Source organism: Paenibacillus apiarius (genome assembly GCF_017052585.1).
In the GTDB taxonomy this organism is placed as follows: domain Bacteria; phylum Bacillota; class Bacilli; order Paenibacillales; family Paenibacillaceae; genus Paenibacillus_B; species Paenibacillus_B apiarius.
Genome location: NZ_JAFFHZ010000002.1, coordinates 1 through 461,373, shown reverse-complemented (window position 1 = coordinate 461,373; position 461,373 = coordinate 1). Strand labels below are relative to the sequence as shown.

Here is a 461,373-nt window from a genome sequence, read left to right as displayed (position 1 = left end):
CTGCGCGCGACTAACATTACATACTGGTCCTGTCATCACGTTAATGTATTCTTACTTCAATGTTATGAATAGAATACCATGTGGTTCCAAGTGATGTAAAGAAGCTCTGTTCCCGGATTGAGATAAATTAGAGAGCAGCATTCAGACAGAACATTGTTCTTAAGTTTCGATTAAGCTGCAGAATCCGGTTCAAAATAAAGCAAGCTGTCCGATGCGCTCGGCCGCTTCGCGCATGCGGGCCTCGGAAGCAAGCAGCCCGACGCGGACATAACCTTCTCCGTGTTCACCGAAGCCAATGCCGGGGGCGACGACTACATTGCCCTTTTCCAGCAGCAAATCCGCAAATGCCGCGGAGCTGTATGGCTTCGGTACAGGAAGCCAAGCGAAAAAAGAACCTGGCGGCGGCGTCAACTGCCAGCCGATCCGGCGGAGCGCCTCGAAAAATGCATCGCGTCTTCGTTCATATATAGCGCACAGTTCGCGTACGGAATCCTGCGGCCCGGTTAGAGCGGCCGCGGCTGCGGCTTGCACCGCGCCGAACAAGCTGACATACATATGATCCTGCATGAGATTGATAAGACGTATGATTTCGCGGTTGCCGACGGCAAAAGCCACTCGCCAGCCCGCCATATTGTAGGTCTTGGACATCGTATAGAACTCGATTCCTACCTCTTTGGCACCCGGCGTTTCCAGGAAGCTGACCGGCCGGTGGCCGTCGAAGCCGATCGCGCCATAAGCGAAATCACTTGCAACCACAATGCCGTGACGTTCGGCAAAGCGCACCGTTTCTTCGTAAAAAGAAGAGTTCGCAACGGCGGATGTCGGATTGTTCGGATAATTCAGAAACATCAGCTTCGCGCGGCGTAAATGTTCCTCCCCAATCGCGTCGTAAGCGGGCATAAAGCCATGCTGCTCGAGAAGCGGCATCATGACCATCTCGGCCCCTGCTAGTGCGACACCAGACCAATAATCGGGATAGCCGGGGTCCGGTACGAGACACACGTCACCGGGGTTCAACAAGATCTGGCTTATCTCCACCAGGCCGGTCTTGCCGCCAAATAAAACGGCTACTTCCGAAGCAGGGTCCAAATCGACATCATAATCGGCTTTATATCGTAAGGCAACCGCTTCTTTGAGAAAGCTGAATCCACTGAAAGGAGGGTAGCGATGATACTTCGGGTCGGCGGCCGCCTGCTGGAGAGCTTCGACGATATGCGGGGCAGTCGGCAAATCCGGATTGCCTTGTCCGAGGTTAATCACATCGTGGCCTTCGGCAATCCGGGCATTCGTACGCTGCACTAAATCGGCGAAAAATTGCTTGGGCAATTGCTTCATCCGTTCGGCAGGGATGATGGGGCGCGAACGGCGTGTTGCTTCATTCATAAGACATCCACTCCAGAACTCATTATCGTATTAGTGGTAATTCAAAAAAGACCGCTTTCGATCACGAAGCATCTCAAGATGAGACTCGACACCGAATCTTGCATTCACTCGTGAAGAGCTTATGCTTCCGAAGCATGTTTCCTTTAGATGCTGAAAAGTGGTCTTTTGAATACACATTGTTATTTAAAATATTAACGATAACGTAGCATGTTTTTCCTGAAGTGTACACTTTTTTTTGAAGCTTGAACTTCATTGTGCAAGTCTAAATGCGCATTTCAGCCGTTTGATTCTTTCACGTTGCCCGAAGACTGCGGAGTAAGCAATTGCTGCATGAACGGCTTCACATCTGCGGTGAATTGAAGCAAAAACGGCTTCCGCTCCGCGGAGAAAATCAATAGCAGCGGTTCTTTATCCGGACAGTAGATTAAAAATACGTCTTTGACCTCCAAAACTACTTTTGGCAGCTTTACTTGGGTCTGGTCTTTCAAAGGAATGCGGATAATGTAACCGCATTTGTGCCCGATCGTGATTTGCGGTGCAAGCCCCGTTACGGAAGCCAGCCACTTTTTAGCTTCTGTCTGGTACGCTTCGCTGTTCGGCAATGTTTTAATAATCCGCTCTTGCTGCATATCAAACAATTGCAGTGGAGGAACGATATCACCCTTGTCACTGGCCGGATCCCAAGCCGAAGCAACGGATGCGATACCGGGAACCGTCAGACAGAATATAAAGAGGCTGAGGAGAAATAACCGTAATGCATCTCGTGTAATGCGCATAAAAAATACTCCTTTCTAAGCTGGAACCATCATTTCGGTTGCCTTCTTACTTTGCCCAGCTTGACTGCATTCCATGAAAAGGTATGATGGAAGAAAGTGTTAAGCAAAATGTGATAACATGGCATCCTATATGAAGTTGGTACCCATTCATGTAAAATGCATCACAGAGGAGAGTGAAAAGATGAAATGTGAACACTGGAAAATATGTGCCATTCAAATGGACGTTGCAATAGGCGAGCCTGAACGCAATCGAATGCAGGTCATGAACAAAATAAAGTCCGCCATGGAACAGGAGGATAAGCCGGACGTCATTGTTTTGCCAGAAATGTGGAATACAGGATACGCATTGAAGCGGATTCATGAATTGGCAGACGAGCAGGGGGAACAAACGATAAGACTGCTGTCTGCCTTGGCCGCACAATATCAAGTCAATATCGTCGGGGGTTCGGTAGCTGTGCGCGAGCAGGATCGGATATACAATCGCGCATACGTTCTGGATCGGCAAGGACTTATTGCGAAGACGTATGACAAAACTCATCTGTTTCGCTTGATGGATGAGCATCATTACTTGTCTGCGGGAGCAGCGCTCGGCCACTTTACGCTGGACGGGGTAAGCTGCGGAGTCATCATTTGTTACGATCTCCGTTTTCCGGAGCTGTCGCGAACGCTTGCGCTGCAAGGCGTCGAGGTGCTGTTCGTCCCGGCGCAATGGCCCCATCCGCGATTGCATCATTGGCAGACGCTGCTGACAGCGCGCTCGATCGAGAACCAGATGTATGTCGTGGCGTGCAACCGGACGGGCAGCAGCAGGGGGGCGGACGGGAAGGAAACTTCCTTTTTCGGCAGCTCGGTCATACTGGACCCATGGGGAGAGACATTGGCCGGGGCCGACGAGGAAGAAGCGTTCGTGCAGGCGCACATCCAATTGTCCTTGGTAGAAGAGGTGCGGGGACGCATACCGGTATTTGAGGATCGGAGAGAGGCGCTATATGGCACTGTCGGCTCTCATAAATCCATCATGCCAAGCTAATGAAGAAGTCGAGAGTGGAGCGTCATAGAAGACATGGGAAGCGGCGGATGAAATGGGGCGTTCTTGCTGCCTTGATTCTGCTTTTGCTGGGAGCTGCGTGGCTTAGTGGCTGGCCGGGGGCGGGAGCGCCGAAGAATGGCGGCGCTAATGAGGCGGCGACCTCTGCATCTGACGGAGCTGGATCTCCGGACTCGGAGAACATGCCGTCTGAGATGGAGCGACAAGTAAATGAGATGCTAGCCCGGATGTCTCTGAACGAACGCATCAGCCAACTGCTTATCGTTGATTTGAATGCGCTGGGAAGGGAACAAGCCGGAGAATCCGCTATTGCTCGGCTGCAGGCTCTGCAGCCCGGGGGAGTTGTCTTATTTCGGAAAAACCTCCCGGATGCAAGACAGACAATAACACAGAACCGTGAACTGCAGCAAGCGGCGCGCATTCCGCTGTGGATTGGCATCGATGAAGAAGGAGGCCCGGTCACCCGTTTGTCTTTTGCCAATGATGGCAATGGAAATATGGCGATTGCCGCTTCCGGAGACACCGCCTTGGCGGCTGAAACCGCCCATCAGATTAGCGGGACGTTGGATAAGCTGGAGTTCAATCTCAACTTTGCTCCAGTCGCGGACGTGAACAGCAACGCGAACAATCCAGTTATCGGGCTCCGCTCCTTCGGCTCTGATCCGGAAGCGGTGGGAGCATATGTGCAGTCGTTTATTTCCGGCATGCATCAGAGCGGAATGCCTGCGGTCGTCAAGCATTTTCCAGGCCATGGGGATACGGCTACCGACTCCCATGCCGGCCTGCCCAAGCTTTCATTTGCCGAAGAGCGGTTCGAGGAAGTCGAATGGGTTCCGTTCCGTGCCGCCATTGAAGCTGGAGCCGATATGATTATGAGCGCTCACATTCAAGCGCCGAAGCTGGAGCCGTCCGCCGTCCGTTCTAAGAAAGACGGAAGCCTGATTGCGCTGCCCGCCACTTTATCTCCGCATATTTTGACTGGCATTTTGCGCGAGAAGCTGAATTTTCGAGGGGCCATCGTTACGGATGCGCTTAATATGAAGGCGATCTCCGATCATTTCGGGAGTGACGAAGCGGCCGTGCTGGCGCTGCAAGCGGGAGCGGACGTGCTGCTTATGCCGCCGCAGCCCGATGCGGCTGTCGTAGGGATCCGCAAAGCGATAGATGAAGGGAAACTATCAGCGGAGCGGATTGAGGAGAGTGTGCGCCGGATTTTGCGCATCAAGCTGAAGTATGGCGTCATCAATCCGCAAGGGCGCCAGCAACCGCTTGAGACGGAAAAAGCGATTCACTCAGCGGAACAATTTCTTTCATCTGCCGAATCTCATCAGCTTGCCGATCGCATTGCTTCACAAGCGCTTACTCCGTGGGGGATGAAGCTGGATGCATACCGCAATCAAGCTTTCATTCAGCCCGAGATGAAAGTGATTACTGTGATCGGACATGAGGAACGCAGCCTAGAGCAGGTCCGGCGAGCGATTGAAGCTGCTGCATCATCATTCCGCATTGGTGCGGGGAGGCTTGAATTCAAAAGCTTGCTTTTGCCGGATGACAAGCTGGCGGCGGCAGTGCAGTCGAGTGATGCTATCGTATTGGTTGCAAGGGATATTTATGTGCAGCCGCAGGCAGCGGGGAAGATGAAGGAGGCGCTCAAGCTGGCTCTCGACAGCAAGAAGCCTGCTGCTGTCATTGCGGCGGGCACACCCTATGATATGGCGGCTCTATCCGGAGCGCCTGTCGGATTTGCGATTTATGGCGTTACAGCCAGCAACGTAAGAGCCGGAGCAAGGGCATTGTTTCACGACACACTGCCACCTGGCAAGCTTCCGGTGGTGCTGCCGAAGCATGGGGAGTGAATAGGGCCGTCCCCTCCCCTATTCACTCACTCGTGCGCGGCTGCCGAAGCGTGCCGCCACGGTGTCTGTCAATGTCTGCATGAACGCTTCCGCGGCATTGGACATATACCTTCCATCGCGATAGGCGATGACGAGCGTCCTTGCCGGGCGTCCTGCCAGCGAAATGTAAACGGGCACGAATTCGCTTCGCGGCGCCGTGGCGATGAACGAAGGCACCAAGGCCATTCCCATGCCTGCCGCGACCAGCGATTGCACCGTTTCGATATTGCTGCTTTCGAAGACGACGTTAGGAGTAAAGCCCGCTTTTTTGCACAGCTCGAGTGTAATTTGCCGGAAGCCTTGTCCGCGCTTTAGCAGAATGAATGGCTCTTCCCGCAGCTCCTCCAGCGCAACTTCCCGCAGGCTTCGCTTCGCATTCGCGGCCTGGAGGGCTAAGGGATGCTGATTCGGAACAGCCAGCACGATCTCTTCCTCAACGATAGGCTCATATGTCAAGGAAGCATCCGTAAGCGGAAGAGACAAGAGGCACAGGTCGTTTTTGCCTTGGGCCGTCATCCTTTCCAGATTGGAAGTAGAAGTATCTTCAACGAGCATCAGCTCGATTTCCGGATAGCGCAGATGAAATTGCGGCAGCACATGCGGGAGAATATGCGAACCGGTAATCGGCATCGTCCCGATGACGACCTTTCCTTTTTTAGTCTGGCTGATGTCGGACATTTCATTTTTCAACTGTTCCATGGCATCCATTATTTTTTGGGCACGATCCACAAACACTTCTCCGGCATGCGTCAGCTCCACAGAGTTGGTCGTGCGCTGGAATAACAGCACGCCGATTTCTTTCTCCAGCTTGGACAACTGCTGGCTCAAAGAAGGTTGGGCGATGTGCAGCTTCTCTGCTGCGCGGGAGAAATTGCGCTCTTGGGCGATTTGAACGGCATATAGCAGCTGGCGGAATTCCATAGGAATGTGCGAGCCTCCTCAATTAGGTTATAGGTTGAACCTATTATCATTATAGTTATTATATCTTGGAACAATGAAGATGGAAATGCTATATTGTTTGCAAAGAGATAGAGGAATCAACCGATGAGGTGAGGCAAATGTCTACGAAGAAAACGATGTACGAAAAGATTTGGAACCAGCATGTCATCGTGCAAGAAGAGGGCAAACCGAGCATTTTGTATATTGATTTGCATTTGGTGCATGAGGTGACATCGCCGCAAGCGTTTGAAGGCTTGCGTATGAGCGGCCGCAAGGTGCGCCGTCCGGATTTGACCTATGCAACGATGGACCATAACGTTCCGACGAAAGACCGGTTCAACATCTCGGATCCGATCTCGAAACAGCAGATCGATACGTTGTCGCGGAACTGTGCGGAATTCGGAGTTACATTGTTCGACCTGAGCAGCATTGATCAAGGGGTCGTTCACGTTATGGGACCAGAGCTCGGATTGACTCATCCGGGGAAAACGATTGTATGCGGCGACAGCCATACGTCTACGCACGGCGCATTCGGAGCGCTCGCATTCGGGATCGGCACTAGCGAAGTGGAGCATGTGCTTGCAACCCAATGCCTGCAGCAGGCGAAGTCCAAGACAATGGAAGTGCGGTTCGTGGGCAAGCGCAAACCAGGCGTAACGGCGAAGGATATGATTTTGGCTTTTATCGCCAAGCACGGCACTGACTTTGCAACCGGATATGTAATTGAATATACGGGTGAAGCGATTCGCGAGCTGTCGATGGAAGAGCGCATGACGGTATGCAACATGTCCATTGAAGCCGGTGCCCGGGCAGGGCTGATCGCTCCTGACGAGACGACGTTCGACTACTTGCGCGGCCGGCAATATGTGCCGCAAGACGCGGCGTATGATGCTGCGGTCGAGCAATGGAAGCGGTTGGCTACGGATGAAGGCGCGTCTTACGACTGCGTCGTCGACATCGATATGGATAGCTTGATTCCTCAAGTCACTTGGGGAACGAGTCCGGGAATGGGAGCGGATATTACGGCGACAGTGCCGAACCCGGCCGATTTTACGACGGAAAATGAACGAAAAGCTGCTGAAAAGGCATTAGAATATATGGATTTGACGCCAGGCACACGCATGACGGATATTGGCATCGATTATGTCTTTATCGGTTCCTGCACGAATGGGCGAATTGAGGATTTGCGCGCTGCGGCTGAAGTGGCCAAAGGCTATAAGGTAAATGACGGAGTAACGGCGATTGTCGTTCCCGGCTCTGGCCGCGTCAAGCTGCAAGCCGAGGCGGAAGGTCTGGACAAAATATTTACGGATGCGGGCTTTGAATGGCGCGATGCGGGCTGCAGCATGTGTCTGGCCATGAACCCGGATGTGCTTCAGCCAGGCCAACGCTGCGCTTCGACATCGAACCGCAACTTCGAAGGCCGTCAAGGCCGCGGCGGCAGGACGCATCTCTTATCGCCGGCAATGGCTGCCGCCGCTGCGGTTAAGGGGCATTTCGTCGACGTGCGCAATTGGGAATTCAAAGCGGAAGTGCTGAACTAAGAGGAGGACGGACTCATGCAATCATTTACGAAATTAACGGGTCTCGTCGCACCTGTCGATCGGGTGAACGTGGACACGGATGCGATTATTCCAAAACAATTTTTGAAGCGTATCGAACGGAGCGGATTCGGCCAGTTTCTGTTCTATGAATGGCGATTTGACCAGGAAGGCAATGCCATTACGACATTCGAAATGAACAAGCCGCGTTATCAAGGGGCAAGCGTGCTTATCTCACGCGCTAACTTCGGCTGCGGCTCCTCGCGCGAGCATGCGCCGTGGGCGATTTTGGATTACGGCTTCCGCTGTGTCATCGCACCGTCCTTTGCCGATATTTTCTATAACAACTGCTTCAAAAACAGCGTGCTGCCCGTGAAGCTCTCGGAAGAGCAAGTGGAGGAGTTGTTCCGGCGCACGGCTCAGCATGAAGGGTATCAGCTTCATGTCGATCTGGAGAATAAGGTGATAACGGATGATTATGGGTTGTCATACTCCTTCGATCTGGATGAGCACCGCCGTCAATTCCTTCTGCAAGGGTTGGACGATATCGGTCTGACGCTGAAGCATGAAGACGCGATTGCTTCGTATGAGGCGAAGCACGCTGAGCGTCTTGCTTATTCGGTCTAATTCATGTCCTATACGCGAGCAGCCCCTGGATCGCCGCTCCGGCGACCCAGGGGCTGCTTGCGTATGCGCTTGGAACAGAGGGCTATCGTTCTGCCTGCGATAAATGCTGTTGCTGCGCGTGCAAGGACCGTCATTGTGTCATCCCACGAGCCAGAAATGTGGGACCCGAATCAGACCGTGGCGTTGAACAACGGCTCTCCCGTCATCGCCTGAATACTCATTCACTGATGGGATCATATCCAGCGGTGGCAGTCATGCTCATAAAAGCCCGCGCCGTCTCGTAGTTCCTCATGCGGGGAATGTCGTTGCCGAAGCGCGGGTTTTTGTCATTTGCGCGCAAAGAAAGTCAAAGTTTATTTGAAGTCCCCTCTTGCCTGCCAGTGGGATGTTGAATTACATTTAAATAGAGGACGATATTTTTAACCAAAATATGTTGAATTTACGCAACTTTTGTCCTTTTTGTACGTCTAATAATACGTCCGTTCTCAATAAATAGACATATAGGGCGGAACAACAAGAAAGGATGTAGAGGTGAAGATGCAGAGAGGACACAAAATAGGTCTAGGGTTGCTAATGATGATGTTGTTGTGCGTGCTGTTTCCCAACATAGGACAAGCTGCTCCTGATCCGAGCTTGTACCTGAACGGCAATTCCATCAAATTGCCGGAGAAAATTACGATGAGCAATAATTCGGTCATGATACCGATTCGCGTCGTTTCTGAAGAATTAGGGTATAAGGTGAATTGGAACGGGAAGGCGCAGACGGTAACCATAAATAACGATAGCAAACGCTTAAACCTGACTGTCAATCAGAAGACGGCCAAAGTCAATGACAAAGAAGTCCAATTGGACGTAGCTCCAATCGTCAAACAAAATGCAACGCTCGTTCCGCTCCGCTTCGTCGGGCAGAATATGGGGTTGACGGTGGAATGGGATAAAGACACGAAGTCAGTGTACTTGTTCACAGCCGATGAGTCATCTCCAGACGTTGTACCTCCCACGGCAGGCACGCCTAACGGCGAAGACGCCTCGACCGAAGGGAGTAATGGCAACGAGCAGGGGGAAGATGCTCGTGTTACAGATTTTTCGTTTATGAACAACCAGTTACATATCGCTACAGATTCCAACGTAAAACCGAAAATTATGACGATGACAGACCCTGATCGCGTTGTCATAGATTTCCCGAGAACCGCATTCGCGGGCACTTTTTATGAAAGATTCAGTTTCAACGATGACGGTCAAGGGGAAATGATAATTACAGACTACCCGGATGTGCAGCGAATTCGCTATGCGATGTTCAGCGATGATCCGAATACCGTTCGTTTCGTTATCGATGCGAACTATCCTCTTCAAGCAGACGTTGCGACAAATGGCGAGGGTCTGGCGACGGTGTCGCTGGTTCCCGGCACAGGCGCCGGCAGCGGCGGAGAGCCTGTGCCGCCGACAAAGCCCGACGGCAAATACGCAATCGTCATCGATGCAGGGCACGGCGATCACGATTCAGGTGCGGTAAGCATCGCGAAACGGTATGAGAAAGATTTCAATCTGGCGCTTTCTTTGAAAGTAGGCGAACTTCTGCGCCAAGACGATCGGTTTCATGTCGTGTTGACGCGCGAAGACGACACGTTTGTAAAACTGAGCGATCGAGCCAAAATAGCCAATGATTTGGCGGCGGACTTATTTGTATCCATCCATGCCAACAGCATTGACAATAAACCTTCAATAACCGGCACCGAGACCTATTACTGGCGCTCGGAAAGCAAAGCGTTCGCCGATACGATGCACGGGCATCTTGTCGAAGGAACTCAGTTCAAAGACCGAGGGGTGCGCAAGGCCGATCACCATGTCACTCGCGAGACCAAAATGCCGGCCATTCTGCTTGAAGTTGGATACTTGACGAATGAATATGACGAATCCCAACTTTTTGATGAGCAGTTCCAAGCGCGCGTTGCAGAGAACATCGTCAAAGGAATTCAAGACTATTTGGGCTTGCTCTAATTCCGCGGAGACGCAACTTTTTTCACTGCGCTGCGTTATGAACGGTGTAAAGGAGGTCAATTGTGATGACAACACGTAAATGGTGGGGAATTGCCGCTGTCGTATTGTCCATTGCGCTCGTTGCCGGATGCGGCTCTAAGCCGACTACGAATGCGGGGCAGCCGGAACAGCCAACGACAGAACAACCGGCAGCGGAACAGCCGGCAGCGGAACAGCCGGCCCCAAACGATCAAAAGGATAATAAACAAGAACAATCCATTCAAGTATACGTTTCTGACGATGATTTGATGGAATTGAAAACGTATGAGAAGAAGATTCAGTTTGCAAACGACGAGGAGAAGTACAAAGCCGTCCTCGAAGCGCTGCAATCTTCCGAGAACGACAACGACACTCCATTATGGAAGAAAATCGAATTCAAGTCAGTCAAGATGGATAACGGAACGCTTGTCATCGATGTTCATATTCCGGAAGACGGGCATTTGGGAGCGGGCGGAGAGCAGTTTGCGCTTGAGGCGTTAACGAAGACGCTGTTCCAATTCGATGAAGTGAAAGCGATCGACGTCTTGGTTGACGGTAAAGCGGAAGAGAGCCTTATGGGGCACGTTACGCTGGAGCATCCGATCAAGCGCTAAGTTGGAGAAGATAACAACGATTACGGCGCATTGCTAAAAAAAATACCTGTAATTATTGCGGAACAGGGGCAGGAATTGCCCCTGTTCTTGTCGAAAAAGAACATCTTAACGTATTATGCGTGGAAGGGGATGCAATATGAAATCAAATCATGAAAAGCGCGCGCACAAGACAAGAACGATCGGAAGCGCGCTGCTAGCCTTGTCTTTAACGATGACTTCATTGCCTATCGCAATGGCTGCAGAATCAGGAAATACGACAAATAATCAAGTTGTGACCGCGTCCGGTGTCAGCCCTATGTTTAGCGACGTCAAGCTTGGACACTGGGCTGAGAAGCATATACATAAGCTTGCGGCATTAGGAATCCTGAAAGGAAACAACGGGAAGTTCCGTCCCGGCGACGATGTGACACAGCAAGAAGCGATTACGATGGCCATTCGCTTCATGGGACTTGAAGGCGAGTTGAATACGACCGAAACGGTCGCGCTGCCGGCTGACTTCAAAGTAGGCGCTTATTTCAAGCCTTACGTCGTGCTTGCATTCCAGAAAGGTTTGCTGGACAAGAAAGAAGAAATGACAAATCCGGATCCGAAGAAGCCTTGGGGCGACGAGAAAGCGACACGCGAATGGGTCGCGAAGATTTTGGTCCGCGCAATTGGAAAAGAAGCGGAAGCGAAGTCACAAAATAATCCAACCTCATTCGCTGATAACAACAAAATCAGTTCGGATGCGCTCGGCTATGTCAATACGGCGGTTGATTTGAAGCTGACAACAGGCATGGCAGGCAATCGCTTTGAACCGCAAGGCAAAGTAACCCGCGATCAGCTCGCGACGTTTTTTAGCCGCGGGGACAAGATTGCGTCGATTCAGCATGCCGCTGAAAATTACGGATATGCCATGAGTCTAAGCGATCAGGAGATTCGTCTATATACCGAAGACGGGAAGTCACAGACGTACCGCCGCGACAGCAAAACGATGTATTACAAGGGCGACGGTGAAGAATCCATCAAGGCAAGCGACATCGCTCTGTATACGAAGATTCGCGTCGCAGGAGAAGGGGGCGTTGCTTCCTACGTTGAATTAATCGATGCGGACCCTAAAGTCGAGACGACGCGCGCTACCTTGAAATATGTGGTCGCTTCGGACAATAAATTTTATGTGAAAAGCGACGGAACGGAAGATTTGACCGAAGTGTTCTATGACAACACGACCGTAATTAAAGATGCAAGCGGCAATTCGATCGACGCTTCCAAAATGACGACAGACAGCGTGCTCGAAATGAAACGCGAAACGTTCACGTCCGAACGCAAAATCATTGAAATTCAAGTAAAGTCGGGTCCGGTGAACAAATCGGGCAAAGGCACGATTGTGTCGGTTGATGCTACCAACAAATCGATAACGATTCAACCGGATAGCGGCGACAACGAGACGTTTACGGTAGCGGATGACGTCATCGTCAGATACAAGGATCAAATTCTTTCAAACGGCATCAAGGATTTGAAAGAAAACAACACGATCACCTATGTGGTAAAAAACAGCATTGTTCAGTCCATTGAGCTGACCGAATTGGCGGAAATGACGATTACCGGCACATTGTACGAGAAAGGCAATGCGAAGACCAGCCTGACGGTGAAGAAAGACAACGGCAAGCTTGAAGCTAAAATGTTGGCGCGCGATGTCGAAATCGTCATGGAAGGCATGAATAATCCGTCCTTCGACGATTTGATTGCGGGAGAATATGGAGACCGCGTTGAGCTGACGATGAACAGCGAAGATCTCGTGTCGCGTATCACGGCGGTCAATCGTAAAGTCGAGATGCTCATTGGCGTCACGATCCTTAACTATGACAAGACGAACAGCCTGTTGACGGTCGTCGATGAGAAGAAGGACCCTTATGTATTGAGCCTGAATCCAGGCACTCGATTCGAAAATAACGGGAACCGTGTATCGCTGGATGATATTGCGAGCGAATTAAGAGACGGCAAACGGAAAGCGAACATTCAGTATACGGCCAAAAATGCCTTGCTCGTTCAATTCGTGAATAAATTCGAGGGCACATTCGTATTTGCCAGCACGACTGCCAAAACGGTGACGATGAAGCTTGCCAATGATCAATCAGTGACATTGCCATATAAGTACACGACGCTTAGCGTTGAGAAGTACGGCAAGAGCAATATGTCGCTGTCGGATCTGAACAATGGCGACAAGATTGTCGCTTACTTGACGGACGACCAGACTACGATCTCTTCACTGGCCGTGCGCCAGACGGAGCAGTTCGAAGTCGTGTCCAGCGATACATCCGCCAACCGCATCCGGTTGCGTTCCGCGGGCACAACGATTGAAGAGTTCTATGTCGGCGGGGTTCCGGTATATGACTTGAAGAACAATCGCGTTAAGCTGGAAGACATCAAGCCGAATGACTTCGTAAATGCCGTATTGGACGGACGCTCCATCACTGAGGTGCGTCAAGTGCAAGTTACTTACGGACGCGTGGATTCGATTGATACGAATACAGGCGTCGTGACGGTACGCGACAATGCAGGCAACTTGTCCGTGCACCAGGTCGGCAAAAATGCGCAAATCCAAGTCGATCAGTCGACTGCGAGCCTGAGCACGCTCAAAACGGGGGACCGGGTCGAGGTGCGCAAAGACGTGAAGGATTTGCCGGTCGTGAAGCTGGTTAGCGGCACGAAGCGCAGCTTTTGGCGTTATGATTCCAAGAGCGGCGAGTTATATGTGAAACGTTCGCTTGCGGAAAACAATTACATCTTCAAAGTTCATCCAAATGCGCACATTCACTCCAGCGGTAACAAAATTGACCTCTCTTCCCTGAAAGAGGATACAGAGATTATGCTTTATTTCGTTAACAATCAGGTTGTTGAAATCGAGAAATTATCTTAAAATACAATAAGGTTGAACGAGCCGTCTCATCCTTAGGGTGAGACGGTTTTTAAATGAAAGGAGTGGGGAAGGGTGGCAACCAGCGCGCGCGTACGTCGAATATTGGATGCGATAGCGGAAATGTTTCCTGACGCGCATTGCGAGTTACATCATGCAAATCCGTTCGAATTAACGATTGCGGTTCTCTTATCCGCTCAATGCACGGATGAGACTGTGAACAAAGTGACGGCAACGTTATTTGAGAAATATAAAAAGCCGGAAGATTATATAGCGGTTCCGCTGGAAGAATTGGAATCAGATATTCGGCGCATCGGATTGTTCCGGAATAAGGCTAAAAATATTCAAAAGCTTTGTCACATGCTGATTGACAAGTACAATGGCGAAGTGCCGCAAGAGCATGCGTTGTTGACGGAACTTCCGGGAGTCGGACGGAAGACGGCCAATGTCGTCGTATCCAATGCGTTCGGCGTTCCTGCGATGGCGGTGGATACGCATGTCGAGCGGGTCTCGAAACGGCTGAAGCTGGCCGATGAGGCAGACAGCGTGTTGGAGGTAGAGAAGAAGCTGATGCGGAAAGTGCCCCGGGATGAATGGACGATTACGCATCATCGGTTAATCTTTTTTGGACGTTATCATTGCAAAGCGCAATCTCCGCGGTGCGAAATGTGCCCGCTGATCGATTGCTGTCGAGTGGGGAAAGCACGTATGAAAGCGACCAAACCGAGAAAGACTGGAAAATAAATGAATACGGATGGGAGTCGGTCGTGATGAAATGCATTTCAGTTTATACTAATGATTTTGAACAGTTCTCTGATATTTATGAAAAGGTGATTCAAACTCCTCTTCAAGATGACGAAGAGCGGGAAATTGACGGCATTACGATATATGGAGCAGGTGAGGTGCCTGAGCAATATGTGGAACGCATGCGGCAAAAACGGGATGTCGTGGTCATGCGGGTGAAAGATCAAGACATAACGATTCTGCAGCACGGAGAACAGTTCGAAATCATTCTCCCCAAACAGCAAAATATGGTACACTAGAAACCGAGTCAAAGGCAAAAAGAGGAAGCCGAGGACTCGGTTTTTTCTATAGATATGGTCATCGGGGGATGCAGATGGTAAAAAAGATGAATCACGAGCATTGGAGTGCAGCAGACGCACCAGCAAAGGATGGCGCAGATTCGCTTGCAGTATGGTTACAGGAAACAGCAAATGCGATGGAACGGGCCGGCGATTCGCTGCAGAGCGCGAAGATGCGGGAGCTGCTTGCGAAATGGCAGGAACAAACGTTAATGATGACTTTTTGCGGGCATTTCTCTGCAGGGAAATCGACCGTTATCAATCGGTTGTGCGGCAGAGACCTGCTGCCGTCGAGTCCCATACCGACCAGCGCCAATGTCGTGACCGTACGCTACGGCGACAGCCGTGCCGAGGTCATTCGCAGGAGCGCAGCCAGTGAGGCTCAATCAGCCGATACGGTTCCGTTAGAACGGTTGGCGGAAGTATGCCGCGATGGCGAGACGGTAGAGCGGGTCATTTTATATGATACGGTGGAATGGCTTATGGATGGGGTCGCCCTGCTGGATACGCCTGGAGTGGATTCCACGGACGAATCACATCGGGCGGCTACGGAAGCCGCGATGCATTTGGCTGATGTCGTATTTTATGTGACGGATTATAATCACGTCCAATCTGAATATAACTTCGCCTTCGCCAAGGAAGTGGCGGATGCGGGCAAGCCGCTCGTGTGGATCGTCAATCAAATCGATAAGCACCGGGAGCAGGAGCTTGCTTTTGCCGCGTATCAAGACGATGTGAACCGCGCTCTGGAAGCTTGGCAGCTGCATCCGGCCGCCGTCTTCTTCGTTACGTTGAAGGAGCCCGGCCATCCGCTTAATGAGTGGATGGCGCTCGAGCGCTATTTGCGGCAGAGCGTTCAAGATCGGGAGCGGCTTGTCAGATATGGCGTAGAGCAGGCCGCGCGTGAATTAATCGAAGCGCATGCGAGGCAGTTGTCAGAGCCGCTTGAACATGAGCGCCGATCGTGGGTGGAGCAGGCGGGCGGCGCAGAAGCGGTTGCGGGCTTGCGCGAGGAGCATGCTCGATTGACAGCGCAGCTGGATGAAGCCGAGCGGCAGGCAGATGCGATTAAGGCGTCGTTTCAGACGGCCGTGCAGAAGCTGCTGCGCGACGCGAATCTTACGCCGGCAGTAACGCGCGATATGGCGCAGACGTACTTAGAGACGCTGAAGCCAGGATTTAAGGTCGGGCTGTTCTTTACAGCCGCCAAGACCATCGCCGAGCGAGAGCGCCGGCTGCAAGCCTTCGGGGCCTTATGGAAGGAAGGCCTGCGCGCGAATGCGGAAGTGCACGTCATCCAGCTGGTGCGGGAGCTGGCTCGTCAAGCGGGAGCGGATGAGCTGTCTGCGCAAGCGGAGATGGAAGCGGCGCTGCCGCAGCTGAAGGAAGCATGGCTGCAGCAGGAGGTTCAGCCTGGCGCATGGGGGACGGCAGAGTATACGCTGACCTACAGCCGAGCCATCAGCGAGGAAGCGAAGGCGCTGCTGCGGCGGGCGGTGATGAAGCAGGCGGAGCCTTACTTGGACGCGCTCGGTGTGCAGTATGGCGCGCAAGCTGGCGAGCTGCGGAACAGAAAGGCGAAGCTTGACGCAGAATTAGAGGCGGATAGCCGCATCGCGGAACGCGAGCGTGAGCTACGGGATACAGCAGAGCGCTTGCTGCGCTCATGGGATAACATGCGCGCAAGCAGGGTGTCCTCAGACGGATTGGCGGCGTTGCTGCCGCAGCGCGAGTACGATAAGGCAGAAGAGAACGCTCTGCTTCTCAGACAGCCTGACACGGCGTTTGTCGAGCGCGAGCCCAATTCTGATGCATCTTCTCCTGAACCGGTGAACCCGGCGCTAGCAAGCGGTCTCGGCGCGCTGTCGCATCCGCCGGAGTCAGACCGCGCGCCGCGGCCTGCAGCGGATGCAAGCCAGGCCCGCCGCAGGCTGCTGGAAGCCGCAATGCGGCTCAAGCACGCGGCTGACGCGCTCGAACGGCTTCCTGCCGTCCAGCCGCTCGCGCAGGACTTGCGCGACAAGGCGGAGCGGCTCGATACGAACCGCTTCACCGTCGCGTTGTTCGGGGCGTTCAGCGCCGGCAAGTCCTCCTTCGCGAACGCCCTTATGGGCCGAGACGCCTTGCCGGTCTCGCCTAATCCGACGACCGCCGCCATCAATACGATTGCGGCGCCGACGGACGCGCACCCGCATGGCACGGCGCGCGTCACGATGAAGAGCGAAGCGAAGATGCTGGCTGATCTTCGCTTCGCATTGGAAAGCATGGGCGAGGCTAACGCATCCGCAATGAGCATGGATAAGGCGCTCACCGCCATCGAGCGCTACCGCCCGGAAACGCTGCATCCTTCAGGCCGCCCGCATTACAGCTTCATCCAAGCGGTGAAGAGAGGCTACGAGGGCGCACGGGAGCATCTCGGCGAATCCCTGCACGTTAGCGCGGAGGAATATCGGGAGTACGTCAGAGAGGAATGGAAATCCGCCTTCGTGGAACGGATTGATTTGTTTATTGACAGCCCATTGACGGAACAGGGCTTCGTATTCGTCGATACACCGGGAGCGGATTCCATTAACGCCCGCCATACCGGAGTCGCCTTTGAGTATATGAAGAATGCGGACGTCATTTTGTTCGTCACCTATTACAACCATGCTTTCTCGCAGGCGGACCGTCAATTTTTGACCCAGCTCGGGCGGGTAAAGGATGCGTTTGAACTGGATAAAATGTTCTTTGTCGTGAATGCGGCTGACCTCGCTGCTTCTGACGAAGAATTGAACAGCGTCATGGAATATGTGGGCGGGCGCTTGCTAGAGTTCGGAATACGTGAGCCGCGCTTGTTCCCGGTGTCGAGCCTGCAGGCGTTGAAGGCGAAGCTGAGCGGACAAACAGGACCGTTGGAACAGTCAGGAATTGCCGCCTTCGAGGAGGCGTTCATGCGATTTGCTTCCGAGGAGCTGGCCACGCTTAGCGTCGATGCGGCACGGAATGATATGCGGAGAGTGGATTCTCAGCTCAAAGCGATGTGGGACGCTGCGCATGCCGATGCATCAGAGCGGGCGAAGCAGACGGAGCGTATCCGGGCGGCAGAAGCGGAAGCGATCAAACGGTGCGATGAATGGCTGCAGCGCGATGAACGCAAGCGCATCGAACAGGAAGCGGATGAGCTGCTGTATCATGTCCGACAGCGCCTGCAATATCGATTCAACGACGGATTTGCTTACTCATTCAATCCAGCCTCCTTGCGCAAGGATGAACAGAACATCGATATGGCCCTGGAGCGTTGCTACTTGGAATGGTCCCGATCATTTATGAAGGAACTGACGAATGAGCTCTACGCGACAACATTGAGATTGGAACAATCTGCGAAGCGGCTTGCGGCGAGCCACCGTATGCGGCTGGCCGGCATAGTGGAGGAATGTTTGCCGGGCTTTGCTGTGGCCGACGAATCGTTGCCGTCTTGGCCAACGCCAGATGTGACGGAGGGAGACTGGCTGAAGGACATGACGACACGCTGGCTCCGCAGCTTCTTCCGCAGCAGCAAAGCATTCTTTGAAGGCGGGGGACGCGATATGCTGCGGCAGTCATTGGAGGAACGCGCCCTGCAAGCTGTAACATTAGCTGTCCAGGAGCACCGGGAACGGTTTGTTGAGCATATTGCGCGCCATCTTACGGATACGGTCCGGTCGCTTCATTCCGATCTTACTGCCGCTGTGCGCGTATATGCCGACCGGCTGGCGGATGCATCCCGAACCGATTATGATCCAGAGCCGCTGCGAGCCGTCATGAAGGCGATAGAACGTTCATTGGCATGAGATGAATTGTCGAAGTTTCTATATCAAAACAGCATCAATGTTCCTTAAAAGCTTGCCCTGCATGAGCGGGGTAAGCTTTCTTTTATGGATAGCGGTTAGGATCAAAGAAAAACCGACGATTTAAAAGAAACGGTTGGATTCGTTCCAAGTAATCTCGATTTAAGGAAGGATAGTCGATATTATGACGAAATTGCCGTTTTGCCGTTGAATATGCCTGATGATAAACTGCATTACATCTCACGAAGAACGAATAATGGGGAGGAGAAGTCCAATGAACGTCTTCAAGCAGCTCGGCTCGTTTTATTGGCCGAAGAGAGGCCTGCTGTTCGCATCGGTGCTCTGCTTAATGGTCGCGACTGCGCTTGGATTGGTTTATCCCAATCTGCTGCGGATCTTAATCGACGACGTTATAGCAGAAAAGCGGTTCGAATGGGTGCCTTGGCTGGCGTTAACGGTTATTATCGTTGTCAGCATTAAAGGCACCCTGCAATTTTTGCATGGTTTCTTCGGCGGGCGCCTTGGAAACCACGTTGCGTACGAAATGCGCAACGCGTGTTATCGTAAGCTGCAATTTTTGTCGTTCCGCTATTACGACAAAGCGAGGACGGGCGATTTAATGTCTCGTTTGACCGCGGATTTGGAAGCGATTCGCAATTTTGTCGGATTTGGATTTGCGCAAATTTTAAATATGGTGCTGATGGTAGTCTTCGGTGCTGCCATGATGTTTTCCATAGACTGGCAGTTAACGCTAACTACGCTAGTATCGATTCCGCTTCTCGTATTTGTTGCGATGCGTTTCGAATCGAAAATTCATCCGGCGTTTCGCGAAATGCGAATTACATTCAGCCAGTTGACGACAGCCGTACAAGAGAATATTACCGGGGTGCGCACGGTCAAATCGTTTGCCCGCGAGAATTACGAGGTAGAGAAGTTTTCCTCGCGCAACGAAGCGTACAAAGAAAATCAGATTTTCGCCGCCACGTTGTGGGGCCGCTATTTTCCGATTATGGAAATGCTCGCATGCTTCTGTATCGTCTTGCTGCTTGCCATAGGCGGAACGAAAGTCATCAACGGCTCGTTGTCGTTGGGCGGGTTGGTTGCTTTCTTCAGTATGATTTGGTACATCATCGGACCGATGTGGGGAATTGGGTTCCACATTAATAACTATACGCAGTCGAAGGCTTCCGGTGAACGCGTGCTGGAATTGCTGCAGACGCCGATCGACATCGAAAGCCGGTCGAACCTTATTATGCTGGAAGACGATAAGGTTCAAGGCCATGTGAAATTTGATGACGTCACATTCCGTTACGAAGGAGATGCCGACGCGGTCAGTCATATTTCGTTGGATGCCACACCGGGCAAAGTCATCGGATTGCTTGGCGGTACAGGCTCCGGCAAGTCGACCATCATTCAGCTTCTGATGCGTGCTTATGATGTGAAGCAAGGGAAAATTACGCTAGACGGCCACGATATCCGCGACATTGATTTAAAAAGCTTGCGCAGCCAAATGGCGACCGTATTTCAGGAAACGTTCCTGTTCTCATCATCGATTTATAACAATATCGCATATGGCCGTGATGATGTGACGATGGATGATGTCATTCGCGTGGCGAAGCTGGCGAAGGCGCACGAGTTCATCATGGAATTGCCGTTAGGCTACGATACGATTGTCGGAGAGCGCGGAATGGGCTTGTCGGGAGGCCAGAAGCAGCGGATTGCAATCGCGAGGGCACTCTTGAAGGATCCGAAGATTCTTATTTTGGATGACGCGACCAGCGCTGTCGATATGGAGACCGAGCATGAAATCCAAGCCGGCTTTAAAGAAGTCATGAGAGGCCGCACCGTGTTTATTATTGCACACCGTATTTCGTCTTTGCGCCATGCGGACGAGATTATAGTGCTGGAGCAAGGCCGCATTATACAACGCGGGAAGCACGACGATCTCATTCAAGAGCAGGGAACGTACCAAGACGTATTCTACATTCAATACGCAGACAAACTCGAAGGGGAGTCTGAGTCCACGAGAGAGCAGGTGAGAGCATGAGTGGAGGAAACCCATCCGCGGCTGCCGGGCGAAGTTCTGCAGGCCATGGAAGCGTTCACTCTGACGCTGCGGCCGATTCAACGAAGCGTTCGCGCTTCGTCTATCAAGACGATGACGTAATCGAGAAGCCGTTTAACTGGGCGCAGATGCGGCGGCTGCTCGTCTACATGAAGCCGTACAAGCGGCAGCTGCTCCCGGTTCTGATCATCATGATGGTGCTTGGGACAATAACGAAGCTGGCGATACCTTTTCTCATCAGCTATGCGATTGACCACGCCATTCAACCGGCGGACGGCAATCCATCCCTGCGACTGTTGTATATAATCGCGGGGACTGCGCTTGGGCTGTATATCGTGCAGTGGGGGGCTAACACGTTCCGCATCAAATTCATGAACGTGATGGGACAGCGCATCATTTACGATTTGCGTGCCGACTTGTTCAAGCATATTCAGAAGCTGTCCTTTCACTTCTATGACAAAAGACCGGCTGGTTCCGTGCTTGTCCGGGTAACGAATGATGTTAACTCGTTGCAGGAGCTCTTTACGAACGGGGCCGTCAATACATTGATCGATTGCATGCAATTGCTTGGTATTATCATTATTTTGTTGTTCTTGAACCTGCAACTTGCGGTGGCGGTCATGATTACCGTGCCGATTATGTTTCTAGTATCTACGAAGCTGCGCAGACGCATCCGTTTCGCTTGGCAGGATGTGCGGATTAAGCAGTCGCGCATCAATTCGCACTTGAATGAGGCGATCCAAGGTATCCGTGTTACGCAAGCATACACACAAGAGCGAGCAAACATGGATTACTTCGATCATATGAACACCGTCAACAAAAAGTCTTGGGACCGCGCATCCGCGCTGAACCAAACATTCGGCCCGGTTATTGAGCTTACGAGCGCGATTGGCGCATTCGTCCTGTTCATGTACGGTTCCCATCTCATTCAGAGTGATGTAATTACAGTCGGGGTACTGTTTGCGTTTGCACAATACGTGGGTAACTTCTGGGAGCCTATTAACAGATTAGGACAAATGTATTCGCAAATGCTCATCGCGATGGCGTCTTCCGAACGGATCTTCGAGTTCATGGACGAACAGCCGTCTGTGGGCGAAGCGGATCATGCGATGCAGATGCCGCCTGTTCATGGGGATGTGGCATTCGAGAATATTCTGTTCGAATATGAAAAAGGACGTCCGGCGCTGCGCGGCATCTCCTTGTCAGCTGTGGCTGGACAGTCGATAGCGCTGGTAGGACACACTGGTTCCGGGAAGAGCACGATTATTAACTTGCTGTGCCGCTTCTATGATCCAACGGAAGGCCGGGTTATGATTGACGGTTTTGACATCCGGAATGTAACACTGGAAAGCTTGCGTTCCCAGATTGGGATCGTATTGCAGGATACGTTCATTTTTTCCGGCACGATTCGCGATAATATCCGTTTTGGACGACTGGATGCGACGGACGCAGAGGTTGAAGAGGCAGCGAAAGCCGTGTTTGCGCATGATTTTATTGTCAACTTGAAGGATGGCTATGATACGGAAGTGCAGGAGCGGGGAAATGTCCTCTCAATGGGACAGCGCCAGTTGATTTCATTTGCGCGCGCGCTGCTCGCCAATCCTCGTATTCTCATCTTGGATGAGGCGACGGCAAGCATCGATACCGAGACAGAGCTTAAAATTCAAGAAGCGCTGAAGACGCTCCTTGAAGGGCGCACGTCATTCATTATTGCTCACCGCCTATCGACGATTCGGGGCTGCGATAATATCGTCGTTCTGGATCATGGTGTCATTCAGGAGCAAGGCACGCACGAGCAGTTGATGCGCATGCGCGGCACGTACTATGGACTTGTAGCTGCACAATATAAATATATGTAGGCTACCTTCATTGGGTTCATTAAGGCAGACTGACGAAGCGTAATTCGGCGGTCTGCCATTTTTGATTTAAAGTGAGCGGCGCTTCTCTTAGCGATTCGGCCGCTGTGTTCTGCGGAACATGGGACTGTCTTGTTCGTAAAGTTTGCAAATGGATTCCCGAACAGGTAATGTATTGATATATCTTGGTGAATGGGAACTTTGTACGATTTGGGAGGGTGGACATGAACCGCAAATCGACATCACGATTATGGTCATGGATAGCATTGTTCGGCTTATTGTCGACGCTTGTGTTGGCGGGAGGCTTCGGGTTCGGGGTGGCAGACATTTTGTCGCCGGCTTCGGTTCCGTTCACGGAAATGCCGTCGGTCCAAACGCCGCCGGTGAAGAAAACCGCACAAGCGGACGAATGGCTTATCGCGACGATAGGCGATTCTTTGACAAGGGGAACCGGGGACAGTACAGGCGAAGGCTACGTGCGGCGCGCGGTCAAAATGCTGGACAAGGTCCAGGATAAACCGGTTACGCTTTTGAACAATATGGCGGTGAACGGAATGAGGGCCGATCAGTTGTCCGAGCGCTTGAATCAAGAAAGCATCGGCTATGTGCTGAAAAAGGCCAACATCGTTCTGCTTACGATAGGCGGCAACGATCTGTTTCAGAGCGCCCGTTCGGAACAATTCGGGGATAAAGCGATGAATCCGGACACGCTTCTAGCGAAGGCCGAGCAAGGCACTGGGCATTTGAAGACGGTATTGGCAAATATTCGCAAATGGAATCCGGACGCGCTTATTGTGTACATAGGATTGTACAATCCGTTCACGGATTTGGAAGAAATGCGCGAAATCGGCAACAATGTCGTGCAAAAGTGGAATGATGCCGCTTTTCAAATGATTAACAAGGATAAAAATATGATTATGATTCCAACCTTTGATTTGTTTCAGCAAAATATCGGCATGTACCTTTCCTCCGATCACTTTCATCCGAATGGTGATGGCTATCAGGCTATCGCGGAGCGAATCGTGCAAAGCATTCGGTAAAGGAGAAGGAAGGAGGTTCGGCATTTTACATGAACAACGCCGCATCTATCGTATTGTCGGTACAGCAGGTAAAGAAAAAGATCGGCCGGAAGCTGATTATTAAGAACGTCACGTTCGACGTCCGCGCTGGCGAAATATTCGGCTTTCTAGGTCCGAACGGATCTGGTAAGACGACGACGATCCGCATGCTCGTCGATCTGATTAAACCGACAGAAGGGCGAATCCAAGTGTGCGGTTTCGATGTAAACCGCGACCCGGAAAAAGCGCTACGCTATGTCGGCTCCATTGTCGAGAACCCGGAAATGTATAACTTTTTGACAGGCTGGGAAAATTTAGAACATTTCGCGCGGATGGTGCCTGAAATCGGCAAGGACCGCATTCACGAAGTTGTTGAGATTGTCGGGTTATCCAATCGGATTCACGATAAGGTGAAAACTTATTCCTTAGGGATGCGCCAGCGTCTTGGCATAGCCCAAGCGCTGCTGGGCCGTCCGAATTTGCTTATCCTTGACGAGCCTACGAACGGTCTCGATCCGCTCGGAATCAAAGAGCTGCGGGCTTTTATTCGCACATTGGCCGACAGCGGGATGGCCATCTTTGTGTCCAGCCATTTGCTGAGCGAAATTCAGCTCATGTGCGATCGGGTCGCCATCATCAGCCACGGGGAAGTGCTGGCGGTTGACGATGTAAAGCGGCTATTGACCGGACGCAGCCAATTTGTTATTTGGCAGGCGAAGCCGGAAAAGAAGGCGCGAGACATCTTGTCTGCGAGCGGTGCCGTCACGTTCTTCGATCGTGAAGACGGAGCAATCGACGAAGCGGTATTGGTGGGTGTGCCTGATTATGCTATTTTGACGGAGACACAGCCTGAGAGCATTGCCGAGTTGAACCGCAAATTGCTGGAGGCTGGCGTGGAAGTAGAGGGCATTCAGCGCATTATGCCGACTCTGGAGCAGTTATTCCTGGAGATAACGGAGGGAGAACGCATTGAGTAGCTTGCTGCCGCTTATTCAGAATGAAACGATAAAAGTGCTAAAGAAGAAACGGTTCTATGTTGTGCTGCTGATTCTCATTGTTCTCATCCCGGTGTTTACATACGCGCAGATGAAAATTGCCCAGAACAATCGGGAAAAATTCAATCAAGATTGGCGTCTGGAGCTGCAGCAGCGCATCACGGACATTCAGAATACACTCGGCAGCGACCGCGTGCCGGAAGAATGGAAGAAATATCGGCGCATTATTTTGCAGCAATTGCAATATTATTTGGACCATGACGTTAACCCCGATGAGCCGAACGGCGTTACGTTTACGCGCACGTTCATGGATAATGCGGTAACGCTGTTCATACCGCTGCTCGTCATGGCCATTGCGAGCGATATCGTGTCATCCGAGCGCTCCACGGGCACGATCAAGATGCTGTTGACCCGTCCGGTCCGAAGGTGGAAGGTGCTGCTCAGCAAATGGATCGTGCTCATGATGTTCACGGGAATCATCGTCATTCTTACCGCTCTGCTTGCCTATTTAATTTCTGGCATGGTATTTGGCTATGGAGGTTGGACGTTCCCTATCTTTACTGGATTCGCTCTTTCGGGAACGGAGGTAAATTTTGATACGGTCCATATTGTGCCGTCGTGGATGTATATGCTCATGCAATGCGGGCTCATCTGGTTCTCAAGCGTCGTCGTTGCAGCGCTTGGCTTCATGATCTCCGTCCTTGTCCGCAGCACGGCCGCCAGTATTGTAACGTTGATGGCGACGCTTATAGCCGGCAGCATATTGTATAACATGGCTTCATCGTGGCCGGCGGCGAAATATTTATTTATGATCAACTTGAAATTAACGGATTATTTGGCAGGCACACCGGCGCCTGTCGAAGGAATGACCCTCCCTTTTTCACTCGGCGTATTGACCGTTTGGGGGATTGCCGGATTGTTTGTCGCATTCCGTGTCTTTACGAAACAGGACATTTTGAATTAGAATATACAAGAATGCGAAACATCTGTTTGCATCCGGACGATATAATGGTATGGAGGCATACCTTCCTTCGTTCGGACGCGACAGATTTTCTTTTGCCGACGAAAGTTGGAACGCTAAATGTATTGTTGAAGGAGGAGCATGAATGGTCGAGCAAATCGATTCGTTCGGACAGCTACCGGGAAATAAGGGGGCATCGGGCAACCACAATTCAGACTACGGGGCTGACGACATTCAAGTGCTCGAAGGGCTTGTCGCGGTTCGTAAACGGCCGGGGATGTATATTGGAAGTACAAGCTCCTCGGGGCTTCATCATCTGTTATGGGAAATCGTGGACAACGCCGTCGACGAGCATCTCGCCAAATTTTGCTCCCAGATTGATGTGACGGTTCATAAGGACCAGTCGGTCACGGTGCGCGACAATGGCCGTGGAATACCGACCGGAATGCATAAGACAGGAGTGCCGACTCCACAGGTCGTATATACGATTTTGCATGCCGGCGGTAAATTCGGCGGTGCAGGGTATAAGAAATCGGGCGGGCTGCATGGCGTAGGCGCTTCCGTAACGAATGCGTTATCGGAATGGCTTGAGGTTGAGATTTGTCGTGATGGAAAGATCCATCGTTTGCGGTTCGAGACCTGGGTAGATGACGACGGTAAGGAACACGTCGGGGAACCGGTCACCGGACTGGAGATAATCGGGAATACGAACCGCACGGGCACGAAAGTAACATTTAAGCCTGATGCGAAGGTATTTCACGGCAATATACATTTGAATTATGACACTCTTGCCGAGCGTTTGCAGGAGATTGCCTTTTTGAATTCGGGCCTGCAAGTCACATTGAAGGATGAGCGGACGGGGAAGATGGAAACTTTCCTATATGAAGGCGGAGCTAGTGAATTTGTACGGTATTTGAATGAGGACAAAACGGTCCTGCATGATGTCATCCATTTTGTGGCGGAAAAAGACGATATCGAAGTGGAAATTGCGCTTCAATACAATGACGGGTATACGGAGACGTTGGTATCCTTCGTCAACTCTATCCCGACGCGTGGCGGCGGAACGCACGAAACGGGCTTTAAGACCGCTTATACGCGCGTCATGAACGAATATGCCCGGAAAAATGCTCTCCTCAAAGAGAAGGACAAAAACTTGGATGGGAATGACCTGCGCGAAGGCATGATGGCGGTCATTAACGTCAAGATGTCGGACGTGGAATTCGTCGGACAGACGAAGGATCAGCTAGGCAGCGCCACGGCTCGCGGCTCGGTCGATACGCTCGTCTCCGAGAACATGAGCATTTTCTTGGAGGAGAATCCTCAAGTGGCGCAAATGCTCATGAAGAAGGCGATTCAGGCATCGAGGGCACGCGAAGCAGCGCGCAAAGCCCGCGAGGAAATACGGACGGGCAAGAAGCGCAGCGAAAGCTCCAATCTGAATGGCAAGCTGACTCCGGCCCAATCCAAGGATTATACACGCAACGAGCTCTTCATCGTGGAAGGGGATTCCGCGGGCGGATCGGCGAAGCAGGGCAGAGATTCGAAGACGCAGGCTATTTTGCCGTTGAAGGGCAAGCCGATGAATCCGGAGAAGGCGAAGCTCGCCGATATTTTGAAAAATGATGAGTACCGCACCATCATCCACGCGATCGGAGCGGGAGTGGGTCCGGAATTCGAAGTAGAGGAGAGCAATTATGCCAAGGTCATCATTATGACCGATGCCGATACGGATGGGGCGCACATCCAGGTGCTGCTGCTTACTTTCTTCTACCGCTATATGAAGCAGTTGATCGATAACGGGCGGGTATACATTGCGCAGCCGCCGCTGTACAAGATTACGCATAAAAAAGGCAAGCATACGACGATCCGTTATGCTTGGACGGATGAAGAGCTGAACAGCTACTTGAAGCAGTTCGGTCAAAACGCCGAAGTGCAGCGTTACAAAGGTCTCGGCGAGATGAATCCGGATCAGCTGTGGGAGACGACGATGGATCCGGAGACGAGAACGCTGCTGCAGGTGCAAATCGAAGATCCGGCCAAGGCGGAACGGCGCGTTTTGACGCTCATGGGCGACAAGGTAGAGCCACGTAAGCGTTGGATTGTCGAGAACGTCGATTTTACGGAGTTTGAGGAATAGAAAGGTGAGAGACACATGAGCGTATCGGAACAATTTAAACCAGCGTTCTTGGAAGATGTGGTGGGAGACCGGTTCGGCCGCTATTCCAAATATATTATCCAAGACCGCGCTATTCCCGACGTCAGGGATGGTCTCAAGCCGGTTCAACGCCGCATACTGTACGCGATGTATGAATCTGGAAACACGCCGGATAAGTCGTACCGCAAATCGGCCAAGACGGTCGGGGACGTCATGGGTAATTATCACCCGCACGGTGACGCCTCGATTTATGATGGTATGGTACGGATGGCCCAGCCATGGAAGATGGGACATGTGCTTATTGACGGACATGGCAACTGGGGCTCGATTGATGATGATCCGGCTGCAGCGATGCGTTATACGGAAGCACGCTTGTCCCATATCGCAATGGAGCTGCTGCGGGATATAGAGAAGGAGACGGTTCTATTCCGGCCCAACTTCGACAATACGGAAGATGAGCCTACCGTATTGCCGGCACGGTTCCCGAACCTGCTTGTTAACGGGGTAAGCGGAATTTCCTCCGGCTTCGCGACGGAGATTCCGACTCATAATTTACGCGAAGTCATCCAAGCGTGCATCGCAGCTATCGACAATCCGAACATCTCGCTTGATGAGCTGATGCAGATTATTCAAGGCCCGGACTTTCCTACAGGCGGCATCATTATGGGGGAAGAAGGAATACGCGAAGCGTATCAGACCGGCAAGGGGCGCATCTACATACGCGCGAAGACGGAAATTGAAGATATGCGCGGCGGACGGCAGCAAATCGTCATTACGGAAATCCCTTATCAAATCGTCAAATCCCGGCTCGTTACGGCGATGGAAAACATCCGCCTGGAGAAAAAGGTTGACGGCATTGCGGAAGTACGGGATGAGAGCGGCCGTGAAGGCATGCGCATTGTGGTCGAGTTGAAGAAAGATGCGGATGCGACAGGAATATTGAATTACTTGTTCAAAAAGACCGATTTGCAAGTTACGTATAATTTCAATATGGTCGCGATAGTGAACAAGGCACCGCAGCAGCTTGGTCTCAAACCGATGCTGGAATCATATATCGCTCACCAGAAAGAAGTCGTGACGAATCGAACCCGCTATGATCTCAACAAAGCGGAGGATCGCGCGCATGTCCTGGAGGGCTTGGTAAAAGCTCTCGACATATTGGACGAGGTTATCGCCACGATCAAGGCTTCCAAGAACCGTCAGGATGCCCAGCATAACTTGATGGAGAAGTTTCAATTCACCGAGCGTCAAGCGGACGCGATATTGACATTGCAGCTGTATCGGTTAACCAATCTGGAGCTGACGTCTCTTAACAAGGAACTGAGCGAGATTAAGAAGAAGGTAGCCGACTTGCGCGCTATTCTGGATAGCGAGAAGAAGCTGTTGAGCGTAATCAAAAAGGAATTGAATGAAATTCGCGACCGCTATGGCATTGATCGGCGCTCTGTCGTCCAAGGCGAAGTGGAAGAGATTAAGGTCAACTTGGAAGTTATCGTCAACGCGGAAGATGTTATTGTGACGCTGTCGAACGAAGGATATATCAAGCGCACGAGTCAATTGTCATTTACGCGCTCCGGCGGAGAATGGGAGAAATCTGGCGTGAAGGACGGCGACTTTATCCGCCATATCTTCGAAGTAAACACGCTGGATCGGCTGCTCATCTTTACGAAGCGGGGGCAATATTTCTCATTGCCGATTCATCTCGTCCCGGAATTCAAATGGAAAGACAACGGAACCGCGATTGTCAATGTCATTCCGATCGCCAAGGAAGATCGGATTGTCAGCGTCATTCCTATCAAATCGTTTGATAGCGAACAGGCCTCGCTGCTGTTCGTCACTCGCCGCGGCCAAGTGAAACGGACGCTGCTGAAAGAATATGAGACGAAGCGGACCGGAGCGGTTGCCGCATGTAAAGTTGCGGACAACGATGAACTATTGAGTGTCATGACGAGTGACGGCGAGATGGATCTGCTTCTGGTCAGCAATCAAGGGATGGCCATCCGCTTCTTGGAGGGCGAGGTCAATCCGATGGGACGTGCCGCAGGCGGAGTCCGCGGCATGCAGTTAAAGGATGACGATGAGGTCGCCGCCGCCATTCGAGTGAGCGGGGAAGAAGGCGAAATTACGGTGTTGACCGATCTTGGTTGGAGCAAGCGTTCCCTGCTGCTGGATTACCCGACCCAAGGGCGGGGCGGTAAAGGGATGGCTACGTTTGAATTCAAGGAAGGCAAACGAGTGAAGCCGAACGGAACGAAGCTAGTCGGGGCTTACTTTAGCAAGGCTGCGTATCCGATTACGCTCGTCACCGATTCGGGCAAGCTTCATCAGCTAATTACAGAGCATGCCCCTCTTATGGATCGCAAGTCGCAAGGCCGGGCCGCAATTACCTTGGACAAAAACGAACACGTCATTGATACGCTCGTCATTGCGCCGCTTTCCGTTTAATCGAAGGGCTTGTGCGGCGGATTTAACACATCGTGCAATTGCATAACCATTTCAAGCAGGACCCACAAGGGAACGGGCTCATTGAGTCGTTCCATCCATTGTGGGTCTTTTACAATTCCGATTTCCAGTGCTCGGCGAACTATTTCCTCTTTGAACTGTTCCATTTAGAGCTCCTCCTTCTCGGGGTGATACAGGGCAGATGCCCATATTAATTATATGATGCTGCAAACCATCATGTTCCGATTCGTCGAATGTTCTATTGGATGGTTCTGCCGATGAGTATTTGACATGATAGATGACCGAACTTTGAAGCTGTGGTATAATTTAGTTGTTTTGATCGTGTAAATAAATCAAATTTATGAACGCGGTCGCCCATTTTCGCAAGACATCGATAGAAGTGTATCTGAAGAAATGAGCATGGTTGAGATTCAGGTAGTACAAGATCGGTATGAAGAAAAGGGGGAGTCGGCAATGATGCACGCAACGGAATTTGCCAAGCTGTGGTCGAAGCTGTCGAAGGAATATAAAAATGTGATGGATGAAGCGCTTGCGCCAAGTCTGACGGAAAGCCAGCTTACGGTGTTGGAGTGGGTAACGGAATATGGCAAGGTCAAGCCTTCGGATTTGCTACCGCACTTAGCAACGACTCCAGCAGCGATAACGACCCTCCTGGATCGGATGGAGAAGAATGCGCTTATCGTGCGCGAACGTGATCAAGGCGATCGGCGTATCGTATGGATACAGGCAACTCCATTTGGAGCACAAGAAATGCGCCGGGGGATTGCGACTCGGGAATCGTACTGGAACGATATTCTTCATCGCATCTCGACGCATAATCAGCAATTGCTTATTTTGTTGTTAGGCAAGCTTGCCAACGCGCCACAGCCGCAAGCAAGCGCAGCCCGCGGCACGGTCGCAGCCGGCAGCAAGTTGGACTAGTCGACTAGTTGCTTATTAGACACAGCTACTCCGAAGTCAATAGCACCGGAACTGCGGACATCGATTGAAGATGACGGTTCGTATTGTTCAACATGTTCTGCAGCCGTTTGAACTGATTCGTAGTCAAACGTTTGTCTGAGTGGGACATAACGGTGTCAGACATAGGCAAGACACGGTATTTGCGCTTTTCTCTCGGGCCGTCGATATGAACCCAAGTCGGCTCTGCCGTAATCTCTTTCAACTCTATACGTCCCTCAGGCATGTGTTTGACGATTTCCACACCGAAGATTACACCGATATCTTTCCCGTCGCCCGTTTGGTTCGAAATAAAATTTCCTAATGAATAAATGATGATTCCATCTCTTGTATGTCCGTCTGCATCTTGAACAGTGACCCGTTCATAAGGCTGCAGGACATGCGGGTGCGAACCCAGAATGATATCTGCTCCGGCTTGAACCAGCGTGCGAGCCAGTTGTATTTGCTGTTGATTGGGTTTTGTTTCATATTCATTGCCAAAGTGAAGCGCAATGGCGACAATGTCTGCACCGGCTTCCTTCGCCTTCTTGATGTCCTGTATCATCCGTTCCTCATCGATGAGCGATACCAAGTAAGGTTTCTTCTTCGGCAGCGGTATACCATTCGTACCGTAAGTATAAGCCAATATCCCTAATTGTATGCCGTTCTTCTCCAGCATCGTAACTTGTTCGGACTCCCAAAGCGAAGCAGATGTTCCTTTCGTCACGAAGCCGCGGTCTTTGAGTACCTCCAAGGTGCGAAGCGCCCCTTTCTCGCGCCGGTCGAGCACATGATTGTTGGCGGTCGTTACTATGTTAAAGCCGGCATATTTCAGAGCATCCGCCAGTTCGGGAGGCGCGTTGAACATCGGGTATCCGGTATATACTTTCTCGCCGCCCAGCAGCGGCGTCTCCAAGTTGGCCCAGCACCAATCCGCGCTTTCCAATATCGGTTTCACTTGACTGAAATAACTGTTGAAATCGTACTTTCCTGTCTTCTTGTTAACGTATGCCGGAAATTGCGGAGAATGCATCATAATATCGCCTACGGCCAGAAGCTTGCCGGACAACGAATACGGCTTGACGCTGTGCTCGGTGGTGGCAAGGGAGCTGTCAGCATCCTCCTTCAGCCCGTTAGCGAGCTGCTGCGTGTCCGAGCTCTGGGCGTAATCTCCCTCTTGCTCGCGTGAACCCGTGTCTTTACCGGTGCTTGCCTCTTCCCGTGAAGGGGAGGAGGGCTGCGCGTTATCTTGAGTGTGCGCGCTGGCTGCACCGTTCACGGTAACGGGTGGCGTTGCTTCATACTGCGAGGTGAAGCTGCAAGCCGCAGTCGTCAACATCACGATCAATGCCGTAACCACCAGCAGCCATCGGTCGTATCGGAAATCTGTCTTCATCGTTATTTACCCCTCCGGATGATGCATGGGATGTTACACCATCGCAGCAACATCCCATTGATTCCAAGGAAATTCCCTTGGCGGAATCGAGCGGAATTCCATATGTTCCTTTGTCGTCGGATGAGGAAAAGACAGCAGAACGGACCATAAAGCAATCTGCTGTCCCGGTCGATTCCATTTGGCCCCGTATTTCTGATCTCCATATAACGGACAGCCAATGGTTTGCATTTGCACCCTGATCTGATGAGGGCGCCCCGTATGCAGACGAACGCGGATGAGTGATAAATCTTGACTGCTGCCTATCACCTCATAGCTCAATCGAGCTTCTTTGGCTCCGGCGGTGCCGGCAGGTACCGTCCGAACGATGTTGGCGCGCGCGTCTTTATACAAATGGTGCGTCAAGTCTCCTTGCAGCTCGCGTGGACAGCCATGCACGACCGCCATATACATCTTGCCCAAATCATGGCGGCGCACGACGTCCGACAGCCTGGAAGCGGCTTTAGACGTCTTGGCAAAGACCATCGCCCCTCCGACAGGTCGGTCGAGGCGATGCACAAGTCCGAGAAAGACGTTTCCCGGTTTTTCGTATCGGATCTTCAAGTCGTGCTTCAATAAAGTCAACATATCCACGTCATTGCTGTCATCAGCTTGAGACAATATATTCACGGGCTTCTCCACGACGAGGACATGATTGTCCTCGAACAAAATAGGGATGTGCCCTTGAGTCATTGGTGTGGACATATGAAGTTATGCCTCCCAGCGTCCTAATATTCCGCATGGCAGCACTAGACCGGACTGTGTGATGGGTAGTCCGATTTCTCCACAAGTCAATCGACCGCCATAGCGCTTTTTCATCGTCATGCTGAGCAGGTTGTTCAGGACAGATGGCGACAGACCGGTCGTATAGGAGTTAATGAGCATGAACAACGGATTATCTGACATGATCGTCGTACAGAACTCAATGAACGGGTAAAGGCTCTGTTCCAATTTCCACGTTTCGCCGCTCGGTCCGCGTCCGTAGGACGGCGGATCCATAATGATGGCATCATATTTGTTGCCGCGGCGTTGTTCGCGCTGAACGAATTTGAACACATCATCTGTAATGAAGCGGACGGGCTTTGAGGCGAGGCCGGACAATTGCACATTTTCTTTGGCCCACTGCACCATGCCCTTGGATGCATCCACATGGCATACTTCCGCGCCCGCATAGGCGCATGCAACGGAAGCGCCCCCCGTATATGCAAAAAGATTCAATACTTTAATTGGACGGTTGGCTTGCTCAATCTTGTCCATCATCCAAGCCCAATTGACCGCTTGCTCCGGAAACAACCCCGTATGCTTGAAATTCGTCGGACGAATATAAAATTTCAAATCACGGTACTGGATCGTCCAGCGCTCCGGGATAGGCTTCTTCATATCCCAGCTGCCGCCGCCGGAGGAGCTGCGATGATAATGTCCGTGCACGTTGCGCCACAGATTGGTTTCCTGTTCCAGAGGCCAAATAATTTGCGGGTCGGGACGGCGCAGCACGACGTCACCCCATCGCTCCAGCTTTTCACCGCCTCCGGTGTCGATTACTTCATAGTCTTTCCAGTCGTTAGCCATGTACATTGTGTGTGCGACTTCCTTTCTTAATGACAAACTCACTAAGCGCTATTGTACTATAAATGCGCCCATGCTTTCCAGAAAGGAATGCGATTTCTCATTCTGGCGATGCTGCGATGTCACACGCAGCTTCCCGGGACAAAGGGAATTTCTGTACGACGATGAAAAGAAGACCGTCAACCTATGCAGGATGGCGGTCTCTGATGATCGGATGGATATGCAAATCGTGCGTGTTCGAAAATGGAACAACCTAATAGGAATCCGCCTGAAATTTGTAGCCTACGCCTCGCACCGTAACGATATACCGCGGCTGGGTGGGCTCTGGTTCAATTTTTTTGCGCAGGTTGCTGATATGCACCATAAGTGTTCGCGTATCCCCAAAGCTTTCTGTGTTCCAAATGTGCTGGTACAATTGCTCCAGCTTGAACACTTTATTCGGAGACTGGGCCAAGTAGGCAAGCAAATCGAACTCTTTGGCGGAAAGCGCCACTGACTTTCCTTCTACGATAACATTGTGGCTGTGCAGATCGATCTCCAATGCTCCGAAAGTGATCTTATGCTGCAGCGGTATCGGATGATTCCGGGACGAGAGCGAGGTTCTGCGCAAGTGTGCTTTGACCCGTGCGACGAGTTGACTTGGACTGAACGGCTTCGTTATATAGTCATCCCCTCCGACTGTAAGACCCATGATGATGTCAACGTCATCGCTCTTGCAGCTGACAAACAAAATCGGCACGTTGGAAGTCTTCCGTATCTCCTTGCACACTTCAATTCCATCAAGCGACTTCAGCAAGATGTCAAGGATAATTAAGTCCGGAGCCACTTCCTTCACCATTTGCAGTGCGGTATAACCGTTATCTGCAACGAATACGTGATAACCTTCGCGCCGCAAATATAACGATATGAGCTCTGTTATTTCCAATTCATCATCTACGATTAATATCTTAAAATCGTTCATTGCAGGTCGTCACCTCCGTCACTCTCTCCTATTATAGCGAACGTTGTCAGAAGATGACAATCTATTCCTTTTTTTCATCGGCAATAATTGCTGAATATATCGTCAAAAAGTCCCTGGTGTTATAAAATGGTAAGGTTAGAGGGGGAAACGAAATGCGCCGAATCACCTTTCATATTATGATGGCGATCATATTAATAACAATCTTAATCCTACAGGTGTCCGGCTCGCTACTCGATGGCCATGCCGCTCCGCAGGCGAGAAGTGGAGTGATGGATGCAAGGGGATGGGATTTCAGGAACCAAGGGCTTATTCCGTTGAACGGACAGTGGGAGTTCAACTGGCATCAATTGCTGTCTCCAACTGACATTGCCGCCCCCCGCAAAGCAACGCATTATGCCCCCGTTCCAGCATCATGGAATCAGTTCCAGCTACAGAAAGGGATTCGCTCGGGAGCAGGCTATGCTACGTATCGCCTCCGCATTTTGAAAGACGATATCGATTCTCTATATGGCGTCTGGCTGCCCAGCATATACAGCTCCTACTCATTGTGGGTGAACGGCAGGCTCGTATTAAAAGAAGGCGGCGTATCTGAGGACGAGAACACATATGAGCCATCGACGAGGCGGAGGACGGCTATGTTTCACGTGCCGGGGGAGCAGGCGGAGATCGTCATTCAGGTTGCTAATTACTCGCACCATCGCGGCGGGATATGGCAATCTCCGTATTTTGGCCTCGCTGAACAGGCTATCCGCAAGAGCAAAATGGAAACGGTTCGTGACAGCATCCTCTTCGGGTGCTTGCTAATGGTCGGTTTATATCATATCGGGCTGTTCATCGAACGGCGCAAAGACAGGTATACAATCCTGTTCGGCGTGTTGTGCGTAGCGATGGCATTCCGCATCGCGACTTCGGGGGATATGCTGCTGCTTACTTGGCTGCCGATGCTGTCTTGGAACTTGAATACTCGAATCGAATACATGTTGATGTTGATTGCCGCCATGACGGGAGTCGGTTATGTTCGCCACTTGTTCACGGAGGACGCCTGCTTGCGCACCTATCGGTTCTTAATCGGGGCGGGCAGTATCCTGATCGGGATGACTGTGCTGCTGCCTACGAGCGTCTTCACGTCCTTTTTAAGCGGCTACCAGATTTATATCATGGCTGTTGTCGTTCATATTTTTGCGATGAATTTCAGAGCCGTCCATCATCATAGACTAGGAGCATATATTGCGCTTATTGGATTCGCGGTGCTGAGCGTGCTGGTCATTAACGATATCCTCTATAGCCATGAGCTTGCCGCGGTTCGCGACTTGGCGCCGATCGGTCTTGTCGCATGCATCTTCTTGCAATCTCTCGTCATATCGTTACGGTATTCGCAAGTATTGACGGATTTGGAATCCGTCTCGGCGGAATTGATAGAACTGAACGCCAGCCTGGAACAGAGAATTCAAGATCGCACGGCGGAATTAATGCGCATGAACGCTCATTTAGAAAAGAATAATACAGAGCTGGAGCGCATGGAAATATCCCGGCGGCATTTATTTACGAACATATCGCACGATTTGCGTACTCCGATTACGCTGATTCGCGGGTATTTGGAAGTGCTGCAGGATGAAATCGTATATGATAAGGAGGAGCAAAAAAAATATATCCGCTTGATGCTCAACAAGATTAACGGCCTGAACCATCTCATCGGTGACATGTTTGAGCTCTCCAAACTGGAAGCGGGGCAAGCCCACTTTTCGAAGCAAGAGGTTCTGCTGGAGCATTTCATCGCTCATCTGGAAGATAACTATAAGCTGGAACTTCATGGCAAGGGATTTGTGTTCGCCTGTTACAACGAGACGTGTCTTGATGTTCCTCCAGCCAGTCTTGTCATCAAAGTAGATCTGGACAGAATGACGCAAGTATTTGATAATCTCATCTACAATGCGGTTAAGTTTACGCCGGTAGGCGGAACGATTACGATTAGCATACAATACGAGGCAGAGAATGAAACATTGCATATCAAGGTTACAGACACGGGCATCGGCGTGAGGGAAGAGGACTTGCCATATATTTTTGATCGATTCTACAAGAAAGATAAATCGCGAAATTCGTCAACTGGAGGAAGCGGGATCGGACTGGCAATTGCCAAAGAAGTCATCGAGCTTCATTCGGGCCGGATTGGAGTGGAAAGCGGTCAAGGGGCAGGGACGACGTTTCATATCATTCTTCCCGCGTATCTTCTAACTTCGCAGCGTTAAGGCTTATCGGGATGATCGGGTTGTAAAATGCATTGGCGCAAGATATGAAGCGTATGCTGTCTCGAAGACCGGTCCAACGCATGCCAGAGCTGCAGCAATTGTTTCGTTTCACGCGCATAATCGGTGCGGTCCTCATTGAGGATATAGTCGATCGGAACGTCAAAAAACAAAGCAAGCTTATTCAACGTGCTATATACAGGTTGTCGATTGTTGATCTCGTAATGACTATAGGCCGAACGGGTCACTCCGATATGACGAGCGACTTCTTGCTGCGACATATTGCGGGCAAGACGCAAGCAGCGTAAGCGCTCTCCAATGGTCATGGCAAAGCTCGCTCCTTTATCCATTCTAATATCATAAAGCGCAAACAGTATTATAGCACTATTTGTACTTTATGATACAAATTGTATCATGTCAAGTATGTATTTTTCAATTTGCCGCATACGCCGAATGAAAAAAAACGGCGCATATCCTTGTGGGAAATGCGCCGAACTCCAATGCCTATTCATCATTCGGCAGGCGGGAACGATCAGTTTATCAGTATAGGGATAACGCGAGCGTGTCCATTTCCCGTCTCGTATGTAGGATGGCTTCCGATCCTACGATTTCAATGCTGATTAGTGTTTCCAAGCAAGTTTTGATGGCTCGCTTGCCTGTGCGGACTTTGCGATTCAAGGCATCCATAAGCAAAGAAAATGTATTTTTGTGCGATATATTTGTGCAAAACACGGGTACTTGTCGTTCTTGAAATTCGATGTAAACTGTTTTCATATAGCAACTTACCTCCTACTATTAGTGCGTGCTCAAAAGTGCATCTCTTTGAACACCTCTATTAATCTATCTCCGTTATACCCATCATACTTAAGCAACATTAAATAAACATTAAAAACAAAAGACAATGTTGTTACAAAATACAAAAAAATGCTCACTGAATCATGAATAAGCAGGAATGAAAGAAAAATAAAAGGCGATAGTTGATTGGACCGTCACTGCACATCAACGTGCGGATCCAAGCACTATCGCCTTCATGTACTTATGTGATTTATTGGCTTGTATCGATATCTGCCCAAATTTCGTCGTCAACATCCAATGTAATCTGGTGACGAAACACCCGCTGGCCATATTCTTTGTATACGTATTGCTCTACGGCCTCAAGCAAATTCGCTTCTATCAAATACTGCTGTCTTCCTTGAACCCACACTTCGGCAGTGAAGCCATGCTCTTCGTCCCAGCACAGTTCGACCTGAACGTCTGTCGGCTGAACTTGTCTGCGCATGGCCAGATGGAGACACACCGCGTTGATGAGTTCGTCCATGCTGATGCGCATGTTCATTAATTCCACCGCCCGTGTTCTGGCTTCGGAGGATTGCGCCGTTCCCTGAACTTGCGCACGACCATGAGGACGAGCGATACGAGAAGGAACAATGCCAGCAGGTTCACCATCAATCCAAGCAGTTCGCCAAAGAACCCAAGGTTGCCGAACATGCTGCCGAACAACAGACCTGCAAGGCCGCCAATCATCAGGCCTTTCATCAAGCTTCCGCCGCTGAAGAACCCGCGTTTCTGTGTGTTGGCGGCTCCCGTCGATTTGGAGCTGTTCGAGCTGTCGGAACGATTGACTTGGCTCTTATTCTCTGTTTTTTTCGGAGTAGGACTGTAGCTCTTAACTCCGGAACGGAAAGACCCTCCGCGCTTGGCATCTACCATTGACGGAGCCGTTACCGCAAAAATAAGGAAGAATGCCATCACAACCATTATCCACTTACGCATGAATTGCCTCCTCTAGAAGAATAGATATCATCCGATACCTAATACGATTGGAGCATGGTGAGGTTTCAAAAAAAACCGGTTCCGTTAAAATATTTTAAAGTTGCGACTTTCGTCGCGCACTTTAGTGTGCTCCACTTTTCGGGACTCGTTAACTATTCGAATTATGTTATTATAAAAAAACAACCTCCATCTGTATCGAATAAATAAATACAGATCGTTGTTGAAAAGAATGATTATTATGCTGTCGGAGGATGAGAAGGCATGCATTATCCGAAACCTTATATCGAATATTTACTGCATTTTCACGGGTCGCGGGATTGGTTCGAATGCCATGAAATAATGGAAGAACTATGGAAGGCCGAGCCGTCGGCCGAACGCAAGCAATGGTGGCTCGCGCTCGTCCAGATTGCCGTCGGTTTGTATCATGAGCGCAGAGGAAATATGGCAGGCGCGATCAAAATGCTGAGCAGCGCGCTGTCGCACGCACGCCCAGTTCCTTGGTGCGATCTGGGGCTTGATGGGGAGCGATTGTTAAGCCAATTGCAGATCAAGTTGACGGAAGTGAACTCAGCGTTGGCGGCAGGCAAGAGAATGCAGGCAAGCCCTGACTACGAGGAATGGAATCTGCCGATTGCGGATCCTGAATTGCGCGAGCGGTGCAAGGAGCTGTGCGAACAGAGAGGATGGATGTGGTGCTTGACGAACAGCCATGTCATGGATGAGGTCGTGCATCGCCACAAGCTTCGTGACCGGCAAGACGTAATTGCCGCACGGGAGGAAGCTCATCGTCTTAAGCAACGGGAAAGAGGAGCCGAATCAAGCTGAAAATCCCGCTCTATTGCGCTTGCTGCGCGACAGAGCGGGACCTGTATTTCTCAAGTGAGAACATCCTCTTGTTCCAGCATATTGACAACCCAACGGCACCATTCGATTTGCGCCGCGGCCAATGAAATGGCGCGGTGGAGCAGCACGTAATCGCCAAAATGCTTCGAGCGGACGTGGCGTTCTTCTTCAGGAATGCGCTGCAGTAACTTTTCGTAGTATGCGGTTCTCGTCTCAAGCTGCTTCAGACGGGTTAAAAATAAAGGGATCGCGATGTCACGCTGCGTCATCCAAATGCACTTCGTCTTTAAGCTCAACTCATCGCGCGAACTTTGCTCTGCAGGCGGTTCGCCCAGCCATTCCAGAACGGCTTCTGTGCCCTTCTCGGTTAAGGAGTAAACTTTCTTGTCCGGCTTGTCACGCTGCTCGATCCGGACATATTGAACGAATCCTTCCCGTTCCAGCTTGGCCAACAGCGGATAAATCTGACTGTGCTTAGCCTGCCAGAACGGTTGAATGCGCAGCATTAAATCATATCCGGAGCAAGATTCGCTCGCGAGCAGTCCGAGTAATCCGTACGATAACGTATTGAGCATAATAACACCTCCACAGAATGACTTGCTGCTAGACGGCATTCCTTCCTCATCGCATCTTTCTCGAACAAGTCTACAACGATATTATATGTAATGGTTTACATAATTGCAATACTCTATTTCACAACTTCTTTTTTTAGTATATCTATTCTATCACAATAGCCGTTTCCCTTCTTGCGAACCTTCTTTCTATACCGCCTTGAGCCGCATTGAGGCCGTGGTTGCGCCCTCGTTATGAAGGATGTATCATGTGATGGAATAGAGATCATCACATTCAATTTCTGCATAAAATGAAATGAGGTAATGCAATCATGCCCATTCCCGAACAAAATCATAATATGACGATTCCCGTTGTCATTTTATCCGGCTTTCTGGGTACCGGTAAAACGACCTTATTGAAGCAATGGATCCAGTGGAGCATGGAGCAAGGGCTGAAGCCTGCGGTCGTCATGAATGAAGCGGGCGAAGTGAACTTGGATGGACAGCTTCTGCCGGCGGATGTTGCGATGAAGGAAATGCTGAACGGCTGCATCTGCTGCTCGATGCGCGGTGATTTCGGCCTGAAGCTGTACGAATTGGTTCAAGAAGAACAACCTGACATCATCTATGTGGAATGCACGGGGATTGCCGAGCCGATGGAGCTTGTCGATTCGATAACGGAAATCTCGCTTTATACGAATGTCGTGCTGACGACTATCGTTACGTTGGCGGATGCGAAGCATTTAGCGGATCTATTTCTCCCCAATTCGGTAGTGGCGTCCGGGAAGAGCAGCCGCAAAATGCTGCATCTGCTGCAAGAACAGGTTCGCGCCGCTCAGCTGATTCTGCTCAACAAAGCGGATCTCGCCACAGCGGACCAGCTTGAGGCGGTTAAGCTGCGCTTGCGGGAATGGAATGCCGGTGCCCGGATCGAGGTCACAAGGCATGCCAAGGTGGAGCCGGAGCTGTGGAGAAGCTGCATTGAAGCGGGCGGATCCCTTTCCGGTGCGGAGAAACCGAATCCGATTGCAGCCAAGGACCATATGCATCATCATGCTCACGATACTGTAACCGTGTGGACCTATACGATGCCGCGCGCGGTCGATAGCGAACGATTTGAACAGTGGCTGATGTCGCTGCCTTCAAATGTGTACCGGGCGAAGGGCATTGTTACCTTCACGGATACGACAAAGCGATATATGTTTCAGTTTGCTTACCGTGCTACCGAATTTGTGCCGATTACGCCACAGGGCGATGTGAAGGACGTCATTGTCGTCATCGGGGAACAGATGGATACCGCTGCGTTCGAACAATCGCTGCTTGCATGTGAATGAATAACCAAATTGAAGCTCCTTGTTTGGCCCTATTCAGCACCGAGAAGGTTGCAAGAACTCGAAGAAGGAGGAACGGAGTGTAGGCGGGACTACATGAGTACCGGACTTCAAGAGTGAATGCAAGATTCGATGTCGATTCACATCTGGAGATGCTTCGTGATCAATAGGGGCCCAACCAATAAAAGCTCCTGTCACAGAACATCGGTTCTGAAGCAGGAGCTTTTCCCGTTACGATAACGGCTTAACGAGTGGCGGAAGGAGAATGCTCTTCGCTCTCAGACTCGGAGCTCTGCTCTTCCAAATAGTGATAACCGTCCGCAATCCATTCCAAAGCGCCGGTGTCTGGGTGGATGACCATGCCGTGAACCGGCACATCCGGCGGCAGGAGCGGGTGTTTGCGCAAGATGCGCACGCTGTTCAGCACGCCTTCGTGCACGTTATCGAAGCCGCGCAGCCAATGATGAAGCTTGATGCCGGAGTTCGTCAACGTATCGAGGACGAGATCCTCGATTCCACGCTCTTTCGCTTTTTCGATAATGCCTTGGGAGTTGAGCGCGGTCATCCCGCATTCATAGTGGCCGACGACGACGACTTCGGTCGCTTCCAATTCATAAATCGCGACCAGCACGCTTCGCACGACGCTCCCAAACGGCTGGGATATGATAGCGCCAGCGTTTTTAATGATTTTGACATCGCCGTTGCGCAGGTTCATCGCCCGCGGCAGCAGCTCGACCAGACGCGTATCCATGCAGGTGATGATAACCATCTTCTTGTCCGGAAACTTGTCAGTCAAATACTGCTCATACTGTTTGCTATCCACAAATTGACGATTGTACTCTAAAATATTGCACATATTGGACATGTTGCGGTTCCTCCAAACCTGTTAGTTTGCACGGGCTTTGCGATGATCTTCACATGCGACGTGCGTGGAATAAATTTGCTGCGTGCTGCTCAGCTTGAACATTCCTGTCGTCCCGCTCACGTCCAGAACGAGCGCCTCATCGAAAAACACCATCTGATGCTTATCCATAACCCATGTCCAGCCGGTATTCGTGTCCACGGCCAGATCGAATGGGGCAGGCTCGTCGAGCAGCCGTAAGGCCGGCACTCCATTGACGGCGCAGCCGCAACCGTCCGTATCATAAATAAGCTTGATGATACCTTTCCCAGAGCAGGATTCGACTAGCCGGTTCGCCAGTGCGGAAGCGGCCGCTTCCGTAATTTGAATCATGACGGACATCTGTTCCAGCTCCTTTACGTGCGATTCAACCGCTATTGAAAGTTGATTATATCGTGTCCACCACGTATCATCAAGAGGAAGGGATTACGTAAAATGGGGTGAATGGCAGATGAGTACACAAAATCAATCGGTTTTGCAGCAATTTCATAATATCACTGGAAAATTGAAAAGTTATGAAGAAGCGATCGGATTGATGCAGTGGGACTTGCGCACAGGCGCGCCGCGCAAAGGCGCCGAGCAGCGGGCGCAGACGATAGGCGTCCTGTCGGGCGATATGTTTAAGCTGTCCGTATCGGACGAGATGGGAAGCTGCTTGGATGCGCTTGAACAGCCGGATCAGTTCCAAGCGTTAAGCGCCGCCGATCGCAAGATGGTGACAGATGCCCGCAAGGAATTCAACCGCAGCCGCCTGATTCCGCCTGAGCTGTATCAGGAATATGTCGTGCTGACGTCCCATGCGGAGACGGTGTGGGAAGAAGCGAAGGAGAAAGCCGACTTCGAGATGTTCAAGCCGTATTTGCGGGATATTGTGGCGAAGACTCAGCAATTCATTGATTACTGGGGCGTTAAAGATACGCGCTATGACACTTTGCTCGATATGTATGAACCCGGTATGACCGTAGCCAAGCTTGATGAGACGTTCGGTCAGCTGCGGGATTCTTTGGTTCCGCTTGTACAATCCGTTCAGGCTTCATCGCAGCCTGAATTCGAGTTCCTGTATCGCGAGTGCCCTATTGAAGGCCAGAAAGCGATCAGTCTTCAATTGCTGAAAGAAATGGGCTACGATTTCGATGCGGGCAGATTGGATGAAAGCGTGCATCCGTTCATGATTGGCTTGAATCCGGGCGATGCGCGGATTACGACCAACTATAAGACGGACGATGTGGCCAGCGCCATCTTCAGTTCGCTGCATGAAGGAGGCCATGCGCTCTACGAGCAAAATATTAGCAAAGAGTTCGCAGGGACGCCGCTCTCGTCCGGCACGTCGATGGGAATTCATGAATCCCAGTCACGGTTCTGGGAAAATGTAGTCGGCCGCAGCCGCCCGTTCTGGCAGCACTATTATGACTTGCTGCAGAACACGTTCCCGACCCAGCTGCAGAATGTTACAGAGGACATGTTCTACCGCGCGATCAATCGGGTAGAGCCTTCCCTTATTCGAATCGAAGCGGATGAGGTCACTTATAACCTACATATTATTATCCGGTATGAGATCGAAAAAATGCTCTTCAATGATGAGCTGTCGGTTGATGACTTACCGCGGGTATGGCAAGAAAAATATGAATCCTATCTCGGTGTCCGTCCGCAGAACGATGGTGAAGGGGTGCTTCAAGACGTGCACTGGGCAGGTGGCGGCTTCGGTTACTTCCCTTCCTACTCGCTCGGCAACATGTATGCCGCCCAAATTATGAATACATTGCGCAAGGCAATGCCTTCTTTCGACGATACGATTGCGCAAGGCCAATTGCTTCCAATTAAAGAGTGGCTGTCCGAGCAAATTTATCAGTACGGCAAATTGCTGACCCCGTCGGAAATTATTATGAAGGTGACGGGCGAGGCGCTGAATCCGCAGTATCTGGTCGATTATTTGACAGAGAAGTCGAAGGACGTCTACGGTATGTAATATCTTCATATTGTCGCACAATGCAGCTCTTCGGGGCTGCGTTTTCATTTGTTGGAAGATTTTCCCGGAACGGAGATATTCCCCGCAGATCTTGTGCCTGATGAACGCGGCGCTGAACGATCCAAAGCAGATGATGCCGCGCAGCAACAAGCCGTAAAGCGCGCCCTATTGAACCGAAGCCGCAGCCAAGGTATGCTTGATATATCATATTGAATTGAGATTTGCGGCTCGATGGAAAGGAGGTTCGAGATGGAGTATCATGATTCGGTCAAAAATCGGCTCAAACGCGTAGAAGGGCAAGTTCGCGGCGTGCTCAGCATGATGGAGCAGCAAAAGGATTGCAAGGACGTCGTTACCCAGCTTACGGCGATTCGCACTGCCGTTGACCGCACAATTGGAGTAGTCATCGGCGCGAATTTGGCGTCCTGTGTCCGTGAGCAGCTGGAGCAGGGCAACGATCCGGACGATGTGATTCAGGAAGCCGTTAATATATTGGTCAAAAGCAGATAAATTGCGCCAACGTGCAGCAAAAGCGCATTCCCTTCGAAAAGAAGCGGAATGCGCTTCTTTTTTATAAACAGGCAAATAACCAAACGTAAGCATGATGCATAGACTGCAATATCCGTTCGACATGGCAAACTGCTCGTGTGTCAGACATGGGACTTGAATAAGAAGCAGAGGAGGGGATGGAGATGATGACTAAACGATTGGGAGCATTCACAATGACGGCAGTCCTCATGTTTTCTATCGTGTTGAGCGCGTGCAGCGGCGGAGGAGACCGTATCAAGGTAAGAGTAGGTGAAGTGACCCGTTCCATTTTTTATGCGCCGGAATATGTTGCGCTGGGCAAAGGTTTCTTTGAAGAAGAAGGTTTGGATGTAGAGCTGCAAACGACCTTCGGCGGGGACAAAACGATGACTGCGCTGTTGTCCGGCGGAATCGACGTCGCGTTGGCCGGTTCGGAGACGTCGATTTATGTATATCAACAAGGGACCGAGGATCCGGTCATTAACTTCGCACAGCTGACACAGACGGATGGAACGTTCTTAATGAAGCGGACGAAGACGGATTCATTCGGCTGGAATCAATTAAAGGGCAGCGTGTTCCTCGGTCAGCGCAAGGGCGGGATGCCGCAAATGGCCGGAGAATTCACGCTCAAAAAGAACGGAATCGACCCGCATCGGGATCTGGAGTTAATCCAGAACATTGATTTTGCGAATGTGGCTTCCGCATATGCGTCCGGCACCGGCGAATACGTGCAATTGTTCGAACCGCAAGCTTCCATTTTCGAAAGAGAAGGCAAGGGGTACGTCGTCGCATCCTTTGGCGTGGAGAGCGGCCAATTGCCGTATACCGTATTTATGACGAAGCAGAGCTTTATTACGAAAAATAAAGAAACGGTGCAGAAATTTACAAATGCGATCGTTAAGGCGCAGCGCTGGGTGAATTCCGAATCGCCTGAAGCCATAACGGATGTCATTATGCCTTACTTTAAAGATACGGATCGGGATATCGTCGTGAGTGCCGTAAAGCGATATAAGGATCAAGGCTCGTTCGCTGCCGATCCGATATTGGAGGAGAAGGAATGGAACAACCTGCTTGACGTGCTGGAGGCTGCCGGTGAATTAAAACAGCGGATTGGCCTGAAGCAGATTGTGAACAACGATTTCGCTCAGGATGCCAAGCAGAAGGTTAAATAAAATGAGGCGCGTCAGAGGCACAGAGTTGGGAAAGGGGGCGGATGTATGGTTCCCGCGGTAGAGTTGTCGCAAGTGACGCATGTGTATGTGACGGAACGTGAAGCGAAGCTCGCGATCGACGGACTGTCCGTCACCATTATGCCGGGGCAATTTGTAAGCCTCGTCGGTCCGAGCGGTTGCGGCAAGACGACGCTGCTCTCGATTATAGCAGGACTGTTGCAGCCAACTTACGGCAGCGTGTCCGTATATGGCCAGCGTGTAAACGGCCCTTCGCCGCGTGTCGGTTACATGCTGCAGCAGGACTACTTATTTCCGTGGCGCACCATTCTGGAAAATGCCTGTATCGGGCTGGAATTGACGAGGCAGTTGAATCCCGTCTCGAAGGAACGTGTGATCAGACTGCTCGATGGAATGGGATTAGGAGGAACGGAATCGCTCTACCCGCACCAGTTGTCCGGAGGCATGAGACAAAGAGTGGCCTTGGTGCGCACGCTGGCGACCGAACCGGAGCTGCTGCTGCTGGATGAACCGTTCTCGGCACTCGACTATCAGACGAAGCTTCAATTGGAAGACCTGATTGTAGAAACATTAAAAGCGCATCGCAAGACGGCGGTGCTCGTGACGCATGATCTGTCCGAAGCGATTGCGGTAAGCGATCGGGTCATCGTTCTGAACCGGGATCCCGGCAACATCCGCCGCGCATTCGATGTGCCGGAATCGATTCGCGAGACCCAGCCCTTTTACGCGCGGGAGCAGGCGGGCTTCAATGATTTGTTTCATGATTTATGGAAAGAGCTAGAAGCGTCGGATCGGAGGGGAAGCGATGGCAAAGCAAACGGAGGCTGACAGCGCCGCGGGCGAATTTCCAGATTCCCTCAGTTTGGCCGCGCATTCGCACGCCCGCTATCGCAAGCGGCGCCGCAGATTCGCCGCGGCTGTCTCCCTGACGCAAATCATCATATTGCTTGCATTTGTGGCCTTATGGGAAGTAGCGGGCCGCTTCAAATGGATTGATGTGCTGTTATTCAGTTATCCGAGCAAAATATGGACGCAAATCGTGCAGGATTTTGCCAATGGGTCGATTTGGCCGCATCTCGGCATGACAGTCGGAGAAACGGTGGTCGGTTTTTTTCTCGGCACGGTACTCGGCACGCTGCTTGCGGTTATGATTTGGTGGTCGGAATTTCTCGCGCGTGTGCTGGACCCTTATATGGTCGTATTCAACAGCATGCCGAAGGTGGCTTTGGGACCGCTGTTCATCGTCGGCTTCGGGCCCGGCTTTACGGCCATCGTCGCCACGACCTTGTCCATTACGGTTATCATTACGACGCTTGTCGTCTATAACAGCTTCCGCGAGGTGGATCCGAATTATGTAAAGGTCGTGCGCGTGTTCGGCGGCAGCAAGAGCGTCATCTTCCGCACGGTCATTCTTCCGGCTTCTTTCCCGGCGATTGTATCTACGTTGAAGGTCAATGTAGGGATGGCTTGGGTCGGGGTCATAGTCGGGGAATTTCTTGTTTCCAAGGTCGGCTTGGGCTACTTAATCATTTATGGCTTTCAAGTGTTTAACTTTACGCTCGTCATGTCGTCACTCCTTATCATTGCTGTCGTGGCCACATTGATGTACAAAGCGGTCGTTTTTTTGGAACGGAAGCTGCTTCGCCGCTTATAACGCTGCTTAAGCAATTGGCTTGCCAACTGGATAACCTGCTTTCAAGCCTGAGGGGAGGTGTCAAAAAAAGACATTTCTCCTTTTTTGCAACCGTGGAGCGGAGCCGATATAATATAATATCGGAATGCGTTAAAGTTCGTATTCAAAAGCGACTTTTTGATAAACCTCTTAGAGACTGGAATGAAGGAGTACATATTCATGGTGTTCGGCTTTGTCGGAGTTCGTGTCATTAAGACGGCGATCGCTTCTATTTTCGCCATCATCACCGCCGATCTGGTCGGCGCGATGAATCCGCTTGGAGCGGGGCTGCTTGCCATATTAGGCGTGGACGTCACGCGCAAACGAAGCGTTAAGACGGTGTCCGCACGCTTTTTGGCGTCATTGGTCGGGCTTCTCCTGGCCGCTGTATTGTTCGGAGTGATTGGGTTTCAATTATGGGTGTTGGCTTTATATATTTTGCTCGCTTTTCCCATCATTGCCCGTCTTAACTTTAAGGAAGGCATCGTCACCAGCTCGGTTGTCGTATTTCATATATATGGCGCGGGCGAACTGACGCTGCACGGGATATTTAACGAAGTGCTGCTGCTCATGATCGGATTGGGCGCTGCGACCCTCGTCAATCTCGTCTACATGCCGAATGAAGAGGACAAGCTTGTTCAGATACGCAAAGAGGTGGACGAGCAGTTCTCACGCATTTTTATTCAAATCAGCAGAACGCTGCGCGATTCCGCCTATATGTGGGGCGGTCAAGAAATTATCGAAGCGGATGAGAAGGTGAATGAAGGGATAGCGATCGCCTCGAAAGCGTTGGAGAATCGCCTCTTGCGGACGGAGGAGATTCAAGCGGATGAGCAATGGCTTGTCTACTTTTATATGCGCAAAGCGCAGCTGGAAAATGTGCAGAACATGCTCCAGCTGCTGTCGCAGGTGTACCAATCGCTGCCGCAATGCCATTTGGTGGCGGATCTGTTCGACCAGTTGAGCGATGATGTGAAAGAACCTTACTATACCGGCAAGACCGAGCAGCTTCTTATTAAGCTGGAGGGCGTCTTCCGCGAAATGGATTTGCCCGCGACGCGGCAGGAATTTGAGGTTCGCGCAGCGGTCTTGCAAGTGAACCGGGAGCTGCAGCAATATTTAAAGATAGCGAAAAAAGACAAGAAAAGGTTACGAGCTGCTCTGTAAACCGCGTCACTGCAAGGATTATTGTTCTTTTAAAAAATGAAAGGCCTCTCAAAAAATTGTTGTCACTCTAGACGGATGTCTCGCATACACTTTAATTGAATGATTGTATGGAGGAGGTCCATTAGATGGCAATTACAGATAAACACCACTGCCGGCAGATCATCACAAAAGCAATCTGCGGTAAAGGTCGCAAGTTCTCCGTCGTCACACATACGGTCACTCCGCCTCATCATCCGACTAGCATATTGGGGGCATGGATTATAAACCATCAATATGAATCGGTGCGGGCAGGAGATGGCATTGAGGTCATCGGTACTTACGACATCAACATCTGGTATTCGTACAATAACAACTCCCAAACGGATGTTGCGAAAGAAACGGTGTCGTATGTCGATCTCGTTCCATTGTCGTATGTCGACCCGAAGCATCGCGCCGCGACGGAGGAAGTGTCGGCGGAAGCGATTCAAGAGCCGAACTGCGTAGAGGCCAGTGTATCGTCAAGCGGAACCGGCGTCATGATTCGCGTAGAGCGTGAGTTCTCCGTGGAAATGGTGGCAGAGACTAAAGTATGTGTACGCGTATGCCCGAACGGTTGCCTTGACTTTGAAGACAAGGACTTCGACTTTGGCAGCCAGGACGACGGATTCGACGATTTAGACCCGGACTTGTCGGATGAGGAGTTGTAGTCATCGCCGCAAGCCCTTCACGTTTGCGGCGCTTTTCTTATTTCTTTCTCCCCTTTAATTCTCAACCAACATGCGCATGGTGGGTGAGTCACGAGCTCTGCGGCAATCTTCAGTCCTCATCTGTTGTACTTCATATGTTAGAATATGCAGCAACATCATTATCGAAGAGGGCGGGAGCCCTCCTTTTTTTTAATTAAATAGTGGTGCTTGACTACCGAATGACTAGAAAGAGGGGGAACCAATTGAAAGCTGAGGCGATTCCTCATTCTATCCAGCTGCTGACCGATGACAACAGGGTCTGTCAAATGTGGAACGGGACCGGAATTCCGGCCGCATTGCATGGGCAATTCAAGGAACTGACGGAATCCGGTCACGGCGGAATCGGCGAAGATTGTCTCGTTGTGCTGTGGATGCGCCATGCTCACAAGCAGGTCGTATTGCAGGAGTTGGCCAAGCGTGCCGTGCGGTTAGGCAGGCAGCACGGGATAATCGTTCTGAACCGCTTCGCTCAGGCATGGAATCATCGCACGATGCGCCTGCGCCTGCGCTCATGGGGGCTTCCGGTAGCGGAAAAAGCGGCATGGTCCGCGCCGTATCCGATTCAGAACAGCCGGCGTTTTGTCCGCACGTTGTGCTTCTGGGTGAATCAATGTGAAGTCGTCGCCGCGGCGCACTGTATGCGGACGCCGCAAGGCGGATACGGCTACCTTCCGGCAGACGATTGGTCACAGCCTCCGTACCGGCGGCTCGGACGTCTGGCGGTTAGAGCGGCTTATGCGCTCGGATGGGATACCGCCGCGATTACCCTCCGCTATCATTCTGCGGATTCGGGGGCTCATGCTGAATGGCCGGCAGGCATGGCGGATGAGCCGCAGGCGGGAGACGTCATCGAGCGGGTAGAGCCGGCTCCGCGGCTTCTCCCGGAATGGGTGATGTCACGGTATATTTCCGCGTGGTCCAAGACGCTTGCCGAAACGGAGAGAAGCCGAAAGGAGCCGAAGAGGACGTTGAAGCTCGGCCTCGATATGGAGCTGATTCTGTATCACCCGGAGCGGCGTAAAATCGTTCCGGCGATCCGGTATTTGCCGCGGGGAGGGGTTGCCGGGTGCGATGCGGTGCGCATCCAAGGCAAAATCCGCTATCCCCTCGTGGAGCTGCGTCCGGCTCCTGCTGCGGCCCCCGCACAGCTGCTGCGGCATCTGCGCGCCGCCATGGCACGGGCTGCCCGCTTAATCCGGGAGAAGGATGCAGATGGCGCGGCGTTGAAGTGGCTCGCTGGAAGCCAACCGCTCGGGAGCTTCGCTCTTGGCGGACATATCCATGTCAGCGGCATCGCTCTTACGAGCGATCTCGTCCGCATGCTTGATACATATGTCGCACTTCCGTTAGCATTGATAGAGGACCCGCATGGGGCTGTGCGCCGGCGGCCGAAGTACGGCACGTTCGGAGACGTGCGGCTGCAGGAGCATGGCGGAGATGGCGGATTCGAATACCGCACGCTGCCAAGTTTCCTGGAGAGTCCGCAATTGGCGCTGGAAGTGCTCTCCTTATTCCACTCCGTCATCGTGCATGGGGCCATGCTGGCGCGAAGAGACAGCGTGCGTACGGAGGTTGTGCGGCGCTACTATCGGGGCGGCGAAGGAGAGACGGTCACAGAGCTGCGGCCGTTGGCGCTTGCGCTGCTTCAAGAAGTGCTGGATGCGTTGGATAGCGGTATGGGCGGCGGTATGGAGGGTGATTCCCGGCTTGTACGCGCGGATATTCTAGCGATCCGTTCCTTGTACACGCGAATCGACACTGGCTGGCGCTGGAATGAGAATGAAGACATCCGTGCGGCATGGCTGCATGACGGCATGGCGAATCGCATGGAAGCGGAGCATTTGAACATGTACGAATATTGAAACGATATGCGGCGTGAGTATATGCTCTTTTTTTGATATAATATAACTCTATTCATGGTAGCGGAGGTTGCTTATGGCGAAATATACGCCGATGATTGAACAATATTTGTCGATTAAACAACAGGTTGAAGACGCATTTTTGTTTTTCCGTCTCGGGGATTTCTATGAGATGTTCTTTGATGACGCCATTCGGGCGGCCAAAGAATTGGAGATTACGTTAACAGGCAGAGAAGGCGGCGGGGAAGAGCGCATTCCGATGTGCGGAGTGCCTTATCATTCCGCCGAAAACTATATTCAACGCTTGATTGAAAAAGGATATAAAGTCGCGATATGCGAGCAGGTGGAGGATCCGTCAGCCGCGAAAGGCGTCGTGCGGCGCGAAATTGTGCGCATCGTCACGCCGGGCACCGTCATGGAAGGCAAATTGATTGACGAGAAATCGAACCATTACTTGGTGTGCCTGACCGGGCATGGGGATGCCAACGCATTGGCTGCCTGCGACTTGTCTACGGGGGAAATGGTCGTGACTTCGGCCCCTGCATCCCATTCATGGCTGCTGGATGAGCTGAATGTGTACATGCCAACTGAAATTATCGGCTCAAGCGGGCTGCTGGAGCAAGCGGAGCCGATCGCGAAGGCTTGGAATCAAGCGGTGCTCTTTACTTCATGGACGCGCATGGATGACTCGCTCGCGCGCAAGCAATTCGGAGAGGCGGAGCTGACCCGCTTGGAGCCCGAGCGCCAGCAGGCGGTAGCGATGCTCATGGCTTATTTGGCGGAAACGCAGAAGCGCTCGTTAAGCCAATTGACGCAGATCCGCACATACGAGCCGGACCAATACTTAGTGCTTGATTCCTTTACGCGGCGCAATCTGGAGCTGACGGAGACGGTGCGCGAACGGGCGAAGAAAGGTTCCTTGCTCTGGCTGCTGGACCGCACGGAGACATCCATGGGGGCGCGTCTTCTGCGCCGCTGGATCGACAAGCCTTTGATGAACCGCCGCGCTATCGAGGAACGCCTCGAAGCCGTGGAGACACTTTACAATCAGATGATTTGGCGCGAAGATATCCGCGAGCAATTGGCTTCCATATATGACTTGGAGCGTTTGGTCGGCCGCATCGCCTTCGGTACGGCGAACGGGCGCGATTTGGTGGCGTTAAAAGCATCGCTGCACAAAATTCCCGCCTTGAAGCAGCTCTGCGCGGAGACGTCCTCAGCGACGCTCCAAGCACGGGTGGCGGAGCTTGATTCGTGTGAAGATATCGCGGAATGGATTGATCACACCATCGTGGACGAGCCTCCGATCTCGGTTCGTGACGGCGGCTTGATCAAGCCAGGCTGTGACGATTATCTTGACCAGCTGCGCGAGGCGAGCGTGAACGGCAAGCGGTGGATTGCGGAGCTGGAACGGAGAGAACGGGAAGCGACGGGCATTAAGTCGCTCAAGATCGGATACAACAAGGTGTTCGGTTATTACATCGAAGTAACGCGGTCCAATCTGGCTTCGTTGCCGGAAGGGCGGTACGAACGGAAGCAGACGCTTGCCAATGCGGAGCGCTTCGTCACCGCAGAGCTGAAGGAGAAAGAAGCGCTCATTCTGGAAGCGGAAGACAAGATGGTCGGCCTTGAATATGAGCTGTTCAGCGAATTGCGGCAGCGCATTGCCGAGCACATTCGCCGATTGCAGACACTGGCGGAGACGGTGGCCGAGATCGATGTGTATCAATCGCTCGCCAATGTCAGCGCTGCGCGGCGTTTTGTCCGTCCGCAGCTTATTGAGGGCTATGAGATGCATATTGATGCGGGACGGCATCCTGTCGTGGAGGCGGTTATGCAGAGCGGCAATTTCATGGCCAATGACACGCTGCTGAACGAGACGGAAGCCGGCATGCTGCTCATTACGGGGCCGAATATGGCCGGGAAGAGCACTTATATGCGCCAAGTTGCGCTTATTTCCATTATGGCGCAGATCGGCTGCTTCGTTCCGGCGGAACGGGCGGAGATGCCGATTATCGATCGCATTTTTACCCGTATCGGAGCGGCGGACGATCTGATTGGCGGACAGAGCACGTTCATGGTCGAAATGATGGACATCCAAGTGATGACGGCAAAAGCCACTCGCCGGAGCCTCGTCATCATCGATGAGCTGGGACGGGGAACCTCGACCAGCGAGGGGATGTCCATCGCGCAAGCCGTTATCGAATTCGTGCACGATGAGATTGGCTGCAAAGCGCTCGTCTCGACTCACTTCCATGAGCTGGCGCATTTGGAGGAGCGATTGCCCCATTTAAGAAATGTGTGCATGGCCGTGAAGGAAAGCGGCAACCAAGTCGCTTTCCTGCGCAAGCTGATTCCGGGCGCGGCGAGCACCAGCTACGGCATCTATTGCGCCCGTCTTGCGGGTATTCCGGATTCGATTATCACGCGCGCATACGATCTGCTGAAGCAGTATGAGCCTCGCTCGGCTGCGGAGCCCTTGACAGATGCTGCGCCAGCTGAGGAGGCACAGGCGAGCGTTAACGGAGTGGAGCAGCTGTCGCTGTTCGGTTGGAGCGAATCGGCAGCTGCGGCAGATCAAGCGGCAGCTGCCGCAACCGCGCATGACGCCGCTCAGGCCGGTGGCTTTGCGCAAGATCAGCCTGCAGTTCAGACGCCGCATCCTGCCTCCGATGCCGTTGCGGCAGGCGAAGGGGCACAGCTCATCCGCGAGCTGCAAGAGGTGGACGTCTTGTCGATGACGCCGCTCGAAGCGATGAACCGGCTCCATGATTTGATGAGACAAGCCCGCGCGTTGAAGCAATGACAGCCGGGCGGCGAGAAATACGGTAGTCAAGCTTGTTGAATAGGGAGGTATTCGAGCGTGGCGGTCATAAAAATATTGGACGAGCATATAGCTAACCAGATTGCGGCGGGAGAGGTGGTCGAACGGCCATCATCCGTCGTTAAGGAGCTAGTGGAAAATGCCATTGACGCCGGCAGCACGCGCATCGACGTGACGGTCGAAGAGGGCGGGCTGCAGCTTATCCGAGTCAAGGACAACGGCTCTGGCATTGGGGACGATGATGTGGAGAACGCGTTCCAGCGGCATGCGACCAGCAAGATTGTAACCGGCAAGGATCTGTTCGCCATTCGGAGCCTTGGCTTTCGCGGCGAAGCGCTGCCGAGTATTGCCGCCGTGGCCAAGGTGGACGTCGTGACAGCCACCGATGACAGCGGACTGGGACGGCGGCTTGTCATCGAAGGCGGAACCGTCAAGACGCTGGAGCCGGCGCAATCGATGCAAGGCACGGAATTTACGGTGCGCGAGCTCTTTTACAATACGCCCGCGCGCTTGAAATATATGAAGACGATTCAGACCGAATTGGGGCATATTTCCGATCTTATCTACCGTCTGGCATTATCGTATCCGAACATTGCCTTCACTTTGAAACATAACGATAACACGCTCTTGCAGACGATCGGCAACGGTGACTTGCTGCAGGTTATCGCCGCTGTATACGGCGTTCATACGGCTAAGGGCATGATGAAGGTGACGGCGGAGCATTTGGACTTCGAGCTGGAAGGATATATCGGCAAGCCCGAAATGACGCGTTCGAACCGGAATGCGATGTCGTGGTTCGTTAACGGCAGATATGTGCGCAGCTTCCCATTGAATCAGGCCGTGTTGCGCGCTTATCATACGCTGCTGCCGATCAATCGCTTTCCTATGGTTGTGCTGCAGACGCGGATGCATCCGACGCTCGTCGATGTGAACGTCCATCCGGCCAAGCTGGAGGTGCGCTTCAGCAAAGAAGCCGAGCTGTGCGAATTCGTCGAGAGCACGCTGAGGGAGCTGCTGCTGAAGCAGCAGCTGATACCGAAGGCGGCGCCGCCGAAAGCGAAGGTGCGCACTTTCGTGGAGCAGACGGAGCTGCAATGGGCCTCTGCCCCGACGGTGGACGCCAACAATGAACCGCAGCTGAAGCCGATGGGGGCGTTGATTCCTTCGCCCGGCAGCAATGGCGAAAGCTCGCCGCCTGCGACTAATGTCCCTGAGGCGAAAGCAGGGGCTGTTGCGGCTCAGGAAGCATCCGGTTATGCGGTGGACATGAACATACAGGCTGAGACGAAGGCGGCGGCAGTCGCTCCCCGTGTTGAGCGGGAATCGGCTGTTCCAAAGAACAGCGCCATTCCTGTTCAACCGCATGAAGCGGTTGAGAGCCGCGGAGTTGTTCCACACGATGCAGGGAAGCAGCAGATCGCCGCGACTAGACAGAGCGAACCGCCTCGGCTTCCTGTTGACACGGGTGCGCGCGCTTCTTACGTGCATGAACCGAAGCCGCGGTACGGGGAGCGGGAAGAACGCGGCTTCCGCGATCGAGTTCCGCCTCCTGCCGCAGGCAGCATGCCGAAGAAGAGCGGAGACGCATGGAAGGAATGGATGGATAGCGGCGATGGGTCGGCGGAAGCGGCTTTGCCGCCCTTTCCGGCACTGTCGTTGATCGGACAGCTGCATGGGACTTATCTCATAGCCTCCAATGAAGAAGGGCTGTACCTTATCGATCAGCATGCGGCGCATGAGCGCATTAATTACGAATATTACTATGAGCAATTCGGCCAGCCGGCTCAAGCGTCCCAAGAGCTGCTGCTGCCGATTACGTTGGAATTCACGCCGTCGGAAGCAGCGCGCATTCGTGAGCGTATGCATCTGCTCGAGCAGATCGGCATGCAGATGGAACCATTCGGCGGACAGACGTTTCTGGTCAGATCCCATCCATACTGGTTCCCGAAGGGGCAGGAAACGGCGATCATTCAGGAAATGACGGATTGGGTGCTGGGCGAAAAAGCGCCGGATATTGCAAAATTGCGCGAAGCGTCGGCTATTATGTGCTCCTGCAAAGCGTCGATTAAAGCGAATCAGAGACTGTCCGATGCCGAAGCGGAGACGTTGTTCGCCCGGCTCGCCACGTGCCGTCAACCGTACACGTGCCCGCATGGCAGGCCGATAGTCGTGCGTTTTACAACCTATGATTTGGAAAAAATGTTCAAGCGGGTTATGTAAAAGGGCTGAATAACCCCTAAAAGGGCGGTATTTGTGTTTCCCTTTCCATAGCGTATATAATGAGGAGGAGCTAATGATTGTCACAACGGGCGATTCCACGTCCCCGCATACGAAAGAACGCGCTCGCCATATGGCGGATGCTTTCGGGCATGTATATGCCGAGCGGCGCAAGCAATCGCTTACCGGATTGGCACGGAAATACGGCGATGATGAATTTTTAATCTACACGAATGACAACGTGCGCTACAAGCAGCTGGGGGTTACGGAATTGACCTACCATCCCAGCATGGCGTTTGTGCGCGCAAAGCGGATTCTCAGCGGTGAAGCCGACACGATGATCAGGGCAAGCGGCGCGGCGCAAGGAGACGAGGTGCTTGACTGCACGGCGGGATTTGCGGCGGATGCACTCGTCTTTGCCGTAGCGGTGGGAGCTGCCGGGCGAGTTGTCGCCGTGGAGAGCGAGCCATCCTTGTTCGCGCTGGTGCATGAAGGATTGCAGCTGTATGCGAGCGATGTGGCAGAAGTCAATGAGGCGATGCGCCGTATTGAATTGCAGCGCGCAGATCACCTCCAGAAGTTGAAATCGATGCCCGAACGCTCGATGGATATCGTATATTTCGATCCGATGTTTCGGGAGCCGGTTACGCATTCATCAGCGTTTAATCCGATGCGGACGATGACGAACCAGGAAGCGCTGACTCGTCAAGCGATTGAGGAAGCGATGCGCGTGGCGAGGAAGAGAGTAGTCATGAAAGAGCTGCGCCGCAGCCCGGAGTTTGCCCGGCTTGGCTTTAACCGCGTCGTCCAGACGGGATCGAAATTAGCTTATGGAGTGATTGATATTGCCGACAACAGCATCGTTTAATAAACCAAGGCTGCTCGTACTCGTCGGCCCGACGGCTGTCGGCAAGACCCAGCTGAGTTTGAGCGTTGCCAAGCATTATGAATGCGAGATTATTTCCGGCGACAGCATGCAGGTGTACCGCAAGATGGATATTGGTACGGCCAAGCTGCCGATACAAGAACGTGGAGGCATCCCTCACCATATGATGGATATTCACGACCCGGACGAAGCTTTTTCCGTGGCGGAATTTCAAGAGCGCGGCCGGACGCTTATCCAACAGATTACCGCGAGGAATCATCTTCCGTTCATCGTAGGAGGAACTGGTCTTTATGTCGAATCTCTCTGTTACGGATTTGTATTCGGCGACAGCAGCTCCGACGAGGAATTCAGGCAGCAAATGGCGGATTACGCTGCTTCGCACGGCTCGGAAGCGCTGCATGAGAGGTTGAAGGCAGTGGATCCAATAACGGCGGAGCGTCTGCATCATAATGATCAGCGGCGTGTCATCCGGGCGCTTGAAGTATTCCATCTCAGCGGAGAGCCGTTATCCTCTCAATTAGCCCGTCAAAAGAGAGAGTCGCCGTATGATTTATGCATGATCGGTTTGACAATGGACAGGCAGATGCTTTATAAACGAATTGAGGCCCGAATCGACATCATGCTGCAGGAAGGCTTGATTGACGAAGTTCGCCAATTGCTGGAACAAGGCTATTCGCGTAATCTTGTATCCATGCAAGGATTGGGATACAAGGAAATTGCCGCTTACTTGGAAGGCGAAATGTCGTTGGATGCCGCAGTCGGACTGTTAAAGCGAGATACGAGGCGGTACGCCAAGCGCCAGCTGTCTTGGTTCCGCCGAATGACAGAGCTTGAATGGGTTGATGTTACCGACTCGGAGCGGACTGACGAACATTTCACACAAATTTGTAAGATCATAGCAGGAAAGTTTCGGTAAGAGGTTGAATATATTTCAACACAATCTCATGATTATTGGGGGTACGGACGATGAATAAATCTATTAATATCCAAGACACTTTTTTGAACCAATTGCGTAAAGAAAGCGTTCCAGTGACGGTGTACTTAACGAATGGATTTCAAATCCGCGGCGTTATCCGCGCATTTGACAATTTCACGATCGTCATTGACAGCGATGGACGTCAGCAGATGGTGTATAAGCACGCCATCTCGACGTTTACGCCGCAGCGTAACGTATCCCTGATGCAAGATCATCAGAACGAGGCGTAAATGCTTCACGGAGGGGCAGACAGAAATGAAACTTTTTGCCCCTTCTTCACGTCTAAATAATTGAGCCCGCTGCCGAACAACCCTGAAGGGTTGTTCTTTTCATTACGGGTCATATTGGGTATAGGGAATAGAGATTTACCATTCTACAGAGAAAGAGAGAGAAATTCGAGGAGAATAAGGGAGTCGAATGTAGATGACGAAAGATAAGGATACAACACAGCTTTCTCGCACACGGACGCCGGCGAAAGGAAAGCCGAAGCAGCCGCAGCCGAAGAAGCGCAAGAAATGGTCATGGAGAAAAACGTTCTGGTTAATGTTCTTTACGGCCGCGTTCGCGATTTTCTGCGCAGTAGGCGGATACTTGTTCATTCTGTTGAACGGCGAACGCCTCATGCAAGATTATAAAGACGCGGACATGTTCCAGTTGGCCGAAGTCTCCACCGTCTATGATATAAACGGCAATGAATTAGCCAAGCTTGGAAAGGGAATCGAGCATAGGGAAATTGCGGAGGCGAGGGAAATACCCGAGGAGCTGCGCAACGCGTTCATCGCCACGGAAGACCGGCGGTTCAAAGATCATCAAGGCGTCGATTTATGGTCGATCGGCCGCGCAATGGTCAAGGACGTTGTAGCAAGGCGGCTCGTGGAAGGCGGCAGCACGATAACCCAGCAGCTTGCGAAAAATATGTTCCTGACGAGCGACAAGACCTTCTTCCGGAAGGCGACCGAAGTGTCCATCGCGTTGGCGCTGGAGAATCACTTCACGAAGGAAGAAATATTAACGATGTACTTGAACCGGATATACTTCGGTAAAGGGGCTTATGGAGTCAAAGCGGCGGCAATCAAATATTTTGATAAAGAGGACTTGACTCAGCTTGAAGTGTGGGAGATGGCCACGCTGGCGGGAATACCAAAAGCTCCGTCCCACTATAATCCAATCGACAATCCGGAACGCTCGAAGGAGCGCCGCCAGGTCGTATTGAAGCTTATGTATGAACAGGGCTACATTACCGAGCAGGAAATGAAGGACGCTTCGGAAGTGGATTATACGCCGAAAGAGTCGAAGGACGGCACGCAAACGGACCAAAACGGAACGGATGCTTACCAATCGTTCCTCGATTACGTGGTGAAGGAAGCGGTCGAAAAGACCGGATTGACCGAGGATGAGTTGAACCGCGGCGGTTACCATATTTACACGACGATGGACGCGTCTGCGCAGCGCATTATGTTTAACGCTTTTAACAATGATGAATTGTTCGAAAAGAGCAAGGACGATATTAAAGTGCAAGGAGCCATGGTCATCACGGACCACAAGAACGGGGCGATTATGGCGATGATGGGCGGACGCGACTACATTACCAAAGGGTTGAACCGCGCAACGGTTCAACGCCAGCCAGGATCGTCGTTCAAACCGATCGTCAGCTATGCGCCCGCAATGGAGACCGGAGAATGGTTCCCGTGGTCCAAGCTGAACAACGAGAAGCAATGCTTCGGCAGCTACTGTCCAAGCAACTTGGGCGGCTATAGCTCCACGATGGAGATGAAGGAGGCCGTCAGGCGATCCGTAAATATTCCGACCGTGTGGCTGTTGAATGAGATTGGATTGAAGACGGGCTTTGATTTTGCTAAAAATATGGGCTTCCCGTTGACGAAAGACGATTATAACTTGTCTATCGCTCTGGGCGGGATGACGCACGGCGTATCGCCGCTCAACATGGCTGAGGCATACAACGCGTTCGCGAATGGCGGCAATTATTATCCGGCCTACTCCATATCCAAAATTACGGATCGGAAGGCGCATGATTTCTACGTGTATCATGTGCCGAAGGCGAAGCGCGTAATGAGCGAGAAGACGGCTTACTACATGACCGATATGCTGCAGGAAGTGGTGAAGAACGGCACAGGCAAGCAAGCGCGCATCGATGGACGCCAGGTGGCGGGCAAGACGGGGACGACGCAGCACTCGGTGCCGGGATATAACGGGAATGGCGACCGCGATGCATGGTTCGTCGGCTATACGCCGGAATGGACGGCCGCGGTCTGGATGGGGTATGACAAGACCGACCGCGACCACGTGCTGCACGAGAGCAGCCGCGTTCCTTCACGCATGTTCAGTGAAGTGATGGGCAAGGCGCTGAAGAGCAAGCAGTCCGGTTCCTTCAACAAGCCGGATAAGGTCGAAGAGAAGCCGGAAGCGGTCAAGGCCGTAAGCGGGTTGAACGCTTCGTATTCTGAAAATACGAAGACGATATCGCTGAGCTGGAATGCGGCAGATGGCGATAATATCGTGTACCACGTGTACCGCAAGTCTTCCAAGGATAAAGAATACGCCCGTGTCCTAAGCGGCTTGAAGGTGACCAATGCGGAAGATATCGGCGTATTTCCAGGCGAATCGTACACGTATTATGTAACGGCCGAGAGCAATAACGAAGAATCGAAGAAATCGAATGAAGTTACGGTGCAGATCGAGGAAGAAGAGGTGGAGCCGCCGATCGATCCGATAGAACCGCCAATTGTCGATCCGAATATTCCGGTTGATCCGAACATCCCGGGCCAACCTGACAATCCTGACAATAACGGAACGCCTGATCCAGGCACCGATTCGGGAGATCAAGGCGGGAATCCGGGTGGCGGCGACATCACGATTCCAGGAACGGGGGAGCCTGATCCAGGCGAGCCGATTGATCCGCCGCCTGCGGGGGGCCAAGGCGCCGATAGTGGAAGCGGCGTCCAAATGGATAGCCAAGATAAGGATAACGGACGTCACAACGGGTGGATGAAACGCGACGCCGGCGAAGAACAAGGCGCAACTCCATAGAAGAGGCAATGCGCTAATCCAAAATGAATGTTACAACAAATGCAGCGCGCAATGAAATCATTGCGCGTTCTTTTTTTACAGGAGGGGAAACGCTTGCATCACAACGGCAAACCTAAAGGTTCATTGTGGAAACGCGTGTTCTGGACAGCAGGAGCGTGCATTTTAATCGGATTGATCTGGTTCGGATATACGCAATGGAAAATCGGGGGAGGGGGAGCCTCGAGCCTCGCAACTTCTTCGCAGCCGACCGAAGTAGGAATTGTATTGGGAGCCTCGCTATGGAAAGACAAGGTCAGTCCGGCGCTGCAGGAACGGTTGGAGCTGTCCTTGGAGCTATATAAGCAGGGGAAGTTCGAATATTTCATCGTTACCGGCGGCAAAGATCGTCCTGATGCGCAATTGAGCGAAGCAGAGGGAATGGCGAACTATTTGATTGAGCATGGCGTGGAACCGAGCCGGATTGAGCTGGAGAAGCGGGCGACAAGCACGCTGGAAAATTTGAAGTTCAGCCAGAACATTATGAAGGAAAAGGGCTGGAAGAGCGCAACGATTATGACGCACGACTTCCACGGGGCCAGATCCTATGAAATTGCAGACGCGCTTGGTTATGAACATCCCGATCTTAAAACGACGGAAAGCAAGGTATTGTACCTCCCTTGGCACCGTACCCGCGAGTCGCTTGCTTACACGAAATGGAAATGGGACGAGCTATGGCTGCGCTAAACTGCTAATAACCTGTACGACGCTAGAATATATTGAACATCAGGAAGATTTCTTTTGCAAGTCACGGATCTAACCGAGGAATCCTGATGGGAGGTGTAACTGGTGTCTGACGATAACCGTCTAATCACGACTCAAGCCAGAAAAATAAATGTAGTTTTTAAAAATTTTCCTCCCGAACCCATTCGAACTGTTGAAGACATGCCGTCTAAAGAAACAAATCAGCATACGGAGGCTTTTGCGGAGATCTTCAAAGAGCTTGATGAGATGATTGGACTGGAAGAAGTGAAGGAACTGGTGTTCCAAATATATGCGATGCTGCAAATCAAGCAGCTGCGTAAAAACGAAGGGCTCCAGGTTAATTCCCAAGTGTACCATATGTTATTTAAAGGAAATCCGGGCACGGGCAAAACGACAGTAGCGCGGATTATGGCTAAAATGTTTCAAAAGCTCGGCATGCTGAGCAAAGGCCACCTGATGGAGGTGGAACGGGCCGATCTGGTCGGCGAATATATTGGGCACACGGCGCAGAAGACACGAGAAGTTGTGAAAAAAGCGCTCGGGGGCATTTTGTTTGTGGATGAGGCCTACAGTTTGGCGCGCGGCGGCGAAAAAGATTTCGGTAAGGAATGTATTGATTGCCTGGTAAAGGCAATGGAGGATCATAAGAATGATTTCATCCTTATTCTTGCCGGCTATCCCAAAGAAATCAACAATTTATTAAAAACCAATTCTGGCCTGCCGTCGCGGTTTCCGATTCATGTCGAGTTTCCCGACTATACGACGGATCAATTAGTGAAAATCGCTTATAAAATGGCATTTGAAAGAGAATACATCATTCTTACCGAGGCCACAAATAAGATTAAAGAGCAGCTGGCTCAAGAAAAACATATAAATCATAATTTCAGCAACGCTAGATTTGTCCGCAACCTCATCGAAAAAGCGATCAGAAATCAAGCGGTCAGATTAATCAGGAAATCGAAAAAACTAACGAAAGAGGACTTGACCAATCTTACATATGAAGACTTCCTAATAAGCGAAAAAAACGAAACTGCTGGAATGGAAAAAATATATAATATCTAGGGGATAAATGAATGGTTGTCTGAGAACGGTTTGATAAAATTATGTGATTTTAGGAAAAAGAAGGTATTAAACGGTGCGTGTGGAACTAATCTATGTAGTGGCAACCATTTATTAGGAGGTAGTTCCATATGTCCATTGCCGTGTCAAAACAATTGAATGATTCCGAACGATTGCTGCGCATGTTTGCAGGAAGTATCATATCACAAACGGTATATGCCGTAACCGAATTGCGCATCCCCGATTTGCTGGCAGAAGGACCGCGCACTTGTCAAGAGCTGGCCGCGCTGACACAGACAGAAGCATCTATGCTGTACCGTACGATGCGTTTCCTTTGCGATGAGGATATTTTCAGGGAGACGGAAGAACAAACGTTTGAATTGGGACCGCTGGGACCGCTGCTTCGCTCCGATATGCCCGATTCTTTGTACGCGCACGCCCTGATGTATGGGCAGCCATGGCACTCGCAGCCTGCCGGTCATTTTCTGGAATCGCTGACCAAGGGGATTTCCGCATTTGAAGCAAAGTATGGCACGAATATATTCAGTTATTTAGCCAAACATCCAGAGGCCGAGCTTATTTTCCAAAACTCCATGACCGCTTACTCGCGGAGCATCATTCCATCCATCTTGTCAGCTTATGATTTCTCTCCATTCGATAAGGTCGTCGACATTGGCGGCGGACACGGGATATTAATGGAGCAGTTGCTTACATCCTGTACGCAAGCCAAGGGGATTGTTTTCGATCAGCCGGCTGTCATCGAGGGCACAACACAATTCATGAAGCAGTCGGGTCTGGAAGAAAGATGCGTGTGCGTCGGCGGCAACTTCTTCGAAGCTGTGCCGGAGGGGGGAGACGCCTACATGATGAAGCACATTATTCATGACTGGAGCGATGAAGAGTCAGTCTCGATTCTGAGCAATTGCCGCAGTGTCACGAAGAAAGACGGCAAACTGCTGCTTTTTGAAATCGTGCTTGGATCAGGCAATGAGGCTCATTTTGGCAAGCTGCTCGATATGGAGATGCTCGCGATGTCAACGGGGAAAGAGCGGACGCAAGCGGAATATGAACGTTTGTTCCAGCAATCGGGTTTCCGGCTAAATCGGATAGTGCCGACCTCTACTCATGTATCAATTATCGAAGGCGTGCCCAATTAAGGAGAAGTGAGCAATCATCATGGTATAGTTCAGCCTGTCGAGACCTCTCGGCAGGCTGTTTTAGCATGGATTTATATTTTTGATTCCATCCCTATCCCTCCAGATTTAAAAAGAAGGCCGAAATAAGGTATACTGAGTATCGGACCTTGACGTGCTTCTAACATGAAATTGAAGGAGATTTCGATTGCATGCGAAAAATGAACTATGAGACCAATCAAAATATAAGGGATCGTGCGGTGCTGGTCACCTTAATAACCGATGAAGTAAAGCGAAGCGGAATTGATCCGCAATACTCATTGGATGAATTGTTCCAGCTGGCCGAAACGGCAGGTGTCGAAGTTCTGGCGACGATGACGCAGCAGCGGGATACGAAAGATTCGAAATGGTTCATTGGAAAAGGGAAGGTTCAAGAACTGAAAGCGGTCATCGAAGAGCTGGGGGCAACCACGGCCATCTTCGATCAGGAGTTGTCCGGAGCCCAGGTTCGCAATCTAGAGGAAGCGCTTGATGTAAAGATCGTCGATCGGACCCAGCTCATCCTCGATATTTTCGCGCAACGCGCGAAGACGAGGGAAGGGATTATTCAGGTGGAGCTGGCGCAGTTGTCTTACCTGCTGCCGCGCTTGTCCGGGCATGGCAAAAATTTATCACGGCTCGGCGGGGGAATCGGGACTCGAGGTCCAGGCGAGACGAAGCTGGAGACCGACCGCAGACATATACGCGGCCGCATAACGGATTTGAAGCGCCAGTTGGACGAAGTGGTTCGACACCGCAACCTCCACCGTGAACGCCGCAAAAAAAGCGGAGTCATTCAGGTAGCGCTGGTCGGCTATACGAATGCCGGCAAGTCCACTCTGCTGCGTCAGCTTGCGCTGGCTGATGTATTGGTGGAAAATCAATTGTTCGCCACGTTGGATCCGACCTCACGACAATGGGAGCTGCCGAATGGTCAGGAAGTCGTGCTTACGGATACGGTCGGCTTCATTCAGAACCTTCCGCATGATCTCGTTGCGGCGTTTCGGGCGACATTGGAGGAAGTGAACGAAGCGGATTTGATATTGCATGTCGTGGACGCCTCTTCGCCGATGCGCGAGGATCAAATGAACGTTGTCGAGGACATTTTGCAGCAGCTGGGGGCGGGCGCCAAGAACGAAATCGTCCTTTATAACAAGAAAGATATGTGCACGCAAGAGCAGCGTCAGCTTCTTCCGCAGAACGATAATCACTTCACGATTAGCGCTTATGACGAGGCAGATCTGGATCGGATTCGGCAAGCGGTACAGCGGCAGCTCGTCGGTCAGACGGTAACATACCGGATTCCGGCAGACCGCGGTGACATAATTGCCTTGGCCTATCGAATGGGAGAGGTGCTGGAGCAGGCTGTAGTCGATGACGATGTGGTCATGCAGGTTCGTCTGGATAAATCGCAAGCGGAACTGCATGGATACAAGCTGGACGATTATCAAGAAAAGTAATGAATCACGATAATGCTTTCACAATATAAGAGGTCTCTCAACACGCAATAAAAGGGGAATGAACATCATGCAATTTACATCGAAGTTAATGCTGCTTGACAATAAAGTTGAAGAAAAGATTGCGGCGCAAGTGCGCAGCATTGAACATATTGCGGAGCGCAATCAATGGAAAGTGATTCAAGCATTCCAAGACCATCGTGTGAGTGATTATCACTTTGCGGCATCGACTGGCTATGGATATAACGATCGCGGCCGCGAGGTGCTGGATGAAGTATACGCTGCGGTGTTTGGCGCGGAAGCAGCCCTTGTGCGGCCTCACTTCGTATCCGGAACGCATACGATAGCGACCGCTCTGTTCGCGGTGCTCCGGCCAGGCGATGAATTGCTGTATATTACAGGAACGCCGTACGATACGCTACATAAAGTGATCGGGCAGACCGGCGATGGCAAAGGATCGCTTCGTGATTGGGGCGTTCAATACAATGAAGTGGATCTGACGGATAACGATGAGATCGATTGGGATGCCGTTCGCTCCTCTATTTCGGAACAGACAAAAGTAATTGGCATTCAACGTTCACGCGGATACGGATGGCGGGCTTCCTTCACTGTGGATCAAATTGCTGACATGGTGCGACGGGTAAAAGAGATTAAGCCGGATGCCATCGTCTTCGTCGATAACTGCTATGGCGAATTTACGGAGCTGCGCGAGCCGACAGAAGCCGGCGTGGATATTATGGCAGGCTCTTTAATTAAAAATCCGGGAGGCGGCATTGCAGAAACAGGCGGCTATATTGCAGGCAAGCTCCAATATGTGGAGGCGGCTGCTTCCCGCCTTACCGCTCCCGGCATCGGAGGCGAAGTCGGAGCGATGTTGGGGATGACACGCTCCATGTATCAAGGACTATTCCTAGCGCCGAGTATCGTCGGACAAGCCGTTCGCGGCAGCGTCTTCGCCGCCGCTCTGTTTGAAGAGCTGGGCTTCGAGACGTCGCCGCATTGGAGCAGCGCGCGCACGGATCTGATTCAAGCGATTCGCTTCCATTCTGCGGAGCATCTGATCGCGTTTGTGCAAGGGGTTCAAAAAGCTTCGGCGGTTGATGCCCACGTCATTCCCGAACCATGGGACATGCCTGGATATGAGCATCCGGTCATTATGGCAGCAGGGACGTTCATTCAAGGGGGCAGTCTGGAGTTGTCTGCGGACGCGCCTATACGTGAACCTTACACGGCTTATATGCAAGGCGGGTTAACCTATGCTCATGCGAAGTTAGGCGCATTAACGGCATTACAAACGATGATAGATAGAGGTCTGCTTCAGCTATAAATTATTTTTTGTGAGTTTTCCTAACATCTGTTGACATGTTTTTGTGCGAAGGATAGAATGAAGAAAAGGAACGGCATAAAAGAGGAAGGTTGATGAACGGTGGGAGATGAAATCCGCAGAAATATGGCGTTGTTTCCAATCGGCATCGTGATGAAGTTAACGGATTTGACGGCACGTCAAATTCGCTATTATGAACAGCATGAACTAATTATGCCTGCTCGTACATCTGGAAATCAGCGTCTTTTCTCGTTTAATGATGTGGAACGTCTGCTCGAAATTAAAGCGCTCATTGAAAAGGGCGTAAATATTGCTGGCATCAAACAAGTGTTGAATCCGGTCTCCAAGGAATCGGAGGAGGCGACCGTGTTAAGCGAGGATTCGGAAAGCAAGCGCAAAGAGCTATCGGATATTCAACTGCACCGCATGCTGAAGCAGCAATTGATGACTGGGAAAAGACCGGGTCAAGTATCGCTAATTCAAGGTGAACTGTCTCGTTTCTTTACGAAATAATCCAATCTATTCTAGGTTAACGAGAAGGAGATGTTACCCTGTGGGCTACACCAAAGATGATATTACACGAATTGCGAAAGAACAGAATGTCCGGTTTATCCGTTTGCAATTTACGGATTTGCTCGGAACGATCAAGAACGTCGAAATTCCGGTAAGCCAATTGCCTAAGGCGCTGGATAATAAGATGATGTTCGACGGCTCTTCCATTGAAGGCTATGTCCGCATTGAAGAATCGGATATGTATCTCGTGCCGGATTTGGATACTTGGGTCGTATTCCCATGGGTAACGGAAGATCGTGTCGCGCGCCTCATCTGCGATGTGTACACTACGGATGGAACGCCTTTTGCCGGCTGCCCGCGCGGTATTTTGAAGCGTGCGCTGAAAGAAGCGGAGGAAATGGGCTTCACGGCAATGAATGTCGGACCAGAGCCAGAGTTCTTCTTGTTTAAAACGGATGAAAAAGGAAATCCGACGATGGAGCTAAACGACCAAGGCGGTTACTTCGACTTGGCGCCAACTGACTTGGGCGAGAACTGCCGTCGCGAGATCGTATTGAAGCTGGAAGAGATGGGCTTCGAAATTGAAGCGTCCCACCATGAAGTGGCGCCGGGACAGCATGAAATCGACTTCAAATATGCGGATGCGATTAAAGCGGCCGATCAAATCCAAACGTTCAAGCTCGTCGTCAAGACCATTGCCCGCCAGCACGGCCTGCATGCGACCTTTATGGCGAAGCCGCTGTTTGGCGTAAACGGTTCGGGCATGCACTGCAACATCTCGCTATTCCATGGCAAAACGAATGCCTTCTATGACGAGTCGGATAAGCTCGGCTTAAGCAAAGAAGCGCGCCAGTTCATGGCTGGAGTATTGAAGCATGCGCGCGGTTTTGCCGCGATTACGAATCCAACGGTTAACTCTTATAAGCGTCTTGTGCCTGGTTATGAAGCTCCGTGTTATGTCGCATGGTCTGCCAGCAACCGCAGTCCGATGGTGCGCATTCCGGCTTCCCGCGGTTTGAGCACGCGGGTTGAAGTCCGCAATCCGGACCCGTCTGCCAACCCGTACTTGGCACTGGCGGCAATTCTTAAAGCCGGACTCGAAGGCATTAAGAAGAAGAGCGATCTGCCGGCTCCGACGGACCGCAACATTTATGTCATGACCGAGGATGAGCGAATCGCCGAAGGCATTCCAAGCTTGCCATCCAGCTTGAAAGAAGCGCTGGAAGCGCTGCTGCGCGACGAGACGATTTGCGATGCGCTGGGCGAACATGCTTTGCAGCACTTCCTGGAGCTCAAAGAAATCGAGTGGGATATGTATCGCACACAAGTTCATCAATGGGAACGCGATCAGTACATGACCTTATATTAATTTTCCAAACCCTTGGCGCTCTAAGCGTCGGGGGTTTTTTATTACGGGGGCACGGAGAGGATTTTTGCGGCGTGGGGAGAGATGCCCCCCAAACGCCCCCCCAAAAAAAAATTATAAGCGAAAAATGTTTTGTATGCTTTCTTCATATTTCTGATATTATCCGCTTCAAGTTTTTTTGAGATGTTGGGCGTATACGTCCGATGTAATTTGGATACTTCCATGACCGAGTCGCTTCCTGGACATACTTCATATCGGCGCCACTCTCTAGCAATATGACGGCGTGTGTGTGGCGAAGCGAGTGGATCGGCAACGGCGGTAGTCCTGCACGTTTTAAAATCCTTGAGAAGGCATTAAAAAGAGAGGATTTCGGCATGAAATTGCCGTCTTCACGGCACAGCACCAGATTAAGATCGTGATGGTATGCGTTAATAAGAGCAAGCTTGTTTTGGTTTTGCCAGTTCATATGATAGCGCAGGTCATTAGAAAGCGATTGACTCATGGTAATTGTACGTGTGGATCGAAATGTTTTGGTATCCCCGAACAGTTCGCTTTTGTCCTTTGCAGTAAAGACCGGTCTCGATTAGTAGCTTTAAGAATATCCAGTAAATATATCCGTATTGGTGCGCTGCTTGCAAGAATCCGGGAATGTCGCTCGATTCTATAAACTTTATACCTTTCTTCTTTCTGGTCCCTTTAAACTCAACGCCTATGCATGGGTTCTTCTCCAACTGGCGGGAATTCCGGCACGATTCGTTGGAACAGGAACGGCGTGGGTAGTAGTTTACTGAGTACTAGTAGTTTTACGGCTGTCATGGGCATGTATCTCGCCGCACTAGCAGCACGATGACAAGCAGGAAACACAGATGCAAGGATTAAAAATATGAATCTGCTGCCTGAAGGTGTGGGGCAGTCGATTGCAAAGGATTAGACATTTCACAATTCATTCCGGGTAGTCAAATCTATCCGGGAAATGAACGAGTCTGTTACGTAATTACGAATCAGGAGGATATCCCGAAACACGAAGATATTGTGTCAATCACAACGGAGGAATATGAGGCTGCGCGTGAAAAATACGTCGTCAATCCGGTTCGACCGTCTTCACCAGAGCAACAGCAGATTGATGCACTGCAAGCTACAGTTCTGGGCCTAATGGAGCAAATTGCACTGCATACGGGAGGTAAGGAGTAATGAAAAGTCCTTTTCTTGATTTCCTTGTAGATTGTTGGAAGAAAGAGCTTGCAGATGAGGAAAGGCTGAAAAAGTATGTACCTCTTTTTATCACTGAAGAAGAACGTCAACAAATCGTAGCTATGCCGAAACAATAAGCGCCTAGCCATAGAGCAGGCGCTATTTTTATGCCCCCGGGATACCCGGGGGCTATTTAAATTTGAGGGGAAAAAGTATGAATCACTTGAAAGAATTAGGACTTACGGTGTGGACGGCTGCTGCTGGAGCAAATGCCAAAGAGGCTACATTGGGGGCCGGCACTGCGTTTATCGGGACGCTTGGATCGTTGCTCGGCGGTTGGAATAAGCCTTTGATATTTTTGCTTGTCCTTATGCTCGCTGATTACATTAGGGGCCTTCTCGGGGCCATAAAAACAAAAACCGTGAACAGCGAGGTTATGTTCTGGGGAGGAATCCGAAAAGTTACGATTCTGTTCGTGATCGGCCTAGCCGCTCTGATTGATTCTTGGATACAACCTGGTTCACTTCTCTTCCGGACCATCGCGATATTCTTTTACGCTGGGCGTGAGGGGTTATCCGTCGTTGAAAACTTGGGAGTTTACGGCGTTGACTTACCTTCGAAGTTAGTTGCATTCCTTGAACAACTGAATGATAAAGGAAAGGAAGTAGATGATCATGACACTCGAAATTAAGCAACGGTTGCTTCCCGACGGCCGGGAGGCAAGCTGGCACTATACCGTGGACGACCGCGAGATTTATCAACATCTACGTGACGACGAGCAGGGCTGGCATGCGGGGACCAACGCCGGCAATACGACATCCATCGGCATTGAGGTTTGCATGTTCAAGGGGATGGACGAGGCGAAGGCATGGCAGCGAGCGGCGGGATTGATTGCCACGCTATGTAAGCGACATGGCTTGGCCATCGATAAGGTTGTCCCGCATAAGCGCTGGAGTGGTAAGGCATGTCCGAGCCGTATCATTCCGCGCTGGGCGGAGTTTATGAAAATGATAGAGAAGGAGCTGGACAAGCAGCAGCCTAAGCCACCAGCCAATGGGGCGACAAACATCTTGGGCAAGGCATCTGCTACGCTGGCGCAGGCGAAGGCGTGGGCCCGATCGAAGAACGCCCCGGCTGAATTTGTCGAGCTCGCCGATCTATATTGGGAGTTGGCGCCGCAGCGCGGCGGCGTAGACCCTGCGGTTGCTTACGTCCAATTCGGGCACGAAACCGGGTATTTGTACCGCGACGGGAAAAGCGCAGCAGGCATCGACGCGACTTATTGTAATCCATGCGGGCTAAAAATCACCGCTGGCGGCGGGGATACGCAGGCATCGGCGCACAAACGGTTCCGAGACTGGAAAGAGGGCATTACGGCCCACTTGGATCATCTGGCGCTTTATGCGGGTGCCGCTGGCTATCCGCGCTCGGGCACGCCCGATCCTCGTCATTTTGCGTATCTATTCGAAACGGCCAAGACGGTGGAGGCGTTGGGTGGTAAATTGGCGCCAGCTGCATCATATGGACACAAATTAGTGCAGTATTTAAAGGAGGTACAAGCAATGGAGAAACCGAAGCAGCAGGATTATGAAGGGCACTGGGCGTAGGTGTCTATTCGACGTGTGATGGACGCGGGAATCATGAATGGCCGTAACACTGGATTTGCGCCGAACCCGATTACGCGAGCAGAGGTGGCCGTGGTGTTGGATAGATTGTTGAAGTCTTCGGGGAAATAAGGGCCGGTGCTGAATCGCTACCACACGAAAAAGAGCCGCGGGAATGATCCTGCGGCTCTTATCTTATTTGTCAGATTCATGCCGACGAATCATCAAAATAGTCCGTATTCCGAATCAACGTATAGGTGACTCCGGTTCAGGGTAATTCACACGTAACGTACGGGCGAAATCTGTTGAAACGATCCCATTCGAAAAATGCATCGGAATGATGCCCTGAAGCGCTTCATCCGCTGACCGCCAGGAATGATTAACTCGGAAGGAGTCTATTGTCCGGGTAGCCAGGACACAGAGACCATTCGACCGTTCACCCCAAATCGCCCAGTTCTTAGAAGGTGAGAGCCACACGACCACATCTGAGTTAAATAGCAATGCATCAGCGGGACTGCCTGCCGGTGCCAACTCCAATACACTCCAATAGTCACCGCCAGACATAGTCACAGGTAACTGAAACCAGTTATAACATCCGAACTCTTTACAAAAATAGTCTGTCGGGCTTGGCTCAATAACTCCCATAACAATGTAAGGATCATGCGATTTGGCTGCAATCTCTTGAAGGAAAGGCCAAAAATCGGCGCTCATTGCCCAATCAAATTCTTCAAATCTAAACTTATCGAAGCAATCCCGAAACACTTGGTCAGGCAACCGCGACTCGCAAAGTACCATATCCTCAGCTAGTGCAGCAACCTCTTCAAATTGGCTCCTATTTTTAATTATCACCATTTCGTTTCCCATTGTTTATTGCTCCCCAATCTGATTTTGGTATCAATTTTTTGACTGCCTCCTTTATAAAAGTCAGCTGTTGTCCCGTTAGCATTCCTGTAGATGGATTAATTTCGTCTTTGAAAAAAGAAAAGCGCCTCGGTACGATGGGAGTACGCAACGGGTCATAGCCCTTAAAATCCCATCATCTAGGAGGACGCTCTACTATGAAGTTTAAATCGCAGGACAAACAAAATCAACTCATTGAAAAAATTACTGCTCAGCATCTCGTCGTCGGGATCGACATCGCTCAGCAAATGCATGTCGCACGTGCTGTTAACTTTCGTGGAATTGTTGTCGGTAATCCTTTATCCTTGTCAAATGATGAAGAAGGCTTTCACAGCCTTCTCCAGTGGATCCTTTCGCTGCAAGCCGCTCATGGACTAACGGCAGCCATTGTTGGCATGGAACCTACCGGGCATTACTGGCTCAATCTCTCCAGGTGGCTCTCCGAGCGCCAGTTTGAAGTCGTTCTTGTTAATCCACACCTGGTTAAGAAAACCGCGACAATACACCATCCAAAAGCGACAAGAAAGATGCGCTAGTCATAGCCGACATGGTTAAGAATGGCTACTACTCATTCACTCGTAACACGCCCGAAGCCTTTGAAGAGCTTCGAGTCTTTCTCTCAAATCGGGACTCTGTCGTAACGAGACTCGTTAGTGCCAAAAACCAAATCCATCGTTGGGTAGACATTGTTTTCCCGGAGCTGCGTCAGGTCTTTAAGAGCCTGATGTGCACCGGTTCGTTGGGCCACCCTTCGTCTTTTCCCTACGCCTGAAGAAATTCGTAAACTACAGCCTAAAGATATCATTGAAGGGTGGAAATCGCTGATGAAGCGTCATTCTGGTGAGCGAAAAGCTCGTGCTCTCATCGCGCTTGCTAGCTGTTCCGTTGGTTCTAAACAAGCCACGAATGCCTACAAGCTTCACTTAAAGCAATTATTCGATGAGTACGACCTTGCTTGCCTGCAGCTCAAAACGGTTGAAATGGAGATCATCGCCGTGTTGGATCGTATTCCCTTTGCCAAGTCTATGCTTGCTGTCAAAGGGATTAGCGCCATTTCACTGGCCGGTATTCTTGGTGAGGCAGGAGATTTAAGCGGCTTTGTTCACGGCAATGCACTTTTGCGACATGCTGGCCTCAACCTTGCGGAAGCAAGCTCAGGAAAATGGACTGGACAGATGAAAATTAGTAAACGAGGACGATCTCGCCTCCGCCGTTTCATCTTCATGATGACCATGAGTTTAGTGGCGAACAATCCGGAATTCAAAGCCATGCACGCGTACAATGTACAGATAAAAAAGATGAAGAAAATGAGGTCTCTTATGAAGCTATGTGGTAAATTAGCTCGAATACTCGTTGGAATGGCTCGGAGCCGTGAAGCCTACAAACCTCATAAAACAATACCAATTCAACTAGCAGCTTAAGCAATATCCTACCATTTCGTCGTACGAATTTTGGCTTATTCGCGGGATTTCAAAAAGAAAGCACAGAGTACCGGATGTATTCAACCAAAGGGCACCGACCCGTACCGTTAGCTAGACCGGCCTCCACCCCTTGGACAGGTGTAACGAAGGAATGAGAGGGCATAGACCCGTTGAGACATGGGAGTGATAACCTCCAGGGGCGGCGTGGAGAATGCGTGCAGTATATGGAAGGATATGGGGTTTCGACCTCCCCCTCTATTTCCTCGCGCCTTCATGTTATCCTGGTCTTCTATGGTCTTCCATTTACTATCTTTCTGGATTTCTGGCAAGGGTGAAATCCTGCGAATAAGCGAGCATTCGTGAGAAAATTAAATCGTACCGAGGGAGTTCCTGTAACACCACCAGTTTCGCTTGCGCATTCCATTTTTTCCGCATGCTAAAAGCTCCCCTTATAGCAGAAGGTTTTTGTTATTTCACCTGTCTACTTTAAGGGCAATGTCATTAAGTTAATAGAGTAATGACCTGCGGATGTAAAATAGGTGAATGACTATAAGCTTAGTCGTCCGCTAATTTTATATTTCTGGCATGACAAATACAGATGCACTACCTGCATCTGTGACGTAGTCACTCTCAACTTGGAGTTGTCTATGAAACCCTACAGGTAAACCCAACAGCAGATATTGGGTTTTGGAATCGTGGGAATTTTCTGCCTTTCCGTATTAGAGATAGATGTTTTGCAATCAGATCAAGAAGACTATCTTCTGAGAGTTTATCCCTAAAATATTGCCTACAAATAAGCATCGCAGCCGAGAAGTTGATTCGCTTGGTTGCTTCATTGGGAATCTGAGCTTGATGTGCAATTAAGGCAGAGAAGTTGTAAAGGATGAAACGAGAAAATACTTCTTGTAGCATGGAACTCGGCTTTTTACTATGTAGATTCACTAACCCTACAGCATATTTGAGTTCTCGGAAGGAGGTCTCTATGCCCCAACGCCTATTGTAGAGTTCTTTAATTGTATCAGGCGGGAAATTCCCGGAATCTAAATTTGTAAAAACTGTTTCATATGATACATCAGAAATGGCAAAGCGGACAACTCTGAAGCACAAATCGTATAGGCGATCATCTTTTGGATAAAGATAATCAAATGTTGTATGTGGCTGTATCCAACGATATCGGACAGGGTCTTTTTTCAACAAGGACAAGGTTTGCTTAGTTTGTCGTATTGTTAGCGACAGTGTGACTTGGATATCAAACTCGGCCTGGTCTGGTACAGCTAACTTAGAAATGATTCCGTAAGACTCCTTTGAACGTATAATGTAATTCCATGATTTTTCCTGAAAATGGGCTATATTATTAAAAGATTCATAGCCTCGGTCTGCTATAACTATGACTTTTCCTGAATAATTAGATCGATCTACCATAGTGACAAGGGCTTTGTGTTCATTCATCCCTTTTTTCCGTTGGACAGACGCATCTACATAAACATGCCGCATCAAATCATACATGGCGTCAATATGGACTAAATTATACCCCTTAGTATTGCTCTCATTTTTCATGTACGATTCTGAATCGTTCGGATTTGTAGGCAGTCGTAAGTCAGTACCATCTACTGCAAATAAGCGATACCCATTAAACAACACGCTTTCATCGCATGATGCAACAAATCTGTGGAATAAGGTTTCTATAGCGCTTGGCAATATTTTTTCGCGTTGTTGGACAAAGGCTGAAACCGATGCTGTATCTTTAGAAAAAGAAAACCATTCGTAGAGTTCCTTACAAAGGCTATTCCCTCCCATACCGATTAGCATTTGAAGCATAGTCTCGAAAGTTAGTTTTCGGTTTCTTGAAAAGTCGTGACCAGGTCTCCTAACATAGTCATCCAGTGTAGCTGCCATTGATTTGATATTGTTTGATAAAATTTCCTTGATTTTTGAAGGTCTAAGCGTCGTTTTCATTCAGCGTTCCTCCTTGAAAAGTGTCTTTAAGGATTGGACGCCGATTTCCCAGCTTTGTCAAGTGTTTTTTTCTTTTTGTGAAGTATTTTTTATGTCTACCTAATCAATAGAGAAATCCCAATTACCATAAATCTTGTGGCAATCGGGATTCTAAAGTAGTTAACTTAATGACATTGACTTTAAGGGGAGCATATCAAAGCATCCCCCGGCTCTTAAATATAGAAAAAGACAATGTGGCTGTATTAATTTGTAATTGTTACATAATAATAGATTCTGTCTCCATTTGGGTGATCTGCGACTACAGTAGCCATTCCAGGCTCGAGGGCGAGTAGGTTACCGTATATATCTAAATAGATTAGATTGCTACCGACACCTACCCAAAAATTACTTCCAGTTAACTGTCTTCCCTCACCTACTCTTAAATTAAGATTAACTTCGATATCATTTGATGCCGTAACAGAATGTTGTAGTTGTGCTTTATCAATATTGTTATTCGTTGGTGTTGGTGCCGCCATAGCGACTTGGGAAGACAGCAACATCACAGAAGCAAGGGTTAAAGCAAAAATCTTTTTCGTCATGATACACGCCTCCTAAAATATTGTAGGTGACTGTAACGATGATGATGCTATAAACCCAATCTACCACACATACTATAAAAAATCAAATATTTAACATAAATTCCAATGTAAATATTTTTGTTGCACCAACCGAATTGAAATTAAATCTGTGAGTAATTAGAAAAACCGCATGATATTTCCGAACGGCTCTTTATTTCTTTGCTACCCCATTTGACAAACTTAACCCCATATAAGCCCGCATTCGAACGCCCACCTCTGCAGTTATCAACGCCCACAACATGCGGAAATCACCATGATAACCACGGCATACAAACTCAGCTCGTATCCCTTCATTATCACGGTTCACCTCATAAACCTTGATCCCGCGTTGACGAAACTCCCGTTGAACCTCAGAGAGCACCTTTGTGGTGCAGTCCATCGCCCGCGTAATCATATCAGTGTACGGCCCCGGAGTCTTCACGGACTCATCGATTATTTTCGAATCTCGCTCAAATACCGTTAGTATCATTGGAAGGAGCAGGTAAGACTTGATTAGCTCAAGCGGGCTTTACTAATTTACTTTCTCCCGGATATAACAAGAACAAATGTTCTTGTTTACGAGGTGGTTAACATGTCTCCTGTAGGAGCGACTGCGGAGGCTTTTGTTGTTAAAGCAAAAGAATATTCCATAGAACAATACAATTTCCTTTTTTCAGTGTCCAATGCAACAGATTACTATGAAGCTCAACGATCTAGGTAGCCTCAACTAACACGAATAAGGAAAAGATGAATACAATGCAATGAAACACAAAAAGTTTATCTGTAAATATTGTCGTTTTATAAAGGATCTTCATTGTACAAACCAACAGAATTGAAATTTATAGCTATGAGCAATTAGAAAAGCCGCGGGATAGATCCCGCGGCTCTTTTTTGATTTAAAAAGCTCTAGCAGCAAACTCGAATTTATGTCCACTTCCGCCATCTTTCGGAACAATGATATATCTATAGAAACCTTTGTATGATTTCGATGGTCTAAAAGATTTTGTTAAGCGAAACTTGTTACCTTTTGTGGTTTTTCCGGTTGAGACTTGTTTATTATCTTCATTATAAATTTTAATAGTCATACCTACATTGTCTGTGTCGTTCAAATGGAAACGTATCTCATTGCCATAACTAGGTTCATAGTAAAATGAGCCTTTGAATTCGCCTTCATCAGGCATCACATCATCTACTTTATCCAATTCCTCCATTGTACTATATTCCGTGACAGAAAAATCATCAGTAATAGCACTTGGCTGAGCAGAGGCAGAAACAGGAATTGCTGCAAGTATTGTAGCCACCGCGGTTAAAGTAAGAAGCAACTTTTTCATTTACACAACCTCCTAAAATAATTTAGGTGACTGTACAATGATGATGTTCTAAATCTAATCTACCATATAGCTTGCTTAAAATCAAATAATTTACAAATATCCCAAATAAAACATTTTGTTTCGCTAGAGTTTCATTGATGCAAACCAAAAGATTAGAAACTATATTTATTTTTCTAGGCCCTATGAATCCTTCATCTATTAAAGCAGAAGGATTTAAGAAACTTGATGGAGTGGAAGTTCTCGTAAACAATGAGAAAGAAATTAGATTAAAGACAGAAGTTGATGGTTTAGTTGGAATTTCGGTACAAGAGCAAGCAACAAAAGAGCTTACAATGACTACATATAAAGCGACTGAAGTCAATCCTCATCTTTTTTTTTATAAATTCTTTAAACAGGGGCAAAATTGATCGAAGCTTTACTTTTGACTGCGGCTGTTGTAGCAATAAATGAAATCGACTTCGCTAAAACAGATTCTATCGCGGCGCCAAACCTTAGAAATAATAACAAATACGATCACTATTATGCTAAAATAATGCAAGGAGACCTATGGATTGGTCCAGCTTTTTGAGAGAGTGTCGCGGTTAAGAGACGCTGCTCTGGTAGCTAAAAAAGCAGGGGGAGGAAAAGAACCTGTAGGACCAGAGATTGAGGGCGCTGGCTTAGGGTTTGGGTTACTATTATCATTTTCACACTTGGAATCGTGTGGGTGGACATTCGTTCTTTTAAACAAGCGGAGGTGTAGTTAGGTGAAGGAACTTCACAAAAAATTCATTGAACAACAATTTCCGCTTACATATACTAATCTTGCAGTTGAAAGAATGTTAAAAGAAAGATACTCTGCCAAAGAGATCCCTAAGTCATCATTAAGTGACTTGCAATATGATCGGCAAGGGAATTATGAAAAGATATGTAAGTGTTTCGAAATTGATGAAAAAGAGATTTTGAAACGAGTTTTTAGTGAGACGGATAAAATGTTTCATGAAGAATACAAGAATGGTCGATCACCAAACTCACATGAGACCGATTGGAGTAAAATAAAAGCAGGAGAATTACTCCGTGTAATTCTGATAAGTGATGATGGTGAAACAATGAGTAATTACACAGTGCAAGGAATTTGTACGGCTTTAGTCAACGATCTCACTATTATGCTGGGTATTTCCCAAGAAAAATGTTCGCTGGAGAACAACTATTATGTGAAATATCTTCAATTGCTACAGTTACGAGGTTATTTGTAGTATCGTAATTTTAGGTTAAGAGGATGGTGCTTAGACACTGTCCTTTTTTTGATATCTATTCGACTCTAGGTCAACAACGACGACTAAATGAGATATTTAGGGATTTTTTAATCGTATAATTTCCTCTATATCCCCGCGGTCTTGTAATTTTGCCGCATGAGCGGTTAAGAGCATTTGTAAATTTCCACAAGTTGCACACTAAGTTGAAATTGCGCACTTTGACTTAAAGCTGAATCATCAATTTTCTTTTTTATTGTGGGGGGCGCTGATGGTTTATCGAGTGCGATTTAGGGGGATGCCCCCTCAACAGAGACGGCGTGGTTATAGATAACGCAGAAGGCGCCAGAGGTTGCGCTCGGATTTGAGCGGAACATAGAGGCTTGGAATATCCGCTGCTGTAGGCGATATCTTCACCTCTTTTAACTGACTATATAAGTATCTACGACAAAAGATAACCCGGCAGGATTATTTGAAAATGGTGGGTTAACATTATAAGCAAGAACAGGTACAGGATCGCTAATATTTTATACTTCAGTTACTGCTTCGTGGGCGTTATCGGTGAAAACAGAGAGACTGATTATCACCTCAACGGGGGTGGCGAGTCCCATCGTCGCACATACCATGGCAAATCCTCGACTTTGACCATCCGAAATTGATGCTTTCCAAATATATTCAGGTGTAAAAGCAGCTGAATAATCAGAGGCTTTTAACTATTTTGCAAGTGCTTCAGGAGCGGCGTTGCTCTTGAAACGTATACTTTGGCGCTTTTAGAAGCTTAGTGAAGATAGAAAAGAAAGATAGGGGCTAAATATAGCCAGTTATCTAATGAACAAGTCATAATTTCAGAAGAAACCTCTGAAAAGGTAATGCAAATAACCATAGCCGCCCTGAAATAGGGCGGCATTTTTTCAAAATTAAACAGGATAAATACGATAGACTGGATAAACAGGGCCTTCATAAGTAACACCCCACCACTCTCCAACTCCATCTCCATACGAAATGACGGTTGTTATATTAAGTTGTCCAGAATATTTTCCGTCGTTGTAATGATAAACTTGCGGGATGGATGATGTTGTCGGGTAGAGCTTTTTATTATATGTCCTTACTTCTCGTTCAGTACAGTTGATTGCATAGTTTTCTGATACTGATGAGTTCTGGCCCTTTGCAAGGATCGAGGCTGCACCGGCCGCAGGTACAATCGCACTTGCTAACAACATGCCTGACAATACAACTGACAAGATTTTGAAACGCATGAGTATCCCCTTCCATATTCAAATTTATTAACACAATATTATCCATATGTTCTAATTTGAATAATATGCTTAAAATGGTTGCTGGCCACTTTATCATAAAGGGCAGCTCCATAGCAATAGAAAACTAAGCCGTCCAATAACCGGTGGCATTTTTCATCATTGGATAAGATAAACAGGGTTCTATACAAGGAAAAGTATGATTTTGTAAATTATTTTTATAAAAGGAATAACAATCAAATTAATTTAATATCTTGATACAGGTAAAGGAAATCATTTTCATTTCAGAGGAGTGAGTGGAGTTGAAAAAGATTTTAGCTTTGTTATTGGTAGCTTCAAGTGTTGCTGCAATTTCTCAGACCGCTTTTGCGCAGACTAACCCTGCTGAGACTCACAATCAGATCTCAACTGTTTCCCAAAAAGAAAGTACTGCAGAGAGTGTGATCTATACTTTTTGGCATCGAAATCTTTACAAAGAGGGAAATATGACAAAAGTAGGCGGGACATTCACGCTCAACTTTCAACACACGGTGACATTTCGAGTTTTCCAACATCCTGCTAATGATTCAGATAAAGGGAAGCCTATTTCCGCACACTACATTTTACAAAACAATAGCACCGGCTCATTCGTGCCCGTCATTGTAAATGGTGAGTTTTACAATGGCCCTGCTACATTATCTCCTGGGACATATAGTATGTACTATATTAATAAATCTGAGTTTCCGATCAATTTCGATGCATTTGTAATTAGTCCTTGACTTTTGATGGAGTCGCTGATTATTCAGCGACTATTTTGTTCCATGTCATTAACGAACAGCACGGATGTCGATTGGTATAAGTGGACAAATACGGCAGGACAAAATAAGGTGATAAATTTATTGCTTTATAAGACTGGTGAAGGAAATTATGATTTAGGTATTATAATTCGTTACAAAGATGGGACGGAAACCACCAAACTATACGCAGTTGAAGACGGTAAAGTACGTTATATTCCAAACTTATATATTCCTGCAGTTGCTACACTCTTTTTTGTAATCGAAGCGAAAGTTTTCCATGATCCATCAGATGTATATAGTATTTATCTTGTAGATCCTACGTTGGAAAAATGAGTTTTGGTCGTATAGATAATGTTTTACTTTAGCACCCACAGTGGTGCTTTTTCTCATTCATGTTACATGCAGGTTTATGAAGAGCCGCAGGACAAATCTGAGGCTCTTCTTTTTGGATTTCAGATATATTAAATTTTTAAAAAGTATATCAATAATAGAGAAAATTTGGTATATTTGAATTAGGTAAAAAATAACAATATTTTAGGAGGTATTATATGAAGCTATTTAAAGTTGCTGTAATGCTGATTCTTACTTTGTCCCTTGTCGTGCCTGCAACAGCTTTTGGAGCGTCTTCTTCTTACAGTGGTGTAAGCGGGAAGAGATGGGTTCAGGAATTTCCTAATTCCGCAAATGTTAGTGATTTGAGCAGTGGATTCAGACCGAAAGTTGAGAAGTTTATTAAAGCGATGAAGGATGCCAATATTACGGTTACAGTAACTTCTACGTTAAGACCAAAAGAACGGGCATATCTTATGCATTATTCATACAAAATTAGCAAAGGGCAAATCAGTCCTAAAGACGTTCCTTCAATGAGCGGTGTCAATATTCAATGGGTGCACCCAAATGATGACAGTAAATATACCAAATCCAAAAAAGCCGCTGCTGAAATGGTTGCCGCATACAGCATTGTGGCAGCCCCCGCACTTGATTCAGATCATATCCGTGGAAACGCAATTGATATGAACTCGCCGGTTACCAAGAAGACGACTATAAAAAAAGCGGATGGAACATCTATTACTATTTCCAATTACGATGATCTTGTAAAAGTGGGTGCAACGTATGGGGTGTATCATCTCATGCCGGTCTCTAAAGACCCTGTACACTGGTCCAATGTGAAATCATAGCGGAACTAATATGTAATATATTCAATAAAAGAAGAACGGGGAATGGTCTGCGTCTTAAAACAGGGACCTTTGCTACAAGGGGAGACGCTGAGCGCGGCCAACAGTTAGTGCAAAATAAATTTGGCTGGACAGCATATATAATAGAAGAAAAATGAGTTTCAGTGTGAAGGCATCCCTCGGGATGCCTTTTCTTATGCCCAAAACAAAAGCAGGGAATCTGGTTGCTTTTACTATTGGAGGCAGAACGGAGAATCGCATATAATAAGAACAAACGTTCTGAATCGGGGGGTGAAATGACATGCGTCTTGAACATTTCATTGGTCAAGCAGTTGAGATCATATATGAAGACAGACATGGCGATATCACGAAGCGCCGCATTATCATTCACAAGATCAAGGATGGCACCGTTCACGCAACTTGCTTGCGTTCAAGTGGATGGCGTCCGTTCAAGATGGATCGCATATTGTCATGGCAGCCGGCAAGAAAGGGAAGATCAGCGTAAAAACAATGAAAATTAAAAACACAGCCGATAATTCGCCTGAAAGGAGAACCAAGGGCTGTGTTTTGCTAATGAAAATCCCGGAACAAACCGATTACCTTACCCAAAATCGTAACGTGCTGCAGACGAATGGGTTCGTATGTCGGATTCTCAGGCTGCAGGCGGATGTGGTCTTTCTCGCGATAGAATGTCTTGACCGTTGCCTCATCGTCTTCTGTCATCGCCACGACGATGTCTCCGTTGTTAGCAGTCTGCTGCTGGCGAACAATGACATAATCGCCGTTATGTATTCCGGCTTCGATCATGCTGTCGCCTATAACGGATAACATAAAGACATTTTCGTCGTCCCCGACCATGTGCATAGGTAACGGGAAGTAATCTTCGATATTCTCGGTAGCCGTAATCGGTGCACCTGCCGTTACTTTGCCGACGACCGGAATTCTTGCGACAGTGTGGGTGAACTCATTACGCTCGGATTGTTCATGGCTGAGCAGTTCAATTGCGCGCGGCTTCGTCGGGTCGCGGCGAATGAAGCCTTTCTTCTCAAGGCGATCAAGATGGCCGTGCACTGTAGAACTGGAGGCTAAGCCGACCGCTTCGCCAATCTCGCGAACCGATGGGGGATAACCTTTAGCACGAACTTCATTGCGTATAAAATCAAGAATCGCTTGTTGACGACTGGATATTTTAGACAAGGGTATCAACTCCAATGAATACTCTTTTGTCAAAATTATACCATAGAACCTCCGTTCGTACAAACATAAGTTCTAAGAAAAATGCATAAACTCGCGTATTTTAAGCTTTCTTTTGAATAGGGCGCCAATTATGAAGGGGCACGGACGAATCAGATGGGAACGAATGTTCCAAAAATATATTGACTCAAACAAGTGTTCGTGTTAAATTATGTGCAAACGCAATAGAACAAGTGTTTGGGGAGATGAGATAGATGATGTATACAACTTATCGTTCAATTTATAATGTATCGACTACTGCCAGCGAGGGTAAAGGAAAGCAGCGTCGTTCACACCATATACGTCGCCTTCGTCTTATCGTTTTTACGATCGCTCTCTTTTTCGTCACTTGCGGCAGTATTGTACAAGCATGGGGGGATGATGCACAAGAACCGGCGGCGACGGAGAGTGCCGTGGAACGAGTGCTTGTTCAACCAGGTGATTCCTTATGGGCTATTGCTGCTGCTTACAAACCAGAACATATGGATATTCGTCAATATATATATGAAATCATCGTATTGAATGATATGGAGGGTCACACGTTGTTGGCGGGTGATGTTCTATTTGTGCCGCTTGATATGGAGTAATGGAATCCGTTTTCTGCTTTTGATACAACCAAGGTGCTTGATGTGAGACGGTTGCATATATAACCGTGATGCAGGAGATTCTTCATGATTGACATGTGATAATAGTATGATTTCACTCATCAATTGATATAGATTAGGGGGAGACCCAATTAGGGTCTCTTTTCTGTGCCATTTTATTTGCACTCTTGATGCGGATTGCAGTCGAAGCGCTTGCTTGACAAGCTTGACCTGCCATGTCAAAGTAGAAGATATGCTTAGATTACATGGAGGTACGACAATGAATATCGATCTGTTGATCGCACGGATAAACGAGCTTGCCCGCAAGCAGAAGACCGAAGGCTTGAATGAGGAGGAGTTGGCGGAACGCGCGCGCCTGCGAGAACAATATTTGGCTTTATTCCGGAAGCAAGTGCGTAACCATTTGGACACGATTCGCTTTGTTGAAGATGAAGAGCAATTGGATGAAAAGGGCGGTTCCGGCGGGCTTGTCCATTAACGCAATAGAACAAAGCGGTATAAATACCGGATCATGTCCGGCAAGATATAGATTATTAATTCAAGTTCCATCAGTTTACAGATTCATCAACGTCTCGTGTATAGGGGGCTAACATTCATGTCTCGCAGTTGGGAACGCAAGGTGCGCCGTAACAGCGCGCAACTGAACAAGCAGCGCAAGAAGCAAGGGAAAGCAATGATGTCGACCAGCACCGTCGCCTATAAAGAATTTAAGGGCCGCAGTTATATCCTGCCGATGGTGCTCATCGGATTTACAGTCATCTACGCCTTTCTTGGCGGAGCAGTGACGGATATGCAGTCGCCAACGTTGTATTGGGTAACTGTCTTTTGTTATTTGGGGTTGGGTATTATCCTCTTCCTGAGACGGCCGTTCCTCCGGGTTGGCCAAGATGAACTGTCCACCATTAAGTGGAACCGCATTCGGACGTTGCCGGCTCAGGAGATAACGAAGATTGTGACACAGCCTGGTTATGTCGTTATTGAACATAGCAGAAAGGGATCCAGCTGGGTCTTTTCGCGCACGATGAATCGTTATGATACGAACGCGATGGCTGAGCGGTTGCGTCTCTTTGCACAGCAGCATCGTATTGAGTTCGCAGAAGATGCGAAAGCAATCGGCTCGGTTAAATAAATGATGCGATAAAAAGAGGATTTTCAAAACGCCATAGTAAAAGAGGGAGTCCGATATGTCCATTCAAGCAGTTCTGTTTGATTTAGATGATACGTTATTATGGGACGAACGGTGCGTGGAGGAGGCGTTCGCGGCCACATGCCAATATGCCCAGTCCAAGACGGGAGCGAACCCGGAGCGGTTGGAAGCAGAAGTACGGCAAGCGGCGCGCGATTTATATGCTTCTTATGGTACATATTCCTTCACACAAAATATCGGCATTAATCCGTTTGAAGCTTTATGGGGACATTTTACCGGTGGCGAGCATCAGGAATTTCGCATGCTGCAGCAACTGGCCCCGATGTACCGCCAGTCGGCTTGGACCCGCGGCTTGCAAGCAATGAGAGTGGAAGACGAGGTCCTGGGTGCTGAATTGGCTGAGCGGTTCATGAATGAACGCCGTTCCAGATCTTATGTATATGAGGAAACATACGAGGTGCTAAGCAAGTTGAAAACGCGCTATCCGCTGCTGCTGCTCACGAACGGGTCGCCCGACTTGCAGCAGGAGAAGCTGGATGGTGTGCCTGACTTGATTCCTTTTTTCGATCACATTGTCATATCCGGCAACTATCCGGAAGGAAAACCGGCAATTAGCTTATTTCAACATGCCATGTCGCTGTTGAATATTGAGCCAAGTGAAGGGCTCATGGTTGGCGATAAACTGACGACTGATATACAAGGCGCACATAATGTCGGTATGCATCATGCTTGGCTTAACCGAAAAGGGTTGGAACTCTCCGGCGACATCCATCCCGAATATGAAATCTCTGATCTATCTCAGTTATTTGCCATAATCGATCAGATTGACTCGATGAAACCGTAATAGTATCTCATTGTCCGTAAATGAAGTCTGCGAGCGTCGCAGGCTTTTTTTAACATTATTAAAGGCGTAATAATGTAAAATGTGACAAATGTCATTGTTTCGTCACACAATGTGGCCCGAAATAGCTCTATTGAGTCATCCCGATATGGGTAAAGTTGTCTATAATGATACAAGACAATTTGGAATGGACTGAAGGAGTGAATGAATTGATGTGGAAAAAAGCAGCTCTCGCATTGGGCCTCGCTGCCATGTTTGCAGCAGGGTGCGGCAATGGCGGCGATCATGATCAACATGCTGAGAAACCAGCCGGTGCGATGCACGAAGGACATGGTGAGCATGGCGCTGCCAATGCCGACGGCTCGATACCTGATATGATCAATGTGGAATTGAAAGTTCCTGATGAGATTAAGGCCAACGAACCGGTCGTCATTTCCGCGCGCGTGACGCAAAGCGACAAAGCGGTGGATGATGCGGATAAAGTTGAATTTGAGTACTGGATGGAAGGCGAAGAGCAGCATCAAAAGTCGGAAGGGAAGTTAAAGGAGGATGGCACCTATCAAATGGAGCATATATTTGATAAGCCAGGAACCTACAATGTGATTTCCCACGTGACGGCGCGAGATATGCACTCGATGCCTAAGAAGGCATTCGAGGTAAAATAGCGCTGAAAACAAAAGATGCAGCTCATCAAACGTACATAATTTCAAATGCAGTCTAACCCTGTGTGGGAGGCTGTACTCTTGCTTGTAATATAAAAAGCGGTCTGCCTTAAACAAGGCGGACCGCTTTTCTATTCTTGACTTCACTGTGCTTTCTGAAATGTATCATCTTCAAACGGATGGGCAATCCAGCCTTCGGTTTCTATAAATAAACGTACCGCAACGATTTTCCGGTTCTCCATGAGTGTAAAGTAATGCGGTTTGCTTTCCGGGACAGAAATAACATCTCCTGCCTCTAGGATGACGTCCATATAACCTATATCGTCGCTGCCTTTAATGATAAAGATGCCATTACCAGCCGTAATGGCCCGCACTTCGTCTTCAGTATGCGTATGAAGCTGTTCGAACTTCTTCAACAAATCCTCAATATTGGGCGTAGCATCAGACAGAGAAATCAAATCCCAAGTCCGATAACCTCTCCGCTCGGCCAAATCGCGGATTTCTGCTTCATATGTGCGTAAAATGGCTAGCTTCTCCTCATCGGTCAGCACAAATTTATCGCGAAGTGGCTCGTCCAGTTTGTTAGGATCCCAATGCTCATATAAAACGCCTTGAACGGTTAAGAAAGAGCGAACGTTCTCTTCTCCGGTGACCAATTCGTTCGTGTTTCGGATGCGAATCTGTGCCATGCCAATCCCTCGTTTCCCTGCCAAGATTTATTATTTCGTATTATAGTACAGAGGAAATGAATGGGCAAGAAACATTTTACAATGGAGGACATGCGAGCCTTTCCTAATTGGTTCACATCTGTTAAACTAGGTTCTAACGTTTAGATAGAGGGTGGGCAGAGGGATGAGGAAACCAACTTTACAAGAACGGCTCCAAGACAGAATTCTCATTTTAGATGGTGCCATGGGGACGATGATCCAACAGGCAGACTTAACTCCGGATGATTTCGGGGGCGAGCATTTAGATGGTTGCAACGAAATGCTCGTGCTGACTCGTCCTGATGTTATTTCACGAATACACGAACAATACCTCGAAGCAGGCGCCGATATTTTGGAGACGAACACATTCGGAGCGACTAGCGTCGTGTTAGCCGAATACGATCTTCAAGACCGGGCCCGCGAGTTGAACCTGACGGCAGCGAAGCTCGCAGTGGAAGCTGCGGCTAAATATAGCACACCGGAATGGCCGCGCTATGTTGCTGGTGCTATGGGGCCTACAACCAAGACGTTGTCGGTGACCGGCGGCATCACGTTCGATTTGTTGATTGACAGTTATTTTGAAGAGGCCGTAGCGCTTATTGAAGCTGGAGTAGATGCGCTGCTGCTGGAAACTTCCCAAGACACACTTAATGTAAAAGCGGGCTCCATAGCGATTCAACGGGCCTTTGAAACGACGGGCATCACATTGCCGTTGATGATTTCCGGCACGATTGAACCGATGGGGACGACGCTCGCTGGTCAGAACATTGAATCATTCTATATATCATTGGAGCATTTGAAGCCGATTTCGATTGGTCTGAATTGTGCGACAGGTCCAGAATTTATGCGCGACCATTTACGCACATTGGCATCGATATCGAAGTCCGCCGTAAGCTGTTATCCTAACGCAGGTCTGCCTGACGAGAATGGACAATATCACGAGTCGCCGGATACGTTGGCGCGGAAGATTGCCTCGTTTGCTGAGCAGGGCTGGCTGAACATTGCTGGCGGATGCTGCGGCACGACGCCCGATCATATTCGAGCGTTGTCTGAAGTGCTTAGCCAGCATCAGCCTCGCAAGAACTATGGCGAGCATCCACCGGCAGTCTCGGGTATCGATACCGTCTATATCGAAAATGAAGGACGTCCATATATGGTGGGAGAGCGCACGAATGTACTTGGTTCACGCAAGTTCAAGCGCTTGATCGCCGAAGGCAAAATCGAAGAGGCGGCGGAAATTGCCCGGGCTCAGGTGAAGAGCGGCGCACACGTCATTGATGTCTGTGTGCAGGACCCTGACCGCGATGAAGCCCTCGATATGGAGAGCTTCCTGCAAGAAGTTGTAAAGAAGGTGAAAGTGCCGCTCGTCATCGATACGACTGACTCGAAGGTGCTAGAGCTCGCCTTGAAGCACACGCAGGGCAAAGCTATTATTAACTCCGTCAACTTAGAGGACGGGCTGGATAAATTCGAGCAGGTCGTGCCGCTCGTGCATCTCTATGGCGCTGCTCTTGTTGTCGGGACGATCGACGAACGAGGTCAAGCCATTACGCGCGAGGACAAATTGGAAGTGGCAAAGCGGTCTTATGACATATTGGTGAATGACTTCGGGATGCAGCCGGAAGATATTATTTTCGACCCGTTGGTATTCCCGGTAGGTACCGGTGACGAGCAATATATCGGTTCGGCCAAAGAAACGATTGATGGCATTCGGCTTATAAAGCAAGCGCTGCCGCGTTGCCAGACAATTCTTGGTGTCAGCAACGTGTCATTCGGGTTGCCGGAAGCCGGCCGTGAAGTGCTGAACTCCGTTTTCTTATATGAATGCACGCGTGCGGGGCTAGACTACGCCATCGTGAACACGGAAAAAGTGGAACGGTACGCCTCGATCCCGGAGCATGAACGCAAGCTGGCAGAAGCGCTCTTATATGAGACGAATGACGACACGCTGGCTGCCTTCGTAGCGGCATTCCGCAACCGCAAGGTGGAGAAAAAAGAGAAGACGAACAATTTGCCGCTCGAAGAGCGTCTTGCTGCCTACGTGGTGGAGGGGACGAAGGAAGGCCTTATTCCCGACTTAACCGAGGCGTTAAGTAAATATAGCTCGCTTGAAATCATTAACGGCCCGCTAATGAAGGGGATGGAGGAAGTCGGCCGGTTGTTCAACAACAATGAACTTATCGTTGCCGAGGTTCTGCAGAGCGCGGAAGTGATGAAAGCATCGGTCTCCTTCCTCGAGCCGTATATGGAGAAGAACGAGTCAGCCGTCAAAGGAAAGATTTTGCTGGCGACAGTCAAGGGCGATGTGCATGATATCGGGAAAAACCTGGTGGAGATTATTCTTGCGAACAATGGATATAACATCGTCAACTTAGGCATCAAAGTACCGCCGGAACAATTGATTGAAGCGTATCGCAAGGAGAAGCCGGATGCGATTGGGTTGTCCGGTCTGCTTGTGAAGTCGGCTCAGCAGATGGTCATTACGGCTCAAGATTTGCGCAACGCGGGCATCGATGTCCCGATTATGGTCGGGGGAGCCGCGTTAACTCGTAAATTTACCAAAAACCGCATCAGTCCTGAATACGATGGCCTTGTGCTGTATGCGAAGGATGCGATGGAAGGTCTGGACTTGGCCAACAAGCTGATGGACGACACTGAACGGCAGCGGCTCGTGAGCGAATTGCGTGCGCATAAGGAACGGCTGGCGCGTGAAGAGGAAGAGCAAGCGAAGCTGCCAAAGTTGACGCGTGCGGTTCGTTCGGCCGTCAAGGAAGCACCCGTGTATCTCCCGCCCGATTTGGAGCGGCACGTGCTGCGGAATATACCGATTCCACAAGTCGTTCCATACGTGAACATGCAGATGCTGCTCGGACACCACCTTGGTCTGAAAGGATCTGTGGAGCAGTGTCTGCGGGAACAAGATCCGAAGACCGTGGGGCTGAAGGGTACGGTCGATCAAATATTGGTTGAAGGGGCTCAGGAAGGCGTGCTGCAGGCGAATGCGATGTACCGCTTCTTCCCGGCGCAATCTGAAGGAGACTCCATCCATATTTATAATCCGGAAAATCATAATGAAGTTTTGCACACCTTTACATTCCCGCGGCAACAGGTGGAGCCGTACTTATGCTTAGCCGACTTTCTGCGAACCAAAGACAGCGGTACAATGGACTATGTCGGATTCCTCGTCGTCACCGCTGGCAAAAATGTGCGAGAGCGCGCGGAGGAATGGAAAAAGCAAGGACAGTATTTGCGTCTGCATGCGCTGCAGGCTGTCGCCTTGGAGCTGGCCGAAGGGCTGGCGGAACGCATTCACCACATGATGCGCGAAGTATGGGGCATTCCGGACCCGGAAGAGATGACGATGAAGGAAAGATTCGGAGCGAGATATCAGGGAGTGCGTGTATCCTTCGGTTATCCGGCCTGTCCGAATCTGGAGGACCAAGAGCCGCTTTTCCGCTTGATGCAGCCGGAGGACATCGGAGTGCAGCTGACGGAAGGTTTTATGATGGAACCGGAAGCTTCGGTAACCGCAATGGTGTTCGCCCATCCTCAGGGGCAATATTTTAACGTGGATAAAGCATAATAGTAGAAGATAGCAAAAGACAGTTTAGCAGAAAGCTCCGTATTGCCATTACATGGTGGTGCGGAGGCTTTTTTCATCAATGATGCTGAGATTAAAGAAATAATGACAAAACAACATTATTAATGTAGTTTAATATTCATGAAGCTACATAAGGAGGTGCAAGGAGACATGGATATTTATTTCTTGGGAACAGGCGCAGGTATGCCGACGACGCGCCGGAATGTCAGCAGTATGGCGCTGCGGCTCTACGAAGAGCGAGGCTCGTTCTGGATGTTTGATTGTGGAGAAGGGACGCAGCATCAAGTTCTCCGCAGTCCGCTCAAGCTGGGCAAATGCGAATTCATTTTCATTACCCATTTGCATGGCGATCATCTATTCGGCCTCCCTGGATTGTTGTCAAGCCGGGCTTATCAGGGTGGAGTCACGCCACTGACCGTATTTGGCCCGAAAGGGTTGAAGAAATTCATACATACTGTATTTGCCGTAAGCGAAACACAGCTGCCTTATGAACTGCGCATTAAAGAAATTGAACCGGGCATAATTTGGTCGGATGATCAATTTACGGTGACCGCTCTGCCGCTTGAGCATCGTATTCTTTCCTACGGCTATCGCGTACAGGAGAAGGATCGCCCGGGCAAGCTTAAGTTCGAACTGCTGCAACAGAAAGGCATTCCGCCTGGACCGATGTACGGCAAGCTGAAGCGGGGAGAAGATATCGAGCTGCCGAACGGGGAGCTTGTGTTCGCCGCTTCAGTAGTAGGCGCGCCGATTCCTGGACGTTCTGTCGCGATATTGGGTGATACCCGGCCATGCGACAACATCGTACGGCTGGCGCGCAATGTGGATTTACTTGTTCATGAGGCTACCTTCTTGGAGGGTAAGAAGGAGAATGCCCATGATTTTGGCCACAGTACAGCAAAGCAAGCCGCAACCGCCGCCAAGACTGCCCAGGCGAAGAAGCTTGCGCTGACACATTTCAGTTCACGCTACAAAGAAGACGAAGTGATGGAGGAGCTGCTTGGCGAGGCGCGGGAAGTGTTCCCGAATACGGTGTTGGCCGATGAACATGCGATCATTACAACAACTTAATATAGTTCCAACTTTCTGATAACGATTGTGCGGTACCCTCTTCTTATCCAAGGAGTCACCGATTCTGGATACCAGAAGAGACGAGGAGGAAAATAGAATGGATACCGCAAGTCACTTATTGTTCGGAGCTACATTGGCTGGCGCCGCATGCTTGCATCCTCAAATCGCGGAACAACCGCAGCTATTCGGTGCAGTTTTGGCTGCGACGCTCATCGGCTCGCATGCGCCAGACTTTGACACCATTACGAGGCTGCGGGGCTATGCGGCGTATTTAAGGTATCATCGGGGCTTGACCCATGCCGTTCCTGCCTGGTTCGTATGGCCGTTTGTCATTTCGCTTCCGTTGTCATCTCTATTTCATGTATGGGAATACTGGCCGATTGTCGCTATGTGGTCGTTCATCGCGGTGATGCTCCACATAGGTTTGGACTGGTTAAATGCGTATGGCGTTCAGGCCGGACTTCCCTTCACTTCAAGGTGGCTGCATAGAGATGTGCTCTGTCTGTTCGATCCCGTTCTGTTTGGCATCCACGCGGCTGTGTTGAGCAGTTGGTGGTGGCTTGACAGACAAGAAGCTTCATCGTTATTTGTAGCAGCTTACGCATTGTCCTTGCTTTATATATTCTGGCGTTGGCGGACGTGCTCCAAGGTGCTGCGGCTTCTCCGGCAGCAATTCCCTGATGCGGCGCATCATCAGCTGGTTCCCGAACTTAGCCTATGCCGATGGCAATATGTTGTGGAGACGGAAGATTGCTATTTGACCGGATGGGTAACTCAAGCTGCTCCATTTCCCATGCGCACGCCGCTTCGTTTTGATTGTCATGCCCGCTACGAGAAATCGTTCTCTTTGAATCCAATCATTGAGCGCACTCTGGAAACGGATGGAGTCAGAGCTTTTCACGGATTCGCCGAACGTATCGTGGTGCAGGCTCAGCAGTGGAAAGACGGATATAGAGTCGTGTGGAATGACGTTCGCTTCTGGCATCGGCGCGGGCTGCCGTTCGGCGTGGAAGTCGAGCTCGACAAACAGTTGAATGTCGTGAAGACGAAGCTGGGATGGAGCAAGAAAGGATGGGAGCCGCCCTATGTGTAGGGGATTCAAGCGGAAACGGAGCGATCCGTTTTTTTTATTTCTCTTAAATAGTTTCCCGGGAAAGCGCAGGACTTGACAAAACCTTCGTCGACCGACGCGGAATGGCGCGCAGAACCTTCATTTCGACGACAGCTGTCGTCGCACGGCGTCGAAACGAGAAAATGACTTATTGTGCGCAACCGCGTAATGATAACAAGTGTTGCAAGCGCGGAAACGGTTCTTTACAATGGATCAAAGTTAAGCATTTCCCAAAATGCGTCCACATAAATGTTCAGGGAAAAAGAAAGGTGGCTCCTTGTATGAACACACTTGGATTTTCCGTAGTCGGATTCGGCACAATTGCGAAGACGCATATGGTTGCCTTGCGTACGATGCCGATTATCAAATCACTGCCTGTCACACCTGTGCTGTCATCACTCGTCACGCGAAGACCCGAACAAGTCGAAGCGCGAGCCGCCCAGATCGGATTTACACATGTGACAACTTCCTTGGAAGAGGCGTTGCAGCAAGCGGGCACGGATGTGGTGAGCATCTGCACGCCGAACGCGCTGCATGCCGAACAGGTCCGGATGGCGATGGAGCATAACAAGGCGATCTATTGCGAGAAGCCGGTAACGGAGAGCGCGCAGGCTACGGAAGCGTTATTGCAAGAAGTGCCGCCGCAATATCCGCAGCAGCTTGCGTTTGTATACCGCTATCATCCGGCAGTGATGCGCATTCGCGCTTGGCTGCTGGAAGGCATTATCGGTGATGTGCTGCAGTGTAAGATGGCGTATATGCGTTCGGGATATTTAAATGAAAATAGACCATACAGCTGGCGGTTGAGCGATACATTGTCCGGAGGAGGAGCCATTACCGATATCGGCGTGCACGCGCTCGATTTAGTTCGTCATTGGTTCGGCGAATTCGCCCATATCGAAGGACACACGGAAACGTTCATCCCAAGCCGTATGAAAGCGGCTGGTTCGGAAGAACGGGTGGACGTGCATGTCGATGATTGGGCGGTTATGAACTTCCGGACGGAAGAGGGCGTGCGCGGTCTCGTGGAAGTGTCGCGCATCGCTTACGGTGCCGATGCGTTCCGAATCGATATCGTCGGCTCGAAAGGCAGCATCACCTGTGACTTGGAACGCGACAAGAAGCCGACACTCCATCTTTTGAACGGCAGCATGCAGGCGACGCCGGAACCGGACAGCCTGTACTTGCTGCCAGACGAGAAGGCGACGATGGGAATTTTTCAAGATTGTCATTTCGGTGCGCTGCATCACTTTGTTTTGCGTCTGTCCGGCGACGGACGTTGGCTGGATTTGGCGCCGTCGCTTGCGGATGGCTACGCCGTTGAGCGTTGGGTTGATCATGTCATTCAGTCTTCTACGGCCAAGCAGGTCAACATGGGCAAGAAAGGATAGTGCTGTCATTTATGAACAATCGTAACCATCACAGTATTTGTGCATTTATCGATTTGGACGGGACGATGTACCACGGTTCCGCGAAGGTGGAGGGCGCGGATCGATTGATTGCCACGCTGCAGGAGCTCCAAGTTCCTTATCTGTTCGTGACGAATAACTCTTCTCGCACGCCAGAAGATGTGGCCAAGCTGCTGCAAGGGTTTGGCATACCTGCAAATCCTCAAGATGTTCTCACGTCTGCTCAAGCTGCTGCATCGTATATTCAGATGAAACATTCGGATAAACTTGTATTTATGGTAGGAGAGCAAGGATTGCAGCAAGCATTAACCGAAGCCGGTATTCGATGGACAGATGACGTGAATGAAGTGTTGGACGAAAGTATCGGTGTCGTCGTGCAAGGAATAGACCGTCAGTTCTCATACGCCAAGCTCGAAGCCGTATCCGGCGCTATCCGCAACGGTGCAGTTTCGATATTGACCAATCCTGACCTTATGCTGCCATCCGATAAGGGGTTCTCCCCGGGAGCCGGCACGATCGGCGCTGCCGTGCAAGCCGCTACAGGCGTGGAACCGGTTATTATCGGGAAGCCGAGCGAGTTAATTATGAGAGTGGCGCTGGAGCGAATGCGATGCAAACCGGCCGATGCCATTGTCGTTGGTGATAACATGATGACGGATATGCTTGCGGGAGTCAATGCCGGCTGCCGCACAGCCCTCGTCTTTACCGGATTAACGACACCATCCAATCTCGATGAATACAAAGCGCGCTCCGGTGTAACCCCGGATGTCGTCTGTCACGACATGGAGGAAATGCGCCGATGGTTCATCGATGCGGTGAACGAACAATAATTCACGATATATATCATCATGTGAACAGGAAGGAAGATGCTCGATGCCGGAAATTCCGGAAATCGAAGGGTACCGCAAGAAGCTGGAACAGCATGTGGTTGGTCAGCGCATACGCGATCTGGACGTACAGCGGGAATCTTGGTTAAATACAACGCTTGACGCTTTGAAGGACGGTGTGATTGGCCGTCAAATCCTGTACGTTGAACGTCGAGGAACGGATTTGATATTTCATTTGGACGATGGCCGGCGTTTGCTGCTTCGCGCATCTCAAGGAAGCCATATGCACATGGAGCAGCGTTACGATGAAGCGCAGCCAGACCCAGGCACGGCCGCAGAAGGCAATCGGAAAGCGCAATTGTCGCTTACTGCCGATAATGCGATCGTAACGATTCATGGCGCGCGCACAGGTCAATTCCTGTGGCTTACCGCTAAAGAGCTGGATGAACAGCAAAAAGATCATGGTCCCGACCCTTTGTCACGTCAATTAACGCCAGAGCGATACAAAAAGCTCTTTGCGAAGCGCCGCTCCACATTAAAAACGGCAATAATGAACCCGAATATCATCGTCGGCATCGACAGCCGTTTTGCCGATGACATTGCTTTTGCGGCAGGGTTGCGTCCGTCCATCCGTACGGATCAGCTTCAGGATGAGGATTGGAACCGCCTGTACCACGCCATGGTGAATGTGCTGCAAGCAGCGATCGAACAGGGGGGAAATGGGACGGTGAGCATACATGGTCTGGCTGATGACATGCAAAACGATGGGGAAGCGCCGGACAAATCGATACATGGCAAGGCGGGGGAACCTTGTCCGTGCTGCGGCACATTGATACAGGAAATGCTGATTCAGCGCCGTCCTGCCTATTATTGTCCGCAGTGCCAACCGGAAATTCCTGCGCATGAACAATAGCGGAATCAACAACGGTTCCGCCGCTCTGTGCTACGGTTGTCACTTATCATTGCGGGGAGGATACGCACAGGCGTCTCAGCAGGCGATTCAATTACAAGAACAAGCAGGGCTGGGCTGTTATCAATATTTCAGCAAAAATCCGCGAAGCTTATCCGTTAAGACAGGATTTGAAGCTGACGCTCTGGCCGCCCGAAGTTATGGAGAAAAATACAACATCAGATCTGTGGCACACACGCCGTATCCAACCAATCTGGCCGTTGATGCCGATGAGGCTCCCGAGCTGTTTCGGGCCACGGTACAGTCGCTGTTGAATGATCTCATGATTGCGGAAGCTTGCGGATCTGTAGGGGCCGTGGTTCATTTCGGCGCATACAAAGGCAGCCGGACTGGCATGGATAAGGCCGTGCTGCGGGGGTACGAAAATATTATCCGTACGGTGAATACCGTATTGAACGTCTGGTCCGGTCAAGCGCTGCTGCTGATTGAGAACCAGGCGGGCAACCATGGCGGCATGGGAGTTGCGTTGGAAGAGCTTGTGCAGATTCGCAAGCTAAGCAGCCGGCCGGCATCTGTCGGCTTTTGCTTTGACACTTGCCATGCGTTTGCGAGCGGCTTGTGGAATCCGGCAGAGACAAAAACGCTGCTCTCTAACGGAAGCGCCCTTGATTACTGGTCACACGTTCACGCCGTTCATTTGAATGATTCACGAGACGGCTACGCTTCGCGCAGAGATCGGCATGCCAATGTGGGGCAAGGCTGCATCGGTATGGAGGCGTTCGAGCGGCTGCTGTCAGCAGACGAATTGCAAGGGAAAATGTTTATATTAGAGACGCCCGGCGATGGGAACGGCCGGCACGACTCGGAATGGGAAATGCTGCGGCAAGGATTGGGGCGGAGGGAGTGAACGTAAACGATGATACATGTTTATTTGGATGATTGGCGTCGCTGTCCGGACGGATTTGTGCTCGCCCGCAATATGGTGGAATGTCTGCTTTTATTAGAGCATGAGGAAGTCGGCATTTTATCATTGGATCATGATTTGGGCATGGGCGAACCGACTGGTACGGAGCTTGTCAGCGAGATAGTGCGGCGGAGATTATATCCGAAGCAGGAAATCTATTTGCACACGTCGAGCGCGATCGGAAGACAGCAAATGTACCAAATGCTGTATGAAAATAAACCGGAACAAGTTGCGCTGATCAATGGGCCGATGTCTCCTGATGTTATGGCACGTGTGAAACGAGACAAGCAATGATTGCGCTGACTGCGGCGGAGTGCCGACACATTCTATCGGATAATGCAGGGAAGCATTCCAATATGCTGTGGAATGCTTTATATGTGCACAGTCCATTGTGCGGAACGTGCCGGCTTGCAGAGCGTATGCTGCATATCGTCGAACAGACTTGCCCGCAAGTGACAATTGCCTCCGTGCCTATTCAATATGTCCCAGAACTGGTTCGCGCATATCAAATTGAAAGCGTGCCATGCTTATTGGTGTGGAGTCGAGAGCACGTTGATGCCGGTAAAGAGCCAAGCAAAATTTATGCTTTTCATTCGGTATCCTATCTTTATGAGGTTGTTCAAACGCACTATATGAACGATTGAGAGGTTGGGAAACAAATGGTTAATCTCCGCAATATTTGGTTTCAACGCGAGGAACGTGTTATTCTGAATGATGTGAATTGGACCATGGAGCAAGGCGATCATTGGGTGCTGCTCGGCCGCAACGGTTCGGGCAAGACGACGCTGCTTGAATTGATTACGGCATACCAGTTTCCTTCCAAAGGAACGGTCGAGGTGCTTGGACATACATATGGTCGCTGTGACGTACGGGAAGTTCGCAAGCAAATCGGGTATATCAGTCAGTCCCTTGTCGAGAAATTAACGCTGAGCGACCCGGTGTGGGAAGTCGTCGCGACAGGCGCATATGCATGGCTCCGGTTCTATCAGGAAATACCTGATGACGTGAAGGCAAAAGCGCATGTTCTCCTGGAAGAGCTCCATATCGGCCACTTGGCCGATCAGCCGCTTGGCGTATGCTCGCAAGGGGAACGAAAGAAGATTTTGCTTGCGCGGGCGCTAATGGGAGAGCCGGAATTGCTCATTATGGATGAACCTTGCTCGGGGCTGGATTTACATGAAAGAGAAAAGCTGCTGCAGGACTTGCGGGTACTGTCCGGACGCAAGCTGAGCGTCATTTACGTCACGCATCATTTGGAGGAAATCGTGCCGCTGTTTACGCATGTCGCCCTGCTGCATGAGGGACGGATGGTCGCATCGGGACGCAAGCACGAAGTGCTGACGCCGGATTTGCTCGCGGCAACTTTCGATTTGCCGGTTCAAGTCGATTGGGTGGACGATCGCCCGTGGATTCGAGTTCATCATAATCACGCGCAGCGGCATTAATTTATATAAGAATTCGAACGAACGTTGGAGGTTTAACCTACTTGGAGCCATTACATCAAATACAGTTGGAACAACATTTTAATCCATACTCGCATTGGGTGATTACTTCAAATCACGGATTTATTTCTTATGCGCAGGAAGAATTGAGAAGAAGCTTCGGACAGCTAAAAAGCCGTATGCTCGTGTCAGGTGAAACAGCATTGATGGAGCTGCCTGCGGATGAGCATGAGGTGCTGAATCTTCTGGAGAGACAGCCGGCCATCTTCATCAGGCATATTCAACCCGTGCATGCCGTTGTAGAGGAATCCGCCATGAATGATGAGCTTTCCGCTTCAGCAAGCTCGTTAGCAGACAAGCTATTCGAACAAGCGGAAGCAGCGCTTGAACAGACACGTGTCGCCGTACACGTCCGCTCCAGCGCGTCGAATGCCGCGGAGGACAAAGCGCTGCGCGATGCATTGAAGGCAGCTGCTGAGGCGGGCGGCGCGGTTGGTGCCGTTCAGAATCCAGATCTCATCATCTCTGTATTCATTCATGAGGGCATGGTGTATGCCGGCCTAGTGACGCCTGCGCAAGCGGGGTCTGACTGGCCTGGCGGCGCCATCCGCTTCCAGCGCGAAGAAGGTCAAGTATCGCGCGCCAAATTCAAGCTGTTGGAAGCAGAGCGTATATTCGGGCTTGATTTCGCAGCGTATCGGAATGCGCTCGATGTCGGCGCGGCGCCGGGAGGATGGACGAGTCTCCTGCTAGAGCGTGGGGTCCATGTGACGGCTGTCGATCCGGCCAAGATGCATCCAAGCTTAATGGACCATCCCCGTCTGAGCTATTACGGCAAGAATGCAGGGGAGGTCGCATTTGAGCCGCATGAATTCGATCTGCTCATCTGTGATATGAGCTGGAGTCCGAAAGTGACGGCTAAGCTCGTGATCCAACTGCTGGATTCCGTTATTCCAGGAGGAACGGTAATTGTAACGGTGAAGCTGATGCATAAGAAGCCGCTGCAGACCATTCGGGATGTAACGGAAATGTTCGGCGAGCATATGCAAATCTTGCGCGCAAAGCAGTTGTTCCACAATCGTGACGAGATTACGCTTTATATGATGAAATATTAATAGAATAAATTATCCGTGTAAGATTGCGGAATCAGCAGCAAATTCCATAAATTTCTGAAAAACACTGGACAAGCGCGAACGATTCTACTACAATAGCATCAAAACATATGCTTACACAGGGAAGCACCCTGATTACGACCGTTGAGGTTCGTTTTCAGGGTGCTTTTTGTGTTGTCTGGAGGGGATTGCTTGCAACCATTTCATGCGCATCTGCGGCCCGGGGAGCTCCTGCATGAGCGTTATCGGATCGGGCGAATGCTCGGCGCAGGCGGAATGAGTGTCGTCTATTTGGCCAGTGATGAACGATTGGGCGGGAAGCAATGGGCGGTGAAGGAATCGAAGCCGGTATCTCAAGATGTGCGTCAACTCATACATGAAGCGAAGCTGCTGACTGCGCTTCGACATCCGCATCTCCCGCTCATTGTCGATTTCTTCCCGCCGGATGAGGGGGGAAGAGCCTATCTCGTTATGGAGTACATTGAAGGCGAGACTTTAGCGGAGCGATTAAGAAGGAAGTCCTTGTCTTTTCAGGAAATAGTGGCGATCGCCATCCCGGTATGCGAAGCGCTATCGTATTTGCACGAACAGGAGCCGCCGATTATATTTCGGGACGTGAAGCCGTCCAACATTATGATTACGAAGCAGGGCCAGGTGAAGCTAATCGATTTCGGCATAGCGAGAAATGTGAATACCGCCAATGCGCACGATACGGTGAAGCTCGGAACGATAGGCTTCGCGGCTCCGGAGCAATATGAAGGCAGGCAGAGCGACGCCCGAACGGATCTGTACGGAGTCGGAGCGCTGCTGGGACATATTCTTACGGCAGGCACATCGCGCGGCGAGCAAAGCTTGAAGAAGCATATGCTCCAAGACGATGTCCCGGCATCGTTCTATTCCGTCATGATGAAGCTGCTGGCGAAGCAGCCGCAGGATCGTTATCAGAAGGCGGCTGAGCTGCTGGAAGAGCTGCGGCAGTACATCCCGGTCAAGAAGCAGGAATATCCGAATCAGGCATCAGCCAGCCACACGCTCCGCCGGGGGAAATCAACCGTCGTCATTGCTTTTCTCGGAGCGGCTCCAGGCCTCGGAACGACCCACGCCTCGTTAATGTGCGCATATCAGATTGGGAAGCGCAATCTGGGCAAAATCGCTTATGTGGATGCCGATCCGGCAAGTGGAACGACGATTAACGCGCTAGCGGCAGATTGCGAAGGCGAATATGAACTGACTCCTATCAAGGAAAAGACGAAGTTGTTTGGATTTCATTGCTACTGCTGGAAAAATGGCGAGGATCGGCTGCCCGCATTAATGGGACAATTCGATTACATCGTGCTTGATTTAGGTTGTTACCGTTCGGGTGAACGAATTGACGAATTTATGCGAGCCCAAGTCCCTGTGCTCGTTGGAAGCCAAGCGCCGTGGCGAAGAATGGAATTAGATCCGATTGTCAGCTTCTTCGAATCGAAGCAGTTCCGTCATTGGTATATAGCTAATCTCTTTCCATGTGAAGGAATGTCCGCGAAGCGCAGCCTGAAGCAATATTGCCGCGGAGAAGTGTCTGTTCCGGTTCGTGCAAGTCCCTTCGCATGGGATGAACAATCTAGCCGGTGGCTGGATTGCATTTTAGAGCTTGAGGGTGAAGGTGCGAACTTGCTTTACCGGCTTAGCCGATGGATGGGTGGCAGAAAATTTGGCAAAGGAGGGGGGCGGAGTTGAAGCGGTGGACGCGAAGAACGAAGCAAATGTTGGTTTCCGCCATAAGCGGCGCGGTGGCAGCCGGTCTTCTCGCTGCTGCTTATCACTACTGGGCTCTGAAGAACAACGATATCCGAAACGAGACGACAAGGTCGGGGTACGAACAAGAAATCAACCGTTTGAAGAAGCTTGCAGATGAGCAGCAGAAGGAAAGGGAGTCTGTCTGGGTGTTTAAGAAGCCGCTGTTGGCAGGCAAGCGAATCGGCTCGCAAGACATCGCGAGGATCGAGGTATCTGCAGACGCCGTTCCGCGAGATCGATTGAACCACCCGGATAATATTGTCGGAAAAGTATTAAAAATCGATGTTAGCGCGCAGATGCCAATTTTGTTCTCGATGCTGTATGAGGAAGCGGTGCTGGCAGATGACATGCGGTGGATTGAGACGGGGGTCATTCAATTGCCGCTGTCGTTAACAGAACGAGATGCCGTGGATGTCCGAATTCGCTTCCCGAATGGGTCAGATTACGTCGTCCTTGCGCAAAAAGCGATTATGCGGATTCAACTGCCCACGATCTGGATGCAGTTAGATGAGCAGGAACGATTGATGTTCTCCAGCGCTTGCGTTGACGCTTATCGCAACGGTGGCCAAATTTATGCGCTCCGTTATGTGGAACCTCACCTGCAGAAGAAAGCGGTGCCGAACTATCCCGCTAATGCCGATGTGCTGGAGCTGGTTGCATCCAATCCCAATATCGTGAAGAAGGCGGATACCGCCTTGGCGCGAGCCGTTCGGCAGCAAATGGAGAAAGGCTGGGAGAAGCAGAAGAATGCCAACAGTTCAGAGCGGGATGGAGTCAGGAACGGAAGGACGTCGCATGCTCCCGGTTCAGCGATAGCGGCGGAAGGGACGGAAGGTGGCAATCCCGCCAGCGTTTCGGGTTACGCCCCATTTACCGGCAATGCGGCGGAAGCCAAGCGGAATTCTCCATTCGTTGGAGTTGCCCCGGCCTCTAATGAGCATGAAGGAGGAACCGAGTTCAATTCGCCTGATTCTCGGCAGGGGAGGAATGAACCAAGGCAGGAGGGGGATAGGGTAAGCGCGTCCCACAAGAACGGCGCGGGTGCGATGCCGCATGAAGCGGCTGACGAAGCCGATGAGGAGATGACATCAGCTCCGAATCCGAGTTTGTTGAATAACAATAATCCTTAATTTCTGTACGAGCATCCACTATTTATAAATAACCTTTCCTAATAGAAGGTAAAAACGGAGGGAGAAGATTGGCAAAAGGAATATTTATCGGCGCATGCGACAAAAGCATTCATCTTATAGCGTTAGCAACCTTTTTGACCCGGTTGGAGCGCAAAGTGCTGTTAGTTGACGCGACGATGACGCAGCGGTTGGGGTATTATACCGGATTACAGCAGAAACGGCACATTTCCATATTGAGCTGGAACGGCATTGACGTTATGTGCAATACAACGAATTGGGCTGATATGGAACAAGGGTTGGAGCGTCACGGTGGAGATTTGAGCTTGTACGACGATGTCATCATCGATACGGACCGTTCCGCGTTTGGAAATGCGAAGCAATGGCGGGCAGCGGATATACGGTTCATGACGCATACGTTGGAACGCTACGCCCTATACAGAAATATCGAATGGCTGCAGGCGGTTCAGCTTCATGATAACGGGGAGCCGCTTGAATTTATCTCCCTTCAGCTTCGTTCCGTCGAACCTGATGCGGAAGCCGCATTTATTGCCGAGCTGTATCATTCCGGCTTTTCACATCGTTGGATAAGAGAGCCCATCGCCATTGTGGAAGGGGAACAGGATTGGGCCGCACAAATGGGGCATGAGCATGAGGGCCGGTTTGAAGCGGCCTCGTATATGCGCTCGACGAAGAAGGCGTGGCGTGCTTTAACGGAATGCTTCACCGGTCAATTGCCCGACAAAGTATGGAGGCGTTGCTTAAAGACGGGAAAGAAAGGGCGTATCCGCTATGCAGCTATGTAAACATTGGTTAATCCGTTCCAGCGGAAGGGGATTGTGCGGGGCTACAGCGGTGACCGCATGTGCAGGGATGACCCTTGCATGGCACCATAACGTGAACGTCTTGCTGGTCCACATGAAGGAGAAAGGGCAGAGTGTGGAAGCATTGTTCCCGTCCAGTATAATGCCGATGGCTGTTGCAGACGAACCGTTAAAGATTCCGAATGGATGGCGCTCTCTGCTTCGCTTGTACGAGCACCGGCAGCTCGATGCCAAGTTGTTCGTCAGCTGCGCCGTGCAAGTCATGAACCGTTTGGATATCATTCCCGGCTTCGAAGGGGGAGATAACAGGCTCAGAATTGACCTGATGTCCAAAGTGATGGAGACGGCCGGCAAGTGTTATGACATCGTGCTGTGGGATGTCGATGAGCAGGATGCAGCTGCTGCAGAAATACACAATGCAAACGGTGGCAGTGGGTTCGCAGGAACGATTATCGTTCTGCCGCAGGTCCGGCGATTGCTGGAGGAAGTATTCCGAATGCGGCAAATGAATGCTTCAGCTTATGTGTTGGGGATGTACGATGCGGCTGCGCGCTTGAATTCAGCTAATGTGAAGCGGCAATACAAGCTAAGCGAGCCCTTGTTCACAATGCCTTATTCCGCTGCATACCGCAATGCAGCCGATGAGAAAAGGCTGCTCGCTTGGTTCATGCATCTATCGATGCAGCATAAGCGAGGGAAGCGATCTTTATTTATGGCGGAACAACAACGTCTGGCACGATTCATCATGGATGAATCGGGATTCCACCGCCAATCAGGCGCGAAGGGGCGTGAAATGCCGGGATGAACGCCGCTGAATGGAATATGCTGCTGATAGCGCTGCTGTTTAGCGGGGGTGCTGTATGGTTATGCTGGCGCTTGCGCCGCACATCGCAAGCCGCGCCTTTCGCGAAGCAGCATCATGAATGGTCGTGGGAGAAGCTCGACAAAGTCATGAAGCAGACCTTTCTTGCTTGGACGAATGAACTCGTCATGGATTTTTATGTTGACGAGGAGGAATTCAAGCGAGAAATGCAGCGGCGCCTTGCCTTGAAGAAAGCGCTTCGCAGCTGCTGCAGCGGGGATCCTGCGGACAAAGAATATATTAAAGAATGGATTGCCGATATTGTAACCAATCACATCAAGCTCACCCAAGAGGATGTTGAGCGGCTCATTCCTTTTGACGACCCGAGCCGCTTGACGTCTCAAGATAAGTTCGATCTGCTGCTGTATTCCTATAAGAAGCGTTATGAATACAATGCTTTGCATGAACTTATACAACGGTACGAATGGGACGCGCTGAAAACGGAGATGGCTGGGCCCGATTCGGAATCAAGTTATGTGGTAACGGCAGAAGAACTGAACGCCGCGTTTAGGCAGGAACGGATTCAGCTTCTGACGGAAGATCGATTGCGTATCGTTGCGCAGCGGTTGTATCAGCGTTACAAAGGCTTTTCCGTCATTGATGAAATACGCGATATGCGCATAGACGGTGTCTCGGGAGGAGTAAACGGAGTGCCTGGGGATGCCATGAGCCAGAGCGGACGCTCATTTCCATTAGACGTTATGACGAAGACAACTCGACATCGTTCCGAAGGGACAGCAGCAGCTCCGATTCGGTCATGCGATAGCGTCTGGATATTTTACAAGGGGAAGTCCATCCGGCTCGCGTTCCTTTCATTCGGCAGCGAGGACGAGCTGAAACGAGTGTGCCAAAATATTTACAAATATCAAGCGCCCGGACCGTTGACTGAAGCGGACGGATTCCGCGTCAATCATATGAAGGACGGCTCAAGGGTTGTCGTTTTGCGGCCGCCGTTTGCCGAATCATGGGCTTTTTTCGTACGCAAGTTCGATATGGAAGCCATCTCGCTGGACCAATTGATTACGGACAGCAACGCGGATATTCCAATCACGCTGCTCCAATATTTGATGAAGGGGGGCCGCGTTACTGCGATTACCGGCGCGCAAGGCTCCGGAAAGACGACGTTGTTGATGGCGTTGGTTCGCGCGATTTATCCGTTTTACCCGCTTCGGGTGCAGGAACAGGCGTTTGAGCTTCATTTAAGGCGACTGTACCCAGAGCGCAATGTGCTTACTTTGCGGGAAACAGAACAAATCGCGGGTCAAGCCGGTCTGGACGTGCAGAAAAAAACGGATGGGGCTGTTCATATTTTAGGTGAAGTCGCCACGGATCCGGTGGCGGCTTGGATGATACAGATGGCGCAAGTAGCCAGCTTGTTTACTGTTTTCACGCATCATGCCAAGACGTTCCCGGACTTAGTCTTTTCTTTGCGGAACTCACTTTTGAAAACGGGCATGTTTCATAATGAATCAATCGCGGAGCAGCAGGTAACCAGCGCAATCCATTTCGATGTTCATTTAAGCCGCGATGTGGATGGAAAACGTTACATTGAACGAATTACGGAATGTATTCCTGTACGGTTCACTGATGATGCAAGTGGTGAAGCAGATGCACCCGAAGAAATGATGCCCGCAACATGGGAACGTTTTATTATGTCTGCCGATCGGCTGCATCGCCATTTGGCCAGCACGCAGCAGTTCAAGTATCGAAACATTGTGGAGTACCATCACGGCCGCTACTTCTTTGTCCATCCGATCTCCATGCGCCAGCAAGAAGCGATGGAGAAAGAAATGACTGTGGAAGATAAGCGACGTTTCCGTGAATGGGCTGCTCGGGAAGGTGGGTTTTCGCTTGCAGGCTAGTAACTGGTTGATATGGATAGCGGCGGCTTCCATCCTCATGTGGGGGGTGCTGTGGGGGATTGGGCGGCGCATGGCCCGATCACAAGTATTGACTTCTCGGGCATCCGTGCAGCATGGGGGGACAGATACGGCGAACTATTACAAACAGAAGCTGCTGCGGCGATGTTATTATGCTGCCGTTCATACCCCGTTTTTAAAGCGAAAAGCAGCATCGCTTCGCCTGCAACTAGCCCCATTTTACTCGTACGATGAATGGCTCTTGCGTGAGAAGACGGCTGCGGTATTGCTAGGAAGCGGAATGACGTCAATTCTGGCCGGCGCTGTCTTTCTATCTTTTGATCAGGATGTGCTGTCGTGGTTCATGTTGATCCTTGTGCTAAGCGTGGCAGAGGGGTTATATCGAGATTATGTCATTCAACGAGCCGAATTCAAGTTGTTGAAGAAGACTGCTGCCGCCTTCACGGATGTAAGGCATGCATACCATCGCCATCGCATGGTAGATGCTGCTTTGGAAGAAGCGCTGGAATCCGCAGACCCGATGATAGAACTGCATTTGCAGCGTCTTATTGTTATGGTTAGTGATTCTGAACCTGAAGCAGCCCTTGCTTCTTATGAGGAAGCGGCGCCTAACCGGTATTTTAAGCTTTTTGCCGGTTTGTCGCGCTTGGTTGCGGAATATGGAGATTCCACGCAGAAGGAAGGCTCCTCCTACTTGCAGGGGATATCGATGATTGTCCGTGAGATGCAGCTGGAATTGGTAATGCGCTCTAAACTGGAGTATTTGCTTGGAGGTTTGAAGGCGATAGCGGTAATTCCGATTTTATTTACAGATCCGTTGGAGCAATGGGCCAAATCCTATTTCCCTGCCATGGAATGGTTTTATAAGAGCAAGCTTGGTTGGCTGTTGCAGCTTACGGTGTTCTTGACTGTAATCGTCTGTCACCGCTTGTTGCAACAATTGCAATGGCGGCATAAATCGTTCAACTCAAGACTGCAGCGGAGGTGGACGTTGCATTTATGGGAATTTAAGGGGATGAGATGTTTGCTGGGGCGATGGCTGTCCCGATGCAATCCAGTGCAAATGCGCAAGATGCAGCGGCTGCTGGATGAAGCCAACGAGGGCATGCCGCTCGAGTATTTTTATGGTCGCCGTTTGTTAAGCGCTTGTGTAACCGTCGTAACCGGATTTGTTCTTCTATTCATGCTTCAATGGCAATCGACACAATGGTCTTGGCATCAGCTGCAGGAGCGGATTGTGCCGTTCGGACTGTCTGCTGAAAATGCCAAGAGGTCGATGAACAACAGTTCAATTGATAGTAGGAAGTTATTAGTGACAGACAAATGGAATTCGTTCTCCCATTCCCGGCGGTCCGATGGGAACGAGCATAGGCGGAATGAAGCAAGCAGTGCTATTACTCAATATACGGCACAACTGCATAATGCCCATGTGAAATGGTGGGAATTCGCTATCGCTATGCTTGCAGGCATAGCGGCCTATCATTTTCCCGTGCTGATGCTGCACATTCGGATTCGCCTTCAGCATATTGACATGCGGACGGAGCTAAGCCAATTCCAATCCTTGACGCTGCTTCTGCGCGCATTCGATCGGATGACTGCTGAGCAGGTCGTGGAATGGATGTGCCGAAGTTCCATGTTTTTCCGCCAAGCGCTGAGAACCTGCGCAATGAATTGGGAGAGCGGTCCAGAAACGGCATTGCGGCAATTAAAATCTGACGTGCCTTATCCCGATTTTGTCCGATTTGCAGAGAAGCTGGAATTGGCGCATGACCTTATTCCGCTTCAGCAAGCGTTCGATGATGTCGAGCAGGATTGGATATATGAACAAGAAATGATGAAGCAGTACTACGAGAAAAGCATTGAAATGAAAGCAGGCTGGGGACAGTGGTTCGGTTTTGCGCCGATGTATGCGCTCATATTTTTATATTTAGTAGTCCCGCTTGTATGGATGAGCGCGGAGCAGATGCGCTCGTCATTTGAACAAATTCGTCAATTATGAACGAGAAGGGGAGACATCAGTCATGAACAATGCTCAATCCGCTTTGAAGGTGGCGGCAGGAATATTTTTAACGATCGCACTGATTACGATTGTGGTGCTGCTGTTCGTGTCTGCCCAGGAAGCGACGAAGACCGCTCAAAATGAATTTTCATCCATTCAAACAGAGTTAAGCAAAGCATCGTTTACGGTATACGACAATACGATGGTGAGCGGTTCGCAGGTGATTAATGCAATTCGGAAGTTTTATATGCAGGATCAATTCGGCATCCGTGTCATAACGGGGAAAAATAAAGCGAGCAAATCGGATGGGGTGTACTATGGATACAAAGTTCTTGCGAACGGGACGATTCCGGGATCGGAACGCAACGAAAATATCGAGTTGGCACAAATGGAGTCGCAGGACAGCTATGTGAACCCGAGCGGAAAGTTCAAAGCAAAGATCATTGTTGATTCGAGCAATGTAACGCGGGGAATTGTGTTCGAACAGCAATAAGCAATAAACGGAAAAGGGCGCCTTTTGGACGGATCCGCCCTGATTGCTAGGAGGCAGATGTGGACAACGCACGAATTTTAATCGGCTTTTCTGCGGCTATCATTTTTTTCATAACAGCCCTATCGCTTTCCATTCAGCTTGCCCGCGATTCTTCAGCTGCCATTTTTCAAGCCGATATTGGGAATCAGCATAAAGATCGCAACGTGCATCAAACGCTTCGAACTGCGGATTCGGTGCGACGAACGGGTGCTGAAGCCATCCATGCTATACGATTGCTGCCGCAAACGCGGGTCGAACTGCTCATCGAGGGCGTCATTTACAGACCGGAAATAGATGTGGAAGCATTGCCTCTCCAAAATATTCCACTGCAAAAGACCTATCACGTACAAGTTCTCCGAAATGAGCTCGGAGAAATCATGCGCATGATATATCAATAGGGGGAGAGTGTGTGGTTAATGCGCTGCTGAAGCTGCTGGCTGCCCTGTTAAGCATATTGCTGCTGTTTGTTTTTCCGCTATTGGAGTCATTTCAGAGACAAGACGATATCGTAACGATGCATGTCATGAAGAGCGTTAACCAATTTGCAGACACGGTAAGGGATAAGGGGATCATTACGCCAGAAATGTGGAACCGATTCGTGATGGAGATTGAACGGACGGGAAATATGTTCGCCGTCGATATGATTCATTATGAAAAGAAATATGATCCTATTTATGAGGATCCTCTAGAACGGAATACGTTCAAGTCCGACTTCTTAACGCATTACCAGCTCAACAATAAAGCTTCTATTCTAAAAACTCTTTTTCCTCAGCATGCTCAACCGTTCGATGCGTCCGATCGCCGGTATAAGCTGAAAATTGGAGACTATTTTAGTGTCACGGTAAAAAATACGAATCGCACGCAGGCGACCGTTCTGTTGGGCTGGCTGAGTCAATCCTTTGCACCGACGGAAAAGATTGTCGTTCCGGCAGGAGGAATGGTTCGCAATGAAGACTATTAAATTTTCCATTTTGTTCGTGTTGATTATGCTGCCTTACTTTTGGATCAATCGTTTGCATGCGAAGGAACAAATGTTCAAGCTTCATACCGAAGCCCAGTACAATCAAGTGCTGGACAATGCGGTGAACGATGCGGCGCTCACGCTGACCACTTCCGCGATCTGGAGAGAGACGGAAGAAGGGTACGAGTCGGACAAGCGCTTGGTGCTGAGCCAAGCGGATGCGGTTCAAGCCTTTTTTCATACGCTTTATGTTAGCTTCGATCTGTTCGCCGATCCGATAGGACAAAATCAGTTAAAGCATTATATCCCGGCTATTGCGGTCATTGGATACGATAGATTCGATATCTATGCGAAGGAAGAGTTTGAGGACCCGAATGGAGAGGCGAGACTCCAACATGTATGGAAACCGACAGTTCCTTATGTATATACCGATGAAGAAGGCAATGTATTCTCATTTACATTGGATGATTTTACTGTAATCTACCAGCCAGGCGCAAATCGATGGATAAAAGGCTTTCAACGTGAATTAAAAGCGGCTTCATCCATTTCGCTGCTGCAGGATGATGCGCGATTCGATGCGGTTCGACGGACCACGATTGTGAATGCCATCCAACGTGAACTGGAAGATGCGATCAATACATATAACGAATGGGCTGCCCGCAACGGTGTGGCCTATACCTTTACGTTGCCCGTCATTTCCGGTGAAGAATGGAATAATACGGTTGATGATGTGGGCATCCTCGCATTTGTGCAGGGGCTACCGATAGGTCATGGAACGTATAACAATTACGCGCTTGGGGGTTCGCGTCTCTTAAAGTGGGGTTTTTATTACGGAACGACGATGAATGGCATTAAATACGCTTTTCCGAGTAAATGTTCGCCGGATTCCGTTGAAGAGATATTCTCTAGCGAGAAGGAGGTGGCTAAAAATGGATATTTTTTGAAAGGCTGCAATTAGATTCATTGTTTTAAATTAATATTTAAGGTAAATTTTGGGGAGTGATATATCGATAGTTGAGTCTGCGATAGTTATGTAAAGGGGGAGATGCGTGCAAATACTTCATTACATATAAAAGGAATCGAAAAATTTGAGAGAACAGAGAGGGAATCGCACATGAAAAAGATAGTTGCAGTCGCAATTGCAGGGACGATGTCTATTGCTGCTTTTACGGGCCTGACTTCGAATGCATATGCTCTTCAATACGATCCCGCCCAGCGCGCTCTTGAAATTGTACTAGATGGCAGCAAAATTCCATTTCAAGACGCCAGGCCAATAATGGACACTAACTCCCGCACGTTGGTTCCATTGCGTGCCGTCTCCGAAAATCTTGGGGCAAAAGTAAAATGGGATGGGAAAAGGAAGAAAGCATTGATTCAGAAAGAAAATACACGGATCGAGATGAAAGTGAATGATTCGACCGCGTATATAAACGGTGAAGCCATTGCGTTCGATAGTCAGATGGTGATGATTGGGACTAACACCTTCGTTCCACTGCGATTCGTAAGCGAAGCGTTTGGAACCGAGGTCAAGTTCGATAAGGAGGCTCACTATGTGTATGTTAAAACTCCGGGTGTTGAAAAGGCGGATGTGAAGCTGGATGAGTATGGCCGTGAAATTCGGACGACGAACTTGCCGAAGAACTATAAGGATTATCCGTATATTTTGAAAGATATTCCAAACGAGATGTATGAAGTTCCTTTTTATGTGGAAACAAGAAGCTCAGGGAAGCCTATAAAAGTATCAGAATTATCTAAACAACCTCATATAAACAGAAGGAATGTGGATGCATGGAAGAAAAAGATTGAAGAATACTTTGGATTGGTTCTAAACGTGGATTACTCCACCATTGATTATAAATGGGCGAAACAGGTTCGTAAAGATGTGAATATGCTCGGCAGCGACGACGAGATGAGAACTTATGTGGACTGGGCCAAGAAAAATAAAATTAAAGTTGAAGGAGTTCTAGTTGCGGAGCCCAGTATCGTATATAGCGATGGTGATACTTATAGGATGAGAGTTAAATACCAATTTAGAATTATAAGCTTCATTGAATACAAAAATCTTATATATGATATGAGCTTTCATTTATCCAAAAACGATAATGGCAAACTTCCTGCGAAGTATAAAAAAAATATGTGGTATGAAGGATACGCCGATATTGCACTTTCCACAAATGTGGGTGGTTCTCATTACACACCAGATTTAATGGTCAGTGCCAATCCAAGTCTATTTTTAGATAATGCTGTAGTTAGGGAATGGAAATGGTGAGGTCTTGCTGTATGAAGAAACTTTTTACCCTCTTATTTTTAATTTCGTCTGTTTTAGGTTACTTCGCTTCTAAGAGTTACGCAGCAGAAGATATTAATGTGACTTTGGATGGCAAGATTACTTTTAAGACAAAAAGTCAAGAATCTGTAACGGATATTCGGTTTAGAACTACAGGATTTATGATACACCGTAAACCTCGATGTGAACCATACAAGACTCAATGTGCTCCTCGTTCCAAGGGTCCGGTTGGAATTATTGAGGAACTCCAACAAATTGGTGCTGACAAAGATATCGGAAATGGTATGGTTGAAACCTACTTTGAAGTTCCAGAAGCCACTGCGTCAATGGCACTGGAGCAAGCTGGTCTTGAAGGAATTCGAGAGGGAGACACCATTTATATTTCATCCATTTTCAATGTTTATCATGGGACAACCAAGCTTCCAACAGAATATTATGATCTACGGAGCATTAAAAATGCACAGGGGTGGAGGGACAAAACCAGATTTGGGCAATTTTATGATATTCAAGTCAAATACTCTGCCTTTTTCCCGTCATATTCCATTATCAAATTATCTGATGGTTCGGAAATCAATCGTACAAAGATTGAAAATCAGAGTCTGCCCGTGCATTTAAATTGGCCTGTCGGCTCTGCCATCTCTCATATTTTTGAAAAAGAGATAGACTATAAAGGGAAAAGGCACAAAATCTATAAATCCTACATTCAAGGAGCCCGCAAGCCGAACGAACAAAGGTTCCAGCAGGAAGGGGATCCGGATGCGAATCCGGCACTGACACAAAGGAATTATACGGTTGGCCTTGGTGGGACGAATGTGGTCGGGGTATATCAAGAAAGCGGGCATCCTCCGCCTCCCCCGCGTCCAGGACCAGATCCCGCCGGAAGATGCTCATCCCCATCAGCAGGACAACCAGTCGCAGGCAGGGCACTGGATCCAAAAGTGTCGGCAAAGATTTTGGCGGACGGCCGGGGAAAGGAACGCTTCGATGTATCCAGAGGCATTCCAACATCAGAGATGCTGTATGTAAATGCAGTTGCTCTCCATTATTTATTCCAGTATAAATTTGTTCCAATGAGCGGGACATGCACCTATGAAGTCCCTGTGACGAAGACATACACGAAAATATGGTTCGAATCCACTACAGGTCCCGATGGAAAAACAATTTCGGAAAAAATAGAAGCGGAAGAAACGGCAAGTGAAATGATTACGGTGAAGCGGCCATATTCATTCTGGGTCATTGACAACTTGGAAGTTTATAAAATCCGTCAAGCCAAGCTGCAAAATGAAGCATTGCCCAACGCCAGCGTTACATTGGAGCCAATCGGCTATAGACCGCCTGACTTTGAAGCAACTCAACATGGGGGGATTGCCGGCGAACCGCAACCACGGTCCATTACTTTGCCGCCGCAAACGGTCGGCAAAAATTTGCCGAATTACTCTGGCGAGTTCAAGTCGGCAGCTGAGAATGCGATCGGGGAGGTAAAGGTACGCAATGATTCGCTTATCTTCAACGGAAAGACGGTAATGAATGGAGATGTGACGGATGAACGCGGTCCCGTGCCAGGAGAGATACCGCAGCCCTATCCGATCAATAAGAATGTGTTGTACAAGGATCGCCTGCTTATAGAAAAACATAAAGTTAATGCCAATGATATTCCGAGCAGCGGCACCATTTATTACGATCCACTGCCCACCAATGTCAATGGCGGTTCCGAACAACAGTTCCCGATATACGGTATAAACCCGATTACGATACATACGCCAGTCATCATATATGCGAAGGCATCCGACGACAGAGAACATAATCAAAAAACGGAGCCGAATCTAAGCCGTTCGTCCTTCATATTGGAGCGTCCGTTCTCGGTATACATGCCGACGACGGGTAAACATCGAGACATACCGGGATATGGAGAGCGGGATTTCCAAAAGTATTTTCGCTCCAAAGAAGTGAAATTCCCATTTGACACTTTCAGTGCGGACCGATCCCTGTTCTTTCCGAAACATACATGGATAAGTATTTCGGTTTCGCAAGAAAGAGCCGATTTTTATCTCCCGGTATGGGTGGACGAGGGAGAGTATACGATCGAATTCCGGTCGACAGCAGAAAATGCGCCGTCCAATGTGTCGGATCAACGGCATGCCAATGCAGAGCTGGTTCATCATCGGGCTATGGATACGATTCCGGTTGAAGTGATAGGCAGGTTATACGATTTCAAAATTACCGATATTAGTGATTTCAATTGGGGTGCGACAAGTTCTGCTATAAGCGGATAATCTATGCGAAAGGCAGGGGGTATCAAATAACCCTAACTTTGCAACTGAGGATGGAAATGAGGGAACCATGTACACCGACGCCATCCCGCGAATACTCCTGCGTGCGCTGCAAGTGACAGGCTACAGGGTGCGAAGCACAGGTAGAGTCGGCAGAACGAAGGCTGGAGCCGCTTGCTTAGAGAAGGTATGCCAACGGATATGCCGGGCGGCTGAAAAGCTGGCTATGGTGAGGATGTTCGGATCGAACTGACGAACTGCTGAATGTACGGGTCTAGATGAAAACGATATGGAAACATATTCGGCTAACCGCAAGTTAGCGTGGGCGGCGAAAAGTACGAATCCCAGTTAGGAAATTCGCTATGCCGGACAAAGGCGGTATCCACCCCACAGGCTCATAGGCAGCACCTAAGGCCGGTATGGATAGCTAAGTTGCAAAGGACTTGGAAAGCAAGGAACGCCGCAATATGGGCTGTCACCCTAGACGGTTGCTATAAGGCGCAAGCCGAAATGCATTTGTCCTTGCGAGGGCAGGGGAGCGACTGATGAAATATCCGTAATGGGTATGGAGGAACAGCCCCAAGTCTGCTCATGAAAGAACATTATGTTCCGCTGCGAGCAGATGGAGCGCCGTATGAGTTAAAAGACTCACGTACGGTGCGGAGTGAGGGAAAAGCCGGAGATAGCATCAAACGCTTACCTATCGCTACAGACGGTATTTCGCAAGCAAAAGGGAAGCAAGGAGCATACGGGTGCGCATTACTGGGTAGGGGAGCGAGGTATCGATGGGGCTCCAAGGGGCAATAAATTACCCTACGTGCTGCCGGTGCGTCATGGAAGTCATCCGAGTTCAGGCTATAAAAATATCGCAACAAAAACGGGATACCAGTTCAAGTTCGATCTGAAGACGAAAGGAAATATGTTCGGGCCGCAGGACAACATACGTCTCCAACCAACCTTTTATTTTGTGGACAAGGAAGGCAAGCGACGTCAAAAAGTAGACATCTACTATCACTCGGCTCAACGCAAATTTGTGAAGATTGGCTCGAAGCACGATACCGTCAGGCGCAATATGATATTGGACGCCCGGCTGCGCAACCAGGACGGACAATCCATTGTCGACACAGCCGCAGCCTATTACAACCTGCACGGAAATGAGATGACGAAGCGCCAACAGGCTTTCATTAGGAATTGGGCGCAGCGGGCCAAGAAGGAGACTTATATTGGCGGATATCATTCGATTAGACTGCCGAAAGAGGTGCGCACGTTCCTGGGACCGCTCGCCATTCCGGACGGAGTGGATCCTTCGCGGGCCTTCGCGTCTATTCAGCAATGGCACGGCGAGTATCACTTGCCCTCCAAATTATATATCGTCCCGGAAGGTTTTGATCTGAGCCGTCAGTTTCATTTTGATGACACAGCTCCGTTTTTTTTGCAGAACGGTTATCTGATTGTAAACTTTAACATCGAGACCCTCCGCAACGGGAAGACGAATCATCCGCATCTGCAATATATTGACGCGCCATTATCGAACCAATGGAAGCTTGAAGGCTTCGCCTATGAATTTGCGGATCCCTATGGAATCAAGTTCCGTCTTATTGACGGCGACGTATTGTTCTATCATGCCGACCGAGCCTCTACGGATGATTTCAAAGTTACGGGAACTCACTAAAGAAACAAAGGAAGAAGTTCTTTCCAAATTATGCGGTTTTATGTTACACTAACGGTGCATTGCACATCATGAATATGCATCCATCACTAGGGGTGCCGTGTTTCGGCTGAGATGAAGCGCAGGCTTCGGACCCTAAGCACCTGATCTGGGTTATGCCAGCGTAGGGAAGTGTGGATTGATTGGGTCATTCCTTGCTCATGACTGGTCACATACGGTTTAAGAATCGTGTAAAGTCATTGCTTGCCTAGCAGTCGATATCCATGTATTTGCTAGAAGTGCCATTGCAGCTCATGCGTACTTTTTCGTGCGCGGCATGTACTAGAGGATATATGGTTATGAAGGCTTGGCAGGGCACATGAACACGCACGCCTTTCTCCTTTCACCAGTACATCCGGCTTGGTCCTATTTTCAATCATAACCACTCTCTGCGGGAGAGTGGTTTTTTGTCGTGTCCTCGTGGCGGATGGGACGTAGGCTTGCAGCACGGAAGCAATGCGCAGTTCAGTATCTAATCGAGAAAGGATAATTTCCTATGATTATGCCGTGGTTGCATGCAGTCACGCCCGAATGCGAATCCCTCTTGGAATGCGTTCAGATCGCATCAGACATACATCCTTATGTCGATGCCATCCATGTCAGGCAGAAGCAGTGGACCGCTCGCAGGATATGGAACGCAGTAGAGCAATATCGGGAAGCGGGAATTCCCCAGCATAAGCTCATCGTCAACGACCGTGTGGATGTGGCTGCCGCTGCCAACTTGCGCGGCGTGCAGCTGGCATACCATAGCCTGCCTCCGTATGCGGTGCGCGCAGCGTTCCCTCAGCTCCAGATGGGTGTCTCCGTGCATGACGAACGTGAAGCGAGGCAGGCAGAACGGCAAGGTGCCGATTATGTCATTTACGGCCATGTGTTCTCAACAGCCTCCAAGCCGGGACGGGAGCCAAAAGGGGAGGAGGGATTGAAACGCTGCAGACAAGCGCTTGCGATTCCCATTGTAGCCATCGGTGGAATTAGCTGCGATAACATCGGACAGGTAATAGCAGCGGGGGCTTCTGGTGTGGCGGTCATGTCCGGCATCTGGCATGACGAGCGCCCTGCGTTATCCGCCCGGCGGTATAGAGAATCATTAATGGAAGCCGTTCACGGCCCCTCAATGCTTCGGTCCTGAAGACACACCCATTAACCACTATTACATAGTGCGGGAGGAGAAAATATGTCAAATACCACTCATTCGCCGCAAACGGCGGATATGCTTATTGTCGGCGGAGGCGTCATCGGTTGTGCCATCGCATACGAACTCGCCAAGCGCGGTCTGCAAGTCACTCTATTGGAGCGCGGCCGTCTCGGGCTTGGCACGACCTGTGCCGCAGCGGGCATGCTGGCGCCCGTCGCAGAACGGTTCAAGCATGAGGGACTCGGATCCTTTGCCCGTCTAAGCCTGGACTATTTCTCTATATGGGCAGAAGAGCTGTGGGAGCAATCCCGCGTTGATATCGAGCTCCGCAAGCGGGGATTGTTCATCCCTGTCACTCCTGCTGAGAACATGCATTATATTCTGAATGAGCTGCGGCAGACGCATTCATATACGAATGAAGCCGCTAACTATGCAAGCGGCATCCAATGGTACGCTTCGCCGCAATTGATGAAGCATGAACCGAATATGAGTTCCGAACTGCAAGGCGCTTTCTTCCTTAAGGATGAGGGGCATGTCTCTCCGACGAAACTGACATATGCACTCGCAAGAAGTGCGGAGGATTACGGGGCGAGAATATTGGAAAGCCAGACCGTCACCCATATTCTGCATAAGAACGGCCGAGTCATTGGGGTGGAAACGCTGGGTCAGAGTTGGCACGCGGACTCCGTTATTATATGCTCGGGTTTGGAAAGCGGCATGTTGACCCGAGACTTGGGCGTCGAATTGAATTTTTATCCGGTGCAGGGGGAACTGGCTGTCGTGCGCACTCATGCTTTGCAGATGGAGTCCATTATTTATGGAGATGGAACTTATATCGTGCCTAAGAGCGAAGGAAACATTTACATAGGCGCCACCTCTCAAGCGAGGCGATATGACCGGACGGTGAAGGTGGGAGCGATACAGAGACTCATTAGTCAGGCTACTTGCCTCGTTCCCGCATTGGCAGAAGCGGAATGGATACAGGCATGGGCAGGTCTGCGCCCGGCAACGATAGACGGCTTGCCGTTCATCGGACCTGTGGAGGGATACGATGGCTTATGGCTTGCCGCAGGACATTACCGCAACGGAATATTGCTCAGCGCGGCGACCGGTGTCGGACTGGCGCACTGGATAACGGACGGGGCTCAGCAGATGCCTTGGCCGGTAATGGCGCATTTTGCTCCGCAACGGGCTCGGACGCGCGCCTTGGAATTATTCAGTTAAGGAGGTGCTTCTCATATGCAGCTAACTGTGAATGGAGCAGTAATGAATTTGCCTCAGACAACAGAGACGGTGCAGCATTTGCTTGCTCATCTACAGATGGAAAACCGGATTGTCGTGGTAGAGTTGAATCAGAGCATCGTGCAGAAGTCTGATCATGCCAAAGCGAGGTTGTCGAACGGAGACCGCGTGGAAATCGTACATTTTGTAGGAGGGGGATAATATGAATTCCAGTGAATCGCCATTATGTATCGGTCCCTACCGTTTTCAGTCCCGTTTGCTGCTTGGCACGGGGAAATATCCTGACTTTGACATCCAGCGCAAGGCGGTTGAGGTGTCGGGGACCGATATTTTAACATTTGCCGTGCGAAGAATGAACGTGTACGATCCGGAACAGCCGAACTTTCTCGAGCAGTTGGATTTAAATCGATACACGCTGCTGCCCAACACGGCCGGGGCCGAGAACGCGGAAGAAGCGGTTCGGATTGCCCGCTTGGCGAAAGCTTCCGGCTTATGCGACATGATTAAGGTCGAGGTAATCGGAGATTGGAAGACGCTGCTTCCCGACCCGATCGAAACGTATAAAGCTTGCGAATTACTGCTGCAAGAAGATTTTATTGTGCTGCCGTATATTTCGGACGATGTCATTCTGGCGAAGAGGCTGGAGAAATTAGGCGTCCATGCGGTGATGCCGGGGGCTTCTCCTATAGGGTCGGGGCTTGGCTTGTTAAATTCGCTTCATCTGTCATACATTATCGAGCAAGCTGATATTCCGGTTATCGTGGATGCCGGCATAGGCACGCCCGGCGATGCGGCGAAAGCGATGGAATTGGGGGCGGACGGAGTGCTGCTTAATACAGCGGTAGCAGGTGCGGGCGATCCGGTTAAGATGGCCGCGGCGATGAAGCTGGCGATTGAAGCGGGACGAATGGGGTATGAGGCGGGCCGAATACCGATGAAGCGCTGCGCGGCAGCGAGCAGCCCGTTGGAAGGAATAGTTCGTTGAAACCCAAGGTTTCGCATATGACGACATATCTTCAAGCGAGCTGGTGGATGAAGAAAGGGCACGGCGCCATGTGGTAGATGAACATATCAGCGGATTGGCGACGGCGCTAACGATAAGATTTTGTAAAGGTATTGCTTTCATCCGGTATGACATGCTATCAATTTAGAGAGAAAGCATCGGCAGTGAAGCTTTATCTCGAGCTGAATTGGTGCAATTAATTCGAAACATCATGGGAGGCCTGTCATGCCGACTGTATCCAGGCGCGTATGGGACACGTTTGTGGCGGCACTGCATTTAGGATTGACGTCCTTCGGAGGTCCAATCGCGCATATCGGTTATTTTCGCAAAAAATATGTAGAACAATTACGCTGGGTCAATGACAACCAATTCGCCGAATTGAATGCATTGTGTCAGATGCTACCGGGTCCGTCCAGCAGTCAGCTCGGCATTGGCATCGGCATGATGCGCGCCGGATGGTTAGGCGGCATTGCGGCTTGGCTCGGATTTACTTTGCCTTCCGCATGCTTGCTGGTTGCGTTCGCTCTCGGCCTAGGGCGGCTGCCTGACGTTGCGCCAGGTTGGCTTCAAGGCTTGAAGCTGGTAGCGGTGCCGATTATTTGCCAAGCGCTGTGGGGGATGTCGAAGCAGCTGACGCCGGATCCGGCGCGAGTGACGATTGCCGTTGCCGCAGCGGCGGGGGCGTTGTTCGCTCCAGGGATGTACGGACAACTGGCAATCATCCTGATATCCCTTATCGTTGGAGTGCTGTTGTTCAGGGAGCGTGATGACGGTGTCCAGCATGCGCACGCAGCATATCCATCGCAAGTTTCCCAGCAGGCCGCTCGTTCACACCGAATGGCTGCGCTGTTTTTGCTAGCTGTATTTTTTGCGTTATTTCTCATGCTGCCTTGGTTAAAAACAGTTTCTTTCCAAGTCATTACTCAATTGTCCGACATCATGTACCGGACAGGAGCTTTAGTATTCGGCGGCGGCCATGTTGTGCTGCCGCTGCTCAAAGAAGAATTGGCGCATGCGGGGTGGCTGAATGATTCCGTTCTGCTGGCGGGGTATGGAGCGGCTCAAGCCGTTCCCGGGCCCTTATTTACCTTCGCGGCTTTTATCGGCGCTTCATTGGCGCCAGGCTGGACAGGAATTGGATATGCGTGCATCGCAACCTTATTTATATTTCTCCCGTCTTACTTGCTAATTGGCGCAGCGCTTCCGTACTTGGAGCGTTTGCGGCAGTGGCGCGGTGTCCGTGCCGCGCTCAAAGGCGTGAATGCCGCCGTCGTCGGCTTGCTGCTCGCCGCGCTGTACAATCCGGTATGGGTGACATCCGTTCACGGACCTGTTCACTTTACGATCATTTTGATTGGGGCGTTATTATTGATAACTTGGAAGCTCCCTCCTTGGGCAGTTGTGGCCGCGTGCGCTATTTTAGGGGGCTGGCTGCTTTAAGTTTGGAAGGTTCAGGGCAAAATGAGGATGCAGAGAAAATATTTCATTCCTTCCTTGAGGTCAGCAAATGTCTAAATCCTACATTCTCATTCATGTTCACCCTGGCAACTTGTATACGAATCATATCCAGACGTGGCTTCAGCAATGGATTGGCGGGCCGCTGGAACAATTGCTCTGCAGCGAATGGCAATGGGCAGTCATCCATGATCCGCTGCGGGAAAGGCTGCAGGAGACGCTGCGAACCCATTCTCACCTGAAATATGTCGTGATCGCGTTCAGCCTGGATAAGTATACGGATAATGACGAGGAGCTCCTTGAGATTCCCCCGCAGCTGCAAACGATCTTCACGAAGGAAGTTCATAATGTAAAATGGGCTGCCATACTGATGGTGCCCAACGCGGTGCCAGACGGGATTTACTTTGCTTTGCAGCATGGATTCAACGATATTATCCGCTTTCCATGTTCGCTCGAGGAGTGGGAGGCACGCATAGGACGGGCTTTCAGCACCGAGTTGAAACAAAAGATGAACCAAGTTATTGCAATTGGCGAATTGTCGATTGATATGGAGCGAAAACGAGTAATAAGAGGGGAGCAACCCGTATCTTTAACTCCGAAAGAATACGAATTGCTCCTGTATATGGCATTGCGGACGAACCGCATTTGTTCTCGAGAGGAATTGCTGCGTGAAATATGGCACATGGCCTTTGACGCGCAGACCAATATCGTTGAAGTCTATATCCGGTATTTGCGCCGCAAGATTGATCGCGGGCATGGCTGGAAATTCATCCGCACGGTGCGGGGGCATGGATACCGCTTGGAAAGTCCCATTGCGGAAACCTAACCTAATTTAACAGGTTTATCGGAACGCTTCATTGAAGCCTTCGCACGCGCAATAATATCGTCGTTCAGAATTCTTCGTGCCGTAACGTACGTGTCATCCCAATCCTTCAAATTAGAGTAAGTGACGCCGGGTTTGCCGAATGTATGCAAAATTTTTCCGTTTCCGGCATACATGGCGACGTGCGCGATTTTTCCTTTACCACGTCTTCCAGTTGCAAAAAAGAGCAAATCTCCTTTTTTCAGTTCGCTGCGCTGCACTTTTTTCCCTACGGTAGCTTGTTCATAGGATGTGCGTGGAAGATCAATTCCTTGTCTCATATACAGAAAATGCATAAAGGACGAACAATCGAATACTTTTGTCGTGTCAGTAGAAGCGCCAAATTTATATTTTACGCCCAAATAATTATCGCCCAGATTAATCATCTTCGTAGCAACCGCGTTAGAGGTAGAGGTTGTTGAATTGTCCGAACCATTGCTTGAACTATTGTCCGAACCATTATCGTGTGAGTCCTCTGGATAAAGATTGAATCCATCCCAATAGTAGGAGGATGCGTTCGTATTCGTTGCGGCAGGTGCGGCTTCAATACGGGGAGCATTGTAAGCGCTCACCCCACTGAGCATAATGGCGACAGACGTGATCGCAATAATGCGCGTCCAACGTTTATTCGTGGATTTTGTCATGAGTGTCAATCCCTCCGTATGTGTTTTTGAGTACATCCAGAGTATAGCAGAGGATATATAACCAAACCCACCCCCTAAAATTTAACATCATGAAATAAAATCAAGGCCGCCAATAATGTAAGCGGATACATTAAAGTTAGATGAGAAATGACAATTTGTAACCATTATAAAAACCGCGACATTTAATCGCGGCTGCACATAACGAGCAAATACCCGTCCGTTACTGATATGGTGACTTCATCCTTGACAAATTCATTGCTGATTCCGAGAGATTGACCGATGCGCAAGGTAGCATTCGTAAGCGGGTAAGCGAATCCGTCCAACGTGATGCCGGTGACAACGCTGCTGAGCGGCAACAAGGAGATATACGGAAAAGGCTGCCTGGTCAGTGTAAGAGAGGAGTTGGTTAACATGATTAGATTGTGCTCGTCGATAATCCGGGTTTCTACTCCGGCATCAAGGGCTTTGCGAAGCAAATGGATATTGGCCAATGTATGGTCGAGCCGAGTCCCGGTAACGCCACACAGCGTAATTTGTTCGGGAACCCATTCAAGCGCGATGTTGAAGGCGAGCTCCGTATCCGTATAATCCTTGTCAACGGCATCAAAATCGATATATTGTCCGCTATGCTCCCGTATCCATATGCGCTCATGTTCCTGAACGGAATCAAAATCGCCTACCGCCAAATCCGGCTCAATGCGATGTTGAACTAGAAAGAGCGCGCCGCGATCCGCGCCGATCACGTAATCCGCCGTTTCAAGCAGAGTTAAAGAGGACTCGCTTAATTGTCCACCGGCGTAAATAATGACATGCGAAGGCCGCGGCTCAGGTGTATGTATCAACATGTTTCGTAACCGTCCTTTTCTCAAAACATAAAATAAGTTTTCCTATATTATTTATCGCACTTCCATTACCAACATTAAGTATAGCGGATTTTTGCGATACAACCAATGCAAGATGCCGAATCCGAGAGAAATTTGCCAAAGGAAGCAGACGTGCCTTAAAGTATAAGGGCGTGTTCAGAAGGGGACTTTTTGTACCACGTCCATAATTATGCTGTTACTTGGGAGGAATTAAAGATGGCACAAGTTAAAGTTCTGTTCGTCTGTCTGGGAAATATATGCCGTTCACCAATGGCGGAAGCGGTATTGCGCCAAAAGATAAATGAAAAGGGATTGTCTGAGCACATCGCGGTCGATTCCGCCGGAACGGGAGATTGGCATATCGGGAAGCCGCCGCATGAAGGGACCCGCGCTATATTGGATAGCCAGGGTATTCCCTATGATGGGATGAAGGGAAGACAACTCCATCCGGATGATTTTCAGCAGTTTACTTATATCGTATGCATGGACCGCAGCAATGAAAGGAATGTAATGGATTGGGAAGGCGCGTCAAGCAAGTCGGCTGCCGTGATCAGATTCATGTCGCTTCTTCCGGAAGAAGGGCAAGAGGACGTTCCGGATCCATATTACACGGGGAATTTCGATGAAGTGTACCGGCTAGTGTCATCAGGCTGCTCCAACCTGCTGGAGCGGATAGTGGAAGAGCAACATTTGCCGGCCGGAATGTAGGAGAGCTCATTAGAAGAGCAGTGACATACGTCCTAGTATGCCACTGCTATTTTTGTTTCAATTGGTATGGGACACTGCTATATGTTTCCATTGCTAGCGTCTGACAGATACATATTAATCCAGGAAGAACCGGAGGGCGTCAGGAATATGCTTCTGCCAGAATCCCCATAAGTGCTGGCCTTCATGTTCCGCATACTGAATATGGGCGCCGCGCGCTTCCAGCGTCTGTTTCGCCTTGCGGTTCAAATCAACGAAGTCGTAGGTGCCGGTATCGGTAGTGTAAGCCGTCTCCTGCAATCCGACGATCATGAACAGGTGCAGCCAAGACAATTCTTGCTCAAGCGCCATCAGTTCGAGTGAATATGGATAGTAGGCACCGGATAACGAAATGACCTGACGGAATTTTTCGGGGTATTTGAGCGCCAGATGCAAAGAAACGGTCCCGCCAAGCGAATCTCCGGCCAAGATGACCTCGGTCCAATCCGTGCGAACGGGGTAGAGCTGCTCGATGGCCGGAACGATTTCTTCAGCAAAAGCACGCGTATACGATTCAAATCGTTCCCCGTCAGGGGAATATTCGAAAGTGCGCACTTTTTTGTCCACTTCGACGCCGACGATAATGAACGGCTCCATATCATCTTCGATAATGAGCTTGTTGGCATGGGTTGCAATGCGGCCAAAGTTGAAAAAGTCTTCGCCGTCTTGGCAGTACACGACAGGATAGCTGAGAATCTCCTGATATCCGGGCGGCAAGTAGACGCGAACGCGGCGATTGCCGCCTAAATGGTTGCTTGGAATGTCGTGTTTGACAATGGTACGCTTTAGAATAGAAGAATCCGACATAAGTTACACCGCCTCATGCAAAATTTAGTCCATGTTGGACAATAATATCTCTGTTAGGTTCATTGCCGTGAACACGTACCTATTATTGTGCGTCAAAATGTTCACTGCATGTGCACAAGTTCACAATTTTGTAACAGCCTGTTATAGTTGATTTCAGATGCTGTTATAACAACAATCAAACAAAATGTTCACTTTTTCCGCGTTTTCTTTTGACCAAACGAATAAAACAGGTGTATAATGATTCTATAACAGCGAAACAAAATCTTCAAACTTTTATTGAGGTGAGAAAACATGAGCAAGTTCCCATTCGAAGTTCAGACGGAAGATATTCAACCGTTGTCCGTCTTGTCTCCAGAAGGAGAGATTGTTAACCCGGATATGATGCCGGAGTTGACGGACGAGCAGCTTAAAGAAATTATGTACCGCATGGTATTTACACGCACATGGGATGATCGTGCGATCAACTTGGGCCGCCAGGGCCGTCTTGGTTTCTACGCGCCGGTATCCGGCCAAGAAGCTTCTATGGTCGGCAGCGTGTATCCACTGCAGAAAGAAGACTTTGTCGTTCCCGCATATCGTGATATGCCGCAGATCGTATGGCACGGGCTTCCGCTTTATCAAGCATTCTTGTATTCCCGCGGCCATCAACACGGCGGTCAAATTCCAGAAGGCGTCAACGTATTGATGCCGCAAATCATCATCGGTGCGCAAATCTTGCACGCGATGGGTATTGCTATGGGCTTTAAATTGAAAAAACAAGCTCAAGTCGCTATCACTTACACGGGTGACGGCGGTTCTTCCGAAGGCGATTTCTACGAAGGCTTGAACTTCGCGGGCGCATTCAACCTGCCTGTCATCTTCTTCGTTCAAAACAACGGATACGCGATTACGACTCCGTTCACGAAGCAAACGGCAGCGAAATCGATCGCTCACAAATCCGTTGCAGCTGGTATCCATGGCATGCAAGTAGACGGCATGGACGTGCTTGCGGTCATCAAAGCCGTTCAAATTGCAGCGGAACGCGGACGCAAAGGCGAAGGCGCGACCTTGATCGAATCTTTGACTTACCGTTTCCGTCCACACTCCATGGCGGATGACACTACGAAATACCGTACGAAAGATGAAGAAGCGGAATGGGCGATTAAAGACCCGATTGTTCGCTTCGGCAAATACTTAGAGAAAAAAGGTCTCTGGACCGAAGAAGATACAGCGCGCGTGAAAGAAGAAGCAAAAGCAAAAGTAAATGCTGAAATCAAACGTGCGGAACAAACGGAAAAAATGACGGTTGCAGGTCTAATCGACAGCATGTACGAAACGACACCGCAACATTTGGAAGAGCAAAAAGCCGACTTCCAATAAGAACGATTGATATAGCCGGTCCAAAGATGACGTGATCCGGCAGTTTATATATAGAACGGACCATCGTTAACTAATGAGGACGTTCAAATTCCATTCTGGCTCTGCGATAACGGTAAGGAGGAAACAAAGCAATGGCACAAATGAATATGAAAGAAGCGATTCGCGACGCAATGCGCGTGGAGTTGAAACGAGACCCTAACGTAGTTGTATTTGGGGAAGACGTCGGCCATGTCGGCGGTGTATTCCGTGCAACGGAAGGCCTGCAAAAAGAATTCGGGGACGAGCGCGTATTCGATACGCCGCTGGCAGAATCCGCAATTGGCGGTATGGCAGTAGGTCTGGGTGTTACAGGATTCCGTCCTGTAGCGGAAATTCAATTCGTCGGCTTTATCTACGAAGCGCTTGACCAAATGTGCGTACAAGCAGCGCGCATGCGTTACCGTTCCGGCGGACGCTACAACGCGCCAATCGTATTCCGCACACCATTCGGAGGCGGCGTTAAAGCAGCGGAACTGCATACTGATTCCCTGGAAGGCTTGCTGGTGCAAACACCGGGCATTAAAGTGGTAATTCCTTCGAATCCTTATGATGCTAAAGGTCTGCTCATTTCTGCAATCCGCGACAATGATCCTGTATTCTTCATGGAGCACTTGAACTTGTATCATGCATTCCGTGATGAAGTTCCTGAAGATGCATATACGGTAGAACTTGGCAAGGCGAATGTCGTACGTGAAGGTAAAGACGTTACGATCTTGGCATATGGCTTGATGGTTCATACAGCAATGAAAGCAGCTGCTGAACTTGAAAAAGAAGGCGTGCAAGCAGAAGTCATCGACCTTCGCACCTTGATGCCGCTTGATATCGACACGATCGTTGCGTCCATCAAAAAGACAAACCGCGCCATCGTCGTTCAAGAAGCTCAAAAAACTTCCGGCGTTGCTGCAGAAGTGATTGCCCAAATCAACGAGAAAGCAATTCTGCACCTCGAAGCTCCTGTACTGCGTATCGCTGGTCCGGACACTGTGTATCCATTTGCGCAGATCGAAGACCAATGGTTGCCGAATCCAGCACGCATCATTGCGGGCGTCAACAAAGTATTGAACTTCTAAGAAGGAACCGAACAGAGAGAAGGAGGTTATTTTTGTGGCTAAATTTGAATATCGCTTCCCGGAACTTGGGGAAGGGCTGCATGAAGGCGAAATTATTAAAATGCATATTAAACCGGGGGACAAAGTGACTGATGATGATATCATCATGGAAGTACAGAACGACAAAGCTGTCGTTGAAGTTCCTTGCCCGGTAAATGGTACGGTATTGGAAGTGTTTGCAAAAGACGGCCAAGTGTGCCACATGGGTGAAGTCGTAGCGGTTATCGACGCGGAAGGCGATATCCCTGAGCAAGCAATGCCTGAAGAAGAAGCGAAGGAAGAAGCGGCTCCGGCACAAGGCGGCGCAGCGGAAGCTCCTAAAGCGGAAGGCGCGGCAGCTGCTCCTAATCATGATGTATTGGCTACACCTAGCGTGCGCAAGCTTGCTCGCGACCTGGGCGTAAATATCGGCGAAGTTCCTGCGACTGGCAAGAACGGCAAGATTACGCGCGAAGACGTCGAAGCATTTGCGAACGGCGGCGCTCCGGCTGCGAAGCCAGAAGCGGCAGCTCCAAAAGCGGCTGAAGCGAAATCCGCTCCTGCAGCTGCAGCAGCAAGTGGCCGTGACGCTGAAGAAGAGCGCACGCCATTCAAGGGCATCCGCAAAGCCATCTCCAACGCTATGGTTAAATCGGCGTATACGGCTCCACACGTTACAATTATGGACGAAGTTGAAGTGGGAGACCTCGTTGCATTCCGTACGCGTCTGAAACCGATGATGGAGAAAAAAGGAACTAAAGTTACTTACTTGCCGTTCATCGTAAAAGCGCTCGTGGCAGCATGCCGTCAGTTCCCAGCGATGAATGCCATGATCGACGAAGAAAACCAAGAAATTGTATACAAAAAATACTACAACATCGGTATCGCGACAGATACGGACAACGGCCTGATCGTACCGGTCATCAAAGACGCCGATCGCCGCAGCATCTGGATGATTGCGGACGACATTAAAGATTTGGCGACTCGCGGCCGCGATGGCAAGCTTGGCCCGAACGAGTTGAAAGGCAGCACCATCACGATTACGAACATCGGTTCCGCTGGCGGTATGTTCTTTACACCAATCATCAACTATCCTGAAGTTGCAATCTTGGGTACAGGACGTATCTCCGAGAAGGCAGTTGTGAAGAACGGCGAAATCGTAGTGGCGCCAGTTATGGCATTGTCCCTCAGCTTCGACCACCGTCTCATCGACGGCGCAACAGCACAAAACTTTATGAACTACATCAAGCAATTGCTCGCTAACCCTGAGCTGCTTGTGATGGAGGTGTAACCAGAATGGTAGTAGGAGACGCATCTTTGAATATTGACACTTTGGTTATTGGAGCGGGCCCTGGCGGTTACGTGGCAGCGATTCGCGCTGCCCAGCTTGGCCAAAGCGTGCTTATCGTGGATAAATCCGAACTCGGCGGCGTATGCTTGAACCGTGGTTGTATTCCGTCCAAAGCGCTCATCAGCGCTGCACATCAGTATGAAGTGACGCAGCATGCTTCCGAAATCGGGATTACAGCCGAGAACGTGAAAGTTGATTTCAAAAAAGTCCAACAGTTCAAAGGCGGCGTGGTGAAAAAGCTGACCGGCGGCGTTGGCGCGCTTTTGAAAGCTAACAAAGTGCAAGTGTTCAACGGCGAATGCATGTTCATCAACGAGAACGAAGCACGTGTGTTCAACGATCAAGAAGCACCGCGCTACAAGTTCAAAAACTGCATTATCGCAACAGGCTCCCGTCCAATCGAGCTGAAAGCATTCCCGTTCGGCGACCGCATTCTGTCCTCGACAGAAGCATTGGAACTGCAAGAAGTGCCTAAATCGATGATCGTTATCGGCGGCGGTTATATCGGCGCAGAGCTTGGTCAAATGTATTCCAAGTTCGGCACAAAAGTTACGGTTATCGAGGGCGCAGACATGGTACTGCCAGGCTTCGATAAAGATATGACACAGCTTGTCTCGAAGAGCATGAAAAAATCGAACGTTGAAATCTTCACGGGCGCGAAAGCGGAAAGTGCTGCGCAAACGGATAAAGACGTTACGGTGAAATTCACTGTCAAGGGCGAAACGAAAGAAGTTACAGCTGAATACTTGCTCGTAACGGTCGGCCGTCGTCCGAACACGGACGGAGAGCTGGGTCTTGACTTGATCGGTCTGAAGATGACGGATCGCGGACTTATCGAAGTTGACCATCAAGGACGCACCAGCATTCCGCACATCTTCGCAATTGGCGATATCGTCGCAGGTCCTGCGCTTGCGCACAAAGCTTCTTACGAAGGCAAAGTGGCTGCTGAAGCGATTGCGGGCATGCCAAGCGTCGTTGACTACAAATGCATTCCTGCGGTCTGCTTCACGGATCCAGAATGCGCAAGCGTCGGTCTGTCCGAATCCGAAGCGAAGGAAAAAGGCCACAATGTCAAAGCGGGCAAATTCCCTTACGCTGGCAACGGACGCGCGTTGTCCCTCGGCGGCAGCGTTGACGGCTTCGTGAAAATCGTATCCGATGCGGATACAGGCGTCGTGCTTGGCTCGCAAATCGTAGGTCCTGAAGCATCCAACTTGATTGCGGAAATGGGCTTGGCAGTTGAAATGGCTGCAACGGTTGAAGACTTGGCGTTGACGATTCACGCTCACCCGACATTGGGTGAAATCGTGATGGAGGCCGCTGAGGTTGTTCTCGGCCATCCAATTCACACAGTAGGCAAGTAAATCCTCCTCTCTCTGAGGGTTCTGTTACATTCTGTTACGGTTCGATATAATGATATGATTTCCCCCTGCGGCAACGATGCTGCAGGGGATTTTTTTATGAGCTGGAGGACGCTCCCCGACAAAATCGTGATTTTTTACGGAAGCAATGGTAAACTTAGATGAGCCAGAAAGATAGAGAACGGAGTGGATAAAATGAAGGCATATTTGAATTTATTGCAAGACGTACTGGAACACGGAGTGAAAAAGGAAGACCGCACTGGCACCGGAACGATATCGGTATTCGGCCGCCAACTCCGTTTTGACTTGAATGAAGGCTTCCCGCTGGTGACGACGAAGCGGCTGCATCTGAAATCAATTGTGCATGAGCTGCTGTGGTTTATAAGCGGCGATACGAACATCAGCTATCTGAAAGAGAACGGCGTCCGCATCTGGGATGAATGGGCGGATGAGAATGGCGATCTGGGGCCCGTGTACGGATCGCAATGGCGGAAATGGGAGACGGCGGATGGACGCGTTATCGACCAGATCGCAAATGTGATTGCGCAGATCAAGACTAATCCAGATTCCCGGCGCCTGCTTGTCTCCGCCTGGAATGTCGGGGAGATCGACAATATGAAGCTGCCGCCTTGCCATTACGCATTCCAATTCTATGTCGCCGACGGCAAATTAAGCTGCATGCTCAATATGCGTTCGGTCGATTGCTTCTTGGGCCTTCCGTTCAACATTGCAAGCTATGCGTTGTTGACGCATATGGTAGCCCAGCAATGCGGCCTGGAGGCAGGGGAATTCATATGGTCCGGCGGGGATGTCCACATATACTCCAATCATCTGGAGCAGGTGCATACGCAGCTGGAGCGCGAACCATTTCCGCTGCCGAAGCTTATCATCAAGCGCAAGCCGGAATCGATTTTTGATTACAAATACGAAGACTTTGAATTTGCAGACTATGAGCATCATCCGACCATCAAAGCGCCGGTAGCGGTGTAAGCGGGCCTGCAGGTTGAACGATGAAGCGAGAGGAAGAGCAAATACGATGTCAATTACGATGATCTGGGCAATGGACGAACAACGGCTCATTGGGAAGGATAACGGAATGCCGTGGCATATACCGAACGATATGGCTTACTTTCGCAAGATGACGCGGGGCAAGACTGTCGTGATGGGAAGAAAAACATTTGATTCGCTAAACGGAGCGCTTCCGCATCGCCGGAATATTGTCGTTACGCGCAATCGGGAATGGAAGCCGCAGGATGCGGAAACCGTTCACGATATTCATGCTGTGCTGCGGCTTGCGGAGCAGGATGAAGTCATCATTATCGGAGGCGCGGAAATATACAAGCAGTTCATGCCCTATGCGGATAAGCTGCTCATTACACGCATTGACGAGACATTTGACGGAGACGCCTACTTCCCTGAATATGATGAAACGGAATGGAAGCGCGTAAGCGAGGTGCCGGGAACGGTCGATGAGAAAAATAAATACCGCCATCGTTTTTTGACGTATGTCCGTAATGATTGAAGAAATGTGTTGTGTGCTCAAGTGCAAATGATTTGCTCATCACTCCATTTGATTATCCTAACGATTTAGGTACGATAATGTGAAAAAACATGTCGAAGAGTGCAATAAGCAGCTGAAAAGCGCGTGTTCAAACCGATCACTGATTTTTTGAGCATCTCTACTATATTGTTGGATGAACGAGCAACGATTCACGGACAGACGGATGGAGGAGAAAGCATGTCAACACCTACTGGTTTTATGGAATATCGTCGCCAAATTCCGGCTGACCGCGATCCAATGGAACGGTTACAGGACTGGGAAGAATTTCACAAGCATATGAATGAAGAGGATCTGCGCACGCAAGGCGCCCGTTGCATGGATTGCGGCACGCCGTATTGCCATACCGGCATCGAGATGACTGGCGGCACATCGGGGTGTCCGGTCAACAACCTGATTCCGGAATGGAACAGCCTCGTCTTTCGCGGGTTGTGGCAAGAAGCGCTGGAACGTCTTCATAAGACGAACAATTTTCCGGAGTTTACTGGACGTGTTTGTCCAGCTCCATGCGAAGGCTCCTGCACGGTCGGCCTTATCGGACAGCCTGTCACGATTAAGACGATCGAAGAAGCGATAATCGAACGCGGCTTCGCTGAAGGCTGGGTGAAGCCTGAGCCGCCTGCCATGCGAACCGGCAAGCGCGTCGCCGTGGTCGGTTCCGGACCAGCCGGCTTGGCCTGCGCGGCACAGCTGAATAAAGCCGGTCATTCGGTCATCGTGTATGAGCGTGCCGATCGGATTGGCGGGCTGCTTACCTACGGCATCCCGACGATGAAGCTGGATAAAGGCATCGTGGAGCGCCGAGTACAGCTGCTGGAAGCGGAGGGCATCACTTTCGTGACGAATACGGAAATCGGCACGGATATTCCTGCCGCGAAGCTGATGGCTGATTATGATGCCGTTGTATTGTGTGGAGGAGCTACGAAGCCGCGCGAGTTCGCGATAGAGGGCAGCGGGCTGCAAGGCATTCATTACGCGATGGATTATTTGAACGGAACGATTAAGAGCTACTTGGATACCGGACTGGAAGATAACCAATATATTACGGCCGCAGACAAGGATGTCATTGTCATTGGCGGCGGAGATACGGGAACCGACTGCGTGGCAACGGCGCTGCGCCATGGCTGCCGCAGCATTACGCAATTCGGCACCCATGCGCAAGCGCCTCTGGAACGCGACCCCGTTGCCAATCCATGGCCGCAGTTCCCGAATGTGTATACGCTCGATTATGCGCATGAGGAAGCCAAGGCGCTATATGGTCAGGATCCGCGCGAGTTCTCTATTATGACGACGAAGTTCGTCGGGGATGGGGAAGGGCGTGTGAAAGAGCTTCACACGGTTCAAATCGAACGTATTGTGGACGATGCCGGCCGCAAAATATATAAGCCGATACCCGGAACGGAACGCGTATTTCCGGCGCAGCTTGTGCTTATCGCAATCGGCTTTGACGGGCCGGAGCAGACGCTTGTTGACCGGCTCGGTCTCGAGACGGATCGCCGTTCGAATGTGAAGGCTGCTTATGGCAAATATGCGACCAACGTGGAACGCGTGTTTGCCGCAGGCGATATGCGCCGTGGACAGAGCTTGGTCGTCTGGGCCATTAACGAAGGACGTGAAGCGGCGCGCGAGGTTGATCTCTATTTAATGGGCTCTACCTTGCTGCCTTAATAGCATGAATCAAGAAGCTGCGCTCCCGTGAAGCGCGGCTTCTTATATTTTTGCTCCTAAGTCCTGCAGCATGGAGATAAAATGACTGCAATATTGTTCAATGGAGAAATGAGCTTTCACATGTTTTTGGGCATTATCAACAATGGTCTGGCGCAGCGAATGATTGCGCATTAACTGCAGTGCGAAATAAACGGCTTCTCCGACGTTGCCGAGCGTGTAATATACTCCGGTGACATGGGAAAGGACAGAACTGCGCACGCCGCTTGAATTCGTCGTTAACACCGGACAGCGGCAGCTCATCGCTTCGAGTACCGCATAGGGGCCGCCCTCCGACTTCGAAGTGCAGCAATACAAACCTCCCGAGTTGCCAATCATCGAGAAATAATCCGGCATATGATTGTTGGGCACATTGGAATGAAGGAACAGATGCTGCTCCAGCTGCAAAACATGAACCAAGTGCTCAAACGCCGCTCTTTCCTCGGGAGAGGCCAAGTTGGCATCTTCGAACATCCATAATTGAATCTTCGGATCGTGTTGAAGCAGACGATGCCCGATATATAAAAATTCCCGCCAGTTTTTGTTGTCGCGAGGCTCGAGCCTTCCGATCCATGCGACGATGGGGAATGGTTTTTTGGGTAATGACCGATATGCGAATGCCTTTGTATCCAGGCAATTGTTGAACTCATATTTGCGCATTTGAGGAAAAAGAGTTGAAAAAATGTCGGAAATATAAGGCGTTTTCGGATTTAAGAGGGCATTGGCATGGGGAAGCAGATAAGGAGCGGCCTTGGTTAATTCCTTGTGGGCAGCTTCCATTTCACCATATCCCTGCACTTCAAAAATAATAAGTCCTGCATATCCGAACTCGCGCAATTTTTGGACAAACTCATAGGCAGAGACGACGATGATGGCCGTATATCTTCCCTGGGTCACAAGATTCTGTATTTCTTGATCCTCATTCGTAATGAAAGTAGGAGTGTCATTATTATTTTGCATACCCGCACCATGCATGAAATAAAGGCAATGGCATACGATGCCGCGTTTCTTCAACGCTTGACAGCGCAAACGGTTCAACGTTTCCACACCACCGCTAGGAACAAAAAAAACGAATAATATTTTCATTGCCTACCTCATGCTCCCCCCTGATTTCATCATCATCGGCGTATTATATGTAGGTCGATATCAATGAGCCTGTGTTCCCGCACATTTCATCAATGATAGATAAAAATAGATTTCTATCCGTTACTGCCGACTAACGTCTGTCATACATATATCCTACATAACAGCTATACAGGGTTGCACGCCGAACACAAAGTCTGCACATCTGCATCTGATAATTATCATCAGGCATAAATCGGCATCTGTTTGTTGTTATTTAGCTTTTGTACTGCCGAAGCCCCATTCTATTGACAACCTATGGAATACAATGGCGGCGAAGCAGGGGACGTACGAATGTGACCGTACTGCTCCAACGATCAGCGTACCATAGACAAGAAACCAGGGATAAGAATACAAAGAGTATTTTTAAATAAACGAATAGCGGTTTGTGACACTTCTGCGCCGCAAACCGCTTTATATGGAATAGATGCAAAGGTTAGGCGATCACTTTGCCTGTAATGTTTACCGGACCGGTGACTGTAATCGATCCGTGTCTCGGATTTTCATTCAATGCGAATAATTGATAAACATGTTGTTGATTTACAGGTACATTTGTCAGTACCGCTTGAAAGGTGGAAAGATTATTAGAAGGAGAGTTTGACCCTTCTTCGCTGTCGACAGCGTCTTGTCTGATGCTTGCTACCAAGACACCATCTTGTAAAATTCTCAACTGAAGGGTGGGCTGCTTATTTTTCCGGCTTTCGGCCGTCCATCCTACCGTAGAGAGAAGCTCCACAAAGTTCGGTGTTTGGGTAACGGAGAGACCAAACTCCAACAATAATGTAGGTGTATCCGTAAGAATAATATCGGAGGAATCAGCCAAGTTGCTTAAAATGGCTCTATTGTAGTTAATTAATGTCGGCATTAGCTTATCGCCTTCTTTCTTTGAAATTTATTATACAATATGCATTCCGGACAATTTTCGCTCATACAAAAATCTATTTTTGTTCCGCCTTCATAAAATTAAGCGAAAGTACAAACGAAAACCCGATCATTAGCCGTCAACGGGGAAAAGCGACCTAATCGCATCGCCGCGGGATAATTAAGAACTATTTTATTGCATTCCTTTGTCTCCTATTTCATAATGAAAGGATAGGAATCGCCGCAAGAAGCTGCGTTGGTCATACGCGGCTTCTTCTGTTGTCAGAAAGAAGAGGTGAGGGGATGAAGACGCTAGTCGTGGCGGAAAAGCCCGATATGGGGCGCACCATCGCTTCCGTCATTGAACCGGGAGGACGCAAGCACCGTACGCACATCGAAGGGGACAATTATATTATTACGTGGGCCATCGGCCATTTGCTCGGTCTCGCGGAGCCGCAAATGTATGACCCGAAATATAAGCGGTGGTCCTTTCACGATCTGCCGATATTGCCGTCTGCGTTCAAAATCGTTGCAGAACGGCGGACGAAGGATCAATTGAAGCAGATCGGGGATCTTGCCAAGCAGTGCCACACCATTATTAACGCTTGCGATGCCGGGCGGGAAGGACAGTATATCTTTGCGCTCATCGAGCAGCACTTCAGATGGAAGCATCCGGTCAAGCGCCTATGGATTTCCGACTTGACCGCAGAGACGATACGCCGCGGCTTTCAAGAGTTGAAGGACGGTGTAGAATATGAGCGGCTGACGGCGGCGGCCAGGGCGCGCAGCGAAGCGGATTGGATTATCGGGATGAATGCATCCCGCGCTTTTACGACGAAGCATAAGGCTCTCTTGTCTGTCGGACGGGTGCAGACGCCCGTGTTGGCGCTCATATACGATCGTGAACAAGAAATTGCGGCGTTCAAGCCGGAATCGTATTACGATATTACAGCCCAATTTCAGCAAGGAGAGGTTACTTATAAAGGGACGAGGCAAGGTGAGCGCATTCAAGAGGAGCAGACTGCATCTGCAATCGTTGAACGGGTGAATGGAAAAGAGGGGCGCATTGCCGATTTTACGGTGAAGGAAGGCAAGGAATACCCCTATAAGCTCTATGATCTGACGCTGCTGCAGCGAGATGCGAATGCGCGTTTCGGCTTTTCGGCCAAGAAGACGCTCGACCTCGCGCAAGCGCTTTATGAGAAGCATAAGGTAATTACGTATCCGCGAACCAATTCCAATTACGTGACGGAGCAAAATATCGGAAGCATGCATCAAGCAGTGAATATGCTCAAACAGATGCCTGATTACGCCGCTTGGGCGAACATGGCGGATCCCAAGCGCGTTCATCGCGGCAATCGCGGCGTGTGCAACCCGAGCAAGGTAGAGGATCACCACGCGATCCTGGCGACGACGAAACGTCCGGGTTCACTCGCGCCTGACGAAGCCAAAGTATACGATTTGATTGTCCGCCGGCTCCTGGCTCAGTTCTTTCCCGTCGCGGAGTATACGCTCTACACCGTCTTGACTGAAGTGGAGCGGGAGACGTTCAAGACATCCTTGAAGCAATGGCGCATTCGCGGGTGGAAGGTGCTGTACGACTCTGACGGCGATGCTGCGGGTAAGCGCGGCGGGAAACGAGCGAAGAAGAAGGAAGAAGCGGAAGATGCCGGGACATCAGGCACAGCCGAAGAGGTCATTGAGCTGGATGAGAATGCCGTGTTCCAGGTGCAGAAGGATCAGACGGCGTTGTGCATTCACGCGGAATGGAAGGCGAAGTCGACGCAGCCGCCGAAGTCGTATACGGAAGGAACCTTGCTGAAGGCAATGGAGAGCGCCGGGAAGCAGCTGGATAACGAAGAACTGCGGGAGGCAATGAAGGACGGAGGTCTAGGCACCCCTGCGACGCGTGCGGCCACGATTGAACGCTTGAAGCAGGTCGGATATATTACGATGACCGGCAAGCGGTTGACGCTGACGGCCAAGGGGAAGACGGCAGTGGAACTTATCCGCGGAGCCGGCGTTCACCTGTTGACGTCACCCGAAATGACGGGACAATGGGAGCGGCGGCTAACGCAGATCGCCCGCGGAGAAGCGTCGGAGACGGTGTTTATGGACGCGGTCCGCAAATTTACGGTGCACGTCATTCAATGCGTAGGGAAGCAAGCACCCGTTGCCGCACACATTTTGGCTGAAATTCAGCCCGATCGGACGAGCAAGGGGCGGGGCAAGGGCGGCGGCCAAGGGGCGGGGAATGGACAAGCCTCAGGCAGCCTGACCGATGCGAAGGCCGTTCGCGCGTCAAGCGGGGGAGCGAATTCGAGCTCAAGCGCTGGCAACTCCACGGCCGCATACGGAGCTTGTCCGCGTGAAGGCTGCGGCGGGACGATTATCGCCGGACGCAAAGGCTTCGGCTGTTCCAACTATAAGCAAGGGTGCAAATTCGTCGTCTGGAAGAAAAACATTGCCGTCGGCAAGACCATCTCGGACACGATGATGCGCGAGCTGTTGGAAAAAGGGACGACCAAACGTCTAAGCTTCAAGCAAGGCAGCGAGTCCGTAAAAGGAAGGCTGGTGTGGGCCGATCGTTCTACCGGCGAGCTGCGGCTTGAGATCGGGGAATAGCATCCGCAATGCAAAAGCAGGACAATCCAAGTTATGATGGATTGTCCTGCTTCTCTGACAGCCACTGCTGAATGACATGAGGGACGTCTGTCAAACGCTCGATCGTATAAAAGGCTCCTTGCGGCGCAGCGTCAATGTCAACGACATTGTATGACCACTCCTTCGCCTGCCTCAAGTAGACGGCGTTCAAGCCGGTCAGCAGCGCGGGGATGACATCAGTCCGCACCGAGTTCCCAATCATCCACGTGCTTGCGGGATGAAATCCGCGTTCGTTAACGATGTCTGCAAGCGCCTCTGACGTTTTATGCCGGCGGATAAATACGCGGTCGCCGAAGTATGCCGCGAGCTTCATCTGATCGATCTTGCGTTGCTGGATAACCGGTTCGCCGCCGGTATATAAGAACAGCTTATGCCCTTCATCCCGCAGCCGATCGAGGGTCTCTACCATGCCGGGATAGGGTTCGATCTCCATCTCGTATACGCTCATGCCTAATTTCCAGAGCAAGTCGGTTTCCTTCTGCGATGGCTTGCGTCCGGTCACATGGCAAAAATGGCGATAGGCTTGTACGAGGGAGCTCGGGAAATGTTCGCTTTGGAAGCCGTTTTGCTGCACGCAGGCGATATCGAACTGAGCCTGAACCGATTTGATGTCCCGCATGTCGATGCGCCAGGAATGAAACCAAGTCGACATCGTATCTAAAAATTGCTCAATGACCACATCAAAATATTTGTTGCAATGAACGAGGGTGTCGTCCAAATCGAATAATAACGTCTGTTTGGCTTGCGGCGTCATTATACAGCCACCTCCTTATGCCTGATGGACAAGACAGGCTTGAGAGGACCTAGCGGTTACGCGTATGCTGTCTGTCTTTCATGTCATGATTGAACATAGTCTTCCAAAAATGCGGACAAGTCCGCAAGCCCTTCTTGACGAAGGGAGATTCGTTCTACTTTGCCATTCCAATAGGTGCGTATATATCCGGCTGAACGCAGAACGGCCAAATGGTGCTTGACGGTCCCTGTCGCAAGCGCCAGGTGCTCTTGAATTTCCGCGAACGTCCTCGGCTTCTGGCTGACAAAACGCAATAGCCGCAGTCGATGGTCGTCCGCCAACGCGCGCGTCATGCGGCGCAAGCTGTAAGGCGGGAGCAGATCGGACGGGTCTGGCTCGTCGACCGCATACAGTATCAATATTTTGCCTTGGAACGTACAGGTTTGATTCATCGGGCGATAATGCCACAGCGGCGCGAGAATAACTTCGGATATTTCGCTATTGTCAGGAATGACGACACCGTTCGTCGCGACCTCAATGAGCTCGGACGGCGTTATTTTGCTCATCAGCCTGGCCTTTTCTTCCACGTCATGCTGAAGAATTGGTTTCCATTCAGCAATGGAACGGCTTATGTATTGCTCATGCCAGAACTTAAGCGCCGGTACATAGACGAGCTGTGCGCGTTCCTGGTTGAAAGAATGTGACTTTAAACCGTAATGCTGTTTGAGCTGTGTCCAATCTTCGGCAGTCGCATGTTCCAACTGCGAAATGTAGCTAAGTATATCATCTTGGCTCTTGCGTTCAAGCGCCATAGCATACAACAAGTCGAAATCGCTCAACGTATACTTGCGAATTTTCTCGGCATGGGTGTTCCATTCGGCAGGAAGCTGCTGCTCGATCCGGCGAATCCATTCCGTTCCGTTCTCCACATTACGAATCCATTTGCGATGTGCAAACAGCATGAAGCTTCCAATGAGTTCATATACCGAGGAACAGTCGATGCGAACATGATAGGTCATGCTTTACGGAGCCCCCTTGAATAACGATACGTTATAACATCATTATGAATTGTTTTGCATAGGATTGTCTACTATAATGTTGAAATGTTGGGGAGATGCGGACTAGGGCGGGCAGACACGCTCTATATTAAATAGAAGCACTCAGAGGACTAATAGAATTGGGGAGGTAGAAATATGACTGCTTGGCGGAAAACAACAAGTTCTCCCACTTGGCAATTTGTCATTCTTATTATTGTTGTCACATTTACAGGATTGAGTCAAGGGCTGCTGTTGCCCTTGCTCACCATCTTTCTTGAACGGATGGGCGTGCCATCCGACTTGAATGCTTTGAACGCAACGGCATTATATATCGGCGTATTCGGCATGATGTTTTTAGTGGAACGGATATTGATGAAGGTCGGATTCAAACGCATGATTCTGGGGGGGCTGCTGGTCGTATCGGCAGCACTGGCGCTTTTTCCAATCTTGCAAAACATATGGGTGTGGTTCGTGCTCCGGCTCGTGGTCGGAATAGGCGACAGCGCGCTCCACTATGCAACCCAGCTATGGGCGGTATCCGTCAGTCCGGCGCACCGGAGGGGGCGGAATATCTCTTTGTACGGGATGGCCTACGGGGTCGGCTTCAGCTTCGGTCCGTTAGGAATCAATTTGCTCAAAATAAGCGATGCCGCGCCTTTTATCGTCATCGTGATCATGTTCGTCGTCGTCATGGGGATCGTCTTCCTCAAGCTGCCGAATCAACATGCGGCAATGATGGAGGATGGCTCAAGACCGGAGAAGCGCTATGCCCGTTCGTATCAATGGGCTTGGTTTGCGCTATTGCCTGCCTTCCTGTACGGATATATGGAAGCGTCCATGAACAGCAACTTCCCGGTATACGCACTTCGTCTTGGGCTGGAGCAGGAATGGATCTCTTACCTGCTGCCGTTCTTCGGCATTGGCGGACTCATTCTCCAGCTTCCGCTCGGCATCTTGAGTGACCGGATCGATCGTAAAAAGGTGCTGATGACTTGCGGGATTATAGGCGGAATTGGTTTTTTGATCATACCATTCTTCGGCACGAACATCTGGGGAATATTGATTATGTTCATGCTTGTGGGAGGGCTGGTCGGTTCATTCTTCTCGCTAGGTCTCGCCTATGCGGCAGACATATTGCCTAAAGCTTACTTGCCCTCGGCAAACGTGATCGCATCGATCCATTTCAGTATCGGGAGCATCGTTGGCCCGAATCTGGCAGGACTCGGGATCCAGCATATTTCTATCGGAAGCATGTTCTACTTATTGGGAATATGGTACATTGGATTTTCACTGTTGGGGTTGGTCTTCAAGCGAGAGACAAAAACGCTTGCAAGTTAGGCGCCTACTTACTTACACTAGATTATAAGCATGAATTCTAATGAAGCATAACAAACATCAGAGATGGCCGTTATTGGGATGGAGAGGAGCTAGTAGCGATGATTAAAGTGGAACGACTTGTAAAGCGGTATCCTCCGGCGGAGCCGGTCCTGAATAAATTGAGCTTTGAGATCCAACCTGGCGAGTTCATCGGGATCGTGGGTCCGAGCGGGAGCGGAAAATCGACACTGCTCAAATGTCTGGCGCTGCGCGAAAGCTGGACAAGCGGGAAATTGATCGTGGACGGCGCGGATATGATCGCCCAGCAATGGAACGGAAAGCGCAAGGTGTGGCGCGAGTTTGCTTATTTGGAGCAAAATCCGGTGCTGACGGCCAATCGCAAGGCGCTCAAAAACGTGCTTATCGGCCGCTTCCACCAGACGCCGCTGTGGCGCATGGCGACCGGCATGATTCGTTCCGATGACTATATGGGGGCAATGGATACGCTGGAGATGCTCGGTCTGCTCGATAAAGCCCATAAGAAGACGGGGGATTTGAGCGGAGGAGAGAAACAGCGGGTCGCTATCGCCCGCGCGCTCGTGCACGGCGCCAATGTGCTGCTCGCCGATGAGCCTGTATTGGGCCTCGATCCGAAATCGGCCGAATCGGTGCTGGAGACGTTCCAGGAGCTGTGCTCCAGGCAGCGCAAGACCGTCATCGCCGTATTCCATCAGGTGGAGCTCGCGGAAAAATACGCAACCCGCATATGGGGATTAAAACAAGGCCAAATCGCAGTGGATGTGAAGGGCCGGCGCTTGCTTCAGTCGGAGAAAGCTCTTATCTCATAGCACGAGAACAGTCTCTTATCAAGAAGAATATAGGCATTTGTCATGCCGCCTCTTGCTTGCGCATATGCTGGTGCAGACAACGGAGCTTCGACCGTTCGATGCCGGGGGCATTATGATTCATGAAGGAGGTGGCTGGTTCATGTTGCATCCATTACCGGCGCACATCGAGCCGTATGTAATCCGCAAGCCGCGATTGGAGGTATACCTGCCTCAGGTAAACAGCAGCTCGCACTCCGAAGCCGCAGCGGAAATAAATCGGGTCATTCGCGATCACACCGTGGAATTAATACAAATGACCGGTTATGAGGACTCGCAAGATACCGAGGTGACCGGCGCCTACGAAATCAAGCTGAACGAACGAGGGCTTATCAGTCTTCTATTGATCGTATATGGCTATACGAAGGGCGCTGCGCATGGGATGACCTATCAACGCGGCTTGACGTTCGAGGCAGACTCAGGCCAACTCATTACGCTCGCACAATTGTTCAAGCCAGGGGCTTCCTATGTCGCGGAGCTATCCAAGCTTGTGGCCGCGCAGATCGAAGAGCGCCAAATTCCGACGCTCGAGCCGTTCAAGGAGATTGATAAAGATCAGGATTTTTATATGACGGATAAGGCGGTCGTTCTGTTTTTCGGCTTGTATGAACTGGCCCCTTACGTATACGGATTTCAGTATTTCCCGATTTCGATATACGATCTGAATGATATCAAAGCGGAGAATGGGGTAATTGATGCGTTGTGGTATTAAATAACGTTGGTTTGTCACGGGATTGTCACCTTTTGGTGGCTCTTTTTTTTTATAATAGATAGGTATTTGGTTCACTCGATAGAGATAGGGGTGTCGAATATTCACCCTGTTCAAGGATACAATGAAATCAAGCTAAACTATGAAAGAGGGATGAGGTTGAGAATTAAGCGGCTCATACGCAGCGCGTCACTTCTTCTCGTTCTGCTGAGCGTGATGCTCAGCGGCTGCCAATGGATTCAAGACCCCAAAACGCTGATGAGCGTTCCAAGGCTCCCTACAGAGAAGGCTAATCTTAAGAGCATGATTGCTTCGCAATTGCCCGAAGGAGCGATACTTATACGCCCGTCCAGTTCGGACGACGCGAGCGCAATCCGGGTCACGGATATGAATAACGACGGTCTTGCGGATACGGCGGTCGTTTTTTATGAAACTCCGGAAAAGAAGGTCCGCATCCACGGAATGATTTTTCGCAGGGACGGGGACACGTGGATGAAAATTGTTGACTTTGAGGGAGCAGGGACTACACTAGATCGTGTCCAGTTGATCGACATCACCAACGATTCGAAGCTGGATCTGGTGGTTGGTTACGGAAGCGACGATCCGGACTTGAACAAAGGTCTTGTCATATATACATTTACGAAGGATGGAGTCGCCAAGCTGTTCGAACAGCCATATTCCCAATTCGTCATTGACGACTTGGATCAGAGCGGGAAAAATCGGTTGTTTCTCGTCAACAACCAACTCGCTCAGCCGCCTATGGTCTCGGCCTTTGAATATCAGAACGGGAAGATGACCAAGCTTCATGAACTGATGATGGGCAAGGAAGTCAATACGTACACGCACGTTACATCCGGCTTCATCAGCAGGGATCGCAAAGGAATCGTGCTCGACGCCTCGGCAGGGGCCAACTATTGGCTGACGGACGTGCTCGTATTGAATCGCGACAATATGCTGGAGCAGGTGCTGGGCGCAGACATGACCAGCAAGCCCAATTACTCGCCAAGCAGCGATATCAACGGGGATGGCATTATCGAGGTCGCCGTAACGGAGACGCCTCCGGGATGGGATTTATACAAGCCATATGAGGTTCCTTATTTCACGAATTTCTATCAATATGATGGACCGAACCGTTTGAAGCTGGTGGACAAGCAGTACCGGGATTACTTGGATCGCTTTTATTTGACGATACCGAAATCTTGGTACGGACGTGTCACGGTCGATACGAAATCGAAGAAGGAAGAGCTTCTCATTTTCATCGACAAGCATACGAACGAGAAACTGGCCGAAATCCGTTTTTTCACTCCTGAAATGTGGGATCTGAACAAAGAGAAATGGACGTACTTAAGTTCATCCGGCGATAAAATTATCGGAATCATCAGTAAAGAACCGCTTAAATTGAATAGGGGCTCACCTAAGATTCCAGAATTAAACAATAATGAAAGCAGCAGCAAATAGATAAGGAGACGGAAACGATGACGAAAATACTAATCCTCGAAGACGAAGAGTCCATTCGCAGCTTTATTGTCATCAATTTGAAGCGCAATGGCTTTGATGTAGTGGAAGCCGACAATGGCAACGACGCCTTTCAGATGATCATGAATGATCCGACCATCGACATTGCGTTGCTCGATGTCATGGTTCCGGGTATTGACGGGTTTGAAGTGTGCCGCCGCGTCAGGGAGCATAACGAGCGCTTGGGCATTATTTTCTTGACGGCGAAGGTGCAGGAGCAGGATAAGGTCTATGCCCTGTCTGTCGGCGCGGACGATCATGTAAGCAAGCCGTTCAGCCCGACGGAGCTTGTCGCCCGGATTCAGTCCTTATTGCGCAGGGTCAACTCGTACCAGCAATCGGCACAGAAGGTCGTCTATCATTCGGGACCGTTTACGTTAGATCTAATCGCCAAACGGTTCTCGAAATGGAATGAAGTTATCGATTTAACGCCGACAGAGTTCTCCTTGGTGCAATTTTTCATGGAAAAAGAGGATATGACATTAAGCCGCGACGTGCTGCTGGATCATGTGTGGGGCAAAGATTACATGGGCGATCCCAAAATCGTTGACGTTAATATCCGCCGCTTGCGGCAGAAAATAGAAGATGAGCCTTCCGCGCCGAAGTACATGGAAACCGTATGGGGGCACGGGTATAAATGGAAAGGAACTTCTTCATGATAAAACCCGGCATACGCCGTTCGGTCGTACTGCATTATTTCATCGTCGTATTTTTGACGATGCTTATTTTAGAAGCCATTTTTTTAATATCCGTACGGACGTATTATTATGAGTCGGTGTCCAACCATTTGACATATCATTCAGCCGTAACTTCCTCCTATTATCAACGTTATTTGAGCCTGGGTTCGAGTGAAGACGACAAAGGGTGGCTTACCGAATTGTTAAAGCTTTTTAAACTGGATAACGCCGAGGTTCAAATTTTGGATCGAAGCGGCAAGGTTCTTGTCACCTCGAACGAATTCAAGGTGGATACCCCGGTCACCACCTCCGATGTCATAAGCGCGCTGAACGGGAACATCAATCAATGGACCGGGAAGCAGCCGGGAACGGGCGAGGCTGTTATGGCGGTGTCGGCCCCGCTTCTAGTCCGAGGCGACATCGTCTACGTGCTTAGGGTGGTGACCTCGTTAGAACTGGTGAATGACCGGATTAACGGCATCGTGCTCTTGTCCATTATCGTCTCCATTGCGGTTCTCGTCGTCGTGCTCGTCATCAGCTTGGGATTGGCCAACTCCATCGTGAAGCCAGTGAACGAGATAACGGCTGCATCCGCCCAGATGGCCCGGGGACAATTTGATATCAGGATTAAAGAAGGCTATAAATATGAGCTTGGCGAGCTTGCGAAGACGCTTAATTTTATGGCGCATGAAATTGTGAGGAGCAACCAGCTCAAGAATGATTTTATATCTTCCATCTCTCACGAGCTGAGGACGCCTTTGACGGGGATCAAGGGCTGGAGTGAGACGCTGCTGTCCGGTCACTTCGATGAAGCGGAAACGAAGCTCGGCATGAACGTCATCTCGAAGGAGACGGACCGGTTGATCGGTCTCGTGGAAGAACTGCTCGATTTCTCCAAGCTGCAGCAGAATAAGCTGCAGTTCCACTGGCGTCCGGTATCGCTGGCCAATGTCATTGAAGATACGATCCTGCAGGTGAAAAAGAAGGCGGAACAGAAGCAGATTTCGCTCGAAGACAGAGTCCGCGGGACCGAGATTCCGCTGAATGCGGATGCCAATCGGTTAAAACAAGTCTTTCTCAATCTTATTGACAATGCCATCAAGTTCTCTCCGAATGAATCGGTTATAACGGTGCACACGACGTGGGATGAAGAGAAGGCGGTCGTCCGCATCGTTGACAAGGGCATCGGGATTAGCCACGAGCACTTGGCCAAAGTGATGGATAAGTTTTACCAAGTAAATCCGAGTCACGGCGGAACAGGGCTAGGCTTGGCCATTACGTTTGAATTGGTGAAAGCCCATGGCGGCGAGATGACAATCGAGAGCGAACTCGGTATCGGCACGACGGTCATTGTCACGCTCCCGGTGCGGGTGATGCCGGAAGCGCAGCCATTGGATCAGGAAATCAGTTAAAAAAGACGTTTGCATGGTAACTTCCATGTAAACGTCTTTTTTTTGTGAAATTTAAGGAAATTTGCGTATCTTCGCTCGACAAAACATACTATAATGAGATCAATATTGCGACAAGATGTCGCATTTACTCGATTCTCGTCGTCCTCATTGGAAGGAGGATAGATTATGGGATTGTTTTTGTTTGTCATCTGTGCTGCTTCTGTCCCTTTTATAATCTATGTGTATTGCAAATATGTAAAGCGGAGAGGAGCCGTTGCCAATGAACAACCGCCAGTAAGTCGGAAAGAATTCGTTCCAGCCGCAGAGGAAGCTTCTCAGGAAGACGTACATAGGAGCCATTTTTCTTTACTTATCGTGGAAGATCAATATCCGATTCGAGTGCTGCTCAAAGAGGCGCTTCATGACTTCCCCTGTGAAGTGTTGGAAGCGGAAACAGGCGCCCAAGCGCTGGAGCTGTTGCGCCAGTGTCCAAGCCGTCTCGTATTGCTGGATGTGAGCTTGCCCGACCAGAGCGGACTTGACGTGCTGCGCACGATACGGACGATGCGTCCGAGTACCGAAGTGATTATGATGTCCGCATATAGCGATGCCGACAAGGTGAATGAAGCGAAAGCTGCGGGCGCGATTGGATTTTTTTCTAAGCCGTTTGATCTTGAAGAGCTGCGCTTATATTTATCATCCAGATTGTAACCGACATCGATCCAGGCGTATTCGAATTCGGAGGATGCCATGAATAGAACGATTCCTCGGCAAATGATTATTCGTATTGTTGTAACCGTCGCTGCAGCCATCGCCATAATTTTCGCTTTCTCCTACGAAGCCGTACGCTCCACGATTCGGAACAACACAGAAGAGAACTACATGAATCAAGTAAAAATGGCCGCTCAAGAAGCAGAAGCGGCCATTCGCCACCATCGGCAAATGGTGGAAACCTACGCCAGCGCCATTCACGGGATTTATGCTTCTTCCCGCGACATCAGGGCAGATCTGGATGATGTGACTGAAATGTACGCGAGTCAGCGGAACGAACTCGTATTCGGATATTGGTTCTCCATGCAATCCGATTATAAGAAGCAGGGCAGATTCGCTTCCTGGTATGGATATGACAAAGCGGGCCGAATATCTAATTTATATCAGGCGAATTACACGGATGAATCGTTATCCCGGTTCCGAGACGATACTCGTTACGACTTTTACCATGGGGCGGTGAAGAAGAACGGAACTTATATCACTTCTCCGTACATTGACCCTTATGCGAATCTCCCAATCATTTCGATCAGCACGCCGGTTACCGATGCGAAAGGCCGGGTTATTGGCGTGGCCGGCGTCGATATTCGATATGGCGACTTGCAGCAGATTGCCTCCACACTGACAATACATCCAACCAGCAAAATGTTGTTGATTACGAACGAAGGAGACATTTTATACGATTCGGATGGCAAGCAAACGGGATTTTCCAACATTTATGATGGTTCTGCCAGCGCTCTGCTGCCTATCTTCAATAAGATTAAGGGGCAAACAGAAACGGTCGTAACTGCCAAATATCAGGATCAATCCATGTATGTGTTTTCGGTGCGCCTTACGGAACCGGCATGGAGCGTCATGATAATGTTGCCGGTCGCTGTCGTCGATGAGGCGCTCGTCAACCTGTCTATAATTTCAGTGGGCACCTTTGTGCTGCTAATCCTCGTCATCTATCTGCTCGTATTCGTCTGGGTGCGCCAGCTCATAACGAAGCCGCTGCAGCAGCTTGTGTCTGCCTCTTCCCGGATTGCCGCCGGTAATTACGCCGGTATGCTGCATATCGGGGTGAACAATGAATTTCGGCAGCTGGGCGAACATATGAATAGGATGATGGAAGCGTTGCGGAAGCAGGCGCAAATGGAACAAGAAATGAAGCGTATGAGCTCATTGAAGATCGTCGGGGAGATGGCTGCGGCCCTAAGCCACGAAATTCGCAATCCGTTAACGACGGTGCGGGGGTTTCTGCAGTTGCTGCGAAACAAGCCGGAACACGCCAAGGAGCATGTTTATTTCGATACGATGATGGAAGAGATGGAGCGGGCGAATACGATTATTACCGAGTATTTAACGCTTGCGCAGCACAAATTCGCACCGTTCCAACTCAGTTCTTTGAATGATGTCATCTCTCACATTTATCCGCTCGTACAAGCGACAGCGACGGCAAATTGCCAGCATATCCATTTGGAGCTGCAGCAGATACCGGCGATTGAAATGGATGAGAAAGAGATTCGCCAACTGCTCCATAATCTGATTCGCAACGGGTTGGAGGCCATGGCTGCCAATCAATCGATGTCCATACGAACCCGTTATGAAGCGGATTCAGTGTGGTTGGAGGTGGAAGACGAAGGAGCCGGATTTGAAGCGCAGGTGCTCGAGTCGGCGGGGACTCCCTTTGTTACGACAAAGGCGGACGGGACCGGGCTGGGGCTATCGATCTGCTACAGCATTGTGCATCGGCATCAGGGCCAGCTGATGATTCAATCGGAACCGGGGAAGACTTTAATCAAGGTGAAATTTCCAGTAAATCAAGCTGCGGCTGCGGGAGAGACGAAGCCAGCCAAAGATTCGGAATAAGCAAGGGCTGGCCGAGAGACGCCAAACGATATGCACAGCGCAATACAGGATATTTTCATAATCATGCAATGACTGGAGCTTTCAGGATGTTATTATTTGGAGTGAAAATAGCCGCTTATGCAATTATATGAGGCAATTTGCTGTGAATATATAACATTGCCGATGTCGGGATGATGTGTAATATGGTTTTGAAGGAACTGCATACAAAAGCAGCGTTCTGCAAAACGTGAAGCGCGACCTGAAAAATATTAAAAAGAAGCATTGTATAACTATACAACATCATGTATAATGGGTTCAGCCCGATGAATTGATAGGGTAAATAGATAGAAGAAGCGGGGATGGCATCAATGAAAGCACTGAAAATCGTTACCGTATGCACACTGTTAATGAGTCTTCTCATCGGTTGCGGAGCCAAAAGCGACCGTTATGATACAGTAATGGAGAACAAAAAGCTGGTGCTCGGGGTGAGCGCGGACTACCCGCCGTTCGAGTTCCACGCGACGGTCAACGGAAAAGACGAAATTGTCGGATTTGATATTGAGATCGCGAAGGAAATCGCGAAGGACTTAGGGGTGCCGCTTGAAATTAAGGACATGAAGTTCGACTCTGTCGTGGCATCTGTACCGACCGGTAAGATCGATATCGCCATCAGCGGCATGGACCCGACTCCTGACCGCCAGAAAGCGATGGATTTCTCTAAACCATACTATGTTGCCGAAGCTGGTGTCATCGTACGGGCGGAAGACAAAGATAAATACAAGTCACCCGAAGATATGAAAGGTTTGAAGATAGGCGTTCAAAAAGGTTCTACGTTCGAGGATGTAATCGGACAAATTCCGGAAGCAAAAGCCGAGTTGCTGAATAAGGTGAACGACCTTGTGCTGGCGTTGGAAACGAAACGTATTGACGCGGTGCTGGTAGAGAAGCCAGTAGCTAAATCTTATGAAGCCAATCGCAAGGAGCTGGCAGTCGCTGACGTAGTATTGAAGCCGGCGAGCGACGGTTATGCTGTCGGCATGCGCAAGGATAGCCCGAAATTGGTGGAAGCCGTGAACAAGACGATCGACCGTCTGAAGTCTGAAGGCAAGCTGGACGAGTTCATTACGCAGGCGACGCAGCTGGCGGAATCGGGAGAGTAAGGCAGGAGAAGGCGGCGGATAGCCGCTTTTTTCGTGAGTTGGACACAATAGTGATAGGTGAGCAAGGATGGGAAAGGGGTTAGACCGGTGCTCGATTGGTTTGGAATGCTGTGGGACTTTAAATGGGATTATTTCTCCGGGGCGAAAATAACGGTGCTGCTATCGTTGTTTTCCGTATTGGCCGGATTCATCTTGGGGGTCATCATCGTTTTGCTGCGAATGTCAGGCATCAAGCCATTGCAATGGCTGACGACCGCATATATCGAATTGGTGCGGGGCACGCCGCTGCTCGTGCAGATTTTTATCATTTATTTCGGCTTGACTGAATTCGGCATTGAATTCAGCCCATTCATGGCTGGGGTTGTCGCGGTATCGATTAACAGCTCGGCTTACTTGTCAGAAATCTTCCGCGCCGGCATTCAAGCTATCGATAGAGGGCAGGCCGAGGCTGCCCGCTCTTTGGGGATGTCAAAAGCGATGACGCTGCGCCATATCGTGCTGCCGCAAGCATTTCGCAACGTCCTGCCGGCGATTGGCAACGAGTTCGTGACCATTATAAAGGAAACGTCCATTGTCAGCTTCATCGGCATTACGGACATCATGTTCCAAACCGAGGTCATACGGAGTAAAACGTATACGGCTCTGGGGCCGCTTATGGGCGCGGCCATAATTTATTTCATTCTTACCTTTACGCTTTCCAAAGCGGTTGCAACTCTGGAAAGGAAGTTGAGCAGTCATGATTGAGGTTCGCAATTTGCATAAATCATTCGGTTCGTTGCATATTTTGAAAGGCATGAACATGACGATCAAACAAGGCGAAGTTGTGGTCGTCATTGGGCCGAGCGGCTCAGGGAAGAGCACCTTTCTGCGGTGTTTGAATCTGTTGGAGACGCCGACGCAGGGTGATATTTTGTTCGAGGGCACGAAGATTAATGAGAAGAAGCATAATATTAACAAGACGCGTGAGAAGATGGGCATGGTGTTTCAGTCGTTCAATCTGTTCCCGCATATGACGGTGTTGGATAACATAACGCTTGCGCCGATTAAGGTGAAGCAAATGAAAAAGCAGCAAGCAGAGAAGGTCGCCATCGATCTGTTGAACAAAGTCGGTCTAGCCGACAAGGCTTCAGCTTATCCCGGGCAGTTGTCGGGCGGTCAGAAGCAGCGGATCGCTATTGCCCGCGCTCTCGCCATGCAGCCGCATGTCATGCTTTTTGACGAGCCGACGTCAGCTCTTGATCCGGAGATGGTCGGTGAAGTGCTGGAAGTGATGAAGTCGCTCGCCGGGGAAGGAATGACGATGGTCATCGTTACCCATGAAATGGGCTTCGCCCGCGAGGTAGGTGATCGGATTTTATTTATGGATGGCGGCGATGTCGTCGAACAGGGGACGCCGGATCAAGTCTTCCAGAACCCGCAGCATCCTAGAACGCGGGACTTTTTAAGCAAAGTATTATAAAGCAAAATAATGGGTTTGCCCGCGTGAAATCTCTTATGGTTAGAGGGTTGGACAGGATATCTGCTGCCCCTGATTATAAGAGATTTCTTTTTGCAACCTGTTAGTTAAGTGATTAACTAACTGGCTTACGATTAAGGATGCTGCTGTTTAAGGGGATATTTGGAATATGTAATTTGTTTACAAATTATTAATCTATGTTATTATAAAGGTGCGTTTATTACAAAGTTGTCATCAGAGATTACAATAGTGTTAGGATTAAGCGCCGAAATAGGCTGTTTTAATCCATTGGGAGTAAGTTTTTCAAGAGAATTCCAGCAACTCCCTGCACACAGGTTACAATTTTGTGATATGATGCAATTCGAGCCGAAACGAGCACCCGTACGGGGGATGATTGACCGGTGTTTAATAGATGACACCTTGGGGTGAATCGCCAATCCGAACGGTCGGACTGGCGTAGGGGACTCCTTAACCCGAATCCGACAACTAACCCCGCAGGCTACTGACAGGAGGAACATATGCGTAAAAGAACAATTGTGAAGCTCGCAGCAGCTTTACTGGGAACGGCCACTATATTGCAGATTATCCCGGTATATGCCGAGCCCTATCAGGCAAAAGAGGGTGACACATTCTACTCTCTCGCCAAAAAACATAATCTGAGCGTAGAAGCTCTAGTAAAAGAGAATCCATCGATTGATCCGAAGAATATATACGGCGGGTTAAAAATGGAGCTTCCGACGTCGGCCATTCAAGGAAACGCGTTATCGACATATTCATTGCCGGCGAAGGCGGCGACTGAAGCAGCCGTACAGAAAGAAGCAAAGAAAGCAACGGGTGAGAAGAAAAGCTCCAAACCACAACAAGAAGTGAAAGCGGCACAAGCTGCTCCTAAAAATGTGGTGAATGTATCGGGACGTCCGATGACCTATTCGAAGAAGCTGAACATGCGCGCGACTGCGTATACGGCGCATCCGAGCGAAAACGGCAAGTGGGGAGCTGTTGATTTCTACGGCGACGCATTGAAGCTGGGCACGGTTGCCGTTGATCCTAATGTAGTACCGCTCGGGACCAAGCTGTTCATTACCGGATATCAGTTCAAGCATCTGCCGCAAGGTGGTCTGGTGGCCGAGGCGCGGGATATCGGCGGTGCGATTAAAGGGAATAAGCTGGACATTTTCGTTCCGGTAAGCAAAAGCGCCGGCAGCACTTTCGGCGTGCAGGATGTGCAGGTTTATATTATCAAATAAGCAGCGCAATTATACTTAGGTGTATTAAAATTAGAAGAGATTGTCCCGCAATAGAACTACTTGCGGGACAGTCTCTTTTACATCATTACATACTGACTTTTTCAATCCCAAATGACCTTCCAATTATGATTCACGGCTGCGGTAATTGTGCCCTGCTTCATCATGTACGAGGCGATAAGCTCGGCAATGTCAATCGGAATGTCACGGATGACCGGCTTGCCGGCGAACATCCGGAACCCGCCGGCTCCTGAAGCGCGGTAATGGTTCATGGCGACATCGTATTCCTTGTCCGGTTCAAGCGGCTGTCCGTTCCGCGTCAATTGGACGATGCGTTCGCCCGCCGGGCGGGACACATTCATGACATATTCGATGCCTTCCCACATGTCATAATTGTAGTGCTGCGCTTTCGGATAGAGGAAGGTCGGATGAACCGCTACCGCTTGGCCGTCATAAAGCGCAAAGTAGCGGGCATTCCATTCCAAAGCGTCCCGGATATCGCGTCCCTTCAATCGCAGTACCTTCAATGTATTGGAAAATGGACAAAATGCGGTTATTTCGCGCATGGATACCTGATTCCCGAATCCGGCCGCGCTGTCGTCAAACAAGGCGGTGCAGGAAATATCCGCGCCCGATACGTCCATCTGCACACGGTTGATGAACTCGATTAAAGGGTGCTCGGCAAGCCGGGCCTCGTGGGGATCGCATATTCGCATATCCCCGTCAATGCGGCAAATGGGACGGTCAAGCCAACGCTGGGTATTCGCTTCGTAAGGCGCGATCCATTCACTGAGCTCACGGTCGGGTTCAACGCCCGCCGCGGCAATCAACTGAGCGCGTTTCTCGCTGATGCGCCAGCGGCCATCTTGGCGGGCAAGAACCAATTCCACTTCGGCTGCGTACCGTCCTTGACTGCCCGGTTGAACAACGATGGTGTCACCGATGCGCTCTCCGGCGATGGTCCGGTGTTGATGTCCGGTAATGAGCACGTCGATGCCTTCCACTTCTGCGCATATCCGTGAGCCCTCATTTTCCCCCGTATCCTCCTCCAGGGGAGATCCCGTGCGGATATCTCTTTCCAGACCGCCGTGATACGCGATGATAACGACGTCGGCTCCTTTGCGGATCCGCAATTCAGGCACCCACTGCTTAGCGGCTTCGACGGCCGGCAGGAAACGCAGGCCTGCAATATGCTCCGGCAGTTCCCAATGAGGGATGAAGCGGGTGGTCAGTCCGAGCACGGCTGCGCGCAGCCCGCCGGCAAATTCGGTTATGAAATAAGGGGCTCCAAAGTACGGCATGCCCGTCTCTTCCCGTACAATGTTGGCCGCCAACCAGGGAAACGCAGATTCGCGCTGCGCTTTGCGCACAAACTCAAGACCGAAATTAAATTCGTGGTTGCCCGGGATGAAAGTGTCATATTTAAGGCGGTTCAAGGCGGCAATCATCGGATTAGGGGATTGCGGATCGAGCCGGGCATGATAAGAAGCCAATGGCGTTCCTTGCAGCAGGTCGCCGTTATCGATGAGCAGAAAATGCTGCTTGTCTGCGCGGGCCTGCCGAATCCGTGAAGCGAGCTTTAGCAAACCTAATTCAGCGGGGGCGTTGTCAGCGTATCGGATCGGCAGCATGTGCCCGTGCACATCGCTTGTAGCCCATATCGTCAAGGTGAATGTTTCGCACATTGCGGATAACCTCCTGTATGAGATTTACATGCTGTGGGATGATGACTCGTACGATATGCAACCCTATTCGTTATGAACGCAATGATTCCTTCGCTTCGCCGCAGATTAACAAAAACATTACATACAAAGGAGCGGGTGGATAAAATTAACATAGACTTATCATGAAACTGCTGTTCTTCATGATACGATAGTAGTGCAGCAAGAAGGAGTGCGGCTTTGTAAGTCTTCCGGAATGCTCATATGCTGCAATAAAATTGAAGTGGGAAGCTTCCGTCTGCGGAGAAGACCGCCGGGACTTTCTTAACTGAAGAGGAGGGGAAATTCATGTTTACGAGTAAACGTATCGGGCGCTTGCTGCTGACAGTCGGTTTGATATTCAGCTTTATTATGCCTGTCAGCGCCGTCCTGGCCGAAGGGCCGTCAGATCCTGCGCCGGTGCTTCAACCCGTTGGCGCTCCTAACGGAAAAACCGTACTGTTTGACAACACGCATGGACAGACGGCCGGTGCTGCGGATTGGGTCATTGATGGGGCATTTTCTGATTTTGCCACTGCTCTGGCAAAGGAAGGCTATCAAGTCAGGGAGCTGCGTAAAAAAGAACCGATTGCGCTGAGTGATTTGCAAACAGCAGATGTTTATGTCATTCCGGAAGCGAATATTCCCTTTAAAACCTCCGAACAACAAGCAATGGCGCAGTATGTGCACGATGGAGGCAGCATTTTCTTCATCGCCGATCACTATAATGCGGATCGCAACAAAAACCGTTGGGATGCTTCGGAAGTGTTCAACGGGTACCGTCGCGGAGCATGGCAGGACCCGGCGGCAGGCATGAGCACCGAGGAGCGCCAATCTGCGGCAATGCAGAATGTATCGAGCTCCGATTGGCTCGCGGATAACTTTGGCATCCGGATTCGCTATAACGCCCTTGGCGATATCAACTCCGACTATATTGTGCCGTCGTCCCAAGCCTTTGGCATTACTGAAAATGTAAAGACCGTGACCATGCACGCAGGCTCCACTTTGGCGATTATTGATCCTGTCAAGGCGAAAGGGATTGTGTATATGGCAGCAACCAATAAAGCTTGGCCCAATGCAGTCGACCAAGGCGTGTATAACGGGGGCGGCTTGGCGGAAGGTCCATACGCGGCGATTGCTAAGGCTGGACTGGGGAAAGCGGCCGTTATCGGCGATTCTTCTCCGGTGGAGGACAGCACACCGAAGTATTTACGGGAGGAAAACGGTGCTGCGAAGAAAACGTACGACGGCTTTTACGAACGCGACAACCATACGCTGCTGGTCAATATAGTGAAATGGTTGTCTATAAAAGAGAATTATACTTCATTAACCGAAGTGCCTGGTCTTTCCTTGGATCAACCGACCGCGCTGCTGGCGCAGGAGGCGCCGCAAAGTTCGGTGGAACCGAAACCTGAGCCTTGGGCCAGCCCGGCTCCAGGATATAAATGGTGGGATCCGTCCACGTTCAAGGATGGCTCTTACGGGTATGATTCTTCGTCGCCCGGCGAGCCTCCAGCCGGAGACGGGGAAGAATTTGAGTCGGGCAGCAAAGGAGCCTATGCGGCGGGCAACGTGACGCTCGACAGCGGATCATGGCTGTTTGATAATGCGCTCATCGGCGACCTGCCGAATGACAAGAAGAACGGAGCCAAGTCGGCCCGTATTCGAGCTGCCGGGTTCATTGCCATGAATGGTGATGTGGAAGGGGCCAAGAGCGTTACGTTGCAGCATGCCAACTTCGGCAATGATTCCGGAGCGCTCTGGAAGCTGCAAAAATCAACGGACGGCGGGTCTACATGGATCGATCTTGGAGAAGCGCACAGCAGCGGCGCTAGCTTGACCCATGTGACGATCGAGGTTAACGAGACAGGCGCCGTCCGCTTCAAAATTGTCGTTGCCGGGACTTCAGGCAAACGAATCAATATCGACAACTTCCAAATCAACCGCTGACGGATATTGTGCAAGTTAGACGCAAGGTTCCATGGTTGCAGCATGCTCAATCATCCCGCTTCTCTTTGCGATCCTGAAGCAGATCGGAGACCGTAACGAACTCGTATTGTTGAGCCTTTAGACGATTGATAATGGCGGGCAGCGCTTTAACCGTGCCTTGCAAGTACCCATTGTGCGCGCTGCCGCCTGCATGCTGCAGCACGATCGAACCTGGCGACACTCCATTAACCACGTTGCGGATAATTTGAGCGGCGCTTAATCCGCGCCAATCATTCGAATCGACGTCCCAATTGACGACCATATAACCGTGTTCTCCTGCCCAGCGCAGCTGTTCCTCGCTAATTTCACCAAAAGGCGGTCTGAAATAACGCGGCTTGTATCCAATGATTTGCTCGATGACACGTTCCGTATCTTTCAGTTGATGTTCAAACCCGGGTAACGTCAGCTTCGTCAACAATGGGTGATTATACGAATGATTTCCGATGATATGGCCTTCGCGCACAATTCTTTGCACGAGTTCAGGGTGTGCTTTCGCACGGGAACCGACGAGAAAGAAAGTTGCATGTACGTTATGCTCCTTCAGAATATCCAATACCAACGGTGTGGTGCGGGTATCTGGAACATCGTCGAATGTAAGCGCGACTTGCTTCGAGCCTTGTGTCTTCCCGCGCAGCTTGAATATGTGGGGGTATTTCATTCTGAGCTGAGCAATGGACAGGTTCTGACGTTTATTTATACTGGATTGCGAACTTTGGGAAGTCGATCTGGCTTCGGATGATTTGTTCCAGGCCCGCTCTTTGGAGCGGGTTTTGTTATTTGCTTCTTTATTGTTCGCTGTCTTCTGTTCAAGCTGTTTTTTCTGTTTTTTGTTGGAAGACGCATTTAACGTGAAGCGGAGGATGCGCCGTTCTCGCTTGCGCTCTTCCTTCTTCGGTAAAGAAGATGGCAACGGATTTACTGTGATTCCATCCGTAATTGAACGGGGTGCTCGCGGCCATATCGAATCAGGATCTTGATTCCACGGGGAATGGCTTCCGGATGGGCGAGCGGATTCAACAGTTGACGGAGCGGGCTGGGCAGGCAACGTTGGCGGTGCGGCGTCGCGTGAACGCGGGAAGCAACCGGTCGAACAGAACAGACATAGCATGACAAAGCTAACCAACCATTTACGCATGGAATCTTCCTCCTTTCCCGTTAGCGGTCGTTGCTCTTGTTATGTCCTTCACGAAACGGAAATATGCTCATAAACGGCTTGTCCTAGCAGGCAAATGTTCTCATGCGGTTATACTGCCGATAATGAATTGGTAAGAAATTCGCTTACCTAGAACTTGTTGCTAATATTCTGAAAATTTGTGTAACCCTTGTCACATTTACTTTCATTTGTGATAATTCTCACAGATGCTTTGATCCGTGAACAGGCATAGTAGTAGTTGTTAAAGCTGAAAAAGGAGCATACCCGTGTACACGATTCTTTCCAACGAACGCATCTCTGAAGGCATTTACCTCATGACGGTGGAGGGACAATTTCAAGCTCGAATGGGGCAGTTCTACATGCTGCGAGCTTGGAAGCAGACACCCGTACTTTCCCGTCCAATCAGCATTTGCAATATGGAGAAAGACTGTATTCAATTCCTGTATAAGATTGCAGGGGAAGGCACCCGATTGTTCGCGCTGTTGCGCGCCGGTGATTCCATTCAATTGGAGGGCCCGTTCGGCAACGGTTTTCCCGACGTTCAAGGCCGTACGGCGTTAGTCGGCGGGGGAATTGGAATCGCGCCGCTGCTCTATACGGCGAAGCAATTGGACAATCCGGACATTTATCTCGGATTTCGCGGCCAGTCTTATATGACCGAAGCATATGAACCATATGCAAATGAACTTATCGTGCGCGTAAATGGAAATTTGCTCAACGATCTGGACATGAAAAAGTATGACAATGTGCTCGTGTGCGGTCCGCTCGGCATGATGAAAGCGACCGCCCTCATGGCAGAAGGACTGGATACGAAGGTGTACGTATCTTTCGAGAAGCGTATGGCTTGCGGCATCGGCGCTTGCTATGTATGTTCGGTCATGAACAAGCACGGCAACCGCAAAGTTTGCGCAGACGGGCCGGTATTTTTGGCGGAGGAGGTGGAGTGGCATGCGGAACTTAGCTTGTAATGTGGCGGGCATACCGTTCAAGAATCCAATTGTTATGGCATCTGGCACCTTTGGGTTCGGACAAGAGTATGCAAAGCTGTATGACATTAATAAATTGGGCGGCATTTCTTGCAAAGGGCTTACGCTGCATCCCCGCAAGGGCAATCCGGGAACGCGGGTCTGGGAGACGGCTGGCGGCATGTTGAACAGTGTCGGTCTTGAAAATCCGGGCATTGACGCATTTCTGGAAGAGGAAATGAAGTTCTGGGAGACGATTGAGCCTGTTAAAATCGCCAACCTGGGCGGCAGCAACATTGAAGAATACGTGCTTGGCGCGCTGAAAATAACGAAGGATGCGGAAGAACGCCGCAGACAGAATCAACGTGCCGTCGATATGATAGAACTGAATATCTCGTGCCCGAACGTGAAAGAAGGCGGAATGGCCTTCGGCGTCAAGACGGCCGTGGCGCGCGAGGTCATTCGCGAGGTGCGGCAAGTAACGTCGCTTCCGCTTGCTGTAAAGCTGTCGCCGAATGCGGAGAATATCGTAGACATGGCAGTCATGTGCGAAGATGAAGGCGCTGAATGCGTATCATTAGTCAATACGTTCTCTGGCATGAAGATTGATATATATCAGCGCCGCAGCGTATTTCATAATATGTATGCAGGCTTGTCCGGCCCATCCATTAAGCCTGTCGCGCTTCGAATGGTGCACCAAGTGGCGCAGCAAGTGACGATTCCAGTCATGGGAATGGGCGGCATCGCTTCCGCATCGGATGTTATTGAATTCATTATGGCCGGCGCCGAGGTGGTGCAGGTCGGAACCTATAACTTCATGAACTTGCGCGCAGGCGAGGAACTGCTTGCTGGCATCCGCAGCTTCATGGAGCTGGAAAATATTCAAAGCTTGGATGAAATCCGCGGCATTATTCAATAAGCTCGAAGTGTGTTGGAAATAAAGAGGTGCTGCAAATGGTGATGAACAACGATGGTGCAGGGGCCGTAATAGCCGGCAAAACGGCAGAGCGGGTTAATGGTCCGGATCGGACGGTGCCAGCTTCCGCTTATGGAGACGACCTGAGCATTCAGGTTCTGCGGATCGGACGAGACTGGATGTTTTCGATTGTCGGCGGAGAGCCGCATATCGGCGCGGTATCGACCGCTTCGAAGAATGAGGGAGAATGGAAGGTAGAGACGGCATCTGTCCCCGGTCACAAGGAACATGTCTTAACCGGGCCGATGGCCCTGCAGGCTGCACAATGCTTGAAGACGACGGTTACGGTCGTGGCGGGCATCCATTATGATAATTTGACGGCAGCTGACATTGATATCGTCGTCGACAAGGTTTGGAAACAGTTTTTGCTGGAACTGAATACGTTATTGTGAAATTGAGCACGTGAAGGGTTCATGAGAAAATAACGATATGAAGCTCGAGGAGAGCGCCTGAGAGAGGCGCTCTTTTTTAATTCAAAAATGGGAAAGGTTCTGTGAGCGGGCTTGTCCAACTCCAATTCAAAAGGTATAATTTTTTGAAACAACTAACGAAATGATTCGTATGTATGGGTATTGAGACATAATATCATAGATAATGAATATTCGTTTCAAGGTCTATGATTCTAAAGGAGGAAACGATACAATGTCATTATTTAAACGTTTACGCGATGTAACCATGTCTAACATTTACGCCTTGATTGAGAAGGCAGAGGATCCTATCAAAATGACCGATCAATATTTGCGCGACATGCAGGAGGATCTGGAAGAAGCAGAGCGTGCCGTGGCACAGCAAATTGCAATCGAGAAGCGGTTCAAGCAATCGTACGAAGAGCAATCGGCACTTGTGAAGAAACGCGAAGAGCAAGCTCACATTGCCGTTCAAGCTGAGAATCTGGACTTGGCGCGCCGCGCCCTGGAAGAGAAAAAATCGGCTGAACAGAAGATGGAAGAGTACAAGGCGAGCTACGACCAGAACAAAGCATCCGCAGATCAATTGCGCGCCAAGCTGGAAGAGATGCGCAAGCAGTACTCAGATATGAAAAATAAACGCGAAACGCTCGTTGCCCGGTTCAACGCTGCGAAGGCGCAAACAGAAATCAATAAAGCGATGGCGGGCTTCAGCTCCGACACCGCAATGTCCGGGCTGAAGCGCATGGAAGACAAAATGCTTCAAATGGAAGCGCAAGCGGAAGCAAGCAACGAAATGCGTGGTTCCGGCTCCAAATCGCTCGACGACGAATTTGCCAGCTTGAACAAAAACAAAGACGTGGAAGACGAGTTGGCGGCCATAATGAAAAAATATGAAAAACCTGCCGAGTAACGATTTCGAGAAGACGCTTGTGTCAGGCAAGCGTCTTTCTTCCATCAAATAGACAATAGGGAACATGCGATTATGCTGCAGAGTCGGATGTCGGCCATGTTAGCATGAAGGAGGATTATGCTTGGAAAGCCTTAATATCACGATGGGTAATATTAGGGGCATTGCCGTCTGGACAGGGACAGGAGCGTTGCTGCTGTTCTTGCTTATGTTCGTGGATTCGCTTTTTACCGGTTATAAGGATATTCACGAAATGAGACAGGGGAATGTGGCAGTGACGACGCGGTTCATTATGAAGCTCTTCTCGCAAGGGTACATATTGTCCAGTTCGATCAAAGTCGCGTATAGCTTGGGCGAAGCGCTGCTTATGTCTGTCGTATCCTTTGTCATTCTGCTTATTCTGGAGCTGGTTATCCGAATCTTGTTCCGCGGCCTGTTCAGCATGAATTTGGAAGAGGGAACGAAGCAAGGAAATATGGCTTATGCTCTGGTGGCAGGATCATTACATGTCGTAGGCGCGCTAATCATTGCAGCTTGCCTGTAATTTTGAGATAGAAGGAGGCGAATGTCGTGAGCTTGTGGCAACGGTTAAAGAACATCATGGCGAAGCCTGAACCGCCCAAACCGGAGAAGACATCGTCTGAGCTCGGCCCGGGCGATATTTGCGAAGTATCGCTCGTCAGCTACGAGGTAACCGGCAGAACGGATTGGCGCACGCGCAATGCGGCATGGCTTACGATGCGCGATGGCGCTCAAATCAAATATTTGTTGGTGGAACAGCGTGAACAGCCAATTTACAGCTTATACGAGGCCATCGACGGGCGCTTGGACGGCGTCGAAGAGGTCCCGTCCGAAGTGGAGCTGGATGGAAGATGGTTCTATTTAGAAGACCAGTATAATGGACGAGTAATGTGTTCCGGTCAGACTCCATTCGGGGTAGCAGGGGAGCAATATGTATGGCAATATCAGTCCGACGACCGCAAGCTGCTCCGCATCGAATGGCAGGACGGCCGGTTTCAGTTATATGAGGGCGATTCCATAATATCGGCCGATGTGCGCATTCTGCGCCGGACGTAAGGGGCCGCCTATGCGTAAGTTTGGATTAGACGCCATAAAATGGACGATTATGATTTGCCTTATCGTTCCGCTGCTAGCGGCATGCGGGCAGTTCGATTTATCGGAGTCGTACCCGCTTGAATCCGTTACGCGGGAAGGACAAAGCACTTCTTATATTTATCGGGCTGCCGGCACGTCCGTTCCCGATGCCGCTCAGGCGATTGCCGATAAGCGCAAGCCGGAACAAATATCGGAGAACAGCGACGAGAGAATGTTTCTCGTCTACCGCGATGAATTGATCCAAATTCAACAGGATCCGAACAACCCGGAAGACAGTCTGATTGAAGTGGATTCCAAAGAATACGTCAGACAAAACTATGACCGCAGCTTCTTGGAAACCTATATTACGTACAAGATACTGGACAGCTTGTTCGATTCCGTGCGCGGATATGGCCAATACCGCGGTTATACGGACCGGGGCAATTACGCCCCTGCGAAGCCGTATCGCAAGCCGACTGTTGAGGATAAGAAAAAGGCGCCGCCGATTACGGTGGATCGCAAAGGCTCCATCTTCCGCAGAGGCTCTGATAAGGACACGACCGTGGGCAGCGGGGGCAGCATCTTCACACGCGAGCCTTCTGACAGAAGTTCCAAAGGATCGATTACACGGAACAGGGACGGCGGGGGAAGTTCGCAGAAGTACAATCCGCCTAAGGTGAAAAAGTATAAGCCGCCGAAAACGCGGGTCGGATCAGGCAGCATTTTCCGCCGGGGCCGACGATAAAGGAGAAAGAGCAGTCACCGCCAGTCCTCTCGAGGATGCTGGCGGTGACTTTTTCATGCTATTCAGGTTCATCCTGGCGTCGTTCGATGGCTTCAGACATTGTCTTATCAGTCAGATGGGCGTAAATTTCGGTCGTTTCGGTAGAAGCGTGCCCCAACTGTTCCTTCGTTTTATAAATGTCATTTTGCAAATAGTAGTCCGTCGCGAAGGAATGGCGCAATTTATGTACGGTCAACGCGGGTTTTCCGAATCGTTTCGCGTATTTGATAATCATTTGTTGAATGGCGCGCTTCGTCATGCGCTTGCCTTCCGTCTCGCCGTTTTTGATGGCAAGGAAGAAAGCCTTTTCCCGTTTGGGAGCTTCATAGCGCGCTGCGCGCAGTTCTAAATAATCAACGAGGACTTGTTTGGCGCTGTCACGAAAATAAACGGGGGTCTTGAACGTCTCGTCGTTGTGGCCCTTGCGGTACACGTAGACAAGCTTATTGTTCAAATCAACGTCATCCATATTCAAATTCACAACTTCGCTTACGCGCAGTCCCGAATTCAGGATTAGACTGACGATGGCCGCGTCCCGCACGGCGTTCAAGGAGTGGGCATAGGCAGCTTGCTTGTTATCGGCCACATCGTGCGCATAGCCTTTACGGACATACTCGATGAACACGTCGATTTCATCTTCCTCCAGCAGCTTTCCCTTCAGCTTGGATGCGCTGTCTTTCGGCTTATGAACCCGCTTAATCTCAATCTTCGCCATTACATTTCGTTTTAACAACGGATAGAATTGTTCATCCTCGGCAATCTGGCTCAAATAGTGAAACAACGACCGCAAGGACGACAGCTTGCGCGACACCGTCACTCTAGCGTTGGTCGTCTCTTTATATGTCGTTAAATAAATCCGAAACGAAGTAATATGCTCCATGCGCAGCGATTCCAAATCGAGCAGCGCCACGTCTTTCAACGCTGTCGCTTCGGTCAACCGCTCCACGATGAGCCATCCGAAAAAAATCTCGTAGTCCCGAACGTACTCCAATAGAGAAGAGGGGGACAGGTCGGGCAGCTTGTACTCGATAAATTGCTGAACATACCACGGCAAGGTGGGAAGCTTATCGTTCAAGACAGCCCGGTCTCGTATTTTTTGAATTGTCATCTTATGCAACCCTCCATCAGTATTACTATTGTAACGAAAAGCGTGTTACTGCGCAAAGGATAGGGGCCATCGGAGCAGCTATTGAGGTTGCGACAAGATATGTGGTCTCTGCATATAAACAAGGCGCAGAACGTGGGGGGGGGAGTGGGCGGAGTTATAAATGCTTTATCTTTGCATTAAGGGAAATATATTTACACGCAAAAAAGCTCTCTGCTGAGAGTTTTTTTTACTTATAGGAGGGATGGTTGTGAAAAAGTATGTGATAATGTTTCAAAACTATTTTAGCAATGTCAGAAGTGCAGATATCATCATTTTTAACAACGAAAAACAAGTTTTTTTTGCGTGGTGACGTAAAACCTGCTTTTTCTTTTCTAAGCACGTTCAAATATCATAGCAGCATAAAATAAATAGATGTTGATAGTTTATGTATACTTATATATAATTGTTTAATTATGTGTTTTTAAAGAGATAAGGAGTTTTACATAATGAAGCAGACGTATTCGTTAAAGCAAAAATTGATTCAACTGCTCTATATTTTGCTGCCGATTTTTGTGACGCAGGTGGCCATGCAGCTGATGACGTTTTTCGATACGGTCATGTCGGGGAACTTCAGCACGACCGATCTGGCGGGGGTTGCAATTGCCACGAGCATCTGGGCGCCCGTCTATACCGGATTAAGCGGGATATTCCTGGCGGTAACGCCGATTGTCGCCCAGCATCTGGGGGCTGGCCGCAAGGAGGCGATCGCGCCTAACGTCACGCAAGCCGGTTATTTGTCGATACTGGTTGGATCAGGAATCATTGCAGTCGGTTATTTTGCGCTTGAACCGCTCTTGGCGGCGATGAAGCTGGAGCCTGAGGTGCATCGCGTCGCGAAGCAGTATTTGGCGGCGTTGGCCATTGGAATCGTGCCCTCCTTCGTCTATACCGTTCTGCGGGCCAGCATAGACGGGCTCGGACTCACCCGTGTGACGATGTTCATCACACTATTGTCCTTCCCGATTAACGTGCTGTTGAATTATTTGTTCATCTTCGGACGGTTCGGCTTCCCGCAGATGGGCGGCGTCGGAGCAGGACTCGCTACAGCGATCACATACATTGTCATTATGATCATCGCCATCGTATTTTTGCGCCGCAGCGACATGATGCGGACGATGGGAATCCTTCGTCAATGGGGAGGCGTGTCGCTCTCCCGCTGGAAAGAAGTGCTTCGCATCGGGATGCCCATTGGTCTGTCCATATTTTTTGAAGTGAGCATCTTCGCCGCGGTGACCTTATTCATGAGTAAATATGATACGGCAACGATTGCCGCGCACCAATCCGCTCTGAACTTCTCATCGCTTCTGTATATGCTGCCGCTCAGCATTGCGATGTCGTTGACCATTATGGTCGGCTTCGAAGTCGGGGCCAAGCGATTTGCGGATGCCAAAATTTATGCGCGAATCGGCATGTTCTCGGCGATGGGACTAGCATCGTTGTGCGCCTTCTTCCTGTTCTTGTTCCACAGTGAGGTGGCAGGCCTGTACACGCTGGATCCGCATGTGCGGGAGATTACGGAGTCGTTCCTTATTTTCGCGATATTTTTCCAATTGTCCGATGCGATTGCCGCTCCGGTACAGGGAACATTAAGAGGATATAAAGATGTGACTGCCGTATCCATTATCGCGTTCGGGTCTTATTGGGTTATCGGCCTTCCGCTAGGTTATGTGTTGGCGAACTGGACATCGTTAGAAGCTTACGGGTATTGGATTGGCCTTATTAGCGGTCTGGCCGTTGGCGCGGTTGCATTGTTCTCCCGTCTGGCGATTATCGAGCGCCGCGTGCGGAGCGAGCAAGCCAAGGCTTAGCATATTCCAATCCTGTCATTATAATGATTTTTACCATCCGAATCGGCCGTGCCGTGTTCAGCATATGACACGCATGCCGATCTTCGGATGGTTTTTTAGTATGCGAAGCCTCGAGTCAACATTAAATCTTGATGTCGATATTGCCTCCCAAGTTAGGCTGCACACTTTGTTCCATCATTTTAATGATGTCTTGCCCCATCTGGCTAGCTTGATCATTTGACATCTTGAGCACACGGATGCTGACTTCCTGAGACAGCCTGGTTTGATTCATTGCAGTGGATGTTGCGGCTATGTCCATGATGTACACCTCCTTGAGTATATATCGGCAAAAGATTGTTCAATCATTAAATGAACAATGAGGGTCCGTACAGAATCCTCCGAGATTGAGATTAAGCTTCAAACGGTGAACGTTTAGAAGTGTATTTGTTGTACAATGATAAGGCTATTATTCATGAAAAAGAGGTTCCTGCCGATGGTGAGAAAGCTATTGATTGAACTATTTGAATGGTCGCCTACGGAGCATATCGATCCGTTTCATACGCACGATCATCTGGAAATCGGGTATTGCCTGTCTGGCACCGGCACGTTTTATTTTGGGAACAAGACGTATTCGGTCCAGCAGAATGATGTGTTTGTGGTCAACAATTTAGAATGGCACGCCGCATCATCCCATCCTGACAATCCGAGCAATTATTTGTTCATTTACTTCGATGCGATGATCATCGAGCAGGTCGATCCGGAACTGCTGCTGCCCTTCGTGTATTGGCCTAAACGCTTTGACAACCGTGTATCTGGCCGTCTGCCCGTCGCCCGCCAAATCGGCGAGCTATTCCAAGAGATGTGGGACGAGTATCGGAATAAGGAGCGCGGTTATCAGGGAATCATGCATAGCAAAATACTGGAAATATGCGCGCTGCTGTTGCGCCATTATGACAGTCAGACCTCTTTGCGGGAAGGCAATCAAGCTTTGATGTCCTATTATCGCCTTAAGCCGGTGCTCGATTACATGAAGGAGCATTTTCGAGAACCGATTACATTGGAGGGCGTCGCTTCGCTGCTGTCGTTGAGTCCGTCGCGGGCGAGGCATTTATTTGCCGAGAAGCTAGGAGGCGGCTTTAAGCAGTACTTGCTGCAGCTGCGGGTCAACGAGGCCAAAAGGCTGTTGGTAAGTACCGAAATGCCGATTATTGACATCATGCATCATTGCGGATTTCAAAGCCATGCCCCCTTTTATCGCGCATTTAAATTGATCGTCGGGATGGCTCCGCAGCAATATCGGGAGCTTGGCGCAAAGATAGCCCTTTTTAAGAATCATTAAACGGAAAACGGGAAGAAACAAAAATTGAAACCCCTTACAATAGAAAAAAAGAATTGTTAATCTATTGGATCTTAGTGAGTGGAGAGAGAAATGGGGGACTCAGCATGGCAGGTTGGGATTCGTTGTACGCGTTAGTTCGTGACGAGATCAAGCAGCGCGAAGAAGAAGGGGCCGATGTTGCCGGATTTGCAGACAAATTGCATGCCGCTGCGGAGAACGAGATGGAGTTAATGTCTATCTATCAGGAGCTGGGCAATCTGGAGATACCCACGGAGTTCCCGTATTCGGAGCCGAACGGCTTGAACGCAATCCGCGCCGAGCGGCCGGACGGTCCGCGCAAGCTGCAGATGAATGGGAACGAAGAGCAGCTGCGCGACAAATTCTACGGCGCATGGCTTGGACGATCGGTGGGCTGCGCGCTCGGCAAACCGCTCGAAAGCATGCATTTTCTGGAAGGCTTGAACGGAAATCCAGGCTGGAAAAATGTAAAGCTGTGGTTCGAGGGCGCGGATGCTTGGCCGATTCGCAGCTATACGCCGGGATATTCGCGGGCGCAAGCAGAGCTTGGACTGGAATTGGCGCCGTACGGCGAACGAAGCCAGCTTGAAAACATCCGTTACATGGAAAGCGATGACGATATCCGTTATACGGTACTCGGTCTACTCATGCTGGAGGAAAAGGGAGCGGATTGGGATACCTGGGATATCGGGAAGCTGTGGCATCAAAAATTGACGTACGGGCAAATGTGCACGGCGGAAACGCAGGCTTATCTCAATTTCGCCAATGTAACCCATCATTTGGAGCAGCAAAGGCCGGATGATTGGCAGACGAAGCTCGATTGGGTACGCAACTATTTGAACCCTTATCGCGAGTGGATCGGGGCGCAAATCCGGGTGGACGGATTCGCTTACGGAGCAGCCGGAAATCCAGAGCTCGCCGCCGAGTTCGCTTGGCGGGACGCTTCGTTCTCCCACGTCAAAAACGGCATCTACGGAGAGATGTTCGTCGGAGCAATGATCGCGGCTTCGTTCGTTGAAACGGATGCCGAGCGCATTATCGACATCGGACTCAGCGAAATTCCGGCCAACTGCCGGTTGGCGCATGCGGTCCGTCATGCGGTCGGGATCGCAAAAACGGCGAAAAGCGAGCTGGAGATGGCCGAGCGAATCTGGGAAGCGTATAACGATTATAATCCGGTTCACACGATTAATAATGCGGCTTTGTGCGCCGCCTCGCTCGTCTACGCGCAAGGCGACTTCGAACGCGCGATCACGGCCGCGGTATTGGGATGGGATACCGATTGCAACGGCGCGACAGTCGGATCCATCATGGGCGCGATCCTTGGAGCCGGCCAATTGCCGGAAAGCTGGACTGCGAAGCTTAACGATACGTTGTATGCAGAAATCAACGGATTCAATCCGATATCCATTTCCGAATGCGCCAGACGCAGTTACGAAGTGTTTCAACACATTAGAAATGTATAGAAACGTAAGGGGAGATCATGATGAAAAAAGCTGCGAAATTTTTTGCCGTGTTGGCAGTCAGCTGCAGTATGATCGCCGCGACTGCCTGCGGCAGCGCTGATAAGGGGACGGGAAGCGCCAACCAAGGTCAAACCGGCGACAAACAGGGTGTCAAGGAAATTACATGGTACCTTCATACGCAGTATGGGAAAGAATATTTTGAGAATGACGTGATTAAACCGTTCGAAGAACAACATCCCGACATTAAAATCAATGTAACGTACAACGCAGACCCGGAACAAATTACGAAATCGCAGCTTGCTGCAGGGGCGGGACCCGATATTATTACGACAGACGGGACGACGACGCTGCGGCAGTTCGCCAAGGCTGGATATTTGGTGGAATTGGACGAATACAGCAAGAAATACGGATGGGACCAACGCTTTATTCCTTGGGCGTACCCGCCGGTTACAGTGGGGGACAAGCTAATCGGTTTGCCTGGAAAATACGAGACGGAGCTCGTCTATTACAACAAAAAAATGTTTGCGGACAACGGATGGGACATTCCAAAAAGCTATGACGAATTGGTTGCGCTCAGCAAAAAAATGACCGGAAAAGGAATTATTCCGTTTGCATTCGGCGCATCCGACTATAGAGGGGCCAACGAGTGGTGGCTGTCGATGGCATACAACGCCACATTGGGGCCGGACAAATTGAAAAAGGTGCTTGCGGGCGAACTTCCTTGGAACGGAGCGGACTCGACGGAAGCCGTGCAAAAACTGGTGGATTTGTGGAAGAGCGGATATATTAATGATAAAAAATCGCATGCGATTACCGGCGAAGATGCAACAACTCTCTTCCTATCGGGCAAAGCGGCTATGAAAATGGAAGGCAGCTGGCTGCTCAACACACTGAGCAGCAAGGCGGGCGACATGGATTGGGGCATCTTCCCAATGCCTTCCTGGAAGGAAGGCGTCGAGACCAATCTGCCGTTAGCTCTGGGAATTGCGTATGGGATCAACGCGAATTCCAAAAATCCGGATGCTGTCGCAGAGTTTTTGAATTATGTGACGCAGCCAGACGTTGCGGCGAAGGGAATCGTCTCCATGGGACTGCAGCCGATTAAAGACTTGGATGTGGGCGCTATTCCGGATTTGGACAAGCACTACAAGGAAGTTTCCGACCTGCTTGCCGATTATGGCAAACGCAATGCAACCGGATATTTGTCATGGACGTTCTGGCCTGCACAGACGAGAGTGTTTTCCTACGATAATCTGGAAGCGGTATTCTTGGACGGCATGGACGTAAAATCGTATATGGACAAAATGGAAGCGACGTACCAAGAGGATAAGCAAAGCGGCAAAGTATTTGATTTTGAAAAATAAACACATGTTGAGGACACCTGCTCCTGACCAATCTGAACGGGGAGTCTCACTCCTCTTTACTTTCTTTTTACGGGGTGCGTGCATATGGCTGATATGGTGACATTGTCTTCGAAGCCGGGATCCGGCTACAGGCCGAAACGAAAGGCGTTATTGCCTTGGTTGTTCGTATTGCCGGCACTGCTGTTGACCGGCTTTGTGATTGCAATTCCGACCATAGGGACGCTCATTATTTCCTTGACCGATTGGGATGGAATTCGTTCGCCGGAGTTTGTAGGGTTCAAAAATTTCGCGACTCTTATTCAGGACGTTCAGTTTTATAAAGCGCTGAAAAACAACTTGATCTGGCTGCTGTTGTTTTGCACGATACCGGTCTCGTTCAGCTTGATAGTTGCCGTCCTGCTTTCGCGCGTGAGGCGCGGGCAGATGTTCTACCGGGTTGCGTTCTTTTTGCCCTATATTTGTTCTACCGTTGTAACGGCCAAAATATGGAGTTGGATTTACAATCCTTTCTTCGGAATAAACAAAGTGCTTGAAGGATGGGGATTTACGAATCTCCCGTTGTGGCTCGGCGATCCGGACAAGGCGCTATTTTCGGTTGCTTTTGTTGACGGATGGCGGTACTGGGGATTTCTGCTCATTTTGTTTTTGACAGGCTTTCATCAGACTGACCGCAGCTTGGAGGAAGCGGCAATGATTGACGGCGCGGGCAAGCTGAGAATCTTCTGGAGCGTCATCATTCCGCAGCTGCGCCCGACCTTGCTGCTCATTATGATGATGACGATGATATGGTCGTTTGCCGCCTTTGATTACGTCTATGTGATGACCGGCGGAGGACCGGGCAATGCGACGGAATTGATTGCAACATACATGTATAAAGAAGCGCTGCAAAATCAGGCTCCGGGATATGCCAGCTCCATCGCTTTGGCATTGGCCTTGTTTAGCGGCATCGTTATTGCGGCATTCGGATATTTAAGAAAGAGGGGATGGGATATCTAATGGCAGCGCGATTGATTTCTACATGTTCGCGTCATTTCTTTCTGATTCTTGTCCTTTTGTTTGCGATTGGACCGATTCTCTTGCTGTTCATGAATGCGGTTAAGCCGCCGGAGGAATTTCAGGTAAGCCCGTTCTCCTTTCCATCGCATTTCACCTTCGATAATATTACCGAGGCATGGAATATGGGGGAATACGGGAGAGCCTATTTAAACAGCATAGCGGTAGGATTCTCGGCCGTCGCCATCATTTGCGTTGCTGGTGGATTATGCGCTTATGCGCTTGCTAAAATGGATTTCAAAGGAAAAGGAGCCGTTTTGGCGTTTCTGTTCCTCTGCGTTTCCGTTCCGCTAGGCATGTTTTTAGTGCCGCTGTTCTATATGTGGCAGAAGCTGCACTTGATGAATACGCTGACGGGTTTGATTATGATATACAGCGCCATTTTCGTACCCCTCAATATCTTCATCCTGCGCACGTTTTTTCTTGGAATACCGAAGGAATTAAGCGAAAGCGCAAGAATCGATGGCTGCAACGAAGGGATGATTTTAATGAAAATCATCGTTCCAATCGCCAAGCCGGCGTTTCTGACCGTTGCGCTGCTCGCGGGCTTATATACGTGGAACGAGTTTTTCTTCGCCAACGCTTTTGTGCAGACGGAAGCGCTCAAGCCCGTCTCCACGAAATACTTGACGTTCGTCGGCAATTTCAGCTCGGATTGGAGTAAGATATCAGCCGCGGGCCTCATCTCCATTCTGCCGTTTACGGTCATTTATATGTTTTTGCAGAGAAGATTTATCGAAGGCGTAGCGGAAGGCAGCTTAAAGGGATAATGGAACCGGAGTAAGAAAAAGGAAGAAATTTGCGAATTTTTATGTTACACTGTAAATACAATAGAATAATAGACTCGGAACAGAAGGCCATCGGAATCGCGATTTCGGTGGCCTTTCGAGCATCATGGCGCTGAATGAGATTCCGAGCGAGCAAAAATAGTGAAAGCGGGGCGGATGAAATGAAGGGGAAGTCGGTTATCATTACGGGCGGTTCCAGCGGTATGGGCAAGGCGATGGCTGCGCGTATGGCACAGAAGGGCGCGTGGGTCGTCATTACAGGACGATCGGCAGAGAAGCTCGAGGCGGCAAAAAGCGAAATTGAAACATTCGCAGGCCAGGTGCTTACCGTCCAAATGGATGTGCGCCAGCCTAAAGATGTGCAGCGCATGGTGGAGGAAGCCGTGGCTGCCTTTGGGCGAATCGACGCGCTGGTGAACAATGCGGCAGGCAATTTTCTATGTCCAGCAGAGGATTTGTCAATCAACGGCTGGAATGCGGTCGTCAACATTGTGTTGAACGGTACGTTCTATTGCAGCCAAGCGGTCGGAAAGTATTGGATTGCCGAGGGCATTCCGGGCAGCATCATTAACATGGTGGCCACGTATGCGTGGGATGCCGGACCGGGAGTTATTCACTCGGCGAGCGCCAAAGCGGGGGTGCTTGCCATGACGCGCACGCTTGCGGTGGAATGGGGACGCCGCTATGGCATCCGGGTCAACGCTATCGCACCGGGTCTAATCGAGCGCACGGGCGGCGCAGATAAGCTCGTTCCTTCCGAAGAAGCCGGACAACGCATGCTTGACAGCGTTCCGCTCGGACGATTGGGCACGCCGGAAGAGATTGCCGGGCTTGCCGCTTTTCTGCTATCCACGGATGCGGCATATATGAACGGCGCTTGCTTGACGTTGGATGGCGGGCAATCGCTGCACCAATCTTTTGTATAGCAAGTGAGGGCAGGGGCAAAGGTTGACATCTTTGCCGGAATCGAAGAAAGGTTATGGGGACCATGAAATTGCACATCCTATGACCTTTCTTCACTAATTTACTAAAATGGGGATATTCTTTAGGGGGCGATAAGCAAGGCTTAGCTTGCTGAACGCGCTTTAGCAACATACTCGAACTGCAACTGCAATTGTACATTTGCTCGGCCCTATAACTCGCGATTCATGGTGCTGTACTGCAAAAAGTACAGTTCATTTCCGGATAATCTCATTAATAAGGGGAAACCCTCTGATTTTAACTGCACAATTGCTTTTCAACGGCCGAAAAAGCCGGATTTATGCGATATTAACTGCACAATTGCAGTTTCCCCCTCTTTTCTCGCCAGTCTCTAGGGAAAATACCTCTTCCTTTCTCTTGATATTTTCATGCCGATTACATGTTGATATGGAATCCGCCCTTGCCATGTTCCTGAACTTGAATAGAGAAGAGGGCTGCGATAATTGGTTTCCTGAAACAATTGACAAAGCGGCGAGGCAGACGTATGATTTATGCATACTCAAGTTGAACAGTTGTTCAAAACGTTTGTTCAAAACATTTGTTCAAACCATATGCTTGTGCTGCTTAGAACTAAGAGAAGGTACGGAGGGAGCTCCATGAAACTGGATGAAAAAGATGTAAAAATAAAGATAATGGATGCGGCTAAGGTGCTGTTTGCGCGTAAAGGCTTCGAAGGAACGACCGTCAGGCAAATTTGCGACGAGGCAGGAGTGGCGTTGGCGTTGGTGTCCTATCATTTCGGGGGCAAGGAGAATGTATTTTACGCATTGTTTGATGCGTTTGCGCCAGGTTTTTTGAATGCTGAATACGAATTGGAGAATCCTGAAGAGGATTTACGCGCCTTTATCCGCGAGTTCGTGCGCTTGCGTATGGCGGAGCCGGAGCTTATTAATCTGCTGCAGCAGGAAATCATTTTGCAGAGCCCAAGACTGGACAAGCTGCAGCGATACTTGCACGCGCTGTGGATGCAGCTTCGCGGTATTTTGGAAGCAGGAAGGGAAAAGGGCAGCTTTGACTTTGAATCATTGAAACATACGTTGCACTTTATCATCGGCACGCTGATTTTTACAAGAATCGCTCCGGCTATGGATGACATATTCGAGTCGGAGGATATGCAAGGAAAAGAGGAAAGTGCAGAGGCTATTGCCGCTTATACGACCCGGTTTATATTGAACGGCTTAAAGTGAGGGAGGACGGCTTTAATCTAACGAGAACAGATAGAATGGGGGCACAAAATAATGAGCAGTTCAATCCTAATTTTATTTTTATTTGGCATCACATTACATAATTTAGAAGAAGCCGTGTGGTTAACAAGACGAACATCAAAAGCAACTAAAATGAAAATGCATGCTCCAGTTCAACAGGATCAGTTTCTATTTGGCCTATTCACCGTTACTGCACTAGCTTACTTGGTTACCGTTTTATATATTTTTTATCCTTCCAATTTGATGTTTAAGTATGCTTATTTTGGTTTTTTGGGCGCAATGATATGTAATATTATTTTCCCGCATTTGATTTCGACGATGATTGAACGGTGTTATTCACCTGGCTTATTCACCGGAATCAGTGTCATTATCCCCACGAATCTATTCATTATAAAAGCTGGTTTTGATACAAATACGCTTACAGCATCACATTTTATAGTGGGTACTCTATGTGTTGGAGTGATTCTGCTATTGACCATTCCTCTATCTTTTAAATTAGGAAAAAAACTGATTACGTATTAAAAATTGCGAGTTAATATCCGGTGTAGAAGAGCCGAGCTTGCTGCAGGCATTCCCCTGTGCTAACTCGGCTCGTTGTATTCTAATCAAAACGCATCTTATTGTACGGTCTTCAAATACAGATAAAGCGTGTAATCCGTCTGCGCCCCGGTACGGCCTAATTGGCGCAGCATCGCTGTAATATTGCCGCGGTGATACGTGCCGTGGTTGACGACATGTTGAACGACATCAGCGCAGCGAGCTTGAAAAGCTCCATAAGAACACAGCTCTTCGAGATCCTCTTGTTCCAAGAATGCTCTGAATGTGACGGACAATTCAGCGAACAGCATCCGCATTTCCTCTACACTTTTACCTTCGGTTTGTTTCGTGAACCGTTCCGTCGCAACTTTTAGCTCTTCGATATTTTCGGGTGTCATCTCGGTAAAACCCTTGCCAGACAAGAGATTCAACCAACCGCAATCGATCACGTAGAGATGCGCGAGCACATCATGAATCGTGGGAAATACGCTTTGAATTTCCGTGCGGCAGACTTCTTCCGGTAGCTCTTGCAGATGGGCGCATACCTTCTCAGTGGCCCAAGCGTGATAATTGTACTGTTCCAATACGTAGCTCTTCAATGAATATTCTCCTCTTCGTATGAGAGGAAACACGCAGTTTAAGGGTTATGATGCGCTTAACCTCTTTGAATATACCCCCATGCCTTTGTTCCTGTTTTCATCGAAAACGCCTCCTCTTATCAACTAACCCTAGTATACAAAAATGGAGCCCGAAACAAAAGCAACCTCGCCAATCCGTTGACAAAGGTTCGGTCCCATGGGCGCTTCTGGTTATGCAGGCCTATCCCTTCTTGCAGCGCATCGTCGTGAAGGGATTTGCGGAGGCAGTGTTAAGGAGTAAAGCTCATAATATATATTATGTAAACTAGAAGTTGCAAGATCGGCGAAGCGAAAAAGATTGCTCTCTATTTTAGAGCATATGCGAAAGAGAGGGCCGCTCTTCTTTAAAGAAGCTACAATTGGCCGCAATAAGCGTAATCATTGTACATTCAAGAGAAAATTATAGTTTGAATCGAAAGTCACAAAAAAGAGTTCAAAATACCTATTTTAGACATAATTTCATATAAGACTATAGTAGTATAAAAGAAGATTATGTTATATACTGGAATTGTAATTACATATTATAACTTTCGTTTTATATTCTAGGAGGAGATAAGATGAAGTTGAACAAATTTGGTTGGTTCTGCTTAGTGCTGGCCTTAATCGCAGGCTTGCTGAACGCCGCGCCCGCGCACGCCGCGGCAAGCAAATATACGGGCGGCCTGCTGGACGGAGTCGCGTTGCCAACGGGGAGCGCTATGGGACAGCCGGCGGGCAACGCGGTGACGCAGCTGACTGACAACAATGCGGGGACGAGATTTCAGGTGAACGCTGGCAAGCTCGTCTGGCACTCGTTCTCTGCTCCGACGGAAATTTCCGCCGTTATTGTCAATAAGTATACCGGCAATGACGCGGTTATCGAGTTCTATGACGCGAACGATAATTTGCTGCTCTCTTATAAGCCTATCACCAATGATGGCATTGAATCGCTTTCCGTTCCCGTCAACAGCGTGAAGACGGTCGTGTTGAAGACGACAGGCTCCTATTCCACGATTGCGGAGTGGAACGTATTCACTACGCCTTCGGCCGCGCCTTCCGTTCCGGCCATCAATTGGATTCAGGCGGGCGATAAGACGGTAACGCTCGAATGGGGATCGACGGGGGCAAAAGCGTACCATGTCAAGCGGGCAACGTCTCCCGGCGGACCGTACGCCCTGCTCGCATCGAATGTGAAGGGGACTGCGTATACGGACAAGACGGTAAGCAATGGTGTCACGTATTACTATGTCGTAAGTGCGCTCAACGAGGCAGGCGAGAGCGCCCATTCCGGCGAGAAGAGCATCAAGCCGGACGCCACCAAGTATACGGGCGGTCTGTTGGATGGGCTATCGTTGAAAGCGGGCGCATCTCTGGCGAATGCGACGGAAACCGTACGGGTAATGACGGATAACAACGCGTCTTCGCGCTATCAGGTGAACGCTGGTAAATTCGTGTGGCACTCGTTCTCTGCTCCGACGGAAATTTCTGCCGTTATTGTCAATAAGTATACCGGTAATGATGCAGTGGTCGAGTTCTATGATGCGCACGACAATTTGCTGCTCTCCTATAAACCTATCGTCAACAATGGCATTGAATCGTTTCCAGTTCCCATCAATAATGTGAAGACAGTGGTGCTGAAAACGACGGGTTCCTATTCCACAATTGCGGAGTGGAACGTGTTCGCCGCTCCTTCATTCCCGCCTTCCGTGCCGGTCATCAACTGGGTCTACGGCGGCGATAAGACGGTAACGCTCGAATGGGGATCGACGGGGGCAAAAGCGTACCATGTCAAGCGGGCAACGTCTCCCGGCGGACCGTACAGCCTGCTCGCATCGAATGTGAAGGGCACGGCTTATACGGACAAGGCCGTAAGCAATGGCGTCACGTATTACTATGTCGTAAGTGCGCTCAACGAGGCAGGCGAGAGCGCCCATTCCGGCGAGAAGAGCATCAAGCCGGACGCCACCAAGTATACGGGCGGTCTGCTGGACGGGCTATCGTTGAAAGCGGGCGCATCTCTGGCGAATGCGACGGAAACCGTACGGGTAATGACGGATAACAACGCGTCTTCACGCTATCAAGTGAACGCTGGTAAGTTCGTCTGGTACAACTTCTCTGCTCCGAAAGAAATAACGGCTGTTATTGTCAACAAATATTCCGGCAATGATGCGGTGGTCGAATTATACGATCCGAACCACAATCTTTTGCTCTCTTATAAGCCGGTCGCCAACAACAGTGTGGAATCACTTCCAGCTCCCGTTCCGAACGTGGCAACGGTGGTGCTGAAGACGACAGGATCTTACTCCACGGTTGCGGAGTGGAACGTATTTGGGAAGGAAACTGCCGAGCCGCCTGCAGAGAATGTGATTTTGACCGGAACTGCAGGGGACGCGAGAGCGATGTTGAGCTGGAATACGATAAATGACGCAACGGGCTACAATGTGAAACGTTCCGCTACCACGGGCGGTCCGTATGCGACGATTGCGACCGTTACATCGAGCACTTATGCTTATACCGATACCAACGTCGTGAACGGAACGGTCTATTACTATGTCGTAACGGCTTTGCACGAATCAGGGGAGAGCGCGAATTCGAACGAAGTTGCCGTCACGCCGAAGGCAGGAGACAATCCAGGCCCGGGACCTGGTGAACCGGGAACACCGGGAGAACGTGCCTTGCTTCGCATTACGCTGGTAAACGGGGCGGACAAAGAATACGACTTATCTATGACGGAAGTGAGTGCTTTCATTAGTTGGTATGAAGGGCGTGCCGCTGGAACGGGGCCAATCACGTTCTCTATCGACAAGCACCGCAACAATAAAGGTCCATTCAAGCAGCGCAAAGACGTTATTATCTATGACAAGATCATTACCTTTGAAGTTAACTCATATGATATTAGCGCAAATGGCGGCCTAAACCCCGCTGAATAGCATTAACGCACGAAGCCGCGGCTGCAATGCCGCGGCTTTTCTTGTTCACCACCTTGAAAAAAATGTTAAATCAAAGTTCGCATTTCCGGAATGTTGTTTTCAGCCACTTCTCAGACAATGCTCAGCCAACATTCAGTTTGTCCTAATGTGCAGTTCAGGTAGGGGGCCTATACTTGCTCTTGTAAGCAGGAATCAAAATTAAACAGAAAAGGTGGAAGACAACTATGAAAACAATCAGTAAAAAAATTGCTGCCGGCACAATGATCGCGGCTTTTGTTCTCGGGGTGGGAGCCGTTAACAATTATGCGCTCGCAGAATCGGCATCCGATGCTACTGGCAGCACCTCCATTCAACAATCGAGTCCAGAACGGAATGAGCTGGGCGGCAAAGGACGCGGAGGCTTCGGCGACAAAGTCTGGCGTCATGGCAATATGATTAAAACAACGGCAACGATACTCAATGTCGATGAAGCTTCCATCACGGCCAGTCTCAAAGAAGGCAAAACATTAGCGGAGATTGCCGAAGCGAACGGGTTAAGCAAAGAGGACTACTTGCAAAAAATTATTGCTGCCGAGACTGAATCCATTAACGCCGAGGTGACCGGAGGCAAGGTGACACAGGAACAAGCGGATAAAATTCTGTCCAGTCTTTCGGAGCGGCTGACGAAGCAAATTGAAGGCACGGGCCTTGCTGGCGTACATGAAGGCAAACGTGTTGGTCATGGCGGCATGGGATTCGGCAACCCTGAGGTGTTGACGCAAATTCTGGGAATAACTCAAGACGACCTGCGAACTGAAATGGAGGCTGGCAAATCGATTCTCGATATTGCAACAGCCAAAGGGATCAGCGAAGATGATCTGATTGGAAAAATAAAAGACGGAATGACCGATTCCATCAAGAAATTCGTGGAAAGCAAAGGTGGTTTTCAGCATAAGCACCCAGAGGGAGAAGCCTCTGCGGATGAGACTGATTCGGCTGCGAACTAAGTAAGGGACGCTGCTCGTTAACGAGCAGCGTTTTTTTATTTTGTTGACATCCGATCGAGTGCTGGTCGCCAAACACACATTTGACCATCTGGAGATAGATGCCTAATCGTTGATTATGCACAACCTTTAGACAGTTATAAGAATAAGATTATATAATACATACATGTACCGCTGGACCATATAAGGGAGGTCTATTTTAATGAAGCAAACAGTGATATGGAAACGGTTAAACGGCTGTGGAATGGAATACTGCAATATTTCCTTTGAACATGTAACAACGATTGAAGGCAAAGTAATAAGCGGCGAAAACGATGAAAGGTCTTTTATCGAATATAAAGTGACATGCGATCAAGAGGGCAGCACCAGTGAAGTTAATTTGTGCTTTCAGAATGAAAACATGAGTAAAACGCTGCAACTGCTGCGGGACAATCATAACCGCTGGACACTCAACGGCAACCAGATACAAGAGCTGTCGGGACTCAAGGATATTGATATCGGCGTAACGCCTTCCACTAATGTACTGCCGATTAAGCGCTTAAACTTAGCGGTAGGGGAGTCGGCTGCGGTTACGGCTGCTTGGATCCGTTTTCCGCATTTAGACATTCAGCCTCTCGAGCAATCGTACGAGCGAATTAGCAGCAACACGTATATTTACAAGTCAATGGAAAGCGGGTATACAGCCCGCCTAGACGTGGATTCGAATGGAGTGGTCGTGGAATATGAAAAAGAGTGGTCGAGAATGTAAAGACCAGAAATAACAAAACCGGTTCCAAGAAGCCGCTTAATTTCTTTTATTGGGGATGAGCGGTTTTTTGGCATAGGTACCGTCCGCCTGAAGGAGGCGCTCGATTCCCTTTGAGGGTGACAAGTCTATTCTTTATTTACAAAGAAAGTAAGTTGGAGTATGATATCCATGTTTAATCGATTTCATTTTTGGTCGTGTTCGTTCACTTGGAAAGGGAGTGAGGCGATAAGTCCAAATGAAGCTATCCCATCATGTGCGCAGATTGCATATCTCCGGTTTTTCTTTGGCTCTGAACCCCAATCATCAATGTGTTGCTCCACAAAATTCACTAATTTAACAGACTCACTTATACGCGGAATTATAGTTTATGCAAACAGGCTAGGCATAGCATTAAAATGGGCTGCCATCTCCTTGGATGATATTTTTATTTTATGATATGAGGAAAGAGGGAATGGAATGCAGGTTAATCGCGCTTTGCAAAAGAAGAGTTATCGAACGCTCCCCATGTTATTAGCGTTGATGTTGTTATTCTCCAATATGGCCTTTGCAAGCGGAACGAAAGAACAGGCAGCGGCGGCTAGCACAGAGATTGCGGCAAAATGGGAATTCAAGAACATGAAGAACGACCCCGGCGTGTTCTACGCTGCATCTGGACTGTATAAAGATTCCTCTACGCTTGTTCAAGAGGTTGGGGGAAACTCCAGAAAGGGCTTTACGTTTGAAGAAAGCGAGAAAAGCATCCGTTACCAAGGCTGGGACAATGGAAAAGACAAAAAAGCTTGGGTTGCCACTCTCTCGACAAAGGGTTTGGAGCATATTACTTTATCTTCGCAACAGAAGTCGTCAAGCACAGGGCCTCGTGATTTTAAGGTTCAAATCAGCACAGACTTGGCCAATTGGAAGGATGTTACCAACGGCGCGCTGGTGCTTGGCACGGACTACAAAGCTGCCGGCTCATTGTCGGATGCTGCGCTCCCTAGCGATGCCAATGACCAGGAACGGCTATATATCCGCTGGGTCGTGAGTTCGAATGCAAGAGTATCAGGCAGTGGCTCGATAGGCGACACCGGTTCAAGCAGAATAAAGGATGTCATTGTCAAAGGCTTGCAAAAAACGAACACTTCCCAGAAAGCGCCCCAATTATTAAATATGACGTTCAATGGAAATCCCAAAACAAGCACGGCATTTGCATGGTACACGCCGAAAGACATCACAGGCACGAAGCTGCAGGTTGTTGCAGCCTCCGAGGTGGTGAACGGTATATTTCCTGAAGCCAAAGCGGTTACATATACCGGGAGTTCCACGATTATCGAGACTTTCATGGTAAAAAGCGATCGGGCTTCAAAGAAAAAGACAAAGTTTGCGAGCCATAAGGTCATAGCCAATAATCTCAAGCCGGGTACGGCATACAAATACCGTGCAGGCAACGGGGATGCGGATGGATGGAGCCCGATCGGTTCGTTCGCCACCGATCAAGCGGGCAATGAGGGTTTCCATTTTATTGTAGGCTCGGATTCGCAAGCCTCCAGCAAATCCACATTCGAGCTGTGGCAAGACACGTTCCGCAGAGCGATCGATCATATTGGCGATCCGAAGTTCTTTATTTTAACCGGGGACTTGGTGGATAACGGCGATTTGGAGTCTCAATGGCAATGGTTTCTAGGCATTCCGCAAAATGAATTTGCCCATGTTCCTTTCGTGCCCGTACTTGGCGGTCATGAAGTCAAAGATTACGACGGTGATGAGACGACAGAAAATAATAATTTTTACAACCACTTTAACTTGCCCAAAGACGTAGTTCAAGGCACTCATGACGGATCCGTATATGCTTTTGAATATGGCGACGCGCTCTTTATGCAATTTAACTCTCAGTTCGAGGGCGGACTCAATAAAAAAGGCGAATTGGAGTGGGCGGATCCTGAATTCAATGCCCAATTGGACTGGATGAGGAATCAAGTCGCGAAGACCGATAAGAAGTGGAAATTCGTATCCTTGCATAAAGGCCCGTATTCGGCAGGCGACAATGCAGGGCAGTGGGAAGACGGCCGCATCCAATTTTACAAAAAATATTTGGTGCCTGTATTCGATGAAATGGGCATAGATATGGTGTTCGAAGCGCATGACCACATGTACATGAGATCCTATCAAATGCTGAACGATAAGCCCATCAAAAATGTTGTAAAAGATAAAGATGGCCATGTTGTCGATCCGAAAGGCACCGTGTATCTGATGACTAACTCCGTGGGCGGAAAGTTCTACGAGAAATATCCAGGGTATGATGATTATTTTGCGACCATTAACGCTCAGCCTTTCAAAAAAATGTTCACGGACGTTTCGATCTCGAAAGACATTCTGAAATTTACCTCTTATACCGCGGCCAAGGGCGAGGGCTTAAAGAAATACGACGAGTACAGCATCAAGAGAACGGACGATAAGCCTGCCAAGGTCGAGCAGGTTAAAATCAAAGTCGAGAGCGGAAAAGCGGTTATTTCATGGAACGCCCCTTCCGGCGCCTCGGAGCCTGTCAGAGGATTCAGAATTTATGAGCAAGATGATAAGGTGGGCAAAAATTGGAGCCTGTATATCCCGGCCGTCGCAGGTCAAACCGAGTATAAATATACATTGAAGAACGTTGATTCAAGCAAAAGCTATCATTTTGTCCTCAAAGCGGCCGGAGTGAGAAACAATTCGGAGCCTGTTCATGTCAGCAACGCCGCCATGGGGCCGGCGCATATAGGCATATAGATACACCTGCAGAAATCCCTTGCGCAATAAGGAGCGCATCCAGCCATACAGCAAACAACCTTAGCCGCCTGCAAGGCGCTAAGGTTGTTTGCCATTGAATGCTATTTTTTTTCTAACTGCATATTCTCCAAGCCGTAATCCTCGATATCAACTGAGACGTCTACCGTAATGGGGGCTTCGGCGAAAGTGCGTTTCCAGTTCGGCTTGACCTTGGCCCATACTTGCGGATAACGAATGCGCAGCTCGTTGCCGCAGCCGATGATGTCAGTCTCGAACTGGTGCTGGATCAGGTCCAGCGTTTTTTGCGTCATCAGGCGGATCTCGCGTTCGACGTCGCGGCGGGAATCCTGCAGCAACTGCTCGGTATCCGTTTTGCTTGTCGTGACCTGCAAGGGCCGCCAGTCTTCCGATATGCGTCCGCGGGAGTTAATCTGTACCCGGAAGGAAATCTGATCCCCGTTCACGACCGGGATGATGCGGGAAGTCATCTTTTTGACTTCGTATACGAAAGATGGTTTGCCTTCGAACTCTGGAATCCGCACGAGTCCGCCGGTTTTCTTGCCATGCAGCCAGGCCAGCCCCTGCAATTCCAACGCTCCCATATTACCAGTATACCGTTTGGTTGTGCCGTCAATAACCGCTCCGCTATGAAACATAAGCTTCCCGTTGTACACATTAAGGCTCTGAAGCACGAAGCTCGTATCGTTCGTCAATTTCTCCATCGTCTTCTGCAGCGTTAATAACGGGAGTACCCGCGTGGAGCGGAATTGATTGTCTGCGATACTCATTATGGTATCCGTAGGAATGTCGTTTCCTTTCACCGAGAATACGGATTTTGCGTCGCCATCCGTAAGGAATATGACGCAGCTCTCCCGGTACCCTTCGTCTCGGTAGAATACATTGAGCAGCTTAATGAAATCGACTTGTTCCGCCAGCTTGCGGCTAATCAAGATGACTTTCGCGTGTTCCGCGAAGATGGGGTTTGTCTCCAGGGCGATACGCCGCGTCAATTCGTGCAAGGTGTCACCCGTCACCGTAATGTTCGTAAACGGCTTCGCCGTGGAGGAGCCGGACGGCATGCCTGACGCAATCTTCGGGATAATGATTTCGAACGTCATCTGCAGGCGGTTTGGGTTCTCGGGCAGATTGCCGTTGTTTTTTCCGGTGGCTCCTTCTTCGCTCCTCAGCTGCGAAGGGGCCAGATCTAACGCAACCCCGCTCGTGAAGGACAATTGGTTGATCATGCGCGCATCCCAGCAGCCGGGCAGCACGAGCGAGGCGAGCAGCAGACATGACCAGCATGCGAGGTGCCGACGCAGCTTAAGCTTGCAATTAGGCTTCATGTTGCGATCGCCTCCGAATCCAATTCATTACCATGCAGAGCGCAGGCACGACCCCGACAGTGAAGAGAAATAAATATTCCACATACCGGAACAAATACAAAATGGCGAACGTGCTGCGAGGCAGCATGGCCAGCATATAGATGACGGGCAGCACCGCAAACGCGCCTCCATTTGGCCGCCGCACTCCGAACACCTTCAGTGAGGAGACGAGCAAATAGTGAAACAACATGAACGCTGAATAAATCTTCATTAACCATATCGCCATCAGGAACGAATCGAACCGTTCGAACAAGATGCCGGTGTACTCAAACGAACGGATAAGCGAAATCAACGGCCAAGTGACCGTCTTCGTCGTTTCGGTCGACAGCCCTCCGATGACGGCCAAATAACTGAATGAATAGACCGCGACCGTGATGATGATACCATACCACACCGCCCGGTAAGCTTTTTTGGGATGTTTCATGCGGCCGGGAAGAACATACATAATCTCAAAGCCGAGAAACATCATGAGGGACGGCCAGATGCCCTGCAAAACGGGGACTGGGCCTTCTCCGAGCACCGGGCGTAAATTGTTGGCATCGAAGATCTTCATACTTAGCGCAAAACAGAAGAACAGCACCAGCACCGTCGGCGGCAGCAGCAGGCCGCACATGCGGGAAATGGCGCCGAGCCCTCCGAAGATAAGGTAGGCCGATACGCACATCATCGTAATGATGATGACGGCTTTGGGCGTTTGCTCCAGCAAGAACATATCGACCACTTCCGCAAGCACGCGCACTTCGTAAGCAGAGATGCAGATGAAGTACACGATCATGACGGTGACAACCAGCCGGCTCATCCAGACGCCGAGCAGCGCCGGGCTGTAGTCGAAAAACGTTTGTCCCGGATATTGGGCCCCAATCTTTACGAGCCACGAGGTGAAGGCAATCACGATGAGGCCGGCGATCAAGATCGGAATCCAACCGTCTGGCGTATCCATGGCGACGGCGAGAACTCGCGGCAGCGTAAGAATGCCCGTACCGAGTATGCAATTCGCGAGAATGACGGCGACTTGGGTAGCCGACAGGTCATCAGGATTGAGGTTGTCCGCCGGACCCATGCCCATCTCCTCCTTTCTTCGCGATGTCAGTTTCCCGCTGTTGGTCTTGCGGCTTCAGCATGCGCGGCCGAAGCACCAGCTTGAACAATGGCAGCCTTAACAGAAAGTCCTGCCAGTCGTTAGATCGGAACGGCACGGCCGGCGAGACGTAAGGCAAGCCGAAGCTCTTCAACTTGACGACATGCGTCAGCAGCATGAGGATGAAGAGGATGATGCCGTACAGCCCCAGAATGGCTGCGCAGAACATGACGATGAAACGCAGCATCCGGACGGCAACGCCTGCCTCATACTGTGGAATGGCGAAGGACGTTATCGCCGTCAAGGCAACGACGATGACCATAAGCGGGCTGACAAGGTGGGCTTCTACCGCCGCTTGCCCAATGACGAGTCCTCCGACCAGCCCGACGGCTTGCCCGACTGGTTTTGGCAGGCGCAGGCCCGCTTCGCGCAAAATTTCGATCGCGACTTCCATCATCAGCGCTTCCACCAAGGGCGGGAACGGGACGCCTTCGCGCGTGCCTGACATCGAGATGGCGAGCTTCGTCGGGATAAGCCCTTGATGGAACGAGATGAAGGCGATGTACAGCGCAGGGCCGAACATGGCTACGAAGACTGATACATAACGCAGCATGCGGAGCAGCGATCCCGGGAGCCAGCGCGAGTAGTAATCCTCCGGCGTCTGCAGCAGCATGTTGAAGGTCACGGGAGCGACGAGCGCGAACGGCGATCCGTCCAGCATGATGGCGACCCGCCCTTCCAACAGTCCGGCAATGACCCGGTCGGGGCGTTCCGTTGTTTGTATTTGCGGAAAAGGGGACATGTAGTTGTCCTCAATCATTTGCTCGATATAACCCGACTCGGGCAGGTCGTCAACGTCAATCTGGCTGATTCTCCGCTTCACTTCTTCGACGAGCTCGGGTTGAGCGATGTCCTGAATGTAGAAGAGCGACACTTTCTTCCGGTTGCGCCGGCCGAGCTCGAAGCCCACCACTTTGAAGTTCGGATCGTTCGTCCGGTCACGGAGGATAACGGTGTTGGCGCGCAGCGACTCGATGAAGCCAAGGCGAGGGCCGCGGACGAGCGTCTCGGTCGAGGGCTCGTCGATGGTGCGCAGCAGCTTCGTCTTGGCGCCGATAAGAATGGCCCGGTCCGCCCCGTCGATGAGCAAGACGGCGGATCCGACCAGCATCGCCGCGATGGAGCGGGTCAGGCTGTGCGTGTCCTCAAGCTCGCTCATCGGAATCCATTCGAGACGCAGCCGACGGACGAACCGATTCGGATCCATCCGCTCTATATTGCCGTCGGAAGAAAGCTTCATGAGCGGCTTCAAGACAAATTCGTCCAGCAGCTGCTTGTCGGTCGCGCAGTCCATGTACATGAGCATGGCTTGTTGATGCTGTCCGAATTGAAATGGACGCAGGTACAAGTCTGTATTGTCACCAAGCTGCTTGCAGATGGCATCCACATTTCGGTTCAGCGTCCGATCGAGCATCGCTTCGCCCTCTGACTTCTCTGGCGGCTTTCGCAGCTGAGAGCACATTGTCGTCTGGGCCGAGGCTTTCGGTTTGGATTTGTACGATTGCCACCGTTGCATGAATTGCTCGTTCGTGCCAAGCCAGTGGAACAGCCTATAGGCGATATAGGGAGCAAGGAAGCTGAAGACAGCCGCCAGCCATATGTCCCACGTTGGAAATTGCAATAACGATAGATCTCTCATTGTCATCACCATATGGTGTAGAATGCGCATTTCAGTATGGAATATACAGCGAATCGCACTGTGTTTATCCTTAATTGGCAGACTGTGTATCGGGGACTGAATCTGGGAGGAAAGGCAGAGGCGCTCTCGCGTTAATGGTTCAAGAGTTCGATGATCGGAACACGTCTATTTATGCTCGGGAGATATGAGAAGACAGTCATCGACATCATTCTGGAAAATTGTACAGGTTTTTTGGACTATAATTATAATTTGGAGAATTTCTCCGATCTATAATGAAGGAACAACATGAGCCTCATCGCAGTTGATGGCTCATGTTGCCACTTTAATGAGGGGAAAGGAGACCAGTTTATGAAGAAGATGAACAAATGGGCCTCTTTGTTGCTTGCCGCGGTCTTGATGTTGTCAACTGTGCAAGTATCATATGCCGAGGAAGGTGAGGCTCAGGAGATGAGTAACTTAGCGCCGAGCAGCACATATTCGTATTCCGAAGCGCCGCACCAAGAGCATCAAGATAACGGAAACAGATTGACGGATGGAAAATTTGGAGATTTGAACGCGTTCTGGGATCCGGCTTGGGTCGCATTCTTAGGAGGCAAAACGCGAGAGATTACGTTTGATCTGGGTGAGAACAAATCGATTGGACGCATTAAAACGCATTTTCTGTATGAAGGCCCTGCCGCAATTTACAGTCCGAATATACTCACTTACTATGTGTCGGAAGACGGGCAGAACTGGGCGCCTGTGAAGCATATGGCTTCTCCGGAACCGATCTGGGCAGATAAGAGCGCTACCGGCGTTGATTATGTATGGGATGGTGAAGTGGATGGCGTGCCTGATCCGTCTCTTGACGCGAAGAAAGCGTATGCGCGTTACGTGAAAGTAGCGATAACGACGACAGTGTGGGTATTTTTGGACGAAGTTGAGATCTATGGCGTTGACGGGAAGACGCAAGATGCTTTTGATTTGAAACCGGTTACGCCTGAGTATTTGAAGCCTGGCCGCGATACGGCGGACATTCGTGATTTGCTGCTACTTTATAACGGCAAGTATGAAAATGACCGCGGTGACTGGAAGAAAGACAATATTATCCCATACGTCAGCTATGTCGACGAGCAGGGCAATCCGACGGACTGGATGTATGACGGGGTGCTGTATTTGGGTCTGAAAACAGATGACAATCAGCGTGATTTCGGCAGCACCGCCGTATTAAACGATTGGAAATGGTACTTGGACAAGACGTTCAAGGCGGATGGCGACATGGCAAATCTGAATGAAGCAGTGAAAGAAACCGGAGTCAAGCTCAATGATTCCAATCATATAGTGAAAGTCGTATTGATGATTCCGTATGCAGGCGAAAAGATTTCTGACTTTGGCGATGTGGATGGCGACGGCGTGTCCGAAAATTTCAATGCTGCCGAAGTTGGCGAAGAAGCGGCTTTTGCAAACCGAACAAAAGCGATTAAGTGGTATATGGATCAAGTGAAACAGCGGTGGTTGCAAGGCGACTATGATCGGCTGGATTTAGTTGGCATGTATTGGCTGGCTGAAGGCGTCGAGCACGGAAGAGAAACCGTCGATATGAATCTGCTTCGTTATTCACGTGACTTGGTGCACCAAGCTGACAAGAAATTTTTCTGGATTCCGTTTTTCTCCGCGAACATGAACTTTGCAGGCAAGGCCCTCGGCTTCGATGCCACCATGCTGCAGCCGAACCATTACTTCGATGGAACGGAAGCGGTCCGGGTCGATGATGCCGCTTATTTGGCGCAGCATCACGGCCTTGGAATTGAAATGGAAACAGATGAACGGATGAATCATGATCCGGGATTCCGCAAGCGGTATATCGAATATTTGAATAGCGGCGTAGATAACGGATTCATGACAGGCGCCTTCAAGGCATACTATCAGGGTGTGGGCGGTCTCTTGGAAAGTGCCCGCAGCACCGATCCGCGGGCACGCGAGCTGTACGATTGGATGTATCAATTCGTTAAGGGAACCTATCAGAAGCAGCCTGCCTCTTAGCACTCTGCTAGGGTCCAGCTGGACATTGCGAGCGATTTGGTGGATTTCTCCTCCATTTCGCTCGTTTTCTTTTGCTCCGCGGCTGAAGTCAGAGTATTTAAGGAACTTAGAACACAGTCAACTGCAATTGTGCAGTTATTTTGCGGAAAATCAGCATTTTTCGGCCTCTGAAAAGCAAAAGTACATTTGAAAATGATGGGATTACCATTATTTGTGTGATTAGACGGGAATGAACTGAGCTTTTGGAGCGACCAAGCATAGGTCGAGTGAGGTAGCAGGTGTAAACCCTGCTTGGAAAGGCACTAACCACGCCACCAATAACGAGTCTTGGAGCGAACATGGTAACAGGTTCGTTTAAGCGTAGACAGATAGGATGTAGGCCTGAAAGTGATTGAGCCACGAAATGCAGAAATCGGGAAGGCCGACAGTGTCAAAAGGCTGGAAGGCAATACTCCGCTAAGCGAAAAAAAAAAAAACAGGTGAGTTTAGACGGAGCTTCCCCGGGGTCGAAGAGCCAGGCATGCATACCAATAATCACTCGGCAACTTGGGAGACCCTGACGCTCTTCCGAAGACAAGTACTCGTTAGGAACGACTTTGGGAGTATGGCGGCCAAGCGACGAAACGCAAGAAAGCCAAAAGGCAGTCAGGGAGTCGGATCGCCGCATAGTACCGAAGAAGCCGATGTAATGTTGGCAGAGGGAAGGCAGGCGACACAACAATCGATCTTGTTAAGGAAACATGTACTGCACAACGGAGGCAGAATCAATATGGAAACCAAATTAGCAAGAATAGCAAGTATGGCCAAGTCAGACCCGAATCTAAGATTCACTTCCATAGGGCACCTCATTAATGAAGAAGCACTCATAGCATGTCACAGGAAGATGAAACCGGGGAAGGCAACAGGAGTAGATGGCATAACAAAAGAGATGTACGAGCGTGAATTGGGAGCCAACGTAAAGAATTTGGTGGACCGGCTGAAGAAGAAAAGCTACCGGCCACTGCCAGCGCGAAGGACGTATATCCCCAAGGATGAGAAAAGCAGAAGGCCGCTTGGCATACCCGCTTACGAGGATAAACTAGTGCAGATGGCACTCAAACGACTGCTCGAAGCGATATATGAACAGGACTTTCTGGAAAACTCCTACGGATTTCGGCCGGGACGAAGCATGCACGATGCGCTAAAACGGGTCACATACAATATGGAACGAGGGAAAATGGAGTATGTAGTCGATGCGGATATCTCGGGTTTCTTCAATCATGTCAATCATGAATGGCTGATGAAGTTCCTGGATAAAAGAATCGGGGACCCAAACATCCATCGTCTTGTGAAAAGAATGCTCATTGCAGGGATACAGGAAAATGGGGTATTCGAACCAACCGAGGAAGGAACCCCACAAGGTTCCGCGGTATCCCCGCTGTTAGCGAATATCTACCTGCATTACGTACTAGACCTATGGTTCGATGCAGCCGTGAAGAAGCGATTGAGGGGCCGAGCGGAAATGGTGCGGTTCGCAGATGACTTCGTGTGCATGTTTCAGTTCAAAGACGATGCCGAGCGATTTTATTATGCGCTGCTCAAGCGCTTGGCTAAATTCAATTTAACAGTGGCCGAAGAGAAAACAAAGATTATACGATTCGGCCGCTTCGCTGAGGCTGCAAGGAGGAAAGCCGGCCTCGGAAAGCCGGACACGTTCGACTTTCTGGGATTTACCCATTACTGTGGGAAAAGTCGAACGGGGAGCTTTCGAGTCAAACGCAAAACGAGCAAGAAGAAATTCAGGCAGAAAATAAAAGCGTTTGACGCCTGGATGAAACAAGCAAGACACAAGAAACTAACCTTAACTATACCAAAGATTCGTGCAAAATTAATAGGTCATTTCCGGTACTACGGAATAACGGATAACTACAAGAGCGTAAGAACGTACTCATACTTGGTACAGAAATCCATGTTCAAATGGTTAAACCGTAGAAGCCAACGGCAGAGCTATAGCAAAGGGAAATTCTATGACCTCGTGGAGCGCTGGAATCTACCCAAGCCGCGTATCTATATCAATATCTACGATTAAGAAAAAAAAAAAAAAACCATACGTTGCAAATGATTGGTATTATCCCCTTTAAGTAGACACTCAAAAAAAACCTTGTGCTATCATGAGGAACAAGAGTGAACTTGGAGGGGATTTTTCTATGGCTAGAAAGGGACAAGTGTTTCAACAGTATACCGAAGAATTCAAACTAGCAGCAGTCAAAGCGTATTTAGAAGGGAAGGCCAGCTATAAAACGGTAGCGGAAAAGTTAGAAATCAGAAACTGTACCCAATTAAAAGTATGGGTAAGGAAGTGGCAGCATGGAGAAGCGTTCGATATCCGTAAAGGGGTATCGAATCTTCTTAAGGGACGTCCGCGTACAGCCTTTGACACTGTAGAACAAGAACGGGATTATTTGAAAGCACAGGTCGATTACTTAAAAAAGCGGTATCCAAATCTGGTAAAGGAGGCACGCTCCGTTCGCAGGATAACTACCAAGTGATTGAAGAGCTGCGTGATCTCTATGATGTTACGCGTTTGTTAGCCATTGCGGGGGTACCTAGGGCTAGTTATTACAAGTGGCGAGCGACACGGTCATTAAGGGCCGAAAGACAAACAAGGGATCACGAGATCAAGGAGCACATGATGGCTATTCACTTTGCGCACCCCTATTTTGGATATCCTCGTATGATGACAGCTTTATGGGAGGCTGGTTATCGTATTAACCATAAAAAAGTATGGCGGCTTATGAAGGAATTATCTATCCAGTCCGTCATTCGCAAGAAACGAAAGCGTTCTAGTTCTACGCCTTCCGTCGTGTATCCTAACCGATTGAAGCGTCAATTCCATGCTGTAGGTCCGCAGCAGAAGCTAGTCACCGATATTACGTATATCTCCGACGGCACACGCTTTTATTACCTGTCGGCGATACAAGATCTGTTCAACAATGAAATTGTGGCTTGGCAATTATCCGAGCGAAACGACGTAAAGCTGGTGCTGGATACGATTGAGCAGTGGACACGAAAAAGAGACGTTTCGGAAGCCGTGCTCCATTCGGATCAGGGCTTCCAGTACACGTCTCAGGCCTACAACTCACGATTGGAAGCATTCAGCGTCAAAGGCAGCCACTCTCGCAAAGCAACCTGCCTGGATAACGCCTGCATCGAATCCTTCTTTTCGCATCTCAAAACAGAGAAGTTGTATCTTCAGCAGTGTACGTCAGAAGTTGAGATTCATCAAGCTGTAGAAGAGTATATCTACTTTTATAATTATCAACGCTTTCAAGCCAAACTCAAACAGCGCGCGCCAATTGAGTATCGGCACGCGCTGGCTGCATAGCTTTTTTCATCTGTCTACTTGACAGGGGTATGACCAGATTGATGTGAAGAGCCGTATGCGTTAATTGCGCACGTACGGATCTGTGAGGGGTAGGGGCTCAATCCTCGGAAGGAAAGGCCCCGCCTACTCGACCAGTTCCGGGGCGCGAATGGGGGACAATCGGAGTAATTAAATGTGCAATTGCAGTTGGAGTGTTCCGCGTCTCCACAATATTCGCAACTTGTCCGCTCGGGTTAACTTTTAACCGCTAGTTTCCGATATTTATGGAAGTCACATTATTTAGAGTAGTTGCCATGCGCAAAAAGGGAGTGTGAATATGCGTATTCAATCTGGTGGAAGCCATACTTTTGCAGCTCAACGAACGAAATCCAATGCGAGCAAAGAGTTGTTTAGTTCGGTGCTTTTGGAAAAAGAGGCGGAGAAGACAGAGGATAAGCAAGGTGACGAGAAAAAAGGGAAGCTGGTTACTTGTAAGGAAGGGGCTTATGTGCGGCAATATATCGTAAGGCCGGACGGCACCAAAATTTTGTTGAGTGAAGCAATGCAAGCCGAGGAGGAATCCATAAGTCCCGTCACCGCTCAACACCGCCTTACTGCTGAACAACGTGCAAATGAAGATGGCATGACCCAAAATGCAAAGGATGTTATCAACTTGCTGAATATGCAGGCAGGGGCGGGAATGCACATGCAATTCAAGTTTTTATCGAGTATTGAAGAAGAAAAAGGATGAAACTATATTTGAAAAATAGCCTTCGAGATTTATTAATCTTGAGGGCTTTGTTATTTGTATATAATAGTATGGAATAGGCAGATATCATAATCACCACTATTAAATGCACGCGTTAAGGGAGAGAGTACGTATGAGTTTCATTCTGGAAACGGAAAGACTCTATTTAAGACATTTCGAAGCAGATGATGCTGCTGCTCTACATGAAATATTTTCGGATGCGGAAACGATGAGATTTTATCCAGCTCCATTTACAATAGAACAAACGCATACCTGGATTTCCAGAAATCAAAAGAGGTATAAAGCGGATGGCTTTGGATTATGGGCGGTGTGTTTGAAAGATACCGACGAAGTGATAGGAGATTGCGGACTTATCACGCAAATCATCAACGGAGAGGCTGAAGTGGAAATTGGGTACCATATCCATAAAAGATATTGGTCGAAAGGATTTGCTGCCGAAGCAGCTTTAAAATGTAAAGAATATGGATTCCAACAATTAAAGAAGAACAAACTGGTAAGCATTATCGCTCCAAACAACATTCAATCCATTAAAGTAGCAGAAAAAATAGGATTTACGTTTGAAAGAGAGGAACATATTTTCAACAAAAAGCATTACATCTATTCAGGAACAAGGGCCAGTTTTGAGTTGGCCCCTGCCTAAAAGGAAAATAGATGATAAAATACGAAATTATAAAACGGCTGCCCTCCTCTGCCGATGACTCTGGCTGTAAGCCATTGACATGAAAGCATAAGAGGGCTGTATAGCGGATCGATGTCACTGGACATTTGCATGCAGTCCAATGCTCCGGAGCGGCGAATTAATTACTCTGTGATTGCAGCACAGGCGATGCGATCACCGGAGTTGCCCGTTGCATCCGTGATATAATCATCGGCTTTCTCATGAATGATCAAGGACGTGCCGCCGGGTCTCAGCAACGAATTGGGCTTGCCTTTTTCGAGAGTTACCGTCTTGGTCGTAATATTGGCGCGCACTTTGCCGTCGGCACTGACCTCAATATTCGGCAAATCTCCGGCGTGAAACCCTTTTGGATTTTCGAAGCCATGCTGCCTGCGCTGAGGATTCAAATGCGCTTCTGCCGTTGTGAAATCCGGCGGATCGCATCGGCCTGCGGCATGAAAGTGGGTGCCATGTGGCCCCGGCGGCAGATTTTGCGCCTCGATAACGATTTGTACGTGGTCGCCTATCTGGCTGAGTTGCGCGGTGCCGATGTTTGCTCCTTTGCTGTTTATGATTTTGACCGTTACAGCAGGCGATTTTTCTTCGGCAAGGGCTTCATTGGCGCCGCAGGCACTTAATATCAGGCCGCCCGCCAGCAGGCATGCAATAGCAAATTTATTCATCTTGTCCTCCTTGATGTACGTTGTTTCTGTATCAGTGTTCACACTTTTTGTACAAAGAAAACGGTGCGAAGCAGCATTTCTCGAGAGCGCCCATTGTGATATTCTTAAAATAGAAGGGTCCGATGACAACCAATCTATAGGAACAAGTCAGTGAGTGCAGAACAAAATAAAAATGCGAGGTTAGCGTATGATTCATGTTGCGGGAGCGATAGATGAGCAGAGCAGATGCAGACATTACCATGAGGAAGTGGATATCGTAGCTATAAAATTCAAGTGTTGCGACACGTATTACGGATGTTATTTCTGTCATGAGGAAGCGGCTGGTCACACACCAGAGGTATGGTTAAAAGAGGAGTGGGACACAAAGGCAATCCTTTGCGGAAATTGTAATGCCGAGCTGACCATTAATGAATATCTAACCAGTCATTATAGATGTCCATTATGTCATGTTCCGTTTAATCCGGGATGCGTGAACCACAATCATCTATATTTTGAGTAGACGCCCGGCGTCAGTCGTATTGACATCATTACAGGTCGCAATTATAATGGTCGTAGCAACTATCGACATACGCAATAAAATGGAGGCTAATCTTGGAATTAGAAAAGTATATCGGCGTCATTGTGCACCGGGCAGATTTAAAACTGAACAATTATTATCAAAAAGTCGTAAACCCCTTCGATATTACCGTCGATCAATGGGAAATTCTCGTCGTTCTGTGGGAGCAGGAGGGCATCACGCAGAAAGAGCTTGCAGAAAGGCTGTATAAGGATCAGACGAACATTGCGCGGATGTTGTTCAAGCTGGAGAAAAAGGGCTTTATCCACCGTGTCACCCATGAGACGGATAGAAGATCGCTGCGTGTCTATTTAACCTCCAAAGGAAGAGACATCAAGGAAGAAATTCTTGAACCATCGATTGAAGCTTATAAGAAAACGATAGAAGGTTTAACCGAAGAGGAAGTTGAAAACTTTAGAAGGACACTTTCCATTATGTATAACAATGTAAAGGATCTGTAGCTCGATATTCTTGCCGGGATCCTTCATTTTATGGACAAATAGTTGCTATGACCATTATCGTCAAGACAAATAAATAAAATGGAGGCGATGCCGATTTTTAGCAGAAACGAAGCAGGATTAGATGCTAAGGAATAAATTTTTTTGGAAATATAGTTGCTATAGCAATTACGGTTGTGACAAGTATGGGGGTGCGAGGATGACAACGAATTCGAAAAAGGTTGGGATTTTTGATGCTTCATACCGGGCGTTGACAATCGGAATTATTTTGGTCGTTACAACTGTGGCTTTTGAGGGGCTGGCCATTACGACGATTGCTCCCAAATTGGCTCAAAGTTTAGACGGTATCCATTTATATGGCTGGATATTTACTGCTTTTCTGTTATCTCAAATGATTGGCACGATGATCATGGGGCAACAAATTGGGAGACGGGGTGTCGCTCCATCCTTTATTGCCGCTTTTTCCAGCGCTTATATTTTGCCTGCATTAATTGGACCCTATTTGGCTGGACTTATCGCTGAATTTGCATCGTGGAGATTTGTATTTTGGTGTGTTGTCCCTTTCATTATTGCAGCCGTATTCTTAACCCTTCCTTCATTTCACAAATTGCAAAAAGCCGAGCGCGTATCAACTGCACATGGCAGTCATAAGGAACATAAAGAAATATACGCCATCATCCTAACACTCGGCACGGGGTTGCTGCTAACCGGCTTAGGCGCTATATCCGATTGGCAGGGGATGGCGCTAGCGGCAGCAGGAGTTGTCATCTTGATTCAGCCTTTGCGCAAGCTGCTGCCTGCAGGGAGCTTTAGCGTTCGAAAAGGCTTGCCGGCAACCATAGTGTCCAGAGGGTTCTATGTTGCTTGCTACGTCGCCACGGAAAGCTACGTCGTCTTGGCTCTAACCGAGGTGAAAGGTCTATCTGCTGACCTTGCGGGTCTGATCGTTGCAGCAGGAGCATTAAGCTGGTCCACAGCGGCTTGGCTGCAATCCAAGCTTGACGAACGAGATTGTGGAAAGGGCAGGAAAAAGAGAGTCAATATCGGTGTCAGCGTGATGATCGTCGGGGTGGCGTTAGTTATCACCATAATTGGGTTACCTGGCGGAGGAATCGTGTGGGCGGTCATTTCGCAAATATGCACTGGTTTTGGCATAGGACTGGCAAACCCGACGACGGGAGCCGTTGCGCTGCAGCATGCCGAGCCAGGCAAAGAAGGAGAGGTGTCAGCCAATCTACAATTCGTTGATGCGTTCGGCCCCGGATTAAGCATTGGAATAGGAGGCGCTCTCATAGCAATTAGCGAAACGCTTGCATGGGGAATATTCACAGGCATTATGCTGGCGTTATCCGCTCAATTGTTATTTATACTTTTAAGCTTTGTTGCTTCCTTCCGTATAACGGTTAAGGATGGCTAGTTATAATGGATGGCTGCGGCGTAACTAGCTTGGCAAGCTCTTAAACATGCAGATGCAACGGGGATGGAACGCTGAATGTTCTGTCCTTTTTTGCTGAAGTTGCGCTCGATCTGTGAGATGCCAATTTGTATAATGAAAGGAAGGCAGCATACGGTGTGAGACATGGCAATATGAGTTCGAGGAGGAATCTGGATGAGCATTTGTATTAGGGCGGTAACGCCAGCCAATTGGAAGGAATGCATAGAATTAAAACCCAAGAAAGAGCAAGAGGGATTCATCGCTACTAATTTATACTCGATAGCTGAAGCTCAGTTTTTAGACAATTTCACCTGTAAGGCGATTTACCTGGACGAAACGATGATCGGGTTTGCCATGTTCGGGATTGATGCGGATGATCATAACTACTGGATTTATCGCTTTATGATAGACCGGAACTATCAGGGCCGAGGATATGGCAAGCAGGCAATGCTTCTTATTCTTGATGACATTAATCAAAAAGAGAATTGCGCGGAAGCGGTCTTCCTCGGATATGATCCAATGAATGAACAAGCGGCCAACTTATATAGAGCGGTTGGATTTGTGGAAACAGGGATTGCCCCATGGGGGGAAATCGTTGCGAAATACACGTTCATGAATAGAGACATTCCATAACATGCATGAATGTTACTTTTGATGAAAAGTTACACGAAGTGCCCGTAAACATGGACGAAATGAAAAAAGGAATTAGCCAATTCAAACAACAGTTTGCCCAAAAAGAAGATTCTAAAGTAGCAGGATGGATAGGAGTTTATTCAAGAATCGTTGAAGACTTCGATACATCAAAGCGGTTTTTGGAAATGGCCTATCATATGGAGAAGCAAGCGAATAATGCGAGGTGCTGTGACGAGTGACCGTAGGAGGTTAAGCTGAACATCGTCATCTATATGGTTCGCCATGCAGAGTCCCTGTATGCAATAGGAAATGAACGCATAAGAGTAGATTTCACCAGTAAACCTCAATGGTTAACTTTGAACTGTCGTAGTTCCTTGTGAAACGTTTTTTTCTGGTACTCCAAAATATAAACATCTAGCTCTTGGCTTAGCAATACAACTTCTTTGTCTGTAAAATTATTCTTTTCACTAACTGTAAGGACAAGCCGCTGCCTAAGATTTTGTATCATCTTTGATAGCTCATTATCGTCTAATTTGTCGTACAGGTACAACTTTTGCCACCTCGCATTTTCAGCACATTGAAGACGGACATCCATGATTGTTGTTATAGTTGTACCCATTGTAATATATGTTGTATAGAATCCAGTATTTTGAGAATCGTGTAACTTTCGACGTTATTTTACAAAGATCACCACACAAAAAGAGTACCTGATTAGGTACTCTCTGCTACCATCCATGATCTCCCAAATTATCATTTAACGCTACCAGCATGTCTACAATAAGAACAGTCGATAAGACCAAAGCACTGAAGTATAAATTCCTGATACGATGTTTCACGTGCATCCCTCCTGTTAAGTTTCATTGCTAACAGTACGATTGTAATAATTGGATAATTTATTTAAAATATTGAGATCCATAACCTTGTTATCACGTATATGAAGGTTTATGATGCAATTCATACATTCTCTTTCTTTTACAGAATCGTTAACTTTTGTATACTGATGAGCGCTTTCTAAATAGCTTGCTACACCTTTTTCTAAGTCGCCGTTAGCTACATAAAAATCTCCCTTTAATTTAAAAAACTGTGCCAATCTCGATTGCTTGTACGGTGTAGAATATGGGACAGATACTACACTCTCTTCCATTTCCAAAAGTTTTGGGATGGCAGACAGGTTCCCTTGATCCAGATACAACGTTAAAAGCTGATTAATCACATGGAGCCGTGAACTTTCACCGCAACTTTTCAATGCTGACTGAAGTTGTGATAGTGCGAGGCAAACGTCTCCTTTTTTCGCATGTAAGGCAGCTTCCATTAACAGGACGTTTTCTTTGACGTGAGGTTGATTGAAATTGCTATACTGAATGGAATATTTATCTGATAGATCATAGTTTTCGAGATAGTAGTGAGAATCTCTAAGTATTCCGGTAGAGTTAACCTTAAATAAGCTGTCTGTTGGATCTTCTTCTAGGACCTTGTTACACAATTCAATGCTGTCCTGGAACAATCTGAGGTTAAAAGCATGAACGCCAAGTTTATAGTAGAGAGATACCTTCTCTTCATGAGACAAAAAATTGCTGTAATTCAAAATATGCTTTCCAGACTGGTAGGTGGCCTCTAATTTGCTGAAATCGTCTCTTTCAATTAGATACGCTTGGAATAACCCCTTTGCAAGAAATGACATGATGCCGTGATTGCGGGAGTAATGAATGAGCAGCCTGTACAACGATAATCTGATTGGTTTATCTTCGATAGCATCGGCCAGCGCATAAAGACGCTCAACAAGACTATAGCTGTCTTCGCTTGAGGATTCCAAGAACTTCAAGGCAACCTTATTAATAAGTTCAGTATTGCCAGACTGAATGACAGCCTGCAAAATGGTTTGCAGGGAATCTGCCCGTTTATCAATCTCTATGTAACGTTCGACGATGTCTTCGAAGGGTATTCCTAATGCAGATGCTAGGGGATGGACGGTCTGAAATTCGGGTCTCTTGACATCCCCGTTTTCAATTCTTGATATCGTGCCTTTATGAGCGCCTGTCATGTCTGACAACTGAGATAAGGTCAAGCCAGCTTCACGCCTGTACTGGTGAATCAATTCCCCAATGGTCTGAATCTGAATCACATCACTCACTCATACCCGCACCTTCATTTTGGTTCTCAAATAATTGACCACCTATATTTTACCACCTTGTTTTAGTAAACGTAAGGTATAGGCCTCTCTCGATTCGGCCTATCCAACCGTTCTTCCATTGGAGCAGCATTAACGCTACACTTCCCTCATCGCCCAAGTTGGTGAAATAGGCGGAGGAAGCGTCTTTAACTGCAAATATACATCTTAAAGCTCCCTTTTTACCTTTTTCGTCACGCTAGAATGCAAAAGTGCAGTTATTTTTCTCGGGATCGCATAAATAATGGTAATTTCGTTCTTTTGAAATGCACATTTGCAGTTCAAAAGCCAAAAAGAGTGGTATTTCGGAAAATAAACTGCCAAAATGCACTTCAAACGCTCCAGTTCTCCCTTATCCAAGTTGAAAAAATGGGGAGGGGACAAAAGGTTCCGCTAAACCGCGGACTCATTCAAGCAGCTGTCGTAACTCTTCTGTCATTTGTTCGGCTAATTCAGGTCTCCCATGAAACTGACCCGGGGTGTTTTGAAAAAGTTGAATGCGCCAATTTCCCTCGTCTTTAACGGCAACCAATGTTTGATGTGCGTTGACATCAGGATTGAGGTCTGATTGTCCACGAGGCACCATCCCTGCTATAGCTCGCACAAGCGCGATCTCAGATCCCAATACCCGCACATTTTTCACTTTGCTTACAAATATAGCAGTAGGGTGGTGTTCAAAGAGGGGCTCGAGGTGCGCGAAGATCTCATTCCTTCCAAGCACCTGGCTCCCATCAAAACCGATAAGCTCGCCCTCCTCTGCGAACAGCTCAGCCATTGCGCGGGCACTGCGATTGTTCCAAGCCTCTATTAGTTGTTGATATAATGCGCGGACTTCATTCGGTACAGAAGATTGCATGATTATTGCCTCCACAGCCTATCTTATATACTTCTGTGTTTCACGTTTTCCAATTCAACGCAATATTATTCATCTGGAACTTTTTTATATTACAATACGAGCTCAATGCTCGCCATGAATCTGTGCAAAGCACATTAGACTCGGTTAGGTTACAGGTGATGATAGGGGGTTATACTGACAAACTGTGTTGGTCGGGTGTTGAAGAACTGACTTCACTTGCTTGCCGGAACTTCTCCGCATCGTTATTGATAAGAATTCTAATTCCTTCCTCACCATTAATCGTTCCTTTGTTCATTACGATCCCATCAGGAGAGAGTATATATGCGAACGGAAACGTGCTCGTTCCATATAAATGCATTTCGTGTAAATCAAGCTGGTGTATAGGCGTTTCTAGTTTGTACTTGTTTTGTTTTTTCACCACTTCCTCAATCGGAGCTATTATAATCGTAATAACCTGATAAGCGGAAAAAGATTTTGCAATCTGATTTATGTTTGGATACAGCTCTTCGCAGCCATCACAGCCATATACGCTTACTAACAATATCGTTCCCTCATGAGCGGGTTGTTTTAAATGAATGATTTCATTTAAGATAGAAGGAAGTTCCAGACGAGGGAATACATCACCGATTTCTAAGCTGCTATGTTGAGGAGCATTAGCCATCGCTTGATTTATGGATACAGCCTCATAGCTTTTTCGAAAAATATAAGTCACAAAATAAACAAGAGCGATAATAAGAACCCATTGAACGGCGATTGATAATTGAACAAATATGGACATCTATTTTCCCATCCCATCTATACGATTTTTTTGTAATCGATAAATGACTTGCTTAAGGCAGTAAATGCAAGAACGGCAATACTTATCAACATCGCAATCAGAATCTCGAATCCGTCTGTGTTTTTGATGGAGGTATCTCCCCAATAAAGCGCTATCGTGACCAAAAAGAGCAGCGCAATCCGGTAAACGGTTTTCTTTCCTAGTTGATCGGGCATCAGATCTCCAAAACAGTTGCAGGTGATGGCCATCTTAGTGCGGGCGGTTCGCCATACCGCCCAGCAGTATCCTGCTATCAGGATCACATTCAATAACAATCCCCATCGATGCACGGCATCCCAAAACATTAGAATACCTGTTGCGAATTCAAGGCCAACAATAACTAAAACCCCAATTAAAGGATTTCTAACAAAAATGCCAAGCTGAAGCAACGTTCTTTTAAAAGATGGAATCGATAATAGCTTTAAACATGCGGCTGCAATCATGATCGTTGCCAAGAACACTCTCATAAAAATGAATAAAGTCATATAATACCTCCTTGATCTGGTGTACATATATGAACCTCTCTCATCCATATAACACATGAAAAGACGAAATACTCACATGATGGCTTCGCTCCACTCCTGTTCTAGCCGCTCCCTCATTTCCTTTCTGGCGCGATATAAGGTTTGCCTGACGACTCCTTCGGTGACATGAAGCTTTGCCGCTATCTCTTTGTATGTAAGCTGTTCGATGACTTGAAGATATAGAGCCTGTTTATATGTTGGCTTCAACGTGTTCAGCTTGCTCATAATGGTGTGGAATGTGCACCTTCTCATTACTACCATATCCGTAATATTATGTTTATCAACGATTTGAGTTGTTAGATCATCGATATTTATACATTGATTTTGGCGGCGGTTTTTTCGTATGTAATTTAAGGTTACGTTTCGAGTTAATGTGAAAATCCATGAAATAAGCTGCTTGTCGTTTACATATTTTGGCGGTTTACGAATGACGCGAATAAAAGCCTCTTGTATAATATCTTCCGTTGAATAATGGTTGCGAACAAAAGAAAATACCGTTTTGTAGTTTATATAGAAAAAATGGTCATATATATTTTTTTGCAGCTCATCATCCAGGCTATTAAAATCTTTGCTGAAACAAACATATAACTCTTTAACAAGCATATTTGTCCTCAAAAACTTCACCCCACTTTACATTAAAAAGCTAGAAGAGTAAGGGTAGGCCTTCAATGTTTGCTGAAAGAATTGTAAAAGTTGATTTCAGTTTTATCGAAAATGCGGTAATAGTAGTAACCCCCTCCCTTTTTTTTGATGTGAATTATTGGGATTTTATATAAGTATAATCCATTTTGAATTAAAGTAAATACTTACATGACTAAATATAGAAAATTATCTTTTATTTTCTTTTCGTATAAAATATTGTGATTATTTTGATTGTTGTTGTGTTTAACATTATAGAGTGGTCATCAAGTGGGTCCCGCAAAACAACAAAAAAAGGAGGATAAAAATCTTATGATACCAGTTATTTCTGCAACTCGAACGTCTTGCACGTATTATTTTAATTGTGTGGTTGATTCATCTGATACCGCTTACGTATATTGCGACTGGGAATCGTATACGTGCTGTGGTTGCGGTAATGATCCTAGGTCTTCCGGCGGTGTTTTAACTCAGGCGGGTAGTAACCGCTTCCGTAGAGGTCTCTCTAAAGAATGTTTTCATGGAAGCTGTTAGGGCTTACACACTAGCGTCTTACTATCTTTACTAATTAATTAAAGGTTGTTTTGCGGGAAGACAACTGTGATCGCTGATAGACACCTGCTGTTTGTCAGCGATCTCTATTAAAACAGGCGACAGGTGCGCATATGAAAAAACTGAAACATTTTTCAGAGACGATAAAAAATATATTTGTATTTCTAAGTTATTTTTGGAAATTAGTTTGGTTCAGAATCGTCCTGATGCTGGGAAGCAAATTAGTGCACGCCCTTATACCTAGCGTACAGCTGCTTATTACGAAAGAGCTGGTAGATTCCATCAATCATATTTTTCAAGCGAACGGGCAGTCGGATGCGCATATCGTTTATTATTATCTGGCAGCCCAGACCGGACTGCTTTTACTTGACAAAATGATTACTACGATTGAGCTAATCAACAATGCGAAAATGCAGCAGCAAATCAACTATGAAGTGGAAAAAAGAATAGTCGGCAAAACTTCCGTCATTTCACTTTCGTATTTTGAGAACAGCAAGTTTTACGACCATTTGATGCGGGCATCATCGGGTCAAAGCCAACGGGTAGTCGAGATGCTGAATGGCCCGTTAAGCATGCTCCAATATATAATTACATTTACGACGGTAGTGGGAATATTGACAACATTTCACTGGCTGGCGGGAATAACGGTTCTTCTGCTGGCCGCATTGCCGCTTGTTATAAATGCGTATATTGGCAAAATGAGATATAGCCTGCTTAAAGAAGCAACGCCATTGTCCAGACGCGTGCAATATTATTTGAATTTGTTAAAGGGCCGCGACACTGCCAAAGAAATCCGGTTGTTTCAGCTGCAAGATCATCTGATTCAACGTTGGAAACAGCTTTTTGAGTCTTATGCGAAGAAGATGTTGTCTTTTGAAATAAAAACAAATGCATATCGTTTCGGAATTGACGGTATAAGCGCTATTCTCATCAGCCTTAATTTAGCTTTTATTATTTGGATGGGGACCAAGCAAAAACTTAGCATCGGCGAATATATGGCGATTTCACAGGCTTTTATGATGATACAAGGCGTTGTCCTTAGCATCGCTCTGTCCATTTCATCCCTATACGAAAATAGTTTACAGCTTCGAGACTTAATTGACTTTTTAGAATATCCACTTGAGATAAAGCCCGAGGATGAGCCGCAAGGAACAGAGGTTGCGTTTCCTGCGATGAGTGACAAGGGGATAAAGGTAGAAAATTTGCAATTTTCCTATGAGGAGAACGGGCCGATCATACTTGATCAAATATCGTTTCAAATCGAACCGGGCCAAAAAGTCGCGATTGTCGGCAATAATGGAGCCGGAAAAAGCACGCTAGTTAAATGTTTGCTCGGATTGTACCGATCTTATAAGGGCAGCATCACGTATGAGAATGTTGATTTGAAGCATATTCCGGCGAAAGAGCTGATGCAGCATGTTAGCGCTGTATTTCAGGATTTTGCCAAGTATGAATTAACCGCGCGCGAGAATATCGGTTTTGGCAGAGTTGAGCATTTGGAAATGGATGATAAAATGATTGCAGCCTCTATGAAAGGGGATTCTCATTCTTTTATTTCCAAGCTGCCGTGCGCTTATGATACGATCTTGGGACGAAGCTTCTACGGGGGGACCGAATTGTCCGGGGGGCAATGGCAAAAAATTGCGATCAGCCGCGCCTTCTTTCGCGATGCCGACATAATCATCTTGGATGAGCCAGCCGCTTCGTTAGACCCGATGGCAGAAGCGAATCTGTACAAGACGTTCGCGGAATTATCTGTCGGCAAAACAACCATTATGATATCGCATCGATTAAGCAGCTGTGTCAATGCGGATCTTATATTAGTGATGAAGAGCGGCCGTATTATTGAGCAAGGAACTCATGCCGAGCTTATGCGTTTAAACGGAGAGTATGCGGATATGTTCAACATTCAAGCGGAAGGATTTCAATTCGCAGCAGTGAATTAACTTCATGCAATTTGGTAAAAACAATTAATAAATGTTCTGATATAAGGAAACCTCCAGCCTGCTGTATAGCGGTGCTGGAGGTTTTCACATTTTAATAGAAACTGGCTTACACGGTTATTTCCGTTGTCTTGTCTGCTTTGTTCTTTCTCGTGAACAGCCGTTTGATCCAGTTCGAAAAATCGTCCAGATACGTATACATGACCGGCACCAGCAGCAAGGTAAAGATGGTCGAGCAAGACAAGCCGAATATAACGACGATGGCGAGGGGAGCCTGCATTTCCGCGCCTTCGCCGATGCCGAGCGCAAGCGGCAGCAAACCGAGCACGGTCGTCAAGGTGGTCATGAATATCGGCCGTATCCGGCTTGGCGCGCCTTGCATAATGGCCTCTGCCCGCTCCAGTCCGCTTCTGCGCAAAATATTGATATAATCGACCAGAATAATCGCGTTGTTCACGACAATGCCCGCAAGCATAATGACTCCGATTAGGGCGGTTACGCTTAACGGAGTTTTGGTGATGAACAAGCCCAGCATGACACCCGTGAAGGTCGTCGGCATGGCGAACATAATAATGAACGGATAGAGCAGGGACTCGAATTGAACCGCCATCACGACATAGACCAAGAAAATGGAAAAGATAAGCGCGATGCCGAGATCGATAAAGGATTCCATCATATCCTCGGTTTGGCCGCCCATCGAGTAGGAATATCCTTCTGGGAAGTTCATCGCTTGCAGCGTTTGTTCAATTTCGGTGGAGATGCTGCCCAAATCTCTTCCCGAAATATCGGCGGTAACGTTGATTTGCCGCTGTTGATTTTCACGCTGAATCATGACAGGACCTTGAAGCTGGTTGAATTCAGCCACGTCGGACAGCGGAACCAATCTGCCGCTCTGCGATTGAATCGTTAACGTATTTAGCGCCGCAATGCTTGAACGGCTCTCTTCAGGCATGATGACTCGCACATCATATTCATTGCCGCCCTCCCGGTATTGCGTCGCCAACTGCCCATTAATCGCAAGCGAAATTTCGTTCATGATTTGCTGGTAGGTCAATCCATATTTAGCGGCCAAGCTCCGGTCGATAGTAATATTCAACTCGGCATTTCCTTCTGCAGCAGATGATTCTGCATTATAGACGCCACCGATCTCTGAAATGAGCCACACGACTTGATTGGCGACTTCCTCCAGCACATCTTGCTCTTGCCCGTTTAATCTGATTTGGATCGGAGCCCCCGCTCCGAACCCGGACTCCATCGCAGAAACGGTAATCTCCGCTCCGGCTAATTCTCCGGCCGCTTCCGTTAATTGCCGCATCATCTCGGCCGTTGTAATCTCCCGTTCGGTTGCTCGAACCAGCTGAATCATAAATGTCGCTGAATTGGCGCTTCCTCCGAACGGGCCGCCACCTCCGCCGATCGATTCCGACGCGGTGTCGATTACCTTCTCATATGGCTTTAGCAATAAGGATACTTTGTCAGCTATTTTTTTGGTTTCCTCCAGATTCGTGCCGCTTGGCGTCTGAACGGTGATTTGGATTTGGCCCTGATCGCCGCCTGGCATGAACTCCATGCCAATGAATGGAACGAGGAAGAAACTCCCGATTAACAACACAAACGTGCCGAATACCGTCGTTTTGCGGTGTCCGAGCACCCAACGCAATATTTTTTTGTAGAACGTAATAAAGAGACCAAAAAAGCGGGTATACCAGCCCTTCTTCTCCGCCTTTGCCTTCTTCTTCTCGGGTACCAGCTTGGAAGACAGCATCGGAATGAGCGTTATCGCCACGACGAGAGAAGCAATAAGGGAGAAGCAGACCGTTAAAGCCAGCGGCCGGAATATATCCGACGTAATTCCTTGCACGAACACGATTGGCAAGAACACGACCAACGTCGTCATGGTGGACGCGATTACGGCGGAAGCCAGCTCGGAAGCTCCTTTGACGGCGGCTTCTTTCATAGACATTCCTTTTTGCCGATACGTAAAAATATTTTCCAATATGACAATGGAGTTGTCTACCATCATCCCGATTCCGAGCGCAAGGCCGCCCATGGAAATGACATTGAGCGTTTGCCCTGTAAAATGCATGAGCGTAAAGGTGGATATGATGGCGATCGGCATCGATATGCCGATAACAAACGTTGAGCGGACGCTGCGCAAAAATAAAATCAAAATCAATATCGCCAGAAAGCCGCCGCTGAGCATATTGCTGACGACACTATCCATCGATTGACGGATAAAAATGGAGGTGTCCGATACCATCTTTAGCTCGATTCCTTGCGGCAGCTTCGCTTCCAGCTTGTCCATTGCCTTGTAAATATGATCCGCCACCGCCACCGTGTTCGCGTCCGATTGTCTCTGCACCGATAATACAAGCGCAGGGCTGCCGTTAACCAGCGTAAGCGAATTTTGCTTCTTGAACGTATCGGTGACCCTGGCTACGTCGCTAACTTGAATCTGACCGCCGTTAGGCAGATGGATTAAAGTTTGCTGAATTTCTTCCACGGAAGAGTATTCGCCTTTAATGCGGATTTGAAGATCCTGCACACCCTTCGGAACAGTTCCCGCCGCCGCTGATTTGTTCTCCATATTCAGCGCCTGCACCACCTGTGAAGGCGTAGTGCCGTAGCGGGCCAGGTTCGCGCGGTCCAGTTCGACGAGAATTTCCCGTGTTTTTCCGCCTTGGACGGAGACGGAGGCAACGCCGTTTTCCCGTTCAAGGAAGGGGATAATGCTGTTGTCAGCAATCTCCTGCAGCTTCTCCGGCTGTGCTCCCGTCAGTCCCAAAGTGATGATGGGCATTTGGTTCGGGTCAAAGCGGAGCACGGTCGGATCGTTGGCGGCTTCAGGCAGCATACTTTTCATTTGATCGACTTTTTCCCGCACGTCAATTAAAGCATTATCCATATTGGTGCCGGTTTTGAATTTCAGCATGACCAGGGATGAGTTGGCTTGCGATTGCGAGGAGACCGTATCAATCCCTTGGATGGTGCTTAAGGAGGATTCCAGCGGCCGCGAAATCAATTTCTCGATTTCCTCGGGCGCCGCTCCTTGATAAGAAGTGGCAACCACGGCAATCGGCAGATCGATCTTTGGAAACAAGTCGATCGCGAGGTTCCGCAAGCTGATCAAGCCGAGCGCTATAATGGCGAGCACGATCATGATGACACCGATTGGACGCTTAACGGAGAGGTCAATGATTTTCACGTTATCGCGCCTCCTCGATGATCTTCACTTTGTTGCCATCGTTTAACGTGATCTGACCTTTAACGACGACTTGATCGTCCTTTTTGAGATCGCCTTTTACGGCTGACATTTTCGTCTGCGACTCCAATACCTTGACGGCTTTTTCGACTGCGCGGCCGTCTTTCACGATGAATAGATGTGCCGATCCGTTTTTCTCCACAATGGATTCGGTAGGTACGAGAAGGGCGTCTTTCATGAGCTCTTGATCGACAATAAATTTCGCAATCATCCCCGGTTTAATCTCATCGCCCTTATTGTCCGCTTGCGCTTCCAATGTATAGAAGCCGGATTCGTTGGCTATAGGGGACAGGTATGTAATCTTGGAGGAGAAGGATTTTCCCAAATCAGGAATTTCCACCTTCGCTTCCTTCCTGTTCTGCAGCAGCAGCATTTGGTTGGCGCTGACATTGGCCGTTAACGTAACCGGATTGGTGGATACGATGGTAAACAGGGGGGAAGTTGACGTGACGAATCCCCCTTCTTCGGCAGCGACGCGAATGACTCGCCCGCTGATCGGAGCCTTCAGATAGGCGTCATCTACCCGGTTCTGGGCTTGTTTCACCCGCAGCCGGGCTTGCTCGACGCTTCGCTTCGCTTGATCCAGTTCCATTTCCGCCGGGGCAGCGTTATGCGTAGTTTTATATTGATCCTGCGCCTGCTCTAACGCGAATTGTTCCAATTGCAGCTGGATTTCCAAGTCCTCTGCGTTGATGCTGCCCAGAGAAGCTCCCTTATTGATGTAATCCCCCTTTTTTACATTTAATTTAATCAGTTCGCCGTTCAGTTTCGGAATGATGTCGATGGTTTTGTTCGGGTTGGCTGTTCCGATAATTTCATTCTGCAAGCTAAGAGCCCCAATCTCAATCGGAGCGACTTGAACGGGAGTTTCTTTTTCCTGTGCTCCTTGCAGCGGTTGTTCGGGTTGTGGGGTGCAACCTGTTAATGCGGCACTTAGCGCTAATGCTAGCACGCTGGCGCCCAGCCAATGTTTTTTCAAGATTTATACCACTCCTTTTGCAATATACGGATTGCCCCTGTGATGGGAAGTAGTTCCAAAAAAAAGAAAGTTAAATAGTTATACGTGATAAATCTATCACAGTTTCATATAGAAAGGTACAACGAGGCACCATTTTTACTAGAAGAAAATACGATTAACATCCACATTTCGATGCTGGTCGAAGCTATTGCATCTTATACTGGGATGACCGGAACTCACGGGTATTTGAATTTCGATATATGGGATGGGGAAAATAAGAAAATAGTGTACAGCAACTGGAGGTAAAGCGGAATGAACATCTTTGAGACTGACATAACGCCTGCGCGCCCGTACAATTTTGGGTTGGCTCTGGCCTATCTTCGCTCGTCGACTGCAGCCATATTAGAACGAGTGAATCAACAGCGGTATTCCCGCGTGCTAACTTTTGCAGGCTCGGATGTGCTCGTTCAGATTACAAGCACGGGGCCAATCGAACATACGACGCTGCATCTGCAATTAATCGGGGAACAGATAAGCAAGGAGATCGCAGATAAGGCCGTGTCATGGGTGAGACGGACGTTTACGCTAGAGACAGAACCCTCATCTTTTCACGGTCTTTACGCTCATGACCCGATACTTGGACGCCTTATGCAGAACTATCGCGGCCTGCGTCCGGTGCTTGTCGCGGATCCTTATGAAGCGCTCATCTGGGCCATTATCGGGCAACAGGTTCATGTGCGATTTGCGCGCAAGCTGAAGCTCGCTTTTGTGGAATTATGCGGTCGACAGATTGCGCATGACGAAGCGGAGTACGGGGTGTTTCCACAGCCCGGAGACGTTGCGATGCTTAAAGAAGGAGCACTGCGAGACATTCAAATGAGTCATCAAAAGGCGAGAACCATTATAACCGTGTCACAAGCGGTTGCCAGCGGTGAGTTGAACCTGCCGGAGCTGCGCAACGTTGATTATAGCCTGGCGTGCAACACCTTGATGAAATACAAGGGTGTGGGCAGGTGGACGGCAGAGTCCGTGCTTATGCGCGGACTCGGGTTTCCGGATGCAATCCCGGCAGCGGATGCGGGACTGCAATCCATCATCGGCCGAACCTATGGAATCGGAAAAAAAGCTAGGGAGGAGCAAGTGCGGCAACTGGCGGAGCGATGGGCCCCGTGGAGGGGATGGGCGGCCTTTCTCTGGTGGTTTCAGCTGCAGACCGAGGAACTTGCGGAGCAACACTCCAAATAACCGGATGAAAACGAAATCTATTATAGGTTTGACGTATTTCGCAATCCAATTTATGCTTGCTATAAACAAAATGAGAAAATTTGCTAGAGCTTCATAAGGCGAGAGCCATGAGCAGAGAAGCATATTTCCGGTAAGAGCTTTTGCAGAGGTGAAGGGCTAGTATGAAGGAAAGAGGTATTGGTATGATAACGAACTCATATACCATCCATCAAGGTGTACAAGAGAGCGGGCTTTACTCCGTTGAATACATTTATGCAGGCAACCAACGGGGGACGGTTTGAATTTATGAAAATGAAATACGTGTTGGCGTCGACACCGTAACAATTCAATTCCGATAAATTGCCCAACTATTCGTTCAAAAACAGCTTGCCCCCGAAGAAGGACAAGCTGTTTTTCCCCAATTTGTAAATCCATACATCGGTTAACTCACTTTGCAGCGACAATGGAGAACATGGGCGTCGTTCTGTTCAGCACTTTTTCGCTTTCCGTGTAGATAGACTCGTCAAATCCCCAATTGCAGACAATTTCCTTATAACCGATTTTCTCCAGTGATCGCATATCCCAGTCCGGACGCTGCTCAAAGGTGAGCGGCAGCTTAAGCGTTATTTCATCGCCTTCGCGCTCAAGGCTTTCTTCCAGTTCTATGCCATAACCCATCCTTCTTGCGGTATCGCAATCTTCCATATAGCGCTTGTGCTGCGCTTCATCGACAAGATGTTTATTCCAATTCGCGTCGAATATAACGATTTTCCCGCCCGGACGCAGCAGGCTATGCCATGCTTCGTATGTTGCGGCAGGCTGTGGCAGGGTCCAGGTTACATTGCGGCTTATAATGACGTCGAAGCTGGCTTCCGGGAAGGGAGGAGCGCTAATGTCTCCTTGTATAAAATGCGCGGCAACCCCGGCGCGGGAGGCGTTGAATTGCGCCTGCTTAAGCATGAGCGGCGATGAATCGACAGCCGTTACTTCATGATTCATACCGCTCAACAGAATCGCAAAAAAACCGGGTCCGGTACCGGCATCCAGCACATCAAGCCCCCCTTTACTCCCGATATGCCGCTCGATGATGGCCCTCCATGCCGGAGCTTTAAAGCTGTTAAGCTCATCCAATACGATATCATTATAAACCTCGGCGCTTTCATCCCAATATTGTTGAGAACGGTGTTTCGTTTCCATCATTTCCTCCTTCAGCTTGTCCATTTTGTATTGACAGGTTTTTAAACGCGCTCATATAATAGTAATCATTACGATTAAGGAGGGCAAGCTTTTTTTTACTAAACAGAAAAATAAGTTGAACGGAAGAAAGAACACATTTGTGATCCAGTCGCTCATGCCAATGGTAGTGCAGCGAAGCTCGTTCGATACTGAGCTTTTGGGCGGGCAGACAGGAGAGGAGCCGGCGAAATGCAAAGTGCAGTTGCTTTCGTGCAATACCGATTTTTACGGCGGTTGTACTGCAATTGTGCATTTCAAAATGAGTATATTTACCAATATTTGTGCGATTGTGTGAAGAGTAACTGCTCTTTTGCAGTCCATCGTGACGTAAGACGTGAAAAGGGAAGTTTCAAATGCATAATTGCAGTTGGGGACGCTCCTGCCCGCGGTTACTTCATTCGTTAGGCCGTACCATAGCACGCCAGGGCGATGCCGGATTCGTTGCTGCTGACTGGAGGGGAGAGTGATTGGAAACGCGAACGGGGAGAGCATCGACTCTCCAATTTCTTGAGAAAGTTAGGAAACTTCAACAGATCAACTTATATAGCAGGGAGAAGAGAGACTGTGAAAATAAAGACAACATGGATCATTCTAATGGTGGCGGTTGCCGCCACTGCCGGATGTGCGCAGCAATCTTCCAAGCCGGATTCATCCGAAGCCAAAGTGATTACCGTCGCAAGCAGTACGGATAGTGGAATCAGCCGATTGGATGCGGCTTCTTATGAAGGAATGATGCAAGCTTACCCGATAATTTACGATTCGCTGGTTGAGTATGGAGCAAAAGGGGAGATCCAACCCGCTTTGGCGGAGTCTTGGGAGATTTCGCCGGATGGCAAAGCGTATACGTTTCATTTACGCAAGGATGTCCTATTTTCTGATGGCACGCCTTTCAATGCTGAAGCAGTGAAGTTCTCGGTGCAACGATGGGCAAATAAACCTGAGCATGATTGGCTGTTGACTTCGAAAAATATGAAATCGGTCGAAGTGTTAGATGAGTTTACAGTCAAACTTACGTTTACACAGCATAATGATTTAACGCTGACGGAGCTTTCCTACCCAAGGCCGTTCCGCATTATGAGCCCGACATCCGTCGAACCGGCTGGTGATCCGGAGGGCAAGTTCGTGAAGGCGATCGGCACGGCAGCGTGGGTGCTGGATGAATATAAGCAGGATGTCCAGACTATGTTAAAGCCTAATCCTAACTATTGGGGCAAAAAATCCGGAATGGACAAGCTCACGTTCAAGGTGGTTCCGGATGCTCACACACGCGTCCTAGCCGCACAGAATGGCACCATTGATATTGCGGGAGGCGAAGTCAGCAAAATTCCGCTGGAAAGCTTACCGCTGCTGAAAAACGGTGAGAAGACCAAGCTGGTTGCCCAAAAGGGAACCGCTTCTTACTTCCTTGTCGTGAATGGAGAAAATGCGGCGCTTGCTGATAAGAAGGTGCGGCAGGCGCTTAATTATGCTGTAGACAAGCAGTCCATCGCACACCATTTGTTTGACGGCGCGGGCAGCCCGGCAAGCGGCATCCTTCCGGCAACAAATGCCTATGTCTCCGAGGGCGGCAATCAAGGCTATCCATACAATCCGGAGATGGCCAAGCAGCTCCTTAGCGAGGCAGGCTGGACGGATGCGAACCGGGATGGAACGGTAGAAAAGGAAGGAAAGAGTCTCATCTTGTCACTTGTTCTGCAAACCGAGGAGTTTCCTGAATGGAAGCCGTTGGCTGAAGCGGTTCAGGACCAATTGTCCAAAGTCGGAATTCACGCAGAGATCAAGGTCTTGGAACAGGCTTCCTATTACGATGCATTGTGGAAAAACAAAGATTACGATTTGCTCATCTACCGATCGTATGCCGATGCCTTCAATCCGCTCAGCTTTCTGAGGGCGCTTTTTTACCAAACAAATGAAATTCCGGCGGTTGCCTTCGGCACAGATCGGTTAAGCGCTCTGATTGACCGTGCAGCCGCGGCTCTTACCAACGAAGAGCGGTTCCAAACCTATGATGAAATTTTTCGGTTGATGAAAGAAGAAGCAATGAGCGTGCCGCTATTTTACCCCGATGACTTGTTTGTGGTGAACAACCGTATCTCGGACGTGCAGTTAGGAGCGACTACATTCAAACCGATGGCATGGGAAAAGCTCCGGTTGGCTGAATAACATGAATAAAGGTCTGATTAAGCGGTTGGTTTGGTCGATCCCCACCCTGCTGGGCGTGACTGTGGTAACATTTGCGCTCGTTCAACTGATGCCTGGAAATCCGGCGGATATATGGCTAAGAAGCAAGGGAATCATTCCTGACGCCGTCAGCATAGCGGAAATCCGGCGCCAGATGGGGCTTGACCAGCCATTGATTGTGCAGTATGGAGCATGGCTGAATGAAATCATGCATTTGCGTCTGGGTCTATCGTTCCAAAGCGGGCTGCCGGTTACGGAGGAGCTTGCATCGCGGTTGCCGGCCACTTTGAGACTGATGGGCTCCTCCTTTGTTACGGCGTGCATTCTGGCGCTTCCTGCCGGCATCCTGTCGGCATGGCACAGGCATAAGCAGCTCGACCATGCCGTTCGTTTCCTCTCTATTTTGGGCGCATCGCTGCCGCATTTCTGGATAGGGTCCATGCTTATTTATTTATTCTGTATCCGAACCAGCCTGCTCCCCATGATGGGTGACGGAGGGATTATGCATTATATTATGCCTTCCATCACGATGGCTGCAGGCATGGCGGCCGTATATGCCCGCATGTTGCGGGCCGGGATGCTGGAGGCGATTGCAGCTCCTCATTATAAAGCGGCCCGTGCCAGGGGAATCAAGCGGCGCCGGTTGCTCGTCCAGCATGCGGTTCGGCCGGCATTGCTGCCGTTTATCACGGTAATCGGGGACAGCTTCGGTTATTTTTGGGGTTCCTCGATTATTGTTGAAGCGATTTTCTCATGGCCAGGTGTAGGCGGATTGATGATCGATGCCATTTTTAACCGCGACTATCCCGTTATTCAGGCAATTACGCTGCTGACAGCCGCTTGTGTTATTGCCGTGAATTTGGCAGTGGATTTCGTTTATTATTGGCTCGATCCGAGAATCCGGGCGGAAGGCGGTCGGTATGAGGAACGATAACATGAAGGGATTCAGATCATGGATCGGGGCAATCGGAAATCCGTTAGGGAATAAGATGGCCAGCTCAGGCTTTTATATCCTGGTCATAATCATTGTGGCCGGCATTCTGGCACCGATGATTGCGCCTCACGATCCGCTTGCGGTCAATCTGACCGCAAAGCTGCTGCCGCCTAGCCTGGAATACCCGCTTGGGACCGATCAAATGGGAAGATGCGTTTTTTCAAGAATCATTAGCGGAACGATGGCTTCGCTCGTCCTGCCGTTGTCTGCAATGGCGCTTATTCTCCTCATCGGCATCCCCCTTGGCGTGATTGCCGGGTACTATGGGGGCGTGCTCGATCGGATGATCATGGTCATGGTGAATACGATGCTCTCCTTTCCGAATCTGCTGCTTGCCATTGTGCTAACGGGATTTCTTGGACCGGGCACGTTGCATATTTTAATCGCGGTCGTAGCCGTGTGGTGGGCAAAGTATACGCGAATTGTGAGGGGGATGACGTTGTCATTGAAGGAAAAGCCTTATGTCAAAGCCAGCCGGGGCTGTGGCTCGCCGGACATCTGGCTGATGTTCCGGCATATCGTGCCCGGCACGGTGCCAACCGTGCTTGTATTCTCCGCGCTGGATGTCGGCCGAATGATTCTAGCGATTTCCGGTCTGGCATTCCTCGGTCTCGGCGTTACGCCTCCATCCCCGGAGTGGGGCGCAATGCTCAGCGACGGCCGGCACTATTTGCAAACTGCGCCACGGCTGCTTTTGTCTCCCGGATTGGCCATTTTGCTCGTGATGGCGGCCTGCAATCTGCTCGGGGAAGGTTTGAGAGACGCTTTGGATGTCAAAGGTTAACCGCTAACGGCGTTTTGGAGGATGGTTATGACGATACAAGAGCACGATGGCAACATGCTGCTGCGAGTAAACCAATTGAATGTTTTATATGAAAATCGGCGCGGGACGGTGCATGCGGTCAAGGATGCCAGCTTTGAAATGGGAGGCGGCCGCGTGCTGTGCATTGTCGGGGAAAGCGGCAGCGGCAAGAGTGCTGCGGCGCTCTCCCTGCTCAAGCTGATCGAGCCTCCAGGGAAGATAACGGCCGGTCAGGTTCTGCTGGACGGAGAAGACTTGCTCTCGTTGTCAGAACGACAGCTGACCCGCATTCGCGGCAAGGAGATCGGAATGATATTTCAGAACCCGTCGCGCAGCCTGAACCCAGTCATCAAGATCGGCGTTCAATGCGCAGAGGCGATCCGCAATCATGAGAAGCTACCAAGAGCGGAGGCGGATGAACGGGCGTTGGACTGCTTGCGGGAAGTCGGTTTTCCCCGTCCCCGGGAAACGATGAATCGATTCCCGTACCAGTTAAGCGGCGGGATGCTGCAGCGTGTCGCAATCGCCATGGCGCTAAGCTTAAAGCCAAGACTGATAATTGCCGATGAGCCGACGACCGCTCTTGATACTACCGTTCAGGCAGAAATTATGTTCAGGCTGCTGCAATTGAAGGAACGCCGGAACACCTCCATTTTGCTCATTACGCACGACCTCAGCATAGCGGCGCAAATGGCTGATGAGGTAGCGGTCATGCATGCGGGCACGATAGTCGAACATCGACAAACGCTGGATCTTTTTCAAGATCCGCATCATCCATATACAAAAAAGCTGCTGCACAATGTTAGTGGAGAGAGTAATAAGGAGTTGACCCGCAAATGGAAATGCTGCAAGTGAACGGATTGGTAAAACATTACGGGACGCCCCCTCTAAGGGAGTCGATCCCTCAAGGCCCAAAGCGGAAACACCGGCCATCGTCTCCCCCCGCTCTTGACGGCGTCTCGTTTACTATCGGCAAAGCTGAAGCATTCGGGCTCGTTGGAGAAAGCGGCAGCGGGAAGAGCACATTAGCTAGAATGATTTGCCGGATGGACATTCCTACAGCGGGTCAACTGCTGTGGAACGGGGAGGACATCACCGCTCTACGTGGCAAAGGGTTGAAAAGCCTCAGGCAGCAGATTCAGATGATCTTTCAGGATCCCGTGTCCAGTCTGAGCCCTTATCAAACGGTAGAGCAAGCCATCCGAGAGCCGCTTCGCAATTTTGGCATAGCCTCTCGCTCCGAGCGTGGTAGGCTGGTTCGAGAGCTTCTCAAGGAGGTAGGCTTGGATCCAAAGCTGGCGTCGCGCTATCCGAGCGAATTAAGCGGAGGCCAGAATCAGCGGGTTAATATAGCGAGGGCTCTGGTCTGCAAGCCCTCGCTAGTTGTGTGCGACGAACCGCTGTCCAGTCTTGATGCCCCCATGCAGACACAAGTGTTGACGTTGCTGGCAAGACTGCGGGAGCAACATGCTTTATCCTATTTGTTTATTTCCCATGATCTGCTCGCTGTACAATCATTGTGCGACCGGATTGCTGTCATGTACAGAGGAGCCATTGTCGAAATATTCGAGAGCTCCCAAATGTCCGTCATTCAGCATCATCCATACACGAAACTGCTGCTGTCCTCCATACTGATTGCGGACCCGCTCAAACGCCATCAGTGGGAAGAGATAGAGACAACGAAGGACGACGAAGCACTATCTGCGGAGGGCGGTTGCAGTTTTTACGAACGTTGTCCATTCGGCACACCGTTGTGCAGGACCGTCAAACCGCAATTGAAGCTGAGGGAAGGGGGGCATTATGCCGCCTGCCACGAGCTTGACGACAAAGGCGAATGATAATGTGCAGAGGGCGCTATTTTTAGTACAATTACTTATGGATTCGAGTCTATAATAAATACTATACAAGTTGACATGGAGAAGGTGCCGAAGGAATGAATAAAAACAATGTGCGATTGGAAATGACAAGTGATGAGGAAGAGTTGGAGCAAGTAAGGAATCATTTATACTCCTATAATACAAAGAGTGTGGACGCGGATTTCGAGCCAATTAATTTGATTCTGAAAGCACAAAACAATGAGATTGTCGGCGGTTTGCTAAGCTATCGTTACGGACAAAGTATCTTTATCGAGATTTTATGTGTTGATGAAAGATTGCGCGGCAGCGGACTCGGAACGAAACTGCTGGAAAAAATAGAAGAGATAGCCGCACAACGTGCCGTAGAGACGATACATTTGGATACGTTTGGTTTTCAAGCGCCGGGTTTCTATCTGAGAAATGGATATGAGCAGTTTGGGGAGCTTAAAGATGTGCCCGTAAAAAACCAAAACAGATACTTTCTGAAAAAGCAACTGAATACATGCAGATAAAGCGCCGGGGAAGCAGTGAGCTTGTCATCACTGTCTTCCCCTCATATATGGTAAGAACAAAATGTCCAAAATAGCGCTTACAAATTTCTTCTTTACAGATGTGGGGGAAAGAAGTAATATAAAGACAACAAACTTGTATACAAGTATACTTGTAGTCTTGATCAAGGAGTGAAGACAGCATGAAGTTAGGCATGATAGGTCTCGGCAAGATGGGATTTAATCTGGTTGGAAATATGCTTCGCCATCAGCATGAGGTGGTCGTATATGATGTGAATGCCGAGCCAAGGCAGCAATTGGCGGAACAAGGGGCCGTACCTGCGGATTCCATCGCAGAGCTGGTATCGCACCTGCAATCCCCTAAAGTGGTATGGATGATGGTGCCTGCAGGCGAGATCGTGGATGGCGTCATCGACACGCTCATTCCGCTCCTGTCGGAAGGGGATATCGTCATTGACGGAGGCAATTCTCATTATAAACAATCGCTTGCGCGGGGCGAGAAGCTGCACGCGCATGGGATTCATTTCTTAGATGTCGGAACATCGGGGGGAACCGACGGCGCGGCACAGGGCGGTTGCTTCATGATTGGCGGGAATCAGGAGGCTTTCGCCGCGATTGAGCCATTGTTCCAGGATATCGCTGTCGATCAAGGGTATTTGTACGCAGGCAAAAGCGGAAGCGGTCATTTTCTGAAAATGATTCACAATGGCATTGAATACGGCATGATGCAGTCAATTGCCGAAGGCTTCGAGCTGCTGGACAAAAGCGATTTTGATTACAGCTATGAAGATGTGGCGCGCGTATGGTCGCATGGATCCGTTATCCGCAGCTGGTTGATGGATCTGACGCAGAATGCGTTCGCGAAGGATCCGAAGCTGGAAGGAATTAGCGGGGTCATGCAAAGCTCCGGCGAAGGCAAATGGACCGTCGAGACGGCACTGGATTTGCAAGCCAGCGCGCCTGTCATCGCGATGTCGTTGTTCATGAGATACCGTTCTCTTGAATCCGATACGTTCCACGGCAAGATTGTCGCTGCGCTGCGGAATGAATTCGGCGGTCATGGGGTAGTGAAGAGCAACTAAATAAAGAACCGCTCATCCTGATGGATTCGCCGCGAGAATATGTGATAGAATGAGTCTAACTGTCATTTTTAACGGGCGTATTACCATTCATTAGGAGAGTTGTCTTTATGCATTATCCATCCGCATGGCTGCAGGGAGTATCCCTTGGGGAATCGATTGCCAGTGAATTACGATTGCAGATTATAAGAGGAACGGTCAAACCCGGTGAGGTCATCTCCGAGAACCGGGTGGCTGCCGACTTCGGCACAAGCAGATCTCCGGTGCGGGAAGCGTTGAAAACGTTATCGAACGAAGGTCTGATCCGTTTAGAGCGGATGGGAGCCGTGGTCTTGGGTTTAAGCTCCAAGGATATCGAGGAATTGTATGATGTCCGCTTTCTAATCGAAAGCTTTGTTCAGCAGCGACTGGCCCATGGCAACCAAGAACATTTAATTACGAAATGCAATCAAATTATCGATAAAATGGAATTGGCGGTCAAATATAATGATGTCATCGATTTCGCTTATCAGGATTTTTCTTTTCATGAGGCGATTGTGATCGCGGCGGAACATAAAAGAATTTTTCATCTGTGGACAAGCATCCGCCACATTGTAATGACGGTGATGTTAATTACAACTGAAGAGGTGTTTTCCAAGGGAGAAGGGAAGCTTAACTCAGTTATTGACAAGCATCGTACGATTGTGAAAGGGCTGGAGTCCAGAAACGCCGGCACGATTCAGAAGGTGGTTCAGGAATATTTTTCGGATTCACGCCAAACGCTGCATACGAGCTTGCCTCAATTTTAAGGAAAACGGGAATAGCGTTTTCTTTTTGGGCAAAGTTGTCGACAAGTATACAATGATTAGGTTGGAAATGATAAGGGAATGCATAAGTGAGTCGGAATCGTAAGGGAGGCTTATAGATGAGCACTATTTTCGGTCTTAGTCACAACGTAACGTTGCTCATTTGGACATTGATTTCAATCGTGTTTTTGATTGTGTTTATTGCTAAATATAAATGGAATCCTTTTGTCACGCTGCTCCTGTCAGCCTTGATGCTGGGGTTGCTTGCCGGGATGAAGCCTCTTGATGTGGTAAGCGCTATTACAGGCGGACTGGGCGGCACGCTCGGAACGATTGCAATCGTCATTGCTCTCGGAACGATGCTCGGCAAGATGATGGCAGAATCCGGAGGCGCGGAGCAAATCGCTTCCACCTTGGTAGACAAGTTCGGAGAGAAGCGAGTTCATTGGGCCATGATGTTCGTCGGCTTTATCGTAGGGATTCCGGTGTTCTTTGAAGTGGGTCTCATTCTTCTCATTCCAATCGTGTTTACCGTGGCACGGAAAACGAAAATGCCTCTTTTGCAGATTGGGATTCCCATTTTAGCCGGTCTCTCCACCGTGCATGGACTTGTTCCGCCGCATCCGGCGCCGATGATCGCGATTGACGCCTATCAGGCGGATCTCGGCAAGACGATTCTGTATTCTTTGTTGATCGGCTTGCCAACGGCGATTATTGCAGGGCCCCTATTCGGCAAGTTCATTGGAAAGCGCATTCAGGTGGAACCGCCGGCCAAATTGGCCGAACAATTTGCGCTGCAAAGCGAGCGTAAGCTTCCGGGCTTCGGCATCACCTTGTTCACGATTTTGCTGCCGGTCATCTTGATGTTGATTGGTTCCGTGGCACATATCTTGGATCCCGAAGCAGCCAGCAGCTTCACTGTATTTTGTGAATTTATCGGACACGAAATTATTGCGCTGTTGATTGCGGTTGTATTTTCGTTCTTCTCGCTTGGCTTTGCGAGAGGCTTCACGAAAGAAGAAGTATCCCGCTTCACCAGTGAATGCTTGGCGCCAACGGCCACGATTATTCTGATCATTGGCGGGGGCGGAGCCTTCAAGCAAGTATTGATTAATAGCGGCGTAGGGGGAGCGATTGCGGAGATCGCGACGCAAGCCAATGTCAATATTATTTTGTTCGCCTGGTTCGTAGCGGCATTGATTCGGGTCGCCACCGGTTCGGCAACCGTCGCCATGACGACAGCCGCCGGAATTGTCGCGCCAGTCCTTGCGATGAATCCCGGCGCGAATGTAGAGCTTGTCGTGTTGGCGACAGGCGCGGGCTCGATTGTGTTGTCCCATGTCAACGACGCCGGCTTCTGGATGGTGAAGGAGTTCTTCAACATGTCGGTTCCGCAGACGTTGAAGTCATGGACGGCAATGGAGACGATCCTTTCCGTAGTAGGATTGATTTTTATACTTCTCCTCAGTACAGCAGTGTAAGTAAATGAGGATTATGGCAAGCAGGATTACGGGAAAGAAGGTTTACCAATGAGCATGAAAAAGTACATGATCGGTATCGATATCGGAACAACGAGCACCAAGGCGGTACTGTTCGAGGAGAACGGACAGTTCGTAGCCAAGGGGAGCGAGGGGTATCCTTTATATACACCTAATTCAACGATTGCGGAGCAGGATCCGGAGCATATCTTCCAAGCGGTCATCCAATCGGTCAAGAAAGCGATGGCACATAGCGGAGTTCGGCGCGAGGACATCCTGTTCGTCTCATTCAGTTCGGCGATGCACAGTGTCATTGCCGTCAACGCCGCCGGCAAGCCGCTTACGCCATGCATGACGTGGGCGGATAACCGCAGCAGCGAATATGCCGCGCGGTTGAAGCGGGACTTGAACGGGCATGAGCTGTACTTGCGGACGGGGACGCCGATTCATCCGATGTCCCCGATTACGAAGCTGATGTGGATGCGTGATGAGGAGCCCGAGATTTTTCAGCAGTCACATAAATTCATTTCGATTAAAGAATATGTGTTCGCCAAGCTCTTCAATGAGTACGTGGTGGATTACTCGATCGCATCTGCGAGCGGCATGTTGAATCTAGCCAAGCTGGAGTGGGATGAAGAGGCGTTGCAAATTGCCGGGATTACTAGCAATCAGCTGTCTAAGCTCGTCCCCACGACGCATCAAGTGCAGGGGCTTAATGCGGCGTATGCAGAAGAGATGGGGTTGGCGCCATCCACGCCGTTCATTGTGGGAGCGAGTGACGGCGTCCTCTCCAATTTAGGGGTGAATGCGATTGAACCGGGCGTGGTCGCGGCTACCATCGGCACGAGCGGAGCGGTTCGCACGGTCGTGGATCGTCCGGTCACGGACCCGAAAGGCAGAATTTTTTGCTACGCCTTGACCGATAAGCATTGGGTGATCGGCGGCCCCGTCAACAATGGCGGCATGCTGTTCCGTTGGGTACGGGATCAGTTCGCGGCCGCAGAAGTGGAAACGGCCAAGCGTCTGGGCGTGGACTCCTATGATTTGTTGACGAAAATTGCGGAGCAGGTAAGACCGGGCGCAGACGGGCTCATCTTCCACCCGTATTTGACCGGTGAGCGCGCGCCGCTGTGGAATGCGGATGCGCGCGGCTCCTTCTTCGGCCTGACGATGCACCATCGGAAAGAGCATATGATTCGCGCCGTGCTGGAAGGAGTCATTTTTAATCTGTATACGGTGCTGTTGGCGATGGAGGAGCAGATTGGACGGCCGCGTAAAATTCACGCTACAGGCGGCTTCGCCCGTTCGGCATTGTGGCGCCAAATGATGGCGGATATTTTCGATCAGGAAGTCGTGGTGCCCGAGAGCTACGAAAGCTCCTGTCTCGGCGCTGTTGTGCTCGGTTTGTATGCCACGGGACGCATCGATTCGCTGCGCATCGTGTCCGATATGGTGGGGGCTACACACGAGCACAAGCCGATTAAGGAACATGCGGAATTATACCACGAGCTTTTGCCTATCTATATTTCCATCTCGCGCAAGCTGGAACAGGAGTATGAGGCGATTGCTTCTTTCCAAAGGAAGCTTTTTGAAGAGTAATCTATATGGAAGCAAGACCAGACCCTGGATGACGAGTTTGTCGTGATTCAGGGTCTTCTTCTTATGGATAGATGATTTTTAGAGGAAAATTCCATTGCTTTCACGAATACATAAAATAACATATGCCGCGCAAGCCGATCGATCGCTGCATAGATGCTGCCGGTCACGCTGCCTGATTTCGTGCTTCCGGGGGAATAACCGAAAGGCTATGCATTGGGGGGGAACATGATCATAAATAGAGAGCAAGTCACTTCATTTCTAAGCCATCTCCATACGAAAGAGTTTCTGTTTGCGGACGAATTCCGCATTCAAGCATACATCGAACCTGCCAGCGAAGTCGCTTCTTACTTGATATCGTTGGACCGGAGATATGTGAACACGATTATGGAAGGCTTTCTATTGCTTCTGGAGCGACTCGAGTATATCGAAGAAGAGTGGGAATGGGACAAGACTCTTGTGGAACAAAACAGAATCAGTGTTCTTTACAAGGCCGTATATTATGTGGTGAAAAACGGACTTTTTGCAGAAATAAGCAGGCAGTCGGCTGTCGAAAAGATCAATCAAATGAATACAGATATAGAGTGCGAGCATGAAATTACCGATGATTCCAGCAATGTTGTTATTTTTGACGACTGGAATTTGTTTCAACTGCTGGGGAGCAACCAGGACAATGTCTATCTCTATATATGGTACACGACGGCTTGAGCACTATTCATCATTCTATACCTGCCGGGCTCCTCCAAGCGGGGGAGTTATGAAACGAAGAGCCAGGTCCCTTGTCGAAGCAAGGGGAATGGCTCTTTGGCCTGTATCTAAGTGCGAATCATTGTTGCTGAAAGAAGGAGAAAATGTGACACATTATTACATCAACAGCCGGCTTTTTACAAAATATTATTTGAATATTTCCTCTATTTTTATTAGAAGTGATTGACACAAAAAACCAGTGGTAGTATATTACAATAAACTAACAGATGTTCATGAAATAATGTGAAGTTCAGGAAACTCTTCTATAGCGAGGTGTTGATAAATACAAAACATTAGAATCAAATGAAAATAATTGAATTACAATGCTGTTTACTATACTATCAGCAATTCAATAACTCTGCTACTTAGGCATCCGTAGTTTTGGCATTCGTCAAAATTAGACAGGAGGTATGGGAGTGTATCGAAATTTGCTAGAAGTGTTGGACCAGATGGCCCATCAGTATCCGGAGCGAAAAGCTTTTATTTATTTAAAAGACGGAGAAGTGGAAAGTGACAGCTGTACATATCGCGAATTACGCCTCCAATCCCAAAAGCTTGCCGCCTATTTTCAATTTCTGAACTTGGAAGGCGAGAGAATCATGATTCTGCTGCCCAGCGGGATCGATTACATCATTGCTTTTTTCGGGTGCATATATGCAAAAGCGTTGCCCGTGCCTGTGTATCCTCCGAGTAAGTCACGAAATGCAGATCGCATCGCTTCGATACATGACGATGCCAAGCCTGCTCTGATTATTGCGCAATCCCCCAAAGATTCCGAAAAACTTCCTGAGACGATGCGAAACGCCCACGTCATCCAGCTTGATGAGATTTTACGGGGCGATTATGAATTTGTGAATCAAGATGAATCCATTACCTGCGATAATATCGCTTTTCTTCAATATACGTCCGGTTCGACCAGCACTCCCAAAGGTGTTATGGTGAGTCACCGCAATTTGCTCCACAATTTCGAGATGATGAAACAACGGTTTCAACATTCTGATAACACCGTCATGGCAACTTGGCTCCCGATTTATCACGATATGGGCCTTATCGGAAATGTATTGCAAAATATATACAATGGCGGAAGCTGTTATGTCATGTCGCCTTTGGATTTTGTGCAAAAACCGATCAGATGGCTGCGGACGATCGGCAAATATGGAGTCACCTACAGCGGCGGTCCCGACTTCGCTTATCGGCTGTGCCTCCAAAAAATAACGGATGAAGATAAAATGGATTTGAACTTGAGCCATTGGGCGAACGCTTTTAATGGCGCCGAACCTGTCCGGGCGGAGACGATCCGTGAATTTTGCAATGGTTTCCGCGCCTGCGGGTTTCGTGAAGAGGCCATGCTGCCCAGCTACGGCTTGGCTGAGGGCACGCTATGCGTGACGGTTGGGGAAAGAGGATCTCCTCCCAAGCTGCTGCATATTGACGAGAAGGCTCTGCAGGAGAACGAGATCGTCGTTGCCGGCCGCTCGGCCATTGCAGCGCGGACGAAGGTCGGCTGCGGGCAGATTTTATCGCATCAGCTAATAAAAATCGTAAACCCGGCCGCCATGCTCGAGTGCGCGGCGGGGAAAGCGGGCGAAATATGGATTCAAGGCGACAGCGTCGCCAAGGGGTATTGGGGGGCTCCGGCCGGAAGCGAAGCAACGTTTGCCGCTTGCCTGTCAGATACGGGGGAAGGCCCTTTTCTGCGGACGGGCGATCTTGGCTTCATACATGAAGGAGAGTTATACATAACCGGCCGGCTGAAGGACTTAATCATTATTCGCGGGCAAAACTACTATCCCCATGATATCGAGGAAATTGCCGCCAGCTGCCATCCGGAGATCAACGCAGCCAGCACGGCTGCTTTCTCGATTGACGTACATGGCAATGAAGAGCTTGTCGTGCTGTGCGAAATGAACCGGGAATTCAAGCATGCCGTACAGCGCCAACAGCTCGATATGGATATGTGTCTGAGAGATATCACCCGCCATATTAAAACGAAAATCATCGAGAAGCTCCAGCTTCATGCCTACGATGTCCAAATTGTTAAACCTCTTCATATACCCAAAACATCCAGCAACAAGATCCAACGCCGCAAATGCAAAGATATGTATCTGAACGGAAGTTTAATCATGTGGGGTGGTTGAATGAGCAGGGAGCAGGACAGCCGTTACAACGACATTTGCAGGTGGTTCGTTCAGAAAATCAGCACTGTGAAGCAGCTTTCGCCAAGTGAAATAGAAGCGGGGGTTCCATTTTCATATTACGGTCTCGATTCCAAGGAATTAGTGTCCTTGTCTGGAGAATTTGAGCGTTTTGTCAATCGTGCCGTCGACCCGACTTTGTTCTGGGATTATCCATCCATTCATGCCGTGGCCCGGTACTACTCTACCAGCGGTGAAACGCAGCGCGGTGACCCTCGGTCTGGCGGTTCTGCCCAAGAGGAAGCGGGCTGGATTGCGGTTATAGGAATGGGCTGCCGGTTCCCCAAAGCAAAAAGCATTTCCGAATACTGGCGCAATCTAAGAAGCGGATTGGACTGCATTACGGAAATACCAGCGGAGCGATCGGCCCATTTTGCACAGGACGGCATGCGTTGCGCCGGTATTGTGGATGACATCGAGCGGTTTGATAATGAGGCGTTTTACATATCCCCGCGCGAAGCGGAACAGATGGATCCCCAGCAGCGGCTGCTATTGGAAGTGGTCTGGGAAGCGTTAGAGGATGCAGGACTGACGAACGAATGTTTAAGCGGTTCAAGAACAGGGGTCTTTGCGGGTATCTCCAGCAACGATTACGGCGCCGACAAGCTGTCGGATATCGGGCAGAGCAGCATCTACACGATAACGGGGAATTCCAAATGCATTGCCGCCAATAGAATCTCTTACATATGGAACTTGCGGGGACCTAGCCTGGCTGTGGATACGGCGTGTTCCTCTTCGCTGGTCGCCATTCATCTGGCCTGCCAAAGCCTGAAAACGGGTGAATCCGATATGGCTATCGCAGGCGGGGTGAATGTAATTTTAAATCCGGCCATTAGCAAGGCTTTTCTCGAGGCGGGCATGCTCTCGCCAGACGGCAGATGCAAAACTTTCGATTCCCGGGCGGACGGCTACGTTCGGGGGGAAGGAGCGGGGGCCGTCATATTGAAGCCGTTGTCTGCCGCTCTTCGCGACCGGGATAGGATATACGCGGTTATAAGGGGCAGCGCCATCAATCAGGATGGCTTAAGCAACGGATTGACCGCTCCCAATATGCAGGCTCAGGAAGAGGTGCTGAAGGAGGCTTACCGTATCGCCGGCGTTCCCGCAGAACAGATAGACTACATTGAGGCGCACGGGACGGGCACTGCTTTGGGAGATCCGATTGAAGTCCAAGCTATAGGACGGGTGCTGTCTACCAATCGTTCTGCGCTGGACAAGTGTCATATTGGCTCCGTCAAAACCAATATCGGACATTTGGAGGCGGCGGCCGGCATCGCCGGTTTTATCAAAACGGCACTCTGCTTGAACAACAGGGAGTGGGTACCCAACTTGAATTTTCAGGACTTCAATCCCTATATCCCATTCCGGGATCTTCCGCTTCAAGTGGCGATGGAGCTGGCGCAATGGCCGTCTCGAGGCAGACCCGCCTTGGCGGGGGTGAGCTCGTTCGGCTTCGGAGGCACGAATGCGCATGTCGTGCTCCAACAATATATCCCCATGGCGGCGGCGCCAGTGAAGACGGAAGAACCCATCATGCATTTCTTGCCTTTGTCAGCCAATACGAAGAGTGGCCTGGCTCGATTGGCGGCCGGCATGAAGCGATATTTGCATGAACATCCCGCTGTTCCGCTGACCGATATTTGCTGGACGGCCCAGCAAAGAAGGACGCATCGCGCATGGCGCGGCGCAGCTATCGGGAGCAGCCGCACAGAGCTTATCGAGGAGCTGGATCGTCTGGACGCAAGCTGCGGGACCATTGATGCGTCCAAGCTCGTGTTCGTCTTCTCGGGTCAAGGCAATCAATGGTCGGGGATGGGGCGTCATTACCTTGCACAGGAAGACGAGTTTAAACGGGCGTTTATGGAATGCGATGCGCTCTGGGGCAAATATGCGGGGTGGTCTCTCTGGGACGAAATTCACCGCGGCCAAGGCGATGCCTGGTCTGAGCGCACCGATGCGGCGCAGCCGCTGATCTTTGCCGTTCAGGTGTCCCTTGTTGCGCTATGGAAAAGCTGGGGGATTGAGCCGAAGGCGGTGATCGGGCACAGCTTGGGTGAAATAGCCGCGCATTATACGGCGGGCGCGCTCGGCTTGGAAGACGCGCTGCGGATCGTATATTGGCGCAGCACGCTCATGCAATCGACTCAAGGACATGGAGCCATGGTCTCCGTCCGTATCCCGCTTGCCGATATCAAGCAGCGGCTGGAACGCTATCCGAGCCTGTGCATAGCTGCGGTGAACGGGCCATCGTCCATCGTCCTGGCTGGAGACAAGCCAGAAGTGGAACGTTTCATTCGGGATTTGCCCGCTGCGGTCAAAACCCATCTGCTCTCAAGCTCGTTCGCTTTTCATAGCCGGCAGATGGAGCCGCTATGCGCCCGATTCCAATCCGAGATCGCGCCAGTTCGCCACCGTCTGGCTCACTTGCGAATCTATTCAACGGTGACGGGACGGGCGGAGAATGGGCTGCGAATCCAAGCGGAGCATTGGTCTGACAATATGCGGAAGCCTGTCTTGTTCGCGGATGCGGCGGAATTGGCGCAGCGGGACGGGTACGACACATTTGTGGAAATCGGGCCGCATCCCGTATTGATTCAGAATGTGGAGGAATGCTTTGGCGATTCCCGAACGAAGCTCGCGCTGTTCTCCATGCGCAAGGGAGAGGGCCGGGAGTCCATGCTGCGGGCTGCCGCCAAGCTGTATCAGCACGGTGTGGACTTGATATGGGGGAACATGGGACCCATCTATGAATGCGCTTCCATTCCGACTTATCCTTGGGAGAAAAAAAGCTTTTGGATCGGTGCTCCAAAAGCTCCTCTCTTCGGCGCGCCTGAAGCAGCGGGCGATCCGGAAGAAAGCCTCTCCGGCCCACACGACGACATGTTCGTTCAGTCCGTGCAGCCAATCCTCCAAGCCGCGCATGATCGCGAAAGGGCGCTGCCGCTATTGGAACGGCATTTGCAGATTTTGTTCGCAAGCCAATTGAAGATAACGCCGGCTGCGGACTTACCCATGGACCAACCGCTGATCATGCTTGGCATGGATTCGATCATGGCTTTGCAGCTTAAACACAAAATCGGGCAGCAGTTCCAAGTATCTGTGCCGCTCGTTCATTTTCTGGAAGGAACGACAACGCGTCAGGCTGCGCTAACAATGTGCGGCATATTGCAGGAGGCGCAGCATCAGTCTGCCGGAGAACATTCGCACATCGACGATTTGCTGGCATCCGGCGATATCGAGCGCGATATGAGCGAGCTGTCTGACGAAGACATGGATCGCCTGTTGCTGCTGTTAACGCAAGAAGGCACTTAATGATGGTGTCAGAAAGTCAATGAGTCAATGACAGGAGAATGATCATGATGAACGATTCGATTGTCGCCGCCGGCTTATCCCGCGCGGAAAAAGAAAAGCTGATCCGCCAGCTGCTGCAGCAGCGCGCGGAGAGGCGGGATTCGATGGCATCGTATGGACAAAAGGCGCTCTGGCTGCTGCAGCATGTCAATCCGGACAATTGCGCCTATCATATGCAAGCGGCATGGGACATTTTATCGCCTGTAGATGAGCGCAAGCTGCAGCAAACGTTCCAGAGCCTGTGCGAAACATACAGTTCCCTGCGCACCACTTTTGTGACGGAGAACGGAGACATTAAGCGGACTGTCAATCCGGATTGCAAAGCGGATTTCCGGGTGCACCGTCTGGAGACATGGGGGCCTGAGGCGGAGGCCTTGTTCCACAGCCATTTGCAGCTGCCATTTTCATTAGAGGAAGGCCCGCTGTTCCGCGTCAACCTGTACGATGCGCCCGAGCGTCCGCCCCGGCTTCTTTTGTCTCTGCATCACATTATTACAGACGCATGGTCGATCGTTATGCTTTTGCGCGATTTTACGGAACGATACGAGCAAGGCATCCCGGATCGGCACAATTTAATGGAAGAGAAAAGCTATGGCGCGTTTGTGGAATGGCAGGATCGCTATTTGAACAGCACGCGCGCGGAGGAAGACTGGTTATATTGGAAAAAAACGTTGGCGGGTCCGCTGCCTGTTTGTTCGCTTGTGACGGACAACCTTGGGACGAAGGCAGACAGCAATCGGGGGAGCAGCTGCACCTTCAGATTCAGCGAGTCTTTGTCGCAGGATATCATCCGCTTAAGCAGGGAACTCGGCATTACGTTGAACACGTTGCTGCTAGCCTCCTTCGCCGCGCTCCTGCACCGGTATACGGAGCAAGAAGAGGTCGTGATCGGCACGTTTGCTTCCGGCAGAAGCGAAGCTGCATTTGAACGCATATTCGGCTATTTTGTAAACACCGTCGCCATGCGGATCCAATGTACGGGAGAGCTTACATTCAAGCGATTAGCGGATGAGGTAAAGGAAAGGGTGCTGGAAGCCATGGAACACCAGGATTATCCGTTTCCTCTGCTTGTGGAGCGATTGCAGCCGGAGCGCGATTCAAGGGTATCGCCTATTTTCCAGGTCGCCTTTGTCATGGAGCGCGCGCAGAGCGCGGATGGGTGGCGCCCTCCGCTATTCATAAGCAATGATCAGGATCGGGTCGAGCTGGGCTCGATGATTCTGCAGCCCGTTCCGCTTGAGACGGCGGATACGCAGTACGAGCTCGTCCTCATGATGGAAGAGACGGACACATTCATACATGGTTCATTTATTTATCGCTCCAATCTGTTCAGCGAGGCCTTTATGGCAACGATGGCGGGGCTGTTTACCGATTTATTGGAGCACATCGTGCGGAATCCGGAGGAACGGATTGGCGACGTGCGGCTCTATCCGCACCCGGATGGACAGACGCAGCACGTGCCGCCGCCGTTGGCGATGCCTCCTATATGTCTGCATCATCTGCTTGAATATCAAGCAGATAGACGGCCGGAAGCGGCAGCCGTTACTTTTATGAGCGATTCGGTAACTTACCGTCAATTGGATCAAAGAGCGAATCGAATCGCGCGATTGTTATCCCACAAAGGCGTAAAAAAAGGCGATTTTGTCGGAGTATGCTTGCAGCGTTCGCCTGACATGGTCGCAGCGGTGTTCGCCGTATTGAAGCTGGGGGCGGTCTTCGTTCCCATTGACCCCGGTTATCCGCCGCAGCGCAAAGCGTATATGGTGGAGCTGGTGAACATGGCGGCCATTATCAGCGCTTCGGCAGTCGGGTTCCATTCGTTCGGGGAAGGGATCGAGCTTGTGCTGCTGGACCGGAACGAAGCAGACATCGCTCGCCAAAGCATGCAGCCCGTCAAGGAACACATCGGGATTCATGATTTGGCTTATGTCATTTTCACGTCAGGGTCTACAGGCCAACCGAAGGCCGTCTTGATCGAACACTACGGCATCTGGAATATGGCCGAGGCGCAGCGGCAATATTTCGGCTTGACTGACGCAAGCAAAATCCTTCAATTCTCTTCATTCAGCTTTGATGCTTGGGTATTCGAAATCGTCATGGCTTTCCGCAGCGGGGGGACGCTTTGCATGGCTGACCCAGACACGCTGCTGCCCGGCAAACCGATGGTCCGGTGGATGAAGGAACTGCGCATTTCGCATGCGGTGCTTCCGCCGTCTGTTCTTGCCCTTATTCCGGATACGGACCTGCCTGATTTGCAAGTCGTCATTTCGGCCGGTGAGGCGTGCACCAGAGAGATCGTGGCGCGCTGGGCTCCGGGACGCCGTTTTTTCAACGCTTACGGTCCTTCGGAAGCTACTGTCTGGGTCACCGTCAAAGAATGCTTCTCCCATGAGTCTGTCATCGACTTGGGGGAAGCGATCCCGAATGTGGAGGCGCATGTGTTCAACCAGTTCATGCAGCGGCCTCTCCCGGGCGGGATAGGAGAGCTTTATGTTGGCGGTGTGGGACTTGCCCGCGGATATTACAACGATCCCGGCATGACGGCAGCGAAGTTCATCGCTTATCCGGACGCGCAACCGAATCAGGCGAGGCGGCTGTACAAAACGGGCGATCTGGTCAGATGCCTGCCTGACGGAAGCCTGCAGTTCGCAGGCAGAAAGGACGATCAGGTCAAGGTCAGGGGAGTCAGGCTTCACCTGGGTGAAATCGAGGCCCATTTGTCGGAGTGCGCCGGGATCGCAGGCACTGCCGTCCTTGTCGCGGGAGCCTCGCCCGAGCAGGCGTCGCTTGTCGCTTTTATCGTGCTTAAGCCGAACGAACCGTGGAACGAAACGGATGCCCGGAGCTTTTTGAGAGACAGGATGCCGGCCCATTATATCCCTTCCCGCTTTATTGTCATCGGCGACCTGCCTCTGACGCCCAATGGAAAAGTGGATCGCAAATCATTGCAGGCCTCGCTTGACAACGATTCACATGATGTAGGGGAAGAGAGCAGCTATAGCAGCAATATGGCCGAAGAAGTATTGATGGAAATGTGGAAACGTTTGTTGGGCAAAAAACAGGTGCGTGCCGACGATCAATTTTTCGAAGCGGGCGGGCACTCTTTGCTGGCAACCCAGCTCATATCCAACATTCAGGACGTGTTCGCTGTCGAATTGCCGATTCGCACGGTCTTCACCAAGCCGGTGCTGCGTGAGATGGCGCAAGAAATCCTGCTGCTGCAGCAGGATGCGGGAAGCGGCCCGGCCTGGAAGGAGATCACCCCCTTGAATCAATCGGGAGACTATAAGGCTCCTTTAACGAGCGCGCAGCAAAGAATGTGGTTCCTGCAAAAGCTTGACGAATCCCAGACCGCTTATTTGATTCCCGGCATTTTGGCGCTGGATGGTCCTTTGGATATGGATGCTCTCCAGCTGTCTTTGCGGGAGCTAATCCGCAGACACGATTCCCTCCGCGCCGCCATCCATCTGGAAGGAGGAAGTCCCATTGCCGTTATCAGGGCGGAGGAGACGTTCCGGCTGGAGGTTAAGGCATGCACGGAGGAAGAGGCACAGCGATGGATACAAGAGGAATGCCGCCGTCCGATTCGTTTATCGGACCCCGATTTGTATCGGATTACGCTGCTTCGCACCGGGGAGCAACGCCATTACTTGGTGATGGTGCTGCATCACATCATGACGGACGGCTGGTCGATAAGCATCATCATGAATGAACTGCGCCAGCTATACGCGAATCAGGTCGAGCAGCAGCAAGTGGAGCTGCCGAGTCCGCCATTGGCGTATTCCGATTACGCTCTATGGGAACAAGAACGGATCGGCAGCGACTCTTATCGCAAGCAGCTGGAATATTGGACAAGGGTGCTGCAAAAACCGGTGCCGCCCCTGCTGCTGCCGTCCGACTTCCCCAGATCGTTGGCGCCAAGCTATCGCGGCAAGCATGTCTGCCTCCAGCTTCCGCAAGCATTGAGCGAGCAATTGAAGACGCTCGGACAACGGCACAATTGCACGCTTTTTATGACGCTCACCGCCATTTTTAACCTGCTGCTGTATCGGCTAAGCGGAACATCGGACATCGCAGTGGGGGTGCCGATTGCGGGGCGGAATCATCAGGATTTGGACAAAGTTGTCGGGCTGTTCGTCAATACGCTGCTCCTGCGGACCGACCTGTCCGGCGAACCCGATTTCATCCGCTTGCTGCTGCAAATCCGTGAAGCGGCCATCGGCGCCTATGCGCATCAGGACATGCCTTTTGAGAAGCTTGTGGAAATTGTGAGGCCGGACCGCGATCTGAGCCGTTCGTCCATGTTCCAGGTCATGTTCAACATGCTCAATATACCGCCGGTTACGGCGCAATTCAGCGGTCTGTCAACGCAGATTATCGAATTGGACGATCATGATTCCAAATGCGATCTGACATTATATGCCCAGGAGCAGGCGGATGGCATTCAGTTGGAGATGGTGTATGCCGCCGATTTGTTCCGGGAGGAAAGGGCCGCTGAGATGCTGGCTCAATTCCAATGCCTATGCCGTCAAATCGTGGAGCATCCCGAACGGTCCATCGAACAATATTCACTCCTGACGGACAATTCCATCGTGCTTCTGCCCAATCCGGCCCTGCCGTTAAAACATCCGGACGATCCTCTTCTAAAGCCGATTCATGTCTTGTTTGCGGAGACGGCGGCACAATGTCCGGGGGCCGCCGCTGTCATTGACCGCGATGATACCGTATATACGTACCGCGATCTGGACCGATTAAGCGATGAACTGGCCCTGGAGCTGCTTCGGCTTGCGCATGATAAGCGCGGGGTAATTGCCATATACGGCGAACGAAGCGCCTTCCTAATTACCGCCATGCTGGCCGTGCTTAAAAGCGGTTCCGCATTTATTGTATTAGATCCGGCGCAGCCGGCCGCGCGTGCGGCAGAGATGCTCAAGGTATCCAGGGCATATGGAATGGTATTCCCCGGCGCGGAAAACGCGCAGCCAAACGGTGTGAACGAGGAATTGACGAAGCTTGTGTCTTTTTCTATATATTGGGCTGGCAGCGCCTATGGCACGAATGAGGATCAACTGTCTAAAAAGCGGCTGGCGCAGATCGAGTTCTCCCTGCACGATCCGGCCTATGTCTTGTTTACTTCAGGCACTACGGCCGTACCAAAAGGAATTCCGTGCACCCACGAGCCGCTCGCGAATTTTATCCGCTGGCATGTGAATGAATTCCGGCTGGATTCACAGGACAGGTTCAGCATGCTCTCCGGTCTGGGACACGATCCTCTATTAAGGGATATATTCGTTCCTTTGTCCATTGGAGCCGCGATCTGCATTCCGGACGGAAGCAAAATGGTCGTTCCCAGCTATATTGCCGACTGGATGGAACGCCGGCAAATTACCGTTGCCCATGTCACGCCTGCGATGGGTATGGTCATTGCGGGAGGGAGCGGACATGAACGGACGGGACGCGGGCTCGGCGCTTGGCGTTATGCCTTCTTCGGCGGGGATACTCTGGTTCCGTCCCACATCGAGCATATTCGCGCCATCGCGCCGCAAGTCCGCTGCTTCAATTGCTATGGGGCGACGGAGACGCCGCAAATTATGGGGATTTATGCTGTTCCAGAATCTCTCGGATCCTGTATCCCGATCGGGAAAGGAAGAGAAGGAGCTCAGCTGCTCGTAATGGATTCCGAACTTAGGATGAAGGGAATCGGGGAAACGGGAGAAATATGCATCCGCTCGCCTTACTTGGCTTCCGGTTATGTTACGGCATCGGACGCGGACGGAAGCCGCTCCTCTTTTGCGCATAATCCCCATGCGTCAGCGGAACACGATTGCATCTATAGAACGGGTGATTTAGGCAGGTATTTGCCGGACGGCAATGTTGAATTCATCGGCAGACAGGGAGATATCGTCAAGGTTCGCGGATATCGGATTCAATTGCGTGAAATACAGCAGGTTATCTTGCAGCATTCGTCCGTCACCGACTGCTTGATGATGTGCCAAGCCAGTAAGGACAACCGGATTATCGCGTATGTGGTGCCGGCCAAGCGGCCGTTTCATCCTTCGGCTTTGCAGCTGCACCTGAGAGCGAAGCTGCCGGATTACATGCTGCCGGCAGTATATATGGAAGTGGAGCAAATCCCTCTGACGCGCAACGGGAAAGTAGATCTGGAGAGACTGCCGGAACCGGATGCGCTCAACTACAGAGACGGCATGCAAGACACGGTCCAGCCGGAGACGGCGCTGCAGCAGAAGATTGCGGAGGTGTGGCGCCGCCATTTGAATGTGAGCGAAGTGGGGATTCACGACAACTTTTTCGAAGCGGGCGGCCATTCTCTATTGCTGCTTCGCGTCCAGCAGCATCTGGAAGAGGTGCTGCAGCGCCACATCCATGTTGTCGATTTGTTCAAGTATCCTACGGTCTCCTTGTTGGCGCGTTATTTGGAAGGAAGCGGCGAAGCGGAGGAGCGCTGCGGCTATGCTGCCGAACCTGCCGAACATAGGATCAGCAAGCAGCGGGCCGCGCAGGAGGCGCAAAAATCACGGCGAAGGGGTGTCCGGCAGTGACAGTGAGCGAAGCGGAGAACACGATTGCCATTATTGGGATGAGCGGGAGGTTTCCCGGGGCCAGCCATGTGGGGCAGTTTTGGGACAACCTGGCACACGGCAGAGAAACGATCACTTTTTTCACCGATGACATGCTCCGGGCGGCAGGCATAAGGGAGGAGAAGCTTCACGATCCGAACTATGTGAAAGCTTCGCCTGTGCTGACCGATATCGACAAGTTTGATTACCCTTTTTTTGGAATGAGCAAGCGGGAGGCGGAATTGTTGGATCCGCAGCACCGTCTGCTGTTGATGTGCGCGTCGGAAGCGATTGAGGATGCGGGTTACGCCGCCGATTCATATGAAGGCTTGATCAGCTTGTTTGCGGGGTGCGGATTTAACAATTACTTGGTGAACGAAATTTTACCGCGCAGGAACGATTTTTCCGAGGAAGAGCTGCAAATGGTGCTGCAGACGAACGGCAACGACTATTTAAGCACGAGAATCTCTTATAAGCTGAATCTGCGCGGGACTAGCGTTACGATTCAGACCGCGTGCTCTACTTCGTTGGTTGCCGTTCACTACGCCTGCCAAAGCCTGCTGATGTATCAGTCGGATCTGGCCTTGGCAGGCGGAGCCTCGCTCCGCATTCCGCAATGGGAGGGTTATATGCACCAAGCCGGCGGGATTTTCTCCCCGGACGGGCATTGCAGAGCGTTCGACGCGGAAGCCAAAGGGACAATATTCGGCAGCGGAGCGGGAATCGTGGCGCTGAAGCGTCTGGAAGACGCCTTGGCCGATCGCGATCATATCTATGCCCTGATAAAAGGCAGCGCCGCCAATAATGACGGCGCATCCAAGGTTGGATATACGGCTCCAAGCATTGAAGGCCAGCGGCGCGTCGTAGCGGAAGCGCTGATGATGGCGGAAGCAGACCCGCGGACGCTCGGTTATATCGAGGCGCACGGGACAGGGACGGCACTGGGCGACCCGATCGAGATTGCGGCGCTTCAGGAAGCGTTCGGAGATATCGGCGGTGCCAAGCAGTTCTGCGCAATTGGCTCCGTCAAGACGAATATCGGCCACCTGAACGCGGCCTCGGGCATTGCGGGGCTAATCAAAACGGCGCTTATGCTGCATAACAAGCAGCTTCCGCCAAGCCTGCATTATAAGGCGCCGAATCCGGCCATCGATTTTAAGGAAAGCCCTTTTTATGTCAATACGGCTTTGACGGACTGGCCTGCCGCGTCGCACCCTCGCCGCGCCGGGGTAAGCTCGTTCGGGATTGGCGGCACGAACGCGCATCTCATCTTGGAGGAGGCGCCAATGATGACGGAGAAGCCGCGCTGCCGGACGGAGCAGACGCTGCTGCTGTCGGCCCGCACGGACACGGCGCTCGATGCGATGGCCGCTGCTTTGGATCGGCACTTGCAGCTGCATCCTGATGTGGCAATGGAGGACGTCGCGTATACGCTTCAGGTCGGCAGAAAAGCATTTCCGTACCGTTATGCCGCATTATCCGGCCTTGACGGCGGACTGAAATTGATCGGCAGAACCAAAGCGGATAAAGACAAGGCGAAAATCATATTTATGTTCCCTGGCCAAGGAAGCCAGTACACCAACATGGCGGCCGGGTTATACGAACACTTCCCCTTGTTCCGCAGTTGGGCGGATAAGTGCTTCGCCGTGCTGAATGAACATCTTCGCACGGATTTGGCACAGGCGCTGTTTCGAGAGGCGGAAGCCGAAGGCTCGCGATTGCTGGATCAGACCGCCATCGCTCAGCCGCTTCTATTCGTTGTCGAATATGCGCTCGCCCGCTGCTTAATGGACTGGGGACTGGAACCGCACGCAATGATCGGCCACAGTCTTGGCGAATATGTCGCGGCATGCGTCGCAGGCGTGATGCCGCTAGAGGATGCCTTGGCAATTATCGCTCAGAGAGGAGCTCTCATGCAGCAGAGCCCCGCCGGAGCCATGTTGGCGGTGTCGGCTCCTTTCGGACAGATTAGGAGCTGCGCGGATGAGGGCGTACACCTGTCCGCCATCAACGGTCCCGGTTCCTGCACGGTCGCAGGCGACGGCAAAGCGATTTCCCGCTTGGCGGCGCGATTGGAGGCAGAGGGAATCGGCCATAAGCTTCTGCCTGTCGCGCATGCGTTTCACAGTCCGCTTATGGCGCCTGCAGCGGAGCAATTCGAACGCGTGATGCGCAAGTACAAGCTGCATGCTCCCCGCATTCCATACCTATCGAATGTCAGCGGAGATTACATAACAGAAGCGCAGGCAAAGGACACGGCTTATTGGAGCGGCCATATACGCGCTGCCGTCAAGTTCAGCGCAGGGATCGAAACGCTGATGCAGAGCGGCGAACATCTGATTTGGCTGGAGGTAGGTCCAGGAAAGGCGCTGTCCCAGCTCGTTCATCAGCATGACAGCGAATCGATCAAGGGCAGCGTGCTCAACATGATGAGGCACGGCAAGGAAGGCGAATCCGATGTTGCCGCGTTATTGAAAGGCTTGTCAGCATGCTGGTTATCCGGGGCGGATATCCGGTGGGAGAAGCTTCATCCTGCGCAGCCCGGACGCGTATCGCTGCCAACCTATCCGTTTGAAGGAGTTCGATGCTGGCTCGGCGGCGCGCCGGACAGGGCTGAAGAACGAGCGGCTGTCACCGCGGCGGGGAATCCGGATGTTGTGCGGTCATCAGCGGAGAGGGCGCATCTGTCGACAGCGTATGTCCCCCCTGCCGACGGCTTGCAGGAAAATCTGGTGGACATATGGGAGCAGGTGCTAGGAATCCGGCCGATAGGCATCAAGGATGACTTTTTCGAATTGGGGGGCCATTCCTTGATGGCGACCCAGCTTATTTCCCGGCTGCGGAATCTGATCCCGGACATTGAAATTCAGTTTGACCGGATATTCAATTACCCGACCATTGAGGGAATTGCGGAGCAAATCGAGCTGCAAATGATCGAGCAATTGGAAAGCAACTTCCAATAATAAAATTCCGGCGGAACGGTGGGTAGCTATGACGAACAAAAACGAATTGGAAACACGGCGTTCGCAATTATCGGACAAGCAGCGGTTGCTGTTGGAGCAATGGAAGCAGGGACGCAAGCGACAGCGGCCATTGATCTCGTCCAGACCAGAGGAGGACCGCATGGTTCTGTCTCCGGCCCAGACAAGACTATGGTTTTTGGATCAACTGCTTGCGGACAAATCTGCGTACAACATGTATTTTGCCGTGCGGTTTACAGGAGAGGTTGATGTGCAGGCGGCGCGCAGCTCCTTTCAGTTTATTATCGACCGGCACGAATCGCTGCGCATCAACTTCATCAATGCAGGCGGAAGCCCGCAAATCAAAAGAAGGGAGCGCTTTTCGATTCAATTGCCGGTCGAAGACGTCAGCGGCGTGCAGGCGGCAGAAGTTGAAGAAGCTGCGGACGCCATCATCCAAAATACGATTTCGGCGCCGTTTGATTTGGCAAGCGATCCGTTATTCCGCGCCCGGTTCATCCGGCTGAAGGAACAGGAGCATATTTTGGTGATATGCATGCATCACATTATTTCAGACGGTTGGTCCATGGGGCTGCTGGTGAAGGAATGGATCACGTGCTACACCTCCTATACGAGAGGAGAGACGCCTGTGCTGCCTCCGCTGCCGATCCAATACGGGGATTTCGCGCATTGGCAGTCGGAGCAGCTGAATTCAGGGAATTGGGACGGACATTTGAGCTATTGGAAGGAGAAATTGGCTCAATGCCCGAGCGTAGCGTTGCTGCCTGACAGAAAAATGGCCGATCCGGGAGGAAATCGCGGCGGAGAAGTGGTGTTTGACCTTCCGGACGACTTGGTTCAATCGCTCAAGTCGTTTTGCGCGAATACGGAAACGACGATGTTCATGGTGCTGTTCACCATGTTCGGAGGGCTGCTCCACCGATATACCCATGAACAAACGATGGTGATCGGCACGCCCATCGCCAATCGCAACTACACCGAAATCGAAGGAATAATCGGCTATTTCGTCAATTTATTGCCGCTGCGCTTGGATATAAGCCCGGAGATGACGTTTCGCGACCTCCTGCAACAGGTGGTGAAATCGGCGACAGAAGCATACGATCACCAAGACTTTCCTTTTGACCGGGTTATCGAACAGCTGCAGCCGGATCGTCAAGGCTGGTCGATTCCGCTGGTCAGAAATATGTTTGTGTTTCAAAACACACCGGCCACCGACATTCAACTGCCGCGCGCGCAAGCGGAAACGCTCAAATTGCATAACGGCACGTCAAAGTCGGATGTGCTGCTGTCCATGACGGAGATGCATGGAAAAATGGCCGGACGCATTGAATATGACGCCAATTTATTTGTTCCGCAGACGATGCGGAATTTCGCCAACCACTTCATACAATTCATAAGATCGGCGTTAGCGGCCCCGGATCGGCCTATTGACGGGTTGAACCTGTTGGAAGACGGCGAGCGGGCGAGCATCATGCAGCGTTCGGGCAGGGTGGAAGTTTTGGATGCAACGCCGGAATGCCTGCACCTGCAATTTGAAAGGACGGCCGCCCTTTTTCCCGATCATGCGGCGCTGACATGGAACGACGAGAGCTGGACTTACGATGAGCTTAACGCTTATGCGAACCGGCTCGCGCGCCATTTACAGCAATCCGGGGCGAGGCAGGGGCAATTTATCGGTCTGTGCATGAACCGTTCCCCTTATTTGATTGCGAGCATATTGGCGATTCTTAAATCTGGCTGCGCTTATGTTCCAATCGATCCGGCGTATCCCGAAGAACGGATCCGCTGGATGTTAAGCGACTCCGGATGTTCGGTGCTGCTGGCGGATGGCGATACCGGCGGCATGTTACCCGAGGGGGCTTGGGTACGGATTGATGTTACGGCGGAAGACTTGGATATGACGGGCTATTCCGCTCATAATTTGTCTGTCCCGGCAAGGGAAGCCGATGTGGCTTATATGATTTATACGTCGGGCTCGACCGGGCTTCCGAAGGGAGTGGTCGTTGAACACGGAAGCGTGAGCCGGCTGTTCATAGCGACGCGGCGATTGTTCGGGTTCCGCGATCATGACGTGTGGACGCTGTATCATTCGTGCGCTTTTGATTTCTCCGTCTGGGAGATATGGGGAGCTCTTCTCCATGGAGGCAGACTCGTTATCGTGCCGTCCGGCGTCACGCGTTCATTTGAAGACTTCTACCGGCTTCTCGTGCGTGAACGGGTAACGGTGCTTAATCAAACGCCGTCCGCCTTCAAACAATTGATGCATATTGAACAGCATCTGGGGATGGCGGGAGAAGCCGATCTGGCGCTGCGATACCTTATTTTTGGAGGGGAAGCGCTGGAGCTGCAGTCGCTGCGTCCTTGGTTCGACATCCACGGCGATCGGCATCCTCAATTGATCAATATGTACGGCATAACCGAAATAACGGTACATGCCACTTACCGGCCCATATCGATGGCTGATCTGGAGGCCCGATCGGGAAGCGTGATCGGTGCGCCGCTGCCGGATCTGCAGGCTTACATTCTGGATGACCACCGGCAGCCGGTTCCCGCAGGAGTTGCAGGTGAGCTGTATATTGGCGGAAGAGGGGTGGCACGGGGCTATTGGAAACGTGAGGAGTTAAACCGGGAGCGGTTTATCGCGAATCCGTTCGCATCTGCGGGAAGCCATTCCACTCGTCTGTATCGCTCTGGAGACTTGGCCAGATGGACGGCAACGGGAGAGATCGAATATTTGGGACGCCGGGATGAGCAAGTGAAAATTCGCGGCTTCCGCATCGAGCTCGGAGAAATCGAGGGAGCGGTCGGCGAGCACGAACTCGTCTCCCAGAATGTAGCGGTAGTCGAGCAGAACGACTATGGAGATCCGAAAATTACTTGCTATCTGATCCCGCAAAAAAACCGGCTGCTTGAGATCGGTTCATTGATGCAGACGAAACAGGAGCTGGTCGACAGATGGGAAACGGTTTTTGACAGTTACTATACCAAGGAAAATGAGCATGACGACAAAACGTTTCATATCGTCGGTTGGAACGACTCGTTTACAGGTCAGCCCATACCTGCGATCCAAATGGAAGAATGGGCGAATGAAACGGTTAAAAGGATTTTGAAATACAAGCCTAAGCGGGTACTGGAAATCGGCTGCGGCACCGGACTGCTGCTATTCCGGGTCGCTCCGTTTTGCGAATCCTACGTCGGCACCGATTTATCCGAAAAGGCAATCGAATATGTGGAAACACATTTGCGCGTGTTGGGAGATGCGCGGGAAAAGGTGAAGCTCTACAAATGCAACGCCCACGAGCTTCCCGACCTGGAACAGGTCGATATGATCATTATGAATTCGGTGGTGCAGTACTTCCCGGATGTAACCTATCTGCATACAGTGCTGGAACATAGTGCAGGCAGAGTGAAGCAGGGCGGATGCATTTTTATGGGCGACATTTGCGGCTTCATGTTCAGGGAGGCGTTTCATTCCTCCGTTGTGCTGAAGGGGGCCGGCGATGAGACTCCACTGCCGGAGTTCAACCGTTTGGTGCAGCGCAAAATGAAACAACATGGCGAGCTGATGCTGGATAGCGGCTATTTCCTTGAATTGCGGCAACGGCTGCCTGACATAAAAGCGGTAGAAATGCTTTATAAAAAGGGAACCTATCACAACGAGATGAGCAAATTCCGCTACGATGCGGTGCTGCATGTCGGCGACAAGGCGATATGGGAACCGGAAGCGAGTTACGACTGGAGCTCTGAAGTCGAGACATGGCTGCAGGAGGGCTATCTTTGCAAAAAGCATCCGGCTGCATGCTTCCTCATCAAAGGAATCCCGAACGCCCGCGTTGCGGAAGAGTGGAGCTTCCTGCGCTGGTGCCGTCAAGCAAATCCTATGCACAAACTTGCTGACTACCGCAAGCAGAAAGGGGATGATCCGCAGGGAGTAGATCCAGCGGCAATGGTTCAGTGGGGCGGACAGAGCCATAATGTGGAGATGGTGCTGTCAGAGACGGTGCGCGAGGGCTGTCTGGACGCCGTCTTTACGCCCCTCGGCGAAAATAAGCTAGTTCCGTTTCCCCATTTCGATGCGACAAAGGCGGCCCAGCGAATGTCAAGCGTTCCATTGCAGCAGGAGGTGGAAAAAAAGCTCGTAGCCATCATTCGTCATGATATCCAAAAAAGGCTCCCGGATTATATGATTCCCGCACAATTTGTGGTTCTGGAACAATTCCCGTTGACGGCTAACGGCAAGATTGAACGCGGGAAATTACGCGAGCTCAGACCCGGCAAAACATTAGAGGGCTCAGCGTCGGAGCAAGCCCAGCTTCCGCTTTCAGCTACGGAACAAGCGCTGCGCGGCATGTGGTTGAGTTTACTGGATGCGGATCAGGTCGGAATGGATGATAATTTCTTCGAGATCGGCGGCCACTCGCTGCTGATCAGTCAAATGATGTTCCAAATTAAGAAACAGTTCCAGGTGCATATCCCGTTAATGCAATTGATGCTGGAACCGACGCTCAGAAGCATCGCCCGGCAAATAGACAAAGCGATAGCGCAAGAAGAGCCCGGAGCCCGGCTTGATTTGGCGAGCAAAGTCGTGCTGGACCCCGCGATTCAGGGAGCGGGCGTCCCACTGGCGCCGCAGGCGGGATGCAGCCAGTCCGTGCTGCTGACTGGAGGTACGGGATTCTTTGGGGCCTTCTTGCTGCACGAGCTTTTGCAAAAACCGGATACGCAAGTATATTGCCTTGTGCGCGCCGATGACCAAGTGGCGGGAATGCGCAAGGTCATAAGCGGAATGAAGAAATATTTGCTGTGGAAAGATGACCTGATTCACCGAATAGCGGTCGTTACCGGAGATTTGGCTGCCGAACGGCTTGGGTTGGATGAGGCGACCTACAGCTTTTTGACAAAGCAAATTACATCAATCTACCACAACGGAGCCACAGTGAATTTCGCCCAGCCCTATTCGTCATTGGAAGCGGCCAATGTCAAGGGGAGCGAAGCGATCTTGAGATTGGCTGCGGCAGGCAGCTTGAAGCCGGTTCACTATATTTCCACTTTATATGTGTTCTCGGAAGAAGATGCCAAAAAGAAGCGAATCATTCTAGAGGATGATGCCCCCGTCTGCTTCGAAACATTAAAATTGGGCTATACGCAAAGCAAATGGGTAGCGGAAGGATTGATGATGGAAGGAAGAAGGCGCGGGCTTTCTATCAATATGTACCGTCTTGGCAGAATATCGGGGGACAGCCGCACCGGGGTGTGCCAGGATAGCGACTTCTTCTGGAAAATCGTCCGCTTCTGCCTGCAGCTGGGGGTGTTTCCGGATATTGATTTCCGGTTCAATCTGATTCCGGCTGACTTTGCCGGCAGCATCATTGTCCAACTGGCATCCGATTCCCAGTATGGGAACCAAACCTTCCACGTAATGAATGATCACGATTGCTCGTTCAAGGAGATTATCCATATTTTGGCGAAGCTTGGATACTCATTTGAACAGCTGCCTTGGGATATCTGGAAAACACGCGTGTCGCAACTATTGGAGACCGGCACTCCGGATGCAATGGATATTTCTCTGGTGCCGTTCATCGAGGAGCTTTCCATGATCGAGACAGAAGCGCCTGTATTCAATGCGGACAAAACGTTTGCCTTCCTGAAAAATAGAAACATAGATTGCCCGCAGATGGATGCGGACAGATTGACAACCTATATCAACTATTTTGTCGCCAGCGGTTATTTCGAATCTATTACCCTATAAAGAGGTGGATGTATATGAATAAGCTGATGATGGATGAATGGAAAATGAAGCGTTTAATCGAACGGATGAAGGGGCAAATGGATATCAGTTGGTCAAAGGAAGAGCAGGTGCTGGAGCAGTTCGGCATAAAGGACGGCCATTCCATCTTGGAAGTGGGCAGCGGACCCGGGTATATAACGGAGCGTCTCCTGCACAAATATCCTGCCAGCCGCATCACATCCATCGAGATTGAGCCGTATTATGTCCAATACGCGCAACACAATATGGCTCCTGAGGGGAAAGACCGCGTCACCGTCATGGAGGGCGATATTTTGGATCACCGTCTGCCGCTTGGGCAATTCGACGTTGCGATCGCAAGGCTAGTCTTTCAGCATTTGCCCGATCCCGAATTAGCGGCCCGCAATATCCTCGATTTGCTAAAACCGGGCGGAAAGCTAATCGTTCTGGATGTGGATGATGCCATTTGGGGCATTATCGATCCCGTCATACCGGAACTTCAATATATACTGAATCAGCATGCCAAGGAACAATCATCGCAAGGAGGCAACCGGTTTATTGGACGCCAGCTGTGGCATCTGCTCCAGTCAAACGGCTACGCCGATCTTGATTTGAAGCTGATAGCCGCGCACAGCGACGAAATCGGCATCCGCTCCTTCCTGCCCCAAGTGGACGCCGATGAAATGAGAACGATGGTTGACAACGGCTTCGTTACGGAGGAAGAGGTGGCTGCGGTGGAAAAAGGCGTGGCCGCATTCTTGGACACTGCCCATCCATATGCATTATTGATTATGATGGCGGTCTGCGGATCCAAACCCAATTCATAGAAGAGGAGCGTGCCTCTAATGGGAAAAAAGGACGAAAAATTGATGGCGATCCGCATCCTCTTCTGGTCGGCGGTTGTCTATAATGTGGCGGTCTGGGTCGATCTCGTGTCCATGCTCAATTACTGGGGCTTCCACTATGCCTCTACGCCAGTGCAGATTGGCGTTCTGGTCATGAGCTTTTCAGGATCCATGGCCTTGGCGACCGCACTGGGCACCGGCCGCATACGGCAGCGCAACGAGCTTGTCATGATGACGTCCGCCGCATCAAGCGGAGTGATTATGGCGCTCCATCTGTTCAATCAGTCTTTTGCGATTGCAATTCTGTTGATACTCCTCAAAGGCTTGTTCATCGGGACTTTCGTCAACGGACAAAATGCGCTGCTGCAAAGAGTGTGCTCCTCCCAGCAATATGCCGCCATCGATAACAGGTTTGAACGCTTGGCGGCGATCATCAAATGTGCTGGACCTCTGGCGGCTGGACTAAGCGTCATGATATGGCAGCCGCAGGTCACGGTGTGGTTAGCCGCGATTATTTACGTCATTGCGGCTGTGCCTATAGTGTACCTGTTCGGACATAAAGAGGCGGGAGGGCCATACAGTCACGAAGCTGCCCATGATACAGCGGATGATGTGAAAACTAATGCGGCTATAGATTCGACTGCGGGCGCCTATCTGACGGTAGGATTAATCATACTTGCATCGATGTCTTTCTTCGTGACGGTCGGCGATTCGCAATTGGTTGTGCTGTTCCGGGACATTTTTCTATGGAATAATGCGGCGATCGTTGCTTTTGTGATGGCTGCCGCGGGCTTGGGCACCTTATTGATTCGCATCGGGTCCGAATCGTACAACAACACGGCTCCCTTTAAGGCGCTCACATTTTCCTCGCTTGGTCTGTCGGCCGTTTTTTTAATTGTGACCTGGGCCATGAACCGGCAAATTGGCGTGCTTTGGTTTCTCGTCCTGTTTTTCGCCGGAGGCGTATGCTGGCAGATCGGCTTTTCCTTCTACTTAAAAAAGCTCAATCAGATGGATTCATCCGGCGGAATGACGAATAAATTCAGTACGGTAATGGCGCTGACCTATATTTTGGGACCCCTCTTTGGCGGAGCAGGCGTAGCTTGGTTAGGGATTAACACAACGTATTTATTAGCGGGGATATGCTTGCTTGGCTTTAGCCTTATATTCAGTGCGATATACTTGTCGATTCATGTGAAGCGGAGAAGAACGGGTCAAGGGGCATCCCATTCTCTGAATACGGGGAAATGAGGTCAGGGAGAGGCGGTCCGGCATGGAAATGGTCCTTCACTTGACAGATAGCAAGGTGAAGCACGCGAGAGTAGACGGCTTTGAAGGGAGGTGACGAGATGGATTTGATTACAGTCAATGATGTAAGCAAAACGTATGGCGAAAAGGAAAGTCAAGTATATGCATTGAATCGGATTACGCTGCAAATCAAGAAAAATGACTTTGTGGCTCTGCTCGGGCCGAGCGGCTCAGGCAAATCGACATTGCTTAACGTTATTTCCGGCTTGGAGCGGGCGGATGCGGGTGAAATCTACTTTGCAAAAGAAAATATTACCCGTTACAAAGACAAGCAGCTGGTTGAATTTCGCCGCAAGCATACCGGTTATATTTTTCAACAATACCACTTGATTCCCAACTTGACGGTTCAGGAAAATATCGAAATTGGGAAGTATTTGAATTCCGACAGCCTTGATTTGGATCATATCACCAGGGAACTGAATATCGATCACCTGAAACAGCGGTTTCCATATGAATTGTCCGGAGGCCAGCAGCAGCGGGTGGCCATTGCCAGAGCGCTGATTAAGAAGCCCGACATATTGTTTTGCGACGAGGCAACCGGCGCATTGGATGAAGTGAACGGGAAGCAAGTGCTGAACTGCTTGCAGAATCTGCAGCGGAAATACGGCCTTACGATTGTGTTTGTCACGCACCATGTCGGAATCGCAAAAATGGCCCGGCACATTATCAAGCTGAATAGTGGCCGCCTGGTTGATCAGATTATGAATGACCATCCGCTTACGGCCGAGGAAATCAGTTGGGGATAACGTCTTTGCTAAGGGATGTGTTGTCATGAAAAACGTATTGAAATTTGTAGGGCGGGACATGTTGAAGAATCGGCTGCAGGTAGCGCTTATGCTGCTCCTGATTGCGGCCACCTCCTTTATCTTTTTCTTCATCAGATATGCTTCGGATGGAATGAGTGCGGAATACAAGCGCTTTGCGGAGACGCAACGGCAGGAGCATTTTGCATTCCGGCCCAACATGGCCGTTGTTATCAACAAAGACCAACAGCGGCAAATTATAGAGAGAGCATCTATTTCCAATCGCGAGCTTGAACAGCTGGGTTTTGAAAATCTGCTGCAAACCTACAAGCTGAAGCTGACCGACGAAGAAACAGACGCTGTCTCCCGATTGAGCAGCGAATATCAGTTCCAGTACGAGGAGGTAAAATACAAAGAGACCAAGGAAGAAGGGGTCCTATACCGGTGGATTGGGGATTTTGGCAAGCGAACTGTCAATCAGATGTATGTTGCCGAAGGAAGGCTGCCTGCGAACAACCGGGAAATTGCCATTACATCGAATGCGGCCGGCGCGCGAATATTGAAGCTCGGGGACGAGTTGACGATTGGGGGGCAAGCATATGAGATTGCAGGGCGAGTCATATTGCCCGATCAGATTCGCCAATACACGGCTGACGGGGAACGCCCCTTCCATGTGATTGCGAGCGCTGAACAGTATGCGATGACGGGCGGCGACGAGTCCCATTATTACAGCGGCCGGTTCCAAGATGGAGCGCAGCATGAGGATGTTGTGCGCAAAATGACTGAAGATGCCCGGTTTGCTTTCTTTCTCCCCATCCAAGATAATCCCGAAGCGGCGGAGCTCATTCGAGGCATCACGTCCAACTCCGGAATGTCGACGATATTTTTGATTACGCTGACGCTGTTATGTACGGGCGTATTTCTTATTTTTCTGAATCGCCGCCTGCGGCTGCAGCAAAAAGCCTGGGGTTGCCTAATTGCCATGGGATATCCGCGCGCGCGACTCATCAACGTCTATGTCCTGAACAATGTGCTGCTATGCGTAATCGGAGTTGTTCTTGGCTTGGTTGCCGCTTATTTTGCCGCTGATTTGCTTATTCAACAGTTTCAATCCCAATTTGTGCTGCCCTCATTTCCCAAGGCGCTTGGTATCGATTCTTTGTTGATGGGAGTGCTTGCCATAGTCATTTGCTTCAACGCGGCCGCATATTGGATGCTGTATCGGTTCATGAACGACGATGCGGTTACGATGCTGCTGGCACGGCAGAAGAACGAGCATGTCAACTTCCTGACGAGATGGGTAAGCCGCTTGACGGTCGGGTTGCCTTTTATCCAGCGCGTAAAACTGCAAATGTCCGCCAGAAGCATAAAAATGATCGTTCTGTTAGGGATTACGGTATGTCTTTCATCGATCTTGTTTATTATGGGCATATCCCTGAATCAGTCGAGCACCAACGCTGTCGAACGCCGTCTTAATGGAATTCATTACCAATACGATCTTCGATACGCCGAAGCCGGGCTTGCTCAACGCAATGAGCAGCGCAACGATTATTACTTGCTGAAAGACAAGCGTTTGTTCTGGAACGGAAGCAGCGGCAAGCGGGAAGGGGCAAAGGTCAATGTGCTTGCATTTGACGGCGATGGCAAGTGGCTTGCATTGGCGGATCGGAATGGGAAGGAGATTAACTCCAAGCTGAAGGAAGGGGCCATTGTGCATTCCTCCAAGGCTGAGTTGTTCGGTTTGCAAGCAGGCGCTTCCGTACAGGTTCTCATTGGCGACAAGGTAATTACAATTCCGATAGCCGCCTTCTGCTCGAATGGAGACCCGGCCGCCATCTATATGGATAAGTCTCAGTTGGCGAACGCGCTCGGCATTTCACCCGATATTTATAACGGCACGTTCGCCAATTCGTCTGAACCCGATCCCCAGCTGGGCGGGAGCTTTAAATTGATTACTACCGAGAGCATGCGCAAGGAAATGACGGAACAGGCATCTTCTTCACAGTTGAGCGCCGTATTGAATCAGATGTTAGGCTGTGTCATTGCGGTTATCATGATTTGGCTCATCACGTTGATAACGGTGGAAGAAAACAAAAGAAATATGGCCTTGCTCCATATGCTCGGATACACACAGCGCGAAATTGGGAGCATGCTGTTGAATGTATATACCGTTATTGTGGTTGTCGCCTATATTTTGTTTACGCCGCTCGCCTTATTTGTCGTGAATTATATTCTCAAAATGGTTTCACTCAGCACCAATGATTTTATTCCTCTCGTCTATACCTCGTATACCTTTACATTGGTACTGGCCATCATTTTGATCATCTATAACGCCGTGCTTTTTATCGCCAGACGTTTTTATTCACGCGCGTCTTATACAGTGCCGACCGGACGAACCTAAGGGGTTCGATTAGCGCTCGGCATGAATCTCTTAAGGAGGCTGTCTCATAAGTCATTAATATGACGGTGGGCCAGCCCCTTTTGTCTTATTCTTACATATAAGATTCTTTTATGGAATCGATAAGTATAACTTCTATATCAGCCGCGCAGATTAACTCCAGTATGTGATTTGAATTCATGAATGGTATGGAGGCGTATCGATTTGCAAACGGACAAACGGGCTGATTTATTGGCTCTTTCATCTATCCCTCTCATTATGACGTTGGGCAACTCCATGTTCATTCCCGTACTGCCAGAGATACGGAGACAGTTACACGTTAGTGCCTTCCAAACCAGCTTGCTGATTACCAGTTACTCAGTCATGGCGATTTTACTCATACCCATTGCCGGATATTTATCCGACCGCTTAGGCCGCAAGGCAGTCATTATTCCCAGTCTTCTCATCGCGGCGATGGGAGGCGCAGTATGCGGCGCAGCGGCGGTATGGATGGATAATTCGTATCCCATCATTTTAGCGGGGCGTGTGCTGCAGGGAATTGGAGCGGCGGGGGCGATGCCCATCGTCCTGCCTTTAGTCGGCGATATGTTCAACAATGAGCAAGATGTAAGCAGCGGACTCGGCATGATTGAGACGGCCAATACTTCCGGCAAAGTGCTAAGTCCCATGTTAGGCTCCGCTTTAGTCGCTATTGTCTGGTATCTTCCATTTTGGGCCATACCGGTTCTGTGCTTCATCTCCATTACGCTGGTCTTCTTTTTGGTCAAAAAGCCGGAGAAGCCGGAGAAAAGACCTGTTCCTATCCGCCCATTTCTCCGTTCGACCCTGCAGTTGCTAAAGGAACATTTTAGATGGCTCATGGCGCTGTTTATGATTGGAGGCATCGGAATGTTCATGTTATTTGGCCTGCTTTTTTATTTGTCCGAAACCTTGGAGGAGACGCATGGTTATAAGGGCATTTGGAAAGGATGCATCCTGGCCATTCCACTGGCGGTCTTGAGCGCGGCTTCCTTTGTGGCCGGCAAATGCATCGGGAACAATAAACGGCGGATGAAGTGGATCGTCTGCAGCGGATTCGGATTGTCAGCGGCTGCAGTGGGAGGGTGTTTACTCTTCGATTCCGTAGCCGGGGTCATTGCTTGCCTGAGCGCAGCAGGGTTAGGCATCGGAGCATCACTGCCATGCCTGGATTCCTTTATAACAGATGGCATTGAGAAAGAACAGCGGGGGACAATAAGTTCCCTTTACAGCAGCATGCGGTTCGTCGGTGTGGCGGCAGGCCCAATGATTGCCGCGCTCTTGATGAAGGAATCGGACAAGATCTTATTTACGACGATGATTGCAGCCGGTGCTGTTGCGGCATTGCTTGCGCTCTTGGCCATTAGAGCAGGCAAATAGGAAAATAAGCTGGTAAACGTTAAATAATTGTATGCATGCCACTTGATTTTGCAGGGCTTTGCGTGTAGTATTTACTTACCGGTAGGTAAATACAATTTAACAAAAGGGGAAATCGCATGAACGCACCCTCGTCAAGAATGATTGGCTTTGACATGGCAAGGGCATTCGCAATGCTTGGCATGATGATTGTGAACTTTAAGACGGTAATGAATGCAGGGGAAAATGGACCCGATTGGCTCGCTCAACTTCTGCAGATCGCGCTTAATTATTGGCAAGGCTGGAATCCGTTGCTTCCATTTATGGATTACTTGGATTTTTGGACAATCGAGGGCTTTCTTCGCAATTTGCTGTACAACGGATATCATCCGCTCTTTCCATGGTTCTGCTTCTTTCTGCTAGGCATGTGGTTGGGGAGACAGAACATGATGGACCGCGCTTACCGCAATAAAATGTTAGGTTACTCGATAGCAGCAGCTGTCGTTTTGGAGATTGTCGCCTTTTTTCTCATCAAGGGTTCCAGCTTGGCCGTCGGACTTGATGCAGCGCAATTCCTGTTCTCAACCAAAACGTATCCGCCTAATCTATTTTATATTTTGTCCAGTTCAAGCACAGCTGTAGCGGTCATCGTAATCTGTATCTATTTCGCCGAAAAATTCGCCGCTCACTGGTTTACCGTCACGATGGTTAGAACGGGACAGTTGACGCTGACGCACTATGTAAGCCATGTATTTATAGGGATAGGCTTATTGGCGGTCCTGGGAAAATTAGAAAATCAGACGCTCATGTCTTCTCTCTTTTATTCGTGCGCATTTTTTTCCGCCAGCGCTTTGCAAATGACTTTTTAAACGATGATCGGGATCTCGATATTAATTTTCACTTTTTAAGCACATTGTTGACGGCTTCAGCCCAAATCTCATTGTAATTGATCTTGAATCCCATGAGCATATAATTGCCGATATTATCAATAACCATCGAGAGCAGCTGCGCCTTGGTTGCCAGCTTCTCATCCGCAACTAGACCGAGCTCCGCACCTTTCGTTAATAAGTCAACGAATCCGTTCATGAACCCTTCTGTAATGCTATAAAAGGTTTGACGATACTTTTCATTTCGGGTAGAAATCAAAATATACTCGTTAATGACCCGCGAGAAGAAAGCGTCGTTTTCTTGATCCTGAATCATTTTATAGCCATCGGACAACAACTTCGTTTGGAAATTATCTTTCGTATATTTTTCAAGCGCAAAGCATTTTGCAAAATCGATTTCTTTGCATATTTCCGCGAACAAAAAATCAACCAGTTCCTCTTTAGAGCTAAAATAATAATAGACGGCCGGCTTGGTAATGCCTACTTCTTTGGCAATCATGGCCATACTTGTCTTATCAATCCCATGCTCGGCAAAAAGGGTGTAGGTCGTTTCTACGATTTGTTTATATGTTTCTGTATGGTTCACAGACAATGCTCCTTCCCAAGCCATTCTCTTCTTAACAAACTTACCGGTAAGTAAAAGATACACAAAATAAAAAGCAAATTCAAGTTTATGTCATCCCAAACGGATTACTTTCGTATCGCCCTATATTGACAGGAACCTGTCATTTTGACATAATGTTGTCATATGAACAAACTAACAAATAATGGATATGCTTATACTGAACTCGTCCTCGCGATATTTCGCCTCAACGGTCTATTATTGGAGGCGGGAGACCGAATCACTCAGCCCGTTGGCCTAAGCAGCGCCCGTTGGCAGGTGCTTGGCGTGGTGGAGCATGGAGCTATTCCCGTCGCTCATGTCGCCCGGGTGATGGGGCTCTCGCGTCAGAGCGTGCAGCAAACTGCCGACGCTCTGGAAAGGGACGGATTCATCGCGTATCACGAGAACCCGAATCACCGCCGTGCCAAGCTCATGGCGTTGACTCCCATGGGGCGCGAAGCGCTTGGATATGTGAAGCTTCACCAAGCGGAATGGGCCAATAAAATAGGAAGGAGACATTCGTTGGAAGGCCTGCAAAAAGCCATCACGATGCTGCGTAAAGTAAGCGAAAGCCTCGAAGCAGATATGCTGCCGTCGTTGGATGAAGAACATTTGAAAGGGGATACGACATGAATCAGGCGAAGCCGCCAATGGAGTTTCTTCAGGAGAGCAACGAGAGCCGCATTGATGCGATTGCGCATTACATCGAAGGACATATCAGCGAAAATTGGCAATCCATACTGCAGAACAATTGGGGGAAATTGCTGAAAGCCTATAATGAGGCAGGCGATATGGCGTATGGATCGTATTTGAACTTATTGTTTCTATCTGTTCATAAGCAGTTTAAAGAAGCCGGATTGCGCCCCGAGCCCAGATTCCCGGGCGATTTCGACATCTCGAGAGAATGGGGCAACGAGGAGAAGAACGACCAGCAACGTTGGATGTGGAGCACCGTGCATTCGCCGGATGGAGAAGCCTTAGGCACCATTGTAACGATTGTGCATCACGACCACACGCAGTTCCGCGTTCCGCGCCAGCCTCAACTCATCGCCTTGCGTGAAACGGGTAAAGAGGCTGTCACAGCAGCCCTCTCTCTCCGCTCCGCCGACTTCAAGAATGCGCGTGAGTTCACGGTTGAATACGAAGAGTACTTGCGCAGCCAGCAACAGGAAGAGTTGAAGAGCCCCTCCATCGATTAGCTGTAATGGACACTTGAATATTGAAAAGAGGAGCTGGTTATGATGAATTTCCGCCGTCTGGGCAATAGCGGGTTGAAAGTGTCTGCATTGGGATTGGGGACGAACGCATTCGGGAAACGTTCCGACAGACAGACCTCGATCCGGATTATACATCATGCTTTGGATCACGGCATTAATTTCATAGACACGGCCAATATTTACGCAAACTCCGAATCGGAGCGTATTATTGGGCAGGCTTTGGAAGGGCGACGCCATGAAGTTGTGCTGGCGACAAAGGCAGGATTAGTGCGCGGGGAAGGTCCCAATGAGCGCGGATCGTCGCGGTATCACTTGCAGCACGAGCTGGACAACAGTCTGAAGCGGCTAAAGACCGATTATATCGACCTCTATCAAATCCATACGTTCGATCCATATACACCGCTGGACGAAACATTAAGGACGTTGGAAGATATGGTGCGTTCGGGAAAAGTGCGCTACATCGGGGCATCGAATTATGCCGCCTGGGAGCTGATGAAGGCGGTGGGGATTAGCGAACGCCTTGGGTTGAACCGTTATGTCTCCATTCAGACAAGCTACTCTCTCGCCGATCGGACCCCTGAGCGAGAGCTCGTCCCTCTATGTCAGGATCAGGGGATAGGAATCATCCCGTATTTTCCGTTGGCTGGCGGTATTTTAAGCGGGAAATACAGCTCCATTGAGGCAGTGCCGGAAGGATCGCGGGCGGATACCGATCCGAACTTTAACCGGTTTCTTAATCATGAACGCCTTGCTCTGAGCAGAAATATTAGCACTGCGGCACAAGAGTTAGGCTGCACTCCCAGTGCCCTTTCCCTGTCATGGCTCATTCACAGGCCAAGCGTCTCGACCGTTATCGTAGGCGCTACGAAGGTGGAGCAATTAGAGGAGAATTTGCAAAGCATCTCGATACCATTGGATGAGCGCCAACTGGAGGAGCTGGATCAAATCAGTTATCCTTTCCGTTATGGTGAGCCATTTGCTGTTTACCGGTTGCCGGAGTGAAATATTTTTTCCTAATTGGATAAAAGGATTGGAAGCGGCTATTGGCACCGTTGTTCATCTCGTCTCCTCATGGGACGAGATTTTTTATTCGCATAATAAACATTTCCGTCGCATAACATTGCATATATTCATGAAAGTTCATGAAGAAGGCTGAACAAAGCATCGGGATATATTCCCATTTAGATTATCCTTGCGAAATAACGGGCTGTTCCCTATAATGAATACTAAACTTTATAACTGGATGAAGTTTACGGGAGACAGGCATATTCTGGCCGAAGGGGTGAAGCTCTCAGGCGCTTGAGCTATCGAATGTTCAATTCGAATGCAATGCAAGCAGGACCGTAGATGGACAGGACTCTGGAGAGACTCCGTTATGGAGCACCGAAGGGGCAATACGGGTGATTTCACACGTTAAAACTCTCAGGTAAAAGGACAGGGATTGCAGAAGTGCAGGCATCGTTTCGGGTTGGAACTGTGACTATTTTCACTTATTCTCGTATTTGCTATTCTGCAAAAATTGTCCCCGGAGTCAAATCAACCGATTTGGCTCTTTTTCATGTCGTTCGGCAATAAATAAAAAGATATGAGGGGAATTTCAATGCACATGTTAGAACAATGGCTAGAAAGCGTGAATCGTTTTGTATGGGGGCCGCCGCTGCTTATTTTATTGGTAGGAACGGGTATTTTATTTACATTTCGCCTTGGTTTGCTGCAGGTGATTCGACTGCCGCTTGCTTTGAAGCTCGTGTTCAAGGCCAAAAATGAAGGCGAGGGCGACGTAACCAGCTTCGGCTCGCTCGCTACCGCGTTGGCGGCAACGATCGGAACGGGCAACATCGTCGGGGTAGCTACGGCGATTAAAATCGGCGGACCGGGCGCGTTATTTTGGATGTGGCTCGCGGCGTTCTTTGGAATGGCGACCAAGTACGCAGAAGGATTGCTAGCCGTAAAATATCGGAAAATTGACGAAAATGGGCAAATATCGGGCGGCCCCATGTATTATATTGAAAGAGGTTTGGGTATAAAATATAAACCGCTTGCCGTCTTCTTCTCCGTAAGCGGGTTATTGGTCGCACTGTTCGGGATTGGCTCATTCCCGCAAATCAATGCAATCGTGTCGTCCACACAATCAAGCTTGGGTATCCCTGTGGCGGTTACGGCGGGTGTGGTAACTCTTTTGGTTGCCTTGGTGACAATCGGGGGGATTAAGAGCATCTCTCATGTAACGACTAAAGTCGTTCCTTTGATGGCCATTATCTATTTGATATCGAGCGGTATCGTGCTTATTGTTTATGCCGAACAGATACCTTATGCTATCTCGCTCGTATTTCATAGCGCCTTCAATGCCACAGCGGCAGGGGGCGGATTCCTCGGCGCAACTGTCATGATGGCGATTCGCAACGGGATCGCAAGAGGCGTATTTTCCAATGAATCCGGTTTGGGCAGCGCCCCGATCGCGGCAGCGGCGGCAAAGGTGAAGTGGCCTGCGGAGCAGGGACTTGTGTCTATGACGGGAACATTTTTCGATACGATTATCATTTGTTCGCTGACGGGGCTGACATTGATTGTGACCGGGGTATGGAATGGCGCAGTTGATGGAGCGCAGATGACCCAAGCTGCGTTTGATGCGGCGCTACCTTATGGGTCCATGATTTTAATGATTTGTCTTGTTTTGTTCGCCTTTACGACGATATTGGGCTGGAATTATTATGGCGAACGCTGCATCGTGTATTTATTTGGAGTCAAATCCATTTTGCCTTACCGCATCGTATTCATCGTCCTGATCGGCTTGGGCGCGTTCATCAAGCTGGAGGCGATTTGGCTGCTGTCGGACATCGCGAATGGCTTGATGGCTCTGCCGAACCTCGTTGCTTTGCTAGGCCTGTCAGGTGTGGTGGCGGCAGAAACTCGTCTTTATCTGAAGCATATGAAAACACATAAATAAGAGAGTTAAAGGAAAGGTTGGAACCATCGGAATCGTGCGGGTTAATCTCGTCTCTCAATGAGACGGGATTTTTTTGTGTATGTTGTGATCATTGGACGAAAATATAAACCTGATATTGACTCCCCCTGAGCGGATACGAAAAGAATTGGAGGCAGCGGTTACATTATTTACTCAAAAATAGACGGTTATCTAAGTATAACAAGCGTCATCCACCTGAGGATGGCGCTTGTTGTTTGCAATGCATTTCTGTTACAGAGCTTGATAATGTAACGAGTGTCCCATCCTCCGCAGGGACATGCCCGTAATTTGAATCGTGGATTGCTTTGCGGTTTGCAGATGCGCTTCGGCGTAATCCTGCCAAAGTATAATGGTTTCGATTACGGGTTTGAAAGCGGCAGGGGCCGCATCCCTCATGATAAGTAAACCGGAATGCACGCTGCGATCCAACTGTTCGGCACTTTGTATGCAGGCAACCAATGTTTCCACAAGAGAAGGCGCACTTTCACCATTCAGCAATCTTTGCGCGGAACCGCTTGCCGTTACCCGGTGATAAGATGCCGGGACAAGGCTTGCATGCATCTCTGCATTTCCTTGTAAATCTTTCGTCTCGGGGATATGAAACAACTCCGTGCTAATGGAACAAACCATCTGTTCAGCATACAGGCTGTTGTATAATGCGGTTACAACAGGCTGCCACATCTCATTTTGCCTCAATAACAACACCTACTTGATATTTATGGGCGGATCACCTGCTATATCGTATGACGGAACTAATTATTTGCCACATTAATTCGCATCCCCTAGTAAAGGAATCTCCACAAATAAAAAGTGGCGTAGGATTCCCAATTTGTCCACGATGAAGACAACTTCAAGATTTCCTCTCTGGTCGGTTTCTTTTCGGTGCCCATAACATGTTTGATTGCATTATGCAGTCCAACATCGTCAATTGGAAAGGCGGAAGGAATTCTCAGACAGCGCATCAGAACATAGTTGGCCGTCCACGGTCCGATTCCCCGAATATTGACCAGCATCTTTTCCGCTTTTTTATAGTCCTTTGCGGCCAGCAATTGCTCTTTCGACAATGTGCCCTCGGCGATCGAGCGGGCTACCCCAATGAGATATTCGCTTTTTTTGGTCGTCATCTGCAATGCTGACAACTCGCTGACCGATAATGCCGCAATATCATGAGGGTCAGGGAATAACCAATATTGCTTTCCATCCAGCTCCACGCTGCGGCCAAAGTTTTCAACGAGACGCCTTTTCAAGGTATACGCAAAGGCAAGGTTAATTTGCTGTCCGATGATTCCCCAGCATAAAGCCTCGAAGAAATCGGGAATTCCGATATTGCGCAGTCCATAAAATTCTCTGACCGCTCTGTGCAGCAATAAATCATTTCTAGCTAAATCATAAAAGGGGCGCAAATCGGTCTCCAAATCAAACCATTCGCTTACATAACAAGCCACCGCGGCGCGAACCCGTTGGCAAGCAGGCGTTGTATGCCCCAAAAAACGGACGGCAAGCGCGTTATCATCCTCCGCGCTAATTTCAATGATTGGCGTTTCCCTCCCGATCGGAACAGCTTTGCGTATCCTATCGTCTTCGATATGAAACAAGCATTCGTTAGAGGCATTAGACAGATATTTCATATTTTCAGAAAAGCTGAATTCTTTCGGCACAAACAATTTCAATTGTTGCCCGTTGTCTTCCCAGGAGCCTTGCGGAAGACCGGACACGCTAAATGAGTCATCCCGCTCCGGATATATCGCATTGCTTGTCATGACAATCCTCCCCTTCTAAGTTCTCTTCTTCCTCTTTTAGTTTTAACATAAAATGATTGGATGCGATTTTGATATCTTGCTTTTATATTCGCAGAAACGTACATGCGGCCATCAACGGGGTTATACTGTGAATGGAGGCGAGCATGATGAAATATAAAAAAGAGCCGGAACATGATAATCTGCGCATCGCAGTTCAACACGAACCTGCTGCAGGCACGGGCGAGGAAGGCATAACGGACGAAATGTGGCGCGCCATAACGCAAAACGATGCGTCCTACGATGACAAGTTTTTTTACGCCGTAAAGACCACGGGCATCTTTTGCCGGCCCTCTTGCAAATCAAAGCCTCCCAATATGGCAAATGTGCGTATCTTTCAAAGCGCGCAGCAGGCCATGGCAGAACATTTTCGCCCCTGCAAACGATGCAAGCCGAGCGGACAACGATTGCCTGATGATGATTGGGTGGCTCAAATCACGCAATACATCGACACGAATTACAGTGAAACTTTAACGCTGGAAGCATTGGCCGAGGTGTGTCATGGCAGCCCCTATCATTTGCACCGCACCTTCAAGCGGATCAAGGGAATAACTCCGGTCGAGTACATTCAGCGGACGAGAATGTCGAAGGCTATTGAGCATCTCACCACTTCGGATAAAGCAATCGCGGAGATAGCACTCCGTGTAGGCATTCCCAATACAGCTTATTTCATAACGTTATTCAAGAAGAGAACGGGGCATACGCCGACAGACTATCGCCAATTATACAGCAATAAATTAACCGCGGAGGTGCTGGACAATGAAAGAAAATCATAACACAGCGATTTACTGGACGTTGTTTGTTCATCAACAATGGCGCATGTATATCGCTGCAACCTCAAAAGGGCTTTGTTATGTAGGGTCTCACAATAAGTCATTTGAAGAGCTATCCCAATGGGTTATGAACCGTATTCCGAACCGTGTTTTGTTGCAGGATGATAAGAGACTGCACCCGTATGCGGCTGAATTAACGGAGTATTTCCAAGGGAAACGCAAGTCCTTTGCCATGACGTCCGATTTGTATGGCACTTCGTTTCAATTAGCGGTGTGGAACGCGCTGCGCGAAATTCCGTACGGGCAGACCCAGTCCTACTCCGACATCGCGAATCACATTCAAAAACCGGCCGCGGTACGTGCTGTAGGAGCTGCCATTGGCGCCAATCCGGTATTGATTACAATCCCTTGCCATCGGGTAATCGGTAAAAACGGCGCGCTGACCGGTTATCGTGGCGGCGTAGAAATGAAGAAACAGCTGCTGCGGCTGGAATGTGAAAGCTTGCTTATGGAAAGGAGTCCGCTGCATACCTAATCGTCTCGCAGAGCGCATTGCTTCTATGGACTGGAATTCGTTGCAGCTCTCGCTGGACGAGAAGGGTTATGCCGCGCTTCCAACTCTATTGGACAAAGGGCAGTGTCGTGCCATTATAGATACGTGATGATGAGGAATCCAATTTTCGAAGTACAATAGATATGGCCAGATACCGGTTCGGAAGTGGGGAATACAAGTTTGTGTATTATTGGTAGAAGTTTAAAAAATTACAAACGAATGGGTTTGAGGAATTTGTCTGAACGACATAATTTTTATTTTAGGAGGGAACAACATGGAAGTTTTTACAGAATATTTAGCGCATATTGATAACCCGCAACATCGGGACCGAACGGAAGAAGTTTTGGCTTGGGTAACTAAGAAATTTCCAAATTTAATGCCAAAAATTGCGTGGAATCAGCCTATGTTTACCGATCACGGCACATTTATTATTGGCTTTAGCGTAGCCAAACATCATTTGGCTGTTGCCCCTGAAAGGGCAGGGATTAATCATTTTTCTGATGAAATTGTGCAGGCTGGCTATGATCACACCAAGCAGTTGGTACGTATCCAGTGGGATAGTCCGGTTGATTTCTCATTACTTGAGAAAATGATCGAGTTTAATATTTTGGATAAGGCAGACTGTTCAACTTTTTGGCGGAAATAATTATGAGCGTATCAGCAACCACTTTTTTGGTTGCGTACCAATTCAGAGGCGGTCGCTGAGTACACAAAGTTAAAAAAAGAGTTGGCAAAGACCTCAAAAGACCGTACAACTTATACTAATGGTAAAACTAAGCGACATAAGCTCTGTAACTTTTCAAGCCAGGTCTGCTTGACACGACACCAATTAATGTCCTATTATAAAAAATTGGAGAAATTGAGAATGATCATTCTTGACTGTCAGCTGATCGAAAAATTGAAGAGGGGTGTTCCTTGATGACAAAGAGTAGAATGAATCCAAAGGTTGATGAATATTTAAGTAAAGCTATAAAGTGGAAGGAAGAATATGAGAAGTTGAGAAATATCGTTCTTGAATGTGAGCTGACAGAAGAATTTAAGTGGATGCATCCTTGTTACACGTTTGAGAAAAAAAACATAGTTTTAATACATGGATTTAAAGACTATTGTGCGCTTCTGTTTCACAAAGGTGCCTTGTTACAGGATGCCCATGGGATTCTAATCCAACAAACGGAGAATGTACAGGCCGCGCGCCAGATTCGGTTCACCAATCTTCAAGAAATAGTTGAAATGGAGACCATCTTGAAAGCCTATATTTATGAAGCCATTGAAGTTGAAAAAGCCGGTTTGGAAGTGAATTTTAAAAAGAATACAGAATTCATAATTCCTGAAGAATTTCAAAATAAATTCGATGAAATCCCTGCCTTGAAAACTGCTTTTGAAGCATTGACGCCGGGACGGCAAAGAGCATACATTCTTTATTTTTCTGAACCCAAACAATCCAAAACTCGAGAGTCAAGGGTTGAAAAATGTATGCAGAAAATTCTCAATGGAAAGGGATTAAATGATTAATATATTCGATGAGAAAATAAATGAATCAAACTTAATCAAATTATCTTTAAGTTGGTTTTGAGATTGTAGGTGAGGGAATGCGCTTGAAATCATTTGCTGATTGTACATTTGTTCATAATGTTTTACCTGCTCCCGTAAAAGCCGTATCTCATCGTTTTTCAGCCTTAACTCCTCACTTTCATCTTTTCTTTGATTAAGCTCTTCTTTTAAATTGTTACCCTCATTATAAAGCTCAATGAAAGTTGCCTCGATGAAGTGGAGCTCGTTAATTATTTTGTTCTTGTCATTTTTGTACCCTTCAAAGATTTGTTCAATATTTGGAAAGTATACATCATCACTTTCAGTTAATCCGATAGTCCTTGGGATTGGCTTCATAGGAGTGATGAACTGCATTGTTCCTTCATAATTAAAAGGATCTCATTCATGCGCTGATTTAGGAAGGCGGAATAGTCCCGCAGCCATTTTATCCATTGTTCGTATTTATCAATACCCGGTTTAAAGACATAGTTGTTGCACAGCCTGCAATCCTGAGTTGCTATTGTTGACGTATGCCAATTGACCCATTTGTCCTCCAAGTAATCATGTTTATGTACACATTTCCGAAAATTCAATAATAAGGATATTCTGCATTTTATATCCTATCTTTATCAGTATTTTTGTACAGTTTAATGGAGATCACTGGAACAAGGAGCTGGGCTTATCTTCCCGACGAATCATCGTCCTGTTTCCGGATCGCGCGGGTACTATAGAGCTACGCTTCGGCACGGCGTCAGTACGATTACATCGGGTAGTAGGTACAGTCTGGGTATCATTTTCCACAATGCAAAATGAGTGTATTCGCAGGGGGATTCGCGTGTGAAGAGTAAGTTTTTTTACAAATATCCAAAGACGCTTCTTAATAAAGGAACGGGGTTTCTGTCCGAATATAGCCACTCCCTGAATCCATATGCAGGCTGTTCATTTGGTTGTTCATACTGCTATGTGCGTCAAATGCCTGTGGCGACGTTCCGTAAAGAGGCATGGGGGACTTGGGTGGACATTAAGCAGGAAGCCGCTAAGTTACTGCGCAAAGAGCTTCGCAGAGCGAAGGAAAAAGGGAAGGTGACGATCTTCATGTCATCCAGCACCGACCCTTATCAACCCATTGAGCACAAGGAGAAAGTCACCCGAGCTTTGCTGGAAGTCATGGCTGAAGATCCGCCTGATTTTTTATTCGTGCAGACCCGAAGTCCATTAGTCCGGAGAGATATTGATCTATTCCTTCTATTGAAAGATAAAGTAAGAGTGAGCATGACCGTTGAAACTGACCGGGAGGATATACGCAAACATTTCACGCCCGGTGCCCCGCCGATTGGCGCCCGGCTCAAGACTATGCAGCTTCTGACAGATGCGGGCGTGCCGGTTCAAGCGACCATAGCTCCGGTATTGCCCAGCAGTGAACGGTTCCCGGAAACATTAAAGAAATTGGTGAACCGCGTCTGTGTGGATGATTATTTTATGGGAGACGGCAGCGGCGGCAGAAGGACCAAAAATTTAGGCATATATGCGCTGTACGAAGAGATTGGTCTCGAAGCTTGGTACGATCCTTCCGCATATCGTCTTGTGTACGATAGACTTCTGCAGGTCTTTGCCAAGGATCAGGTCTATTTGAGTCAGAAAGGCTTCGCGCCTTAAGACTGTCGTTCGTTCTAACACGGTCCATAAGGATGGTGTTTTTCTTTTATTGCCGGTATTGAGTGTAACATGCAACCTCTTATATGCCGCTGCTCCTAAAGCTGGAAAATAGATTGCTTCCTGCTCTTGAACAGATGTAACATGGACAGTAATGGGGGGCGCCACCGTATCTCTCATGTGAAACAAAAAGGGGAGTAGCTTGCATGATGAATGTGAATGACCTGGAGCCAGGCATCCGCAGCTTGGTGAACGACTTTATCGAAGCGGGGCGGCCATCGGCCAGAGATCAGAGTATCGAAGAACGCCGGCAAGGGTATGTGGATTCCATCCCGCTTGCAGGGGAGGAGGTGTCCGTATGGAAAATCGAGAATCTCACGCTTCATGGGATACCGTTCCGAATATATAGACCCTCATATGAATCTAACCTTCCGGTGATGATTTATTATCATGGAGGGTGTTTTGTCAGCGGGAATCATGACACCCACGACCGCCAACTGCGGCTGTTAGCCAATAGAGGAAGAGCGTTAGTCGCTGCTGTCGATTACCGCTTGGCTCCGGAACATGTGTATCCGGCTGCGCATGACGATGCGCTTCAGGCCGCACAGATCGTGCGGGAACACGCCTTGTCATGGGGCGGGAATCCGGATGACATTACGCTGGCAGGTGACAGCGCAGGCGGTCATCTGGCACTGGTCACCTGTTTGCGTCTCAAGGAGCAACGGCAGTGGATGCCTGCGCGGCAAATTTTAATCTATCCCATGTTGGATGCGCACGGTTCAAGCGAAAGTTATAAGAAGTTCGGCGATGATTATGTCATCACCCGTGACACTTTACTTAGCGGTTTCGAAGCCTATTTGGCCGACACACCCAAAGCTCACCCGGAGGCAAGTCCTTTATTCCGGAATGATTTTGCGGGACTGCCTGACACTCATATTTTGACTGCCGAATTCGACCCGCTCGCCGATGAGGGTGAAGCGCTATACCGCCGTTTGCTTGAAGCTGGCGTAGAAGCGCAATGCCGCAAATATTTTGGGGTGAATCACGGCTTCTTCCAGCTGGCGGGCATCAGCCCTGCAGGCCGCACAGCGCTCCGGGATGTCGCGTCGATTATGGCAAACGGCTAAATGAGCGTGCTTTTTCCGGATAATTTGCGTTCCGGCCGAATAAGATGATGGAATGATAAAAGCAGAAGGAGTGAAATATGTTGAAAATCTCCCTTGTTTGCTTTGATGATTTTACGGATCTTGATACATTCCTGACATGGGACTTATTGAATCGGGTTCGATTGGTAGGTGGGATTGCAGATTGGGAAGTAAAGCTTGTCGGCACAGAACCGTCGCATATTTCAATGTCAGGACTTAGAATACCTATGCACGGAATGATCGAGGAGGCTAATTCATCCGACGCAGTCCTATTCGGCAGTGGCAAAGGGGTTTTGAAATTGTTTCAGAATCCTGCATATGTAAGCCGATTCAATCTTTCTCCAGATAAACAATTAATCGGTTCCATGTGTTCAGGAGCCTTGCTGCTCGGAGCCCTGGGCTTCTTAACCGGCAAGCGGGCTACTACCTATCCGACGGCGGCCGCTCAATTGTCCGCATTTGGCGTTGAAGTTGTCAACGACAGCTTTGTGAACCATGGCAACGTAAGCACGGCCGCGGGGTGTCTTGCCGGACAGGATCTATCATCTTGGGTCATACATACGTTAATGGGCAGCGAAATGGCTGAACGCGTTCTCGAGACGGTGCAGCCAGTGGGCAAAGGGCTATTTATCTCTTCGTTATAATTCGGTAATCATTGTTATGCGTCGAAAGAATCATATCCGCAAGCCGGCCTCTATTGGCCGGCTTTTTGAATGCGCAGATTGCAGGACTGCAGCTTAGCAGATGAACATGGGAATCAGAAAGAGAATAACACACAATCTTTACTCTCTCAGCTCTCATATGATGTAGTACGTAAAGAAACTCATTTGCAATAGTCCATAGGAGAATGACTAGAATTCGCTAAAAAATACAGAGAGGTATTAGAAATATGAGGAAAATAGTCTGTGCTATGCTAGGCATTGTCATCGTATTGGCTTGTGCTTTCGTAGTTTACAGCAATATGTCCGTTTCCCGTATAGATCTGCAACAGTTGTCTGTAAAAGAAGCCTTGCATGTAGGGATGCTGAAAGCAAAGCAATGGGATTCAAGCGCTGTGCCGCTTTATTTGACAAGTGTAGATGATGGGCTTGGAGAAACAAGCGGCCAGGAGGGCAAAAGGAGCAGATGGAACTTGCAAGTCGGTACTCCGGATCATAGGCGGGCAGTCGTATCAATACGCAATGGCCGTGCGGAAAAGGTTTATCCCGGAGTAGGGCCTTTTAGTCCTGACATGGTTGTCTCAAGTGAAGGAATCAATATGGATAGTCCCCAATTAGTAATAAAGAGCAAACAAGAACGAAATCTATTGCCTGGTATCGATTGGGCCAACGGGTATCATTTTGTTCTTCAAGCATCCAATGGCCACTCTACAATCACCGTCGTCGGTCTTGATAACACTACAAAACCGCAACAGATCATTTATGACTCTTTTTCAGGAGAGATTATGAACGAATAGGTTTTATAAGGAGGAATGACTATGAAAAAGTCGCTTTTGGCAATGGTTATTTCTGTTGCATTGGCTCTTGCAACCTCCTCGGCGGCTTTTGCGGACACCGTTTATACCAATCAAGACTTTACAGCATACACAGGAGCCCCTAGAGACAATAGTCCTGTCTTTGCCAGCGGCAAGAGCGCATATGTTGGCGGTGTTGCCGTTCACCCGACTTCATGGGGCAGCAGCAATTGGAATAAACCCTTATATGGATTTGGAGCAATGATTGTACTGAATCATAATCAGCGGATCACGATTCCTGGCGGACACTCTTTAAATACATTCGTCGTTGAAGATACCGGAGATCTTAATAATGCCGGCAACCTTACCTATCGATGGATCGATGTTTATTTTGGAAAATATAGCTCAACAACACATCAAGCAGCTATCAACTTCGGCAAAAAGAAATTCAGCTACACGGTCATCTCCTGAATCAAGTCTCGGGCCGCCCTTGGGGCGGCCTTTTACTATTAGTTCGATACTCGATATTGCTGCGTATCCGGCTGTAATGCAGAAATTCCCTCATAGCACGACATTTTAATGACTTCAAGGACACGCCATCCGAATCCCGGCACCCCTTTCAGCATGACTTGATAGAATTCACGGTTGTTGCCGATATGTTCAAACATCCGGACAAAGGTGGGGGCGGGGCTATAGCCGAGATGAGAAAGGAGAGGCGACGCATCCGGTGTTTGTATGGAATTGACAGCCTCTGCGAGCATTTCATCGATGCTTTGCTGCAGTAAGTCCTGCTTATCGCGATAGTGAAAATAAAAAGTGGATCTATTGATATCGGCACGATCTGTAATATCCTGAACCGTTAAGGAATCAAATCCCTTTTCAGGAATAAGGGAGATGAGAGCCTCTCTAATAAACTGGACTACTGTCAATAGATTGGACACAAAGAATCGAGAGATTTACGCAGCTGAACGGTACATACGTTCGTATTGATTGGGTGTAGATTACCCAATTGAGGAATGGATTCGTTTCCCATTGTAGAAGCAAGCAATGTACTCAAAAATCCGAGCCTTAGCATCTTTGCGGGTCTTGAACTTCTCTAAATATACGAGTTCTTTCTTCAGTACACTGTGGAACGACTCGATACAAGCGTTATCATAGCAATTCCCTTTACGGCGGCTCATGCTGCCTTTCATCTTATACGTTTTAAGCCGCTCCTGGTACTCCTGAGAAGCATACTGGTTTCCGCGATCAGAGTGATGGAGGACTTCGCGGCGTGGCTTTTGAACTCGGTAGGCTTGATCTAGCGCCTTGATCACAAGTGACTTGGTCATTCGTTCATCCATATGAAATCCTACGATTTTACGGCTGTATAAGTCCATGACGCTGGCTAAATAAAGCCACCCCTCATCGGTTGGGATGTAAGTGATGTCTGTCATCCAGATCTGGTTAGGCGCACTCGCTTGAAACTGTTGGTTCAGCACATTTGCGGCGACCGGCAAGTTATGTTTGGAATTCGTTGTCGCTTTATATTTCTTGACCGTACGGGATTTAAGGCCCAGTTCCTTCATGATACGAGCAACAGTTTTCTCGGTTACCTCTATCCCTTGCTTCTTTAGGGTTTCCCAGACTTTCCTGCTTCCGTAAAGACGCCTGTTGTCAAGAAAAATGCGGCGAATTTTCTTTTTCAGCCACTCATGGCGTTTGCTACGCTTGCTTTCTTTTCGCCGAGTCCAATCATAATAACCGCTTCGGGAGATTCCAAATACGGTGCACATCTTCGCGACACGGAGCTTGAAGCGGTGATCATGAATAAATTGATAGATCAGCGCCGGTCTTTTGCAAAGTAGTGCATCGCCTTTTTTAAGATTTCGTTCTCCTCTTCCAAATCACGAATCCGCTTCTGAAGATCACGCATGGCCTTTTCTTCTGGCTTCAGTTGCCCGCTACCGGGAAACGCTTGATTGCCGTCTTGTTTAAACTCGGCGACCCATCGGTAAATCGTATTTTCATGCACGCCCATTTATCGAGCTACCTGCGCCACCGACTTTCCTTCTTCTTGAATGAGTCGAACGGTTTGCAACTTGAATTCTTTGTCGTACTTTTTCGTCATGTCGGACACCTCAATTAAGAATGATTTTATTTTCGCATTCTCGGTTCTCCGTGTCCAATATTGAGTCTGGCACCAGATCGAACCGGGCAATCGTTGTGGGGTGTAGAGATACAGTTGCGTCAGTTAACGAGAGAGCTGGAAAAAATGAATATGCTGCTTACTGTGCTCGTCGTAACTGTTATCGTATATCTGGTGGTTAAGTTGATCATGTTGAAAAAGGCATAGATCGCAAACTTCTCAATAAACGAACATCGGAAAGCCGTATGAGAGAAAACCTCACGTACGGTTTGATGAGGAGGGACAGAAAATTATCTGCCCTTTACTCTAACCCAGCACGGGCGTCAACTTTAGGGTGGAACGTCCCGAACGTGGACTGGCTTGCTCCATCTGAGGATCGTTTTCACATACGGTGATGTTTATACAGAGGTGGGGGGAATCTCCGGGGAATCCCCCCTACCCGCAATTGATCATGCTTCTTCTACATTTGTATGTAACAGTTTCAAGCTGGTATCAAACTCTTTTTCGATAGCTTCGTCCCGTTGATAGGTAAACAGGCTTATGACAATACTGACGATAAGGTTGACGATAAATCCGGGAATGATTTCGTATATATCTTTAGTAATTTGCAGATCAATATTTTTCCAAATAATTACTGTTGCTGCACCTGCTAACATTCCGACAATGGCACCCCAATTGGTCATTTTTCTCCAGTACAGGCTTAACACGATAACGGGGCCAAAGGAAGCGCCAAAACCGGCCCAGGCATAAGCGACGAGACTTAAAATGGTTTTATTTTCACCGCCCAACGCGAGCAGGCAGGCGATGACTGAAATCGTTAGAACAGCCATTCTCCCAAAGAACATAAGTTCTTTATCAGAGGCATTTTTACGCAGAAGCAGCTTATATAAATCTTCTGTTAATGCACTAGAGGTTACAATGAGCTGAGAAGAAACCGTGCTCATTATTGCAGCCAATACAGCAGCAAGGACAAGTCCGGCAATAAACGGATGGAATAAAATTTGTCCAAGTTGAATGAAGACAGCTTCTGGATTAGACAATGTATAATTTGTTTGTGTAAAAAAAGCAAGACCAACCAATGCTGTTAATGAAGCGCCAAGTAATGAGGCAACCATCCAGCCCATACCAATACGTCGCGCAGTTTTGGTCTCCTGTACAGAGCGGATGGCCATAAAGCGGACGATAATATGTGGTTGTCCAACATAGCCAAGTCCCCAGGCAACTGCGGAGATGATGCCGAGCGCAGTAGTTCTGGTAAATAAATCCAGTAGGGACGGATCTATGGATCTGATTGTATCAACTGTGTTAGCAAACCCACCCGTCTCGCTCATCGCTAACAACGGTACAAGGATAAGGGCAAGCAGCATGATAAGCCCTTGGACAAAGTCCGTCCAACTGACAGCAAGAAAGCCCCCAAACAATGTATAGGCAACAACCACTCCGGAAACGAGGAGCAGCCCCGCTATGTAAGGAAGGGAGAAGGAGTTTTCAAAAAAGACGGCTCCTGCCACCATACCTGAGGAAACATAGAATGTAAAGAAAATAAGGATAACAATGGAGGAAACGATCCGCAGAAGTTTGGTGCTATCCTTAAATCGATTTTCCAAAAACGACGGAATGGTAATGGAATTCCCGGAAACTTCCGTGTATGTGCGCAAACGTGGGGCAACAAACAGCCAGTTAAGATAGGCGCCAACCGATAAGCCAATGGCAATCCAGGTATTTGACAGTCCCGTCAGGTAAATCCCTCCCGGAAGCCCCATTAACAGCCATCCGCTCATATCGGAAGCGCCAGCACTTAAAGCGGTTACAGCAGGCCCTAAGGAACGTCCCCCTAACATATAGTCCGTCAAGTTTGTTGTTTTGCGGAAAGCATACCACCCTATACCTAGCATAGTTGCCATATATATCACAATGGCAATCATTTTTAGGGTATTTTCTGACATTTTCCCACCTCGCTTAGAAATGATTACTATTTAATGTATAACCATCACATTAACATATTGACCTGAATTTCGAAATTTTTCTATCGTCAGATTGCGGTTCTAAATTAGGTCAACTTTTTTTCATTAGAGAATATTTTATGGGGGGAATGATTCAGCCAACTATAAAGGAGAAGAAGTTCAAATCGGTCTCCAACGGCGATCTGGGGATCGACGCGGACGACAGCGAGAAGGATTCCGCGGCCGAAGATAAGGACAATCAAGAGCTGTTCGATGCGATAAAAGAGATTTTGAAGGACAAAGTGAAAAACGTGAAGGTATCGAAGCGGCTGAAGTCCCATCCGGTCTGCCTCTCCAGCGAAGGCGAATTGTCCATCGAGATGGAGAAAATTTTGAAGGCGGTGCCGAACGTTCAGGCGGACAAGGTGCTGGAAATCAACGTCAACCATGACTTGCGGTAAGGCAAGCGCAGCACTATATCCAAAACGGCCTAAGATGGGTCGTCGATATGGACTTGGAGAAGTTCTTTGACCGCCCGAACCACGATGATACTTATGACCAGAGTGGGTCGAAAGTGCGGGACAAGAGTTCTGACTGACTCGAGCCTATCTGAACGCCGGAGTGATGGAACACGGGGTCTGTCAGAAAACCGAAGAGGGAACGCCGCAAGGCGGGCAGTTAAGTCCGCTTTTGGCAAACATCCTACTGGACGATTTGGACAAGGAACTGACAAGACGAGGATTACGGTTCGTCCGCTATGCGGACGACAGCAACATCTTCGTTGCCAGCAAGCGCGCAGGCGAACGCGTCATGAAATCGGTCACTCGCTATGTGGAGGGAAAGCTGAAACTGAAGGTAAACCGGGAAAAGAGTGCGGTGGACCGTCCATGGAACCGTAAATTCCTTGCCTTTAGCTTCCTGTCGAACCGACAGGCGACCATTCGACTGGCTCCCAAAACCCCGATTCAGGGAGAAGATAAGGGAGCTGACGAACCGAACCCGCCCGATGTCGATGGAAGAGCGCATTACCCGGCTGAACCGATACCTCATGGGCTGGATTGGTTATTTCCGACTGGCATCGGCGAAGGGGTATTGTGAGGATTCGACCAATGGATACGTCGGAGGCTGCGCATGTGCCTATGGAAACAGTGGAAATGGGTACGTACCCGAATCCGCGAACTCCGGGGACTGGGAGAACCCGATTGGGCGGCTTTCATGATGGCCACTTCCCGCCGTGGCCCATGGGAAATGTCCCGAAACTTAAATAATGCCCTCCCGACTTCCTACTGGGAAGCGAAAGGGCTGAAAAGTCTGCTTTTTCGTTATTTAGAGCTTTGTTAACCTTTTGGAACCGCCATATGCGGACCCGCATGTACGGTGGTGTGAGCGGACGGGGGCTAGCCGCCCCCTCCGACTCGATTCCCTAGATCCATCAATAATGGGAAGGGCATTACACTTTAGCTTCTCCAAGGATCCGTCATATGAGCGTTTCACCAGTAGTGGCTCTTAATACTACTTGTCCTATTTTATTTCCGAGGTTATTTCTCGATCTTTCCAATAAATTTTATAATTGAAAAAAGGGGGGAGCGGGTTTGATCAGCTCATTACAGAAAAGAACAATAAATGAACGAAAAGTATATCGATCTGGTTGGGTATTCCTCCTATCGGTGATCCTATCATTCGTAATTGCGTGGAGAGGAGATTTCTATCTACATAAAAGGAAAGGGGATAATTTGTTTAGTTATGCAACGCGACCACCAAGAAATAGAAGCGCACAACGCGACAATAACGAAGCTCAAAGGAGGCAGACAATGGGCATCGTCGGCGGTATCGTTATCGGCCAAGCCGCCGTACAAGCTGGCTTCACCAGCAACATTCTCATTATGCTCGTCGCGTTGGCGGCGCTCGGTTCCTTTACGACGCCGAACTATTTGATGAGCAGCAGTTTGCGGCTTGTTCGTTATCCGATGATTATTTTTGCAGGCATATGGGGCAATATCGGCATCGTGTTCATTACGTTGTTGGTGACGCTGCACTTGATTCGGCAGACGAGTCTCGGCAGGCCGTACTTTTATCCGATTCCTCCATTCCGCATAAAAGACGCCACGGCTCACGATGTGTTAATGCCGGAATCGAAAATCTCAAACACGACGGGCCGCCTCAGCAGTGAGAGTGCCAAACCTTTTACAATCAGCGATTGCCGGGATAAATGAAAAGCCGCGAACCTGTTCAGCGCGTTTATGTTGATGTTCGTCATATGCAACGCTCAGATTGGAGTTGGAATATTCGGGTTTCAACGTTATATCTACCTGCAGGCCGACCACGACTCGTGGATCGCCGTCATCCTCGCCGGGCTGTTCACGCATGTGACGGTATGGTTCATGGTGAAGACGCTGGAGAAGCATGAATCCGCTGATCTATACGGGATTCATCAATCCCTGTTCGGCAGGTGGATTGGGGGAGGACTGAGCCTATGTGTCAAGCTGTATTTCATCACTATCATGACGACGATAATCGGGACCTATATCGAAGCGGTGCAGTCGTGGATTTTTCCCGACTTTCCTACATGGCTGTTAGCGCTGCTTTTGCTGATTCTCACGGTCTATGCAGTCTTGGCGGAATTCGGGTCCCCTTGCAAATTTGTTTAATCAGCTTTCTTATGATTTTGATGACTTCCATCTTATTATCCGCTGCAGTATATGGAATGGAGCCGGATACTGCCTCTATTCGATACGTCTGTGCGACAGTTGGCCTCGGCCTCGGCAAGAATGGGATTTACAATTACCGGATTTGAAGTCATCTATTTTCTGTACCGGCATGTAAGCGATAAGGACAAAGTGATGCGCTACACGCAAGCAAAGACATCTTGTTCACCAATGTAATCTATCTCATTATTATGTTGGTGTCAGTCGTGTACTTCAGTGAACGTCAAATGCTGAAGACGATATGGGGCTCCATCAATTTATTGAAAATTATCAAATACCCGTTCTTGGAACGTCTGGAATTCATCGCAATCCCAGTCTGGATGTTCGTCGTATTTGCCGGGAATCATGCTAACGGCTTGGATTGTCATGCGGGGAGCGGCACACTTATTCGGGTGGAACCGCAAGTGTACCGCAGTTCCGTGAGACATTCCAATCTGAGCCGGGAAAAATGGCATACCTTGTTTCCCGAGGCAAAGATTGAGTCCCGCGTTCAGGTCAATCTGGTACGCACAGGCACGATTGAATAAGGAAGGCATGCCGCTGCCGGCTGATCATATTGGAGAGAAGAAATCATGCCCGATTACATTTATGGTACAATTGAGTAATTATGATAGGGGGAGGCGAGTACATGTTTTTTCCTTCGGCTATTATCTTCACGGAACTCCATGCAATGTCTGCACGATAAACAAATGGCGATGGTTGCATGGAGATAAATAAATGATCGCCGACATTCATTCTGACTGTCTACCTTGTTTAGAACGCAGACTTGCATTCCTTAAATCAACATTTTTAAGGAGTGATTGGAATGAAATATAAGAATGCCAATGATGAGGTTCACATGAACGATCAAAAAATGGCTGCAATGATTCAACAAAACTTTGTACACAAGGTTTCGTATGTTGCAAGTAAAAGCACAGGAATGTTCATCAAAGAAACGGATGAATTCCTATATGTAGATTGCGGCATGCCGGCAGATACGTTCAATATCGGTGTCTTGTTCACAGATAGCGCAGATGATCAGCGTCTGCTTCATGAAACGGTGGACTATTTTACGGATAAGAATTTCCCAATGTCGTTATGGTGCTGGGACAATATAAGAGATAGCACCCGGCAAGCAATCGTGAAGCATGGCTTGTTTCTCTCCGAAGTCAATATCGGCATGTATGCATATACATCGGACTTGCACCCCGCCGCGGAAATGCCGGATGGCTTTTCGGTCAGACGAGTCAGTTCACCTATGGAAGTAAGACAATTTGGGGCCGCCTTGTCTTCTTTATTCGGGAATAGTATGGAAGGCGTTAATGTGAGAAAGTACTACGATAGCCTTTCAGAATCAACGTTATACAATCATTCAGATCTGAAATTATTTATCGGGTTCATGAATGAAAAGGCAGCATGCATAGGATCTTCAATGTATTCTAACAGCAGCGTTGGAATTTATGATATAGCGACGCTGCCAGAGCAGCGGAAAAAAGGGCTGGGCTCCGCCATGTTCAACTCTATTTTATCAGAGATCAAGAACAGCTATGACGGGCTATGTGTGCTTCAAGCGTCAGAGGCAGGCGCAAACCTATATCGGCGTGCCGGATTCAGAGAGGTGTGCAACATCTTGGTGTATGAGAATAGAAATATGTTGGAAGTTCAATGACATTGAGCCGCTAGTATGCTCGGCTTTCAGCGTGCAACCTTTGTATCAATAGATGCAGAGATTGCACGCTTTTTTGTTATTAACCAGTAATTGAACGATTGGCGCACGTCATTCGTAATATAGATGATTAACACAATGAATACTGGGAGGCAACAAAATGAGAAAAAGACTGGCTTGGACGCTGGCAGTGGCGCTGGTGCTATCCATGCTCGCTCCGATGATGGCGCTGGCGGCAAGCAACAACAATGAACCTGGCTATGATGAAACTCGGAAAATAGCCGCTGAGAAGGCCGCGCTTTTAACGGAGACTTACGGTATCACGAGCGTGCAGTACGCGCTCATTGATAACGGCAATATCGTCGTATCAGGCCATTCCGGCACGAACGATAAAGAGGGGAACACGGGATTGACTGCCGATACGATGTATGGGGTAGGATCTACGAGCAAGATGTTTGCCGCGGCTGCAGTGATGAAGCTGGTGGATGAAGGAAAGGTGAATTTGGATGCGCCGGTAGCAGGTTATATATCCGACTTTAAAATGAAAGACGATCGTTACAAACGAATTACTCCGCGCATGTTGTTGAACCATTCCTCCGGTCTTGGCGGAGCAACACTTGGAAGTGCCATGTTGTTCGACGATAACGATACCCATGCGCATGATGCATTATTGGAACAACTGGCTGTTCAAAGCCTAAAGGCGGATCCGGGCGCGTTCTCGGTGTATTGCAACGACGGCTTTACGTTAGCTGAGATTCTGGTTGAGAGAGTAAGCGGCATGGACTTCACATCATTTATACACAAGTATTTTACGGCGCCCTTAGGCATGACAAATACGAAGACGCCGCTGGAGCAGATAGATCCAGCCAGGATGGCGGGACTCTATTATCCAACTTATGAAGGGCAGCTTCCAAGAGACACCGTAAATGTCATCGGAACGGGCGGCATTTATTCAACAGCCGAAGATATCGCTTCGTTTGCAAAGATCTTCACAGGGCAAGCAGACGGCATTCTTTCTGACCAATCGGTAAAGGCAATGGAGCAAGAAGAGTACAAAAGAGGCATGTGGCCGGAAGATGCCGATTCGTCATTCGCATTCGGGCTCGGCTGGGATAGCGTGAACATGTTCCCATTCAGCGATTACGGCATTAAGGCGCTCACGAAAGGCGGCGATACGATACTGTATCATTCATCGCTGGTCGTTCTTCCGGAGCATAACATGGCAGCAGCCGTTCTCCCCTCGGGCGGCGACAGCATGACCGCTCAAGTATTTGCGAATGAGATGCTGCTTAGCGCGCTGCAAGAGAAGGGCGTTATTAAAGAACGGAAACCGGCGAAGTCGCATGGCGTGCCCGTAAAGGCAAACATGCCGCAGGAAGTCGCGAAGAACGCAGGCATTTACGGCGCTTTCAACCAATTGGCCAAGATAGAAGTCAGCGCTGATGGCGAGCTGTCCGTATCCATGATTATGCTGCCTGAATATCCCGTTGCGAAATACACGTATACCGCTGATGGCTCTTTCGTTAATGCGGATGGAAGCGAAAAGGCCAGCTTTGTTACAGAGGACAATGGACGGACCTATTTATGGGTTAGAACGTATTCCGCCTTGCCGGGCCTTGGACAGACGGCGCTGTCGCAATATACTGCCGAGAAGCTTGAAGCCAATCCATTATCGGCAGATGCGGCTGCGGCATGGGCGAATCGTGAAGGCAAGAAATATTATGCAGTCAACGAAAAATATACATCGATGTGGTATTTCATCTCTATGCCTTCCATTCAAGTCGCCACCGTTAAAGACGCTCCTGGCTATTGGGCGAATAAAAAGATAAAAGGGGCGGATAAGGCGGTCAGCGAGCTGCATATCCCGTTTCTGGGCAGCAGAGATGCGATGGAACACAACTTCTATACGAAAAATGGCATAGAATATCTGGATGTAGCCGGCAGCTTGTATGTTCGCGAAGAGGCTGTAAAGCCGCTCTATGCCGGCAAGCAATCTTCCGTTACCGTCCAAGCGGATGGGCACGCCAAATGGTACAGCATTCCTGCGGCAGCCGCAGGAAAGACGATGCTGGTTGAGATGCCGGAAACCGGCGCCTTCGCCGTATACGATCAAAAAGGCGCTTGCATGAACGATACGGTCGTCAGCGGCAAGAACAAGGTCGTGCTGCCGCAAAGCGGAACAGTCGTATTCGCAGGCGAGGCTGGCACGAAGTTCGGAATTCGTTACCAATAGACAAATAATAGTAAGGCAGAGTAAAAGTAAAAGATATTGACATTAGACGGCCTTTATTTCTTTGCAGTCGTCAAGAGGATAAAGAGCAAACCTTTCCTTTACAGAGATTTACTCACTTGGTCAAATCGTTATGATTTTCGCCCTGGCTATTGACAATTGCAAGCGATAGGGATACGATTCAGAAGTAATAGATATGTCCTCGTTAGGTGAGGCTCCTATACAAATACAGGCCACTGCCCGGAAACATCGAAAGATGCCAATGGGTAGAACAGGGATTGCCGGATTAAGGCTTTTCATAAGGTGGCTAAGAGATGAATGCTTCTCTTTACGTTGTATAGTGCCAAAACTCGGCTTGGGGGAACGGGATGTTTTTTTGTGCGCATTCATTACTTACCCTCTAGTCATTCTAGAGGGTATTTCATTTTATTTAGAAAAGGGGGGAAACTTCCGAATGGATAGTCTTCCGAGTATAGTGAATATTACAATCATCATTACTACCATGCATGAAGGGAGAACTGTGTTCTCTTCGCTCTCGAATGTTTCCCTTACGTATATTCCCGGCGGCTCTCACTGCAAGAGCAGGTCTATTTAAATATGCGTATTTGCCTAATGAGCGAACGAGATCAATGAATACAGTCGGCTCTCCCTGACGTCAGGGAGAGCTTTTTTTATTCGTCATTATTCGCCCAATGAATTGGATTCATCGGGCTTTGGGGAGGCTGCAATGGAATCTTCACACCGCAACCATGTGCTCATCGTTGAGGACGATGACAATATAAGACGTTTTGTGTCAATTAATTTGGAAAGAAGCGGATTCACGGTCACGGAGTCTGCCCTTGGAGCGGCGGCACTGCAAAGTCTCGCCGCAACACGGCCGGACGTAGTGGTTCTGGACATCATGCTGCCCGATATAGATGGTTTTGAGTTATGCAGGAAGCTAAGAGAAATCGATCCCTACATCGTCATTGTCTTTCTTACTGCGCGCGGACAAGACTTGGACAAGATCAGGGGGCTTGAGCTCGGTGCTGACGATTACATCGTCAAGCCGTTCAATCCATTAGAGCTCATCGCGAGGATTAGAACGGTGCTGCGCCGTACCCGCTATGCGGCGGGGCCTCCAAGAAAGGTGCTCGAGTCTGGGGCGATCCGGCTTGATCTGGATGCCAACAAGTTATTTAAAGACGGCTGTTTAATCGAATTGACACCGAAGGAATACCAAATGATTAAGGTGTTTTTGGAATATCCCGATATAGCCTTATCCAGAAACGACCTGCTGAACCTTATTTGGGGAGTGAATTTTGTCGGAGATCCCAAGACGGTTGATGTTCACGTTCGCAAGCTGAGAGAAAAGATTGAAGATGACTGCTCCAAGCCGCGGCTGATCGAAACCGTCTGGGGACGGGGATACCGTTGGAGAAAGGACGAATGAGATTTTGGGCATCCAAAAAAGATTAGTGGGAAGTTATTTTGCCGTCATTTTAATTACGGTATCTATTTTGGAAATTTTTCTGATTGCGTCGGTAAACTATTACTACAATCACAATGTGGAACGCACCCTGATGAATCAAGCGGAAATATCCGCTTCTTTTTTTCATCAATATTTCAGCGATGAGGATTTAGAGAAGCAATCCGAACGGCTATTAGGCGGTTTTTCGCAAAATACCGCCGCGCAGGTGCAGATTATCAGTTCTTCCGGACAGCTTCTTCAGGACTCTGCCGGCGCCCCAGCCGGCAAAAATATGAGCGGTTATCCGGATGTGCAAGAGGCATGCAGCGGCACCGCCGGAACCTGGAGGGGACATGAGCCATCCGCTAACGACACCGTATTAGCGGTATCTTATCCGTTGCAGGCTAAGGATATGACTGTGGGGGCGGTAAGATTCGTCACATCATTATCCGCCACGACGGCAACCGTCCGCTATATTTCCGTCCTATTTATTTCCGTCGGTATCGTTGTGGTTGCGATTGTTGCCGTACTTGGCATTTTCCTGTCGAGGACAATTACGGGCTCCATTACGGAGCTTAAGCTGGCAGCTGAACGAATGGCTGAAGGGGATTTCACGGCAAGAGCAAAAAAACGGTACCGGGACGAGCTGGGAACGCTGGCGGATACGTTCAATGCGATGGCGGCCAAAATACGGCGAAACGAACAGCTCAAAAACGATTTCATTTCATCCGTCTCCCATGAGATTCGCACTCCGTTAACGTCCATTAAAGGGTGGGTAGTAACCTTGAAGTCGGATAAGAAGGCCGGTGAGGCGATGCTTGCAGACGGGCTTGACATTATCGAATCAGAAACAGACAGGCTGACCGAGCTGGTGGATGAATTACTGGATCTGTCCAAGCTGGACAATGGGCGAATCGTGCTGTCCCGCACCCCGCTTCATCTTGCGGACTTGCTGCGGCATATCGGAAAACAGCTGGCTCCAAGAGCTGCCAGACAGGGCATTTCGTTGGAGGTGCAGGCAGACGAGACATTGCCCGTCATTCACGCTGACGAAAATCGGTTGAAGCAAGTGCTCATTAATCTATTGGACAACTCCCTTAAGTTTACTGGTCCTGATGGAATCATTACCGTGCGCGCCCACTCGACTCAGGAACAGATCATCATTGCCGTCGAGGATACGGGAGCGGGAATTGCGGAGGAGGACATCGAGCATGTCTTGCAAAAGTTTTACAAGGGGAACAACAGCGCTGCAGGAAGCGGCCTGGGACTATCCATATGTTATGAGATCGTCAAGCTGCACCAGGGACAGTTAAAGATAGACAGCGGGGCGGGACAAGGAACGAAGGTTCATATTTATCTTCCACGCGCGCAACTGGGGCAGGAACTTTAACTTTTTCATAACCTCTTATTTTGGGCAACCCTATAAAATAGAGAACAGAACGATGACAAGCGAGGAGCAGGGTAACGGGATGTTGGGCAAACAGATGTGGACAAGACTCATGATAGCTTCGTTGTTATGGATTGGCGGATGCGGCATGCCTGCTGCTCCAGCCGACTTGATTCATCCTCCGTTACTGGAAGGGAATTTCCACAGCGACGTTCTTCGAAGTGTGCTGCCTGAAGGTTCCAGGCTATTAGTCCCGCTTAACGGCAAAGGGAGCAATGGCATTTCATTTGGAGACGTGGATGGAGACGGCATCGATGAGGCGGTAATCGTATATGAAGAGAACTCCCGCAACGACAGGGGACTAAAGGCTGCATTATTGAAGCAGGAGGATGAAGAATGGCGGATGGTCTGGAATACGAAAGGCTTCGGTTACGGATTGGACTACGCAGGAATTGCCGATGTTAACAAGGACGGCGTCTCCGATATCGTGCTGGGATGGACCTTGGGCGCTGGAGAAAAAGGACTGGAGGTTTACGTGTGGAGGAACAACGCCGTTGAACTATGGAATAAAAAAGGATACCGCGGCCAATTCGATTTTGGCGAGAGCGAATTGTCTGTCCAATAGCACAGGTGATATCCGCAAGCTCTCTTTTACAGGAGAGCTTTTTTGTTTGGCGATCGGCGAGAATCGGTACTGAGGCAGGTTATACAGGATGGCGTCCAATCAGCCATGCTCTTTCAGGAGGTGATTTCCCGCTTTGAAAGGTACAATCAAAGGCCGTCCGGATTTTTTGCTGCTGTTTTTAACGGTTTTGCTGGTCTGCTTTGGTTTGGCCATGATTTTTAGCGCCAGTTCGCCCATCGTCACCTTGAAACATGAAAATCCGTGGTATTACGTATCGAAACAGAGCATGTTTGCTTTCGCCGGATTCGTTATCATGCTCTTTTTCATGAGTATTCCCTTTCGAATATGGAAAAAGGCTGCGCCTTTCCTGCTGCTGATGTCGTTAATGCTGCTTGTGTCGGTGCTGCTTGGCGGCGTTAACATCAATGGAGCAAAAAGATGGTTTGCCGTGGGCGGCTTTACTTTTCAACCGGCCGAGTTCACCAAGTTGTCCATCATCGTATACTTAGCGGCTCTGATTAGCAAAAAAGGAGAACGGATCCGGAATTTCAAACAAGGATTGCTGCCCATTCTGGCAGTGGTTGGTTTCATCCTCTTGCTTATCATGCTGCAGCCGGATTTCGGCACCGTGTTACTTTTATTTTTTATTTCGATGACGGTCATCGTGATTGGCGGTGTCGATTTGCGTCATCTTTTCAAGCTTAGTCTGGGACTTATTCCGATCTTTATTTATCTTGCGTTCAGCAAAAGTTACCGGCTTGAACGCATCATCTCTTTTTTACATCCGTTCGATGACCAGTCCGGCTCCGGGTACCAACTGATTCAGTCGTTCTATGCGTTAGGGCATGGGGGTTTTACAGGAACAGGATTTGGGCGCAGTGTCCAGAAGCTCTTTTATTTGCCGGAAGCGCACACCGATTTTATTTTTGCCGTTATCGGAGAAGAATTTGGATTTGTCGGCACATCTTTGCTTGTATTCGTCTTTTTTCTTTTTCTTTGGCGGGGATTTACTGCGGCAATCCGCAGCAATGATCCATTCGGGGTGATGCTTGGAATGGGAATCGTAACGATGATATTTATTCAATTGATGCTCAACCTGGGGGCTGTAACCGGAAGTTTGCCTATTACGGGCGTACCGCTTCCTTTTATCAGCTATGGCGGATCCTCTTTAATTTTGTGCATGGCAAGCACCGGCATTTTGCTGAGCATATCCCGGGATAACAATCGAAGGCGGCAAGAACAAAATAACAATTCACAAGGAATGAAATAGAGGTTTCTATATGATTTTTTTCGGCAAACTCAAAAAACTAGATAAATTGACTTTATTCATCATGGCCTGTCTAATCGCCATTGGCACTGTGGCTATTCATGGAGCCACTTCGGGCACCAATTTGGACGGACTCCATATCAACAACATGGTGCTATTCGTTGTATTTTGCATTCCGATGCTGCTTGTGGCCGTATTGGATTACACCATTTTATTCGGAAAGATGTCCTATATCTTGTATGGTCTCGGTATTGCTTTGCTGGTTCTCGTCATGTTTACAGGAGAGAACATTAACGGAGCAGTCCGTTGGTTAAGTATTGGAAGCTTTCAGCTTCAACCTTCCGAAATGATGAAGTTAGCTACGGTAGTATTAGCCGCCCACTTGCTGCACAAGCGGGCAGGGGAACAGCTTCGTTTGGTCCGTGACATTTTGCCGATCTGTATCGTTTTTTTAATTCCTATCATCATCATTATGAAGCAGCCTGATTTAGGCACTGCGCTTGTCTTTGTTGGAGTCATGCTAAGCATGCTGTGGATGGGGAATATTCGTGCCGTTTATATGGTGCTGTGCTTCAGTGTCATAGCGCTAGCAGTCGGGATCATTTGTTGGATGTACTTTGCGGACCATGATTTGTTATCCAAGCTTGTGAAGCCTCATCAATTGTCGAGAATTCAGACTTTCCTCGATCCGACCAGCGATCCCGATAAGTCGTGGCACGTTAAAAATGCAATGAGTGCGATAGGTTCTGGCGGATTAAGCGGGGACAATGGATTTTTCCTGCGGCGCGGGTTTATTCCTTACGCCTATTCGGATTCCATCTATGTCGTAATTGGCGAAAAATATGGATTTTTAGGTTCTTCAGTGCTTTTGCTGCTCTATTTTTTACTTGTTTATCGGCTTGTACTCATCGTAAAAGATAGCAGGGAGTTAGCAGGCTCTTATCTTGTGTTGGGGCTTTTGGGCATGTTGGTCTTTCAAATTTTCGTGAATATAGGCATGCATATTGGATTGGTTCCATTGACGGGTATCTCCTTGCCTTTTATCAGTTACGGAGGCAGCTCGTTGCTTACCAATATGATTTCAATTGGCTTGGTCCTAAGTGTGCATATTCACAAAGACGAAATTGTGCTGGAGATATAAATCTGATTATAGTAATTCTAGAAGCGAAAGAGGGACACAAATTGAAATTTACGCAGAGGAAACCCCGATCGAATCATTATAGGATGTTCTTTGGTTTTTTGCTTCTGGCGGGTTTTGGCGCGTTGGCCATTGCAATCATCCGGCAGCCGTTAAATCCATTCGATCTGAACATCGCCGCATACGTACAAAGCTTCGAATCTCCGGGGCTGACAAAAGTGATGGAGCTTTTCTCCACCATAGGTTCAACCAAGTCTTCCATTATCATTGCCGTATTCGTGATGCTTTTTTTATTCTTCGCGCTTGGACACCGTATGGAATTGATTTTTTTGTGCTTCGTATTAGGCGGATCCGCGGCAATGAATCTCTTGTTAAAGTTAGTTATCCACCGGGAACGACCGATCGCCCACCGCTTGATTGAGGAGACTGGTTACAGCTTTCCTAGCGGCCATACCATGGGAGCCATCGCGTTATATGGGGCGCTTGCGTTTCTGTTGTGGCGGCATATCGCTTCGCGTCCGGGACGATTGTTTCTGCTTGCGTCGAGCTGCGCCATGATCGCGATGATCGGTCTGAGCCGAGTGTATCTTGGCGTCCATTATCCAAGCGACATTATCGGCGGATTGATATCGAGCGGGTTCTGGTTGGCGCTGATGATATGGGTGTTCCACCGCGATACTGAACCAGTGAAAGGCTTCTCGTCAACCGCGCGAAAGTTGTAATAAAAAATAAGAGCCCCCGTATGAAGGGCGGCTCTTGTTCTTTATTTTCCAACTGGAGTAAAATACTCTATATCATCTTTGTAAAAGTTGTACGCTGCTGAATACTCCATTACTCTGGCTACATCTGAAATGAAAGTTTCATCATAACCGGCACGTCTCAACAAATGGAATCCCATTTCCATGCCGGATGCGATACCGGCTCCAGTAATCATTCTGCCGGTATCGACAATTCGGGCTCTGCTAATCGTACAAGCCGGCGCGATTTCGGCAAGGCGATCTATCGGTACCTTACCCATATTGGATGCTTCCAGCCGATCTGGTTCCTTTCTGCTAGTAGCAGGAAGGCCATCCAACAGCCCCATTTGTCCGTATATCCAGGAACCCGTGCACACACTGGTTAGTAAAGTGGTTTCAGGCAGAGACAAAATAAACTGATGCAATCGTTTATTGTATGTTTCCTGCCGAGTTCCGAAACCTCCAGGAATCAGAAATGCATCCATATCAGGCATGTCGTTGAAGCTGTAATTGGGATGCACAGTAAAGCCAGCTTGTGTCTGGACTGGTCTTAACGAATCTGCGACAAGAAATGCGTCCAGTTCCGGATCCAACCTCCGTGCGACCGAGAAAACTCCGTGAGGCGCTGCATAATCAACGATTTCAGCATCTTTGAACACATAGATTCCTAATCTAAAACCTTGCTTTTTACTCATAAACATTCCTCCTGCATTGATATCGAATTTTCGAATCTGTTTCTTACGTTACTACACAAATTATGATAGCATAGCATTAGGTATCGTAGTTATGATATTAAGCGATACAATGTATTTCATTTCATGATATCAGGAGGGGGAAGTCTTGTGATTGAGTTGTTGGAAGGCAGATACTTCAAAACCTTTATAGCAGTGATGGAAGAAAAAAGCTTTAGCCGGGCCGCGGATAAACTTGGGTATGTTCAATCTACTGTGACCACACATATCCAGTTTCTAGAGCAAGCGTGCAAGCAGAAATTGTTCCACCGATTGTCTCGCGGTGTAAAACCTACAGCGGCTGGTGAAAAGCTTGTGAAATTTGCGTATCAATTCGTTCATCTGGGGGCTTCTATCGAAGAGGCTATGAATGAGATAGAACAACCCAGAGGCACGGTCTACCTCCGTATGCAAGAGTCCTTTTTTTTGACACGAATCTCCTCCATTATGCAGCATTTTGTTAAGGAATACCCGGAAGTGAAATTGCGGGTTGAATCAGGCTTCCACCAAGATATTCTGGATCAAGTGCTTGAACATGCAATTGATTTTGGAATTGTGCCGCGTGATCCGCAACGAAATGACCTTATTTTTTATCCATTGGTAGAAGAAAAGCTAGTCTTTATCGCATCACACGCCTTGATGAAGGAAGTAGAGACGGAAGGCCTGAATCGATTAAGCAGAGAAGTCATGATCAGCTTCGGAACCATTTGCTTGTACCATACACATGCCAGCAAAGTGTTGCAGGAGGCCGGTATCTATGTGAAGGATGCGCTTGAGCTCCCGAGTCTTGAAATGATTAAGAAATCCGTTATATGTGGAATCGGTTTTGCGTTGGTTCCAGAAATCGGGGTAAAAAAAGAACTTGAGGAAGGCCATTTTCAAGTGCTGCCCATCAGTCCAGAAAGCTATTCCATGCATGGGTTGATCATTCATAAAAACAGAGAATTAAGTTATCCCGCAAAATTGGTTAAATCGGAATTGATTAAACGGTTTGGACGGCAGTAGCGATACGGTGCATAGCATTATGTTCTCCGCATAAGCGGTCAAAAGTTTGGTTAAACTTTGTTACATACAATACCGACTATTTTGGCATGCCTGTATAAGGAGAATACATCCATGAATATAAGAGAAATTGATTTGCCGGGTATCGGCCGCAAATATCAGGTTGCGACACGTGAAGGAGACAAGCTCGTCGTCATCGTTCATGACGACGGTCGAAGAGAAATGTATCATTTCGAAGATGAAGACTCGGACGACTGCATCTCTATGGTAACGCTGGATGACGACGAAGCACGTCACATCGCGGCGATTGTCGGAGGCATGACCTATAGGCCTAAGGCTCTGGAGACGGCCGAAGTCGCATTGGATGACCTTACGATTGAATGGTACAAAATAAATCACGCCGCGAAGTGCATCGGCAGAACCATTGGTGAATTGGATGTTCGGCAGCGCACGGACACCACGATTATTGCCGTGGTTGAAAAAGACAATAAATACGTCATTCCGGGCCCCGATTTTGTGCTTAAACCAGATTCCATCCTCGTCGTAGCCGGTGAACGTCCCCACATCAGCGCATTGAAGAGACTGCTGTTAACCGGGGGGGAGTAGTATGGACCACCTCGTTCTCGAAATTGGACTTGCGGTCCTGCTAGTCGCTGTTGTAGGCCTAGTTTCAACCAAGCTCAGGTTTTCTGTCATCCCTTTCTATATCTTGATCGGCATGGCAGTCGGACCGCATGCGCCTAAACTCGGCGTATTTGATTTCCGTTTTATCGAGAGCGCGCCGTTCATCGAATTTCTCGGCCGACTGGGCGTCCTGTTCTTGCTGTTCTACCTGGGACTGGAATTTTCTATAGGAAGATTGGTCAAATCCGGGCGTTCGATCGCTGTCGGCGGCACAATTTACATTGTCATCAATTTTGCTCTTGGCGTTGTTTATCCTTTGGCCCTGGGATTTCCAATCGAGGAAACGCTTGTTATGGCTGGCATCACGACCATTTCATCCAGTGCCATTGTGGCCAAGGTTCTCGTTGACTTGAAACGAACGGCCAATCCGGAGACGGAAATGATCCTCGGCATCATTATGTTCGAGGATGTGTTTCTTGCCGTATACATCTCTATCCTGTCCGGACTTGTGCTTAGCGGCTCCACTTCATTTGGCGGAGTCATGCTGTCCGCCCTGTACGCGCTAGGCTTTATGCTCGCCTTTCTCATCATCGGCCGTAAGGCAGTTCCACTCCTTAACCGGGCGCTCAATATGCGCTCCAATGAGTTGTTTCTGCTTGTTATTTTCGGTTTTTTGTTCGTCACGGCGGGATTCTCGGAGACGATTCATGTCGCAGAGGCAATCGGAGCGCTGCTTGCCGGTTTGGTGCTTGCGGAAACGGAGCACCTTAAACGGATCGAGCACTTTATCATACCGTTTCGGGATTTTTTTGGCGCTTTATTTTTCTTCAGTTTTGGTCTCACAATCGATCCGTTTGCACTAGGCGGCGCTGTCTGGCTTGCTTTAGGTGCCGTTATTATTACGCTATTCGGGAATTATTCCGCCGGACTGCTTGCAGGCAAGTATGCAGGATTGTCCCCCAGAGCATCCTCCAATATCGGCTTGACCATCGTATCGCGCGGAGAATTCTCGATTATCATGGCTAATCTCGGACTTGCCGGCGGTTTGCTTCAAATCATTCAACCGTTTGCGGCGTTGTATGTCTTGATTCTGGCCATTTTGGGTCCGCTTCTCACCAAAGAGTCCAAGACGGTATACAAATATGCCAGCAAGGTACTGAGGCTTGAACGAGGAAAGGTGGACGTCCGGCCTGTAAAGGAAGGGGAGTGAGCGTGAACAATCAAAATGCAATGTCTGCATGTGCCGGAATCGTGTGCGGGCCGAATCATGCGGAGGAGAGACGGAAGGGGCTGCGACTATTCCGTTGAAGAAGCACTTTCCTCCGCAGCTCGGTATAGACCAAGCCCTCTCACATGCGTCTGTTGCTCAGCCCCATTATTTTCTCTAACAAAGCTTGCTCCATTTCTTTCACTTTATTAAAATCAACCGCCGCCACATAGATGGCTTCTAATTCGTCATATACTTTTTTTGCTTGCTTCAAGTGCTGTGTGGCTTCCTCAATTTTAGCTTCGAATAAAATCGTAGTTGTTTTAATTTGATGTTCATACTTCTCATCCGTACCCGACTGAATCAACAGTGAATACGTATCAATGACCTGATCGCCTTCCCGTTCCGGAAAATATTCATGCGGAGGCGTGCTGTCGAAGGCGGCCACGCTAAGTTCCGGAATGATAATCACGTCAATGCTGTCCGGATCAAAATCACAGTAATAGACTTCCACATCGAATCCTTTCTTCTCGGCGGCTTCAATGATGCTTTTCATCAGTCTGGATTTCCCTGAACCGGGTCTTCCTTTTATAAAATAACGCGTGCGCATGTGTTCGGTAAGACTTTGCAAAAAATCGACTGGACCGTTGTAAGTAGCGGAGCCGAAAAAACGATGCTTTATGATGGCTTTCTCTTGTAATTTATGAGCGGGGAAAATTTCTTGAATCATATTTTGCGAGAGTTGATTGGCAGCGGGAATATTTAATTCTTGAATATAAAAATGTTCCAAGTCATCATGTAATTGCAAGGCTTCAGAAAATGAGCAAGTGGATGTGTTAAAGCAGCCGAAAAATTGGTTGTGGAGCTTAGCGATAAGGTCTTTAGATAAGCGAAGCTGATCCGTATTGCACGCTTCTCCGATATTCACATATTCCCCCGAAATACCTGGGATTTTCGGTTCAATTACGTGCGGGCCTGAGCCATCTGCTATGCCAATTCCTAATTCCGGGATTATAATCGCGTCCAGAGACTTCGGATTAAAAGCGCTGTGAACCATTTGAAGATGATACCCCTCCTTTTGCATGAATTCGCCTATATTTTTCATTACGGTAGACTTTCCATTTCCAGGGACGCCTTTTAAAATATAAAGGTAGTCCAATTCTTCGAACATGGAGTCATAATGATTGATCACCCCCCGCCCTGTGTTGCCAGTTGCAAAAAAATGCTCTGCATTGCGATTCATAGAATTCAGCCTCCTCAATAATGTGCAGAATTTCTATATTACAATATTCTTTATTTCTAGCTTTGTTAACTATAATCACCTTTTTTTCGTCCAAAACTTATCCGAAGAGGCACGCGCTCCCGCGAGCCTTTTTATTGTTTTTAAACGGATGGAAGCCAAGCTTGAGAGGGGAGACGAAGAAGTGGCTTTATTGCTAATGGGCTCGCAAGGATGCTTTTGCGGCATTCGGTCGGTTGGGCCGGAGCGCCTCGAGCAGGTCGTTCACCATTTAGTGCTCTGCGGCGTCCAGCTTAAGTAAGGACCGGTTGTTCGAACGGGAGCAATCGGCAGGATTACTTCAGTATGCGTGCGAGACCCGGATGAGAATGTGGTAGAGATATATTCCTATATCTAGTAATGAGGATACCGTATCCTATAGTTAACTCTGTTTTAGGGCAGTTGATGAAAGGCTGGCCTTGCTTATTAATTCTCGAAAGGAATGGGAAAAAAAGTCGGAAATGAGATTGTCGTTTGCAATTCCGACCGATGCGGATACCTTAACGTTATGAATGGTGGCGGGTCGGGATATCGCATGCCCTAAACGCATCGCATCGCTCTCATTGCGGCATGTTATTACAACAAATTCGTCTCCCGCATATCTACATAGATAATCCCTTTCATCTGTGGCCGCCCGCAGGCGATTGGAAAACTCGATAAGAATGTCGTCGCCTACTGGATGTCCGTACAATTTGTTAATTTCGCCGTAGTTATCGAGATCGATAAAGAGCAGATGGAAGCTGTGGCGTTGATTCAGCAAATCCTCGCCAATTTGTTGGATATAGGGCGCGCGGTACAAACCAGTTAACGGGTCTACGATTTGATTCAGTTTGATTTGAAGCGTCTCTCGGGTCACGATTCCGACAACTTGTTCGTCATGGATGACAGGCAAGCGTTCAATATGATGTTGTTCCATTGTTGCCAAAGCATCCCAAGCAAAATCGTCAGGCAAAATGCTGATCGGGTTAGGAGTCATAGCGTCGGCCACAATCCGATTGGGATGGGAAGAACGGATATCCCGAGAGGTAATGATCCCTACCGCTTTCCCAAATTCCATGACGATCAGCGAACCGATTTTAAGTTCATTCATCAAGTCGGAAACGTGCTGGACGCCTCGTTCTGATGAAACCGAATAAACCGGGGTGGACATGAAATCTGACACCTTCATTACAACTCCACCTCCCGCTGAACGGATATCGATATTTTTAACTCGGAACGAAGAACCATGTTGTCGCTGATCGACCGATCCGCTTCTTCCAGAATGATTTGCATCAATACGCGTTCATCCAGCATTTGGAGAAGGGAGTCTCGAATTAATACCGCTTCAATCTTGGCATGCTCCAACTTAATGATTGTAAATTGTTCTGGTGAAAGTGCCTGTGCCATTCGCTTTACCGCTTCCGGACCGATGGGCGCCTTTTTCCCGATGATTAATAAATCCTGCATTGGCGGAATTTCAAATTCAGAGATTTTTAAAGAGAGCGTTGCTTTCCTGGAATAAAAAAATTTATCCTGCACTTTGATTTCTCCTTCATGTTCGGGTAAGACTGCACATCGTCGGAACTTCGTAGAAAAGGAAATAATAAGCCGCCCCGATTAGGAGCAGCTTTGAGCTTGGAAGCAGTAAATTGGGAAACCAGCTACCAGTGAACACTCCTGAGGTCTGACTGAAGACCTACAGAAAAGATGCTACTTTTCCTAATGAGACCCGTTCGTCGCGACACAATCCTTCTTAACACCCGAATATTCGCCAAAAAACGACCAACTCCTTCCGAACATATGTTCATTAAATCGAACTTTTACTGAAATATGCCTCTCGATTCCGAAAAAAATGGCAATGGTATCCATTCAAATCTATTGTATTCATTCTACATGTCGCTTAAAATATGATATGCGACTCAGAATGGTCATTTCTGGGCGTGTCCTTACTAGCACCTCAACTTATTACAGGTGGTCGGCCATGGAGCATAGGAAGTTATATCATTCTATATTATTGCAAATAAACCAGAAAGTGATTGTTGTGGAAGGGCCTGTTCCAGCTGAACAGCTGCTCGATATGCGCATGAATCCAGACCTGATGACTTTCCGCAGGCCTAAGGAACAGCATGAGGCGCTGGTGGACATTGCGGCATTGCCGGAGGGAAGGATTATTGTGGCGCGCGACGGCGCAACGATTGTCGGTTATGTCACGTTCCATTATCCGGACGAGAACGAGCCCTGGTCGGCAGGAAAGATGGAGGATCTGATCGAGTTCGGCGCAATTGAAGTTGCCAATTCGTACCGTTCGCTCGGATTGGGCAAAGAGATGCTGCGGCTTGCTTTTGCCGAAGAACAGATGGAAAATGTGATTGTGTTTGCGACCGAATATTATTGGTACTGGGATTTGAAAAACAGCAAGCTGAGCGTATGGGATTACCGCAGCATGACCGAACAGTTGCTGAAATGCGTGGACATGGCAAGGTATGCGACCGATGATCCGGAAATCTGCTCCCATCCGGCCAACTGCCTCATGGTTCGCATCGGCAAGCATGTGCCGTTAACGTCCGTCGAACAATTCGATCGTATCCGATTTCGGCGGAGTTTTATGTATTAATAAGTAAGAGCAATTCGCATTCGCTCTATCCCTTTCATATTCGGCAGGATGGCAACGCCGATCGGCTGAGACAAGCCCGGCAATAGTGTGCGCTTCTCCCCAGTAAACAGGACAAGAGCCCCGTCATTGCGGGGTTCTTTTTGTATAGCCTCAACTGAGGAAACCATCCACGAAGGCGGTAAAGCCGAGTCGTAAACCTATAGTGTATAATGAAAAAAGTCAATTCAGTGAGGGTTGATTATTTTTGGCATGGCTTTTCACTGAACAAGGAGAGGGCTTTGTGCGCTTTTCATTCGAGGAATCAATGGGTTTGCGCAGCTAAGCGTTTAGGAGGAAGTGCATGTATCGCATTTTTATTGTGGAAGACGACGAGCAAATATCAGCAGTGCTAAAAAGAACGATGGAGAAGTACGGATTCGAGGCTTCATGCGCCTCGCAATTTCGCGATCTGATGACAGAACTGAAGGCCTATGAGCCGCATTTGGTGCTGCTTGATATTAACTTGCCGTATTTCGACGGCTACTATTGGTGCAGGCAGATCCGGTCATGCTCCAGCATGCCGATTATCTTCATATCGGCGCGGGAGGGAGAGATGGATCAGGTGATGGCGATTGAGAATGGCGGCGATGATTACATTACCAAGCCGATTCCGTTGGATCTGTTAACCGCCAAGGTAAAAAGCGTGCTAAGAAGAGTATACGGCGATTACGCCGTTGCGACTGGACTGGCTTCAACGCCTGAGATTGAGCTGAATGTGCATGGCTTACGGCTGAATCTCAGCCGTAATGAGCTGACATGGCATCAACAGAAGATCGAACTGACAAAGAACGAACAGCTATTGGCTGAATGCTTCTTGAACCACCAAGGCAAGACGGTCTCTCGGGATCAGCTTCTGGAAGCGCTGTGGGACGATGTGCAGTTCGTTGATGATAATACGTTGACCGTGAATGTGACGAGGCTTCGCAAGAAGCTGGAAGAGCTCGGACTCCCCAAGGCGATTGCGACGGTTCGAGGCATAGGATATAAGCTGGTCCTCGATGCAGACAGAGAGGAGCCGAATGCATGAAGGGCTCCCCGGCCATTTTATTTTTGCGTGATCGGCTGTCCTATCTGATTCTATGCGGAATCATTATCGGACTTGGTGCCGGATTGATGATGTTGGAGCATGCACATTACCCGCAAATGATAAATACGGGCACGATAACCTATTTTGTGGCGCTTGCGCTGTTATTTACCTGTCTGTGGCTGGTCATTGAGTATATTCGCCAGAAAGCTTATTACCGGGAATTGAAGCATGCGATCGAAATGACCGGCGACTTGCACGCCGCGGCAACTGTGCAATCCATCGCAACGGAGGAGCAGCAGCTTGTCGCGCGTGTATTGGAGCAGCAGCATAGCGCATATCTCAACGAGCTCGGAACGTATCGCCGCCAGCAGGAGCTGCATAATCATTTCGTGCTGCAATGGGTTCATCAGATGAAAACACCTGTGTCGGTTATCGATATGCTCGTGCAGGAAGCGCTGCAGCAGCTTCCCCTGACCAAGGACGAGCAGAAGCGGTTCATGGTCAGCATGCAGGATGAGGCTGACCGCATGATGCGAAGCTTGGAGATGCTGCTGTATACAGCGCGTCTCGACAAATTCGAGATGGATCTTCATATCCGGAGCATACCCATACACGACTTGATTCGTTCCGTGATCAATGCGCACAAGCGTCTCTGTATCCGTCATTCCATCTTTCCGCAGATGGAGGGTGAAGCTTGGGCGGAAACGGATGAGAAGTGGATGAGAGTCGTTCTGAATCAGTTCGTCAGCAATGCGATTAAATACAGTAAAAGCAAACCGGGCGCAAAGCAGCTTGTTTTCCGCGTTGAGCCGAATGGAGACGGCAGCGGCAAGCTGAGCGTAACGGACGAGGGATGCGGAATCGCGCCCTACGAAATGCCGCGCATCTTCGATCCGTTCTTCACCGGAGAGAATGGACGAACTGCGGGGGAATCGACGGGGATGGGGTTATATTTGGCAAAGCAAATATGCAACCGGCTGGGGCACGTTTTGTCGGCCGAATCGGAGCTGGGTGCGGGCACGACGATGACGGTCACTTTTAATCCGGGCGGCATTCATATTCTTGGCAGCAAGGCGGATATGGACAAGCGGGCAAAGTGACAATTTTGTAAGATTTGCAGGCAGCCTGTTGTCATGAAAATCGATGGGTTCGATGTTCACCCTGATCTATACTTGCGTTGTTGAGATTGATAAATAATGGACACAGGGGGGACCAAATTATGATTGTACCGCGGGCGTATAGGATTGGCATGGATGCCGGGAGGGAATGCCGATGACGCTTCGCACGCTGGCGTTCAGCAACATTCGCGGCAACTTGCGATCGTACAGCGCTTTTTTTATGAGCAGCGTTTTTTCTGTCATGATTTTTTACATCTACACCGCATTTTTGATTCATCCCGATGTAGCGAACGGTCATATCGTGGCAGCAGGCAAAGTTACGCAAGGGATGACGTTCTGCCAGTATATTATTGTCATTTTCTCGTTTTTATTTGCGCTCTATTCCAATTCGGCTTTTCTGAAAACGAGACAGCAGGAATTCGGCCTGCTCTCGCTATTCGGGATGACCCGCATGCAGCTGCGCACACTTATCCTTTATGAAAATGGGGCGATTGCGTTGTTGTCCATCGGGGCAGGCATTGGTCTGGGGATTGCGTTCAGCAAGCTGTTCTATATGGCGCTTGAAGTGCTGCTTCATATGAACGAACCTATCGCATTTGCCGTTCCGTTGAAGGCGCTGTGGCTCACGGCAGGAGGCTTCTCTCTCTTGTTCGGGGCAATATCCGCATGGACGGCATGGAGGGTGGGGCGTGCCGGCATCATGGATATGCTCAAGGCCTCCAAGGAACCGGGAAGCCCTCCCGTCTTCTCGCGGTGGCTTGCCGTGCTTGCGGTCATCTGCTTGGGCGCCGCTTATGGCATGGCATTAATCATGAACGGCGCGAACTTCGTTCTGTTGGCACCGTCTGTCATGGTGACGGTGACGATTGGCACCTATCTGTTGTTCACGCAGTTCAGCATCATGCTGCTGCGGTCCGTTCAGAGCAATCATCGCCTGTACTACAGAAGAACGAATCTGATTATCGTCGCCCAGCTTAATTATAAGATGAAGAATAACGCCAGAATGCTCTTTATTGTCTCCATGCTGAGCGCAGTTATTGTGACGGCTTCGGGAGCCGTTTATATGATGGGACAAGCAGTGTTTGACGGTTATAAGACGCAATACGAAGATGCGCAGAGCTTGATGGCCTTGACGATGTTTATTGGCATGTTCATTAGTTTGCTCTTCTTCATTGCAGCGGGCAGCATCATTTATTTTAAGCTGTTCACAGAGCTCCGGGAGGATCGGGCGCAGTGCGAAGCGTTGTCCCGAATTGGCCTGACAGAGGATGAAATTCAACACATCGTTGTTATGCAAATGAGTATGTTATTTTTCGTGCCATGCATTGTCGGCATCGTCCATGCCCTAATCGCGATGAAAGTGCTGGATAAGCTCATGATGCTGTCCAATTGGAGCTATTCGTTCATCGTAATCGGCGTTTATTTGCTTATGCAAACGATTTACTTTCTAATTACCTGCCACGATTATGTGAATAGCCTGCTGCGCGGAATTGATAGGCAAAGAAAGAGGAGAGTAACATGAGAACTTCAAGGAAATATCCAAGAAGATACACTTTAATCACAGCTTGCATGCTCCTGCTTGTATGCGTGTTGGCGGCAAATGGAATGGCAGCTTATGCGCAAGCGGGTGATCGTGCCGGTACTATCGGAAACGGGCAGACGTTAGAGCAAAAAATACATCGGATAGAGGAGTATGTCGAAGCGGAGAGGATTCGCAGCCAAATCCCGGGCCTGTCATTGGTCATTGTGGAAAAGGGGAGAACGGTGCTGCAAAAAGGCTTCGGCTACGCGGATCTGGATGCGGAGACACCAGTGACCGGCAATACTTTATTTGAAATAGGTTCAACGACCAAAGCTTTTACAGGGCTGGCCATCCTGCAGTTAGAAAAGGACGGATTGGTAAAAAGGACGGATGATGTTAAAAAATATATACCATGGCTGGAACTTGTTTATAACGGAAAACCTGCAACGATTACCCTCAATGATTTGCTGTATCATACAAGCGGAATACCCGCCGGATCGATTGGATATATACCAGCCAGCGATGCTGGCAATTCGCTGGAGTTAACCGTGCGGGCTTTGTTGAGCCAGCAGTTGAATCGTGAACCGGGCCGCGCTTTCGAATATGCGACGATCAATTACGATGTTTTGGGACTTGTGATCGAGAATGTGACGAAGCAGTCCTTTGAGGCTTATATAAAGCAGCAGATTTTGGAGCCGATTGGAATGAAAGATTCGTTCGCCGGTCTTCAGCACAACCCGCCCAGCGAGATGGCAACCGGCTATAGACTCGGGTTCATGAAACCCAGAGCGTACACACCGCCTGTCTATCGCGGCAATACACCAGCAGGTTATATCATAAGCAGCGCCAATGATATGGCGAAGTGGATGAACACTCAATTAGGCTATGGAACGTTCGATAAGAAACTGATTCAGGACTCGCACGTCCCCGATCAGTCCGTGGCGCCTCTTGGTGACAACAATTACTATGCCAGTGGATGGATCGTTGCGGGACAAGACGGAAATGTGATTCTTCATGCTGGGGCAAATCCGACATTTTCATCTTTTATCAGAATGCAGCGCGATGATCAGCTTGGGGTAGCAGTGATGGCGAACATGATGAGCGATGCCGCAGCCGCCATTACCCAGGGAGTTATGGAATTATGGAAGGGATCGGATGTTGGCGCCCCCTATCAAATTGATAGAATGCAAAGGTTGGATAAAGCAGCATCGGCGATTATCCTTATTGCAGGTGGCCTGATCGCATTGTTTTTATTTTTGACGGCAAGGGTGATTAGAAAGCTGGCAAGGCAGCAGCGCAGTTGGACCGCATTGCTTGGCAGACGGCTTATTGGATTTGCATTGCTTCTGATCATGTCTGCAGCTGGCATCGTATTGGTTCTGACGCTGCCGCGCATATTGCTCGGGGGAATGCCGTGGGCATTTATAGCAGTATGGTCTCCGCCGACGATTATGTTAGCTATATACAGTCTTATTTCCGTGTTCATCAGCTTGTTCGGGTACGGCACCATGCTGTCGTTCACTGCAAAAACAAGGTAAAGAGAAACCCCTGGACATGTCCCGGTTCATTGCGGAACAAATCCAGGGGGGCCATTTATTTAATAGAGTCCTATCATTCTCTCCCTCACTTTAACCGATAAGTTAATTCGCTTTCCTTCGAGCCATCAATTCGACATGCTTGAAATAAAGCATTTCGCCTTCCTTCTTCACGAAGGTCAGTTTATCACCTTGATAGTCTGCATCTTTAATGGCAGCATTATCAATTATATTTTGTTCTTCCTCATTTAAGAGCTCCTTATAGAGCGTTGTCGTTTCCTTCGTTTTCTTGTTGTACAGCATCAACGTGTTCTTTTCATCCGGACGGACGAGAAGATAGTCTTCAAAGGCTCCTTCAACCGTAGAGTCGTCTTCTTCCCCGGTTAGTTCATGCCAATTGTACACAAAAAATGTGTCATGCATTGCAAATCATTCTGCCGGCATATGAAGAGAAATTATACTCCTAAAGTGTTTGAATCATGCAAATTATGTATGGAGAATTAATATTAAACCATTATTCAGCACATAACTATGTATGATATTTCATTGAAAGGAGAAGATGCAGGTGCCAAATTGGTTGGAAATCGCAATACGGACATTTATAGCAGCGATAAGCCTTTTTCTTATAACGAAGCTACTTGGAAAAAGACAGATAACACAGTTGTCGGTTTTTGAATACGTCACGGGAATTACAATCGGGAGTTTAGCAGGTTACGTATCATTGGACTTGGAAGCAAATTGGTACATAGGATTGATTTCATTAGTTGTCTGGGTCGCCGTTTCACTAGGTGTTGAATTTGTTCAATTAAAAAGCAAGAGGATAAGAAATTGGATTGAAGGCAAACCAACCGTATTAATAAAGGACGGACAAATATTACAAGATAACTTAAAAAAAGAACGCCTGAATTCAGACGAATTGCTGATGTTGCTAAGGAACAAAAACGCGTTTAAATTGTCTGGCGTTGAATTCGCGACAATGGAACCAAGCGGGGAACTCAACGTGCTGCTAAAGCGAGAATATTTACCGTTAACACCGAATCATCTTGGTGTCAAAGTTGCCGCAGAACAAGTACCACAAGTCCTTATTATGGATGGTCAAATATTAGAACAACCCATGACCGCCATCGGAAGAGATGAAGTGTGGTTGAAGGAAGAGCTGTCCAAATTAGGAGTAACGAATATACAGGACGTATATTTAGCTCAAATTGACAGCCACGGGAGCTTATACATCGATTTGTTTGATGATCAACTCACGAACGTGGTGTCAAAACCGGGGGCTGAAGTGTTTGCCGCATTAAAGAAATGCGAGGCGGATTTAGAATTGTTCAGCTTGTCAACAACGAATAAAGAGGCAAAGGCGATGTATGAGCAATGTTCACACGCATTAATGGACGTGATTACTGAAATAAAACCGCTTTTAATCCGAGAGTGAGCATAACCTACGATTCTAAACCTATATCATTTATTTTGTAATAACTTAGTTGGATTTTGAGTAAACATCTTACTGTTGCGGGGAGACCATTGGGGAAAGGATTCGATATTTTTGAAAGCGATACAGTTTAATGTTGGCATTCCACAATATGCAGTCTGCAAAGCGATTGGGCCGCTGCTTCCTTCCATTTATTTGGGACGGTTTTCTTGTTTGCGCTATCGGAATGTTCCGGAGCCAAGATTACCCGATGAAGAATGGGTAAAAGTCAAAGTAAAGTATGGAGGTATTTGCGGTAGCGATCTTAACCTTATTTTTCTTCACGACAGCCCGGCTGCCTCTCCATTTGCTTCCTTTCCCTTTACGATTGGGCATGAAGTGGTAGGCGTAATCGAGGAAGTAGGGCAGAGAGTGTCCGGTATTAAAGCAGGGGAACGAGTGGTGGTGGATCCGATCTTATCTTGTATAGCAAGGGGATTTCAGGAACCTTGTCCTGCTTGCCGACGTGGTGACTTGAGTCTGTGCGAACGCATGACTTCGGGAAACATCTCTCCTGGACTGCTAATCGGAGCCTGCCGGGATACGGGGGGGAGCTGGAGCCCGTATCTGGTCGCTCACCACAGTCAGATCCTCAAAGTACCCGCAAAAGTCAGTGATCGGAATGCGATCATGACCGATCCATTTGCGACTGCTTTGCATGCGATTATGCGGGATCCGCCAGGCGACAATGATACGGTACTCATTATTGGCGCAGGAGTAATCGGCATATGCGTTTTAGCTGCGCTGCGTGCACTTGGTTTTTCAAATCGGATCATTGTATTGGCGAAACATCCTTTACAAATGGAAATGGCCCGGCTGTATGGAGCCAGTGAGATTGTTCCATTGACATCTGGTTCCGATTACTATGAACAACTGGCCCAACTTATGGGCGCTGAGGTGTTGACACCGTTGTTCGGAAAACCGGTGATACAGGGAGGGGCCGATATGACATACGAGTGTGTGGGCAAAGATCGAAGCATTGATGACGCGTTGCGTTTTACGAAGAGCGGCGGGAAGGTGAAGCTCTTGGGAGTTGCGAGTTTCCCGCGTGGAGTCGATTGGACTCCGATCTGGCTGAACGAACTAGAAATAAAAGGAAGCTTTGCGGTTAGTACAGAACAATCCGGGGAGAAGCGAACGCGTACATATGCGTTAGCATTGGACTTGATGAATTCCGGCAAAATCGACCTCGATCCCTTGGTGACCCACCAATTCCCGTTGGATCAATATCGGAATGCCATTGCCACTGCATCGGGGAAGGGAAAATCGAAGGCAATGAAAGTTGTTTTTGAACTGTAAAAAGGGGGGAAATACATGAATTTTGCCATTGCAGGCGAATGGAGAAGCCCATCTTTGAAATGGTTTGCTGTGGGATTGAAAAGAGAGTTGATAAATAATGGATACCAATATTGCGAGGAACCTGTAAATGATATCCGTTTTGTTTTAAACTTTGTGGACACCGATCATTTAAAACCTTTTCGCAGGAAAGCACAAGCTACATTTTCAGTAGCGGTTGCCGAAACACATGAACCTCCCCATGACATTTTGAGGTCAGCTTACCCCATACTCATTCGTACGCTTTCCAATCTTTTGATCTATATCATACATACTCCTGACGGACATTGTAACACGTATTTCATCACGCTTGAACAAGGTTGTTATTTGGTGCCGTATGAACAAGATAACGATGAATTGTTTTTTATGAAGGTGATGGAAAGATTAAATCCATTGGCATCCTCCCGGTTAGTCATTAATAATGAGTTCCACCACGATCTGCCTCCAGATTTATGGGATGGCGACGAGATAACAGCACAGATACACAGAGCAGGCAAACAATTGGATGCCCTGAACCTTTTGCCGGCTCCTTTTCCTTTGGAGGAACTCCTCTCGCCTCAAGATTTACGGCACGTAAAACGACTATACGGAATCGGTGGCTTGAGTTATGGCAATCTAAGCGCACGCAAAGATGACCGGCAATTCTGGATGAGTGCAAGCGGAGTAAACAAAGGGGACATGAGAATTATTGGGCGGGATATCCTATTGGTAATGGGCTACAATGCCGAACGAACGGCAATGCTTCTGAATGTGCCTGCGAACATCGAGCCTCACCGGGTATCCGTCGATGCCATTGAACACTGGATGATTTATATGCAGCATCCTGAAGTAGAGGCAATCGTCCATGTCCATGCTTGGATGGATGGAATTCCATCTACAGAAATCAACTTTCCTTGCGGCACGTGGGAATTGGCACAAGCCGTATCCGATTTGGTCAATCGATCGGAAGATCCGACAAGAGCCATTATCGGTTTAAAGAACCACGGTTTAACGATTACAGGTCCTAATCTTGATGACATTTTTCAACGCATAGAGGGGCGAATCATCCGGCAAGTCCCCATGACATAGGAACATTTTGATTTATCCTGATCCATGAGAACAAGCTTCTCGTGGTTTTTCTTTTCTCCCATTCTGAGCAATCAAAGACGGGAACTTAACCATTGAAAAATGGATTCAACCGCTTCATCCTTGCGATGTTCATTCAAAGGACAGTGTCCACCATCTGCGAATAAAACGGATTGTTTATCGCTTGAAGGAATGGCTTTCATAAATTGCTCTATATAATCGGAATCTGCTACAGAATCGTGTAAACCATACAGGCACAAAGTAGGTACATGAAATTGATTCACTTCAGTAAAAGCCCGGGCTTCGTGACGCAATAACTCCGTGATCCAACGCGGAGTGTACTGTATCGTGGCTGAAGGATTGCTCAAAAGTTCAGAGGTCCAACTCGGCAAATGCGCTTTTAACCAACGCAACTTTTTTAAGGATTCATTCCATCTGATTAATTCAAGCGGAAAGCTTGGAGTTAGTCTGGATAAAAGCTGAGCGCATTTTTGAAAAAAGTAGGGAATTCTGATATGTATTCCTAACGCAGGTGACGATAAGATGACCCCGGCTACTTTATCGGCTATCTTAGTGAAATGTTGAATATACCGAATGATGATGAGTCCGCCTAAACTATGGCCAAAGAGATAGATTGGGATTTTTGGAACTTAGTTTTTCAAAGTAGTCTATCAATTGATGCAGGTCGTCTAAGTAAGTTTGAAACCGATGAATATGACCGCGCTGACCATCCGATTGTCCGAACCCGCGAAGATCGGGAGCGGCAAAAGCAATCTGCCTTTTCATACTTTCCGTACCGATTTCACAGTATTGACCTGAATTCTCTCCTGCGCCATGGATAAAAATCAAGAGCCCTCTTGGATTAATCGGGCTCCAGAAGCGAAAATTCAATTTTAAATCACGTTCTTTCAAGCGAAACGTGCTAATCTTGAAATCGTTATACATGATTCCCTCCTAGTCTTCGTCATCAGGTTAGAAGTTCCATAATCTCGTTGAGGGTCTTAGAATTAGATCTCCCGCTAAAATAAGCGGCTGATTATGATCCCTAATCTTCTTGATGATAAAGTCGAGGAGACATTCATAACATGATTTCGGCATATTCAATAGGGAAGCGTGATAGCAACGCATTTCCATATTGCTTTTTCATTTACTTTGACGATGGTGTTGTCACTGATTCTCCAAAAGCGGGATTCCTATGCAAACGATTCGCTATTATAGTCAAGACTCTAACGCTAAACAGCAGTTAGAGTCTTGTTCATTACAGGTTGAGCCGAGGATAATTGAAGCTGATGAAGAGTGATTTCAGGACGGCTTCCCATTCGAATGTTTATCCCAGTTTGCCCTAAGCCTTCGCTAATATAAAATGGTTTTCCATGATAAACATGCAGCCCTTTCAACATATCCATTTTCACAAGCTTTCCCATGGCTGCCAGATGGTACGGTTTAGGCCAATGAATTTGTCCGCCATGAAAATGACCGGCAAGCAAATAATCAAATTTGAACGGTTTCATTTCCAGAACAATGTTCGGATCATGGGTGAGGACCAAGTTATATCCTTGTGTCAACCCATTGTACGAAGCGGATAAATCACTTCGGTGTGTACTGAAATCATCGATTCCAATAATATTGATCCGTATTCCGTCAATCATAAATGTATCATGTTCATTTTGCAGCGTTTTGCATCCGTGCTTTTCCAACGTCTTTTTTAACATCGCGAAATTTCTGTCATTCAACACATAATCATGGTTCCCGAATATAGCGTAAATCCCGTATTTCGAGTTCAGCTTTTTGAACATTTGGAGGTAAGGAACCAATTTCGGAATACTGCGTTTCCGATCCAAAAAGTCTCCTGTCAAGGCGATCAAATCAATATTCTCTTTTTTCAGTTTTTCATAAAGCTGTTCCGGAGAAATCGATATATGTTCCATATGCATATCGGAGATATGCAGCACATTCAAAAGCCGTTCAGACGGACGGTTATTGAGTTCGACACGTACTTTGTTAACCACGACATGCTGTGTGTTTCGGTACCCCTTATAAGAAAAGATACCGAGCAGAAGCAATAAGGTGCCAAGATAGATATATACCATCTAAATCAATCCCCCTCTCTTCAATAAGTATAAAGAAAGAGATGCAGGAGTTGTTAGCGGTAATTACTGGAGCCCTCAAAGGTAGAATTCCTTTCAACAACCGTACATTATAATGACGAATTTTTACCAGCAAATAGGTAACATAATAACTCACTTATGATTTCGAGGAGAATTTCAAATAATTACTTGCTTATATAATTACCTGCTTATATAATGAATTCGAACAGGGAGGTGTTAACCTTGAATAACGTGAGCATTGAAGTCATGTCCGATCATTTTAAGCTGCTTGGTGACCGTACCCGATTAAACATCGTATCCATCCTTTATCATCAGGAAATGTGCGTGTGCCAGCTCGTGGAAATACTGGATATGACACAGCCGAATATTAGCCAACATCTGAGAAAATTAAAAGATGCAGGACTGGTTCGCGAGGAGCGCAGGGGCCAATGGAATTTTTATTCGTTGCAGCTTGAAGATAAGCCTCATTTGCATGATGTGCTGAAATACCTGCCAGCCTTGGAAGATGGCCTCAAGCAGAAAATGAATGCGTTGATTTGTGAATAAGGGGAGAGATTCGCATGAGCCAAGGAACGACGAAGAGGTTATCTTTTCTGGATCGGTATCTGACCCTATGGATATTTAGCGCCATGGCGCTGGGAATCCTGTTGGGATACTTGGTACCCGGGTTCTCGGAAGGATTGTCAGGAATGCAAGTCGGCACGACTTCCATTCCCATTGCCATCGGATTAATCGTGATGATGTATCCGCCACTTGCTAAAGTGAAATATGAGAAGCTCGGGAGAGTATTTAAAGATTGGAAGGTACTCCTGCTTTCATTGGTTCAGAACTGGATTATCGGGCCTTTCCTCATGTTTCTACTGGCTATCCTATTCTTGAGCGATATGCCGGAATATATGATAGGTCTCATCATGATGGGGCTGGCGCGATGTATCGCCATGGTCATCGTGTGGAGCGATCTGGCCAAGGGTGATCCGGAGTATACCGCCGGTCTTGTCGCTTTTAACTCCATTTTTCAGATTTTGTTCTATTCCGTGTTTGCTTACATCTTTATCACCGTCTTGCCTGGATGGTTCGGGGTTCAAGGTGCGGAAGTGAATGTATCGATGGGACAGATTGCCGAAAGTGTATTCATCTACTTAGGCATTCCATTTGCAGCTGGCCTGTTGACCCGTATCATCGGTATAAAGCTGAAGGGGACGGAATGGTATGAACAAGTGTTCATTCCTAAAATCAGCCCCCTGACGCTTGTCGCATTGCTGTTCACGATCGTGCTCATGTTCTCACTCAAAGCGGACCTGATCGTTTCCTTGCCGCTGGATGTGGTGCGTATCGCGATCCCGTTGCTTATCTACTTTGTCATCATGTTTTTGTTTTCGTTCTTCATGTCTATCCGAACCGGGACCTCCTATCCAATCTGTTGTTCTTTGTCCTTCACGGCCGCAAGCAATAACTTTGAGCTGGCCATCGCGGTTGCCATTGGGGTATTCGGCATCGATTCCGGAGCAGCCTTTGCCGCCGTTATCGGACCTCTCGTTGAAGTGCCCGTGTTGATTGGACTGGTTAATGTCGCCTACTGGTTTAAGAGAAAATATTTCGATAAGCAAACATTCACACATAAATAGAAAATCGAAGGAGAGACATCATCATGGACAAAAAAATAGTTTACTTCCTATGTACGGGCAACTCATGCCGGAGCCAAATCGCGGATGGGTGGTTGAAAGCTTTGGGCGGCGACCGCTATGAAGTGAAGAGCGCGGGTCTGGAAGCGCACGGGCTTAATCCGCGAGCCGTTCAAGTGATGGAGGAGGCAGGGGTCGATATTTCACGGCATACATCGGATGTCATTGACCCCGTACTGCTGAACCGTGCAGATTATGTCATTACACTCTGTGGCCATGCGGATGAGCATTGTCCCGTCATTTTGAACAAGGATGCAGTAAAGTGGCATTGGGGCTTTACCGACCCGGCCAAGGCAACCGGCACCGAAGAAGAGATTATGGCGGAGTTCCGCCAGGTTCGAGATGAGATCAAGGCTCGCATTGGACAATTTTTGCAGGAAGGCAAATAGCAATGGGAGAGGCCAGCGTAAATGAAAATGTAAACTTGAACAGAGAAGCGCCACGTCATGTATATCAAAGAACTGGAAATGACCGTGTCTATCAAATAAAACCTCCTGCAATTAAATAATGGCATTAATAATTATCCCCATTAAATAAACGGAGGCGTTTAAAATGCGCTGCTGCTTACGTAATGGGGCTTTTTCACGTTCCTGTAAAAACGGGTATATATGACATATTTATGACAAAATCAAGCTTAATATGACGGAAATTTAAGATATTATACTAATTTACAGTAAATGATATTGTTAAATACAACCAATGCTACTATAATACGGGGTGGTAATAATTAACTTATAAGGATGTCTTTTAAATGCCTTAAAATACTTCGCTTTATTGCATATAAGGGGGGAAGTATCTTTATCTGGATGATTTGACGAATAATATTCATCTATTTCCGCCAACCATTTGGCTTTTCTACACCTGTGCCAGATAACCCTTGACCTGGCCACACACCTGTGATGACCCCAAGAAACGCTAACCTGCCCTTTATGAACCGCATTCAAGCCACCTACGCTTACACACAATAGTACGGGATATGCCCAATTATAATCAAACATAATTTTTATACGGAGATGTTTATTAACTCATCCAGAAGAGCATTCAATTAGCTGTGAACCTAGACAGTTTACGAATATTTCTAATAGGGGGGAGTCCAAGTGAACGCGAATCCGAACATACTATTTCCATTGACGCAGGCGCAGCGAAGAATATGGTATATGGAAATGATGCATCCGAATACCACCGTCTCTACCGTTGCAGGAACTTTAGTCATTCGAGGCGAGGTAGACCTAACTACGCTGAAACAGTCTATCTATCAAGTAATTACGGAACATGATGCTTTCCGAATCAGAATCATGACTCAAGACAATCAACCCATGCAGCGGCTCGAGCCCGAATCGGCGGCTATCATCCCGGAAGTCGATTATATGGAATGGGATGACCATTTGGAAGCTAAAGACTGGTTGCATCGTTTCAATCAAATTCCAATCAGTATTTTTGATGATAAATTATATCATTTCGCAGTATTTAACGTTAACAATCAAGAATATTGGATTAACTTAAAAATTAACCATATTATAGCTGATGGCGTAACTTCACATCTTATTGGCAATAAAATCGTGCAAACCTATATGGAGCTTACAAATGGAACGTTCTCGGCCAAAGACAAGAAGAACTCTTATCTCGATTACATTTATGCGGAGCAGGAATATGAAAAGTCCGATCGCTATCAGAAAGATAAGGCATATTGGCTGGAAAAGTTCAAAACCATGCCCGAGACGACGGGAATTAAACCGTATCCTCCATACTCCATAAGCACCGAGGCGAAAAGAGCGTACGTAGCCCTCACCGGCGAGCGTTACGAACAGCTGAAGGTCTTCAGCGAGCAACACAACATTAGCCTGTTCACACTATTTTTGGCAACGGTCTACATGTTTTTATATAAAACGACCGGAAATTTGGATATTGCTGTGGGGACGGCATACGCGAACCGGACATCAAGGCAAGAAAAAGAAATGTTGGGCATGTTTGTAAGCACAGTCGCGACTCGATTGTCGCTTGATCCCAACCAAGATCTGATTTCCATCCTACATAATGTCTCCAAAGAGCAAAAGACGAATTTGCGTCATCAGAAATATCCGTACAACCAGCTTATTTTGGATTTGAGAAAGGAGCATAAGCACAGCGATATTCAAGATCTCTATGGCGTGTCTGTGGACTATATGCCGATTCGTTGGTCCAGCTATGGACAGCTCAGCATTCAGCAGCGGAGCAGTTTTTGCGGTCACGAAGTCGATGACTTCGCGGTTCATGTCGAAGATATGCTGGACGATCAACAGCTTGTCATCAATGTCGATTATCAGATCCAATTGTTCGAAGATCATGAAATCACTCGAATTATCGAGCAGATGCTTACCATTGTCAATAGAATTCTGCATAATCCGCACCAGACGCTGCACGAGCTGTCCATGTTGAACAACGAAGAAGCGCATCAAATATTGAGCCAATTCAACGATACGGCTGCAGAGTTCCCCAAGGACAAGACCGTGCACGAATTGTTCGAGGAACAGGCGGCGCGCATCCCTAATCATGTTGCGGCTGTGTATGAAGACAAGCAGCTGACATATCGGGAATTGAACGAACGGGCCAATCGTTTGGCGCGGACATTGAGAGCCCAAGGCGTGCTGCCGGAGCAATTGGTGGGCATCATGGCAGACCGCTCGCTGGAGATGATCGTGGGAATTCTCGCTGTCTTGAAAGCCGGAGGAGCTTACGTGCCGATCGATCCGGAATATCCGGAGGACCGCATCCGCTATATGCTGGATGATTCGAACGCTCGAGTGCTGTTGACCCAGCGTCACCTGCAGGCGAGGGTCGCGTTCGCCGGCACATGGGTGATTCTAGATGATAACTCGTTCTATGACGAGGACGGCGCCAACCTTGAATCGCACAATGCTCCGTCTGATCTGAGCTATGTCATCTACACATCGGGGACGACCGGGAAGCCGAAAGGGGTCATGATCGAGCATAGACAGCTGGTGGCCATGGCAAGCGCTTGGAAATCCCGGTATCAGTTGCATGAGACGGGCATTCGCTGGTTGCAGTGGGCAAGCTTCTCGTTCGACGTGTTCACGGGAGACATGGCACGAACGCTCCTGCATGGCGGAGAGCTTATTCTATGTCCCGGTCACGCGCGTGCGAACCCGGAAGCCATCTGCGAGTTGATTCGCAAGCACGGCATCCAGATGTTCGAGTCGACGCCGGCCCTCGTTGTCCCGTTGATGGAATATATATACGACAACAATATGGACATTCGCAGTCTGCAGCTGTTAATCGTCGGCTCGGATTACTGTCCGGCCGAAGAATTCCAGAAGCTGATGGATCGATTCGGAGCGCAGATGCGCATCCTGAACAGCTATGGCGTAACCGAAGCGTGCGTCGACGCCAGTTATTTCGAACAGACGGATTCCGCTGAGCTTCGAACGCTGCCGATAGGCAAGCCATTGCCGGCCGTATCCATGATGATTCTGGACGGCAACCGCTCGTTGCAGCCGATCGGGATAACGGGAGAACTATATATCGGCGGGGCTTGCGTGGGACGCGGATACTTGAATCGGCCAAACTTGACGGTTGAGAAGTTCGTTGACAATCCGTACGCGCCAGGCGAGATGATGTACCGCACGGGCGACTTGGCCCGGTGGCTGCCGGATGGCAATATCGAATACTTGGGGCGGATCGATCATCAGGTGAAGATTCGCGGCTACCGGATCGAGATAGGCGAAATTGAAGCTCAATTGCTCAGGGCGGATTCCGTTCGAGAGGCAGTCGTCGCCGCACGGGAGGACGGAAGCGGACAGAAGGTGCTGTGCGCATACTATGTGGCGGACCGCGAGCTTACAGTGAACGAACTAAGGGGAACGATGGCAGAAGAACTGCCGGGATACATGATACCGTCGTATTTCATGCAGCTGGAACGGATGCCATTGACGCCGAACGGCAAGGTAGATCGCAAGGGGCTGCCTGCTCCGGAAGGAAGCGCGCATACCGGGGCGGAATATGTTGCGCCGAGTACCGTGGCGGAGAAGACTTTGGCTGACGTATGGCAGGCTGTATTGGGGATAGAGCGGATCGGGGCAAGGGAGCATTTCTTTGAGCTTGGCGGCGATTCCATCAAGTCGATTCAAGTGTCTTCCCGTTTGCGCCAGGCTGGGTACAAAATGGAAATTCGGGATTTGTTCCAATACCCGACCATTGCGGAGTTGAGCCTGCATATCCAGCCAGCCGGCAGAATCGCCGACCAGGGCGAAGTGGCCGGGGAAGCGGAGCTGACCCCGATCCAACGCTGGTTCTTCGGACAACGGTTCGCCGATCCGCACCACTATAACCAATCGATCATGTTGTACCGCAAGGAAGGCTTCAACGAGGCCGCGATTCGCAAGGCGCTGGAGAAGATCGCGGAGCATCACGATGCGCTGCGGATGGTATTCCGCAAGACCGAGTCCGGATACACCGCTTGGAACAGGGGAATCGGAGAAGGCGAGCTATACATGTTGCACGTGGCGGACTTCCGTAACGAACCGGCTTGCGAACCGCTCATTGCAGCGCAAGCGAACGAGATTCAAAGCGGGATCGACCTCGAGACGGGACCATTGGTGCGGGCAGGATTATTCCAATGCCCGGACGGGGATCATTTGCTGCTCGTCATTCACCATGCCGTCATTGACGGCGTCTCTTGGCGGATTTTACTGGAAGATATCGCGATTGGTTACGAGCAGGCGCTGAACGATGAGGAGATACGTCTCCCAAGCAAAACAGATGCCTACCGCACTTGGGCCGGGCGGCTGGCCGCTTATGCGGACAGTCCGGCCATAATCGATGAACGGGCTTATTGGCAGCGCATAGCGCAGACGGAAGCTAATCCTCTGCCTAAGGACTACGAAGCGGACTGTTCCTTGCAGAAGGACAGTGAGTCGGTCATCGTCCAATGGAGCCGGGAGGACACGGAGCAGCTGTTGAAGCACGTACACAAGGCATACAACACGGAAATGAACGACATTCTGATGACAGCGCTGGGGACGGCCGTGCAGAAGTGGAGCGGCTGCCGCCGGGTGCTGGTCAATCTGGAAGGGCACGGCAGGGAAGACATTATTTCTGATATCGACATCTCGCGCACGGTAGGCTGGTTTACGAGCGAGTATCCGGTGCTGCTCGAGATCGAGCCGGACAAGAGCTTGTCCTCCCTGATCAAAAAGGTGAAAGAGGACCTGCGCCAAGTCCCGAACAAGGGGATAGGATACGGGATCTGCCGGTATATGTCCGGGCTTGCGCATGAAGCGTCGTGGGGGGCCGGTCCGGATATCAGCTTCAACTACCTGGGCCAGTTCGATCAGGATTTGCAAAACAACGGCATGGAATTATCTCCATATCCGAGCGGTGCGGACACGAGCGGCAATCAAGCGCGCCAATACGCGCTGGACATTAACGGCATGATTATGGATGGCTCGTTAGTCCTCGAGCTGAGCTATGGCGGCAAGGAATATCGGAGAGACACGATCGAGGAACTGGCTGGGATGCTGCAAGAGAGCTTGAGCGAAATCATCGCGCACTGCATGGCGAAGGAGCGGCCGGAATTAACTCCGAGCGATGTCTTGCTGCAGGGACTGAGTGCCCAGGATCTGGAGCGGATTGCGGAACAGACGCGGCACATCGGGGACATTGAAAATATTTACAAGCTGACGCCGATGCAGAAAGGGATGTGGTTCCACAGCGCCCTGGATCGGCAAGCAGGCGCATATTTCGAACAAACGCGCTTTACCCTGCAGGGGGCGCTCGATGTGGAAGCCTTCGCCAAGAGCTGGAACGCATTGGCAGGGCGGCATGCGGTGCTGCGCTCCAATTTCTATAGCGGCTGGCAGGGCGAACCAGTGCAAATCGTATACCGCGACAAGGAGATCGGGTTCGCGTTTGAAGATGTGAGCGCTCTGGAACCGGCTGAGCAGAGAGCGCATATCGAGAACGCCGTGAATGAGGACCGGCGGCGCGGATTCGACTTGGAGCGGGACGAGCTGATGCGTGTGCTCGTGCTTCGTACGGCCCCGGAGAGCCATTACGTGCTCTGGAGTTCTCATCATATTCTGATGGACGGCTGGTGCTTGCCGCTGGTTGCCAAGGAAGTGTTCGATACGTATTCCGCCCGCGTGCGGCATCAGCCTCTCGAACGGACAACGGTGCCTGCGTACAGTCAATATATCGAATGGTTGGAACAGCAAGATCAAGCAGCGGCATCGGCCTATTGGTCGGAGTATTTGGCCGGATACGACCAGCACACGATTCTGCCGCAAGGGAATAATCAAGGACAAAGCGAAGCATACGCGGCGGAGCATATCGATTGCGCATTGGGCAAGAGCTTGAGCCTGCGGATTAACGACGCGGCTAGACGGAATCAGGTGACCCTGAATACGCTCCTGCAAGCGTCATGGGGCGTCATGCTGCAGAAGTATAACGGAACCGGCGACGTCGTCTTCGGCGGCGTCGTATCGGGGAGACCGGCGGACATGCCGGGTGTTGAAGAGATGATCGGCTTGTTCATCAACACGATACCCGTTCGCGTTACCGCCGATGCGGGGGAGAGCTTTGCCGATGTCATGCTCAGACTGCAGGAGGAGGCGCTGGCATCCGCCAAGCACGATCACTATCCGTTGTATGAGATTCAGGCGCAGAGCGCGCAAAAGCAGGAACTGATCAATCATATCGTCGTATTCGAGAACTACCCGATGGAAGAGCAAATCGAGCAATTGCAAAGCCTTGACGGCAAAGGGCTGAAATTGAAGGACGTCAAGGTAACGGAGCAGACGAACTATGACTTCAACTTGGTCATCATGCCAGGTGACGAAATCGTGATTCGTCTGGATTATAACGGAATCGTATTTGACAGGGCGGGCATGGAGCGGTTGAAAGGCCATTTCGTGAACATGCTGGAACAAATCGCGGCTGACCCGCAAATATCGGTGGCAGAACTCGAGCTGGCGACAGCGGCGGAGAAAGCGCAGATTATGGACGTGTTCAACGCTACCGCTGTCGAATACCCGCGGGAGAAGACGATACACCAATTGTTCGAGGAACAGGAGAATCGAACTCCGGACGCGGTAGCAGTGTTATTGGAAGACAAGCGGTTGACCTATGCGGAATTGAACGCTGCTGCCAATCGAATTGCGTGTCTTTTGCGGGAACGGGGGGTGGCACGAGGAACATTGGTCGGCATTTGCGCGGAGAGATCCTTGGACATGGTCATTGGATTGCTCGGAATTCTCAAATCCGGCGGGGCATATGTTCCGATCGATCCTTCGTACCCTCAAGAACGCATGAACGCCATGCTGGAAGATACGGCAATAAGCGTGCTGCTAACGCAGGCGCATCTGCAGGCAAGCTTGCCTGCCCTGACGGACAACAACATCGATTATGTTCTGCTTGATGAGGCAGCAGAGATGGCGCGGGACGGCAGCTGGCCGAACGTGTCGGCTGCGGCGGCTGCGGACGATGTGGCCTACATCATTTATACGTCCGGCTCGACGGGAATTCCGAAAGGAGTGTGCGTCACGCATCGAGGGGTGGTACGGCTCACGGCCGCCGCCAATTATGTCGACATCGGCAGCAAGGACGTTTTTCTGCAAGGTTCGACGATATCATTCGATGCGGCGACGTTCGAGATCTGGGGCAGCTTGTTGAACGGAGCTGCATTGGCCCTGTTGCCATCAGGCAATGTTTCGCTGGCCGAATGGGCGCAGGCCATTGAGCGGCACCAGGTGACGATCCTCTGGTTGACCGCAGGACTGTTCCAAGTCATGGTCGAGAATCAGCTCCAAGCTTTGCAAGGAGTTCGGCAATTGCTTGTGGGAGGAGACGTCGTCTCCAAGACGCATGCCAAAAAGGTTCTGGAGCGGTATAACGGAATTCGCCTAATCAATGGATATGGACCAACCGAGAATACAACCTTTACTTGCTGCCATGAAATTTCTGCAGCGGATGTGGAGCGTCCATCCATACCGATTGGTCGTCCAATCGGCAATACGCAAGCATACGTGCTGGATGCAGCGGGCAAGCTGCTGCCAGCAGGGGTGGTCGGCGAGCTGTACACAGGCGGAGACGGACTGGCCCAAGGGTACTGGAACCGTCCGGAACTGACCGCAGAGAAGTTCGTGGACAGTCCAATAGCGCCTGCATCACGGCTTTACCGCACAGGCGACTTGGCGAGATGGCTGCCGGATGGAACGATCGAGTACGTGGGACGAATCGATGATCAAGTCAAAATCCGCGGTTACCGGATTGAGATTGGCGAGGTGGAAGCGCATCTGCTGAAGGTGGAATCGGTTCTGAACGCGGTCGTGATCGCGCGGAAGGACGACAGCGGCCAGAAGGCGCTGTGCGCGTACTATGCAGCGGATAAAGAGCTTACGGCAAGCGAGTTGAGAGCGTCCTTGTCGCAAGAGCTGCCGGGGTACATGATCCCAACGCATTTTGTGCAGGTGGAGCGGATGCCGCTGACGCCGAACGGAAAGATCGATCGCAAGGCGCTCCCGGAACCGGAAGGACACATGAACACCGGACTGGAACATGTAGCGCCGCGGACGCCGCTGGAAGCCAAGCTGGCTCAAATATGGCAAGAAGTGCTCGGCGTTGACAAGGTAAGCGTAAAGGACAGCTTCTTCGACCTTGGCGGACACTCTCTTCGCGCAACGACGCTGGTTAGCAAGCTTCACCAAGAGATGAACGTCAGCCTGCCGCTGCGCGAGGTATTCCGCTTCCCTACGATCGAAGAGCTTGCTCAAGTGATTGGCGGGATGGAGCAAGAGATATACAGCGCGATCCCTCGGGTCGCCGAGAGAGAATACTATCCGGTGTCTTCCGCCCAGAAACGGCTCTATATTTTGCAGCAGTTGGAGGGAGCGGAACAGACCTACAACATGCCGGGCGTGATGACGCTCGCGGGAGCCCTTGATCGGGAGCGGCTCGAAACGGCGTTCCGCCAGCTGATTGCGCGGCATGAGACGCTGCGCACCGGCTTCGAAATGGTGAACGGCGAACCTGTGCAGCGGGTATACGAAGAAATGGATTTTGCGGTGGAGTATGCGCAGGCCAGCGAAGAAGCGGCTGATGAAGCAGTTCGCGGTTTCATCCGCGCGTTTGATTTGCAGAAGCCTCCGCTCTTGCGAATCGGTCTGGTCAAGCTTGCGGAGCAGCGCCATCTTCTGCTGTTCGACATGCACCATATCATATCCGACGGGGCCTCGATCGGGATTCTGATCGAAGAGTTCGTCCGGTTGTATGACGGAGAGGAGCTCTCGCCTTTACGCATTCAATACAAGGATTATGCGGCTTGGCTGCTGTCCGAAGCGCAGCAGGAACGCTCGAAGCGGCAGGAAGCGTACTGGCTGGATGCGCTGCGCGGTGAGCTGCCGGTCTTGGAAATGCCGACAGACTATGCGCGGCCGCTATTCCGGAGCTATGAAGGCAATACGCTCGAATTCGCGATTCAGCAGCGCGAGGCCAAGCGCCTCAAGCAATTGGCTGCCGAGTCTGGGGCTACATTGTATATGGTGCTGCTGGCGCTATATAAGACCATGCTGCATAAATACACAGGGCAAGAAGACATCATCGTGGGCATGCCAATTGCAGGCAGAACGCATGGAGATGTGCAGCCGCTCATCGGGATGTTCGTCAATACGTTGGCTATTCGCAACTATCCTGCCGGGGAGAAGACGTTTTTGTCCTTCTTGGAGGAAGTCAAAGACACAACGATGCGGGCGTACGAGCATCAGGATTATCCATTCGAGCTATTGGTGGAAAATGTGCGGGTGCCGCGGGACGCAAGCCGCAATCCGTTGTTCGATACGGTCTTCGTCCTGCAGAATACGGAGCAGGGAACGTTCGATATCGATGGGCTGCAGCTGTTGCCGCACCCGGCAGCACATCCAATCGCGAAGTTCGACCTGACCTTCCATATCGAAGAAAAAGAGGACGGGCTTGCATGCAGCATTGAATACGCGACTGCCTTGTTCCAGCGGGAAACGGTCGCACGCATGGCACAGCATTTCGGCCAGTTGGCCGCTGCCGTCGCTGTCGAACCGTCGGCCCGGTTGGACAGGCTGGAGATGTTGACGGCTGAAGAGAAGCTTCAGCTGGTGGAGCGGTTCAATGATACGGCTGCGGACTACCCGCGGGAGAAGACGATCCACCGGTTGTTCGAAGAACAAGCGGAGCGGACGCCGGATGCAGTGGCTGTAAGTTGCGAAAATGTTCAGTTGACCTATCGGGAATTGAACGAACGGGCCAATCGTTTGGCGCATACGCTGCGGGAAAAAGATGTGCAAGCAGACAGCTTGGTTGGCATTATGACCGAGCGTTCTCCGGAAATGATAGTCGGCATTCTGGCTATTCTAAAAGCCGGCGGGGCTTATGTGCCAATTGATCCGGAATATCCGGAAGAGCGGATTCGCTACATGCTGGAGGATTCCGGAGCGCAGGTGCTGCTCCTTCAGCATCATTTGCGGGACAGAGCAGGCTTTGAAGGGACAGCCGTCATGCTTGACGACGAGCAATCCTTCGCTGAAGACCGTTCGAATCCGGGGACGAACAACACGCCGTCCGATCTGGCTTATGTCATCTATACTTCAGGAACGACCGGCAAGCCGAAAGGAACCTTGATCGAGCATAAAAATGTCGTACGGTTATTGTTCAACAGCAGAAATCTGTTCGACTTCAATTCAGCCGATACATGGACGCTGTTCCATTCTTTCTGCTTCGACTTCTCGGTCTGGGAGATGTACGGAGCGCTGTTATACGGAGGCAGATTGGTAGTCGTTCCGCAGCTGACGGCCAAGAATCCGGCGCAGTTCCTGCAGCTGCTTCATGAGCAGCAAGTGACCATATTGAATCAGACACCGACTTATTTTTATCAGCTGCTGCGGGAAGCTCTCACAGAGCCCGGACAAGAGTTGAAAGTGAGAAAAGTCATATTCGGAGGAGAAGCGTTAAATCCGCAGCTGCTCAAAGATTGGAAAACGAAATATCCGCATACCCAGTTGATCAATATGTATGGAATAACCGAAACGACGGTCCATGTCACTTATAAAGAAATTACTCACGTGGAAATCGAACAAGCGAAGAGCAATATCGGGCGCCCGATCCCAACATTGAAAATTTATGTGCTGGATGCGAATCGCCAATGCGTGCCTGTGGGCGTTGCCGGAGAAATGTACGTAGCGGGCGATGGCTTGGCGCGCGGCTATTTGCACCGTCCGGAACTGACGGCTGACAAGTTCGTGGATAGTCCTTTCGAGCCGGGCGGACGAATGTACAGAACGGGTGATTTGGCGCGCTGGCTGCCGGACGGCAATATCGAATATTTGGGACGTATCGATCATCAGGTGAAAATTCGCGGTTACCGGATCGAGCTCGGCGAAGTGGAAGCCCAATTGACGAAGGCGGCGCCTGTACGGGAGGCCATTGTCATCGCGCGGGAAGACGGACGCGGGGAGAAGCAGCTATGCGCGTACTTCGTAGCCGCCCGGGAACTCACGGTGGGCGAATTGAGGCAAGAGCTGTCGCAGGAACTGCCGGCCTATATGATTCCGGCCTATTTCGTGCAGTTGGAGCGGATGCCGCTGACGCCTAATGGCAAAATCGACCGCAAAGCCCTGCCGGCTCCAGAGGACAGCGTCAATACCGGAACGGAATATATAGCGCCGCGGACCCCATTGGAGGCCGACTTGGCGCGTATCTGGCAAGATGTGCTTGGACTGGAACGCATCGGAGTGAAAGATAATTTCTTCGAGCTTGGCGGACATTCCTTGCGTGCAACTGCACTGGTGAACACCGTGCACCAGGAGATGCAGGTTAATCTTCCGTTGCGGGACGTCTTCCGCTTCGCGACGATTGAGGAGATGGCCGCCGCGATTGCCGAGAAGGAGCAGCGCCAGTATATGTCCATACCGGCGGTTGAAGCAAGAGAGTATTACCCGGTATCCTCCGCGCAGAAGAGGCTGTATATTCTCCATCAGATCGAAGGGGCGGAGCAGGGCTACAATATGCCGGGCGTATTGCTCCTTGAAGGAATGCTCGACCGCGAGAAGCTCGAACAAGCGTTCCGCGGGCTTGTAGCTCGCCATGAAACATTGCGCACCGGCTTTGAAATGGTGAATGGCGAGCCGGTGCAGCGAATAGATGAGAAAGTGGATTTTACGGTGGAATATCGGCAGGCGGAAGAGGAAGAAGTCGAGGCGATCGTACGGGACTTCGTCCGCACGTTCGATTTGGCGAAGCCGCCGCTGCTGCGAATCGGACTGCTTGAGCTGGCCAAGGAACGTCATGTGCTCTTGTATGATATGCATCACATCATTTCCGACGGCGTCTCGATGGGGATTGTGGTGGAAGAGTTCGTCCGTTTGTACGCCGGAGCAGAATTAGCGCCGCTTCGCATCCAATACAAGGATTATGCCGCATGGCAGCTCTCCGAAGCGCAGCAGGATTGGATGAAGAGGCAGGAAGGATATTGGCTGGACGCGCTTCGCGGAGAACTTCCGGTATTGGAAATGCCGACGGACTATGTGCGTCCTGCCGTGCAACAGTATGCTGGCAGCACGCTTGCTTTCGGCATCGATCCGCATATGAGCGAAGGATTGCGCCGGATTGCCGCCGACACTGGGACAACGCTGTATATGGTGCTGCTCGCGGCCTATACCATCCTGCTTCATAAGTATACGGGCCAAGAGGATGTCATCGTGGGCACGCCGATTGCCGGCAGAACCCACGGGGATCTGCAGCCGCTCATCGGGATGTTCGTCAATACGCTGGCCATCCGCAATTATCCGGCAGGAGACAAAACATTCCTGTCCTATCTGGCGGAAGTAAAGGAAACGACCTTGGGAGCCTATGAACACCAGAACTATCCGTTTGAAGAACTGGTGCAGCAATTGCGGGTCGAAAGAGATTTAAGCCGCAATCCGTTGTTCGACACCATGTTCGCCTTGAATAATACGGAACCCGGGAATTTCCCGCTCGAAGGACTGCGGTTAACGCCGTATCCGAGCGAGTACACGATGTCCAAATTCGATCTGAGCTTGGATGTGTCGGAAAAGAATGACGGGCTGGAATGCAGTCTCGAATATGCGACTGCCTTGTATAAGACGGACACGGCAGAACGTATGGCACAGCACTTCCAACAGTTAATCCATTCCATTGTAAACCAGCCGGAGGCTAAGCTGGCTTCGCTCGGCATGCTCACGGAAGTGGAGAAGGATCAGATTCAACATGTGTTCAACGGAGCGGAGGCAGGGCAATCGCAGGAGAAAACGGTGTCTCAATTGTTCGAGGAGCAAGTGGAGCGCACGCCGGATCGGATTGCGGTCGTACACGAGGACAAGCAGCTGACGTACCGGGAGCTGAACGAACGGGCGAATCGGCTGGCGCGCACGCTGCGGGCAGAGGGAGTGGAGCCTGAGCAACTGGTCGGCATCATGGCCGATCGCTCGCTGGAGATGATCGTGGGCATTATGGCCATCTTGAAATCCGGCGGAGCCTATGTGCCAATCGACCCGAAATATCCGGAGGATCGCATTCGCTATATGCTGGACGATTCGCACGCGCAGGTGCTGCTGGCCCAGCGTCATTTGCAAGCAAGCGCAGCGTTTGCCGGGACATGGGTGATTCTGGACGAAGAAGCGTTCTATCATGAAGACGGCACCAACTTGAAGCCGCTCAATGAGCCGGCGCATTTATCGTATGTCATCTACACATCAGGAACGACGGGCAATCCGAAAGGCGTCATGATCGAGCACAGACAACTGGTGGCCATGGCCGACGCCTGGAAACGCGAATATCGCCTGGAGGAGGAAGGTATCCGCTGGCTGCAGTGGGCCAGCTTCTCGTTTGACGTGTTCTCGGGGGATATGGTCCGCACGCTGCTGTATGGTGGAGAGCTTATTCTGTGTCCGGAGGAGGCGCGGGCGAACCCGGCGGCGATCACGGAGTTGATTCGCAAGCATCAGATACAGATGTTTGAATCGACACCGGCCCTCGTCATCCCGTTCATGGATTATGTGTACGACAACGACTTGGACATCAGCAGCCTGAAGATGTTAATCGTGGGTTCGGACCATTGCCCGGCGGCAGAATTCCATAAGCTGACCGAGCGCTGCGGTTCACACATGCGAATACTGAATAGCTATGGCGTGACTGAAGCTTGCGTCGATGCTTGCTACTATGAACGGACAACGCCGGATGCGTTGCGGACGTTGCCGATTGGCAAACCCCTTCCGGCTGTAACGATGTATATTTTGGATGATAACCGCTCGCTGCAGCCTATCGGTCTCACGGGTGAATTATATATCGGCGGAGCCGGCGTCGGCCGCGGCTATCTGAATCGGCCGGACTTGACCGCCGAGAAATTCGTAGACGATCCGTTCAAGCCGGGAGCGCGGATGTACCGGACGGGCGACTTGGCCCGCTGGCTGCCGGACGGCAACATCGAATATGCGGGCCGGATCGACCATCAAGTGAAGATTCGAGGGTATCGCATTGAGATTGGCGAAGTGGAATCTAAGCTGCTGGCAGCGGCAGGCGTCCGCGAAGCGGCCGTCGTTGCGCGGGAGGATGGAAGCGGACATAAGGTGTTGTGCGCATACTTCGTTGCAGACAGCGCTCTAACGGCAGGCGAGCTGAGAGCATCGATGGCCCAACAATTGCCGGACTATATGATTCCTGCGCATTTTGTGCAATTGGAGCGCATGCCGTTGACTCCGAACGGCAAAGTTGATCGCAAGGGACTGCCGGCTCCAGAAGGAAATGCGTATACCGGAGCAGAGTATGTCGCGCCGCGAACCGAGGCAGAGAAGACACTGGCAGCCGTGTGGCAGGTTGTATTGGGTGCGAAGCAGGTTGGATTGATGGATCACTTCTTCGAACTGGGCGGCGATTCCATCAAATCGATTCAAGTGTCTTCCCGGCTGCATCAGGCCGGTTACAAGCTGGAGATACGCGACATGTTTAAATATCCGACTATCGCGGAGCTCAGTCCGCATCTTCAGCCGATTGGCAGGAAAGCCAACCAAGGCGCAGTGACAGGCGAGGCGGCGCTGACGCCGATTCAACACTGGTTCTTCGGGCAGCGGTTCGCCGACCCGCATCACTATAACCAATCGATCATGCTGTACCGGAAGGAAGGCTTCGACGAAGCGGCGATTCGCAAGACGCTGGAGAAGATCGCCGAGCATCACGATGCGCTGCGGATGGTATTCCGCAAGACGGAGCACGGGTATGCAGCCTGGAACAGAGGGATCGGAGAAGGCGAGCTCTATAGCCTCGACGTGGCGGACTTCACGGATGATCCGGCGTGCTACAAGGCAATCGAAACGAAGGCGAACGAGATACAGAGCAGTATTGATTTGCAAGCTGGTCCGCTGCTCAGAGCGGGGTTATTCACTTGCGCGCATGGGCATCATTTGTTAATCATCATTCACCATGCCGTTATCGACGGAGTCTCATGGCGGATCTTGCTGGAGGATATCGCGGCAGGTTACGAGCAGGCGCTAAATGGAGAAGCGATCCGTCTGCCGGCGAAGACGGACTCCTATCTAACCTGGTCCGAGCAGCTGAGAGGATACGCGCAGAGTCCGGCCATGGAGCAGGAACGAGCGTATTGGCAGCGTATCGCGCATTCGAACACGAAGCCGCTGCCGAAAGATCGGACAGCAAGTGTTTCTTTGCAGCGGGATAGCGAATCTGTCACCGTCCAATGGAGCCGGGAGGATACGGAACAACTGCTGAAGCACGTCCACCGGGCATACAACACCGACATGAACGACATTCTGTTGACGGCGCTTGGAATGGCCATCCAGCAATGGAGCGGCCGTGATCGCATGCTGGTGAATCTGGAAGGACACGGCCGCGAGTCCATCATAGAGGACGTCGATATCTCACGCACGGTCGGCTGGTTTACGAGCGAGTATCCGGTGCTGCTTGAGATAGAGCCGGACAAGAGCTTGTCCCATCGCGTCAAAAAGGTGAAGGAGGACTTGCGCCAAATTCCTCACAAGGGGATCGGGTATGGCATCTGCCGATATCTGTCTGGAACAATGGACGACGCGGCGTGGGGCTCAGCACCCGAGATCAGCTTCAACTACTTGGGGCAGTTCGATCAAGATCTGAACAGCAACGGGATGGAGATGTCCCCGTATTCGAGCGGCACGGATACAAGCGGCAAGCAAGTGCGCCAATACGCATTGGACATCAACGGAGGCATTTCGGACGGATCGTTGTCCTTTGACCTGAGCTACAGCCGGAAGGAATACCGCAGGGAGACGATGGAGGAGCTGGCCGGGCGCCTGCATGAGAGCTTGCAGGAGATTATTGCGCACTGCGCGGCGAAAGAGCGCACGGAACTGACGCCGAGCGATGTGCTGTTGCAGGGATTGAGTGTCGAGGAATTGGAGCTGATTGTGGAGCAAACGCGGCACGTCGGCGAGATCGAAAATATATATGCGTTGACGCCGATGCAAAAGGGCATGTGGTTCCACAACGCTATCGATCAACAGGCGGGCGCTTATTTCGAGCAAACCCGATTCACCATACAGGGAGTACTCGATGTGGATGTCTTCGCCATGAGTTTGAACGTATTGGCTAAGCGCCATGCGGTACTCCGGACGAACTTCTATAGCGGATGGAACGGCGAACCACTGCAAATTGTGTACCGGGACAAGCGGATTGCATTCGTCTATGAAGATCTAAGCCATCTGCCAGCAGCCGAGCAGACTGCACATATCGAGCACGCCGCAAGGGAAGATAAGCTGAAGGGATTTGATTTGGAGCGGGATGCGTTGGTGCGGGTAGCGCTGATGCGCACGGGAGCAGCCAGCTGCCGCGTGCTCTGGAGCTCTCACCACATTCTGATGGATGGCTGGTGCTTACCGCAGCTGACGCAAGAGCTGTTCGACACATATAGCGCCTACATGAAACAGCATCACGATGAACAGGCACTGCCAGCGTACACTCAGTCGTCCTATAGCCAGTATATCGAGTGGTTGGAGCAGCAGGACGAGGAGGCAGCAGCTGGGTATTGGAGCGAATACTTAGCAGGGTACGACCAACAGACGGTGCTGCCGCAAGGGAAGACGCAAGGGCGAGACGAAGCTTACGTGCTGGAGCATATCGTGTGCGAACTGGGCAAGACCTTGACAGGACGGATGAGCCAACTGGCCAAGCAGCATTCAGTGACGCTGAATACATTGCTGCAGGCGGCCTGGGGCATCATTCTGCAGAAATACAACGGCACGGACGATGTGGTGTTCGGCGGGGTCGTTTCGGGCAGACCGGCAGCAATTCCGGGAATTGAAACGATGATCGGGCTGTTCATCAACACGATTCCGGTGCGCGTCGCTTGCGCGGCGGAGACGAGCTTTACTCAGGTGATGAGACGGCTGCAGGAGCAGGCATTGGACTCTGGCCGATACGATTATTATCCGTTGTATGAGATACAAGCGCAGTGTGCGCAAAAGCAGGAGTTAATATCCCATATTATGGTGTTCGAGAACTATCCGGTGGATGAGCAGATGGAGCAAACCGGAAGCAAGGACAGTGGAACGCTGAGCATCACGGACGTCGAAGTGGCAGAACAAACGAACTATGATTTCAATCTAATGGTCGTGCCGGGCGAAGAACTCGTCGTTCGTTTCGACTTCAACGGAAGCGTGTTCGACAGAGCGAGCATCGAGCGGTTGAAGGGGCATCTGGTGCATGTGCTTGAGCAAATTACGGCCAACCCGCAAATATCGGTGGGAGAACTGGAGCTCGCGACTGCAGCGGAGAAAGCGCAAATTGTAGATGTATTCAACGATACGGCAGCGGACTATCCGCGGGAGAAGACGATCCATCAGATGTTCGAAGAACAGGTTGAACGAACTCCAGATGCGGTGGCGGTCATGTTCGAGCAGGAACAGCTGACGTACCGGGAACTGAACGAGTGTGTGAACCGCTTGGCCCGGACGCTGCGAGCGCAAGGAGTTGAGCCGGATCAGCGTGTCGGCATTATGGCCGAGCGTTCGCTCGAGATGATGGTCGGCATCATGGCGATTTTGAAGGCTGGCGGGGCTTACGTGCCGATTGCTCCGGATTTTCCAGAGGAGCGCATTCACTACATGCTGGAAGATTCGGGAGCGCAGGTGCTCTTGCTGCAAGACCGCTCAAGAGAGAGCGTGTCCTTTGCAGGCCGCATCGTCAATCTGGACGATGCGAGCTCCTATGCCGAAGATGGATCGAATCTGGAATGGGTCAACCAGGCCAGCGATGCCGCTTATGTCATCTATACGTCGGGGACGACGGGCAAACCGAAGGGGGTTCTGGTCGAGCACGGTTCTGTCATCAACCGCTTGCTGTGGATGCAGAAGCAATATCCGATCACCGCCAACGATACGATTATGCAGAAGACGGCAATCACATTTGACGTCTCCGTCTGGGAGTTGTTCTGGTGGGCCTTCGTCGGTTCCAAAGTGTGCCTGCTGCCGGTCGGAGGGGAGAAGAACCCGGCCGTCATTCTGGATACGATCGCGCAGCAGCATATCAGCACGATGCATTTTGTGCCGTCCATGCTGCATGCCTTCCTCGAATATGTCGAGGAGCAGCCTATTGCGGAACGGGAGCGCAGCTTAGCGGCACTCTCGCGGGTATTCGCAAGCGGCGAGGCGCTGACCCTCTCGCAAGTTGAGAGATTCGAGCGTTGCATTGCGCCGGCGAGTGGAGCGCGCCTGATCAATCTGTACGGGCCGACGGAAGCGACCGTAGACGTGACGTACTATGATTGTGAGGCTGGGCAGCCATATACGAGCGTGCCGATTGGAAAGCCGATTGACAATACGCAAATTTATATCGTCAATCGTCAAGATCAACTGCAGCCGATTGGCGTAGCCGGAGAGTTATGCATCGCGGGTGTGGGCTTGGCGCGAGGCTACTTGAAGCGGCCGGAGCTGACGGCCGAGAAATTCGTGACGATTCCGTTCAAGCCGGGAGCGCGGATGTACCGGACAGGCGACTTAGCCCGCTGGATGCCGGACGGCAGCATCGAATATTTAGGCCGGATCGACCATCAGGTGAAAATCCGTGGGTATCGCATCGAGCTCGGCGAGATCGAGGCCCAACTGGTGCAAGTGGCAGCCATACGGGAAGCGGTCGTCGTCGCAAGGGAAGATGAGAGCGGGCAGAAGGCATTATGCGCCTACTTCGCCGCGGATAGCGAATTGCAGGTAAGCGAGCTGAGATCAGCGTTGGCTGTAGAATTGCCGGGCTACATGATTCCATCGTACTTCGTGCAGCTGGAGCGACTGCCGTTGTCACCGAACGGGAAGCTCGACCGGAAGGCGCTTCCGGCTCCGGGAGGAAGCATGCGCAGCGGCAAGGAACATGTTGCGCCGCGCTCGCTGCTGGAAGTGAAGCTGGTGCGAATCTGGCAAGATGTGCTCGGACTGGAACATGTCAGCGTGAAGGACGACTTCTTCGAACTCGGGGGACATTCCTTGCGCGCCACTACCTTGGTTAGCAAGCTGAATAAAGAACTGAACATCAATCTGCCTTTGAGAGACGTGTTCCGCTATTCGATTCTCGAAGACATGGCACTCGCTATCGACAGAATGGAACAACGGGAGTTCCAGGCCATTCCGCAGGCCGAAGCAAGCGAGTATTATCCGCTGTCTTCCGCACAGAAGCGGTTGTACATCTTGCAGCAGCTGGAAGGGGCCGAACTAAGCTACAACATGCCGGGAGCGATGTCGCTCAGAGGGCAACTGGACCGGAATCGATTCGAGGCAGCGTTCCGCGGATTAATCGCGCGTCATGAAGTGTTCCGCACCAGCTTCGAGATGGTGGACGGCGAGCCGATGCAGCGCGTGCATCGGGATGCGGCATTTGCGGTGGAGTATATGCAGGCAAGCGAAGAAGAGGTTGAAGCAATCGCGGGTCAATTCATCCGGACCTTTGATTTGGAGCAGCCTTCCTTGCTTCGTGTAGGTCTGATTGAATTGGACCGGATACATCATATTCTGTTGTTTGACATGCATCACATCATCTCCGATGGAGTCTCTATGGGCATATTGGTGGAGGAATTTGCCCGCTTGTATAGCGGAGAAGAGCTGCCGCCGCTGCGCATCCAATACAAGGACTATGCCGCATGGCAGCAATCAGAGGTGCAGAGTGAACGGATAAAACAACAGGAAGCCTACTGGCTTGACGCCTTGGATGGCGAGCTTCCGCAGTTGGAATTGCCAACCGATTTTGCGAGACCGGCTCATAAGAGCCATGAAGGAGACACTCTTGATTTTGTATTGGATTCGCACTTGAGCGAGGGGCTGCAGCGGCTCGCCGAGCATACCGGGACGACGATGTACATGGTGTTATTGGCAGCCTATACGATTTTGCTGCATAAATACTCGGATCAAGAAGATATCATCGTGGGCACTCCAATTGCGGGAAGAACGCATGCGGATGTGGAGCCGCTCATCGGGATGTTCGTTAACTCGCTTGCGTTGCGCAGCTATCCGTGCGGGGAGAAGTCATTCCTCTCCTATCTGGAGGAGGTTAAGGAAATGACCTTGGCGGCTTACGAGAATCAGGATTATCCGTTTGCGGAGCTTGTGGAGCGCGTGCAGGCCGTTTGGAGCCTAAGCAGAAATCCGCTGTTTGACACCATGTTCGTCTTGCAAAATACAGAAAACCGGAGCGTTCGCTTCGATGAGCTGACCGTAGAACCGTATACGCAACATCACTACGCCGCCAAATTCGATCTGACGCTTGAGATTGCGCTGGAAGACGGTGTAATGAGCGGGCAATTTGAATATTGTACCCGATTGTTTACAACAAACATGATCGATAACTTTGCCGAGGATCTAATGTCCATCATGGCTCAGATCTGTGAGCAGCCTGCTATCCGTATAGGTGACATTCACTTGCACGGCAATGCAGAGGAAGAGGAGGAGGCGTCCTTAGCAGAAGAAATCGATTTTGTATTCTAACCTTCTGTTCACCGGTTGCGAGTGTGCGCTATTGCGATAGAGATCGTTGTTGCAACCTTCTCGGTCCTAAACAGTGATCTTTTGAACACGCACTTCTGGCAATAGCACACACTCCGGTGGATAGGAGCAGCAATAGCTTGGTTGTACCCGATTGAGAGAGGAGAAGATGAACTTGGCATTTGAAAAGGAAACCGATTTTTGGAATGCACAATTTGATGCGGAAGATAGTCCTGCGGTCCTGCCTTACTCCACAACCTCAAGCAGCTTTGCAGCTCGCGATCATTCCAATTCCATCAGCTTATCTGCCGACGTATCGCAACGAATTACTAATATGAGCAGAGGTTCCCATCTGGCCGCATATATGATCTTACTGGCAGGCATCCAATGCTTGCTTTACAAATATACAGGTGAAGAGAGCGTCATCGTAGGCATGCCAATCGTTAGAAAATCCAAGGACACACGGCGGCCTATCAACAATGTGGTGATTCTCAAAAATAAGCTGAGTGCAAACCGTACATTTAAATCGTTGTTGACCGAATTGAAAACTACACTTACCGCAGCAATCAATCATCAGAACATCCCTTTTCGGAAGATGACGGAGCATTTGCATTTAGAAGCTGTAAATGGAGTTCCTGTCGTAAATACGATGGTTTCCATGAAAGAAATACATACCGTTGAATTCAGTCAGAGTGTAATCTCCGATATCCTGTTCCAATTTGAATGGGAACAAGATGTGATTCAATTACATGTGACCTATAACGAAAATCGATACGATAAACCATTCATTACGCAAATAATGAACCATGTTAACTATTTATTTGCCGCGGTTTTATATAACCCGGAAAGAGAGCTGCAAGACGTGAACCTGCTATCAGAACAGGAGACGGCTCAGCTTCTTTATGAATTCAACGATACAGCAGCAGACTTTCCGCGGGATAAGACGATACGTCAATTGTTTGAAGAGCAGGCGGAACGAATGCCGGATGCGGTGGCGGTTCTATTCGAGGACAAACGGTTGACCTATGCAGAGCTGAATGCCGCTGCCAATCGCATTGCCCATCTCCTGCGGGAGCGAGGAGTAGCACGGGGCACATTGGTTGGCATCAGCGCTGAGAGATCCCTGGAGATGGTGATCGGACTGCTGGGAATCCTCAAAGCAGGCGGGGCATACGTTCCAATCGATCCTTCCTATCCGGAGGAACGGATTAACGCCATGCTGGAAGATACAGCAATCAGCGTGCTGCTCACGCAGGCGCATCTGCAGACCAGCATGCCGAACAGCATCGATTCCGTCCTGCTCGATGCAGCGGCCGAGACGGCTCTGGAAGGATGCTGGCCGAACTTGACGGATGAGGCAGGGACTGCGGACGATGTGGCCTACATTATCTATACGTCCGGATCGACGGGAATTCCGAAAGGAGTCTGCGTCACGCATCGAGGGGTGGTACGGCTCGTTGCCGCTGCCAATTATGTGGACATCAGCAGCAAGGACGTATTTCTGCAAGGCTCGACGATATCGTTCGATGCGGCAACGTTCGAGATTTGGGGCAGCTTGCTGAATGGAGCTGCGCTGGCGATTTTGCCTCCGGGGAATGTATCGTTGACTGAATGGACAGAGGCCATTGAGCAGCATCAAGTGACGATCCTGTGGTTAACGGCGGGACTCTTCCATGTGATGGTCGAGAACCAACTCCAAGCCTTGCAAGGAGTCCAGCAATTATTGGTGGGAGGAGACGTCGTCTCGAAGACCCATGCCAAAAAAGTTCTGGATCGGTATCCGGAGATTCGTCTGATCAATGGATATGGTCCGACGGAAAATACGACCTTCACCTGCTGCCACGAGATTTCGGCCGCTGATACGGAGCGGCTCTCCATTCCGATCGGACGCCCGATCGCCAATACGCAAGTGTACGTGCTGGATCGCGCAGGCAAGCTGCTTCCGGTAGGAGCGGTCGGCGAGTTGTACACCGGAGGAGACGGACTGGCCCAAGGGTACTGGAATCGTCCGGAGCTGACGGCCGAGAAGTTCGTGGACAGCCCCTTCGTGCCGGGAACGCGGCTCTACCGCACAGGCGATCTGGCGAGATGGCTGCCGGATGGAACGCTCGAATACGTGGGACGAATCGATGATCAAGTGAAAATTCGCGGTTACCGGATTGAGCTTGGCGAGGTGGAGGCGCATCTGTTGAAAGTGGAAGCGGTGCTGGACGCAGTCGTAATCGCGCGGCCAGACGAAAGCGGCCAGAAGATGTTGTGCGCGTACTTTACAGCGCATGCAGAGCTGATGGCGGGTGATCTGCGGGCAGCGCTGTCGCAAGAACTGCCGGCCTATATGATCCCGACACACTTTGTGCAGGTCGATCAGATGCCGCTGACGCCGAACGGAAAGGTCGATCGCAGAGCGCTGCCGGAGCCGGAAGGACTCATCATGACCGGAAAAGAGCATGTCGCGCCGCGGACGCCGCTGGAGTCCAAGCTGGCGCAACTGTGGCAAGAGGTGCTCGGACTCGAGAAGGTCAGCGTGAAGGACAGTTTCTTCGAGATTGGCGGACACTCTTTGCGTGCGACGACGCTCGCCGGGAAGCTGCATAAGGAGATGAATGTCAGCTTGCCGCTGCGGGACATCTTCCGCCATCCTACGATTGAAGAGCTGGCGCGTCTCATTGACGGGATGGAACGGCAGGAATACAGACAGATTCCGCTGCTGGATGAAAGGGATTGGTACCCGGTATCTTCGGCGCAAAAGCGGCTGTACATTTTGCATCAGCTGGAAGGCGCGGAGGAGAGCTACAACATGCCGGGGGTGATGCTCCTCGAAGGGCCGCTTGACCGGAGCCGGTTCGAGGAGGCGTTCCGCAGCTTGATTGGGCGCCACGAAACGCTGCGCACCGGCTTTGAAATGGTGAATGGCGAGCCGGTGCAGCGTGTATGCCGCGAAGTGAATTTCGCAGTGGAGATGATGCAGGCGAGCGAAGAAGAAGCCGATGCCGCCGTCCGTTCCTTTATTCGTCCGTTCGATCTGGAGAAGCCGCCGCTTCTGCGAGTGGGGCTGATCGAGCTGAGCCAGGATCGGCATATTCTGATGTACGACATGCATCATATTATCTCCGACGGCGTGTCGATGGGAATTGTGGTGGAGGAATTCGTCCGCTTGTACGGCGGCGAGGAACTGCCGCCGCTGCGCATTCAGTACAAGGATTATGCCGCATGGCAGCAGTCCGAGCCGCAGCAGGAGCTCATGAAGCGGCAGGAGAGTTATTGGCTGCAGGCGTTTGGCGGAGAGCTTCCCGTGCTGGAGCTGCCGGCGGATTATGCGCGTCCTTCCGTCCAGAGCTATGAAGGGGATACCTTCGAATTCGCGATCGATTCCCGGCTCAGCGAAGCGCTGCGCGGGGTTGCGGCCGAGAGCGGAACAACCTTGTACATGGTGCTGCTTGCTGCCTATACGATTCTGCTTCATAAGTATACGGGCCAGGAAGACATAATCGTGGGGACGCCGAACGCGGGCAGAACGCACGGCGATTTGCAGCCGCTTATCGGCATGTTCGTCAATACGCTGGCGATCCGGAGTTATCCGTCCGGCTCGAAGACGTTCCTGGAATACTTGGAGGAAGTGAAAGAAACGAGCTTGGGGGCCTTCGAGAATCAGGATTACCCGTTCGAAGAACTGGTGGAAAAGCTGCAGGTCACGCGAGATTTGAGCCGCAATCCGCTGTTCGATACGATGTTTGCTTTGCAGAATATGGACGACAAGGATTTCGAGCTCGCAGGGCTTCGCTTGAAGCCATACCCGGCTGAATACAAGGTGGCGAAATTCGACCTGAGCCTGGACGTGGCGGAAGGCGCGGAAGGGATGGCGTGCAGTCTGGAATACGCCACCGCGTTATACCGACCGGAATCGATAGAACGAATGGCGAAGCATTTCGGGCGGCTGCTTGAAGCCGTTGCGCACGAGCCGGAGGCGCGGCTGGCCTCGCTCCGCATGCTCACGGAGGAGGAAGAGGAGCAGATTCGGCACGTGTTCAACGATGCGGAGGCAGGGCGTTCGCAGCAGAACACGGTGCCGGAACTGTTCGAGGAGCAGGTGGAGCGCACACCGGATCGGATTGCGGTCGTGCATGAGGACAAGCAGCTGACGTACCGGGAGCTGAACGAACGGGCGAACCGGCTGGCGCGCACGCTGCGGGCGGAGGGCGTGAAGCCCGAACAGCTGGTGGGCATCATGGCCGATCGCTCGCTGGAGATGATCGTGGGCATTATGGCCATCTTGAAATCCGGCGGCGCCTATGTGCCAATCGACCCGAAATATCCGGAGGACCGGATTCACTATATGCTGGACGATTCGAACGCGCAAGTGCTGCTGGCCCAGCGTCATCTGCAAGCGCGGGCCGCATTCTCCGGCAGAAGGATCATGCTGGATGAAGAAGCGTTCTACGACGCAGACGGTTCCAATCTGGAGCCGGTTAATCAGCCGGAGCATCTGAGCTATGTTATCTATACCTCGGGAACGACGGGCAAGCCGAAAGGAGTCATGATTGAGCACAGACAGCTGGCGGTCATGTCGATCTCATGGGAACGCGAATACCGCTTGCATGAGGAGAGCATGCGCTGGATGCAGTGGGCGAGCTTTTCATTCGACGTCTTCTCGGGAGACCTGATCCGCGCGCTGCTGCATGGGGGAGAACTTATTCTATGTCCGGAAGAGTCCAGGGCGAACCCGGCCGAAATCTATGAGCTTATTCGCAAGCATCGGATTCAGATGTTCGATTCTACGCCGTCGCTCGTCATTCCGCTGATGGAATATGTATACGAGAACCGCTTGGACATCAGCAGCATGAAGCTGATAGCCGTTGGTTCGGATCATTGCCCGAAGGAAGAATTCCAGAAGCTGCTGGAACGATTCGGTTCGCACATGAGGATCATCAACAGCTACGGGGTAACGGAGACGACCATCGATGCCTGCTACTTCGAGCAGGCGAGCACGGAAGGGCTGCGGACGGTGCCAATCGGCAAGCCAATGTCGGGCGTGACGATGTACATTCTGGATGAACACCATTCTTTGCTGCCGGTGGGGATAACGGGCGAGCTGTATATCGGCGGACCTTGCGTAGGCCGGGGGTATTGGAAGCGGCCGGACCTGACGGCGGAGAAATTCGTCGACAATCCGTTCGCTCCGGGCGAGCGAATGTACCGGACAGGCGACTTGGCCCGGTGGCTGCCGGACGGTAACGTCGAATATTTGGGGCGGATCGATCATCAAGTGAAGATCCGGGGCTACCGGATCGAGATCGGCGAGGTGGAGACCCAACTGCTGAAAATGCCGTCCATCCGTGAAGCGGTTGTCATCGCGCGGGATGACGTTAGCGGGCAGAAGTCATTGTGCGCGTACTTCGTCGCCGAGCGCGAGCTGACGGTGAGCGAGCTGCGGGGAGCGTTGGCGGCAGAGCTGCCGGGGTACATGATCCCATCGTATTTCGTCCAGCTGGAGCGGTTGCCGTTGACGCCGAATGGCAAAATCGACCGCAAAGCTCTGCCGGCCCCGGAAGGAAGCGCGCATACCGGAACCGAGTACGCCGCACCGCGCACAGAGGCGGAGAAAACGCTGGCAGCCGTCTGGCAGGCCGTGCTGGGCGCAGAGCGGATCGGGATTCGGGATCACTTCTTCGAGCTTGGCGGCGATTCGATCAAGTCGATTCAAGTGTCTTCCCGGCTGCATCAGGCGGGCTACAAGCTGGAAATCCGGGACTTGTTCAAATACCCGACCATCGCGGAGCTCAGTCCGCATATCCAGCCTGTCGGCAGAATGGCCGACCAAGGCGAAGTAAGCGGAGCGGTGCCGCTGACACCGATCCAACACTGGTATTTCGGGCAGCAGCTCGCCGAGCCGCATCATTATAACCAATCGATCATGCTATATCGCAAGGAAGGCTACGACGAGGCCGCGCTGCGCAAGACGCTGCAGAAGATCGTGGAGCATCACGATGCGCTGCGGATGGTGTTCCGCAAGACGGAGCAAGGATATGCCGCGTGGAATCGCGAGATCGGGGAAGGCGAGCTCTATCGTCTGTATGTGGCGGACTTCACGCAGGTGGAAGCATGTGATCAGGTGTTCGAAGCCGCAGCGAATGAAATACAGGGCGGCATCGATTTGCAGGGCGGCCCATTGGTGAGAGCCGGGCTGTTCCACGCCGCGGACGGGGATCATTTGCTTATCGTCATCCATCATGCAGTCGTTGACGGCGTTTCTTGGCGCATCCTGCTCGAAGACATCGCTGCAGGCTACGAACAAGCGCTCAAGGGCCAAGCGCTGCGTCTGCCTGTCAAGACTGATTCTTACCGCACTTGGTCCGAACAGCTCGCCGAGTATGCGCGCAGTCCTCTCATGCAGCAGGAACGGTTGTATTGGCAGGGTATCGCGCAGACGGCAACGAAGCCTCTGACCAAGGATTATGAAGCGGAATGCTCCATACAACAAGATAGTGAATCCGTCATTGTCCAATGGAGCCAAGAGGATACCGAACAGCTATTGAAGCAAGTCCATCGGGCATATAACACCGAAATGAACGATATCTTGCTGACGGCACTGGGAATGGCCGTGCACAAATGGAGCGGTCACGACAAGGTGCTCGTAACGCTGGAAGGCCACGGCCGGGAGTCCATCATGGCGGACATTGACATTACGCGTACCGTCGGTTGGTTTACGAGCGAGTATCCGGTGCTGCTCGAGATGGAAGCGGACAAGAGCCTGTCTTACCGCATCAAGAAGATGAAGGAAGACCTGCGGCGTATTCCGAACAAAGGCATCGGCTACGGCATCTGCCGCTATATGTCCGATCTTGAGGATGAAGCCGTCTGGGGAGGCGCGGAGCCGGATATCAGCTTCAATTACTTGGGACAGTTCGATCAGGACATGAAGAACAATGAGATGGAAGCATCTCCGCATTCAAGCGGCATGGAAGTGAGCCTTCAACTAGTCCGCAGCCATGCGCTGGACATTAACGGAATGATTGCGGACGGCTCATTGTCGCTGGAGCTTAGTTACAGCAGGAAGGAATACCGCCAGGAGACAATTGAACAATTATCCCAATATTTATATGAAAGCTTGCAGGAGATCATCGTCCATTGCACGGCCAAAGAACGGCCGGAGGTGACGCCGAGCGATATCCTGCTGCAAGGATTGAGCGTAGAGGACTTGGAGCTAATAGCGAAGCAGACACAGCGCATCGGAGACATCGAGAATATGTATGCACTTACGCCGATGCAGAAGGGGATGTGGTTCCACAGTGCCATGGATCGGCATGCAGGCGCGTATTTTGAACAAACGCGGTTCACTCTCCATGGCGAACTCGATGTGGAAATATTCGCCAATAGCTTGGACGCATTGGCCAAGCAACATGCCGTACTGCGGACGAACTTCTATAATGGCTGGAACGGCGAACTGCTGCAAATTGTCTTTAGAGACAAGCGGCTTGGATTCACCTATGAAGATGTGTGCGCTTTGCCGGAAGCCGAGCGAAAAGCGCGTGTCGAGACTTTGAAACAAGAGGATCGCATACGGGGATTCGATTTGGAGCAGGATGCGCTCATGCGCGTATCGGTGGTGCGCACAGCGGAAGAGAGCTATCAGGTGTTGTGGAGCACCCATCATATTCTGATGGATGGTTGGTGCTTGCCGCAGCTAACCCAGGAATGGTTCGACACGTACTCCGCTTTTGTCCGGAATCAGCATCTCGAGCGGACAACGGCAGCCGCGTACAGTCAATATATCGAGTGGTTGGAACAACAAGATGAGCAGGCGGCAGCCGCGTATTGGACGAATTACTTGGCTGGTTATAACCAGCAAACGGTACTGCCGCAAGCGAAGGGACAAGGACGAAACGATGATTACGCCGCGAAGCATATCGTGTGCGAATTGGGCAAGACCTTGACCGGGCGGATGAGCCAGGTGGCCAAGCAGCATCAGGTGACGCTGAATACGTTAATTCAGGCGGCATGGGGCATTATTTTACAGAAATACAATGGCACGGACGATGTGGTGTTCGGCGGGGTCGTGTCGGGCAGACCTGCGGAAATTCCAGGGATCGAATCGATGATCGGATTGTTCATCAACACGATTCCGGTTCGCGTTGCCTGCGAAGCGGAGACGAGCTTCTCCGAGGTAATGGGACGGCTGCAGGAACAAGCATTGGAGTCCGGGCGGTACGATTATTACCCGCTGTATGAGATTCAAGCGCAGTGCGCGCAGAAGCAGGATCTCATCTCCCATCTCATGGTATTCGAGAACTATCCGATGGCAGAACAGATGGAGCAAGCGGGAAGCGATGATCGGGGCAGTCTGGCGATTGCCGATGTCGAGGTGGCGGAACAAACGAACTACGATTTCAACTTGATCGTCATGCCGGGTGACGAAATGGCGATTCGCTTGGAGTATAACGCCAACGTGTTCGACCGGGAGAGCATAGAGCAGCTGCAGGGTCATCTCGTGCATGTGCTTGAGCAGATTACGGCCAACCCGCATATGGCCGTGGGCGAGCTGGAACTGGCGACCGCCAGGGAGAAAATGCAGCTGATGCTTGCGTTCAACGATACGGCAGCGGAGTATCCGCGGGAGAAGACGATCCATCAGATGTTCGAAGAACAGGCCGAACGAACCCCGGATGCGGCGGCGGTCCTGTTCGAGCAGGAACAGCTGACGTACGGGGAACTGAACGAACGCGCGAACCGCTTGGCTCGGACGCTGCGGTCATTGGGAGTGCAGCCGAATCAGCTGGTCGGCATCATGGCCGAGCGTTCGCTGGAGATGATGGTTGGCATCATGGCGATTTTGAAGGCTGGCGGGGCGTATGTGCCGATTGCCGCGGATTCACCGGAAGAGCGCATCCGCTACCTGCTGGAGGATTCAGGAGCGCAGGTGCTCTTGCTTCAGGGCCGTGCGGGAGAGGACGTGTCCTTTGCAGGCCGCATCGTCAATCTGGATGAAGCAACTTCCTATGCCGGCGACGGCGCGAATCCGGAATGGGTCAACCAGGCCAGCGATGCTGCTTATGTCATTTACACGTCGGGCACGACAGGCAGACCGAAGGGCGTTCTGGTGGAGCATGGTTCGGTCATTAACCGCTTGCTGTGGATGCAGAAACGATACCCAATCGGTCCGAGCGATACGATTATGCAGAAGACGGCGATTACGTTTGACGTCTCTGTCTGGGAGCTGTTCTGGTGGGCGTTCGTTGGCTCCAAAGTGTGCCTGCTGCCGGTCGGCGGGGAGAAGAACCCGGCCGTCATACTGGATACGATCGAGCGGCAGCATATCAGCACGATGCATTTTGTGCCGTCCATGCTGAATGCCTTCCTTGAATATGTCGAGGGACAGCCGATCGCGGAACGGGAGCGCAGCCTCACTTCGCTGCGGCAGGTGTTCGCGAGCGGAGAGGCGCTAACCGCTTCGCAGGCGGAGCGGTTCCAGCGCTGCATTGCGCCGGTGAATGGAGCGCGGCTTATCAACCTGTACGGGCCGACGGAAGCGACCGTGGATGTGACGTATTTTGATTGCGAGGCGGGGCAACCGTATTCGAGTGTCCCGATTGGGAAGCCGATTGACAATACGCAAATCTATATCGTGAACCGGCAGAATCAACTGCAGCCTATCGGCGTAGCCGGGGAATTATGCATCGCGGGCGCAGGCTTGGCTCGAGGCTACTGGGAGCGGCCGGAGCTGACGGCGGAGAAATTCGTGGAAATTCCATTCAAGCCTGGTGAGCGGATGTACCGGACGGGCGATCTGGCTCGCTGGCTGCCGGATGGCAACATTGAATATTTAGGCCGGCTTGACCACCAAGTGAAGATTCGGGGGTATCGAATCGAGCTTGGCGAAATCGAGGCCCAACTGCTGCAAGTGGCAGCCATCCGGGAAACGGTCGTCGTCGCGCGGGAGGAGGAGAGCGGTCAGAAGGCATTGTGCGCTTACTTCGCCGCAGACAGCGAGCTGATGGCGGGCGAGCTGAGAGCAGCGCTGTCCTTGGAATTGCCGGACTATATGATTCCGTCGTACTTCGTGCAGCTGGAGCGCTTGCCGCTGTCGGCGAACGGGAAGATCGACCGCAAGGCGCTGCCGAGCCCGGAGGGAAGTGTCCATACCGGAACCGAATATGTCGCGCCGCGCACCGAGGTGGAGAAGGCAATCGCAGCGGTATGGCAGGCAGTGCTGGGCATCGAGCGGGTCGGAACGAAGGATCACTTCTTCGAGCTTGGCGGCGACTCCATCAAATCGATTCAAGTCGTTTCCCGACTGCAGCAGGCCGGATACAAGCTGGAAATCCGGGAGTTGTTCAAATACCCGACCATCACGCAGTTAAGTCAACAGGCCCGGCCAGTCGCCAGAGTGGCCGATCAAGGAGAAGTGGCAGGGGAGATGCCTCTGACACCAATCTTAAGCTGGTTCATGGAACAGGAATTCGCGAATCCGCATCACTTCAATCAATCGATTATGCTGCACCGGCAGGAAGGGTTCGACGAAGCGGCGATTCGCAAAACGCTGCATAAAATCGTCGAGCACCACGACGCGCTGCGAATGGTATTCCGCAAGACCGAACATGGCGGGTATAAGGCATGGAACCGTGGAATCAGCGAAGGCGATCTCTACAGTTTGGAAGTGGCGGACTTCAAGGGAGATCCGGAGTGCGGCCGTTCGATCGAAGCCAAGGCGAATGAGATTCAAAGCGGCATCGATCTGCAATCGGGTCCATTGGTGAAAGCGGGATTGTTCCACTGTGCAGACGGGGATCACCTATTGATCGTCATCCATCATGCCGTCATAGACGGCATCTCTTGGCGGATATTGCTTGAAGACATTGCAGATGGGTACGGGCAAGCGTTGAAGGGACAAGAGATTCGTCTTCCGGTCAAAACCGATAGCTACCGCATCTGGTCGGAGCAACTCGCAGCGTACGCGCACAGTTCTGCCTTGGAGAATGAACGGGCATACTGGCAGCGCATCGCGCAGATGGACGCCGAGCCTCTGCCTAAAGACTGGGAAGCGGCATGCTTGCTGCAGCGCGAAAGCGAATCCGTGAACGTTCAATGGAGCAGGGAGGATACGGATCGGCTGCTCAAGCATGTTCACCGGGCGTACAACACGGAGATGAACGATATTTTGCTGGCGGCATTGGGAATGGCCGTGCACAAATGGTGCGGTCACGATCGGGTTCTGGTTACGCTCGAAGGTCACGGCAGGGAGTCCATCATGACCGATATCGACATTACGCGCACCGTGGGTTGGTTTACAAGCGAATATCCAGTTTTGATTGAAGCGGAGCCAGACAAGACTTTGTCTTATCGAATCAAACAGGTGAAGGAGAATTTGCGCCGCATTCCGAACAAGGGGATCGGGTATGGCATCTGCCGATATTTATCGTCTGCGCAAGAACCTGCATGGACGGAAGCGTTCACGCCTGAACTTCGCTTCAACTATTTGGGACAGTTCGATCAGGATCTGCAAGGCAACGAGCTGGAACTATCATCTTATTCAAGCGGTTCGGATATGAGCGACGAACAGGCGCGCAATTACAGTTTGGATATTAGCGGAATGATCGTGGATGGCTTGCTATCGCTGGACGTGAGCTACAGCGGCAAGGAATATCGCAAGGAAACCATCGAAGAGTTGGCCGGATGTTTGCGGGCGAGCCTGCAGGAGATCATTGACCATTGCGCGGCAAAGGAACGGCCTGAATTAACGCCGAGCGATGTCTTGCTGCAAGGATTGAGCGTGGAGGAGCTTGATCGGATCGCGGAACAAACGCGGCGCAACGGCGAAATCGAAAATATTTATACGCTGACGCCAATGCAGAAAGGCATGTGGTTCCACAGCGCGATGGACCGGCAGTCGGGGGCGTATCATGAACAGACTCGGTTTACGATAGAAGGTGAGCTCGATACAGATGTCTTCGTCAAGAGCTTGGACGCATTGGCGAACAATCACGCCGTGCTGCGAACGAACTTCCTGAGCGGCTGGAGCGGCGAACCGGTGCAAGTCGTGTTCCGCGATAAGCGAATTGGATTCGTTTATGCAGATTTGCGGGAGCTGCAAGCAGCGGATCGGAACAGATGCATTGAAAAATCGGCAGCTGAGGATCATGCTCGCGGATTCGATCTGGAGCAGGATGCGCTGATGCGCGTAATGGTCATGCGTACGGGAGAAACAAGTTATCAAGTGATCTGGAGTTCGCATCATATTTTGATGGACGGCTGGTGCTTGCCGCAGCTTGCCAAAGAGTTGTTCGAGACATACTCCGAACTCTTGCAAGGACAGTCCTCCGAAGAGAAGACATCCGTACCGGTGTACAGTCAATATATCGAATGGCTTGAACGGCAAGACGAAGCAGCGGCCTCCGTATATTGGACCGAATATTTGGCGGGATATGATCAGCAAGCGGCATTGCCGCAACAATCGGCGCAAGGGCCGGGCGAAGAATACGCGGCCGAGAAGCTGACCTGCGAATTGGGCGCTGCATTGAGCGGCCGCATGAGCAGGGTGGCCCGGCAGCATCAGGTTACCTTGAATACGCTGCTGCAAGCGGCATGGGGGATCATTCTGCAGAAATACAACGGAACCCGTGACGCGGTGTTCGGCAGCGTCGTATCCGGCAGACCGGCGGAAATTCCGGGAATCGAAGCGATGATTGGGCTATTCATCAACACGATACCTGTCCGGGTCAGCTGCGAACCGGAGACGAGCTTTGCGGAAGTGATGGGACGGCTGCAGGAGCAAGCATTGGAATCCGGCAAGTACGACTATTATCCGTTGTATGAAATTCAGGCCCGCTGCTCGCAAAAGCAAGATTTGATTACGCAAATTATGGTATTCGAGAACTACCCGATGGATGAGCAGATGGAGCAAGCAGGCGGCGATGACCGGGGAATGCTGGCGATAACGGATGTTGAAGCGGCTGAGCAAACGAACTATGACTTCAACCTTATCGTCGTGCCCGGAGAAGAGATTGTCATCCGTTTCGATTACAACGCGCGCGTGTTTGATCGGGGCGTCATGGTGCGCTTGAAGGGCCACCTATTGAACGTTCTGGAACAGATTGCTGACAATCCTCGTATCACGGTGGGTGCTCTCGAACTGGCGACTGCGGCCGAAAAGGCCGAAATTGCAGGCAAATTCAACGATACGGCGGCAGAATATCCGCGGGATAAGACGATTCACCGCTTGTTCGAGGAACAAGCGGAACGTACTCCTGACGCCGTTGCCGTGGTGTATGAGAACAGTGAGTTGACATACCGGGAATTGAACGAACGGGCGAACCGTTTGGCAAGGACGCTGAGAGCCGAAGGAGCAAAGGCTGATCGTTTGGTCGGACTGATGGTTGAACGTTCCTTGGACATGATGGTAGGGATTTTGGCGGTCCTGAAATCCGGAGGGGCATATGTGCCAATCGACCCTGAATATCCGGAAGAGCGAATCCGTTACATCCTCGATGACTCCGGAGCGCAATTCATCGTAACGCAGCGTCATCTGCAAGAGCGGATTCCGGGAACAGGGACACGCGTCATCCTGGATGATGAGCGTTCTTACAGCAGCGATGGCACGAATCTGGAGCCGGAGAATGGTTCTGCCGACTTGGCATATGTCATATACACGTCGGGCACCACGGGCAAACCGAAGGGGAACTTGACGATGCACCGCAATATCGTGCGGGTCGTTCAAGGCGCTGACTATATCGACATTGGAGAGCAGGACAATGTGCTGCAGCTATCCAGCTATGCCTTCGACGGATCGACATTCGATATGTACGGAGCTTTGCTGAACGGAGCCAGACTCGTTCTTATTCCGCAAGAGACCTTGTTGGATGTAGAGCGGCTCGCAGAGCTGATTGAACGCGAGCGCATCTCTGTCATGTTCATTACAACCGCGTTCTTCAATGTGCTCGTTGATGTGAAGGCTGACTGCCTGCGCCATATTCGCGCCATTTTGTTCGGCGGAGAGCGCGTTTCCGTCAGCCATGTCCGCAAAGCGCTGCGTCATTTGGGACCAGGAAAAATCAAGCATGTATACGGTCCGACGGAGAGTACGGTTTTTGCCACTTGTTACGACGTGAATGAAGTGGCGGCGAATGCCCTCAATGTTCCGATTGGACGCCCGATCAGCAACACAACGATTTACATCGTCAACGAAGAGAACGGCTTGCAGCCGATTGGGGTGGCCGGAGAATTGTGCGTAGCCGGAGACGGGCTCGCGCGGGGCTACTTGAACCGTCCGGAGTTGACGGCGGAGAAGTTCGTAGACAATCCGTTCGTTCCGGGAGTGCGGATGTACCGGACAGGGGACTTGGCAAGATGGCTGCCGGATGGAAACATCGAGTATGTAGGCAGAATCGACCATCAGGTTAAAATACGCGGCTATCGCATTGAGTTAGGCGAAGTGGAGGCGCATCTGCTGAAAGTCCAGCCTGTCCTGGAAGGGACCGTTGTCGCCCGGGAAACCGGAAGCGGCGAGAAGCAGCTGTGCGCATACTTTGTGGCGGAGAGCACGCTATCGGCTAGCGAGCTGCGCGGCGCTATGGCGCAACAATTGCCGGGATACATGATCCCGTCCTATTTTGTCCAGCTGGAGCGGATGCCGCTGACGCCGAACGGCAAGGTTGACCAGAAAGCGCTGCCTGCGCCGGAAGAGCATGTGCAGACAGGCACGGAATATATTGCGCCCCGCACGGCTCTGGAGGAGAAGTTGGCCCGTATCTGGCAAGAGGTGCTCGGACTGGAGAAGGTCGGCGTAAATGACAACTTCTTCGAGCTCGGCGGACACTCCTTGCGCGCCACTACGATGGCAAGCAAGCTGCATAAGGAGCTGAGCATCGAGCTGCCGCTGCGGGACGTATTTAAGCACCCGACCCTCGAAGCGATGGCTGAGCGCATTGCCGGATTGGGACAGCAGATGTACACATCCATTCCGCTGGTCGAAGAGCAAGCGCATTATCCGCTGTCATCGGCCCAGAAGAGGCTGTATATTTTGCATCAGCTGGAAGGAGCGGAGCTTAGCTATAACATGCCGAACATGCTGCTGCTGGAGGGGGCGCTCGATCGGGAGCGGTTCGAAACGGCGTTCCGCAAGCTGATTGCCCGGCACGAATCGTTCCGCACCGGCTTCGAAATGATTAACGGCGAACCGATGCAGCGGATATACGGGAATGTGGACTTTGCGGTGGAGTATATGCAAGCAAGCGAAAAAGAAGCCGAAGCAAGGCTGCGTCAATTCGTTCGCGCGTTCAAGCTTGAGGAGCCGCCGCTCCTGCGTGTAGGATTGATCGAATTGGCTCAGGAACGCCATATTCTGATGTTCGATATGCATCATATCGTTTCCGACGGCACGTCGATGGGAATTCTCATCAATGAATTCGTCCGCTTGTACGGCGGAGAAGAACTGCAGCCGCTGCGCATTCAGTACAAGGATTTTGCCGCATGGCAGCAATCCGACGCGCGGCAAGAGCAGATGAAGCAACAGGAAGCCTATTGGCTGCAGGCGCTTGGCGGAGAGCTGCCGGTGCTGGAAATGCCAACGGACCATGTACGGCCTGCCGTTCAAAGCTTCCGGGGAGATATCCTGCAATTCGTTATCGGCCGGGACCAATGCGCTGCATTGCGGCAGATCGGTTCCGAGAGCGGCGCAACGTTGTATATGGTGCTATTGGCGGCCTACACAACACTGCTGCACAAATATACGGGCCAGGAAGACATCATCGTAGGCACGCCGATCGCAAGCAGAAACCATGGAGATGTGCAGCCGCTCATCGGGATGTTCGTCAACACGCTGGCCATTCGCAACTACCCGGCGGGCGAGAAAACGTTCCTCTCTTATCTGGAGGAGGTTAAAGACACGACCTTGGGCGCCTATGAGAATCAGAACTATCCGTTCGAAGATCTGGTGGAGAACGTGCAGGTCACGCGGGATATGAGCCGGAATCCGATTTTTGACACGATGTTTATTTTACAAAATGCGGAGCAGGGCGAGATGAATATCAACGGGCTGCATATCGCGAACTATCAGAGCGAGCATACCGTGTCGAAGTTTGACTTGACGTTCCAGGCCGAGGAAGCGGAAGAGGAGATCGCGTGCAGCATCGAATATGCTACCGAGCTATACGAGCGCGAGACGGTGGAACGGATGGCGGGCCACTTTGCGAAGCTAATCGATGCCGTGGCCGGAAACCCGAGTGCTAGTCTTGCTTCGCTGCAGATGGTGACTGCCGAGGAACAGGCTCGGATACAAAATATTTTCAACGCGACGGACATGGACTATCCGCGCGAGAAGACCATCCATCAGCTGTTCGAGGAGCAGGCGGACCGAACGCCGGATGCGCCAGCCGTCGCTTTCGGTGACGAGCAGCTGACATACCGGGAGCTGAACCGGAAGGCGAATCAGCTGGCTTGGGTGCTGCGGGACAGAGGTGTCGGATCGGAACGGCCCGTGGGAATCATGGTCGAGCGTTCGATCGCCATGGTCGTAAGTGTATTGGCCGTTCTCAAGGCGGGCGGAACGTTCGTCCCGATTGACCCGGAATATCCGGAGATGCGCATCCGTTACATGCTGGAGGACAGCGGCGCTAAGCTGACATTGACGGAGCAGGCCTGGTTCGAGGTGATTCCGGCCGAGGCGGAAAAGATAGACATTCACGATGCAGCCCTCTATCAAGGGCTCGATGGGAACTTGCCGAATGAGAGCGTCTCGTCGAATCTGCTATATATCATCTACACGTCCGGCACGACGGGCAATCCGAAGGGTGTCATGCTGGAGCAGCGCAATTTGATCAATTTGCTGCATTACGAGCAGGCCGGAACGAGCATTCCTCTTCCGTCACGCATCTTGCAGTATGCGTCGAACAGCTTCGATGTGTGCTATCAGGAGATGTTCTCCGCACTGCTGTTCGGGGGCTGCCTGTGCTTGATTCCGAACGATGCTCGCAAAGATCCGGCGCAATTGTTCACATGGATTCACGACAACGAGATCGAGGTGCTGTATCTTCCGGTCGCGTTCCTGAAATTCATCTTCGCCGAGCCGGAATGGGCAGAACGCTTCCCAGGCTGTGTCAGACACATTATTACCGCCGGGGAGCAGCTCGTCGTCACGCCGCAGGTCCAAGCGTGCCTGCAGCGGCTTCGCATCAGCCTGCACAATCATTATGGCCCGTCGGAAACGCATGTGGTTACCGCTTATACGATGGAGCCGGACGATATCGCGGTCGGGCTGCCGCCAATCGGCGCGCCAATCGCGAACACGGCGATCTACATCTTGAACGGCAAGCTGGAACTGCAGCCGATTGGCATCGCCGGGGAGCTTTATGTATCAGGAGATAGCGTAGGGCGCGGATACTGGGGACGCCAAGAACTGACGGACGAGAAATTCATCGCCAACCCGTTCGCGCCGGGCGAGCGCATGTACAAGACGGGAGATGTGGCGCGGTGGTTGCCGGACGGCACCATCGAATATGTGGGCCGCGGCGACCACCAGGTGAAAATTCGCGGGTTCCGGATTGAGCTCGGCGAAGTGGAGTCGCAGCTCTTGAGCGTGGAATCCGTGCAGGAAGCGACCGTCATGGCCCGGGAAGATGACGGAGGACAGAAGCAGCTGTGCGCGTACTTCGTGGCGGAGCGTCCGCTGTCGGCGGCGGAGCTGAGAGGGGCCTTGTCTCAGGAGCTGCCGGGATACATGATTCCGTCTTATTTCGTGCAGCTGGACCGGATGCCGTTGACGCAGAACGGCAAGATCGACCGCAGAGCGCTGCCGGAGCCGGAAGGCAGCCTGCATACCGGAGCGGAATTCGTAGCGCCGCGCACGCCGCAGGAAGCGCAGCTGGCCCGAATCTGGCAAGAGGTGCTGGGTCTGCCGAACGTTGGCGTGAAGGACAATTTCTTCGACCTCGGCGGGCACTCCTTGCGCGCGACGACGTTGGCTAGCAAGGTGTTCAAAGAAATGAACGTGAATCTGCCGCTGCGGGACGTGTTCCGGTGCCCGACAATCGAGGAGATGGCCGGGCTGATAGCTGGAATGGACAAGCAGGAGTACGCCGCGATCCCGCTGGCTGAAGAACGAGACGTCTACCCGTTGTCATCGGCCCAGAAACGGCTGTATATCGTGAGCCAATTGGAAGGGGCAGATCTGAGCTACAACATGCCGGGAATAGTGTCCCTCGAAGGAACGTTGGATCGCGAGCGCTTTGAATTGGCATTCTTGAAGCTGGTTTCTCGGCATGAGACGCTGCGCACCGGCTTCGAAATGGCAGACGGCGAGCCGGTGCAGCGGGTTCACCGCAACGTGACGTTTGCCGTGGAGCACCGGAAGGCCGCTTCCGAGCAAGAAGCCGAGCAGCTCATTCGCCGCTTCATCCGCGCGTTTGATTTGAAGAAGCCGCCTCTGCTCCGTGTCGGGCTGGTGGAATTGGAACGAGAGCGTCATATTTTGATGTTCGACATGCATCACATTATTTCCGACGGTGCTTCCATGGGGAATCTGGTGAGCGAGTTCGCACGGTTGTATGCGGGCGAGGAGCGGGCGCCGCTCCGCATTCAATACAAGGATTACGCGGTGTGGCAGCAGTCCGGAGTGCACAGCGAGCACATGAAACGCCAGGAAGCGTATTGGCTGGAGAAGCTGGCCGGGGAATTGCCGGTTGTCGAACTGCCGACCGATTACGATCGGCCTGCCGTCCGCAGCTTCGAAGGAGCGCAGATCGAGTTCGAAGTCGACGCTGTTCTTACCCAACGGTTGAGCCAGCTTGCGTCGAATCGCGAAAGCACGCTATACATGGTGCTATTGTCTGCGTATACCGTGCTGCTTTCCAAATACAGCGGACAGGAAGACATCATCGTGGGAACTCCTGTTGCGGGAAGAGGGCATGCGGATTTGGAGCCGCTCATCGGGATGTTTGTCAACACATTGGCCATTCGCAATCAGCCGGCTGGAGACAAGACCTTCCTGTCCTATCTGGAGGAAGTGAAGGACACGGCCTTGGGCGCCTTCGAGCATCAAGATTATCCATTCGAGGAACTGGTGGAACGCCTGAATGTGCAATGGGCCGCAAACCGGAATCCGGTGTTCGACACGATGTTTGTCATGCAAAATACAGAGGACCATGAGGCGCGATTGGAAGCTCTAACCTTGTCTCCTTATGCGCTTGACAATCCGATCGATGCGAAATTCGATCTCACGCTGTTCGTTTCTGAAGACAATGATGTAATTAAGGGAGGCTTCCAATACGGCACGAGATTGTTCAAGGCTGCCATGATTCAGAAGATCATGAGAGACTTCCTGCTTGTGCTGGCTCAAATCGCCGAAGACCCCCACATTCGGTTACGCGATATCAAGTGCAATGAGCAATCCGTTAACAATCAGCGTTCTATTGAAACGATAGAGTTTGCATTCTAGACGATTTCAGACGGACTAAACAAGCACATGGATCCAGGAGTGTGCGTTCGATCTAATTCGGCCCGCACACTCCCGGTCTTTTTCAATAAAAACAGTAGGATAGGGGATGTTTACGAATGAAGTCGGTGTTTGATAAGGAAGAGGCTTATTGGAACGAGAAATTTGATTCCGAAGACAGCATAAGCATTCTGCCATACAGCAATTCCTCCGATAACAACAGGGGACGCGTAAACACCATGAGCGTCATGAATCGCACACTGCCGCCTGAGTTGTCACAAAGAATCATCACCCTGGCGAACGGATCGGATATGGCCGTGTACATGATCGTATTGGCAGGCGTGACAAGTTTGCTCTATAAATATACTAATCGCGAAAATGTGTTGGTAGGTATGCCTGCATATACGGCGTTACATGGGGAGCATCCGCCTATCCATGATTTTCTGGTGATTAAAAATAATGTGAACAGTGAAAGCACGTTCAAATCGTTGTTAGGGCAAATCAAAGCGTCAGTCAGCGAGGCGCTTGAGCATCAGCATCTTCCTTTCCGTAAAATGTTTCGGCAATTGAATTTGCAAGTGAATCCCCAAGGACTTCCTATCGTCAATACACTCGTTTCCTATACAAACATACATACTGCTTCATTGGAACAAATTGCAGCCGCAGAAGCCGCATTTCAATTTGACTTCGTAAATGACCGCATCCAATTACGCATGAGCTTTGATGAGAATCGATACCGTCCGGACTATGTCGAATCGATGATCGAACACCTCTTCCGCCTGCTGTCGGTCGTATTGTTTCAACCGGAGCTTGAAATCGGAAAAGTGGAGCTTCTGTCCGAGCACGAGCAGCATCATCTGCTTGCCATTCTGAACGATACAGCAGCGGAATATCCGCGTCAGAAGACAATCCACCAGCTGTTCGAGGAGCAGGCGGAACGAATGCCGGATGCGGTGGCGGCGCTATTCGAGGACAAACGGTTGACCTATGCAGAGCTGAATGCCGCTGCCAATCGCATTGCCCATCTCCTGCGGGAGCGAGGTGTAGCACGAGGCACATTGGTTGGCATCAGCGCAGAGAGATCCCTGGAGATGGTGATCGGACTGCTGGGAATCCTCAAAGCAGGCGGGGCATACGTTCCAATCGATCCTTCCTATCCGGAGGAACGGATTAACGCCATGCTGGAAGATACAGCAATCAGCGTGCTGCTCACGCAGGCGCATCTGCAGACCAGCATGCCGAACAGCATCGATTCCGTCCTGCTCGATGCAGCGGCCGAGACGGCTCTGGAAGGAAGCTGGCCGAACTTGACGGATGCGGCAGGGACCGCGGACGATGTGGCCTACATTATCTATACGTCCGGATCGACGGGAATTCCGAAAGGAGTCTGCGTCACGCATCGAGGGGTGGTACGGCTCGTTGCCGCTGCCAATTATGTGGACATTAGCAGCAAGGACGTATTTCTGCAGGGCTCGACGATATCGTTCGATGCGGCAACGTTCGAGATTTGGGGCAGCTTGCTGAATGGAGCTGCGCTGGCCATTTTGCCTCCGGGGAATGTATCGTTGACTGAATGGACAGAGGCCATTGAGCAGCATCAAGTGACGATCCTGTGGTTAACGGCGGGACTCTTCCATGTGATGGTCGAGAATCAACTCCAAGCCTTGCAAGGAGTCCAGCAATTATTGGTGGGAGGAGACGTCGTCTCGAAGACCCATGCCAAAAAAGTTCTGGAGCGGTATCCGGACATTCGTCTGGTGAACGGGTATGGTCCGACGGAAAATACGACCTTCACCTGCTGCCACGAGATTTCGGCCGCCGATACGGAGCGGCTCTCCATTCCGATCGGACGCCCGATCGCCAATACGAAAGTGTACGTGCTGGATCGCGCAGGCAAGCTGCTTCCGGTCGGCGTGGTCGGCGAGTTGCACGCCGGAGGAGACGGACTGGCCCAAGGGTACTGGAATCGTCCGGAGCTGACGGCGGAGAAGTTCGTGGACAGCCCCTTCGTGCCGGGAACGCGGCTCTACCGCACAGGCGATCTGGCGAGATGGCTGCCGGATGGAACGCTCGAATTCGTGGGACGAATCGATGATCAAGTGAAAATTCGCGGTTACCGGATTGAGCTTGGCGAGGTAGAAGCGCATCTGTTGAAAGTGGAATCTGTGCTCGACGCAGTCGTAATCGCGCGGCCAGACGAAAGCGGCCAGAAGATGTTGTGCGCGTACTATACAGCGCATGCAGAGCTGATGGCCGGTGATCTGCGGGCAGCGCTGTCGCAAGAACTGCCGGCCTATATGATCCCGACACACTTTGTGCAGGTCGATCAGATGCCGCTGACGCCGAACGGAAAGGTCGATCGCAGAGCGTTGCCGGAGCCGGAAGGACTCATCATGACCGGAAAAGAGCATGTCGCGCCGCGGACGCCGCTGGAGTCCAAGCTGGCGCAACTGTGGCAAGAGGTGCTCGGACTCGAGAAGGTCAGCGTGAAGGACAGTTTCTTCGAGATTGGCGGACACTCTTTGCGTGCGACGACGCTCGCCGGGAAGCTGCATAAGGAGATGAATGTCAGCCTGCTGCTGCGGGACATCTTCCGCCATCCTACGATTGAAGAGCTGGCGCGTTTCATTGACGGGATGGAACGGCAGGAATACAGACAGATTCCGCTGCTGGATGAAAGGGATTGGTACCCGGTATCTTCGGCGCAAAAGCGGCTGTACATTTTGCATCAGCTGGAAGGCGCGGAGGAGAGCTACAACATGCCGGGGGTGATGCTCCTCGAAGGAGAGGTCGACCGGAGCCGATTCGAGGAGGCGTTCCGCAGCTTGATTGGGCGCCACGAAACGCTGCGCACCGGCTTTGAAATGGTGAATGGCGAGCCGGTGCAGCGTGTATGCCGCGAAGTGAATTTCGCAGTGGAGATGATGCAGGCGAGCGAAGAAGAAGCCGATGCCGCCGTCCGTTCCTTTATTCGCCCGTTCGATCTGGAGAAGCCGCCGCTTCTGCGAGTGGGGCTGATCGAGCTGAGCCAGGATCGGCATATTCTGATGTACGACATGCATCATATTATCTCCGACGGCGTGTCGATGGGAATTGTGGTGGAGGAATTCGTCCGCTTGTACGGCGGCGAGGAACTGCCGCCGCTGCGCATTCAGTACAAGGATTATGCCGCATGGCAGCAGTCCGAGCCGCAGCAGGAGCTCATGAAGCGGCAGGAGAGTTATTGGCTGCAGGCGTTTGGCGGAGAGCTTCCCGTGCTGGAGCTGCCGGCGGATTATGCGCGTCCTTCCGTCCAGAGCTATGAAGGGGATACCTTCGAATTCGCGATCGATCCCGGGCTCAGCGAAGCGCTGCGCGGGGTCGCGGCCGAGAGCGGAACGACCTTGTACATGGTGCTGCTTGCTGCCTATACGATTCTGCTTCATAAGTATACAGGCCAGGAAGACATAATCGTGGGGACGCCGAACGCGGGCAGAACGCACGGCGATTTGCAGCCGCTTATCGGCATGTTCGTCAATACGCTGGCGATCCGGAGTTATCCGTCCGGCTCGAAGACGTTCCTGGAATACTTGGAGGAAGTGAAAGAAACGAGCTTGGGGGCCTTCGAGAATCAGGATTACCCGTTCGAGGAACTGGTGGAAAAGCTGCAGGTCACGCGAGATTTGAGCCGCAATCCGCTGTTCGATACGATGTTTGCTTTGCAGAATATGGACGACAAGGATTTCGAGCTCGCAGGGCTTCGCTTGAAGCCGTACCCGGCTGAATACAAAGTGGCGAAATTCGACCTGAGCCTGGACGTGGCGGAAGGCGCGGAAGGGATGACGTGCAGTCTGGAATACGCCACCGCGTTATACCGACCGGAATCGATAGAACGAATGGCGAAGCATTTCGGGCGGCTGCTTGAAGCCGTTGCGCACGAGCCGGAGGCGCGGCTGGCCTCGCTCCGCATGCTCACGGAAGAGGAAGAGGAGCAGATTCGGCACGTGTTCAACGATGCGGAGGCAGGGCGTTCGCAGCAGAACACGGTGCCGGAACTGTTCGAGGAGCAGGTGGAGCGCACACCGGATCGGATTGCGGTCGTGCATGAGGACAAGCAGCTGACGTACCGGGAGCTGAACGAACGGGCGAACGGTCTGGCGCGCACGCTGCGGGCGGAGGGCGTGAAGCCCGAACAGCTGGTGGGCATCATGGCCGATCGCTCGCTGGAGATGATCGTGGGCATTATGGCCATCTTGAAATCCGGCGGCGCCTATGTGCCGATCGATCCGCAGTATCCAGAGGACCGGATTCACTATATGCTGGACGATTCGAACGCGCAAGTGCTGCTGGCCCAGCGTCATCTGCAAGCGCGGGCCGCATTCTCCGGCAGAAGGATCATGCTGGATGAAGAAGCGTTCTACGACGCAGACGGTTCCAATCTGGAGCCGGTGAATCAGCCGGAGCATCTGAGCTATGTCATCTATACCTCGGGAACGACAGGCAAGCCGAAAGGGGTCATGATCGAGCACAGACAGATGGCAGTCTTGGCGGCCGCGTGGGATCGCGAATACGGCTTGCAGGAAGAGAGCATGCGCTGGATGCAATGGGCGAGCTTTTCATTCGACGTCTTCTCGGGAGACCTGATCCGCGCGCTGCTGCATGGGGGAGAACTTATTCTATGTCCGGAGGATTCGAGGGCGAACCCGGCTGAAATTTATGAGCTTATTCGCAAGCATCGGATTCAGATGTTCGATGTCACTCCGTCGCTCGCCATTCCGCTGATGGAATATGTATACGAGAACAAGCTGGACATCAGCAGCATGAAGCTGGCAGTCGTGGGGGCGGATCATTGCCCGAAGGAAGAATTCCAGAAGCTGCTGGAACGATTCGGTTCGCACATGAGGATCATCAACAGCTACGGGGTAACGGAGACGACCATCGATGCCTGCTACTTCGAGCAGGCGAGCACGGAAGGGCTGCGGACGGTGCCAATCGGCAAACCTCTGCCGGGCGTGACGATGTACATTCTGGACGAACACCATTCTTTGCTGCCGGTGGGGATAACGGGCGAGCTGTATATCGGCGGACCTTGCGTAGGCCGGGGGTATTGGAAGCGGCCGGACCTGACGGCGGAGAAATTCGTCGACAATCCGTTCGCTCCGGGCGAGCGAATGTACCGGACAGGCGACTTGGCTCGGTGGCTCCCGGACGGCAACGTCGAATATTTGGGGCGGATCGATCATCAAGTGAAGATCCGGGGCTACCGGATCGAGATCGGGGAGGTGGAGTCCCAACTGCTAAAAACGCCGTTCATCCGTGAAACGGTTGTCGTCGCGCGGGAAGACGTTAGCGGGCAGAAATCATTGTGCGCGTACTTCGTCGCCGAACGCGAGCTGACGGTGAGCGAGCTGCGGAGAGCATTGGCCGCAGAACTTCCCGGGTATATGATCCCATCGTATTTCGTCCAGCTGGAGCGGCTGCCGTTGACGCCGAACGGCAAAATCGACCGCAAAGCGTTGCCGGCTCCGGAAGGAAGCGCGCATACCGGAGCGGAATTCGTAGCTCCGCGCACGCCGCTGGAAGCGCAGCTGGCCCGAATCTGGCAAGAGGTGCTGGGTCTGACGGACGTTAGCGTGAAGGATAATTTCTTCGATTTGGGCGGACACTCCTTGCGCGCGACGACCTTGGCCAGCAAGGTGTTCAAGGAAATGCACATCAATCTGCCACTGCGGGATGTGTTCAGGTACCCGACAATTGAGGAGCTGGCCGAAATGATAGCCGGGATGAAAAAGCAGGAATATGCCGTGATCCCGCTGGCTGAGGAAAGAGATGTCTACCCGTTGTCTTCGGCCCAGAAACGACTGTATATCGTGAGCCAATTGGAAGGGGCCGAGCTGAGCTACAACATGCCGGGAGTTCTCACCCTCGAAGGACCGCTGGAACGCACTAGATTCGAGGGGGCTTTCCAGCAGCTGATTGCGCGGCACGAGGCGCTGCGCACCGGCTTCGAGATGGTGAACGGAGAACCGGTCCAGCGGATATATCGGGATACAGGCTTGACAGTGGAGTACGCGCAGGCGGACGAAGGAGAAGCAGAGAAGATCGTACAGCGCTTTATCCGCAGCTTCGATCTGAAGCTGCCGCCTCTATTGCGGGTAGGACTTATCGAAATAGAGCGAGAGCGGCATATTCTGATGTTCGATATGCATCATATCATTTCAGATGGCGTTACGATGGGGATATTGGTGGATGAGTTCGCCCGGCTCTATGCGGGCGAGGATTTGCAGCCGCTCCGCATTCAGTATAAGGATTATGCAGTATGGCAGCAATCTGAAGATCGCAGCGGGCAGTTGCGGCGTCAGGAAGCGTACTGGCTGGAGCGTTTACAAGGAGAATTGCCGGTGCTGGAGCTGCCGACTGATTATGTGCGCCCCGCTGTTCAAAAATTTGATGGAGACGCCGTGTTATTCACGATCGATCCGTATCTGAGCGAACAATTGCGCCGACTGGCGTCAGACTCGGGTTCCACCTTGTACATGGTGCTGCTGGCAGCCTACACTGCGCTGCTGCATAAGTATACGGGACAGGAAGACATCATCGTGGGGACGCCGATTGCGGGCAGAAGCCATGGCGATCTCGAGCCGCTCATCGGGATGTTCGTCAACACATTGGCGACTCGCAATTATCCCGCAAGCGAGAAGGCATTTGTGTCGTACCTGGAGGAAGTGAAAGAAACAACCTTGGGCGCCTTCGAGAATCAGGACTATCCATTCGAGGATCTGGTAGAAAAGGTGCGCGTATCGCGGGACTTAAGCCGGAATCCACTGTTCGATACGATGTTCAGTCTCGAGAATACAGAGCAGGGGGACATCGAAATCGAAGGCCTCCAATTAAAATCATATCCGAATGAACATATAACGGCGAAGTTCGACCTGACTTTCCATGCCGAGGAAGGGGAAGAAGGCATCCTATGCAGCATGGTGTATGCAACCGCTTTGTACAAACGCAATACCGTGGAGCGGATGACGCTGCATTTCAAGCAGTTGCTTAAATCAATTGCACATGACCCCCGCGTGCCACTTTCATCATTGAACATGATGACCGCACAAGAAAGAAAAGAGATGATCGGGGTGTTCAATGACACGGAGACGAAATATCCGCGCGAGAAGACGATTCAGCACCTATTCGAGGAGCAGGTTGAACGGACTCCTGACGCGGCGGCAATTGCGTACGGGGACGAGCGGTTGACGTACCGCGAATTGAACGGGCGGGCGAACCGATTGGCAAGGACTTTTCGAACCAAGGGAGTGCAAGCCGATCGCTTGGTAGGTCTTATGGCTGAACGTTCTCTGGAAATGATAGTTGGAATTCTGGCGATTCTAAAGGCCGGAGGAGCGTACGTGCCGATCGACCCCGAATATCCGGAAGAGCGCGTCCGTTACATGCTGGAGGACTCCGGGGCCAAAATCATCCTGACGCAACATAAACTGCAGTCGAGAATCCCGGTGCAAGCCTCGTTCGTCCTGTTGGATGACGAGTGCTCTTATAGTGCGGACGATTCGAATCTGGAACAGAATAACGGTCCTGCCGACTTGGCCTATGTCATTTATACGTCGGGAACGACAGGCAAGCCAAAAGGGAATTTGACGACTCACCGCAACATCGTGCGGGTCGTGCAAGGTACGAGCTACATTGACTTTAGCGAACGGGACAACGTGCTGCAGCTATCGAATTATGCTTTCGACGGATCGACCTTTGATATATACGGTGCTTTGTTAAATGGAGCCAAGCTGGTCCTCATTCCGCAAGAGACGCTGTTGGAGGTAGGAAAGTTGGCAGGCCTGATCGAACGCGAGCGCATTTCGGTAATGTTCATCACAACGGCGTTCTTCAACATCCTCATCGATATGAAGGCAGACTGCTTGCGCCATATCCGCACCATTTTGTTCGGCGGGGAGCGCGTATCCATCTCTCACGTCCGCAAAGCGTTCCATCAGCTAGGACCGGGCAAAATCAAGCATGTGTACGGGCCGACGGAGAGCACGGTATTTGCCACATGCCACGATGTGAATGAAGTGGCAGAGGATGCCGTGACCGTTCCGATCGGACGCCCGATCAGCAACACGACCATTTATATCGTCAATGCTCAGAACGATCTGCAGCCGATCGGAGTGGCTGGGGAGCTGTGCATAGCAGGAGACGGACTGGCCCGAGGCTACTTGAACCGTCCCGAATTGACGGCAGCGAAGTTCGTCGACAATCCATTCGCGCCGAGGGAGCGGATGTACCGGACGGGCGACCTGGCAAGATGGCTGCCGGATGGGACCATCGAGTACGTGGGGCGGCTTGACGATCAGGTGAAAATACGCGGCTACCGGATTGAGCTCGGCGAGATAGAAACGCATTTATTGAAAGTGCAGCCCATTCAGGAGGCGACCGTGTTGGCCCGGGAATCCGACAGTGGAGAGAAGCGGTTATGCGCCTACTACGTGGCGGAGCGACCGCTGCCGGCCAACGAGCTGAGAGGCATCCTGGCGCAAGATCTTCCAGGGTACATGATTCCGCTGCACTTCGTTCAACTGGATCGGATGCCTCTGACACCTAACGGTAAGGTAGACCGCAAGGCGCTGCCTGCGCCTGAGGATCACTTGATGACAGGGACGGAATATGTGGCTCCGCGCACGAAGCAGGAAGCTCAGTTGGCACAGATCTGGCAGGAGGTGCTGGGCCTCGAGAAAATCGGCGTTCATGACAATTTCTTTGAGTTGGGCGGACACTCGATTAGCTTGATGCAGCTGATACACCGAATCTACATCGAATTGGGCGCGGAAATCGCTCTCCATAACGTGTTTCAGCGCCCGACAGTGGAAGCGATGGCCTATGAGATCGTAAAAGCCGAGTACGAGGAGAAAAGCAGCAGCCAGTTCACGAAATTAAATGAAAATGGTCTTGTAAACGTATTTTGCTTGCCTCCCGGCTTCGGGTATGGGTTAAGTTACTTGGAGCTGGCGAAGCAAATGGAAAACAGCTGCATCCTATACGGAATTGATTTCATTGATGATGCCGAATCTTATGAGGATATGCTGGACCGGTATGTGGACGCGGCCGTCGCCATTCAGTCTCAGTCCCCTTATGTGCTGCTCGGATATTCGTTGGGAGGCAATCTGACATTCGAAATTGCCAAAGCAATGGAAAAGAGAGGGTACCGCGTATCGGATATTATTATGCTCGACTCCTCGCGGAAGCTGGCCGCTCAAACGGTGGACGAGTTCGAAAGCGATATCGATCAAATGCTTGAAGCGGTGGGTGAACAGGAGATGCAGCTGCTCAGCAATCCTCTGATTCGCGAACGGGTCAAGCATAAGATGCGCGCGTACTGGACGTACGGATCTCAGCTCGTGAATACGGGCGCGGTTGAGGCGAATATTCATGCATTAATTGCGGAGGATTCCGATGCAGACAGACCGGATAATGTCACTTCTGCGTTATGGGATGGGGCAACCCGGCAAGCCTATTGCGAGCATCGACTCATTGGTGTCCATGAGGATGTGCTGCTTCCTGGATTCATAGAGCAAAACGTGAAAGTGATTCAAGCGGTCGTCCATCAAATCATCGAGCAAACGCGCGGCGTCCACGAGGTGCTGTCGCGATAGCAGCGATTGTTGCTTGTAACACGTAACCTATAATACATGTCATCCTCATATACCGCCTGCACACCTGCGCATGTTGATGATGCAGGCGGTTCGTTGGGGAGTTCCGTCACGACTATGGTTTAAAGGGGAGACAAATGAGTGGTACTCCGAAAACGAAAAGATGCGTTGACCCTATGGAAATCAGCCCGCTGGTTATCGTCATTCGTGAAACCCCATATGGGCTGGATGATCGTCGGAATCATCTCTGCCGTTGCGGCCGCGATTATTGAAATATGGACCGGCAGCTTAATCGAACAATTAACGACCAATGCCGGCAACGGGGATGGGCAGTTGGTCACCCGCATTGTATATACCATATTTATCGTCATTGCAATTGGAGTTCCCGCGAAATATTTCATGGTGTACGGTATCGAAAAAAGCAGCGCTCAAACCATGAGGGATCTTCGCAACCAGATGATGAAGCGCATCGGCAAATTGCCTGTTCATTATTTGGAAAAGCAACACTCGGGCGATATGGTGTCAAGGGTAACCAATGACCTCCAGATCATCAATCAATTTATGATTCGCGATGTGGCGGAATGGTTTTATCATCCCCTGCTTTTTATTGGCTGCTTTGGCTATTTGCTGTGGATCCGATGGGAGCTTGTGCTGTTCAGCCTGTTGCTTGTTCCCGTTTCCTTGCTCGTCTCGCAATGGGTAGGCAAGCAGCTGCAGCGTCTCACGGAAGAAGCACAGGAAAACATGGGCCAGATGAATGTCATTTTACAGGATACATTGAGCGGCATGCCGCTGGTCAAAAGCTATTTGCTGCAGGGAATCCTGTTCCGATCGTATCAATCCCTGCTTCTGCTGACGCTGAAAAAGAGGTTGGCCGTAAATAAACGCGAGGCAATAGTCACTCCCGTGCTGTTCACGCTCATGATAAGTCCCGTCGTATTCGCAATCCTATACGGAAGTTATTTGATATCGAAAGGATTGTTCAGCACGGGAGAACTGATTGCCTTTCTTTACTTGCTGAATTTGTGTTTGGAGCCATTGCAGAGCATCCCGACGCTCATTACGAACACGTTCGAGATGACCGGTGCTTTAAAACGAGCGGCCCAGATTATGAATGAACCCATCGAGAATGAAGAAGGACATTGCATAGTCAGAACAGCTCAGCCTCCCATTGCGTTTCACAACGTCAATTTCGCATACGAGAATAGCGGTTCCCCTCTGTTGCGCAATTTGAGCTTCACGGTAGCGGAAGGGCAGACTGTAGCGTTGGTTGGAGCCAGTGGCGGGGGGAAGAGCACCGTAATAAAACTGCTCTGCGGATTTTATCCGCTGCAGGCTGATGGCGGGAAGATAGAGGTATTTGGCCAATCAATCCGCGACTGCAATCCGAAGGAGCTGCGTTCCCATTTGTCCGTCGTTACCCAAGATTCCTATTTGTTCAGCGGAACGATTGCAGATAATATTGCTTACGGGCGGGAGAATGCCTCGATGGATGAAGTGATCGAAGCTGCAAAATCAGCCAACGCGCACTCCTTTATTATGGAGCTGCCGGAAGGATATCAGACCGACGTGGGGGAACGGGGAGCGCTGCTGTCCGGCGGACAGCGACAGCGTATCACCATTGCGCGCGCACTGCTCAAGGATGCGCCCATCCTGCTGTTGGACGAGCCCACTTCCGCATTGGACACGGAGTCGGAATCACTGGTTCAGGAAGCGTTGAACGTTCTTATGAAGGACAGAACGACCATCGTCATTGCGCATCGGCTGTCTACCATTCAGAATGCGGATGAGATCTGGGTCATGGAGGACGGGCAGATCGAAGAGGTAGGGGATCATGCGAAGCTGCTGGAGAAAAAGGGCTCTTATGCCCGCTTGTACTATCAAGAATTCGAAACGGATCGAACGGGAAGCAAGGAGGTGGCCTATACGTGAAAACCGCCGGGATGTTAGCTTATGTGAAAGAAATCAAGTATATGATGGACTTTATGAGCACACGACGCAAGGTTGAGTATTATGTTGGCATGATTGCAGGCGGGCTCGTTAACACCTTATTTATCCTGTCATTCACCTTGGTTGTCCAGAGCTTGGTAGATTTTGCAGGGTCGAGAGATACTTCCCTAATGTTTCAGGCGCTATATATTTTGGGAGGCTCCATCTTGCTGTTGAACCTGATTTCGCCCGGATTCACCTACTTGTTCCGACGCAGCGTGGAACTGACGATCGTCGACATCAGGGAACGTCTCTATCATAAGCTGTGCAAGCTTCGGGCCGATCATTTGGAGCGGACGCATAATGGAGATTTCCTGTCGCGGATAAATAACGACGTATCCACCCTGGAAGTGACGTATTGCGGAATCTTTTTTGCGCTGCTGCTGGATATCATGATTAGCGTTGGATCCATCATTATGATGTTTATCACTCATTGGCAGTTTGCTTGCGCTTCCCTTTTGATTTTGCTCGTTTCCTTTTATATTAGCACTCGTTTTGTGCGCACCGTTCGCGCGATGTATGATCAATCACTTCATTTTATAGCCAAACTGACAGAGAAATTTGCAGACTTTATTGCGGGCATCCAGCTCGTGAAATTGTTCCACATTAGTCCGGTATATGCTCAGTATGGAGCCATGAACGAGAAGCTGACGCAGCTTTCCCGCCGCATCGCCCACAAAAAAGGCGTGCTGGCAGCCGTCAATCATTTTGTAAGCTACATAACGTTTTGCGGAATCATTGTCATTGGCAGCTTGTTGTATAGCTATGGCATCATTGGCATGGGGGCTGTTGCGGCCCTGGCCGTCTTGCAAATTCATTTGACGCATTCCTTCATGAATATTGGAACAACCATGTCATTGATTCAAAATTCATTGGCAGGAGCGCAGCGGATTCAAGAAATGCTGGAGGAGCAGGAGGAGCCGCAACGAATTGGAAGCGAGACCGGCGCCCGTGTGACGGAGACCATGGTAGAGTTGGATGACGTTGAGTTTTCTTATTCATCCGGAAGCCCGGTCATATGCAAGGTATCCTTGCAAGTACAACCGGGGCAAGTGGCGGCTATCGTCGGTGCAAGCGGCAGCGGGAAGAGCACCTTGATCAAATTGCTGCTCGGCTTTTATCCGATTGACAGCGGCGAAATTCGAATTCAGGGCAAGCCGTTCGGACATTATACCTTGGAAGAGATTCGTCAACGAATTGCTTACGTGCCGCAGGAAGCCTTCTTGTTCAGCGGAACGATTGAAGACAATATCCGTTACGGCAATCCGCAAGCTTCGCAGGAGGAAGTGATTGCCGCGGCTCAGGCTGCTTATGCCCACAATTTTATTCATGAGTTGCCTGAGCAGTACCAGACGCAAGTGGGGGAACGAGGGGCGTCTTTGTCAGGCGGGCAGCGGCAGCGGATTGCGATTGCCCGGGCATTGCTTAAGAACGCTCCTATTTTGCTGCTCGATGAGGCGACATCGGCCCTTGATGCCGAATCGGAATATTGGGTTCAGCAAGCTTTGAATCAACTCATGAAGGGACGCACGACCATCTTGATTGCCCATCGTCTTACTACGGTCGAGAACGCCGATTTGATATTTGTCATGAAGCAAGGAACCGTTGTGGAACAAGGCACCCACCACAGCTTGCTTGAGAACGGAAGCTATTATGCAGGAATGTATGGACAGTCTGGAAAAACCCTTGTCGAACAACCTTGACAGGAAAGCTTGACAGGTAACTTAGATCTGCCCCAATAAAATAGAGACAAGGGGCCGCCGGACTGGATGTCTGGCGGCCCCTTGGCGTTATTCGTCAAACTTGTACTTCGATTCGATACATCAACAGTTTTTGCCACTGAACCATCTGGACCGCTTTGTCACGGGAACGACCGTGACAGCATCGGATGACAAACAGACGCGTTGATGATAAGTTGGATTCAATGAAAGGATTGCCAATGGTGCTGGCTTCTGAACACGAGCTTCCGGAATCGATGTGGGCCATTGCAGAGTGGATCTAGCCATGCTGTTCAGTGTCCCGGTGGCTGACGCATCCGGGCTGGACAGCGTTCGGGGTGACCGGCTTAACGAATGAGTTGATGAGAGAACGCCTGGACGCCTATATGTTTAGTTTCTTAAAGCGTGTCTCCTATAAAAGGAATTTTCATGGAATGAACAAGGAGCAGATGAAATGAAAACAATGACGCGCAGCGAACTAGCCAAGCGCACCGGATTGAAGCCGGAAACGATCCGTTATTACGAGAATGAAGGAGTACTGCCCAAGCCAATACGAGCGGCCAACGGATACCGAACATACACGGAAGATTATTTGGTGAAAATCAAGTTTATTAAGGATGCGAAATCACTTGGATATTCCTTAAAGGAAATTAAAGAAACGTTGCAAGTTTTAAGCTCGGAAATGGAAATAGACGCGCTCAAGGAAGTCGTTAGCAACAAAATACGCCAGCTGGAAGCAAAAATCGAATCACTGCACAAAATAAAAAACCTGCTGGGCGGGCTTCTGGAGACAGCAGAGGCCGATATCGAAAATTATTTGAAATCTTTCCTTCCGCCGAAATAAATAGGAGCTTCATCTTGTTCCGTACAGAAAAGAGACAGTTGGACATACTCTCTGACAGAGTAGACTCACACTGTCTCTTTGTCATTCTTCCAACTATTCCGAATCAAGCTTCTCTTTCGCTTTTGCAGGCAGCTCATCCTTCTCCACTTCCTCCCAAGAGGTTACGCCTTTCTTGCTTAAGTAGTACACACGCAAAAACGCCTCTTTGCGCAAGTTTTTTTGGGCCGTAAATTCCATTGTTTTTTCATTTCCTTCTTCGTCATAGGCAGGCAGAGCATATTTATAAGTTGTGAATGTATCCTTATCGGTTGTTGTCTCTTCCTTTTGTCCATCCATTGTAATCTGCACATAATAAATATCTTTCCCCATGCGGTTAAAGTTGCAGCCGGTTAAAATGGATGCCAATACGATTAAAATAACAAGCATTGCGATACTTCGTTTCATGTCATCACCTTTTGTATTGTATTGTTTGATTCCATTATACCGGGTTGTGCCTGAGGAAAACATTTAATTAAGTGATAGAACTCTTACATGATTGTAAGGGTCCCGCCGCAGTCGCTTATGACATATAGATAGAAGTTGTTATATAATGGGTTTACTATTACGGATTGGAGCGTGATTGGAATGCGGCAATGCAACATAACACGAGAGGAGATTATTATGAACGGAGAAATGAGGATTTTAATTTATGAAAACAATGAATATAGGGATTGTTGCGCATGTAGACGCAGGCAAGACGAGCCTGACTGAACGTTTATTGTATGTGACGAATGTTATAGATGAAGTTGGCCGGGTCGATAAAGGGAATACGCAAACCGATTCTATGGAGCTGGAAAGAAGAAGAGGGATCACGATCAAGGCGTCCGTCGTTTCGTTTTTCGTGAACGGTCTAAAGATCAATCTTATAGATACGCCTGGACATGCGGACTTCATTGCGGAAGTGGAGCGGTCTTTCAGCGTCCTGGACGGAGCGGTTCTGGTCATATCGGCTGTAGAAGGGATTCAGGCCCAGACCAAAATATTAATGTCGGTGTTAAGGAAGCTGCAAATTCCAACGATACTGTTCGTAAACAAGATAGACCGGAGCGGAGCGCAATCTGACGGGATCACGAAGTGCATTCGAGAAAAACTGGCAGCAAACGTAATACCTTTATACAAGGCTGAAAACATCGGCACGAAGCAGGCGTTCATTGTTGAACACCGCTTTAACAATGAGACGGATCCAGATTTTATGGAGCAATGCATCGAGTTGGCTGCATGGAATGATGAAGCTTTGCTTGAGTCTTGCGTGAACGGGGAGCAAGTAACGGAAGAACAAGTAAAACGAGTCTTGATGCGGCACATTAGGGAAGCGAAGCTTTATCCGATCTTTTTTGGATCTGCCATGACTGGCATTGGCGTTTCCGAGCTGTTGGCAGGGGTCGAAGAGCTGTTTCCAGTGAATGAAGCCGGAGATGGCGAGCCTTTATCAGGGGTCGTCTTTAAACTGGAAAAGGAACATTCGGGTGAATGGATCGCTTACGTCAGAGTATTTTCAGGAAGCATGAGCGTAAGAGAATATGTGAATGTAAGCCGGAAAAACAAGGACGGCGCGTTCGAAATGCACGCAGACAAAATTAAAAAGCTGCACCTATTCAATCAAGGGAAGTCCATTCCGTCACAAATAGTGGAAGCCGGAGATTTTTGCAAAGTATGGGGATTGAAGCACATTAAAATCGGGGACGTTGTAGGTGAGCGGTCAGACAAAATCAAAGACATCCATTTCGCTGCCCCGCAGATGGAAACACGCATCGAATCTAAGCAAAAGGAACAGGAGCAGCGGCTATATCAAGCTCTCACCGACCTGTCAGAAGAGGATCCGCTAATCGAAGTATGGAAGGATGGCTTCCATCATGAGATCTATGTCCGCCTGTTCGGAGAAGTGCAAAAAGAAGTGATTGAGACGACTCTTAAGGAAAAATATAGGTTGGACGCCACGTTTTCAGAGACCAGAATCGTCTGTATCGAAAAGCCAAAAGGAACGGGACAGGCAGCAGAAGTGATGGGAGCGGCAGACAATCCATTTTATGCTACGGTAGGCTTTATCGTGGAGCCAGGCGTTGCTGGAAGCGGCGTGACCTATAAATTAGGCGTTGAGCTTGGTTCGCTGCCCTTGGCGTTTCACAAGGCTATCGAAGATAGCGTATATGCTGCCTTGGCACAAGGCTTGTACGGGTGGGAGGTTACTGATATTGCCGTTACGTTGACGCATACGGGGTATTGCAGTCCGGTAACGGTAGCCGGCGACTTCAGAAAGTTAACGCCGCTTGTGTTAATGGGGGCGCTGTCCCAAGCAGGCACTGACGTCTATGAACCGATTAACGAGTTCGAACTGAGCGTTCCCGATCATGCGTTGAGCCGTGCGATGCATAACTTGTCGGGGCTGAAGGCCATATTCAAGGAACCGGTTCAGCGTAAAGATTCGTGGCTGTTGACAGGGACGATCCCAGTGGCAGCGACGGAGGATTTCAAACGGAGTCTACACTCGTTCACGGAAGGCGAAGGCACGTTTATGGCGAACCCGTGCGGATTTGAAAAAATAGAGGGCGAATATCCAACGAGAAAGCGGGCGGACTACAATCCGTTGAACCGAAAAGATTATATGCTCCACATCCTGCGTGCTTATTGATTATGAACCGGGCCCTGAGACAGGCAACTGTCCCAGGGCCCTTTGTGATGCGAAAACGGGCCGAGATTACACCAAGAATAAATCAAATAAATGCAAAGCGAATGAAAATCCGTGTAAAAATATCAAGTTTGACAGGGAACCGGAGGAAGGGTTGCCCAATCTAATGAGGGAATAGGCAATTGCCACAAGGAGGAATAATCAAATGAAAACGTACAAAACAATGATTGCAACCACCGTTATTGCCGGACTGCTGCTGTCCGCTTTCCCGCTGCTTCCCGGACATGCGCCTGCTCATGCGGCCAGTCAGGCAGAGATCGAGAAAGAGCTAGAGCAGATGACCGAGCGGTTCAAGCAAGCCTTCGAGAAGCTGGATTCGAAAATTATCGAAAAGGCGACTCAGGCGCTGCAGAAGTTCGACCCGGGACAAGAAGTGAAATTAGTCAGCATAACGGGAGAAAGCGGTGTCGGTACCGACAAGGGCGAGTGGACGCTGACTTCCGGGCATGGGCATCATGTAAATGTTGACAAGCAAACCGGAGAAATTAAAGGTATGTCCGCAAACAGAACCTATAAGTTCGAGGAGTTGGATAAAGCTTTACAGGCAGATATCCAAGAAAAGTGGGGGCTGCTTGAACTAAAGGGTGAATTCACGCCCCCTAACTTTAGTTCTTACTCGAAAGATGATCGGGGACTTGAAACGTTTAGCTTTTCCGGCGGAGAAACAGAGGACGACGATTACTATGGCAACATCGATCCAAAGACAAGAAAGGTCAGTTCTATGGGGAAACTGACAACGTCCGATCAAGTCGACCAAAAAATCGTCAAAGCGGCGGAAGAAGCGATGAAGAAGCTGCCGGGCGCCTCCAAGCTGCGCAAGCAGGTTCATGTCAGCCACTACGATTTCAATCATTTCAACAAGACGATCGATTTTCAGGATCAGGCTGGATCCCGTGTCGGGATCGACAGTTCGTCGGGGAAGCCGAGCTCTGTCACCTATGATAAGCTGCTGAACAAATTTTATGCGCCGAAAGATATTCAGAAAGCGTTCGCCAAACCGTATTACACGAAGGAGAAGGCGATCAGCGCCGCCAAACCGATGGCGAAAAAGCATTTCGATCTGGATCTGACCGGCTATGAAGTGAAAGTCAAGGATTGGGAATATACGTTTACGAAAAAGGGTCAGCCGACGGTCACTGCTTTTATTAATGAAAAGGGACAATTTTGGGAAATGAGAGTCATGCAATAGTAGCTGGCTGGGCACTCTGTCCGCGGGGAACCTCGGACACGGGTGTCTTTTTTTTTACGAATGAAACAAGACCTCAAGTCTATATACATGAACACTACCCATATATATTTGGAAGGTGATTGCTTTGCGCTGGCCGCACATCGAGCCGCATCTTATTACCCGGTCCTTAATGCCGGAAAATCAGGAAAGCCCGATCCATTTTTTTTCGCTCGCAGCCGTTACGCCGGAGCGCTTCTTTTATATAAGAAATCATTTCCCTTATCCCGTGTTGTCGGAGGAATCCTTGGCGGTTACGATTGACGGAGAAGTCCGGAACCCGATGACGTTCCATTATCGGGATTTGTTAAGCATGCCGTCTAAAGAGATAGCCGTTGCGTTGGAGTGCAGCGGCAACAAACGGGCGCGCTTCAAACCCAAGGTGTACGGAATCCAGTGGGAGGAGGGAGCGATAAGCCAGGGGATGTGGAAAGGAGTCCCATTAAAAGACTTGCTGAATGAAGCTGGCTTGAAGCCGACGGCCAGGGAGGTTGTGTTCGCGGGACGCGATAGCGGGACCAGAACGGACATGGCAGGCACATATCCGTATGCCCGCAGCCTTTCGATCGATAAGGCATTGCATCCGGATACGTTAGTCGCCTATGAGCTTAACGGACAGCCGATTCCTTACAAGCACGGGTATCCGCTAAGACTGATTGTTCCGCAATGGTACGCGATGGCCTCGGTCAAATGGCTGCGGAGCATTACCGTCCTCGATGCGCGCTTCACCGGGCCTTTTCAGGTTGTCGATTATGTGTATGAGCCCGAGCCGGCGGACAGCGGTGATGAGAAGGTTCCCGTTACGTTGGTCCATGTCAACTCCATCATTCAATTCCCTACGGACTGGAGTCTGCTTGACACTGGAACCATCCAAATCTGCGGAATCGCATGGACGGGTACGGGATTCATTACCGGCGTCGAGCTTAGCCTGAATGGCGGGGAAAGCTGGGTCAGAGCGGACCTGCATCGAATGCCCAACCAGCCCTATGCCTGGATCCTGTGGACTTATAGATGGGACGCCTCTCGACAAGGCGAGTTCACGATTCTATGCAGAGCGAGAGATTCGTATGGAAACATCCAGCCCGCGGCAGCAAGCTGGAATAAAAAAGGATATGGCTATAATGCCATATCCCGCATTCATGTGAAGGTGGAATAAGGGGAGCGACTAGTCCAAATTCACCCACACGGCCTTCACTTCGGTATAGTTGTCAAGCGCGTAAGAGCCCATTTCCCGGCCAAGGCCCGATTGCTTATACCCGCCGAATGGTGCGGCCGCATCGAACACGTTGTAGCAGTTCACCCAGACGGTGCCCGCCTTCAGCTTGTTTGCAAGATAATGGGCCTGCTTCAGATTTTGCGTCCACACGCCCGCAGCCAGACCGTAATCTGAATGGTTGGCTTGTTCAATCAGATCATCGAGCGTATCATAAGGCATTGCCGCTACTACAGGCCCGAAGATTTCTTCGCGGGCGATCGTCATCTTCGGATCGACGTGCGCGAATATCGTCGGTTCGACGAAGTAGCCTTGCTCGCGCGGGACTCTGCCGCCGGTCACCAATTCCGCGCCTGCCGCTTTCCCTGCTTCGATATAACGCTTCACAACGTCATGCTGCTCGGACGATACGAGCGGCCCCATCTCCGTATCCATATCAAGGCCGGTGCCCACTCGGATGCGCTGCGCCTCCGACACCAAATCTGCAACCACGTTGTCGTACAATTTCTTCTGCACGTAGAGCCGAGAGCCTGCCGAGCACACCTGCCCTTGGTTGAACGTAATGCCGCGCAAGGCGCCAGGCACCGCTCGGGACAGATCGGCGTCTGGGAGGATGATGTTCGGCGATTTTCCGCCCAGTTCAAGCGTCACTTTTTTGACGGTGTCCGCAGCTTGCCGCATGATGGATTTGCCGACGATAGTAGAGCCGGTGAAGGCGATCTTATCGACTTGCGGATGCCGCACGAGCGGAGCGCCCGCCGTCTCCCCGAAGCCCGGGATGACGTTGATGACGCCTTGCGGGAATCCTGCTTCCTGTGTCAGTTGAGCCAGGTACAAGGCGGACAACGGCGTCTGCTCCGCCGGCTTCAGGACGACGGTGCAGCCGGTGGCAAGGGCGGCGCCCAGCTTCCAAGCCGCCATGAGAAGCGGGAAGTTCCACGGTATGATCTGACCGACGACCCCGACGGCCTCATGCCTCGTGTAGGTGAGGAAGTTGCCTGCAGTAGGAATGGTTTGTCCGACAATTTTAGTGGCCCAACCGGCATAATAACGGAAATGCTCGATGGTCAGGGGGAGATCGGCCGCTAACGTTTCCCGCAGCGGTTTGCCGTTATCCAGCGTTTCCAGCTCGGCCAGCTCTTGCTTGTTCGCTTCGATTAAGTCGGCCAGCTTATAGATGAGGCGGCTGCGATCCGCCGTGCTCATCTTCGACCATTCTCCTTGGTCAAATGCATGGCGGGCGGCTTGAACCGCTCTGTCCACATCTTCCTCCCGCGCTTCGGACACAACCGCGAGCACTTCCCCCGTGGCTGGATTGATGGATGAGAATACGTTGTTCTGGACGGACTCGACCCATTCTCCATTGATGTACAGCTTCTTGGTGCCTTGCAAAAACGCTTCTACCTTCGGACTGATTTGAACCCGTGACAAAGCGCAATCACTCCTTTGTTAGATTGTCATTTTACATCGGCTAAGGCTAAATAATAGGCCTTCAAGAGATATGTATTCTTACATGAAACGAATCATTCCCGTTAAGGGACAAGTTATTGTGCAGGATCCGACCGGGATGATGTACGTAAGGTAAAAGAAACAGAACAGACAACCTTGAACATGAAAGGACGGGGGCAGACAAGTCCGTCAATGACTCGGACCTGCCTGCCCCAAGACAAGAGGATGTATCCGCTAATCCGCTATGAGAGATGCGGAATCATATATAATCGCACTTAAACGGCGAAGATGTGTTGGCCGATTTTGCCCGTCTGCTGACGGGTCCAGATCCACGCGGAAGTGGCTGTATCCGGGTTGAAATAGTAGAGCGCGCCGTTGGTCGGATCCCAGCCGCGCACGGCATCCCATGCCGCAGCATAGGCGGACTTATCGGGCTCCAACCAGTACTGGGCATCGTCAACCGCCGTAAATGCCCGCGGTTGAAAAATGACGCCGGCTACAGAGTCGGGGAACAGGGGAGACTGCATGCGATTCAATACAACCGCCGCAACCGCCACTTTACCGGTATATGGTTCGCCGCGCGCTTCGCCGTGCACGGTGCGGGCCAACATGGTCAGTTCATCGGCATTGACCGATACCCGCTTCAACACCCGCCACGTCTGCGGGCCGGCAATGCCATCCGCTGTCAACCCGTAATCGCGTTGAAAGTGGCGTACGGCCTGCGTTGTACCGTTACCGAACCTCCCATCTAACGATTGATTATAGTAACCTAGCATTTGTAAACGAAACTGCCCGGAACCAATTAGGGGAATTGGGTCTGAAATGTTAACCAAGTATGAAGGAATACCAAAGTTTATACCGAAAAGTTATAGAGATATATGTACACATGTACATGAGCTAGGGAAGGGGTGAACAGAAATAGCGTCAATGAGGATGCATGCGAAGCGATTTTACGAAAGAAATCATTTTGTTGAAATTACTTGTTTTACTGAACATACATATGTTCCAACACATAATCATCATTAAGCTGGGAGGACGAAGATGCTGCATACAGCGTTAATCGAGAATATGTTGACGGCCGCACTGGCAACTGGCGGAGATTTCGCGGAAGTGTTTATGGAAGATAAAACAGCCAACAGCTTGGGCATGATCGGGGGCCATGTGGAGAGCGCCCTCTCTGGCCGAGATTTTGGCGTAGGCATTCGCATCATTAATGGTTTATTCGCCGTATATGCCTATACGAACGATTGCGGCGAGGACAATCTGATTAAAGTCGCGAGATCCGCGGCCCAAGCGATTCGCGGACAGGCGAAGGATATAACGATTGATTTGCGTAGAACGACGATTCCGAATCGGCATGTCATTCTATTCAATCCTAACGACGTCGCCAAAGCCCGCAAAATAGAGTGGATGAGACGCGCCCATTCCGCAGCGAAAGATTATAGTCCGATCATCGCGCAAACGTCCATCACGTTAACAGATTCGGTTCAAAACGTCTGCATTGCCAACTCTGAAGGCTTGCTTGTCGAAGACTGCCGCACCTATACACGCATGGGGTTCAATGCCATTGCAGAAGCAGGCGCAACGAAGCAATCCGGCTATTTGGCGCCTGGCGCATACGCCGGCATGGAGTTCGTCGAGACCATGGACAATGACCATTATGCCAGGGAAGCAGCCCGTATCGCGTCGACGATGGTTAATGCCCAATACGCGCCAAGCGGCAAGCTGCCGGTCATTATCGACAACGGCTTCGGCGGTGTCATTTTCCATGAGGCGTGCGGGCATGGATTGGAAGCGACAGCCGTGGCGAAGAAGGCTTCGGTATTCGCAGACAAGCTGGGCGAGCAGGTAGCATCGCCGCTCGTGACGGCGATTGACGATGGGACGATACCGAATGCTTGGGGATCGCTACACATTGATGATGAGGGAGCTCCCACGCAGCGCAATGTGCTGATTGAGAATGGGATTTTAAAGAGCTACTTGATCGACAAATTGGGCGGACTCAAAATGGGAATGGCCTCTACCGGTTCCGGCCGGCGACAGTCCTATCAATTCGCGCCTACCTCGCGCATGAACAATACGTTTATTGCTGCGGGAGACTCCACGCCAGAGGAGATTATCGCCAACACCGAATACGGGCTGTATGCGAAGTATATGGGCGGCGGATCCGTCAATACAGCGACCGGTGAATTCAACTTCGCCGTTAATGAAGGATATATCGTGCGCAACGGGAAGATAGAAGAGCCGGTTAAAGGTGCGACGTTAATCGGGAAAGGGATTGATACGCTGCAAAAAATCGATATGGTCGGCAACAATTTGGATCACGGGCAAGGCATGTGCGGTTCATTGAGCGGCAGCATTCCGGTGAACTGCGGCCAACCGATGATACGGGTGTCTGAAATGACCGTAGGCGGCAGAAAGGGGGAGTAAGCCATGGACGTTGCACAATTTCAACAGCGTTTATTTGCAAAAGGAAGAGAGACAGGCTGTTCCAATATGGAAATTTATTATGAGCAAGTCCGTTCTACGACGGTACGGGTGTCAAAAGGAGAAATTGACGCGTATACGATTAAGGAGAGCGGCGGCTTGTCGTTTCGCGGTGAATTCGACGGAAAAATGGGGTATGCTTATTCCGAACAGATCGATGAGAGGGCGATTAACTATTTAATCCGCGAAGCGCGCAACAATGCGGAAGTGATGGAGAGCAAAGAAAATGATGAACTGTTCGCAGGCTCCCCAAGCTATCCCGAATTATCCACCTACTCGGAACGTCTGGCTCACGTTGCTCCACAAACGTTGATTGATGCCGCCTTTGAGATGGAGTCGGTCGCCGCGAAAGCGGATACGCGCATCGCTATGGTGCGCAGCTCGACTGTAACGATCTCCGAGAGCGAGGTCCTGATCGCCAATACGCAGGGGCTGGACTGCCGGGCCAAGTACAGCTCAGCAGTGGGCAGCCTCTCTGTCGTAGCCAGAGAGGCAGGCGACACAACAACGGGCGAGTGGTACGATTTTTCACTGCAAGACTTTGATGAAATCAATTTTGCGGATATCGCACGCAGAGCGGCAGGCGAAGCCGTATCCAAGCTGAACGCTGATACGATAGCTTCGGATAACTATCCGGTTATTTTCCGGCATGATGCCGCGAGTACCCTACTCAACGCCTACACCTCTATTTTTTCAGCGGAAGCGGTAGATAAGGATTTTTCTCGGCTAAAAGGAAAGCTGGGCGAACAGGTAGCCGGCAGCAATATTACGCTCGTGGACGATCCGCTGATGCCGCACGTTCCTGCTCAATGCGCCTTTGATGCGGAAGGACACGCGACGCGGCGCAATGAAATTATAAAAGAGGGCAAGCTGCTTACCTTTTTGCATAACGGGAAGACAGCGAAAAAGTCGGGAATCGATTCAACAGGGCATGCCTCTAAAGGCGGCTATCGCGGCAAAATCGGAATTTCACCGCATAACTTATATGTGGAGCCAGGCACAGCCTCTTTGGAGGAAATGATTGCAAATACCGATCGCGGAGTCATGATCGTGCAGCTTCAGGGGCTGCATGCGGGCACCAATGCGATCTCGGGTGAGTTTTCGCTGTCTTGCATCGGCTTCTTGATTGAAAACGGGAAAGTGCAGCGGCCCGTCAATCAGATTACCGTGTCCGGCAATTTATTTAATGTGCTAAATGAAGTCGAACAAATCGGCAAGGATTTGCGCTTTACAGGCAAGTGCAATTCACCATCGCTTAAAGTAAAGTCGCTAACGATTTCGGGAGCGTAACAAGCCCTGAAGAAAACAATAAATATCGAATTTGTTTAGATCCAGCGGTTCTTAGTAGCTTGCTGGGTCTTTTTTTTCGTTAAAATCACAACGAGCATAGATATCCAGATGAATAATTGTCTATTATGTGAAAATAATGTGTCAAAATTGTTAATGAAAATGGTATAATAAGGAACGACGGTTCACCTGTATCAATCTGTAAATGAATCAGAATGGGGCGGATATGAAAATGAAGGTTCAAATTAAATATCCTACGCGAACGAAAGAGGTCATGGCGGTATCCGTATTATTTAGTGCAGCGATGCTTCAGGTGGCCATGATGGCCGAGCGGACATTTCCAGTGCTGTTCTTCATGCAGGCGGCCGTTCTGGGGATACTGGTTGCTTCCCTCTTGATTGAGGCATACGTAAGGTTTGGCAAGCGCACTTTGGAAATACGAGAGGGGTCCGACACGATAACCGTTAACGGGACTCAACTGGATGCCAGTCAAATTGAAATGATTAAAGTAAAGGGCTTCAAAAATGCTGCTTTCGGCTTACAGCTCAAAGGAAAGAAAGCGATTCCAATCAAATGTTGTTTTAAGTTCGTTGACGCCAAGCATACTCAAGAACTGCTCAAATGGGCCGAACGCAATCAAATTCAGGTTATCAATACTCATTTCATGACTTGGGTGTGACAAGCAGCGAACGAGGTTATAAGTTCATTGCAAGTATGCTTAGAATCATGGTGAAGGCATCGGGTCGGGAAGACGCGATGCCTATTTTGTGTTTTTCTCAAAGCGAAGCCATAGCCGTCTTACCGGTGTGGACTTGAATGATGAGAGGCTCCTTCTGGAGCTTGGACTGGTTGGGCAAAGGAACGATGGTTAAATTGAGCTTTTGTTCACTCTCCCAATCATTCAGATTGCGTAGTGATAGATGGAGATAAGATATGAACCCCTTGAAACCTTACTGTTAGTTTGTTATAATTTTCAATATTCGAACATTTGTTCTTGTATTGAGGAGGGGTGGGAAATTTGACGGGGCGGATGTCATTTGAGAGCTTGGAGGAGTTATTGGCGTATTTTCATTCTGAGGATAGATGCGTAGAAGAGATATTTCGGAGAAAGTGGCCTGACGGCTTCGTCTGCCCTCGCTGCAGCCATGGGGAGGCGTATACGATTCGTTCGCGCAGGCTGCCGCTATATGAATGCCGCTCCTGCCGTCATCAATGCTCTCTAATTGCCGGCACCGTGATGGAAGGGAGCCATACGGCTCTCAGAAAGTGGTTGGCTGCCATTTGGCTTATTTCAAGAACCGAAGAGGGGATTAATGCGGTGAAGCTAAGCACTATCCTCCAAGTAACGTACAAGACAGCTTGGGCGATACTGCATAAGCTTAGAGCCGTCATGGGCACTGCCGATGCCGAGCGACCGCTAGATCATGACGTTCGTGCCGCTTTGACCTACTATGGGGCGAAGCATACTCCTTTATTTGAGCTGCACCCGAAGGAGCATCCGTATCTAATTGCCGCCTCCATGAACCCGGATAACACCCCCAACTATGTGAAGATGAAGCAAGTATTGCGCAAGCACTTGTCGTCCGGCAAGAGCCTTTTGAGTGCGGGGCAGAAGGCTTTTATCTCACAGCACGTATCTGCAAGCAAGATTGACATCATGAAGCACCATTTCCGTTTTCGCCGGCCGGATGTGCTTCGTTGTATCGCCGATCATGCTCAAGCTTGGATAAATAAGACGTTTCACGGCTTGGGCGGGACCTATTTGCAAGCTTATTTGGACGAATTCTGCTACCGCCGCAATCTCGACTCGCAACAAATATCCATTTGGGAGCGGTTAACGGAACAGTGCCTGTCCATGAATACATTTACAGCATTAGCATGGAGACGTTACGGAAGAACGAGGGGAAGGATGTCCCTTGCTGCTTGACTGCAGGTTCTTTTTCCTAACTTGTCGTGTACGTGGAGGTTGCCGTATTTCAACGAAGCAGTCCATCACTTAGGTAGCGTCTACATTATTGTATACGCTTAATTTTGTTAAAGAGCAATACGAGGATAGAACGCTTTAGCGATGTGTGAATGGAGTCGAGCCGAGCGATGTTGCACCGGATGTGGCGCTATTCGATCATACGAATTTGAGATCATCTGTATTCAGATGGTCGCTTTTGCGTGTGCGGAAACTATGGAAAGCGTGCTGCAATCCAGCAGATGGAAGATTCAGTAAGATCTGAGTAGTCTGAGTGGTATGACAATATGAGGGGGGGACGTGAAAGAGCCACCCATAGTAGTGGTTGAACTCTGCTAAAGGGTAGTGCGATGGGGTTCGCAATTTTCTGAATAATGGGGTGAGTGGGCATAAGGACTTTTTGACGCCCCCTTCTTAATCGAAGCTGTTCAAGGGGGCGTTCAACATCGAATAAAGCTGATCGCCAAGTCCCGGAACGCTTTGCGCTCCGGGTTTATTCCTGTTCCAGCCGGCTCAGCATGAGCTGGTAGCTGCCATTGCCATGTTGCAGGCTTCGTTTGACGCGTGAAATGATGGCTGTGCTCGCGCCGGTTTCCGCCTCAATTTCCATATAGGTGCTGCCGTTCAACAGCATCTTGGCGACTTCGAGCCGCTGGGATAACGTCTGCAGCTCCTTCGGAGTCGTCAAGTCCTCAAGAAAATCGTAACACTCATCCATGCTTTGCAACTTCATAATCACCCCGAGCAATTGCTCGATCGTCGGGTCGCCTGATCGATTGGCATGCATAACGTCATATCAACTCCAAAATTAGAAATGGATGCCACGAATGAGCATACATCTTTCTTTTGACAACGGCGGCCAATCTCCTTCTATTTGTTCAAAAAATATTCACATTTATGGAATTGTCATGCTGTAATGCAACAATGTATTTAAGCAGACCTGCGATAGTGTTCTCATGCGTGTATGTACCAATCCGTTTATGCGCATCTGCGATTGAGCTAGTTCGCGTTCGAGCACGCTTTTGCTAGATTTTGGTATTCGTCATATACTTTCAGTGGCAAGAAGCCAATGATGCCAAGTAGGAGGATGTACCATGAAAAAACAAGCGATAACTGAGCAAACGGTGCAAGAAGTATTTCCGATTCAAGACATTGATTACATCGAATTTTATGTGGGAAATGCAAAACAAGCGATGCACTTCTTCGTCAAGGGATACGGGTTTCGCCCTGTTGCCTATTCCGGCTTGGAAACAGGAAATCGGGAACAAGTGTCGTATGTGCTGGAGCAGAACAAAATCCGGTTCGTCCTATCTGGCGCTCTCTCCGACAGCCACCCGATTGCTGAATTCACCAAATTGCACGGCGATGGCGTGAAGGATGTCGCATTGCGGGTCAATAATGTTGAAAAGGCTTACAAGGATGCGGTATCACGTGGCGGAATCGGCATTATGGAGCCGGCCGAATATTCGGACGAACACGGCACGGTAAAAAAGGCCGTCATCGGCACTTATGGCGATACGATTCATACCTTAATAGAAAGGGACAATTATGGCGGTTTGTTCCTGCCTGGCTATCAGACCGTAGAGGATGTCCTTCCTTTCCAGCCATCGGGACTCATCGGCATCGATCATGTCGTTGGCAATGTCGAGCAAATGGATGAATGGGTCGCTTACTACGAAAACGTCATGGGCTTCAAACAAATGATTCATTTCGATGATGAAGACATTAGTACGGAATACTCTGCTCTGATGTCCAAAGTGATGCACAATGGCGGAAGAATCAAATTTCCGATCAACGAGCCGGCGACGGCCAAACGCAAATCGCAAATCCAAGAGTACTTGGAGTACTTTAACGGGCCGGGCGTCCAGCATCTTGCTCTGCTTACCAATGATATCGTGACGACGGTGAAGGAATTGCGCGAGAACGGAGTGGAGTTCCTCAGCACGCCGGATTCCTATTACGACATGTTGACAGAGCGGGTAGGACGCATTGATGAAGACATCGAAAAATTGAAAGAGTTGAAAATTTTAGTAGACCGTGATGATGAAGGATATTTGCTGCAAATCTTCACCAAGCCGCTTGTCGATAGACCAACGCTGTTTTTCGAGATTATTCAACGCAAGGGAGCCGTCGGTTTTGGCGAAGGCAACTTCAAAGCGCTGTTCGAGTCGATCGAACGGGAGCAGGAACGCCGCGGCAACTTGTAGCATGGCGGCTGCAGGAAGGAGTAGATCCGCATGCAAATCGCACCTCACGAACTGCACTGGAAAGATGCATATAAATTGTTAATCGGCTCCATCCTGCCGCGTCCGATTGCTTTCGTGTCCACGATAGACGGGGAAGGCACGGCCAATCTGGCTCCGTTCAGCTTTTTTACGGGCATTTGCGCGGAGCCGCTGATGGTGTGCTTCGCGCCGATGCGCCGGGGAACGGACGGAAGCAAAAAAGATACGCTTGCCAATATCGAAGCGACCGGCGAATTTGTCGTGAACATTGTCGGGGAACGGATCGTCGAGCCGATGAACGAGACTGCCGCCGAATATCGTCCCGACGTGGATGAATTCGAAGCGGCGGGACTGACGAAGGTCCCCAGTGAAATCGTTCGTCCTTATCGGGTGAAGGAAAGCGACGTCCACATGGAATGCGTTCTCCACGATATCATTACCTTCGGCGAACAGCCGGGCGCAGGCAGTCTGGTCATTGGCAAAGTGGAGCTCATGCATATTAGCGACGACCTGTACGCCGACGGGAAAATCAACACCGAGAAGCTGCTTCCCGTCGGCCGCATGGCAGGCCACGTGTACACCCGCGCCGCGTCCGACACGTTCGTGCTGGAAAGAAAAAAGTAGCTCGTTGAGCGGAGGATGGAAAAATCCTATGAAGTTTGTAACGTTTGACAACGGCTCAGGGGAAGCGCGTTCCGGGTGGATAAAGGACCAATTCATTATTGATATGCATATCATAAGCGGAGGCAGGCTGCCTTGCGATTTGTTGGAGTTTGTGCGCCAGCATGAACGATATATGGAGGAAGTAATTCGGATGGATGAGAGTCTTGGCCACGACCCAGCGGAATGGTCCGCCTATGAATCCGTGTATGCGGCGACAGACGTTGCATTGCGCGCGCCGCTTCCGAAGCCGCCGAGCGTCCGCGATTTCTATGCGTTCGAAGCGCATGTGAGAGCGGCAAGGCAAAGACGGGGGCTGGATGTCGTGCCGGAATGGTATAAGTTCCCGGTTTTTTATTTCTCCAACCATCAGGCGATCGTCGGTCCGGGTGAGCAGGTGAGAAGGCCTCTGGCAACGGCCTCGTTGGATTATGAATTGGAGGTTGCCTGTGTAATTGGAAAAGAAGGCAGGAACATCGCGACCAGCGAAGCGGAATCCCACATTTTCGGCTATTGCATCATGAATGACTGGAGCGCGCGTGATATTCAAAGGGAAGAAGTGAAGGTGGGGCTTGGCCCGGCCAAAGGCAAGGATTTCGCTACGTCGCTTGGACCGTATCTTGTCACTGCAGACGAATTGGAGGAGTATCGTGCGGGTGAACGGCACGATCTGACGATGACGGCACGCGTCAATGGCGTGGAGCTGTCGCGCGGCAACTTCCGCGATATCCATTATCCCTTCGGGGAGATGATAGCAAGGGCGTCGGCAGACGCAACGTTATACCCCGGCGATATTATTGGGTCGGGCACGGTCGGAACGGGGTGCATTCTGGAGCTGGGAACGGAAGCGCATCGCTGGCTGGAGCCCGGAGACGTCGTCGATCTGGAAGTGACGGGACTGGGCGTGCTCCGCAACACCATCGGTGAATCGTTGGGGCGCGGCTTGGCAGACCGGAGCTGAATTGAAGAGAGGAGGACTCATTCATGGCCTTTTATCGCCAGTTGGGAGATATCCCGAAGAAAAGGCATACGATGTTCCGCAAGGCGGATGGCACCTTGTATCGCGAGCAAGTGATGGGCACGAAAGGATTTTCGGGCATCCAATCGATATTGTATCACCATCATCCGCCTACGGCTGTCAGCAAAGCGGAGGTGCACGCGAAGTTCGACATCGAATTCGAGGAACAAGGGGCGCTGCGTCATCGTCATCTGCTGACTGGCGGATGCGCGGATATGGGCGATGCCGTTGACGGAAGGCGCTATATGCTTGGCAACGAAGACGTGCTTATCGCCGTCGCGAATGCCGCCCAATCCATGGATTATTATTACCGCAATGGAGACGGGGACGAGCTCTTGTTCGTGCACGAAGGAACAGGCCGCGTCGAAACGATGTTCGGCACGCTGCATTACCGCCCGGGTGATTATATTGTCATTCCGATCGGAACCATTTACCGGGTCATTCCGGACGAAGGCGTATCCAAGCTATTGGCAGTGGAAACGAACAGTTGGATCACGACGCCGAAACGCTACCGCAATCCGCACGGACAGCTGCTTGAGCACAGCCCTTTCTGCGAACGCGATTTTCGCGGTCCCGAGAAGCTCGATACCTATTTGGAGTGCGGGGAGTTCGAGGTGAGAACGAAATCAAGAGGCTTTATACATTCACATACCTTCGATCACCATCCTTTTGATGTTGTGGGCTGGGACGGTTATTTATATCCGTGGATTTTTAACATCGGTGATTTCGAGCCGATTACGGGACGCATTCATATGCCGCCGCCGATTCACCAGACATTCGAAGGCAACAACTTTGTCATCTGCTCCTTCGTCCCTCGACTATACGACTACCACCCGGAGGGGATTCCCGCCCCTTATTTTCACAGCAATGTAGACAGCGACGAAGTGTTGTATTATGTCAAAGGCAACTTTATGAGCCGCAAGGGAGTGACGGAGGGGTCGATCACTTTGCATCCATCGGGAATTCCCCATGGCCCGCATCCTGGCAAGATCGAAGACAGCATCGGAAAAAAAGAAACGATGGAGCTTGCGGTAATGATCGACACGTTCCGCCCGCTTCGCGTCGTGAAGCAGGCGCTGCAGTATGAGGACAGCCGATACATGTACAGCTGGTGCGCAGCCCCGCCGGAAACTACGCCTACCGTGTAAAGTGTGATGAAAGGGGCGGAATGCGATGAACAAAGGGAAGGTTGTGCAATCTGCCGCAGAGGCCATTGAGGACATTCGGGACGGAGCTACCTTGATTGTCGGTGGGTTCGGCTTGTGCGGAATCCCGGAAAAAGCGATATTGGCGCTGCGGGACAAGGGTGTTAAGGATTTAACCATCGTCAGCAATAACTGCGGGGTCGATGATTGGGGGCTCGGCCTGCTGCTTGCCAATAACCAGATTAAGAAGATGATCTCCTCTTATGTCGGGGAGAACAAAATCTTCGAACGTCAATTTCTGAGCGGGGAGCTCGAGGTCGAACTCGTTCCGCAAGGCACGCTGGCCGAACGAATACGGGCCGGCGGAGCGGGCATCCCCGCTTTTTACACGGCGACGGGAGTCGGCACTTCGGTTGCGGAAGGCAAAGAGCATAAACAATTCAATGGCCGCACATACATTATGGAGGAAGCAATTGTCGGCGACTTTGCGTTTGTGAAAGCGTGGAAGGCAGATGCGCTCGGCAATCTCATCTACCGGAATACCGCACGTAACTTTAACCCGCTGGCCGCGGCCGCAGGCAAAGTTACGATTGCCGAAGTGGAGGAGATGGTCGAGACGGGACAATTGGATCCGAATCATATTCATACTCCGGCTATTTACGTGCAACGGCTGCTGCTTGGAACCGGATATGAGAAGCGGATCGAACGGCACACGGTTCTTCGCTCCGCCTCACAGGAAACGGGGGGAGTGCGATGAGTGACGCTCGTCTGGCCATCGTCAAGCGTGCCGTGCTGGAAATAGCGGACGGCATGAACGTGAATCTGGGAATCGGCATGCCAACGCTCGTCGCAGGTGAAATTCCGCCGGACTTCAGCGTCATGCTGCAGTCCGAGAACGGCTTGCTCGGAATCGGTCCTTATCCGTTGGAAGGAAGCGAAGATCCGGACCTGATCAATGCGGGCAAAGAAACGGTAACCGCGGTAAAAGGCGCTTCCTATTTCGACAGTGCCGAGTCATTTGCCATGATCCGGGGAGGTCACATCGATGTGGCCATCTTGGGTGGAATGGAGGTGTCGGAGCAAGGTGATCTGGCGAACTGGATGATCCCCGGGAAAATGATTAAAGGCATGGGCGGCGCCATGGATCTGGTGAGCGGCGCCAAGCGAATCGTCGTCATTATGGAACATGTGAACAAGCACGGGGAGTCCAAAATCAAGCGCCGGTGCAGCTTGCCGTTAACAGGCAGCCGGGTCGTCAACCGGTTAATCACCGATTTGGCCGTGTTTGATTTCACGGAAGAAGGCATGGTATTAATGGAAACCCAACAGGGAGCCAGCGTGGAAGTGGTTCGGCAAAAGACCGAGGCTTCTTTTACGGTCAGCCCTGATCTGCGGCCCTCAAATTCGTTGTAATGGCACTAATGTATAGGAGGATGTTCTCATGCATGTTTCGGTTAAGATTCCCACCCGGAAAGAGATTGAACATCTGGGCGTTTACGTTCCCGGCAAGCCGATTGAAGAAGTGAAAAGGGAGTTCGGCCTTACCGATATCGCCAAGCTGGCATCGAATGAAAATCCATACGGCTGCTCGGAGCTGGCGACACGGGCCGTCATTCGCGAAATGGATAATTCCGCCCTGTATCCGGAAGGAACGGCTCCCGAACTGGCGGCGAAATTATCCGTTCACCTCGGGATCGAGCGGGAGCGCATCATGGTTGGAAATGGTTCTGACGAGCTTATCCGTTTGCTGACGCGGAGCTACATTTCCGCAGGCGATGAAGCGATCATGGGCGTTGCCACGTTTTCTCGTTACGAGACCAACGTGCGGATCGAGGGAGGCGTGCCGGTAACGGTGCCGATGATCGACGGCGTTCACGATTTGGCCGGGATGCTGCAGGCTGTCGGCACGAACACCAAAATGATATTCGTCTGCAATCCGAACAATCCTACGGGCACGATTGTCGGGCGCAGCGAGCTGCTTTCTTTTATCGAAGAGGTGCCGCCTCACATATTGCTCGTCATCGATGAAGCTTACTTCGAATATGTATCGGACACCGATTACTTGCAAACCATTCCGCTGCTCGCCAGCCATCCGAACCTGGTCATTCTGCGCACGTTTTCCAAAATATACGGTCTCGCCGCGCTGCGTGTAGGTTACGGCATCATGCACCCGTCCGTTGTTCAGGAGCTTATGAAGGTGAAAGAGCCGTTTAACTCGAACCGGTTGGCCCAGGCAGCGGCGATCGCATCATTGGACGATGCTCCGTTCGCGCAAGACTGCGCGCGGCGCAATGCCGAGGCTAGACGCGGGCTGCAGCACGAGTTGGCACGCATGGGGTTGTCCTGTTTCCCTTCGCATACCAACTTTTTGATGGTGAAGCTGGGGAGAGCAGGGGATGACGTCTTTCAGGCTCTGCTCGCGCAAGGCGTCATCGTGCGTTCTGGCAGCTCGCTCGGTTATCCTGACACGATTCGCGTTTCCATCGGCACAGAGCAAGAGAACCATGCCTTTATTGCAGCGCTCCAACGGATCATCAACGATGGAGATGAGGCAAGGGGATAACAGGGACAATAAGTCTAATAGGGATTAGCCAAGCCCGTGAGAAACGGTTTAGCTAAAAAAAGTGGGGGTGATTGTCTGACTGACGTCGTCATTGCGAGCGCCGTGCGAACGCCGATTGGCGCATTCATGGGAGGATTGAGTCAAGTGCCCGCCGTTGATCTGGGGGCATTGGTCATAAAAGCAGCACTGGAGCGAGCGGAGATCCCCATTGAGTCGGTGCAAGAGGTCGTGATGGGCAATGTTCTGCAGGCCGGTCTCGGTCAAGGTCCCGCCCGTCTGGCAGCAGTCCGCTCGGGCCTGTCGTATGAGGTGCCGGCGGTTACGATCAATAAAATATGCGGATCGGGACTGAAAGCGGTCATCATGGCCGCGCAAGCCGTCAAGGCCGGTGACGCCGAGCTGATCGTTGCGGGCGGCATGGAAAATATGTCGCTGGCGCCTTACTTATTGCAGCAAGGCAGATCCGGCTACCGTCTGGGCGATGGGACGGTTGCGGATAGCATCTTAAAAGACGGGCTAACATGCTCCATTTGCGACATTCATATGGGGTTGACGGCTGAAAACGTTGCAGAGAAGCATCACATAACGAGAGAACAGCAAGACGCGTTTGCCTTAACGAGTCAGCAGCGTGCGCAGCAGGCTTGGAACGAGAGGCGATTTGCCGACGAGCTCGTCAGTGTTACGCTGCGGGACAGGAAGGGCCATGCAAGCATGATGGAAATGGATGAGCACCCTCGACCCGATGCAACGACGGACACGCTGGCACGGTTGAAGCCCGCGTTCAGGCGAGACGGCACCGTAACGGCCGGGAACGCTTCCGGCATCAATGACGGGGCGGCAGCGGTTGTGGTCTGCTCGGCGCGCAAGGCGCAGGAGCTCGGCCTCGCCGTGCATGCACGCATCCGGGCTTACGCTTCAACGGGCGTTGATCCCTCGTTGATGGGCATGGGACCGGTTTCCGCCGCGCAGGCGGCCTTGCAGAAGGCGGGAATGTCAATATCAGACATTGATTTGGCGGAAATAAACGAAGCCTTCGCCGCCCAATCGATTGCGGTAGTGCGCGAACTGGGTCTTGATCCGGCAATCGTGAACGTTAACGGCGGCGCCATTGCGCTGGGACACCCGATTGGAGCTAGCGGAGCGCGCATTCTGGTTACGTTGCTGCATGAAATGAAGCGAAGGCAGGCGGCAGCGGGTCTCGCTGCCCTATGCGTGGGCGGCGGTCACGGAGTTGCTGTCATCGTGGAACAAGTATAATGCAACATCTATTTGGGCCTTCGACATGAAGGTCTATTTATTTTCCTGCACCTATGGAAGGCATTGCGGTCTGGAACCCGCGGTGCCTTTTTTGTTTGTCATCCTTGTCATACTGGCGTAACAAAGCCAGCTTATGATAAGCGTGAGGTGAAAAACTAAAATGAACGATAACATCCGTGCTAAACGCACGAAATACACGCTCGTTAAACGCGGGAACCGCACGCTTATTGGATTGTTGGCAGGTGTGCTGCTTATTGCAGGAACACTAGTCTATAGCTATGACATGGAGGCTAAAACCTTAACGGTGACCAGACAAAATATAAAAAGCTCTGCCATTCCTTCTAGCTTCGACGGAAAGACAATCCTTCAATTCTCAGATGTTCACTTAGGAAAAGATTATACTCATGACCAACTCCAAACGTTAGTCAATCGCATCAATCGAGAACAGCCGGATATCGTGGTGTTTACGGGTGACTTAATAGACAACTTCAATCAATATGGCTCGCAAAGGAACGAAGCCCGGCATCTATTGGCCCAGATTGAAGCACCGCTCGGCAAGTATGAGGTGTTCGGTAATCATGACCGCTTGCCCCTCCGCTTGCTGAGCGCGCCGGAGCTGTCGGTCATCCAACTCCGGCACAGGAAGCCTTCTAATCTCGCCCTGCTTCGACCAGCTTCTGGGCTACCATCGTTGGATTGGTATGGAAAGGGGTCATATGGTCGCCCTTGGCCGTAATTAGACGGAATAGACCGAGACGGCTCGACATGTGGGGATGCCACCCATACTGTTCGCCCTGCGGCACCGCCGTGTCGTCTGTGAGGTAGAAGTAGCTTTTAGGGATGTCGAAACTGTAGAATTTCGTTAAATCGAGCTTCTCGAACAACGGGCCTGCCGGCTCGGGAGTGACCGTCTTGTACACCTTTTTGGCCAAATCGAGACTCGCCGTATTCATGAACGTTTCACGCCAGATCGGAAACGGCAGCATAATCGTGTTGTATTTTGTTTTTTTCGCGAGATCCGCCCATAAAGCTTTGCTTTGCGGCGGAATCTCGTCCGCGGCGCTATTTCCGTCCGCGACGACAAACGCATCCATAAATACGAGCCGTCGAATGCGGTTCGGAATCCGTTCCGCCACTTTGGAAATGACCGTGCCTCCAAAACTATGGCCTACGAGGACGATATTGTTCAAATTTCTTTCTGTTATAAAGGTAACGACGGCGTCTACGTAATCGGCATGGGTGGCTGCTTTGTCCGGATCTTTGCCATGTCCCGGCAGGTTGGGGGTATACACCTTGTGGCCTGTATTGCGCAGTCTTTCGGCCGTCATATTCCAATAGCTGGAGTCTCCCCATGCGCCATGGACCAGGACAAAGCTAAGCGGCCTTTCTATTCTCGCGGCTGGTTCCGGGATTTCCTCATGTGCCGGCGCGGGCGGGGGTGCCGCGGTTATGCTCCTCATGGGCGGGATCTGTGAATAAGGATGCAGAACGGTTACGGGGTAAGGGTAATAAGAATAAGGCTGGCAGTAAGGAGGTTGATACGGGTAATGATACATGTTTCATTCACCTTCTCATCATTTTTGTGCATCTGCCTATACCATATGCCGAGGAGGGGAATAATGCGCCAATTCAGCGTTATTGACAGCATTAATGGCTATGATTATAATGGTCATAGCAACTATGATCATATCTATTAAAGCGGTGAATCCATTCGACATTTCGGTTAAGCAATGAGAGATTCCTGCACCTTTTTTTAGTTGAATAGTTGCTATAGCTATTATCATCACAGCAAATATTTTAGGAGGTGTAACGACAACAAACTTTAAAAAGATTGGGATTTTCGGAGTTCAATACAGGGCATTGACAATCGGTATTATTTTGGCCCTTACAACCGTCGCATTTGAGGGGCTGGCCATTACGACGATCGCGCCTAAGCTGGCACAAAGCTTGCATGGCATCCATTTATATGGATGGATATTCAGTGCCTTTCTGTTATCCCAAATCATAGGCACCATGGTCATGGGACAACAGATTGACAAGCATGGCGCTTTCAAATCAATCATTGCATCTTTTATTATCTTCGTTATAGGCATCATTATTGCGGCTCTTTCAATTCATATGTATATGCTAATTGCGGGAAGAGCCTTTCAAGGCTTTGGTGCAGGCGCGCTCATCACTTGTATTTACTACAGCGTTACATTAAGCTATCCAGACTCACTCAGAACTAAAATTTTAGCTGCATTTTCAATCGCATTTGTTCTGCCTGCATTAATCGGCCCCTATGTGGCAGGACTAATCGCTGCATATTTGTCTTGGAGATTTGTCTTCTGGATTGTTCTTCCTTTGATTGCACTAGCGCTATGCTTAACGCTTCCTTCCTTTCGCAGCATACAAACTGAAAACAGATCAGCTAAAAAAAGCAACTATAAAGAAATATACGCCATACTGCTAGCCTTTGGAACGGGCTTGCTCTTGACCGGATTGGGATTTATATCCGATTGGAGAGGAATTGCGCTTGCCGCTGGTGGCGTTATCATCATGATTCAGCCCTTGCGCAAGCTGCTGCCAGAAGGCACTTTCTCAGTGAAAAGAGGGTTGCCGGCAACCATTGTTTCGAGAGGATTGTACGTTGCTTGCTACTTTGCTACTGAAAGTTACGTTGTATTGGCTCTAACCGAAGTGAAGGGTTTATCGGAAGAGCTTGCAGGTCTGATTGTGGCCGCAGGAGCATTAAGCTGGTCAGCCGCAGCGTGGCTGCAATCGCAGCTCGATGAACGGGATGATGGTCATGGCAGAAAAAAGAGGGTCATTTTCGGCATATTGATTATGATCGTTGGGGTTACGCTCGTGATCACAGCCGTCGGATATGCAGGCGGCGGGATTGCGATCGCATTGATTTCACAAATCATTACAGGATTTGGGGTAGGATTAGCCAATCCGACTACGGGAGCGATTGCATTGCAGCATGCCCGGGCCGGGCAGGAAGGAGAGATATCCGCAACGCTTCAATTCATTGATTCGTTCAGCATCGGATTGAGCATTGGATTAAGCGGCGCTCTCATCGCCCTAAGCGAGACGTTTCAATGGGGGATATTTACCGGGGTAATGATGGCTTTATCTCTCCAGTTATGTTTCCTGCTCTTCAGCTTTATGACTTCCTTCCGAATTACAACTCAGATTCACGAAATGCCCCGTCCGCAGCACAATGTGAAAGATTCAGATGCAACGGCCAATTTGCAGTAGCCTCGTAGTTTTATTTTTACGGGCCCTTCTATCATGCGAGAGCTCGGCAAAATGCCGAGCTTTTTGCTGATCCATCCATGTTATCTCATCTCGTCAAGCGACGCGGTGAGCATATTCATAAACTGATTGGCCGTTATGGATAAAGAAATATCCCGGCGTGTCGCGACCGCGATCGAACGCTCCGGGATCGGGTCTGTTAATTGAAGTTCATATAACTTTTCTTCCTTCAATTCTTGCTTAATAAAGGAGCGCGTCACGAATGCAGTTCCATAACCGCGCTGAGCCAATTCTATTAACATATCCATGCTGCTGAGCTCAATGTCCACTTCGGCAGTGACTCCAAGCGAGAAGAGCCATTCTTCGACGTAGCGTCTGGTGCTGCTTCCCTTAGAGAGCAAAAGCAGAGGTATTTGTATTAATTCCCGGGCAGTAATCGGATGTTCCAGCAGATGGCGATAGGAATGGCCTACAACGAAGCAATCTTGAATGGTTGCGAGATGCTTCACATCGAGCTCATGGTCTGATATTGGGAGATGGACAAATCCCAAATCAATTTGATCGTTTTTTAGCTGTTCTCGAATCTCAGCGCTTTTGCCTTGCGAGAGGCGAATCCGGACTCCTGGATATTGAGCATGAAACTTATCAAGGGGCGGTACTAAAAGGTGCTTGATGATGGGGCCGCTTGCGCCGATTCGAAGTTCTCCCGCAGAAAGGCGCTTGAGGGAATGAACTTTATCTTCTCCGGCTTGCAGCAACGAGAACGATTGTTCCACATATCCCAGCAATGCCGCACCTTCGGGTGTCAGCTTCACCCCCTTGGAGAGGCGATCGAACAATTTCACTCCCAAGGAGGCTTCCAATTGCTTAATGGCATAGCTAACCGAAGGTTGAGTAATATGAAGCTCTTGCGCTGCCTTCGTTAAATTCCCCGCTCTGGCCGTGTACAGGAATATGCGATACCATTCCATATGCATATGATATTAATCCTCTCTATGACAAGACTGGTATATTTGAATTTCATTTATTTCAATGCAGAAATTATAATGAAATCACATGATGGATGTCAACGTAACTATGGGGAGGCTCATTGCTATGTCTGGAAATTCTTTTGGCAATATATTTAAAATCACTACTTTTGGCGAATCGCATGGAGAAGCTGTCGGGGTCATCGTTGACGGTGTTACTCCTGGTGTGGAAATAGACGAGCATTACATTCAAGCACAAATGGATCGCAGAAAACCAGGGCAATCTTCCGTTACTACTCCAAGGAAGGAATATGATATTATCCAAATTCTATCCGGCGTCTTCGAGGGAAAGACAACGGGAGCCCCGCTTTTTATTATGCTTCACAATAAAGACATGAGACCCGAAGCCTATGATGATATCAAATATGCATTCCGTCCCGGCCACGCTGATTTTACTTACTTAAAGAAGTACGGCATTCGGGATCACCGGGGCAGCGGGCGAGCTTCCGGCCGAGAGACGGCCGGAAGGGTAGCCGCGGGAGCTGTGGCGCGCAAATTGCTCGAACATCGCGGGGTGTCTGTCGTGGCCTACACCAAGGAAATCGGCGGAATCAAATGCGATGCATTTATTGAACGTGAGATTGAACAAAACGCGGTCAGAGCATGCGATCCGGCGGCTGCCCGCAAAATGATCGAGAAAATTCATCATTTGGCCTCCATAGGCGATAGCTGCGGCGGGATTGTGGAGTGCAGAATTAGAGGGGTGAATCCCGGCATAGGCGAGCCAGCGTTCGATAAATTAGACGCGGAGCTTGCTAAAGCAATGCTATCCATCGGAGCAGTTAAAGGGATTGAGTTCGGCGCCGGTTTTTCAGCCGCGGAAATGCTGGGGAGCGAGCATAACGACCAGATGGACTCCTCCGGTTTTTTGAGCAATCATTCGGGCGGGATTATTGGAGGAATAAGCACGGGCAATGAAATTATTTTTAGAGTCGCCGTGAAACCCACTTCTTCGATCTCTCTTCCCCAAAAAACGATGAATGTGCATGGCGAAGAACAAGTGATCGTGACAGAGGGCAGACATGACCCCTGCATATGTCCAAGAATCGTACCCGTTGTGGAAGCAATGGCTTGTCTTGTCGTTGAAGATCAATATAAGCGTCAAGCTGCCTTGATTCATGCATGAAAGGATTTGCTCCAGAAACTGAACTTGTATGGTGCAGCACTGCTGGGTGGCATTTTTTGCCGTGACATTATAAGGCTGATACAGCTAGGCGATGCCACGCCATCCTGTGCATCAAGTCACTGCGATGATGGAGGAATTGCTGCAATGCTACTGCAATCCAAATCTATACGGGTTACCTGTTTACGGATGTTACAAATCGAGCGCTTTAACGCTGGCAGGGTCATTTGAGGCTTTTCATGGTACTGGAGGCACGGCGTCAAAAACCGTGTTCGGATGGTTTGCTCAAGCCCTGCGAACGTAACATACTCTCAACACATAGGGAGGAAGTCCCGTCAAGCAGAAAGCTCCTCCACCGGGCCCAACTCGGGTGAGGAGCTTCCTATCGTTCCTTGGATCAGTCTTCCTGGTATACGCGATGGCGCACGATATCTCCGGGATGCAAAACAAGCAGAGGTCCCCACGATGGATTATGATCATGCATCGATTTTAACAGCAGTATCATCCGCTGAAAAATCATGTCGATTTCCGCATGCTGCACCAAGGCGCCCGTCACGGCGGCCGCGACCACGTGAGCAGCGTAGAATCCAGAACGCAAATGTTCAGGCAGCGGACCCGCGGTGCTCAACAAAGCCCGTAATTGCGCAGTGAGGGACTCGTCCCGGTTTCTCCAATTTTGAATTTGGTCCAAGCTATGATTTTCCAGCGTATGCAGCTTCGTCGTCATGATGGCGGCAGCCACGATCTTTGCAGACAGCTTGGCTTCCTCGGCGCCGACAACTTTTCCTTCCAGACGGATGTGGGTCAGATCTTTGTCCGTTTCTGTCTCGATGAGCCGCTCCCAGATATTAGCCTGGTCGAATTGCAGGATACCTACGGCATAGGCGGCCAAATATCCTCTCAAAATGTCAGCGGGATGGACGTCACTCTCAGGACCGATATTTTTGAGCGCGGGAATTCCCGAATAGGCCGCCCGGATTCCACGAAAATAACCAACCAAACCGATCCCGGCCGCAGGTCCCAGGTTGAGTACCCCTAGGACGTCTGATGCCGTCTCGTCTATGCGATTAGCCCAATATTCAGCCAAATCATGTCCAAGATTGTTCGCAAGAAGAGCCGCTCGTACCGTATCCGCCAATTCTTCAAGCAGTCCCGTATCGGCATGCAAAATATCATGCCCGCCCGTTTCATGGCCCAAGCTGGACCAGGCCAGCAGGCCCCGCTGGGCATGAGCGGGAGGAAGGCTTACGATACCCGTTTTTAAGCCTATCTGGGCTGTTCCGTCAATAGGGATGGTATACGGACCGAATTCTGGCATCCCCCACTTGACGAGCGGCGGTATCATGCTCAAGTCTGGACGTTTCACTCTCGCTCTGTCCTCAGCGCTTAAGAATCCGTCGTACAGATCGCTTACCATCTCCTGAAAAGCGTCAGTGGCATCCGCATTGTAGCCTTCGCCGTTCTGCAGTATGGTTTGTGCGATATCGAACAGCAGAAAGGCCAGTCCTTCGCGACGGGGATCGTGAATTAAAATGTTGGTGAACCCTTCTGGACCCAGTTGATCCAGCGCTCTAAGGAATGGTTCAACGACTGCGTCCCGGTACAGAACAGGCAGCTTTCTGCGTACTGCTTCCAATCTGCCGCGCAGCTGGTGGTAATCTGTCGGGTCGGGCGGGCCGGGAATATTGGAAACGACGGCCTTTCTGACATCTTCAACACATTGCGGAAGGTTTCTTATATCGGGTTCGATCGTGACTTCTCCGTTCGTGAGCAACTCGTTTCGTTCAATCATCGTACATCCTCCATTGTATAAAATCATTTACATATGTAACATTTCCCTAAAAAATGAAATTATCCCAAAAAGTAGATTATCTGCACAGATCCATGACAGTGAACAAAAAGAGTTGTGCAACTCCCTAAGTTCGCCTGCAATGCAACGAATAAAAGTTCTCAGCCGCTTAGGTCCAAATATGCCGCAAAAGTTTAAGGCTGAGAGGAAAAAAGAGTAGTGAATGCTGTACTTTTGATATGAAAATGATTATCATTATCGTGAAGATTGAATCCATGCCAATATTTAAAATAAGTGATGCACCGAGAGGAGATGAACATCAAGCAACAATGGACATTACATAGCCTCGATTTTGTACAAAAAAACACTCGTATTTGTCCATTGCCATTCATGTGCGAAGTGGCATACAATTTATTTATGATATTGAGAATCAATATCATTTATATTGCGTGTGGGGGTTCAGAAAGGAGCGAATGTCATATTTTTTGCAATGCAACGGGTATGACCCGTCACGATAGCATCGTCCGCTAACGACGACAAGCTTTATACTTCATTGATAATAAAGGTGGCATTTATGAGTCAAACTGCAAATTCCATAAAAGAAGCGGCAGCAGAGCCAGCTATTCAGTTTCGCTCTCGTCCATGGGCAGCGACGTTGATACTTATTGGCGGCCTGATCGCGTTGGTGCTCGGAATCGGCTTATCCGTGTCGTTCGGAGCGGCAGATATTAAGCTTTCCGTCGTATGGGAAGCGATTTTTAGCTTTAATCCAGACGTGACGCAGCATCAGATCATTCAAGAGCTTCGTCTTCCGCGCGTGCTTGGCGGAGCGATGGTCGGAGCCTGCTTCGCCGTCGCGGGAGCGATTATGCAAGGGATGACCCGCAATCCGCTGGCAGATTCCGGATTGCTTGGATTGAACGCGGGAGCCGGCTTCATGCTGGCGATATGCTTCGCCTTTTTCCCCGGCATGCCGTTTATGTACCTGATCATGTATTCCTTCTTAGGAGCAGGCGTGGGAGCAGGCCTGGTATACGGCATCGGCTCGCTTGCCAAAGGAGGATTGACGCCTGTTCGTCTCGTTCTGGCGGGTGCGGCATTGAGCGCGCTGCTCTCTGCGTTAAGCGAGGGGATCGCGCTCTATTTCCGCATCGGGCAGGATCTGGCATTCTGGTATGCGGGAGGTGTAGCGGGAACGAAATGGTACCAGCTTAAGATTATGTTCCCTTGGATTGCCGTCGCACTCGCGGGAGCGATTGCGTTGTCCCGCTCGATTACGTTGCTCAGCCTTGGCGAAGATATTGCCAAAGGACTCGGACAGCGAACGAGGCTAGTCAAGCTGGCGGGCATGGTCATTGTGCTCGTATTGGCAGGTGCGGCAGTATCTGTGGTCGGGGCGGTCGGCTTCGTCGGATTGATCATTCCCCACTTGACCCGGTATTTGGTCGGTGTGGATTACCGCTGGATTATTCCGTGTTCGGCAGTGCTCGGCAGCTTGCTTGTCGTCTTCGCCGATCTGGCGGCAAGGATGGTTAACCCGCCCTATGAGACGCCTATCGGCGCGCTCATAGCGCTCCTCGGTGTTCCGTTCTTCCTTTACCTGGCGCGTAAAGAAAGGAGAGAACTGTAATCATGGAGACTGTAATCTCATTAACCGAACGCCGCCGAAGAAAACGGGGCATTGCGGTGCTTGTCATACTAACCATTCTTATTATAATTGCTTTCATTATCAGCATGAACACGGGATATATCCGCTTGTCTCCCATGGATTTAATCCGAACGCTATTCGGCGCAGGCACCGACAAACAGAGTTTGATTCTGTTCGATTTCCGGCTGCCGCGTATTGTGATTTCCGTACTTATCGGGGCAGGGTTGGCCGTATCTGGCTGCGTCATGCAGGGGATATCCCGCAATGCGCTGGCCGACCCCGGCATACTGGGCATCAATGCAGGGGCAGGCTTGACGGTCATGCTGTTCATTTCCTTCTATCCGACTACAGCGGCCGCCCCCGTATTTTTGCTGCCGGTGCTCGCATTGATCGGCGCAGGGCTGACAGCCGCGCTGATTTATACTTTATCGTACAAGCGGCATGAAGGCTTGTCGCCGACGCGGTTGTTGCTTACCGGTATCGCGGTGGCGGCAGGAATTAGCGCGGCGATGATCGTGCTGACGCTCAAGCTGAGCCCGGAGAAATATCAATTTGTGGCCACGTGGCTCGCGGGCAGCATTTGGGGCACGAACTGGAAGTTTGTGCTTGCGCTGCTGCCATGGATCGTCGTGCTGCTGCCGTTCGTATTCTACAAGGCACGCGTCATGAATGTGCTGAACTTGGGCGATCAGACAGCGACCGGCCTTGGCGCCCCGGTAGAGAGGGAACGGCTCATGCTGATCGCTGCCGCGGTGGGCCTTGCGGGCTCCTGCGTGGCCGTAAGCGGCGGAATTGGCTTCGTCGGCCTTATTGGCCCGCATTTGGCGCGCCGCCTGGTCGGTCCGAAGCATCAGCTGCTCTTGCCGGCAGCCGCTCTAGCCGGATCGCTCTTGGTTATTACGGCAGATACGCTTGGCCGCTGGATACTGCAGCCATCGGAAATACCGACAGGCATCGTGGTCGCGGTAATCGGCGCGCCGTATTTCCTCTACTTGCTTGCCCGCTCTAAGGCCTAAGACTAAAGTAGGGGACTATACCATTTAAATAGAAAGAGAGGCTTCTTCCGATGCTGCGACGATTTTTCGCTTATTACCAACCTTATAAAGGGTTGTTCTTATTAGATTTTTCCTGCGCGATCATCGCCGCGCTGCTGGAGCTTGCGTTCCCGATCGCCGTCAATCGCGTCGTGGACGATCTGTTGCCGAGCGGCAACTGGGCATGGATTTTATGGGGCTGTCTCATTCTGCTTGGCATTTATATCATCTGCGCTGCCCTGCACTATGTGGTGACCTATTGGGGACACAAGCTAGGCATCAACATCGAATCCGACATGCGCAAGAAGCTGTTCGACCATGTCCAGAAGCTGTCCTTTCGTTTTTTTGACAATAACAAGACCGGACACCTCGTGTCGCGCATGACTAATGACCTGATGGACATCGGCGAAATCGCCCATCACGGCCCGGAGGATTTGTTCATTGCCATCATGACGCTGGCCGGTGCGTTCGGCATTATGCTCGGCATCAATTGGGAACTCGCCGTGCTGACTTTTATCATCATCCCGATCATGATTTGCTTGTCCCTGTATTTCAGCCGGAAGATGTCGCGCGCATTTGACCGCATGTTCGCGGACGTTGCTGATTACAACGCCCGTGTAGAGAACAACGTAAGCGGCATCCGCGTGGTACAGGCGTTCTCCAACGAGAAGCACGAAATTGCCCGCTTCGCGGAGAACAACGAACGATTCCGGCTCACGAAGCTGCTCACATACCGCATCATGGCCTGGAATTCATCGCTAAGCTACATATTAATGAAGCTCGTCTCGCTGTTTGTGCTCGTATGCGGCACTTGGTTCGTCATCCAGAAGAACATGTCGTACGGAGAATTTATCGCTTTTGTCATGCTGTCGAACGTGTTCCTGGGACCGATTCGGCAGATTAACTCCGTAATCGAGACCTATCCCAAAGGAATCGCCGGCTTCAAACGCTATTTAGAGCTGCTGGAAACCGCTCCGGATGTGGCGGACGCGCCAGACGCGCAAACGGTCAAGCATTTGAAAGGAGATATTTCCTTCCATAATGTCACGTTCGGGTACGAAAACAAGGAAAAGGTGCTGCAAGATGTCGACCTGTCCATCCGCGCCGGCGAGACGGTGGCGCTGGTAGGTCCTTCGGGTGCGGGCAAGACGACGTTATGCAGCTTGCTGCCGCGCTTCTACGAAGTCGACGGGGGAAGCATCGCGATCGATGGCATCGATATCCGTAAGATGACGTTGGAGTCGCTGCGCAGCCAGATCGGTATCGTGCAGCAGGATGTGTTCCTGTTCGATGGCACGATTCGCGAAAATATCGCTTATGGCCAGTTGAAGGCCAGCGAAGAGGAAATTTGGCAAGCCGCGCGTCGGGCGCAGCTTGAGGAGCTTATTTTATCGCAGCCGGAAGGGCTGGACACGATGACCGGCGAACGCGGAGTCAAGCTGTCCGGCGGTCAAAAGCAGCGGTTATCCATTGCGCGCATGTTCCTGAAGAATCCGCCCATCCTCATTCTTGATGAAGCGACGTCAGCGCTTGATACGGAGACGGAGGCGGCGATTCAGCAATCGCTGGCCGAATTGTCGGAAGGCCGCACGACGCTGGTTATCGCCCACCGGCTGGCGACGATTAAAAATGCCGACCGCATCGTAGTAGTGGCGGAGCAGGGCATTGCCGAACAGGGCAATCACCATCAGTTGCTTGCTGCGGGAGGAGCATACAGCCGTTTGCACGAGGCGCAGTTTGGCGCATAGTGCTGCTCTGTACAAGCGGTACCGCTTTGGAGAACGTGCAGGGGAGAGGCTGTGGCATGCATACCATGAGAGAGCGGCTGCATACGTCGGAGCTGGATACTGACTATAGTGTAGCTTCGCATGCTGCCGCGGGCGCCTGATGCGAAGGGAGGGATGAGACATGGATGCGCAATCGCTGTTCGCGATACGGCAAATTATCCGGAAATGGCACAGGTATATGAACGGCAAAACGTTCGGCACGAAATATGTATTGTTGGAAGTAATCGAAGAACAGGGAACAAGCTCCGCGGATGAATTGGCGAATCGTCTATCCCTGTCCCGGCCATCGGTTGAAGAAGCGCTTTATGGATTAATCATTAGCGGATTGATTCAGCGGGTTCCGGAGAGTGAGTTTTCGGTAAAGCTCACGCTTACCGGGACCAAACTTGCGGCCTCAGCGAGGGACGAGAGACAGAAATGGGCGCAACGTTATTTTACGAACGAATCCGTGCAGGAATTTCAACTGCTGTACGAATTGCTTCATCACGTCATATGCGAACTGGACACGGACAACGCGGCGCAACGGCGGCATCATTATGCTGCAGCGCGAATGGATCGGGCGTAAGCCGCGCATTAGGCGTGTGGCCACAAGCCAGTACGAGCTAAAACCTTCATTCGGATGAATGGCGTGTCAAGCAGCTGCGCCACACGTGAAGAGCGGGTAACGAAGCGAGACTGATGGGGACAGCTCCGCTAAAAAAATGACTACAGTCATAAAGTGACTGTAGTCATCGTGTTGTATGCATCCGATTGGTTTTCAATCCTCATTTTGTTTTAAAAATTAGGAATTTGTTACTTGTCGATACTCGATATCGCTGCTGCTTTGCAGCAGTCGGGGCAGCATATCCAGCAGCCTCTCTCTGGTCAAGGCATCGCCCGAGTTCCATTTCGCCGCTTCCAACACATAGGCGTGGCCGTTGCGGACCGCAGGAAGGCTGTGCCACAGAGAGCTGTTCATCATATCCTTCGCCGTCTGCCTGGATGCTGGATTGTGGGAGAGCAGCATGAAAATCCGGTCTCCGGCATACGCAGACAACCGTTCGGGTGGAATTTCCATAAACCCATGTCCCGCATCCAATATTTTTTGGATTTTGTCTCCTGGCTTGAATCCGAGAGGATGATACAGTGCCGAGGATAGTCCCGCGGTTCCCATGACAAACAAACGATGCCCATGCTCGTAAATATAGACCGATGCCGTCTCGCCTGGATGAATAGCGGCCTGCAGCTGTTGCCACATGGCGGTTGCTTTGGCATTGTGCATGTCCAGCCATTGCTTGGCCTCGCGCTGTCTGCCAAGCAAATTGCCTAGCGTTAGCAGGCGTTGGTCGAGTGGCGCAAATGAATCGAACGTGACAGTAGGCGCAATTCGAGAGATTCGGTCGTATTTCATTTCGTCCGTATCCGCAATGATTATTAAATCGGGTTCAAGCGTAAATGACTTTTCGGAATTGATAGGGAACCCGACATCTTGCACATTGCGCACTTGGTCTTCATACACCGTGCCATGCATCCAGGTAAACGCCCCCCCGATCGCTTCCACGCCAAGCGCGAGGAGGTCACCGAACGTTTCGCCATGATAAATGACCCGCTTGGGCTGAGCAGGGATCTCCACCTCATGCCCTGTCCAGTCTGTGACCTGGGTTCTGCCGCGCATGAACCGGGCGTATTGCTTGGGCGTAACGCCTGTCGTCTGCCGGAAGCGGCGGTTGAAATAATATTCATCTGTAAAACCCACCCGATGGGCGATCTCCCGCAGCGGCTCGTTCGAGCTGAGCAGCAATTCTTTGGACCGCTTAATGCGTAATTCCGTTAAATAGTCGAGTGGTTTTTTACCCGTCAATTCTTGAAAGATCGGAGTGTAGCGCCAATATGGCACATTGGCTAGCTGTGCAAGCTGCTTGACGGTGATGTTCTTCATGTAATTGCTCTGCATGTGTTGGATGGTGTTCTCCACCGATTGCGTCGGATTGAACAAATGCTCTGAATGCAGGTTATGCTCGAACACAAACCCCATCAGCTCCTGAAAACGCATATGCTGCTTATACCATTCGAGATCGCATCTGCCATGCCTCTCGCTATATAGCTCCTCTATAAGATGCATCAGGCGGGAGAAGGGGTATGCAGTTATTTCGCGCCGGCCGGGCAACAGGTCTTCCGTATAAGTTTTATGATTCTGATTCCCAACTAGGATGACAGTGAACGTCACTTCATAGTAGCTGAGCGTGCCTTCCTCCAGTAGCGATATACATTTAAAAGATAATGATTCTCATTATCGATAAAACTATCATATAGTATCGTTGAAGGTTACTCAATAGACAAACCCAACGCCTTTATTTTGATTTGTGCAAAAAGAAAGGGGAGGAATATGCAATAGCCTCACTTTCATCAAGCCGATTATCAGCAAATTTACATATGCAATGATCTGCGCCAGAAGACAAACATTCTGCCGATATCCTGAAATCCGGCATGATAAAGTGTCCTTTTTGCTGCCGTTCAAGTGTTATACAGTAGTTAGAAAGGAGGGGGCAAATACCGATATTGCAGCCGTTTGCTGGGAAGCAAGCATGAGGCGGAAGATGCTGTTCAGGACATTCTGGTAAAGGCATACGAAAAAATAGAATTTTATAAACCAACCGTGAATTTTTCCTCTTGGCTGTACAAAATCGCGTATCACCATTGTTTAAACCTCATTCGCAAACGCGGCAATCAACATAAATTCAAGTGGTGGTTCAAGCAGGACACAGTTGCAGAGAGCGCCGAACAGACATTGACGAACACGATGTTCGGAGAACCGCTGGCCTCGGCTTTGGCGTGTTTGTCGGCAGAAGAGCGCAATTTACTTGTACTGAGGGTGTTTGAGGAGAAATCATTTGCTGAAATCGGCGAGATTTTGGGAAAAGGTGCGGAAGCGGCAAAGAAGAAATACGGCCGGGTCAAGCTGAAATTGAAGAAGCTGATGGAAGACAGGGAGGTGAACGAGACATGCGTAAATCCAGACAAACTCTTGAAGATGTGAAGATAAAAGAATATCTTAACGATTGACAAGAGAGTACCGATGTAAGCCCAAATTAACGATTAACGGGATTGAAGCGTTGTATCGAACAGGATCGAAAGCATTGTATTCAACAACATTACAATGGGAAGAAAATAAGGTGAAGCACGAAATTTCCATTAACAAGGACAGTAAGCTTACCAAAGAAGAACTCGTCACGATAGCGGAAAATATGATGCAAAAGTAAGCAAGACAAGATTGCACCGGCTGCGGCCGGTTTTTTTGTGCGCGTTAAAGAATTCAATTTGGAAATGGGGAGGTAATTTCGTATAATGTCAATATGCGTTAAGGTAGGCAAGCGCACAATTTAGATTGCTACATATAATATTGACATGCGAATTCGTTCATAGGGGGTCACAATGAGCAGCTATCATTTGATTGGGATAAAGGGCAGCGGCATGAGTGCGTTGGCACAGATGCTGCATGATCTTGGACATGTGATTCAAGGGGAAGACATCGATACTGCAATTTTTACACAAACGCCTCTGGAAGCGCGCAATATCCCGATGTACTCCTTTGGAAGCGCGCCATTATCAGCAGACATGATCGTCATTGCTTCGAACGCGTACGGTGACGATCATCCGAGCTTAATACGGTGCAAGAGCTTGGGACTTCCCATACAGCGATACCATCATTTTCTTGGGGAATGGATGAAGAGCTATACGAGCATTGCGATCACCGGGTCGCACGGCAAGACGACAACGACCGGCATGATGGTTCACGCGCTGCATTCCATCGAGCTAACGTGCAGCTTAATTGGAGACGCGACAGGCAGAGGGGAAGCTGGTGCGCGCTTTTTCATATTCGAAAGCTGCGAATACAAACGGCATTTTCTCGCTTATCGTCCGGAAATCGCCGTCATTACGAATATCGATTTTGATCATCCGGACTATTTTGCTGATGTGGAGGATGTGCGGCACGCCTTTGAAGAAATGGCTGCCTCCGTCGGCAAACAATTGGTCGCATGCGGCGATGACGCGCAGGTGCGGCTGCTGCGGACGGCGAACAAGATGCTATATTACGGCTTCGACGAGCGCAACGAATTAAGAGCGGCCGGTCTCGCCATAGTCAGCGGCGGAGTCGCATTCGATGTATACTGGCGTGATGCCAAGCTTGATAGGTTTACGATTCCGGTGTATGGCCGGCATAATGTGCTCAACGCTTTGGCGGTCATCGGCGTAAGTCTTACGCTGGGTCTGGATTTGAAAGCAATCAGACGGCAAATGGCTACGTTCACTGGCGTAAAGCGGCGCTTTACCGAGACCGAGTGGAGAAGCAATGTCGTCATCGATGACTACGCGCATCATCCGTCTGAAATACGGGCGACGCTTGAAGCGGCCCGGAGCAAGTATCCCGGCAGGAGGATTGTAAGTGTGTTCCAACCGCATACATTCAGCCGGCTGGAACGGCTGCTCGATGATTTTGCCCACTCCTTGCGCGACGCCGATGATGTGTTTCTATGTCAAATCTTCGGCTCCGCCCGGGAACGAGCAGGCAGCGTTTCGATTGAACATTTGCGCGAACGTATCCCGAATGCGCAGCTCATCTCGGAAAGCACAGTGAACAGCTTGGTCACCTATGAAGATGCGGTGCTTGTCTTTATGGGCGCGGGAGATATCCAGAAATATCAGCAGAGCTTGGTGCGGTTATAAAGAAAAGGGCGGAAACCGATGAGGTTCCGCCCTTTGTTCTTTGTTATATATGAGAGGATTCGATTACACGGCAGCCAACCGGGCAATGCGCTCGTTGACATTTCCTTGGAACACGCCTCCGTGATAGCAGATGACGGTGTCAATCTCGAACTGCGCCAGCTTGTTCAAAGAGCTTATTGCGGTGTCTATATCGAGCGAATATTGCGGATTGGGCCCATGCAATTCTCCGTCGGCAATGACCATGGCATCTCCGGCGATAAGGCTTTTGCTCGGTTGATGATACAGACTGATATGTCCAGGGGTGTGGCCCGGCGTGTCGATGACGATGATTCCGCCACAGTAAGGGAGCACATCGCCGTCTGCCAACGTCCTGTCAACTTGAGCCTGCGGCGGGTTGGCCAGCATGGCCTTGAAAGCGGATCGCAGTTGTTCGGGCAGATCGGGCGGAAGCATCGCGTCAGCTTGTTCAACGGCCTCCGCTGTGAGCTTCAGCAGTCTCTTGTCACCTTGAATATACGGTCGCTCCACTTCACTGGCCAACACTTCGATCTTTCGAGGGGATTCCTTCAGCATCAAAGGCAAGCTACCGATATGATCCAAGTCTTGATGGGTTAAGATGACTGTGTCAAGCTTATCCAAGGGGACGTTGGTCTGCTCCATGGCCTCGCGGATGAGCGGCAATTGACCGGGATAGCAAGCATCTACCAAAATCGCGGTGTCCTTGTCCCACAGCAAAGTAGGGTAAATGGTGTCCTTCTTTCCCATGATGAAAGCCGAAATTTCAAGCGTGGCGATTCCGTTCGCGATAATCATGCACATTCCTCCGTTATGAGATGAAATGGTTGCTTTGGAGCGTAAGTATTTCATATCATAAACATTTTCGTCATTCTGGTCAATATAAAATATTTAATCATACCATATTTATTTTATTTTGTCAAGATATTATTTGGGGCATACTCCTCGCTCCCTCGAACTGCAACAATAGCTGCAAAACAGCCCTGACTGGACGGCGGGGAGAACAGCTCCTATTTCAACGGGTCTTCATGCGATGATAGTTGTATCTTAGCTCTTACGCTCACTCTCCCACTTGTTCAGGAAAGAGAGATGTTCAAATGCAATCAACAACAATAAAGTAACTTCCACTAGGTGGTAGAACAGCGATGCTGACACCACACGCAAGCGAATGGAATAACCGGGAATTTATGTATGATCTCGTTATATTCGAATTGTGCGTCCGTAATTTTGGCATTAATGGAGCGTTCTTTTTTAGACATGAATAATCCCCTCCGATCTACAGTCTTTGAACTCATCACAATATGAGCTCTTTATTACTGTCTACCATGAGGGGATAATATCACATCGTCACTTCTTGGACTTTAAAAATCAGCCAGCAGCCCAAACATCCAATTCAATTTTTAATTCAGGCAAACCTAACCCTTTAATATAAGCGATCGTCATTGAAGGGGGAGTGGCACCGAATACTTTATTCCAAATTTCATCGAAATGATCCCAATCAATTTCTTCAGTGGCCCAAATGTTGATTTTAATTACATGATCAGGAGTCAAATGTTGAGAAGCAAGGATATCAACAATATTGCTCATTGTGTTTGTTACTTGTTGATTAAAATCTGCAGGGATATTATCGTTGTGATCAATACCAATTTGACCAGAAAACACAAACATCTCGGCATTTCTGCTTATTTTTGTGACATGACTATAGTTCCCAACAGGTTTCGCAATATTTTCTGGATTATATCTTTGAATGACATTATGCTTTGTGTTTTTCATTTGTAAGCTCTCCTTTTAAATAGAAAATAGACTACGGAGGATATGTTATCTATTTTCACTGTTTTTTATATTCTCTGAATTTTTGACAGACTTATCCCGTCAATAATCAATTCTAGAAAAAAACAGCAGTAGAATACCCAATACCAAAAGATAAATATGTAATCGCTCTCTTTTTCATCAGGTATTCCCTCCTTCATATTTAAAAGAAAATATCTTACAGCGGCATAATAGCATTATAACATGAAAGCAAGTTACAAGTAATGTTTAAAATTGACGATCGTTAATCCACTGCAATCCGAACGTGCGAAAGGGACGGGGCGACGTTGGTTCCTGTAGGAGTGGATCAGCTTCCATGAAAAGGGGCTATGCCCCAAAAGTCAGTTTAAAGATGACTTAGGGATAGCCCCTTCTCGTTACCTTATGAATGAAATCCTTATTTGCCTTCACGACTCCACTTGATTAGTTCCCTGTCAAAGGATTGGGGTTCTTCAAACATAGGATTGTGACCACTGTACTCAAAGATCACCTTCTTTACGTTCTCATACGTATCATCAACAGAATTCCAAAGTGAAACAGGCGCTACCAAATAATCATATCTGCCTAAACCAACAAATACCGGTTTATTGAAGCTGGCCAGTGATTGTATAAGATTCAACTCTCCGAATGCTTCTCCCCACAGGTGATCAATAATTGGCATATTCGCATATACACCTTCCCACATGTAAGCCGCATCATAGGTATAGTCATAAAAACTTTGGGCTCCCATACGAATACACATATGAACGAATCTTTTCATCAAGTAAATTCTTAATATAGGCTTGCTTGTCGCTTTCTGACCAATCTCCATCATCTTCGTCATCATTGGCTTCTTTGATATCTTCTATTTTTTGCTTAATAACTTCATTCAGTATTTCATGAGCACGAGCTGAATGATTTAGTTCGAACAGTGAATAAATATATCGACTAATCCAACTAGGTTGTTTCCAGTAAATATCCCAACCCTTTTCAAACCACTCAGCAGCTTCTTTAAAACAACCCAACTCTACATATAAATCTGCTACATCAACTTCACCGACAAACTCATCGTCATCTTTTGAAAATTTATCAAGCTTTGTTTTTGCCTCAATTGAATTTCCTAATTCAATCAAACATTTGATATGGCTTAATAAACCAATAGCTTTTGTGTCCTCATCTTCTTCATAACAATATATCCAAGCAATATATAGGAAAGGTGATGAGATGATCCAATGTTTATCGAAATTTTACTAATGATCTTTTTCTTTTTATTGGTCTTTGCTATTTTCATTAAAGTATCAAACAGTTTAAAACAACGTAAAATTAGGATAGAGAAACTTAATTCTTTATCGAATTTAGCTTCACGTATAGAGCTTGAAAAATATGAAGAATACACTGTTCAAGAATTTAAAGATATGTATGAAACTTACCTTCTCCTTTATCATCAGAATCACCCATCATTAACAGAAAAATATGGTGAGAATGTAGTCGAAGCCTCTACGGCCGCCAGAGAACGTATGCTAACGATGATTCTTTGGGAGGCTTACAAGTTAATTAGAAGCAAATCGTCCGATTCTGAGACATGGATTGTTAAAGTTAAAGAAATAATAGATGTAAGGGCATCTGATGAATTTAAAATCCAGTTGACAACCAATAGATTAGATGTCGAAGAATATGAGCTTTTAAGAGAATTAAGAAAAAAAGTCAGTGAAGACTTTCAATGGCACGACAATTGCAATAAGGTTTTATCTCGCTTAAGTAATGCATATTAAGCAGATTGGATTGTTAGCTAATGGACTTACTTAAATTGGTACACTTTACTATTTTGAGTGTTGGGGAAAATGAACATGACTTTCAAATTAAGGTGGAGACGAACTTTCCGGGTCTGTCAAGAAATATGTGTAAACTCATTTATAAGAAACTCCCCTTCGGAGGGGGGATTAACTCCTTAGCGTAAATGTTGACCGACCCGATCTGGAAAGAATACAGAGAACTGGAGCAGCATTTGCCCCCAATTCTGTACACGCCCCGTCCATTTGCGAACAACATCCATCGTCGAGAGATAGAGCATTTTGAGCAAGGCTTCGTCCGACGGAAAAATACTCTTGCCCTTTGTTACTTTGCGCAGCTGACGATGATAGCTTTCGATCATATTCGTGGTATAGATAAGCTTTCGAATTTCCGGAGGATACTTGAAGAAGGTTGCTAACTCCGCCCAATTGTTACGCCAGGAACGAACGATGAGTGGATACTTTGTTCCCCAGATTTCTTCGAAGCGATCGAGCTCAACAAGAGCAGCTTCTTCCGTTGTGGCCTTGTAGATCGGTTTAAGATCCGCCGTTACCTTCTTGAGGTCTTTATAGGAAACGTATCGCGTGGAATTACGGATTTGGTGGATGATGCACTTCTGAATTTCGGTCTGTGGATAGCAAGCCGTAATGGCCTGAGAGAAGCCGGTCAGGTTGTCCACACAGGTGATCAGAATGTCTTGTACACCACGATTCTTCAACTCATTGAGTACGCTGAGCCAAAACTTGGCGGACTCATTCTCGCCGATCCACATGCCCAGCACGTCCTTGTTACCGTCAAGATCGATGCCGATGACCATGTACGCAGCCTTGTTGACAATGGCGCCTTCTTGCTTCACCTTAAAGTGAATGGCATCAAGAAAGACAACGGCATACACGCTCTGAAGCGGCCGATTCTGCCGCTCCTTAATGAGTGGCATGATTTTGTTAGTCACGTTGGAAATGAGCGTCGGTGAGACGTCGATTCCGTACAGGTTGTTTAGGTGGTCTTGGATATCTCGCGTACTTACTCCTTTGGCGTAGAGCGCAATAATCTGGTCTTCAATCCCCGTCACGTTGGATTGGTGCTTCTTGACAACGAGCGGATCGAAATCGCTATGACGATCGCGTGGAACGGTGATTTCCTGCTCACCGTATTCGCTCGTGATGGTTTTACGGCTTTTGCCATTCCGGCTATTTGTCGTTGCCTTATTCTTGGTCTGATGCTTTTCGTATCCCAGATGCGTGTCCATCTCAGCCTCCAGCATTTCCTGGATCGTTTCGGCAAAGAGGTCTTTCAGGGCATTTTGCGCATCCTGAGCGGTGACCAGATTATTCTCTTTGATAAATGCTCGCAGTTGCTCTTTCGTCCACAGTCCCATGTGTTCTCCACAACCTTTCTTCTACTTCCATTTTAGTAGGTTTTGGAGTTTACACAATCTATTTTACAGACTCGGTGGAGACGAACTCTCCACCTTCGTCATGTCCTCATTGTGGTTGCGTTGCAAATCTATACAAACACAGTAACAGAGAACAGCTTTTTATGGACTTACCGATCCACGGGAAGCGAGGGAATATAACAAAGCTGTACTCGGCCGCCCTCGAAACTGCGTACTGGCTTTGCAGTGGATTATCTGCCGGCAGGATAAGTACCACAGTTCGCCCGCAAACTGGTACACCCAGTACGCTTCGCTTCACTACGCCCGACTCGATTCCGTTTTACCCCTGAACCGCCATCCCAACCGCAGTCAGGTCATTGTGCTTCGTCCCGAATGCCCGGTCAGAGAAACCAAATTGTCGTATTTGGATGTCAGCCGGAGGTAGGCTGGTTCACCAGTTCGTACCCGGTCATTCTTGAAATGAAGACGGATCTGAACTTGTATCGGAGCATCAAGTGGCTATGGTAAGTGATTTTGGACTCGGGAAGGATTGCGAAAGTCTATCCAATTTTTCTTAATCAGTAGGTGCGTATGGTCAACAGTATTATGTTGCTCCGGAACAATTCGATCGTTTAGGCGAAGCAACGAAACACAGTGACATCTATTCTCTTGGAAAGTTGCTGTATTTTGTGATAACGGGAAAAGATCCTTTAATAATAAACTCAACTGCGAAATTTCGGGCTTTGATTGAGAAAGCAGTTCAAGAGGATCCTGCAGATCGTCACAATGATATTGAAGAGTTTATTGAACAGTATGAAAGGTTAAAAGGCTTATACCTTAAAACAATAAAAGCACCTAAGTATCAAACGATGAAGCAATACCTAGAAAGTAATAAGTCAGCGATCGACTGGTGGGAGTTCCATAGATTTGTCTTGGATGCAAAAATAATAGATCATGTTTTCAGTGACTATTTGCATCCTATTGTGCAATTGTTCAATTGGGATAATGAACGCCTTGCTGAGTACATTTCTGTCGTAAATGAATCCATTAATGACTTTTTGTCAGCCTTTATAAAGAATTTTTATGAATGTAATCATCAAACTGGTTGGCCGTTTCGATATTTAGATGATTTTGGTGCCTTTTTTGATATGCTTCATCGAAAGGTTCCATATCATGATTCACAATTGCAATGTTTAAAAGCACTCTGGGAGATTTCATTTAAAATTGATCAATGGGCACCCCAAAAGAGAATGGAATCTTTATTGCGAAGTGATGCAATAGCTCAAGAAAACATTGAACCATTTGCAGAGTTTCTTATGGAAAGTACGGGGAAATATGCGGGGAAAATCATTGATAACGGAAGGTTATCGGAAATTAGTCCTATGATTCGTGATGCGCTGTTTCATCTATTAGAATTAGAGCGCAAAAATATATAATCTTTCTATTCATTATTTCTTTATAAGAGTGGCTATAATACTCATCATATTGGTTTTCAATAGACACTTACCATCAACTACCGATAGTTTCCCCCTCCAGACTTTGTTACGCTTAAGTGGGTGATGGTTTATGTATATCAAACCTGTGCTACTAGATGATACAAGCAAACCGTTTGAATCTGAGGAGCATATCGGTGACCCAAAGGTATCTCCATAAATGCTCATGTACATTATTTTAAAATATATCCATTTGCTTATATGCCATGTGTTTTTATTAATTTATCTGCGTGTACATAATTATTTTATTGTACATAAATAGACGGATGTTAACGGATAATTTTGTACAGAAATTTCCCAATGGTACCTTTTGTGAAACAAAGGGTTTCTGCGGCAGCCTTCTTTTTATTGAACAAACGGGCCATATTGTAAGTTAGAAGGAAGACTAAGAAAGTGTAGACTGGTTAACGGTAAATATTATGACTCCATTAGAATGGGAATATTGAGAGAAGAGTGGGAACACCTAAAAACAAATAATTAAAACTTTAATGCACTTGGGTAGTGCATTAAAGTTGCATAAAACCCTCCTATATATATGCAACTTCTAGGACTTCTTCCAAAGCCAAAAACGTTGACTTATAGGCGTTGTATAAAATTCTGCATAAACGTTTAATGCAGACATGCTGAAACCCCTTGGGTGCCAAGGGGTTTTGTGTTTGGGAACTTCCGAAAATTTTTCATTATGTAAACTGGATTTGTATAGAGTATTCATCCAAGAAAGTTTTTTTTGTGAACCAATAAACAACATTTACAAAAAAATTACTTTTTAAAATGACTTTTTATTACAATAGACTCATATAGGAAAATTGACACAATGAGGAGCGAAAATACATTGAGCAAATTAACACTACAAGAATTAGAATCACATTTATGGAAATCAGCGGATATCCTACGTGGATAAGCGGATTCCAGTGATTATAAATACTATATATTCGGAAAAGATTCCGATTGAGAAAAGCAAATCCATAAAGGAGAGTTGATAACTATGAGCGATAAAATACTTGTTGTGGACGATGAACATGAAATTGCCGATTTGGTTGAGCTATACTTGAAAAACGAGAATTATACGGTTTTCAAATACTATACCGCCAAAGAAGCGTTGGAATGTATAGACAAGACCGATCTTGACCTTGCCATATTGGACATCATGCTTCCCGGCGCAAGCGGCCTCGCTATCTGCCAAAAAATAAGGGACAAGCACACCTATCCAATTATCATGCTGACCGCGAAAGATACGGAGGTAGATAAAATTACAGGGCTAACAATCGGCGCGGACGATTATATAACGAAGCCCTTTCGCCCGCTGGAGTTAATTGCGCGGGTCAAGGCGCAGTTGCGCCGATACAAAAAATACAATGGAGTAACGGAGCAGAACGAAAATGTTATCGTCCACTCCGGCCTTGTCATTAATATAAACACGCATGAGTGTTTTCTGAACGAGAAGCAGTTATCCCTCACTCCCACCGAGTTTTCAATCCTGCGCATCCTCTGTGAAAACAAGGGGAATGTGGTTAGCTCCGAGCAGTTATTTCATGAGATATGGGGCGACGAATATTTCAGCAAGAGCAACAACACCATCACCGTGCATATCCGGCATCTGCGCGAAAAAATGAACGACACCATTGATAATCCGAAGTATATAAAAACGGTATGGGGGGTTGGCTATAAAATTGAAAAATAAAAATAAGAATAAAAAAACCGATTATTCCAAACTAAAACGAAAACTCTACCAGTATATCGTTGTGATTGTTATGGCAGCAGTTGTATTCGTGTTGTTTTTGCGTTTATTTATCAAGGGGACACTTGGGGAGTGGATCGTACGTTTTTTGGAAAACAGTTATCACTTAGAGCGTCAGGACGCGATGATAATATATCAGTATACTATACGGAACAATATAGAAATCTTTATTTATGTGGCGATTGCCATTAGTATTCTTATTCTATGCCGCGTCATGCTTTCAAAATTTGCAAAATACTTTGACGAGATAAATACCGGCATTGATATACTTATTCAGAACGAAGATAAACAAATTGAGCTTTCTGCGGAAATGGAGTTCATGGAACAGAAGCTCAACACATTAAAACGGACTCTGGAAAAGCGAGAGCAGGATGCAAAGCTGGCCGAACAAAGAAAAAATGACGTTGTTATGTACTTGGCGCACGATATTAAAACGCCCCTTACATCCGTTATCGGTTATCTGAGCCTGCTTGACGAGGCGCCAGACATGCCGGTAGAGCAAAAGGCAAAGTATGTGCATATCACGTTGGACAAAGCGTATCGCCTCGAACAGCTAATCGATGAGTTTTTTGAGATTACGCGGTATAACCTCCAAACGATTACGCTCACGAAAAAGCACATAGACCTATACTATATGCTGGTGCAGATGACCGATGAATTTTATCCGCAGCTTGCCGCGAATGGAAAACAGGCGGTTATCCATGCTTCCGAGGATTTGACCGTAACCGGCGACTCCGATAAGCTGGCGAGGGTCTTTAACAACATTTTGAAAAACGCCGCTGCATACAGCGAGGACAACAGCGTCATTGACATTACGGCGGGCCTCTCCGGGGATGTGGTGTCCATCGTTTTCAAGAACGCAGGAAGCATCCCCAAAGATAAGCTCGCTGCCATATTTGAAAAGTTTTACAGGCTGGACGATGCCCGTTCTTCCGATACGGGCGGCGCGGGACTTGGATTGGCGATTGCAAAAGAAATCATTGTTCAGCATGGCGGGCAGATTTACGCGGAAAGCAATGATAACTACACGACGTTTACGGTAGAGCTTCCGGCCTTGCCAGACTTGGTTGATAAAAGGAGTTCCTAAGAAATGAATATCGTTTCTTAGGAAAATCTCAAGGTTATCTTTACTTTTTCTTAGGAAATTAGCAATTTAATATTAAAAAACGGCTCGTTCTTACGCGGTAGACTTAAAACCGTAAGAACGGGCTTTTTTCGTTTCGCCAGAGAAGGATATGACAAGTTATACGTGGATTAAAATACAAGGCAGGTGCTCACATAGGTAGAAAAAGAGTGACACAAATATTCCCTTTCCTGTTGCCGGTCAGGGTAATGCAGCGGAAAATGTGTTTTTATGCCGGGATGCGGTTTGATGGCCGCCGCTACGCGGAAACCATTGACGGGAAGCAGCTTCCTTATAAGCTCTTTGAAGCGGGCTGCGCGTTATACAACGGCAATACCGGCTTTGATATGGCGTATTAGGAAAACAAGGTGTTTAACCTGAAGCTGGCGGCAAAGACACTGAACGGCCTTTTGATAAGACCGGGCGAAACCTTTTCCTTTTGGCGTCTTGTACGCCATGCGGACAAGCATATTCCCTATAAAGACGGTCTTACGGTGACAAATGGCAAACTCACTACCGCGCCGGGCGGCGGCTTGTGTCAAATGAGCAATCTGCTGTTTTGGATGTTTCTGCACACGCCGCTGACGGTCACCGAGCGGAGCGGCCACGAGGTCAAGGAGTTTCCCGAACCAAACAGTGACGAGATCAAAGGGGTGGACTAACAAATGTAAAATCTGCTATCCCCTGCCGGAGAACGTGGAAATCAAGGAGGCGAAAAAAGTTTGAAATAATTACGAATTAGCCGGAATCGAAAAACGGTACAACAAAGCAGACCGCCGGACAGCGGCCTTGAAAAAAGGCCTGGAATCAAGTGGCAGGAGCTGTAATTAAATAACCCTGCCGCTGAAGGATAAAGATGGCCTCATCCACAGAAACCTCACGGTGAGCGGGCGGCTTGTCCGCTGCGGTAGAGGTCAGGATTGTAAGGTTCATTCTTTTTGAGAATGTTGTAGATATGTTTCAATTTACCGCGATCGGCATCCCCGTTTTATTTCTTATTGGTGCCTTTCGCAGAAAGGAATGGTCTTAATTATGAAAAACATCGGCATTACCATTTATGGATGTGAGCAGGATGAGGCTGATGTGTTCAAGGAACTTTCGCCGCGCTTTGGCGTTATACCTGCCATTACAAGCTCTGCCGTATCAGAAACCAACGTAATGTTAGCCCCTGGAAATCAATGTATCAGCGTGGGGCACAAATCTGAGATTTCCGAATCCATTCTTCTTGCGTTGAAGGAATCCGGCGTCAAATATATCTCTACTCGAAGTATTGGTTACAATCACATAGACATGAAGGCCGCGGAAAGTATGGGTATTGCTGTCGGGAACGTGACATATTCACCGGATAGCGTTGCCGATTATACATTGATGCTGATGCTCATGGCAGTACGCAACGCGAAATCTATTGTGCGCTCTGTGGAAAAACATGATTTCAGGCTGGACAGCGTCCGTGGCAAGGTACTGCGCGACATGACAGTCGGCGTGCTGGGAACCGGTCATATAGGCAAGGCGGTTATTGAGCGACTGCGGGGATTTGGATGTCATGTGCTGGCGTATGGTCACAACAAAGAGGCGGCGGCAAATTATGTGTCCCTCAATGAATTGCTGCAAAAAAGCGACATTCTTACCATTCACGTACCGCTTAGCGCGGACACATACCATATGATCGGTCGCGAACAGATTAAAGCAATGAAACAGGGCGCGTTTCTTATCAATACAGCGCGAGGCGGGCTTATAGATACCGATGTGCTGGTTAAAGCATTGGAAAACGGAAAACTGGGCGGCGCCGCATTGGATGTATTGGAGGGAGAGGAAGGGCTTTTCTACTTTGATTGCACACAAAAACCAATTGATAATCAATTTTTACTGAAACTTCAAAGGATGCCGAACGTGATAATCACGCCGCATACGGCTTACTATACCGAACAGGCGTTGCGTGATACCGTTGAAAATACAATCAAGAACTGTCTGGAATTTGAGAGGAGAGAGACACTTGTATAGATTAAAAATAGCCATCCTGTTTGGGGGCTGCTCAGAGGAACATGATGTGTCGGTAAAATCAGCGAAAGAGATTGCCAACAACATTAACACAGAAAAATATGAGCCAATATACATTGGAATAACCCGATCCGGCGTTTGGAAAATGTGCGAAAAGCCATGCATGGATTGGGACAACGAAAACTGCCGTTCGGCAGTGCTTTCTCCGGACAAAAGAATGCACGGGCTGCTTGTCATGCGGGATAAGGGATATCAAATACAGCGTATAGATGCGGCATTTTCGGTTTTGCACGGCAAATCGGGTGAAGACGGCGCCATACAAGGTTTATTTGAATTGTCCGGCATCCCCTATGTAGGCTGTGATATTCAAAGCTCGGCGGTGTGTATGGACAAATCGCTGGCATACATCATTGCGAAAAACGATGGCATAGCTACTCCCGAATTTTGGGTTATTAATAAAGACGATAGGCCGGCGGCAGATGCGTTTACCTATCCTGTTTTTGTTAAGCCGGCGCGTTCAGGCTCATCCTATGGCGTGAAAAAAGTCAATGGCGCGGACGAATTGGACGCCGCAATTGAATCGGCAAGACAATATGACAGCAAAATCTTAATTGAGCAGGCTGTTTTGGGCTGTGAGGTCGGTTGTGCCGTATTGGGAAACAGTTCCGAGTTGATTGTTGGCGAGGTGGACCAAATCAGGCTGCAGCACGGTATCTTTCGTATTCATCAGGAAGCCGAGCCGGAAAAAGGCTCTGAAAACGCAGTTATAACCATTCCCGCAGACCTGTCGGCAGAGGAGCGAGGACGGATACGGGAAACGGCAAAAAAAATATATAAGGCGCTCGGCTGTAGAGGTCTTGCCCGTGTTGATATGTTTTTACAAGATAACGGCCGCATTGTACTTAACGAAGTCAATACCCTGCCCGGTTTCACGTCATACAGCCGTTATCCCCGTATGATGGTCGCTGCAGGTATAACGCTTCCCGAACTGATTGACCGCCTGATCGTATTAGCGTTAAAGGGGTGATAAGCATGGAAAAGGGATTTGTTTTTTTAGATGAAATATTGCACGGTGTTCGCTGGGACGCCAAATATGCCACATGGGACAATTTCACAGGGAAACCAGTAGACGGATATGAGGTCAATCGCATAGTGGGAACACATGCCTTAGCCCTTGCGCTGCTGAAGGCGCAGAAGCAAGCGGCGGCTCTTGGGTACGGTTTGCTGTTATGGGACGGGTATCGGCCCAAACGTGCGGTAGATTGCTTCCTGCGTTGGTCCGAACAACCGGAAGACAACCTCACAAAAGAAAGATACTATCCGAATATCGAGCGAACCGAGATGGTTTCAAAAGGATACGTGGCTTCAAAATCAAGCCATAGCCGCGGAAGCGCAATTGATCTTACGCTTTATCGATTAGACACGGGTGAGCTTGTACCAATGGGGAGCGGATTTGATTTTATGGATGAGCGTTCACACCATGCGGCAAAAGGGATTGCAAGCATGGAAGCGCAAAATCGCAGACGTTTGCGTTCCATCATGGAAAACAGTGGGTTTGAACCATATAGCTTCGAATGGTGGCACTATGTATTAAGAAACGAACCATACCCCAATAGCTATTTTGATTTCTCCGTTAAATAAGCTTTTAACCGTTGCACGGGCAACCTATATAATGCTATCTCTTTCGGCACGGAAACCGTCGTTTGCAACTGGTTTGTAGGGAATTTATATATAGTAGATAGTATTGAAGATGTAAGGCAGGGCGATATTGCGGTCATTATAGGCAAATCCGGCGAGGCCGAAATAACCGCCTGTGAAATTGCGGATCAAACGGGCGGTGTGGAGTACCGCCCATCTATTCGTTCAGTCTTGTTTTTCAGGCTCATCTTGCCGCAGCGCCCGCAGAAGGCTTCGGGTCGTGGTAATCGCAATCTTCTGCTCACGTTCGCCGCAGGCCAGCAATTCGCGGATCAATTGCTCCAGTTCCGCTGGGTACCGGGAGGAACAGGCCGCCCTTGCCGGCCATATCCTGGAGGCGCTCTGCAGCCGCAGCCTTTCTCTGTCCGAGGCCGGCGTCGAGATCGGAAAGACCCACGCCTACCTGATCGCCGCCGCCCTCGCCAAGCGCGGGCGCGTGGGCGATTTCTGGCTCAAATGCAAATATCCCGGCATGGCGTATATTGCCGAGATGCCCGTGGTGGTGGCCACGTCCAGCATCGCCCTGCAGAAAGCTATCGTTAAGGACTACATACCCGAAATCTCCCGCGCGCTGACCCAGCGCGGCATTATCACCAAGCCGCTCACTTAAGGAGGAAACTGAAAATGAAGAAGTGGGGTTTTTTATTGTTATTTTTATTGTGCTTAGGTTTTGCCTTCATTAATAAAGCACTGTTTTTTCAGGATAAAGTAGAGATTCAAAAATATGATCAAAATCACAAAGATAATATAGATAACATAGAGAATATAGGGACCCCCTTAAGTATCCAAAAGAAAGAGATTGCAAAAGAACAGATCTATCAAGGAAATCTGCTCTTAATCAACAGTAAATATCCTATTCGCCAAGAGAGTGTGAAATCAGATATCGTAAATTTATCTAAACATAATGAATTGATAAATGGATACGGGTTGCTTAATACGAATATTTATCTGTCAAAAGGAATTGCACAAAAATTTTCAGAGATGATCAATGATGCTGTAAAGGAAGGGGTTAGTCAATTTTTTATTAATAGTGGCTATCGTGACTTTGATGAGCAAAGTGTGCTTTACCAAGAAATGGGGGCTGATTATGCCTTGCCAGCAGGTTATAGTGAACATAATTCAGGCTTATCACTTGATGTAGGATCAAGCTTAACGAAAATGGAGCGAGCACCTGAAGGAAAGTGGCTGCAAGAAAATGCCTGGAAATACGGCTTTATATTACGCTATCCTAAGGATAAAACTGATGTTACTGGAATTCAATATGAACCATGGCATATCCGTTATGTTGGTTTCCCTCACAGCGCGATTATGAAAGAAAAGAATTTCGCTCTAGAAGAATATATGGATTTTTTGAAGGAACAGAAGTCCATTACGACTACAATAGACCACCAAGTCTATAAAATCTTTTACTATCCTATCTCCCAAAATACAACGATCCCTGTGCCTGCGAATGGCCAGTATGAAATTTCAGGCAACAATATGGATGGCGTGATTGTGACAGTGTATTCTGGTAAGCGAGACTAAGTTCCGACGGACGAGGCTCGGGCGGAGAGGAACGGATGAACGGCGGAAGCAGGTTGAAGAATTGGGTTGTTCGGGCATTTTTTGCCTCCTATATGTACGCATTATCCAAAATCATCGTGCTCAAGTTTGGCCCGACAGACGTCGAGTTTCTATGGGTACGGCTAATGCGAAACTCGACCAACCCGGAATGTATTGCCGCCCGGCTGCATGCCGGCAATCTGATCCCTTTGAAGGAAATTTCCAGGGCGAGTGATTCGATGTCGGGGCACAGCCTTTTGAACTTGTTTGGAAATGTTGGGATCTTCGTCCCTTTAGGCATTTTCCTCGGTGTTCTGGCGAAATCCGGCAAACTGACGTTGGCAGGGTCGTTTTGGAGCTCCTTGGGCGTAAGTCTCGTGTTAGAATGCACACAAGTTTTATTTTCGATCGGAACATTCGACGTCGACGACCTCATTTTGAATTCCATCGGAGGCTCAATCGGTTTTGTCGTTTATGCGCTGTGCGCGCTAGGCTGACGACCGCGGCATCCAGTGTTCCGAATGGGAAACCTGCCCGATAAAATCGGACGCGATTGCGGAATAAAACTTAGGTTTTTAAACGACTTTAATGCTAAAGCATACTTTATAAAAAATTTAACAACTTTATTTTACCCCCATCTAAACCAGGAGGGGGGATGCGTGTTTGGGGTGTTAAAATTAAACAAATTATTGCAATCTTGACATTTCCTTATGAAGCGATTCCACTCCTTATTGAATTTTTACAAAAGACCAACAATCACCAGCTTAGGAATGAAATCGCACTGTGCCTGAGTGATATTGGGGATGATGAAGTAGTAAAGCCGTTGATCGACATTATTAACCATCCAAAGAGATTAGGTAGTAGGGGTACACTGCTTTACGCTCTACAACCATTCGATTGCTCCCAGCACCTTGATTTTTTATTAAACCTATTGATAACAGGGAATTTTGAAGTTCAAGCGGAAGCATTTCAACTTATCGAGGCAATCAGGGGAAAATCCCAAAGGAAACGTTATCCAAAAGTATCGACCGAGTGAAAGACGAACTTTCTAAACTAGAGACTAAACAAGATCTGCTGTCCGAGACACTAAAACGGCTGTCTTCTTTCCAACCGATGTGACTAATATTTATATAAGGCATATTGTGCTAACTAGGTGCTTTTGTTCAATAAGTAAAAGACAAAAAAGGACCTAACGGTCCTTTTTGAATATGTTGCTAAACCTGTTTTCCATTTTAGAAAGACTTGTATTTTTTTCTGTGGGATTAGATTCTTCTGTATCAAAGAAGGATTCCAAATTTTCCAAACTCGTATGTTTCCTGTTATTTTTATCAAATTGGATTAAATTTCCTTCAACCTGGTTTTCTGCGTGAAGGTGAGAAAAAGCGCTTGAAACCATTTGCTGATTGTACAATTGTTCATAATGTTTTACCTGTTCTTGCAACCGCCGTATTTCATCATTTTTCATTTTAAGTTCTTCGCTGTCATTTTTTCTTCGGTCCAGTTCCTCTTTCAGTTTTTTAACCTCATTATAAATTAGTCAAAGCTTGCACATTTCTTGATTCATCCACTGCTTTTTGAAATAACTTTAACGCATCTTCATATTCATTGTTTTCAAGTAATTCAATAGCTTTTTGATTGATGTTCAATTATTTCCCATCCTTAAATTGTAGATAACTTTTATTTATAATTTACAATTTGTATATTTTTAAAGCAACTATTTTTCCGTTTCCACATCTCACGATCATAATTGATAATCGTTGCCATAAAGCTTTATACTTTATTGAGAATTCAGGCTTTGGGACCCCTTCCTTCTGATTCATCTATCCATGGACAATAAGGATTTCAATATCCTGATTTTTTTAAATTTATAGATTTCATAATTTTTAAGAGAATATATGGGAGGTAACAAAAAATGACCGAAGAAGTTACTACAACTGGCTGGGATGCCATTGATCAGGAGCTGTCGAAAATTTACGGGGAACAGGAGCCGAAACATTACGGAACGTACATGCCTTATGCACTCGGAGGCCCAGATCCATTGGATGGGATTAGTGCCTACAAGGCGGACAGGCCAAATCCTCATTGGCATTTTGTAACTTATGGATTTTCAGAGCTCTATGACAAGGAATCCGACAATACTGAGGATAGCGGATATGGGTTTGAATTGACATTTCGGCTAACCCGAAAGGAAGAAGAGGAAGAACCGCCGGCATGGGCGCTGAATCTGCTGCAAAATATGGGGAGATACGTTTTTAACAGCGGCAATGTTTTTAGAGCGGGTGATTATTTGGATGCGAACGGTCCTATATGTCTGGAATCCGATACCCAACTGACCGCACTAGCTTTTGTCAATGATCCGGAACTTGCTGCAATCGATACGCCAAATGGACGGGTACAATTTTTGCAGATGATTGGAATCACAGGCGATGAACTTGAAGCGATGCAGACGTGGAACACGCTTGGAGTGCTCTCGACTGGTTTACAGTACATGCCGTATTACATAACAGATTTAGAGCGTGCTTCTCTTCTTCGGATTTCTGCCGTTTCCGAGGCTGTACATACAGGGATGGAACAAGAAGGCTCAAACACCGGCTTTTTATTTGTGAGTCAGCTGGCTTGGGAGCCGGGTAAGAAGGGTTGGTTAAGTAAGACTCCATCCACACTCAAGTTAGGGGCCAAGCAAGCTGAAATCATCGGAAAACTGCTTCGCGGGCGTATTATGAAAGGTAACAAACTGAGCCTGGTTGGATCTGGCGTCCGGGTTGTTTTTGATCCGGGTGAGAAGCCAGGATGTATATCTGGAGAGGACGAAGTCCGGTTTGTGCTGGATGATGTGACGGCCGCCGAGTTCAGTAAGAGGTTGCTTCCGAAGGAAAGCATATTTGAAATCCCTTCTTTAAAAGGAATCGCCATTCAAATTGTAAAAACCAATATTACAGACAATGAAGGGAACGTTGTAAAGGTCATCGGATAACAACTTATTATACACATTCGATGGACCAACACTATCAGACAGTCGACTTGGAATAAACCGGATCGCAGCAGGTCTGATATGGACAATGCTTTACGCGCCGAGAGATGGACACTTTGAAAAAAGTGCCTTTCTCGGGTTCTTTGCGTTTAAAATTAAATGTAAACCAAAAAATCGGAATATGAACATGCGATATACCGAAGCATAAATCAAACAACTTGAAGCGTAAGATTTATGATGCAAGGTAGCAAGATCTTTCCATCTTTTTTCTGAGGAATCGAGAATGAGGGGTTGAACGATGAAAAATGCCAGATCAGCGGCGAAGATGGCAAGGCATAATGTAATTCTAGATGCGGTTACGGAGTTCCTGGTCGAGAGGATCATAGCATCAAAACGGGAAACCCTGATAAGGAGGTATAGTATTTGGCACAGCAAAGTGAATGGACCATTACCAATGTTCTTACAGGCGAGCAAACGGAGCAAGCGGCAGGCATTTACTACGAGGCCTTCAAGCATAAGTTGAAGTATTTGTGGCTGTTTACCGACAAGCCCCGGCAAGGCATCGCTTTTCTGACTAGAACCCTCACGATTAAGAAAGGATTTTATGCGCTTAAAGAGGGTAGGGTGATCGGAATCGTCGGGCTGCAGAAGGATAAGGAGCCCTATATCCACGTTACATGTAAGTCTTTCTCGGAGTCGTTCGGCTTGTTTGGAGGCGTCTGGAGATATGCTGCTTATCAAATCTACAAATTTTTCGACGGGATCCCTAAGGAGAACGAGCTGCGGATCGATTCGATCGCGGTTGCAAATGAGGCAAGAGGGCTGGGAGTCGGAAGCGGACTGCTGCACAAAGTGCTGGTGACCGCGTCGGAAATCGGCAAAACAAGCGTTGTCCTGGAAGTGGTCGATACCAACCCTCAAGCTCGGAAGCTGTATGAGCGAATCGGATTCGTCCTTACCGGCACGGAGAAATTCGGATTTCTTACAGCGAGGGCGGGTTTTACGGCAGTCCACTATATGCGCAAGCCGATTGTGCAGCAGACGATTTCTGGTTAAAAAATAACCCGAAAGCATCGGAACCGTCAAAATAGATATGAATATATGAACAGCGCCAATTGAATGGTCAACCATTCGGTTGGCGCTATCTGTTTTTTTGAATCGCATTTGGACGACTGTCACAATTCGAAGATTTGGATTGTTATATAGGATGAAAGCGCAAGGGAGGTGAACCTGTGGCGTTTAAGCCGTATTTATATGAAGCGCTGACACGAGATCATCATAAATTGTGGTCAATTATAAATAGAAGAGGGAGAGAAAATTATGAGGAAGAAATGGAGAGTCGGAATCATGCTGCTGACGATCATGTCTTTGTTAAGCGGCTGTTTCGGGAAGAAGCAAGTACTGGAGCCACTGCAAGCGGGCACGATCAAGGTTGTCTATCAGGATGAAGATGCGTTCTACCGCGATTACGGAAAACTTTTTAATATGAAATACCCTCAGATTGAAATTGAAGTCATCAGCCAAACTGAAATGTTCCTAAACCTGCCAAATGGAGGAACTATTGATGACTTTTATGCAGAAAGGAAGAAGTTCTTGGAGAAGCATAAGCCAGATGTATTGCTGCTGGATGAGCTCCTGTTCGAGACTTTTGCACAAGAAGGAAAACTGTACAATATTGAAGCGGCCATCCAGCAAGATGACTATGATATTGAAGGATTCATGCCTGGTCTTATCGACAAGATTAAAGCGAGGGGAGAAGGGAAGTTGTATGGGTTGGCCCCCCATTTTGAGAGGGAAGTACTGTATTACAATCGCGCATTATTCAAGGAGCATCATATCGAACTGCCAACCAACAAGATGAGCTGGCAGGAATTGTTCGATTTGTCCGGAAGATTCTCCAATGTTGGATCGGGCGACAATCCAGTGTATGGATTGTATGAGGCTTTCGGTGATCCCGGAAGGTTAATGTACCGGATCGGCTCTTCCTCCGGGCTGAGGCTGTTCGATCCGAAGGGAGAAAAGGTGCTCATTAACTCAGACGGCTGGAAAAATGCAATCAAGCTGGCAACAGACGCAGTGCGCAACAAGTCCCTATTTTTTCACCCTCAAGATCAGATTTATAGTCAGAAGGAGCCCTTTTTCAAGGGACAAGCTGCGATGATGTTCAATTCCCCATTTCTTACGTTAGAGTTAAAGCAGCGTCCAACTTATGTAGAGGGAGAAAAGGAGATAGATTGGGGAGTGGTTACAACTCCAGTAGCTCCTTCGGATGAATCTGCGAGTATAACTTTGCCAGACATTTATGCGGTAGCTGCCGATTCCCAGAATAAGCGAGCGGCATGGGAATTGGTCAAGTTCGTGAATGGAACGGAAATGGCCCAGGCCTATTCGCGAACGATTAACGGAAAATTGCCTACACGCAATGGCTATATGAAAGAAATTAATGGTAAAAGCACAGAAGCGTTCTATCTCCTGAAGGTGAAGGAAGCAGAAGGGATGTGGGACAATAAAAATGTGCCCAGAGAATTTTCCAGCTTATTTGATAAACCATTGTCAGAAGAGCTGCAAGCTGTCATCGATAATAAGAAGACGATAGACGAAGCGGTTGCCGAGCTGGAAACAAAGGGGCAAGAAACGCTGCTAAAAGTGCGAGAAGCGAAGGGAGTCCAAGAAGGCAAATGAGCTGGAGTAAACCGCGTATTGACAGCATAAATAGAAGAAGGAGAATAAAAAGCGTGCGGAAGAAATGGAGAGCCGGAATCATGCTGCTGACGATTATGGCTTTGTTAAGCGGCTGCTTCGGAGGGAAATCAGAGCTGGAGCCATTAAAAGAGGGCAAAGGGAAGATCAAGGTCGTCTATCAGGATGAAGATGCGTTTTACCGGGATTACGGGAACTTCTTTAAAATGAAATACCCTGATATTGATATCGAAGTGATTAGCCAGACTGAGCTGTTTGCGAACTTTGGACAGGGTGAATCTGTTGACTTTGATGAAGAACGGAGAAAACTATTAGACAAGTATAAGCCGGATGTCTTGTTGCTCGATGAGAGCATGTTCGAAGCCTTCACACAAGAAGGAAGGCTGTACAGTATTGAAGAGGCCGTTCAACAAGACAAATATGATATTGAAGGGTTCATGCCCGGACTTATCGACAGGATTAGAGCGAAGGGCAATGGGAAGCTGTATGGGTTGGCCCCCTATTTTGAAACAACCGTATTGTATTACAACCGTGAGTTATTCAAGGAGCATCATATAGAGCCGCCGAGAAACCAGATGAGCTGGAAGGAATTAATAGATTTGGCCGGCAGATTCTCTAATATAGGCTCGGAAGACAATCAAGTGTATGGATTGTATCAAGATTACGGCGGTCCCGAACAATTGATGTATGAGATTGTTGCTTCCTCCGGGCTGAGGCTGTTCGATGTGAAGGCAGAAAAGCTGCTCATTAACTCGGACGGCTGGAAGCAGGCCATTAAGCTGGCAACAGATGCTGCGCGCAACAAGTCTGTATACATTCCGCCTCAAGATGGGAATGGCAACCGGCCGAATCACAGGTATGAGCTCTTTTTCAAGGGACAAGCTGCGATGACGTTGCATCGACCTTGGTTTACGAGTGAGTTGAGAGATATTCCACTCTATGACAAGACACTAAAGAAAATCGACTGGGACATCGTTACAACTCCAATTGATCCCTCAACTCCAGATGAATCGGCGAAAGTGCGGCTGTCTGAAATTTATGCGATAGCTGCTGATTCCCATAACAAGCGTGCGGCATGGGAATTGGTCAAGTTCGTGAATGGCACGGACATGGCCCAGGCCACTTCGAAAACGAACAACGGAAAATTGCCTACACGCAATGACTATTTTAAGGAGCTTGAAGGGAGGAGCACAGAAGCATTCTATCTTCTGAAGCCGAAGGCAGTGTCTGCTTATGAAGGATTGTGGGGCAACAAAAATGTCCCTGAAGATTTCATTGGCTTATTCCGGCCTCTATTGTCAGAAGCGCTGCAAGCAATCATTGATAATCAAAAAACGCTAGATGAAGCGATTGCCGAGCTGGAAGTGAAGGGACAAGAAGCGCTGTTCAAAGCACATGAAGCGAAGAAAGCGGCCAGAAAAGCTAATTAAGGTAACATGAACATGTGTACAAAGTAATCCGTCAACGTGTTGAACGCTGTGACGGATTTTTCTTTACTCGTCTATCAACTCTAACAAGTAGTCCGTATACTGTTCCTCATTCATTCGTGAGATGGCAGTCGCCAGTTGTTCCTGCGCTTGAGCGGATGTTAATTTTCCGTAATTGTTATGGCTCATATTAGCCATCCGAGCTTGAAATTCGATACCGCTGTTCTCTTCAATGTAGCGAACCACATGCTGCATCGGCATTTTTTTAAGTGTCCATATACTGATTCCATTACTCATTTTATAGCCACCTCCAATTTCAAATCGTGTGTTTAACACCTATCATGCCCGATACGTATTCGATCATTCCGTTAGCCAAATAAAAGAGAGGTTGATGCTCTCTTTTATTATATATTATTGGAAAAATAAATATTTATTGCCATTTGCTCACTCAATAGATGCCGCAAGAGCCGCAATGGCAGAAAATTACGCTGACATACCGGCACATATGCTTTGGTTTGCCGGTTATGCAGTCATAATCTTTATTTGCGATATTAGCTTTCAGAAAAAGAATGAAAAGCGAATGTAAGTGAGCTGATTTGCAAAAAACTTCGTTGCAGGCCCAGCTCGATGCTCCGCCAGCTTTTTTTGAAGAGTATCAATTTAGTTCTTGTTCGCATCTATGGTGGAAAAGGTATAATAATTTTGCAGAAGTAAACCCTAAGAGCACCTCAGATACGAAAAGACAAAAGGAAAAAGGAGATATGATGACAGAGAAAAAAGCAATCATAGAAACAGGATGGAACTTCGATAACAGTTATGCTTGTCTTCCGAAATCATTTTTTACAAGGCTTAACCCTACCCCTGTACCCTCACCGAAGTTGATCATTCTTAATGATGCATTGGCCGTATCCCTGGGGTTGGACGTCCAAGCGGTCCAAAGCTCTACTGGCGTAGCGGTGCTTGCCGGCAATCAGATTCCCGAAGGCGCTCTGCCTCTTGCTCAAGCTTATGCAGGGCATCAATTCGGACATTTTACCATGTTAGGGGACGGCCGTGCTATACTGCTTGGCGAACAGATCACTCCCTTGGGTGAGCGGGTTGATATTCAGCTTAAGGGTTCAGGTAAAACGCCATACTCCCGCCGAGGCGATGGCCTGGCGGCACTTGGACCGATGTTGCGCGAATACATCATCAGCGAAGCAATGCATGCGCTCGGTATTGCTACCACCCGCAGCCTAGCGGTGGTGACAACCGGCGAAACAGTGATCCGCGAAACCGAGCAACCAGGTGCTATCCTGACTCGCGTAGCTGCCAGTCACTTGCGCGTCGGCACCTTTCAATACGTTTCAAACTGGGGCACTGCCCAGGATCTCCGGGCCCTGGCTGATTACACATTGCAAAGACATTTTCCGGAAGTTGCCGATGAGGAGAACCGCTATCTCTTCCTGCTTCAGGAAGTGATTAAGCGTCAGGCCGTGCTGATTGCCAAATGGCAGCTCGTTGGCTTTATTCACGGGGTGATGAACACCGACAACATGGCTCTCAGCGGAGAAACGATTGATTATGGTCCTTGCGCCTTCATGGATGCTTATGACCCAGCAACGGTATTCAGTTCCATTGACATTCATGGCCGCTATGCCTACGGCAATCAGCCGCATATTGCCGCATGGAATCTCGCTAGATTTGCTGAAACATTATTGCCGCTGCTGCATGACAACGAAGTACAGGCTGTCCAACTGGCCGAGGATGCGATTTCAGATTTTTCCGAGTTGTATCATCGTAAATGGCTCGCGGGAATGAGGGCAAAATTGGGAATCTTTAACGAAGAGTTACAGGATGAATCCCTTATTGAAGACTTACTCGGTATGATGCAGAAGTATCGTGCGGACTACACCAACACCTTCCGTGAGTTAACATTTGATAAGGTGGAGGATACGGCTCTGTTTGGCACCACGGAATTTGCTCAGTGGCATGAGCTATGGCAAGCGAGACTAGTCAGGCAGCAGGAATCCAAAGCCTCCTCGCATCAGTTGATGCGAAATAGCAATCCCGCGATAATCCCGCGCAACCACCGGGTAGAAGACGCACTAGAAGCTGCGGTGGAACAAGGAGACTACAGCGTGATGGAGCGGCTTCTCGATGTTCTGTCGAGCCCCTACGCGCACTCCCCCGAACAGGCGGATTACTCCACGCTGCCTGCGTTATCAACCCGTCCTTACAGAACCTTTTGCGGTACCTGATATAGAGGATATGCAGCACAATATGTATGTTCTCGATGACGAAACCAAAACGTTCCGCCGCATTTTGCGGCGGGCGTTCCTTTTGGAGAGCCGCTCTCCGTGGATTTCGAGACAGGGGAAGAGCGGCAGGAGGGGAAGCGGGGGCTTAAGGGGCAGATTTTTTAGAAAAAGGCGCAACTTGACACATTGGCGATTCAAGGATATTATAGATAGAATAAGTCTGTAAAGGAGGTGCGGTCATGAGATTTACAAAAGCGACGAACTATGCTCTGCACACCATGCTCATGCTCGTTGACGCTTCCCCAGTTAAACCGGTAGGCGTTCAGCAGTTGGCGGAATCTCAAGGCGTTTCACCAACCTATCTTTCCAAAATTTTAACGAGGCTCGTGAAAGCAGGGATGATTGAATCGATTTCCGGAGCCAACGGAGGCTATCGGTTATCCCGCAAAAGAGACGACATTACGTTTTTGGATATTATTCAAGCCATTGAGGGTACAGCCTCCTTATTTGAATGTAATTTTGTCCACGGCGACGAATGTTTGATTCAAGCTGTAATGAAGGAAGCGGAAGAGAAAATGGAGTATCATCTCAAAAAAACGAAATTGGCGGATCTGTCCCAAAAAGAATAAACAAGCCCATAGGCTATTCACGAACTTTCCATTATCTTATTTTCTTAATACAAGTTGAATGACATGGGCTAAACCGGTGTGCGCCTTTCCTTCCACTCGCTCTTGTTCCCCATAGAAGAAATGGATCACCTCATGACCTTCGCACCAAGTAAGAATTTCTTTTGGTTCGTAAAGCATCCCAAGATCTGCGGGTCCGCCTGTACCATAATTTAATTGGTCCTTGGAATACACCTCAAGCATAATAATCCCTTCAGGCTTTACAGCATTTTTCATTTTATTAAGAATCATTTTCTGAGCATCTCTATGAAAATGTCCAAATACCATTATTGCAGCATCATATTCCTCGTGTGGCACGCTATCTACCAATAGGTCTACTTTTTTTGTATGCACGTCAACAGCATACTTCTGAGCTAGTTTTTTCGTTTTTTGCAGACCACTCTCCGCATAGTCGATTGCTGTCACTTCATGATCTCTTTTTGCCAAAAAAACAGCATTCCTGCCTTCACCCTCTGCAAATGCTATAACTTTTTGACATTGTTCTAATCGAAAGGCTTGTTGTTGAATAAATACGTTAGGTTCTTCCCCATACATATATTCGTCTGAATTAAAACGCTCATGCCAAATATTATCCATATTCACTTGCCTCCTGTGATTATCTTATTATTACTATGATTATCTATCGCTCCCTAAGACTTCTGTTAAAAGGATGAATTTAATCAATCATTAGTACATCCAGATGCTATAAGTTCTTTCAGCTCAGGTTTATTTGGAGTAGATGCTGCAAGAAAAAGCATGGTCTGAAGGGCATCATTTGCAGCTTTTGAATCCTTCATGCTGGATAAGTCACACTTAATTAAAGACTTTGCAACTCTATAATAACCTTTAATATTTTGCTGTGTCAATATTCGTTTCATCTCTTTTGAATTATGAGCCTGAAGTTCATCCTCAAGTAACGGGGGATGACGAAAAGAGCGTGTCCATCAACATAGTTCTGACGCAGGGGGAGAATGGCGTAAAGAGAGTGAACAGTAAATATGAATGTGAGGAAGTAGGAGAGAGGAGCATTCGATATGAGCTTCCTAATTTTTCGGGATGCTATTTATACCTTGAAAAATAGTAAGATTAGGAAATAAAAGGCGATAATTATTGTGGAATGTTGCCTTCAAGCTCATATATTTGCGCCTGTAAACAGAAATTGCGTATAATAATGATTATACGCAATTATTTGCGAGTGATTGAAGAGAGGGAGAATGCAGCATGAACCTTACTCGGCATGATCTATCTGCGATATATGAAGAGCCTATTGAAGCCTTTCGTTTATGGATGACGAATGCGGGGTATACCTCCTATACGAAGAAAAATTATATGGGGGATGTCATCCATTTCCTGCGAACGTTGGAAGGAAAGCCGGTAGAGCAGGTAACGAAGCTGCAGGTGCTCGCTTTCCTTGCCCAAGTGAAGTCGTCTGGCGTAAGCGATGCGACACGCAATCGGAAGCATTGCGCGATTACAAGCTTCTATAGAGCGCTGAACGATCTGGAGATCACTTCAGTCAATCCGGCGGCCGCCGTGAAGAAGTCGAAGACGGAGACGAATCGGGCTCCGGTCTATTTGGAGCCGGATCAAGTTCAGCAGTTCCTGACGCGAGCGGATGGCAAATACCGCAATCGCAACTTGGCTGTGTTGATGCTAATGGCCTATGCGGGACTGCGGGTCGGTGAAGTGCATCGGCTGAATGTGGCGGATTATTATGCGGAGCGCCATTCCATCGAAGTATTGGGAAAAGGGCGCAAGTGGCGCACGATTCCACTGCCGCTGGCCGTCTCGAATCAATTGCAGCTAGCGCTCAAAGAACGGCTGACACCATGGCGATCTGGGGAGGATGCGTTTTTTATTTCGCAAAAAGGCCGCAGGTTGTCCATTCGCAACATTCAATATATCGCGGAATACGCATTCGCGGCTCTGCAAAAAGAGGAAGGGCGGATGCGAGCTGGCAGAGGTCGATCGTATTCCTGTCACAAATTAAGGCACTCGTTCGCTACGCTTCTGTTACGAAGCGGCGCAGACATTCGCACCGTACAGGAAATGCTCGGGCATGCTTCCATTCAGACGACTACCGTCTATACTCATGTCTCGGATAAGCAAAAAGAAGAAGCCATCCAGCGGCTTCAACCGTATATTTTGGAAGAGGGTGTCGAAATTTCGAATCGGTAAGCAACGTAATGGATGGAATTATAATTTACATAAATAATATTATGTAAACTAAGTGCGCTGATTCCTCATTTATACCGTGAAAATGCCGCTTGTCACGTATAACAAGCTTTCCCTCATAACAGACTAGTGCTATACATGGTAAAAAGGAGGGGTTCAATGAATGCGTTAAAAATGAGGCTGCAAGCCCTTTTGAAAAATAAGCGGCTCGTCCAAACGTTAAAAATCGCCTTTCCTGTTGCCGTCATCTTATTTGTATTTTTCCAAGGGAAGAAGGAATTATCCCGCTTCTCTCTCAAAGAATCGTTGCACGCGATCCGGCTCATATCGAGTGATTACTTCACCGGTCTGATGGTGCTGGGCGGGCTGGCCGTTGCCACCATGTTCTTCTATGATGTCCTGCTGTTGCGGTCGATTAAAGTGCCTGTCAGTCTCGGGAAAACCTTCCGCATCTCATGGATATCGAATACGTTTAACGGGATCGTAGGATTTGGCGGCATCGCGGGTGTGGGCATTCGCACGATTCTGTATCGAGAATTCACGGGGGACGCCAATCGGCTGCTTATAGCGATCGCATGGATGGCTCCATCCATGATAAGCGGATTATCGCTGCTTGGCATTCTTGTCATATGCGGTGTCTTTCCGGCATCGGTTCTGCTTGCTGCCAGGGGATGGCTGTGGATCGTGCTCATTGGCGTCGCCTTGTTTTTCCCGGCCTATTTGGCTTTTTCCCGGTGGAAAGGAAGAACCAATGCGAATGCCGCGCTTACGTTTGGCTATACAATCGTATCTTTTATTGAATGGCTGGCTGCAGGCTCGGTTGCTTATGTCATCTTGTTCTTGCTTAAAGCCGATGTAACCTATTTTGAAGTCATCGGTATTTTTACCGTAAGCGCCATCGCCGGACTCATCAGTATGGTTCCGGGCGGCTTCGGCACGTTCGACATTACCTATTTATTGGGCCTGCAGGCGCTCGGTGTAGCGGATAGCACCGTGTTTACGGCGCTTCTTCTATATCGAATCATTTATTATTTTATTCCGTTTGCATTAGGATTAATATTTGCCGCTTTTGAATTCGGAGGCGTCGCGGTCAAGAAATTCGAGGATCATCCGACACTGGCCACTTACATAGAATCGGGAAGCATCATCTGGTTTATCCAGCGTTCGCTGTGGAACTCGCTCTCATCCTGGTCTGTCGTCATTCTCATGTTCATGACTTCGATTTTTCTGATAACCTACACGCTGTCCGAGCCGGATTGGGATAGGTCCGCATTCGCGCTTCCTTTTTTCCACGGGGATATTTTCCCGCTCGTCAATGGCGTCGTGTTGGGAATCAGCTTACTGATGCTGCTGATGTTGAAGGGCTTGTTCGAGCGCACGATTAGCGCATATGTCATTACATCCGCCGCGCTTGGGCTGTGCACCGTGTTGACGTTCCTAATCGGGACAAGCATTCGGCATACGCTCTGGCTGGCCGGAATGCTGCTGTTTCTTATTCTGCTCCGGCCGCAATTCACCCGATACCGTTATCCGGTAACGAAGAGCACGATCATATTTACGACTTTGTTCATGAGCCTCCTCCTGCTTTTCTATAGCTTAGTCGGGTTTATTCTTGCGGAATATACCGAGGAAGCGGGAGCGGCAGCTTATACGTTAAGTTATTCTCAATTTACAACAACCTTATTAACGGGGTTAACTGCAGCCTTCCTATTTTATACGATAGGTTATATTGTTTTTGAACGTCATCTGCGTGAACCGCTCGGACGCAATTGGCGAAGTGATGACGATCTGTTATTGAACGGCGCGAACGCTTGGATGTATCGGGTCATTCCCAATAAACGCGTGTTTGCCGTGCACGGGGAACAGATCAGATTTCCGTTCATCATCAAGGGCCGCCGTGTCATTATGCTCGGCATGCCGGTGCTGAACTGCACGCCATTGAAAGAGCATGATGCTCTGTTTGCTTTATATGAGCAAGCCGATCGATATGGCCTTGATATTGTCTTCCATCAAGTCGGAATGTATGGCATGCCGCTGCTTCACGATTACGGCAACGACTTTATCAAGATTGGCGAAAAGGCCCGATATGTGCTGAAGGATCCGAAGAATGGACCGCCACTGCATCAGTATGAGGTGCTTCATTATCCGCTTGATTCCTATTTGGTGAATGAAGTCGTGCATACCGTAAATCATTGGGACGGACAGCCGCCGGGATATGGTCCGACGCTCAGGCAGCTGCTGACCGCAGGGGATGAGGAGCTGCGTCTCGTTCTTCTGCATTCGGATGTCGAGCGCTGCATCGGATATGCCGTGCTGCGCTGGAAGAGAAGCGAACAGACGATGACGATTGAAGATATACGAACGAAATACGCACACGAGCATCCGGAGCAAGACTACGTACTGAAACAACTCCACGATATTCTCGTCTGGCTGGGACAGCATCATGATTGCAATAAGCTTGTATCCGGCCTGATTCCGCTGTCTCATGTGGAAACGTATCGGGCTCCATATCTCTGGTCAGAGCGAACGGCGATTGCCATGTTCCGTCAAATGCGCGACTTGTACCCGCTGAACAATCAGCGCCGGTTGTGGGAGAAGCTGTTCGATGTGACGTGGGAGCCGCAATATATAGCCTTTCGCAAGCAGCGTCACATGAACTGGACCGTATGGCGGGTAACCCGGACGATGAGCCGGATTCGCCGGTGGAGAGAGAAAGAGCACAGTAACTCGTTAAAAACTGTGAAAATGAATGAAAATAGATGAAAAGGGTTGGGGACGGTTCCCGGCCCTTTTTTACGTAAAAAACCGCTTACAACGCGGGTTTCCTCCGGTAATCTCCTGTGGGACCCGATATCTTCTTCTGATACAATAGGGATGGTCTCTGGAACGTTGTGTTGTTCATCCAAGTCAGTACATCAGAAGGTGGTTCCTTATGCTTGGTTTTGCAATCTTGCTTAGTTTTAACATTTTGGGGGTATGGCTGCACAATTTGCTGCACCTGCCGTTGCCGGGCAACGTGCTCGGTCTCATTTTATTTCTTATCGCGCTTGGCATGAAATGGATAAAGTTAGAGTGGGTTGAACATTCAGCTCAATTTTTGCTTGATCATATGCTGTTGTTCTTCATTCCATACGTCGTCGGGATTGTGGCCTTTATGCCTGTTCTTGAGGCGCATTGGGTTAGCATTTCCGCCGGAATCGTAGGGAGCACGCTCGTTGTGCTGTGGGTTACCGGGCTTGTAGCGTCCAAGCTGCAGAAGGCCGGGGCCGAGGAGCCAGCCGCGAAGAGAAAGGAGGATGCAGCATGCTAGCTTGGTCACAACAGCCGCTATTCGGTATTGCGGCTACGATTGTCGTCTACGCCGTGTCGCGGATCTTGCACGTCCGCTTCAAATGGATGCATCCCATCCTGTTTTGTTCCATCGTGTTGATCGGATTTTTGGCAATCGCCAACATTCCACTGGATCATTACAAGGCAGGGGCGGACATATTGTCGCTCGTGCTCGGGCCTGCGACGATCGCACTCGGCGTACCGATTTATAAGTACCGTCATCTGGTCAAGAAGCAGTTCAAAGCAATCTGCTTGTCCATTACGTGCGGATCGTTCGTCGGCATCGTCAGCGTTGCGGCGATTATGCTAAGTCTGGACGGAGCGCGCGAGGTCGTGCTCAGCATGCTGCCGAAGTCGGTCAGCTCGCCGATTGCCGTCGAAATCTCGAAGTCACTCGGGGCCATGCCTGAATTATCGGCTGTCTTTACCGTATTTACCGGGGTCGTCGGGAGCTTGTTCGGGACCGCATTCCTGCGCATGACCGGCATTCGCGACGAGGTGTCGCTCGGCATTGCGCTCGGCACGGCGGCGCATGGCTTCGGCACGGCGAAGAGCTTGGCCGATTCCGAGAAGCAGGGGACGTTCAGCGGCTTGGCCATGGGTCTGGCAGGACTGATTACGTCTATATTATTTACGCCCATTTATATGTTTTTCATGTAGCGAAGGCAGGGAATCCTGTCTTTTTTGCATTGGAAAAAAAACGAAACTTATTGCGCTTTACATACGTTTTACTCTATGAAAGGGGTTGAAGCCGTGAAAGCAACGTTATGGACATGGGGAATTCTGTTAGGCTTGAGTCTGCCTACCATCGCCGGGGCGGCAGGGACGTATACTGCCGAGGAAGCCTACAAAGATCCTCATAGCGGAGCAATCTATTATAATATTACACGCGACAACTATGATAAGCGTGTCGTTGTCCGCACATCTGATGGCGAATGGAAGAAATGGGACGAAACAATCCGGTCGATGCAAAACGATCCGGATTCGAAACAATTACGCTTGAACACGACCTATCTCGACAGCTATGACATCGCGATGGAGTATGCGTTTGATCCATTGGATCGGGAGGTTGTAAAGGGCAGAATGTTTGACCTGTCGCCGGACGGAAAATGGGGATTGAACGAACGCGTATACTACACGAAAAATAAACCAGGCAGCAGCCAAAGAAATTATGGGTATCTCCTGAAAAACAATCAGACTGGCGAGACGAAAGAATGGCTGTTGACGTCTTATATGACTCGCGCAACTTGGGTGTATGATAATCGGATCGTATATAGTTATATGAATGACAAGGCTAAACAGGAAGAAATTCTCGTATTTAATCCGGAAACGGATAAAACGGAGCGGATTGCATTAGGGAACTTTCGCGGAATCAATCCGGATAAAGGGTACATTATTTACACGCTGAATAAACCGGACCGTCCGCTTTATTTGTATAACATGAAGGCGAAGAAGTCGCAGCGGCTCAAGAGCTGGGAAGAGGCAGAAACATTTTTGCCTAAGGATGAACAGCGGCGGGACGCAACGTCCGATTTGCCGCAGGATTTTGACTTGGATGCCATTCCGGAAGAATCCATTCCTGTCAAGCTGCGCACGGATTATGTCATTCAACTGGACGATCGGGAAGTACGGTTGCCACTGGTGTTCTCGGTGCAAGGACAGCAGCTCATACCCGTCAAGCAGCTGGTGGATGAACTGGGCTGGAAGCTGACGAAGCTCCAGTCGAAGGAGCTGGAGTTCCGCTATACGCTTGCCAACGGGAGCAGCAGCATCGAGATGAACCCAAGCAACACGCGGCTTGATGGCGGCACGCTCTACATGACGGCTGAGCAAATCAAGCAGCTTGGCTACAAAGAGGTAAGCATTGTCCATCAGCCCGAATGATGAATACAGATCACTAAAAGTTGGAAAGCACTCCGCTATGAGGAGTGCTTTTTGATATTTTTGTAACAGGCAACCATACATCCGGGACTAGAGTCATGGTACAATGGATTGGAAAATGCTGCCGAACGGTGGCGACATAGATAACTTTTTGGAGGGGTAAACTTGAAGAAGAGACAGAGCATTTGGAAGTGGATGCTTGTCGCGGCACTGCTGCTGTCGTGTATCGGCAATGCCGGACAGGCTGCCGCAGACGAAGCAGCGGGAAGCACGATTACTTTGCACCAGTTCAGTGTGCTGGAGTGGAATGGGAAACGGACGTACGTCGGCAGAGATTTATACCTGCTTGAAGACAACGTGATGTATTTGTCTCCCAAGGCATTCAGTGAAGTGTTCGGGATGAAATACAACTATGACAAAGGCAAGAAGCTGCTGACTTTGACAGACGACCAGCATGCATATGAACTAACGGTCGGTTCGAAGCAAGCGAAGGCAGATGGAGAAGCGATAACGATAAAGCATGCGCTGGAATCGATTGATGGCAAAATCGGTGTTCCGCTAAGCTTTGGCGCCTCCATCCGTCAGGCGCAATTGAAGCCTGTAGACTATTTCGAAGGCATGTATACCGATCCTATTGCTGCCGAAGATTCATTGCGCGCAGCGTATGAGAAGGTGAGCGGTCCGTACGACAAAGCATATTCCGCCTATGAGAAAGCCTACAATGCCTACGAAAGCGCCGTCAATCAAAATCTGTACTATGTCCAAGGAGATATTGCAGGCTTCGATCCGATCCATATGATGGGCACGAGTGAAGCGCAGAGCAGCCACGTGATGGCTGAATTGTTCAACCAGACGAACATTGTCGTACAGAATCCGGACAAATCCAAAATCTCGAACAACCGTTATTCCGGCTATCATTATTTCGTGAAGACAGGGACGGGTCACAATTTTTTGGGCGAGCCCGTAAGCATCTATTATTTTGGAGCGCCGAGCGCATCCATTCAGAAGAACATCAACGCGAAGAAGAGCGTGCTTGCAAAAGCGGAAGCGGCGCTGCGCACACAGAACAAGCCGCATGACACTGCCGTCAGCAATTGGGTGCAGGCCGTGAAGAGCCACTACAAGAAGAAGGGCGCAAGCAATCCGAAAGTTCTCGGACAGATGGCTACGCACTTATATGTTCTTTATTTGGATACCGGTGCTTATAAATTCGATGACGAAGCTAAAGCGATTGCCAAATCTCTTGAAAAATCCAGCCAGCATACATACTGGCTCGTCCGTGCCGTGTTCGATGAAGGCGACTTCCGCGATCGGTTCGAATATTTCTATAAGCAGAACAAAGGCGAAGCGATGAGTCTAATCTATAAGCCGGAGCAATTCAAAGCTGGCGCCGAAATGCTCTACAACATGAAGTTATATGACGATGCGCTCCCAATGGCCAATGAGGCGAAGCAGGGCGGGCAGAAGGTGGATAAGCTGCTCGAGAAGCTGAAGGTTCAGCTCGCTAAGGCCAGCGAGGAGAAGGCGAAGCAGGATGCGGATGCAGCCTTGGCGGCTAAGGTTGCGGCTGAGATGCCCGCATATACGGCATGGGAGAGCGAGTACAAGGCGCTGCTGGCCCAATTCAAGACAGACTATACGAAGAAGTATGGCAACCTTGAAGCGTTGCAGAGCTTGACTTTCGAGCAATCCGATGCGCAGGCGCAAGAGATTAAGACGAAGTACAGTGAGCCGTTGGCGAAGCTGAAAAAGGATATGGGCACCTTCCAATATGTCGATATCCAAGCTGCCAAAGACAGCATCAGCAGCTTCGAACAGACGATCAGTTACGTCTCGTCGGGCGCGCCAGAGGTAAATTTGAGTTTATCCAAGCAAACGCTCCACAATGCGCTGATTAATATGGGATTGACCAGCGCCATGTAGTCAGGCGCGATCTGCGGCAGGGGAATCCTTGCCGCAGTTTTTTTTCATCCGTGTGCGAAGACGAACATAGGCAAGCCGTCCTCTTTAGAGCGTGTTCCACTGGCACATGTCCGGCGGAAAATGTTCGAGAAACCAACGCTCGCAGTGCGCGCTTGTTGATGGATCTGCCATCGATTGCTATTTTACATTTCGTAACGCGTGTATATCTCCATGTACAATGATATCAATGTGGGAGGAAATCCGTTCAATATCCCAATCCCACCATTTGATGTCCAATAATTCAGCAATGATGCCGTCAGGGAATCGTTGCTTGATTTCCTTGGCAGGGTTTCCGCCGACAACGGTGTAAGGTTGAACGTCTTTTACAACGACCGCTTTGGCTGCGATAATCGCGCCATCCCCGATCGTTACGCCCGGCATGATGGTTGCATCCATACCGATCCAGACATCGTTTCCAATTGCCGTATCTCCTTTGAACGGCAATTCCGCAATTGCAGGCGTGAACTTTTCCCAGCCATGGCCAAAGATATTGAACGGATAGCTGGAGAAACCATCCATTTTGTGATTGGCTCCATTCATGATGAAGGTGACTCCCGGAGCAATGGAGCAAAATTTGCCGATCACAAGCTTGTCGCCGAATATTTCATAATGGTACAATACTTGCTCTTCAAAAGTCTCTCCGTTTCGAGAGTCATAATAGGAATAGTCCCCGACGGTGATGTTCGGCCTGGTTATCGTATTTTTAATAAACTGCACGCCTTGATACCCCTCAATGGGGTGTTTTTGATTCGGGTTAGGGCCTCTCATAGTCGCTCACTCCTATAAAATAATCGGGTAGGCACGTCAACGGCACCGACGCGCGGACAACAAAAAAACCTCATATCCACATTCTGGACAGGAGGCAGCCATAACAACGAAAGGAAGTAGTCCCCTTCCTATAAAGGGTGCATATTCCGCGACGATGCATATATGAAAAAGCCCGCACTAATCCTATCCGGAAAGCGATTCGTAAACGCACGAAATTTTCGTTGGATTCGGATTAGTAAATCATTGGCTTGGGGTTCACCCTTTCATGTTTGCTTCCTTAAATATACGGGCAGCCTTTATGACTGTCAAGTAAGATTTTCCAAGAGACAGGTTGAGAGGGAATTGGATTCATAGTGGCTGCGCAAGCGGTTGCTGTGATTCGACACTTGAGAAATGTGATATCTAAGCTGTATTGGTCCGCCTGCGTCATTCTTATGTGATTTAATTCACATACGATAGCGCAAATTCATGATATAGTTAAGCCATAAAGAAGAGGGAGTGAGAATAATGAGAACATTCAAAACGTTTGATACCCATACAGATACAGTAACCCGCAACTACCTCCAACTTTGCTATATGTGTGATGATAAGCATCAATGCACGACCGAAGAAACGTGCCGTCAATGCTGGGCAGACCAAGGCCTTGCTCCAAAACAGCGCAAAGAAGAAACTCGCGATTTGCTGAACGCTTATTACGCATAAAAAGTCTATGATTTAGCTTTCAAAACATTGTGAAAAAAATAACTTTCCATGGTTCCTTTTACCTCCTGATACTAAATAAACCTCCGGTTGCTGCCGGAGGTTTTGCTGTGTATGGCGGTAACCACACGATGAAAACTGTCGATCCTAGGCGCAAGCTTTCTATTTAGGTTACGCCCCGCTGTCCTTTAACGCCGCTGCAGGCTTCGCCGGAGCAAAGCGTCGGCCCGACAAGCTGGTCGCAATCATGCCGATGATGACGATAATCATGCCGGCCATCGACCATCCTTGCGGGAACGAACCGCTCAGCAGCATAACTTCGCCCAAGACCGTAAATACCATCGTACCCGATTGGGTGGATTCGACCGCGGCCAACAGCACTGTGTTATGCTTTGCCATATCGGTTGCCAAGAAGAACAGCAGGCTGGCGATAACGCCGGAGCAGATTGCAAGCAGCAGCGCCTGCACCATTTGCGAACCGGTGGGCCAACCCACGGCAGCCGTTCCGTAAGCGCCTAGCAAGATCGCAAGCGGAAGGCTGCCGATCGCCATGCCCAACGTGCGCTGGAACGTGTCTAGTCTGCCGTGGCACAGCTCCATCATTTTACGGTTGCCGAGCGGATACAGAAAAGCGGCGATGAGCACCGGCATGAATCCTGACAGCAGCTCGGCCGTCGTAATTTGCCCCGCTTCCGTCACTTGCATCAGGATGACGCCAATTAATATAATGACAGAGATCCGCATGCTTTTGTAAGGAATGGCTTGACGCACTTTTCGTGGACCTTCCGCCGATGGGACGGAGGCGAAGAACAGCGGAGACAGCAAGGCTCCTGCCAGTATCGTAATCTGCCACGTTCCGGAAGTGAGCCAGGATGGGGCGTAAACGGCCGCGAAGCTTAACAACGAATAAAAGCCGACCCCGCCAAGGGTGCCCCAGAGAAGCCATTGAAACGGATGCTTGCGCATTTCGCGGAACAAGCCCGTCAAATTGCCGCGGAAGGCGACGATGGCAATGAGAAAGGGAAGCGCCAGCAGGAATCGGAGCGAAGCGGTCCAAGCCCAGCTCGTGCCTGACAGGTTCATAGCCCGGTTGATGATGAAGGTCGCCGAGAAGAACAACGACGATAATATGCCGACAAGTATGGCTCTCATATGATTCACCTCTTTGATAATCATTTTCAATCGTATATAGTTAAGTATGATATACTATAAATTATAATAAGTAAACTATAATAAACTTAATTATAACATTATTTAGGGTGGGATACGGCTATGAAGCCTTTTCAAGAAGATGAAACGAAGCTGCTGATGCAAGCGGTCGGCTGTAATTTGCGCAAGCTGCGGAAAGACCGGAAGCTTAGTCTGGAAGAGCTCGCGGCGTTAACCGGCGTAAGCAAATTGACGCTTGGGAACATAGAGCGCGGGGAGACGAATCCGACCATCGGAATGATGTGGAAAATTTCGAAGCAGCTGTCTATTCCGTTAATGGCGCTGCTTAAGCCGGAAAATGCCGTGTCGATATCCCGGGCCGGTCAAGGGCCGAGATATGACAGCGATAATCCAGGTTGGACGTTGGAGCCGATGTTCAGCGATGTCAGGGAGAAGCTGGAGATGCATCGCGCGTACGTGCAGCCGCACACTGTCTACATCCCGGAAAGCCATCATGCAGGGACGATGGAAATCGTCACGGTCATGGCGGGAACCATCGAATTGACGATCGGGGACGAATCATATACGCTGAATACATTCGATTCCATTCTATTTTCGGCTACGGAAGCACACCAGTACAAGAACGTCACTGATGAAGCAACGGTCTTGCATCTGACGATGTGTTACCCTTGAAACTAGGACTTGAATGAGACGGCAACAAGAGGGGGAGTGGATGAACATGCGGAAACGGCTTTTGATCGAGGTGTATTATGACGGCTGGTGCCCGCTATGCAAAGGTATTCGCCGGCGCTTGGAGCGATGGGATTGGCTTGGGAGCCTGCGATTTTATTCGATCCGCAATCCCGAAGACATTCAGCATATATCCGTCTCCCCCCAAGAGCTCGAAGCGCGGATGCACGTGCGTTCCGTTCATGACGGCCGCATGCAATCCGGAATCGCAGCGGTTCATAAGCTGTGCACACGCGTGCCGCTCCTCATGCCCCTCAGTCCGTTCGTCTGGCTCGGCATGAAGTCGGGCATCGGCGACAAGCTGTACGATTGGATTGCCGCCCGGCGCAGCATTGTGCCATCTGGAGCCTGCGATGATGAGGGCTGTTCCATTCATCCAGGCCATTCGGATAAAGCCAAATGATTCTGATCATTCCTATCCTGCATACGAAAAATAGGTATTTTGCTCGATTTTTTCCTTTCTTCTTTACAAGGTAAGATGATTGAAAATGGTTGATAGAAGGGATGCATGATGACAAAACGAGGATATGCAGCTACATCCAAACGTAACGTCAGGCGGACAGCCAAGCGGGGCGTGAGCGGCTGGTTCATCTTTTTCCTCATTGCCGACCTGCTGGTCTTTGGCGGCTTCGGATTGATGTATAGCGAATCCAAAGGCTGGGAGAATGCGCTGGAGCAAGCGCAAGAGGTGCAGGCGATTGGACCGGATACAAGCGGTATCGTAGCGGTTACGGGTCCAATGCAGTCCGTCTTGCCGGCGCGTGATGAGCATTTGGCCGATGATTATGCGCTCTTGGTGAAGCAGGAACGCGAATGGTCCTGCAATTCCAGAAAATGCGCCTATACGATCCGATACATATCTACGGTCGGAAGCACCGAAGGATTGACGATCAACGGAATTCCCTTAATGTCATCCGTGTATCGTCTGACGGACCAGCCAATAATACTCGGGGAAGAGGTCTTGAGCCAGAGCGGACAGACGGTGGAAGATAGACAGGTTCTCATTTTGGAGCCAAAGGGGAAGGCCTTGTCTTATGAAGGCATAGCTTGGGGTCAGCAGGTAACCGTCGTCGGTGAGGCGAAGGAAGGGAAGCTGGTGCCGATGCAGTTCCCGAACGGCTCGGATGCGGTCACCTTTGCCGGAATGACCCCGCACCATCCAAGCGAGGAAGTTGAAATGCCGAAGGCGGGATATGTCGTCGGCGATTCACTGGAGGCTGTGCGTGGGCATGAAGCAGGGATGCAGCATTCATTGGCCTGGGCGGCCTTGTTCGCGGCCGTCTTGTTCGTGCCGGCTACCTTGTTCACGGCCCCGTGGCCGGATCGTTCCCGCAGACGCAGGGGGTAGCAGCCGTCTCGCGCGGAGCGCTTATCGAAATTATTCCAACTTGAATGGAAGGGAGTGAGAATGAACGATGATGAAGTTAATGATTAGCAATGCTGCCTCATCGCTTCGTTGCCTCTCACTTTCCCGCACGGATGCGTAACCTGCACCAATTATGGGTGTATTGAGCCATGGCGATGAGAGCCATGGCTTTTTTGCGCTTTTTTATGGACACAGCTGTCATGGCTAGATAAGCTGCGGCTCTTATATGCCGAGAACGGATTTGCCTTCACGAAAGATTACGAGAGTCGATCGGAGAGGAAATGGACGGAAGGATTTCCCGAATGGTTAATGGGATTAAGAAAGAAGCTGATTGATGTGATGGATGACATCCGGAGAAAAATTGTAAACTTATAGAGGCAAATCAAAAGGTTAAACGCGGAGGTTGGTCGCATGAAAGCGAAAATCGTGCCTTACTTAATGTTCAACGGTCAGGCGGAAGAAGCGATGAAAAATTACATTTCTTTGTTCGGAGGCGGTGAGATTATCGCCGTGTCCCGTTATGGGGAGGCGAAGAACAATGTGGAATGGACCATTTCTGATGCCGACGCAGATAAGCTCATTCATGCCGAATTCACGTTGGCGGGACAAACGCTGTATTGCGCAGACAGCTTAGGTGGGCCCTCCGATAAATCGGATGGTCACAAGGTGGCATTGACCGTGTCCTGTGAGTCCGAAGAGGAGATCAAACACTTGTTCGAGCAGCTGTCACTGGGCGGCCAAGTGTTCATGCCGTTGCAGGATACGTTCTGGCAATCGAAATTCGCGGTGCTTGAAGATCGATACGGCATCCGCTGGCAGTTGGATTTCCCGAATCAATAATATAAGAGTGTGGAGGAAGAAAAGGAGAAGGCGAAGCGGATGCTTCGCCTTTCCTGGCAACCCGTGTCGCACGCGCTCATGCCGGCGCCCGCTGCCACTGCGGGAGGGTGCCTCGGCCTTGAAGGGAAGGCATGCGAAAGAGACGAGACGGCGGGAAATTACGAGCTACCAATAACGGGAGCCGTCCCAACGATAATGCCGCATCAACTCTTCGTCGACCTCAAGCCCGACTCCGGTCCCTGACGGAATGCGGACCATGCCTTGCTCGGCCTGAAGCGGCACGATGGAGGTGAAAGGATTGTCCATCATGTCCCATTCGACAGGCTCGATGGAATCGGGCTCCATCTTGCTCCATGGCTTCAGGCAAGCTTGCGCATACAAGGCGTAGCAGCGTGCGAGCGCTCCGTCATAGGTGTGCGGCGAGACACGAATTTCGGCGAACCGCGCCAACTGCAGGATGCCGCGATATTCATCCAGATCCCCGACATGAACCGGATCAGGCTGCAGGATATCGAAGGCTTGCTGCTGCACGGCGTTCATGAATATTTTCGCTTCTGCCACATTCTCGCCTCCGCTTATCGGAATGCCCAGCTTCTGCCTGCAATGGGCATAAGGCTGCCACTGATGCAGCGGCAAGGGTTCCTCGAACCACATCCAATTGTCCCACTTCCCAATGAGCGGTTGCCAAGCGCATGCCGCTGCCGCGTCATAGCTCTGATTGGCGTCAAGCGCCAGTTCGATATGCCGGCCGAAGCGGGATTGAAGGGCATGAATATGCCGCATGTCATCGGCGAGCGGCTTCCCGCCGACCTTCACTTTCATCCGCGTAAAGCCCTTAGTTAGCGCTTCCTCAATCCTCTGCAACGAAACGCTCTCCCATGTCTCATCTTCCGTATAGGATTGAAAGGAAGCATACACAGGAACTTGTTCGCGCAACGGTCCGCCCCATAACCCGCATACCGATTGTCCCGCTCTGCGGGCGGCGATGTCTGTAAGCGCCATGCTGACGGCGGAAGCCGGGCGGGTATGCCAACTGCCGATTGTCTGAACGATTTTTGTGCGCAATCGTGCGTCCTGGCCGAGAATGTACGGAATAATCTGTTCCCGGAAGGCGCACTCCAAGGCAGGCAGCCACCCCGAGCATTCTCCCCATCCGGTTATACCGGATTCTGTCACCAAGCGGATGAAATAAGTGGAGCGGTATGCTTTCAGCCCGTTGGCGTCGCCGTATGGCTTCGAATTCCGGTATAACAGCGGGAACGTGTCTACTTGTACAATCCGCAGTGTGATCACCTCTACATTTCATGCAATTATTTTCCTGCGTCTTTCTGATTAACGAATCTTTATCTAGTATGCAAAGCCGTGGCTGTTACTATGAACCGACTTATAATATATGCGCCATACTTCAAAACGCCCGCCTTCTATCATGGAAGGCAGGTGTAGGCGGACGTAATCGCTAACCGGGAAGCCCATTTCTTTTCCGCTCCCTGTTTTGCTTCTTTGGGAGCTCCGTTTTTTTCATCGTGACGGATACGGGTAGAAGAGAAGGGAAATATTAGGTATAACGATGATATGAAGAGAGGGAAGCAGCATGGAGTGGGCGTCTTGGTCGCTGGACCGTGTCCTTATCTTGTTCGTCAGCCTTGCTTTTTTGATGATTGGCATTCAAGTGACGTTATATCACTACCGGCAAAATTTCCACCATGCGGCCATGTGGGTGCCGGTAATCGCGACACCCGTTTTTTTCGTATCAGGCCTCTTGCTTTCGTTCAATAACGCTAGTTGGGTAAGGGGGTTGTTCCAAGTGCTCATGTGGATAGGGGCAGTTGCCGGTCTGGCCGGTTTCTACTTTCATGTGAGCGGCGTGGGCAAGCGTGTCGGAGGATGGGCGTTCCGAAATTTTCTCATCGGGCCTCCCGTTGTGCTGCCGCTGATGATAACGGCAATGAGCGCCTTGGGCTTGGTAGCCTTGTATTGGACCGTCTAAGGATGATCATGGTGGAGACAGGAGGTTAAGGCTATGGCTAAAAAGAGCCATTATCCTTCGTTCGATGTGATGAAGGAACGGGACGAATGGGATTCACATACGCAGATCATCGTGACCGAGCGGTTGCGCGAAGAGACAACTTGGCAGGCGTTGCAGGAATTAGAGCTCGCGACGCTTGGCGCGGTCTGCAGGTTGCTCGTCGCCGATGAACGCGATAATGTCATTTCATACATATTGATGCACTTTGATCAGATTATAACGAGTAAAATAGGGGAGGGACAGCGCAAAGCCGGAGTGCCGGAAGAAAAGACACTCATACGGGAAGGTCTTCAACAATTGGATAATAAGGCCCGGAACGAACATGGGGCGCCGTTCGATCAATTAAAGGGGGCACAGCAATCTGAGATATTGGAGCGGTTAAGCGAGGGCAAGCTTCAGCTCTCGCCGGAATGGACTGCTCTTAAGCAGAAGGGGCTGTTCAAGAAGCTGCTTGGCACGGCAATCGATGCGTACTGCTCTCATCCAGACATATGGTCCGAGATTGGGTATGCGGGTCCGGCATATCCGAGAGGATATGTCCGGGGTGATATCGGGCAGCTCGACCCATGGGAGGCGAAGACGGAGGCATGATCACACGGAAGTATGCCAATGAAGAGGCCGACGTCGTCATCGTCGGCGCCGGAGCGGCTGGCGGCGTGTTGGCCAAGGAATTGAGCGAAGCGGGCCTGCGCGTCGTCGTGCTGGAGGCGGGGCCTTTCCGCGATCCGCAGTCCGACTTCGCAAGCGACGAGCTCACCATGAAGAACTTAGGCTGGCAGGACACGCGCATCGTGGACGGGAACAATCCGCTGAAGATGGGACACAACAACTCAGGCCGGGGCGTAGGCGGTGGAACGGTCCATTTCACGGCCGTCTTCCTGCGGTTTCACGAATCGGATTTTCGTGTGAAATCGGAAGACGGCGTGGGTGAGAACTGGCCGATTGCGTATCAGGATCTGGAGCCATATTATTTGCGCAACGAACGGGAGATTGCTGTCTCCGGGCCAAAGCATTTCCCATGGGGCAGCTACCATGGCCCATACCCGTATCCAGAGCGCGAGCCGCTCAGTCCGAACGCTTATACATTTATGCAGGGATGCGAGAAGCTGGGCATCCGCTCTTCCGTGCCGCCGCTTGCCATCCTGTCCGCGCCGTTCGAAGGCCGTCCGCCATGCATCAACCGCGGCTTTTGCAATCAAGGATGCATGCCGAACTCGAAGTTCAGTACGTTAATCGTTCATATTCCAAAAGCGATGCAGGCGGGCGCGGAAGTGTTGGCGGATTGCATGGTGACCCAGGTGCTCATGAAGTCCGACGGCAAGGCTTCCGGAGTGGAGTTCATACACGAAGGGAAGACGTATGAGCAGCGGGCGAAGGTCGTCATCTTGTCCGCATACGCAGTTGAGACGCCGCGCCTGCTGCTCCATTCAGCGAATGCGCAATTCCCGGACGGGCTGGCTAACAGCAGCGGATGGGTAGGCAAGGCCATCATGCCGCATTCCAGTCATGACGTGTACGCCAAATTCGATCGTGACATTCGGCTATATAAAGGCACTCCCGTGCTCGCGACGACCCAGGATTTCTACGAGACCGATCGGGAGCGTGGATTCGTGCGAGGGTATTCGCTGCATGCGCACGGGGCCCGTCCCGTCAGCTTCGGACAGGCGATCAGCCAATCGCAGTCAGGTCCGCTCTGGGGCAAAAGGCTGCGGGAGGAAATGCTCGATTACAACTATTACGCCCGTGCAACTATGGTCGGCGAGGTGCTTCCGAATCCAGACAACCGGGTCTCGTTGGTCGAGGAGAAGGACGAGTATGGGCTGCCACGGGCGAAAGTAACGTTCAGCTACGGTGAAAATGATCACAAGCTCATCGATCATGCGGTGGTAACGATGAGCTCCATCTTGGAGGCGGCTGGTGGTCAGGTCCGGTTTGTTGTCCCCGATACGGCGCATTTGATGGGCGGTTGCCGCATGGGCAACGATGCCCGCTCATCGGTCGTCAACTCTTATGGACAGAGTCACGACATTCCGAACCTGTTCATATGCGATGCGAGCACCTTCGTCACGTCTGGTGGAGCGAATCCGACGAACACGGTCATGGCATTGGCACTTCGGACCGCAGATTATATAAAGGAACAGGCCAAGCGCCGAGAACTGTAAACGCATGAGCGTAAAATATGCACACATGATGAATTGGTATGGAACATATAGTTGACACCGTTTAGGAGAGAACATAAAATAAGATGGATTCAATCATAAACATGCAAAGCGAAAGGAGGCGGAACTCATGTTGATGGGGAATGCGAACGTTCCATTTAACCTATTTATATATTCCGTCCCGAATAGCGCGCGAGCAGCGGGAAGCATTGCATATTCCTGCTAGACACATTGGCATGTTACATGTTTGTTGCCGTAAAGACCGACTGCAGGGACGGAATCCTGCGGTCTTTTTGATCTGGATTGGCGTATGCCGTGAAATAACAGCCGCAGGTATGTTCCTGCGGTTATTTGTGCGCCCGTGGACGGGCAATAGGGGAGAGAAGCAGGATGAGAAATACCAAATTGATAATTGTAGAAGGCGTAGCGGGTTCGGGCAAGACGACGACAGCGCGGCATATCAGTGACAAGCTGCGGGAGCAGGGGATTGAGGTTGATCTGTATGTGGAAGGAAACACGGATCATCCGGCGGATTACGAATATACCGCTTGTCTGACGGAAGAACAGTTCAAGGAGCTGTTGCGTCTATTTCCGCATGAACAGGATACGGTATTGGCCTGTACAGTTAATGAGGATAAGGATTACTTATTCTGCTATGGCCGCATGAATGCAATGGCTGGAGGGGAGCGGTCCGCTTCGTCCAAGCAGGCTGCAATGAATGCGATCATCCAGCATGTGCGTCCGTATGATATTTACGACGGTCTGCCGATGGAGAAGTATTGCGAGCTGCTGCTGTTGCGGTGGGAACGATTCGGAGCGCGCGCTGCCGCAGAAGAGAAGGTATATATTTTCGAATGCTGCTTCCTGCAAAATACACTTTGCGCTATGCTCGTGCGGCATCATGCAGCCCGCCGGAACATCCTGTCGTTCATACTGGACCTGGCCGAGCGGGTGCGGAAGCTCGAGCCCGTGTTGTTCTATTATGATCAGTCAGATATACGGGACACGCTGGAACGTGCGGCGATTACCCGGTCATCATCATGGTATGAAGGCTTCCTGAATTATCACACATCACAAGGCTACGGATTAGCGCATGGCTTGACGGGACTGGAAGGCTGCCTTGAGGTGCTGCGTGAACGCAAAAGCATCGAGAAGGAGGTGTTGAAGCTGCTCCCTTGGAAACATTTCATTTTGGATAACTCAGGCTACGATTGGGAGGCATGTTTGGAGCGAGTAGATCGATTTTTGGAAAATGAATTAACGTAATATATATTATGTAAACCAATGCGTTCAGAACATATATTAATCCTTGTGTCAGGCTTCGTCTGATGTATAACTTGATGAACCTAGTACTCCATCAGTCTAAAAATAGTTAAAATATAGAATCTATGATAGAGTCGAACTAAAAAGAGGTATCGACGATGAGAAAACGAAACTATATCGTAAATTTGAACCCTGAGCAACAAAAGGAGTTGCAGGGCTTGTGTAGCAAAGGAAAGGTAGCGGCACGTTCCCTAAGACGAGCTCAAATTCTCCTGTGGGCGGATGAAAATCGAGACGGCGGCAAGCTTTCGGATATCGAGATCGCACAGCGGCTGAACATCCTTACCAATAGCGTGTACCTGGTTCGAAAGCGATATGCCGAGCAAGGACTGCAAGCGGCCATCGAACGAAAAAAGCGACTAACGCCGCCGAATCCCCCTAAAATCACGGGGGAATTGGAAGCTCAAATCATTGCGCTGAGCTCAGCACACCTCGGGAGGGAAAGAGCCGTTGGTCGCTGCGGATGCTCGCCGATAAAGCGGTGGAACTCCACTATATTGACAGCATTTCATATGATACCCGTCGATCGTATTTTAAAAAAACGAACTGAAGCCTCATCTTCGTAAATGCTGGTGTATTCCACCGGAGCAAAATGCAGCGTTTGTGGCCCAATGGAAGACGTGCTGGAGGTCTACCAACTGCCCTATGATCCCGCCTGTCCGGTCATCTGCATGGATGAAAACCCTTTCAGCTCTTGGACGAAGCCCGGAATCCGATTCCGATGAAACCGGCAAAGCCGCTTCGTGAGGATGCGGAATACGTGCGAAATGGGCATTACGCCATCTTTATCTTTACGGAAGCACTGGCAGGTTGGCGACATGTGAACGTTCGTCTCCGGCGTACGCGAATGGATTGGGCCGAGGAAATCCGGGGACTCTTGGAGGTTCACTATCCGGACGCGCCTAAAATTCGCTTAGTCATGGACAATCTGAATACCCATTCGATCGCTTCGCTTTACCAAGCGTTTGAACCGGAAACCGCTCTGCGATTGGCCAAGCGGCTGGAGATTCATTACACCCCCAAGCATGGCAGTTGGCTGAACGTCGCCGAAATTGAACTCAGTGTCATGACACGTCAATGTCTGGGTCGCCGCATTCCTTCCATAGAGGAATTAAGAAGCGAACTGACCGTATAGGAACATGACCGTAATCGTCTTCAAAAGGGCGTCGATTGGCAATTCACCACGGAAGATGCCCGGGTGAAACTAAAAAGACTATATCCACAGTTTAAATACTGATGGAGTACTAGTTATAGCTCATGGCCAGTGGAATAGATTCTTATCCCATTGGCTTGAGTGCTGGAAGTACTGTGGTTACCAAAAACAGACAATTGATTTCATCTAGAAAAAGAGGAAATAACATTAGAAATCAAGCCCATTGATTGGATATCCTACTATCTCAGCTGCTATTGCTATTGTGATCAATGTATTTTCATGGTGGACTGCCCGTCGTAATGTCGTAATACCCTTGTAGCAGAAAGGAATGCAGTTGCGGCGGAAAAAAGTGCAGAAGCAGCCATCGAGTCTCAGGATAAGAATGGAATATGAAGCAGAGAAGGAACGCAAGCGGTGGGAGTTACTAAGGATGCTACACGTCAATCGTATATTTACAGAAGGAAAAATAATCGTAGGCTTCTATTTTGCTGTTTAAAGACGTATAAAATCAAAATCAGTAAAGTCAAATACATATGTACAAAATACTATGTAAAATTAAATGATAAGTTTCGTTGAAGAACCTTTGAATCTACTGTATTTTCATATAGTGAGTAGCCCAAGCGAAGGCGCGGGAGTTAATGGGGGTGAGAGAAAGATAGTATGATAGTCAGAATTGACTGTACGGTATAAAAGTGGCGGTAATAAAGCAAAAAAGTCGATTATGGGTGCATTATAGCCCCAATCTCGACTTTCTCCAAACTTACAGGTAGTAAAAATCTACTCATAGGATACCTTAGAAAATACCTGAGAACTGACATTTAATGTTCATAGTCCATTCACTTGAATCATAGGTTGTTCCTAAAGTGGCAGTCATATCAACTCCTACAAAGTAAACTGTAGATAAGGTATTGATAGGTTTCCATCCCCAATTAACATTATCTGTTCCCGAAAAAGCTGAAGGGTTTAAAGTCTTTGTTTGATTAGCATGACCATTAGATGTAGGCCCGTTCTGAATGAATTTATGAGATTTACTTTTAATTTTTACGCTGCTGTCCGTTATTTCGTAGCTCCAAACCACCTTGTCTAAATTCATGTATTCTTCAGCTGCTGATCCAGACAGGGTACAGTAAATAGTAGCCTTAGCAAGAACACTGGAAGTCTTATCGTAGCCTTCCGTAGATTTAGTTTGCGTTGTAGCCAAAATTGCTACATCTGCTGAATATTGAGTAACAATTTCACCAGTAGTAGTATTTCTTAAATCATAGAGAGGTCTTACATTCTTTTTAATAGTTTGAAAAGCGACCTCTTTTCCTGTATCATTGTTTACAACTTCAGGTAACAGCTCCAAGTTCTTCAACTTATCGTTATATGGGATATTTGCCTGTAATGAATTAGAATTAGGGTATACTTTAACCACTTCATAGCCGTCTGGAATAGCCGAATCAGAAATTGATGGAGCAGCACTTATTGATCCTACAACTAAAGCGAACGAAAAAAGTGCAGCCAAGCATGACAATAATAACTTTTCTCGCATTTTATTCCTCCTAAGTGATATAATGGAAATAGCTTTTCAATATAGTAACAGTATAATACAAAAAAGTAAATGCTTTGGGAGGAAAAATTATGAATAAAATAAAAGCCGTTGCTTTTATTCTACTTCTTCTTATTTGTAGCGCCTGTTCGAAAGACTCAGTTAAATATGAGGGGAACTCCGAAAATTGGAAAGTGGGAGTGACACTAAATAACTCAAAGATAGCTGAGGGAGAAGTTCAGATAGAATATATAGGAGGAAAAATTAACGAAATAAATTATTTTGAATACTCTTTAGAAGGGTTAGATTTAAAGGTATCTGTTACTAAACAGGGCAATATTAAAATGCCACTGAAATTCAAAGACTCAATAAATAACCAAATGGGCACTAATCATATTAATCAATTATCAATGACAATTATTTGGGGAGAAAATAAGGAAGTGTTAACTCTTATTACGGATTAGGAAACTAAACTCAACTGTAGTGTGCAGTAGCATAAATCCATAAAACTCCAGACTTCAAGCTATATGACAACTCAGTCATATAAACGATTCGAGTCAGTTTGAGGAGAATGTTATGAAAGAACTGGATTTATAACCACCCCAATTTTATAGCACAGGAGCAGAGAGATCCCACCTATCTGGAGAAATACGCTAGCTTTGTAAAGGAGCAGCAATACAGCGAACAGTACCTAGACGGGCTCGGACTGTCATTCAGCGCATTTGCGATCTGATACATGGGGAACTGGTTTTGGACGGCGCGAAGGGAACATGCGTCAACATTTCGATGATGCTGTCGATAGTGCTTGAGCAGGAAGGATTCTGGAATTTCTACGTCAAGGGTGCATTGACGATTGAATTTCCGTCACGTGCGAAAATTCGGTCGAAGTATTACTGGCCAGTCGAACGAGGGCAGTTTAGCGCTACGCACTAATAGGTGGTTGCCCCTCCATTTACAGTTCTCGATCTGACCGTAAAACAGCAACATATAAAAATCCTTGATAGACAAGGGTTGAAAGCAATTGTTAGACATATGTACAAAATACAATGTAATACTAATTGTTAAGTTTCGTTGACAAGCCTATAATTCTACTGTATTTTCATATAGTGTTACACATCATATGTGGACATTTCCGTTTCTAAGAAACGGAAATGTCCATTTTTTTGTGAATACGAAATGACGAAACCCAGATGCATTAACCGTGTATGAGCATTATTACGATGAGGAGAAGTTCCGAGACTTACATGAAAGCTTCAGGAGAGCTATAGAAGCGTGAAAAAGAATACTTCAAATTGACCAAGTCACTGTCCCAGATCGCAAAGCCGGCATACATACAGCATTCGAGTTGCCAATAGTTCTAGAAATCAATAGGGACAGGTCGATAGTAGACTAGTACTCCATCAGTATTTAAACTGTGGATATAGTACTCCATCAGTCTAAAAATAGTTAAAATATAGAATCTATGATAGAGTCGAACTAAAAAGAGGTATCGACGATGAGAAAACGAAACTATATCGTAAATTTGAACCCTGAGCAACAAAAGGAGTTGCAGGGCTTGTGTAGCAAAGGAAAGGTAGCGGCACGTTCCCTAAGACGAGCTCAAATTCTCCTGTGGGCGGATGAAAATCGAGACGGCGGCAAGCTTTCGGATATCGAGATCGCACAGCGGCTGAACATCCTTACCAATAGCATGTACCTGGTTCGAAAGCGATATGCCGAGCAAGGACTGCAAGCGGCCATCGAACGAAAAATGCGACTACCACCGCCATCTGCGTGAAGTACGAAGGGAAAGCGCATTTTCCCCACATATGAAGGAGGGGGTATAGTTGCTCCCTTGGAAACCTTTCAGTTTGGATAGAACGGAGTACGATTGAGAGGCGCGTTTGGAGCAAGTGGATCGATTTTTGAAAATCATATTAACGTAATTATTATTATGTAAACCAATGTTGGAGCCGCAGCTTCAAATATAAGTTGAATTGAAATCAACCTAGTAATTGATCGGATACAATGATCTGAGGAAAGCTTGAGGCATCAATGACCACCATTCAAGATTTCAGTTATGAAAATTGCTCCGGAAGTCAATCTGGATATCATTCTGGAAGCCGTCTGGATGTCAATCCGGACCAACAGGAGCCGCCGCTTTTGTTTTGTTGCAATTGTCACCAAAAATTCAAATTTAATTCGTTTTCATGCAACAATTGCTATCGACAGTTCTTGCATTCAGCTATATTCTAGGTTAGGCAAGTCAATGATAATTGTTAATGAATGACATACATGAATTCGATTACCTCGAGGAGTGATTCAGCATGAATGAGAATTCAAGGATTTTTAAGGCTGTGGATGAATATAGCTTAACCCGCATCATGCAACACGTATTTGACCGGGTCACGATCGTGGCCGAGGTGGAGCTGCGGGAAGGCGGATTGTTCAATACGACGTATCTCGTCACCACGAAGCATCCTGACCAGAAGGTAATCATCCGCTTCGCACCCGCTCGGCAAGAACTGCTGTTCCAATTCGAACGCGAAATGATGGCGAAGGAACCATGGATTTACGACCAACTGAACCGGGTCGGTATTCCCGTGCCGCGCATTCTGGCTTTTGACGATTCGTATCGCATCATTCCGCGCAGCTACGTCGTATTGGAATATGTGGATGGCGTTGCGCTGCACGAAGCAAAGATGTCCGATATGGAACGCGGCTTGATCCAAGAGCAACTCGGCAAAGCTACGGCGGCCATGCACAGCATCACGGCGGACTATTATGGCTGGCCTCAGCCGGATCATCCCGAACGGGCTTATCGCACATGGTGGGACTTCATTGCAGCCTTCACCGATGAAATCGCCGAGAAGACGACCCGCTTCGAAGTGTTCGACGAGATGGCGATGCAATCGTATTACGGCTTCTTCCGCGAATATAAGGAGCTGTTCGAGCTGGCGGAAGCGCCTCGTTTCGTGCATAACGATTTGTGGGAGCCGAATGTGCTGGTGCGGAAAGAGAATGGATCGTGGGACATTGCCGCGGTTATCGATGCGGACCGCGCGTTGTTCGGTGACCGGGAATATGAATTTGCGTTATGGGGGAACAACCCGCACTTCATGAGAGGCTATGGCCGCGCATTGGACGCTTCGCATGAGGCGGACATCCGCCGCACTTCGTATTTATTCCTCCTGCAAATGATGAATGCCTATTTCCATAAGGTGCAGAACAACAATGAAGCGCAGTATCTTCATGAAAAAGCGCTCGCTGAAGCTACGTTCGAGCAGCTTCGGCACATGACTGCGTTGGCGCACGTATAAGACCGAATTCTAAAATGTGCTTGCATCATTAACAAAAACGGCAAGGGAAGCCTCCCGCAGCAAATGCATCGCATCGGCAAGATGTGAATTTGCGCGGCAGGCTTCCCTTGTCTGCGTATTAGGCTCGTTTTTACTCCTTCGCCTCGGCGAGAGAACGGTTTATTTTTTTGCACAATGCCGTAAATTGCCTCAGTTCATCCTCGTCCAACGTCGACTTGATGCTGTCCATCACTTCATTCCGGGATGCGGCGGCGGCGAGCAGAAAGGCTTGACCTTCTTCCGTCACCGCATGATGATAATACCTCCGGTCCGCTTCATCCCGTGTCTGCGATATCATGTTTTTGTGAATCAGCTTCTTCGTCAGCTTCGAAATGCCCGGCAGCGAGGCGTGGAATGCCTCCGCCAGTTCACGGGCCGTCTTCGGTCCATGCTTGTCTAAGTAATCGATGATATTGAATTGTGCGGATGTGATGCCTTGAATATTGAATTTGTTATGATGCGATACCACCTTGCATTGAAAAGAAGTGAATTCCTTCTCGAAAGAGTTGAAGTCGTTCAAGAGCAACGTTCCTTTCTATCAACTATAAATAGCGCTTTAATATCGAACCCGGATGCGATAGCAAGAATTGCGGCGTGCCTTCCGCAATGACTTCGCCGCCTTCATTGCCGCCCTTGGGGCCAAGCTCGATAATCCAATCCGCCTGGCGAATGAGCTGGAGATGATGCTCGATGACGATGACCGTATTTCCTTTGTCCACCAGGCGATCCAGCACGTTCATCAGCTTGCCGGTGTCACTGTCGTGCAGACCGATCGAAGGCTCATCCAAAATGTATAACGTATGCTGCCGCCGCGTTCCGGCCAGTTCAGAGGCCAGCTTCACCCGTTGGGCTTCGCCGCCGGAGAAGGTGTTGGCCGGCTGGCCGAGCGGTAAATATCCTAAACCGATATCAACCAGACAGTCCAAAATCCGCACAATGTCCGGAATATCTTGAAAAAGATCGCGTGCCTCCGCAATGCTCATATCCAGCACGTCGGCAATGTGGCGTCCGCGATACGTTATGCCTAAGATTGTCTCATTATATCGCTTGCCTTGGCAAGTGGGGCATGTCAGATAACGGGCGGGCATGAAATGCATTTGAAGCTTCAATTGCCCGGTTCCTTTGCACGCTTCGCATCGTCCTCCCGCCACATTGAACGTGAAGTCAGACGCCTTCAGCTTCATGCCTTCGCGCTTCGCCAGCAGCCGGTAATGCTCGCGGATATGGTCGAACACCTTTGTATAGGTTGCCGCGTTGGAGCGTGCCATTTTGCCCATCGCGTGTTGGTTGACGACAACGGTATGCTGGATTTGCTCCGATCCAGACAACGCCGGCAGCCGCTCAAGCAGTTCCTCCAGGATGAGCGTGGATTTTCCCGAGCCGGATACGCCGGTAACAGCCGTGAGCACGCCGAGCGGAATATCGACGGAGATCCGTTGCAAGTTATGCGTGCATGCTTCTGGAAGGGCAATCGCATGTGTCCATGGACGCACGTCCCGCTTCAACGCGGCTCCGACTTCGCGCAGGCACTTGGCTGTTACAGACACCGGATGCTGCAGCAGTTCGTCCACCGTGCCCTGAAATACGGCTTGGCCGCCGTGTTCGCCGGCAGCCGGACCGATGTCCACGACATAATCGGCTTGCTTAATAACATCGAGATCGTGCTCGACCACGATAATCGTATTGCCCAGAGCTCGCAGCTTCTGCATGGCGGCTACCAGCGAATCCGTATCCTGCGGATGGAGGCCGGCTGTCAGCTCGTCCAAGACGCACACCATGCCTGTCAAATTCGAGTTCAACAGAGATGACAGTCTCATCCGCTGGGCTTCGCCGCCGGACAAGGTGGAGAAGCCGCGATCCAAGGTTAAATAACCAAGGCCCGTATCGACCAAGCTTTGGGCCCTATCGGTTAATTCGGCCAAAATCGGACGCACGGCCTCCACATAACGCGGTTCCAGCGCATGCGGCAGTTCGTTCAGCCATGTCAGCAGATCCCGGATCGATATGCGCAGCAAATGGTGTATCGGCGTGCCGTTCACGGTCACTTCCAAGCTGGACGGCTTCAACCGTGTGCCCTGACATGCCGGACAAGCTGCCGGACGCAGAAAGTTTGCGAACTCCTCGTCCGCATCGTCGCCGGCTTCCTCATAGTAGCGCCGCATCAAGCTGTTGATGGCCCCTTCGTATTTGCCTTCCTTCATATTCGAAGGGGCGGGGGCATCGGGATGAAGATTCCGAATTCGCGGATCGTCGGTTCCATACAGAAGCAGATGGCGGACGATTTCGGGCAATTCCCCGATCGGGCGTTTCAGATCTTCTTCGCCGAAGGGCAGGTTATAATATTTGGCGGCCCGCACCAGCAGCGGGCCGAAATGCCAGATGAACCCCTTTTTCCATACTTGGATGCCGCCTTCTTGGATGGACAGATCCGGGCGGAGTATGGCATCGATGACAGGCTCGACTTGTTCGCCCAAGCCCATACAGGCCGGACAAGCGCCTTGTTCGGTATTGAACGAAAAATGGGCCATCGTAATGTTTTCGACGGGAGTGCCGCATGACGGACACGGGTAACACTCCGTGCCAGCTGCGGCTTCCCCGGCAGGCGATGTCGGCGCAGAACGGAGATCCGAGTAGGCGATGGTACTTAGGCAGCTCGGGCAAGGCCGCTCGCCGATAGCCGTATACAACAAGCGAAGATAGGTGTACGCTTCGCTATACGTTCCGACCGTAGATCGCGGACTATAGTTATGATGATGCTGGTTCACGCTAATGATGGGAGAGAGCCCGAGTATATCATCGTAGTCGGGCCGTTCTACATTGTCCGGCACTCTTCCGGTGGCACGGATGAATTTGCGTTCACCTTCCTGACAGAGGATATTGAACATCAGGGTCGATTTCCCGGAGCCGGATACGCCGGTCACCACGGTTAGTTGATTGCGGGGGAAGCGGACCTCGATATTTTTCAAATTGTGTTCTCTGGCACCTGTGATTATAATCCAGTCTTGCTTGCCAGTCATAGCATTCACCTTCTTGGTATCATTAAATAGTTGAACTGGTTAATTATTATCTTGGGTAACTAATATACTGCGCATAGGGGGGGTTGTCAACTATTCGATGGGAAAAATGAAAGAGGCCTGTCCCCGATCAGCATAACTGATTAAGGACAAGCCTTTGTTCAAGCGATATGTTAAAGAAACAAGGTGAGCGGGAGTTCAGTCGTTCGCCGCATAAGGCGCCTGCTGGTAGTGGAAATTCGGACTCATCCCGGTGTTGTCGTAGCTGTGATGGAAAATAGGCGTCGCCGCTGGCGAGAGCGGCGGTATCAACCAGGTCCAATCGCCCGTAAGCGGTCGATCGGCCTGGCGCTCCTGCTCCGCGAAGCGCATGAACTGCTGCGCGGCCGTATGATGATCGACGATGCTGACGCCGGCTTCCTTGAAGGAATGCAGCACGGCGATGTTCAACTCGACGAGCGCTTTGTCTTTCCATAGTGTCGCATTCGAAGCCGTCGATAGCCCCATGCGTTCGGCCACGGACGGCAGCATATTGTAGCGCGTGTCGTCCGCGAGATTGCGCGCGCCGATCTCGGTGCCCATGTACCAGCCGTTGAAGGGCGCCGCGTTATAGGAGAGGCCGCCGATCTCGAGGCGCATATCCGAGATAATCGGAACGCCATACCATTTGAGTCCCAGTTCTTCGAACCACGCGAATTCCGGGTGTGTCAACCGCACTTCCATTACGCTGGCAGGAGGAATGTCATGCCATTGCGGGGGCTTATTCCCGCACTGCACGACGAGCGGCAGCACATCGAAGGGAGTGCCAGCCCCTTGCCAGCCCAATGACTGGCACTTCCGCGTGAACGCCACGGAATGCGGATCGCCAACCACACCTTCTTCCGTCTCATAGCCTGCGTAGCGAATGAGCTGGTGATTCCAGATGCGGACGCGGCCATCGTCCTGATCTCCGGCGGGGAAGACCGTTATCGCGGGCCGGATGCGCCCCTCGTTAGTGGCGTACTCGATATGCCGCAGCAGAGCCGCATGGATATCCTCCTCGGTCTCGCAATGACGGGCATCGAACACCTGCAAGGACGGCCAGAAGAGGCGGCCGATGCAGCGGTTACTGTTGCGCCACGCCATCTTTGCGCCGTGCGCCAGCTCTTCCGCCGTATGAGAGTAAGTATGGGTTGCTTCGATCTCGCGGGCGACTTCCGCCAATCTGTCCGCGATGCGGCTGTCATCAATCCCTAATTCCTGATAACACTGTCTAATGAACTCAGAAGCTTCTGTCCAAAGCGTATGATTTGTTTGCTCCATCATGTGAATGATATCCTCTCTACGATTGCTGTCTTCTCAGATTAACATAGGAAATATGACGCAGGGATGTCCGCTGACGAACTTTTTATGAACCCCTGAATTGATGACACATAAGGTGTCACCAATCCCATGTTATAATCGGCGTAAATGAAACAATGGATACAAGTTGGGAGGGCTAACAGTGAAGCGGATGGATAGGTTGATGGCCATCCTCATGGCCTTGCAGCATCGACCGGAGACCGCCCAATCGCTGGCGGACAAGTTCGAGGTCTCGAAGCGCACCATTCTGCGCGACATGGAGGCGCTCTGTGAAATGGGGGTGCCCCTGTATTCCTCCACCGGTCCGTCCGGCGGATTCCGGCTCATGGATGGCTATATGCTGCCCCCTTTGCAATTCAACTCGATGGAAGCACTCACGGTGCTGTTTGCGTTGCGCGGGATGACTCAATTGCCGGACTCGCCCTTCAACGAAGAACGGTGGACCGTGATGGACAAGATTAAGCACGTGCTGCCGCAGGAGACGAGGTCTCAGATTGCACCTTTATTGGAGAAAATGGAACTAACCGTCCCGAAGCGGAAGTATCGCGCGCCATTCTTGGCCGATCTCCTCGATTATGCCTCGGCATCAGCTTGGGTGCGCGCATTCTATCGGTCGCAAAATCACCAACGCTGGCTAACGTTGTTCCCGCAGCGGATTTATGCGGCGCATGGCTTCTGGTATTGCGAAGCGTATTCGACCGTGCATCAGGAGTCGAGATCATTCCGCATCGACCGCTTCGAGAAGCTGCTGCCGCTCGAGGATGAAGCGGAGCTGGCCGCAGCGATGGCGGAATACCGGCAATCCGAGCGTCATGCCCCGGAGGGAGAGGAGGCAGGCTCCGGTCAAATGGCGCCTGCGACGATCCATATCCGTGCCCGCTTGACGTATCGGGGCCTGCTTCAAGTCGAGCAGGACGAGCATATCGGAGAATGCGTGCGTGCGCTGGACGAGGACGTCTGGGAGGTGTCCTTCGATTGTCCGCAAGCGGAATGGGAATGGGCGATCCGTTTTTTCTATCAATTGGGGCTGGAAGCGGAAGTGCTGGAGCCGGCGGCGCTAAGAGTGGAAATATGCCGGATTGCCGAACGAATGTGTATTCGATATCATGCTCAAGGAGAAAAAGGAGGCAGCAGCCAGTGAAGCAGTATAGCGCACATACATACGAAGAGGCAGTGCTGGTCATTCAGGAAGTAGGCATATTGCCGCTCGCAAAATTAATACCGGACCATCCGTCGCTCGGTGGGATTACGAAGGCGGAGCAGTGGCACTCCGATACCGAGTTCGATCCATGGCGGTGGAGAGTCCGCTTCCCTGGCGACGGGACAGCCGCATACGGGAAGTTCCTGAAGAAAAAAGCCATCTTCATTGCCCGTGACCTTGTTCCGCTCGTGTATGCGATATTGGGGAGTCCGCGTTCCGGACAGGCACGATACGAGGACGGGCTGCTGTCGAAGCCGGCATGCGAGCTGCTTGCGATCATTGAAGCCCAGCAGGGGATTGAGACAAGGTCACTGCGAGCGGCGGCTGGAATGAAAGCCGTCGAGAAGAAGAAGGAGTTCGATCAGGCTGTTATCGAGCTGCAGGGAACGATGGACATCGCCATCTCCGGCGTCAAAGCGCGGCGGAACGAAGCCGGCGAAATCAACGGATGGAACAGCACATCATATGAGACGATGCCGCATTGGATGGAGCATACGGGGATCGAGGCGGCCGCGATACCGATAGAGGACGCGCGGGAGAGGCTGCATGAACGCTTGTCCCAGAGCAGCAGCGCTGAGGCGATGGCGTATATGGGGAAGATATTCGGCTGGTAAGCCAGTGTGTGGACAGGCTGAATGCATGACGGTGATTAGCAGGGCGGTACAGTGAAGTCGCAGGAAAGCCGAGAGGGGAACAGGCTTTTAAAGTGAAATGAAAATATTTAATAACATTAATTATTAAGGAGGTTTATTATGAATGATATTAATCAAGTACTTGAAAATGCAAGGCAGTTCATGTACCGCAATGCAAGACTGATCGATCGGATGCGATTCGAATATTTCTTCGGAGTGGGCACGAAGGAGAGCGTATTGGCCGTTCTTCGTGCCTATCAGAACGAAGACGGCGGCTTCGGCAATGCGCTTGAGCCAGACATCCGCTGCCCTGACAGCCAGCCGGTGCCGACGGAAGTCGCGTTGGCGATTATGAATGAACTCGGCGGCTTCGATCGCGATATCGTGCTGGGCATAGCTCGCTTTATGGAATCGGTCATGGTAGAGGAGACCGGCGGCATACCGCGTTCGTTCAGCAGCGTGAATGAATATCCCCATGCGCCGTGGTGGACGACGGAACGGGACGATGCGGCCTCCATGAATCCGACCGGAAGCGTGATGGGCTTGCTGATGAAGCAGAATGCGGTTCCGGCGATTTCGGATGCGCCGTGGTTCCGCAAGACAGAGCAGTTCGTATGGGAACGGATTGAAAAGGTCAACACGAGCGATTATCATGACGTTGTTCAATGCATCACTTTCTTGGAAAATCACCCGGATCGCGAACGGGCCGGCTCTTATTTGGCGAAGGTTGACGAATGGTTGTCCTGGCCGGGAACGATTGAACTCGATCCGCATGCCGAGGGCTACGTGCACAAAGTACTCGATTGGGCGCCGTCGCATGATAGCTACGCGGCACGGTTCCCAGGCGAGGCGGACCTGGAACGCCATCTGGCCGCATTACTGCAAGAGCAGCGGGAAGACGGCGGCTGGCCGATCAGCTGGCCTGCCATCAGCCCCGCATGCGAGCTGGAGTGGCGGGGATTTATTACCGTAGAGCGATTGAAGACACTCCGCTCGTACGGGTGGCTCTAAGCTGATGTTCTATTTGACAATGATTTAGTACATTTCGCGGCAAAATCGGAAAATACGACGCTGTACTGCAAAAACACACGCAAATATGTACATTTCCCTCGATTCGCGCGATTTCCGGGGAAATCAACTGTATCATTGCAGTACACCGCTGGACATTACGCAATTGAAATGATACACATCGATCCTTTATCAACCAGCGGGGATGGACTGCGATCCACAAGCCGGAATGGTTGAAAGTGCAAGTAGTTAGGACAGTCTACTTGGATTAAAAGTAATAACAGGCTGGTTGAGGGTTCATTCCTGACCGGCCCGTTTGTTTTTCTGATCCTCGCATGTTTCTTGAACAGATTGTGGGCAAGCGAAAGCCCCCGACTTTCTTCGCAGCCGATTCACAATTCAAGTTTGTTCAAATCCATACCACATCTGCTCCAAATTTGATTCATTGTTTCCTCCTCCTTTTTTGTGAAAGTATATCCCATTTAACCGAAATATGAGTTCTCATTCGAGTTCAGAAAGTACCAAGTCAAGGGGTGTTCTCTAACGCTTCTTTTTTTGTGCTTTCTGAGGATTATTTAATTTGTTTTCGCTCACGGAACACTCCACCATGTGATGAAATACTTCACTCTCCTTGTTCATCTGGTTCCACGGAAACTCTTGCCCATAAAGGACAATAATCTTTGGATTCGTAATAACTTGACTAATGAGGGAATAGGTGGAAAAATATAAACAAGGCCAACGTTGGTAAAAAACAGCAACAATCATGTTGAAGACAAGATTTGAAATGATGTGGAATGAGGGTTCAGTCTATACGGATGACCAGATGGCGGCGGCGATGATTGACCGGTGGCACACCATGGACATTGCTTATCTTCGAAGGCGAAAGCTACAGAATGAAGCATGCATTCATGACGGAAAGATGAAAAAATCCCCCTTGATAATGATGGGGGAAAATGTTCGATGTTTTTTGGAATTATGCTTGACGAAATACAGGTTAGATCGATAGGCCTAATAAACCTAAAACAGAATATCCAAAGGAGTTATGAAAATTGAGTGAGAATGCGATCAAATTGTTCCCTTTAACTCATGCGCAGCAAAGAATATGGTATACGGAATTGCTATATCCGAATACAACGACATGTATGCTCTCCGGTACAATTACGATAAGAGGGAATATAAATCGGGAGCTTTTGCAGCAAGCCATCCAGTTAGTCATTCAACAAAACGAAGCTTTTCTAATAAAAATTACGCAGAAGAACAGCGAACCAATGCAATATGTCGATCCCTATGTACATAACGCAATCGAGTTTTTGGATTTCTCCGAATACGATGAATCGCATGTAGAGGAATGGTTGAATCTTCATAACAGAAAGCCAATAAAGCTGCTTGATTCGGACTTATATCAGTTTGTTCTATTAAAAATTAACGATGAGGAATACCGATACAGCTTCAAAGTGCATCACATCGTATCTGATGGCATATCCATGAATCTCGCTATTAACCAGATTACCGAAAATTATGTAAAGCTGACAGAAGGAACTTTATCCGCAGGGGATGAAAAAAAGCCTTACACCGATTACATTGACACGGAACAGGACTATGAGAAGTCAGAGCGCTACCAAAAGGATAAAGCGTATTGGTTGGAGAAGTTCCAGTCTCTCCCTGAGATAACAGGTATGAAGTCCTATAATCCTCTGGTGACAAGTACAGCTGCAAAAAGAAAAAGCCTCATCATAAGCAGCGTGCTTTATCACAAATTGTCGGAATTTTCTCGGCAAAATCAAATCAGTGTGTTTATTTTCTTTTTATCCGCAATGTATATTTACCTGCATAAAGTAAGCAACCAGAATGACATAACGATAGGGAGCGTTTATGCAAACCGAACAACGAAGAAAGAAAAAGATACGATTGGCATGTTCGCCAGTACAGTAGCGGGGCGGATGTCCGTGGAACCGGAACTGGAGCTGCTTTCATTTCTTCAAAGGGTGGCCAAAGAACAGAAGACGATTTTGCGTCATCAAAAATATCCATATAATCAATTAATTCAAGATTTGAGGGAGAAGCATAACAACAAAGATATTCAACGGCTGTTCGGTATTGCAGTGGAGTATCAAAACATACGTTTTCTCGATTTTGATAACTTTAGTGTACGAACTAAAGTTGAGTTTGGCGGACATGAAGGGAATGATTGCGTACTTCATATTAAAGAAATGTCGAATGATCAGCAGCTTGTGCTAGATGTGCATTATCGTACGCACATATTTGAAGAAAATGAAGTACAGCAAATGCTGCAGCAGATCATAACGATTGCCGAACATATGATTCATCGCCCATTTGAAAAAATAGTTGAGGTATCCCTGATTAGTGAGGAAGAGAAAAATACGATATTGAACGTATTTAATGACACTTGGACAGAGTATCCGCGAGACAAGACGATTCACCAGTTGGTTGAGGAACAGGCGGAGCGTATGCCGGATCGAGCGGCTGTCGTCTACGAGGGAAGCCAACTGACGTACCGCGAATTGAACACAAGAGCGAATCAATTAGCGCGAACGTTAAGAGCCGAACGGGTGCAGCCGGATCAGCTGGTCGGCCTCCTGGCCGAGCGTTCGCTGGAGATGATCGTTGGCATCCTGGCGATTATGAAAGCCGGAGGCGCCTATGTGCCGATGGACCCGGAGTATCCGGAGGAACGGATTGGCTACATGCTCGAGGATTCGGGAGCCCAGCTTGTATTGACACAGAGCCATTTGCAGAAGTGTGAATCCTTTGCCGGCAAACGCTTGATGCTGGATGATGAACGAATGTACAGGGAAGACGGATCGAACTTGAAGCTAGGTGCCCGGCCGGATCAGCTGGCCTACGTGATCTATACGTCGGGAACGACAGGCAAACCGAAAGGGGTGATGGTCGAGCATCGCGGCCTGTGCAATCTGAAGCCCCTGTTTGAGGATACGCTGCACATCGGAGAAGAGGACCACGTTGTCCAATTTGCAAGTTTGTCGTTTGATGCGTCGTGCTGGGAGATGTTCAAGGCGCTATTTACGGGCGCGACGTTGTATATTCCGACAAAAGAGACGATTTTGGATCCTCGGTTATTTGAAAGCTATATGAGCCGTCATCGCATTACGGCCGCTATTTTACCGCCAACCTACGCGGCAGCCTTAACTCCGGGGAACTTGCCGAGCTTGAAAAAATTGATCACGGGAGGCTCCGCCAGTTCCGTGGATTTGGTTCAGCAGTGGCGAGACCGGGTGCTGTATGTTAACGCCTATGGTCCGACAGAAGACTCGATTGTGACCACAATATGGCAGGCATCCGCTGTCGCTCCGGCCGGGAATGCTGTTGCTCCGGTCGGGAAGCTGGTGCCTATCGGCCGTCCGATCCCAAATCATCGGGTTTATATTGTGGATGCGAACGATCAATTGCTGCCGGTCGGTATCGCCGGGGAACTCTGCATTTCAGGCGTGGGTGTGGCCCGCGGTTACTTGAATCGTCCAGAGCTGACCGAGGAGAGGTTCGTGGACAACCCGTTCGAACCGGGCGCGCGGATGTACCGGACGGGGGATCTGGCCAAGTGGCTGCCGGATGGCAATATCGAGTATCTGGGCCGAATCGACCATCAGGTGAAGATTCGGGGGTATCGGATCGAGCTGGGCGAGGTTGAGGCGCAGCTGTTGAAGACAGCTTCGGTTCAGGAAGCGGTCGCGATTGCCCGGGAGGACGGAGACGGACAGCCGTATTTATGCGCCTATATCGTAGCGGACAAAGAGCTGACGTCAGGCGAGCTGAGAAGCGCGTTATCTCAAGAGTTGCCGGGCTACATGGTGCCTTCCTGCTTTGTGCAGCTGGAGCACATGCCGTTGACGCCAAACGGAAAAATTGACCGTAAAGCCCTGCCGGCACCAGACGGAAGCATGCAAACCGGAGCGGACTACGTGGCTCCGCGCACCGCGCTGGAAGCGCAGCTCGCGCAAATCTGGCAAGAGGTGCTTGGGCTTCCGCGCATCGGCGTGAAAGACCACTTCTTTGACATCGGCGGACATTCGTTGCGGGCAACGACTTTGGTGGCCAAGCTGCACAAAGAGATGGGGATCGAGATGCCGCTGAGAGAGGTCTTCCAATACCCGACGATTGAGCAAATGGCGGAAGTGATCACGGGCAAGGAACACCAGGCCGCGTATGTGTCCATACCGATCATAGAGGAAAGCGCCTATTATCCCGTCTCATCCGCGCAAAAACGATTGTACATTTTGAGCCAACTGGAAGGCGGAGAGCTCAGCTACAATATGCCGGGCGTCCTGGAAATGGAAGGAGCGTTGGATCGGGAGCCGCTGGAGGAAGCGTTTCGCCAACTGATTCGTCGTCACGAGACGTTGCGGACCGGCTTTGAACTGGTCGGCGGTGAAGCGGTGCAGCGGGTACACCGGGACGTGGAATTTGCGGTGGAGTACGTACGGGTGAATGAAGAGGAAGCGAACGCTCACCTTCGGGAGTTCATGCGCCCGTTTGATCTGCGTCAGCCGCCGCTCTTGCGAGTGAGACTCCTCGAACTGCAGCCGGATCGCCATTTGTTGCTTTTTGACATGCACCATATCATCTCGGACGGAGCTTCCATGGGCCTGTTCCTGCGGGAGTTTGCGCAGTTGTACGAGGGAGCGGAGCTGTCGCCGCTTCGAATCCAGTATAAGGATTATGCGGCATGGCAGCAGGGAGAAAGGCAGCGCGAACGGATGAGCAAGCAGGAAGCGTATTGGCTGGATGTGTTCGGCGGAGAAATCCCGGTCCTCGATCTGCCCGCGGACTATGCCCGGCCGGGGGTCCGAAGCTTTACCGGAAATACGTTTCACTTTGTCATCGACCAGCAGAGAAGGGAGAAAGTAAGGCAGCTTGCCCTGCAAACCGGAACGACGCTGTACATGGTCTTGCTTGCGGCCTATACCACCTTGCTGTCCAAGTACAGCGGACAGGAAGATATAATCGTGGGAACGCCGATTGCGGGAAGAACGCATGCGGAGCTGGAGCCGCTTCTGGGGATGTTCGTGAACACGCTGGCGATGCGCAATGCGCCGGCGGGTGAGAAGACTTTCCAGGAGTACTTGCGGGAAGTCAAAGAAAATACGCTGAGGGCCTATGAGAACCAAGACTATCCGTTCGAAGAATTGGTCAGCAAGCTGGATGTGGCAAGAGATATGAGCCGCAATCCGCTCTTTGATACGATGTTTGTTCTGCAAAACATCGAGCAAAGCGAAGTGAGCATCGAGGGGCTGACCTGTACGCTTTACCCGAACGAACATCACATCGCCAAGTTTGATCTGACCTTCAGCTTGACCGAAGAAGCTGAAGGAATCGCAGGCACCATCGAGTACGCGCGCTCGCTGTACAAGGAGGAGACGATCGAGCGGATGGCCGCGCACTTCAAGCAGGTGATCGACGCCATTCTAAGTAAACCGCAGAGGAAGCTGTCGTCGATCGAGATCATCAGCCCGAAGGAGAAAGCGCAGATTCTGGAGACCTTCAACGATACGGCGGCAGACTATCCGCGAGACAAGACGATTCATCAGTTGGTTGAGGAACAGGCGGAGCGTACGCCGGATCGAGCGGCTGTCGTCTACGAGGGAAGCCAACTGACGTACCGCGAATTAAACACAAAAGCGAATCAATTGGCGCGAACGTTACGAGCTGAAGGGGTGCGCCCGGATCAGCCCGTCGGCCTCATGGCCGAGCGTTCGCTGGAGATGATCGTGGGCATCCTGGCGATCATGAAAGCTGGAGGCGCCTATGTGCCGATGGACCCGGAATATCCGGAGGACCGGCTTGGGTATATGCTCGAGGATTCGGGAGCCGAGCTGTTATTGACACAGAGCCATGTGCAGAAGTGTGAATCCTTTCACGGCAAACGCTTGATGCTGGATAACGAACGAATGTACAGTGAAGCCGGATCGAACTTGCAGCCGGGTGCCGGGCCGGATCATCTAGCCTACGTGATCTACACGTCAGGAACGACGGGCAAACCGAAAGGGGTGATGGTCGAGCATCGCGGCCTCTGCAATCTGAAGCCCCTGTTTAAGGACACGCTGCACATCGGAGAAGAGGACCACGTGGTCCAATTCGCCAGCTTGTCCTTTGATGCGTCGTGCTGGGAGATGTTCAAGGCGCTCTTTACGGGCGCGACGTTGTATATTCCGACAAAAGAGACGATTTTGGATCCTCGGTTATTTGAAAGCTATATGAGCCGTCATCGCATTACGGCCGCTATTTTACCGCCGACCTACGCGGCATCCTTACATCCAGGCAACTTGCCGAGCTTGAAAAAGCTGATCACGGGGGGCTCCGCCAGTTCCGTGGATTTGGTTCAGCAGTGGCGAGACAGCGTGTTGTATTTCAACGCTTATGGTCCGACAGAAGACTCGATTGTGACCACAATATGGCAGGCATCCGCTGTCGCTCCGGCCGGGAATGCTGTTGCTCCGGTCGGGAAGCTGGTGCCTATCGGCCGTCCGATCCCGAATCATCGGGTTTATATTGTGGATGCGAACGATCAATTGCTGCCGGTCGGTATCGCCGGGGAATTTTGCATTTCAGGCGTGGGTGTGGCCCGCGGTTACTTGAACCGTCCAGAGCTGACCGAGGAGAGGTTCGTGGACAACCCGTTCGAACCGGGCGCGCGGATGTACCGGACGGGGGATCTGGCCAAGTGGCTGCCGGATGGCAATATCGAGTATCTGGGCCGAATCGACCATCAGGTGAAGATTCGGGGGTATCGGATCGAGCTGGGCGAGGTTGAGGCGCAGCTGTTGAAGACAGCTTCGGTTCAGGAAGCGGTCGCGATTGCCCGGGAGGACGGAGACGGACAGCCGTATTTATGCGCCTATATCGTAGCGGACAAAGAGCTGACGTCAGGCGAGCTGAGAAGCGCGTTATCTCAAGAGTTGCCGGGCTACATGGTGCCTTCCCGCTTTGTGCAGCTGGAGCACATGCCGTTGACGCCAAACGGAAAAATTGACCGTAAAGCCCTGCCGGCACCAGACGGAAGCATGCAAACCGGAGCGGACTACGTGGCTCCGCGCACCGCGCTGGAAGCGCAGCTCGCGCAAATCTGGCAAGAGGTGCTTGGACTTCCGCGCGTCAGCGTGAAAGACCACTTCTTTGAGATCGGCGGACATTCGTTACGGGCAACGACTTTGGTGGCCAAGCTGCACAAAGAGATGGGGATCGAGATGCCGCTGAGGGAGGTCTTCCAATACCCGACGATTGAGCAAATGGCGGAAGTGATCACGGGCAAGGAACACCAGGCCGCGTATGTGTCCATACCGATCATAGAGGAAAGCGCCTATTATCCCGTCTCATCCGCGCAAAAACGATTGTACATTTTGAGCCAACTGGAAGGCGGAGAGCTCAGCTACAATATGCCGGGCGTCCTGGAA

The 461,373-nt window shown here is 49.9% G+C and carries 360 protein-coding genes, 13 pseudogenes and 4 riboswitches; of the genes and pseudogenes, 283 read left to right on the top strand and 90 right to left on the bottom strand.

Features of this window, described 5'->3' with window-relative positions; all coding sequences use genetic code 11:
- Positions 1-189: 189 nt before the first annotated feature.
- Positions 190-1,383, bottom strand: a complete 1,194-nt coding sequence (locus tag JSQ80_RS28080) for a pyridoxal phosphate-dependent aminotransferase (protein WP_206098059.1) — start codon at positions 1,381-1,383, stop codon at positions 190-192.
- A gap of 275 nt (positions 1,384-1,658) precedes the next feature.
- Positions 1,659-2,159 carry a type IV secretion system protein VirB6 gene (locus JSQ80_RS28075; RefSeq protein ID WP_206098058.1) on the bottom strand — a complete coding sequence of 167 codons (501 nt, stop codon included), beginning with the start codon at positions 2,157-2,159 and terminating at the stop codon, positions 1,659-1,661.
- Positions 2,160-2,340: 181 nt separating this feature from the next.
- Between JSQ80_RS28075 and JSQ80_RS28070 the strand changes: the two genes are divergently transcribed.
- Both JSQ80_RS28070 and JSQ80_RS28065 read left to right on the top strand, forming a co-directional pair.
- The gene (locus tag JSQ80_RS28070; protein ID WP_206098057.1) at positions 2,341-3,189 is read left to right on the top strand and encodes a carbon-nitrogen family hydrolase; all 849 of its coding nucleotides are present in this window, start codon (positions 2,341-2,343) and stop codon (positions 3,187-3,189) included.
- 47 nt (positions 3,190-3,236) lie between these two features.
- The gene (locus JSQ80_RS28065) at positions 3,237-5,063 is read left to right on the top strand and encodes a glycoside hydrolase family 3 protein (protein WP_206098056.1); all 1,827 of its coding nucleotides are present in this window, start codon (positions 3,237-3,239) and stop codon (positions 5,061-5,063) included.
- Positions 5,064-5,081: 18 nt separating this feature from the next.
- Here JSQ80_RS28065 and JSQ80_RS28060 read toward each other — a convergent pair whose 3' ends face one another.
- Positions 5,082-6,023, bottom strand: a complete 942-nt coding sequence (locus JSQ80_RS28060; RefSeq protein WP_206098055.1) for a LysR family transcriptional regulator — start codon at positions 6,021-6,023, stop codon at positions 5,082-5,084.
- 137 nt (positions 6,024-6,160) lie between these two features.
- On the opposite strand from JSQ80_RS28060, the gene leuC reads away from it, so the two are divergent.
- From leuC to gyrA, 16 genes are all read left to right on the top strand, one after another.
- The gene (leuC, locus tag JSQ80_RS28055; RefSeq protein WP_206098054.1) at positions 6,161-7,585 is read left to right on the top strand and encodes a 3-isopropylmalate dehydratase large subunit; all 1,425 of its coding nucleotides are present in this window, start codon (positions 6,161-6,163) and stop codon (positions 7,583-7,585) included.
- Positions 7,586-7,600: 15 nt separating this feature from the next.
- Complete coding sequence (leuD, locus tag JSQ80_RS28050; protein ID WP_206098053.1) at positions 7,601-8,209, top strand: 3-isopropylmalate dehydratase small subunit; 609 nt, start codon at positions 7,601-7,603, stop codon at positions 8,207-8,209.
- 63 nt (positions 8,210-8,272) lie between these two features.
- Entirely contained in the window at positions 8,273-8,422 is a 150-nt protein-coding gene (locus tag JSQ80_RS28045) for a hypothetical protein (RefSeq protein ID WP_206098052.1), read from the top strand.
- A gap of 324 nt (positions 8,423-8,746) precedes the next feature.
- A complete protein-coding gene (locus tag JSQ80_RS28040; RefSeq protein WP_087435456.1) occupies positions 8,747-10,207 on the top strand; it encodes an N-acetylmuramoyl-L-alanine amidase family protein in 1,461 nt (486 codons plus the stop codon).
- Between the two features lie 65 nt (positions 10,208-10,272).
- On the top strand, positions 10,273-10,839 hold the full coding sequence (locus JSQ80_RS28035) for a GerMN domain-containing protein (protein WP_206098051.1): 567 nt from the start codon (positions 10,273-10,275) through the stop codon (positions 10,837-10,839).
- A gap of 136 nt (positions 10,840-10,975) precedes the next feature.
- A complete protein-coding gene (locus tag JSQ80_RS28030; RefSeq protein WP_206098050.1) occupies positions 10,976-13,738 on the top strand; it encodes an S-layer homology domain-containing protein in 2,763 nt (920 codons plus the stop codon).
- Positions 13,739-13,810: 72 nt separating this feature from the next.
- Positions 13,811-14,479: an endonuclease III gene (gene nth, locus JSQ80_RS28025; protein ID WP_087435459.1), complete on the top strand. Its 669-nt coding sequence runs from the start codon at positions 13,811-13,813 to the stop codon at positions 14,477-14,479.
- A 26-nt stretch (positions 14,480-14,505) separates the two neighbouring features.
- The gene (locus JSQ80_RS28020; RefSeq protein ID WP_087435460.1) at positions 14,506-14,778 is read left to right on the top strand and encodes an NAD/NADP transhydrogenase alpha subunit; all 273 of its coding nucleotides are present in this window, start codon (positions 14,506-14,508) and stop codon (positions 14,776-14,778) included.
- Between the two features lie 74 nt (positions 14,779-14,852).
- On the top strand, positions 14,853-18,626 hold the full coding sequence (locus JSQ80_RS28015) for a dynamin family protein (protein WP_206098049.1): 3,774 nt from the start codon (positions 14,853-14,855) through the stop codon (positions 18,624-18,626).
- Positions 18,627-18,897: 271 nt separating this feature from the next.
- Positions 18,898-20,670, top strand: a complete 1,773-nt coding sequence (locus JSQ80_RS28010) for an ABC transporter ATP-binding protein (RefSeq protein ID WP_206098048.1) — start codon at positions 18,898-18,900, stop codon at positions 20,668-20,670.
- A complete protein-coding gene (locus JSQ80_RS28005) occupies positions 20,667-22,547 on the top strand; it encodes an ABC transporter ATP-binding protein (protein ID WP_206098047.1) in 1,881 nt (626 codons plus the stop codon). Before JSQ80_RS28010 ends, JSQ80_RS28005 begins: the two co-directional genes overlap by 4 nt.
- A 221-nt stretch (positions 22,548-22,768) precedes the next feature.
- Positions 22,769-23,584, top strand: a complete 816-nt coding sequence (locus tag JSQ80_RS28000; protein WP_206098046.1) for a GDSL-type esterase/lipase family protein — start codon at positions 22,769-22,771, stop codon at positions 23,582-23,584.
- A 29-nt stretch (positions 23,585-23,613) separates the two neighbouring features.
- The gene (locus JSQ80_RS27995; protein ID WP_087435464.1) at positions 23,614-24,579 is read left to right on the top strand and encodes an ABC transporter ATP-binding protein; all 966 of its coding nucleotides are present in this window, start codon (positions 23,614-23,616) and stop codon (positions 24,577-24,579) included.
- Positions 24,572-25,561 carry an ABC transporter permease gene (locus tag JSQ80_RS27990; RefSeq protein ID WP_087435465.1) on the top strand — a complete coding sequence of 330 codons (990 nt, stop codon included), beginning with the start codon at positions 24,572-24,574 and terminating at the stop codon, positions 25,559-25,561. Before JSQ80_RS27995 ends, JSQ80_RS27990 begins: the two co-directional genes overlap by 8 nt.
- A 142-nt stretch (positions 25,562-25,703) precedes the next feature.
- The gene (gene parE, locus JSQ80_RS27985) at positions 25,704-27,695 is read left to right on the top strand and encodes a DNA topoisomerase IV subunit B (protein WP_206098045.1); all 1,992 of its coding nucleotides are present in this window, start codon (positions 25,704-25,706) and stop codon (positions 27,693-27,695) included.
- A gap of 15 nt (positions 27,696-27,710) precedes the next feature.
- Positions 27,711-30,158 (top strand): DNA gyrase subunit A, encoded by a 2,448-nt coding sequence (gene gyrA, locus JSQ80_RS27980; protein WP_206098044.1) that lies wholly within the window; start codon positions 27,711-27,713, stop codon positions 30,156-30,158.
- Here gyrA and JSQ80_RS27975 read toward each other — a convergent pair.
- Entirely contained in the window at positions 30,155-30,322 is a 168-nt protein-coding gene (locus JSQ80_RS27975; RefSeq protein ID WP_176392934.1) for a hypothetical protein, read from the bottom strand. The two genes, gyrA and JSQ80_RS27975, sit on opposite strands and share 4 nt — an antisense overlap.
- Before the next feature lie 310 nt (positions 30,323-30,632).
- Here JSQ80_RS27975 and JSQ80_RS27970 point away from each other — a divergent pair, with 310 nt between their 5' ends.
- The gene (locus JSQ80_RS27970) at positions 30,633-31,097 is read left to right on the top strand and encodes a MarR family winged helix-turn-helix transcriptional regulator (protein ID WP_087435619.1); all 465 of its coding nucleotides are present in this window, start codon (positions 30,633-30,635) and stop codon (positions 31,095-31,097) included.
- Positions 31,098-31,122: 25 nt separating this feature from the next.
- Here JSQ80_RS27970 and JSQ80_RS27965 read toward each other — a convergent pair whose 3' ends face one another.
- The 4 genes from JSQ80_RS27965 to JSQ80_RS27950 form a co-directional block, all read right to left on the bottom strand.
- Entirely contained in the window at positions 31,123-32,508 is a 1,386-nt protein-coding gene (locus tag JSQ80_RS27965; RefSeq protein WP_206098043.1) for a CapA family protein, read from the bottom strand.
- Positions 32,509-32,541: 33 nt separating this feature from the next.
- A complete protein-coding gene (locus tag JSQ80_RS27960) occupies positions 32,542-33,249 on the bottom strand; it encodes an RluA family pseudouridine synthase (protein WP_206098042.1) in 708 nt (235 codons plus the stop codon).
- A 6-nt stretch (positions 33,250-33,255) separates the two neighbouring features.
- Positions 33,256-34,119 (bottom strand): class I SAM-dependent methyltransferase, encoded by an 864-nt coding sequence (locus JSQ80_RS27955; protein ID WP_206098041.1) that lies wholly within the window; start codon positions 34,117-34,119, stop codon positions 33,256-33,258.
- 244 nt (positions 34,120-34,363) lie between these two features.
- Positions 34,364-35,071 carry a response regulator transcription factor gene (locus tag JSQ80_RS27950; protein ID WP_206098040.1) on the bottom strand — a complete coding sequence of 236 codons (708 nt, stop codon included), beginning with the start codon at positions 35,069-35,071 and terminating at the stop codon, positions 34,364-34,366.
- Between the two features lie 152 nt (positions 35,072-35,223).
- Between JSQ80_RS27950 and JSQ80_RS27945 the strand changes: the two genes are divergently transcribed.
- Positions 35,224-37,317, top strand: a complete 2,094-nt coding sequence (locus JSQ80_RS27945) for a sensor histidine kinase (RefSeq protein WP_206098039.1) — start codon at positions 35,224-35,226, stop codon at positions 37,315-37,317.
- Here the strand turns inward: JSQ80_RS27945 and JSQ80_RS27940 are convergent.
- The 4 genes from JSQ80_RS27940 to JSQ80_RS27925 form a co-directional block, all read right to left on the bottom strand.
- On the bottom strand, positions 37,314-37,640 hold the full coding sequence (locus JSQ80_RS27940) for a helix-turn-helix domain-containing protein (protein WP_087435473.1): 327 nt from the start codon (positions 37,638-37,640) through the stop codon (positions 37,314-37,316). The two genes, JSQ80_RS27945 and JSQ80_RS27940, sit on opposite strands and share 4 nt — an antisense overlap.
- Positions 37,641-37,854: 214 nt before the next feature.
- Positions 37,855-38,088, bottom strand: a complete 234-nt coding sequence (locus JSQ80_RS27935; RefSeq protein WP_019420461.1) for a hypothetical protein — start codon at positions 38,086-38,088, stop codon at positions 37,855-37,857.
- Positions 38,089-38,359: 271 nt separating this feature from the next.
- Positions 38,360-38,650: a YxcD family protein gene (locus tag JSQ80_RS27930; protein WP_206098038.1), complete on the bottom strand. Its 291-nt coding sequence runs from the start codon at positions 38,648-38,650 to the stop codon at positions 38,360-38,362.
- Positions 38,650-39,087: a hypothetical protein gene (locus JSQ80_RS27925; RefSeq protein ID WP_206098037.1), complete on the bottom strand. Its 438-nt coding sequence runs from the start codon at positions 39,085-39,087 to the stop codon at positions 38,650-38,652. Before JSQ80_RS27925 ends, JSQ80_RS27930 begins: the two co-directional genes overlap by 1 nt.
- Before the next feature lie 261 nt (positions 39,088-39,348).
- Here JSQ80_RS27925 and JSQ80_RS27920 point away from each other — a divergent pair, with 261 nt between their 5' ends.
- Complete coding sequence (locus JSQ80_RS27920) at positions 39,349-39,912, top strand: DUF309 domain-containing protein (protein ID WP_206098036.1); 564 nt, start codon at positions 39,349-39,351, stop codon at positions 39,910-39,912.
- Positions 39,913-39,962: 50 nt separating this feature from the next.
- Here the strand turns inward: JSQ80_RS27920 and JSQ80_RS27915 are convergent, their stop codons facing one another.
- The gene (locus JSQ80_RS27915) at positions 39,963-40,505 is read right to left on the bottom strand and encodes a PadR family transcriptional regulator (protein ID WP_087435477.1); all 543 of its coding nucleotides are present in this window, start codon (positions 40,503-40,505) and stop codon (positions 39,963-39,965) included.
- 308 nt (positions 40,506-40,813) lie between these two features.
- On the opposite strand from JSQ80_RS27915, the gene JSQ80_RS27910 reads away from it, so the two are divergent.
- Positions 40,814-41,815, top strand: coding sequence for a CobW family GTP-binding protein (locus JSQ80_RS27910; RefSeq protein ID WP_206098035.1), 1,002 nt, complete (start codon positions 40,814-40,816; stop codon positions 41,813-41,815).
- A 241-nt stretch (positions 41,816-42,056) separates the two neighbouring features.
- Here JSQ80_RS27910 and JSQ80_RS27905 read toward each other — a convergent pair whose 3' ends face one another.
- Together JSQ80_RS27905 and JSQ80_RS27900 are read right to left on the bottom strand one after the other, a co-directional pair.
- On the bottom strand, positions 42,057-42,677 hold the full coding sequence (locus JSQ80_RS27905) for a beta-class carbonic anhydrase (RefSeq protein ID WP_206098034.1): 621 nt from the start codon (positions 42,675-42,677) through the stop codon (positions 42,057-42,059).
- A gap of 21 nt (positions 42,678-42,698) precedes the next feature.
- A complete protein-coding gene (locus tag JSQ80_RS27900) occupies positions 42,699-43,055 on the bottom strand; it encodes an iron-sulfur cluster biosynthesis family protein (protein ID WP_206098033.1) in 357 nt (118 codons plus the stop codon).
- Positions 43,056-43,164: 109 nt separating this feature from the next.
- Between JSQ80_RS27900 and JSQ80_RS27895 the strand changes: the two genes are divergently transcribed.
- The 21 genes from JSQ80_RS27895 to glnA all read left to right on the top strand — a co-directional run bounded on the left by JSQ80_RS27895 (position 43,165) and on the right by glnA (position 69,406).
- A complete protein-coding gene (locus JSQ80_RS27895) occupies positions 43,165-44,679 on the top strand; it encodes a carboxypeptidase M32 (protein ID WP_206098032.1) in 1,515 nt (504 codons plus the stop codon).
- A gap of 249 nt (positions 44,680-44,928) precedes the next feature.
- Positions 44,929-45,189 (top strand): metal-sensitive transcriptional regulator, encoded by a 261-nt coding sequence (locus JSQ80_RS27890; RefSeq protein ID WP_087435482.1) that lies wholly within the window; start codon positions 44,929-44,931, stop codon positions 45,187-45,189.
- A 182-nt stretch (positions 45,190-45,371) separates the two neighbouring features.
- Positions 45,372-46,379 (top strand): ABC transporter substrate-binding protein, encoded by a 1,008-nt coding sequence (locus tag JSQ80_RS27885; protein WP_206098031.1) that lies wholly within the window; start codon positions 45,372-45,374, stop codon positions 46,377-46,379.
- Between the two features lie 45 nt (positions 46,380-46,424).
- The gene (locus tag JSQ80_RS27880) at positions 46,425-47,225 is read left to right on the top strand and encodes an ABC transporter ATP-binding protein (RefSeq protein WP_087435484.1); all 801 of its coding nucleotides are present in this window, start codon (positions 46,425-46,427) and stop codon (positions 47,223-47,225) included.
- Complete coding sequence (locus JSQ80_RS27875) at positions 47,203-48,051, top strand: ABC transporter permease (protein ID WP_206098030.1); 849 nt, start codon at positions 47,203-47,205, stop codon at positions 48,049-48,051. Before JSQ80_RS27880 ends, JSQ80_RS27875 begins: the two co-directional genes overlap by 23 nt.
- Positions 48,052-48,249: 198 nt before the next feature.
- Positions 48,250-49,236: an aromatic acid exporter family protein gene (locus JSQ80_RS27870; protein WP_206098029.1), complete on the top strand. Its 987-nt coding sequence runs from the start codon at positions 48,250-48,252 to the stop codon at positions 49,234-49,236.
- 125 nt (positions 49,237-49,361) lie between these two features.
- A complete protein-coding gene (locus tag JSQ80_RS27865) occupies positions 49,362-49,922 on the top strand; it encodes an outer spore coat protein CotE (RefSeq protein WP_206098028.1) in 561 nt (186 codons plus the stop codon).
- A 242-nt stretch (positions 49,923-50,164) separates the two neighbouring features.
- On the top strand, positions 50,165-51,823 hold the full coding sequence (locus JSQ80_RS27860) for a putative amidoligase domain-containing protein (RefSeq protein ID WP_206098027.1): 1,659 nt from the start codon (positions 50,165-50,167) through the stop codon (positions 51,821-51,823).
- Between the two features lie 73 nt (positions 51,824-51,896).
- Complete coding sequence (gene mutS / locus JSQ80_RS27855) at positions 51,897-54,626, top strand: DNA mismatch repair protein MutS (protein WP_206098026.1); 2,730 nt, start codon at positions 51,897-51,899, stop codon at positions 54,624-54,626.
- Between the two features lie 57 nt (positions 54,627-54,683).
- Positions 54,684-56,864 (top strand): DNA mismatch repair endonuclease MutL, encoded by a 2,181-nt coding sequence (mutL, locus tag JSQ80_RS27850; RefSeq protein ID WP_206098025.1) that lies wholly within the window; start codon positions 54,684-54,686, stop codon positions 56,862-56,864.
- 73 nt (positions 56,865-56,937) lie between these two features.
- Positions 56,938-57,729 carry a class I SAM-dependent methyltransferase gene (locus JSQ80_RS27845; RefSeq protein WP_206098024.1) on the top strand — a complete coding sequence of 264 codons (792 nt, stop codon included), beginning with the start codon at positions 56,938-56,940 and terminating at the stop codon, positions 57,727-57,729.
- Entirely contained in the window at positions 57,707-58,663 is a 957-nt protein-coding gene (gene miaA, locus JSQ80_RS27840; RefSeq protein ID WP_206098023.1) for a tRNA (adenosine(37)-N6)-dimethylallyltransferase MiaA, read from the top strand. Before JSQ80_RS27845 ends, miaA begins: the two co-directional genes overlap by 23 nt.
- A gap of 50 nt (positions 58,664-58,713) precedes the next feature.
- A complete protein-coding gene (gene hfq / locus JSQ80_RS27835) occupies positions 58,714-58,953 on the top strand; it encodes an RNA chaperone Hfq (RefSeq protein WP_019420440.1) in 240 nt (79 codons plus the stop codon).
- A 193-nt stretch (positions 58,954-59,146) separates the two neighbouring features.
- Positions 59,147-61,771: a transglycosylase domain-containing protein gene (locus JSQ80_RS27830; RefSeq protein WP_206098022.1), complete on the top strand. Its 2,625-nt coding sequence runs from the start codon at positions 59,147-59,149 to the stop codon at positions 61,769-61,771.
- Between the two features lie 93 nt (positions 61,772-61,864).
- Positions 61,865-62,494, top strand: coding sequence for a YdcF family protein (locus JSQ80_RS27825; RefSeq protein WP_206098021.1), 630 nt, complete (start codon positions 61,865-61,867; stop codon positions 62,492-62,494).
- 102 nt (positions 62,495-62,596) lie between these two features.
- On the top strand, positions 62,597-63,574 hold the full coding sequence (locus JSQ80_RS27820) for an AAA family ATPase (protein ID WP_206098020.1): 978 nt from the start codon (positions 62,597-62,599) through the stop codon (positions 63,572-63,574).
- 128 nt (positions 63,575-63,702) lie between these two features.
- Entirely contained in the window at positions 63,703-64,728 is a 1,026-nt protein-coding gene (locus tag JSQ80_RS27815) for a methyltransferase (RefSeq protein ID WP_206098019.1), read from the top strand.
- Between the two features lie 188 nt (positions 64,729-64,916).
- Positions 64,917-66,203 carry a GTPase HflX gene (gene hflX, locus JSQ80_RS27810; RefSeq protein WP_206098018.1) on the top strand — a complete coding sequence of 429 codons (1,287 nt, stop codon included), beginning with the start codon at positions 64,917-64,919 and terminating at the stop codon, positions 66,201-66,203.
- A gap of 88 nt (positions 66,204-66,291) precedes the next feature.
- Positions 66,292-67,527, top strand: coding sequence for a methionine gamma-lyase family protein (locus JSQ80_RS27805; RefSeq protein WP_418888917.1), 1,236 nt, complete (start codon positions 66,292-66,294; stop codon positions 67,525-67,527).
- Positions 67,528-67,626: 99 nt separating this feature from the next.
- Positions 67,627-68,037, top strand: coding sequence for a MerR family transcriptional regulator (locus tag JSQ80_RS27800; protein ID WP_087435498.1), 411 nt, complete (start codon positions 67,627-67,629; stop codon positions 68,035-68,037).
- A 40-nt stretch (positions 68,038-68,077) separates the two neighbouring features.
- Positions 68,078-69,406 (top strand): type I glutamate--ammonia ligase, encoded by a 1,329-nt coding sequence (gene glnA, locus JSQ80_RS27795; protein ID WP_087435499.1) that lies wholly within the window; start codon positions 68,078-68,080, stop codon positions 69,404-69,406.
- Between the two features lie 142 nt (positions 69,407-69,548).
- On the opposite strand, the gene JSQ80_RS30170 is transcribed toward glnA, so the two are convergent.
- Positions 69,549-69,869 carry a tyrosine-type recombinase/integrase gene (locus tag JSQ80_RS30170; protein ID WP_418888916.1) on the bottom strand — a complete coding sequence of 107 codons (321 nt, stop codon included), beginning with the start codon at positions 69,867-69,869 and terminating at the stop codon, positions 69,549-69,551.
- A gap of 566 nt (positions 69,870-70,435) precedes the next feature.
- On the opposite strand from JSQ80_RS30170, the gene JSQ80_RS27785 reads away from it, so the two are divergent.
- From JSQ80_RS27785 to JSQ80_RS29890, 4 genes are all read left to right on the top strand, one after another.
- Positions 70,436-70,594 (top strand): hypothetical protein, encoded by a 159-nt coding sequence (locus JSQ80_RS27785; protein ID WP_206098017.1) that lies wholly within the window; start codon positions 70,436-70,438, stop codon positions 70,592-70,594.
- Positions 70,594-70,731 (top strand): hypothetical protein, encoded by a 138-nt coding sequence (locus JSQ80_RS27780; protein WP_206098016.1) that lies wholly within the window; start codon positions 70,594-70,596, stop codon positions 70,729-70,731. The genes JSQ80_RS27785 and JSQ80_RS27780 overlap by 1 nt, the downstream gene beginning before the upstream one ends.
- A gap of 77 nt (positions 70,732-70,808) precedes the next feature.
- Positions 70,809-71,285, top strand: a complete 477-nt coding sequence (locus tag JSQ80_RS27775; RefSeq protein ID WP_206098015.1) for a phage holin family protein — start codon at positions 70,809-70,811, stop codon at positions 71,283-71,285.
- On the top strand, positions 71,269-72,201 hold the full coding sequence (locus JSQ80_RS29890; RefSeq protein ID WP_206098014.1) for an N-acetylmuramoyl-L-alanine amidase: 933 nt from the start codon (positions 71,269-71,271) through the stop codon (positions 72,199-72,201). Before JSQ80_RS27775 ends, JSQ80_RS29890 begins: the two co-directional genes overlap by 17 nt.
- Positions 72,202-72,444: 243 nt before the next feature.
- Here JSQ80_RS29890 and JSQ80_RS27765 read toward each other — a convergent pair whose 3' ends face one another.
- Positions 72,445-73,062 (bottom strand): hypothetical protein, encoded by a 618-nt coding sequence (locus JSQ80_RS27765; protein ID WP_206098013.1) that lies wholly within the window; start codon positions 73,060-73,062, stop codon positions 72,445-72,447.
- A gap of 194 nt (positions 73,063-73,256) precedes the next feature.
- Here JSQ80_RS27765 and JSQ80_RS30165 point away from each other — a divergent pair.
- Positions 73,257-73,870: pseudogene (locus JSQ80_RS30165) on the top strand (IS110 family transposase).
- Positions 73,871-73,922: 52 nt separating this feature from the next.
- A complete protein-coding gene (locus tag JSQ80_RS30160) occupies positions 73,923-74,519 on the top strand; it encodes a transposase (protein ID WP_418888912.1) in 597 nt (198 codons plus the stop codon).
- Between the two features lie 645 nt (positions 74,520-75,164).
- Here the strand turns inward: JSQ80_RS30160 and JSQ80_RS27755 are convergent.
- The 4 genes from JSQ80_RS27755 to JSQ80_RS27745 form a co-directional block, all read right to left on the bottom strand.
- Positions 75,165-76,475 (bottom strand): IS4 family transposase, encoded by a 1,311-nt coding sequence (locus JSQ80_RS27755; protein ID WP_206098012.1) that lies wholly within the window; start codon positions 76,473-76,475, stop codon positions 75,165-75,167.
- Between the two features lie 242 nt (positions 76,476-76,717).
- Positions 76,718-77,053 (bottom strand): BLB8/JUQZ-1 family protein, encoded by a 336-nt coding sequence (locus JSQ80_RS27750; RefSeq protein ID WP_206098011.1) that lies wholly within the window; start codon positions 77,051-77,053, stop codon positions 76,718-76,720.
- Between the two features lie 190 nt (positions 77,054-77,243).
- Positions 77,244-77,585: a YhjD family protein gene (locus tag JSQ80_RS30230; RefSeq protein ID WP_472850244.1), complete on the bottom strand. Its 342-nt coding sequence runs from the start codon at positions 77,583-77,585 to the stop codon at positions 77,244-77,246.
- A gap of 382 nt (positions 77,586-77,967) precedes the next feature.
- Complete coding sequence (locus JSQ80_RS27745) at positions 77,968-78,402, bottom strand: hypothetical protein (protein WP_206098010.1); 435 nt, start codon at positions 78,400-78,402, stop codon at positions 77,968-77,970.
- Positions 78,403-78,539: 137 nt separating this feature from the next.
- Here JSQ80_RS27745 and JSQ80_RS27740 point away from each other — a divergent pair, with 137 nt between their 5' ends.
- Both JSQ80_RS27740 and JSQ80_RS27735 read left to right on the top strand, forming a co-directional pair.
- Complete coding sequence (locus tag JSQ80_RS27740; RefSeq protein WP_206098009.1) at positions 78,540-78,809, top strand: hypothetical protein; 270 nt, start codon at positions 78,540-78,542, stop codon at positions 78,807-78,809.
- 339 nt (positions 78,810-79,148) lie between these two features.
- Entirely contained in the window at positions 79,149-79,637 is a 489-nt protein-coding gene (locus tag JSQ80_RS27735; RefSeq protein ID WP_206098008.1) for a hypothetical protein, read from the top strand.
- A gap of 914 nt (positions 79,638-80,551) precedes the next feature.
- On the opposite strand, the gene JSQ80_RS27730 is transcribed toward JSQ80_RS27735, so the two are convergent.
- The gene (locus JSQ80_RS27730; RefSeq protein WP_206098007.1) at positions 80,552-80,890 is read right to left on the bottom strand and encodes a PAS sensor protein; all 339 of its coding nucleotides are present in this window, start codon (positions 80,888-80,890) and stop codon (positions 80,552-80,554) included.
- A 299-nt stretch (positions 80,891-81,189) separates the two neighbouring features.
- Between JSQ80_RS27730 and JSQ80_RS27725 the strand changes: the two genes are divergently transcribed.
- The 4 genes from JSQ80_RS27725 to JSQ80_RS27710 all read left to right on the top strand — a co-directional run bounded on the left by JSQ80_RS27725 (position 81,190) and on the right by JSQ80_RS27710 (position 83,343).
- Positions 81,190-81,645: a hypothetical protein gene (locus JSQ80_RS27725; RefSeq protein ID WP_206098006.1), complete on the top strand. Its 456-nt coding sequence runs from the start codon at positions 81,190-81,192 to the stop codon at positions 81,643-81,645.
- A 108-nt stretch (positions 81,646-81,753) separates the two neighbouring features.
- On the top strand, positions 81,754-81,996 hold the full coding sequence (locus JSQ80_RS27720) for a hypothetical protein (protein WP_206098005.1): 243 nt from the start codon (positions 81,754-81,756) through the stop codon (positions 81,994-81,996).
- A gap of 215 nt (positions 81,997-82,211) precedes the next feature.
- A complete protein-coding gene (locus tag JSQ80_RS27715) occupies positions 82,212-82,841 on the top strand; it encodes a hypothetical protein (protein ID WP_206098004.1) in 630 nt (209 codons plus the stop codon).
- Positions 82,842-83,139: 298 nt separating this feature from the next.
- Positions 83,140-83,343, top strand: coding sequence for a hypothetical protein (locus JSQ80_RS27710; RefSeq protein WP_206098003.1), 204 nt, complete (start codon positions 83,140-83,142; stop codon positions 83,341-83,343).
- A 65-nt stretch (positions 83,344-83,408) separates the two neighbouring features.
- Here the strand turns inward: JSQ80_RS27710 and lexA are convergent, their stop codons facing one another.
- Positions 83,409-84,035, bottom strand: a complete 627-nt coding sequence (gene lexA / locus JSQ80_RS27705; protein WP_087435510.1) for a transcriptional repressor LexA — start codon at positions 84,033-84,035, stop codon at positions 83,409-83,411.
- A gap of 251 nt (positions 84,036-84,286) precedes the next feature.
- Here lexA and JSQ80_RS27700 point away from each other — a divergent pair, with 251 nt between their 5' ends.
- From JSQ80_RS27700 to JSQ80_RS27680, 5 genes are all read left to right on the top strand, one after another.
- A complete protein-coding gene (locus JSQ80_RS27700) occupies positions 84,287-84,658 on the top strand; it encodes a LysM peptidoglycan-binding domain-containing protein (RefSeq protein WP_087435511.1) in 372 nt (123 codons plus the stop codon).
- Positions 84,659-84,935: 277 nt separating this feature from the next.
- Complete coding sequence (locus JSQ80_RS27695; RefSeq protein ID WP_206098002.1) at positions 84,936-85,154, top strand: DUF896 domain-containing protein; 219 nt, start codon at positions 84,936-84,938, stop codon at positions 85,152-85,154.
- 117 nt (positions 85,155-85,271) lie between these two features.
- Positions 85,272-85,805, top strand: a complete 534-nt coding sequence (locus tag JSQ80_RS27690) for a methyltransferase (RefSeq protein WP_206098001.1) — start codon at positions 85,272-85,274, stop codon at positions 85,803-85,805.
- 55 nt (positions 85,806-85,860) lie between these two features.
- Entirely contained in the window at positions 85,861-86,667 is an 807-nt protein-coding gene (locus JSQ80_RS27685; protein WP_206098000.1) for an HAD family hydrolase, read from the top strand.
- 209 nt (positions 86,668-86,876) lie between these two features.
- Positions 86,877-87,329, top strand: a complete 453-nt coding sequence (locus JSQ80_RS27680) for a FixH family protein (protein ID WP_206097999.1) — start codon at positions 86,877-86,879, stop codon at positions 87,327-87,329.
- A gap of 140 nt (positions 87,330-87,469) precedes the next feature.
- Here the strand turns inward: JSQ80_RS27680 and JSQ80_RS27675 are convergent, their stop codons facing one another.
- On the bottom strand, positions 87,470-88,015 hold the full coding sequence (locus tag JSQ80_RS27675) for a cupin domain-containing protein (RefSeq protein WP_206097998.1): 546 nt from the start codon (positions 88,013-88,015) through the stop codon (positions 87,470-87,472).
- Positions 88,016-88,178: 163 nt separating this feature from the next.
- Between JSQ80_RS27675 and metH the strand changes: the two genes are divergently transcribed.
- The 30 genes from metH (at position 88,179) to JSQ80_RS27525 (ending at position 122,373) form a co-directional block, all read left to right on the top strand.
- A complete protein-coding gene (gene metH, locus JSQ80_RS27670; protein ID WP_206097997.1) occupies positions 88,179-91,616 on the top strand; it encodes a methionine synthase in 3,438 nt (1,145 codons plus the stop codon).
- A 168-nt stretch (positions 91,617-91,784) separates the two neighbouring features.
- Positions 91,785-92,705, top strand: a complete 921-nt coding sequence (gene rnz / locus JSQ80_RS27665) for a ribonuclease Z (protein ID WP_206097996.1) — start codon at positions 91,785-91,787, stop codon at positions 92,703-92,705.
- A 97-nt stretch (positions 92,706-92,802) separates the two neighbouring features.
- Positions 92,803-93,798, top strand: coding sequence for a metal-dependent hydrolase (locus JSQ80_RS27660; RefSeq protein WP_206097995.1), 996 nt, complete (start codon positions 92,803-92,805; stop codon positions 93,796-93,798).
- 299 nt (positions 93,799-94,097) lie between these two features.
- The gene (locus tag JSQ80_RS27655) at positions 94,098-95,207 is read left to right on the top strand and encodes a Gfo/Idh/MocA family protein (protein ID WP_206097994.1); all 1,110 of its coding nucleotides are present in this window, start codon (positions 94,098-94,100) and stop codon (positions 95,205-95,207) included.
- A gap of 11 nt (positions 95,208-95,218) precedes the next feature.
- Complete coding sequence (locus JSQ80_RS27650; protein WP_206097993.1) at positions 95,219-96,055, top strand: HAD-IIA family hydrolase; 837 nt, start codon at positions 95,219-95,221, stop codon at positions 96,053-96,055.
- Positions 96,056-96,098: 43 nt separating this feature from the next.
- On the top strand, positions 96,099-96,965 hold the full coding sequence (locus JSQ80_RS27645) for an Fpg/Nei family DNA glycosylase (RefSeq protein WP_206097992.1): 867 nt from the start codon (positions 96,099-96,101) through the stop codon (positions 96,963-96,965).
- Positions 96,955-97,869: a deoxyribonuclease IV gene (locus tag JSQ80_RS27640; RefSeq protein WP_206097991.1), complete on the top strand. Its 915-nt coding sequence runs from the start codon at positions 96,955-96,957 to the stop codon at positions 97,867-97,869. The genes JSQ80_RS27645 and JSQ80_RS27640 overlap by 11 nt, the downstream gene beginning before the upstream one ends.
- 9 nt (positions 97,870-97,878) lie before the next feature.
- Positions 97,879-98,220: a cyclic-phosphate processing receiver domain-containing protein gene (locus JSQ80_RS27635; RefSeq protein ID WP_206097990.1), complete on the top strand. Its 342-nt coding sequence runs from the start codon at positions 97,879-97,881 to the stop codon at positions 98,218-98,220.
- Positions 98,217-98,570 (top strand): thioredoxin family protein, encoded by a 354-nt coding sequence (locus tag JSQ80_RS27630; RefSeq protein WP_206097989.1) that lies wholly within the window; start codon positions 98,217-98,219, stop codon positions 98,568-98,570. Before JSQ80_RS27635 ends, JSQ80_RS27630 begins: the two co-directional genes overlap by 4 nt.
- Positions 98,571-98,585: 15 nt before the next feature.
- Positions 98,586-99,371 carry an ABC transporter ATP-binding protein gene (locus tag JSQ80_RS27625; protein ID WP_087435526.1) on the top strand — a complete coding sequence of 262 codons (786 nt, stop codon included), beginning with the start codon at positions 98,586-98,588 and terminating at the stop codon, positions 99,369-99,371.
- Between the two features lie 41 nt (positions 99,372-99,412).
- Complete coding sequence (locus JSQ80_RS27620; RefSeq protein WP_206097988.1) at positions 99,413-100,483, top strand: SAM-dependent methyltransferase; 1,071 nt, start codon at positions 99,413-99,415, stop codon at positions 100,481-100,483.
- Between the two features lie 189 nt (positions 100,484-100,672).
- The gene (locus tag JSQ80_RS27615) at positions 100,673-102,199 is read left to right on the top strand and encodes a serine/threonine protein kinase (RefSeq protein ID WP_206097987.1); all 1,527 of its coding nucleotides are present in this window, start codon (positions 100,673-100,675) and stop codon (positions 102,197-102,199) included.
- Complete coding sequence (locus JSQ80_RS27610) at positions 102,196-103,389, top strand: SAF domain-containing protein (protein ID WP_206097986.1); 1,194 nt, start codon at positions 102,196-102,198, stop codon at positions 103,387-103,389. Before JSQ80_RS27615 ends, JSQ80_RS27610 begins: the two co-directional genes overlap by 4 nt.
- Positions 103,390-103,457: 68 nt before the next feature.
- On the top strand, positions 103,458-104,192 hold the full coding sequence (locus JSQ80_RS27605) for a ParA family protein (RefSeq protein WP_206097985.1): 735 nt from the start codon (positions 103,458-103,460) through the stop codon (positions 104,190-104,192).
- Positions 104,179-105,015, top strand: coding sequence for an ABC transporter permease (locus JSQ80_RS27600; RefSeq protein ID WP_206097984.1), 837 nt, complete (start codon positions 104,179-104,181; stop codon positions 105,013-105,015). Before JSQ80_RS27605 ends, JSQ80_RS27600 begins: the two co-directional genes overlap by 14 nt.
- On the top strand, positions 105,012-106,934 hold the full coding sequence (locus JSQ80_RS27595) for an ATPase, T2SS/T4P/T4SS family (RefSeq protein ID WP_206097983.1): 1,923 nt from the start codon (positions 105,012-105,014) through the stop codon (positions 106,932-106,934). Before JSQ80_RS27600 ends, JSQ80_RS27595 begins: the two co-directional genes overlap by 4 nt.
- On the top strand, positions 106,924-108,951 hold the full coding sequence (locus tag JSQ80_RS27590) for a GTPase SAR1 (protein ID WP_206097982.1): 2,028 nt from the start codon (positions 106,924-106,926) through the stop codon (positions 108,949-108,951). Before JSQ80_RS27595 ends, JSQ80_RS27590 begins: the two co-directional genes overlap by 11 nt.
- 22 nt (positions 108,952-108,973) lie before the next feature.
- Entirely contained in the window at positions 108,974-109,444 is a 471-nt protein-coding gene (locus JSQ80_RS27585; RefSeq protein ID WP_206097981.1) for an ABC transporter permease, read from the top strand.
- A gap of 59 nt (positions 109,445-109,503) precedes the next feature.
- A complete protein-coding gene (locus JSQ80_RS27580) occupies positions 109,504-109,881 on the top strand; it encodes a hypothetical protein (protein ID WP_206097980.1) in 378 nt (125 codons plus the stop codon).
- Between the two features lie 11 nt (positions 109,882-109,892).
- A complete protein-coding gene (locus JSQ80_RS27575) occupies positions 109,893-110,444 on the top strand; it encodes a hypothetical protein (RefSeq protein WP_206097979.1) in 552 nt (183 codons plus the stop codon).
- Positions 110,431-111,402 carry a hypothetical protein gene (locus JSQ80_RS27570; protein ID WP_206097978.1) on the top strand — a complete coding sequence of 324 codons (972 nt, stop codon included), beginning with the start codon at positions 110,431-110,433 and terminating at the stop codon, positions 111,400-111,402. The genes JSQ80_RS27575 and JSQ80_RS27570 overlap by 14 nt, the downstream gene beginning before the upstream one ends.
- Before the next feature lie 156 nt (positions 111,403-111,558).
- The gene (locus tag JSQ80_RS27565; protein ID WP_206097977.1) at positions 111,559-112,713 is read left to right on the top strand and encodes a copper amine oxidase N-terminal domain-containing protein; all 1,155 of its coding nucleotides are present in this window, start codon (positions 111,559-111,561) and stop codon (positions 112,711-112,713) included.
- Between the two features lie 623 nt (positions 112,714-113,336).
- Positions 113,337-115,004: a DUF5704 domain-containing protein gene (locus JSQ80_RS29625; protein WP_206097976.1), complete on the top strand. Its 1,668-nt coding sequence runs from the start codon at positions 113,337-113,339 to the stop codon at positions 115,002-115,004.
- Between the two features lie 661 nt (positions 115,005-115,665).
- Positions 115,666-116,673, top strand: coding sequence for a hypothetical protein (locus tag JSQ80_RS27555; protein WP_206097975.1), 1,008 nt, complete (start codon positions 115,666-115,668; stop codon positions 116,671-116,673).
- A gap of 78 nt (positions 116,674-116,751) precedes the next feature.
- A riboswitch (TPP riboswitch) is annotated at positions 116,752-116,857 on the top strand.
- Between the two features lie 348 nt (positions 116,858-117,205).
- The gene (locus JSQ80_RS27550; protein WP_240464331.1) at positions 117,206-117,841 is read left to right on the top strand and encodes a thiamine phosphate synthase; all 636 of its coding nucleotides are present in this window, start codon (positions 117,206-117,208) and stop codon (positions 117,839-117,841) included.
- A 45-nt stretch (positions 117,842-117,886) separates the two neighbouring features.
- Positions 117,887-119,071, top strand: coding sequence for a glycine oxidase ThiO (thiO, locus tag JSQ80_RS27545; RefSeq protein ID WP_087435542.1), 1,185 nt, complete (start codon positions 117,887-117,889; stop codon positions 119,069-119,071).
- A gap of 15 nt (positions 119,072-119,086) precedes the next feature.
- Positions 119,087-119,290: a sulfur carrier protein ThiS gene (thiS, locus tag JSQ80_RS27540; RefSeq protein WP_087435543.1), complete on the top strand. Its 204-nt coding sequence runs from the start codon at positions 119,087-119,089 to the stop codon at positions 119,288-119,290.
- 1 nt (position 119,291) lies between these two features.
- Entirely contained in the window at positions 119,292-120,074 is a 783-nt protein-coding gene (locus JSQ80_RS27535) for a thiazole synthase (RefSeq protein WP_206097974.1), read from the top strand.
- A gap of 243 nt (positions 120,075-120,317) precedes the next feature.
- Positions 120,318-121,532 carry a chromate efflux transporter gene (gene chrA, locus JSQ80_RS27530; protein ID WP_206097973.1) on the top strand — a complete coding sequence of 405 codons (1,215 nt, stop codon included), beginning with the start codon at positions 120,318-120,320 and terminating at the stop codon, positions 121,530-121,532.
- A 67-nt stretch (positions 121,533-121,599) separates the two neighbouring features.
- Complete coding sequence (locus JSQ80_RS27525; RefSeq protein ID WP_206097972.1) at positions 121,600-122,373, top strand: winged helix-turn-helix domain-containing protein; 774 nt, start codon at positions 121,600-121,602, stop codon at positions 122,371-122,373.
- Here JSQ80_RS27525 and JSQ80_RS27520 read toward each other — a convergent pair.
- Both JSQ80_RS27520 and JSQ80_RS27515 read right to left on the bottom strand, forming a co-directional pair.
- Entirely contained in the window at positions 122,370-123,053 is a 684-nt protein-coding gene (locus JSQ80_RS27520) for a C40 family peptidase (RefSeq protein WP_206097971.1), read from the bottom strand. The two genes, JSQ80_RS27525 and JSQ80_RS27520, sit on opposite strands and share 4 nt — an antisense overlap.
- A 182-nt stretch (positions 123,054-123,235) precedes the next feature.
- Positions 123,236-123,898: a thiamine diphosphokinase gene (locus tag JSQ80_RS27515; protein WP_206097970.1), complete on the bottom strand. Its 663-nt coding sequence runs from the start codon at positions 123,896-123,898 to the stop codon at positions 123,236-123,238.
- A gap of 234 nt (positions 123,899-124,132) precedes the next feature.
- On the opposite strand from JSQ80_RS27515, the gene JSQ80_RS27510 reads away from it, so the two are divergent.
- The gene (locus JSQ80_RS27510; protein WP_087435549.1) at positions 124,133-124,624 is read left to right on the top strand and encodes a low molecular weight protein-tyrosine-phosphatase; all 492 of its coding nucleotides are present in this window, start codon (positions 124,133-124,135) and stop codon (positions 124,622-124,624) included.
- 114 nt (positions 124,625-124,738) lie between these two features.
- Here the strand turns inward: JSQ80_RS27510 and JSQ80_RS27505 are convergent, their stop codons facing one another.
- The gene (locus JSQ80_RS27505; protein WP_206097969.1) at positions 124,739-125,467 is read right to left on the bottom strand and encodes an alpha/beta hydrolase; all 729 of its coding nucleotides are present in this window, start codon (positions 125,465-125,467) and stop codon (positions 124,739-124,741) included.
- 291 nt (positions 125,468-125,758) lie between these two features.
- On the opposite strand from JSQ80_RS27505, the gene pdhA reads away from it, so the two are divergent.
- From pdhA to JSQ80_RS27470, 7 genes are all read left to right on the top strand, one after another.
- Positions 125,759-126,826, top strand: a complete 1,068-nt coding sequence (gene pdhA / locus JSQ80_RS27500) for a pyruvate dehydrogenase (acetyl-transferring) E1 component subunit alpha (protein WP_087435551.1) — start codon at positions 125,759-125,761, stop codon at positions 126,824-126,826.
- Between the two features lie 131 nt (positions 126,827-126,957).
- Positions 126,958-127,935 carry an alpha-ketoacid dehydrogenase subunit beta gene (locus JSQ80_RS27495; RefSeq protein ID WP_087435552.1) on the top strand — a complete coding sequence of 326 codons (978 nt, stop codon included), beginning with the start codon at positions 126,958-126,960 and terminating at the stop codon, positions 127,933-127,935.
- Positions 127,936-127,969: 34 nt separating this feature from the next.
- On the top strand, positions 127,970-129,244 hold the full coding sequence (locus JSQ80_RS27490) for a dihydrolipoamide acetyltransferase family protein (protein WP_087435553.1): 1,275 nt from the start codon (positions 127,970-127,972) through the stop codon (positions 129,242-129,244).
- 5 nt (positions 129,245-129,249) lie between these two features.
- Positions 129,250-130,668 carry a dihydrolipoyl dehydrogenase gene (lpdA, locus tag JSQ80_RS27485; RefSeq protein ID WP_087435554.1) on the top strand — a complete coding sequence of 473 codons (1,419 nt, stop codon included), beginning with the start codon at positions 129,250-129,252 and terminating at the stop codon, positions 130,666-130,668.
- A gap of 192 nt (positions 130,669-130,860) precedes the next feature.
- Entirely contained in the window at positions 130,861-131,655 is a 795-nt protein-coding gene (gene thyA / locus JSQ80_RS27480; protein ID WP_206097968.1) for a thymidylate synthase, read from the top strand.
- 46 nt (positions 131,656-131,701) lie between these two features.
- The gene (locus JSQ80_RS27475; protein WP_206097967.1) at positions 131,702-132,187 is read left to right on the top strand and encodes a dihydrofolate reductase; all 486 of its coding nucleotides are present in this window, start codon (positions 131,702-131,704) and stop codon (positions 132,185-132,187) included.
- A gap of 216 nt (positions 132,188-132,403) precedes the next feature.
- A complete protein-coding gene (locus JSQ80_RS27470) occupies positions 132,404-133,891 on the top strand; it encodes a glutamate synthase subunit beta (protein WP_206097966.1) in 1,488 nt (495 codons plus the stop codon).
- Positions 133,892-133,933: 42 nt separating this feature from the next.
- Here the strand turns inward: JSQ80_RS27470 and JSQ80_RS27465 are convergent, their stop codons facing one another.
- Positions 133,934-135,013: a glycosyltransferase family 4 protein gene (locus JSQ80_RS27465; RefSeq protein ID WP_206097965.1), complete on the bottom strand. Its 1,080-nt coding sequence runs from the start codon at positions 135,011-135,013 to the stop codon at positions 133,934-133,936.
- A gap of 472 nt (positions 135,014-135,485) precedes the next feature.
- Positions 135,486-135,914 carry a hypothetical protein gene (locus JSQ80_RS27460; protein ID WP_087435559.1) on the bottom strand — a complete coding sequence of 143 codons (429 nt, stop codon included), beginning with the start codon at positions 135,912-135,914 and terminating at the stop codon, positions 135,486-135,488.
- Positions 135,915-136,213: 299 nt separating this feature from the next.
- Here JSQ80_RS27460 and JSQ80_RS27455 point away from each other — a divergent pair, with 299 nt between their 5' ends.
- On the top strand, positions 136,214-138,535 hold the full coding sequence (locus JSQ80_RS27455) for a type IA DNA topoisomerase (protein ID WP_206097964.1): 2,322 nt from the start codon (positions 136,214-136,216) through the stop codon (positions 138,533-138,535).
- A 31-nt stretch (positions 138,536-138,566) separates the two neighbouring features.
- On the opposite strand, the gene JSQ80_RS27450 is transcribed toward JSQ80_RS27455, so the two are convergent.
- Positions 138,567-139,328 carry an HAD family hydrolase gene (locus JSQ80_RS27450; protein ID WP_206097963.1) on the bottom strand — a complete coding sequence of 254 codons (762 nt, stop codon included), beginning with the start codon at positions 139,326-139,328 and terminating at the stop codon, positions 138,567-138,569.
- 83 nt (positions 139,329-139,411) lie between these two features.
- Positions 139,412-140,326: an ArsR/SmtB family transcription factor gene (locus JSQ80_RS27445; protein WP_206097962.1), complete on the bottom strand. Its 915-nt coding sequence runs from the start codon at positions 140,324-140,326 to the stop codon at positions 139,412-139,414.
- 174 nt (positions 140,327-140,500) lie between these two features.
- Between JSQ80_RS27445 and JSQ80_RS27440 the strand changes: the two genes are divergently transcribed.
- From JSQ80_RS27440 to JSQ80_RS27385, 12 genes are all read left to right on the top strand, one after another.
- On the top strand, positions 140,501-141,682 hold the full coding sequence (locus JSQ80_RS27440) for an MFS transporter (protein WP_087435563.1): 1,182 nt from the start codon (positions 140,501-140,503) through the stop codon (positions 141,680-141,682).
- Positions 141,683-141,780: 98 nt separating this feature from the next.
- Complete coding sequence (locus JSQ80_RS27435) at positions 141,781-142,509, top strand: phosphonate ABC transporter ATP-binding protein (protein ID WP_087435564.1); 729 nt, start codon at positions 141,781-141,783, stop codon at positions 142,507-142,509.
- Between the two features lie 139 nt (positions 142,510-142,648).
- The gene (locus tag JSQ80_RS27430; protein WP_206097961.1) at positions 142,649-143,257 is read left to right on the top strand and encodes a DUF3298 and DUF4163 domain-containing protein; all 609 of its coding nucleotides are present in this window, start codon (positions 142,649-142,651) and stop codon (positions 143,255-143,257) included.
- Between the two features lie 156 nt (positions 143,258-143,413).
- The gene (locus JSQ80_RS27425; protein WP_240464330.1) at positions 143,414-144,712 is read left to right on the top strand and encodes a hypothetical protein; all 1,299 of its coding nucleotides are present in this window, start codon (positions 143,414-143,416) and stop codon (positions 144,710-144,712) included.
- Between the two features lie 17 nt (positions 144,713-144,729).
- Positions 144,730-145,428, top strand: a complete 699-nt coding sequence (locus JSQ80_RS27420) for a response regulator transcription factor (RefSeq protein WP_087435565.1) — start codon at positions 144,730-144,732, stop codon at positions 145,426-145,428.
- Entirely contained in the window at positions 145,425-146,858 is a 1,434-nt protein-coding gene (locus tag JSQ80_RS27415; protein ID WP_087435625.1) for a sensor histidine kinase, read from the top strand. The genes JSQ80_RS27420 and JSQ80_RS27415 overlap by 4 nt, the downstream gene beginning before the upstream one ends.
- A gap of 165 nt (positions 146,859-147,023) precedes the next feature.
- Positions 147,024-147,548 (top strand): response regulator, encoded by a 525-nt coding sequence (locus JSQ80_RS27410; RefSeq protein WP_206097960.1) that lies wholly within the window; start codon positions 147,024-147,026, stop codon positions 147,546-147,548.
- A gap of 39 nt (positions 147,549-147,587) precedes the next feature.
- On the top strand, positions 147,588-149,456 hold the full coding sequence (locus tag JSQ80_RS27405; protein ID WP_206097959.1) for a sensor histidine kinase: 1,869 nt from the start codon (positions 147,588-147,590) through the stop codon (positions 149,454-149,456).
- A gap of 347 nt (positions 149,457-149,803) precedes the next feature.
- Positions 149,804-150,595, top strand: a complete 792-nt coding sequence (locus JSQ80_RS27400; protein WP_206097958.1) for a transporter substrate-binding domain-containing protein — start codon at positions 149,804-149,806, stop codon at positions 150,593-150,595.
- A gap of 87 nt (positions 150,596-150,682) precedes the next feature.
- Positions 150,683-151,339: an ABC transporter permease subunit gene (locus JSQ80_RS27395; RefSeq protein WP_206097957.1), complete on the top strand. Its 657-nt coding sequence runs from the start codon at positions 150,683-150,685 to the stop codon at positions 151,337-151,339.
- Complete coding sequence (locus JSQ80_RS27390; protein ID WP_087435569.1) at positions 151,332-152,054, top strand: amino acid ABC transporter ATP-binding protein; 723 nt, start codon at positions 151,332-151,334, stop codon at positions 152,052-152,054. Before JSQ80_RS27395 ends, JSQ80_RS27390 begins: the two co-directional genes overlap by 8 nt.
- Positions 152,055-152,405: 351 nt before the next feature.
- Positions 152,406-152,568, top strand: a riboswitch (cyclic di-AMP (ydaO/yuaA leader).
- Between the two features lies 1 nt (position 152,569).
- A complete protein-coding gene (locus JSQ80_RS27385) occupies positions 152,570-153,298 on the top strand; it encodes a 3D domain-containing protein (protein WP_206097956.1) in 729 nt (242 codons plus the stop codon).
- 101 nt (positions 153,299-153,399) lie between these two features.
- On the opposite strand, the gene JSQ80_RS27380 is transcribed toward JSQ80_RS27385, so the two are convergent.
- Positions 153,400-154,980, bottom strand: a complete 1,581-nt coding sequence (locus JSQ80_RS27380; RefSeq protein WP_206097955.1) for a bifunctional metallophosphatase/5'-nucleotidase — start codon at positions 154,978-154,980, stop codon at positions 153,400-153,402.
- A gap of 324 nt (positions 154,981-155,304) precedes the next feature.
- On the opposite strand from JSQ80_RS27380, the gene JSQ80_RS27375 reads away from it, so the two are divergent.
- Entirely contained in the window at positions 155,305-156,945 is a 1,641-nt protein-coding gene (locus tag JSQ80_RS27375) for an Ig domain protein group 2 domain protein (protein ID WP_206097954.1), read from the top strand.
- Between the two features lie 46 nt (positions 156,946-156,991).
- On the opposite strand, the gene JSQ80_RS27370 is transcribed toward JSQ80_RS27375, so the two are convergent.
- A complete protein-coding gene (locus JSQ80_RS27370) occupies positions 156,992-158,119 on the bottom strand; it encodes a polysaccharide deacetylase family protein (RefSeq protein ID WP_206097953.1) in 1,128 nt (375 codons plus the stop codon).
- A 284-nt stretch (positions 158,120-158,403) separates the two neighbouring features.
- Between JSQ80_RS27370 and JSQ80_RS27365 the strand changes: the two genes are divergently transcribed.
- From JSQ80_RS27365 to JSQ80_RS27335, 7 genes are all read left to right on the top strand, one after another.
- The gene (locus JSQ80_RS27365) at positions 158,404-159,105 is read left to right on the top strand and encodes a dihydroorotate dehydrogenase electron transfer subunit (RefSeq protein ID WP_206097952.1); all 702 of its coding nucleotides are present in this window, start codon (positions 158,404-158,406) and stop codon (positions 159,103-159,105) included.
- Positions 159,086-160,021 carry a dihydroorotate dehydrogenase gene (locus JSQ80_RS27360; RefSeq protein WP_087435574.1) on the top strand — a complete coding sequence of 312 codons (936 nt, stop codon included), beginning with the start codon at positions 159,086-159,088 and terminating at the stop codon, positions 160,019-160,021. Before JSQ80_RS27365 ends, JSQ80_RS27360 begins: the two co-directional genes overlap by 20 nt.
- Positions 160,022-160,056: 35 nt before the next feature.
- Positions 160,057-160,470, top strand: a complete 414-nt coding sequence (gene lpdD, locus JSQ80_RS27355) for a prenylated flavin chaperone LpdD (RefSeq protein WP_240464329.1) — start codon at positions 160,057-160,059, stop codon at positions 160,468-160,470.
- Between the two features lie 250 nt (positions 160,471-160,720).
- Positions 160,721-161,398 (top strand): PspA/IM30 family protein, encoded by a 678-nt coding sequence (locus JSQ80_RS27350; protein ID WP_087435575.1) that lies wholly within the window; start codon positions 160,721-160,723, stop codon positions 161,396-161,398.
- A gap of 136 nt (positions 161,399-161,534) precedes the next feature.
- Entirely contained in the window at positions 161,535-161,939 is a 405-nt protein-coding gene (locus JSQ80_RS27345) for a DUF350 domain-containing protein (protein ID WP_206098170.1), read from the top strand.
- A gap of 26 nt (positions 161,940-161,965) precedes the next feature.
- On the top strand, positions 161,966-162,472 hold the full coding sequence (locus JSQ80_RS27340; protein ID WP_206097951.1) for a DUF4178 domain-containing protein: 507 nt from the start codon (positions 161,966-161,968) through the stop codon (positions 162,470-162,472).
- 10 nt (positions 162,473-162,482) lie between these two features.
- A complete protein-coding gene (locus tag JSQ80_RS27335; RefSeq protein ID WP_206097950.1) occupies positions 162,483-163,235 on the top strand; it encodes a DUF4247 domain-containing protein in 753 nt (250 codons plus the stop codon).
- A 58-nt stretch (positions 163,236-163,293) separates the two neighbouring features.
- Here JSQ80_RS27335 and xerS read toward each other — a convergent pair whose 3' ends face one another.
- A complete protein-coding gene (gene xerS, locus JSQ80_RS27330) occupies positions 163,294-164,382 on the bottom strand; it encodes a tyrosine recombinase XerS (protein ID WP_206097949.1) in 1,089 nt (362 codons plus the stop codon).
- A gap of 485 nt (positions 164,383-164,867) precedes the next feature.
- On the opposite strand from xerS, the gene JSQ80_RS27325 reads away from it, so the two are divergent.
- Positions 164,868-166,229 carry an MATE family efflux transporter gene (locus tag JSQ80_RS27325; RefSeq protein ID WP_206097948.1) on the top strand — a complete coding sequence of 454 codons (1,362 nt, stop codon included), beginning with the start codon at positions 164,868-164,870 and terminating at the stop codon, positions 166,227-166,229.
- A 121-nt stretch (positions 166,230-166,350) separates the two neighbouring features.
- On the opposite strand, the gene JSQ80_RS27320 is transcribed toward JSQ80_RS27325, so the two are convergent.
- Positions 166,351-166,527 (bottom strand): YjfB family protein, encoded by a 177-nt coding sequence (locus JSQ80_RS27320; protein WP_206097947.1) that lies wholly within the window; start codon positions 166,525-166,527, stop codon positions 166,351-166,353.
- 174 nt (positions 166,528-166,701) lie between these two features.
- On the opposite strand from JSQ80_RS27320, the gene JSQ80_RS27315 reads away from it, so the two are divergent.
- The 8 genes from JSQ80_RS27315 to JSQ80_RS27280 all read left to right on the top strand — a co-directional run bounded on the left by JSQ80_RS27315 (position 166,702) and on the right by JSQ80_RS27280 (position 174,944).
- Positions 166,702-167,547, top strand: coding sequence for an AraC family transcriptional regulator (locus JSQ80_RS27315; protein ID WP_206097946.1), 846 nt, complete (start codon positions 166,702-166,704; stop codon positions 167,545-167,547).
- Positions 167,548-167,651: 104 nt separating this feature from the next.
- Positions 167,652-169,031 carry an ADP-ribosylglycohydrolase family protein gene (locus tag JSQ80_RS27310; RefSeq protein ID WP_206097945.1) on the top strand — a complete coding sequence of 460 codons (1,380 nt, stop codon included), beginning with the start codon at positions 167,652-167,654 and terminating at the stop codon, positions 169,029-169,031.
- Between the two features lie 17 nt (positions 169,032-169,048).
- Complete coding sequence (locus JSQ80_RS27305; RefSeq protein WP_206097944.1) at positions 169,049-170,395, top strand: ABC transporter substrate-binding protein; 1,347 nt, start codon at positions 169,049-169,051, stop codon at positions 170,393-170,395.
- Positions 170,396-170,479: 84 nt separating this feature from the next.
- A complete protein-coding gene (locus JSQ80_RS27300; protein ID WP_206097943.1) occupies positions 170,480-171,391 on the top strand; it encodes a carbohydrate ABC transporter permease in 912 nt (303 codons plus the stop codon).
- Positions 171,391-172,218, top strand: coding sequence for a carbohydrate ABC transporter permease (locus JSQ80_RS27295; RefSeq protein WP_206097942.1), 828 nt, complete (start codon positions 171,391-171,393; stop codon positions 172,216-172,218). The genes JSQ80_RS27300 and JSQ80_RS27295 overlap by 1 nt, the downstream gene beginning before the upstream one ends.
- 179 nt (positions 172,219-172,397) lie before the next feature.
- Positions 172,398-173,162 (top strand): 2,4-dienoyl-CoA reductase, encoded by a 765-nt coding sequence (fadH, locus tag JSQ80_RS27290; RefSeq protein ID WP_206097941.1) that lies wholly within the window; start codon positions 172,398-172,400, stop codon positions 173,160-173,162.
- 651 nt (positions 173,163-173,813) lie between these two features.
- Positions 173,814-174,404, top strand: coding sequence for a TetR/AcrR family transcriptional regulator (locus tag JSQ80_RS27285; protein WP_206097940.1), 591 nt, complete (start codon positions 173,814-173,816; stop codon positions 174,402-174,404).
- A gap of 51 nt (positions 174,405-174,455) precedes the next feature.
- Complete coding sequence (locus JSQ80_RS27280) at positions 174,456-174,944, top strand: HXXEE domain-containing protein (RefSeq protein ID WP_206097939.1); 489 nt, start codon at positions 174,456-174,458, stop codon at positions 174,942-174,944.
- Positions 174,945-175,039: 95 nt separating this feature from the next.
- On the opposite strand, the gene JSQ80_RS27275 is transcribed toward JSQ80_RS27280, so the two are convergent.
- Positions 175,040-175,558, bottom strand: a complete 519-nt coding sequence (locus JSQ80_RS27275; protein ID WP_206097938.1) for a DinB family protein — start codon at positions 175,556-175,558, stop codon at positions 175,040-175,042.
- A 596-nt stretch (positions 175,559-176,154) separates the two neighbouring features.
- On the opposite strand from JSQ80_RS27275, the gene JSQ80_RS27270 reads away from it, so the two are divergent.
- From JSQ80_RS27270 to JSQ80_RS27255, 4 genes are all read left to right on the top strand, one after another.
- Positions 176,155-178,506 carry a fibronectin type III domain-containing protein gene (locus tag JSQ80_RS27270; protein WP_206097937.1) on the top strand — a complete coding sequence of 784 codons (2,352 nt, stop codon included), beginning with the start codon at positions 176,155-176,157 and terminating at the stop codon, positions 178,504-178,506.
- 224 nt (positions 178,507-178,730) lie between these two features.
- On the top strand, positions 178,731-179,492 hold the full coding sequence (locus JSQ80_RS27265; RefSeq protein ID WP_206097936.1) for a hypothetical protein: 762 nt from the start codon (positions 178,731-178,733) through the stop codon (positions 179,490-179,492).
- 199 nt (positions 179,493-179,691) lie between these two features.
- Positions 179,692-180,237, top strand: coding sequence for a putative glycolipid-binding domain-containing protein (locus JSQ80_RS27260; protein ID WP_087435592.1), 546 nt, complete (start codon positions 179,692-179,694; stop codon positions 180,235-180,237).
- Positions 180,238-180,693: 456 nt separating this feature from the next.
- Positions 180,694-182,982: a fibronectin type III domain-containing protein gene (locus JSQ80_RS27255; RefSeq protein ID WP_206097935.1), complete on the top strand. Its 2,289-nt coding sequence runs from the start codon at positions 180,694-180,696 to the stop codon at positions 182,980-182,982.
- Between the two features lie 101 nt (positions 182,983-183,083).
- Here JSQ80_RS27255 and JSQ80_RS27250 read toward each other — a convergent pair whose 3' ends face one another.
- The 3 genes from JSQ80_RS27250 to JSQ80_RS27240 are packed head-to-tail and all read right to left on the bottom strand — an operon-like array spanning position 183,084 to position 187,018.
- A complete protein-coding gene (locus JSQ80_RS27250; RefSeq protein ID WP_206097934.1) occupies positions 183,084-184,325 on the bottom strand; it encodes a Ger(x)C family spore germination protein in 1,242 nt (413 codons plus the stop codon).
- A complete protein-coding gene (locus JSQ80_RS27245) occupies positions 184,315-185,424 on the bottom strand; it encodes a GerAB/ArcD/ProY family transporter (protein WP_206097933.1) in 1,110 nt (369 codons plus the stop codon). The genes JSQ80_RS27250 and JSQ80_RS27245 overlap by 11 nt, the downstream gene beginning before the upstream one ends.
- Positions 185,396-187,018, bottom strand: coding sequence for a spore germination protein (locus JSQ80_RS27240; RefSeq protein WP_418888915.1), 1,623 nt, complete (start codon positions 187,016-187,018; stop codon positions 185,396-185,398). The genes JSQ80_RS27245 and JSQ80_RS27240 overlap by 29 nt, the downstream gene beginning before the upstream one ends.
- Positions 187,019-187,489: 471 nt before the next feature.
- On the opposite strand from JSQ80_RS27240, the gene JSQ80_RS27235 reads away from it, so the two are divergent.
- From JSQ80_RS27235 to JSQ80_RS27215, 5 genes are all read left to right on the top strand, one after another.
- Positions 187,490-189,163 carry a DUF4855 domain-containing protein gene (locus tag JSQ80_RS27235; protein WP_206097932.1) on the top strand — a complete coding sequence of 558 codons (1,674 nt, stop codon included), beginning with the start codon at positions 187,490-187,492 and terminating at the stop codon, positions 189,161-189,163.
- Between the two features lie 520 nt (positions 189,164-189,683).
- The gene (ltrA, locus tag JSQ80_RS27230) at positions 189,684-191,231 is read left to right on the top strand and encodes a group II intron reverse transcriptase/maturase (RefSeq protein ID WP_336245863.1); all 1,548 of its coding nucleotides are present in this window, start codon (positions 189,684-189,686) and stop codon (positions 191,229-191,231) included.
- Positions 191,232-191,349: 118 nt separating this feature from the next.
- Positions 191,350-192,527 (top strand): IS3 family transposase gene (locus JSQ80_RS27225; protein WP_206095341.1). Its coding sequence is split into 2 segments (ribosomal slippage): positions 191,350-191,638 and positions 191,638-192,527, totalling 1,179 coding nucleotides; the frame shifts between segments, so codons are not numbered across the junction.
- 316 nt (positions 192,528-192,843) lie between these two features.
- Entirely contained in the window at positions 192,844-193,257 is a 414-nt protein-coding gene (locus JSQ80_RS27220; RefSeq protein ID WP_206097931.1) for a hypothetical protein, read from the top strand.
- A 130-nt stretch (positions 193,258-193,387) separates the two neighbouring features.
- The gene (locus tag JSQ80_RS27215) at positions 193,388-193,915 is read left to right on the top strand and encodes a GNAT family N-acetyltransferase (RefSeq protein WP_206097930.1); all 528 of its coding nucleotides are present in this window, start codon (positions 193,388-193,390) and stop codon (positions 193,913-193,915) included.
- Positions 193,916-194,076: 161 nt separating this feature from the next.
- Here the strand turns inward: JSQ80_RS27215 and JSQ80_RS27210 are convergent, their stop codons facing one another.
- A complete protein-coding gene (locus JSQ80_RS27210) occupies positions 194,077-194,616 on the bottom strand; it encodes a superoxide dismutase family protein (RefSeq protein WP_087435599.1) in 540 nt (179 codons plus the stop codon).
- Positions 194,617-194,803: 187 nt separating this feature from the next.
- Here JSQ80_RS27210 and JSQ80_RS27205 point away from each other — a divergent pair, with 187 nt between their 5' ends.
- The 5 genes from JSQ80_RS27205 (at position 194,804) to JSQ80_RS27185 (ending at position 197,937) form a co-directional block, all read left to right on the top strand.
- Positions 194,804-195,115 (top strand): CHY zinc finger protein, encoded by a 312-nt coding sequence (locus JSQ80_RS27205; RefSeq protein WP_206097929.1) that lies wholly within the window; start codon positions 194,804-194,806, stop codon positions 195,113-195,115.
- Between the two features lie 92 nt (positions 195,116-195,207).
- Complete coding sequence (locus JSQ80_RS27200) at positions 195,208-195,633, top strand: MarR family winged helix-turn-helix transcriptional regulator (RefSeq protein ID WP_087435601.1); 426 nt, start codon at positions 195,208-195,210, stop codon at positions 195,631-195,633.
- 196 nt (positions 195,634-195,829) lie between these two features.
- Positions 195,830-197,047, top strand: a complete 1,218-nt coding sequence (locus tag JSQ80_RS27195; protein ID WP_206097928.1) for an MFS transporter — start codon at positions 195,830-195,832, stop codon at positions 197,045-197,047.
- 192 nt (positions 197,048-197,239) lie between these two features.
- The gene (locus JSQ80_RS27190) at positions 197,240-197,698 is read left to right on the top strand and encodes a GNAT family N-acetyltransferase (RefSeq protein WP_206097927.1); all 459 of its coding nucleotides are present in this window, start codon (positions 197,240-197,242) and stop codon (positions 197,696-197,698) included.
- Between the two features lie 50 nt (positions 197,699-197,748).
- The gene (locus tag JSQ80_RS27185; protein WP_206097926.1) at positions 197,749-197,937 is read left to right on the top strand and encodes a hypothetical protein; all 189 of its coding nucleotides are present in this window, start codon (positions 197,749-197,751) and stop codon (positions 197,935-197,937) included.
- 104 nt (positions 197,938-198,041) lie between these two features.
- Here JSQ80_RS27185 and JSQ80_RS30155 read toward each other — a convergent pair whose 3' ends face one another.
- The 6 genes from JSQ80_RS30155 to JSQ80_RS27155 all read right to left on the bottom strand — a co-directional run bounded on the left by JSQ80_RS30155 (position 198,042) and on the right by JSQ80_RS27155 (position 202,665).
- Positions 198,042-198,206 (bottom strand): aspartyl-phosphate phosphatase Spo0E family protein, encoded by a 165-nt coding sequence (locus JSQ80_RS30155; RefSeq protein ID WP_176392944.1) that lies wholly within the window; start codon positions 198,204-198,206, stop codon positions 198,042-198,044.
- 342 nt (positions 198,207-198,548) lie between these two features.
- On the bottom strand, positions 198,549-199,829 hold the full coding sequence (locus tag JSQ80_RS27175) for a helix-turn-helix domain-containing protein (RefSeq protein WP_206097925.1): 1,281 nt from the start codon (positions 199,827-199,829) through the stop codon (positions 198,549-198,551).
- Between the two features lie 442 nt (positions 199,830-200,271).
- Positions 200,272-200,721 (bottom strand): SgcJ/EcaC family oxidoreductase, encoded by a 450-nt coding sequence (locus JSQ80_RS27170; RefSeq protein ID WP_206097924.1) that lies wholly within the window; start codon positions 200,719-200,721, stop codon positions 200,272-200,274.
- 169 nt (positions 200,722-200,890) lie between these two features.
- The gene (locus tag JSQ80_RS27165) at positions 200,891-201,499 is read right to left on the bottom strand and encodes a peroxiredoxin family protein (protein WP_206097923.1); all 609 of its coding nucleotides are present in this window, start codon (positions 201,497-201,499) and stop codon (positions 200,891-200,893) included.
- 17 nt (positions 201,500-201,516) lie between these two features.
- Complete coding sequence (locus JSQ80_RS27160) at positions 201,517-202,023, bottom strand: MauE/DoxX family redox-associated membrane protein (protein WP_206097922.1); 507 nt, start codon at positions 202,021-202,023, stop codon at positions 201,517-201,519.
- A gap of 72 nt (positions 202,024-202,095) precedes the next feature.
- Positions 202,096-202,665 carry an RNA polymerase sigma factor gene (locus JSQ80_RS27155; RefSeq protein WP_206097921.1) on the bottom strand — a complete coding sequence of 190 codons (570 nt, stop codon included), beginning with the start codon at positions 202,663-202,665 and terminating at the stop codon, positions 202,096-202,098.
- 698 nt (positions 202,666-203,363) lie between these two features.
- Between JSQ80_RS27155 and JSQ80_RS27150 the strand changes: the two genes are divergently transcribed.
- Entirely contained in the window at positions 203,364-205,196 is a 1,833-nt protein-coding gene (locus JSQ80_RS27150) for an ABC transporter ATP-binding protein (RefSeq protein WP_206097920.1), read from the top strand.
- A 106-nt stretch (positions 205,197-205,302) separates the two neighbouring features.
- Here the strand turns inward: JSQ80_RS27150 and JSQ80_RS27145 are convergent, their stop codons facing one another.
- Together JSQ80_RS27145 and JSQ80_RS27140 are read right to left on the bottom strand one after the other, a co-directional pair.
- A complete protein-coding gene (locus JSQ80_RS27145; protein WP_206097919.1) occupies positions 205,303-208,398 on the bottom strand; it encodes an efflux RND transporter permease subunit in 3,096 nt (1,031 codons plus the stop codon).
- 1 nt (position 208,399) lies between these two features.
- Complete coding sequence (locus JSQ80_RS27140; protein WP_206097918.1) at positions 208,400-209,434, bottom strand: efflux RND transporter periplasmic adaptor subunit; 1,035 nt, start codon at positions 209,432-209,434, stop codon at positions 208,400-208,402.
- A gap of 291 nt (positions 209,435-209,725) precedes the next feature.
- Between JSQ80_RS27140 and JSQ80_RS27135 the strand changes: the two genes are divergently transcribed.
- Entirely contained in the window at positions 209,726-210,658 is a 933-nt protein-coding gene (locus JSQ80_RS27135; protein ID WP_206097917.1) for a DNA-3-methyladenine glycosylase family protein, read from the top strand.
- A 426-nt stretch (positions 210,659-211,084) separates the two neighbouring features.
- Here the strand turns inward: JSQ80_RS27135 and JSQ80_RS27130 are convergent, their stop codons facing one another.
- Entirely contained in the window at positions 211,085-211,858 is a 774-nt protein-coding gene (locus JSQ80_RS27130) for a class I SAM-dependent methyltransferase (protein ID WP_272491218.1), read from the bottom strand.
- A 579-nt stretch (positions 211,859-212,437) separates the two neighbouring features.
- On the opposite strand from JSQ80_RS27130, the gene JSQ80_RS27125 reads away from it, so the two are divergent.
- The 22 genes from JSQ80_RS27125 (at position 212,438) to JSQ80_RS27020 (ending at position 252,288) form a co-directional block, all read left to right on the top strand.
- Positions 212,438-214,036, top strand: coding sequence for an ABC transporter substrate-binding protein (locus JSQ80_RS27125; RefSeq protein WP_336245862.1), 1,599 nt, complete (start codon positions 212,438-212,440; stop codon positions 214,034-214,036).
- Position 214,037: 1 nt separating this feature from the next.
- On the top strand, positions 214,038-214,988 hold the full coding sequence (nikB, locus tag JSQ80_RS27120; RefSeq protein ID WP_206097915.1) for a nickel ABC transporter permease: 951 nt from the start codon (positions 214,038-214,040) through the stop codon (positions 214,986-214,988).
- Position 214,989: 1 nt separating this feature from the next.
- Positions 214,990-215,832 carry an ABC transporter permease gene (locus tag JSQ80_RS27115; protein WP_240464327.1) on the top strand — a complete coding sequence of 281 codons (843 nt, stop codon included), beginning with the start codon at positions 214,990-214,992 and terminating at the stop codon, positions 215,830-215,832.
- Positions 215,833-215,859: 27 nt separating this feature from the next.
- Positions 215,860-216,705, top strand: coding sequence for an ABC transporter ATP-binding protein (locus JSQ80_RS27110; protein ID WP_206097913.1), 846 nt, complete (start codon positions 215,860-215,862; stop codon positions 216,703-216,705).
- Positions 216,687-217,688 (top strand): oligopeptide/dipeptide ABC transporter ATP-binding protein, encoded by a 1,002-nt coding sequence (locus JSQ80_RS27105; RefSeq protein ID WP_206097912.1) that lies wholly within the window; start codon positions 216,687-216,689, stop codon positions 217,686-217,688. The genes JSQ80_RS27110 and JSQ80_RS27105 overlap by 19 nt, the downstream gene beginning before the upstream one ends.
- Positions 217,689-217,783: 95 nt before the next feature.
- Entirely contained in the window at positions 217,784-218,218 is a 435-nt protein-coding gene (locus JSQ80_RS27100; protein ID WP_206097911.1) for a GNAT family N-acetyltransferase, read from the top strand.
- Positions 218,219-218,397: 179 nt separating this feature from the next.
- Positions 218,398-219,297: a phosphogluconate dehydrogenase (NAD(+)-dependent, decarboxylating) gene (gnd, locus tag JSQ80_RS27095; RefSeq protein ID WP_206097910.1), complete on the top strand. Its 900-nt coding sequence runs from the start codon at positions 218,398-218,400 to the stop codon at positions 219,295-219,297.
- A gap of 107 nt (positions 219,298-219,404) precedes the next feature.
- Entirely contained in the window at positions 219,405-220,082 is a 678-nt protein-coding gene (locus JSQ80_RS27090) for a GntR family transcriptional regulator (protein WP_206097909.1), read from the top strand.
- A gap of 116 nt (positions 220,083-220,198) precedes the next feature.
- On the top strand, positions 220,199-221,560 hold the full coding sequence (locus JSQ80_RS27085) for a GntT/GntP/DsdX family permease (protein WP_206097908.1): 1,362 nt from the start codon (positions 220,199-220,201) through the stop codon (positions 221,558-221,560).
- A 48-nt stretch (positions 221,561-221,608) separates the two neighbouring features.
- On the top strand, positions 221,609-223,156 hold the full coding sequence (gntK, locus tag JSQ80_RS27080; RefSeq protein WP_206097907.1) for a gluconokinase: 1,548 nt from the start codon (positions 221,609-221,611) through the stop codon (positions 223,154-223,156).
- Positions 223,157-223,381: 225 nt separating this feature from the next.
- Complete coding sequence (locus JSQ80_RS27075; RefSeq protein ID WP_206097906.1) at positions 223,382-223,861, top strand: hypothetical protein; 480 nt, start codon at positions 223,382-223,384, stop codon at positions 223,859-223,861.
- Positions 223,862-224,316: 455 nt separating this feature from the next.
- Positions 224,317-226,038 carry an AMP-binding protein gene (locus JSQ80_RS27070; protein WP_206097905.1) on the top strand — a complete coding sequence of 574 codons (1,722 nt, stop codon included), beginning with the start codon at positions 224,317-224,319 and terminating at the stop codon, positions 226,036-226,038.
- Positions 226,039-229,407: a type I polyketide synthase gene (locus JSQ80_RS27065; protein ID WP_206097904.1), complete on the top strand. Its 3,369-nt coding sequence runs from the start codon at positions 226,039-226,041 to the stop codon at positions 229,405-229,407.
- A 44-nt stretch (positions 229,408-229,451) separates the two neighbouring features.
- Positions 229,452-236,006 carry a non-ribosomal peptide synthetase gene (locus tag JSQ80_RS27060; RefSeq protein WP_206097903.1) on the top strand — a complete coding sequence of 2,185 codons (6,555 nt, stop codon included), beginning with the start codon at positions 229,452-229,454 and terminating at the stop codon, positions 236,004-236,006.
- A complete protein-coding gene (locus JSQ80_RS29885) occupies positions 236,003-238,987 on the top strand; it encodes a beta-ketoacyl synthase N-terminal-like domain-containing protein (protein WP_206097902.1) in 2,985 nt (994 codons plus the stop codon). Before JSQ80_RS27060 ends, JSQ80_RS29885 begins: the two co-directional genes overlap by 4 nt.
- Positions 238,988-239,015: 28 nt before the next feature.
- Positions 239,016-244,754 (top strand): non-ribosomal peptide synthetase, encoded by a 5,739-nt coding sequence (locus JSQ80_RS27050; protein ID WP_206097901.1) that lies wholly within the window; start codon positions 239,016-239,018, stop codon positions 244,752-244,754.
- 14 nt (positions 244,755-244,768) lie between these two features.
- The gene (locus JSQ80_RS27045) at positions 244,769-245,578 is read left to right on the top strand and encodes a class I SAM-dependent methyltransferase (RefSeq protein WP_206097900.1); all 810 of its coding nucleotides are present in this window, start codon (positions 244,769-244,771) and stop codon (positions 245,576-245,578) included.
- Positions 245,579-245,596: 18 nt separating this feature from the next.
- A complete protein-coding gene (locus tag JSQ80_RS27040; RefSeq protein ID WP_206097899.1) occupies positions 245,597-246,847 on the top strand; it encodes an MFS transporter in 1,251 nt (416 codons plus the stop codon).
- 98 nt (positions 246,848-246,945) lie between these two features.
- The gene (locus JSQ80_RS27035) at positions 246,946-247,650 is read left to right on the top strand and encodes an ABC transporter ATP-binding protein (protein WP_206097898.1); all 705 of its coding nucleotides are present in this window, start codon (positions 246,946-246,948) and stop codon (positions 247,648-247,650) included.
- A gap of 25 nt (positions 247,651-247,675) precedes the next feature.
- Positions 247,676-250,048 (top strand): FtsX-like permease family protein, encoded by a 2,373-nt coding sequence (locus tag JSQ80_RS27030; protein ID WP_206097897.1) that lies wholly within the window; start codon positions 247,676-247,678, stop codon positions 250,046-250,048.
- A gap of 180 nt (positions 250,049-250,228) precedes the next feature.
- Complete coding sequence (locus tag JSQ80_RS27025; protein ID WP_206097896.1) at positions 250,229-251,443, top strand: MFS transporter; 1,215 nt, start codon at positions 250,229-250,231, stop codon at positions 251,441-251,443.
- 116 nt (positions 251,444-251,559) lie between these two features.
- A complete protein-coding gene (locus JSQ80_RS27020) occupies positions 251,560-252,288 on the top strand; it encodes a DUF418 domain-containing protein (protein ID WP_206097895.1) in 729 nt (242 codons plus the stop codon).
- A 28-nt stretch (positions 252,289-252,316) separates the two neighbouring features.
- On the opposite strand, the gene JSQ80_RS27015 is transcribed toward JSQ80_RS27020, so the two are convergent.
- Positions 252,317-252,892 (bottom strand): TetR/AcrR family transcriptional regulator, encoded by a 576-nt coding sequence (locus JSQ80_RS27015; RefSeq protein ID WP_336245861.1) that lies wholly within the window; start codon positions 252,890-252,892, stop codon positions 252,317-252,319.
- Between the two features lie 162 nt (positions 252,893-253,054).
- Here JSQ80_RS27015 and JSQ80_RS27010 point away from each other — a divergent pair, with 162 nt between their 5' ends.
- The 4 genes from JSQ80_RS27010 (at position 253,055) to JSQ80_RS26995 (ending at position 257,074) form a co-directional block, all read left to right on the top strand.
- Positions 253,055-253,543 (top strand): MarR family winged helix-turn-helix transcriptional regulator, encoded by a 489-nt coding sequence (locus JSQ80_RS27010; RefSeq protein WP_206097893.1) that lies wholly within the window; start codon positions 253,055-253,057, stop codon positions 253,541-253,543.
- Positions 253,540-254,109, top strand: a complete 570-nt coding sequence (locus JSQ80_RS27005; protein ID WP_206097892.1) for a DUF6022 family protein — start codon at positions 253,540-253,542, stop codon at positions 254,107-254,109. The genes JSQ80_RS27010 and JSQ80_RS27005 overlap by 4 nt, the downstream gene beginning before the upstream one ends.
- Positions 254,110-254,151: 42 nt before the next feature.
- The gene (locus JSQ80_RS27000) at positions 254,152-255,129 is read left to right on the top strand and encodes an aldo/keto reductase (RefSeq protein ID WP_206098166.1); all 978 of its coding nucleotides are present in this window, start codon (positions 254,152-254,154) and stop codon (positions 255,127-255,129) included.
- Positions 255,130-255,476: 347 nt separating this feature from the next.
- A riboswitch (glycine riboswitch) is annotated at positions 255,477-255,575 on the top strand.
- Between the two features lie 152 nt (positions 255,576-255,727).
- Positions 255,728-257,074: an alanine/glycine:cation symporter family protein gene (locus tag JSQ80_RS26995; protein ID WP_206097891.1), complete on the top strand. Its 1,347-nt coding sequence runs from the start codon at positions 255,728-255,730 to the stop codon at positions 257,072-257,074.
- A 249-nt stretch (positions 257,075-257,323) separates the two neighbouring features.
- Here the strand turns inward: JSQ80_RS26995 and JSQ80_RS26990 are convergent, their stop codons facing one another.
- Both JSQ80_RS26990 and JSQ80_RS26985 read right to left on the bottom strand, forming a co-directional pair.
- Positions 257,324-257,773 carry a hypothetical protein gene (locus JSQ80_RS26990; RefSeq protein WP_206097890.1) on the bottom strand — a complete coding sequence of 150 codons (450 nt, stop codon included), beginning with the start codon at positions 257,771-257,773 and terminating at the stop codon, positions 257,324-257,326.
- A 101-nt stretch (positions 257,774-257,874) separates the two neighbouring features.
- Positions 257,875-258,852: a DNA-3-methyladenine glycosylase family protein gene (locus JSQ80_RS26985; protein ID WP_206097889.1), complete on the bottom strand. Its 978-nt coding sequence runs from the start codon at positions 258,850-258,852 to the stop codon at positions 257,875-257,877.
- Positions 258,853-258,998: 146 nt separating this feature from the next.
- Here JSQ80_RS26985 and JSQ80_RS26980 point away from each other — a divergent pair, with 146 nt between their 5' ends.
- From JSQ80_RS26980 to JSQ80_RS26960, 5 genes are all read left to right on the top strand, one after another.
- Positions 258,999-259,664 carry a bifunctional transcriptional activator/DNA repair enzyme AdaA gene (locus tag JSQ80_RS26980; protein ID WP_206098165.1) on the top strand — a complete coding sequence of 222 codons (666 nt, stop codon included), beginning with the start codon at positions 258,999-259,001 and terminating at the stop codon, positions 259,662-259,664.
- Positions 259,648-260,196: a methylated-DNA--[protein]-cysteine S-methyltransferase gene (locus JSQ80_RS26975; protein ID WP_206097888.1), complete on the top strand. Its 549-nt coding sequence runs from the start codon at positions 259,648-259,650 to the stop codon at positions 260,194-260,196. Before JSQ80_RS26980 ends, JSQ80_RS26975 begins: the two co-directional genes overlap by 17 nt.
- Positions 260,197-260,488: 292 nt before the next feature.
- Positions 260,489-260,860, top strand: coding sequence for an iron chaperone (locus tag JSQ80_RS26970; protein WP_206097887.1), 372 nt, complete (start codon positions 260,489-260,491; stop codon positions 260,858-260,860).
- 30 nt (positions 260,861-260,890) lie between these two features.
- Positions 260,891-261,133 (top strand): GrpB family protein, encoded by a 243-nt coding sequence (locus JSQ80_RS30150; RefSeq protein ID WP_206097886.1) that lies wholly within the window; start codon positions 260,891-260,893, stop codon positions 261,131-261,133.
- Positions 261,133-261,726 carry a YdeI/OmpD-associated family protein gene (locus JSQ80_RS26960; RefSeq protein ID WP_206097885.1) on the top strand — a complete coding sequence of 198 codons (594 nt, stop codon included), beginning with the start codon at positions 261,133-261,135 and terminating at the stop codon, positions 261,724-261,726. Before JSQ80_RS30150 ends, JSQ80_RS26960 begins: the two co-directional genes overlap by 1 nt.
- Here the strand turns inward: JSQ80_RS26960 and JSQ80_RS26955 are convergent.
- Entirely contained in the window at positions 261,715-262,119 is a 405-nt protein-coding gene (locus JSQ80_RS26955) for a hypothetical protein (RefSeq protein WP_206097884.1), read from the bottom strand. The genes JSQ80_RS26960 and JSQ80_RS26955 overlap by 12 nt on opposite strands.
- Positions 262,120-262,401: 282 nt before the next feature.
- On the opposite strand from JSQ80_RS26955, the pseudogene JSQ80_RS26950 reads away from it, so the two are divergent.
- The 6 genes and pseudogenes from JSQ80_RS26950 to JSQ80_RS26925 all read left to right on the top strand — a co-directional run.
- A pseudogene (locus JSQ80_RS26950) lies at positions 262,402-262,557 on the top strand (2OG-Fe(II) oxygenase); the annotation flags it as partial.
- Between the two features lie 24 nt (positions 262,558-262,581).
- Entirely contained in the window at positions 262,582-263,400 is an 819-nt protein-coding gene (locus JSQ80_RS26945) for a radical SAM protein (RefSeq protein WP_206097883.1), read from the top strand.
- Positions 263,401-263,603: 203 nt separating this feature from the next.
- Positions 263,604-264,524 (top strand): alpha/beta hydrolase, encoded by a 921-nt coding sequence (locus JSQ80_RS26940; RefSeq protein WP_206097882.1) that lies wholly within the window; start codon positions 263,604-263,606, stop codon positions 264,522-264,524.
- An 80-nt stretch (positions 264,525-264,604) separates the two neighbouring features.
- Positions 264,605-265,186 carry a DJ-1/PfpI family protein gene (locus tag JSQ80_RS26935; protein ID WP_206098164.1) on the top strand — a complete coding sequence of 194 codons (582 nt, stop codon included), beginning with the start codon at positions 264,605-264,607 and terminating at the stop codon, positions 265,184-265,186.
- Between the two features lie 266 nt (positions 265,187-265,452).
- Positions 265,453-265,998 carry a hypothetical protein gene (locus tag JSQ80_RS26930; RefSeq protein WP_240464326.1) on the top strand — a complete coding sequence of 182 codons (546 nt, stop codon included), beginning with the start codon at positions 265,453-265,455 and terminating at the stop codon, positions 265,996-265,998.
- Positions 265,999-266,019: 21 nt separating this feature from the next.
- A complete protein-coding gene (locus JSQ80_RS26925; RefSeq protein WP_206097880.1) occupies positions 266,020-266,466 on the top strand; it encodes an RlpA-like double-psi beta-barrel domain-containing protein in 447 nt (148 codons plus the stop codon).
- A gap of 38 nt (positions 266,467-266,504) precedes the next feature.
- On the opposite strand, the gene JSQ80_RS26920 is transcribed toward JSQ80_RS26925, so the two are convergent.
- The 3 genes and pseudogenes from JSQ80_RS26920 to putP form a co-directional block, all read right to left on the bottom strand.
- Entirely contained in the window at positions 266,505-266,936 is a 432-nt protein-coding gene (locus JSQ80_RS26920) for a TetR family transcriptional regulator (RefSeq protein ID WP_206097879.1), read from the bottom strand.
- A 60-nt stretch (positions 266,937-266,996) separates the two neighbouring features.
- A pseudogene (locus tag JSQ80_RS26915) lies at positions 266,997-268,105 on the bottom strand (IS3 family transposase).
- A gap of 467 nt (positions 268,106-268,572) precedes the next feature.
- On the bottom strand, positions 268,573-270,069 hold the full coding sequence (putP, locus tag JSQ80_RS26910; protein ID WP_206097878.1) for a sodium/proline symporter PutP: 1,497 nt from the start codon (positions 270,067-270,069) through the stop codon (positions 268,573-268,575).
- Between the two features lie 164 nt (positions 270,070-270,233).
- Between putP and JSQ80_RS26905 the strand changes: the two are divergent.
- From JSQ80_RS26905 to JSQ80_RS26845, 13 genes and pseudogenes are all read left to right on the top strand, one after another.
- Positions 270,234-270,521 (top strand): annotated as a pseudogene (locus JSQ80_RS26905) (molecular chaperone HtpG); the annotation flags it as partial.
- Positions 270,521-271,407: pseudogene (locus JSQ80_RS29345) on the top strand (group II intron maturase-specific domain-containing protein); the annotation flags it as partial. The pseudogenes JSQ80_RS26905 and JSQ80_RS29345, both read left to right, overlap by 1 nt.
- 470 nt (positions 271,408-271,877) lie before the next feature.
- Positions 271,878-272,279, top strand: a complete 402-nt coding sequence (locus JSQ80_RS26890; RefSeq protein WP_206097876.1) for a spore germination protein — start codon at positions 271,878-271,880, stop codon at positions 272,277-272,279.
- Between the two features lie 27 nt (positions 272,280-272,306).
- Positions 272,307-272,948: pseudogene (locus tag JSQ80_RS29610) on the top strand (GerAB/ArcD/ProY family transporter).
- Positions 272,933-273,298: a GerAB/ArcD/ProY family transporter gene (locus JSQ80_RS29605; RefSeq protein ID WP_272491217.1), complete on the top strand. Its 366-nt coding sequence runs from the start codon at positions 272,933-272,935 to the stop codon at positions 273,296-273,298. Before JSQ80_RS29610 ends, JSQ80_RS29605 begins: the two are co-directional and overlap by 16 nt.
- Before the next feature lie 326 nt (positions 273,299-273,624).
- Positions 273,625-274,419, top strand: coding sequence for a GNAT family N-acetyltransferase (locus tag JSQ80_RS26880; RefSeq protein ID WP_240464325.1), 795 nt, complete (start codon positions 273,625-273,627; stop codon positions 274,417-274,419).
- Between the two features lie 157 nt (positions 274,420-274,576).
- Positions 274,577-276,649 (top strand): serine hydrolase domain-containing protein, encoded by a 2,073-nt coding sequence (locus JSQ80_RS26875; protein ID WP_206097875.1) that lies wholly within the window; start codon positions 274,577-274,579, stop codon positions 276,647-276,649.
- Positions 276,650-276,840: 191 nt separating this feature from the next.
- Positions 276,841-277,015: riboswitch (M-box (ykoK) riboswitch) on the top strand.
- Positions 277,016-277,373: 358 nt separating this feature from the next.
- Positions 277,374-278,078 (top strand): response regulator transcription factor, encoded by a 705-nt coding sequence (locus JSQ80_RS26870; protein ID WP_206097874.1) that lies wholly within the window; start codon positions 277,374-277,376, stop codon positions 278,076-278,078.
- 4 nt (positions 278,079-278,082) lie between these two features.
- The gene (locus JSQ80_RS26865; protein WP_206097873.1) at positions 278,083-279,486 is read left to right on the top strand and encodes a sensor histidine kinase; all 1,404 of its coding nucleotides are present in this window, start codon (positions 278,083-278,085) and stop codon (positions 279,484-279,486) included.
- Between the two features lie 79 nt (positions 279,487-279,565).
- Positions 279,566-280,108 carry a hypothetical protein gene (locus JSQ80_RS26860; RefSeq protein WP_206097872.1) on the top strand — a complete coding sequence of 181 codons (543 nt, stop codon included), beginning with the start codon at positions 279,566-279,568 and terminating at the stop codon, positions 280,106-280,108.
- A gap of 133 nt (positions 280,109-280,241) precedes the next feature.
- Entirely contained in the window at positions 280,242-281,378 is a 1,137-nt protein-coding gene (ftsW, locus tag JSQ80_RS26855; RefSeq protein ID WP_206097871.1) for a putative lipid II flippase FtsW, read from the top strand.
- Between the two features lie 10 nt (positions 281,379-281,388).
- On the top strand, positions 281,389-282,516 hold the full coding sequence (locus JSQ80_RS26850; protein WP_206097870.1) for an FtsW/RodA/SpoVE family cell cycle protein: 1,128 nt from the start codon (positions 281,389-281,391) through the stop codon (positions 282,514-282,516).
- A gap of 98 nt (positions 282,517-282,614) precedes the next feature.
- Positions 282,615-283,235 (top strand): phosphatase PAP2 family protein, encoded by a 621-nt coding sequence (locus JSQ80_RS26845; protein WP_240464324.1) that lies wholly within the window; start codon positions 282,615-282,617, stop codon positions 283,233-283,235.
- 41 nt (positions 283,236-283,276) lie between these two features.
- On the opposite strand, the gene JSQ80_RS26840 is transcribed toward JSQ80_RS26845, so the two are convergent.
- Positions 283,277-283,945 carry a DJ-1/PfpI family protein gene (locus JSQ80_RS26840; RefSeq protein ID WP_206097868.1) on the bottom strand — a complete coding sequence of 223 codons (669 nt, stop codon included), beginning with the start codon at positions 283,943-283,945 and terminating at the stop codon, positions 283,277-283,279.
- Between the two features lie 147 nt (positions 283,946-284,092).
- Here JSQ80_RS26840 and JSQ80_RS26835 point away from each other — a divergent pair, with 147 nt between their 5' ends.
- The 3 genes from JSQ80_RS26835 to JSQ80_RS26825 all read left to right on the top strand — a co-directional run bounded on the left by JSQ80_RS26835 (position 284,093) and on the right by JSQ80_RS26825 (position 286,817).
- Positions 284,093-284,986 (top strand): LysR substrate-binding domain-containing protein, encoded by an 894-nt coding sequence (locus tag JSQ80_RS26835; protein ID WP_206097867.1) that lies wholly within the window; start codon positions 284,093-284,095, stop codon positions 284,984-284,986.
- 111 nt (positions 284,987-285,097) lie between these two features.
- Positions 285,098-285,589 carry a cation:proton antiporter regulatory subunit gene (locus tag JSQ80_RS26830; protein WP_206097866.1) on the top strand — a complete coding sequence of 164 codons (492 nt, stop codon included), beginning with the start codon at positions 285,098-285,100 and terminating at the stop codon, positions 285,587-285,589.
- A 1-nt stretch (position 285,590) separates the two neighbouring features.
- Positions 285,591-286,817 carry a cation:proton antiporter gene (locus JSQ80_RS26825; protein ID WP_206097865.1) on the top strand — a complete coding sequence of 409 codons (1,227 nt, stop codon included), beginning with the start codon at positions 285,591-285,593 and terminating at the stop codon, positions 286,815-286,817.
- A 139-nt stretch (positions 286,818-286,956) separates the two neighbouring features.
- Here the strand turns inward: JSQ80_RS26825 and JSQ80_RS26820 are convergent, their stop codons facing one another.
- The 3 genes from JSQ80_RS26820 to JSQ80_RS26805 form a co-directional block, all read right to left on the bottom strand.
- Positions 286,957-288,057, bottom strand: a complete 1,101-nt coding sequence (locus JSQ80_RS26820) for a PRK06851 family protein (RefSeq protein WP_206097864.1) — start codon at positions 288,055-288,057, stop codon at positions 286,957-286,959.
- Positions 288,058-288,475: 418 nt separating this feature from the next.
- Positions 288,476-289,261: a GGDEF domain-containing protein gene (locus tag JSQ80_RS26810; RefSeq protein WP_206097863.1), complete on the bottom strand. Its 786-nt coding sequence runs from the start codon at positions 289,259-289,261 to the stop codon at positions 288,476-288,478.
- Positions 289,261-289,611 carry a hypothetical protein gene (locus tag JSQ80_RS26805; protein ID WP_206097862.1) on the bottom strand — a complete coding sequence of 117 codons (351 nt, stop codon included), beginning with the start codon at positions 289,609-289,611 and terminating at the stop codon, positions 289,261-289,263. Before JSQ80_RS26805 ends, JSQ80_RS26810 begins: the two co-directional genes overlap by 1 nt.
- Before the next feature lie 442 nt (positions 289,612-290,053).
- On the opposite strand from JSQ80_RS26805, the gene JSQ80_RS26800 reads away from it, so the two are divergent.
- From JSQ80_RS26800 to JSQ80_RS26780, 5 genes are all read left to right on the top strand, one after another.
- On the top strand, positions 290,054-290,686 hold the full coding sequence (locus tag JSQ80_RS26800; RefSeq protein WP_206097861.1) for a GNAT family N-acetyltransferase: 633 nt from the start codon (positions 290,054-290,056) through the stop codon (positions 290,684-290,686).
- 340 nt (positions 290,687-291,026) lie between these two features.
- A complete protein-coding gene (locus JSQ80_RS26795; protein ID WP_206097860.1) occupies positions 291,027-291,752 on the top strand; it encodes a response regulator transcription factor in 726 nt (241 codons plus the stop codon).
- The gene (locus tag JSQ80_RS26790) at positions 291,749-292,852 is read left to right on the top strand and encodes a sensor histidine kinase (protein WP_206097859.1); all 1,104 of its coding nucleotides are present in this window, start codon (positions 291,749-291,751) and stop codon (positions 292,850-292,852) included. The genes JSQ80_RS26795 and JSQ80_RS26790 overlap by 4 nt, the downstream gene beginning before the upstream one ends.
- Before the next feature lie 172 nt (positions 292,853-293,024).
- Positions 293,025-294,392, top strand: coding sequence for an FtsX-like permease family protein (locus tag JSQ80_RS26785; protein WP_206097858.1), 1,368 nt, complete (start codon positions 293,025-293,027; stop codon positions 294,390-294,392).
- Positions 294,389-295,930 (top strand): serine hydrolase domain-containing protein, encoded by a 1,542-nt coding sequence (locus tag JSQ80_RS26780; protein WP_206097857.1) that lies wholly within the window; start codon positions 294,389-294,391, stop codon positions 295,928-295,930. The genes JSQ80_RS26785 and JSQ80_RS26780 overlap by 4 nt, the downstream gene beginning before the upstream one ends.
- A 102-nt stretch (positions 295,931-296,032) precedes the next feature.
- Here the strand turns inward: JSQ80_RS26780 and JSQ80_RS26775 are convergent, their stop codons facing one another.
- Complete coding sequence (locus tag JSQ80_RS26775) at positions 296,033-296,350, bottom strand: hypothetical protein (protein WP_206097856.1); 318 nt, start codon at positions 296,348-296,350, stop codon at positions 296,033-296,035.
- 142 nt (positions 296,351-296,492) lie between these two features.
- Between JSQ80_RS26775 and JSQ80_RS26770 the strand changes: the two genes are divergently transcribed.
- From JSQ80_RS26770 to JSQ80_RS26760, 3 genes are all read left to right on the top strand, one after another.
- Complete coding sequence (locus tag JSQ80_RS26770; protein WP_206097855.1) at positions 296,493-297,359, top strand: YetF domain-containing protein; 867 nt, start codon at positions 296,493-296,495, stop codon at positions 297,357-297,359.
- A gap of 111 nt (positions 297,360-297,470) precedes the next feature.
- A complete protein-coding gene (locus JSQ80_RS26765) occupies positions 297,471-298,694 on the top strand; it encodes a zinc-dependent alcohol dehydrogenase (RefSeq protein WP_206097854.1) in 1,224 nt (407 codons plus the stop codon).
- A gap of 15 nt (positions 298,695-298,709) precedes the next feature.
- The gene (locus JSQ80_RS26760; protein ID WP_206097853.1) at positions 298,710-299,798 is read left to right on the top strand and encodes a class II aldolase/adducin family protein; all 1,089 of its coding nucleotides are present in this window, start codon (positions 298,710-298,712) and stop codon (positions 299,796-299,798) included.
- A gap of 71 nt (positions 299,799-299,869) precedes the next feature.
- Here JSQ80_RS26760 and JSQ80_RS30145 read toward each other — a convergent pair whose 3' ends face one another.
- The 3 genes from JSQ80_RS30145 to JSQ80_RS26745 all read right to left on the bottom strand — a co-directional run bounded on the left by JSQ80_RS30145 (position 299,870) and on the right by JSQ80_RS26745 (position 301,885).
- Positions 299,870-300,382, bottom strand: coding sequence for a serine aminopeptidase domain-containing protein (locus JSQ80_RS30145; RefSeq protein ID WP_418888914.1), 513 nt, complete (start codon positions 300,380-300,382; stop codon positions 299,870-299,872).
- A 28-nt stretch (positions 300,383-300,410) separates the two neighbouring features.
- Complete coding sequence (locus tag JSQ80_RS26750; protein ID WP_206097852.1) at positions 300,411-300,740, bottom strand: alpha/beta fold hydrolase; 330 nt, start codon at positions 300,738-300,740, stop codon at positions 300,411-300,413.
- Between the two features lie 287 nt (positions 300,741-301,027).
- The gene (locus tag JSQ80_RS26745) at positions 301,028-301,885 is read right to left on the bottom strand and encodes a metallophosphoesterase (protein ID WP_206097851.1); all 858 of its coding nucleotides are present in this window, start codon (positions 301,883-301,885) and stop codon (positions 301,028-301,030) included.
- A gap of 264 nt (positions 301,886-302,149) precedes the next feature.
- Here JSQ80_RS26745 and JSQ80_RS26740 point away from each other — a divergent pair, with 264 nt between their 5' ends.
- The 9 genes from JSQ80_RS26740 (at position 302,150) to JSQ80_RS26700 (ending at position 358,166) form a co-directional block, all read left to right on the top strand.
- A complete protein-coding gene (locus JSQ80_RS26740) occupies positions 302,150-302,449 on the top strand; it encodes an ArsR/SmtB family transcription factor (protein WP_087433796.1) in 300 nt (99 codons plus the stop codon).
- Between the two features lie 14 nt (positions 302,450-302,463).
- The gene (gene arsB, locus JSQ80_RS26735; RefSeq protein WP_087433793.1) at positions 302,464-303,528 is read left to right on the top strand and encodes an ACR3 family arsenite efflux transporter; all 1,065 of its coding nucleotides are present in this window, start codon (positions 302,464-302,466) and stop codon (positions 303,526-303,528) included.
- A 23-nt stretch (positions 303,529-303,551) separates the two neighbouring features.
- Positions 303,552-303,974, top strand: coding sequence for an arsenate reductase (thioredoxin) (gene arsC, locus JSQ80_RS26730; protein ID WP_087433794.1), 423 nt, complete (start codon positions 303,552-303,554; stop codon positions 303,972-303,974).
- A gap of 708 nt (positions 303,975-304,682) precedes the next feature.
- Positions 304,683-324,572 carry a non-ribosomal peptide synthase/polyketide synthase gene (locus JSQ80_RS26725; protein ID WP_206097850.1) on the top strand — a complete coding sequence of 6,630 codons (19,890 nt, stop codon included), beginning with the start codon at positions 304,683-304,685 and terminating at the stop codon, positions 324,570-324,572.
- Between the two features lie 172 nt (positions 324,573-324,744).
- On the top strand, positions 324,745-343,989 hold the full coding sequence (locus tag JSQ80_RS26720) for a non-ribosomal peptide synthase/polyketide synthase (protein WP_206097849.1): 19,245 nt from the start codon (positions 324,745-324,747) through the stop codon (positions 343,987-343,989).
- Between the two features lie 116 nt (positions 343,990-344,105).
- Positions 344,106-353,618 (top strand): non-ribosomal peptide synthetase, encoded by a 9,513-nt coding sequence (locus tag JSQ80_RS26715; RefSeq protein WP_206097848.1) that lies wholly within the window; start codon positions 344,106-344,108, stop codon positions 353,616-353,618.
- 138 nt (positions 353,619-353,756) lie between these two features.
- Entirely contained in the window at positions 353,757-355,547 is a 1,791-nt protein-coding gene (locus JSQ80_RS26710) for an ABC transporter transmembrane domain-containing protein (protein WP_206097847.1), read from the top strand.
- Positions 355,544-357,307 (top strand): ATP-binding cassette domain-containing protein, encoded by a 1,764-nt coding sequence (locus JSQ80_RS26705; protein ID WP_206097846.1) that lies wholly within the window; start codon positions 355,544-355,546, stop codon positions 357,305-357,307. The genes JSQ80_RS26710 and JSQ80_RS26705 overlap by 4 nt, the downstream gene beginning before the upstream one ends.
- 469 nt (positions 357,308-357,776) lie before the next feature.
- Entirely contained in the window at positions 357,777-358,166 is a 390-nt protein-coding gene (locus JSQ80_RS26700; protein ID WP_206097845.1) for a MerR family transcriptional regulator, read from the top strand.
- Between the two features lie 93 nt (positions 358,167-358,259).
- Here JSQ80_RS26700 and JSQ80_RS26695 read toward each other — a convergent pair whose 3' ends face one another.
- Positions 358,260-358,610, bottom strand: coding sequence for a YxeA family protein (locus tag JSQ80_RS26695; protein WP_206097844.1), 351 nt, complete (start codon positions 358,608-358,610; stop codon positions 358,260-358,262).
- Between the two features lie 244 nt (positions 358,611-358,854).
- Here JSQ80_RS26695 and JSQ80_RS26690 point away from each other — a divergent pair, with 244 nt between their 5' ends.
- From JSQ80_RS26690 to JSQ80_RS26680, 3 genes are all read left to right on the top strand, one after another.
- Complete coding sequence (locus tag JSQ80_RS26690; protein WP_206097843.1) at positions 358,855-360,834, top strand: elongation factor G; 1,980 nt, start codon at positions 358,855-358,857, stop codon at positions 360,832-360,834.
- 202 nt (positions 360,835-361,036) lie between these two features.
- Positions 361,037-362,080 (top strand): hypothetical protein, encoded by a 1,044-nt coding sequence (locus JSQ80_RS26685; RefSeq protein WP_206097842.1) that lies wholly within the window; start codon positions 361,037-361,039, stop codon positions 362,078-362,080.
- A gap of 124 nt (positions 362,081-362,204) precedes the next feature.
- On the top strand, positions 362,205-363,272 hold the full coding sequence (locus JSQ80_RS26680; protein WP_206097841.1) for a sulfite oxidase: 1,068 nt from the start codon (positions 362,205-362,207) through the stop codon (positions 363,270-363,272).
- A gap of 9 nt (positions 363,273-363,281) precedes the next feature.
- On the opposite strand, the gene JSQ80_RS26675 is transcribed toward JSQ80_RS26680, so the two are convergent.
- On the bottom strand, positions 363,282-364,760 hold the full coding sequence (locus tag JSQ80_RS26675; RefSeq protein ID WP_206097840.1) for an aldehyde dehydrogenase family protein: 1,479 nt from the start codon (positions 364,758-364,760) through the stop codon (positions 363,282-363,284).
- 293 nt (positions 364,761-365,053) lie between these two features.
- Positions 365,054-365,623 carry a spore cortex-lytic enzyme gene (gene sleB, locus JSQ80_RS26670; RefSeq protein ID WP_418888913.1) on the bottom strand — a complete coding sequence of 190 codons (570 nt, stop codon included), beginning with the start codon at positions 365,621-365,623 and terminating at the stop codon, positions 365,054-365,056.
- 196 nt (positions 365,624-365,819) lie between these two features.
- Between sleB and JSQ80_RS26665 the strand changes: the two genes are divergently transcribed.
- From JSQ80_RS26665 to JSQ80_RS26650, 4 genes are all read left to right on the top strand, one after another.
- Positions 365,820-367,208, top strand: a complete 1,389-nt coding sequence (locus JSQ80_RS26665; RefSeq protein WP_206097839.1) for a TldD/PmbA family protein — start codon at positions 365,820-365,822, stop codon at positions 367,206-367,208.
- A 3-nt stretch (positions 367,209-367,211) separates the two neighbouring features.
- Positions 367,212-368,555, top strand: a complete 1,344-nt coding sequence (locus JSQ80_RS26660; RefSeq protein ID WP_206097838.1) for a TldD/PmbA family protein — start codon at positions 367,212-367,214, stop codon at positions 368,553-368,555.
- A 229-nt stretch (positions 368,556-368,784) separates the two neighbouring features.
- Positions 368,785-369,231 (top strand): 6-phosphogluconate dehydrogenase, encoded by a 447-nt coding sequence (locus JSQ80_RS26655; RefSeq protein WP_240464322.1) that lies wholly within the window; start codon positions 368,785-368,787, stop codon positions 369,229-369,231.
- 339 nt (positions 369,232-369,570) lie between these two features.
- On the top strand, positions 369,571-370,479 hold the full coding sequence (locus JSQ80_RS26650; protein ID WP_206098161.1) for an IS1595 family transposase: 909 nt from the start codon (positions 369,571-369,573) through the stop codon (positions 370,477-370,479).
- 529 nt (positions 370,480-371,008) lie between these two features.
- On the opposite strand, the gene JSQ80_RS26645 is transcribed toward JSQ80_RS26650, so the two are convergent.
- Entirely contained in the window at positions 371,009-371,302 is a 294-nt protein-coding gene (locus JSQ80_RS26645) for a YerC/YecD family TrpR-related protein (RefSeq protein ID WP_206097836.1), read from the bottom strand.
- 307 nt (positions 371,303-371,609) lie between these two features.
- Here JSQ80_RS26645 and hppD point away from each other — a divergent pair, with 307 nt between their 5' ends.
- The 9 genes from hppD (at position 371,610) to JSQ80_RS26600 (ending at position 380,119) form a co-directional block, all read left to right on the top strand.
- A complete protein-coding gene (gene hppD, locus JSQ80_RS26640; RefSeq protein ID WP_206097835.1) occupies positions 371,610-372,722 on the top strand; it encodes a 4-hydroxyphenylpyruvate dioxygenase in 1,113 nt (370 codons plus the stop codon).
- Between the two features lie 30 nt (positions 372,723-372,752).
- Positions 372,753-373,364, top strand: coding sequence for a flavin reductase family protein (locus tag JSQ80_RS26635; RefSeq protein WP_206097834.1), 612 nt, complete (start codon positions 372,753-372,755; stop codon positions 373,362-373,364).
- A 28-nt stretch (positions 373,365-373,392) separates the two neighbouring features.
- A complete protein-coding gene (locus tag JSQ80_RS26630; RefSeq protein WP_206097833.1) occupies positions 373,393-374,361 on the top strand; it encodes a fumarylacetoacetate hydrolase family protein in 969 nt (322 codons plus the stop codon).
- 23 nt (positions 374,362-374,384) lie between these two features.
- Positions 374,385-375,566: a homogentisate 1,2-dioxygenase gene (locus JSQ80_RS26625; RefSeq protein ID WP_206097832.1), complete on the top strand. Its 1,182-nt coding sequence runs from the start codon at positions 374,385-374,387 to the stop codon at positions 375,564-375,566.
- Between the two features lie 25 nt (positions 375,567-375,591).
- A complete protein-coding gene (locus JSQ80_RS26620) occupies positions 375,592-376,320 on the top strand; it encodes a CoA transferase subunit A (protein ID WP_206097831.1) in 729 nt (242 codons plus the stop codon).
- The gene (locus JSQ80_RS26615) at positions 376,317-376,976 is read left to right on the top strand and encodes a 3-oxoacid CoA-transferase subunit B (RefSeq protein ID WP_206097830.1); all 660 of its coding nucleotides are present in this window, start codon (positions 376,317-376,319) and stop codon (positions 376,974-376,976) included. Before JSQ80_RS26620 ends, JSQ80_RS26615 begins: the two co-directional genes overlap by 4 nt.
- A gap of 28 nt (positions 376,977-377,004) precedes the next feature.
- Positions 377,005-378,126 (top strand): histidinol-phosphate transaminase, encoded by a 1,122-nt coding sequence (gene hisC, locus JSQ80_RS26610; RefSeq protein WP_206097829.1) that lies wholly within the window; start codon positions 377,005-377,007, stop codon positions 378,124-378,126.
- Positions 378,127-378,162: 36 nt separating this feature from the next.
- On the top strand, positions 378,163-379,383 hold the full coding sequence (locus JSQ80_RS26605; protein WP_336245858.1) for an acetyl-CoA C-acetyltransferase: 1,221 nt from the start codon (positions 378,163-378,165) through the stop codon (positions 379,381-379,383).
- Between the two features lie 160 nt (positions 379,384-379,543).
- Positions 379,544-380,119: a metallophosphoesterase gene (locus JSQ80_RS26600; protein WP_206097828.1), complete on the top strand. Its 576-nt coding sequence runs from the start codon at positions 379,544-379,546 to the stop codon at positions 380,117-380,119.
- Here JSQ80_RS26600 and JSQ80_RS26595 read toward each other — a convergent pair.
- Complete coding sequence (locus tag JSQ80_RS26595) at positions 380,034-380,843, bottom strand: alpha/beta hydrolase (RefSeq protein WP_206098159.1); 810 nt, start codon at positions 380,841-380,843, stop codon at positions 380,034-380,036. The genes JSQ80_RS26600 and JSQ80_RS26595 overlap by 86 nt on opposite strands.
- Positions 380,844-381,243: 400 nt before the next feature.
- On the opposite strand from JSQ80_RS26595, the gene JSQ80_RS26590 reads away from it, so the two are divergent.
- Positions 381,244-382,626, top strand: coding sequence for an MFS transporter (locus JSQ80_RS26590; protein ID WP_240464320.1), 1,383 nt, complete (start codon positions 381,244-381,246; stop codon positions 382,624-382,626).
- Positions 382,627-382,706: 80 nt separating this feature from the next.
- Here the strand turns inward: JSQ80_RS26590 and JSQ80_RS26585 are convergent, their stop codons facing one another.
- Positions 382,707-383,600: a LysR family transcriptional regulator gene (locus tag JSQ80_RS26585; RefSeq protein ID WP_206097827.1), complete on the bottom strand. Its 894-nt coding sequence runs from the start codon at positions 383,598-383,600 to the stop codon at positions 382,707-382,709.
- Between the two features lie 118 nt (positions 383,601-383,718).
- Between JSQ80_RS26585 and aroC the strand changes: the two genes are divergently transcribed.
- A complete protein-coding gene (aroC, locus tag JSQ80_RS26580; protein WP_206097826.1) occupies positions 383,719-384,777 on the top strand; it encodes a chorismate synthase in 1,059 nt (352 codons plus the stop codon).
- A gap of 394 nt (positions 384,778-385,171) precedes the next feature.
- Here the strand turns inward: aroC and JSQ80_RS26575 are convergent, their stop codons facing one another.
- Positions 385,172-386,566: a hypothetical protein gene (locus tag JSQ80_RS26575; RefSeq protein WP_206097825.1), complete on the bottom strand. Its 1,395-nt coding sequence runs from the start codon at positions 386,564-386,566 to the stop codon at positions 385,172-385,174.
- Positions 386,567-387,137: 571 nt separating this feature from the next.
- Here JSQ80_RS26575 and JSQ80_RS26570 point away from each other — a divergent pair.
- The 4 genes from JSQ80_RS26570 to JSQ80_RS26555 all read left to right on the top strand — a co-directional run bounded on the left by JSQ80_RS26570 (position 387,138) and on the right by JSQ80_RS26555 (position 391,597).
- Positions 387,138-388,193, top strand: coding sequence for a FecCD family ABC transporter permease (locus JSQ80_RS26570; protein WP_206097824.1), 1,056 nt, complete (start codon positions 387,138-387,140; stop codon positions 388,191-388,193).
- Positions 388,194-388,195: 2 nt separating this feature from the next.
- Entirely contained in the window at positions 388,196-389,227 is a 1,032-nt protein-coding gene (locus JSQ80_RS26565) for a FecCD family ABC transporter permease (protein ID WP_206097823.1), read from the top strand.
- 50 nt (positions 389,228-389,277) lie between these two features.
- Complete coding sequence (locus JSQ80_RS26560) at positions 389,278-390,993, top strand: ABC transporter ATP-binding protein (protein ID WP_206097822.1); 1,716 nt, start codon at positions 389,278-389,280, stop codon at positions 390,991-390,993.
- Positions 390,994-391,153: 160 nt separating this feature from the next.
- Positions 391,154-391,597: a MarR family winged helix-turn-helix transcriptional regulator gene (locus JSQ80_RS26555; protein ID WP_206097821.1), complete on the top strand. Its 444-nt coding sequence runs from the start codon at positions 391,154-391,156 to the stop codon at positions 391,595-391,597.
- A 216-nt stretch (positions 391,598-391,813) separates the two neighbouring features.
- On the opposite strand, the gene JSQ80_RS26550 is transcribed toward JSQ80_RS26555, so the two are convergent.
- Positions 391,814-393,037, bottom strand: a complete 1,224-nt coding sequence (locus JSQ80_RS26550) for an AraC family transcriptional regulator (RefSeq protein WP_336245857.1) — start codon at positions 393,035-393,037, stop codon at positions 391,814-391,816.
- Positions 393,038-393,574: 537 nt separating this feature from the next.
- Between JSQ80_RS26550 and JSQ80_RS26545 the strand changes: the two are divergent.
- The 3 genes and pseudogenes from JSQ80_RS26545 to murC all read left to right on the top strand — a co-directional run.
- Positions 393,575-394,048 (top strand): annotated as a pseudogene (locus JSQ80_RS26545) (RNA polymerase sigma factor); the annotation flags it as partial.
- A gap of 22 nt (positions 394,049-394,070) precedes the next feature.
- The gene (locus tag JSQ80_RS30140) at positions 394,071-394,271 is read left to right on the top strand and encodes a DUF4367 domain-containing protein (RefSeq protein WP_206097820.1); all 201 of its coding nucleotides are present in this window, start codon (positions 394,071-394,073) and stop codon (positions 394,269-394,271) included.
- Between the two features lie 172 nt (positions 394,272-394,443).
- Positions 394,444-395,736 carry a UDP-N-acetylmuramate--L-alanine ligase gene (gene murC, locus JSQ80_RS26535; RefSeq protein ID WP_206097819.1) on the top strand — a complete coding sequence of 431 codons (1,293 nt, stop codon included), beginning with the start codon at positions 394,444-394,446 and terminating at the stop codon, positions 395,734-395,736.
- 63 nt (positions 395,737-395,799) lie between these two features.
- On the opposite strand, the gene JSQ80_RS26530 is transcribed toward murC, so the two are convergent.
- The 5 genes and pseudogenes from JSQ80_RS26530 to JSQ80_RS26515 all read right to left on the bottom strand — a co-directional run bounded on the left by JSQ80_RS26530 (position 395,800) and on the right by JSQ80_RS26515 (position 398,672).
- Positions 395,800-396,549 (bottom strand): MBL fold metallo-hydrolase, encoded by a 750-nt coding sequence (locus JSQ80_RS26530; RefSeq protein WP_206097818.1) that lies wholly within the window; start codon positions 396,547-396,549, stop codon positions 395,800-395,802.
- 329 nt (positions 396,550-396,878) lie between these two features.
- Complete coding sequence (locus JSQ80_RS29600; protein ID WP_272491216.1) at positions 396,879-397,010, bottom strand: hypothetical protein; 132 nt, start codon at positions 397,008-397,010, stop codon at positions 396,879-396,881.
- Positions 397,011-397,119: 109 nt separating this feature from the next.
- Complete coding sequence (locus tag JSQ80_RS26525; protein ID WP_206097817.1) at positions 397,120-397,524, bottom strand: RidA family protein; 405 nt, start codon at positions 397,522-397,524, stop codon at positions 397,120-397,122.
- Positions 397,525-397,957: 433 nt separating this feature from the next.
- A pseudogene (locus JSQ80_RS26520) lies at positions 397,958-398,317 on the bottom strand (alpha/beta fold hydrolase); the annotation flags it as partial.
- Positions 398,268-398,672, bottom strand: coding sequence for a tetratricopeptide repeat protein (locus JSQ80_RS26515; protein ID WP_206097815.1), 405 nt, complete (start codon positions 398,670-398,672; stop codon positions 398,268-398,270). The gene JSQ80_RS26515 and the pseudogene JSQ80_RS26520, both read right to left, overlap by 50 nt.
- Before the next feature lie 99 nt (positions 398,673-398,771).
- On the opposite strand from JSQ80_RS26515, the gene JSQ80_RS26510 reads away from it, so the two are divergent.
- Complete coding sequence (locus JSQ80_RS26510) at positions 398,772-399,311, top strand: hypothetical protein (RefSeq protein WP_206097814.1); 540 nt, start codon at positions 398,772-398,774, stop codon at positions 399,309-399,311.
- A 176-nt stretch (positions 399,312-399,487) separates the two neighbouring features.
- On the opposite strand, the gene JSQ80_RS26505 is transcribed toward JSQ80_RS26510, so the two are convergent.
- The gene (locus JSQ80_RS26505) at positions 399,488-400,708 is read right to left on the bottom strand and encodes an IS256 family transposase (RefSeq protein WP_206097813.1); all 1,221 of its coding nucleotides are present in this window, start codon (positions 400,706-400,708) and stop codon (positions 399,488-399,490) included.
- Between JSQ80_RS26505 and JSQ80_RS30225 the strand changes: the two are divergent.
- The 13 genes and pseudogenes from JSQ80_RS30225 to JSQ80_RS26445 all read left to right on the top strand — a co-directional run.
- A pseudogene (locus tag JSQ80_RS30225) lies at positions 400,675-400,893 on the top strand (transposase family protein); the annotation flags it as partial. The gene JSQ80_RS26505 and the pseudogene JSQ80_RS30225 sit on opposite strands and share 34 nt — an antisense overlap.
- A 501-nt stretch (positions 400,894-401,394) precedes the next feature.
- Positions 401,395-402,141, top strand: a complete 747-nt coding sequence (locus tag JSQ80_RS26495; protein ID WP_206097812.1) for a hypothetical protein — start codon at positions 401,395-401,397, stop codon at positions 402,139-402,141.
- A gap of 427 nt (positions 402,142-402,568) precedes the next feature.
- Positions 402,569-402,679: pseudogene (locus JSQ80_RS29335) on the top strand (GNAT family N-acetyltransferase); the annotation flags it as partial.
- 504 nt (positions 402,680-403,183) lie between these two features.
- Complete coding sequence (gene vanR-A, locus JSQ80_RS26490; RefSeq protein ID WP_064019550.1) at positions 403,184-403,879, top strand: vancomycin resistance response regulator transcription factor VanR-A; 696 nt, start codon at positions 403,184-403,186, stop codon at positions 403,877-403,879.
- Positions 403,869-405,023 carry a vancomycin resistance histidine kinase VanS gene (vanS, locus tag JSQ80_RS26485; RefSeq protein WP_206097811.1) on the top strand — a complete coding sequence of 385 codons (1,155 nt, stop codon included), beginning with the start codon at positions 403,869-403,871 and terminating at the stop codon, positions 405,021-405,023. Before vanR-A ends, vanS begins: the two co-directional genes overlap by 11 nt.
- 191 nt (positions 405,024-405,214) lie before the next feature.
- Positions 405,215-405,718, top strand: a pseudogene (locus tag JSQ80_RS26480) (VanW family protein); the annotation flags it as partial.
- Positions 405,719-406,091: 373 nt separating this feature from the next.
- Positions 406,092-407,060 (top strand): D-lactate dehydrogenase VanH, encoded by a 969-nt coding sequence (gene vanH / locus JSQ80_RS26475; RefSeq protein WP_206097810.1) that lies wholly within the window; start codon positions 406,092-406,094, stop codon positions 407,058-407,060.
- A complete protein-coding gene (gene vanA / locus JSQ80_RS26470) occupies positions 407,053-408,084 on the top strand; it encodes a D-alanine--(R)-lactate ligase (protein WP_206097809.1) in 1,032 nt (343 codons plus the stop codon). Before vanH ends, vanA begins: the two co-directional genes overlap by 8 nt.
- 5 nt (positions 408,085-408,089) lie before the next feature.
- The gene (gene vanX / locus JSQ80_RS26465; RefSeq protein WP_206097808.1) at positions 408,090-408,698 is read left to right on the top strand and encodes a D-Ala-D-Ala dipeptidase VanX; all 609 of its coding nucleotides are present in this window, start codon (positions 408,090-408,092) and stop codon (positions 408,696-408,698) included.
- A gap of 277 nt (positions 408,699-408,975) precedes the next feature.
- Positions 408,976-409,365 (top strand): hypothetical protein, encoded by a 390-nt coding sequence (locus JSQ80_RS26460; RefSeq protein WP_206097807.1) that lies wholly within the window; start codon positions 408,976-408,978, stop codon positions 409,363-409,365.
- Positions 409,366-409,379: 14 nt separating this feature from the next.
- Positions 409,380-410,279 carry a VanY-A/VanY-F/VanY-M family D-Ala-D-Ala carboxypeptidase gene (gene vanY, locus JSQ80_RS26455; RefSeq protein WP_206097806.1) on the top strand — a complete coding sequence of 300 codons (900 nt, stop codon included), beginning with the start codon at positions 409,380-409,382 and terminating at the stop codon, positions 410,277-410,279.
- A gap of 35 nt (positions 410,280-410,314) precedes the next feature.
- Positions 410,315-410,794 (top strand): glycopeptide resistance protein VanZ-Pt, encoded by a 480-nt coding sequence (gene vanZ-Pt, locus JSQ80_RS26450; RefSeq protein WP_206097805.1) that lies wholly within the window; start codon positions 410,315-410,317, stop codon positions 410,792-410,794.
- 158 nt (positions 410,795-410,952) lie between these two features.
- Complete coding sequence (locus JSQ80_RS26445; protein ID WP_206097804.1) at positions 410,953-411,333, top strand: HEAT repeat domain-containing protein; 381 nt, start codon at positions 410,953-410,955, stop codon at positions 411,331-411,333.
- A 153-nt stretch (positions 411,334-411,486) separates the two neighbouring features.
- Here the strand turns inward: JSQ80_RS26445 and JSQ80_RS26440 are convergent, their stop codons facing one another.
- Positions 411,487-411,762: a hypothetical protein gene (locus JSQ80_RS26440; protein WP_206097803.1), complete on the bottom strand. Its 276-nt coding sequence runs from the start codon at positions 411,760-411,762 to the stop codon at positions 411,487-411,489.
- 64 nt (positions 411,763-411,826) lie between these two features.
- A pseudogene (locus JSQ80_RS30220) lies at positions 411,827-411,943 on the bottom strand (tetratricopeptide repeat protein); the annotation flags it as partial.
- A 266-nt stretch (positions 411,944-412,209) separates the two neighbouring features.
- On the opposite strand from JSQ80_RS30220, the gene JSQ80_RS26435 reads away from it, so the two are divergent.
- The 4 genes from JSQ80_RS26435 to JSQ80_RS26420 all read left to right on the top strand — a co-directional run bounded on the left by JSQ80_RS26435 (position 412,210) and on the right by JSQ80_RS26420 (position 417,398).
- Positions 412,210-413,271 carry a suppressor of fused domain protein gene (locus JSQ80_RS26435; protein ID WP_206097802.1) on the top strand — a complete coding sequence of 354 codons (1,062 nt, stop codon included), beginning with the start codon at positions 412,210-412,212 and terminating at the stop codon, positions 413,269-413,271.
- 420 nt (positions 413,272-413,691) lie between these two features.
- Positions 413,692-414,324 (top strand): GNAT family N-acetyltransferase, encoded by a 633-nt coding sequence (locus JSQ80_RS26430; RefSeq protein WP_206097801.1) that lies wholly within the window; start codon positions 413,692-413,694, stop codon positions 414,322-414,324.
- 264 nt (positions 414,325-414,588) lie between these two features.
- Complete coding sequence (locus JSQ80_RS26425) at positions 414,589-415,950, top strand: ABC transporter substrate-binding protein (protein ID WP_206097800.1); 1,362 nt, start codon at positions 414,589-414,591, stop codon at positions 415,948-415,950.
- 53 nt (positions 415,951-416,003) lie between these two features.
- Positions 416,004-417,398, top strand: a complete 1,395-nt coding sequence (locus JSQ80_RS26420) for an extracellular solute-binding protein (protein WP_206097799.1) — start codon at positions 416,004-416,006, stop codon at positions 417,396-417,398.
- A gap of 63 nt (positions 417,399-417,461) precedes the next feature.
- Here JSQ80_RS26420 and JSQ80_RS26415 read toward each other — a convergent pair whose 3' ends face one another.
- Positions 417,462-417,692 (bottom strand): hypothetical protein, encoded by a 231-nt coding sequence (locus JSQ80_RS26415; protein ID WP_206097798.1) that lies wholly within the window; start codon positions 417,690-417,692, stop codon positions 417,462-417,464.
- 467 nt (positions 417,693-418,159) lie between these two features.
- On the opposite strand from JSQ80_RS26415, the gene JSQ80_RS26410 reads away from it, so the two are divergent.
- Complete coding sequence (locus JSQ80_RS26410) at positions 418,160-419,635, top strand: protein adenylyltransferase SelO (RefSeq protein WP_206098157.1); 1,476 nt, start codon at positions 418,160-418,162, stop codon at positions 419,633-419,635.
- A gap of 239 nt (positions 419,636-419,874) precedes the next feature.
- Positions 419,875-420,264 (top strand): Rrf2 family transcriptional regulator, encoded by a 390-nt coding sequence (locus JSQ80_RS26405; protein ID WP_206097797.1) that lies wholly within the window; start codon positions 419,875-419,877, stop codon positions 420,262-420,264.
- Between the two features lie 36 nt (positions 420,265-420,300).
- Here the strand turns inward: JSQ80_RS26405 and JSQ80_RS26400 are convergent, their stop codons facing one another.
- Entirely contained in the window at positions 420,301-420,897 is a 597-nt protein-coding gene (locus tag JSQ80_RS26400) for a class I SAM-dependent methyltransferase (RefSeq protein WP_206097796.1), read from the bottom strand.
- Positions 420,898-420,980: 83 nt separating this feature from the next.
- Positions 420,981-421,166, bottom strand: a complete 186-nt coding sequence (locus JSQ80_RS26395) for a hypothetical protein (RefSeq protein WP_206097795.1) — start codon at positions 421,164-421,166, stop codon at positions 420,981-420,983.
- Between the two features lie 355 nt (positions 421,167-421,521).
- Between JSQ80_RS26395 and JSQ80_RS26390 the strand changes: the two genes are divergently transcribed.
- From JSQ80_RS26390 to JSQ80_RS26365, 6 genes are all read left to right on the top strand, one after another.
- Positions 421,522-422,478 (top strand): tyrosine-type recombinase/integrase, encoded by a 957-nt coding sequence (locus tag JSQ80_RS26390; protein ID WP_206097794.1) that lies wholly within the window; start codon positions 421,522-421,524, stop codon positions 422,476-422,478.
- 156 nt (positions 422,479-422,634) lie between these two features.
- On the top strand, positions 422,635-425,238 hold the full coding sequence (locus JSQ80_RS26385; RefSeq protein ID WP_206097793.1) for a flippase-like domain-containing protein: 2,604 nt from the start codon (positions 422,635-422,637) through the stop codon (positions 425,236-425,238).
- Positions 425,239-425,407: 169 nt separating this feature from the next.
- Positions 425,408-425,785, top strand: coding sequence for a CidA/LrgA family protein (locus JSQ80_RS26380; RefSeq protein WP_206097792.1), 378 nt, complete (start codon positions 425,408-425,410; stop codon positions 425,783-425,785).
- A complete protein-coding gene (locus JSQ80_RS26375; RefSeq protein WP_206097791.1) occupies positions 425,779-426,465 on the top strand; it encodes an LrgB family protein in 687 nt (228 codons plus the stop codon). Before JSQ80_RS26380 ends, JSQ80_RS26375 begins: the two co-directional genes overlap by 7 nt.
- Before the next feature lie 93 nt (positions 426,466-426,558).
- Complete coding sequence (locus JSQ80_RS26370; RefSeq protein ID WP_206097790.1) at positions 426,559-427,689, top strand: hypothetical protein; 1,131 nt, start codon at positions 426,559-426,561, stop codon at positions 427,687-427,689.
- A gap of 162 nt (positions 427,690-427,851) precedes the next feature.
- Positions 427,852-429,609, top strand: a complete 1,758-nt coding sequence (locus tag JSQ80_RS26365) for a copper amine oxidase N-terminal domain-containing protein (protein ID WP_206097789.1) — start codon at positions 427,852-427,854, stop codon at positions 429,607-429,609.
- Between the two features lie 177 nt (positions 429,610-429,786).
- Here the strand turns inward: JSQ80_RS26365 and JSQ80_RS26360 are convergent, their stop codons facing one another.
- Positions 429,787-430,416, bottom strand: coding sequence for a Vat family streptogramin A O-acetyltransferase (locus JSQ80_RS26360; RefSeq protein ID WP_206097788.1), 630 nt, complete (start codon positions 430,414-430,416; stop codon positions 429,787-429,789).
- 507 nt (positions 430,417-430,923) lie between these two features.
- On the opposite strand from JSQ80_RS26360, the gene JSQ80_RS26355 reads away from it, so the two are divergent.
- Positions 430,924-431,118: a hypothetical protein gene (locus JSQ80_RS26355; protein WP_206097787.1), complete on the top strand. Its 195-nt coding sequence runs from the start codon at positions 430,924-430,926 to the stop codon at positions 431,116-431,118.
- 168 nt (positions 431,119-431,286) lie between these two features.
- Here the strand turns inward: JSQ80_RS26355 and JSQ80_RS26350 are convergent, their stop codons facing one another.
- Entirely contained in the window at positions 431,287-432,267 is a 981-nt protein-coding gene (locus tag JSQ80_RS26350) for a DMT family transporter (protein ID WP_206097786.1), read from the bottom strand.
- 120 nt (positions 432,268-432,387) lie between these two features.
- Between JSQ80_RS26350 and JSQ80_RS26345 the strand changes: the two genes are divergently transcribed.
- The 4 genes from JSQ80_RS26345 (at position 432,388) to JSQ80_RS26330 (ending at position 435,220) form a co-directional block, all read left to right on the top strand.
- Positions 432,388-432,957, top strand: coding sequence for a helix-turn-helix domain-containing protein (locus JSQ80_RS26345; protein ID WP_206097785.1), 570 nt, complete (start codon positions 432,388-432,390; stop codon positions 432,955-432,957).
- A gap of 46 nt (positions 432,958-433,003) precedes the next feature.
- On the top strand, positions 433,004-433,417 hold the full coding sequence (locus JSQ80_RS26340; RefSeq protein ID WP_240464317.1) for a thiol-disulfide oxidoreductase DCC family protein: 414 nt from the start codon (positions 433,004-433,006) through the stop codon (positions 433,415-433,417).
- A 105-nt stretch (positions 433,418-433,522) separates the two neighbouring features.
- On the top strand, positions 433,523-434,362 hold the full coding sequence (locus tag JSQ80_RS26335; RefSeq protein ID WP_240464316.1) for a hypothetical protein: 840 nt from the start codon (positions 433,523-433,525) through the stop codon (positions 434,360-434,362).
- Between the two features lie 429 nt (positions 434,363-434,791).
- Positions 434,792-435,220, top strand: a complete 429-nt coding sequence (locus JSQ80_RS26330; RefSeq protein ID WP_206097783.1) for a VOC family protein — start codon at positions 434,792-434,794, stop codon at positions 435,218-435,220.
- Between the two features lie 165 nt (positions 435,221-435,385).
- On the opposite strand, the gene JSQ80_RS26325 is transcribed toward JSQ80_RS26330, so the two are convergent.
- A complete protein-coding gene (locus JSQ80_RS26325) occupies positions 435,386-436,504 on the bottom strand; it encodes a mandelate racemase/muconate lactonizing enzyme family protein (protein ID WP_206098155.1) in 1,119 nt (372 codons plus the stop codon).
- A 307-nt stretch (positions 436,505-436,811) separates the two neighbouring features.
- Between JSQ80_RS26325 and JSQ80_RS26320 the strand changes: the two genes are divergently transcribed.
- From JSQ80_RS26320 to JSQ80_RS26300, 5 genes and pseudogenes are all read left to right on the top strand, one after another.
- Positions 436,812-437,207, top strand: coding sequence for a hypothetical protein (locus tag JSQ80_RS26320; protein ID WP_206097782.1), 396 nt, complete (start codon positions 436,812-436,814; stop codon positions 437,205-437,207).
- A 33-nt stretch (positions 437,208-437,240) separates the two neighbouring features.
- Positions 437,241-437,837: a gluconate 2-dehydrogenase subunit 3 family protein gene (locus JSQ80_RS26315; RefSeq protein ID WP_206097781.1), complete on the top strand. Its 597-nt coding sequence runs from the start codon at positions 437,241-437,243 to the stop codon at positions 437,835-437,837.
- Positions 437,834-439,408 (top strand): GMC family oxidoreductase, encoded by a 1,575-nt coding sequence (locus JSQ80_RS26310; protein ID WP_206097780.1) that lies wholly within the window; start codon positions 437,834-437,836, stop codon positions 439,406-439,408. Before JSQ80_RS26315 ends, JSQ80_RS26310 begins: the two co-directional genes overlap by 4 nt.
- Before the next feature lie 387 nt (positions 439,409-439,795).
- Entirely contained in the window at positions 439,796-440,671 is an 876-nt protein-coding gene (locus JSQ80_RS26305) for a P-loop NTPase family protein (RefSeq protein ID WP_206097779.1), read from the top strand.
- A gap of 155 nt (positions 440,672-440,826) precedes the next feature.
- Positions 440,827-441,965 (top strand): annotated as a pseudogene (locus JSQ80_RS26300) (IS630 family transposase).
- A gap of 709 nt (positions 441,966-442,674) precedes the next feature.
- Here the strand turns inward: JSQ80_RS26300 and JSQ80_RS26295 are convergent.
- On the bottom strand, positions 442,675-443,415 hold the full coding sequence (locus JSQ80_RS26295) for a hypothetical protein (protein ID WP_206097778.1): 741 nt from the start codon (positions 443,413-443,415) through the stop codon (positions 442,675-442,677).
- Positions 443,416-443,504: 89 nt separating this feature from the next.
- Here JSQ80_RS26295 and JSQ80_RS26290 point away from each other — a divergent pair, with 89 nt between their 5' ends.
- The 4 genes from JSQ80_RS26290 to JSQ80_RS26275 all read left to right on the top strand — a co-directional run bounded on the left by JSQ80_RS26290 (position 443,505) and on the right by JSQ80_RS26275 (position 446,711).
- Positions 443,505-443,876 (top strand): hypothetical protein, encoded by a 372-nt coding sequence (locus JSQ80_RS26290; protein WP_206097777.1) that lies wholly within the window; start codon positions 443,505-443,507, stop codon positions 443,874-443,876.
- A 286-nt stretch (positions 443,877-444,162) separates the two neighbouring features.
- Entirely contained in the window at positions 444,163-444,345 is a 183-nt protein-coding gene (locus JSQ80_RS26285) for a hypothetical protein (protein ID WP_206097776.1), read from the top strand.
- A gap of 562 nt (positions 444,346-444,907) precedes the next feature.
- Positions 444,908-445,189, top strand: coding sequence for a helix-turn-helix domain-containing protein (locus JSQ80_RS26280; RefSeq protein ID WP_206097775.1), 282 nt, complete (start codon positions 444,908-444,910; stop codon positions 445,187-445,189).
- 529 nt (positions 445,190-445,718) lie between these two features.
- Positions 445,719-446,711 carry a phosphotransferase family protein gene (locus JSQ80_RS26275; RefSeq protein WP_206097774.1) on the top strand — a complete coding sequence of 331 codons (993 nt, stop codon included), beginning with the start codon at positions 445,719-445,721 and terminating at the stop codon, positions 446,709-446,711.
- A gap of 130 nt (positions 446,712-446,841) precedes the next feature.
- On the opposite strand, the gene JSQ80_RS26270 is transcribed toward JSQ80_RS26275, so the two are convergent.
- The 3 genes from JSQ80_RS26270 to JSQ80_RS26260 form a co-directional block, all read right to left on the bottom strand.
- A complete protein-coding gene (locus tag JSQ80_RS26270) occupies positions 446,842-447,270 on the bottom strand; it encodes a MarR family winged helix-turn-helix transcriptional regulator (RefSeq protein WP_206097773.1) in 429 nt (142 codons plus the stop codon).
- A gap of 22 nt (positions 447,271-447,292) precedes the next feature.
- Positions 447,293-449,767 (bottom strand): ATP-binding cassette domain-containing protein, encoded by a 2,475-nt coding sequence (locus tag JSQ80_RS26265; RefSeq protein ID WP_206097772.1) that lies wholly within the window; start codon positions 449,765-449,767, stop codon positions 447,293-447,295.
- 195 nt (positions 449,768-449,962) lie between these two features.
- Positions 449,963-451,069, bottom strand: a complete 1,107-nt coding sequence (locus JSQ80_RS26260) for a nitric oxide synthase oxygenase (RefSeq protein ID WP_206097771.1) — start codon at positions 451,067-451,069, stop codon at positions 449,963-449,965.
- A gap of 187 nt (positions 451,070-451,256) precedes the next feature.
- Between JSQ80_RS26260 and JSQ80_RS26255 the strand changes: the two genes are divergently transcribed.
- The 4 genes from JSQ80_RS26255 to JSQ80_RS26240 form a co-directional block, all read left to right on the top strand.
- Positions 451,257-452,246, top strand: coding sequence for a helix-turn-helix transcriptional regulator (locus JSQ80_RS26255; RefSeq protein WP_240464339.1), 990 nt, complete (start codon positions 451,257-451,259; stop codon positions 452,244-452,246).
- Positions 452,243-452,920, top strand: a complete 678-nt coding sequence (locus JSQ80_RS26250; RefSeq protein ID WP_206097769.1) for an AlkZ-related protein — start codon at positions 452,243-452,245, stop codon at positions 452,918-452,920. Before JSQ80_RS26255 ends, JSQ80_RS26250 begins: the two co-directional genes overlap by 4 nt.
- 138 nt (positions 452,921-453,058) lie before the next feature.
- A complete protein-coding gene (locus tag JSQ80_RS26245; RefSeq protein WP_206097768.1) occupies positions 453,059-453,949 on the top strand; it encodes a hypothetical protein in 891 nt (296 codons plus the stop codon).
- Positions 453,950-454,995: 1,046 nt separating this feature from the next.
- A partial coding sequence (locus tag JSQ80_RS26240) for a non-ribosomal peptide synthetase (protein ID WP_206097767.1) occupies positions 454,996-461,373 on the top strand: 6,378 nt, incomplete at its 3' end.

Coding starts and splice junctions, on each gene's coding strand:
- JSQ80_RS28080 (WP_206098059.1), bottom strand. CDS start 1,383: ATGAATGAAGCAACACGCCGTTCGCGCCCCATCATCCCTGCCGAACGG.
- JSQ80_RS28075 (WP_206098058.1), bottom strand. CDS start 2,159: ATGCGCATTACACGAGATGCATTACGGTTATTTCTCCTCAGCCTCTTT.
- JSQ80_RS28070 (WP_206098057.1), top strand. CDS start 2,341: ATGAAATGTGAACACTGGAAAATATGTGCCATTCAAATGGACGTTGCA.
- JSQ80_RS28065 (WP_206098056.1), top strand. CDS start 3,237: ATGAAATGGGGCGTTCTTGCTGCCTTGATTCTGCTTTTGCTGGGAGCT.
- JSQ80_RS28060 (WP_206098055.1), bottom strand. CDS start 6,023: ATGGAATTCCGCCAGCTGCTATATGCCGTTCAAATCGCCCAAGAGCGC.
- leuC (WP_206098054.1), top strand. CDS start 6,161: ATGTCTACGAAGAAAACGATGTACGAAAAGATTTGGAACCAGCATGTC.
- leuD (WP_206098053.1), top strand. CDS start 7,601: ATGCAATCATTTACGAAATTAACGGGTCTCGTCGCACCTGTCGATCGG.
- JSQ80_RS28045 (WP_206098052.1), top strand. CDS start 8,273: ATGCGCTTGGAACAGAGGGCTATCGTTCTGCCTGCGATAAATGCTGTT.
- JSQ80_RS28040 (WP_087435456.1), top strand. CDS start 8,747: ATGCAGAGAGGACACAAAATAGGTCTAGGGTTGCTAATGATGATGTTG.
- JSQ80_RS28035 (WP_206098051.1), top strand. CDS start 10,273: ATGACAACACGTAAATGGTGGGGAATTGCCGCTGTCGTATTGTCCATT.
- JSQ80_RS28030 (WP_206098050.1), top strand. CDS start 10,976: ATGAAATCAAATCATGAAAAGCGCGCGCACAAGACAAGAACGATCGGA.
- JSQ80_RS28020 (WP_087435460.1), top strand. CDS start 14,506: ATGAAATGCATTTCAGTTTATACTAATGATTTTGAACAGTTCTCTGAT.
- JSQ80_RS28015 (WP_206098049.1), top strand. CDS start 14,853: ATGGTAAAAAAGATGAATCACGAGCATTGGAGTGCAGCAGACGCACCA.
- JSQ80_RS28010 (WP_206098048.1), top strand. CDS start 18,898: ATGAACGTCTTCAAGCAGCTCGGCTCGTTTTATTGGCCGAAGAGAGGC.
- JSQ80_RS28005 (WP_206098047.1), top strand. CDS start 20,667: ATGAGTGGAGGAAACCCATCCGCGGCTGCCGGGCGAAGTTCTGCAGGC.
- JSQ80_RS28000 (WP_206098046.1), top strand. CDS start 22,769: ATGAACCGCAAATCGACATCACGATTATGGTCATGGATAGCATTGTTC.
- JSQ80_RS27995 (WP_087435464.1), top strand. CDS start 23,614: ATGAACAACGCCGCATCTATCGTATTGTCGGTACAGCAGGTAAAGAAA.
- parE (WP_206098045.1), top strand. CDS start 25,704: ATGGTCGAGCAAATCGATTCGTTCGGACAGCTACCGGGAAATAAGGGG.
- gyrA (WP_206098044.1), top strand. CDS start 27,711: ATGAGCGTATCGGAACAATTTAAACCAGCGTTCTTGGAAGATGTGGTG.
- JSQ80_RS27975 (WP_176392934.1), bottom strand. CDS start 30,322: ATGGAACAGTTCAAAGAGGAAATAGTTCGCCGAGCACTGGAAATCGGA.
- JSQ80_RS27970 (WP_087435619.1), top strand. CDS start 30,633: ATGCACGCAACGGAATTTGCCAAGCTGTGGTCGAAGCTGTCGAAGGAA.
- JSQ80_RS27965 (WP_206098043.1), bottom strand. CDS start 32,508: ATGAAGACAGATTTCCGATACGACCGATGGCTGCTGGTGGTTACGGCA.
- JSQ80_RS27960 (WP_206098042.1), bottom strand. CDS start 33,249: ATGTCCACACCAATGACTCAAGGGCACATCCCTATTTTGTTCGAGGAC.
- JSQ80_RS27955 (WP_206098041.1), bottom strand. CDS start 34,119: ATGTACATGGCTAACGACTGGAAAGACTATGAAGTAATCGACACCGGA.
- JSQ80_RS27950 (WP_206098040.1), bottom strand. CDS start 35,071: ATGAACGATTTTAAGATATTAATCGTAGATGATGAATTGGAAATAACA.
- JSQ80_RS27945 (WP_206098039.1), top strand. CDS start 35,224: ATGCGCCGAATCACCTTTCATATTATGATGGCGATCATATTAATAACA.
- JSQ80_RS27940 (WP_087435473.1), bottom strand. CDS start 37,640: ATGACCATTGGAGAGCGCTTACGCTGCTTGCGTCTTGCCCGCAATATG.
- JSQ80_RS27935 (WP_019420461.1), bottom strand. CDS start 38,088: ATGAAAACAGTTTACATCGAATTTCAAGAACGACAAGTACCCGTGTTT.
- JSQ80_RS27930 (WP_206098038.1), bottom strand. CDS start 38,650: ATGAACATGCGCATCAGCATGGACGAACTCATCAACGCGGTGTGTCTC.
- JSQ80_RS27925 (WP_206098037.1), bottom strand. CDS start 39,087: ATGCGTAAGTGGATAATGGTTGTGATGGCATTCTTCCTTATTTTTGCG.
- JSQ80_RS27920 (WP_206098036.1), top strand. CDS start 39,349: ATGCATTATCCGAAACCTTATATCGAATATTTACTGCATTTTCACGGG.
- JSQ80_RS27915 (WP_087435477.1), bottom strand. CDS start 40,505: ATGCTCAATACGTTATCGTACGGATTACTCGGACTGCTCGCGAGCGAA.
- JSQ80_RS27910 (WP_206098035.1), top strand. CDS start 40,814: ATGCCCATTCCCGAACAAAATCATAATATGACGATTCCCGTTGTCATT.
- JSQ80_RS27905 (WP_206098034.1), bottom strand. CDS start 42,677: ATGTCCAATATGTGCAATATTTTAGAGTACAATCGTCAATTTGTGGAT.
- JSQ80_RS27900 (WP_206098033.1), bottom strand. CDS start 43,055: ATGTCCGTCATGATTCAAATTACGGAAGCGGCCGCTTCCGCACTGGCG.
- JSQ80_RS27895 (WP_206098032.1), top strand. CDS start 43,165: ATGAGTACACAAAATCAATCGGTTTTGCAGCAATTTCATAATATCACT.
- JSQ80_RS27890 (WP_087435482.1), top strand. CDS start 44,929: ATGGAGTATCATGATTCGGTCAAAAATCGGCTCAAACGCGTAGAAGGG.
- JSQ80_RS27885 (WP_206098031.1), top strand. CDS start 45,372: ATGATGACTAAACGATTGGGAGCATTCACAATGACGGCAGTCCTCATG.
- JSQ80_RS27880 (WP_087435484.1), top strand. CDS start 46,425: ATGGTTCCCGCGGTAGAGTTGTCGCAAGTGACGCATGTGTATGTGACG.
- JSQ80_RS27875 (WP_206098030.1), top strand. CDS start 47,203: ATGGCAAAGCAAACGGAGGCTGACAGCGCCGCGGGCGAATTTCCAGAT.
- JSQ80_RS27870 (WP_206098029.1), top strand. CDS start 48,250: ATGGTGTTCGGCTTTGTCGGAGTTCGTGTCATTAAGACGGCGATCGCT.
- JSQ80_RS27865 (WP_206098028.1), top strand. CDS start 49,362: ATGGCAATTACAGATAAACACCACTGCCGGCAGATCATCACAAAAGCA.
- mutS (WP_206098026.1), top strand. CDS start 51,897: ATGGCGAAATATACGCCGATGATTGAACAATATTTGTCGATTAAACAA.
- JSQ80_RS27845 (WP_206098024.1), top strand. CDS start 56,938: ATGATTGTCACAACGGGCGATTCCACGTCCCCGCATACGAAAGAACGC.
- hfq (WP_019420440.1), top strand. CDS start 58,714: ATGAATAAATCTATTAATATCCAAGACACTTTTTTGAACCAATTGCGT.
- JSQ80_RS27830 (WP_206098022.1), top strand. CDS start 59,147: ATGACGAAAGATAAGGATACAACACAGCTTTCTCGCACACGGACGCCG.
- JSQ80_RS27815 (WP_206098019.1), top strand. CDS start 63,703: ATGTCCATTGCCGTGTCAAAACAATTGAATGATTCCGAACGATTGCTG.
- hflX (WP_206098018.1), top strand. CDS start 64,917: ATGCGAAAAATGAACTATGAGACCAATCAAAATATAAGGGATCGTGCG.
- JSQ80_RS27805 (WP_418888917.1), top strand. CDS start 66,292: ATGCTGCTTGACAATAAAGTTGAAGAAAAGATTGCGGCGCAAGTGCGC.
- JSQ80_RS30170 (WP_418888916.1), bottom strand. CDS start 69,869: ATGAACTGGCAAAACCAAAACAAGCTTGCTCTTATTAACGCATACCAT.
- JSQ80_RS27780 (WP_206098016.1), top strand. CDS start 70,594: ATGAAAAGTCCTTTTCTTGATTTCCTTGTAGATTGTTGGAAGAAAGAG.
- JSQ80_RS27775 (WP_206098015.1), top strand. CDS start 70,809: ATGAATCACTTGAAAGAATTAGGACTTACGGTGTGGACGGCTGCTGCT.
- JSQ80_RS29890 (WP_206098014.1), top strand. CDS start 71,269: ATGACACTCGAAATTAAGCAACGGTTGCTTCCCGACGGCCGGGAGGCA.
- JSQ80_RS27765 (WP_206098013.1), bottom strand. CDS start 73,062: ATGGGAAACGAAATGGTGATAATTAAAAATAGGAGCCAATTTGAAGAG.
- JSQ80_RS30160 (WP_418888912.1), top strand. CDS start 73,923: ATGAAGCGTCATTCTGGTGAGCGAAAAGCTCGTGCTCTCATCGCGCTT.
- JSQ80_RS27755 (WP_206098012.1), bottom strand. CDS start 76,475: ATGAAAACGACGCTTAGACCTTCAAAAATCAAGGAAATTTTATCAAAC.
- JSQ80_RS27750 (WP_206098011.1), bottom strand. CDS start 77,053: ATGACGAAAAAGATTTTTGCTTTAACCCTTGCTTCTGTGATGTTGCTG.
- JSQ80_RS27745 (WP_206098010.1), bottom strand. CDS start 78,402: ATGAAAAAGTTGCTTCTTACTTTAACCGCGGTGGCTACAATACTTGCA.
- JSQ80_RS27740 (WP_206098009.1), top strand. CDS start 78,540: ATGCAAACCAAAAGATTAGAAACTATATTTATTTTTCTAGGCCCTATG.
- JSQ80_RS27730 (WP_206098007.1), bottom strand. CDS start 80,890: ATGCGTTTCAAAATCTTGTCAGTTGTATTGTCAGGCATGTTGTTAGCA.
- JSQ80_RS27715 (WP_206098004.1), top strand. CDS start 82,212: ATGAAGCTATTTAAAGTTGCTGTAATGCTGATTCTTACTTTGTCCCTT.
- JSQ80_RS27710 (WP_206098003.1), top strand. CDS start 83,140: ATGCGTCTTGAACATTTCATTGGTCAAGCAGTTGAGATCATATATGAA.
- JSQ80_RS27700 (WP_087435511.1), top strand. CDS start 84,287: ATGATGTATACAACTTATCGTTCAATTTATAATGTATCGACTACTGCC.
- JSQ80_RS27695 (WP_206098002.1), top strand. CDS start 84,936: ATGAATATCGATCTGTTGATCGCACGGATAAACGAGCTTGCCCGCAAG.
- JSQ80_RS27690 (WP_206098001.1), top strand. CDS start 85,272: ATGTCTCGCAGTTGGGAACGCAAGGTGCGCCGTAACAGCGCGCAACTG.
- JSQ80_RS27685 (WP_206098000.1), top strand. CDS start 85,861: ATGTCCATTCAAGCAGTTCTGTTTGATTTAGATGATACGTTATTATGG.
- JSQ80_RS27680 (WP_206097999.1), top strand. CDS start 86,877: ATGTGGAAAAAAGCAGCTCTCGCATTGGGCCTCGCTGCCATGTTTGCA.
- JSQ80_RS27675 (WP_206097998.1), bottom strand. CDS start 88,015: ATGGCACAGATTCGCATCCGAAACACGAACGAATTGGTCACCGGAGAA.
- metH (WP_206097997.1), top strand. CDS start 88,179: ATGAGGAAACCAACTTTACAAGAACGGCTCCAAGACAGAATTCTCATT.
- rnz (WP_206097996.1), top strand. CDS start 91,785: ATGGATATTTATTTCTTGGGAACAGGCGCAGGTATGCCGACGACGCGC.
- JSQ80_RS27660 (WP_206097995.1), top strand. CDS start 92,803: ATGGATACCGCAAGTCACTTATTGTTCGGAGCTACATTGGCTGGCGCC.
- JSQ80_RS27655 (WP_206097994.1), top strand. CDS start 94,098: ATGAACACACTTGGATTTTCCGTAGTCGGATTCGGCACAATTGCGAAG.
- JSQ80_RS27650 (WP_206097993.1), top strand. CDS start 95,219: ATGAACAATCGTAACCATCACAGTATTTGTGCATTTATCGATTTGGAC.
- JSQ80_RS27645 (WP_206097992.1), top strand. CDS start 96,099: ATGCCGGAAATTCCGGAAATCGAAGGGTACCGCAAGAAGCTGGAACAG.
- JSQ80_RS27640 (WP_206097991.1), top strand. CDS start 96,955: ATGAACAATAGCGGAATCAACAACGGTTCCGCCGCTCTGTGCTACGGT.
- JSQ80_RS27635 (WP_206097990.1), top strand. CDS start 97,879: ATGATACATGTTTATTTGGATGATTGGCGTCGCTGTCCGGACGGATTT.
- JSQ80_RS27630 (WP_206097989.1), top strand. CDS start 98,217: ATGATTGCGCTGACTGCGGCGGAGTGCCGACACATTCTATCGGATAAT.
- JSQ80_RS27625 (WP_087435526.1), top strand. CDS start 98,586: ATGGTTAATCTCCGCAATATTTGGTTTCAACGCGAGGAACGTGTTATT.
- JSQ80_RS27600 (WP_206097984.1), top strand. CDS start 104,179: ATGCAGCTATGTAAACATTGGTTAATCCGTTCCAGCGGAAGGGGATTG.
- JSQ80_RS27595 (WP_206097983.1), top strand. CDS start 105,012: ATGAACGCCGCTGAATGGAATATGCTGCTGATAGCGCTGCTGTTTAGC.
- JSQ80_RS27585 (WP_206097981.1), top strand. CDS start 108,974: ATGAACAATGCTCAATCCGCTTTGAAGGTGGCGGCAGGAATATTTTTA.
- JSQ80_RS27570 (WP_206097978.1), top strand. CDS start 110,431: ATGAAGACTATTAAATTTTCCATTTTGTTCGTGTTGATTATGCTGCCT.
- JSQ80_RS27565 (WP_206097977.1), top strand. CDS start 111,559: ATGAAAAAGATAGTTGCAGTCGCAATTGCAGGGACGATGTCTATTGCT.
- JSQ80_RS27550 (WP_240464331.1), top strand. CDS start 117,206: ATGATTATGCCGTGGTTGCATGCAGTCACGCCCGAATGCGAATCCCTC.
- thiO (WP_087435542.1), top strand. CDS start 117,887: ATGTCAAATACCACTCATTCGCCGCAAACGGCGGATATGCTTATTGTC.
- thiS (WP_087435543.1), top strand. CDS start 119,087: ATGCAGCTAACTGTGAATGGAGCAGTAATGAATTTGCCTCAGACAACA.
- JSQ80_RS27535 (WP_206097974.1), top strand. CDS start 119,292: ATGAATTCCAGTGAATCGCCATTATGTATCGGTCCCTACCGTTTTCAG.
- chrA (WP_206097973.1), top strand. CDS start 120,318: ATGCCGACTGTATCCAGGCGCGTATGGGACACGTTTGTGGCGGCACTG.
- JSQ80_RS27525 (WP_206097972.1), top strand. CDS start 121,600: ATGTCTAAATCCTACATTCTCATTCATGTTCACCCTGGCAACTTGTAT.
- JSQ80_RS27520 (WP_206097971.1), bottom strand. CDS start 123,053: ATGACAAAATCCACGAATAAACGTTGGACGCGCATTATTGCGATCACG.
- JSQ80_RS27515 (WP_206097970.1), bottom strand. CDS start 123,898: ATGTTGATACATACACCTGAGCCGCGGCCTTCGCATGTCATTATTTAC.
- JSQ80_RS27510 (WP_087435549.1), top strand. CDS start 124,133: ATGGCACAAGTTAAAGTTCTGTTCGTCTGTCTGGGAAATATATGCCGT.
- JSQ80_RS27505 (WP_206097969.1), bottom strand. CDS start 125,467: ATGTCGGATTCTTCTATTCTAAAGCGTACCATTGTCAAACACGACATT.
- pdhA (WP_087435551.1), top strand. CDS start 125,759: ATGAGCAAGTTCCCATTCGAAGTTCAGACGGAAGATATTCAACCGTTG.
- JSQ80_RS27495 (WP_087435552.1), top strand. CDS start 126,958: ATGGCACAAATGAATATGAAAGAAGCGATTCGCGACGCAATGCGCGTG.
- lpdA (WP_087435554.1), top strand. CDS start 129,250: ATGGTAGTAGGAGACGCATCTTTGAATATTGACACTTTGGTTATTGGA.
- thyA (WP_206097968.1), top strand. CDS start 130,861: ATGAAGGCATATTTGAATTTATTGCAAGACGTACTGGAACACGGAGTG.
- JSQ80_RS27475 (WP_206097967.1), top strand. CDS start 131,702: ATGTCAATTACGATGATCTGGGCAATGGACGAACAACGGCTCATTGGG.
- JSQ80_RS27470 (WP_206097966.1), top strand. CDS start 132,404: ATGTCAACACCTACTGGTTTTATGGAATATCGTCGCCAAATTCCGGCT.
- JSQ80_RS27465 (WP_206097965.1), bottom strand. CDS start 135,013: ATGAAAATATTATTCGTTTTTTTTGTTCCTAGCGGTGGTGTGGAAACG.
- JSQ80_RS27460 (WP_087435559.1), bottom strand. CDS start 135,914: ATGCCGACATTAATTAACTACAATAGAGCCATTTTAAGCAACTTGGCT.
- JSQ80_RS27455 (WP_206097964.1), top strand. CDS start 136,214: ATGAAGACGCTAGTCGTGGCGGAAAAGCCCGATATGGGGCGCACCATC.
- JSQ80_RS27450 (WP_206097963.1), bottom strand. CDS start 139,328: ATGACGCCGCAAGCCAAACAGACGTTATTATTCGATTTGGACGACACC.
- JSQ80_RS27445 (WP_206097962.1), bottom strand. CDS start 140,326: ATGACCTATCATGTTCGCATCGACTGTTCCTCGGTATATGAACTCATT.
- JSQ80_RS27440 (WP_087435563.1), top strand. CDS start 140,501: ATGACTGCTTGGCGGAAAACAACAAGTTCTCCCACTTGGCAATTTGTC.
- JSQ80_RS27435 (WP_087435564.1), top strand. CDS start 141,781: ATGATTAAAGTGGAACGACTTGTAAAGCGGTATCCTCCGGCGGAGCCG.
- JSQ80_RS27430 (WP_206097961.1), top strand. CDS start 142,649: ATGTTGCATCCATTACCGGCGCACATCGAGCCGTATGTAATCCGCAAG.
- JSQ80_RS27420 (WP_087435565.1), top strand. CDS start 144,730: ATGACGAAAATACTAATCCTCGAAGACGAAGAGTCCATTCGCAGCTTT.
- JSQ80_RS27415 (WP_087435625.1), top strand. CDS start 145,425: ATGATAAAACCCGGCATACGCCGTTCGGTCGTACTGCATTATTTCATC.
- JSQ80_RS27410 (WP_206097960.1), top strand. CDS start 147,024: ATGGGATTGTTTTTGTTTGTCATCTGTGCTGCTTCTGTCCCTTTTATA.
- JSQ80_RS27405 (WP_206097959.1), top strand. CDS start 147,588: ATGAATAGAACGATTCCTCGGCAAATGATTATTCGTATTGTTGTAACC.
- JSQ80_RS27400 (WP_206097958.1), top strand. CDS start 149,804: ATGAAAGCACTGAAAATCGTTACCGTATGCACACTGTTAATGAGTCTT.
- JSQ80_RS27390 (WP_087435569.1), top strand. CDS start 151,332: ATGATTGAGGTTCGCAATTTGCATAAATCATTCGGTTCGTTGCATATT.
- JSQ80_RS27385 (WP_206097956.1), top strand. CDS start 152,570: ATGCGTAAAAGAACAATTGTGAAGCTCGCAGCAGCTTTACTGGGAACG.
- JSQ80_RS27380 (WP_206097955.1), bottom strand. CDS start 154,980: ATGTGCGAAACATTCACCTTGACGATATGGGCTACAAGCGATGTGCAC.
- JSQ80_RS27375 (WP_206097954.1), top strand. CDS start 155,305: ATGTTTACGAGTAAACGTATCGGGCGCTTGCTGCTGACAGTCGGTTTG.
- JSQ80_RS27370 (WP_206097953.1), bottom strand. CDS start 158,119: ATGCGTAAATGGTTGGTTAGCTTTGTCATGCTATGTCTGTTCTGTTCG.
- JSQ80_RS27360 (WP_087435574.1), top strand. CDS start 159,086: ATGCGGAACTTAGCTTGTAATGTGGCGGGCATACCGTTCAAGAATCCA.
- lpdD (WP_240464329.1), top strand. CDS start 160,057: ATGGTGATGAACAACGATGGTGCAGGGGCCGTAATAGCCGGCAAAACG.
- JSQ80_RS27350 (WP_087435575.1), top strand. CDS start 160,721: ATGTCATTATTTAAACGTTTACGCGATGTAACCATGTCTAACATTTAC.
- JSQ80_RS27335 (WP_206097950.1), top strand. CDS start 162,483: ATGCGTAAGTTTGGATTAGACGCCATAAAATGGACGATTATGATTTGC.
- xerS (WP_206097949.1), bottom strand. CDS start 164,382: ATGACAATTCAAAAAATACGAGACCGGGCTGTCTTGAACGATAAGCTT.
- JSQ80_RS27325 (WP_206097948.1), top strand. CDS start 164,868: ATGAAGCAGACGTATTCGTTAAAGCAAAAATTGATTCAACTGCTCTAT.
- JSQ80_RS27320 (WP_206097947.1), bottom strand. CDS start 166,527: ATGGACATAGCCGCAACATCCACTGCAATGAATCAAACCAGGCTGTCT.
- JSQ80_RS27315 (WP_206097946.1), top strand. CDS start 166,702: ATGGTGAGAAAGCTATTGATTGAACTATTTGAATGGTCGCCTACGGAG.
- JSQ80_RS27310 (WP_206097945.1), top strand. CDS start 167,652: ATGGCAGGTTGGGATTCGTTGTACGCGTTAGTTCGTGACGAGATCAAG.
- JSQ80_RS27305 (WP_206097944.1), top strand. CDS start 169,049: ATGATGAAAAAAGCTGCGAAATTTTTTGCCGTGTTGGCAGTCAGCTGC.
- JSQ80_RS27300 (WP_206097943.1), top strand. CDS start 170,480: ATGGCTGATATGGTGACATTGTCTTCGAAGCCGGGATCCGGCTACAGG.
- JSQ80_RS27295 (WP_206097942.1), top strand. CDS start 171,391: ATGGCAGCGCGATTGATTTCTACATGTTCGCGTCATTTCTTTCTGATT.
- fadH (WP_206097941.1), top strand. CDS start 172,398: ATGAAGGGGAAGTCGGTTATCATTACGGGCGGTTCCAGCGGTATGGGC.
- JSQ80_RS27285 (WP_206097940.1), top strand. CDS start 173,814: ATGAAACTGGATGAAAAAGATGTAAAAATAAAGATAATGGATGCGGCT.
- JSQ80_RS27280 (WP_206097939.1), top strand. CDS start 174,456: ATGAGCAGTTCAATCCTAATTTTATTTTTATTTGGCATCACATTACAT.
- JSQ80_RS27270 (WP_206097937.1), top strand. CDS start 176,155: ATGAAGTTGAACAAATTTGGTTGGTTCTGCTTAGTGCTGGCCTTAATC.
- JSQ80_RS27265 (WP_206097936.1), top strand. CDS start 178,731: ATGAAAACAATCAGTAAAAAAATTGCTGCCGGCACAATGATCGCGGCT.
- JSQ80_RS27260 (WP_087435592.1), top strand. CDS start 179,692: ATGAAGCAAACAGTGATATGGAAACGGTTAAACGGCTGTGGAATGGAA.
- JSQ80_RS27255 (WP_206097935.1), top strand. CDS start 180,694: ATGCAGGTTAATCGCGCTTTGCAAAAGAAGAGTTATCGAACGCTCCCC.
- JSQ80_RS27250 (WP_206097934.1), bottom strand. CDS start 184,325: ATGAAGCCTAATTGCAAGCTTAAGCTGCGTCGGCACCTCGCATGCTGG.
- JSQ80_RS27245 (WP_206097933.1), bottom strand. CDS start 185,424: ATGGGTCCGGCGGACAACCTCAATCCTGATGACCTGTCGGCTACCCAA.
- JSQ80_RS27240 (WP_418888915.1), bottom strand. CDS start 187,018: ATGCAACGGTGGCAATCGTACAAATCCAAACCGAAAGCCTCGGCCCAG.
- JSQ80_RS27235 (WP_206097932.1), top strand. CDS start 187,490: ATGAAGAAGATGAACAAATGGGCCTCTTTGTTGCTTGCCGCGGTCTTG.
- ltrA (WP_336245863.1), top strand. CDS start 189,684: ATGCATACCAATAATCACTCGGCAACTTGGGAGACCCTGACGCTCTTC.
- JSQ80_RS27220 (WP_206097931.1), top strand. CDS start 192,844: ATGCGTATTCAATCTGGTGGAAGCCATACTTTTGCAGCTCAACGAACG.
- JSQ80_RS27215 (WP_206097930.1), top strand. CDS start 193,388: ATGAGTTTCATTCTGGAAACGGAAAGACTCTATTTAAGACATTTCGAA.
- JSQ80_RS27210 (WP_087435599.1), bottom strand. CDS start 194,616: ATGAATAAATTTGCTATTGCATGCCTGCTGGCGGGCGGCCTGATATTA.
- JSQ80_RS27205 (WP_206097929.1), top strand. CDS start 194,804: ATGATTCATGTTGCGGGAGCGATAGATGAGCAGAGCAGATGCAGACAT.
- JSQ80_RS27195 (WP_206097928.1), top strand. CDS start 195,830: ATGACAACGAATTCGAAAAAGGTTGGGATTTTTGATGCTTCATACCGG.
- JSQ80_RS27190 (WP_206097927.1), top strand. CDS start 197,240: ATGAGCATTTGTATTAGGGCGGTAACGCCAGCCAATTGGAAGGAATGC.
- JSQ80_RS27185 (WP_206097926.1), top strand. CDS start 197,749: ATGGACGAAATGAAAAAAGGAATTAGCCAATTCAAACAACAGTTTGCC.
- JSQ80_RS30155 (WP_176392944.1), bottom strand. CDS start 198,206: ATGATACAAAATCTTAGGCAGCGGCTTGTCCTTACAGTTAGTGAAAAG.
- JSQ80_RS27170 (WP_206097924.1), bottom strand. CDS start 200,721: ATGCAATCTTCTGTACCGAATGAAGTCCGCGCATTATATCAACAACTA.
- JSQ80_RS27165 (WP_206097923.1), bottom strand. CDS start 201,499: ATGTCCATATTTGTTCAATTATCAATCGCCGTTCAATGGGTTCTTATT.
- JSQ80_RS27160 (WP_206097922.1), bottom strand. CDS start 202,023: ATGACTTTATTCATTTTTATGAGAGTGTTCTTGGCAACGATCATGATT.
- JSQ80_RS27155 (WP_206097921.1), bottom strand. CDS start 202,665: ATGCTTGTTAAAGAGTTATATGTTTGTTTCAGCAAAGATTTTAATAGC.
- JSQ80_RS27150 (WP_206097920.1), top strand. CDS start 203,364: ATGAAAAAACTGAAACATTTTTCAGAGACGATAAAAAATATATTTGTA.
- JSQ80_RS27135 (WP_206097917.1), top strand. CDS start 209,726: ATGAACATCTTTGAGACTGACATAACGCCTGCGCGCCCGTACAATTTT.
- JSQ80_RS27130 (WP_272491218.1), bottom strand. CDS start 211,858: ATGGACAAGCTGAAGGAGGAAATGATGGAAACGAAACACCGTTCTCAA.
- nikB (WP_206097915.1), top strand. CDS start 214,038: ATGAATAAAGGTCTGATTAAGCGGTTGGTTTGGTCGATCCCCACCCTG.
- JSQ80_RS27115 (WP_240464327.1), top strand. CDS start 214,990: ATGAAGGGATTCAGATCATGGATCGGGGCAATCGGAAATCCGTTAGGG.
- JSQ80_RS27110 (WP_206097913.1), top strand. CDS start 215,860: ATGACGATACAAGAGCACGATGGCAACATGCTGCTGCGAGTAAACCAA.
- JSQ80_RS27105 (WP_206097912.1), top strand. CDS start 216,687: ATGGAAATGCTGCAAGTGAACGGATTGGTAAAACATTACGGGACGCCC.
- JSQ80_RS27100 (WP_206097911.1), top strand. CDS start 217,784: ATGAATAAAAACAATGTGCGATTGGAAATGACAAGTGATGAGGAAGAG.
- gnd (WP_206097910.1), top strand. CDS start 218,398: ATGAAGTTAGGCATGATAGGTCTCGGCAAGATGGGATTTAATCTGGTT.
- JSQ80_RS27090 (WP_206097909.1), top strand. CDS start 219,405: ATGCATTATCCATCCGCATGGCTGCAGGGAGTATCCCTTGGGGAATCG.
- JSQ80_RS27085 (WP_206097908.1), top strand. CDS start 220,199: ATGAGCACTATTTTCGGTCTTAGTCACAACGTAACGTTGCTCATTTGG.
- gntK (WP_206097907.1), top strand. CDS start 221,609: ATGAGCATGAAAAAGTACATGATCGGTATCGATATCGGAACAACGAGC.
- JSQ80_RS27075 (WP_206097906.1), top strand. CDS start 223,382: ATGATCATAAATAGAGAGCAAGTCACTTCATTTCTAAGCCATCTCCAT.
- JSQ80_RS27065 (WP_206097904.1), top strand. CDS start 226,039: ATGAGCAGGGAGCAGGACAGCCGTTACAACGACATTTGCAGGTGGTTC.
- JSQ80_RS27060 (WP_206097903.1), top strand. CDS start 229,452: ATGATGAACGATTCGATTGTCGCCGCCGGCTTATCCCGCGCGGAAAAA.
- JSQ80_RS27050 (WP_206097901.1), top strand. CDS start 239,016: ATGACGAACAAAAACGAATTGGAAACACGGCGTTCGCAATTATCGGAC.
- JSQ80_RS27045 (WP_206097900.1), top strand. CDS start 244,769: ATGAATAAGCTGATGATGGATGAATGGAAAATGAAGCGTTTAATCGAA.
- JSQ80_RS27040 (WP_206097899.1), top strand. CDS start 245,597: ATGGGAAAAAAGGACGAAAAATTGATGGCGATCCGCATCCTCTTCTGG.
- JSQ80_RS27035 (WP_206097898.1), top strand. CDS start 246,946: ATGGATTTGATTACAGTCAATGATGTAAGCAAAACGTATGGCGAAAAG.
- JSQ80_RS27030 (WP_206097897.1), top strand. CDS start 247,676: ATGAAAAACGTATTGAAATTTGTAGGGCGGGACATGTTGAAGAATCGG.
- JSQ80_RS27025 (WP_206097896.1), top strand. CDS start 250,229: ATGGTATGGAGGCGTATCGATTTGCAAACGGACAAACGGGCTGATTTA.
- JSQ80_RS27020 (WP_206097895.1), top strand. CDS start 251,560: ATGAACGCACCCTCGTCAAGAATGATTGGCTTTGACATGGCAAGGGCA.
- JSQ80_RS27010 (WP_206097893.1), top strand. CDS start 253,055: ATGAACAAACTAACAAATAATGGATATGCTTATACTGAACTCGTCCTC.
- JSQ80_RS27005 (WP_206097892.1), top strand. CDS start 253,540: ATGAATCAGGCGAAGCCGCCAATGGAGTTTCTTCAGGAGAGCAACGAG.
- JSQ80_RS27000 (WP_206098166.1), top strand. CDS start 254,152: ATGAATTTCCGCCGTCTGGGCAATAGCGGGTTGAAAGTGTCTGCATTG.
- JSQ80_RS26995 (WP_206097891.1), top strand. CDS start 255,728: ATGCACATGTTAGAACAATGGCTAGAAAGCGTGAATCGTTTTGTATGG.
- JSQ80_RS26990 (WP_206097890.1), bottom strand. CDS start 257,773: ATGTGGCAGCCTGTTGTAACCGCATTATACAACAGCCTGTATGCTGAA.
- JSQ80_RS26985 (WP_206097889.1), bottom strand. CDS start 258,852: ATGACAAGCAATGCGATATATCCGGAGCGGGATGACTCATTTAGCGTG.
- JSQ80_RS26980 (WP_206098165.1), top strand. CDS start 258,999: ATGAAATATAAAAAAGAGCCGGAACATGATAATCTGCGCATCGCAGTT.
- JSQ80_RS26975 (WP_206097888.1), top strand. CDS start 259,648: ATGAAAGAAAATCATAACACAGCGATTTACTGGACGTTGTTTGTTCAT.
- JSQ80_RS26970 (WP_206097887.1), top strand. CDS start 260,489: ATGGAAGTTTTTACAGAATATTTAGCGCATATTGATAACCCGCAACAT.
- JSQ80_RS26960 (WP_206097885.1), top strand. CDS start 261,133: ATGACAAAGAGTAGAATGAATCCAAAGGTTGATGAATATTTAAGTAAA.
- JSQ80_RS26955 (WP_206097884.1), bottom strand. CDS start 262,119: ATGCAGTTCATCACTCCTATGAAGCCAATCCCAAGGACTATCGGATTA.
- JSQ80_RS26940 (WP_206097882.1), top strand. CDS start 263,604: ATGATGAATGTGAATGACCTGGAGCCAGGCATCCGCAGCTTGGTGAAC.
- JSQ80_RS26930 (WP_240464326.1), top strand. CDS start 265,453: ATGCTAGGCATTGTCATCGTATTGGCTTGTGCTTTCGTAGTTTACAGC.
- JSQ80_RS26925 (WP_206097880.1), top strand. CDS start 266,020: ATGAAAAAGTCGCTTTTGGCAATGGTTATTTCTGTTGCATTGGCTCTT.
- putP (WP_206097878.1), bottom strand. CDS start 270,069: ATGTCAGAAAATACCCTAAAAATGATTGCCATTGTGATATATATGGCA.
- JSQ80_RS26890 (WP_206097876.1), top strand. CDS start 271,878: ATGGGCATCGTCGGCGGTATCGTTATCGGCCAAGCCGCCGTACAAGCT.
- JSQ80_RS26880 (WP_240464325.1), top strand. CDS start 273,625: ATGGCTGCAATGATTCAACAAAACTTTGTACACAAGGTTTCGTATGTT.
- JSQ80_RS26875 (WP_206097875.1), top strand. CDS start 274,577: ATGAGAAAAAGACTGGCTTGGACGCTGGCAGTGGCGCTGGTGCTATCC.
- JSQ80_RS26870 (WP_206097874.1), top strand. CDS start 277,374: ATGGAATCTTCACACCGCAACCATGTGCTCATCGTTGAGGACGATGAC.
- JSQ80_RS26860 (WP_206097872.1), top strand. CDS start 279,566: ATGTTGGGCAAACAGATGTGGACAAGACTCATGATAGCTTCGTTGTTA.
- JSQ80_RS26850 (WP_206097870.1), top strand. CDS start 281,389: ATGATTTTTTTCGGCAAACTCAAAAAACTAGATAAATTGACTTTATTC.
- JSQ80_RS26840 (WP_206097868.1), bottom strand. CDS start 283,945: ATGAGTAAAAAGCAAGGTTTTAGATTAGGAATCTATGTGTTCAAAGAT.
- JSQ80_RS26830 (WP_206097866.1), top strand. CDS start 285,098: ATGAATATAAGAGAAATTGATTTGCCGGGTATCGGCCGCAAATATCAG.
- JSQ80_RS26825 (WP_206097865.1), top strand. CDS start 285,591: ATGGACCACCTCGTTCTCGAAATTGGACTTGCGGTCCTGCTAGTCGCT.
- JSQ80_RS26820 (WP_206097864.1), bottom strand. CDS start 288,057: ATGAATCGCAATGCAGAGCATTTTTTTGCAACTGGCAACACAGGGCGG.
- JSQ80_RS26810 (WP_206097863.1), bottom strand. CDS start 289,261: ATGAAGGTGTCAGATTTCATGTCCACCCCGGTTTATTCGGTTTCATCA.
- JSQ80_RS26800 (WP_206097861.1), top strand. CDS start 290,054: ATGGAGCATAGGAAGTTATATCATTCTATATTATTGCAAATAAACCAG.
- JSQ80_RS26795 (WP_206097860.1), top strand. CDS start 291,027: ATGTATCGCATTTTTATTGTGGAAGACGACGAGCAAATATCAGCAGTG.
- JSQ80_RS26790 (WP_206097859.1), top strand. CDS start 291,749: ATGAAGGGCTCCCCGGCCATTTTATTTTTGCGTGATCGGCTGTCCTAT.
- JSQ80_RS26785 (WP_206097858.1), top strand. CDS start 293,025: ATGACGCTTCGCACGCTGGCGTTCAGCAACATTCGCGGCAACTTGCGA.
- JSQ80_RS26780 (WP_206097857.1), top strand. CDS start 294,389: ATGAGAACTTCAAGGAAATATCCAAGAAGATACACTTTAATCACAGCT.
- JSQ80_RS26775 (WP_206097856.1), bottom strand. CDS start 296,350: ATGCATGACACATTTTTTGTGTACAATTGGCATGAACTAACCGGGGAA.
- JSQ80_RS26760 (WP_206097853.1), top strand. CDS start 298,710: ATGAATTTTGCCATTGCAGGCGAATGGAGAAGCCCATCTTTGAAATGG.
- JSQ80_RS26750 (WP_206097852.1), bottom strand. CDS start 300,740: ATGTATAACGATTTCAAGATTAGCACGTTTCGCTTGAAAGAACGTGAT.
- JSQ80_RS26745 (WP_206097851.1), bottom strand. CDS start 301,885: ATGGTATATATCTATCTTGGCACCTTATTGCTTCTGCTCGGTATCTTT.
- JSQ80_RS26740 (WP_087433796.1), top strand. CDS start 302,150: ATGTCCGATCATTTTAAGCTGCTTGGTGACCGTACCCGATTAAACATC.
- arsB (WP_087433793.1), top strand. CDS start 302,464: ATGAGCCAAGGAACGACGAAGAGGTTATCTTTTCTGGATCGGTATCTG.
- arsC (WP_087433794.1), top strand. CDS start 303,552: ATGGACAAAAAAATAGTTTACTTCCTATGTACGGGCAACTCATGCCGG.
- JSQ80_RS26715 (WP_206097848.1), top strand. CDS start 344,106: ATGAAGTCGGTGTTTGATAAGGAAGAGGCTTATTGGAACGAGAAATTT.
- JSQ80_RS26700 (WP_206097845.1), top strand. CDS start 357,777: ATGAAAACAATGACGCGCAGCGAACTAGCCAAGCGCACCGGATTGAAG.
- JSQ80_RS26695 (WP_206097844.1), bottom strand. CDS start 358,610: ATGAAACGAAGTATCGCAATGCTTGTTATTTTAATCGTATTGGCATCC.
- JSQ80_RS26690 (WP_206097843.1), top strand. CDS start 358,855: ATGAAAACAATGAATATAGGGATTGTTGCGCATGTAGACGCAGGCAAG.
- JSQ80_RS26685 (WP_206097842.1), top strand. CDS start 361,037: ATGAAAACGTACAAAACAATGATTGCAACCACCGTTATTGCCGGACTG.
- JSQ80_RS26665 (WP_206097839.1), top strand. CDS start 365,820: ATGCTGCATACAGCGTTAATCGAGAATATGTTGACGGCCGCACTGGCA.
- JSQ80_RS26660 (WP_206097838.1), top strand. CDS start 367,212: ATGGACGTTGCACAATTTCAACAGCGTTTATTTGCAAAAGGAAGAGAG.
- JSQ80_RS26655 (WP_240464322.1), top strand. CDS start 368,785: ATGAAGGTTCAAATTAAATATCCTACGCGAACGAAAGAGGTCATGGCG.
- JSQ80_RS26645 (WP_206097836.1), bottom strand. CDS start 371,302: ATGCATGCCAATCGATCAGGCGACCCGACGATCGAGCAATTGCTCGGG.
- hppD (WP_206097835.1), top strand. CDS start 371,610: ATGAAAAAACAAGCGATAACTGAGCAAACGGTGCAAGAAGTATTTCCG.
- JSQ80_RS26635 (WP_206097834.1), top strand. CDS start 372,753: ATGCAAATCGCACCTCACGAACTGCACTGGAAAGATGCATATAAATTG.
- JSQ80_RS26630 (WP_206097833.1), top strand. CDS start 373,393: ATGAAGTTTGTAACGTTTGACAACGGCTCAGGGGAAGCGCGTTCCGGG.
- JSQ80_RS26625 (WP_206097832.1), top strand. CDS start 374,385: ATGGCCTTTTATCGCCAGTTGGGAGATATCCCGAAGAAAAGGCATACG.
- JSQ80_RS26620 (WP_206097831.1), top strand. CDS start 375,592: ATGAACAAAGGGAAGGTTGTGCAATCTGCCGCAGAGGCCATTGAGGAC.
- JSQ80_RS26615 (WP_206097830.1), top strand. CDS start 376,317: ATGAGTGACGCTCGTCTGGCCATCGTCAAGCGTGCCGTGCTGGAAATA.
- hisC (WP_206097829.1), top strand. CDS start 377,005: ATGCATGTTTCGGTTAAGATTCCCACCCGGAAAGAGATTGAACATCTG.
- JSQ80_RS26600 (WP_206097828.1), top strand. CDS start 379,544: ATGAACGATAACATCCGTGCTAAACGCACGAAATACACGCTCGTTAAA.
- JSQ80_RS26595 (WP_206098159.1), bottom strand. CDS start 380,843: ATGAGGAGCATAACCGCGGCACCCCCGCCCGCGCCGGCACATGAGGAA.
- JSQ80_RS26585 (WP_206097827.1), bottom strand. CDS start 383,600: ATGCATATGGAATGGTATCGCATATTCCTGTACACGGCCAGAGCGGGG.
- aroC (WP_206097826.1), top strand. CDS start 383,719: ATGTCTGGAAATTCTTTTGGCAATATATTTAAAATCACTACTTTTGGC.
- JSQ80_RS26575 (WP_206097825.1), bottom strand. CDS start 386,566: ATGATTGAACGAAACGAGTTGCTCACGAACGGAGAAGTCACGATCGAA.
- JSQ80_RS26570 (WP_206097824.1), top strand. CDS start 387,138: ATGAGTCAAACTGCAAATTCCATAAAAGAAGCGGCAGCAGAGCCAGCT.
- JSQ80_RS26565 (WP_206097823.1), top strand. CDS start 388,196: ATGGAGACTGTAATCTCATTAACCGAACGCCGCCGAAGAAAACGGGGC.
- JSQ80_RS26560 (WP_206097822.1), top strand. CDS start 389,278: ATGCTGCGACGATTTTTCGCTTATTACCAACCTTATAAAGGGTTGTTC.
- JSQ80_RS26555 (WP_206097821.1), top strand. CDS start 391,154: ATGGATGCGCAATCGCTGTTCGCGATACGGCAAATTATCCGGAAATGG.
- murC (WP_206097819.1), top strand. CDS start 394,444: ATGAGCAGCTATCATTTGATTGGGATAAAGGGCAGCGGCATGAGTGCG.
- JSQ80_RS26530 (WP_206097818.1), bottom strand. CDS start 396,549: ATGATTATCGCGAACGGAATCGCCACGCTTGAAATTTCGGCTTTCATC.
- JSQ80_RS29600 (WP_272491216.1), bottom strand. CDS start 397,010: ATGTCTAAAAAAGAACGCTCCATTAATGCCAAAATTACGGACGCACAA.
- JSQ80_RS26525 (WP_206097817.1), bottom strand. CDS start 397,524: ATGAAAAACACAAAGCATAATGTCATTCAAAGATATAATCCAGAAAAT.
- JSQ80_RS26510 (WP_206097814.1), top strand. CDS start 398,772: ATGTTTATCGAAATTTTACTAATGATCTTTTTCTTTTTATTGGTCTTT.
- JSQ80_RS26505 (WP_206097813.1), bottom strand. CDS start 400,708: ATGGGACTGTGGACGAAAGAGCAACTGCGAGCATTTATCAAAGAGAAT.
- vanR-A (WP_064019550.1), top strand. CDS start 403,184: ATGAGCGATAAAATACTTGTTGTGGACGATGAACATGAAATTGCCGAT.
- vanH (WP_206097810.1), top strand. CDS start 406,092: ATGAAAAACATCGGCATTACCATTTATGGATGTGAGCAGGATGAGGCT.
- vanX (WP_206097808.1), top strand. CDS start 408,090: ATGGAAAAGGGATTTGTTTTTTTAGATGAAATATTGCACGGTGTTCGC.
- vanY (WP_206097806.1), top strand. CDS start 409,380: ATGAAGAAGTGGGGTTTTTTATTGTTATTTTTATTGTGCTTAGGTTTT.
- vanZ-Pt (WP_206097805.1), top strand. CDS start 410,315: ATGAACGGCGGAAGCAGGTTGAAGAATTGGGTTGTTCGGGCATTTTTT.
- JSQ80_RS26445 (WP_206097804.1), top strand. CDS start 410,953: ATGCGTGTTTGGGGTGTTAAAATTAAACAAATTATTGCAATCTTGACA.
- JSQ80_RS26440 (WP_206097803.1), bottom strand. CDS start 411,762: ATGAAAAATGATGAAATACGGCGGTTGCAAGAACAGGTAAAACATTAT.
- JSQ80_RS26435 (WP_206097802.1), top strand. CDS start 412,210: ATGACCGAAGAAGTTACTACAACTGGCTGGGATGCCATTGATCAGGAG.
- JSQ80_RS26425 (WP_206097800.1), top strand. CDS start 414,589: ATGAGGAAGAAATGGAGAGTCGGAATCATGCTGCTGACGATCATGTCT.
- JSQ80_RS26415 (WP_206097798.1), bottom strand. CDS start 417,692: ATGAGTAATGGAATCAGTATATGGACACTTAAAAAAATGCCGATGCAG.
- JSQ80_RS26410 (WP_206098157.1), top strand. CDS start 418,160: ATGACAGAGAAAAAAGCAATCATAGAAACAGGATGGAACTTCGATAAC.
- JSQ80_RS26405 (WP_206097797.1), top strand. CDS start 419,875: ATGAGATTTACAAAAGCGACGAACTATGCTCTGCACACCATGCTCATG.
- JSQ80_RS26400 (WP_206097796.1), bottom strand. CDS start 420,897: ATGGATAATATTTGGCATGAGCGTTTTAATTCAGACGAATATATGTAT.
- JSQ80_RS26390 (WP_206097794.1), top strand. CDS start 421,522: ATGAACCTTACTCGGCATGATCTATCTGCGATATATGAAGAGCCTATT.
- JSQ80_RS26385 (WP_206097793.1), top strand. CDS start 422,635: ATGAATGCGTTAAAAATGAGGCTGCAAGCCCTTTTGAAAAATAAGCGG.
- JSQ80_RS26380 (WP_206097792.1), top strand. CDS start 425,408: ATGCTTGGTTTTGCAATCTTGCTTAGTTTTAACATTTTGGGGGTATGG.
- JSQ80_RS26375 (WP_206097791.1), top strand. CDS start 425,779: ATGCTAGCTTGGTCACAACAGCCGCTATTCGGTATTGCGGCTACGATT.
- JSQ80_RS26360 (WP_206097788.1), bottom strand. CDS start 430,416: ATGAGAGGCCCTAACCCGAATCAAAAACACCCCATTGAGGGGTATCAA.
- JSQ80_RS26355 (WP_206097787.1), top strand. CDS start 430,924: ATGAGAACATTCAAAACGTTTGATACCCATACAGATACAGTAACCCGC.
- JSQ80_RS26350 (WP_206097786.1), bottom strand. CDS start 432,267: ATGAGAGCCATACTTGTCGGCATATTATCGTCGTTGTTCTTCTCGGCG.
- JSQ80_RS26345 (WP_206097785.1), top strand. CDS start 432,388: ATGAAGCCTTTTCAAGAAGATGAAACGAAGCTGCTGATGCAAGCGGTC.
- JSQ80_RS26340 (WP_240464317.1), top strand. CDS start 433,004: ATGCGGAAACGGCTTTTGATCGAGGTGTATTATGACGGCTGGTGCCCG.
- JSQ80_RS26335 (WP_240464316.1), top strand. CDS start 433,523: ATGATGACAAAACGAGGATATGCAGCTACATCCAAACGTAACGTCAGG.
- JSQ80_RS26330 (WP_206097783.1), top strand. CDS start 434,792: ATGAAAGCGAAAATCGTGCCTTACTTAATGTTCAACGGTCAGGCGGAA.
- JSQ80_RS26320 (WP_206097782.1), top strand. CDS start 436,812: ATGGAGTGGGCGTCTTGGTCGCTGGACCGTGTCCTTATCTTGTTCGTC.
- JSQ80_RS26315 (WP_206097781.1), top strand. CDS start 437,241: ATGGCTAAAAAGAGCCATTATCCTTCGTTCGATGTGATGAAGGAACGG.
- JSQ80_RS26310 (WP_206097780.1), top strand. CDS start 437,834: ATGATCACACGGAAGTATGCCAATGAAGAGGCCGACGTCGTCATCGTC.
- JSQ80_RS26305 (WP_206097779.1), top strand. CDS start 439,796: ATGAGAAATACCAAATTGATAATTGTAGAAGGCGTAGCGGGTTCGGGC.
- JSQ80_RS26295 (WP_206097778.1), bottom strand. CDS start 443,415: ATGCGAGAAAAGTTATTATTGTCATGCTTGGCTGCACTTTTTTCGTTC.
- JSQ80_RS26290 (WP_206097777.1), top strand. CDS start 443,505: ATGAATAAAATAAAAGCCGTTGCTTTTATTCTACTTCTTCTTATTTGT.
- JSQ80_RS26280 (WP_206097775.1), top strand. CDS start 444,908: ATGAGAAAACGAAACTATATCGTAAATTTGAACCCTGAGCAACAAAAG.
- JSQ80_RS26275 (WP_206097774.1), top strand. CDS start 445,719: ATGAATGAGAATTCAAGGATTTTTAAGGCTGTGGATGAATATAGCTTA.
- JSQ80_RS26265 (WP_206097772.1), bottom strand. CDS start 449,767: ATGACTGGCAAGCAAGACTGGATTATAATCACAGGTGCCAGAGAACAC.
- JSQ80_RS26260 (WP_206097771.1), bottom strand. CDS start 451,069: ATGATGGAGCAAACAAATCATACGCTTTGGACAGAAGCTTCTGAGTTC.
- JSQ80_RS26255 (WP_240464339.1), top strand. CDS start 451,257: ATGGATAGGTTGATGGCCATCCTCATGGCCTTGCAGCATCGACCGGAG.
- JSQ80_RS26245 (WP_206097768.1), top strand. CDS start 453,059: ATGAATGATATTAATCAAGTACTTGAAAATGCAAGGCAGTTCATGTAC.